Source organism: Kushneria phosphatilytica, assembly GCF_008247605.1.
In the GTDB taxonomy this organism is placed as follows: Bacteria; Pseudomonadota; Gammaproteobacteria; order Pseudomonadales; family Halomonadaceae; genus Kushneria; species Kushneria phosphatilytica.
Window position 1 is genome coordinate 1,264,689 of sequence record NZ_CP043420.1, and the last position, 456,447, is coordinate 1,721,135.

The window sequence follows — 456,447 nt, forward strand, 5'->3', positions numbered from 1 at the left end:
TGCACGCTTTCATTGCCGGCTTCGGGCTGGGTTTGTCGCTGATACTGGCCATCGGGGCGCAAAATGCCTTTGTACTGCGCCAGGGGCTCCGCCAGGAGCATGTGCTGTGGATCTGTGTCGTTTGTGCACTCTCGGATGCCGTGCTGATTACCGCAGGTGTATTCGGCTTTGCCGTACTGGTCGAACGTTTCGCCTGGCTGGCGGTATGGCTGCGTTACGCGGGGGCGGCGTTCCTGTTTTGTTACGGAGCACGCAGTTTGTGGGCGGCACTGCGACATGATGAAGTGCTGCTGCCTGGCGACACCGCACCCGTATCACTGTTGGCGACGCTGGGTGTCTGTCTGGCGATGACCTGGCTCAATCCGCATGTCTATCTCGATACCGTGGTACTGATCGGTTCGATCTCGACTCGTTATGACGGTCAGCAGTGGCCTTTTGTCATTGGTACCACGCTGGCGTCGGTGGTGTTCTTTTTCAGCCTTGGCTATGGCGCTTCATTGCTGCGACCGGTGTTCGCCCGGCCAGTGGCATGGAAGGTGCTCGATGGTTTGATTGGCCTGACGATGTGGGGGATCGGCGCCTCGTTGCTGTTGCCGAACCCTGGCTGAACCATGCCCATGTTCATTCATGTTGGAATGAAACCGGAAGATGGTTGGTGTGGTCATGACGGACCATTTCAAAGCGCCCCCAGCCGCTCCTGAAGTCGCAGTGCCAGCTGACGCGCGGCCTCGCTGGGGCGGCCGGGGCTGCGGTGCAGGGTGATTTCCGTACCTGGCAGTTCCGGCAGACCTGATCCCGAATCCAGAATGCGCAGTTCATTGCCGGCCATCGAAGGCGTGAGGACCGTGATCGCCAATCCCGCTCTGACTGCCGAGCGCAGTCCCGAAAGACTGGCACTGGTGTAGGCGATACGCCATGACATCCCGGCGGCATCCAGCGCTGCCAGTGCCCGCTCTCGAAAGATGCAGACGCCTTCCTGTGAAACGGCCAGCGGTAACGGTGTGCGCACGTGGGTGTCGTGGCCGGGAGAGCCGGCCCATACCATGGGCTCGCGCCAGAGCACCTCTCCCCCGGGACTTCTCGGTTGACGGGTAGTGACGGCAAGATCGAGCATGCCGCCCTTTACGTCCCGCACCAGATCGACACTCAGGCCGCAGCGCACCTCCAGCGCCACGCCGGGGAAACGGGCTTCGAACTCTGCCAGTACCTCGGGCAGATAGACCACATAGTCATCCGGCACGCCCAGCCGCACGACCCCATCGAGCCGTTGATTGCGCACATCCTGCCAGGCCAGCGTGTTCTGGCGCAGCATTTCACGGGCGTGCGCCAGCAGGCGCTCGCCAGCGGGAGTAGGTGATGCCGTGCGGCGTCCGCGCTGGAGTAGCGGGCGATCCAGCAGGCCTTCCAGCCGGTTCATGTGTGCACTGACGGTGGATTGAGCCAGATGCAACTGCTCGGCAGCCGCCGTGAAGCCGCCTGTCTCCACCACGCTGACGAAGGTTTTCAGTACCACGAGATCCAGCGGTCTGGGATTGGTCATATCAGCCATCACGTTTCGTGATCATTTGATCACGACTCTTCGTTTCACCGATGTTTGGATGGCTCCCAAAATAGCCGGCAATTATGGCATCAAACAAGTTGATCGGGAGTCTCGGCATGTTCGATAAAGGGCATTTTTCAGGCCTTGTGGCTGGCGCTTTTACTGTTGCGCTCTGGGCCAGTCTTCCGGTGCTGCGCAGCCTGGCAAGCCTGCCGCCAATGCTGGTAGCGGCCGTGGCAATGATCTGCGCAGCCGCACTGGCCCGGCTGTTCGGCAGGCTTCAGCCCAATCGTTCCGGCGCCAATCCGAAGGCGGATTGGCACTACTGGCTAATGGCGGTGGGTGGGCTGATCGGGGCGCTCTATTTCTATTTTCTGGCACTGCAGCACGGCGATCCGGCCAAGGTGACTCTGGTGACCTATACCTGGCCGCTGGGGTTTGTGCTGATGGCGGATCGACTCGCCGGCAAGGGGCTGAGAATCAGGACGCTGCTGGGCGCGGCGGTAGCCTTCATTGGTCTGATGCCGCTGGTGCTCTCCAACAGCACTGGCAGTTCAACCTCCTGGCTGGCTTATATGGCAGGCCTGGCGGCCGGTGTCTCGTGGATTGCGTTTTCGCTCTATCTGAGACAGACCGGTGGTTTATCCAGCCGGGGTTACAGCACCCTCTTTCTTCACGTGGGCGTGATCACCCTGTTGGTGCATCTGCTGTTCGAAGCCTCAGTACCTTCGGCAACTCCACAGGACTGGGCTGTGGCGGCCATGATCGGGGTCGGCCCGTACGGCGTCGCGTTCATGGCATGGGGATATGCGCTGCGTCATGGGCCTTCCACACTGCTGGGCGTCATGACTTATCTGGTGCCGGTAATAGCGGCTAGCCTGCTGGTACTGCTGGGCTGGAGCAGTCCGAGCTATCAGCTGCTGATTGCCTGCGCTGCTGTGCTGTGCGGCGCTTTGATTACTCAGGCTTCCCGATTCAGAAGAATGAAGCTGGCGTAACGCCGAATCGGCCCGGGTCAGGTGATCGCTACCATGACGCTTTCCAGCGACTCACGCGGAATATCGCGGGTAATGAATACCAGCCGGGAGCGATGATCATCATCCGGCCAGGCATCGAGTTCCATCGGTGGATGGAACACATGCTGTACGCCGTGAATGACGGACGGACGGTTGTGTCCGGCGATATTCAGAATGCCCTTGAGACGCAGCATGTTGTCGCCCATCAGGCTGAGCATGAGTTCGAGCCAGGCCTCGAAGCGCTCCCGCTGTATCGGTGTTGACAGGGTAAAGCAGTGGGCCCGGATATGATCGTCATGACGGTTGCGGTCGGAGCCGGTATGACCTTGAGCGAAACCGGGAAATGAGGATGTCTGCTGGTTAAAAGCAGTACTGAATTGCATGGCCCCAAACGCCGGCGGCGTTGCTGTATGAGTCGCAAGCCAGCGCTGCGGGTTGGAGCGTAGGCCATCGGCATCGAGTAATCCCAGCCCCATTAAGTTCCGGGCATTGATCTCTCCATTGATGATCCGCTGCTGACGAGCGCCCGGATTGATTGACGACAGTCTTGCCTGCAAACCGGAGACTTCTTCCGGGCTTGCCAGATCGGACTTGGTGATCAGCAACAGGTCGGCGACGGCGCTCTGTTTGACCGCTTCGGTGTGATGGTTCAGCGTCGATTGACCATGGCTGGCGTCAACAATCGAGACTATGCCGTCGAGACGGTAGCGGGTGGCGATCCGCTCATCGGTCATCAGGGTATGCATGATGGGTGCAGGGTCCGCCAGGCCTGTCGTTTCGATGATCACCCGATCGAACTGGCGTTTGCCCTCGCGGGCGAAGCGCCAGGTGGCGTTGCGCAGCGTCTGAGCCAGATCGCCGCGGATCGTGCAGCACACGCAACCGCTATCCATCGCCATCACCTGGGTCTCGTCAGTGGCGCTGAAGAGTTGATGATCCAGTCCGATCTCGCCGAATTCATTGATGACCACCAGCGTGCGGGACATCTCCGGCTGACGCACCAGCTGATTCAGCAGGGTTGTCTTGCCGCTACCGAGGAAGCCGGTCAACAGTGTGACTGGTATTGAAGAGGAACTGCGTTTCGCCATGGTGGTCCCTGAAACGAAATGATCACTGCAAACTGCCATCCGGAAAACCGCTCCGGATAAATTCCTGGGGGCAGAGTATTGCTACCCATCCATCTCATGCCAACCCGCCCACTCCCTCCCGGTATGCTGTAAAGGCCTTGAGTTTGCGAGACAGAAGTCAACAGTGAGGCAGTCATGCCACCTCGATGCAGTGGTCTGCAGGTGTCGGCCTGTCAGGCATGAAGATTGACGGTCCTGGGCATGTTTATTGTTATGATATAACATATATATTATAGTGCGCCATCGCTGCTGATGCCTCTCTCGGCGACGCCGGATGCTGAATACATGAATGGCGGTCGCGACGAGAACACCCTTTCTCGAAGAACACAGGACCAGGTTTGATGCACCAGGAACGGAATGTATTACCGGTCACCGTCCTTTCCGGCTTTCTTGGGGCCGGCAAGACCACATTGCTGAACCATATTCTCGCCAATCGCGAGGGGCGCCGAGTCGCTGTGATCGTCAATGACATGAGTGAGGTCAACATCGATGCTGCCATGATACGTGGTGTGCCTGGCACCGATGGCGAAACGGGAGAGGTGTCGCTCGATCGCTCCCAGGAGCGTTTGGTGGAAATGAGCAATGGCTGCATCTGCTGCACCCTGCGCGAGGATCTGCTGGTCGAGGTCCGGCGCCTCGCCGAGGAGGGGCGCTTTGACTACCTGGTGATTGAATCCACCGGTATCTCCGAGCCGCTGCCGGTCGCCGAAACCTTCACCTTCACTGACGAAGAGGGCGAGAGCCTCTCGGAGGTGGCACGTCTTGATACCCTGGTCACCGTGGTTGATGGCGCCAATTTTCTCGCAAACTACCAGGAGGCCATGTCGCTGGCCGAAGCGGGGCAGAGCCTGGGCGATAAGGATGAGCGCAACGTGGCCGACCTGCTGGTGGATCAGGTCGAGTTCTGCGATGTGTTACTGATCAGCAAGACCGATCTGCTCGACATGGGACAGTTGAAGGAGCTGACTGCCATATTGCGCTCGCTCAATCCCGAGGCCGAACTGATTCCCATGTCGAATGGTCAGGTATCGCTGGAGAAGGTGCTCGATACCGGGCGGTTCAGCTTCGAACGTGCCCAGCAGGCGCCAGGCTGGCTCAAGGAGCTGCGCGGTGAGCATACCCCGGAGACGGAGGAGTACGGTATCTCGAGTTTCGCCTATCAGGCACGGCGTCCTTTCCATCCGCAGAAGTTCTTCGAACTGATCCATGGTGACTGGTTCGGCGGCAAGCTATTGCGTTCAAAGGGGTTTTACTGGCTGGCGAGCCGGCCACAGTTTGCAGGACAGTGGAGTCAGGCGGGCGGCATTGCTCATTATGGTTTCGCCGGCATGTTCTGGAAGTCTGTACCGGAAGCGAGCTGGCCGAAGGATCCGGAGTACCGGGAAGCGATCCTGGGGCAGTGGCAGGAACCCTTTGGCGATATGCGCCAGGAACTGGTCTTCATCGGTCAGCATCTGGATGAGCCACGCATGCGACATGCGCTGGACGCGTGTCTGTTGAACGATGAAGAGCTCGCCGCGGGGGTGGAACACTGGAAAACCCTGACTGATCCCTTTCCTGCCTGGCGCTGACAAACAACGATTCGATCGCTTTCGCTTTTTGATGTGACCTGCAAGGACCGAATAATCATGAACCGCAATGATCTACCTGATATTGCCACGGAGACTTCGACGCTGCAGGGAGCGCTCTCTCGGGTGGGCATGGAGCAGATTGCCCTGCCGCTACAGGTAGCGGGGCAGGGGATCGTGGGCCGCGCATCAGCCGGTGTCAGCCTGGATAATGCATCGGCACGAGGTGTGCACATGTCCCGTCTCTATCTGGCTCTGAGTGCACTGGAAAACCGCGAGCTTTCCATCGACGAGGTGGAAGGGGTGCTCGATGCCTTTCTTGATACACACCAGGGGTTATCGGATCGCGCCTTTCTGGATCTGAGCGGTGAAGCGATGCTCAGGCGACCCGCCCTGGTCAGCCCGTTGTCAGGCTGGAAAGCCTATCCCTTTACCTTGCGCTGCCGAAAGGATACGCAAGGATTACAAGCCACCCTCGAGCTGACGATCGGTTATTCCTCTACCTGCCCCTGTTCGGCAGCACTGGCACGCCAACTGATTCAGCAGTCTTTTGACGAGCACTTCCAGGACACGCCGTTGACCCATGAGGCCGTCCATGACTGGCTGGGCAGTGAGCAGGGCGTGCCGGCGACCCCTCACAGCCAGCGCAGTCAGACGCATCTTTCGCTGCGTCTGAAGAACACGCCCGAAGCGCTGCCGCTGGAGGCGGCCATCAATCGCGTTGAGGATGCTCTCGGCACTGCGCTGCAGACGGCGGTCAAGCGTGTTGACGAGCAGGCCTTCGCGCTGGCCAATGGTCAGAACCTGATGTTCTGCGAGGATGCCGCACGTCGCCTGCATCACACCCTGCAGACGCAGGAGGAAGTGATCGGTTTCCAGCTGCAGGTTGTGCATGCCGAGAGCCTGCATGCGCACGACGCCGTGGCCAGCAGTGAGTGGAACTGGCAGGGCTGTGGTGAGGCTTTCTGATCCATTTGTTGCTATGCAATGCGCGCAGGTACGCAATGGTTGGGATATCTCTCAGGATTTGAGGATTGAAAACACCCGAACCAACACTTTAAGCTCTTTATGTTACGATATAACGTATCTTTTGGTGGATGATAATGATGCTTGCTTTCCCGGACTCGAGTTTTTATAGACGCCTCGTTGCGATGATATCCGTGCTGGGGCTATTGAGCACTTTCGGCATGGCAAGCGCTGATGAAGCAAGGATCCGGGTGGTTGCGGCCGAGAGCAGCTACGGCAGCATGGTGCAGACGATCGGCGGCGAGCATGTCGAGGTCACCTCGCTGCTGGATAGCCCCGATGTCAATCCACACGAGTTCAAGGGCAGCCCCCGGATCGGCCGTCAGTTGCAGAACGCTGATCTGGTGGTCATGAACGGAGCAGGATTCGATGGCTGGATGGGACCGCTGCTCGAAGGCACCAGTCAGGAGGGGCGAACCGTGGTCAAGGCCAGTGAGGCTGGTAGTGCCATGATCATGGCGGACAATAACTGGCACCTGTTCTACTCGCCCCGCATCATGCTGGCGACCGCCAGTCATGTCACCCAGGCCCTGAGCCAACAGGATCCGACGCACGAGCGCGACTATCGGCATGGCCTTGTGCAATTTCGCAAGGAATTGCTGCCTGTTTACGATCAGGTGCAGCAGCTGATTGCCAAATATCCGAATCTTACCGTGACAGCGACCGTACCGGTCTACAACTACATGATCCAGTTACTGGGTTATCAAAATCTTTACCACGATGTTCAGTTTGCCTCGATGCGCAACAGTCAGCCCAGTGCTCGGCAGGTCAGCGAATTCATTCAGGGGTTGAAGCAGCACAAGGTGCGTCTGCTGATCTATAACCGGCAGGTGCATAACCGCCTGACCAAAAATGAGGTGCAGAGTGCCAGGGAAGCCGGGGTGCCGGTAGTGGGTGTCAGTGCGATTCCATTACATGGCGACAATTACGCCCAATGGCAGATCAGGCAGCTCAAGGCGATTGAGAAGGCCCTCGATAAAGCGCAAAAACCGTCCTGATCATGACCTGTGATGTATCCGCAGTGCATGCTCGCGCGATTGCGGCAGGCAAGGGAGCGCAGCATGCCTTCAGTGATTTGTCATTCGAGCTGCCAGTAGCCAGCTTCACGGCGCTGGCAGGCCCCAATGGTTCCGGCAAGACGACCCTGTTCGAGACCTTGCTGGGTCTGGCGAGTCTGCGTCGGGGGGCGCTTGATGTGTTCGAGCAGTCGCCGCGCAAGGCACGTTCGGCGGTCGCTTATGTGCCGCAGGCCAGTCGTCTGTTGCATGACGGCCAGTTCATTGGCCGTGAATTCGTGGCGGCGGCGTGGCGTGCCCGGCGATGGGGGATCACCTGGCATCAGAAGGCCGCGGCACAAGCCGTGGATCATGCGCTGACTCAGGTGGATGGCCATGTACTGGCACGGCGCCGACTGGGCGAGCTCTCCGGTGGTCAGCAACAGCGTCTGCTGGTGGCGCAGGCGCTGGTCAATCAGCCGCGGCTGCTGCTCATGGATGAGCCGCTGGCATCGCTGGACCCGGCCGCTCAGGAGCAGATCGTGGCGCTGGCCGCCCACCTGAGGAATTGCCTCGGGATGACCGTGCTGTTCAGCACGCATGATGTGAATCCGGTGGTCGATGTGGCTGATCAGGTGCTCTATCTGGCGGGCGGCAGTGGTCGACTCGGTACCATTGATGAGATCGTCAACGACGAGGTGCTGAGTGCGCTCTATGGCGTGCCCATGCATGTGGTACGCGAGCGCGGCCGTCTGTTCGTGATGCGTGATCAGGCAGCGGGAGCCTCGCGCTGTGTTGCCGAAATGGCACGGGATGCCGGGAGGTGCGCATGAACTGGCCCGCGCTGCTGGAGATGCAGTTCATGCGCCACGCCTTCGCCGCGGCAAGCTGCATTGCGATCGCCGGTTCGGCGATCGGCTACTTCGTGGTATTGCGGCGTCAGGCGTTTGCGGCGCATGCGTTGAGCAATGTTGGTTTTGCCGGGGCGGCGGGCGCCTCGCTGCTGGGCATCGACCCCCTGCTCGGGTTATTCGTCTTCGTGCTGGCCTCTGCAGTGCTGATGGCGCTGGCAGGGGAGAACGTCGGGCAGCGGGATATCAGTGTCGGCATGATCCTGATGGTCTCGCTGGGGCTGGGCATCCTGTTCGTCAATCTTTACAGCGCCAATGCGGATGCCGCTATCGGTATCCTGTTCGGCAGTGTACTGGGCATCAGTCACGAACAACTGCACATGACCTTCATGACTTCACTGGTGGTGATGGGGTTGCTGGTGATCATGTTCCGCCCATTGCGGTTTGCCAGTCTCAATGCGCCTGCGGCCCGGGGGCGAGGACTACCTGTCACGGCACTCAACCTGCTGTTTCTGCTGTTGCTGGGGGCCACCGCGGCCATGGCGGTACCGGTGATCGGCTCGCTGCTCAGCTTTGCCATCTTCATCGGCCCCGCAGCGGCGGCCCAGGCCTGGACGGGGCGGGTCGCCTCCGGGCTGGTGCTGACCATGGCGCTGGCCCTGCTCGAAACCTGGGGCGGCATCGCGGCCTCGTACTACATCAACTGGCCGGCTTCCTCCTGTATCGCGATACTGAGCTTTGCCATCTACGCCCTGGGCTGGCTCTCCTCCCGGCATGCCCTGTTTCGCCGGTTTGACAAACATATCCGCACAACAACGAGCTGATCGTTAGACGATCACCGATTCCCGGAAACCCTGCCATTCATCCCGCTTCCAAAAAGTTGTTCTGCATGAAATGTGATGTTATATCGTTAAATAAAGTGCCATTGATTCAAAAACAGGCACGTCGTTTATTGTCGTCAATGATCAATCTCTGTATGGCCATCGGGCCGGGCGTGCTGGCGCTGCCGGCCAGCGCTGATGAAGCAGGCTCCCGGGTGACGCTCACGGATAGTGGTCTGGGGCTGAAAAGTACCGATGAGCGTTTCGCCATTCAGTTGCATGGCCTGATTCAGGCGGATGGCGCGGTGTTTGATCAGGATCGTACAGAGCTGGGCAATGGCACCGATATACGTAATGCCAAGCTGATTCTGAAAGGCCACGTTCAGCATGACTGGGGTTACAAATTTCAGGTCAACTTCGCGAAAGAGGATAACCGGCAGCTGGAAGACATCTTCCTGCAGTATCGCGGCTTCAGGCCGACCACCATTACAGTGGGTAATGTCAAACAACCTTTCTCGCTGGCGTTTCTGAATGGTAATCGCAATGCCACCTTCATGGAGTTTGCGATGATCCATGAGGCATTGGTACCGAAGCGTCGGATCGGCCTCATGGCAGGTTTGCATGGTGGCAGCTGGACAGCGCATATGGGCGGTTTTGCCAACAGCGTGAAAGAGGACAATAGCGTTGGAGACAGTGGGGCGGGGATAGTTGGTCGTGGTGTCTGGACGCCGGTGCGCAGTCAGCGTCGATTGGTGCTGGCAGGGCTGGCCGGTCAGTACCGGAGTCTGGGAGATAACCACAAGGTGGCGATCAAAAGTCGCCCGGGGACACATGTCACGAATCAGCGGCTGGTCGGCTTCGGCCCCCATACCGGTTTTGCGCCGATTACTGATGCCCGTAACGTCGCAGCAGGTGATGCACAGGTGGCTGTTGTGCATGGCCCCTTTGCAGTGCAGGGAGAGTTCGTGCACAAGCGCGTCGGGCAAAAGGAGTCACACTTCGATGCTCAGGGGGGCTATATGCAGGCCAGCTACTTCCTGACCGGGGAATCCCGAGCGGCAGCCTACCAGCCGGGTAAGGGCGCGTTCGGCGCCATTACGCCGATGCACCCCTACGGCGCCTGGCAGGTGGCCCTGCGCTACGACACCCTGAAGCTCAACGACGATAGCATGGTGGGCGGCCGCGAGCAGAATCTGACGGCCGGGGTGAACTGGTATGCCAACCGTCATGTGCGCTTTTCTGCCAACTACATCCGTATTGATGCTGAAAGACCGGGTGGGCCGGATAATCGGGCCAATGCATTTGCCGCGCGAGCTCAGCTCGGCTTCTGAGCCCTGAGCCATTGACTGTCAGGCCGTTGAATGCGCGCGGCGATCGCGTGCCATCCTGGCGATGGTGATTACATTGGTGATGAAAATCAGGGTTTCTGCCAAGGTGCCGCCCACGGCACCAATGATCAGGTTGGTCAGCGCCCAGGCCAGCGCTGCACCGGCCAGCATCAGCCGCATGGGAATGCCGCGCAGCATGAACATGCCGATCGTACCCAGCACGCCGGCGGTCAGTGGTAACAGATCAAGCCAGCCTTCCCAGAAGAGAAGCGAAACGGCCAGGGTGGCGGCCAGCACGCCCGCCATGAGGGGATAACTGCCGGGATGGCGGCGCGCCAGTACGATACGCAGAATCACCAGCGTGGTGATGGCTGCCGCGACCCAGCTCGCGAACAGCAGATACTGCAGCGTGAATGCGATATTGGCCGAAATCAGCAGCTTGAGCAGACGGTCATCACGCTTGCTGGCAAACGCCACCAGGCAGATCGCCAGGGCGATGAGACTGACAATCTGACCGGCGAGCAACTGCATGACCCCTCCTGTCGGGCGTTATATCGCGATATCCGGCAAGAGGATAGCAGGCGTGGCTCTGCTGCAGGCCACGCATATCAGTTGACCGGGCTGGGTTCATGAGCTCAGGCAGGTCATGACTCTTGCGGGGCGTAACGGGAATCCAGTTGATCGAAGAACGGTTTATTGACCAGCCGCTGCCGCTCGCTGAAGGGAGCGACCAGCTGGGGGTCCTCATCAAGCCGACCAGCTCGCTGCAGTTGAGGCAGTGCCCGCTGCATGCCACAGACAGCGCTCTGCAGTGCGGCATTGGCGTAGAGCACGATGGCATAGCCGAGGGGTTCGAGCTCATCGCGTGAAAGCGTAGGCGTCTTGCCCCCAATGACAATGTTGATCAGTTGCGGGGTCTTGAGCAGGGTCGGTAGACGGCGGACATCCTCCAGGGTTTCGGTGGCTTCGATGAACAGGATATCCGCGCCCGCTTCAGCGAAACGACGGGCTCGCTCCACGGCATGCTCGATGCCATGAACGGCAGCGGCATCCGTACGGGCGATGATCTGAACGTTATCATCCTCGCGCGCGTCGACGGCCGCCTTGATCTTGCCCAGCATCTCTTCGGTCGAAATGACTTGTTTGCCACTGAAGTGACCACATTTCTTGGGCGAGATCTGATCCTCGAGCTGAATGGCATCCGCACCACTGCGTTCCAGCGTGCGAATAGTCTGACGCACGTTCAGGGCATTGCCAAAGCCGGTGTCCGCATCGACGATCATCGGCAGCTCGACCACGTCACGCACGCGAGCGGCGTGCTCGGCAATTTCATGCAGTCCGATGAACCCCAGATCGGGCAGACCCAGTGACATGTTGCTAACGCCAGCGCCGGTCAGATAAAGCGCTTCAAAGCCTGCATCCTCGACGATGCGAGCACTGAGAGCATTGAATACGCCGGGTACCAGCAGGGCGTTGCGTTCGGCGATGCGACGCCGGAAAGCAGCACGGCGTTCATTGGCTGAAGTGGTCATGGCTGAGTCTCCCTTGAGGAGTGGACTGGAGGGGTTGGGCGGCGTGGCCAGGGCGTATCGGGTCGGGCCGATTGCTGGCTGGCTGTATCGGAAGATGAAGATCCGGACTCGCCGGTGCGGTCGAGTATGGTGATTTCCCGGGCCCACCGCCGCATGAAGGCGTCACGTCTGAGCGGGTCGACAAAGGCCAGTAGAGAGGCATCCAGAGGGATCGGATAAAGATGATCGCCGACCTGATCACGTAACCTTGCCGCGGTCCAGGGGCCGACCACGCCATCCAGAGGTGAAAACAGCGGTGTCTGGCCGGCCAGCACATGCTGGCCTTTGGGCCCCAGCAGAAAGGCCATGAAAAGTCGTGCAGCCTGCGGGTGTGGCGCATTGCGCGCGACCAGCGCCGTGCGCAACAGGACCAAGCTATAGTCGGTCGGGACCTGCACGATCACTTCCGGATGGTGGCGGGCCCAGGCGATGGCATATGAGCCCAACAGATTGTAGCCGAGCCAGTAACGCCCCTCACTGAGGCCTTCCAGCATGGCACGGCTGGTAGCTTCGGGGGTGACCCCTCTGGCGCCCATGGCAGCAACCAGATCCCAGAAGCGGGGGCTGTAGCGTGCATCCTGCTGAAACAGCGAGTAGCCGACGCCACTGCTCTCGGGATCATAAGTGGTCACTCGTCCCTGAAGCTGAGGTATCTGCAGGGCCTGCAGCAACTCGCGGTGGGTCTGGGGAGGCAGCGTGTGGCGGGCAAGATCCAGGCGATAGGCGATGACCACGGGTTCAAACGTGAAGCCGAAGACTTCATTGCGCCATTTGGCCCACTCGGGCCATTGTCGTGCTTCCGGCAGGTCGAGTCGTGCCGCGCGCCCCTGATTGGCGAGCGCGACCTGCCAGGGCATGGCCGAGCTGATGTAAACATCCGCCGGCGGGCTGCCATCGCGGGCTCGGCGGTCAACGGCCAGTGTCGAGCTGTCGTGGTAGCTGACCCTGATGTTCGGGTGCGTTGCTTCGAAGGCACGTATCAGGGGTTCGGCCACGTTGAAATCCAGTGCCGCTTCAATGGTCAGACTCGATTCGGCGGCCACCGCCCGGGCTGCTGAAGCCAGGGTCAGTAGGGCAAGTACGGCTATCAGATATTTCATTAATCTCATTGATGCCGTTCGTGACTGAAGAGCAGGGCCACGCGTAATCCTCCGCTGGCAGGGGTTGTGATGCTCAGTTGCGCCTGATGCGACCGGGCAATGGAGGCCGCGACTGCCAGACCCAGGCCGGAGCCGCTGGTATCATGACGATCGCCGCGCACAAAGGGGTGTACCAGCGAGTCGCGTAGCGCTGGTGGCACGCCTGGGCCGTTATCCTCGACAAACAGTTCGTGGCCACTGTCCGTTTCCTCCACCCCCAGAGTGATCACACTGTCGGGCGGCGTATAGCGCAAGGCGTTATCCAGCAGGTTATTGATCAGCTCTCCGAGTTGCCAATCCGTGGCTTGCACCCATACCGGGTGGTCAGGCACTTCCAGGCCGAGATCGTGCATGGCACTGGCCGGACGCTGCGCCCAATCGGTCAGCCGCTCACGGGCCAGCGCCGTCAGATCGAGTCGGGTGGCGAGAGAAGTCTCATCATGATCCAGACGTGCCAGTTGCAACAGCTGGTGCGCCAGGCGCGTCGACCGGCTTGCGCCTGCATGGATATCTTTCAGGGCCTCATGCCATTGCTCGTGATCACGCGAGCGCAGGGCCAGCTCACTGATGTTCTGCAGGCCCGCCAGTGGGGTCTTGAGCTGATGAGACGCATCCGCGATGAAGCGCATCAGGCGATCATGGCTTTTGCGCTGGCGTGCCAGTAACTGATCGAGGGTATCGACCAGTTCGGAGAGCTCCACGGGGACGCGTGCAGAAATCGGGCTGAAGTCTTCGCTGTGACGCTGGCGCAATCTGTGACGCAGTCGCGTCAACGGGCGCAAGGATGCTCGTACAGCGAGCCATACGAGCACGATGGCAAGCCCTACCATCAGAATGAAACGCATCGCCGCACGCGCGACAAGATCATGGGCCAGCGCATTGCGAGCGCCGCGGGTGTGGGCCACCCAGATCTGCACCGGCTCGCGGGTCTCCCAGCCTGCCGAGGTAAACTCCCGACCAGCCAGCCGCAGCGACGTGCCCTGCCAGTCGATATCACGATAGACCGGCTGTTGTGCGACCTTTTTTTGCAGCCTGGCGGTGATGGGCAGGCTGGCATTGGCGGTAATGATCTCGCCCCGAGCCCCCAGCAGCGCGTAGAACACTCGCTCCTCATGGGGGGTGGCCAGAATCTGCAGGGCTGCTGCGGGCATGGCGATCAATGGGCGACCATCCTGCCATTGCAGCGCTTCGGCGATGGTGAGAATGGCGTCATCCAGCACCCCGTCATAAACACGATCGGCCTCGCGGTTGGCACTCAGTGTGGCTTCAAGCAGCAGGGCGCTCCCGAAAATCAGGGTCAGTCCGGCCATCCACAGCATCAACCGACGCTTGAGGGAGTGCCCACGTCGGATCATGAGGCCGGTATTTCCTCTAGCACGTAGCCCAGCCCGCGAATGGTGCGAATGCGCAGGCCATGGCCATCCAGACGCTTGCGCAGCCGGCTGATATAGAGATCGAGCGCATTGCTGCCGACGGCTTCGAAACCGAACAGACGTGCCTCAAGGAGATCCCGGGGCACCAGCTGCCCGGCCCGGGCCATCAGACTCTCCAGCAGGCTCAGCTCGCGGCGGGGCAGGGTCATCAGCGTGCCCTTCATTCTGACCTCGAAATGGCTCAGATCGATGGTGACGTCGCCGAGCGCCAGGCGGTCGGCACTGCGTTGCTGACTACGCCGCAACAGGGCACGCACCCGGGCTTCGAGCTCGCTGATCTCGAAGGGCTTGGCGAGATAGTCGTCAGCGCCCAGATCGAGTCCGCGAATCCGGTCATCGAGACCATCCCGCGCCGTCAGAATCAATACCGGTGTGGTGTCGCCGCGGTCACGCAGGGCGCTCAGCAATTCCAGCCCCCCACGCCCCGGTAAACCCAGATCCAGCAGGATCAGATCGAAGCGTTGTGTCGTCAGGGCATGAAGGGCCTGATCGCCATCCGCCAGGGCATCCAGAGTGTGTCCATGGGCTGTCAGGGTCTGACGGATGGCGCGTGTCAGCAAGGCATCATCTTCAGCAAGCAGCAGTCTCATCGGTGACCCGGGTCTGGTTGTGACTACCACCAATGTCGGATGCCAACGGACGGAGGATGACAGGTTGGTGACAGGTGGTGATGACTATGATCGCAGCCGTGATTGCGAGGCTTTTAACGGCACGATGTTGATGATGCGGTGTCGCGCGCCAGGGGCCTACCCCTGCGAAAGTCTGATAACAGCAGTTTGCAACTCTTCGGGATTCATTGAGGGAGTCTGTCATGACCATCCGCATTCGCGGTGCCCTGATGGCGCTGGGCGCTTCAGCTGCCGTCTCACTTTCGTCCCTGGGCGCGGCCCCGGCACAGGCTGCAGTCGAGCTCGACAAGCCCGAGTGCCTGGCACCCGCCAAACCGGGAGGAGGCTACGATCTGACCTGTCGCCTGGCGGCCACTTCTCTTCAGCAGACCGGTATTCTGAAAAAGCCGATGGCGGTCAACTACATGCCGGGCGGCATCGGGGCCGTGGCCTACAACCATGTCATGGGCGTGCGCGATGACGATCCCAATCTGATCGTGGCGGCCAGTACCGGGGCGGCCCTCAATCTGGCCGAGGGCAAGTTCGGCAAGTATGACGGCAGTGAAGTCCGCTGGCTGGGTGCGGTGGCCACCGATTACGGGGCCATTGTCGTTCGGGAAGATGCGCCCTGGCAGAATCTTGATGAGCTGATGGAGGATCTGAAACAGAACCCCGGCAAGGTGGTTTTTGGTGCAGGCGGCACCGTGGGGAGTCAGGACTGGATGAAGGCAGCCCTGACGGCGAAGGCTGCCGATATCGATCCGCGCAAGCTGCGCTATGTCGCTTTCGAAGGGGGTGGCGAGTCGCTGGCGGCCCTGCTGGGGAATCACATTCAGGTCTTTACCGGTGATCTCTCCGAAATCGAGTCCCAGCTCAAGGGCGGCAAGGTGCGCGTGCTGGCTGCGTTGTCGGATGAGCGTCAGGGCGGTGCATTTGCTGATATACCCACCGCGAAAGAGCAGGGCTACGACGTCGAATGGCCGATCTGGCGTGGTTATTACATGGGAGGCAAGGTCAGCGATGAGGCCTACCAGACCTGGCTGGACAAGTTCACCCAACTGGTGAAAACGGATCAGTTCAAGCAGGCGCGTCAGGCAAGAGGACTGTTCCCCTTTACCAAACTGGGGCCCGAGTTTGATGCCTATGTCAAAGAGCGCATTGCGCACTTCAATCAGCTGGCCAAAGAGATGGGACTGGCAAAATGAGTCGAGCGGCCGATCGCATACTGGGATTGATCCTGATGGCGGTAGCGGCCGCTTATGCTGTCAGTGCTGCTCGCCTGGAAGTGCCTTTTGCCTATGACCCTCTGGGGCCGAAGGCCTTTCCTTTCGGGCTGGCAGCGCTGCTGGCGGTGCTGGCAGTCGTATTACTGGTGAGGCCCGCGCCCGGTGGGCGCTGGCCCACCGGTATGCTGCTGGTGAAAGTGGTATCGACATTGGCAGTCCTTGCCCTCTACGGCCTGCTGTTCAGTCTCCTGGGGTACGTGCTCTCTTCTGCTCTGGTCATCCTGGCACTGGCCTGGCTTTTCGGTGCCGGCATTTTGAAAGCCTGTATGGCAGCCATCGGGATGTCGCTGGGCAGTTATGTACTGTTCACCTACGGCATGGATATCTCCCTGCCAATCGGTACTCTGTTCGGAGGGCGCTAGGCCATGTTCGATTTTCTGATTCACGGTTTCGGGGTGGCCCTGACCCCACTCAATCTGATGCTGGCCTTTGCCGGCGCGTTGCTGGGCACACTATTCGGGGCATTGCCCGGTATCGGTCCGATCAATGGTATCGCCATTCTGATGCCGCTGGCCTATAGCCTCGGTTTGCCGGCGGAGTCAGCGCTCATTCTGCTGGCTGGCATTTATACCGGCGCCGAGTACGGCGGGCGTATCTCGAGCATTCTGCTCAATGTGCCGGGGGACGCTGGTGCTGTCATGACTGCGCTTGATGGTAATCCCCTGGCACGCAAGGGGCTGGCAGGGCCGGCGCTGGGACTGTCGGCGGTCAGTTCGTTCGTGGGGGCCACGCTGTCCATTATCGGCCTGACGCTGTTTGCGCCGCTATTGGCCTCCTTTGCCGTCAATTTTGGTCCCGCCGAGTATTTTGCACTGATGATCTTCGCCTTCTCATCGCTCTCCGTCATGATGGGCAAGGATCCAATCAAAACGCTCATTGGTGCCGTGCTGGGTGTGATGCTGGCGACAGTGGGCGTGGATGCCGGTACCGGGGTGATGCGTTTTACCGGCGGCATGCCGGAGCTTTATGATGGCATCGATTTCGTGGTGCTGGTCATTGGTATGTTTGCGATCAGCGAGATCCTGCTGATGCTTGAGCAGCAGGGCAGTGATGGTGGTCGTCTGGCGCCGGTCGGGCGAGTGCTGGTGAAAATGAAAGAGGTTCTGTTCTGCAAGGGCGCCATCCTGCGTTCCTCGTTGTTCGGTTTCATTATCGGAGTCTTGCCGGGGACTGGCGCTTCGGTTGCCAGTGCCGTGTCCTACACCACCGAAAAGCGCCTCAGCGATCGCGAAGGTACCTTTGGTGAAGGGGATATGCGCGGGCTGGCGGCGCCCGAGGCAGCCAACAACGCCTCGGCTGTCGGCTCTTTCGTGCCGATGCTGACACTCGGGATTCCAGGCTCAGGCACCACGGCGATTCTGCTGGGGGCTCTGATGCTCTATAACATCGATCCCGGGCCGATGCTGTTTTCCGAACAGCCACGTGTAGTGGGTGGGCTGATTGCCTCGCTTTACATCGGCAATCTCATGTTGCTGTTGCTCAACCTGCCGCTGGCCGGTGTGTTTGCCCGCGTGTTGACCATGCCGCGATGGCTGCTGGTGCCGGGTATTGCACTGCTCTCCTTTGTCGGCGTGTATCAACTGCATTCCGACCTGATGGCCATCTTTTTGATGCTGGCCGTGGGCATCATGGGCTATGTGTTACGCAAGTTTGGCTTCTCGCTGGCGCCGATCGTACTGGGCTTCGTGCTGGGGGGGCTCATGGAGCAGAACCTGAGACGAGCGCTGGCGATGAGTGGAGGAGATTACGGCGTGCTGTTTGGCTCGGGGCTGGCCATTGGCCTGTGGTGTGCCGCGATCGCTGTTGTGGTGGTGCCGCTGGCCTTCAGCAGCTGGCGACGGCTGACAATATCAGCCGCGCGCTGAACCTGCTTGTGCTTCCACCGATAGCTGCTGCACCGCCAGTCGGTGCAGCAGCAGATGCCATTCGGCATAGCCCAATGGACACTGGGTCGTGGCTTCAACGCGGGCCGCATGGCGTTTCAGGCGCTCGGCAGGTATCCCTGTCAGTTCACTGGCACGTTGCCAGCCGGTTGCGGTAAGACTACCTTCCCCGGCGACATGCAAAAGCTCCCAGCCAGTCGGCGGACGCCAGTCACTGTAGACCGGGGTGGTGACTTCCTCGGGTAGCAGCGCAGCAATCCAGGCGTTGGCGGGAAGTTCGTGACGGGCCCGCAGGCGCGCGTATTCATCCAGACTCACGGCCAGCGCGTAGCGTCGATCGGCGCTGCACAGGTAGAAGTCGGCCTCGGCTGACAGGGGTGTTTCACCCAGTGCCTGGGACAGCTCGCGGTCGCTCGAAAAACCAGCGAGAACCTGCTCCTGTCGGTCGATCAGTTCCATGGGGTGGCACTCGAGCGCGTCACGCAGATTGGTGACCACGTCGGTGAGTCGGTCACTGATCTGTTCGATGATATGCGTGCGTGTACCCCTTGAGACAATCAGCCCGCTTGCGACGGTATCGTGCCCGTATTCGATATCCAGCTGTTGCCCCTGCTTGATGCAACCGACCGGGCGAATCGTGAAGGGACCGATGGAGAACGCATCCTTCAGCATGACCGGAACCTCGCTGAGCGTGACGAATGATGACGAGGGGTGATGCGATCAGCTTACCTCGCCCAGGCGAAGGCGGGTAGTGCGGCGCAATGTAGCAATCGGATATTGTTGCCCGGTCGAAGAGCACCGGGCATTTGATAGCAACGCATGAAGTTGAAGCGAGAGAGTGGCGAGCCGTCCGTTTCAGGAAAAGATCGACAGCAGATCGCGAATCAGTTCCAGCGTATTGTTGAGCGCATCAATCATGGGTGGAGACCTCCTCTCGGGAGCCGAACGATAGCCGGTCAGGGGCACCGGCAACCGTTATTAAAGTGCTTCGGAATGTGTTCTTCAAGCAGCTTGCCTGTTTCCCGATAACGCGTTTTTCATGAGCTACGCTTCAGGCGGATGATCGCTCAAGCGCGATCAGTTTCACTTTATAGCGCGATTTGTGAGGAGTCTCATGGAAATCACGACCCGTCATGATGCCAGCAACTGGTTCGTGAACAGTCAGTTTGTTGATTGGGAATGGCACGACAGTTTCGATGAAGATCGGCTGATCGACTTCGTTCATCATCACGGCAACAAGTACGATGATGAGCAGCGCATGGTTGCTGATTTTCTGATTGCAGAGGGTGAGGTGCCAGAAGAGTACGGGCTGCCGGGTTGAACCGGCAGTATAGTTCGTTTATTCCGGCTCGAAGATGAACTCGTCACTACTGTCGGCGCTGTAACGGCTGGTACCAAGCGCGTGAGCAGAAACGGCATCGCCGTCCTGCTGGCGCGCGTGACACAGTATGCTGGTGTTGTCTCGATAGGGGCGCAGGCCCGATTCAAAAGCCTGTCTGAGCATGCCGAAGCAGGTGCCATTGGTAAAAGCCTTCACTTCTTCGGGGTCAAGCTGATAATCCCCTGTATACCAGAGTGTGACTTCAATATGCCCGTGCGTCAGCTGATCCAGCCGGTAGCGTTCGAGAATATTCTTCTGCTCAGTGAGATTATCGAGTTGCCGATGAAAAGGCTGGGCAGCCAAAGGGGTGTCCTGATCCCGGGTATCGGCGGAGACGGGCAGAGCTGCAGGCAGTACCAGCAATCCCAGAACAAGGGCTACTCTTTTCGGTGAAAACCGTAAAAATGTCATGGCGTGAATGGCTTCTTTCGTCAAAAGTTTGATCCGGATTATGCAATATTGCGAAATGGCATCCATACTGGAACGTGCATAGGGAAGGTTGAACCTTCGGGAACAGAGAGCAGAAAAGGAGATTCAATGATGCTCAAGCAAGTCGCCACGACCATCGGGTTTGCGGCCTTTGCAGTACTGGCTGGTTGTGCCAGCAATGAACCTGCCAATCCTTCGCCCTATGCCCAGGCGCAGGGCTCTTATGAAGGCACTCTGCCGTGTGCGGACTGTTCAGGCATTCGCACGCGCCTCGATATCCGCAATCAGGATAACACTGGTGCCAGTTTCACTCTGAACAGCACTCGTATCGGCCAGAGCGAGAAGCCGATGAAGACTACAGGTCAGGTGCTGGTATTGCACGATGTGGGACCGAACGAATATCCGCTGGTTTATCAGCTCAAGGGCACCAACGGTAATACGATCTATAATCTGCTGCCGCTCAATAACGGTGACATGAAACTGCTGGGCCGGGACTACAAGCAGGTTCAGTCGAGTAATGACCTGACCCTTCGCAGGGTCGATTGATTCGACGCTTCTGCCAGTCGAATCAGTATTGCGCCCGGCCATTCGGCCGGGCGTTGTATATTCCGAGCCGCTAGCGGTGCATGTCAGGGACAGGGTTGTCCCGCTTGCTGAACCTTGAATGAGGAGTCATGCCATGCCTGATCTTTCCGAAGAGAAACGTATGCCGACCCCGTGTCCGGAATGCGGCAGCCACCGGGTTCGTCTTTCCGAAGTACATAATCCTACTGACAAGGTATTCTGCTCTTCATGCAATACCCTGCGTGGAGAATACAGCGATCTCGAAAAGGAATTGCTGGAGAAACCGCGCAGTGAAGCGGAGGAATTGCTCGAAGCTGCGGCCAATAGCAAAAAGCGTTCCGAGTAAACAGCAAGCGCCCGCCATGTTTGGCGGGCGTATCGGTTTCAGGTCTTGATACCGCCCCAGCCATGCTGATGACAGTCACATTCACTGCTCTGGCAAGGCGCTCGATCGGGGTGTGCTGAAGCGCAGGCTTCACAACAATAAACCTTGCCATCAAGTTCCACCGCACTGGCGGGAACAGTACAGTGGCAGTATTTGCAGTCACAGATGCGTTCGGACATGGTGCCTCCTGGCGTTCTATTCCTGCTTCAGTGTAGTGCGTTCAAGCGTATGTCTATCCCGGGGGCAGGCGATCAGCAGCCGCGACCCGAGCGGCGTTTTGCCATGGCATTGCCGGTGGGCTTGCGACTGACCCTCGGAAGTGGCTGATGGCGTTTGATCGGGCGTGTGTCAGCATTGGACAGCGTTTTTTGTCCCTCTCGCAAGCAGCCGATAATGGTCCCAATGGCCAGCAGGATGGCCAGACCGTAAGCCCAGTGACGATCGAACCAGATCAATTGTGCCATCATGACACCGGCAGCCATGAGCATCACGGTAATGCAGATATCGCGGGTAAATCCCCTGATCAGGCCATACCAGCCCAGCATGATCGCCAATAATGCGATCCAGAACAGATCCATGTTGTCTTCCTGATGTTCCCTTGCAGACATTATCGGCCTGCGAGCGATCCGGTTTATGCACTGATAAGTCGGAATGTATATCTTCAGGGTAGTGCAATCGTGCGTTCGGCATAACCGAAGAAGCGATAACGGATTGATTGAAGGAGTCTTCATGACGACAGGGAAGCATCAATGGCAGCGCTGGGGTATAGGCGGTGCGGTCATCGTGCTGTTGCTATTGGTCGCCGCTTATCTGGCTGCACCACCACTGCTGGGGCATCTGATTACCAGTCGACTGTCGTCCAAAACCGGGCACGAAGTGACGCTCGGTGATGTCTCGATCAACCCGTTTACGGCTGTGATAACCATTGATGATTTCAGGCTTGCAGGACACATGCCGGATGAAATGCCACTGTTTGCTTCGAAACGGATGCGTCTGGATCTCGCCTGGTCCTCACTCTGGCATGCCGGCTGGCACCTGCAATCGGTCGAGTTGCAACAGCCTCATCTGGCCCTGGTGATGAACAAGCAGGGAGAGTTCAATATCGGGCAACTTTTTCCGGATACCGGCGGGCCGCCAACCCCTGTTCATATCGATCATTTGACCACTCATGATGGTGTCCTGAGCTGGCAGAATCATGATCGTCATCCAAAAGGACAGGTTACGCTGAAACAGGTCGCCCTGAATATACGCAACTACGATCATACCGGCAGCCATCCCTTTCAGCTTCAGGGGACCGCCACGACAGGCGATGGTACTTTGCAGGTGAAGGGACAGATGGGCTTTTCGCCCTGGCAGGCGACCCTGGATTATCAGGGGCGTAATATCGCGCTGACGACTTTTTCCCCATGGTTGCAGAGCCTGATGCGTGCACGCGTCACACAGGGCACACTAAGCGCTCAGGGGCATTTCAGTGGAGGGAAAGCGGCCAATGGTGCTCTGCGTTTGACAGCGGATTCAGCCAGTCTCGCCCGGCCTGTGTTACAGGCACCCGAGACGGATACGGTATTGTTTTCCGCCAATGACATATCGCTTGGCACGCTGGAATTTGCCAGTCATCAGGGGTTGTCCATCAAACAGCTGACGCTGAATTCACCCATGCTGCATGCCGTGATTCTTCCCGGTATGACGACCAATCTGAGTGCTCTGACGCCGCCTTCATCCGATGCCCGATCCTCCTCCGGTCAGCGACAGGAAAAGCATGATACCGATCGCTCGCAGAAGAGTGAGCAGCAGGGCAGTCAGTCGTTCCGCTTCCAGCAGGTGCAGGTTCATGAAGGGCGTATCCGCTTTACAGATCGGCATCTGCAGCAGCCCTTTCAACTGGATATCCGTCAGCTCGAAGGTGAAATGACCGGGCTGGGCGGCGGTGGAGAAAACCCCGGCCGTCTGAAGCTCGATGGACGGGTCAATAACGCCTCTTCCATCAGTATCCGGGGACAGTTCTCGCCATTGGCCGGTAAGCTGTCGGGTGATTTGCGGCTGCAGGCCGAGCAACTCCCATTGACCGGTTTTGCGCCTTATATTCGCCGTTTCGGGGGGTATAAGGTGGAAGGGGGGACGGTACGCCTGGACCTCCACTACCGGATTCATCAGGGACAACTTGATGCTGATAACCATATCATTCTTCATCAACTGGATCTGGGCCCTGAAGTGCAGCCCGGCAGTACCGATCTGCCGCTGCGCAAGCTGATCGGTCTGCTTCAGGGGGAAAATGGTGTCATTAATCTTGATGTGCCTGTACAGGCCTCGCTGGATGGCACTTCACTCGATATCAGCCGGATAGTCTGGCAGGCGGTTGGAGAAGCCTTCGAAAATCTACTGACATCGCCGGTGGAAACGCTGTCGGCCGTGTTTGGTGATGAGAGCCCTGATCAGGGCAGTAAGTCCGGGCAAGAATCGAATAAGCGTGAAAGTACCTCTTCAAAGGGCTACACGCAGGGTCCTCTGTCGAAGGTGCCAACCGGCGATGTCGAGCGGTAATTATCTGATGGCAGGGCTGAAATGGGGCCAACGTTGAAACATGCATACCCCAGGACTGTCGGGTAGTAAACATGAGGGAATGACTGGCCTCGGGTCAGCACGATAGCGAATGGCAGGAGCAGATAACGTAATGCCGAGGTCTTGGGGATATTTGCAGGCCCTGAAAGGGGTGGGGATGGGAGTGGCAGTTCTGACACTGCTTAACGGATGCGCCAATTACGCCGGCATCAAACCTCAGGGAAAACTGACCAGCCTCAGCCAGCTTAGTGTCGAACAGGCCATTGGCAATAGTCCGATTACGCCTGCTGCATGGCCGGATCGCCAATGGTGGCAGGCGCTGGGAGATCCCACTCTCGACAAGCTGATTCACGAGGCATTGGCCAACGCACCGGATATCGATGTGGCGCAGGCACGGTTGCGATCGGCCAATGCGGCAATTGGTACTGCCCATTCGGAACTGTTTCCCTCGATTGATGCTTCGGCCAATGTTTCCCGTTCAAGGGTTTCCGAGGTTGAAGACCCGCAGGGTGTCGGCAATTACCGCTCGACCACGCGTTCCTTGAGTACCAGCCTCGATTTTGATTTCGATCTATGGGGTGGCGATCGGGCAGGGTGGTCGGCGGCTCTGGGTGAGGCGCGGGCCCAGGAAATCGACTACCGAGCTGCCGCACTGACGCTTTCGGTCAATGTGGCACGCCGATATGTCAGTCTTGCCAATGCCTACGCGGTCCGTGACGTGGCAAAGCGGCAGCTGAAGCGGGCCAGACAGATCAATCAGATCAATCAGGAGCTGCATCAGGCAGGGCTGAGCAATCGTTCCGAGACCCTGCAATCGGAGGTGTCGGTCTCCAGCGCACAACAGTCGCTGGAGTCGGCTCGGCAATCGATTCGCAGCAACCGTATCTCGCTGGCGATCCTGCTGGGCAAGGGGCCGGATCGAGGCGTCAGCATCCCTCGCCCCGAGCCGCTGTCTCCGGCACTGATGGCACTACCCTCGGTGATACCTGCCGAACTGGTCGGGCACCGGCCTGATGTCGTGGCAGCACGCTGGCGCGTTGAAGCCGCCTCACAGCGCATCAAACAGGCCAGGGCGAAGTTCTATCCCAACCTCAATCTGTCGGCGATGGCCGGCTTCAAATCGGCTCTGGGCTCCTATTTCTTCGAGGAAGCCGCAAAATCACAAAGTGTAACACCTGCCATCTCGTTGCCGATTTTCCAGGGTGGACGCCTGCGGGCCAATCTGGACAGTACCGAAGCCGATTATGATCTTGCCGTGGCGCAATACAATCAGACTGTGCTCTCCGCATTGGGAGACGTGACCCAGGATATTACCAGTCTGCGTTCCATTGCCCAGCAGCGCGAAGACCAGCAGAAGGCAGTAGCCAGTGCCCGTGGGGCATTTGATCTGGCATTGGAGCGCTATCGATCCGGGGTGACCGATTATGTCTCCGTACTCACGAGTGAACAGCAACTGCTCAGTGCAGAGCAGACACTGGCCAATCTTCGAACCAGCCAGGTGGATCAGTCGGTCCAGCTGGTTCAGGCACTGGGGGGCGGATTGAAACTCGATGCTGCGGTGCCACATTACGATGCCGGTGGCTTTCTGGATGCGCCCAATCCCGAGCGCATCAATCAGGGGCGTACCCTATCCCCATAACGAAAACGCCCCGTATCCACGGGGCGCATGACGTTCAGGTAGCGAGTAGCTTCAGGAGCCGTTTTCATCGCCGGACTTGTCGTCAACATGAGCAACAGCGCGGCTGTTATCAGCGTTATCCAGCTTGGCCAACAGCGGCTCGGCCTGGCGCTTGAAACTGGCAAGTGCCTTGCCTGACAGGTTGTCACCATCCGGCAACTTGACCCGCATGGCATTAACGGGGCCATTGCTGGTGCGGATTTCATAGTGCAGGTGGGCGCCGGTGCTGCGTCCGGTATTGCCTGACAGGGCAATTTTTTCATTCATGGTGACGGCTTCGCCCTTGTGCACCAGAGCCTTGCTGAGATGCAGATAGCGGGTCTTGAAGCCGTTGGGATGCTGGATCACGATGTAATTGCCCGCCAGTGGATGATGGCCAACACGAATGACTCGTCCATCGGCAGGCGCGCGCACGGTGGTACCGGCCGGCATGGCAAAGTCGGTTCCCAGATGCGGGCTGATGCGACCTGTAATGGGGTGATGACGACGCAGGTTGAATGGGGAGCTGATACGGTAGTGCCCCTTGAAGGGGTATCGATTGAAGGCCGGATCGAGCCCCTTGCCATTGGGGGTATAGAAATGATCGTTGTGGCGGATCACGGTAAGATCGCTGTTGTCGCCTTCATAATGCGCCGCCAGAATGCGCGAATCATAAGCCTTGCCATCGACCATGTCAGACTCGACCACGACCTGGAAGTGATCCCCCTGGCGAGCCTGTCGACGAAAATTGATCTTCTTGGACAGCACTTCGGTCAGTTCGGCGACCTCGGCGTTGCTCATGCCGGTGGAAAGGGCCGATAACCCGAAGCTGCCTTCAACGGTGCCGGCAAACAGTCGCTGTGTGGCCTGACTGGCGCGCTGAATGTCGGAAACGGCAAACGCTTCTCCTGCCTGGTCCCGCTGAAACAGATACCCCTTGCGGGAGTCCTTCATGACCCGCAGCGCCAGCAGTTGTCCCTGCTCGTTGACCTTGTAATCAAGGCTGTTGCCCACCCGCAGCCGGGTCAGGGCCTTGCGATCCGGCGCCTTGTCGAGTAGCGCCAGGACTTCGCTGTACCCCAGGCCAAGACTACGCTCGGCCAGGTCGGTAAAGGTATCCCCCTTCTGAATGGTATAGCTCTGCCATTGCGGGACATACTGCTCGTCGGAGGCGATCTCATCTGAAAGTGACAGCGGATCATCGCTATCGTCGAGATCCACCGGATCCGCCGATATGCCGCCATTCAGATCTGCCCCTGAGGCTTCACTCAGGTGGGCAGCTGCGGCAATGGCAGGCCGCACCAGGGGCTGTCCTGTTCGAGCAGTCGGTGTTTCGAGAGTGCGGGGCAGTACCGAATAAGCATAAATCGGTGTGAGCTGCTGATCTCCGGATTCGGCATTTCCTGCCTTCTGTTCGGAAATGGCGCGAGCTGCCGCATTGCTGGCTTCGGGGGTAATGGCAGCTGACCGGGAAGTACCCGCGACTACCAGCGCTGCAGCGACATCAGGTTGCGGCGCATCATTTATCGAAAGCGGCGATGTAACTTGTGTATCAGCCAGCGCATTGGAAATGGGGACTTCCAGTTGTGTTTGCTCGGAAGTCTGATGGAAGGATTCTAGTGCCTGATGCGCGCCCAGCACGGTAACCATGGTCGTAACGGGTAAAAGTAACAATTTGTGAGTGCGGGGCAGCGAACGAATGATTCGCAACATTGTGGTAAAGGCCTGTACAAGAATTATGATGACAATTTAAAAAGGCCTGCTCACCTTACCCCAATACCCGTATGCTGCAAAGCCTTAAAAGGCGGTAATAAGCCTTGCCATTTCAAGTTGCTGTTCATGAAAATTCCTCTTTTTCAGCATGTGGCGATGACCTTGAAAGCGAAATGTTCCCCATGACATGCCAGATGTGGTGAAAGGGCGCAGAGCCTGTGCTCAGGCCGTTCATGAGTTGATAACAGGATATTTTTCGAGCTGCTTTGGGTTGTGTTCAGGGCGATGGCGAGGCGGAAATACGTCAGCTTGCCTGGCAGGATATTCATTTACGTGCCATGGCACTGGTGTAAAGTCGGTCTGTTGAATACAAGAGGAAAGTACAGGTCAGTAGCATTGTGAGTGCCTGTTACTATTACTTTTCAGAGAAGTTTAAGTATTATCAGTGTGCGCTTTGTTGCACTGCATCCTGAAATACGTTTTAACCAGACGTTACATTTTCCGGGTGAACCCGAGCGATAATTTACCGGACATGTGCGCTGGCATGGCGGCTTCTTTTGATAAGTCGTTTCACCGTACTCACAAAATGGGGCCGGAATACCGTTGTCCGCGATGTAGTACAGGCATAACAGGGGCAACAGTTTCGCTGCCCATACGGGTATGTCATGTTGCCAACGGATAGAATGACGCTGGCTGACCGAGACGAATCCTGCAGGTGGCGCTCAAGTGAGAGAGACATGACGCGTTCCAGAGTAACCCTGGCGCAGTGGCAGATGCTGGCGGCTGTGGTCGATCACGGTGGTTTTGCCCGAGCGGCTGAGGTCATACACAAGAGTCCTTCCACAATCAATCATGCTGTTCACAAGCTTTCCGAACAGCTGGGCGTTCAGCTGCTGGAAACCCGCGGTCGTCGGGTCGTACCCACCGAAGCCGGCAGTATGTTGCTGAGACGGGCGCGTCAGCTGCTGGAGGGCGCCGAGGCCATTGAATCCGTAGCCGGCAGTCTGGCAAGAGGACTGGAAGCCGAAATTGCCCTGGCGGTTGATCAGATATTTCCGCATCAGGCGCTTTTTCAGGCGCTTTCGGCATTTTCCCATGATTACATTCACCCCCGGATACAGCTTCATGAATGTGTGCTCAATGGGGGCGTTGAGTTATTACAGGCCGGCCGTGCCGATCTGTTGATCAGTGGAGTCAGCGTTCCTGGCTTTCTTGGTGAACCGCTCACCCGGGTGCGTTTCATGGCCGTAGCGCATCCCGGGCACGCCTTGCACCAGTTGGGGCGTGAGCTCGATTTACGTGACCTTCGCCACTATCGCCAGATTGTCATTCGCGACTCCGCTCAATATCAGAGCAGCGATCATGGCTGGCTGAGAGCCGAACAGCGCTGGACGGTTTCGCATGTGGCTACCGCTCTGGAAATGCTGGTCGAAGGGATGGGGTTTGCCTGGGTCTCCGAAACCCGGTTGCATCATTATTTCGAAACCGGGCAGCTCCGACCTTTACCCTTGCGAGCCGGTGCAGTACGCGAGGTGCCTTTGCAGCTCTATTTTCGCGATGCCGATGGTGCAGGTCCGGCGGCTCGGGCATTGGCACAATCCTTGCGCGAGTCGGTAGAAGCGTGCCCGGCGCTTCAACGTCAAGTGACAGGTCATGATGACACTGCGTCAGTATCGTTGGAGCGTCATTCGGCCACGTAATCGGATTCGCCCGGCACAATGGAGCGCCGGCAGCTATCATCGGGGGACCGAACGGTGCAGCAGCATCGTGCAGCATGAGTACGGGAGAAGATGATGGGACTTCTGATCGACGGAGAGTGGTTCGATCGCAATTACGACACCAAAAGTCATGGTGGTGAATTCATTCGTGAGTCCGCAAAACTTCGCGACTGGATTACGCGGGGTGGTGAGCCCGGTCCCGAAGGCCAACCCGGTATTCCTGCCGAGGCCGGACGTTTTCATCTTTATGTGTCTCTCGCCTGCCCCTGGGCCCATCGAGCCCTGATCATGCGGCGGCTCAAGGGCCTTGAAGAATTGATTGGCGTCTCGGTCACCAGTCCCTACATGCTTGATGAGGGCTGGACCTACCGTCTTGAAGAGGGCTCGAGTGGCGATCCCATCAATGGTGTGCAGCGCCACTATCAGCTTTATACCCTGACCGATCCGCACTACACCGGGCGCACTACGGTGCCGGCACTGTGGGACCGCAAGCAGGGAAAGATCGTCAATAATGAGTCCGCTGATCTGGTGCGAATGTTCAACACGGCCTTCGATCATCTGACCGGTAATCGACTGGATTTCTATCCCGAGTCGTTGCGCGGGGAAATCGACCGCATCAACGCACGGGTGTATGACGACATCAATAACGGGGTCTACAAGACCGGCTTCGCCACTGAGCAGAGTGTTTACGAGCAGCATTTCATGAAGCTGTTCGAAGCACTGGACTGGCTGGAAACGTTACTGGCGGAACGACGTTATCTGGCCGGTGAATATCTGACGGAAGCCGATATACGCTTGTTTACCACTCTGGTCCGATTCGATGCCGTTTATCACGGGCACTTCAAGTGCAATCTGCGTCGCATCGAAGACTATCCTCATCTTTCCGGCTATCTGCGTGAACTCTATCAATGGCCCGGTGTGAGCGAGACCGTCAACTTCTCACACATCAAACGGCACTACTATGGCAGCCATCGGGCCATCAACCCGACCGGTATTGTCCCGCGAGGTCCCCGGCTCGATCTTGAGCGCCCCCATGCGCGTGACCATCTGCCCGGTGCCGGTATCATGAGTTACGCCTGACCGGATAAAGCCGCTTCAGCGCCTGAGCGTGTCGAGAAAATTCATGTCGATAATGGCCATCGGATGGGAGAGGGCGCGAGTGCTGTATATACCCTCCATGGCCAATACCCATCGCTCAGGCCTGCGCCCGGGGCTTTCGCAGTGATTGGGTATTCTAACTGCACTGATTCAATGGCTCAGTTGCGTCAGGGTACGATCAAAGGCATTGGCAAATTCGCGTACATCACGGCTTGTCAGCGCTGCCGGGCCACCAGTGTGCTCGCCACTGGCCCGCAGGGTTTCCATGAAATCGCGCATGTTCAATCTTGCCCGGATATTATCGGCATCCAGTGTTTCGCCGCGTGAAGTCAGCACCCGGGCACCGCCTTCGATGGCTTCGAGTGCCAGCGGCAGATCCGAGGTGATGACCAGATCACCCGCCGTCAGTCGTTCGATGATCAGTTTATCGGCAGCATCGGCGCCACCCGGCACCGAAAGCTGGCGAATATGAGGTGAACGCGGCAGGGGCAGGGCGTGGTTGGCGACGAAACAGGCGGTCAGGGCGCTGCGTGTAGCGCCGCGCACGATGATGTCGCGGATGCTGCGTGGACAGGCGTCGGCGTCGACCCAGAGCGTTGTCACAGGAAGTTCCTTGATCGGTCCGATTGGGGAAGTCAATAAGATAAAGGTCTGCAGGAAGCAAAAGTGTGTGCTAGGATAGCACTCCTTGCATGTGAAGACCTGCCATCCTGCTGAATCGCCCCCCATGAATTGCCGCTGCGATGGGGACGATTTTCCCTAGGCGCCAGCTGCGCCAAGACGCATAGATGGAGTGCACCGGTAACAGACCGGCGCGCGCATGGTCGCCACACGCTTCGATGATCGACCGCCAGCTTCGGCGGAACATCTTCAACTGAGTGCGACCCGATCGGCCATCGGCAGTGATTCAACTGCCTTGCCGATCAGACATTTTCCACCGGCCTTCAGGCCGGCCCATAAGGTGTGACATGACCTCGACTTCCGCTGCCTCGCCGAACTTCGGCGACATGGCACTGCTGCCTGCCGTGCTCGAATCTCTTGATGCACTGGGTTACGAAACCCCTTCGCCCATTCAGGCACGCACCATTCCTTCTCTGCTGGAGGGCCGTGATCTGCTGGGACAGGCCCAGACCGGCACCGGCAAGACGGCTGCCTTTGCGCTGCCGCTGCTTTCTCGACTCGAACTGGACCGGCGTGAGGTTCAGGTACTGGTTCTGGCGCCGACTCGCGAACTGGCTCAACAGGTGGCCGTGGCTTTTGGGCGCTATGGCCAGAATCTCAAGGGGCTGGAAGTCGTTACCCTTTGTGGGGGGCAGGACTATCGCGAGCAGTTGCGCGGTCTCAAGCGAGGCGGCCAGGTGGTTGTGGGTACGCCCGGCCGTGTCATTGATCACCTGGATCGTGGTTCGCTCACGCTCGAAGGCCTGAATGCCATGGTGCTGGATGAAGCCGACGAGATGCTCCGCATGGGCTTCATCGATGACGTCAAGCGCGTTCTCGAAGATACGCCGACTGATGCGCAGCGTGTATTCTTCTCGGCTACCCTGCCGCCGGAGATTACACGCATCGTCAGCCGCTTCCTGGTGGAGCCGGAGACGGTTCAGATCGAAACCAAGGCGGCTACGACCACCATCGAGCAGCGCCTCTGCCGTGTCGAAGGTCCGGCCAAGACAGAAGCATTGGCACGTATTCTGGAAGTCGAACCGGTCGATGCCGCCATCGTCTTCGTGCGTACCCGTGCCGCCTGTACGACCCTGGTCGATCAGCTGACCGCTCGTGGTGTCGCGGCTGCAGCGCTTTCCGGCGATCTTGATCAGAGCCTGCGCGAGCGCACTGTAATGCGACTCAAGAAAGGCAAGGTCGATGTGCTGGTAGCGACCGATGTGGCCGCTCGTGGTCTCGATGTGCCGCGTATTACGCATGTCATCAACTACGACATGCCTCACGATAATGAAGCCTACATTCACCGTATCGGCCGTACCGGCCGTGCCGGTCGCGAAGGCGTTGCGATCACCTTTGCCGGTGGCCGCGAAGCTCGCCGCGTACGCTGGCTCGAGCAGGCGACCGGGCAGCGCATCGAGAACATGGAGCTGCCGGATGAAAATGCCATCCGCAGCCATCGTGCCGAGCGTTTCAAGGCACGCGCAGCAGAAGCTCTCGAGCGCGGGGCCGACGATCAGCGTGAACTGGTCGAATCGTTGATCGAGCAGGGTTTTGATCCGGTCGATCTGGCCTGTGTGTTCGCCTCCATGGCGCGTGCCGATGAGCCGGCGATTCAGGCGATGCCCAAACCCGGACGCGGTAACGATCGTGATCGGGGTGAGCGTGGCAATCGTGATGGCAAGCCACAGCGTCGCCGTGCCACGCCGCCGGCCGAGGGCATGACGCGCTATCGGGTAGCCGTGGGCCACAATGAAGGCGTCAAACCCGGTCAGCTGGTCGGTGCGCTGGCCAACGAGGGGGGCATTGAAGGGGCGCGTATCGGTCGTATCGATATCCGTCAGTCGCACAGTCTCGTTGATCTGCCCAGTAGCCTGCCGTCTTCGATTCTGGCCAAGATGGCCCGTGCCCGGGTTGGTGGGCGGACGCTGGATATCAGCGAAGACCAGGGGCGTCCGGAGCGCCGCCGAGGTGAAGCGCCGGAGCGTCGTCAGCGCGCATCCTGATTGCTTTTCGCCTGCCGAGCAGGCAAGCAGTCCATCAGCAGCCGGTGCCCTTCAAGGCACCGGCTGTTTTTTCAGGGTCCTTTGTTGCCGTTGTCATTGTGATGCAGCATTTCCGGATCACGACGCTGCCAGGTCTGGGTCTTGCCGAGTAACGAGAGGCCGATAAATCCCCGGCCACTGAGTGTCTGGCCATCCGGACTGACGGTCGCCTTGAAGTCGTAGATCTTGCCGCTATCGGGGTCGAGGATCTTGCCGTTGCGGTAATGCCCCGCCTCGTTGCCATCTTCCAGATTCCAGATGATCTCCATGCCGACAATCGGCTGATTATGTCGCGGCCCACTACATTCGCTACAACGCTTGTCAGGATCGGTACCCGATTTGAGCAGTCTGACCACCGTCCCGGTGTAATGGCCGTGATAACCCTCGATCCGCACCAGCGCCTCCGGATGCCCGTGACTGCTGTCGGCTTCCCATAAGCCGGTGATATCGCGGGAGGAGGAAGAGGGTTGTTCGGTGGCCGCCGCTAATGGTGGCAAACAGGCAATCAGGCTCGACAGGGCAGCAAGGAGAGTGAGTCGGGCTCTGGCCCGGGATGAGTGTCTCGGCATTGGCACCTCCGGCAGGACGGAATTCATGCTGGTTCAGCATAATCATCCGACCTGACGGCCTCCAGTGATTCGGCAGAGATGGAAAAGATCTGCCAGGCTGTGGCACTGTGACTTACCATCGACCGATATATCGCAAGGAGGTATGACATGGCCAAGGGAGATCGTCGCAGTAAACGGGGCAAGATCTGGCTGGGCACTTTCGGCCGTCGCCGACCGAAAACGCTGCGTCAGAAGCGCCGTCGGCTTCAGCGCGTCGCCTGACGGCCGTCGCCTTTGATACAACGACGCCTCCCGCTCGGGAGGCGTCGTTGTATCCGGATGAGGTTAACCGACAATGGCGTTGACCATCAGCAGGGTGACCAGGGCTGTCGCCCATCCCAGCGTAGTTGGGATCGACATGACCAGCAGTTGATGGCGAGCATTGCGTACCCCCAGCATTCGATTGACTACCCAGAAGTAACTGTCGTTGAAGTAGCTGAAAAAGAGCCCGCCCAGGCAGGCCGCCTGAGCAGCGAGCACCATGTTGACATCCGGCATTGAAGAGAGAATCGGTGCAGAGATGGAGGCACCGGTGATCATCGACACCGTACCACTACCCTGAACGAACCGTACCAGGGTGGCGATGATGAAGGGAATCAGCACCGCCGGCAGTGCCAATGAAGCGATATGCTGGCCAATGTAGTCGCCGGCACCACTTGCCCGCAGTACTGCACCCAGCGCGCCGCCTGCGCCCGTTACCAGCAGGATAATGCCTGCGCTTTCCACGCCCTTCTCGAGATGGCGCAGCACCTCGTCGCGCGGCATTTTCGGTACCAGACCGTACACGGCGGTCAGTACGCCGATACCCACCGCAATGACCGGATCACCGAAGAACAGAATCAGCTGTACTGCAAAGGCTGGATCAGGATTGGCGTCGCTGCCGGCACCGGTTATGGCACTGATAACAGTATTGAGGAAGATCAGTGCGATGGGGAGCGCGATCGGCATGACCGAGCGTGTTAGTGGCGGCAGCTCGCTCTCCGAAAGCTGACGGGGCGCCGATTCGGGGTCCTGATCGAGCGCATCGTCACTCTCGGCCCGTATCCTGGCCTCGATGCGCGGGCCCATGAGGCGTGCATAAATCACCATCACGATCAGTGCCGGGGCGGTAAAGACCAATCCCCAGGCGATCATCAGCCCGATATCGACCCCAAAGATACCGGCCACGCCCAATGGACCCGGCGTTGGTGGCACGGCACTATGCGTAACCGCCAGTCCCGAGGCCAATGCGATCCCCAGGGCAATCACCGAACGCCCACTGTTGCGCGCCAACGCCCGGACCAGCGGATTGAGGATGACGTAGGCCGAATCGCAGAAAATCGGGATTGAGACGATATAGCCCGTCAATGCCATCGCCCAATCCTCGCGGCCCTTGCCCAGCATGCGCAAAATGGCGTATGCCATGCGCTGCCCGGCACCCGACACCTCGAGAATACGGCCCATCATGACGCCGAAACCGATCACAAGGCCGATGGTAGAGAGCGTCTTGCCAAAGCCGGTAGTGATGGCATCGATGACCTGATTGGGTGGCATGCCACCAATGATGCCGGCAATGGACGCGGCGATGATCAGAGCCAGCAAGGCATGGACCCTGGTACGCAGTACCAGCACGATCATGATGAAAATGGCTACCCCCAGGCCAATGATGACCTGAGGGCCGGCAATTGCGGTATCCGTCATGACAGGCTAACTCCCGACAGTCTTGTCAGCGGGGACGATCGGAGCACGGTCGTTCGGTTTATGGTGTGGTGTGACCCGTTTCTTCGAGATGAGCACGCACCACGGCATCGAAATCGGCATCGGCTTCGAGCCCCAGCGCCTGGGCGCGGTGGGTTTCAAGGGCGCCGGGCCAGCTGGCAGCGATTGCCTCAATGGTGGGGTCGCGCTCGAAACGGACTCGTTGTCGCGCCTCGCTGCCGACCTGACGCTCCAGCGCGTTCAGCATTTCCTCAACGGTGACCGTTAGCCCGGGCAGGTTGAAGGTGCGCCATGAATAGTTATCCAGTTGCTCCGGGGTGAGTTGCAGGGCACGTTGAAGATTGGTCACTACGGCGCGTGGCGAAGAGAGCCAAAGGGGGAGATCGGCGGCGACCGGACAGATGGCCTCTTCACCCGCTACGGGTTCACGAATGATTGAACTGGCAAATGATGAGGCGGCCCGATTGGGTCGACCGGGACGCACGACCACCGTGGGCAGGCGACATACTCGACCATCGACGAAACCGCGCCGACTGTAGTCGTTGACCAGCAGTTCCCCGATCGCTTTCTGAATGCCATAGGAAGAGCGTGGCTCGGGGGCAACATTTTCCGGTACCGGTTCGCTCTCCGGGGGACCGAATACAGCCAGTGAGCTGGCAAACAAAAAGCGGATGCGCTGGGGGTGAGCCCGGCACTGCTCCAGCAGGGCGCGAGTAGCATCAAGATTGATGCGCATGCCGAGTTCGAATTCGGCTTCGGCCTGGGAACTGACCACGGCAGCCAGATGGCAGACTGCCATGGTGTCTTCCGTCAGGGCTTGTTTGATCAGGGCTGGATCGCTGATATCACCGGTCAGCGAGGTAACCCGATCATCATCGACAGGGCAGGGCGCAAGATCGATGGAAGTGATCCGTGAAACGGGCAGGGTATCCGTGGCCGTGGCGGGATCGAGCAGGCTCTGGATCAGACGGGCACCGACAAAACCGGCGCCACCGGTAACCACCACATGCATGAGCGGGTCTCCTGAGAAAAAGATGCCGGCGCTACCTTTTATGTGGCATGCGCCGATTGGTTGATGGCAAACACCGATCAGGATCGGTTGTAATGTTGTCAGGCAAATTTCTTTTGCAGGCAATCCCGCCATTGGTCTGTGAGACGATGGTGGAGGATCGGTAAGGAAGCTACACATGAGCGAGCATTCGCAGCCGACACGCGCCCCGCACCTGGCCGAACAGGTCGCCCGACAGTTGACCCGGTCGATCCATGCCGGGGAGTGGCGCCAGGGCCAGCGTCTACCCACGGAGGCGGCATTGGGGGAGCGTTTCGGGATCAGTCGACCGGTGGTGCGCGAAGCGATCTCGATGCTGCGCAACGCCGGCCTGGTCATGTCGCGTCGAGGCAGTGGCAGTTTCGTGACTGAATCGCCGACCGTGACGTTGCATATGCCGCTGCCTTCGGCCTCGCTGAGTTCAGTCATTCGTTTGCTGGAACTGCGGCGGGCGCTGGAGGTTGAGGCTGCCCGCCTGGCTGCCATCCGCCGAACACCGGCTCAGCTACGCCGCATTCGCAATGCCGTGGTCGAAATTGATGAGGCGGTCGAGGCCGGTGATACCGGTGTCGATCAGGACATGGCCTTTCATCGTTCGATCGCCGAAGCCTGTGGCAATGAGCATTTCACTGCCGTGATTGATTTCCATAACCGCTTTCTGCATCACGCCATCACTCTGACGCGTACCAACGAGGCACGGCGCACGGTCTTCATGACCCAGGTCATGGCGGAACACGACGACATCGTGACTGCGATCGGTCGCAGTGATCCTGACGCAGCGGCGCAGGCCGTCAGCCGGCATCTCGATAATGCCGAGTGGCGGCTGAGTCAGGCGCCGGCCGATCTGCTCGAACAGGCCGGTTTCGCATCCTCCCCCACCTCCGATCAGTGAGGAGTCTGCCATGCCCCGTTTCGCTGCAAATCTGAGTCTGATGTTCAACGAAGTGCCGTTCATGGAACGCTTTGCCTCGGCCGCCGAACAAGGGTTTCGGGGGGTGGAATATCTGTTTCCGTATGCCTTCGAGCCAGCTGCTATCGCTGCTGAACTCAGGCGACATCGGCTGCAGCAGGTGCTGTTCAATTTGCCTCCGGGCGATTGGGAAGCGGGAGAGCGTGGCATTGCTGCGTTGCCCGGACGCGAAGCCGAGTTTCGCGCCAGTGTTGATACGGCGCTGCACTACGCCGAGGTGCTGGAGTGCCGGCAACTGCATATCATGGCAGGCGTCGCGCCCGAGCCGGCACAGAGGCAGGTGATGCATGAGTGTTGGCTGGAAAATCTTGCCTGGGCAGCACCACGGCTCGAGAGTGCGGGCATCACGCTATTGATAGAAGCCATCAACCACCGCGATATGCCAGGCTATCTGATCAATTATCAGCAGCAGGCCCGGGACGCCATAGAGATGCTGGGCGCGCCCAACATCCGTATGCAGATGGACTTCTATCACGCCCAGATCATGGAAGGTGATCTGTGGCAAAGCTGGCAGCAGCATCGCAATCAGGTTGGGCATCTACAGGTAGCGAGTGTGCCGGAACGTCATGAACCGGACAGTGGCGAGGTCAATTATCCCTGGCTGTTTGAGCAGCTCGACCAGGCCGGTTACTCCGGCTGGATCGGCTGTGAATACCGGCCCTGGCATGAAACCTCGGCCGGTCTGAAATGGTTCGAGCGCTGGCGAGAGCAACAATGGGACAGCTGGCAGTGATGACGGTGGGGCTTTGAGCAGCTGGTACGACTGCCTGATGGATCAGGCGCCGCCTCCAGCTGTTGTAATGATGGCCTCGGGCAGACCCATGGCATCCTGCTGAAGGCGCAGACGCCAGAGCATGGCGGATTCATCGAGGATGATGTCATCAACCCTGATCGGCTCACCGGCACGCACCGCTCGTGACAGTTGTCGATTGGCCGCCAGATAGTAGGGCAGGGCGCTGTCGCCGGCGAGTCGTGTACCCGGCAACAGCAATGCGCCGACATCGTCGATCGAGTGATGATGACCATGAGCGGTCAGTTCGGTGCCAGCGGGCAGGTCGCGTTCGGCGACAGCGATCAGGTCGAAACGGGGTAGTGGTTGAAGAGCGCCACTGGGTATGCCTCGACGTGTGACTTCAAGCAGGCTGGTAGCCGCTTCGAGGCCAAGCAGATGACGTGGCAGCACCAGAGTGGCAGTTCGGCCGTCACGGCTGACCAAATGTCCCTTTTCGGCGAGTATCTGCCAGCTCTCCCGGTCGTGACACTGCACGGTCACGAAAACGCCGCCAGCGAGGCTGAACTCGTCAGGTCGGCGCAGGCAGTGAAAGACATCAAGTCGACGGCTACCACTGAACAGTCCCCCCAGTGCACGCTCCCGAAAGAGTTCGGCTACTTCACTGATCCGGGCAATTGGGCAGTGTAGTGCTGGTATATCGGGATCGAAATCGGTGGCATTGGCGACGAGGGCCAGCTCACACAGATCAGGCACAGCACGCTGCGGCAGGGCCCGGGCTTGCTCGGCGCGCTGTGCTGTGCGCATTACCGGATCTCCCCGCAGATGCCAGAGTGCATCGAAGCCCGGTACGCCAATGGTGCGACCGTTGCTGGTCAGGGTCGAAGCGCCTTCATCGAAGATGAAGTCGTATTCGCTGGCCTTGCCGGCGCCGATAATGTCGAGTCCGAGCGTTTCGGCCCAGCTGACCAATCCGATCAACAGGCTGGGCTGATCGCCATCGACCGGCGTCACCAGACAGCCCCGGTCGCGCGCCATTCGAGCCAGCCCCGGGCCAATGACACTGTCGACTTCCTTGGATACCAGCGCCAGATGACAGCCGGCCTCGATGGCCTGAATGGCGTGGCAAGCGCCAGCTTCGGGGTGGCCGGTAGCTTCGACGACCACATGCAGGGGGAGTTCCAGCACGTTTTCCAGTCGGTCAGTAGCGATCCACTGCCCGGCCCGCCAGGCGCGTCTGGCCTGAGCCGGGGAGTGGCAGATGCGAATGTTGCCTTCATCGATGCCAGCTTCGATGAAAGCCCGGGCGGCAGCCTCGGCATCGATATCCACAGCGATACGAATATCCAGTGCCGGTATACGCTGGCCTTGCAGGATAAAACTGCGGCCGAAGCCTCCGGCACCGATTACGCAGATATGCACAGGATCGGATGTGCTCGAATCGAGATAGTGGTGCAGGTTCACGGTAGTGGCTCCCGAACAGGATCGATTACTTGTGAGTGACGCCTGGTGGGAGGCTGCTGCGTCGCCGGAAACCACGTAGACCGATCCAGCGAGAGATCAGCGGCCAGATCAGCATGAAAACACCCAGTCCCATGATGGTGCTGACCAGGGGATTGGACCAGAATACGCTCAGCGCGCCCTGCGACATCATCATTGACTGGCGGAACGCCTCTTCTGCCCGGTTTCCCAGTACCATCGCCAGCACCAGCGGCGCGACCGGGTAATCGAGTTTCTTGAACAGGTAGCCGAGCAGGGCGAAGCCGAGTACCAGCCACATGTCGAAGGTCGAGTTGGCGACCTGGTAAACGCCGGTGAAGATCACCGCGATTATGATCGGGCCGATAATGGCGAAGGGCACCCGCAGGATCGAGGCGTAGAGCGGGACCGTAGCGAGTACCAGGATGACCGCTACCACATTGCCCAGGTACATGCTGGCGATCAGCCCCCAGACGAAGTCCGGGCGGGTGATGAACAGCATCGGTCCCGGTGTCAGGCCCCAGATCATCAGGCCGCCCATCATCACCGCTGCGGTGGCCGAGCCGGGCACGCCCAGTGCCAGCATCGGCAGCAGTGCAGAAGTGCCCGCAGAGTGATCGGCTGCTTCAGGTGAAACGATGCCCTGCGGCTCGCCCTTGCCGAAGCGTTCGGGATGTTTCGAGAAGCGTTTGGCGATGCCATGGCTCATGAACGAGGCTGCCGTGGGGCCAGCGGGGGTAATACCCATCCAGATGCCGATCACGATGCTACGGATCAGCGACAGCCAGTAGCGCGGCATTTCGGCAATGGTACGCAGTACATCGCTGACACGAATACGGGTCTTGATTCCCTTGAAGTTCAGCCCTTCCTCGGTGGTGACCATCAGCTCGGCGATGCCGAACAGACCCATCACTGCGACCAGAAAGCTGATGCCCTTGACCAGGTCCGGAATACCAAAGGTCAGTCGCAGCCCGCCCGACATGGTGTCCATGCCAACGGTGGCGAAGGCCAGTCCCAGCATCATGGACACCAGGGTTTTGGAGGGAGCGCTGGAGCTCATGCCGATGAAGCTGGCGAAGGCGAGGAAATAAACGGCGAAATACTCCGGCGAGGAGAACTGGAGCCCGAACTGTGCCACCCAGCCGGAGAGCAGGGTGATCATCACCACCCCGGAGAGGGCGCCCAGCGCAGCGGCAGTAAAGGCCAGTGTCAGTGCTCGGGTGGCCTGGCCATTGCGGGCCATGGGGTAGCCATCGAAGGTGGTAGCGACTGAAGAGGGCTCACCGGGGATATTGAACAGGATCGAGTGGTCGACCCGCCGAACAGCGCGCCCCAGTACATGCAACTGAGCAGAATGATGGCTGACACCGGATCCATGGTGAAGGTCAGCGGTAGCAGCAGGGAGACGCCATTGGGCGCACCCAGGCCAGGCAGGACCCCGACCAGCACGCCGAGCAGTACGCCTACCACCATGATCGCGATGTGATAACCGCTCAATACAGTGGCAAAGCCGTCCATCAGATAGGCCAGATTGTCCACGCGACTTCCTCCTTCGGCACCGAGCGTCGTCAGTGATGCTCAGTAGATGCCAAGCCAGCCTTCGAGCGGGCCCTTGAGCAGCGGCACCTGGAAAGCCAGTTCGAAGATCAGATAGAAACTGACGCTGACGGCGATGCCGGTAAGCGCCGCGATCCACCATGCGTAGCGACCCTGCAGTCGCATCGCGAACAGCACGTAAAGCGTGGTGCCGACATAAAGACCCAGCAGCACCGAAACCACGGCGAAACCAATGACCGGCAGTGCGAATCGACTCAGTGAACGCGTCCTGGCGCGATCCAGAAAGACATCGTCGCGATGGCGCTGTTGAATCAGGGTGCGCAGCAGATTGATGACGCTACCGGCCACGATCAGCAGACCGATGTAGAAGGGGAAGTAGCCCGAGGCCGGTGCGTTGTTCTCCCAGCCGATACCGACCTGCCAGGCCCCTGCGCATACCATGACCCCGATAACGCCGGTCAGCACAGCGGTCATGATTTCCATGCTGTAGCGAGAAAGCGAGCCCTTTTCCATGTCAGCCTCCCGGAGTGACAGGCGGGTGCCCGCAGGCACCCGCAAGTGGGTCAGTTGACGCTCCAGCCTTCCTGTTTGAAGACTTTTGTCACTTTGGCGGTGTTATCGGCGATGTACTGTTGGAGTTGCTTGCCCGACATGAAATCGCTGGTTTGTACGGTCTTCTCGGTATAAGCCTGCCATTCGGGAGTCTGGCTGACCTTTTGCAACAGCTCCCGATAGAAAGTAACCGCCTCTTCAGGGGCGCCTGCCGGCAGCCAGACGGTGCGCGGCATACGGTATTCACTGATGGGGATGCCTTGTGACTGGCAGGTGGGGATATCACCCCAGCCCTTGTCATCATGTACCGGTTCACCCCTGGGCAGCGGCTCGGGGCTGAATACGCATAGCGGTTTCACCATGCCGGCCTGCCATTGGCCGAGGTTTTCGTTGGGATTGTTGACGTTGGCATCGACATGCCCGCCGGCGAGCTGTACCAGTGCCTGACTGCCACCATTGAAAGGGACATAGCGAAATTCGGCCCCGGTTTCTTCGGCAATCATGCTAACCAGTGTCTGATCGGTATCCTTTGACTGACTGCCGGCAAACTGCAGCTTGCCGGGTTGCTGTTTTGCTGCAGCAATGAAGTCGCTGGCACTCTGGTAAGGGGCCTTGCCGTTGACCCAGATCAGGAACTCATCGAGCGCCATGGCGGCCACGGGCTGCAGATCGCTGGCCTTGTAGGGCATCTTGCCGACTTCGGGCAGCAGGTATTCGTTGTTGGTGCCGAAAGTGAGCTTGTAGGGATCGTTCTTCGATGCAGCGGAGTAGACAAACCCTTCGGCGCCGCTGCCACCACCCTTGTTGGTGACGATGATGGAGGCATCCATCAGATCATGTTTGGCGATGATCGACTGCACGGTACGCGCGAAGGTATCAGTACCGCCTCCGGGGCCCGACGTAACCACAAATTCCACCGGCCGCGAGGGCTGCCAGGCCATGGCGGCAGCCGAGACGGTCATGGCCGCGCCGAGCAGGGTGAGTTGACGAATCATGAGCGTGTCCTCTGAATGATTGCCTTTTTCATGGCAGACGACGGATGGCGACTGTTCAGTGCGTTGCCTGGGTCCGGGTCTGTTTGCTTTGCTCCGCCATACGGGCGGCCAGCAACAGCGCCTGACGGGAAGCTCCGATATCGGCGCGGCCCTGTCCGGCGATGTCATAGGCGGTACCATGAGCGGGCGTACAGATTGGAAAGGGCAGGCCACCGAGCATGGTGACGCCACTGTCGAAGCCCATCATCTTCATGGCGATCTGACCCTGGTCGTGGTACATGGTCAGTACGGCGTGGAATCCCTCCCTTATGGCTCTCAGGAACACGGTATCGGCAGGGAAGGGGCCCTCCACTTGCCAACCCCTGGCCCGGGCGCGCTCCACGGCTGGCGCGATAATGTCGATCTCCTCGCGACCGAAGCTGCCCCCATCGCCAGCGTGCGGGTTGAGTCCGGCCACGGCGATGCGCGGTTCACCGATGCCGGATTGCTCGAGACAGGTACGGGTCAGCGCCAGCTCATCGACGATGCGTTCCTCGCTGAGCAGTGATGCTACCTGTGCCAGAGGTACATGCGATGTCACCCGGGCATTCCAGATGTTTTCGAGCACATTGAATTCGCGGGCCTTGCCGGTAAAACCGAGGACATCGGCGACGAAGCGAATTTCATCGTCGTAATCGGGCCATGCGTAGCGCATGGCCTGTTTGTTGAAGGGCGTAAAACAGACTGCGTCAGCGTGACCGTCACGAGCCATCTCCAGAGCACGCCGGAAGTTCTGGGTAGCGAATGCGCCTCCAGCCGGTGTGGCATGGCCCTGCTTGACATCTTCGGGCGCCAGATGTGCCAGATCGAGCATCACGGCACCGTGCGCCGGGAGTTGTTCTTCAAGAGGTGGAATATCGAGCGTCACCCCTGCAACGCTGGCACCTTTCTCGAGGATACGGCGATCGCCGATGATGACCAGGCGAGCGGCCTCGAGCACGATGGAGTCTTTTGCCAGTCTTGCGGTCAGTTCCGGACTGATGCCCGCCGGATCTCCCATGGCCAGTGCAATGATCGGGCATCTTTTGGCGTGCTGTGTCTGCATCTGATAGGCCATGTTCAATCCTCATTGAGCGCCTCGGGGGAGCCGCTGTCATGAGAAGAGATTGCACCTGTCCGAATAATGTATACATTATACAAAGGTATGGAGATGGCCTCTGCCAGCCCTGGTGAGTACTTCGGCATAGTGGCGCCGTGGTTCGTGATAACCGCTTCTGTTTCAGGAGTAGAAAGTTTATTTCCACCGACCATTATTCTGTTCGACCATGGGGTTTGCAGAGGCGACCCCTTCAGAGCAGTAGCGTGAATGACATGACCTGGATGAGCGCATGAAACAGAACGGATCAGACCCGGCCGGCGGTACCGGTACCATTGCACGTTACTCGCTGCACGATGCCATCGTCGGCAGGTTGCGTGACATGATCATCGAAGGTGAACTGACGCCCGGCGAGCGCATCTATGAGGGACCGCTGTGCGAGAAGCTGGGCGTATCACGTACTCCACTGCGCGAGGCGTTGCGTTTTCTGGCCAGTGAAGGGCTGGTAGAGCTGACGCCCAATCGTGGCGCCTCGGTACGCCGTTTCAGCGCGCGCGATGTCGAAGACATGCTGGTGGTCATTCGGGCGATGGAGGAACTGGCCGGCCGGCTGGTCTGTGAACAGGCCAGCGATGAAGAGATTGCCGAACTCCGGATACTGCATGACACCATGCTGGAACATTATCGTGCCGGTAATCGACTGGAGTACTACAAGACCAATCAGCTCATTCATATCACCCTGGTGCGGCTATCGCACAACGAGTCGCTGATTCAGGCGCATGCCGGATTGCACTCGAGACTCAAGCGAATTCGCTTTATCGGTCACTCCGGGCCGGAAAAATGGGCGGCTGCTGTCGCCGAGCACCAGGAAATGATCGATGCCCTGGAAGCCAGAGACTGCCATGCACTGATCGATGCACTGGGACGGCATCTGGCCAATGCATGGCTGCGAGTCAAGGATCAGGTCTGATTTTATACCGTTATCTTCATCTGATGCCTACGGATTGTTTCTGGTCAATACACTACAGCCTCGGACATTGAGATAAATGGCATAGAGTGACGTAGTAGCACAGATGAAGAGACGATTACGCTGCTGTCCGCCAAAGGTGACATTGGCAATGGCTTCAGGCACATGGATACGCCCCAGCAGAGTGGCATCAGGCGCATAACAATGAACCCCGCCGCCACTGCTCGACCAGAGATTGCCGTGGGTATCGATACGAAAACCATCGAACAGGCCGTAGTCACACTCGGCGAAGATTTCCCCATCCTTCAGGGTGTGATCGTCCTGAACCCGGAAACGACGAATATGATGTGGCCCATCAACATGGTGAGTGGCGCCGGTATCGGCAATGTAGAGCCACTGTTCGTCCGGTGAAAAAGCCAGCCCGTTGGGTTTGTCGAAGTCATCGGCTACGCGGGTCAGAGTGCCATCTACGCCAAGTCGGTAGACGTGACAATCCATTTCGGCATCACGCAGTCCGCCTTCATAGTCGCTATCGATGCCATAACTGGGATCGGTAAACCAGATCGAGCCATCGGATTTCACCACGACATCATTGGGTGAATTGAAGCGTTTGCCTTCGAAACGATCGGCGAGCACGGTGAGACTGCCATCGTGCTCGGTACGAGTCACACTGCGACTATGGTGTTCGCAACTGATCAGGCGACCTTCGCGATCCAGCGTATTGCCATTGCTGAAGCGTGCAGGCTGACGGAAGACACTGACCCGCTGATCGGTCTCGTCAAAGCGCAGCATGCGATCATTGGGGATGTCGGAAAACAACAGATAGCGTCCGGCCGGGATATACACCGGCCCTTCACACCAGCGCCCCCCACTCCAGAGATGCTCGAGCTGAGTATTGGGCAGAATCAGTCGGGTAAAGCGTTCATCCTCGATGGTAAAGATATCCGGATATTTCATGTGCCTGGATCCATTGGCTGGTGAATGTTTCCAGTCTCGTCAGTCGGAGCGGATAACGTCATTACGACCAAGGTGGCAGCGGCCCGGTATGCTGATCAGCCAATTTCACTGTCGGGCTCCGGCATTTGCAGCGAATAAAATCGCTCTCATTCGACTACGCTGCGGGAGCAAACGGTGACGCGAGGCATCATGAGTATCAATTTCCGAGAGCTGCACGACTGGACCGTTGATCCCGAGACGGCCATTGGCCTGCAGCATCAACTGGCACCAAACATCATTCGGGAAGGTGAGCCCGAACACGTTGAACATATTGCTGGCGTGGATATTGGCTTCGAAGACGAGGGTGCGACCACTCGCGCCGTGATCGTGCTGATGCACTGGCCTTCGCTGGAGATCGTCGAGCAGGTCATTCATCGCGAAGCGACCCGCATGCCTTATGTGCCGGGGCTTTTGTCATTCCGTGAACTGCCGGCGGCAATCGGTGCCTTCAAGCGCCTGGAAGGTACGCCTCAACTGGTGATGGTGGACGGCATGGGCATCGCACATCCGCGCCGGCTGGGAATCGCCGCCCATCTCGGTTTATGGCTGGAGCTGCCGACCATCGGTGTTGGCAAGAGTCGATTATGTGGACGCCACGAACCGGTGGCCGAGGAGAAGGGCGCGCGTACGCCGCTGGTCGATCGTAGTGAAACCATTGGGATGGTGCTGCGTACCCGGGAGCGGGTGAAACCTCTCTATATTTCAACCGGACATCGGATCGGATTGGATAATGCGGTTGAATGGGTCATGTGCTGTCTGACTCGCTACAAACTGCCCGAGCCGACCCGGCAGGCCGACCGACTGGCTTCCCGACGTACCCGGGCCCTGCGTAACGACAGCTGATATACGGATGACGTATACGCCAACCGACCGTCAGAGCATAACGGTCTGATCCTGACAGAAGCGGTGAGCGGGCAGCGTCCAGGCGCCGCTGCCCGTCGAGCCGCATCACTGTCCGTCGATTTCCTGAAGCTCTTCCAGACCACGGAAAAGGGCCTGATGAAACTCTTCCGGCGCCTGAATCTGGGGGGAGTGGCCGAGCTCCGGAAACTGGATCAGCAAAGCGTGAGGAATGCGGCTGGCTATTTCCGGCCCCAGCTGGTCATAGTGCCCCAGTTGCTGTTGTACCTCAGGGGGTGAGAAAGCCTTGCCAATGGCGGTGTTGTCCTGATCACCGATCATCAGCAGGGTAGGCACCTGCAGCTGGTTAAACTCGTGGACGATCGGCTGGGTATAAATCATTTCGTAGGTCTTTGCCTGACTCCAGGCGTTGATGAATTTGCCTTCTCCCCGATACATGCCGGCCTGCATCTGTACCCACTTGTCGTAGCGTGGCTGCCACTCGTCGGCATAATAGGTACTTTTCTGGTAATTGCGGATACCTTTGGCGCTGGTCCTGCGAGTGCTTTCGAACCACTGATCCACGGTGTGATAGGGCACTCCCTTGGCCTTCCAGTCCTCCAGCCCGATGGGATCGACCAGCACCAGTTGCTCGGTGGTGTCGGGGTACATCAGAGCATATCGGGTAGCCAGCATACCGCCCATCGAATGCCCCATGATGGTGGCACGTTCGATATCCAGCTGGTTCAGCAATGCATGCGTATTACGGGCCAATTGATGCAGGCTGTACTGATAGTGTTCTGGCTTGCTGGATTTGCAAAAACCGATCTGATCCGGGGCGATGACACGATAACCACGCTGGGTCAGCGCCTCGATAGTGCCTTCCCAGGTGGCGCCGCAGAAGTTCTTGCCATGCAGTAGTACGGCGGTGCGTCCGTTGGCTTCGCCCTGCGGTGCCACATCCATATAGGCCATTTCCAGCTGCTGGCGCTGGCTTTTGAAGCGGTAGAACTGCACATTGTGAGGATAGGAAAAGCCCTCCAGACGAGGCCCATAGACCGGCTCGGCATCGCTGGCTGCTGAATCGCCATCAGCGGCCAGGGTCTGCAGAGGTAGGCAGAGCATGCAGACCAGCACTGCCCGATACCATGATGAAACCTGCATCACTGACTCCTGTTTCAGATTTTGAACTCAGTCTGGTCGAGCGCCGCCGGAAAGGGTAACGACCGATAGGATTATTAAGCCTGCATGAAGCTCAGTCACGAGGACATGACGGAATGCGGCTATGCCATGCTGATAGCCTGAAGACCTGGCTACACTCGAGTCAGTACATTGATTTTGAAGTAGGTAGTGGGCGATGAAGCCGGGGCCGCGGTATCCATCCGGTTCGGGTCGAACTTCGCAATGAGCAAGACGAGACACTGGCCATGGGTGTGGGGGCGTTTCGGCCTTCCTGGCAGTCGAACAACAGGCAATGAGTTTTACAGCACTGACGACAGCTCGGTGCTCTGGCATGATCGCTCTCGTTTGAATCTTCGCAGCAGCCAAAGGGACTGGACAGCATGCAAAAACGCAGTATCGGCGATTTCTTCTGGACAATCGCGCTCTGGCTTGTCATTGGTGCACTGGTGCAGTGGCTGATGCAGGGATATCAGGTCTCGGGGCAGGAAGCTTCGGGGTTGCAGAACGCCATGGGGCAGGCCGCGGCAGGTGATATTGGTTCCGGTGATGATAGCAAAAGCGGATTGACGACCTACTGGAATGCGCTGGTGGTTGTCGCCCTGTTTTTCAGCGTGCTGGCATTTCTCATGCGTGATCTGCTCCGGGAGAATCCGGTGGCGCGCCTCTCTCGTGTGATCGGTGTCCGGCTGCTGGGCACGACGTTTGATATCGGCCTGTTTGCCCTGGGGGGGACCCTGTTCCTGCTATGGGGTACTCCTGCCGAGCAGTCGACAGTACCGCAATGGCAGGCACTGTTCATCGGCATTGGACTGCCATGGTTCATTGCCATTCTGGCGGTGCTGGGGGCCATTCAGGCATTGCTGAAATACAGTCGAGCATCGCTACTTGATATCCCGGCTCTGGAATTCAGGCCCATGGCTCGGATAGGGCTCTATCTCGGGTTGATGGTGTTGCTGGCTCTGGTGGCCTGGCTGGCGATCTGACGCTGTTTGATGTCCGTATGTCGTGCCCATATCGGGCATGACACTGTGCCGGGATGTGCATATATCTACATCCCGGCATGCCCCTCCTGAGACGCGCAATCCCGCTCATGGAGGCTGAGAGCCGCTCGATGATGGCTCGAAGCTTCATTACGGTTTTCTTATCCTATCGTCTAATGGCGATTGTTTTAGGCCAAAGATCGAAAGAAAATGGTGTTTCTGAATCCTGTCTGAATTGCTGGCGGGGTAAAACACACGTTCAAGGGGTAGACATGAAAACCTACAGCAAGGGGTGCTGCGGTGTACTGGCAATCGGCATGCTGGCTGCCGGGACACAGGCACACGCGGCGTCAGCCTTTGACCCCAACGGTGATTACATGTTCGGTGACTGGGGGGGCGCTCGGTCGAATCTGGCTGATCAGGGCGTGACCTTCAATCTGAAATACATTTCCGAGTCGGCTTACAATCTCGATGGCGGCTACCGGCATGACCATACTGCCAGGTATGCCGACCAATGGACGGCAGGGGTCAACTTCGATCTCGACAAGCTGGCCGGAATTCCGGATGCCCAGTTTCAGATCACGTTGACGGATCGCAACGGCGATAATCTGACCAATGATCGTCTGGTCAATCCGAACGATGGGGCCATTTCCTCGGTTCAGGAAGTCTACGGTCGCGGCAATGTTGTTCGACTGACCCAATTCTGGTTCAAGCAGAAACTGGACGATGGTCGGTTCAGCTACAAGCTGGGACGTATTCCGGTGGGCGACGATTTCGCCGTATACAACAGCGAGTTTCAGAATCTCTATCTCGGCAGTGGTGAGCCTGGCAATCAGAATGGGGGGATCTGGTATAACTGGCCTGTTTCACAGTGGGCAGCGGTGGGTCGCTGGAACCCGACCGATCAGTACTATGCCCAGCTCGGCGTGTTCAATCTCAATCCGCAGAATACCGATCCTGATCGTCACCTCGACATCTATCACGACGATGGTACGACCGGCACGCTGATCCCGGCCGAAATAGGCTGGACGCCCAAACTGGGTAGTGAAGGTTTACCCGGAGCCTATCGTCTTGGCGGCTATTACAGTACCGCTGATGCGACTGATTACAGTGCTGATCCTGCCGACGAGTCGACCAATGATGAACGTTATGGTCTCTACTACGTGATCGATCAGCAGGTGACAGCGCGAGACGGCAATATCAATCGCGGTCTCAGCGTGTTCAGTCTGGGTGGCTGGAATGACGATGATTCTTCCTATATCCAGCGTTATATCTCCGGTGGCCTGACCTACAAGGGGCCCTTCGATGCTCGGCCGCAGGATGAAATCGGCTGGGGGCTGGCTTATGCCAAGGTCAATGATGATTACAATGACTATCAGCGTGCTGTCGCCAGAGCCGGTAATACGCCCCTGCCTTCACAGGGTGAAGAATACGACACCGAACTCTACTATTCGATTCATCTTGCCAACTGGTTCAAGCTGCGTCCGAATCTGCAATACGTCGTCCATCCCGGAGGTAACTCCGATACGGATAATGCCTGGGTAGCAGGTGCCTCGGTATTGGCCACCTTCTGATTATCAGGGTCAGGTAGCGACCAGCATTCGACCTGCTGTTCGCACCCCGTCAGCGTTTGCGCTGGCGGGGTGGTTCAGTCGGCCATTCTTCGATCTCCGCCCCCGCTTCAATCAGCGGCAGTATCTCGTATAGATACTCGGTGCCGTGGCGCAAGCCACACTCCCAGATCACGACCACTCGCCAGCCGAGTTCCAGCAACCTTTGCTGCTGACGGCGATCGCGTTGCACATTGCCTTCCAGCTTGTCCTGCCAGAACTGTTTGCGGGTAGCGGGTGAGGTGGCATAGAAACAGCCGTCATGACGATGCCAGAAACACCCATGTACGAACAGGGCACAGCGATAGCGCGGCAGGACCAGATCGGGCCGCCCCGGCAGATCGCGACGATGAAGTCGAAAGCGATAGCCGCAGGCGTGCAGATAGCGTCTGACCATCAACTCCGGCTGGGTATCACGGCCCTTGATGCCAGCCATCATGCGGGAACGGGTAACGGGATCGACAATATCAACCAAGGTTGTAGCAACTACACCGGGGAAGTGGAAAGATCACGTTCAGTGTAGACGGTTGTGATGATGTCTCTGTGCATTGATTATCGGGAAATCCGCTAGGCAGGCAGAGATTCGAAATGCCAGATCGCTCTGAGACGAGCATAAAAGCGAATTTCTGCAGCGGATTGTGTCAGTTTCTGCCGTTGTTCGTCCTGCAGAATCATTTCATGAGGGTCGGGACTCTCTACATGACGGATGGTCAAAAGCCGACGCTGCTCGAGCAGATAAAGCCCTTCGTCCTGAAACCCTGTACAACTTTCGGCCAGCATGAAATTACCTGGACCGCAAAAGGGAAAATGGCTGTCAGGATCCGGAATCAACAGGTGATCGCCAAGCTTGCGCAGCGCTTCGGGTAGAAAACTGCGCGCCAGTTGGCTGATTGGAGGCTTGTCAGCCCGCAGTGAATCAGGCGAATGATCAAATACGAACATGGGCAGGGACTGATAGTCCGTGCCCATGCGAGTGTCTTCGACACGATACTCCTGCTGCCCCAGCAGTTGGGTAATATTGCACCCCAGCGCCCGGGCCAGCGGTTGCAGCCGCGAGTGACCAATACGCCGTATGATGCCGTTTTCCCAGTAGGAAATGGTGACGTCCGAGACGCCAACTCGCCGAGCCAACGCAGCCTTGCTGAGCCCCGCCTGCTCCCGGAAGCTGCGTATGCGGGCACCTAGCTCATTCATCATCCACTCTCTCGTTGAACAGGCGCTCAGCATATCGGCCTAATCGTTAAGTGTGCTTCGGTCAGAATGATCAATGATAATATTTAATACTTTTTGGCGCAGCTACATCATGCTTTCTAATGTCGCTGTTGTGGCGGATCAGTTGAAGCATAACGATCAACTCAGCCAGTGTGCCACCAGGGGGAGCGCAACGGCGCTGAAAGCACCATTCAACCCCATCGCCAGACTCGAAAAGGCACCCGTGCGCGCAGAGATGGTAAAGGCGCGAGCGGTGGCAATCCCATGACCGTTGATGCCCATGGCAAACCCCATGACACGTGGATCGTCACAGTGCAGCATGCGTGCCAGGGGCGGCGTAATGGCTGCGGCCAGGATACCGGTGACCGTTACGATACCGGCGGTCAGACTGGCCATGCCGCCAAGCCCGGAGGTGATCACCACAGCAATTGGCGTTGTTACCGATTTGGCCGCCAGGGATTTCAGTATTTCCGGTGACAGACCCAATGCCCAGGCAACGCCAACCGTAGTCGCGGAGGCGACCAGCCCGCCGACAACCAGGCTTGCCAGCACGGGAACGAGTAACTGGCGAATGTGTTGAAATTGTTCGAACAGGGGTACCGCGAGCCCCACTGTCGCTGGTCCCAGTAGCAGAGTCAGCCAGAGCGCCTGCTGTGAATATTGCTGATAATCCATCGGCAGTATGGCAATAAACAGGGCCAGCATACAGCTACCGGTCAATAGAGGCGGCGCCCAGCTGGGTTCACGCACCCAGCGAAAGATACGCAGAGCGATCAGGTACGCTGTCAGAGTCAGGACAATGGCCAGGGCCGGTGTGTTCATCAACTGATGCATGACATGAGAGGTGATATTCATGAGATGTCTTCGCTACGCTGTGTACGTCGCTCCTGCCAATTGACCATGGCGCGCATGACCAGAAGTGAGGCACAGACACTGACAATAGTGCCTGTCAGTACGGCCAGTGCCAGTTTCCACCAGATCGAGCCAATGGCGGCTCCCAGAAAGAAAATGCCCGTCGAGCTGGGCAGAATAAGCAGTGAAAAGTAATGAATCAGCGAACGTGAGGCGTCGATCAGTGTGGTGGACACGCGCCCACTGATCAGCAATGTAATGAGCAGTATCAGCATGCCCAGCACACTGCCAGCCACTGGTACCCCTGTAGCACTCTGAATCAGATTGCCGATGACCAGAAACAGCATCAGCCATGAAAAACCAGCCAGCATGAGATCCTCGTTAACTGTTTGAATGTGATAAGGCGCCTGCCTTGGCTAACTTCCTGATACCACTCTCTTCGACCATTGTAGGGTACAGCGTCATATTCAAAGAAGGTGAAAAAAAGGGGAGGCCGATATCGTTTGATGGCAGCTTGACCTTTAGGGTGCTGGAGGCTTGGATTAGGCATGGTCATTCTTGATTCAGCATGGTCGCCAGGAGCTCAATAAATGGTAAAACGGATTCAGTTTGCCCGTACCGGTGGACCTGAAGTACTCGAACTGGTTGATGGTGAACCTCGTGACCCGGCACCGGGTGAAGTCAGGGTTGCCAATAAAGCGATCGGGCTTAACTTCATTGATATCTATTTTCGTACTGGTCTGTATCCGACCGAGTTACCCTCGGGGTTGGGTACCGAAGCGGCAGGTGTTGTGGATGCCGTGGGTCAGGGCGTAAGCGATTTCGAACCTGGTGATCGAGTTGCCTATGCGCAGGGGCCGCTGGGGGCTTACAGCGAGTATCATGTGCTGCCTGCCGAGAAGGTCATCCAGCTCCCCGATACGATAGGCATGGAACAGGCCGCTGCCGGGATGCTCAAGGGGCTGACCGTGCAATATCTGTTGCGCCAGACCTATCCCTTGCAGGGCGGCGAAACCATCCTGTTTCACGCAGCAGCAGGGGGCGTGGGCTCCATTGCCTGTCAATGGGCCAGAGCTCTGGGAGTACGCCTGATCGGTACTGTTTCCTCCTCGGAAAAGGCCGAAATTGCCAGCCATAATGGCGCATGGGCAGTGATCGATTACACAAAGGAGAATGTTGTCGAGCGGGTCCGCGAACTGACGGATGGTGCCATGTGTCCTGTGGTATATGATTCGGTCGGACGCGACACATGGGAAACCTCACTGGATTGTCTGTCGCCACGCGGAACGCTGGTCAGCTTCGGTAATGCTTCAGGTCCTGTGGAAGGCGTCAATCTGGCGATTCTCAACAAGAAGGGGTCACTGTTCGTCACACGTCCCAGCCTGGGCGGATATGCCGATACCCGGGAGCGTTTCGAGATGATGTGCCGCGATCTGTTTGATGTCATCGAGCGCGGCGATGTAGAAATCCATATCGGTCATCGCTATCGGCTGGCAGAAGCGGGTGAGGCTCAGCAGGCGCTGGCCGAGCGCCGTACCAGCGGTTCCACCATTCTATTGCCCTGATGTGGCGTCCTACCACTCGATGGGCTGGTCGTTCCAGTCCCGAAAGGTGCCCGTATCCTCCGGGGTACGGGCATCGAGTACCCTGAGCAGTCGCTCGGCAACAAAATCGGTTGAAAACAGTTTGCCTGCCGGCACTCGGGTCTGAAAAGGCTGTGAAAGCCTGGTGTCGGTGGTGCCAGGGTGCAGGCAGAGCACAATAGCCTGATGATTACGCCTACTCAGTTCGATGGCTGCGGTTTTCATCAGCATGTTGTGAGCCGCCTTGGCTGCACGATAGCTGTACCATCCCCCAAAGCCATTGTCTCCGATCGATCCTACCCGGGCAGATAATGACGCCACGATCACGGGATGGCGCATCAGGTTTTCATGCAGTATGGCGAGCAGCATTGCAGCAGTGGCTGCATTGATATGGAAACTGTGCATGAGTGCGTTGAAGGAAAGCTCCTCAAGACGCTTTTCCGGCCAGAGTGAGGAATTGCCGGCCTGTTGCTGATGTAATACACCGATGGTGTTAAACAGCAGATGAACCGGCTGGCTTCCCAGCGCCTCGTGCAGGATTTCAAGCCCGGCCTCATGAGTGACATCGGTTTCGATGATCTCCAGACGCGGATCCTCCGGTAACGCGCCGCGCTCGTCATTCTCGGGTGTGTGACGAGTCACCAGCAGCAGCCGGCCTGGCCGTGGATCATCGCTCAGAGCCCGCAGTAGAGCGCGAGCAATGCCGCCTCCGCCGACAATCAGAGCCGTATAACCATCCGGTAAATGTTTCAGCACGAGAGACTACCTCTCGGGGTTAAAGCACGATCTGTTGTTGCAAGGCACTGAATCGGCTGTCGATATCTTCAAGCAGTTGCTGTGGTGGGCCTATCTCCAACAGATGCCCTTCATCCATGATGCCGATGCGATCGAGCTGATCAAGTCCGCTCACATGGTGCGTGATCATCAACAGTGTGCGTCCTTTTGCATGCGTCCGGATCGTGCTTAGCACGCGACGTGCGGTTTGTTCATCGAGTCCTTCGGTCGGCTCGTCCAATAGCAGGATGGGGGCATGGGTCAGCAGGGCACGGGCAATACCGAAACGCTTGAGCTGGCCACCTGACAGTGAACTGCCGCCTTCGTCAGGATAGCTGTCGAGGCCCTCGGGTTGATCGCTCAGCCAATCGCTCAGGTCCAGCGCCTGCAGTAATTGATGCAGTTCGTCATCGCCGGCTTCCGGATTGCCAAGCTTCAGATTGTCGCGATAGCTGGCCACGAACAAATGGGTATCCTGAGGCGCGATGCCCATCGAGGCTCGCAGGGTAGGTTCATCCAGGGCGTCTATGGACACACCTCCCAGCAGGATCCTGCCATGAGTCGGTGACAAAAAGCGTACAAGGGTATTGAGTAGCGTTGTTTTGCCACCTCCCGAGGGCCCCAGCAGAGCAAAATGCTCCCCGGGTGCCAGGGTCAGCGAGAAGTTGCTCAGGGCGGTGGTGCCATCATCGAACCTGACCTCCAGCTCACGGATATCGAGTCCGTTGTCGTTTGGCTTGTCCAAACTTTCGGCAGGAAAACAGATGCTCGGTACCCGGGTAGTCAGTTCTTCGAGACGGCCTGCAGCGCGCTGAATTCGTCCCAGGTTCTGCCAGGCCTGGGGCAGCATGGCGACAGCTTCGAAGGCGCCCATGATGCTTAATCCCATTAGCGCAATCAGGGTTGGCGATAGATTGCGATGCAGCGACCACCAGGCCGCCATGGCCAACACGACGGTAATGGTAATGCCCAGTAGAATCTGTGAAAGCAGCTGTGAACGCCCCCATACCCCCGCAAGGGCCAGCTCATGAGCGTCGCGCTCCTGCTGATCCTTCAAAAGGCTCTCGGTTTCGGGTTGCCATCGTTCGTAGAGCAGCAGTTCGGAAAGCGCCGGCAGGCGCTCGAGCAGTCGGGCTCGCAGATGCGTGTTCAGAACCTGCCAGCGGTGGGAGAGATGATGACCGCGCCGCCAGGCAAGCCACGGGCCAAGTGTACCGGAAATGGCCAGCGCCACGGCCGCGAAAAGTCCAATGGGAGGCGCGAATACACCAATGATGACACCACACAGCACGATAATACCCAGTGCCACGATCGATGGTGTCACCACGCGCAGATAGAGATTGTCGAGCGCATCGACATCAGCAGTCAGCCGTGCCATCAGATCGCTGCTGCCATAGTGTTGCAGTGCAGTAGGCGAGAGAGGCTCAATGGCTCGGTAGAGGTGCCAGCGCAAGCGTGACAGGAGTTTCAGAGTGCCCTCATGAGAAGCGACACGCTCGCCATAACGGCCCGCTGTTCGGGTAATGGCAAACCCCCTGACCCCCGCCGAGGGTAGCAGGAAATTGAAAGTGGCTGCAGTCGCGGCACTGGTGCCGGCCACTGCAGCGGCAGAAAGAAACCAGCCGGAGAGGGCGATCAATCCGACGCTGGAAGCCAGTGCAATCAGATTGAGCAGAATGCCCAGTGCCATTAGCCATGCAAAAGGGCGCATCTGGCCAAGCCAGGGGCGCAGATCAACACGGGCTGGATCAGCTGAAGGCGCGGACATGAGCCGCCTCCCTTGAAGTATTGTTTGCCAGTGGGCCGCCCGGAGCGCGCAGGGCTTCGAAAGTATCGATTGCCACGGCGCGCCCCTGGTCCAGCATCAGCACTCGGTCGGAGAGCTGCAGCAGGGCGAGTCGATGAGTCAGCATGATGACGGTTCTGCCCTGACAGAGTCGCTTCAGTGCGGCCAGTACGCGTGCCTCACTATCCCGGTCAAGACTGGCAGTAGGTTCGTCAAGCAGCAGTAGTGGTGCATCGCGCAAGAAGGCGCGTGCCAGGGCGATGCGTCGCGCCTGCCCACCGGAAACGGGTTGCCCCCGATCACCCAGCAGGGTCTCCAGACCATCTGGTAAGCGCTTGACCCAGTCACTCAGGTCAGCCTGGGCAAGTGCCTCATGCAACTGCTCGTCACTGGCCTCGATATTGGCCAGTCGCAGGTTGTCTGCCAGTGTCCCGGACAGAATAACTGGCCGTTGTCCAACCCAGGCGATGGAGCGTTGCCACTGTTCGGGCGCAAGTCGCGCGATGTCGATTTCCTGACCGTCGTCACCCTGCGCCAGCAGGGCGCCTTCTTCCAGCCGCATGAACCCCATCAGCACATTGAGCAGCGTGGATTTGCCAGCGCCACTGGGGCCGATGACGGCTACGCGTTCTCCTGCCTTGATCGTCATGTCCAGATTCGAGAGGGCCGGTGAGCGTTGACCGGCATATCGCCCGGTTACCTGCTGCAGGCGAAGTGACAGCGATTCGGGCACTTCCCATGATTCAAAGGCCTGCTGTTCGGCAATTGGTCGCTCAAGAATGGGGATCAGATCTTCTGCGGCTGCTTCGGCTTCCGCCTTGGCATGATAATGCACGCCGAGATCACGTAGCGGCTGATAGAACTCGGGCGCCAGGATCAGTAGAAAAAGACCGATGAAAAGGTCTATGCCATGTCCCCAGGTGCCGAAATGAAACTGGCCGAGATAGGAAAAACCGATATAGAGCGCCAGAATGGCAATCGAAACCGAGGAGAAAAATTCAAGCGCAGTAGAGGAGAGAAAGGCGAGACGCAGTACTCGCATGGTGCGCTGCCGAAAATTTTCCGAGGCTTCGAAGACGTTATCGGCGTGACGTCGGCTGACCCCAAAAAGCTTGAGCGTCGGCAAGCCTCGCAGGGTATCCAGAAAGTGGCGACTCATGCGTCCCATTTCGAGGAACTGTGCTTCCTGACGACCGCGTGCACCGAATCCGACCATGATCATGTTGAGCGGAATCAGGGGGCCGGTAACCATTAAAATGATGCCGGCGGCCCAGTTGAGAGGAAAGACCACGGCCAGAATGATCAACGGTACGGTGGCGCAGAGCATGGTCTGGGGGCGAAAGTCGGCATGATAGTTCTGTAAGGCATCAACCTGATCCCAGATACGGTTGCCCAGGGTGGCGCTATGCTGGCGCTGTGCCCAGAGTGGACCGAGCCGTGCAAGACGCTCGAGCAGGTCACGGCGGACCGACTGCCTGATGGCAATACCGGCCCGGGCACCGGCCCAGGTCTTGAGCCAGGCGAGCGCGCCACGGCCGGCAAAGGCCAGTGGTAGCAGACACAGGGGCAATAGCAGGGTGCTCAATGGGGCGTGGTCAAGCACCATTCGCTGGGCGACAGTAGCGATCGACCAGGCCTGCACCAGTAACAGCAGGGTCGACAGCGTACCAGCCAGCACACTGAGCCGCTGCCATGGTCCGGCTCGTCGACTGGTGGTCCGTAGCCACTGGCGCACGGTAGGAAGCTGAGCCATGAAACCTCCGGGTGGCCCTGGAAATCGATAGTGTAGAAACGGCAGGTTACAGCGGCCCAGTGACGCGTTGTCGCAGCAGCGCCATGCATTCGTGTCGATGCTGCCAGAAAGCCGTTCGATTCACGTATAATCGTAACACCGTTTCATTCTCAAGGCTGACGAAGGCTCCATGACTGTACGTACCCGTATCGCGCCGTCGCCGACCGGCGATCCTCACGTTGGCACTGCCTATGTGGCTCTGTTCAATCTCTGCTTTGCCCGTCAGCATGGTGGTGAGTTCATCCTGCGTATCGAGGATACCGATCGTGAACGCTCCACCAGTGAATCCGAGCAGATGATCCTCGATTCTCTGCGTTGGCTGGGTATCGAATGGTCCGAAGGGCCTGATATTGGCGGTCCTCACGCCCCTTATAGGCAGAGTGAGCGCGGCGGCATCTATACCGATTACGCTCAGCGTCTGCTCGAGAGCGGTCATGCCTTCCGCTGCTATCGTACCGGCGAAGAGCTCGATGAAATGCGCGAGGCGCGCAAGGCACAAGGGCTTTATACCGCCCTCAAGTTTGCTGATCTGGCCTTGCCTGAAGAGGAACGGGCCCGACGTGAACAGGAAGGTTGGTCCAGTGTTGTCCGCATGCATGTACCTGACGAGGGCACCTGTGTCATTCATGACATGCTACGAGGTGAGATCGAGCTGGATTGGGCGCAGGTCGATGCTCAGATACTGATCAAATCCGATGGTATGCCGACCTATCACATGGCCAATGTGGTCGATGATCACCTGATGGGCATCACCCATGTGTTGCGTGGTGAGGAGTGGATCAACTCGGCGCCCAAACATCGGCTGCTTTATGAATATTTTGGTTGGCCGATGCCCGAGCTCTGTCACCTGCCGCTGCTGCGCAACCCTGACAAGTCAAAGCTCTCCAAGCGCAAGAATCCAACATCGATCAATTACTATCGGCGGATGGGTTACCTGCCCGAAGCTGTCATCAACTATCTGGGACGCATGGGCTGGTCGATGCCGAACGACCGCGAAAAGTTCACCCTTGATGAAATGATGGCGCATTTCGACATCAACAGGATCTCGCTGGGCGGGCCGGTCTTTGATCTGGAAAAGCTGACATGGCTCAACGGCGTTTATATTCGTGAGGATCTCGATGATGAGGCCCTGATGCGCCGGCTGATGGAGTGGTCCTTCAACGAGGAGTATGTTGGACGGATTCTGCCGGAAGTGCGTCCACGGGTGCAGACACTTGCCGAGGTCATGCCTCTGGCCGGACATTTCTTCAGCGGGTTGCCACATATCAATGCGAACAGCTTTGAGGGCATTCGGCTTGAGCAGGAGACTATCGTGACCCTGCTGCAGTTTCTGGTCTGGCGTTTCGAAGCCGTTGGCCATTGGGACAAGGAGCATCTGTTGTCGGTTGTGCAGGAACTTGCCGGTCATTTCGAGCTGAAGATGAAGGCTTTTCTGGCGCCCGTGTTTGTAGCCATTACCGGTAGCCAGACTTCGACATCGGTTATGGATGCCATGGTCATTCTCGGTTCCGACATGACCCGGGCCCGCTTGCGGCATGCCATCGAGCAGCTGGGAGGTGTCTCCAAAAAGCAGACCAAAAGGCTCGAAAAGCAGTACCGTGAAATCGGTCAGGCCGGCGCTTGACCATGATGGGGCGCATGCGTATCATGCGCCCCGTTCCTGACGCGGTCCCACCTGCAGGGTGAGGCTCGGCAGGCAGCAAGTGGGGCCTTAGCTCAGCTGGGAGAGCGCGACACTGGCAGTGTCGAGGTCAGCGGTTCGATCCCGCTAGGCTCCACCATTCTCCTCTCATGGTTTCCCGTCTGCGTCGTAGAAAGTCATCGCGGATCGGCCATTGCCGTCCAATCGATGCTGTCATGCAGTTATCACATCCATGACATCAAACCGAAATCCGGCCTTTTGCCTCTTGACACGGCTACTTACTTGTCCACTGCCGTGACCTCTCTGTCGTGAAACATTCACTCCTGCTCCGCTAACCTGTGTTTTGACTGGTTTTTTTATAAAACCCTTTCAATTCAGTAGCTTACAGTTGGCTAAAAATTGCCCAATTTGTAGATAAGCCCTCTGTCATGGCGATTGAAGACGGTTCTGCAGTGGTTACCCACAATGTTATCCACAGAAAGTGTGGAAAACATGACACCCTTCTCCTGGCAGGGAAAACCAGAGGACATTGAACAGAGCAGGGAGAGGGTACCACTATCGATCCGGAGCCGAGCGCTTGTGGTTTAAATGGTGGCCCTGACATGAAAATGCCCGCTGACCTGATGGGCCAGCGGGCAATGGAAAAGCTTTAAGCGCTGCTCAGCCCTGGCTGGGATAATCACGCTGGGTATAGCCAGTATAAAGCTGGCGTGGACGACCGATGCGAACACCATTGGCGATCATCTCGTTCCAGTGCGATACCCAACCAATGGTGCGGGCTACGGCGAAAATGACCGTGAACATGTTGGTGGGGACCCCCAGAGCCTTGAGAATGATGCCCGAATAGAAATCCACATTGGGGTAGAGCTTGCGCTCAATGAAGTAGTCGTCTTCGAGTGCAATCTCTTCAAGACGCTTGGCGATCTTGAGACGTGGATCATCTCCCATGCCCAGCTCGCTGAGCACTTCATCGCAAGTCTCTTTCATGACCTTGGCGCGTGGGTCAAAGTTACGATAAACGCGGTGACCGAAGCCCATCAGTCGGAAGGGATCGTTCTTGTCCTTGGCACGGTCGACGTAACGCTGAATGTTCTCCTCGGACTCATCACCGATTTCGGCAAGCATGTTGAGGACGGCTTCATTGGCGCCACCATGTGCCGGACCCCATAGAGCAGCAATGCCGGCACTGACACAGGCAAAGGGGTTGGCACCGGTCGAGCCTGCCAGGCGCACGGTGGAGGTGGAGGCATTCTGTTCGTGATCGGCATGGAGCATGAAGATGCGGTCCATGGCCTTGGCCATCACGGGATTAACCTTGAACTCCTCGCAGGGGTTGCCGAACATCATGTAAAGGAAGTTCTCTGCGTAGTCCAGGTCGTTACGCGGGTACATGAAGGGCTGACCAATATTGTACTTGTAGCACATGGCAGCCAGGGTGGGCATTTTGGCAATCAGGCGAATGGCCGACACTTCACGGTCATACTCCTTGGTGATGTCCAGGCTGTCGTGATAGAAGGCAGAAAGTGCGCCGGCAACCCCGCACATGACAGCCATGGGATGAGCATCGCGCCTAAACCCCTTGAAGAAGTTGGCGATTTGCTCATGCACCATGGTGTGATTGCGAATACGGCTATTGAAATCCTCGTACTGCTCATCGTTGGGCAGTTCGCCTTCGAGCAGCAGGTAGGCCATTTCGGTGAAATTGGAGTGATCGGCCAGTTGATCGATGGGATAACCGCGATGCAGCAGAATGCCATTGGCACCATCAATGAAGGTGATGCCTGATTCGCAGGAGGCGGTAGAAACAAAGCCGGGGTCGTATGTGAAGTAGCCGCTCTTGACCAGGTCGCGTACGTCGATAACCTCGGGTCCTGCCGTGCCTGAGTAAATTGGCAGGTCAATCGGAGCGTCCAGCCCCTCGATGGTCAGCTGCGCCTTCCTGTCAGCCATTGTGGCCTCCTCAATGTTGGGTAAGCTACTGTCCCGCCTGATATGTTCGCCATATAAAGTCAGCCCACTATAGATTTTGGCGGGCGATTGTCAATTTGCCGCCAATCCGGCGAGGCGCGGTCCGCTATCATTTCAAGCATGGTCCGAGTACTGTCCGGACACAACCGTTTCAACGCTTTTGAGCGGATGTCATTCACGTGCGTCAATTTGTCATCCGGCATGCCCGGGCATATAATAATTGACCGCACGACAGGCGCTTGCCCGGGCCTGCAGCGTGGTTTGGCCTGACCCGTCTGACCTACCTCCAATCAACCCCGGTCGGTCTGCCGAACCGGGTCGAGAGAGTGAAAGAATCGTGACTAGTAAACGCCCCAGTACAAGCGTCAAGCGTCCGACCAACCTTGACCTTTCCTCCATCCAGTTCCCGCTTCCCGCACTCGTATCCATCGCTCACCGCATTACCGGCGTTATCATGTTCGTCGGGCTGATCTTTGTGCTCTGGGCGTTCGATACCTCCCTGTCTTCTCCCGAGGGTTTTGCCTCGGTACGTGATGCACTGACCGGTAATGCGCTCGCTCAACTGATCGCCTGGGGGCTGCTGTCGGCTCTCTCCTATCACTTTGTGGCCGGTATCCGTCATCTGATCATGGACATGGGGTACGGTGAGACCCTGCAAAGCGGTCAGCGAGGCGCTCAGCTGACGATCATCATCACTGCGGTTCTCGTGGTTCTGAGTGGAGTATGGGTATGGTAACCAGCATCATGAATCTGGGGCGCAGTGGCGTCTCCGATTGGCTGATTCAGCGTGTTTCCGCTGTTATCCTGGCGCTTTATACGATCTTTATCGTTGCCTTTCTGCTGTTTCATTCCGATCTCGATTACAGTGCCTGGTCATCCCTCTTTGCCCAGACCTGGATGAAGGTGTTTACCCTTCTGGCACTGCTTTCCGTGGCGGCGCACGCCTGGGTCGGGCTGTGGATCGTGGCAACGGATTACATCAAGCCGGCGAATATACGGATCGCCACACTGACTGTCGTGATCCTGGCGCTTTTCGTTTTCGTGGTCTGGGGCGTTCAAGTCCTCTGGGGAGCCTGAAGCATGGCACAAATGCGTAGCCTGACATTTGACGCAATCATTATCGGCGGCGGTGGCTCCGGCCTGCGTGCCGCCCTGGAGCTGGCCAAATCCGGTAAACAGACGGCCGTGCTGTCCAAGGTCTTTCCGACCCGCTCGCACACCGTTTCCGCACAGGGCGGTATTACCAGCGCCATTGCCAGTGCCGACCCCGAAGATGACTGGCGCTGGCACATGTATGACACGGTCAAGGGGTCTGACTACATCGGCGATCAGGATGCCATCGAGTACATGTGTACCGAAGGGCCGAAAGCGGTCTTCGAACTGGAACACATGGGCCTGCCATTTTCCCGCTTCGATAATGGCCGCATCTATCAGCGTCCGTTCGGTGGGCAGTCCAAGGACTTTGGCAAGGGTGGTCAGGCAGCACGTACCTGTGCCGCAGCCGACCGTACCGGGCACGCCCTGCTGCACACGCTCTATCAGAACAACCTGAAAAACAACACGGTGTTCCTTGATGAGTGGTATGCCGTGGATCTGGTGCGCAACAGTGCCAATGATGTCGTCGGTGTGATCGCCATGTGCATCGAAACCGGGGAGACGGTGCTGATCAAGTCGCGTGCCACGGTACTGGCAACCGGAGGCGCCGGCCGTATCTACTCCTCTACTACCAATGCCCTGATCAATACCGGTGATGGTGTCGGCATGGCATTGCGAGCTGGTTTCCCGGTGCAGGATATCGAGATGTGGCAGTTCCATCCGACCGGTATTCACGGTGCAGGCTGCCTGGTCACCGAAGGTTGCCGAGGAGAGGGCGGCTATCTGATCAACAAGGATGGCGAGCGCTTCATGGAGCGTTACGCGCCCAATGCCAAGGATCTTGCGTCGCGTGATGTTGTGGCACGCGCCATGGTCCAGGAAATGCTGGAAGGCCGTGGCTGTGGTGAAAACGGCGATCACGTCATGCTCAAGCTCGACCATCTCGGCGAGGAAGTGCTGATGAAGCGCCTGCCGGGCATTGTCGACCTGTCGCGGACCTTCGCTCATGCCGATCCGGTCAAGGAGCCCATTCCTGTGGTGCCAACCTGTCACTACATGATGGGCGGCATTCCCACCAATATTCATGGCCAGGCGCTGACCATCGACAAGGATGGCAATGATCGGGTTATCAACGGGCTCTATGCCTGCGGTGAAGTAGCCTGTGTTTCAGTCCACGGTGGCAACCGGCTTGGCGGCAATTCACTGCTCGACCTGGTGGTCTTCGGTCGGGCGGCCGGCATGTTCATCGAAAGCGCGCTCAACGAGGGAATCGAGTATCTCGAGCCGAGCGAATCCGATGTCGAAGGCGCCATGAAGCGTCTCAATCGCTGGAATGAATCTGACGACTCCGGCGAGTCGATCCCTGCGCTGCGCAACGAGCTGCAGCAGGTCATGCAGAACAACTTCGGCGTTTTCCGCAAGGAAGAGTACATGCAGAAGGGCGTCGACAAGCTGGCTGATCTACGCAGTCGCATTGACAAGGCCTGGCTGCCTGACAAGTCCGATACCTTCAATACCGCTCGGGTTGAAGCGCTGGAGCTCGATAACCTGCTTGAAGTTGCCGAAGCCACTGCCATTGCAGCGCTGGAGCGTCGGGAAAGCCGTGGTGCCCACTCGCGGGAAGATTATCCCGAGCGCGATGACGAAAACTGGCTGAAGCACTCTGTCTACTATCCGAGCGAGAAGCGCCTCGGCAAGCGTGATGTCAACTTTTCGCCACGCACTGTCGATACCTTCCAGCCCAAAGCGCGTACTTATTAAAGAGGGAGTGAGATGTCCAGACTCACGGTCTCCATCTATCGTTACAATCCGGAAACCGATGACGCACCGTACATGCACGACTATGAGGTCGATACCCAGGGTCGTGATCTGATGGTGCTCAATGTCATCCAGATGATAAAGGAACAGGACAGTACCCTGGCCTATCGTCGCAGCTGCCGCGAAGGGGTCTGCGGTTCGGATGGCATGAACATGAACGGCAAGAACAGTCTGGCCTGTGTGACGCCCTTGTCCGATGTGGTCAAGAACAATCGGCTGGTACTGCGTCCGCTGCCGGGGCTGCCGGTTATCAGGGACCTGGTGGTCGACATGGCCATCTTCTACAAGCAGTACGAGCGTATTCAGCCGTATCTGCAGAATGATGAAGCGCCCCCGGCCATTGAACGTCTGCAATCGCCCGAAGAGCGTGACAAGCTCGATGGTCTCTACGAGTGCATCCTGTGTGCCTGCTGTTCAACGTCCTGCCCTTCATTCTGGTGGAACCCGGACAAGTTCGTCGGGCCGGCCGGTCTGCTCTGGGCCTATCGGTTCATGGCCGATAGCCGTGATACACACACTCAGGAGCGTCTGTCGGAGCTGGATGATCCCTTCAGCGTGTTCCGGTGTCGCGGCATCATGAACTGCGTTGCGGTGTGTCCGAAGGGACTGAATCCGACTCGGGCCATCGGCAAGATTCGTGACCTGCTGGTATCGAATGCAGCTTAAACCCGATCACAGGGCTTGTTATCATTGTCGACACTGCGATCCTGAATCGTGGGGGCAATGACAGGCCCCGAAGGAATAGCCGGTGTCAAGCCGGCTATTGACTGTCTGAATATCGTGGCCATTTCGCCGCATCAGGCGCAAATGCCGCAAGTAGAGTAAAGCCGGCGCGTTCCGGTCATGCCGGTCGCCGATTCCACCCCTACAGCAGCAGGGTGACCGAACGATGCAAGAAGGCATTATGGAGTTGATGTGGCGAACCTCCCACATGAGTGGTGGTAACGCCCATTACGTTGAAGAGCTCTACGAGCAGTATCTTGCCGATCCTTCTTCCGTGCCCGACGAGTGGCGCCAGTATTTCGATGCACTGCCCGGTTACGAGGGTGGGCCCACACGAGATACGCCTCTTGGTCCGATCCGTGACCAGTTCGAGCGCCTGTCACAGGAGCGCCGGCCGAAAGCGACTGCGGCTACCGAGCAGGTCGACAATGAAGAGAACCGTCGTCAGGTTCGTGTCCTTCAGTTGATCAATGCCTATCGCTTCCGGGGCCATCAGCGGGCCAATATCGACCCTCTGGGTCTACGCAGTCCCGAGCCCATTCCGGATCTCGATCCCGGTTTTCATCAGCTTACCAATGACGACATGGATCGAGTCTTCCAGACCGGTTCCCTGTTCATTGGCAAGGACTCTGCGACGCTGAAGGAAATTATCGAAGCGCTCGAGCAGACCTACTGTCGCTCGATCGGTTGCGAGTTCATGCATATTGTCAACACTGAAGAGAAGCGCTGGCTCGAACAGCGTTTTGAATCGGTGCGCTCGAAGCCGGCTTACTCCGATGATGTTCGTCAGCATGTGCTGGAACGACTAACCGCTGCCGAAGGATTGGAAAATTACCTTGCCAGCCGTTACCCCGGTACCAAGCGATTCGGGCTTGAAGGAGGCGAATCGTTCATTCCGATGGTGGATGAACTGATCCAGCGCTCAGGCAATTACGGTACCCGGGAAGTGGTCATTGGCATGGCGCACCGGGGGCGGCTGAATCTGCTGGTCAATCTGCTTGGCAAGAGCCCGAGTGAGCTGATCGATGAATTCGATGGCAAGAAGATGCTCGCGCATGGTTCCGGGGATGTGAAATATCACCAGGGGTTCAGCTCGAACGTGATGACGCCTGGGGGCGAAATTCATCTCGCCCTGGCTTTCAATCCCTCGCACCTTGAAATCGTATCACCGGTGGTCGAGGGCTCGGTACGAGCACGCCAGGATCGTCGCGATGATGACAGCGGCGATCAGGTGCTGCCCTTGGCTGTCCATGGCGACGCTGCCTTTGCCGGGCAGGGGGTGGTCATGGAAACCCTGCAGATGTCGCAACTGCGAGGGTACAAGACCGGCGGTACCATCCATATCGTGATCAATAACCAGCTTGGCTTTACTACGTCGCGTCGTGATGATGCACGCTCGACGGAGTACTGCACTGATATCGCCAAGATGGTTCAGGCCCCCATTTTCCACGTTAATGGCGATGACCCTGATGCAGTGTTGCATGCCACTCAGGTAGCCCTGGATTATCGTCAGCAATTCAAGCGTGACGTGGTGCTGGATCTGATCTGTTATCGCCGTCGTGGTCATAACGAGGCGGACGAGCCCTCCGGTACACAGCCGATGATGTACCAGAAGATCAAGACCCACGAAACAACGCGCACACTCTATGCACGCCGGCTGGTCGAAGAGGGTGTGCTGAGCGAAAACGACGCTAAGGCAATGGTCGATGCCTATCGGGACAATCTCGACAATGGCAATCACGTGGCCAACTCGCTGGTTCAGGAGCCCAACCGGGCACTGTTCGTCGATTGGACACCGTATCTGGGCCATGAGTGGACCGGTGTCGCTGATACCTCGTTCGATATGAAACGCCTTCAGGAACTCGCCACCAAAATGTGCGAGGTGCCGGAGAATTTTCAGCTCCAGCGTCAGGTGAGCAAGATCTATGAAGATCGTCGCAAGATGCTTGCTGGCGGAATGGCGCTTAATTGGGGCTTTGCCGAAACGCTGGCCTACGCCACCCTGATCGATCAGGGCCACCCGGTGAGGCTGACCGGCCAGGATACGGGACGGGGCACCTTCTCGCATCGGCATGCCGTGCTGCATAGCCAGAAGGATGGGGCCATCTGGATACCGCTGCAGCATCTCAAGCCCAATCAGCCCTCGTTTGATGTGTATGATTCCTTCCTGTCGGAACAGGGCGCACTGGGCTTTGAATATGGCTATGCCACCACTACGCCCAATGCTCTGATTGCATGGGAAGCCCAGTTTGGTGATTTCGCCAATGGGGCTCAGGTCGTCATCGACCAGTTCATCTCTTCGGGCGAAAGCAAGTGGGGGCGCCTGTGCGGTCTGACCCTGCTGTTGCCGCATGGTTACGAAGGCCAGGGCCCCGAACACTCCTCGGCACGACTGGAGCGTTTCCTGCAGCTGTGTGCTGAAAACAACATGCAGGTCTGTGTGCCTTCCACACCAGCGCAGATTTTCCATCTGCTGCGGCGTCAGGTCATCCGGTCGCTGCGCAAGCCGCTGGTAGTGATGTCACCCAAGAGCCTGCTGCGTCACAAGGATGCCACGTCCACGCTGGATGATCTGGCCGGCGGGCATTTCCATATGGTGATTCCTGACCAGGGCAGGCTTGACGCTGACAAGGTCAAGCGGGCGATTGTCTGCGCTGGCAAGGTGTATTACGACCTTGCCAATCATCGGGCCGAGCACAAGCGCGACGATACGGTTATCGTTCGGGTCGAGCAGCTCTATCCTTTCCCCGAGGATTCACTGTATGAAGCGCTTGAGACCTATACCAACCTCGAGCAGGTGGTATGGTGCCAGGAAGAGCCTCAGAACCAGGGCGCCTGGTATCAGAGTCAGCACCATATTCGTAATGTGGCCGATCGCCTCAGGGAGGGAATGGGACGCCGCCTGTGCTTCGCCGGCCGTGCAGCTTCGGCAGCGCCAGCAGCAGGTTACATGGCGGTGCATGCCGAGCAGCAACGCCAGCTGATCGAAGACGCCTTCAATCGGCAGTACGAAGGCCAATAATCGGGTATCGAGAGAGACGAGTAACCAAGGAATTCCAATGGCAACCGATATCAAAGCGCCGAGCTTCCCCGAGTCCGTGGCAGAGGGGACCGTGGCCACCTGGCACAAGAAGCCCGGCGACAAGGTTTCGCGCGATGAACTGATCGTCGAGATCGAAACCGATAAGGTGGTACTCGAGGTCGTGGCACCTTCCGATGGCACGGTAGAAGAAATTCGTGTCGAAGAGGGTGAAACCTGCGAATCCGAGCAGGTTCTGGGTACTCTGGGGGCTGCCGATAGTCAGTCAGAGGGTGAGGAGAGCAAGCCGAGCGATTCCGAATCCTCGGAGAGCCAGCAGGCATCCGCTGAGGACAAACAGCAGGCTTCGAGCGACGAGAGTGCTTCGAAGGAGAATGCCGGCAGTCAGTCTTCCAATGCCGGACGTTCGGTTGAGGTCAAGGCACCCTCGTTCCCCGAGTCGGTGCAGGAAGGTACGGTTGCCAGCTGGACCAAAAAGGTTGGCGAAGCCGTCAAACGTGACGAAGTACTGGCCGAGATCGAAACCGACAAGGTAGTGCTGGAAGTGGTTGCGCCGGCAGATGGTGCGCTGTCGGAGATTCGTGCCGAAGAAGGCAGTCAGGTTGAATCGGAGCAGGTGCTGGCGCTGTTCAGCGAGGGCGGCAGTGATGCCGCAGGTGCTTCAGCCGAGGCCCGTGGCGATGACAGTCAGGCCGAAGCTGGCGATGCCAACGAAAGTGCTGGTCAGGGCGACGAAAAGGTCGGTGACAAGGTACTGGCGCCGGCAGCACGCAAGCTGGTTGCCGAACATGATCTTGATGTGAATCGTATCGAAGGCACCGGCAAGGGCGGACGCATTCTCAAGGAAGATGTGCAGAAAGCCATTGATGCCGGATCGGCCAAAAAGGGCAGTGGCGGCTCGAAATCAAGCGGTCAACCATCGAGCGGGAAGCAGCAGGAGAGCGCCCCGAGTGGTGGTGTCAGTCAGCAGGCGGCTGCGCCAGCAACTGCAGCCATCGAGGGGGATCGCCCCGAACAGCGGGTGCCGATGAGCCGGCTGCGACAGACGATCGCCAAGCGACTGGTACAGGCGCAGCAGACGGCTGCCATGCTCACCACCTATAACGAGGTGGACATGAGTGCGGTGATGGCGCTGCGCAGTCAGTACAAGGATAGCTTCCAGAAGCGTCACGACGTCAAGCTGGGCTTCATGGGCTTTTTCGTGAAGGCGGCCACCGAAGCGCTCAAGCGCTTCCCGGATGTCAATGCCTCGATTGATGGTACCGATATCGTCTATCACGGTTACCAGGATATCGGGGTGGCGGTATCAACGCCGCGCGGACTGGTCGTGCCGGTACTGCGGGACACCGACTCGATGAAGCTGGCCGATGTCGAAAAGCAGATCGGCGATTTCGGCAAGCGTGGTCGTGAAGGCAAGCTCGGCATCGAAGATATGCAGGGTGGCACCTTTACCATTACCAATGGCGGTATCTTCGGCTCTCTGATGTCGACACCGATCCTCAATCCGCCTCAGACCGCCATTCTGGGCATGCACAAGATTCAGGAACGTCCGATGGCCGTGAATGGGCAGGTCGAGATTCGGCCCATGATGTACCTGGCCATCTCCTACGATCACCGCATGATCGATGGCAAGGATGCCGTACAGTTCCTGGTGACCATCAAGGAATTGCTCGAGGATCCGTCCCGCTTCCTGCTGGACGTCTGAAATACCTTCATTTCCGCCCGGTTCGCCGGGCGGTTTGCATGATGTGATGGGCCGTGATGATCACGGCTCATCCGATTCGAACCGAACAGGGATACTCATGGCTGACAAATTTGATGTCATCGTGATCGGTGCCGGCCCCGGTGGCTATGTGGCCGCTATCCGCGCAGCTCAGCTCGGACTGAAAACGGCCTGCGTGGAAAAGTGGGTCAACAAGGAAGGCAAGACCGTTCACGGCGGTACCTGTCTCAATGTCGGGTGCATTCCCTCCAAGTCGTTGCTGGAAACCTCGCACAAGTTTGTCGAGGCCCGGGACGAGTATGGCGATCTGGGGATCAACGTCAGCGATGTCAGCATGGACATCGAGAAGATGATGGCCCGCAAGGACAAGGTGGTCTCGCAGCTGACCGGGGGCATCAGTGGATTGTTCAAGGCCAATGGCGTGACCTCGATCGAGGGTACCGGCAGGCTGCTGAAAGACCGGAAGGTCGAAGTGACCGGTCATGATGGCGAAAGCCAGACTTACGAGGCCGAGAATGTTGTCATCGCGACTGGCTCGGTACCCGTGGATATCCCGCCGGCACCCATGACCGAGGATCTGATCGTGGACAGTTCCGGGGCACTGGAATTCCAGGAAGTCCCCAAACGCCTGGGCGTCATCGGCGCTGGGGTTATCGGGCTGGAGCTGGGGTCGGTCTGGCGGCGACTGGGCAGTGAGGTCACCATGCTCGAAGCGCTGGATACCTTTTTGCCGGTAGTGGATGAACAGATCTCGAAAGAGACCTACAAGCAGCTCACCAAACAGGGACTGAACATCAGGCTCGGCGCTCGTGTGACCGGCAGTGAGGTCCGCGATAACGAGGTGGTCGTCAAGTACACCGATAGCGATGGGGAGCAGGAGCAGACCTTCGATAAGCTGATTGTCTGTGTCGGTCGCCGTCCTTATACCGAGAATCTGCTGGGTGATGGCACCGGTGTCGAGCTCGATGAGCGTGGTTTCATCCAGGTCGATGACGTCTGTCAGACCAAGGCACCGGGTGTTTACGCCATCGGGGATGTGGTGCGCGGCCCCATGCTGGCACACAAGGGTTCCGAAGAAGGCGTGATGGTGGCCGACATCATCCATGGTGAGAAGGCCGAAATGAATTATGAGGCCATCCCCAGTGTGATCTACACCGCGCCTGAAGTGGCCTGGGTCGGACGCAGCGAGCAGCAGGCCAAAAAGGACGGTTTTGATGTCAAAACCGGCGTCTTTCCGTTCTCGGCCAGTGGTCGTGCCATGGCCAACAATGCTACCGAAGGTATGGTCAAGGTAGTGACCGATGCCTCGACCGATCGTGTTCTGGGTGTTCACATCATCGGTCAGCACGCTGGAGAATTGATCGCCGAAGCCGTGATCGCGATGGAATTCGGCTCCAGTGCCGAAGATCTGGCACTGACCTGCTTTGCCCACCCGACCCTGTCGGAAGCCGTGCACGAAGCGGCACTGGCCGTCGATGGTCATGCCATTCACATGGCCAATCGGAAGAAGAAACGCTGAGCCCGCAAGGGTAGGGTAGATCGCCGGCGGCAGGGCCGCCGGCGAGTCGGGGCGTTCGTCCGGGCTGCGGCCTGAAAGGCATTGGCGAACGCCAATAGAGTCCAATGCAACCAATGGCATGAGACGATGAATCTTCACGAATATCAGGCAAAACAGTTGTTTGCCGATTACGGCCTGCCGGTCTCCAAGGGGTTTGCTGTCGACACCCCGGATGAAGCCGCCAGTGCCTGCAAGAAAATCGGTGGTGACAAGTGGGTCGTCAAGGCCCAGGTGCACGCCGGCGGACGTGGCAAGGCCGGTGGGGTCAAGCTGGTCCAGAGTCCGGATGAGGCAAAAGCCTTTGCCGAGCAGTGGCTGGGCAAGAGCCTGGTGACCTATCAGACCGATGAAAAAGGTCAGCCGGTTGCCAAGATTCTGGTCGAAAACTGCACTGATATCGCCACTGAGCTCTATCTTGGTGCCGTGGTGGATCGTGGCTCGCGCCGAATCGTATTCATGGCTTCCACCGAAGGTGGTGTCGAGATCGAGAAGGTCGCCGAAGAGACGCCCGAGAAGATCCTGCGCGCTACCGTTGATCCGCTGGTAGGCGCACAGCCCTATCAGGCGCGTGAGCTGGCCTTCAAGCTGGGCCTGAACAAGGAGCAGATCAAGCAGTTCACGAAGATCTTCCTGGGACTGGCGAAAATGTTCGCCGACAAGGACTTCGCCCTGCTTGAGATCAATCCGCTGGTCATTACCGGCGAAGGCAACCTGCACTGCCTGGATGCCAAGGTCAATCTCGATGGCAATGCTCTCTATCGGCATCCCGATTTGCAGGAGATGCGCGATCCGAGCCAGGAAGACGAACGCGAAGCGCATGCCCAGCAGTGGGAGCTCAACTATGTTGCCCTCGACGGCAACATCGGCTGCATGGTCAATGGTGCCGGTCTGGCCATGGGCACCATGGATATCATCAAGCTCTCCGGTGGTCAGCCAGCCAACTTCCTGGACGTGGGTGGTGGTGCCACTACCGAGCGTGTCGCCGAGGCATTCAAGATCATCCTGTCCGACAAATCGGTCAAGGCAGTGCTGGTCAACATCTTCGGCGGCATCGTGCGCTGCGACATGATTGCCGAGGGCATCATCGGAGCAGTCGAACAGGTAGGCGTCAATGTGCCGGTGGTGGTGCGTCTGGAAGGCAACAATGCCGAACTGGGCACCCGGAAGCTGGCCGACAGTGGTCTGAATATCATTGCTGCCACCAGCCTGACTGATGCGGCGCAGCAGGTGGTGAAAGCAGCGGAGGGCAAGTAATGAGTATCCTCATCGACAAGAATACGAAGGTGATCTGCCAAGGCTTTACCGGCGGTCAGGGCACCTTCCATTCCGAGCAGGCGATCGCCTACGGCACCAATATGGTGGGCGGTGTCACGCCTGGCAAGGGCGGTCAGACGCATCTCAACCTGCCGGTGTTCAATACCGTACGCGAAGCCGTCGAACAGACGGGCGCTGAAGCTTCGGTAATCTATGTGCCAGCGCCGTTCTGCAAGGACTCGATCCTTGAGGCCGCCAACGCCGGTATCAAGCTGATCATCTGCATCACCGAAGGCATTCCGACGCTCGATATGCTCGACGTCAAGGTGAAATGCGATGAGCTGGGCGTACGTTTGATCGGTCCCAACTGCCCAGGGGTCATCACGCCTGACGAGAGCAAGATCGGTATCATGCCGGGCCACATTCACCAGGCTGGCCGTGTCGGCATTGTGTCTCGCTCCGGTACGCTGACCTATGAGGCGGTCAAACAGACCACCGACCACGGTTTCGGCCAGTCCACCTGTGTGGGTATCGGTGGTGATCCGATCCCTGGTTCGACCTTTATCGATATTCTCGAAATGTTCGAAAAGGATCCGAAGACCGAGGCGATCGTCATGATCGGCGAGATCGGCGGTACTGCCGAGGAAGAAGCGGCTGAATACATCAAGCAGCACGTCAGCAAGCCGGTCGTGGCTTATATCGCTGGTGTTACGGCGCCTCCCGGTAAGCGCATGGGCCATGCTGGTGCCATTATCGCCGGTGGCAAGGGCACGGCGGATGACAAGTTTCAGGCGCTGGAGTCTGCTGGCGTTAAAACGGTGCGTTCGCTGGCTGAAATTGGTGACAAGCTCAAGGAAGCGACCGGCTGGTAAGTGTCGTATTGCCGAAGAGCACAAGGGGGGATGCCGTCAGGCATCCCCCTTTTTTCTTGCAGGCCCCCGGGGTCTCTCGAGGCACTCATCCTGTAACGAACGGAAAATCAGGAGAGCTGGTCAAGAAAATCAAGCATCAACCGGTGAAGTTCTTCCCGGTGGGTGAAGTTGAGACCATGCGGCGCGCCTCCGATCATTTCCAGGCGACTGCCGCTGATCATTTCGTGCGAGCGTTGGGCACTGACTTCTGCCGGTACAATCTGGTCGGCATCACCATGAATGATGAGCGTCGGGACCGATATTTTAGGCAAATCGTGGCGGAAATCGGTCTGCCCGAACGCGGTGATGCAACGCAAGGTAGCATGAGGTGCAGCAAAGCTGGCAATGGTGTGATTGTATTGTAGCTGTGCCCGGCTGATGGTCGGAGCATCCTCGCTCCAGTTGACAAAGGTCTGACCGAATCCTTCGAGGAAGGCCACTCGCTGGTCGAGAATGCCTGCCTTCATGTCCTCGAAAACCTGAGCGTCAACGCCATCAGGGTTGTCATCGGTTTTCAGCAGGAAAGGGGGGACGGCACCGATCAGCATGGCAGCACTGACCCGATCATTACCGAAGCGTCCGAAGTAGCGCGCGACTTCTCCTCCCCCCATGGAAAAGCCGACGAGCACTGCATCACGCAGGTCGAGTCGGGTCATCAGCGCCTGCAAATCGCCTGACAGAGTATCGTAATCATAGCCTTCCCAGGGCTTGCTGGATTCGCCGAAGCCACGACGATCATAGGCAATACAGCGATAACCTGCCTCGGTCAGGGCATTGATCTGGTACTCCCACATGCGATGGCTCAGGGGCCAGCCGTGAATCAGAATGACCGGACGCGCATCCGGTGCACCACAATCCTGATAGTAGAGATCGACCGGCGCGCTATCACTGGTATCCACACTGATGAAAGGCATTGCGAACTCCTCTGACGTTGGATGGCGATGCTGACAGTTATAGAAAGTCGTTCGCCGAAGCGCCAACCATCATCATCAGTTGCCCGGATCACTCTCTTCCTGACGCCGTGCTGACAGAATCCGACGCAACAATGGACGACCGGCCATCATCATGAAAACAGGGGCACCGGCGACCAGGTAGAAATAATAAGTGACGGCTCTCCAGATCAGGATGGCAGCGGCCGCCGTGGATTGACCGATCACGGGTGCCAGCAGTGCTGAAGAGGAAAGCTCGGCGCCTCCGGCACCCCCCGGGAGCAATGTGATCTGCCCGGCGGCCATGGAAAGCATCTGAACCAGGAAAGTCCAGGCCCAATCCATATGCTTGCCCAGACCAATCAGGGTGAAATAGAGCACGCTATAACGGATCAGCCAGTGGACCACGCCCAGCAGAAAGGCAACGACCAGTCGATAGCGGGGCATTTGTAGCGTTTCAGCCAATGCGTTGCGGAAATTCAGCAGCCGCCTTGCCAGCTTGCGCCGGGTGTGGGGTCTCACTCGCAGCCCGGCCAGCATTCTTCCAAGCACACGCATCAGGCTGCGGTGATAACGCCCCAGCAGCAGAATCAGGATCAGTCCGCCGATCAGCAACATCATTGGCATCATCAGCATCCAGCCCAGTCTGACATCGACTGCACGGGTGATGACGTAGATCATCATGCCGATCATGGCTGACAGGAAAAACACCAGATCGATGATCTGATCGACGGCAAAAACCGCCGTCGTACGCGCTGGACGCACGCCGCGTCTTGCCAGCAATGCCATCAGCGTCAATGGACCGCCGGTGCCTCCCGGCGTCGCGCAGATGGCGAACTCTGCTGCCATCATGATGGCCATGGCGCGCATGCTGCCGAGCGGGCCAGCGTGACCGGCCAGCAGTACCTTCAGCTTGAGCCCGTTGATGAACCAGCAGACCAGGATCATTCCCAGCATCATGGCGAACAGCCACAGTGGGAAGCCGGCCAGCTGGTGGATCAGACCGCTCCCGCCGAGCAGGATCGGTATGGCCAGCACGGCGACCAGGCCAGCCAGCAGAAGCCAGATCGTACGATTCATGAGCGACCGTGAACAGATGCGTATTCGTCATTGCCTGATCCTGCCTGGCGCTTCAACCAGTCCGCCTTGGTAGTCGGCATATAGCCGGCATCGAGCAGGCGTCGCAGGGTGTCAAGCCAGTAACGCCGTGACATTTGATGGCGCATGTCGACAGGATGCAGGCCAAGGCGCAGTAGCGGTTGATGACGATGACGCCATCGAGCGGTTTCATTGACTACCAGCGACATGCCGCGTCGCCATCGGCTGCGCGCGCTCCATACCAGCGATGGTGCTCGGATGGCGCTGAAATCCGGCAGTCGGTAAAGATGCTGTGGATCACTGGTATAGCTCAATGGCAGATCGCGTAGTGCGTCACGGGCACCACTGCTAAGCAGCCAGGCGGGAGCGACGAAACCATGAAGAGGCCAATTCCGCTGATGAAACAGCTCGATGCCGGCTTCCAGTCGCTGCTGTGCCTGCTGCCTGTCCAGTGAGTAGAATTCACCTTCATACGTATAGATGCGTCGCATGAACCACTCGCGAGGAGTGCGAGGTGGCGGCGCATCATCGCAGTGATAGTAGCCATGCAGGGCCAGTTCATCGCCTCTGGCAAGACGCGATTCCAGAATCGACTGCAGGGCCGGATCCTCGAAAGTGGCGCTGCGATGGTGAAAATCCGGTACTACCAGCCAGGTCATCGGGATGCTACCCAGGGCATCCACGGCTTCAACGAAGGGGCGGTAATCTTCCCAGGTCTCGGGCGCGATATCATGCAGTACCAGCGCCAGTTCGCGTTCAGCCATGCTGAACTCCTGCAGAGCTGGTGTCTCGAATGCCGAGGACATTGCGGTAGTGCGCGCCAAGCCCGTCGACTACCCTGTCCCAGTTATGATGACGTTCAACGTGGGCGCGCGCCTGTCGGCCGAGCTGGCGGCTATCGGCAGTAAACAGATTGCGAACCGCTTCGGCCATGGCGGCGGCATTGTGGGGTTCGCAGAGCAGACCACACTCCTCGGGCACATTTTCTCCCAGTGCCCCGGCGCGGGCTGCTACTACCGGAATACCGCAGGCCATTGCTTCAAGCACGACCAGACCAAAGGTTTCCTGAGTCCCGGCATGTAGCAGGGCATCGCTACTGGCCATTTTCACGGCCAGATCTTCAGCGCTACAGAAGTGATTGATGACCGAGACATTATCCGGCGTATGCTCTGGCATGCAGGAGCCTACCAGCAGCAGATGGTAAGCGCTGCCCAGCTGCTTCATGGTATCCAGCAGAACATCGATGTTCTTCTCCCGGGAGCCGCGGCCGGCAAAGATCAATAGCCGGGTATCATCGCTGATGCCGAGTTCACGACGTAACTCGTCGCTGCGTCGCTCGGGCGAAAAATTGACCAGGTCCACGCCAAGGGGCTGTACATACACTTCTTCGAGACCCAGAGCGTGCAGTTTGCCTGCCATGACCCGGCTTGGCGCCAGTATACGGTTGTAATGCCCATACAGCCGCGAGATGTACTGACCGATGGCTGCACTGGTCCAGTTACCGAAGCGATTGCTGACCAGCAGTGGCAGATCGGAGTGGTAAAAACCGACCACCGGAATATCAAGTTCGCGAGCCGCCTGGGCAGCGGCCCAGCCGGTAACGTAGGGATCACCGGCTTCAATCAGATCCGGCCCGACATCGTGTAACGCCCGCAACCAGTGGTGGCGGCGCAGCGGAAAGCGGTAACCGTTGCTGAAAGGCAGGGGAGGTGCCGGGACCTCGACCAGGCGGTCGTCCTCATGACGGCGGTAGCGAGCACCTGGCACCAGCAGGCTGTGACGTATACCGGGCACGTTGTTCAGACGTCGTCGCTTGGCATCCAGATAGGTGCGTACACCGCCACTGGACGGTGCATAGAACATGGTCATGTCGGCAATATGCACGGTGCCGATACCTCCATTGGGCTTCATATACCCGCGCATCGGCCGGCATCGAAAACGCTCGGCCGCGGCATCATCAGCCCCTCCGGCTGGTCGGCCAACCAGTATAGCGAGCCACCATCGAAGTGTCTGATTCGATTGGTTACCGGAGGGGAGTCACGTTATTCGGCCGGACGGGCGACCAGCGAGCGTGTTTCCTCGCGAGCCTCGGACAGTACCACATTGAGTGGGTCACCGAGACGATAGCGCAGTTCTCCGCCGATATGGATCAGGCCTTCACGTTCATCGATCGACAGCTGGTCCCGGTCACTGGTCAAGGTTGATGCAGGCACGAAGGCGGAAGCACCATTGGCCGCCAGGCGCACTCTCAGTCCGCCGCGTCGAATATCGACGATTTCGGCAGCGAACCCACGACCCTCGCGAGCGGCTTCGCTCAGATAACGAACATAGAGCCAGTCCTTGACGTCGCGTTCGGCGAGACGATTGAGGCGTCGGCGCTCGCCAAGGTGTTCGGTCAGGGTTTCAGTGGCTGCAGTCGATGGGGTTTCTTCGCGCAATACCTGCTTGATCAGGCGGTGGTTGAACATGTCACCGTATTTTCGGATCGGCGATGTCCAGGTGGCATATGCGGGCACCCCCATGCCGAAATGTGGCCCGGGTTCACTGGATACACCGGCAAAACCCTGCAGGCGTCGCAAGCGAGCATCCAGCCAGGCATTGTTATGCGTATCCAGAGTACGGCGCAGGGTACGGTAACCCTCAACGCCCATCAGCTGTTCGCGGGAGGCCTCGATGGACTGGGCGGCGAGCAGCTGAACAGCCTGATCGGCGCGCTCCTCGGTAAATCCCTGATGAACGTTGTAGATACCATGGCCGACATGACGCTTCAGGAAATCGGCACAGCTGAGATTGGCCGCAATCATCGCCTCTTCGATCATGCGATGAGCAATGCGTCTTGGCTCCGCGACGATATCGAGCACATTACCCGCCTCATCAAGCTTGAAGACGTAGTCGGGCCGATCGGGGAAGACCAGCGCATGCTGCTCGCGCCACTGCTGACGCGCTCGGGTAAAACCTTCAAGCTGGCGCAGCTGTTGAGCAATGCTCTCTGACTCGGGCTGCCATTCTCCCTGAGCTTCCAGCCAGTCGGAGACCTGTTCATAGGTCAACCGCGCATGGGAGCGCACCGTGGCGGTGAAAAAGCGAGTCTCTGTGATGGTGCCATCACTATCGACCTCCAGCGTGGCGGCCAGAGCCAGACGGTCGGCATCCTGTTTCAGCGAGCAGAGATCGTCAGCCAGTGCCTCGGGGAGCATGGTAACGTTTCGCCCCGGAAGATAGACCGTGAAGGCGCGCTGACGAGCTTCACGATCAACGGCATCGTCGACGGCAATATAAGCCGTTGGGTCGGCGATCGCCACGGTTAGCCGGTACCCACCTTCACTGCGTGCCTCGATATACAGCGCATCGTCCATATCGGTAGTGGAGGCGCTGTCAATGGTGAAGAACGGCTGATCGCTCAGGTCGGTGCGCGTCAGCGACTCCTCGAGTTGAGGCCACTGCTCGGCACCACTCGGAGAGGCCTGCTCCAGTGCATGTCGTGCCAGTGTGACCCGCCAGGGAACCGAGGGGTCCGAAGAAGTGGCAATGACTTCATCGATCTGACAGAAGAAACTGCGATCATCGGCGCGCAGCGGATGGCGCAACAAACGGGCCACTACCCAGTCGCCTTCGTTCATGGCCGCTTCATCCAGCTGGCGATGAACCCGCGCACGAATGGCAGTTTTGATCGACGGATGATCGGGAACCACCGACAGCTTGCCTTCGCGCTTTTGAACCCGACCGATGAATCGATCAAGACCGGCCTCGATCAGGCTGTCAGGGGCCACGCTCTTGCGCTCGTCGGCTTCATGAATCACCGCTTCAATGCGGTCACCATGCATGACCTGCTTCATCGCCGGCGGTGGAATGAACAGCGACTGGCCGTCGTCGGTTTCAAGAAAGCCGAAGCCTTTCTCGGTACCCTTGACCACGCCGGTAGCACGCGGCGTGTTGTCACGAATCTGTTGCTTGAGTTGAGCAAGCGCGGAGTTATTCTGCAGCATCTCGATCGGTCGATTGGCGGGTCGGGCGCCCACTATACGTTCTGGCCGGGGCCCGCGAAAGGGGGCAGCCCCGAGCGAAGTAACCGTTTGATGAGATAAGCGTTCGCTCAGCGAATGGCCTCGTCAATGGCCTGATCGCCGTCGAGTAACACGAATTCGCGATGCTCGACCTGCTGTCGCTCGAGCAGGGTGGCTATCACCCGTGCCACATTATCGCGAGAGATATCTTCCCCATCAGCCTCTTCACGAGAGTGTGCGATGCGACCACTGCCGGGAGCGTCGGTCAGACGTCCCGGACGCAGGATGACATGCTCGAGTCCCGAGTGCATGAGGTAGGCATCGGCGGCTCGTTTGGCGGCCAGATAGGGACGCAACCGCTCGGGACCGGCAAGCGGGTCGGTATGACGGGTGCTGACCATGATGAAGCGCTTTACGCCCTGCTCGCGAGCGATGTCGATAGCGCGCATGGCGCCATTGAGATCAATCATCAGTGTCTGTTCAGGCCCGGTCGAACCTCCGGAGCCGGCCGTAAAGACGACCTGGTCGCAGCCTGCAAAAGCGGCCGTCATGTCACCGGACAGATCACCCTGCACGGTGTCGATACCCAGCTTTTCGAAAAAGGAGCGCTGACTCTCATGGCGGATCATGGCGCGTATTGATAGGTGCCCGCTCGGCACACTGCTGGCAGAGGCGACGGCCGATCTGGCCGTTGGCACCGATAATCAGAGTGGTCATGACATGGCTTCCTGTAATGAGTGAAAGGCCTCGACGCTTTATCGCAGGGCCCTGAGCGCCGTGCCACTGATCCTTGCAGAATAGGGTCATGCACTACAGGCGTCGACCATGGTCGAAGTGGTATGCAATTGGTATTGCTAAAGAGGCCCTGTGGTGTCAGATTGGTCCGCGTTGCAAGGAGCGAAAACCTCATGAACTGGATGGCGGAACTGGTACTGGATGAAGAGAGCGCCACCCCGCTTTATCGTCAGCTGGCAGCGCAGCTGATTGGTGCAATCAACCGGCGTTGCGTGCAACGCGGCGAAGCACTGCCTTCCGAACGGCGTTTGGCAAATCACTGCCGCATTTCCCGTATTACCGCACGCCGTGCGCTGGATGAAGTCATCGAGCTTGGGTTGGCTGAACGCAATCGTGGTGCCGGTACTTTTGTAACTCCCCGGGTGGAAACACCGCTCAACCGTCTGACCGGGTTCTCTCAGGCGCTCGAGGCCCGGGGGCTGATGCCGCGCTCCCAATGGCTGATGCGTGATATCCGGGTGCCTGATGGCGATACTCTGATGCGTCTCGGACTGCGTCATGAAACCCCGGTGAGCTATTTCAAACGTCAGCGGCTGGCCGATGAGTCCATTGTAGCGGTAGAGGAGAGCTGGCTGCCCACCACGCTGATTTCCCGCCCCGAAGAGGTTGATCAGTCGCTCTATCATTATCTGGAAACACAGGGATATCGCATTGAACGGGCCCTGCAGCACGTCAGTGCGGTCAATGCCGATGCAGCACTGGCCGAGCTGGCCGGTGTTGAAACCGGAAAAGCATTGTTGCGCATTACCCGACTGGGCTACCTGGCGGATGAGCGTCCTGCCGAGCTGACCATCAGCTGGTGTCGGCCGGATCATTACGATGTGGTGGTAGAACTCGAACGGGAGACTCGGGAGCGAACATGAGGCAACTGGAAGGTAACCTGCTGACGCCGGAGGGCTGGCAGCTGGGACGGCTGAAATGGCGTAATGGCGTCATCGAGGCAATGGAAGGGGAGCCGGTCGATCCGGACGCCAATGAGGCGCCCCGCCTGATTCCGGGCTTCATCGATCTGCATGTGCATGGGGGCGGTGGCGCCGATGTCATGGAGGGCGGTGAAGCTGCCGCAACGCTGGCTCGGACTCATGCCCGATTTGGTACCACCAGTGTGTTGGCGACCACCATGACCGATAGTCGTGCCGCCATCGAGCAAGCACTGCGCGGGGTGCAGCGCGTCATGCTTGAGCCGCCCGAGCAGGCGGCCGACATCATGGGCGTTCATCTGGAAGGGCCCTTTATCAGCGATCGACGTCTCGGCGCACAACCTCCATACGCTCGGCCCGGCACTCGTGAAGAACTTGAAGCGCTGATGGCACTGGTACCGATTCGAGCCATTACCCTGGCCCCGGAGCTTGATGGGCATGAGGGGCTGATCGACTGGTTGAATCGGCAGGGCATCCGTGTCCAGATCGGTCACAGCGATGGGGATTATGAAACTGCCATAATGGCGCTGGGTCAGGGCGCTCACGGATTCACCCATCTTTATAACGCCATGCGTGGGTTGCATCACCGTGATCCGGGCATCGTGGGTGCAGCACTGGCGCAGGCATCCTTCGCTGAAATCATCCCCGACCTGGTGCATGTAGCGCCCGGTGCGGTACTGGCTGCACTGCGCGCCATCCCGGGTCTTTACGGTATTACTGATGCTACTGCGGCGGCCGGCATGCCCGAAGGGCAATACCGGCTGGGGGAGAATGATGTCTACAAGCGTGGCGATTCGGTACGCCTGGCGGATGGCACGCTGGCTGGTAGTGCACTGACCATGGATGTGGCCCTGCGTAACTGGATGGCGCTCGGCCTGCCACTGGCTGAGGCCTCAAGGCGTCTTTCCCTGCTGCCGGCACGCTATCTGGGATTGACCGATCGCGGTGCACTGGCGCCAGGCCAGCGAGCGGACATCGTCACGCTTGATCACGCAATGAATCTACAGGCGGTGCATGTGGCCGGTCGCGCCATCGAGTCGGTCGCCACAATACCCCATGACAGTGATCCTTCACCATGAATCCGGGAGAGCAGGCATGTCACTGATGCGTGAAGAGGCCCTGAGTGCCCCTGAACGGATTGCCTCACAATTGCGGGCCAATGAAACCGCTGTATACGCCCTGGCAGACAGACTGAAACAACAGCCACCGCGTGCGCTGCTGAGCGTGGCCCGAGGCAGCTCTGATCATGCCGCAGGCTATATCAGTTATCTGATCATGCAGTGCATGGGGATACCGGCCGCCTCGCTACCCTTGTCGCTGACCACGCTGGAAGAGACCGCCTGGCGAGTGGATGAAATGCTGGCGCTGGCCATTTCCCAGTCCGGCCAAAGCCCGGATCTGGTGGCCATGCAGCGTTCGCTGGGCGATGCCGGAGCCATGACTCTGGCCATGATCAACGCACCGGATTCACCACTGGCGGCTGTAAGCGAGACGACATTGGCGCTGCACGCCGGTGAAGAGCGCAGTGTCGCGGCAACCAAAAGCTTTCTGGCCACTCTGGCAGCAGGCGCTCAGCTGGTAGGTGCCTGGCGCAAGGATGAGACCCTGCTGCAGGCGCTCAAAAGTCTGCCTGAAAGACTGCGTGAATCGGCAGGCATGGACTGGTCGATCGCCGTCAATGCATTGCATGACGTCAGCCACATGATGGTGGTAGGACGAGGCAGCATGCTGGCCATTGCTCAGGAAGCGGCCCTCAAGTTCAAGGAAACCTGTGCCATTCAGGCCGAAGCCTTCAGCGGGGCCGAAATTCGGCATGGGCCAATGGCCCTGATCGAACAGGGCTATCCGGTGCTGATTCTGGCACCGCCCGGTGCCGCCCAGCCGGACCTGCGGGAGCTGGCCGCTACCTTTCGTGGCAGAGGCGCCCGAGTGCTCCTGGCTGCCGATGAACGTGTTGCGGAACGCGATCTTCCCCTGATGTGTGCCGATCATGAGCTCCTGCATCCGCTCTGCGTAATTCAGAGCTTCTATCTGATGATCGAACAGCTCGCCCGTGCGCGAGGACTGGACCCGGATCATCCGCGGCATCTCAACAAGGTGACCGAGACCCGCTAGTCACGATGCCTTGTATCGTGAGCCCGAGGCCCGGAGGGACATGCCCACCGCCGGGCTCGATGCCTCGCCCAACAATCAACAATGAACCTGCCGAAACACCGGCATTGACCCTGGTGGTCCGACACGAGGTGCAACATGACTGAATCTGCAGTAACCGAGGCCGGCATAACCCTGATAACCCCCTGTCGTGGTCTCATGCTCCCTCTGGAAGAGGTGCCTGATCCTGTATTCGCCGGGGGTAGCCTGGGGCCAGGCGTGGCGATCGATCCTTTGGAGTCGGTGCTTCGAGCGCCCTGCGCCGGTGAAATCGTACGACTGGCCCGTACGCGTCATGCCATCACGCTGCGTTGCGAAGAGGGTCCGGAGCTTTTGCTGCATCTGGGCCTGGACACCGTAGCGCTCGATGGTGAGGGCATCGAATTGCTGGTCCATGAGGGGGAGCAGGTCAGTGTTGGCCAAACCTTGTGTCGCTTCGACCCCGAGCTGCTCGCACAGCGAGCACTCAGTCTGATTACGCCGATCATCATTACCGAAGATGAGGGCTGGCAGATTGTGCCACCGACCGAGGACAAGCTTGAATCCGGTGACGTGCTGATGCACCTGAAGCCGGTAGCTTCGGCATCTTCTTCACCAACCGAGTCCGCGGAGACTTCCGGCCCGGTGCTGGAAGCGACACTGGTGCTGGCTCTGGTGAATGGGTTGCATGCGCGTCCTGCTGCACGCCTGCGTGACATTGCTACTGCCCATTCATGTCGTATTACTCTGCAGCATGATGATGATACGGCGGATGCCGGCAGCCTGACCCGGTTGATGGGACTGGGGTTGAGTGGCGGAGACCGAGTGTCCGTACGGATTACCGGCGAACAGAGCGAGCAGGCACTGGCGGATGTGCGTGCGCTGCTGGAGCAACCCGAGCTCAGCGAGGCAGCGCCTCAACATCACAATAACGGTCCATGGCTCGATGAGACAGCGGCAGAGGAGAACGACGCCTCGGTGCCCGGCAGGCTGGCGGGGCTGGTCGCCAGCCCCGGGCTTGCCTGTGGACCGCTACAGCCTCTGGGGGTGAGCCTGCCCGAGATCGAGCCTGATGCTCGTGATCGTGACGCTGAACAGGTTGCGTTGCAACAGGCCTGCAAGGCGCTGCAGCAGCAACTGGAGGCGGATATCGCCGAGGCTCGAGGCGCACAGCGCAGCGGCGAAGCGGATATCTTTGCCGCCCACCTGGCCTGGCTGGAAGACCCTGATCTGACCCAGCGCAGCGTGCGCCTGATCGAGGAGGGTCGAAGCGCTGCCTTTGCCTGGCGCGATGTTCTCGACACCGAGATCAAACAGCTGGCCGCCAGTGACAATCAGTTGATTGCGGCACGCGCCAGTGATCTGCGCGATCTGCAACGGCGCTTGCTACTGAAACTGCTGGGGCAGGAGGATGATCCGCTGGATCTGCCCAGGGGGGCGATCGTCGTCACCGATGAGATCACGCCCTCACAATTCATCGCCCTGTGTCAGACCGACCCCGCCGGGCTTTGTCTGGCGGGGGGCGGTACGACCTCTCATGTGGCGATTCTGGCACGCTCACGAGGGCTGCCCTGCCTGGCAGCCATGGGCGACAGGCTGACGCAGCAAGCCGCGCAACATGAAGGGGCGAGCGTGATACTCGACGGGGATCATGGATGTCTCGAGCTCGAACCTGATGAAGCACGCCTTGAACAGGTACAGAGTGTGCTTGAAGCGCGTCGGATTGCTCGGCACGAGGCCCGGACGGCAGCGGATCAGCCCGCGGTGACGCGTGATGGTGTAACGCTTGAAGTGGCCGCCAACGTGGCCGATGCCAGTGAAGCCGAGCAGGCTTATGAGCAGGGGGCAGATGGCATTGGCCTGATGCGCAGCGAGTTTCTCTTCATGGCACGTGAGTCGGCACCCACGATGGAAGAGCAGCGAGCTGTTTATCAGGCTGCCATCGAGGCCATGCACGGTCGGCCGGTGATTATCCGAACACTCGATATCGGCGCCGACAAGGCGCTCTCCTATCTGCCGCTGCCTGCGGTGGCCAATCCGGCACTGGGGACACGGGGCGTCCGACTGCTCAATGCCCATGGTGGGCTGCTCGATGATCAGTTGCGCGCCCTGCTGGCAGTGGACGCGCCAGAACGGCTGCGCATCATGGTGCCAATGGTGACTGATGTTACCGACCTGCGTGCGGTGCGTCAGCGACTGGAAATACTGGCTGCAGAGCGGGGCATAACCCGCCTGCCGGCGCTGGGCGTGATGATCGAGGTGCCGGCGGCGGCGCTCTCGGCCGCCTCATTGGCGCGGGAGGCCGATTTTCTGTCGATCGGTACCAACGATCTGACCCAGTACACCCTGGCGATGGACCGTGAAGATGCCGTATTGGCCGGACGCGCCGACGTGCTTCATCCCGCGGTACTGCGTCTGATCGCAATGACGGTCGAAGCGGCGCGTGGAGAAGACTGTTGGGTCGGTGTTTGCGGAGCGGCAGCCGGTGACCCCCTGGCCTGGGCCGCGCTGGCGGCGCTGGGGGTGAATGAACTTTCGGTCGAGCCGGCACGGGTGGCCGAGATCAAGGCTGAACTGCGCAGTCTTGACCTGTCAGCACTGGCAAAAGCACTGCCGGCCTGGCTGACGCTGGATGAGGCTCGAGCCGTGAGGAGTGCACTGGGCGACTGGCTTGCCAACAGCAATGAACCGAAAGAGGGCCAATCATGAGCCTGAGCCAACGACTCAATCCAATGGGCGCCCTGCAATTGCTGGGGCGTTCGCTGATGTTGCCGATTGCGGTACTGCCGATTGCCGGCTTGCTGCTGCGGCTGGGACAGCCCGATCTGCTCGATATCAGCTTTATCGCTGAAGCTGGCAAGGCGATCTTCGACAACCTGGCGTTGATCTTTGCCATTGGTGTCGCGGTCGGGGTAGCTGATGACAATAATGGTGCTGCCGGATTGGCCGGTATGGTGGGATATCTGGTGATGACGGCGGTACTGGGCGCCATCGATCCGGACATCAACATGGGTGTACTGGCCGGGATCATTTCGGGATGTATTGCCGGACTCTGGTACAACCGCTGCAAGAATATTCGACTGCCGGACTATCTTGCCTTCTTCGCCGGGCGACGCTTCATCCCTATTGTCACCGGTTTAACGGCGCTGGGGCTGGGCTGGATTTTCGGCTGGATCTGGCCACCCATTCAGCACGGTATCGATCAGCTCGGTCAGTGGATGATCGGTTCGGGGAGCATCGGACTGTTTGTCTATGGTCTGCTCAACCGGCTATTGATCGTTACCGGTCTTCATCATGTGCTCAACAGTCTGGTGTGGTTTGTCTTCGGTCATTACGAAGGTGCCACTGGTGATCTCAACCGTTTCTTTGCCGGCGATCCTGATGCTGGACGTTTCATGGCCGGTTTCTTTCCGGTGATGATGTTTGGTCTGCCGGCTGCAGCACTGGCGATGTATCACGCGGCACGACGCGATCAGCGCGCACGGGTGGGCGGTATGCTGCTGTCACTGGCACTGACCGCGTTTCTGACCGGGATCACCGAGCCGATCGAATTTACCTTCATGTTTCTGGCACCGGTACTGTATGCCATTCATGCGGTACTGACCGGGCTTTCGATGGTGATCATGGGGCTTTTGAACGTGAAGCTGGGTTTCACCTTCTCTGCCGGCGCTTTCGACTATGCCCTTTCCTATGGCCTTTCAACCAACGGCTGGATGCTGATTCCGGTCGGGGCGCTCTATGCATTGCTCTATTACATGATCTTCCGCTGGGCGATCATTCGCTTCGATCTCAAGACGCCGGGTCGTGAAGAAGAGGCCGCTGCGCAGAGCATAGCCGGTAGCGAAGCATCGGCTGGTGAGCGAGGTCCGGCATTCGTGACAGCACTTGGAGGGGCCAGTAACCTGGCGTCGGTCGGGGCCTGTACGACACGGCTGCGGCTGGTGCTGCATGACAGTAACCGAATCGATGAGCCGACGCTCAAGCAACTTGGTTCACGCGGGATCATGCGTCTTGGCGAAGGACATTTGCAGGTCGTGCTGGGACCGATTGCCGACGGGGTGGCCGATGAGATGCGCCAGGCACTGGCCAGAGCGGGCCATGAGCCTGATGCGCCAGCAGTACAGCAGCCCGGTGATCCCGGGGAGCAGGCAGGGCAGCAGGCTGACCTGCCGCCACTGGATGACGAAACCCGCGAGCGCTGGATGACCGCTCTTGGCGGACAACAGAACCTGCGTAGTGTGGTGGCGGTGGCGCTGACTCGGCTGAGGCTGGAGGTGACTGACGATCAACACCTCGACCATGATGCGCTTGCCACGCTCGGTGTCAGAGGAGAGCAGGTACTGGGAAGCGGCAGACTACATCTGATCGTGGGAGATCAGGCCGCACGACTGGCTGCGGGGCTTGCCCGGCAAGCAAAGGCCTGAGCCTATGACATTGCGGCCGGTATCATGAGATATCGGCCGCATGTATGGAATCGAAAAAGACGATGATGATCGCGGCTCCCTTGACTTCTGTTTTGGCAAAGGCGCTGTTTTCATGCATGCGCTAGGCCACCATGCCCCCGAATAACGACCATCGAGAGTGTCAAATGAGTTCAGATCGAATTGCCATCGGTGTCGATGGGGGCGGTAGCAGTACCCGGGTGCGCCTTGCCTGGAGGGCCCATGTTATTGAACGATGCGGGCCACCCTCGGGACTGGCGCTGGGCATCGAGCGGGCCTGGCGAAACATCCTGACCACGGTAGAGGCCGCGCTCGACGAGTTGGGCGAGTCCTTCAATCCGGAGTGCTGTGTGATGGTGCTGGGTCTGGCGGGCGCCAATCAGTCACAGTGGCACAAGGCTTTTGTTGAGACAGCGCCACAGCTGGCAGCGTTGCGAGTGGAAAGCGATGCCTTTACCACCCTGATCGGGGCGCATGGTGGCGAACCCGGTAGCATTGTCGCCCTCGGCACCGGCAGTGTGGGCGCGGCGCTCGATGTCGATGGGACGCGTCGTTTCGTGGGAGGTTACGGTTTTCCCTCGGGTGATGAGGCCAGTGGTGCCTGGCTGGGATTGCGGGCAATACGTCATCTGCAGCACGTTCTCGATGGGCGCGCTCGGCCGGATATATTCTCTCAGGCGCTGCAGGCAGCCGTCAGTGGCGATCATTCAAGCGATTCCATCGATACGCCCACTGCGCTCACCCACTGGCTGAGTGTCGCTGATCAGACCCGTTATGCGGCACTGGCGCCGTTGGTGCTGAGTCATGCTGATCATCCGGTGGCAGCCATACTGCTTGAACAGGCCGGCGCCGATATTGCGCTGATGCTGCAAGCGCTCGACCCGCATGATCGATTGCCGGCGGCTCTCTGTGGCGGCCTGGCTGAGGCGCTACTGCCCTGGCTGCCCGAAACACTGCATCAGCGTTTGCGTGAACCGCGTGAAACCTCGGTGGCCGGTGCATTACGACTGGCGCGCGAGCTGCTGTCAGCGCAATGAGGGTGGCACGACGCAACCCGCTGAGGCATGCTGCTCCATTCTTCTGTTTTCTCTCTCCGGAGCACCCGGCATGTCGGCCAGTCTGATTGTCAGCGACCTCGACCATACTCTGCTTAATGCTGAACATGGCCTCGATGCGATCACCATCGAGACCTTTCAGGCACTGGCTGCACGTGGGCACCACCTGGCGATCGCCTCGGGTCGTCACTTTCGTGATATTGCTGCGGTCAGACAGCTGCTGGGGGTATCGGGACATATCATTTCGACCAATGGGGCGCATCTGCACGCGCCCGATGACAGTCTGATCTTCGAAACGCTCGTACCGAATGACGTCGTGTCGGAGCTGATGTCGCTCGATGTTCCCGGCTCGGTGCGCATCAATCTCTATACCGGTGATCGATGGTTGATCGATGCGCCTGCACCGTCACTACTGGCGTTTCATGCCAGTACCGGTTTTACCTATGAAGTGACCGATGTGCGCACCTACCAGGGAGGAGATGTCGGCAAGGTATTGTTCATCGGTGATCCCGAGTTGCTGGCAGCGCTGGAAACTGAAATTCAGGCCCGGCTGGGTGAACGTGTTCATGTCACCTATTCGCTGCCCAATTCACTTGAGGTCATGCATTACGATGCTTCCAAAGGCCGTATGCTGCGCCGTCTGATGACCCGTCTGGAGGTGCCGCCCGAGCGTACGCTTGCCTTTGGTGACAATCTCAACGATATCGACATGCTACAGACTGCGGGGTGTGCCTTTGCAGTAGCCAACGCCCATACCCGACTGACGCTGGCGGCGCCTCATGCCGAAATCATTGGCAGTAACGTGGAGGCCGGCGTGGCATGGAAGCTACGCGAGTGGTTTGCACTCGATTGAGCCTCATCACTGCTTCTGGCCGTTATTATCGACGCGTTTCATCTGCTGCCAGAGCTGACGACGCAGGTCGCTGATGCGTGGTGCTTCGTCTTGTTCGAACGGCATGGGGCGCAACATGCGCATGGCTCGCAGCCCCAGTCGAGCGGTCAACAGTCCGCTGGAGAGACCCTGTCCGGCGCGAGTGGAAAGTCGTTCGGCCAGGTTCATCGACAGCAGGTCCATGCTGGCCTCGCTGGCGATCTCGCTGGCACCGGCAAAGGCCATGTTGGCCAGTACCGAGCGAAACAGAGCGAGACGGCTGGAATAGCCGAGTTCCAGTCCGTACAGCGCGGCGAGCCGATCCACCAGACGCAGGTTGCGCCAGGCCATCAGCGCCATGTCGACCAGGGTCAGTGGGCTGATGGCCACCATGACAGCTGTTTCCCCGGACATTCGAGTGATCAGCGCGCGGGCACGGGCATCCCGGGGCGCCAATACATGGTGGGCAAACAGTAGACGGGTTTCGCGGTCATCATGATGCGCCTGGCGGGCCTTGATGAAGGACTGCCAGTGCGGGTCGTCCTGATCCAGGCCCATTTGAGCGCGCAATTTTTCACAGAGTTCGAGGGCATGCCCCCGTTCTGACTGATCGTCCTCGACAGCTTCACGCAGACGCACATGGCGTCGCAGTCGACGCAGGCGCAGCAGCTCCCGCCCCAGCGCCATGCCAGCCATCCCTACCGCGGCAAAGCCGATCACACTCCATGCCCCCGAGAGCAGGTCATTCCCCAACCAGGCCTGGCGAATGCCTTCCACAGCCTGAACGGCACCCAGTGTCAGGCTACCGCCCAGTAGCCCCAGTAGCCCCCAACGCCGTTTACGAGGATGTGCCAGGGCGCGATCCAGTGCACTTTCGGGTGGTGTGGTCACATCGTTCTGATTCAACGGGTGTGAGCTGCTCTCCACTGGAAAGTGATATCCGGGTGCCGGATCGAACCGGGTAAAGGTCGATGAGCCCTCATGCGATTGGGCAGGATGTTCTTCCGAAGAGGCATCAAACTGCTGGCCGGGGCGTGGATCGTTCATTGCAGACGGTCTCCCAGTAACCAGTCGAGTACGGCATCAAGACGAATGTGTGGCAGGGCGCCGTTATCGGGCAGTGGCTGGGGGCGGAAAGCGTGAAAAGTGAAGCCCTGTCGTCGCCAGAAATCGGCATCCGGTAGTTTGGCCGGCACTTCGCCGGGAAACATCAGCACGGTGTCGCCGGACTGGGTGGTACCGCGCAACGCCGGCTGGCGCTGCCCTTCATGGTTGACTTCCCGTGCCTCGGTGGCGCGTACCGAAGCAATCGAGAAGGGGTGTACCGGAATATCGAGATAGCGCAGATCGCGAATCGGTTCTGCCAGCAGGGCTTCGATCAGCGAGAGCAATGCCGGATGCTGCTCGGGGGTGACATGATCGGCCTTGGTGGCGGCCAGTGCCAGTCGGTCGATACGCGGATTGAACAGCCGGTTGAGCAGGCTGCGCCGTCCATAATCGAAACTTTGCATCAGGGTAGCCAGGGCCTGACGCAAATCGTCGAATACATCGGGACCGGCGTTGAGCGCCGACAGCACATCGACCAGTACGATCTGGCGGTCGAAGCGGCGGAAATGATCACGGTAGAAAGGTCGTACCACGGTACGCTTGTAGTGTTCGAAGCGTTGCGCCAGCGTCTGGTAGATGCTGTCAGCGGGTAACCGAGCGAATTGAGCGGCATTTTCGCTGGTGATGCCGGGCAGCGGAAAGAACTGCAGTACCGGTGCGCCGGCGAGTTCGCCGGGCAATAGAAAGCGTCCGGGCTGAATGTAAGTGTAGCCACCGCTGTTACGAGCGTCGTGGAGGGCCTGACTGTAATGCCCGGCCAGCTCGGCCAGTTGCTGTTCATCGGCCGTCGCGGCAGGATCCAGCTTGGCTACCGCATTCAGAAATGTGCTGCTGTACTGGCGGCGGCGCTCGGTCATCAGTCGCTCCATGCGTGCGCACCACTCAGGGTAGCTTTGCTCGAGCAGTGGCAAATCGAGTAGCCATTCGCCGGGGTAGTCGATCAGGTCCAGCGTCAGGGTACGTTGCTCACCCAGGAAGTAACGGGTGCCGGAGCGGCTGCGATAACGTATGGACAGGCGTAGCTCGCTGATGCCTCGGGTCGGTGCCGGCCACTGCGGCGGGGTGCTGCTCAGCGCCGCAAGTGCTTCATCGTAGGGGAAGCGCGGGATGGACAGATCAGGCTGATTGATTCGCCTGGCGCCCAGCAATCTCCCCTCACGAGCGCAGGGCAGCAATTGTAGCTGTGCCTCCATCCCGGCATGACGCAACTGATTGACCAGTGAGGTAAGAAAGGCTGTTTTGCCAGACTGTGACAGGCCGGTGACGGCCAGGCGCAGTTGTCGGTCCAGTCCGCGTTCCAGCCAATCGTTGAGCTCGCGGGGTAATGTTAGTGCCATGCGGTCATGTATCCGTCCGTTCGCCCATGAAGCGCTGCGCATAGCACATCGCCATGCGGCGAGAATAGCATGTTGGTGTGGATGGATAGAGGGGAGGGCTGTGGTGTAAATCGGACGAAGTGACCATCAGGTGGGCATTTCGGCGTATTATTGCCTATCCTGGTAGAGGCATAAAGCGTGCCAACGGCATGCGATAAATCGTACCAATGGAGGTTTGCAATGGGTTTCATTCTGGCCCTGATCATCGGTGGCATCGCTGGCTGGATTGCTGGCAAGGTCATGCGCGGCGGCGGCTTCGGCATTCTTGGCAATATCGTGGTCGGTGTAGTGGGGGCCGTCATCGGTCGAATCATTTTTGCCCTGCTGGGTCTCGGCGCCCATAACATCATTGGTTCACTGGTAGTCGCCGTTATCGGGGCAATCGTATTGCTCTGGATTGTATCGATGATCAAGCGCAAAACCTGAGCTGTCGCTTGCAGTCGATGTATAACGCCCGGTCCTGACCGGGCGTTATCGTATACAGCGCTGGTAATCATCAAGGATGCCCTGGATCTGCGCGAGCAATCAGGATGATTGTCTTTTGTGATTAAGGTTTTTGTTATCGATTGTGTAAATTAATCGATCTTGAAAACCTGATCCAGGATTGCTCTCCCATGTCCGATTCAATCTCTCGTTATACCACCGCCAATGGCGCACCAGTCCCACATGACGATATCAGCGTGACGGCTGGTGAGCGTGGACCGCTGACTTTCGACAACTGGCGCTTGTTCGAGAAACTTGCTCATTTCAATCGAGAACAGATTCCCGAGCGGGTAGTACATGCGCGTGGCAGCGCCGCCTTCGGTACTTTTCGGCTGACCCGTGATCTGAGTGACCTGACCATCGCCGACTTTCTTCGAGGTGTTGGCAGGGAGACGCCCGTCGTGGCGCGTTTTTCCACTGTCGCTGGCGGCCAGGACAGTGCTGATAATCTGCGCGATGTGCGTGGTTTTTCCCTCAAGTTCTACACCGAAGAGGGGAACTGGGACATGGTGGGCAACAATACGCCCGTCTTTTTCATCCGCGAGCCGAGCAAGTTTCCTGACTTCATTCATACCCAGAAGAAGGATCCGCGCAGTAATCTGGTCAACTGGCAAAACCGTTGGGAGTTCTGGGCCAACCATCCGCAATCCTTCCACCAGGTGACCATCCTGCTCTCCGATCGCGGTATTCCTTATAGCTACCGACACATGAATGGCTACAGCTCGCATACCCTGAGTCTCTATAACGCTCAGGGGGAGCGGGCCTGGGTCAAGTGGCATTTCAAGACCAATCAGGGCATTCGCAACCTGACCGATGAGCAGGCCGAAACGGTGGGAACGGATCATCACCAGCGTGATCTTTTCAGATCGATCGAGCAGGGCGATTTCCCGAGCTGGACGGTCAAGCTGCAAGTGATGACCGAAGAGCAGGCGCGCCACTATCACATCAACCCTTTCGATCTGACCAAGGTATGGCCGCATGCTGATTTTCCGCTGATGGAGATCGGTCAGCTGGAACTCAATCGCAATCCGGACAATTACTTCGCTCAGGTCGAGCAGCTGGCGTTCTCGCCGTCGAACTTCGTGCCTGGTATCAGCGGTTCCCCCGATCGTGTGCTGCAGTCACGGTTGTGGTCATATGCTGATGCGCATCGTTATCGTCTGACCGTCAATTATCAGCAGATCGAAGTCAATCGACCGCGCTGTCCGGTCAGCAACTATCAGCGCGACGGTCTCATGGCGGCCGCGGCGCCGTTGGGAGAGGCTCGTGAGGGAGGTCAGTATGCTTCGACCAATTTCTATCCCAATGATCGTGCCGTCGAGGGGGCACCGGTGCCGGATGCCATGGTGGCAGAACCGCCCATGCCACTGGAGCAGGACGCCTGGGTGGGATACCACGACAATCGTGACGAAGATAACTTCAGCCAGGCCGGCGAACTTTATCGTCTGTTCGATGAAAGCCAGCGTGAGCGTCTTGCTCGAGTATTTGCCACCACGCTGCAGGATGTTACGGCCAGTGTGTGCCAGCGGGTCATTGCCCAGTGTTACGCCGCTGATAGCGATTACGGCCGTCGCGTGGAGCAAGCCTGGCGCACGGGCGCTGATGAGTCAGATGCTGCCGAGCAGACCCTGAACAATTTTTAATGTCGATGCTGGTTGGCTTCGGGCAGGGCCATGATCGGCTGTGTAGACGTCTCCCGAACTGACTCTGTTCCTGAAAAGCTCCGGCGATGGCCGGGGCTTTTCTTTTTGGCAGAACGCCGGGTTTGTTCCTACGATGAAATGCGCGAAGCGATGGCAGGAAAATCCGCATTCGCCCGTGACAAGAGCAACAGAAAACTGCTTCGTTCAGGGACATCGAACACGACTAATGGACAGTCGCTCGGGTTGCCAGGCAACCGTGACGTTCAACGAGGAGAGGCTTCATGGCCAGAAATCCCTATAGCGCTTCGAATACCGATGAGGCGCACGATACCGATTTTCATACCACCGAACACAGCAAGGATCAGAACCTCGCGCCAAACCGCAGTGATGCCGAGGGGCATGACCTGCGTACCAATAATGGTGTGCGGATTGCGGACAACCACAATTCACTGAAGGGGGGTGAGCGTGGTCCGACCCTGATGGAGGATTTCATCTTCCGCGAGAAGATGAATCACTTTGATCACGAACGTATCCCCGAACGAATTGTGCATGCGCGAGGGGCGGCCGCACATGGCGTTTTCGAGGCTTATCCTGAAGCGGAACGGTATTCGAAAGCAGCGGTTTTCAGAGCCGGACAGCAAACGCCGACCTTTGTACGCTTTTCAACCGTGCAGGGTTCGCGTGGATCCAACGACACCGTGCGTGACGTGCGCGGCTTTGCGACCAAGTTCTATACCGAGGAAGGTAACTGGGATCTGGTCGGCAACGATATGCCGGTCTTTTTCATTCAGGATGCCATCAAGTTTCCTGATTTCGTTCATGCTGTAAAACCCGAGCCGCACAACGAGATCCCGCAGGGGCAGTCGGCACACGATACCTTCTGGGATTTTGTCTCACTGATGCCCGAATCGGCACACATGGTGCTCTGGACCATGTCCGATCGCGCCTTTCCACGCAGCTATCGGTCGATGGAAGGCTTTGGTGTCCATACCTTTCGTCTGGTCGACAGGCAGGGCAAGTCGCGCTTCGTCAAGTTTCACTGGAAACCGCTGGCGGGCACCTGGTCGCTTATCTGGGATGAAGCGCAGCTGCTCTGGGGACGCGACCCTGACTTCAATCGTCGTGAAATGTGGACCGATATCGAGAACGGCGACTTTCTGGAATGGGAGCTCGGCGCCCAGATCATCGAGGAAGAAGACGAGCACAAGTTCGACTTCGATATTCTTGATGCCACCAAGATCATCCCCGAGGAGCAGGTGCCGGTCACGCCGCTGGGCAAGCTGACGCTCAATCGCAATCCGGACAACTACTTCGCCGAGACCGAGCAGGTTGCCTTCAATCCTGCTCATATTGTCCCGGGGATCGATTTCAGCAACGATCCACTGCTGCAGGGCCGACTGTTCTCCTATCTGGATACGCAGATGCTTCGTCTGGGTGGGCCGAACTTCAAGGAAATCCCGATCAATCGGCCGGTGACTCCCGCGCACAACAATCAGCGCGATAGCTTTCACCGTATGACCATCAACAAGGGCCAGGCGTCCTACGAGCCCAATTCCATTGATGGCGGCTGGCCTCGCGAGACGCCGGCCGGGGAGCAGAACGGCGGTTTCGAATCGGTCAATGAGCGTATCGATGCTCACAAGGTCCGTGCGCGCAGCAATTCCTTCGCTGACCATTATTCTCAGGCTACGCTGTTCTGGAACAGTCAGACCGAGGTCGAGAAGGAGCATATCATTGCGGCCTATACCTTCGAGCTCTCCAAGGTCGCGCGTCCCTGGATCCGTGAGCGGGTCATTCAGCAGATTCTCCCCAACATCGATCTCGAGCTGGCGCGTCGTGTGGGTGAAAACCATGGCATCGAAACGCCGACCGAGAAGCCGGCTGCTGCCGAGGAGCTGGGACAGAGTTCGCAGAGTGAATCTCCGGCGCTCAGCCTGATGGCACGACTGCCCGGGAACATCAGATATCGCAAGGTGGCCATCCTGGCGGCGAATGGCGTTGATGGCGACCAGGTCGAGAGCATTCGTTCGAAGCTCAAGGCTGAAGGCGCTCAGGGCTTCGTGATTGCCCCCAGCATGGCGCCGCTGAAGACCAGGGCGGGCGATACACTAGCGCCGGATGCAATGCTCAATGGCTTGCCTTCGGTCACCATGGATGCAGTGATCGTTCCTGGCGGCAGCGATAGTGTCGAGGCGCTCAAGAAATCCGGACTGGGGCGTTACTACCTGCAGGAAGCGTGGAAACATCTCAAGGTCATTGCGACCGTAGGGGAAGCGAAGGAGCTGATCGAGGCTGCCAACGTCGAGATGGGAGAAGGTGTCCTCAACGCCGACAGTGTTGATGGCTTCATGGAGGAGTTCGTCAGCCTGGTGGGGCAGCATCGCGTCTGGTCACGCGATGCCAAGGCCAACGATATGCCGGCCGGCTGAACCGCATGTCATGACAGTGAACCCCGGCTTCGGTCGGGGTTTTTTCATATATGGCCATCAGCGGGGGTAGACACTTCGACAATGGACGCCGGGCCCGCTTGTGGTATGTTTCAGGCCCGCATCATGCGGCGATTATGGTAACGCCTGTCGACGCCGCAGCTGTTTCGCATCATATGGAATGCCCGCTATGTCCCAGTCAGCTGTCACGTCTGCTACTTCTTCGTCGCCCCGACGATCACGCGAACGCTTCATCGGACTGGAATGGCTTCGCTTTCTGCTGGGACTCTATATTGTCCTGTTTCATACCCTGCACAATTATCCGAGTATTCGAAGCTGGTCGCATTACCTGACCGATGTTGGTTTCTTTGCCACCAGTGCCTTCTTTGTGCTTTCGGGCTTTTTGCTCACGCATGTTTATCTGGATGTCGAGCATCGTATGCGTGAGCCGGCACGTCATTTCTGGATCAAGCGTTTCGCCAATCTTTATCCGATTCATATCGGTTCGTTTCTACTGGCCATTGCCGTATCCACGCTGGTGGGGTATCTGGCGATTACAGCCGATGATGCCGGTACTTCATTTCGTTTTGTCATGTTCGATGTCAACAATGACATGGGCCAGCTCAATCCCGGAAGTCTCAAGCATTTGATGGACAACGGCGAGGTGGCGCTGAATGTAGTGCTCAATGTGCTGATGCTGCATGCGTGGAACCCTTATTATCTGACGTTCAATCCACCTTCCTGGTCGATCTCGGCCCTGTTTTTCTTTTACCTGCTGTTTCCGATACTGGCGCCGCGCCTCATGCGGCTCAAACATACCCGCCTGGCGCTGACGGTCACCAACCTGATTTATCTGGTCCCGCCGCTGGTCGTCATTGCCACTACTCAGTACGGCATGCCGGAGACAGGTATTCTGCATCGCAATCCGATTATCCGGCTGCCGGAATTTGTAGCGGGTATCCTGTTGTGCGCCTTCTACATCAAACGGCGGGCGGCGGGACATCGGCCAACGGGCCTTACCTGCCTGCTGCTGCTGGTTTTCGTGCTTGGGGCCATGGCGGGGGCTACACTGCTGCTGCGACAGGGGCATGCCTGGTATTATCTGTTGCACAATGGATTGTTGCTGCCCGCCCAGCTGGCGTTGATTTACGCAGCCCTGTTCATTCCAACGCCGCGTCGGGCATGGGTCGAGCGGCTGGCGGGCCGTCTGGGAGGCGCGTCGCTGCCGATGTTTGCCCTGCATGTCCCTCTGTTCGTCATTTTCTCACGCGCCGAACGGATTCTCTCCGGAGAGCCCGGACTTTGTCCGAGTAATTTTCGTCTCTGTATCGCTGCCGCGGGCGACCTGTCGCTGGCGCTGTATCCTGTTTTCCTGCTACTGACAGTCGTATTCTGCGTGGTCTTTCAGGAACAGTTCGTGGTGCGTATCCGCAAGAAAATCGTTGGCTGGCTGTTATCACCAAAAGCCGAGGCCAAACCGGCTCGTGAGGCACCGGATTCCGGCTCGTCCTGACTGTTGCTCCGAAGCCGGCCATTGATCGGTTACAATGGCCGGCTGTTTCGTGGTGGCCGTGCATCGATGCGATGTGCGTTTTGTCCCATGTTGAGTCTCTTTGATCGACCCCTTCAGTGATTCAGAGGTGAGTAGTGAGCGACACACACAGGGGGTGGTGGGCCAGAGTACTCACACGTCATGGTTGGCCCATGACAGGTGACCCCACAGGAATGCTGAGTGCTGCCCGCGCCCGCGCCAGGCTGCGTGCGCTGTCGATCGAGGATCGGGGAACACTGGCCTGGCAGCTGATGGAGCATGGTGAACGCGCCGAAAGCTGCCCGCAGGCGCTATTGCTGTTGGCACTGGGTGGCTGTGCCGGCTGGTTCAACGAGGCCGTGATTGATGCCTGGCTGTCCCGCTTCGCAGCGGTGAGTGAGGGCCAAAGCCCTGATCCTGCTGATGACCCCTGGCCGCAGGGCCGCGCGGCCGTATGGCGGGCGCGTGCCATCCTGGCCCCGGTGCCTGGTGGCACGATCGATCAGACCTGCGATTGGCCGGATGTAGCACGCTTTCTACAGCGTACCTGGGCGATCAATGACCGTGATGAGCTGATTCGGATGCTGCTGTGGTTGAGTGGTCAGGGCCATCGCTATGGCTGGGATCTCGACTATCGCCGCGTTCGGCGGATGACGACAGCTGAGCGGCTGAAGTGGCGTGCCGGTCTGGGAGAGAATGAGGCCTACGGTCGGGTGTTGTTGCAGTTCGTGGTACGCAATGAAACGCCGGAATGGGCAGCCTGGGACTGGCTTCGATTGATCGATCTGGCGTGGGCCGGCTGGCTGATGGGCTGGCTCGATGAGCCTGAGGCCACCGATTTCGCCGTGCACGGGCTGGATCTGTTGCAGCAACGATATGACGACTGGCATGGGGTATTGAGCGCCTGGCAGCGCGGCGCAGGTCTGTTCGAAGGGCGTGATCTGACAGGCGCGGGCGATGACGCCGGCGAACTGTTGCTGCATGGTCGGCATACCCCCTGGCAGGGTGCGCCTGCGTCGTTGGCGACTGAGGATATGCTGGTTGCCTCTCGGGCGCGTATCCGTCATTGGCGTTCGGGCGCACGACACTGGATGCTGGCAATAGCGGGGGTCCGAGATCCTGACCTGCTCTACCGGCAGGGCATTGCGGTTTCAGCCGATGATCAGCGTCGTCAGGATGCCCGTCAGTATCTTCAAAATACGCTGGATTGGTGGCCGGAAGAAGGCGTGTCAGCGGTGGCACGTTATTGGCAACCGGGACAGGCGCATCATCTCAATCAGCTGGCCAGCGACGCCACCCATCATGCCCTGCCGGGCGTTACCACGCCCTTCGGGCGTCTTCCGAGGGAACTGCTGGACGGGCGGCGGCACCTTGCCGATTGTCGTGACCATGCGGCGACCATTGTCATGGCGGAACGCTTCGGTTTTCAGCTTGCCATGCTTGAGGATGCAGAAGTGGGAGAGTCGGAGGCTCAGCTTGCACTTCAGCGCTCCTTTGCCGGGGTATTAAGCCGCTTTTATGCCACTCCCGAGCGCTTGTTGCAGGCCTGGCTGGCCTGGGAGCAGGTATTGCCGGAAGCCCCGGAAGAGTCGCTGGCTGATGACCTCGAATGGCATCTGAACGATCCCGGCAGTCTGTTTCACTGGCTGGAATACCTCACCGGCGAATGGCGGGAACCAGGACCGCGACCGACCCTGGAGCAGTTTACTGCGCTGTCACTGGCCGGGCCGCTCAATACCCCGAACTGGGGACTCCCCATGGAGCAGCATAATACCCAGCACGGGGAGTTGCGCGACTGGCTCGATAGCCACTATGGCATAGCCAATGCAAGCGGGCTGCGTGAATTCCTCGACTTTTTGAGCGAAGCCGGTGATCGGCAGGAGTATCAGATTACCTATGCACCCTATACGCTCAACCGCCCACGATTGCAGGAAGAGATTGCCATCATGGAAACCGGTCTATGCAGTGAAGAGGAGCAGGTACACCTTGATCGCCTGCGCCGGGTACGTGATAACGATCAGCAGTGCAATGATCTGGATATGGCAGCGTGGGATATCGCTCAACTGGCTGATCTGAGTGCAGCAGGGCGTCAGCTGGGCTGGCTGGATGAAGCCAGCATGAACCTTTATCTCGAGCGGGCGCTGGCGTTGGCCGGTCAGCATTATGGTGACTGGACTTCTTATGCGCGCGGGCTATACGCCGGTTACAGCTTTTTCATGATGGGCGTGCCCGAACGGCCCAGGTTTCTCGAAGAACTTGGCAATGCTCTGATGATGTGGCTCTGTGGTACCCCGCCACTGGCCGGCCCGTGGGCCAGTCTGGATTTTCCCGGCGCTTCTGCGAGGCACTGGCCGCCCTTGCATGTCGACGTGCTCAGTCAGGACCGCAGCATCCTGCACTGATGACCCGCTGCCGCGCCTTTTGGGCAAAAAGACTCGAATGATCTACCGGAAAAGTATGAGTCCAATGACTGAGATGTGCGGCAGAACATTAAAAAACACCGTTGTTTTTCATTAGGTATCGCCAATTGGCGCGATAGTCTTTATGATTCGCTCGGCGTAGCCGACGACAGGGCGTCGGGCGCAGCACACGGTGAATAAGGACCATGGCCAATCTGACGGCCGGGTCGATAAAAAGGGTCACACCATGTATTACCCGCTTCTGCGCAGACTGGCGTTGAGCAGTCTTGTGCTGCTGATGCTGGCTGGTTGTGCGGCACAGAATACAGCGCCTGGCAAGGTGGATGAAGCGGCGGCGCTGGCGATCAAGCCGACTGGTCTGATGCAGCCACAGACGCGTCGGCAGCCTGGCAAGCGACTGCGCTCATCACTTGAAAACTTCATGCGGTCGGTTTCGCTGGCTGATATTCGCGAAACCCTGCTCAGCGAAGCTGATGCCTGGACGGGCACGCCCTACCGCTACGGGGGTGAGACTCGCTCCGGGATCGACTGTTCGGCCCTGGTGCAGCGTATCTACCGGGACAGTTTTGATATCAGTCTGCCTCGTACGACCGCAGGTCAGGTGCTTGAAGGACAGCGGATCGAGCGCAAGGAACTCCAGCCGGGTGATCTGATTTTCTTCCGACCCTCCAGTGTTGGTCGTCACGTTGGCATCTATGTCGATAATGGCTTGTTCCTGCACGCCTCGAGTTCATCAGGCGTTAGACTGTCGCGGCTGGATAACCCTTACTGGGTCAGCCACTATTGGCAGGCACGGCGACCCGAAGCGGCTCAGCTTCTGGTGATGCGTACCACGCCGTGACATTCTGAAGGCGGTCTATCATGACCGTGATGTCTGCAGCTCAGCCATTTCATGGCATTATGCTCCCCTGTTCGGTGACGCGGCGGTAAGTCTCCGCAGCGTCACCCTTGATTTGACAGGGAGGTCTCTTGAGCATCGAACCCCGCACGCCCTTGTGGTGGCGAGCAACCCTGGCGCTGAGCCTCGGTTCCTTTCTGATCTTTGTCAATCTCTACGCCATTCAGCCCCTCATGCCACGGGTCGGGGAAGAGCTGGCGCTGTCATCCCTTCAGGCCAGCTGGCTATTGTCCGTTTCCACTCTGACCCTGGCGTTGGCACTGCTGATTTTCGGGCCGCTATCGGATGCCATAGGACGTCGTGCTCTGATGTTGATTACCATGGCGCTGGCGACAGTCTGCACGCTGATGATCTCCCTGGCGCCCGGTTATGCGAGTCTGCTGGCATTACGTGCCTTGCAGGGGTTTCTGCTTGGCGGCTTACCTGCTGTCGCCGTGGCCTGGATGGGAGATGAATTTACCCGGCCGGCACTGACCATGGCGGTCGGGCTTTATATCAGTGGCAATTCACTGGGGGGCATCAGTGGTCGGGTCATCGGCGGCGCTGTTGGTGGCGTTTGGGGATGGCGGACCAGTTTTGTGGTCGTCGGCCTGCTCAGCATCGTGGCATGGCTGGTCTTTTACTGGCTATTGCCACGCCAGCAATCCTTCGTTCCTCAGAGCCTGAATCTGAAGCGAATGGGGGGCGATTTGAAAGGCCATCTGCGTAATCGAATGTTGCTGGGTGCCTACCTGATTGGTGGATTGAACTTTTTCATTTTCGTCAATCTTTACAGCTACATTACCTTCCGCCTTTCGGCGCCGCCTTTCGGGCTGGCTACCCAATGGCTGGGACTGCTGTTTCTGACTTATCTTGGCGGGACCATTGGCTCGGCATTTTCCGGACGACTGACGGGACGTCTTTCTCAGCCAGCGGTGATGATGGCGGGAATTGTACTGTTGATGATCGGTACCCTGATCACACTCTCTTCATCGATTATCTTCATCATAATGGGGCTGTGCTGCAATGCCTTCGGATTCTTCATGTGCCATTCGATGGCTTCCAGCTGGGTAGGGCGGCAGGCGGTTGGTGCCCGGGCCAGTGCTTCATCACTCTATCTGATGTTTTACTATCTCGGTGCCAGCCTGGGAGGCTTCTACCTCGAACCCTTCTGGCGGATGGCCAATTGGCCCGGGGTGGTCGCGGCAGCGCTGATTGTATTGTGTATCACACTGTGCCTGGCTGCCTTGTTGCGCCGTCTGGAGCGCCGTCAGCTGATGCAGCAGGAGTAAGCGGACAGCGTTTGGTTCAGGATGCTTTGGCGATGGCGCCAATCGGCTTCTGATAAGCTCGGCTATCGTGGGTGAGAAGATCAATTGCCCGCATTTGGGGTGGCTCTATAACGAGGACATAAGGGGCCGAGTACTTTAGAATGTCAGTAACATGATGTTACCGAGGTGCTGATGCTCGATCGCTGGCTAAGACGTGCTACCCAACCGCCACTTCGCTGGCTGGCGCGGCATTCGATCTACTGGCGGGTGACACCGCTGGGTGCTTCATTGACAGGGCTTGCACTGGCGGTCTTCGTCATGGTCATGCTGGTGCTGAATTATTACATGGCAGCACTGGCTGGATTGCTGCTGAACCGTTTCTTTGATGGACTTGATGGCGCGCTGGCACGTGCCATGGGTGAGGACGAGACCGCGGGGCGTTTCCTTGATACCTGTCTCGATTCACTGTATCGCGTGTTGTTTCTGATCGGTTTTGCGTTGGCAGATCCTTCCCGCAATACATTGCCAGCGCTGATTCTGATGGCGACCAGCGGGGTGCTGGACATGGGCATTGCCCAGTTCGAGGCCCAGACCGGGCAGCGGCGAGGCGTGCTACGTCACGCTCACTGGTCGTTGCGCCTGCTGGACATGATTACGCATGCTACCCCGCGCCTGCTGATACTGGTAGCGGCCTGCGTCTGGCCCGAGCGCTTTCCCGTGATTGTCTTGAGCTATGCAGGTATTCAGGGACCATTGATGCTGGCGCGGGTCATACTGGGTTATCGATGGCTCAGTCGGCAGGATCGCAAGCGTCAGCTTGATCGGGCCAGGCGCGTCAGGGTAGTGGCATCCCTGAAAGAGGGGGACTCCGGTTTTACAGTACCGCCATGGAGATAAGAGGCGGGAAGCGGTATAGCATTCAGGGAACATGAAAAAGGCGACCCTCGGGTCGCCTTTTTCGCAACAGCAGGCAGAACAATCAGTGCTGCTGTTCGCCTTCGCCTTCGCCATGCACATGGCCGTGCTCGACTTCTTCGGCGCTGGCTTCACGCACTTCCTGGACGTTGACGTCAAAGTTGAGCGTTTCGCCGGCCAGAGGATGGTTGCCATCAACAGTGACAGTGTCACCTTCAACCTTGGTGACGGTGACCAGCAGCGGGCCGCCTTCGGTCTGCGCCTGGAACTGCATACCAGGCTGAATGTCTTCGACACCCTGGAAGGCATCGCGCGGGACGTCCTGAACCAGAGAAGGCTGAACTTCACCATAGCCTTCCGAAGGCTCGACGCGCGCCTTGACCTGATCACCGCTGTTGTGGCCGGCAAGTTCCTTTTCGAGGCCGGGGATGATGTTGCCCGAACCATGAAGGTAGGTCAGCGGTTCACGACCTTCGGAGCTGTCCAGAACCTCTCCGGCGTCGTTCGTCAGCGTGTAATGAAAAGCGACGACTGTGTTGTCGGCGATTTGCATGGTTAAGCCCCTGAGTCGTTGGTAAGGGTTTTGGGTGTTCACGGCGCATATCGGGAGGCATATCGGCGAAATGAAGCCTCCCTGCGTCACGTTACCTTATTAGGTGGCACCTCATGACGGGATTTCAACCCGGGGCAGGTGAATTTTCCGCATTTCGGTACTCCGATGGTCGGTTGCATTCGTGCAGCCGCAAGGCCAACCCGCTAAAATGCTCCACGGTATTGTCATCGCTGCAAAATGTTCGGAGATTTCGAGAATGCTGACCCTGATCTGGCTGGTAGTGTTTGTCGTGGTGGCTGTTGCAGTCTGGGCGGACTGGAACAGCATGTTTTCAGGACCGCTGAGCCGACTTCTGCCAGAGGCTCTTCAGATCGACGAATATGATCGCTATGTCTGGAGTGTGGCGCTGGGGATTGTGATTGCGACCCTGGCAGTCAATCCGATCTCGACACTGATCACTCTGATCCTGCTGGCGATCATCGCTTTTCTGGTGCGCGCGCTGCTTCGCTTTGCGATGAAATTCGTGCACTGATCGCTGCCATTTTCGTGTCGGTCCTGGCAGGTCGACAGCTACTGTAAAAAAACCCCGCGTCGTTCATCGACGCGGGGTTTTTGCTGGAAGAGGCATTTGCCCACCTGGAGCGGGACGATGGATTCAGCCCTGCTGTTGCTTGCCTACCTCATCAAAGTGTTGCTGCACCTGGGCAGAAGGCTCGCCGGTCAGCAGGCTGACGACCCAGATGGAGATGTAGGAGAACACTACGCCCGGCACGATCTCGTAGAGATCGAACAGACCACCGGACAGCTGTGCCCAGACCACAACGGTGACACCGCCAACCACGATACCGGCCAGCGCCCCCCAACGGTTCATGCGTCTCCAGAATAGTGCCATTACAAGAGCCGGGCCGAAGGCTGCCCCGAAACCTGCCCAGGCGTAGGACACCAGATCGAGCACGCTGGAGTTCGGGTTGAGGGCAAACAGATAGGCGATGATGGCAATCCCGACGACCGACAGGCGGCCCACCCAGACCAGTTCCTTTTGTGAGGCATTCTTGCGGAAGATGGCCTTGTAAAAGTCATCGGCCAGCGCAGAGGAGGACACCAGCAGCTGGGAGTCGGCGGTCGACATGACGGCGGCGAGAATGGCAGCCAGCAAGACGCCTGCTATCACCGGATGAAAGATGGCGTTGACCATGATCATGAAGATCTTTTCGCTATCCCCCAGGTCGCGCGGGATATATACCAGTCCCAGCAGGCCGATGGCCACGGCACAGAACAGTCCCAGCGCTGACCAGATGACGGCAATGCGACGGGCGACCGGAATATCGCGGTCACTGCGAATGGCGGCAAAGCGCGCCAGGATATGAGGCTGACCGAAGTAGCCCAGCCCCCAGGCCAGCGAACTGATGATGCCGATCAGGGTAAGCTTGTCCCCTGTCGAGGCGTCGCGGAACCACTCGAGCAATTGTGGATTCTCGGCCGTGATGCGCGAGGCCGCAACACCCACACCGCCCATATCGAACAGGGCGATGACCGGTACGATCAGCAGGGCCGCTGCCATCATCAACCCCTGGATCAGGTCGGTCCAGGAAACCGCCAGGAAGCCGCCGAAGAAGGTATAGGAAATGATGGCAATGGTGCCGACGGTGACTGCCACAGTGTAGTCGAGGCCGAAAACGGTATTGAACAGTTTGCCGCCGGCGACCAGCCCCGAACTGGTGTAGAACAGGAAGAACAGCAGAATGAAGACGGCTGAAATGACGCGCAGCAGGTGGGAGTGGTCCTCGAAGCGATGCTCGAAGAATTCCGGCAGGGTAAGCGAATCATTGGCAATGAAACTGTAGATACGCAGTCGTCGAGCCGTGATCAGCCAGTTCAGCCAGGTACCGGCCAGCAGCCCGATCCCGATCCAGGCCGCGGAGAGTCCGCTGACGTAGGCAGCCCCCGGCAGACCCAGCAACAGCCAGCCCGACATATCCGAGGCCCCGGCAGAAATGGCCGATGTCCAGGGGCCCAGCGAGCGCCCGCCGAGAATGTAGTCCGAGAGATCCGAGGTGCGGCGATAGGCATAGAGCCCGATACCCAGCATCAACAGCAGGTAAAGGGCAAAGGTGATGCCGATGAGAATATTGTTTTCGACCATTGTCGTTCCTTGCCATTGTTGTAACGCATGAAGTGATGTCGGGCATCACTCTGCGATCGACGGAATGCGGAGGGCCATACCCTCCCTAGTCGTCACCCAGCGCCAGCAGCGAGGCATTGCCTCCCAGCGCTGCCGTGTTGATGGTCCGGGCCTTTTCGGTGGCAAAGCGCAACAGATAGTGCGGTCCGCCGGCCTTGGGACCGGTACCCGAGAAGCCCTGTCCTCCAAAGGGTTGTACACCGACTACGGCGCCGATGATGTTGCGGTTGACGTACACGTTGCCGACCCGAATACGGCGAGCAACATGATTGGAGAAGGTTTCGTTGCGGCTATGGACCCCGAAGGTCAGACCATAGCCACGGTCGTTGATAGTATCGATAACGTCATCGATCTCGCTGGACTTGAATGTTGCCACATGCAGGATGGGGCCGAACTGTTCCGCCTCCAGTGCATCAATACCATCAATACGGAAGGCGGTCGGGGCAATGAAGGTCCCCTTTGCCGCGATCTCGGGCGTGACAGGGGCTTCGGCCAGCAGACGTCCCTCCTCGCGCAGGCGATCGATATGCGCCTGCAGACCGGCACGTGCTTCTTCATCGATCACCGGCCCGACATCAGTGGCCAGCTGTGTAGGGTCACCGATTGCCAGTTCAGCCATGGCACCACGCAGCGTTTCAATGATGCGATCAGCGATGTCCTCCTGCACGTAGAGCACGCGCAACGCACTACAACGCTGACCGGCACTCTGATAACTCGAGGCCACTACGTCGGCTACCACCTGTTCCGGCAGGGCCGTGGAATCCACGATCATGGCATTCAGCCCCCCGGTCTCGGCGATCAGGGTGGGCAAGGGGGCATTATCACGTTCGGCCAGCGACCGATTGATCAGCCGGGCGGTATCGGTCGAGCCGGTGAAAGCAACGCCGGTAATGCGCGAATCGCCGGAGAGTACGGCACCAACCGTGGGACCATCGCCGGGCAGCAGTTGGACGACATCACGAGGCATGCCGGCTTCATGCAACAGCGCCACTACCCGGTGGGCAATCAGTGAGGTCTGTTCAGCCGGTTTGGCAAGGACGGTATTGCCAGCCACGGCTGCTGCCACTGTCTGACCGCAGAAAATGGCGATCGGGAAATTCCAGGGACTGATGGTGGCAAAGACGCCCTTGCCGGAGAGCATCAGTTCATTGGATTCGCCGGTGGGGCCGGGGAGTCGTGTGGCTGTACCGAAGAGCTCACGGGCATGCGCGGCATAATAACGGCAGAAGTCGACGGCCTCGCGTACCTCGGCGACACCATCGGTCAGCAGTTTGCCACCTTCCATGCAGCACAGGGCCATTAGCTCGGCCATGTTTGCTTCCAACGCATCAGCGAAGCGTTCAAGAATGGCTGAACGCTCCTCGACCGGCGTGGCATCCCAGCGAGGAAAGGCCTGGCGGGCCACGGCAATGGCCTCACGGGTCTGCTCGGCGCTGGTCCAGCGCACCTCTCCCACGAGTCGATCACGGTCCCAGGGGCACATCACCCGATGTAGTGGTGTATCGTCATCGTCGAGAGTGAAGCCGACCAGCGGGGCAGCCTGATAGCGCCGCTCCAGGAAGGGTGCCATGGCTTCCTTGAGGGGCTGAAACTGGCTGTGGATGTTCAGATTGACCCCTTTCGAGTTGCTCCTTTTCTCTCCATAGAGTTCGCTCGGCAACGGGATCCGGGTGTTGTAGTAGTGGTCCACTTCGGCCAGCGACTGTAGCGGATGTACGCACAGCGATTCGACGGGAACACGTGGATCCACCAGCTGGTGTACGAACGAGGAGTTGGCGCCATTTTCCAATAGACGCCGCACGAGGTAAGGCAGCAGATCCTTGTGCGCACCAACAGGGGCATAGATACGACACCATGTTCCCGCGGGCGCACGTTTCAGGGCTGCCTCATAGAGGGCTTCGCCCATGCCGTGCAGGCGCTGAAACTCGAACGGGCGCTGTTGTTCACCCACCAGATCCAGGATGGTCGAAATGGTGTGGGCATTGTGGGTAGCGAACTGTGGAAAGATACGATCGGCAGCATTATCGGACAGCAGATATTTCGCACATGCCAGATAGGCGACATCGGTACAGGCCTTGCGGGTATAGACGGGATAGCCATCCACGCCGAGCACCTGGGACTCCTTGATTTCGCTATCCCAGTAAGCCCCCTTGACCAGTCGCACAGGGATAATATCACCCTGATTGGCAGAGACTCGGGTCAGCCAGTGCAGCACAGGCATGGCGCGCTTGGAGTAGGCCTGCACCACCAGTCCGAAACGGCCCCAGCCGCGGCAGGCGTCACTCTCGTAGACGGCACGGAACACCTCCAGCGACAGCTCCAGCCGATCGACTTCCTCGGCGTCGATGGTCAGGGCAACATTCAGTTCACGTGCCATGGAGGCCAGCTGGCGCACGCTATCGACAAGTTCTTCGAGTACCTGAGTGCGCCGGCCGAACTCATAGCGTGGATGCAGAGCCGATAGCTTGATTGAAATCGACGGCGCCGGGGTCCGTTCGGAGAGCTTGCGACTGACACTGCCTACCGAGCGGATGGCATTGGCGTAATCCTCGAAGTAGCGTTTGGCATCCTGACGGGTCAGCGCCGCTTCCCCGAGCATGTCGTAGGAATAGGTATAGCCCTTGTCGAATAGCGGCTTCGAGCGCTTGAGGGCCTCGTCGATGGTGCGCCCCAGTACGAACTGGCGGCCCATGATCTTCATTGCCTGACGCATTGCCTGCCGGATCACCGGCTCACCCATGCGATTGACCATGCGGTTGATGAAGCCGGCCGGCCGGCCATCGCGCGGATGGTCGAGTGTAATGACCCGTCCGGTGGTCAGAAGCCCCCAGGTGGAAGCATTGACCAGCCAGGAGTCGCTCTGACCGGCATACTTCTCCCAGTCCGCTACGCCAAGCCGATCCTCGATCAGCGCATCGGCGGTTTCGGAGTCCGGCACGCGCAACAGGGCTTCGGCCAGACACATCAGCATCAACCCTTCATGGGTATCGAGGCTGTACTGGGTCAGCAATTCATCAATCGAATCGACGGCACTGTCCATCGCACGGACATCGCGTACCAGTTCGGCCGTACTGTCGCCGATACGGCGGAAATCAGCCTCGCTGGTATCAAGCAGCGCTGCCAGTTCACGGACCCAGTCATCCTCGCTGACAATGTAATGATCACTGATGCGCTTGAACTGAGTGGCGAGATCCTGCTGCCAGGTGTTGGGATCGAGTATTTGTTCGGCTTTCAGCATGGCAACTTCCCTTGTGCAGCACCGCTTCACTCGTCGATGCGTCTCATAATGGCGCTCATCGACGAAAGATGCGGTTGGCAAATAGCCTGGGCGGGGGTGCGTCACTACGACGCATCCGGAATTCGGGTAGTTTCGACTCTAGTGTGTTCAGGGCATCATCGTCTTGTCGATTTCCCGGTCAGCATTGTCGAATCATCGGATAATGAACCGACGCACCGTCATGGGGGCTCAGTGTCGACGTGTGCCGCGCAGGGACCCCGGAGACTGGGCAAAGTGACGCCGAAAGGCGTGAGAGAGCGCGCTCTGATTGGCGAAACCGGTGCGCTCGGCGATGGTGACAAGCGGCAGGGTGGTTTCCTGCAATAGTTCACGCGCTGCCGCCAGACGCTTGCGCAATATGTAGCGATAGGGTGGCAGGCCGGTGTGGTCGCGAAACAGCTCGGTAAAATGGGCAGTACTCAGACAGGCTCTGCGCGCCAGATCTTCCACTTTCAGGGGCTCGGACAGATGCCGTTCGATCCACTCGTCGAGGTCACCGATATCCAGTCTCGGACGCGGTCCGGGAGCGCGATGGTCAAGACGCCGGCTGAGTGAAGCCAGCAGGGTCGTCGTCAGCAGATTATGATCGCCGGTCGTGGCTGAGCTCATCTCTCCGAGCATGAATTGCAAATAAAGACAGAGCGTGTCATCGATTGCGAAATAACGGGGAGACTCGAATAATCGACGATGATGACGATGTGCGCCATTGAGTGCAGGAACTTCATCTGGCAAGTCGATGATGAGCTGACTGTTATCGCCGATGCCGCGGTAGTAGTGCTCGCGATCGGCCGGCACGATACAGCCGGTACGTTCATTGATACGGCCGCGTGCGCCGGCGATATCAAACTCCGCTTCGCCGGATAGACCGATCACAACCTGGCGATGAGCGTGAGCGTGATGCTGGCCTGTGGTCGCCAGCGGTGCAAGCCGAATGGCGCTACCGGAGGTGGACATCATTGCAATACCTGCATGAAACGGCTATTGGCAAGGCCGGCATGTAACCGGCGTTACCAAAATACCGCGATGTTAGATGCAGGGAAAGTCATTGACGTGCAGGTTGATCCTTTTTCAGCCCGCACTCATTCCTCTTCGGCCTGACGATAGAGCCGTACCCGTTTTACCCGATGGCGCTCAACATCCCGTACTTCGATCAACCATGGCGGTACACTGACCCGGGCGCCTGGCTGAGGCAGGCTTTCCAGTCGATCAACGACCAATCCGGCCAGACTGGTATAGTCGCGTCCCAGCGGTAGCGGATCCGGCAGTTGCTGGTTGATATCGACAATATCCTCACTGGCATCAGCCTCGAAACAGCGCTCGCTGACACGATAAACGCGCTGGTCAGCTTCGCTGCCACCGGGCATTTCGCCGGCAATATCCTCGAGGATATCCAGCATGGTCACAATGCCTTCCAGCGTGCCGAATTCATCCACTACAAAGGCAAGTCTTTCGCCACTGCGCTGGAATTGCTGCAAAGCCTCAACGACCGAGACGTTTTCCAGCAATACCAGCGGTTGTTCCAGAACGGCTGCTACATCCAGGGCTTCTCCGGCCAGTGAGGCATCGAGCAGGCGACGCTTCTGGACGATACCCAAAGGCGCATCCCGAGCGCCATCGCGAATGACCACCAGGCTGGCATGTGGGCTATCGCGCAGATGCCCGATTTGCTGGTCGACGTCATTGGAAAGATCGATGCAGTCAATATCACGCCGCAAGGTCATGATGGCTTCGATCGGTTTATCGGCCAGTGACAGCACCCCACGCACCATATGCTGTTCGGTGACATCGAACAGCGCCAGAGCCTCGTCATGATGTGCAGTGTCACTGCTCTCTTCGCGATAACGGGTCAGGTTCGGTTCATCGCTGCTCAGCAGTCGCATTATGGCTTCGGCCGTACGTGCCCGGCGTGATCCATAACGGCTTCGGGGTTGTCTGCTTTTTCGCTGGCGTAATGCCTGGAGCAGCTCGATGAGTATGGCAAAGCCAATAGCGGCATAGAGATACCCCTTGGGAATGTGGAGGCCGAGCCCTTCGGCCACCAGGCTGAAACCGATCATCAGCAAGAGCCCGAGGCAGAGCAGAATGACGGTTGGATGGGCCGCTACAAAGCGCGTCAGGGGACGACTGGCTATCAGCATCAGCGTCATGGCGACGACCACTGCGATCATCATGACCATAAGATGATCGACCGTACCGACGGCGGTGATAATCGAATCGATCGAAAAGACGGCATCCAGCACTACGATCTGGGCGACAACGGTGGAAAATGCTGAACAGGCTCGCGACTGTCCTTCGTTGTCGGAGGCATCGGCGTCGACATGCTCATGAAGTTCGCTGGTTGCCTTGTAGATAAGGAAGAAACCACCCCCCAGCAGGATCAGATCTCGGCCATTGAAGGTATGGCCAAACAGGGTGACCAGTGGCTGGGTCAGACCCATGAGCCAGGAGAGGCAGAGCAGCAGTATCAGGCGCATGATCAGCGCCAGTGACAGCCCGGTTATTCGTGCGCGGTCGCGCAGTGCCGGTGGCAGCTTGTCGGCAAGAATGGCGATGAAAACCAGGTTATCGATACCCAGTACGATTTCAATGATGATCAGGGTCAGCAGGCCAGCCCAGGCAGAGGGGTCAAGCAACCAGGCCAGATCGAACCAGTGGGTCATGAAAGAGAACTCCTGCAGGCCGATGACCTATGGCGCTCGCAGGCAAGGGAAGGCATTCGGGATCGACAACAACTGTCGTCGCTGGGGGAGCTCAAAACATATTCCTCATGACACCATGAAAGCCGTAGTTTAGGTCCGCTGATGGGGAAAATGAAACCACGCCCGCAAGGGGCGTGGCAGTTTTCAGCTATCGAGAGGCTTTCAGTTGCGGTTGCGTTTGGCGGCCATGCTCCGGCGCAACATCGGACCGAGCAGATAGGGGAGGATCAGCCCAAGGATGGCGATTGCCCAGATGGTGATGGACAAGGGTGTGGACCACAGTACTGACCAGTCACCGTCGGAAAGGCTCAGGGCATGGCGCAGATTTTTTTCCATCTCCGGCCCCAATAGCAGGCCCAGAATGACGGGGACCAGTGGGATCTCCAGCTTGCGCAGCAGATAGCCCAGCACGCCGAAGGCAATCATGAAGTAAAGATCAAAGGTTGAATGGCTGATCGAATAGATCCCCACGATGGCAACCAGCGTGACCAGGGGCATCAGAAACTTCGGCGGTACCGACAGGATTTTGACGAACACACCGACAAGAGGGATGTTCAGCAGCAGTAACAGCAGATTACCGACCAGCAGTGCTGCAATGACACCCCAGACGATTTCGGCATGCTGCTGAAACATCAGCGGGCCCGGTGTAATATTCAGCGACACCAGCATTGCCAATAACACGGCTGTGGTACCACTACCGGGAATCCCGAGGGTCAGCATCGGGACCAGTGCTCCATTGGCTGCCCCGTTGTTGCCTGATTCCGGTGCTGCAACACCGCGCGGATCACCCTCACCAAAACGGTTTTTGCTGCCGAGAATGCGTTTCTCCACCGTATAGCTCAAAAAGCTGCCCAGTGAGGCGCCGGCGCCCGGCAGGACACCTGCCACAAAACCGACGCCGCCGCTGCGAAGGCTGGTCGGAATAATGGCCACGATTTCCCGCCAGCGTAGCTTGAGCCGATTCATTTTGACGCTACTGTCACCGTCTCCGGCACGCCGCTCGATGAAAAACAAAAGCTCGGATACGGCAAACAGTCCGACGATGGCAATGATGAAATCGATGCCTTCATAGAGTTCCAGAATGCCGAAGGTAAAGCGCTGACTGCCGGTGGAGATATCGATTCCGATGGTGGACATCATCAGGCCCAGCGCTGCAGCCATCAGGGTTTTCATGGGATTCTTGCCGGTGATGCCGCCAAGTGTGGCGAAGGCCAGTACGAACAGCGCGAAATATTCGGCGGGACCGAAGGTCAGTGCAAAACGGGCCAGTAACGGTGCCAGCAGAATCAATCCGATACAGGCAATCAGGCTGCCAATGAAGGAGGCGACGGCAGAAATTGCCAGCGCTTCAGCGGCCTTGCCCTGCTGCGCCATCGGATAACCATCCAGGCAGGTCATCATGGCCGGCTCATCGCCCGGGATGTTGAGCAGGATCGAGGAGATTCGACCGCCATACATGGCCCCGGCATAAACAGCGGTCAGCATGATCAGGGCTGATTCCGGTGGCAGACCGAGTGTAAAGGCCAGCGGAATCAGAATGGCGACGCCATTGGCCGGGCCGAGCCCGGGCAGGGCCCCGATCAGTGTGCCGAGAAAGCAGCCGATCAGTGCCAGCAGCAGATTCATCGGGGTCAGGGCCACCCCGAAGCCGGCCATCAGTGCATTAAGGGTCTCCATCAGTGAAACTCCAGCAATCCGGCAGGCAGGGTCAGTTCAAGACCGAAGTTGAAAGCAATATACCCGATGACCGCGCCACCCAGTCCTACCAGAAAGGCAGGCAGCGGACGGGCACCCATGCGCCAGCAGAGAATACCTACCGCCAGAGTGGTGGCAATCGGGAAACCGATCGGCTCCAGCGCCAGGGTGTAGGCGATCAGTACCAGCACCGCAACGAGCATCTCGCCCAGCGTACGCCCCAGGGGCCAGGCGTTATCCGGATCGGGCCGGAGCATCAGATAAAGGCTGGTCAATCCCAGCACTACGGCCAGCAGGGTCGGGAAGGTAGAGGGGCCCACCGGGCCGCCTCCACCAAAAGGCACCGGGATCTGCTGCGCCTGCCAGCCGTAGGCGACGGCCAGCAGAAGCATCAGTACCCCAAGGATGCGATCGTTCAGAAAGCTCATTGCACCAGCCCGATCTCTTTGGAAAGTTGCTGGAGATCATTGATCTGCTGGCGAACGTATTCATCAAAGGCCTTGCCGGACTTGTGGAAGGGCATCAGGCCATTCTGCTTCATGACTTTCTTCCACTCGTCGCTGGCGTAGACCTTGTCAAAGGTATTCACCCACCACTGATAGGCTTCATCGGAAATACCTTTTGGTAGATAGAAACCGCGCCAGTTGGGAGCCACTTCATCAATGCCCTGTTCCTTCGCTGTTGGCAGGTTGTCCAGTGGTGCGGGCAAGCGCTGGTCGGCAAGAACAGCCAGGACCTTCAGATCACCTGAGTCGATAAAGCCCTTGGATTCGGAAATATCACCCGTAAAGGCATCGATATGGCCACCGATGACCTGAGTGATGGCTTCGCCGCCATTGTTGTAGGAGAGATACTTGATCTTGCGCAGTTGATCCACGCCGGCTTTTTGGGCCGTCTGCAGGACCTTGAGGTGATCCCAGCCCCCGGTAGCGCTGCCGCCGGCAAATGAAACGCTGCCGGGTTTCTTCTTCAGTGCGTCCATCAGCTCGGGCAGGGAGTCATAGGGTGAATCCTTGCCGACTGCGATGATGCCATAGTCGGCGCCCAGCGCTGCAGCCCAGCGCACCATGTCGGCGCTCATGCCAGGGAATTGCTTCTGTGCCAGACGGGTGGTGGTGGCTGTACTGGCGGCTACGATCAGCTGATCATCATCACGCCGTTTGCTGACGGTATGGGCATAGGCCACACCACCCCCCGCACCAGCCATGTTGGTGGTCTGAACACTCGCTGGTACGAGATCAAGTTGCTCAAGCAGGCGCCCGACACTGCGGCAGGTAAAGTCCCAGCCACCGCCAGGATCCGACGGGGCAATACAATCCACCTTGCCCGAAGGCTGAAAGGCAAGTGCACTGGAAGCGCCAATGGCCAGCGTTGCAGCAGCCAGCCAGCCCAGCGCGCGGCCCATGAAGCGTGATGTGTTGGACATGAGAGTCAACCCTTGCTGTCGATCAAAGAGATCCTTTTCAGCGCGCATGGTTGTAAAAATTGACGCTGAAAAATGTCGGTCCGGATGAGAATCGACCAGCGTTGTTGTTCGGGTCAATCAATGCGTGACAGGTTGCGACTAAAGTGCAATGCAGCAGAAACGGTTAGTGAAAATGCTTTTATATCAAAAGCTTGCAATATTGTAAGGTTTTGGAGGGGAGATCACTGCCGGCAATGTAGCCCTGCTTTCAGACAGATGTGAAGTGTCGGTGATTACTCAAATGTCGCTGAAACATTCCATCGCAAATGTATGGCGCTTTTGCTGAGATAGACCCTCGGCTAAAGAGGAGAGAGACCCGTTGTAATGACACTGTTCGCCTGTATCGGAAAGTACCGATAGGGCTGACAGAGTACAAGGCAATATACAGGAAGGGGAAAATGGAGCGGGCAACGAGGCTCGAACTCGCGACCCTCAGCTTGGGAAGCTGATGCTCTACCAACTGAGCTATGCCCGCCCGGCCGGATAAAATGGCCTGCAAACAGCAATGTAGAGGAGTGGGCCTGACAGGTCAATCGCCATTGGCTTCTTCGAAGCAGTCGTGTCTGTTGTAAGTCGGTCGTATTCTGCTGCTATGACCAGGGGGGCGGAGAGTCGCCTGCGTGCAGACCCGGGCAATATCACGTTATGCGCTGCTACGCCCGTGGCCCGGCGCATGACGCCGGGCCCTTCTCCTGATTGACCGACATTTTACATTTGCTGTTCCTGGGCGCCGGAACCGGGTCGGGCCTTGCCCAGTGATGGTTCCTGCCCTTTCGGTTCGGGCTTCTGACGGGCCGAGAATTCGCCACGGCCATCCAGCGAGGGCCCCTGACTCCAGCGCCCCTGCGGTGCCTCCTTGTCCATCAGAGTATTCAGATAGTAATAGGAGTGCTCGGTAGCCTCGTGCTCGGTTGGGGTCGAGTTTGGAATCGGCAGATTTTCTTCCAGTCCGCCCAGCTCCTCGATCACGGCCAACCACTGCTGCTGATGGTAGGTATCACGAGCAATAAGGAAGGAAAGAAAATCCTTCATGCCCTTGTCGTCGGTCCAGTTATAGAGTCGGGAAGCCAGCACGCGGCCACTGGATTCGGCTGCGACGTTAGCGTTCATATCGGCAGCAATATTGCCCGTGGCATAGACATGACTCATGTCGAAAGGCACGCCATTGGCGTTGACCGGCAGTGCTGCGAGCCCCGACGAAAGCAGGTGGCGCGGGTTGGCACCGCCCAGGATGGCGTTCATGACCGGATCCTTTGCCGTGGCTTCCTGATAGGAGAGCGGCGCGCCTTCCAGGTTGAGTGCGACGGCATGACCCAGCATCTCGATATGGGAGAGTTCCTCGGTTGCCGTCGACATCAGCATGTCGCGGATCCGATCATCACCGCGGGCGCCCATGGCCTGAAAGAAATACTGCATGGCAACACGGATCTCTCCTTCAATCCCGCCGATGGCCTGCTGGAGCAGCATGGCGAACTGGGGATTGGGCTCATCGACTCGAACCGGGTATTGCAGGTGAGAGGAATGATGAAACATGAGACAGCCTCCTTGCGTGTCGCATTTTCGAATAGACGTTCATGACATGTTGAACCCCAGCCATTCGGGTAGGCCTGACTGTGTTCAACACTACTGAAGCTAGTGGCTGACCAGTTTTTTACTAATAATCCAGATCAAGCCGGGCTGTTTTTTTTCATGAGGCGGCGACCCGTGGTTGCTCCGGGATATGAAATCACTGCCGCTGATATGAAAGAAGCGATGATGGCTGGTGACTCTCCTGCAGGCATTGGCTTCATCGGCAGAATTTTCATGAACTGCGGTTACAAGCTGCTTCCATGCGTTTTTCATAATGGCGTATCAGTCTGTCCCCCTCGGTATCAGGATGATCAGGGTCGTGACGAGATCCTGACCAGAGTCTGTAAAGGCGGGGGAGTACGACCAATGGTAAGGTCAGGCCTAATAAAATCGTCAGTAAATGCATGATTATTAGAGGCGTTATATTCGGAAATTTACAGGAACAGTGTTGCTGAAGGGTAATGGTGTTCGACAGTGCGCACCTTTAACCACGATCAACCCGTCATACTGTTTTTACAGGGCGGGGCAAATAAGCGAGACGAAATACCTGTCAGCGCTTCGGGCCCGATGCCCCGACAGATCGCACAAGCTGAATTTATAAAATTTGTAACTTCCGGGAGAAAAAACGGATCAGTGCTGTCATAGCTGACAGATGCTTTTTCTTCAGTCGCGAAGAAATGTGTCTGGCTTACTGTTCCTTTCGACCGCCACCACGCGTGGCGGTTTTTTTTATGTCTGATGGTTCTTCTCGACCAGGCATGAAAAAGGGCAGTGCCATGGCACTGCCCCTTGATCACTCAGCGAGCGTCGCGCTGATTATTGTGCTGCCCGCAGGGCAGTAATTGCGATCAGGCGGTCGCTTTCTCGCCAAAGTATTCGGCAACTTCTTCAGCGCCACCGATATGCTTGCCGTCGATCCAAACCTGGGGGACCGTGGCGTTACCGGTCATGGCGCGTACCGAGCGCGTGGTGATGTCGCGATTGCCAATGGAGATATCTTCATAGGCAATGTGATGATCGACCAGCATCTGCTTGGCACGTGCGCAATAGGGGCAGCCTGGCTTGGAGAAGACCGTAGCGAAGCTTGGCCGGCCGGCGCTGGGATTGAGATAGTCCAGCATGGTATCGGCATCGGAAACTTCGAAGGGGTCGCCCGGCTTCTGCGGCTCGATGAACATCTTTTCGATGCGACCATTTCGAACCAGCATGGAGTAGCGCCAGCTGCGGCGACCAAAGCCCAGGTCGGACTTGTCGACCAGCATCCCCATGCCTTCAGTGAATTCGCCATTGCCGTCTGCAATCAGCGTCAGATGGCTGGCTTCCTGATGTTCGCCCCAGGCTTCCATAACAAAGGGATCGTTGACGGAAAGGCAGACAATTTCATCCACGCCATTGGCAAACAGCTTGTCGGCCAGTTCATTGTAGCGAGGCAGGTGGGTCGAAGAGCAGGTCGGTGTATAGGCCCCGGGCAGGGCAAACACGACAACAGTACGGTTGGCAAAGATGTCCTTGCTCTCAACATCAATCAGCTGACCGTTCCGCCGCTGTTTGAAAGTTACCTGTGGGACTTCCTGACCTTCGCGATTGTTCAATTCCATGCTCGTCTCCTGTCTCGATTCTCTTTACGCCATCTGTGGCGTCCTTCATGAACGACTTTAGTCTAAGACCACTCGCTCTGGTCCTGAATTAGATTGGCTCAAACAACGTGATTGTTTTTACTAATGACCACCGATAGTCATGAATAATCATATCGAGTTCTTTTATTGGCAAGGCAAATGTCATATGTGGCCCATGGGCCCTCGTTGTGGAGACGTACCGACCGCTTTACAAGGTTGAGCCTCTAAACCAGGGAAAATCTGTTCAGTTGCGATGGGTGTAGTAGCGGTAATGAAGATGTTCGTTCTTGACCGGGCCGATGATGGTCCACTCCATCTCAAGACCGTACTCGTCGTGCTTCAGGCAGGCATGATAGCTGTCTTTACCGCAAGGATGAGGGTGGGCACTGATCAGGCCACTGCTGTGTTCATCGTGGATGAGGTCAAACAGCCATACCGCTTCCTCTATACCTCGACGTTCGTGATGCAGTGAAAGCCGGTCCTCCAGGAAGGTCCAGCGATAGACATTATTAAAGGGAATGGCACGTCCGGCCGTCTCATCGGCCGTGAATCTTCCTTGCTCATGAAAGCGCAGGATGATTTCGCCGGACGGGGTCTGGGTGGACTCGACGTCTACCTTGCCCTGACCGCGACCTGCCCAGCCACTGTGCGACCCCGGCCCCGGGCGAGAGTGAAACTCCATGCTGGCGATGGTTCGCATCAGCGATTCAATTACCTTAAAATCTGTTAACTTCATAATCTTCTCGGAGTTGACTGTCACATGGCCCTGCTTGTCGGCGTCACGATCCTGTGGTCCTTCTCATTCAGCCTGATTGGTGTTTATCTTGCCGGCCAGGTAGACAGCTATTTTGCCGTACTGACTCGGGTCACGCTGGCCTGTTTGCTGTTTCTGCCCATGTTGCGTCCGCGCAGGGTGCCGGTCTCCATCCGATGGGCCCTGATGGGCATTGGCGCCATTCAGCTGGGGCTGATGTATATCAGCTATTACTACTCCTTTGTACTGTTGAGCGTGCCTGAAATCCTGCTCTTTACCATTTTTACACCGATCTATATCGCGTTGATTGATGACCTGTTGGCTGGCCGGTTCAGGCCCTTTTATCTGGTGACAGCAGGGCTGGCGGTACTGGGTGCTGCCGTTATTCGCTATCAGGGCATCAGCGATGATTACTGGTTCGGTTTCGCCATGGTTCAGGGGGCGAATCTCTGTTTTGCCATCGGTCAGGTCGGTTACCGTCGCCTTATGCTACGGACTCAACTGGACGTCCCTGCAGTGAATCTCTTTGGCTGGTTCTATATCGGTGCCTTGCTGCTGGTACTGCCCGCCTGGCTGATATGGGGAGATGCATCACGCCCGGCGACTACACCACTGCAGTGGGGCGTCCTGCTCTGGCTGGGCCTGGTGGCTTCCGGGCTGGGTTATTTTCTCTGGAATGAAGGAGCGCGTCGGGTAGATGCCGGCACCCTGGCGATCATGAATAATGCGCTGATTCCGGCGGGTTTGCTGGTCAATCTGGTGATCTGGGATCATGATGCTGATCTGCTCCGAATCGGCGTAGGGGGCGCAATCATGCTGGCTTCACTGGTCTTCAATCGATGGTGGCAGCGTCGCTATCCGGGCACTGCGAAACAAGAGGCCAATGCCATCGGTTGAAGCAGACTCAGCGCGGCCACGGGGAGAGCTGCACTCTCCGGCGCCGAGGGCCTGGCGAGCGCCGTGGGGGGAGCGGTATCTGCAGAGGCCAGGCGTCATCGACCAGCATAACGCGAAGCTGTGGCAATTGATCACTGCAGACGACCAACTGTACGGGCAATCCGCGCTCCTGCTGGCGCTGTCGCAACTCCGGTAACAGCGATTCCGGAAACAGCAGGGTCTCGCGGGGTGGCAGCGCCAGCCAGTGTGGGCGCTGCAGTTGTGCGGCACCGGTGAGCTGCAGGGTATCAATGAAATGAAACCAGTCGCGCCAGTGCAGCCAGATACCGGCCGGATGATCGGGATGAGCGCCTTCCGGTGCCGGCATGCCGGTCAGTGTCGGCAAATGGCTGGCACCATTCACGGCATCCAGTCCACTGCGCCATGGGTAGAACAGTACTCCCTTGAGTGCCATGCGACAGCGTAACGGTGGAGCGCCGAATTCCTTCAGCACTTCACGCGACGCTGCTTTCTGCCCCAGTCGGGTCTGATGCGTCAGCAGATGCAGATGTTTCAGAGCCAGACTGTCGGGGCCGCTGGTACCGATCCAGCGCGATTGAGCGGTTGACGTACCGGGGCCTTCGGGTAGTCCGAGATAGAATTTGATGGCCGCTTCCATATGCACTGGAGTGGCCTGCTCGTAGTCATCGTAGAGCAGATCAAATTCGCCGACGGTGCGCTGATCGCAGATGACTCGCAGATTGTGTGCCAACAGATGGGTGGCGGGCGCGCGATCCAGGATGATTTGCCAGAGTCGTTCCACATGCGTACCCAACCGGATCGGCTGGCCAGTACCGACATATTGCTCAAGCGTTGCGATTTCCTGCGCCAGCGTGTTGAGCCAGTAGCGATACAGGGATGTGTCTCCCAGTCCCAGCGTTGTACGGTCTGGTGCGCCCGGTAGACGACTCTGAAGCAGTGGAGGTGTCTCGATCAGCCAGGCCAGGTCGCGCAGCAGCGGATGCCTGATAGTCTCGGCGCTCATTGACCCTGATCCGGTAAAGGTAAGCGGTTTCGGCATTTGCCGGTATATCGTCGCGCCCGCATAATGCGGCTCCAAGCATGAGCCTGGATAAGCACATGGAGCAATTCAAACATATCGGTTTGATTGGCCGTTTGGGTAGCGACCATGTGGTCGAGACATTGAATCGGCTGATCGATTTTCTTGAAGTGCGCGGTTGTCGACTCAGTATCGAGGCTCGGCTGGCTGACGCATTGCACCATTGCCATGTGGCCCGCGCGACCCGCGAGGAAATGGGCGCGCAGTGTGATCTGGTCATCGTGATCGGTGGTGATGGCAGTCTGCTGGGTGCTGCGAGGGCGCTCTGCTACAGCAATACTCCGGTATTGGGCATCAATCGAGGGCGATTGGGTTTTCTGACCGATATCTCGCCTCACGAACTGGAAGCCCGAGTCACCGAGGTGCTCGAGGGCCATTATGAAACGGAGTACCGTTTTCTGCTGCAGGCCTCGCTTTATCGCAATGGCGAACTGATCGGTTCAGCCTGTGGTCTCAATGATGTGGTGCTGCATCCGGCAGCAGCCGTTCGAATGATCGAGTTCGAGCTCTTCATCGATGAGCAGTTCGTCTATAGCCAGCGTTCCGATGGTCTCATCGTGGCGACGCCGACAGGTTCCACGGCTTATGCGCTCTCGGGAGGCGGACCTATCCTTCATCCGCAAATGGAGGCCATCGTGCTTGTTCCGATGTTCCCCCATACCCTGTCGAGCCGGCCGATCGTGGTTGACTCCGGCAGCCGCATCGCTGTGCGGGTAATTCAGGGGGCCGATGTCGAATTACAGATCAGTTGTGATGGCCATATGCGCATGGTGGTTCAGCCTGACGACGTGCTGCGGATCGAACGCAAGCCGGAACAGCTGCGTCTTGTTCATCCGCCCGGTCACAGTTTCTTCGAAGCCTGCCGAAGTAAGCTTGGGTGGAGCAGTCGGCTTCACGACTGAATAGAGCTGAAAGGGGAGTATGGTTTCGTTCATACAGGCAGAACAGTGTGAGGGGTTCGACCTGATCGGCGATATCCATGGTTGTGGAACTACGCTGATCGCACTGCTGGAAAAACTCGGCTATCGACATGAGCAGGGAAGCTATCGTCACCCTCGGCGAGTCGCCATTTTTCTGGGCGATCTGATTGATCGTGGGCCGACCATACGCCTGGCGCTTCAGGTAGTACGTCGTATGGTGGATGCCGGGGCGGCTCGGGTTGTGATGGGCAATCACGAAGTACATGCACTCAGGCACTGTCTTGATGACAGCGGTCGGGTCGTTACGCCGCGTGAACCGCACAATGCCCGAATACTGCATGAGACTCTTCAGCAGTTCAGTGGATGCCCACGGGAATGGGCGGATTATCTGCACTGGTTCCTGCGTATGCCCCTGTGTCTGGAGTACGACGGCTGCCGTGTGGTTCATGCCTGCTGGGATGAGTCGCTGCTTCGACCCTTTCTACAGCGTTATCCGGATGGTCGAATCGATCAGCATTTTCTGGCAGCCGCGCGGCAGGTCGGATCCTTCGAACAGCGTACGCTTGATCGTGTGACGCGCGGCGTCCATTTGCCCTTGCCACAAGGGCGAGCGATTCGCTCGGCCGATGGTAGTATTCGACATACCTTTCGTGCCCATTTCTGGGCCATTGATCCGATCACCTATGGGGATGTCGTGTTTCAACCCGATCCGCTACCACGTGATCTGGAAGCACGAGCACTGGGCGAGTATGAACGCCAGCGGCTGGTACACTATGGTCCTGACGAGCGCCCGCTGTTCATCGGGCACTATTGGTGCGAGGGTATTCCGGCCCTGCCAGCAGCCAATATTGCCTGTCTGGATTACAGTGCGGTCCGGTGTGGTCGTCTGGTGGCCTATCGTTTTGATGGACATGCTGCGCTCAGTGCCGACCGCCTTGTCTGGCTCTCGCCAGGAGATGAAATTTCGGAGTTGGAAAAAAATTCGGATATTCGAAGTTCTGCCGGGAACTTTTGAATTCGGCCGTCGTCAGAGTAAGTGTTCCCTTGAATGATCCCTTGCTCTTGCCCGGCGGCCCTCTCCGCCGGGCATTTTTTATGAGGGCAGGTATGCTGCCCCTCGGAGCAGAGCAGGAGTAGGCATGCCGACGATGCTGCGCTTTTCCCATGACCAGGACATTACCCCTTTACGCCAGGCACTGTGGGCGCATCGCATCACGCATCACTATGATTGTGATGATCAGGAGCAGCGAATCTGGCTGATGGACGATACCCATGTGACCCGAGCGCATGAGCTGGTTGAGCGCTGGCAACGAGGCGAGTCGCTGACACCGAGCGAGCCGGTAACCGTGCAGTCGAACGGCCTGCTGGCCGCGTTGCGTTCAGCGCCGCTGGTAGCCCTGACGCTATTGACGTGTTGCGGTATCTTCCTGGCTTTCTGGCTGATCGGTGACCGCGTGCTGAGCGGACTGACGATCGCACCGGTTACCGTTGTCGGCAATCAGCTACAGGCCGGTACGCTCGGCACAGCACTGGCCGGGGGGCAGTTCTGGCGCCTTGTTACACCGGCGCTGTTGCATTTCAGCTGGATGCATCTGATCTTCAACATGCTGTGGCTCTGGTATTTCGGGCGGCAGGTCGAGCGAATCGAAGGCCTCGGTCGAACTTCGGTGCTATTGCTGGTTGCCGCCGTGGCATCCAATCTGGCGCAGTATGCCACTGGTACGGTGCTTTTCGGCGGCATGTCCGGCGTGGATTACGCACTGCTGGGATTTGTCTGGCTGAGCGCGCGCCGTACGCCCGAGCGCGGTTACCAGATTCCTCAGGCCCTGATGGTCTTCATGCTGATCTGGCTGGTGATTACCATGACCGATATTACTGCCCGTCTGGGATTCGGACATGTTGCCAACGAGGCACATCTGGGCGGGCTGTTATGTGGACTGGTGATCGCCTGGCTGACGACACAGCGGCGCCAACAGTCATAAATCTCTTTGATCAGGATTTCTCTTCATGAGTGAAATGACCTTCGACGGCATGGTCGAGCGCATGAGTCCCGATATCTACGCCAGCCTCAGACAAGCCGTGGAAAGGCGTAAATGGCCCGATGGACGAATGCTCACCGAGCAACAGCTTGAGCTCTGCCTGGAAGCGGTGATCAAGTACGAACATCATCATGCGATGCCGGCAGAGGAACGCCTCGGCCATATTGAGCGTGACGGCTGCGCCAGCGATCGGGAAGGCAATGCCGAGGGCGAGCGCCTGAAGTGGGTCAACTGAATTGAGTAGCCCCTGCCACGTTGAAGTACGTGGTGTGTTACAGCGCCTGCTGATCGAACCCGACCTGCCGGCGCGATATACCCTGCAGCTGGGCGAGCATGCCGTGGCACTCAATGCCGCGCAGGGCGAAATGCTGACGCTTTACCCTACTGGCAGACGCTTCTGTCTGCACTGCGCGCGCCCCTCGTCAACCCTGGTGGGAGGCGGTTACTGCAATGACTGCTTTCAACGGCTGGCGCGCTGTGACAGCTGCATCGTACGTCCGGAAACCTGCCACTATCATCTCGGGACCTGCCGCGAACCGCGATGGGGAGAGCAGCACTGTTTTACTCCCCATGTGGTTTATCTTGCCAATACCTCCGGCCTCAAGGTGGGCATCACTCGCACGGAGCGCTTGCCGAGGCGCTGGCTGGAGCAGGGCGCCATTCAGGCTCTGCCGATACTTGATGTTGAATCGCGTCGCCAGGCAGGTCTGATCGAAACCCTGCTGCGCCAGCGCATCAGCGATCGCACGGCCTGGCAGCGCATGTTGCGAGGTCCTGTGCCATGGGTGGATCTGCCGGCCTGGCATGACCGATTGCTGAGCACATTCAGTGATGAATTAACGGCACTGCGCCAACGCTTTGGTACATCGGCCATTCGGGCTCGTGACAAGGCAACGGTCGCCTGCTTCGACTATCCGCTACCCACCGAGCCGACCCGGCTGGTAGCACTGAATATCGCGGAGCAATCGCATATTGCGGGCCGGCTGATGGGCATGAAGGGGCAATATCTGATGCTGGATACCGGTGTCATCAATCTGCGTCGTTATGGTGGCCACGAGTTTGAGCTGTCGATCACCTCACCCGAGCGTCAGCAACTGGGGCTTTTTTGAAACGGCAGCCAGAGGCCGGCACGGACGAGGCCGTGTCGGCCAGGCCCTCAGGAGGCTTCGCGTGGCCGATGAGGGCGCTCCATGCGCTCCAGGAAGCAGTCCATGACGCGGCCATACAGTTCGCGCCCCAGCATTACATCCTCGACGCCGGCGTCGAGATTGGGGTTATCGTTGACTTCGATGACCACGACTCGCTCGCCGGCCTGCTTGATATCCACGCCATAGAGTCCGTTACCGATCAGGCGCGTCGCCCGCAGGGCTGCGCGTATGACCTTTTCCGGTACCTCGGTGGGATCTACGGTATCAAAACCGCCGCTGCGGACCCGTCCATGGCTGTGATCGTAGATTTGCCAGTGCCCGCGCGCCATGAAATAGCGGCTGGCAAACAGCACTCGACCATCGAGAATGCCGATGCGCCAATCGTACTCTGTGGGCATCCACTCCTGTAGCAGCAGCAGGGCAGAGTCCTCGAAAAGCCGTTTGGCCTCGGTTTCGAGCTGCTGAGGAGAATCGATACGCACCACACCGCGGGAGAAGGCGCCATCGGGAATCTTGAGCACCTGCGGCCAGCTTAGTGTCGCGGCCAGGTCACGCAGGCGTTTCGGGTCGCCGCGATAGAGCAGATGCCCCTGCGGTGCGGGAATCCCCCTGGCGTGTAACAGCGCATGCAGATAAACCTTGTTGGTGCAGCGCAGAATCGACTGGGGATCATCAATGACTACCAGCCCCTCATGCTCGGCACGTCGTGCCATGCGCCAGGTATGATGATCGAGCCGGGTGGTCTCGCGAATGAAAAGGCCATCAAAGGCCGCCAGGCGGCCCTCGTCGCGACGGGTAATCAGACTGACATCGATGCCTCGTTCACGACCGGCACGAATGAACTGTTTGATGGCGCTGCGATTGCTGGGGGGCAGGCTCTCCTTCGGATCCACCAGCATTGCCAGATCAAAGCGATAACGGCGCCGAGCTGCGGGGGTTCGCCATACCTTGCGGCTATGCAGATTAAGCGCGCTGGCGAAGCGATCTTCCTCACCCTCTTCCAGTGCTGACAACGGCAGGGGTTTCAAACGCGACAGTTGCCAGCGATCACCACGTCGGCTCAGGCGGGCCTCCATCATTGGACAGGGCAACCGCTCGAACAGTCGTCGGCCCAGACGGTCGAGTCCTTCATCGCCGGTGCGTCCGAAGAAAATGCGTAGTCGCATTGCCTCGCCGGTCAGTGTGCCTCGGCGAGCCAGTTCGGCCATCAGCTCGTCGAGCCCGGCAAGTTCAAGGTCGATCAGGGCCTTGCGTGACAGTTGATTGAGTGTTTCTACGCCGGGCTGAACCCGCTGACCACGGGCTTCAGCCAGTAATGAGACATAGTAACCGGTGCCCAGATAGTCGAGGCCATTGCACAGGTTGATGACATGGGTAGCATCATCGGGTCGGGCAGCCGCTTCGAGCGCGAGGTAGTCGTCGGCGGTGATCAGATCGTCACTGGGGTAATAGGGTCGCCAATCGGCGAGTCGATCGACCACGATGCGAAGACGGGACATGAGGCCTCTCTGACAGGTGAGCTTGGACCTCACTAACATCGGCTCTCCCGACGATGGCGTCAACCGGTACATCTCTTCTGTGCCACCGTTTTCCCGCATGATAGCGTTGGTCATCCATTCATCAGCCAGGCTGGTGAGTGCCCATTCAATCACGCAATGGAGTGCGGGACATGACGCTCCTGCTCAGGTCGGCAGAAGCCGGAGATCTAAAGGCTCTGTGGTGTCTGGAAAGAGCCTGTTTTGAACATGATGGGTTCAGTCGTCGTCAATTGGCACATCTGCTCAGGCGGGCCAATGCCCGCACGCTGGTATTGCTTGATCCAGCCGGTACGCCCTGTGGGTACGGTACGCTGCTGTTTCGCCGCAACAGTCGTATTGTGCGGTTGTATTCCTTCTGCATCCATCCCGCCCAACGAGGAGGTGGTCATGGTCGGCGCATGCTGACAGCGCTTGAGGAGCTGGCGAAGGAAGCTGGCGGAGAGCAGTTGCAGCTGGAGGTGCGTGCGGACAATCGTGCCGCCATCGCACTTTATCGTCGCATGGGTTACCGCGCTCTGGGGTGGCTGGACAGCTATTACGAGGATGGGTGTGGTGGCTGGAAGATGAGCCGGCGCCTGCAGACGCCGGAGGGCGTTGAGTCAGTCGAGCCGACTTCGGCCTCCATCTGAAGGAGGCCGTACCCAACAGGATGACTCACTGCCACATGACGCAGATCGCTCCGAGCACGATCAGTACCAGTCCGAGCTGATCGCGTTGGGTCACCGGTTCGCGGAACCAGAAGTGCGCAATCAATAAAGTGACCAGCACCTCTACCTGGCCGAGCGTCTTGACCAGTGCCACGTCCTGCAGACTCATTGCGGTAAACCAGCCGATCGAGGCCCCCAGACTGGTGAGACTGACGCGGCTGCTATCCAGTGGCCGGCGCCAGAGCGTGGCAAGCGTGGGACGGTCGCGCCATATCAGCCAGCCAACCAGTGTCACCCATTGCACGCCGATGGTCAGGGTGAGCACCCATCCGGCGGCATGCAGGAAGGGGAGATCCGGCTGTAGCTGGCTCGCCTCCCGCACCCATAGCGAGGTCAGCGCGAAGCACAGGCCGCTGGCGAGGCCTGTCAGCAGAGGCCGTAATGAGGCTTCGCCCGGCACCGTACCGCGCATCAGCCACAGGGCAATGGCGCCAATGGTAACGCCGCACCAGCCCAATGGCTGGATAGTGGCTCCGAAAATGAGTACGCCGAGAATGGCGGCAAGCAGCGCTTCGCTTTTGGCCAGGCCCACGCCGGCAGCATAATTACGCTGTTGAAAGAGACTGACCATCAGGGCCGTGGCGGCAATCTGGCTGAGGGCAGCAGCTATCACGGTGAGCATGAATAGCGGCGAGAGAGTGGGCAGTGGTGCTGGCCAGAGCCGATACAGCATGAAGACGTAAAGAATCGACACGGGCCAGGCCCAGAAGAATCGGGCCAGGGTCACGCCAGTGATTGAAACATGCTGGCTCAGATGTTTCTGAAAGGCATTGCGCCATGCCTGCATGCAGGCTGCCAGCAGCGTCAGGGGTATCCAGATATCAAACAAGCGAAACGTCCCGGAAGGATATTGGGTGGCAGCGCAGGCAGTCGATTGAGCCGAGCATACGCCCGCCGATACTAAAGTACGAATGAAAAACGGTGATGATTATCATTCCCGCTGCGCATGATGCAGCGCCCTTGGTATCATTGATTCACCAAGCCTTGTGATGCGATGGCAGTGATGACCAGAAAGTCGCTTGAAGATGAAAGGAAGGATCGTCGGGCCGCCAGTCGAGGAGCGCGAATGATCTGGATCGGGTTGGCGGTGCTCTGTTTTACCATTGGAGTGCTGGGTATTTTTCTGCCTCTTCTACCCGCGACCGACTTCATGCTGCTGGCTGCGATCTGCGCCTCAAGAGGCTCTCGCAGAGTGGAGCAGTGGATTCGTCGCAATCGGCTTTCCGGCCCTCTGATTGCCGCATGGGAAAATGAGCGGGCGATTGCCACACCGGCCAAGATGCTCTCGCTTACCATGATGGCGGTCAGTCTGTGGGTGGTCTGGTTGCATGTTGGCCTTGCCTGGCCATTCTGGCTGGTGCTGGCAATCCTGTTGGTAGTTGGAAGCTATGTAGCCAGCCGGCCGAGGCCATCGCAACGTTATTGAGGCACACGAACATGAAAACGCCGGCTCGCACAGAGCCGGCGTTTTTATCACCGAGAGAGACCGAATAATGGTTGTTCCCCTCAGTAGTGCACGTAAAGCGTTTTGCTTTTGACGTAGGCTTCCAGCCCGTACTTGCCATCTTCTCCACCGAGGCCGCTGTTGCGATAGCCCTTGTGGAAGCCCTGGACCGATTCACCACCGCCACGGTTGACATAGATTTCGCCGAAATCGAGTTCCCGGGTGGTCGTCATCAGCCGTCGCACGTCCTGGGTGAAGACATAAGCTGACAGGCCATACTCGGAATCATTGGCGTAATCCAATGCCTGCTCGAAGCTGTCGACCTTCATGATCGGCACGACTGGCCCGAAGATCTCCTCCTTCATGATCTCCATGTCATTGTTGACCCCGGTCAGGATGGTCGGCGAATAGTAGTTGCCGCTGTCATATTCCCCACCGGAAAGACGCTTGCCCCCGGTTTCCAGCTGTGCGCCCTGGCTGACCGCCTGCTCGACCATTTGGTGGACCTTGTCGAGCTCGCCGCTGTTGATCTTGGGACCGATGTCGACATCCTCATGTTTGAGCGGATCGCCCACTTTGAGTTCTTCGACACGAGTTTTGAAGCGTTCCAGAAAACGGTCGTAGATACCTTCATGAACGTACATGCGTTCATTACAGGTGCAGACCTGACCGTTATTGGTAAAGCGTGACACGATCGCCGCCTCCACGGCCGGCTCCAGATCGGCATCGTCCATGACGATGAAGGGCGCCTTGCCGCCCAGCTCGAGCCGTACGATCTTGAGATGTTCGGCGGCTGCCTTGTTGATTTCGCGACCACCACGCACGCTACCAGTCATGCTGACCAACTGAGTAATCGGACTGGTCACCAGATGATGGCCAACATCCCGACCACGCCCGTTAACCAGATTGACCACGCCCTCCGGGATGCCGGCCTGGCGGGCAAGCTCGACGATTTCCAGTGCGGTCAGCGGTGTTTCCTCGGAAGGCTTGAGAACGATGGTGTTGCCTGCCGCCAGGGCCGGGCCGAGCTTGCGGCCGATCAGTGCGGCCGGAAAGTTCCAGGCCGTAATGCCGACGACTACACCGTGCGGCACCTTCTGAATCCAGATCTGCTCATCCTCACTGTCGGCAGGGATGATATCCCCCTCCAGTCGGCGAGTATGTTCGGCAGCAAAGCGAATCAGGTCGCAGCACATGCTGACATCCCCCTGAGCTTCGCTCAGTGGTTTGCCCTGTTCGCGGGTGATCAGGCGGGCGAGGCGTTCACTGTTGTCACGAAGCAATGTGACCAGATTGAACAGCAGATCAGCGCGTTCGACTGCTGTCTTGCGCCGCCACTCCTGAAAGGCACCATCTGCTGCCCTGAGGGCCCGGTCGGCATCCTCGGCAGTTGCCATGCCGACCCGGCCGATGACTTCGCCAGTAGCAGGGTTGGTCACATCCAGCAGTTCACCGTCACATTCAACCCACTGTCCACCAATGAACTGGTTATAAACGTCCACTCCGTCACGAGTGGTTTTCATCATATGCTCTGCCATGATGTTTCGGACTCCTTTCCGGGTGCAGATCATCCAACTGCCCTGGCAGGATGGATGCGGTATATTCAAAGGTGGTGGTTGATACCGGTCATGACAAGCCGGTCTGTCACGATGTCGCAGGTCAGAAGGAATCAGGAAACGGGGATGAGTGCATCGCAGCGTGAGCGACAAGGCAGGAAAGGCGACAGGCGTGCCGATGGCGCGCTGTTACGGGGTCTGTGGATCGGGCTGGCGGCGTTATGCTTCGTTCTTGGACTGGCAGGCGTAGTGCTGCCGTTATTGCCGACGACACCTTTCATGCTGCTGGCCGCGGGACTGGCATCGAAAGGCTCACCTCGTTTTGCACGCTGGATCCGCACTCATCCTGTCGCCGGGCCGGCGATCACGAACTGGGAGCAGGAGCGGGCAATTTCTGCAAAAGCCCGATGTCTGGCCGTGTTGCTGATTGGCTGTAGTGCCGTAGCCGTGATGTTTATGCTCGATACGCTATGGCTGGCACTGGTTATCGTGTTCGGTCTGAGCCTGTTGGCGCTCTGGCTGGGGACGCGACCCAGCCCCTCACAACCCTCGCGCGAGTGAATGGTCGTGAGCATGTCAGGCCGGTTCTGGCATGACATCGGTATCGGTGACACCATCGTGGAAGCTTTTTCTTCATCTCATGGAGTACCCATGTCCGAGCCACAGGCGATTTACCTTAGTGATTACCAGCCACCGGCCTACCAGGTGACGCGCACCGAGCTGACCTTTGAGCTCGATCCTCACGCCACCCGGGTCAGGGCGCGACTGCATCTGGAGCGACATGAAGATCAGGGACAGGGTGAGGCCCTGGTGCTCAACGGTGAGCATCTCACCACACTTGAGCTGGCCATTGATGGTCAGACCCTGAAGGATGATGAATATCGTATCGAAAACGAGCGGTTGACGATCTTTCGGGTACCCGAGCGTTTCGTACTGGATACCGAAGTGGAAATCGATCCGGCGGCCAATACTGCGCTGGAAGGGCTCTATGTCTCGGGCTCGATGTTTTGTACCCAGTGCGAACCGGAGGGTTTTCGTCGAATTACCTGGTATCCGGATCGTCCGGATGTGATGGCGACCTTCGAGACCACCATCATCGGCGATCGCGAGCAGTTGCCGGTGATGCTTTCCAACGGTAATCCGGTGGAGTGGGGCGAGCTACCGGACGGACGCCACTTTGTTACCTGGCAGGACCCGCATCCCAAGCCCTCCTATCTTTTTGCACTGGTCGCCGGTGAACTGGAGAAACTCGAGGATCGCTTTACCACCATGAGCGGTCGTGAAGTGACTCTGCAACTCTGGGTAGAGGCGCGCAATACTGACAAGACCGAGTGGGCGATGGAGTCGCTCAAGCGTGCCATGCGCTGGGATGAGCAGGCTTATGGACGCGAATATGATCTCGACCGCTTCATGATCGTGGCAGTGGATGATTTCAACATGGGGGCGATGGAGAACAAGGGGCTGAACATCTTCAACAGTGCCGCTGTGCTCGCCAATCCTGCCACCACGACCGATGCAGCCTTTCAGCGTATCGATACCATCGTTGCACACGAATACTTCCATAACTGGTCAGGCAACCGGGTGACCTGTCGCGACTGGTTTCAGTTGGCGCTCAAGGAAGGGTTCACCGTCTTCCGTGACCAGAGTTATACCGAGGACACCCAGTCTGCGGCAGTGGCCCGTATTCAGAATGTGGCGATGCTGCGAACTGCCCAGTTCGCCGAAGACGCCGGTCCCACCGCACACCCGGTGCGCCCGGATCATTTTATCGAGATTTCCAACTTCTACACCCTCACGATCTACGAGAAGGGTGCGGAAGTGGTGCGGATGCTGCGTAACCTGGTCGGACCGGAAACCTTCCGGCGTGGCAGCGATCGCTATTTCGAACGCTTCGATGGCCAGGCAGTCCGGGTCGAGGATTTTGTTGCCACGATGGCCGAAGTCTCCGGACTCGATCTCGATCAGTTCATGCGCTGGTACAGCCAGGCGGGTACGCCGCAACTGAGCGTGCAGGGCGAGTATGATGCGACAGCACGTCAGTATCATCTGACGATTGCACAGCATACGCCGGCCACACCCGGCCAGCCGGACAAGCAACCCCTCCATATTCCGGTGAGGATGGGGCTGCTTGGACCTGATGGGGCATCACTCGAGCTGGTTGTGAATGGCGAGTCGCATGGGACGGACACCGTGTTGGCACTGCAGCAGGAGCGTCAGAGCTGGACCTTCGAGCAGCTTGATGTGGCGCCTGTGCCCTCTCTGCTGCGCGGCTTCTCGGCGCCGGTGCAGCTCGATTACAACTGGTCGCGGGACGATCTGGCGCTGCTGATGCGCTTCGATGAGGATGGCTTTAACCGCTGGGATGGCGGCCAGCGGCTGGCACTGGCGGCGCTCGAGGACATGATGGTGGCGTGGCGTGCCAACGAATCCATGAAACTCGATGGCCGGCTGATCGAGGCCTGGCGTGGCTTGCTCAATTCACCGACCGATGATCGGGCAGTGCTGGCGGAGATGCTGCGCCTGCCCACCGAAGCGTGGATTGCCGAGCAGCAATCGGTCGTGGATGTCGACGCCATTCACGCGGCGCGAGAAGCGGCCATCAGCCAGCTGGCAGATAACCTCTATGTCGACTTTGAGCGTACCTATCACGCCAATCAGCTTGATGCGCCCTATGCACCGACGCCCGAGCAGATTGCGGCGCGCAGTCTGAAAAATGTAGCGCTGGGTTATATGGTGGCGACCGGCGAGCGCGAGCCGTTAATGCTGGCTCAGGCGCAGTTCGAGGCCGATCACAACATGACCGATGTGCGGGCGGCACTGACTCTGCTGGCTCACTCCGATGCCAGTGAGCTGGGCGATCCGGCGATTCGAGCCTTTGGTGAGCGCTGGGCGCATGACCCACTGGTGATGGATCAATGGTTCGCTACTCAGGTTACGCGGCCACAGCAGGATGTCATGGAACGGCTGAAGTTTTTGATGGAACACCAGGCATTCTCGCTGAAAAATCCCAATCGGGTCCGTGCCCTGATCGGCACATTCGTCAACAGCAACCGTGTCAATTTCCATCGCATCGATGGCGAAGGCTACCGGCTGCTGGCCGATGTGGTCATCGAGCTCAATCAGCTCAACCCGGAAATTGCCGCGCGCATGGTGACGCCGCTGACCCGGTTCCGGCGCTTTGACGAACAGCGTCAGCGGCTGATGCGCGCCGAGCTTGAGCGCATTCGTCAGGAGCCTCTGTCACGCAATCTCTATGAAGTGGTGGCGAAAGCGCTGGCCGACTGATCCGTTCGGCCAGTTCCTGCTGTATCGCCTCCGGGTCAGCGATCATCCGGAGGCGTTGGGCAATCAGGGAGCGATGGCCTGACTGGCACTGGTGAAGCCCATCAGGGAGATGGCCAGATCCCGTCGTTGGCCGTCGGGGCCGATCAGACTCAGCGTGGCCCGGTGGCCAGCGCGCAATTGCTGCAGTAGCTCGGGCTGCAGTGGCAGGTCGGCACGACATCCCTGTTGTCTGCAGATCTGATAGGGGAAGGAGGGGCCCTGACTGTCATCGATGCTCAGTTGCAGGCCGGGTGCCAGACGCACGCCCAGAGGCAGCAGGAAAACCATGACCGGGCCGTCGATCTGCGGCGGGTAGGCCACCACCACGCGCATCAATGGCTTGTTGTTGTCAGGGTTATTGACCTCCTGGGTCATGGTGCAGCGATCCGCAGAGCCGCCGGTATTCGGGCAGCGGACTTCCCAGTTCTGAAACTGTCGGATGTTGGCTTCATCGCTTGTCTGAGACGCCGCCAGTGCCGTCGGTGACAGGCACAGTGCGATAAGCAGTACAAGGAGTCTGCGTTGCAGACCAAAACTTTTCAGCATGATGAGGCTCTCCTTTTCGTTATTACGAGACTGCAGCAAAGCGTCTTTCTTCGGCCGCAAGGTGCTACTCATGCGGTCACCCTCATGTGACTTGTGGTGAGAGATGTACTCGACTGTACAGGCTATGCGCTGGTTTTACGTCGTCAGTATGGCCGATCAGCTACGCCGTCCCGGACCGGATGAGCGCAGTCGATGAATCTGACTGACCGGCGCCCCACGGTCGCCAAATACCTGACGCAGGACGAAATTGGAATGCACGCCTGAAACGCCTTTGATCGGGGTGATGTGTTCAAGCAGCAGACGCTGATAATCATCCATGTCCTCGACAGTGATCTTGAGCTGATAATCGACCTCCTGACCGGTCGTCATCAGACATTCCTGCACCTCCGGAAGCGCCGCCACCTTTGCTTCGAAGTTGGCAAAACGCTCTGGTGTATGACGATCCATCGAGATATGCAGTAGCGCCATCAGGCGATAGCCCAGTTTGCGAGCATCCACCAGCGCCCGATAACCGGTAATCACGTTTGCCTGCTCAAGTGCGCGCACTCGTCGAAGACAGGGAGAGGGGGAGAGACCGACTCGTTCGGCGAGCGCCTGATTGCTGAGCCGGCCATCGAGCTGCAGCTCTTCGAGGATGCGACGATCGAGGCGGTCCAGCGCAACGGGTTGTTCATCTGATGTCATGAAAGGGCAATCCATTGTCTGTTAATGGCTTTATCATGGCATTTTATTGCTGTAATGGCCGTTATGGGTAGCGAATTGGCAATCACCTGCGCTTCGATCCACGCTAGAGTGGTATGACTGGCGGTATCGCTCACAAGGCGAACTGAGCCGCAATTCATTTACCTCACTATCGTTCGAGGATCGTCATGACCAGGTTCGACCATCGCAAGTATCGCCCGGCAGACCGTGTACCCGCCTTCCATCGCCAATGGCCCGACCGTGACCTCGAGGCTGCGCCGATCTGGGTGAGCGAGGACCTGCGCGACGGTAACCAGGCGCTACTGGAGCCGATGAGTGTCGAACAGAAAAAGCGCTTCTGGAAACAGATCATCCGCGTCGGCATCAAGGAGGTCATGGTCGGATTTCCGTCTGCCAGTCAGCCCGACTATGACTTCGTGCGCTGGCTGATCGAGGAAAACCAGATCCCCGAGGATGTCACCATTGCCGTGCTGGTGCAGTGTCGTGAGCATCTGATCGAAAAGACCTTCGAGGCATTGGTAGGCGTCAAGCGAGCCATTATCCACCTCTACAATTCGACCTCGACCACGCAGCGGGAGCGTGTTTTTGAAATGGACCGCGACGGGATCATCGATATTGCCGTCAGCGGCGCGCAATGGGTAAAGGAGCATGCCAGCCGCTACCCGCAGGTCGACTGGCGTTTCCAGTATTCCCCCGAGAGCTTCTCCAGCACCGAGATCGATTTCTCGCTGGCCATCTGCGAGGCGGTCATGGATGTCTGGCAGCCCACGCCGGATAACAAGTGCATCCTCAACCTGCCCAATACGGTTGAGATGGCCGGACCACATCATCATGCCGATCAGATCGAGTATTTCTGTCAGAACATCAGTCGTCGTGACAGCGTGATCGTTTCGGTTCACACCCATAATGATCGCGGCGGCGCCGTAGCAGCGGCCGAACTGGCTTTGCTGGCGGGTGCCGAACGGGTCGAAGGGACCCTGCTGGGTAACGGTGAACGCACCGGCAACATGGATATCGTGACCCTGGCCATGAATCTTTACAGTCAGGGCATCGACCCCGGACTTGATCTCTCCCGACCGGACGAGATCATTCAGGTGGTAACCGAATGCACCGGCATTCCCATGCATCCGCGCCACCCCTGGGTGGGCGAAATGGTCTATACCGCTTTTTCGGGCAGTCATCAGGACGCCATTCGCAAGTCATTGCGCAAGCAGGGCGATGATGAACCCTGGCAGGTTGCCTATCTGCCTATCGACCCGCGCGATATCGGGCGTGATTATCAGGCCGTAATTCGCGTCAACAGCCAGTCCGGCAAGGGTGGCATGACCTTCCTGCTGGAACGCGATTACGGGATCAGTCTGCCTCGCTGGATGATGCTGGCACTGGCGCCGATTGTGCAGCAGGAGAGCGAACGCCTGGCCGGTGAACTTTCCAGCGAATCGATTCGACGACTGCTGTTTGCCACCTTCATGCGTGAGGCGCCACTGTCGCTGGTGGACTATCGACTCTCCCGGGCCAGCGAGGAGGGGCTGATCATTACTCTGGATGAAGAGGGCGACCGGATTGAACTCGAAGGCAAGGGCAATGGCGCCATGTCGGCGTTCATGAATGCCTGGCAGCAGCACACCGGCCAGCAGGTGGGTATCCTTGATTACAATGAGCACTCATTGGGTGGCGACAGCGATGCCAATGCCATCGCTTTCGTTCAGCTTAATGTGGATGGTCAACGAGTCAGCGCCGTGGCCGAAGACAGCGATACGGTGAGTGCTTCGCTCAAGGCGATGATCTCCGGCCTTAATCTGGCGCGCGAAATGGCCGAATCTCATGACAGCCTGAGTGCCATGGCGAAGTAGGCTGACAGGATGAAAAAGCCCCGCCGGTACGAGCCGACGGGGCTTTTGTATAACGCTGAGATGCTGTCTTGCACGTCAGGGTGTCATGACGACCTTGATGCAGCCATCCTGCTTGGCATTGAAGTGCTCATAGGCTTTGGCAGCATCACTCAGCTTGTGACGATGCGTGATGATGTATGAAGGATCGATCAGATCCTGCTCAATGGTGCGCAACAGAGCCGGCATATAGGCGTGCATATGAGTCTGCCCACTCTTGACCGCCAACGATTTGTTCATCAGCGCCTGAATGGCGAAACCATCGACCTTGTCGGTATAGACGCCCGGCAGGGATAGATGGCCGCCCTTGCGGCAACTCATGATCATCTCGTTGAGTGCCAGCGGATGATTGGCCTCGCCGGAATCGGGTGAGCGCCGTTCGGCCTCGGGATCACCCTGGCCGTGTGCTTCGGCGCCCACGGCATCGATGCAGCCATCCGGGCCATAACCTTTGGTCATTTCCAGCAACCGCTCGTAAACGTTCTCCTGCTCGAAGTTGATGACCTCGGCACCGGATTTTTCCTCGGCCATCTTCAGCCGTTCGGGCACGCGGTCAATGGCGATCACGCGACCTGCTCCCAACATCCAGGCACTGCGAATGGAAAACTGTCCGACAGGCCCGCAACCCCAGACGGCCACCGTGTCACCGGGCGAGATATCGGCATTATCGGCAGCCATATAACCGGTAGGGTAGATGTCGGACAGAAACAGCAATTGTTCGTCGCTGAAATCCGATTCAACTTTCAATGGACCGACATCGGCGTAGGGGACGCGTACGTATTCGGCCTGACCGCCGGGGATGCCGCCGAGCAGGTGGGAATAGCCGAACAGCGCCGAGGGTGAATGCCCCATGACCGCTGCAGCATCCTCGGCATTGGGGTTGCTGTTGTCGCAAAGCGAGTACAGTCGGCTGTTGCAGAAAAAACAGTCCCCGCAGGCGATGGTGAAGGGAACCACGACTCGATCACCCTTTTTCAGATTACTGACTGCCGAGCCGGTTTCGACGACCTCACCCATGAATTCATGGCCCAGTACATCACCGGATTGCATACCGGCCATGAGGCCATTGTAAAGGTGCAGATCGGAACCGCAGATGGCTGTCGCCGTGACTCGAATGATGGCGTCACGGGCATCCTGAAGTTCGGGATCGGGTACATTGTCGACGCGTACGTCATGGGTGCCATGCCATGTCAGTGCTTTCATGATCTCTCCCTGATCACGTAACGGACCGTTATGGACATCCCGACAACCTTGTCTGCGTCGGGAGCCGGCCGGATAATCGACCAGCACTCATGACCCTGGAAAATATTCGTTAGCAATGCAAGCAATTCCGGGCCTGCCGTGAGACCAGTCAGCCTCTGCCGGCAGCATATATGCCGGTTCAGTCCGGGAGAAAACCGGCCCGGATATGTCTATTGACGGGTACGCCAGCCTGTTTTTGTCTTGCCTGAGCCTGTTGCCTGGTCACTTTTCAGAAGCGGCTAGTGAATCAGCCAGCTCAGGACGATCAGGCCCAGCAGGGTTAGAACCACGCCACCGACAATCGAGCGCCGCACAAAAGCGCGAATACCATTGAACAGCAGCAGCAGACCGATAATCAGTATGCCGATACTGAAAAGCGATGGACTGATACCGAGCGAGGTGGTCAGTCCCTGAAGGAAGCTATCGAAGGCAGCAAATATATTACCGAAAACTCCCGACAGCGCTTCGACGATGGCGCGGATGGCAGCGCCCAGGGTTTCGCCGATCCAGTTGAAAAAGCCTTCCGTGCTCATGAGGTACTCACTGTTGATGGCATTCCGGCCTGTCTCTTCAGCCAGGCGATTTCCTCGGGCCAGAGGTCGGGATCAATGGTTTCCAGAATCATGGGGATGCCCTGAATGCGCCCATCCTGCATGAGCGTAGCGAAACCATCGCTGCCGATATGGCCCTGGCCCAGACTGTGATGTCGGTCCAGTCGACTGCCCAGGGTACTTTTGGCATCGTTGAGGTGCATACCGCGCAGATAGCCAAAGCCGACTGTACGTTCGAATTCATCCAGCGTTGCGCGAGTGGTTTCAGAGGTACGCAGATCGTAACCGGCAGCAAAGGCATGGCAGGTATCAATGCAGACACCTATCCGAGAACGGTCTTCGACCTGTTCGATGATTTCGGCAAGCTGCTCGAAGCGATAGCCCAGGTTGCTGCCCTGACCGGCCGTATTCTCGATGACTGCAGTAATACCCCGGGTACGTGAAAGAGCGTCATTGATCGATTCGGCAATGATTTTCAGGCACTCGCGTTCACTGATACGTCTCAGGTGACTGCCGGGATGGAAATTCAACAGGGTCAGTCCGAGCTGCTCGCAGCGTTGCATCTCATCAAGAAAGGCCGCGCGTGATTTGGCAAGTCCCTCAGCCTCGGGGTGGCCCAGATTGATCAGGTAGCTATCGTGAGGCAGCACCTGCGCCGACGTGTAGCCGTAAGTGGTCATGGCCTGACGAAAGGCGGCGATGACCTCCTCGGTCAATGGCTTGCCGCGCCATTGACGCTGGTTTTTGGTAAACAGGGCAAAAGCCGTGGCATCGATTTCATGAGCTCGTGCCACGGCGCGGTCGGGACCGCCCGCAGCGCTGACATGCGCTCCGATATACTTCATGACAACTTCCTGATGGCTGGCATATGGGAGCGTTCAGTGCTCTTCGAGTTGCAGTTTGTCATTGATCTGCTGTAGACGCTTTAACGCCTGAGCCTGGCTGAAGGGAGGCTTGCGAGGAGGATCGTAGACCTTGCCATTGACGCCTTCGACTACCAGGTCGATAGCGTAACAGGTGCCATCGATGACGCTGCGATAGGCATGAATGGTACGGTAGTGGTTCATGCCGGCCTCATTGGCCTTGAAGGTAATGAATCGATGACCATCAATGGTGGCCGTCCCTTCGCTGTTTGAGGTGGCGCTTTCGGCGGGCGCGAGGCATCGGTATACCGCCATGCTGTCATGACTGATGCCGAGTCGCCACTGAGCGCGACTGATATCGTCCGACTCCGGTAGCTGAAGGGTCAGCAGTCGCTTGCCCGGACTGTCGGAGGAAACGAAGCTGTTCCAGCCGTGACTGCCGAAATAGCTCCCGGTATCAGGCGCAACACGTTCGAGTGATGCCTTGTAATCAAGGCGGATATCAGGGTGGCGGTGCTGATAAAAGGAGGCGTCGTGTGCAGGGGACTGTGGCTGCTGCCCAGCACAGCCGCCCAGCAAGGCAAGCATCAGCAGGGCGGGAAAGACATTTGTCGTGTTTCGAATAGACAGACTGGACATGGCATTCGGCTCATATGGGTGACAGTGACAGGGTAACAGCAAGCACATGATGCCAGGTGACTGGGCCCGGTGATTGAGAGGCAAACCATGGACCACATCAAAGCACTGATTGAGCATTACGCACTTGAGCCTCACCCGGAAGGCGGTTATTTCGCGCAGGTCTATCGCGGTCATGGGCAGGTGACTTCGCCAGTACATGGCGAAGTCCGTGCCAGTGCGACACACATTTACTTTCTGTTGCCCGGTAACGAGAAAAGTCGTTTTCACAGGGTATTGCACGATGAATTGTGGCAGGTCTACGAAGGCGCGCCCCTGCGACTGGTGCGCGGCGATGGTACGCAGTTCGAGGCACTTGTGATCGGTCCCGGTTGTCCCGATCATTTTGCCGTGGTTGAGGGTGGCCAGTGGCAGGGCGCTGAAAGCACCGGCGCCTATACACTATGCGGTTGCACAGTGGCGCCGGGCTTCGAGTTCGATGACTTCACCCTGATGACAAGCGATATGGCGGCCCGGTTGCCGAAGGCCTGGCGACATCTAGCCTGAACGGTCTTCCCCTGCATCTTTCTGCGTTGTATTGCGTGCGGCCTGTCCTCCCTTTTTCAGGCCGGCTCGGATGGGGTGTCGACGCTGGATCAGCCCCTGTTTGCGTTCGCGCTGAGCTTCCAGATCGCCTCTGATCTGAGCATGACTGATCAGCGCGAAAATAAAGGTCCCGCCAATGATGTTGCCGGCAAGTGTGGGCAAGCCAAAGTGGAAAACGACATCTTCCCAGCTGGCGTTTCCGCTCAGGGCCAGATAGAGCGCCTCGCTGGAGCCCACGATAATATGGGTGAAATTGCCCAGGGCCATGACATAGGTGATCAGGATGATGACCCATAGCTTGGCCTGATCGGCTGATGGTATGACCCAGACCAGGGTGGCAATCATCCAGCCTGCCAGAATACCCTTGCTGAACATTTCACCGGTTGTGTTGGCCATGACATGCTCGCCGATTTCGACAAAGGCTGCCTGGGTGGTAGCGTCGAACATCGGCATATGCTTGAAGGTAAAGGCCGCCAGCCCGGCGCCGACAATATTGCCAAACAGTACCACCCCCCACAGCCTGCCCAGATGCCAGCAACTGCTCAGCGTAGGATGGCTCATGACCGGTAGCACGGCAGTAACCGTGTTTTCGGTAAACAGTTGCTGACGCGCCAGAATGACGACCACAAACCCGACCGTGTAACCCAGGCATTCAATCAGGAAACCCAGGTCTGTCGGCGGCAGGTGGGCGTGTAGCAGGCCTCGCGCAACCATCGAAAAGCTCATCGAAATGCCTGCTGCAATGGCCGACCAGAGCAGAGCCATGGAATCCCGGGAGAGTTCCTTTTGACCATCTATGCGCAAGCGCTGGTGGACTGCAGCAGCCTGGGAGGGCAGTTCCTGAGCGGCTTCCTGTTCAGCTTCACGATTCTTTTCCGGATCATTCGATTCCGGATTCATGGGTGGGGCAGGAGAGTCGCTATTATGCTCTTCGCTGTGCTCTACACCCGCCTCGAAATGTTCCCCGGCGTGACGATTTTCCTCTTCTGCCATGCGTTCTCCCATCTATCATGGCGACCTGATCGGCTTCCTGCCGGCAAACACACACGGTTGCATGATCGATCATGTCGGGTAAAAGATCACATGATAGAAGCTTGAGCGAGCTGATACCTGAAGATTATGTCCGGAATGCGCAATGGAGAAACACTTCGCCAGCGGGAGCGGGGAGGTGTGCTATAAGTGATGTCGGGGCGAGGACCAGGACAATAAGCACTGCATCGACCTGATTATCACGTGACGTTTAATGCCTTTCATGTTGCAAAACGTCAATGAGTCGACAGGCACAGCCGACATCCTGTTGTACATGAAATGGCCGTAAGAAAGCGTTTGTACAGGCGTTGTTCCTGCGATAACGGGGCTTGCCGGCACAGTTACCTGGCGTCCTTCCATGCCGATATAAAACATGAGATGTCACTTGATTCGTACGCCGGCGTGATATCATGAAAACGTTGGCGGTCGGGTCCGACTTGTTCAAATGATGAAATTCTGAGAATCTTTGCCGACCTGAAATGGCTGCTTCAAGGATGTTAATGAGGAACCTGCCCGTGATCGTAACTTCCACCCCGACACTTGTTCGCAGGGATGGTTCGCCATTTCGACGCTACGCAGCGCTGGCACTCGGTTTCATGACACTGATTTCCGCCCAGAGCGTATTCGCTTTCGGGTTTGACGATGTCACCGAGAAAGCCAAATCACTGGCGGATCAGGGCTATAATGCTCCCCAGAGCAATCTGCCGGATTCATTGAAGACCCTGCAGTATCAGAAATATTCCCAGGTTCAATTCAAGTCTCAGTACTCGCTATGGCGTGGTGACAAGCTGCCCTTCGATCTGGCCTTCTTTCATGAAGGCATGCACTACGATCTGCCGGTGACCATCAACGAAGTGGTTGGTGATAATGTCAGCAAACTGCACTATGAACCGCAGCAGTTCGATTTTGGCAATTCCGGGATCGATCCTTCGAGTCTGCCTGATGACCTGGGCTATGCCGGTTTCAAGGTCAATTATGCGTTGCAGTCCGATAACAAACAGGAAGTCATGGCGTTTCTTGGCGCCAGCTATTTCCGGGTTGTCGGTGCACATCAACGCTATGGTGTTTCCGCTCGCGGGCTGGCCATTGATACGGCACTCTCCTCGGGAGAGGAGTTTCCGCGTTTCACAACCTTCTGGGTGGTCAAACCCGACAAGGGCGACAAGTATCTGACCATCTATGCGCTGCTGGATTCGCCGAGCGCAACCGGTGCCTATCGCTTTGTATTGCGTCCCGGTCAGGATAGCGTTGTTGACGTGAAGTCGAAGCTGTTCCTGCGCCGTCAGGTAACCAAGCTGGGTATTGCACCGCTGACCAGCATGTACCTGTATGGGCCGGCTCAGCCCAGTGAAAGCCTCAACTTCCGACCTGCCATCCATGACTCCAATGGGCTGTTGGTCAATGCCGCCCAGGGTGACTGGCTGTGGCATACCCTGATGAATCCGAAGAAACTGATGGTGTCGACCTACCCGGCCGATAATCCGCGTGGCTTCGGACTGATGCAGCGCAATCACGAGTTTGATGGTTATCAGGATCTGCAGGATCGATATGATCTGCGGCCCAGTGCCTGGATTGAGCCACAGGGGAGCTGGGGCAAGGGGCAGGTAGAGCTGGTCGAAATCCCCACGCCCAATGAAACCAACGATAATATCGTCTCCTACTGGCGCCCGACCGGTGATCTGCCGACCGATCAGGGCCTTGAATTCGATTACCGCATCAACTGGACCAAAAACGAAGCGCGCTATCACACCGCTGATCTGGGATGGGTGGCTCAGGCACGTCGCTCGCAGGGTGAGACTCGACAGGATAATCTGGTCCGCAAGACAGACGACAGCACCATGTTCGTGCTGGACTTTGTTGGCCCTGAAATGAAATCACTTGATGATAATGATGGGGTCAAGGCCGATGTCACTCTCGGTGATAATGGCAATCTGGTGCGTTCGAGTGTTGAGCCCAATCCTGCCATGGGTGGGTATCGACTCAAACTGAGCGTCAAGGCGAAGGACGCTTCCAAACCGGTCGATATCCGGGCGTTGTTACGCAATGGTCAGGATCAGCCGCTGACTGAAACATGGAGCTACACGCTGCCTGCCAATGGTTGATCAGGACTCTTACCGCAGCCCGGCGCGGACCTATCTCGAGCGCCTCGCGCTCGGGACCCGCAGCCTGAGTGACAGACGCCAATTGCTTGGCATGGCCGAGCAGGATCTGTCGTTTGAACAGGTGCACGCTGAACTCGGCGGTGGCCGAGTGGTTCAGGATGATCCGGCCAGTGCTTCGGTGCTGCGCCGGCTGGAACTGGCCTATGGTTCCCAGCCCCTGGCCCCGCCGGAAGTGCTCACCAGTGATCGCAGTGGGCGGGTATGTCTGAAAACCATGCCGCCCATCAGTCGTACGCCGCTTGCCCCACAACCCTGGACGACCAGCCCGTTCAAGCGTATTGCGAAAGGGATTCAGCTGCGTCGTGGCACCCGTCAGCGTCGTCAGCGCAAGCGCAGCGGCCCTGAAGCCCCGAGTCAGCCACGCTGGCAGATGGTGGGCTCGATACGTCGCTGGACGCTGGTCATATTGACCCTGGCTCAGAGCGCCATGGCAGCCTGGTACATGAGTACGGTGCTGCCTTATCAGGGGGCGCGTCTGCTGGAAGTGGTCGAGCTGGTGCTGTTTGCACTGTTGTTTTGCTGGGTCTCGTCCGGTTTCTGGACAGCGCTCATGGGCTTCTTTCAGTTGCTCAAGGGGCGTGACCGATACAGTATCTCGGCTTCTGCTGCCGGGGATGAGCCGATCGGCGAAGAGGCGCGTACCGCCATTGTGATGCCGATCTGCAATGAAGACGTCAAGCGAGTCTTTGCCGGTCTCAAGGCGACCTACGAATCGGTGCAGCGTACCGGTTACGGTGATCGGTTCGAATTTCACGTACTCAGTGATACCTACGATCCCGATCTGGCCGTTGAGGAAAATCACGCGTGGTTGCGCCTTTGCCGTGAGGTAGGGGGATTCGGCCGCATCTTCTACCGGCGCCGTCAGCGTCGAGTGAAGCGCAAGAGCGGCAATATCGATGATTTCTGTCGCCGCTTCGGTGCCAGGTACCGCTATATGGTGGTACTTGATGCCGATAGCGTGATGAGCGGTTCCTGTCTCAAACGTCTGGTTCAGCTGATGGAGGCCAATCCGGATGCCGGCATCATTCAGTCGGCGCCGATGGCGGCCGGAGGGACCAATCTTTATGCGCGCATGCAGCAATTTGCCACTCGCGTCTATGGTCCGCTGTTTACTGCAGGGCTGCACTTCTGGCAGTTGGGTGAGTCGCACTACTGGGGACACAACGCGATTATTCGTGTTGAACCTTTCATGTATTACTGCTCGCTGGCGCCGCTGCCTGGCAAGGGGTCGCTTTCCGGGGAGATTCTCTCGCACGACTTTGTCGAAGCTGCACTGATGCGTCGTGCCGGGTGGGGCGTCTGGATTGCCTATGACCTGCCGGGCAGTTACGAGGAAATGCCGCCCAATCTGCTCGATGAGTTGCAACGTGATCGGCGTTGGTGTCAGGGCAATATCATGAACTTCCGGCTGTTTCTGGTCCGCGGCATGCACCCGGTGCACCGGGCCGTGTTCCTGACCGGCGTAATGTCCTATCTCTCGGCGCCCCTCTGGTTTCTGTTTCTGGCACTATCCACCACGCTGCTGGCGTTGCATACCATGACGACGCCACAGTATTTCACTGAACCCATGCAGCTCTTTCCGAGCTGGCCGGAGTGGCATCCTGGCAGGGCTGTAGCGCTGTTTTCTACCACCATGACGCTGCTGTTTCTGCCCAAGATCCTCAGTGTGCTGCTGATTTGTATCAAGGGAGCTCGCGATTACGGCGGTAGTGCCCGAGTCGTGCTCTCGATGATTATCGAATCGCTGGTATCCATGCTATTGGCGCCGGTACGTATGCTGTTTCATACCCGTTTTGTGCTTATGGCGCTGCTGGGTATCGAAGTGAAGTGGAAGTCGCCCGATCGCGAGAGCAGCGATACACCCTGGCGTGAAGCTGCCCGACGCCATGGTGGTCAGACCCTGCTGGGGATTGCCTGGACGTTGTTCGTTCTCTGGCTTGATCCACTGTTCCTGCTCTGGCTGTGGCCAATCGTTGGCGCGCTGATGCTGTCGATTCCCGTTTCGGTAATGACCAGCAAGGTTGGACTGGGACTGGGCGCCCGTCGTATACGGATGTTTCTGATTCCCGAAGAGGCCCGGACACCACGTGAGCTTCGCTCGACGCGACACAACGTTCGTTTTGCGCAGCGCCGTCCGCCGGCACCAGGCTTTATCGAGAGTGTGGTCAATCCCATCGACAATGCACTGGCCTGTGCGATGGGGGTAGCGCGTCATGGACATTCGGAAGCCATTGAGTCCAGCCGTCAGGCGCAGGTTCGCCATGCCCTGGTCGGTGGTCCCGAAGGGCTTTCCAACAAGGATCGTCTGCTCCTGCTGGATGATCCGGTCATGCTGTCGCGGCTGCATTATCAGGTATGGGGGCGCAGTGATCGCTATCCGGCCTGGCTGGAAGCGGCCTATGCCGATCAACCGGAGCCCTGGTTCAGCTAGCCATGAGCGGCGGGTTGTAATAAAAAACCCCGACCATGATGGTCGGGGTTTTTTAATGGTCGCTGGAAAGGTGGCTTCAGGTGTCGTGGAAGTCGAGCCCCTGAGTGGTTGCCTTGATCACACCGGCACGAATCACGAAATCACCGAAACATTCACCACTCTTGCGTTCACCGGCATAGCGGTGCAGCAGGGGGGTAAGCTCTTCAAGAATGGTCTTTTCGTCGATGTTTTCCCGATACATCTTGTTGAGTCGGGTACCGGTGTCATTGCCCCCCAGATAGAGGTTGTAACGGCCGATGGCCTTGCCCACAAAACCGATCTCGGCCATGAAAGGGCGACCACAGCCATTGGGGCAGCCGGTCATGCGGATAACGATCGGATCATTTTCCAGCCCGGCATCCTTCATGACGCCATCCAGCTTGTCGAGCAGGGTCGGGAGATAACGCTCGCTCTCGGCCATCGCCAGCCCGCAGGTAGGGAAGGCCACACAGGCGATCGAGTGCTGACGCAAGGGAGACACCGACCGCTCCATGTGATAGCGATCAATGATAGCGTCAATCTTTTCCCGGTTTGACTCGGCCACGCAGGTGATGATCACGTTCTGATTGGTGGTCAGAACGATGTCACCATCGTGAATATCTGCAATGGCACGCAGGCCGGATTTGATATTCATGCCGGCGTGGATGGGATTGTCCACCGGATAGTCGCGAATACGACCGTTCTCGATGAACAGACCATAATGCCATTGGTCGTCCTCGCCCTGGTGCCAGCCCAGTCGATCCCCGGTCGAGTTGAACTCGAATGGGCGCTCCGCGTCCAGCTCGTAGCCGAGGTAGCTTTCGACTTCGGCCTTGAAGTGATCGACACCCATGGCATCGACCGTGTACTTCAGGCGCGCATTCTTGCGGTCATGGCGATTGCCATTGTCACGCTGTACCAGCATGATTTTCTCAGCGACATCCACAGTCTGCTCGACAGTGCAGTAGCCGATAACGGTGGCCATGCGGGGGTAGGTGGCCGGTTCTCCATGCGTGGTACCCATGCCACCCCCCACGGCCACATTGAAGCCCTTGAGTTGTCCCTGCGCATCAACATCGGCCACAAAGGCGATGTCGTTGGTAAAGACATCAAGTTCATTATCGGGTGGAATCGCCAGACCGATCTTGAACTTGCGAGGCAGGTAGTGGCGAGTATAGAGCGGCTCCTGCTCTTCTGCCTCCTGAAGGCCACCGGCCACCAGTTCCTCGCCGAGAAAAATCTCGTGGTAGGCACGCGTGCGAGGCAGCAGGTGAGCACTGATCTCACCAGCCAGTTCATATACCTGGTGGTGTACGGCCGAGAGGTGCGGGTTGGCCGTCGAGGTTACGTTACGATTGACATCACCGCATGCAGCGATGGTATCGATCATGGCGTCATTGACCGTTTTCAGATGCGCGCGCAGATTTTCCTTGAATACGCCATGATACTGAAAGGTCTGACGCGTCGTGATGCGCAATGTGTCGTTGGCATATTGGGTGGCAACGTCATCCAGTGTCTGCCACTGGGCAGCACTGATACGGCCGCCGGGCAGGCGCAAGCGCACCATGAAGGAATAGAGCGGCTCCAGCTTGCGCTGACGGCGTTCGTTACGGACATCACGATCGTCCTGCTGATAAAAGCCGTGGAACTTGGTGAGCTGGGTATCGGCTTCGGAGACAGCGCCGGTCGCTCGGTCATTCATTCCAGCCATCAGACCGCCGCGCAGATAACTGCTGTCGAACTTCAAGCGCTCGTTGGGATGCAGCTCATCAAACGAGATGTCACGGAGTTTGGTGATGATATCGGTCATGGTCAGTATACGTCTCGCTGGTAGCGCCTTGACTGCTGTAGTTCGCGCACATGATTGGCAGCGCTTTCTTCATCCAGGCCGCCATACTGCTGCATGATATCCAGCAGGGCCTGATGAACGTCGGCCGCCATGCGTTCGCCATCGCCACAGACATAAAAATGTGCGCCTTCCTCAAGCCAGGCGTGAATCTCTTCGCCATGTTCACGCATGCGATCCTGAACGTAGATCTTCTCTGCCTGATCACGTGAAAAGGCTACTTCCAGGCGGCTTAACAGGCCTTTTTCACGCCAGTCGAGCCATTCACTCTGATAGAGAAAGTCGGTACGGAAGTGCTGGTCGCCGAAGAACAGCCAGTTTTTGCCCTGGGCGCCACGCTCTTCGCGCTCCTGCATGAAGGCCCTGAAAGGCGCCACCCCGGTGCCCGGACCAACCATGATGATCGGCGTATTATCGTCGTGCGGCAGCTTGAAGTTCTTGTTGTGATCGATGTAGATCGGAATGCGATCCCCCGGCTCGACATGATCGGCCAGATAGCCGGTTGTGACGCCATTGCGGGAGCGTCCCAGCGATTCATAGCGCACCACGCCGACAGTCAGATGTACTTCATCAGGATCGACGTTGTGGCTTGAGGCGATCGAGTAAAGTCGCGGAGGCAGCTTGCGTAGCGCCTGAATGAAGGTGGCAGCATCGAGTTGTTCGACCGGGAACTGCTCGATCACATCAATGATATGACGGCCGTAGCTCCATTCGCGAAATTCCTGACGGGCATCCTCACCCAGTAACCGCCTCAGTTCGGCATTATCACTGAGTTCAGCCCATTTCTCGACGAAGGGACGAGTCAGTGTAGTGACTTCGAAGTCCCTGAGCAGTGCCTCACGCAACTGCCGCCCTTCGCCGAGCTCGCTTTCGGCGTCAAGACTTAGCGCAGCGATCAGTTCATCGACATAATCGGGATCGTTCTGCGGTACGATACCGACGGCATCGCCGGGCTCATAGACCAGTCCGGAGTCTTCCAGTGACAGCTCGATATGACGTGTTTCCTTGCTGGAACCATCATCATTGAGCAACACGGCATCGAGCACTTCCGCATGAAAGGGATTGCGCTTCGACCATTGTGATTTTTCTCCACCGGTACTTGCCGGGGCTTGCGATGTGCCCGCGGCAGCGGCGCTGGCGCCGCCAGTCAGTTCACCCAGCTTCGATAGAGCGTCTTCGATCCAGGCTTCGGCGGCATCTTCATAATCGACATCACAATCGACTCGGTCGAGGAAGCGCTCAGCGCCCAGCTCCGCAAAGCGGGCATCAAAATCCTTGCCCATCTGGCAGAACTGATCATAGCTGGAGTCACCCAGTCCGAGTACCGTGAACCGGGAGCCTTCCAGTTTTGGTGCCTTGCGGCCGTTGAGCAGCTCATGAAACCCGATCGCCGGGTCCGGTGGCTCACCCTCGCCGTGGGTGCTGACCACGACCATCAGGTTGAGCGGCTCCTTGAGTTCCTTCTTGCCGAAATCGGCCATATCGGCGAAGCGCACTTCGAAACCACGAGCCTTGGCACGATCGCGCGCCATCTCGGCAACGCCCTCGGCATTACCGGTCTGACTGCCGAACAGCACCACGACTTCCGGCGCTGAGCTGGCGGTATTGGCCTGAGTTGACGCCTCCACCGGGGTGTGCGCTCCTGAAGCGCCGAGTCCGGCGAGATACCCACTCAGCCAGGTCATCTGATGGCCATCCAGACCTTGCAGCACCTCATTGAGGCGTTGCGCCTGGTCGGCGCTCAGGGGACTGTTGGTATCGAGTAGGGGGCCTTGCGACATCGGGTTATTCCTCATCTCGTCCCCGGGGCGGGAAAATGCATGCTAGCGATTGGCCCCTCGAATTAAAAGGTATAAATGATAATGCTGTTATTCGAAAATGAATTAAAAACGCCACAGGGAGAAGCCAGATGACGTGCACCACCTCGCCTGATTCATGGGCGGCTGACTCGCTGGTATCGATGCTGGATCAGCGATGCAGTCGGCGCACATTTGGTGCCTCCCCGCTTGCTGCCAGTCATCTGATACGTCTGCTCTGGTCAGCGCAGGGCGCTACCAGTAAAGGAGGGCGCACCACCCCTTCGGCGCATGCTTGCTATCCACTGAGCGTGGCGACTTATTGTACGCATGTCGAGGGGATGTCGCATGGACTCTATCGCTACCATACCGATCAGAACAGGCTGGAAGCGCTGCCGTTGGGCGCTGATTTTCATGTCGAGCGTTTGGGGGTTGGTGCGCAGCCCTGGCTGAATGAGGCTCCAGCGTTGATGTTGATTGGCGCTGATACTGGCAGGATGAATCTGCATTTCGCTGATCAGGGTGCAGAACGCGGGGCACGCTTTGCTCACCTGGAGGCCGGTGCCGCGATGCAGAATGTGCTGCTGATGGCAGAGACGATGGCCCTGGCTGCTGTCTGTGTTGCGGGTATTGAGGAACATGCACCGGAGTTTCGTCAGGCATTTGATGACACGGTCAGTCCACTGATGGTGCTATGCCTCGGGGAGCGCAGTGAGTAAGCGTTTGCGGCATCTGACAGCAGACGAGCGAGTACTTCAAGGGTAACTCTTATGCCTGTTCTGTCAGCAGTCGAGCGTAGCGATCGGGATCGATGTTGCCACCGCTGATCAACACGCCGACTCGCTGGTTGGATACGTCGATCAGACCCTCAAGCAGAGCCGCCGCCGCCAGGCAACCGGTCGGTTCGACGAACTGCTTCATGCGTTCGGCAAAAAAGCGCATGGTGCGTGTCAGGGCAGTATCACTGACCGTTAAAATGTCGCTGACCTCACGACGAATAATGGGAAAGGTCAGGTGACCGAGATGCGTGGTGGCAGCCCCGTCTGCCAGGGTGCGGGGTGCTGGAATGGTCACGATTTCCCCGCGCGCCAGGGACTGCTGGCCGTCGTTGCCGGCTTCCGGTTCGACGCCGATGAGTCGACAATGCGGTGATAACTGCCTGGCGACAAGTGCGCTGCCCGCCAGCAGGCCGCCTCCCCCCAGGCAAACCAGCAGAGTGTCAATCTCGCCGGCCTCCTTAAAGAGTTCCATTGCGGCCGTCCCCTGGCCGGCTATGACATCGGGATGGTCATAGGGAGGAATCAGGCTGAGTGCTTCACGCTCTGCCAGATCACTGGCAATCGCTTCGCGATCCTCGTTGTAACGATCGTAGAGCACTACCCGAGCGCCATAAGCACGGGTCGCTGCCAGTTTGGCGGGCGGTGCATCTTCCGGCATGACGATGGTGGCGGTGGTCTGCTGCTCCCGGGCGGCAAGCGCCACTGCCTGCGCATGATTGCCTGACGAGTAGGCCAGCACGCCCCGGCGACGCTGCTGCTCATCCAGTCTGGCAATGGCATTCCAGGCGCCGCGGAACTTGAAGGCTCCGATACGCTGGAGATGCTCGGCCTTGAAAAGAACTTCAGCACTGACGCGCTCATTGACGGTTCGACTGGTCAATATCGGCGTATGATGGGCCTGCCCTTGCAGGCGTTGGGCTGCACGGCAGACATCGTCGAAATCGGGTTCCATCATCTGAAGCAATCCATCGGTGGCATCAGTCGCCATGAATGCCATGATAATGTCGGTATGGCAAGTTCAGCTGCATATCGACATGGTACATGTCGTTATGGCACCACATCCGAATGAAAGAGGGCGTGGTACTGGCGCCATGGTAACGGATATACCAATAGCAAGGCCGGTCAGGGAGAAGAATACGCGTGAGCATCTGGTTGATCATCAATGGCAAGGCGGCTGATGACCCCGGCCTCCAGGATGCCATCAGAAGAACCCGGGAATCGGGCGTTGCAATCGAACTTCGTGTAACGCAATCCGGTGATGATGTCGTTCAGTTTATCGGCATGGCGGTGGAGCAGGGCATCAGGCGTATCGCGATCGGTGGAGGGGACGGGACACTCCATGAAGCCGTCAATGCCCTGATGCGGCATCCCGTGGAAAAACGCCCGGAAATGGGGATCATCCCCATGGGTACGGCCAATGATTTTGCCACCAGTACCGGTATCCCGCTGTCCCCCATGGATGCCTTGTCGCTGGCCACCGATGGCGAGGCCTTCAATATTGATGTGGGGTGTATCAATGACCTTTATTTCATCAATCTGGCTTCAGGAGGCTTTGGTGCCAGGGTGACCAGCACTACCCCGCCGAAACTCAAGAAGATGCTGGGCGGGGGTGCCTATTCACTGGTGGGGGCCATGCGTGCCTGGCGTTTTCAGCCGTTTGAAGGTCGATTGATCCTGTCCGATCGGAATGTAGAGGCGTCACTGATTGTGCTTTCAATCGGCAACGGACGACAGGCCGGTGGGGGCCAGGAACTGGCGCCCAGGGCATTGCTCGATGATGGCCTGCTGGATGTACTGGCTGTAGAGTCCTTTCCGTTGTCGCGGATCGGTCAGGCCATTCGGGAACTGAACCATCTTTCCGACCAGGGCAGCGTGGTGCGTTATTACCAGCTGACCTCAATGCAGTTCGATAGCCGCCGAGCATTGCCGGTTAACCTGGATGGCGAGGCGCATGAGTTCACTCAGATGAGTATCAGCATTCGTCCCGGGGCGATTGCCGTTATCCTTCCCGAAGAGTGCCCGCTACTCGGTCATCGAAACCGTGCGGTGTGATTGCAGGAGAGATCAGGAGCCATAAATGGATAGATTCATGCAGGCGGCCATCGATGAGGCGCGTCGAGGTTATGAAGAGGGGGGCATCCCCATTGGTTGTGTCATCGTTCATGACGAACAGATTATCGGGCGCGGACATAATCGGCGAGTACAGCAGGGCAGTGCGACGCGTCATGGTGAAATCGATGCACTGGAGCAGTGCGGAAGACAGCCGGCAACCGTTTATCGGGAGAGTCGTCTTTATACGACGCTTTCGCCCTGTGTGATGTGTTCCGGGGCGATTGAACTTTATGGCTTTCGGCACGTCATTGTGGGGGAGAACGTCAACTTCATTGGTGCCGAGGAGCGATTGCGTTCGCTTGGGATTACCGTGGATGTACTGCAGGACGAAACCTGTATCGAGCTGATGCAGCGCTTCATTCGTGAGCGTCCCGAGCTTTGGCATGAAGACATCGGAAAGTAGCCAGGTTACTGATAAGCTTCAGCTTGCATGTCTCGGATGGCTTTGCTGGAATGAATCAGCACAGGGAGTCAATGGGTCAAATGTCGATCCGCTATCATGGAGATATGTAATGAGCAGGAAAACATTGGCGATTGTCGGTACTACCTTTTTCATGGCGCTGGGCCTGGCCGGTTGCGGCGGTGGAGATGATCAGAGCGACGACCAGCAGCAGTCCGGCGGCAACGAGACCAGCCAGTCTCAGCAGCAGAGCTCTCAGGGTACCGGTAGTGAACAGGGCGGTAGCACTTCCGACTCCATGGACAACAGTGACTCTGCCTCCAATCAGCCGGAATCGATGGGTTCAGGTGGTACCTCCGGTCAGATGTCGGATGACACCAGCTCCAGCATGAACGGCATGAATGAGGACAGCATGAATGCCGAAGGTTCCAACGATAATGGTGCATCCACTTCGGATGGAATGAATCAGGGTAATGAAGATGATCAGCAACAGGGTACTGGTTCTACCAGCAGCCAGTGATCGTGTTGATTGAATGGACCATTGGCCGCCTCGTATTGTCCGGGGCGGTCTTTTGATATCCGATAGCCGTTGGCTGGAATATCGGACATTAAAAAGCCCGCCTGAAGGGCGGGCTTTGGATCGGTCATTCAGACTGACAATTGTTCAGTCGATAACCTTGATGTTGGCAGCTTGAAGGCCTTTCTTGCCCTGAGTCACCTCGAAGGAGACCTTCTGGCCGTCCTGGAGTGACTTGAAGCCTTCAGCCTGAATTTCGGAAAAGTGCGCGAAGAGGTCGTCGCCACCATCATCCGGGGAAATGAAGCCGTATCCCTTGGTGTCATTAAACCACTTGACGGTACCGGTTGCCATTGTCGATTTCCTTGCTGTCTTGACGATAAAGCCGAGCCGTGGCCCGAAAAATGCGTTGGGCTTTCAGGGGACTGACGCTCGGAAATCGAAAAATCGACCGTAGCTGACGACATCCTGCCTGCAAACCTACGCGAAGGAGCATGCGCCAGTGCCCGGGGAGCGTCAAGCTAATTTTGCATCCCGCGTACACCGGCTAATATGCCTACGAGAATACATTAGAGGCAAAGTCCATGCAGGTCCAGAACGTCGATTATGAAAGCGCTGAAGCTGCACAACAATTCACCCGCTCATTGCGTGAAACCGGGTTCGGTGTCATTCGCAACCACCCTGTATCGCAGACTCTGGTTAATCGTATCTATCGGGATTGGCAACACTTTTTTGAAAGTGACGCGTGTCTTGACTGGCGTTTCGACCCGGTAACCCAGGATGGTTATTTCCCCCCCGATGTCTCGGAAAAGGCCAAAGGGCAGCAGGTACGTGATCTGAAGGCCTATTATCATGTCTTCCCCTGGGGCAAGGTGCCGCCTGAATTGCGCCCGGATATCGAGACCTACTATCAGCAGGTACAGCAACTGGCTGCGCAGCTGCTTGGCTGGATCGAGGCCTGTACGCCTGAATCGGTAGCAGGGGAGTTCAGTGAACCGCTTTCCTCCATGATCCATGACAGTCAGCAGACGCTGCTGCGGATTCTTTATTATCCTGCACTCAGTGGCAGCGAAGAAGCGGGTGCGGTACGTGCAGCTGCCCATGAGGATATCAACCTGATCACTGTGCTGCCGGCTTCCAATCAGGCCGGGCTTGAAGTTCAGGACCGTTCAGGCGAGTGGCTCGAGGTTCCCTGCGATCCCGGTCAGCTGATCATCAATGTCGGTGATATGCTGCAGGAAGCCTCGGGTGGCTACTATCCTTCCACTACTCATCGGGTCGTCAATCCGACTGGAGAAGCTCGGCAACATCCACGATTGTCACTTCCGCTGTTTTTGCATCCTCGCCCCCAGGTTGCTCTTTCATCCCGGTATACGGCAGGGCAATATCTTGAGGAAAGATTACGGGAGCTGGGCGTGCTGTGAGCGAACTTCCTCAAATGCCATTCTGGCCGGACTACTGGCGTCCGGCCACCTCCGAGGCTGACGCCCGATTTGCCCAGCGGCTGGTGGAAAGCACCATGGCGCCTTACTGGCGGGCACGTCAGATGGTCTTCAGCAAGCAGCTGTTCCGTCAGCAGTGGCGCCGAATCGAAAAAGCGATTCTGGTGCAGCAGGGTGAGGCTGTTGGTCTGATCGCCTGGGATGCTCATGAAGACATTCATCACTTGCGAGAGCTTCATCTGATCGAATGCTGGCGTGGACGCGGCCTTGGCAAGCGCACACTGGAAGACTGGATTGTTCGCCAGCGCTCTTTGGGCGCCCGGACATTCCGTCTCAAGGTTTTTGCCGATAATCCTGCCAGACGACTCTATGAGCGGGTTGGTTTCCGTCCTGCCTATCAATCCAGTGATATTTCCGGGCTGATGGGAATGTCACTTTCCGTTGATGCGCTGCCCTGAATGAATTGAACCCGAGCACTATCATCCCCATTGACGGGGCATACGTCGTGGAGGCTGCCACTCAGCGCCATGATCCACACAGGCATGACCGAGGGCCGGGATTTGAATACAACCGTGACCAAGACTTCGGATACCCACAATGTGTTGCTGGGCTATCTGCTCTGGCTGTTCGGTTTTCTAGGGGCGCATCGCTTCTATTATGGCAAGCCGATTACCGGCACCATCTGGTTTTTTACCCTGGGGCTGTTCTTCATCGGCTGGCTGATTGATCTATTTCTGATTCCGTCGATGGATCGTGAAGCGGATACACGCTTCGTGGCTGGTCGCAGCAGTTACACCATCAGTTGGGTCTTGCTGACCTTCCTTGGCACGCTGGGTGTGCATCGCATGTACATGGGGAAATGGATCACGGGCATTCTTTATCTGCTCACGGGCGGCCTGTTTCTGATTGGTGTGCTCTATGATTTCTGGACGCTCAACGATCAGCTGTCCATGCAGCATCTACGTGAACAGGGTTACTAGCAGGGAATGCAGCGCCCGACTCATGGGCGCTTGTACCAATTTTACCAACAAGACACAGGACGTCTGACATGGCATCGGAATCGAAGGCGGTCGTATACGCCGCCATGGGGGGCAATTTGCTGATTGCCCTGACAAAGTTTATTGCTGCCGCGATTACCGGTAGCGCCGCCATGCTTTCCGAGGGTATCCACTCGGTGGTTGATACCGGCAATCAGGTGCTGTTGCTACTGGGGATGCATCGCGCCAAAAAACCTCCGAGTCCGCAATTTCCGTTTGGACACGGCAAGGAGGTGTATTTCTGGAGCTTTGTCGTTGCCATTCTGATCTTTGCCATTGGTTCCGGCGTTTCTCTTTACGAGGGCGTGTTGCACATCATGGCGCCGGAGCCGATCAGTTCCCCCATGGTGAATTACGTCGTACTGGGACTTGGCATTCTGTTCGAAGGCGCTTCCTGGCTTTTTGCACTGAACAGTGTGCGCAAGACCAAAGGCAAATGGAGTTATGTCGAGACGGTGCGACGGGGCAAGGATCCTTCGCGCTTTGTAGTGCTGTTCGAGGATTCCGCTGCGCTGCTTGGCCTGTTTATCGCGCTGCTCGGCGTCTTTCTGTCGCAGCTGACCGGCGTTCACATGTTTGATGGCATCGCATCACTATTGATCGGGCTGATTCTTGGCGGTACCGCGGTATGGCTGGCCATTGAGACCAAGGGGTTGTTGATTGGTGAGAGTGCCAATCAGCATGTGGTCGAGGATATCCGTCGTGCCGCCGGTGAGAGTCGGGTCGTTGAGGCGGTCAATGAAGTACTGACCATGCATATGGGCCCCAACTTCATTCTCGTCAATTTGAGCGTGCGCTTTCGCCGGGATCTGACGGCCGAGTCGCTGGAAAAGGCGATCATGCAGGTGGACCGGGCGATCAAGGAAGCACATCCTGACGTCAAGCGGGTTTTCATCGAAGCTGAAGAGCGTGCGGGCGTTGATGAGCGCGAAGAACCGGTCGGCGATCAATCCGGTGACGGAGCAACCCATGCCTCAACGTAATGGATACCATCCGCTTTCCTGCAGTTCGAATGGAGCCTGACATTGAGTGAAACGGAAAAACTGACCGAGCTGCTGGAATCGCTGGACCGTAATCACAGTGGTGACACCGTCAGCATCGGCGATATCGTGGAAAACTTTGCTTCGCGTGGTTTTGCGCCCCTGTTGGTGGTGCCGGCCATGCTGGCCATGATCTGTCCACTACCGGGTGTGCCCACGGCCTGCGGGCTGTTCGTGGCGCTGGTGGCGATCCAGCAGGTCTTCGGCAGGCGCTCACCCTGGTTGCCACGCCGATTGCGGGAAGTATCGATCGGACAGCAACGATTTCATCGAGCCATCGAGAAGGCGCGTCCGTTCACCACTCGCCTGGATCGCCTGCTCAAGCCACGGCTCTCTTTCATCGATCAGCCTGCGGTCGAACGCATCATCGCCATTCTGGTGGTTCTGCTGGGGCTCTCGATGGCACCTCTGGAGCTGGTGCCCTTCGCTGCTGCACTGCCCAGTGCCACGCTGTTACTGATTGCGCTGGGCATGGTGGCGCGTGATGGTCTGGTGATGATCATTGCATTGGGCATTGCCTTTATAGGGCTTGCCTGGATTGCACTGATCATTTGACGAGTTCTCGTCTCGGGTGTCACTGCGGCGGGCCGAGGCGAATCCCCTGTCCTTTTTTGCATGTCGCAAAGCGCGCTGACAACTCTTGCAGCATTGGAAATATCCTGTCGAGGGTATTGGAGCAGGGGCCGGGTCGCGTTGGATGCGCTGTTCCCGGCCTGGCATGCTGCAATGGTGTCATTCCAGTCAGGGCGTCATGGTGACCCCATAGCGCGCATCGCGTTCATTCGGGGTCAACATTGAAATACCTTTTGTAGTGCCCTTGTGTTCGGCAGCAAAAATGACCCGATAGCTCAATACGGCTTTGACATAGGCGCGGGTTTCCGAATAGGTGATGCTTTCCACGAACAGATCGAGCGGCAGGGGGCCTCTTGCCAACCAGCGATCCGCATTACCGGGCCCGGCATTATAGGCGGCAATGGCGGCGACCCGGTTGCCCTGATAGCGCTTGATCAGTTGCTTGAGATAAGCACTGCCCAGACGAATGTTGTGGTCGACCTGTTCAAGACTGTCGACACCGGTATAGTCGATACCGAGTTGACGGCTCACATGCGCTGCAGTACCCGGCATCAGTTGCATCAATCCTCGAGCCCCTACCGGCGACTGGGCCTGCGGGTTGAATGAGCTTTCCCGGCGAGCGACGCCCATCAAAAGCCAGGGATCAATATCACGCTGGTTGCCCCAGTGCTCGAACTGTTGCTCGAAAGCGACAGGGAAACGCCAGTTCAGCGAATTCCACTGATCGCCATGAATGGCGGCATAGATGGCCAGATCGTACCAGTGCTGGTTGAGCGCATATTGTGCCAGCGTGGGGATCTGGGCATCCGCAGCATGACGAATCAGGTAATACCATTCGGCCCGGGCCAGACCGGGTTCGTCGATCCGATAAAGCGCGCGTACTCGTCGTATCGGTCCCAACTGCGCAGCATCCTGCAGATCGGATGGCGCGATCGTGAGCTTTTGACCATGCAGCTCATAGGGTTGCGAGAGCCTGTCGGCCGCAAGAAAGCCAAAGAAGCTGCGCTGGGAGGCAGCGACCTGCCAGGCCTGTTGGGACGATGCGGTATCGCCGAGTTGCTGACGGGCACGCCCCAGCCAGTATTGCCACTGGGCATCCCGACGCTCATCGGGGGCCATCTGCTCGATCCATTTGACGACGCTGCCCCAGTGTTGCTCGACCAGTGCATGACGGGTACGCAGTTCCAGCAGGTCCTGATCCCCAAGACGGGTGATGGCAGTATCGGTCCAGTTGGCGTTTTCGTTGACATGACGCACCATCGAGTAGAAAGCCAGATCATGTTCGATTTCATGGCGTTGTTCGCCACTCAGAGGCGCTGTGGAATCGACCCGCTGCCAGAGTTCGAGCGCCTGAGCCGGGTCGTCGCGGGTCAGACGATAGAAGGTCGCGGTGTAGAGGGTGCTGGCGGCGCTGTCATTGTGTTCAAGCTGATGGGTAGCCGAGAGCAGCGCTTCCGGGTTCTGACGAATCCGGTCAAGGAGATTGCTTGCCGTCTGCCAGCTATCCGGCAGCATTTTTTCTAGATAACTGACCAGCGAATCATTCTCGGCCTTCCAGGCCATCAGCATACGTGCCCAGATATCATCGGCATCGATGCCTCCGTTGGCGCGAAGGCGATCGAACAGCGGATTACACACATCCGGCCGAGAGTGGCCATTGAGCCACAGGCGACGCCCGCCCATGGCAGCACGTTCAGGGTCGCGATCAAGCAGCGCGCGATAGAACCAGCATTGCCGCTCGGTGCTGTCCGGTGGGCCATCACTGACGGCCAGCAGGGCGTCGAACCGGCCTGCGCGACCGTAGGCCGATTGGGCTACGCCACGCATCCATGCTGACAGGGGTGAGTCGTTGAAACGATGGAGATATTCATTGACGGCAGCCGGGTCGACCCCGGGTAGCCGTGACTTCAATTCATGATATTCCACGTAGCCTTCCAGCACATGATCAGCAATTTCTGCGTGATTGATGCGATTCCACTGCTGATGACGTGCGGCGTTCAACGCCTGACGCAGTTCGGTATCATCCGCCTGGCCGGGCAAGGCAGTCAGTAATGTCATGACCCCCATCAGCCAGCCAATGCATAAGGTCGTATTCAGCCTCACCCGGGATCTCCTGACAGCCAACAGCATAATCATGCAGCTTGTAGCGCTGCAGTACGTGGCAACGGTGCAACGGATGCTTTCGCGTATGCCGGTGCGCTCGCTGATATATGAGCGCTGCTTATCCTCGCATGAGAAACAATCGGCTTTATAGTGTCTAGACTTGAAGAAATGCGACGGAAAAATCCTGTCGATAGGCATGCTTATTGTGGAGGTCACGGATGAGGAAACTTGATCCGATCGGACTGGTGAAAGGGCGAGGGCGTGTTTACTGGCGGATCATCAGGGCGCTGACAACCTTTTTTCCGATGATGCGCGACTGGCAACGAGGCGATTATCGGCCATTGCCGAAACGAGCCGTGGTGCTGATGTCGGTGGCGTTGCTGTATATCGTTTCGCCGCTGGATCTGATTCCCGATTTTCTGCTGGGTTGGGGCTGGATCGACGACATTGTCATTGGGGGCTGGTTACTGGCAAAGCTGGATGAAGAGCTGGATGATTATCGGCGCTGGCGTCAGGCCCGCGATGGCACCGGCACTCCCGGTTGAACGCTTTTTCATATCAGTGAGCATGGGTGGCCGGCACCAGCCGTCCTGCCCTTGAAATTCGCGTTCTTTCCCCCATAACCGATGACACATCGCCATCAGGTGAGGCGCGAAAGCGCCTCGTGCCGACCGGCGACAAACTTTCATCCGTGAACGCCATAAGGGAAGAACACCGATGACGACCGCTCAAGAGCAGACACTGGGCTTTCAGACCGAGGTCAAGCAGCTTCTGAACCTGATGATCCACTCGCTCTATTCCAATCGGGAAATCTTCCTGCGCGAGCTGATCTCCAACGGTGCCGATGCCTGTGACAAGCTGCGTTATCAGGCACTGAACAACGATGCCCTTTACGAGGGTGACCCCGAACTGCGCGTCGAAATCGAATACGACCAGGATGCCAAAACGGTTACGGTGCGTGACAACGGCATTGGTATGAGCCGTGAGGATGTCATTTCCAATCTTGGCACCATCGCTCGTTCCGGTACCGCCGAATTCCTGCAGCAGTTATCAGGTGAGCAGAAGAAGGATGCCAGACTGATCGGTCAGTTCGGTGTTGGTTTCTATTCCGGCTTCATGGTAGCGGACGAAGTCGTGGTACGTACCCGTCTGGCAGGCACCGAACACAATGCCGGTGTCGAGTGGCGTTCGCGCGGCGAAGGTGAGTTCACCATTGCCGAGATCGAGCGTGCCGAGCACGGTACCGAGATTGTCCTGCATCTGAAGGAAGACGCGGTCGAGTTTGCTGATGAGCATCGTCTGAAGCATCTGGTGCGCAAGTACTCCGATCACATTGAAGTACCGGTACGCATGCCGACGGTGCAGGAGGGTGAAGACGAGACCGATACCACGATCACCTGGGAGACGGTCAATGAAGCTCAGGCGCTGTGGACCCGACCCAAGTCGGAGATCAGTGACGATGAGTACAAGGCGTTCTACAAGCATATTGCTCATGACTTCAGTGATCCGCTGACCTGGAGCCATAACAAGGTCGAGGGCAAGCTTGAATACACCAGCCTGCTCTATGTACCTGAACGTGCACCTTTCGATCTTTACCAGCGTGAGGGGGCACGTGGACTCAAGCTCTATGTACAACGCGTATTCATCCTTGATGACGCCGAGCAGTTCCTGCCTCTCTACCTGCGCTTCGTCAAGGGTGTACTCGATTCCAATGATCTGTCGCTGAACGTTTCGCGAGAGTTACTGCAGCAGGACCCGCAAGTCGAAAAGATGAAGAGTGCGCTGACCAAGCGCTCGCTCGATATGCTGGGCAAGCTGGCGAAGGATCCGGAAGCCTATCAGACCTTCTGGAATCAGTTTGGCACGGTACTCAAGGAGGGCCCGGCCGAGGACCACGCCAATCGCGAGAAAATTGCCGGCCTGCTGCGTTTCTCCACCACGCATACCGACAGTACTACTCAGGATCAGTCACTGCAGGACTATATCGAACGCATGCAGGCGCAGCAGCAGTCGATCTACTACATCGTTGCTGACAGCTTCAACGCCGCGCGTCACAGCCCGCATCTGGAGATCTTCCGCAAGAAGGGCATCGAGGTACTGCTGCTCTCCGATCGTATTGATGAGTGGCTGATGACGCATCTGACCGAATTCGATGGCAAATCCTTCGTGGATGTGGCGAAGGGCGATCTTGATCTGGGTGAGATTGACAGCGAAGAAGAGAAAAAGGCCCAGGAAGAGACAGCGAAGGCCAAGGAATCTCTGGTAGCCCGTATCAGGGAAGTGCTGGGTGAGGATGTTCAGGAAGTGCGCGTAACGCACCGGCTGACTGATTCTCCAGCCTGTGTGGTGTTGCCCGAGCATGAAATGGGCTATCAGATGCGCCGTCTGATGGAGGCGGCAGGCCAGCCCCTGCCCGAGGTCAAGCCGATACTTGAACTCAATCCGGAGCATGCACTGGTCACACGTCTGGAGACAACCGAAGGCGATAGCTTCAATGATCTGGCGCGGGTGCTGCTGGATCAGGCCATCATTGCCGAAGGTGGTCAGCTGGATGACCCGGCCGCTTATATCAAACGGCTCAATACCATGCTGGCAGGCTGAGTCCGCTATCTGCTGTTCCTGCCACAGCGGCCCGCTCAGGCGGGCCGCTTTTTTATGATCGGAAAGGTTTTCGCTGATTTGAACAATTGTGGATATTCGGTGCAATTCGGCGCTTCTCGTGAAAATTGCGCTGCTTTCCCTTCATTTTACTGGTAGCCTTGTCCGGTCCAGTTGACATGAGTCCGACCCGATGAGCCAATCGTCGAGTGCTCGGGTCTTTGCTGCCATGCTGTTCGCCGCTGCCCTTTGCCTGTTCGCCGGAGTCGAGCAGAGCCGAGCGAGCGAAGCCGGTATGCAGATGCCCGACCTGCGTGAACATCAAGCGGGGCCAGAACGCAAGATCGCGTTTTTCAGTCTGATGATTCCTTTGATCGAGCAGCAGAACGCCGAGATCGCTCAGGAGCGTCAGTGGTTGCAGAACGTGCGCCATCAGCGGCGCTGGAGTGTCCGCGAACGTCACCGGCTTTCGACTATCTGTGAACGCTATGGGCTGTCTTGTCCGGCACCCGCTGCCGTTAACTGGTCGCAGTTGCTGGCCCATGTGGATACAGTGCCCATGCAGCTGGTGCTGATTCAGGCGGTTGAAGAGTCAGGCTGGGGTACATCGCGTTTTGCCCGCGAGGGAAACAATCTCTTCGGCATTCGCTGCTTTGCGAATGCTTGCGGTATGGCTCAGCGCGGTTCGGGGCGACGTTATCAGGCATTCGAATCGGTGGGTGAGGCTGTACGTGCTTATCTGGATAATCTCAATACCCATCGCGGCTATGAGCAGTTTCGTCAGAAGCGCGCGGAATTGCGTCGAACACACCGCAGTGTCACAGCACTGGCGCTGATCCCTGAGCTGAATAACTATTCGATTCGCGGTGAGGCGTATCTTGCTGCCTTGCAATCACTACTGCAGACCAATGCTCCACTGATCGAGCGGCTGCGCAATGATTCGACGGACTCGCTTTCCTGAGCCGGTGTATGCCGATATCGATCACTCTGGTACTGGCCAGATGACGCTGACTTCGAGTCCGTGTGGCTTGCGATTGGCTAGTTGCAGGCGGGCATGTTGCCGCTGAGCGAGTTCCTTGACGATTGACAGCCCCAGCCCGCTACCCGAAGTACGCTGGTCGTTGGCACGATGAAAGCGCTCGGTAACCTTCTCCAGGGCTTCGGGAGCAATACCCGGTCCATCATCCATGACTCGTATAACCGGTTGGCGATTCTGATGTTCAAGCCTGAGGACAACGCTACCTCCTTCGGGGGTATAGCGCAGGGCATTGTCGATCAGATTACGCAACAGGACGCCAAGTTCGGTGGGGTCGGCCCTGACCGGAAGGGTGTCCAGACCATCGATGGCCAGCTGTTGTCCTCGCTCATTGGCCAGGGGCCATAGCTCACTTGAGAGCTGGGCGGCAATGGGATAAAGATCGATGATTTCCGGCGGACGCTGGGGGGCGCGTTCAAGTCGCGCCAGGGTCAGCAGTTGATCGACGACCCGCTGTAATCGTTCGATGCCACATCGAGCCTTGTTGAGCGAGCTCAGCTGCAGCGTCGGACTACCGGCGGATGTTTTCTGGTCGGTATGGGCAGGGTGGAGCGTACGCGCGGCTTCCTCGTCAGCGTGGGCATTGTCCAGATGAATGCGAACACCGGCCAGCGGCGTGCGCAATTCGTGTGCGGCGTCGGCAGTGAAGCGCCGCTCCCTGTCCAGCGCCAGTCGCAATCGATCAATGAAGGCGTTAATGGCTTCGAGTAGTCCCTCGAGTTCCCGAGGCGTGGCATGGTCGATGACCGTCAGATCCTGATGATGGCGCCGGGCCACCTGACGCGTAAGCGCATCGATCGGTTTCAGACCTCGGCGGATGATCCACCAGATGGCCAGTCCGATCACGGGCAGAATCAACAGATAGGGCAGGGTATTGCCGTAGACAATCTTGCGGGCCAGCTCTTCCTGAAAGTCCTCGCGCAATCCGATCGATATCCAGATATCGCTATCGCGATCGTTGAAACTGAAAACTCGCCATTGTGCCCCATCGTAGCTGACCCAGCGATAACCGACCTCACGGGGTGCCGGGAAAAGTCCTTCTTCGTTCCAGTAGGCGCTGAGCAGCAGGGGAGACCCATCGGCGCGCCAGAACCCCATCGATAGTAATCGCTCCTCATGCATGAAACGTCGTGGTGGCGCTTGATCCGCCTGCGGACTGACAGGGCGCTGCCTGCCCTGTCTGTCATAGAGTCTTGCCAGATGGCCGGGTTGATTCAGATGTTCGAGCAGGTCCTGGTAGTCACGCGTATCCATGTCGCCTCCCAGCATACCGGCGACAACACGCGCCATTTGAGCAAGCTGGGCATCGAAGATTTCGTCCATTTCATGGTCGGTGATGAACCAGGCCGACAGTGCCGAAAGAGTGGCGCCCACGACGACCACGCCAAGCAGGGTACGGGTCAGGTAACGGCGAATCGATTTCATGACAGCCTGTCATCGAGACGATAACCGATGCCGCGCAGGGTAATGATCAGACGATTATCGAGCTTTCGACGCAGGTGGTGGATATGGACTTCAAGGGCGTTGGATTCAACTTCATCCTGCCAGCCGTAGAGTAGTTGCTCGAGATGGGGGCGGGTCATCACCTGACCGGGATGACTGGCCATTTCCAGTAGCAGGGCATACTCGCGACGGCTGAGTGATACCGGTTTTCCCCGCCAGGTTACTTCCCGGCGCGAGTCGTCGATGGTCAGTTCACCCACCTCGATGAGCTGATTGGCGCGACCCGCCGCGCGTCGACAGATAGCGCGCATCCGGGCGATCAGTTCATCAAGCTCAAAAGGCTTGAGGACATAATCATCAGCACCGGCATCGAGCCCGGCGACCCTGTCCTCGACACTGTCACGAGCCGTCAGAATCAGTACCGGCACACTGCGCTGGCGGCGCAGTCGACGGAGCACTTCCATACCATCCATGCCCGGCAGGCCAAGATCCAGAATGACGACGGAAAAGTCATCCGTTTCCAGCGCCGTCATGGCCTGCTGGCCATCGGTCAGCCACTCCACGGTATAGCCTTCACGCCGGAGCGCCGTTTCCACACCATCGCCGAGCAATGGGTCGTCTTCAATGAATAGCACTCGCATGATGTGACTCCACTCGGGTAGTGAGCAAGGATCTGTCCGTTGTGGGATGGCAATGTTAGGCGTGGGTTCCCTGCCGTTGCTAGAGTATGAGACATGTCAACACTGACCGGTATGGATCGCTCATGACGCTGGAACGGCTTCAATTCGACAACGCCTATGCGCGCTTGCCAGAGTACTTTTTCACACGTATCCAGCCGACCGCACGGCGTGGGACACGTCTGCTGGATATCAGTCCGGACTGCGCCGAGCTGCTGGGTCTCGATACGCTCCGGCTCGATGATGAGCCCTTGCGGGCGCTGATGGCCGGCGAACAGCTACTGCCGGGCATGGAACCACTGGCGCAAAAGTATACCGGTCACCAGTTCGGCGTCTATAACCCCGCCCTGGGGGATGGTCGTGGGCTACTGCTGGGAGAGGTACGTACACCTCATGGGCCGATGGACCTGCACCTCAAGGGCGCCGGACGTACACCTTATTCGCGTTTCGCCGATGGACAGGCAGTATTGCGGAGTTCGGTACGGGAATATCTTGTCAGTGAACATCTGGCGGCGCTGGGTATTCCCACAACGCGGGCCCTGGCGGTAGCTGTCAATGACGAGCGAGTACAGCGTGAAACCGTCGAACCCGGGGCAACGCTACTGCGTGTAGCCGAAAGTCACGTTCGCTTTGGCCATTTCGAGTGGCTGGCATACAAGGGAGATGAAACAGGATTAAAGCAGCTGGCCGATCACGTGATTGATCGCCATCGCCCCTGGTTGCGTCAGCATGAGACGCCTTATGCAGCGCTTTTTGATGATGTGGTCACGCGTACCGCGGAGCTGATCGCCCGGTGGCAGGCCTATGGGTTCGTCCACGCCGTGATGAATACCGATAATATGTCGATTCTGGGGCTGACCATCGATTATGGCCCCTATGCCTTTCTCGATGCCTATGTGCCGGACCGGGTGCCCAATCATACCGATACCGGGGGGCGTTATGCCTTCGACCAACAGGCCGGTGTCGCCCTGTGGAACCTCAATCGACTGGGTAACGCACTGATGCCACTGGTGGAACGTGAAGCGCTGGTGACTGCACTGGAGGGATTCAGTAGCCGGTTGCAGCAGGCATTTGGTGCAGTAATGCGGCAACGGCTCGGGTTGTACCTCGAGCAGGAGGGGGACGCCGAGCTTTGCCGGGAATGGCTGACCCTGCTGTATCAGAGTGGGGCGGACTATCATCGCAGCTTCAGGGTGCTATCGTATTATGATGGCAGCGAGATGCAGCGCGCCCGGCTGGCGCGTGAAATCCCTGATCCTGCGGCACTGGCGCAATGGCTTGAGCGCTATGACGCTCGTTTGGCTGAAGAGCATTGCCCGGTTGAAGAGCGCCTTGAGTCCATGCAGGCGATCAACCCGGTTTATGTGTTGCGCACGCATATTGCTCAGCGGGCGATCGAGGCAGCCGAGCAAGGCGATCTGGAGGAGCTGGCTCTGATTCGTGAGTGCATGTGTCGACCCTTTACGCCACGTGCGGGATGCGAAGCCTATGAACAGGCGCCGCCTCCGGACGAAGCGGCCGTGTGTCTGTCATGTTCATCGTGATTTCGGCATTGACCTGTTGCCCGCCATTGGCCAGGTTATCGTTCCTTTGCTGCGCGACTTCTACAGGATGATTTCATGACTGTGCATTCGGCCGCCGCCGATTACTCTTCCGCTTCCCCTCAGCCTGACGAACATTCGATGCGGGTGGCCGTGCTGGGAGGTGGCAGTTTCGGGACGGCATTGGCCAGCATCGCGGCTACCAGGGGGGCGCGAGTGCGTCAGTGGATGCGCGATGCGGATCTTGCCTCGCGTATCAATGAGCGACATGTCAACGATCGTTATCTGCCCGATTTTCTGATGAATCCCTCGGTTGAAGCCTCAGCCGATATGGACCTTGTACTCGATGGCGCTGAACTGGTGTTGGTGGCCATCCCTTCGGGGGCTTTCAGAGCGGTGGTGCGCCAGGCGGCGCCGCAGATCACTCGGGACACGTTACTGGTCAGTACGACCAAGGGCATCGAGGCGGGCGACGAATTCCATCTGATGAGTCAGATACTGGAAGAGGAAACCGTCAGTCGACATATCGGAGTATTGTCCGGCCCCAATCTGGCAGCGGAAATCGCTGCCGGTCATCTCAGTGCCAGTGTGATTGCCAGCGATGACGAAATGACACGTGCCCGCATCCAGCAGGTGCTGAGCTGTGATCATTTCCGTGTCTATGCCAGCAACGATCGCTTTGGTGTGGAGCTCGGTGGCGCACTCAAGAACATCTATGCCATCGCCGTGGGGATGGCGGCCGCTCTGGGGATGGGGGAGAACACCCGCAGCATGCTGATGACCCGTGCGCTGGCGGAGATGAGCCGTTTCGCCGTGGCGCGTGGGGCGAGCCCGATGACCTTTCTCGGCCTGGCCGGGATCGGTGATCTGATCGTGACCTGCTCTTCGTCGCTGTCTCGCAACTACCGGGTCGGTTATGCGATCGGTGAAGGGCGGTCACTCGACGAGGCAGTTGAAGCGCTGGGTCAGGTTGCAGAAGGCGTCAATACAGTGCATCTGATCGTCGAGCGGGCGCGGCGCGATGGTGTTTACATGCCACTGGCCGTAGCGTTGCACCAGGTACTCTTCGAAGGCGTTGACCCCCACGAGATGGCGCTGTCGCTCATGCGCAGCGAGCAGGGAAGCGACGTTGAATTCACTCTTCCGCGGGAAGCCGTGCTCGATGCCCAGCGTCGCGCAGCCCGCACCAACCCACAGGACTCACGGGATACGCTGACATGAAACTCTATATCATGCGTCATGGCGAGGCTGTTTCCGGCACCCCGGATGTCAGCCGGGCACTCGATGTTACCGGTCAGCAGGAAGTGGCGCGCATGTCCGAATGGCTTATTTCAGCCATGGATCGCGAAATGCAGCCGCGGTTGCGCATCGTGGCCAGTCCTTACGATCGTGCCCAGCAGACGGCACGTATTGTGGCGAGCCAACTGCAGGTTGACGATGTCATGGCATTGCCGCTGATCACTCCCGATGCACCGGTGGAATCGGTCATCGAGTGGCTCTCGGAAAATGTCGGCGTTGGCGCCGATGATGCGCCCTGGATGCTGGTCAGTCACATGCCGCTGGTTGCCGAGCTGACCGGTCGTCTTGTCAATGGTGGGCCACAGGCCCGGTTGCCGATGGGGACGGCGGATATTGTCGAGCTTGACGCCGAAGTCTGGGCCGATGGCTGCGCTACGCTGGTGCGCCATGTCACGCCTGATAGTGCCACAATCAGCTGATCCGGATTGATGTGATGAGTTATATCGTGAATAACCGGGTTTTCGTGACTGATGACTACCGCAACAGTTTCGAGGAAAGGTTTCGCCAGCGTGCCGGTGAAATCGAACACCAGCCCGGTTTCATTGCCATGCGTATCCTGCGACCGCAGGGCAATCAGGCGCCCTACGTGGTCGAGACCGAGTGGGAAAGCCAGCAGGCCTTTCGTGACTGGGTTGGCAGTGAGGATTTCCAGCGCGCCCATGCCAACCCGATGCCGAAGGAGGCCTTTCTGGAAGGTGGTGGTCTGGAGCAGTTCGAGGTCATTATCGAAGCTCATCGTTGATGAGCGAATCCGTGACGCTCTGATTAACGCAAAGCGCGAACGCTGGTCGCGCTTTCTTTAAAGTCTCCTGACGTGCCTGGTGTGCCACCAAGGTCGAGCTTGTCCATGGCTGAAAGAGCCAGCAGAATTCTGGATGTATGATGTGTGACATCCATTCTGCAGGAATTTGCCATGCTTCCGACCGTTACCCGCATGACCGTTATCCCGGTTGCCGGTTACGACAGTTTTCTGCTCAATCTCAGTGGTGGCCACGCGCCCTGGTTCATTCGCTGTGTGGTGATTCTCGAAGATAACGCCGGACACCGTGGGGCAGGAGAAATTCCCTGTAGTGAAGGCATCCTCAAGGGACTCGAGCAGTGCAAATCACTGGTTGTGGGCACCTCGGTAGCCGCTCTGAAGGGTACGCTTGGTCGTGTGCATCAGCGGCTGGCGACCAATGGCAGAGAGGAGCGGGGGCGTCAGACGTTCGATCTGCGTGTGGCGGTACATGTCATTACCGCGATCGAGTCGGCGCTGTTTGATCTGATGGGCCAGGCCGTGGAACTGCCGGTAGCTGATCTGCTGGGACGCTACGGACGCCAGCGTGACGAAGTCGAGGCGCTGGGGTATCTCTTTTTGCTGGGTGATCCGGAATGTACCGACTTGCCCTATCCACGGCCAAGTCGTCCCATTGATCGCTGGGATGAAGTGCGTTGTCGTGAGGCGCTGACGCCTGAAGCGGTGGTCGAGCTGGCGCGGGCGGCGCATGAGCGTTACGGCTTTCGCGACTTCAAGCTCAAGGGTGGGGTGTTGCTTCCCGAGCGGGAAGCCGATTGCATTCGTGCGCTCCACGAGGCCTTCCCCGAAGCGCGTCTGACGCTGGATCCCAATGGGGCCTGGTCACTCGAAGAGGCGATACGAGTACTGACTCCGATCCGACATATGCTCAGCTATGCCGAAGATCCATGCGGTCAGGAGCAGAGCTGGTCGGGCCGTGAAACGATGGCCGAGTTCCGTCGTCGTACCGGTCTGCCGACGGCGACCAACATGATTGCTACCGATTTCAAACAGCTGCAGTACGCCCTGCAGGTCGGGGCAGTAGATATTCCTCTGGCGGACTGTCACTTCTGGACCATGCAGGGTGCAGTGGCCGTAGGGGAATTGTGTGACGAATGGGGGCTGACATGGGGCTCGCACAGCAACAATCACTTTGATGTTTCGCTGGCGATGATGACTCACGTGGCAGCGGCCTGTCCGGGCGATATCACCGCTATTGATACCCATTGGATCTGGCAGGATGGTCAGCGCATCACTCGGGCACCCCTGCAGATTCGCGAGGGCAGGATTCGGGTGCCGGACGCTCCGGGTCTGGGCATTGAACTTGATGATGCCATGCTTGAGCAGGCGCACCAGCTCTATCTTTCGCTCGATGTGCGACAGCGAAATGATGCCATGGCGATGCAGTATCTGGTCGACAACTGGCAGTTTGATCCCAAGCGTCCGGCGCTGGTGCGCTGAGTTGACCTGTCGGGTATACCCGACAGGTCGAAATCAGATCAGGCCACTCAGTTGCATTGCAAAAATCCCCAGCGTAATGGTCAGACCGGTCCCCAGCGTGGTAATGGCGATGATATTGGCGGCCAGTTCGGCATTGCCGCCCATCGCCCTGGCCATCACGAAACTGGTAGCCGCCGAAGGACTGCCCAGATAAAGCATGATCAGTGCCAGCTGACGTCCGTCGAAGTCGAAGGGGAGTGCCAGCAGCACACCGGCCAGCGGCAGCCAGACCATCTTGATCAGGCTGGCTCCCATGGCGGTACGACTGGCGTTGCGAATGGCGGTGACAGACATGGTGCCGCCAATGCTGATCAGTGCCAGCGGCAGGGTCAGATTGGCGAAATACTGGCCCGAGGTGTGCAGCCACTCCGGCAGGTGCAATCCACTTACAGCAAACAGTAGCCCTGCAACGACACCCAGAATCAACGGATTCTTCACGATCTTGAGCGCAATGGAAGCCCAGTCGGTGCGCCCGCCGGGCTGATAGGTCGCCAGAACGATGACCGACAGCACGTTGTAGAGTGGAATGATCACGGCAATCATCAGGCTGCCCGCCGAAAGTCCGAAATCCCCGTAGAGACTGGCTGCCAGTGCCAGACCCACAATGCCGCCATTACCTCGAAAAGCGGCCTGCACATAGGCGCCACGATCGCCCACGGGGATGCGCTGTCTGGCCCATGACCAGATCACCACGAAACTGATGACCGTCATGACCGCCATGTAGAGCAATAGCTTCGGCATGACCGCCTGAGACATGTCGGCATCGATCAGCGACAGAAAGATCAGTGTCGGCATGGCGCCGCGGAAGACCAGCCTGGAAGCAGTGTCGATAAAGGCGTGATCGATCCATTTCAGCTGCTTTAATGCGATACCCAGCAGCACCATGGCAAAGACGGGCGCAGTGACGTTGAAGGTTTCAGCGAAGAGAGCGAGGGGATTCATGCAAGCCTGTTATCCGGGCAGAGTTGTAAAGGCATACAGCAGGGCGATGGCTACCGTGAGAAAGAATACGAGATTGCGTATCCTGTTGTTGCGTGCGCGCTGGCGTGGCATCAGGAGATTCCGGTCGACCATGGTGTTGGAAATGATAACCGTGATGCCGTGATGCGCCCAGCGTTTGGCATGAGATCGACCATGCATGTAGCCATTGCGCGGCGTATGCTTATCGGATTTCCTTCATGTTCGGAGAGGTATCATGGCGCATTCGCCGTTCGAGACCCGGTTGGCAGATGGCCGGCTCGGTGCGCTGATCTGGGGGCGTGAGGACGCCTCGGAAACCTGGCTGGCCCTGCATGGCTGGCTGGATAACGCTGCCACCTTCAGCTGGCTGGCACCCCGACTGGTAGAGGCGCTGGATATCAGGATCGTCGCCATCGATTTTGCCGGACACGGCCATTCCGATTGGCTACCAACGGGGCATGATTATCCATTGTGGGGTTACATCCATGATGTACTCGATGCCATGGACAGTCTGTCGATCGAGCGAGCAACACTGTTGGCCCATTCGCTGGGCGCCTGTGTCACCTGTCTGCTGGCTGCCGCCATGCCTGAACGACTGACGCGTGGCTATCTGATCGATGGCATAGGCATGCTGACGACCCGGGTGGCAGATACGACGCGTCAGTTGCGGCACGGGCTTCTGGGCGTACGGCGCCCGCGTTCGACACCGCCGAGCTATGAAAGCCTCGAGGCTGCGGCTCGGGCACGGGTGGCCGGAGCAGTAACGCCATTGTCGCTTGAAGGGGCCGAAGTACTGGTACGCCGCAATCTGCATGAAGCAGGAGGGCGCTACAGTTTTCGCACCGATCCCCGACTGCTGCGACCCTCACAGGTCAGACTGACCCCCGAGCAGGCAGCCGCCATGCTGGAGTCGATCGAGACGCCGCTGGAGCTGTTTCAGGCCGAAGAGGGCATTATCGGGGGGCAGCTCGATGCTGAAAATGTGCGTGCTCGCATGGGTACGCTGAGAACGCATCATGTCCCGGGGGGCCACCATCTCCATCTTGAACAGGATGCCGTGGATGGTTTGGCACAGGCCATCATCGAGGCCGCCGACAGTCAGTTAAAGTGTCCGGATGAGTGATTTTCAGGCGTGATCACGCTGTCGCTTGAGCAGGACATACACCGCGCCGGTGCCCCCATCGGCGTCCTGCGCCGAACAGAAGGCCAGCACCTCGGGCAATTCCCGCAGCCAGGCATTGAGATGGCTCTTGATCACGGGGTAGCGCGATACGCCTGACCACGCCTTGCCATGCACGATCAGCACACATCGAGCCTGTTCATGGCGCATATCCTGCATGAAATGCTCGAACTCCAGACGCGCCTGATCGAGATCATAGCCATGCAGGTCCAGTCCGGCCTGCCAGGCAATGTCGCCGCGCCTGAGGCGGGCAAGGGTTCGCTCGGGAAGATCGGCCAGCGCAAAGCTTAGAAACTGGGAGGGCGCGACCGGCTCTACCCGTCCATCCGAGGTGCGGCTGGTCAACGTAGTGCTGTCAGGCTGAGTGGCCGCCTCGCGTCGGGCTCTGAGCGTATTCTGGTCCGGACCACTGCTTTTACCGGTATCGGCGCGATCATGGTGCGTGCGCTGAATCTGACTGTCACGCAGTGCTTCGCGGAACCGGGCAAGTTCCTCCTGGTCGATCGAGCGACGTGTCATGGCATGCTCTCCAATATCCGAGGCCGGGGAGCGAGTGTCGGGTGAGTGCAGCAGGGCGTCAGGGTGGCCCGGTACACGCGCTGACTGCTCGGGCAGTATAATGGTACCGGTGGCATCCTGCAGGCCCGGGCGGCTGTCATCAGCGCTTGTGGGCGGGTACACTGCTGCCACCCATCCTGACCTGTCATTGCCTGCTCGGAGCTGTCGTGCCTGAATCTGCCCGCTCACCGCTGGATATCCTTGAGCTACCCGATACCACTCTGGTCGAGGAACTGGTAACACTGCGTGACTGGCTACGCTGGTGCCAGAGTGCCTTTCTCGCGCATCGACTGCATTTCGGTCATGGTACCGACAGTGCCTGGGATGAAGCCGTAGCGCTGGTGCTCGGTGCATTGCGTCTACCCCGTGATGTCGATCCGGCAGTGCTGGATGCGCGATTGCTTGGTGTTGAACGCCAGCGGATCATTGAGCTTACGCGCGAACGCATTACCTCGCGCCGACCGCTGCCTTATCTGCTGGGAGAGGCGTTTTTCGCGGGTCTGCCTTTTGATGTCGATGATAGTGTGCTGATCCCTCGCTCGCCGTTGGCTGAGCTGGTCGAGAATGGTTTTGCCCAGTGGTTTCCCGATCGTGATCCGGCCCACGTGCTGGATCTTTGTGCCGGCTCGGGCTGTATCGGCATTGCGACGGCGCTGATGATGCCGACCAGTGAGGTCATGCTGGGTGAGCTGAGCCCCGAGGCACTGAATGTCGCCAGACGCAATATTGCGCGTTATGACGTTGGAGCACGGGTCCGTGCAGTGCTTTCGGACCTGTTTGAAGGTGTGCAGGGTCAGCGTTTTGATCTGATTGTTTCCAACCCGCCCTATGTTGACCGGCATGATATGGCCGCGATGCCGGCTGAGTTTCAGCATGAGCCGCGCATGGCGCTGGAGGCGGGCGATGATGGTCTGGAAATCGTGCGTCGGGTGCTGCGCGAGGCACGCAGCTGCCTGACCGATGATGGCGTGCTGATCGTCGAAGTGGGCAATTCCGAGCGCCATGTCATCGATGCCTGGCCGGACGTGCCGTTCCTCTGGCTTGAGTTCGAACGCGGTGGCCATGGTGTCTTTGCCCTGACAGCCGCTGAACTGGATGCCTTTGCTGATCGATTTGCCGAGTGACCACGTTCGGTTATCGATAACATGATTCACTGCGCCGGGTTCCTGGATGGCCCGGACGCTGTTTGCAGGAAGACCCATCATGTCCGGAAATACCTTCGGCAAGCTGTTTACGGTGACGACCTTCGGGGAGAGTCATGGTCCTGCACTGGGGGCCGTCGTTGATGGTTGTCCCCCGGGGCTCGAGATCAGTGAGGCAGATCTGCAGCATGATCTGGACCGTCGGCGACCCGGTAGCTCACGCTATACCACCCAGCGGCGTGAAGCCGATGAGGTCCGTATTCTCTCTGGTGTCTTTGAAGGCGTGACCACTGGCACGCCGATTGGCCTGATGATCGAGAATACCGATCAGCGTTCGAAGGACTATTCGAAGATCAAGGATCAGTTTCGGCCAGCTCATGCCGATTATACCTATCATCACAAATATGGTCGTCGGGACTACCGTGGCGGCGGTCGCTCGAGTGCCCGGGAAACCGCCATGCGGGTGGCGGCGGGGGCCATTGCCCGCAAGTGGCTGGCGGCGCGCGGAGTGACGATTCGTGGTTACATGAGCCAGCTGGGGCCGATCGAACTGGCTTTTCGCAGTTGGGATGCCGTAGAGCAAAACCCTTTCTTCTGTGCCGATCCGGAACGCGTTCCGGAGCTCGAGGCCTTCATGGATCAGCTGCGACGCGATCAGGACAGTGTCGGTGCTCGAATCAGTGTGGTCGCCGAAGGGTTGCCGCCAGGGCTTGGAGAGCCGGTATTCGATCGCCTTGATGCCGAACTGGCAAGCGCTCTGATGGGCATCAATGCCGTCAAGGGCGTGGAGGTGGGGGCCGGATTCAAAAGTGTTGCTCAGCGAGGTAGTGAGCATCGCGACGAAATGACCCCGGAAGGTTTTCTCTCCAACAACGCTGGCGGGGTGCTGGGTGGAATCTCTACCGGTCAGCCGCTGGTCGCTCACCTGGCACTCAAGCCGACTTCGAGCATTACCACGCCGGGCCAGTCCATCGACATCCATGGTGATCCGGTGGAGGTGGTAACCAAAGGCCGACATGATCCCTGTGTCGGTATCCGGGCTACGCCGATTGCCGAGGCGATGATGGCACTGACGCTGATGGATCACTGGTTGCGCCAGCGTGCACAGAATGGCGATGTGCAGGTGGAGACGCCCCGATTGAGACAGTGCTGAACGTGCATGCTCACGGGGCGATCTCTGACCGGTTATTCGCGGGGTGAGGACGCCGATTCCTTCTGTTGGCCCTTGAGCTGTTGAACGCGCTGCTGACGACTTTTCTGCCGATAACCGTACGTGGCGCTGCGCACTGTCTCATCACTTTCCAGGCCGGCGCCCAGCGCGCCGGCTATGGTTGCCACCGAGCTGGTCAGCCATGCCAGAGCCGGGTAGTGCCATGGCGAAACTTCATGACCCAGCGTGGATTGCAGCAGACCATCCGGAACAAAAATGAATACTGCGGCCAGAAACATTATCAACAGTATGGCGTAGTAGAACAGTACACCGACGCCGAGCGTGATCAGGGTCGTGAGATTATAAAGCGCTGCCATCGGGAAAGCATCCGAGCGACGCTGTGGTTCCCATAGACCGTGGTCGATGATGATCCAGGTCACCATGGCGACCATCGCGGCCAGCATCAGCAGGACAAAACGCCAGATGCTGTACGCATCGCTCAGGCGCCAGAGTGTCGGAAAAAGCAGCCCATAGGCGCCGGTCGCAAAGGCAACGGCGATAATCTTGCGGAAGGCCGGAAAGATGGTCCATGGGCGATTGGCTCTTACCATGCCGGCCAGCAGCTTGCAGTGCCCCCGGAGGCGAGAATCGGCGATGAATCGTACACTGATGTCGGCGTCATCCGATGGCGTTATCCGCCGAATTGGCGCAATACGTTCGGAAAGTCGCCACCCCACCAGTTCTCTTGCATTGTTGTTGTAAAGCCCACTCTCGCGACGGGCTTCGCTCTGACAATCGTTATGCTGCTGTTGGCGGTCACGGGCCTGACTGGAACTGCCATGATGCAGTTCGCTGAGCATCTGAATGATGGCTTCCCGGATACGCTTGCGCATGGGCGAGGCCCCCAGTGCCGGCTGGGAAATCAGGATAACCCCGCTGGCTCCACTGCCTTCGGCGATCACCAGCCGGCCGTTGCGATACAGTGGCAGGTCGGTCAGGCAGACCACATAATCCCATCCCTGCTCACGGCTCAGTGCTTGTGCCTGGTGAAGCATTTCCCGGGTTTCTTCCTCGGCGCCGATCAGGGGATCAGTCTTCATCTGCACCTGCCACTGATAGCGATCATCAAGGTGACGGACCAGCAGGTCGGGTAACTCATCACAGAGCTCTTCGGCGATGTCCCGGGGCAACTCGGGGGCGGGTACCAGACCAACCCGGCAGGTACTCGAATCCATCGAGTCCGCAGCCTCGGCCTCGACGCCTTCCGAAGAGTCCGTGGTGGGGGCATCGCTGCGCATCATGAATGTGCTCCTGTTGATTGTGTTTGGCTTGCCAAGCATAACGTGCCACACCAATAGCAGCAGCAGAGTCGATGCAGACGTGCATGGAATGACAGGATCGGCCAGACTATCGGGAATTGTTGCGGGCCAGACAAGGCCTGTCGGAATGGTGCACTCTTCACCGGGAGAGCAGGGATGACGCAACGCATGGATCATGTCTTCGCGCGGTTGCGCGAAGAAGCTCGTGCCACCATGAATCGAGAGCCGCTGCTGCGAGCTTTCATCACTGCGCGGATTACAGCGCATGATGATCTGGCCGGTTGTCTGACCGCCATTCTGTCGCGACGCCTGGCTGATGACGATCTGCCCAGGGAGGCGCTGGAGAGTCTCTTTGCCCAGTGCCATGCACAGGATGAAACACTAGCCGATATGGCGGCGAGTGACATCCTCTCGGTGCTTGAGCGGGACGCAGCAGCCGAAGACGCGTTAAGCGTGGTGCTTTATCAGAAGGGATTTCAGGCACTGCAGAGTCATCGGCTGGCACATCATCTGCATGGTCTTGGGCGTACCGAAATGGCCATGATGCTGCAAAGCCGCAGTGCCGAGGTGTTCGGTGTCGATATTCATCCGCGCTGCCCGATCGGGGAAAGCGTCATGTTCGATCACGCTACCGGTATCGTCATCGGGGAAACGGCCAGCATTGGTGACAATGTATCCATCCTGCAGGGCGTTACACTGGGCGGTACAGGCAAGGTCGGTGGACAGCGCCATCCCCAGGTGCGTAGTGGTGTATTGATCGGTGCCGGTGCCATTGTACTGGGCAACATCGAGATCGGCTGGGGCGCACAGATCGGGGCAGGCAGTGTGGTACTGGATGCGGTCGAGCCACATACCACTGTGGTAGGCGTACCCGCCCGGCCGGTGGGACGCCCCTGCTGTCCAAGTCCTTCAGTGACCATGGAGCACGGGGCTTTTGATCGTGAACAGTATGGGCGCAAACCCTTGAGTGCACCGGCGCATCGTACCGGCGACTGAAAGCGGGTTACTCGTGGGCCATGTCCTGCTCGGCAGTGCGTTCGGCGTCCAGTAGCCGGAGCATCGAGCTCGCCGCATTGGAGAGTGTGCGGCCACGATGAAAAAGATAGCCCAGCGGCCGCTCGATGGGTCGATGGTGTATTGGCAGACGATGCAGCTCATCGTCGATCATGGTTTCCGGCAGCACGCTCCAGCCCAGCCCGATGCTGACCATCATCTTCAGCGTCTCGAGATAGTTGGTCGACATGGAAACGCGGACGCGCAATCCCTCCTGGGCAAAGGTTTCGGTGACGATGCCACGGGTGAAGGTCAGATCGCCCGGCAGCACCGCATCGAAATCGGACAATGCTGACAGCGGCAGCTCCCGGGCGCTTGCCAGCGGATGTTCATTGCCGCAAACGAAATGGAGCTGATCGACCCAGATCGGCACCGTCACCAGTTCCTTGCTGGGGGAAGGGGCCAACGTCACCACGGCCAGCTCCAGAGCGCCATCGAGCACCTGTTGGTAGGCCTGTTCCGAGTCCAGAAACCGTAGATCCAGCCTGACCGCCGGATGCTGACGGGTAAAATGCTTGAGCAGGGGCGGCAGTCGGTGCAGACCAACATGATGGCTGGTGGCGAGTGACAGGCTGCCACCAATGCTGCCATTGAGATTGGTCAAGGCCCGTTGGGTATCATCGAACATCACCAGAATCTGCCGTGCGCGGGGTAACAGGGTATGGCCCGCCTCGGTAAGACCGATATGACGACCGATGCGATCGAACAGGCGTGCGCCAATCTGACCCTCGAGCGTGGCCACCCGCTTGCTGACAGCCGGTTGAGTAAGATGAAGCTGCTCGGCGGCCAGTGAAAAGGACTCCTGTTCGGCAACGGCCAGAAAGGCGCGCAGACTCTGAGTATCCATGTATTCCTTCAGGGAATGATTTGAATAAAAAACATGAATTGCTTTTATGTCAGTTTGCGCCGTAGGGTGCAAGCATGAGAAAGCCGGGGCCTGACCCGATACCCGGTGGACCCTGACTCATGCATGCCTTCGCCGGCTCTGGCCGGCGTAATGCTCAGGAGAGATTCCATGGCAGCCCAGACCCTCTATGACAAACTCTGGAACTCGCATCTCGTGTCGACACGTGACGACGGCACAGCGCTGATCTACATCGATCGCCATCTGTTGCATGAGGTGACGTCACCGCAGGCATTCGAGGGGCTGCGTCTGGCGGGGCGTCAACCGTGGCGCATCGATACCAACATTGCGACCGTCGACCATAATGTCTCGACGCTCACCGAAGAACGTAACGCCGGTATTTCAGGCATCGCCGACGATGTCTCGCGCATTCAGGTCCAGGCGCTCGATGACAATACTCGCGGGCTGGGCATCGAGACCTTCGGTATCAATGACATCCGTCAGGGCATTGTCCATGTCATCGGGCCGGAGCAGGGCGCAACCCTGCCTGGCATGACCGTGGTCTGTGGCGACTCCCATACCGCGACCCATGGTGCCTTTGGTGCACTCGCACACGGTATTGGCACCTCCGAGGTCGAGCATGTGCTGGCTACTCAATGCCTGATTCAGCGCAAGATGAAGAACATGCAGATCCGGGTGGAAGGTGAACTCGGGCCGCATGTGACTGCCAAGGACATCATTCTGGCGGTCATCGGTCGCATCGGCACTGCCGGAGGCACCGGTTATGCAGTGGAGTTCGCCGGCAGCGCGATCGAATCGCTGTCGATGGAAGGCCGCATGACCATCTGCAACATGGCGATCGAGGGAGGTGCCCGAGTCGGTCTGGTGGCGGTTGATCAGACCACCATCGATTACATTGGCAACCGCCCCTTTGCGCCCTCCGGCGAACAGTGGGAAGCCGCCGTCGAGAGCTGGCGCCAGCTGGTTTCCGACGAGGATGCGCATTTCGATCGTGTGGTGACGCTGGATGCGGCCGAGATCGAGCCCCAGGTGAGCTGGGGGACCAGTCCCGAGATGGTGGCCGGAGTGAATGACCGGGTGCCCGATCCGCAATCGTTCACTGACGAGACCGCACAGCGCGGGGCTATCCGGGCACTCGAATACATGGGGCTGACGGCAGGTCAGAAGATGACCGACATTCGACTCGATCGGATCTTCATTGGTTCATGCACCAACGCCCGCATCGAGGATCTTCGTGCTGCAGCGAAGATCGTCGATGGCCGACGCGTGGCGTCAACCATCAAGCAGGCGATGGTGGTGCCGGGCTCCGGGTTGGTGAAGCGTCAGGCCGAGGAGGAAGGTCTGGATATGATCTTCAGGCGTGCCGGGTTCGAGTGGCGCGAAGCCGGCTGCTCGATGTGCCTGGCGATGAACGCGGACAAGCTGGGTGCCGGCGAGCACTGTGCCTCGACCTCCAATCGCAACTTTGAAGGGCGGCAGGGTTACGGTGGCCGGACGCATCTGGTGAGTCCAGCGATGGCGGCTGCGGCTGCCGTGGCGGGGCACTTTGTAGATGTGCGCGAATTCGTCAATACGCCGGTACGGGCGCAGGCCTGAGGAGAGCAACATGCAGCGATTCATTCGGCATCAGGGTGTGGCAGCGCCGCTCGATCGGGCCAACGTCGATACCGATCTGATCATTCCCAAGCAGTTTCTCAAGTCGATCAAGCGTACCGGGTTCGGCCCCAATCTCTTCGATGAGTTGCGCTATCAGGATGAGGGCTATCCGGGGCGGGACAATTCGAAGCGACCACTCAATCCAGACTTCGTGCTCAACCAGCCGCGCTATGAAAATGCCAGCATTCTGTTGGCGCGTCGCAATTTTGGCTGCGGTAGCTCGCGCGAGCATGCCCCATGGGCGCTGACCGATTTCGGTTTCCGGGCCGTCATTGCTCCCAGCTTTGCCGATATCTTCTTCAACAACGCTTTCAAGAATGGGTTGCTGCTGATCACGCTGGACGAAGCGACCGTCGATCAGCTGTTTCAGGAAGTCGAGGCGACACCCGGCTATCAGCTCGATATCGATCTGACCGCTCAGCAGATTCATCGTCCTGCAGGCGAGAGCATTGACTTCGAAGTCGATCCGTTTCGCAAGTACTGTCTGGAGAACGGGCTGGACGATATCGGCATCACGCTTGATGAGAATAGCGAAGCGATCCGCCGGTTCGAGGCGCGTCATCGAGCGGCCAATCCATGGCTGTTCCGCGACGCAGCAGCCAATCAGGCCTGATTGGCCGGTTTGAAATCCAGCGCTCGCCGGGGCACATCGGCGAGCGTTTTCATGACGGCATCCACACAGGGCAACGCCATGAGCCGCAAGATTCTGATACTGCCGGGTGACGGCATTGGACCTGAAATTACCCGTGAAGCACGCCGGGTGCTCGAAGCCTGTCGTGATGAAGGGCTGGACATCGCACTTGATGAGGCGCCGGTTGGCGGGGCTGCGATCGATGAATCGGGTGTGCCGCTGGCACCCGAGACGCTGGAGAAGGCGAAAGCGGCTGATGCCATTCTGCTGGGTGCTGTGGGCGGTCCCAAATGGGATGCCATGGAGGATATCAGCAAGCGACCCGAGAAAGGGTTGCTGGCCCTGCGCAAGGAGCTGGGTCTGTTTGGCAATCTGCGCCCGGCACTGCTTTATCCGCAGCTGGTAGAGGCTTCCAGCCTCAAGCCCGATGTGGTCTCGGGGCTGGATATCATGATTGTGCGTGAGCTGACTGGTGGCATTTACTTCGGTCAGCCGCGCGGTCGTGATACCCATGAAGATGGTACCCGCTACGGCTATAACACTTATGTCTACGATGAGCACGAGATTCGCCGTATCGGCCGGGTCGCCTTCGAAATGGCGCAGAAGCGCAAAAAGCGATTGTGCAGCGTCGACAAGGCCAATGTGCTGGAAGTTACCATGCTCTGGCGCGACATCATGAATGAGCTGGCGCCAGAGTATCCTGATGTTGAACTCTCGCACATGTATGTCGATAACGCCGCCATGCAGCTGGTGCGCGCGCCGAAGCAGTTCGATGTGATCGTCACCGGCAACATGTTCGGCGACATTCTTTCCGATGCTGCCGCGATGCTGACCGGTTCGATCGGCATGCTGCCGTCGGCCTCGCTAAACGAATCGGGGCAGGGCATGTATGAGCCCTGTCATGGCAGTGCGCCGGATATTGCCGGGCAGGGGCTGGCCAATCCGCTGGCCACCATTCTTTCGATAGCGATGATGTTGCGCTATTCATTGAACGCCCCGGCCCATGCCGATCGCATCGAGCGCGCGGTAGGCGAGGTGCTGGACCGCAATCTGCGTACCGCGGATATCGCCTATCCCGGCACTGAACAGGTATCGACCGAGGCCATGGGTGAGGCTGTCGTGGCAGCCTTCCAGCGTAGTCGGTAGACTCGAAAATTCGTGGACACGTAAATCTGGCGTGCGGGGTGGGTCGTGCAGGGCATCCCGCATGTTGTTCCGCGATGGATGCTTGCTGATGAGCCGGAGTCGAACATGCCCCAGCCTGATACTGAATGGACCATTCGCCGTGCCGATGCCGAGGACGCCGAAGCGGTATGGCAGATTGTCAGCCACCCCGAGGTCCATGCCTGCACACTGCAGTTGCCCTATACATCGCTGTCACGCTGGCAACAGCGCCTGGCCAGGGCCGATCAGCGAGGAGACTGCTTTCTGGCAGCCTGTGCGCCCGGGCAAACCGGGGACGTGCTGGGGCTGATCGGCGTTCATCAGGTTGCGGATTCGCCCAGAGTGGCTCATGTACGCACGCTGGGAATAGGTGTGCATCCGAACTACGCCGGCCGTGGCATTGGCAGTGCCCTGCTGCGCTCGGCCATTGATCTGGCAGACAACTGGCTCAACGTGACTCGCCTGAGTCTGGGCGTCTATAGTCATAATCAGCGTGCCATTGCACTCTATGAGCGTCACGGTTTTGTGCGGGAAGGGCTTTCTCGTGGTCTGGCCTTCGGTCATGGTCGTTATCTGGACAGTATTGAAATGGCGCGATTGCATCCGCGACTGGAGCGCACCCTCGCCGAGCAGCGCGCCGAATGAATAAACTTTATCGACTTCAGGGGATGTGACATGTTGAGAACCGGATTTGTCGGCTGGCGCGGCATGGTCGGTTCCGTGCTGATGCAACGCATGCAGGACGATCATCTGTTCGGGAAGATCGAACCGGTCTTCTTCACGACCTCTCAGGTCGGTCAGCCGGCACCCGAGGTTGGCGTTGAAGCACCAGCACTGAAAAATGCCTTCGATCTCGACGAGCTGAAAAAGCTCGATGTCATCGTGACCTGTCAGGGCGGTGACTACACCAGCGAGGTCTACACACCGCTGCGTGAGGCCGGCTGGCAGGGATACTGGATTGATGCGGCCAGCAGCCTGCGCATGGCCGATGACAGCACCATTGTGCTTGATCCCGTCAACCGGGCGCTGATTGATCGTCAGCTCGATGCCGGTACGCGTACCTTCGCCGGGGGCAACTGTACGGTCAGTCTGATGCTGATGGGCCTGGGTGGGCTGTTCGAGGCCGATCTGGTCGAGTGGATGACCTCCATGACCTATCAGGCCGCTTCCGGGGCTGGCGCGCAGAACATGCGTGAGTTGCTTTCGCAGATGAGTGCCATCGGGAACGCGGCACGCGCCGAACTGGATGATCCCGCCTCAGCGATTCTGGACATCGATCGCAAGGTCATCGATGCCATGCGTGATCCGAATTTCCCGATCGAGCAGTTCGGTGCGCCTCTTGGCGGCAGTCTGCTGCCGTGGATTGACAAGAAGCTGGATAACGGTCAGAGCAAGGAAGAGTGGAAGGGTGGCGCCGAGAGCAACAAGATACTCGGCCTGGCGCCGAATACGGTGCCGGTCGACGGTATCTGCGTGCGTGTCGGTTCGATGCGCTCTCACGCTCAGGCATTCACCATCAAGCTCAAGCGTGATGTCCCGATGGATGAGATCGAGGATCGCATTGCCCGGCATAACGAGTGGGTCAGCGTGGTCGCCAATGACAAGGCCGCTACTCTGGAGCGTCTGACACCGGCCGCCGTGACCGGTACGCTTGATGTGCCAGTGGGGCGCCTGCGCAAGATGGCGATGGGTAATGAGTATCTGTCGGCATTCTCGGTCGGTGATCAGCTGTTGTGGGGTGCGGCCGAGCCACTCAAGCGTATGCTTGCGCTATTGATTGAAAGACACTGATCCTTTCTGTCGAATACAGTATGACAGGCGCCTCAGCGAGGCGCCTTTTTTGTGAGCGCCAGGCCGGTTATACGCCATTCTGCAGCCTGTGACGTGACGTATTGAAAACGGCAGTGCCTTGAGCGGAAGGCATCGACAACTGTTGTAATTCAAGTTGAAAGACGAGGTGCCGATGGATGATGTGGAGAAACCCATCGCTTGCAGGTGCCTGACGCTGTTCATCCATGGCTGCCTTGTGACCCGAGTCTGCAACTCGATGGGGATTCTGACTCTTTGATGATGGCCGGTCCCCGATCGGCCCGGCGAGGATCCGATCGATATGCGTCATCCGCGTACTCTGGCGGCCGTGCTGACACTCCTGGCCGGTACGGCCGCTGCCGATGCCCAGGCGTTGGGGGTTGGTACTCCGGTCTTGCATTCCCACCTTGGGGAGCCTCTTCAGGCACGTGTGCCACTGCTGGATACCGATAAGCTGGATGCCCATGCCATTCAGGTTTCGCTGGCCAGTGAAGGCGCCTTCGAGCGGGCCGGGTTTGTGCGTAGTGCTGCCACCGATACCCTGCAGCTGGCGGTCGAGGGATCACCGGGCAATCTTTATGTGTCGCTGGAAGGCCGCCGAGCATTGAGCGAGGCCTGGCTGGCGCTGGTACTTGATATTGCCTGGCCGGGGGGAGAGCTGACGCCGGTGGTGACATTGTTGCCTGCCCCGCCGGGTAACATTACCCCTGAAGCGCCTGGCAGTAACCGGTCAGGTCAACGGGCTGAGTGGCTGCCCACGGCGAAGCTTTCCGGGAACAAGACGCCGAGTGTACATAAGCCCGCTATCCAACAGGAGACAGCAGCGAATAATGCCGACACGGCACCTGTCATCGATCGGCCGCCTGTCAGTTCCGGTAGTGAAATCACGGTAACAGCGCATCAAATCGAGGCACTCACACAACGTGTTGCACGCCTGTCGGATCGTATTACATCGCTTGAACAGCAGTTGGCGCAGCCTGATTCAGCGACCGGTTCTGCAACACCCGCGTGGCATTCGGCATTTGAAACGCTACAAAGCCGGCAGCAACAATTGGCCGAGCGATTGAACGCATTGAGTGTCTCTTCAGGGCCGGAGCAGCATGTAAAAGACGATGCCGAATCGGTGACGCCTGCGCCGGAGACCCCGCAATCAATCGATGAAAGAGATTGGTTGATCTGGCTGATACCTGCAGGTGGCCTCGTGATACTGGCTGTTCTGATACTCGGTCGCCGCTGGCGTGCGCGCTCGTTATGGCCCCGGGAAGACGCCTCTCTCGATGGGCATGACACTGCTTTCGAAGAGCAATCTGTCATGATGACCACGAATGAATCGACTGCGGACAAAGCGCCTGCCACCTTTTCCATGCAGAATGAAGGCGCCGCTACACGGTATGAAGATGAGAAGGAGCAGCTTCCGGTTGGCGAACACCATCCGGAAAACCATGAGACTCACCCGGGTTACGAGAAGAGGGCGGCGCCCGGCGATGACCGCGTGCTCGAGGATGCCCGGGTATTTGCCGAACATGGTCGCCCGCAGCAGGCACGCGAGATGCTCGAAGCGTCACTGACTCGCTATCCACACCATCTCGACACTCGATTGCAGTTGATGGAGGTCCTCGCAACACTCGAAGAATATGCGCTACTGAGTGAACAGGCGCGTTATTTTGATGATCATCCCGATCCTGCAGTGGTCAGACGAGTCACCCGTTTACTGGATACGCAGGTAAAAAAAGGTGACCAACCGTCGACACAACCCCGCATGACACGAACCGCGGGAGCCCGAGCTGAACACGCTGGTTTAAAGACGATGGAAGACCCTTGTGACACGCTGCCGCTTATGGAAGATCCTTCTTCTCATGGCCATCGATCAACGCCTCTGGAGACGTCGATTTCTTTCGCTTCTGCTTCTTCGCTGACTGACTTTTCCATCGCGCCCGAAAACGAAGAGACTGGAACAGTGCAGCCCACGCTTGCATCATTGCACGATTCCGATGCGCTCAATACGTCGTGTGATGCACAGGATTCAGAGGGACAGGAAACCATGGCCTTTCCTGCTGACTGGGCACTTGAAGAGGTAGCGTTCGAGGCCCATGAACAGGATAATGAGACACCTGATATTCAGGCTGACAGCAATGGTAGGCTGATACGGGCTCATCTTCTGCTTGAGTCCGGCAACCATGACACCGCGAAACCGATGCTTGAGCGTTTGCTGGCCGAGGGGCCGGATGACATCAGAGTGGCGACGCGCACGCTGATGGCTCGTTTCGATCTACACGAGAGTTCATGACCCTTTTTCATACCCTTGATGAGACCTCTACCGCCGATGGGCGCATTGCCCTGGGCGTGGAATACCATGGCGGTGACTATTTCGGTTGGCAGCGACTGAGCCACGGTCCCTCGGTCCAGGGACGACTGGAGCAGGCGCTGTCGCGAGTGGCTGCTCAGCCGGTGCGCGTGCTTTGCAGCGGTCGTACCGATAGCGGTGTTCATGCCACTCGTCAGATCGTGCACTTCGAGGCACCTGTTGCCCGGAGCGAAAAAGCCTGGGTCATGGGGACCAATGCCAATCTGCCTGGTGATATCAGTGTGCATTGGGCGCGACGAATGCCGGATGATTTTCATGCTCGCTTTTCCGCCCGGGCAAGACGCTATCGTTATCTGATCGCCAACCAGGCCATACCGCCCGCGCTGGAAAGCGCTCAGGTCTATTGGCACCGCTGGCCGCTCGATGTGGCGGCGATGCACCAGGCCGCTCAGGTGCTGGTCGGCGAGCATGATTTTTCCGGCTATCGTGCCGCGGGTTGTCAATCGAGCACGCCTTGGCGCTATGTCCATTTTGTGGAGGTGAAGCGCTGGGGCCCGATGGTCGTGGTCGATATTCAGGCCAATGCCTTTCTACTGCATATGGTGCGCAACATTGTCGGTGTGCTGTTGAATATCGGTGATGGGCGTCAGCCGGTGACCTGGTCACAGCAGGTACTGGAACAGGGGGACCGGACACGATCGTCGCCAACGGCACCGCCTCATGGCCTTCATTTCGTGGACGTGCGCTATCCCGATTACGTCTTGCCCGAGGAGCCACTGGGACCGATGCTGTTGTATCATACCGGTGAATGGACCGGCGATCGGCCGCTGCCGGCGGATGCTCGACATCGGCGCAGTACGCCACCGCCCGAGTCAGCCGAAACACTGAATATCGATTAGCACGCACCAGCCATGACGGGAGTCCGGATGAGTCGAGTGCGAGTCAAGATCTGTGGCATTACGCGCGAGGAGGATCTCGACGCAGCGGTCAACGAAGGGGCCGATGCCATTGGCTTTGTAATGTGGCCAAACAGCGCCCGGGCGATCGATGTGGAGCGTCTTGTCACCCTCTCTGCCCGCGTTCCACCTTTCGTGACCCGGGTCGGATTGTTTGTTGATCAGGACGCTGAACTGATCGCCCGCTGTGCCCCCTGGCTGGATCTGTTGCAGTTTCACGGCGATGAGCCGCCCGAGGCGTGCGAAGGTTACGGCAAGGCCTGGATCAAGGCTGTGCGCATGCGCGACGATGTTGATCTTGCTGCCATCGAGCAGCGCTATAGCGCTGCTCAGGGGTTATTGCTGGATGCCTTCCGACCCGGCATTCCCGGTGGTACCGGAGAGACCTTCGACTGGTCACGGATTCCGCGAACGCTTGCAAAACCTGTTATTCTCGCCGGTGGTCTGACCCCGGACAATATTGCGGCTGCCATTACAGCCGTTCACCCCTGGGGCGTGGATGTTTCGGGGGGTGTAGAGCTTGAACGCGGTATCAAGGACCCTGTCCGGTTGCAGGCCTTCATTCGGAACGTATCAAACAGAGGTGTCACCGGTGAGCCGATACAGTGATCTAACCCAGCTGCCTGATACTCGGGGGCGCTATGGCGTTCACGGGGGCCGGTTCGTGTCGGAGACCCTCAGCTTTGCGCTTGAGGAGCTTGAGCGTATCTACGCAGGTTTGAAGGATGATGCCGAATTTCAGGCTGCCTTCGATGACGATCTGACTCACTACGTCGGCCGACCTTCGCCGCTCTATCATGCTTCGCGCTGGTCGAACGAGCTGGGCGGGGCGCAGATCTGGCTCAAGCGCGAGGATCTCAATCACACCGGCGCTCACAAGATCAACAACACCATCGGTCAGGCGCTGCTGGCGAAGAAGTCCGGCAAGCCGCGGGTGATTGCCGAGACAGGCGCCGGTCAGCACGGGGTGGCTACGGCGACGGTCTGTGCCCGGCTGGGGTTGAAGTGCGAAATTTACATGGGGGCCGAGGATGTTGAGCGGCAGAAGCTCAATGTCTATCGCATGCGTCTGCTTGGCGCCGAGGTGCATGCTGTCGAATCCGGTTCGCGTACCCTCAAGGACGCCATGAATGAAGCGCTACGCGACTGGGTCACCAACGTCGATGATACCTTCTACATCATTGGAACAGTCGCCGGGCCGCACCCCTATCCGGCCATGGTGCGTGACTTTACTGCAATCATCGGTCGCGAGGCCCGGCGTCAATCGCTGGAGCAGATCGGTCGTTTGCCTGATGCGCTGGTGGCCTGTGTCGGCGGTGGATCGAACGCCATTGGTCTGTTCTATCCCTTCATCGAGGATGAAGGCGTCGCCATGTATGGCGTGGAAGCCGGCGGCGAGGGCATCGAAAGCGGCCGTCATGCTGCGCCGTTGACCGCCAATGCGCCGCGTGGTGTGCTGCATGGCAATCGCACCTATATCATGTCCGACGAGGGTGGCCAGGTGCTCGATACTCACTCCATTTCGGCCGGACTGGACTATCCGGGCGTTGGTCCCGAGCATGCACACTGGAAGGATACCGGCCGAGTCAACTATGTCGTGGCCAATGATGACAAGGTACTGGAAGCCTTTCGCGAGCTGACACGCGTCGAAGGTATCATGCCGGCTTTGGAATCGGCGCACGCGTTGGCACACGCGAAAGTGCTGGCAAGGGAAATGAGTCCCGATCAGCACATCGTCGTCAATCTCTCCGGGCGCGGCGACAAGGATATTCTGACAGTGGCCAAAATTGATGGTATCGAATTCTGAGGATCGCGGCATGAACCGCATCGACCAGTGCTTCGCCCGCCTGCGCGAAGAGTCCCGCAAGGCGTTGATCCCTTATATCACCGCCGGCGATCCGGCACCTCAATATACGTCTGACTTTCTGCATGCGCTGGTGGATGCCGGCGCCGACCTGCTGGAAATCGGCGTGCCCTTTTCCGATCCCATGGCCGATGGGCCGGTGATCCAGAAGGCTTGCGAGCGGGCCCTGAAGCAGGGGACGCGCTTGACCCATGTGTTCGAGATCGTGCGTGAATTCCGACGCGAGGATGCGCGGACACCGATCGTATTGATGGGGTATCTCAACCCCATCGAGCGAATGGGCTATGAGACCTTCGCTCGCGAATGTCAGGCAGCCGGGGTGGATGGCGTGCTGATCGTCGACATGCCACCGGAAGAAGCCGATCAACTGAGCGAGTATCTCCGGGCACATCAGTTGCACGCTGTCTATCTGATCGCTCCGACTACTTCCGATGAGCGGGCAGCGGTGATCGGACGCCATGGCTCCGGTTATCTTTATTATGTATCGCTCAAGGGCGTGACCGGCTCCGCTACGATCGATGTCGAGGCGGTATCCCGTCAGCTTGAACACTTGCGCCAGTTCAGCGATCTGCCATTGTGTGTCGGTTTTGGCATTCGCGATGCGCAGTCGGCGGCGGCCGTAGCCCGGGTGGCTGATGGGGTTATCGTTGGCAGCGCACTGGTTCGGCTCATCGCTGATAATGCCGATACACCCGAGGTGATCGCTACCAAACTGGCGAATACCCTGGCCGGTATGCGCGAGGCCATGGATCGTCACTGATTTCATCGACGACCATCCTGGGATGGTCGTCGCCGTTAGCGTGTGACTCCGGTCACGACAACGCATTTGTTCTACCCGCAAATCCGGAAACCTTTGCCATGAGTTGGCTCGACAAGATTGTTCCCTCGATGGGGCGCACTCAGCGCACCGATCGTCGCAACAGCATTCCCGATGGCCTCTGGCGCAAGTGCCCGAGTTGTGAAGCAGTACTCTATCGTCCCGAGCTGGAGCGCCATCACAACGTTTGTCCCAAGTGTGATCATCACCTGCGCCTGGGGGCCCGCAAGCGCCTGGGCTGGTTCCTTGATGAAGAGGGGCGTGAGGAAATCGCACCGAGTCTTCAGCCGGTCGATCGATTGCGCTTTCGCGATTCCAAGAAGTACAAGGATCGTCTGGCCAGTGCCCAGAAGAGCACCGAAGAGAATGATGCCCTGATCGCCATGAGCGGCACCGTTAATGGTCTACCGGTTGTGGCCGTTGCCTTCGAGTTTTCCTTCATGGGTGGCTCGATGGGCAGCGTGGTCGGTGAAAAATTTGCCCGTGCCGCTACCATGGCGCGTGAACAGCGCCGTCCGCTGGTCTGTTTCGCTGCCAGTGGTGGCGCTCGCATGCAGGAAGCCCTGTTCTCGCTGATGCAAATGGCCAAAACCTCGGCGGCCCTGGAGCGACTGCGTCAGAGTGGCGTGCCCTATGTATCGGTACTGACTGATCCGGTCTTCGGTGGTGTTTCGGCATCGCTGGCCATGCTGGGTGATCTCAATGTTGCCGAACCTGATGCACTGATTGGTTTTGCCGGACCTCGAGTCATCGAGCAGACAGTTCGGGAAAAACTGCCGGAAGGGTTTCAGCGCAGTGAATTCCTGCTTGAGCACGGCACGGTGGATATGATCGTTCATCGGCGTGAAATGCGTGAACGGCTGGGTAGCCTGATGCGCAAGCTGACCCATCAGCCAGAGGCCGAGATCGATGAAGCCGAAGATGATGGTGTTACCGCTTCGACATTCGGTAACGGTGAGGCAGAAACGAGCGAATGACCCACCGAACCCTGGCGCAGTGGCTAAGTGAGCTTGAACGGCGTCATCCGGTTGGCATCGAACTGGGGCTGGATCGGGTGGGCGCTGTATTCAGGCAATTGGGCCTTGATCGCTTCTCGATTGCCAATCGGGTAATAACTGTTGCCGGTACCAATGGCAAGGGCTCCACGGTCGCCATGATCGAAAGCGTGGCCCGGGCGCATGGTATGACCACGGCAGCTTATACCTCCCCCCACCTGCAGCGCTTCAATGAACGCCTGACCCTGTCGGGTCAGGAACTGGCAGATGCAAGCTGGGTCGAGGCGCTGGAACACATTGAGCAGCAGCGCGGCAATATCCGACTGACCTATTTCGAAATGACCACGCTGGCGGCGTTTTGGCTGATTGCTGAACGCCGGCCGCAGCTGGCCATACTGGAAGTTGGTCTGGGAGGGCGGCTTGATGCCGTCAATGTGCTCGATGCCGATGTCGCAGTGATTACCACCATTGCTCATGACCATGCTGCTTTCCTGGGCGATGATCTGGCGCAGATCGGTCGTGAGAAGGCAGGGATCATGCGTGCGTGTCGCCCGGTAGTGCTGGGCAGCCGTGACATGGTGGCGTCGGTGATCGAGCATGCCAATGCATTGCCGGTAGCCGAGTGTCGGCAACTGGGTCATGACTTTGACCATAAGGCAGCCGGGGCGAGCGGCGAATGGCAGTGGCTGGGCAGTGACAATGTCACTCCACTGGCGAAGCTGCCAGATCCCGGTCTGCCGCTGGATAATGCCGCTACCGCACTGCAGGCGTTATGTGATGCCGGCGTGGAACTCTCATTGGATGCCGTATGTACCGGGCTGACCAGTGTCAGGTTACCCGGGCGCATGCAGTGGCATGGATGCTGGTGTCTGGATGTTGCCCATAATCCGCATGCCGCGACTCATGTGAAGAAGCGGTTGTCGCTTCGGCCGCGAGGGCGGCGTGTGGCGCTGCTGGGGATGCTCTCCGACAAGGATATCGAAGGCGTGGTGGCGGCTTTGATGCCCGTCATCGATGAGTGGTTGCTGATCAGCCTGGAGGGGCCGCGAGGCATGACTGCTGACCAGTTGGCCGAGCGGATCGAGCCAATCGGTGTACCGGTTCGAAAACGGTTCGATGCTGCCGCAGACGGACTGCAATGGCTGCGACAGCATGCAGACGAATTTGATGAAGCGTTGATCTGTGGTTCATTTCTGACCGTGGGTGCAGCGCTGGCCGATATTGGCAAGGACGGGGAGAAACCTGCATGAAATATGGCAAGCGCGAACGTATTGTCGGAGCCATCATCATCATCGCGATTGCCGTGATCGTACTGCCGATGCTGTTCGGCAAGCCCGAGCCACGCGATCAGGGGCCGACACCAACCATGACCATTGAACAGCCGATCGATGTTCAGCGCGAGGATGTGCCGCCACCCACGTCACCCATCGATGAAGACAGTACTGCCGATCGTGGCCAGTCCATCGAGCGCCCGTCGCCTGATGAAGTGTCGTCGGGTCAGGGGCAGAACACAGGCAATCCTCAGGCCTCCCAGACATCGCAGCTATTACCTGATTCTTCCCGTAACGATCGGCCTGCAGCCTCATCCGACAATCGTGGGGAGAGCAAACAATCGGACTCGAGCTCACGTCCGGCTACTGCGGATACAGGCTCGTCGAATCGGAATGAGTCGGCTACTGATACTGCTTCCGATGCCGCTCGATCGGCATCATCCGGTCAGCAGCAGAATGCCAGGGATAACGATCCCATCATGAATGCGGCCAACCGAGGCAGTAGTGGCAGCGGTGACTGGGCTGTACAGGCAGGCAGTTTTGGCAAGGCAGACAATGCAGACCGACTGGTCGCCAGACTCAAGGATCTGGGGTTTCATGCCTACCAGAAATCGCGCAAGGATCTGCAAACGGTTTATGTGGGTCCCTATGACTCCTCCGAGGCCGGAGAACAGGCGCGTACCCAGCTGCAGCAGCGTGCCAATATCAAGGGACTGGTCGTGCGGAGAGACGAACAGTAATGATCTGGACCTGGGTCGATGGCGTTATTGCTGCGATCCTTTTGATGTCTACCCTGTCCGGCGTCATGCGGGGGTTCATCCGTGCGGCGCTGGGTATGGCCGCATGGGTCGCGGCACTGATCGCAGCGACTCGCTACGCGGGTCGCGCCGGAGAGTTGCTGCGTGACTATGTGACCAATAGTGATATTCGGTTGGCGATCGGCTTCGTGCTGGTAGTATTGGTGGTGGTCGTCACGGCCGGCATCGTCATTCGACTGCTGCATGCCCTGATTGAATGGGTCGGCATGGGCGCCTTCAATAGACTGTTGGGCGCATTGTTCGGTTTGTTGCGTGGTGGCGCCATTGTAATACTGCTGATGGCTGTGGCAGCGCTTTCGCCGGTGCAATTGACCGCTGCCTGGCAGCAGTCCGTGCTCTTGCCGGTTGTACTGGATCTGCGCGATGCAGCACTGGCACGCTTTGCACCCGATACCGGAGATCGGTATCGTCAGCGCGCACTCGATCTGCTGGAGCAGGGAGGGGCGCCGTTAACCCGGCCGATGCCGGAGCGTGCATTGCCGCCTTCTGCCGAGAGTCAGGGAACACGACTGCAGTAAACGACCTGCGCGATACCTGCTCCCGGTGTCGCGGCACTAGCGAGGTGAGAAGACCGAATGTGCGGAATCGTGGGCCTGATGGCCAACACAATGGTGAATCAGGCGGTCTATGATGCGCTGACCGTCATGCAGCACCGTGGTCAGGATGCCGCCGGCATGATGACCTGGGATGAGGGACGCTTCCTGCTGCGCAAGAGCAACGGGCTGGTACGCGATGTTTTTCATACCCGACACATGAAGCGGCTCAGGGGTAATGTCGGCATCGGTCATGTACGTTATCCGACAGCTGGCTCGTCCAGTGAGGCCGAGTCGCAGCCCTTTTATGTCAATTCTCCCTACGGCATGGCACTGGTTCACAACGGTAACCTGACCAATTCAGACCAGCTGGTCCAGGAGCTGTTCAAAACCGACCTGCGTCATATCAATACCAGTTCGGATTCCGAAGTTTTGCTTAATGTGTTCGCGCATGAGCTTGGCAAGCAGGGCCATCAGCTGGACGCCGAGGATATCTTTGATGCCATTCGGCGCGTGCATCGTCGTTGCCGGGGTGGATACGCTGCGGTGGCTATCGTCAATGGCCAGGGGCTAGTCGCCTTTCGCGATCCTCACGGGATTCGGCCAGTCGTGTTTGGCAAGCGGGAAACACCGGACGGACCAGAGTACATGATTGCTTCCGAATCGGTGGCACTGGATGTGGCCGGTTTCGAGATGATTCGCGATCTGGCTCCGGGCGAGGCCATCTTCATCGATCTGCAGCGTCAGGTACATACCCAGCGCTGCGCTGAAAATACCCGATTGACGCCCTGTATCTTCGAATACGTCTATCTGGCCCGCCCTGACTCCATCCTCGATGGTGCCAACGTTTACTGGACCCGAATGCGGATGGGGCAGAAGCTTGCGGCCAAGATCGAGCGCGAATGGGTTGATCACGATATCGATGTAGTCATCCCGATACCCGATACCAGCCGTACTGCAGCGCTGGAACTGGCTCAGCATCTGGGGGTGACCTACCGTGAAGGCTTCATGAAGAATCGCTATATTGGTCGAACCTTCATCATGCCGGGTCAGACCCTGCGCAAGAAATCGGTACGCCAGAAGCTCAACGCCATCGATATCGAGTTTCAGGACAAGAACGTGCTGCTGGTTGATGATTCGATCGTGCGTGGTACGACCTGCAACGAAATTATCCAGATGGCGCGTGAAGCCGGGGCGCGCAATGTCTACTTTGCCTCTGCGGCACCGGCAGTGCGCTATCCCAATGTCTACGGTATCGATATGCCGGTAGCCATGGAGCTGATTGCACATGACCGCAGCGAGGAAGAAGTAGGCCATCTGATCGGGGCTGATCGGCTCATCTATCAGGATCTTGATGATCTCAAGGCCGCCGTGAGCGAGATCAATCCGGAGCTGACCGAATTCGACTGCTCCGTGTTTGATGGTCGCTATGTGACCGGGGATATCGATCCCGAGTATCTGGCTCGACTCGAAATGGCTCGCAACGACGCCGCTCGCCAGCAGGAAGCCAGTGATCATGCGCTGGTTGATCTGCACAACGATACCGAAGAGATCGAATGATATCTGCCGGATCGGCCTCGCCGGTCCGGTTCTGCTATTGAAAGAGGCCGTTCATGCAAGACGATGAGCCACGCTGGCATCCCGACACTCTGGCCATTCGTGCCGGACATCAGCGCACTGCCGAGCAGGAACACTCCGAGCCGATTTTTCCCACTTCAAGCTTCGTTTATTCCAGCGCAGCTGAAGCCGCGCGGAAATTTACCGGTGAAGAGGCAGGCAATGTCTATTCGCGCTTTACCAACCCCACCGTGCAAACCTTCGAAGCACGTCTGGCGGCAATGGAAGGTGGAGAACGCTGTGTGGCCACGGCCTCAGGCATGGCGGCCATCATGTCGCTGGTACTCGGGCTTCTGGAAGCGGGCGACGAAATTGTTGCTTCAAGATCGCTGTTTGGCTCGACAGTCAGTCTGTTTGACAAGTATTTCGGCAAGTTTGGTGTCGTTACTCGCTTTGTCGAGCTTTCCGATCTGGAAGCCTGGCGCAATGCCATTACGCCGCGTACAAAACTGCTGTTTGCGGAAACGCCTTCCAATCCGCTTTCCGAACTGGTGGATATCGCAGCGCTGGCAGACATTGCTCATCAGGCCGATGCATGGCTGGCGATCGATAACTGTTTCTGTACGCCGGCGTTGCAGCGTCCTTTCGAGCTGGGTGCTGACCTGGTGATCCATTCGGCCACCAAGTATCTTGATGGTCAGGGACGCGCCATTGGCGGTGCGGTCGTCGGCCCTGAGGCGCTGCTCAAGGAGATTCATGGTGTAGTGCGCACCTGTGGTCCCTGTATGAGCCCCTTCAATGCATGGATTTTCACCAAGGGGTTGGAAACACTCGGTTTGCGTATGCGGGCACACTGCGATAATGCGCTGGCACTGGCGCAATGGCTCGAGGCGCATCCAAAGGTGGCGCAAGTCTATTACAGTGGGCTGCCGAGTCATCCCCAGCATGCGTTGGCTCAGCGTCAGCAGCAGGGATTCGGGGCGGTACTGGGCTTCGAGGTGGCTGGTGGCCGCAAAGCTGCCTGGTCAGTGATCGATGCCTGCCAGCTGTTGTCGATTACCGGCAATCTCGGAGATACCAAAACCACCATTACCCACCCGGCGACGACTACTCATGGTCGGCTCAGCGATGAGCAGAAGACCGCCGCCGGTATCAGCGAGGGGTTGATCCGCATCGCTGTAGGGCTGGAGCATCAGCAGGATTTGCAGCATGATCTTGCTGCCGGACTTGATCGCCTGTAGTCCATCCTGTTTCGTCGGCTGGGGTCATTCTGACCCTGGCTGGCGGTACCCGGCACAAGGAGATTGAAGAACAGCTTTACCTGTCTTCTCTCTTTTCATTCCGTGTTTTTCCCTCGGCGTGCGAAAGTCCGCAGGTCATAAGTTTTATCAACGTTCCGGCATGGCAACATGCGCCGAAAGGAACGATTCTGAAAAGAGTCGGTACCTACGGAGCGTACATGCCATGAAAGTAATGTCGGTGTTTCTTATGCTGTTCGGTCTGCTGGTGCTTGAAGGCTGTGCGGGCAGTTCACCCTCCGCAAGGGCGCGTGTCGGAGATCCCGGAGCAACCTTTGGTCAGGTCGATCTCAATGGAAATGGGTTGATCTCGCAGGAAGAATTCGATGCATCCGGGCTACCCCAGAGCTGGCGCCAGGTCGATCTGGACAGCAATGGATATGTTGATCAGGACGAATATCGACGGGTGTATGGGCCCAGTGCACTCGACCTTCACCATGACTAGGCAATGCCTGAAAAGTACTGCGTTCGCTCATCCGGCGTTAAAAGACGACTCAGAGGGTTCATTTACACTCTGTAAGTTCCGCTCTTTCGCCGGTTCGCTCGCCGACCTTTCGGACAAAGCCCGGAGTTGGCCTTTAAAGCGCCCGTGCCTGCACTCTGGGGGCAGGCTTGTTTTTGCCCTGTAACAGCCAGCGCCATCTGTACTTTTATTGCCCCGGCAGTAGTATTTCGGCCGCCGTGCTACCGGCGGCCGAAGCGGTTCAGTCAACAACGCTTGCAATGGCGCGGGCCACGTAGTCCAGCTTATCGGCAGCAAGACCGGCGACATTGGCTCGCCCTGAACGCACCATATAAATGGCAAATTCATCGCGCAGCCTGTCGACCTGTTCCGGCGATAGTCCGGTATAGGAGAACATGCCGCGCTGGTCGCGGATAAAGGCAAAACGCTCGCTCAACCCATGCGGCCTTAGTGCTTCAACGAAATCGTGGCGCAGGCTGTTGATGCGATCACGCATACCGGTGACTTCTTCTTCCCACTCGGCACGCAAGGCCTCATCCCCGAGAATTTCGCTGACTATGGCAGCACCATGGGCAGGAGGATTGGAGTAGTTTTCCCGAGCGGTGATGGCGATCTGGGAGCGGACATTCTGCATCTGCTCGCTGTCCTGAGCGACCATGATCAGACAGCCGGTGCGCTCACGATAGAGGCCGAAGTTCTTCGAGCAGGAACTGGTGATGATGGCCTCGCCGAGATTCTCGGCCAGTAGTCTTGCACCATAGGCATCGTCTTCCAGTCCGTCACCGAAGCCCTGATAGGCGAAATCGATCAGCGGCAGGAGCTTCCGGCGCTTTACGATTTCCAGTACTTCCTGCCACTGCTCGGCATTCAGATCGAACCCGGAGGGATTATGGCAGCAGGCGTGCAGTACTACCACGTCTCCTTCAGGGATACTGGCCAGACAATCGCGCATCCCCTTGAAGTCGAGCCGGTTATCGTCGCTGACGTAGGGGTAGCGTTCGATGTTGATGCCGGCGGCTTCGAAGATGCCAAGATGGTTGGGCCAGGTCGGATCGCTCAGCCAGACCGATTTGCCCGGGAGTTGGCTGCGAATGAAGTCGGCGGCCAGGCGTAGCGCGCCGGTGCCGCCCGGAGACTGGGTAGCACTGGCTCGATCGGCTGCCAGCACCGGGGAGTGGGCTCCCAGCACCAGTGACAGGATGGCGCGGCCGTATTCGGGATCGCCATGCGAGCCGATATAGCTCTTGGTTCGCTCGTTATCGAGCAGTCGTTTTTCTGCCTTCTTGACGGAAGCCAGTACCGGCGTATTCCCATGCGCATCGCGATAAACGCCAACGCCCAGATCGACCTTCTCTGGATTGGGGTCCTGTTTGAAGGCTTCGATCAGTCCCAGAATGGCGTCGCCTGGAACACGCTCGATTCGCTCGAACATCGGGGCTACCTCTATCAGCAGTAAACGGACGCTTGTGCACCGTGGAAGTGTCTCGCTTTTCCCGCCGGGGGCGGGCACGGTATTCATTATTCTCATGATGCCACTGCCGCTGCAGCACTTCCACCGCATGCCAACAGCAGGACATGATTGCCGCTATTCGTGGAGATTTGTAGGATACCGTCATGACCACACACTCCGAAAAGCCCTTTGAGCAGCTCTCTCTGGGTATGCGCCTGTCGCTTCTCCAGCGACGCTGGCGTTGCTGCATTGATACCAGTATGGCGCCACTGGGCCTGACTCAGTCCCGCTGGGCAGTGCTGATTCATCTTGATCGGCTGGGCGAAGGGGCGCGGCAATCGACGCTTGCCAGAGCGCTGGGGATCGAACTGCCTTCACTGATGAGAACACTGGAGTTGCTGGAACAGGAGGGGTTGGTGCAGCGAGTGCGCTGCAGTGAAGATCGACGGGCGCGACTGGTGATTTTTACCGAAGCCGGAAGAGAAATGCTCGAAACCGTGCGGTCCCGCGCTACGGAACTCGAGCGCAGCCTGCTGGCTGCGCTGAGCGAAGAAGAACGGGCATCTTTCGAGGATATGCTCAACCGTCTGGCGGAACATGCGCATCAGGTGATGGCTACACTTGATGACATGCCACAGTCACAAGAGGATCAGCGTGGGGCATCGTAGCGACCGGGTCTCCCGTGTGAGAACACCACCTGCCATAGCTGGATATCGCGTGCCCTGAAAGCTGCTGCACAGGCGCCCAGATAATACTGAAACATGCGATGCACGTTTTCGCTGTAGTGTTGCGAAAGTTCCGGCCACGCCTTCTCGAAGTTTTCATGCCAGGCCATCAGGGTACGATCGTAGTCAGCTCCGAAGTTCTGCCAATCCTCCATGACCAGGCTGTTTTCGGTGGGAGCGATAATCTGTGCGACCGAGGGAAGAACACCATTGGGGAAGATGTACTTGTTGATCCAGGGGTCGGCGCTGACTTTCGAATCGTTGGAGCCAATGGTATGCAGCACGAACAACCCTTCGGGAGCCAGTAGCCGTTTTACCGTATCGAAATAGGTTCGATAGTTCTTCTGGCCAACATGCTCGAACATGCCGATCGAGACGATACGATCGAACTGTCCGGTGAGATCACGATAATCTTCCAGCAGGATTTCTACGGGCAGCCCCTCGCAGCGCTCGCGTGCCAGTTCAGCCTGCTCCTTCGAGATAGTGATTCCGGTGACTTCGACGCCATAGTGGCGGGCGGCATGTTCAGCAAAACTGCCCCAGCCGCAACCGATATCCAGCACCTTCATACCGGGTTTCAGGTCGAGCTTGCGTGCGGCCAGATCGAGTTTGGCTACCTGTGCTTCATGCAGGTTGGAGGCTTCCTTCCAATACCCACAGGAGTAGCACATGGTCTCATCAAGCATGCGCTCGAAGAGGTCATTACCGAAATCGTAATGCTGCTCACCCACCATGTAGGCGCGGGTTTTGCTTTGCAGGTTGGTAAAGGTCGACTGCAAATGGTACATCACGCGTTCGGCAGGGGTATGGGCCTGCTCACCGAGGCCGGCCTGAAGCAGCCGGGTCATCATCTGGTCAATGCGATCACAATCCCACCAGCCTTCCATGTAGGATTCGCCCAGTCCCAGTGACCCGTTTCTGATAACTCGTGAAAAGAAGCGTGGGTTGCGCACCCGGATGTCCCATGGATTGTTTCCATTGAGGACGATGCCGGTGCCTTCGAGCATACGCTCGATGACGTGTCGCGATCTGGTATCTGGTAGCGTGGTGGATTCGTTGACGGTTGGACTCGTCATTCTGCCTCCCTGTGTAAGTCCCTGAATGTCGATAGGCACCGACACCCGTCCGGCGTGTCCTCTGGACTATTATAGTCAACTGCATACTGCGGCAGCATGTCCCTGCGCTTTATTGATCGTAAACCCAACATGGTGATTAAGCGAGTCTTAACCCATTGAATAAAACGATATGGCTGATCGCAAGGGCTGGGGCAGGGCGCCATACCGAAGCGCGAGAGGTCATGAAGGAGAGGAATTCAGATGCAGGTAATGATCGATCTATGCGTTGTCCCGATGGGCGTTGGCGTCTCGGTTTCACGCTATGTGGCGGCCTGCCAGGAGGAGATTGAAAGCGCGGGCCTTTCGCACCACATGCATGCTTATGGCACCAATATTGAAGGTGAGTGGGAGGCTGTTTTTGCGGTGGTCAGGCGTTGTCATGAACGGGTGCATGAAATGGGTGCTCCAAGAGTAACGACTTCAATGCGTGTCGGCACCCGGACGGATCGCGAGCAGGGATTGGAGGACAAGATTGAAAGTGTTCATCGGTTGCGGCAATAGTCCCTGCTCTCACTGGCAGCGATACCCCAGTTCGACGCGCCAGAACTCGCCCTCCTGACTGCCGGCCGCTATCTCGCCCAGAGCCGGGGGCAGGGTTTCGGGAGCATGCAAATCCTTCTCGGCCTGCGGGTCTGGCGGCGTAACCCGGGTTGAGAGGATCTGCAGCCGGTGACCGGATTTTACGCATTGCTGGCCTGCCCGATCCGTTGCAATAGCCAGAGCGTTAGCGCGGTCCTCCCCGTAGGCCATGAGCTTGCGAATTGCAGCATCATCGGCAGTGCCCGTGCCTACGCATCCGGAAATGGCCAGCATCCCGGCAATCATACAGCTCGCCCAGCCGATTGAGTGAAGGACGTGATGGCAAGGAAGTATCGTCATCAGCCGTCTCCTGCAAGCATCGTCGACGAAAGGGCGCGTTGACTCTGATCCATCAGATCGGAGGCACAGGTTCGTGACGCTCCGATTCGGAGAGATCGGTCAGCCAGTGACGAGCGACCCGGGTCAGATGCTCGTTGAGTGCTTCCAGTATCTGCCCGCCCTGGCGCCAATAATGCCAGTATAACGGCACAACGATATTGGAATCGTGCTCAAGCAGTGAAAGTTCACCACCATTCAGCGCCTCTCGACACTGTAGCTCCGGTACCAATCCGTAACCGAGGCCGGCGCGTATCATGCGAAAGAAGCCTTCCGATGAAGGGCAAAGATGATGCGGAAAAGGGGCAGCGATGCCGTGATGAGCAATATAACGCTGGTGTAGTCGATCATCGGTGCCGAAGACGACTCCTGGCGCTTCGGTCAGTGCCTGAGGGGTCAGGCCCTCCGGAAAGTGTTGCTCGATGAATGCCGGCGTGGCCACCGGCAGATAGCGCATGCCCCCCAGAGGACGGGCTCGAGCACCCTGAACCGAGCGGGGCGTAGCACACAGACAGGCAGCCACCTCGCCATCACGCATACGACCGAGCGCCGTATCCTGGTCCTCGACCACTAAATCGAACAGCAGGGGCTGGCCGGTATTGAAATTGGCAATGGCCTCGCACCACCAGGTGTCGAGGCTGTCGGCATTGAGGGCAATACGCAGCCGATGTTCTCGTTCGCCCAGCGCTGGCACATGATCAAGCAGATCATGTTCCAGCAATCTGACCTGCTGAACATGATTGAGCAATTTTCGACCCAGTTCGGTAGGAGAGATGCGTGGCGCACGCACCAGTACGGGCTGACCGAGACGGGATTCGAGCAGTTTGATGCGCTGGGATACAGCGGATTGGGTGAGCCCCAGTGCCTGGGCGCCGCGCTCGAATCCGGCCTGATCCACTACTGCGCCCAGAGCCTCAAGCAATTTGTAATCCAGCATAAGCGATCTTTAAAAAATACCATATGGATAAGTAATATCGATAAAGATAAGCATAGAACATAACCCTGCGGCTGGGTAGCGGCATCAACATCGGAGAAAGCTATCCGGAGGGGTTAGCCGATCTGAACGTGTTCAGTGGCAAAGCGCGTACCAGGGACTCTTCGGGAGGCAACCAGATAGCCCAGCGAAAGGGGCCCGACTCGTCCCAGCAGCATGGTCACGATCAGCAGCAGCTGTCCGTCCGGGGTCAACTGATCGGTAATGCCTCGGCTCAGGCCGACCGTGCCGAAGGCAGAGACTGTTTCAAAGGCAAGGTCCATGAAATCGAGATGCTGTTGCGTCACGGTAAGAAGAAACAGAACGAGAAAAATCAGCAGCATCGAGGCCATGGCGACCGCGACCGCCTTGGTCACGGTCTCCGGGCTCATGCGGCGCTGGAAGGCTACTGGTTCGTTACGTCCCTGCAGAAAGGCTCGAGCGGTCAGCAGAAGCACCACAAAGGTGGTGATCTTGATACCACTGGCGGTTGAACTTGGACCACCACCGATAAACATCAACAGCATTGTGAGCAGAGTGCTGGGCATGGTCAGCGCCCCGGTATCCAGGGTATGAAAGCCGGCGGTACGGGGGGTCACCGCCTGAAACCAGGCGGCCCATAAACGATCGTCCCAGTGGGGCAGGCCGCCGAGAGTAGCTGGATTGTTCCACTCCAGTAACAGCAGCAACAGCATGCTGACCAGGTTGATAATAAGAGTGGCGCTGAGAATCAGTCGGGTCTGCGCTGACATGCGGTGCTTGTGACGCTGTCTCAGTTCGCCGATAACGGCAAATCCCAGCCCGCCGATGATGAACTGACCGGTAATGACCAGGTTGACCAGCGGATCGCCGACATCACCGCTCAGGCTGTTATCGAAGATCGAAAAGCCGGCATTGTTGAATGCCGAGATTGATAGAAAGAGGCTGGCCCACAGGCCATGTCGCCAGCCCAGGGTGGGCACCCAGTCGAGGGCCAGCAGGGCGGTACCGATCAGTTCGACAATAATGGCAAACAGGGCAATGATTCGTACCAGTCGACCGATCTGGCCCAGTGAACTCTGGTTGAGTGACTCACGTACCAGATTCTGCTGGTTGAGGGGCATGCGCCTTCCCAGCAACAACACCGTCAGAGCTGCCAGGGTCATGAACCCCAGACCGCCGATCTGTATCAGCACAATCACGACCAGTTGACCATAAAAGCTCAGCTCGTGCGCCACGCTGATGACACTCAGACCAGTGACCGTGATCGCAGAAGCTGCAGTAAACAACGCTTCCAGCCAACTGATCGGCGCCGTGGTCATGGCGGGCAGCTTGAGCAGCAGCATGCCCAACAGTGCCAGCAGGGTGAAACCGATCAGCAGGATTTCCGGTGGCCGCAGGCGAATGATCAGGCCACGTGAGGTGCGTCGGGTCGGGTTGAGCAGCCGACTATAGTTCTTCATCGCAGTCGGTCGCCTCAGGCCTGGCCACTCAGACGTCTCAGTGACTCGATCTTGCCCAGCATGATCAGGTGGTCACCCTCTTTGAGAGCGGTGTTGTCTTCAGGATGGGTGATCGTCTCGTTATCCCGCCTGATGGCCAGGATGGTAGTCCCTTCCTGATCTGTCAGACTGGCGATATTGGTGTAATGTTCGATCATCGACTCGGTCGCGGCCATCTCGATGACATAGTGTTCGTCGCCAAGATGAATGAAGTCGATCACGAAACGGTAATTCAGACTCTGGGCAATCCGCATGCCGGTATCGTGTTCGGGATGGACGATATGGGTGACACCGAGCCGGTCAAGCAGCTTGTAATGCTCATCGGAAAGTGCTCGAACCCAGATCTCACGCGCCTTGAGTTCCTGCACATGGAGTGTGCACATCATGCTGGCTTCGAGGCTATCGAGATCGATCAGCACGGCATCGAAATTCTCCAGCGATAGCTCCTCGAGTGCGGTGCGATCGACCGGATCGGCGATCACGGCATGGGTGAGACGTTCGGCAAAACTGTTGACCCGGGTTTCGTCGCTGTCGACTCCCAGAACTTCATGATCTCGTTCGTAAAGTTCCAGAGCGACCGTGCTGCCAAGGTAGCCCAGCCCGATCACGGCAAACTGACGCATCTACCATCATCCTGTCTGACCGGCGTAGCACGGGTCGTAATTGCCGTTTGCCATGCCGATCCTGTAAGTGAAGCCGCCCGGTCGATATCGCCGCAGGACGATAGTGGGCGCCGGGCAGCAAAGAATCAGCGAGGGTTGTTGGCCAGTGCCCAGTCAACAATGACGCCTGCGTCCACACTGATGGTGCCTGGATTGTAACTGGCATTGCTGCTGTCGCTTTCGGCAGCGACGCGCGCCATCATCGGCTTGAACATCGGCGAATTGGTTTCCTGAATGCTCAATACCCGGCCGGTGTGCGTACCGAGTGTTTTGGCCATCAATTGCGCCTTTTCATGCGCGCGCTCGAGCGCCTGTTGCAATGCGCGGTCCTCGACGCTGTTGCGATCGGCGACATCGTAGCGAATCCCATCGAGACGATCGACGTGAGCGGCAAACAGGGCATCCACTATCCCCGGAATGCGGCTGAGGTCCTGCACATCAATGGTAATCGGGCGTTCGACCGATAGCCGCATGCGGCGTTCGTCATTATCTTCGCCACTGCTGCTGCGCTTGCCGAGCCATTCGGTCTGCACCGAGACGCTGCCTGCCTGAAGTCGATCACGCTTCAGCCCGGTCTGATCGAGTGATTTCAGCAGTTGTGAAGTGCGCTGTTCGAGACGCTGACGTGCCTGCTGCAGGGCATCGCCCTGCTCGTTGTCATCGGCCGTCCGGGGCGGCGTCTTTTCCCAAAGCGTGGCGGTCAGGGTCGCGCGATCGGGAGTGACATCCACGCTGGCATGAGCCTGCACTTCAAGATGAGCCCTGTCAGGTTCCTTGTCAGGCGCTGCCAGTGCCAGCGGGGCAGTCGAGAGACCCAGAGCGGCTACCAAAGCGAGGGGCAGAACGCGCATACACACTCCTTGTAAGTCATGACACAAATGGTCGTCGGCGCAGCAGGCGCAGCATACGATACTCCCGCTGTCAGCGCACACCCTCCGCCTGGCCGACCGGAAAGGCGTTGTCTCAGCGGTTATGCCCGGAGCTCAGTAATCGATACCGCGGCGTGCCTTCAGCCCCTGGTTGAAAGCGTGTCGGGTCTCCTGCATTTCGGTAATGGTATCGGCCATTTCCAGAAGCTGGCGGTGTGCATTGCGCCCGGTAATGATGACCGTTTGTTCGCTCGGGCGGTTGCTCAGTGCCTGCTCGACTTCCTCGATGGCAAGATAACCAAACTTGAGCATGTAGGTGATCTCATCAAGTACGACCAGATAGACATCGGGATTGGCCAGCATGCGACAGGCCTCCTGCCATACTTCGGCACAGGCGGCGGTATCGCTCTCCCGGTTCTGTGTCTCCCAGGTGAACCCGGTGGCCATGATCGCTACTTCAAGATTGGGATCATCCGCCAGTCTTTCGCGCTCGCCGCACTCCCATTGTCCCTTGATGAACTGCACTACACCGACCCGGTAGCCATAGCCCAGCGCTCGGGTCACTGTACCCCAGGCGGCAGTGGTTTTCCCCTTGCCGTTACCGGTAAAGATCAGCAGCTGGCCGCGCTCCTCTTCGGCACGTGCTACACGCTCATCGACATGGCTTTTGAGGCGTTCCATGGCGCGCTTGTGACGTTGCTGACGCTGATCCTCGCTCATGAGGCGACTCCGAAATCTGGATGGCGAAAAAATGTGAGGTTGACCCGAACCGGTATTGGCAATCTCTTGTGGTGTAAACCTGAGCGACTATCAGGCCTGGCGCCCCGCGTTTGTCGAGTATTGTTTGCGACGCTGCTGTGCCAGTCGTGCTAGGCTGGCGGATTCATTTCACTACAGAAACCGAATTCATGTCCGATACTTCCAGACGCCTGCTGGGGCAGCGCGTTGTCTTTCTTGCGAGCGGCGGTTGCCTGGTGCTGTTTGCCGCCGCTGCGCTGATTGACCTGCAGCAGGTCAGTCAGTGGGTCGACACGGCCTTTGGCTGGTCGACCCGCTGGTTCGGGGCCTACTGGCAGCTATGGATGCTGGCCGATCTGGTCATCGCATTGATCCTCGGCCTCTCTCGCTATGGTGATGTCCGGCTGGGTGGTGTCAGTAGCGAAAAGAGCATGTCGACCTTTAACTGGCACGCCGTCATCCTCTGTTCACTGCTGGGTGGCGGCGGCGTGTTCTGGTCCACGGCCGAACCGATTTATCACTACATTACCACGCCACCGGCCTTTGATGGTGTCGAGGCGGCTACCTCGGCAGCGGTAGCACCGGCACTGGCGCAAAGCTTTTTCGACTGGGGATTCAGTGCCTGGGCCTGCCTGGGCACGCTCTCGGCCATTGTCATGATGTATGCGCACTATCATGCCGGTATCCGATTGCGCCCGCGAGCGCTGCTGTATCCCCTGCTCAGGGAACGGGTGGAAACTCACTGGCTGGGCAGTCTTGCCGATGTGGTGTGCATTCTGGCGGTGGCCGCCGGCACCATTGGTCCCATCGGGTTCCTTGCCACTCAACTGTCCTATTCCTTTCATGCCCTGATGGGGTGGCCGGATACCTATGCCACCCAGCTGGGTGTGCTGGCGATGCTGGTGCTCATTTATACGCTCTCGGCTGCCACTGGACTCTCCCGCGGTATTCAGTGGCTGTCAAAGTTCAATGTCTGGCTGGTACTGGGCTTGTTCGCCTTCATTCTGATTGTCGGCCCGGGCGGTTTCGTGGTGCGTCAGTTCTTTGATGGTTTCAGCAGCTATCTACAGCACTATGTCAGCCTATCGCTGGTGCGCAGTGATACCGGCTGGCTGGATTGGTGGACGCTGTTCTTCTGGGGGTGGTTCATCGGCTTTGTGCCCTCGATGGCCATGTTTGTGGCGCGTATTTCCCGTGGGCGTACCCTGAGGGAGCTGGTAATAGCGGTCGCCATCACCGCGCCCATCGCGACCAATCTCTGGTTTGCCACTTTGGGCGGTTCCGGTCTGCACTATGAACTGCTCAATCCCGGGAGCGTTTCCAATCCTCTCCAGGAGGGCGGATTGCCGGCCGCACTGCTGGCGGTAACCACCCAGTTGCCACTTTCACAGATTGTCGTGCCCCTGTTTCTGCTGCTGACCACCATCTTTGTGGCGACGACCGGCGATTCGATGTCCTATGCCATTGCCATGTCGGTCACCGGCCAGGCTTCTCCGGCCACCGGCATTCGCATCTTCTGGGCGTTGGCCTTCGGTCTGGTGGCAGCTGTTCTGCTGTGGATGGGCGAGGGCGGTATCGATGCGCTGCAATCCTTTATCGTGATTACTGCGGTCCCGGTTTCGTTGCTGCTGTTGCCATTGCTCTGGTGGGGGCCGCAGATGGCGCATCGCATGGCGCTGGATCAGGGGCTTTTGTACGCACCAGCCCGGCGTGAAGCGGACGATCAGTCTTAAAACTGATCGCGAATCGTTGGAGCGTCTGTTGTAACGTAACCGCCCCGGCACTGATGGCAGTGTCGGGGCGGTTTTGATGACGCGTATGCCAGCACAGCTTAGAGAGCGATAAAAAGCCCTGCCAGGGTGGCACTCATCAGGTTGGAAAGTGTGCCGGCCACAATGGCCCGCATGCCGAGACGTGCAATCTCATGGCGCCTTGATGGGGCCATACCGCCCAGGCCGCCCATCAGGATGGCAATCGAGGACAGGTTGGCGAAACCGCACAGGGCAAAGGTAACAATGGCCCGGGTATGTTCGCTCAGCCCTGCGCTGTGTTCGGCGAACTGAACATAGGCCACGAATTCGTTGAGCACGATCTTCTGGCCGATGAAGCTGCCCGCGGCAATGGCATCCTGCCAGGGCACGCCGATCAGAAAGGCGAGCGGGGCGAACAGATAGCCCAGCAGTGTCTGCAGGGTCAGGCCGTCGTAACCGAACCAGCCGCCTACCACGCCAAACAGCATGTTGATCACGGCAATCAGGCTGATGAAGGCCAGCAGCATGCCGCCCACATTGAGCGCCAGGCGAACACCAGCACTGGCGCCGGTGGCCGCGGCATCAATGACATTGGCTACCGGCTCATCAGGATCGGATTTCAGGATGCGGTCGTGATGCTCGGGAGTATCGGTCTCCGGCACCATCAGTTTGGCCATCAACAGGCCGCCCGGGGCCGCCATGAATGAAGCAGCAATGAGGTATTTGAGCTCAACACCGAGTGCTGCATAACCGGCCAGGGTAGAGCCGGCTACACTGGCGAGGCCCCCAACCATCACGGCAAACAGTTCCGAGCGGGTCATGCGCTCGATGAAGGGGCGTACTACCAGGGGGGCTTCGGTCTGACCGACAAAGATGTTGGCGCTGGCGGACATCGATTCACTGTAACTGGTTCCCGCCAGGCGATGGATGGCGCCACCGATCAGTTGAATGACCCAGCGCATGATGCCGAGGTAGTAGAGGACCGAGATCAACGACGAAAAGAACACGATCACCGGCAGTACCTGAATCGCGAATACGAAGCCTCCATTGCCGAACAATTCATGCATGCGGTCGCCGGCCAGCCCCCCGAACAGAAATGAGATACCGGCATTGGCGCTGTCGATGACGGCCTGTACGCCATGGCTTATCGTCAACAACAGGGTATGCCCAAAGGGTACATAGAGCACCAGTGCGCCCAGCCCGGCCTGAAGGGCAAAGACCGGCAGAATGGTACGCCAGCGGATGGCCCGGCGATTTTCCGACAGGGCCCAGGCGATCCCCATCAGGAATAGCGGGCCAACCAGACCCATCAATATCTGCATGAAAACTCCATGTCCGCTACTTGTTGTTGAGTGTTCGGAACTCTTGGCCGTGAGGCAGGGCAATGGTCATCCTGCCAGCGTTGAAACATGACGTCAGCGATGATGGCTGGACCTGGTCTGATCAGGCTGTCCCGGTATGTGATGGCTGTGAATGCTCGGGGGATGTCGTCTGCTGCAGTTCGGGTGAGTCAGCGTGAATCAGGCTGATCAGGCGCTCACCGGCTCGCAATGTGAGTGACGGTCCATCAGAACGGATGACGCGCAACCGGCCCTGGGGCGAGAGCGTAAACATGGGCAGCAGTCGGTTGTTGTGAATCCGGCGATAATCCTCGAGCCCGAAGTTCTCGGTCATGCGGGTTACTTTTATCTCTCCGCCGCGGCCGATGATACTGGCCAAATACGCATAGGTGGCCTTTTCGTCAAACAGTAATGGCAGGTGGCCCAGGGCCTTGTCCTGACGACGCTTGGCATGCTTTCCAGGGTCTTCCGCCAACCTGAAAACATTGCCGTGACCGAGCACATGTTCGAAATGCAGGGCCGCCAGATTATTGAGTTCGCGATAGGGGGACAGAGGAAGCAGTCGCCCGATTCCGGTCAGCTCGAGATGCTGCACTGCGTGTTCGGAAAGCGGGTTGCCGTAATAGACAGGGAGCCCGGCCATGCGCGCTTCCTGTACGGCGTCCCAGCTGGTATCGGTGAGCCGCACGGTAAAGCCGAGTTCTACCAGTTCGCGCGCCACGGTGCGTGCCAGGGCATTGGCACCGAGAATCAGGAAGCCGGTGGGCTCCGGTTCACTGACACCCAGCAGATTAACGATCGGTCGTGACAACAGGCTCTGAATGACGACAGTGCCAATGATGACCAGAAAGGTGACTGGCACCATCATCTCTGCCCCCTCGACACCGGCCTGCTCGAGCTTGATGGCGAAGAGGGACGCGACCGCTGCAGCCACGATCCCACGGGGAGACAGCCAGGCCAGCAGTGCCTTTTCACGCCAGCTCAGCCCGCTGCCCAGGGTACATATCCAGACCGAGAGCGGACGTGCCACAAACATCAGGATCGCCAGATAGATCCAGGAAGGCCATGAAAGCATTGCCAGCTGGTCGGAAGTAATGCGTGCAGCCAGCAGAATGAACAGGCCCGAGACCAGAAGAACAGTCAGGGTTTCCTTGAACTCGATAATCGGCTCGGTGGGAATCCCCCGCATGTTGGCCATCCAGATGCCCATGATCGTGACAGTCAATAATCCGGACTCTTCGAACAGGGCATTGGAGATGGCAAACAGGGTCAGCATGCACATCAGCGTGCCGAAGCTGTGCAATCGCTGAGGTAGCCAGTGATAGCGCAGTACCAGCCCCCATAACCACCCGCCGGCAGCACCGACTCCCAGTCCCAGGCCGATGGTCTGAGCGAACAGCAGCAGAGTGTGCGAGGCTGCGCCGTTTTCCTGACCAATGGCAACGAACTCATAGATCAGTACTGCCAGCAGTGCGCCAACGGGATCGACCAGGATGCCCTCCCAGCGCAGAATCTGAGTCAGATTGCCCTGAGCGCGCAGCGTTTGCAGGAGCGGGGTTACCACAGTCGGGCCGGTGACGACCAGCAGCCCACCGAGTACGGCAGAGATTTCCCAGGAAATACCCAGCAACCAGTGAGCGGCCAGGGTGGCGATGATGCCGGTAATCGCCACACCCCAGGTGATCAGACGACTGACGGTGCGCCCATGGCCACGCAGATCACGGATATTCAGCGTCAGACTGCCCTCGAACAGGATGACAGCGACCGCCAGCGAGATCAGCGGGAACAGTAGCTCTCCGAGCAGCGCATCCGGATTGAGCCAGCCGGTGACCGGGCCAGCCACAATACCGACGATCAGCAGTGGCAGGATTGCCGGCAGACGCATGCGCCAGGCGCCCCACTGACAAACCAGTGACAGCAGCCCGATGAGAGCCAGTAGCAGCGCGGGTTCGGACATGGTGGGAGTACCCTGCGAGTTGCAACAGCGCGCAGACTAGACGGCGCAGACGATGCTTGCAATACAGGTGGGCCAGCCCCTGGTGGGTGGGAGGACGGTTTTTGATTGGTGGGGTAAATGAAAACGGCTACCCGGGTATCGGGTAGCCGTAGGAAATACCTGAACAGGCAGGGTCAGCGCTTGGCAGTCTGCTCGTCGCTGGCATCGCGCTCGAGATACTGGCGGGTGATAGCGGGCAGCTGTTCCTCGAGCCAGCCAGCCATGGCCTTTTCCTGTTCCAGGATACCTTCACAGATACGCCGGGTTTCCTGGTCATCGACAGCCTCGGCGGCGGCAATGAGTGCCTTGTAGGTCGATATTTCGAAATGCTCGAAGGCGTAGCTGGCCTGACCACCCTTGACGACTTCATCACTAGCCATCGAGCCACCCAGAGCCTGCCCCATGGCCGCCAGCTTGCCGCCCATATCCTTGAAGCCTGAGGTGGTTCCGCCGAGTCGTTCGATACAGCCCTTGATCTGGGCGGCCTGATCACAGGTTTCATCAATATGCTGTTCGATACGCTTGTGCAATTCTGGATAGTGCTCGATGCGACTTGCCTGGCCTCTGAGCATTTGCTCGGCCTGCTCTTCCATGGCGTGGGCATCCCTGAGCCACTGCAAGAGACGTTCTTCTGCCCTGGTCATTTTTTGCTCCTTAAAAAAGACCGGATGAGTGCTGCTCTTACAGAATAGATGCTGTACAGACGGCCGCCAGCATCAGCGGAACTCTTCAATGGCCGAATAACCACAGCACCAGCGAGATCGTCACGCTGATCAGAATCATGGTGGTGATTGGAAAGAAGACGCTGAAATTCTCGCGCCGGATCACGATATCACCAGGCAGATGCCCCAGCGGCAGCCGGCTCAGCCAGGGCCAGAGGAGACCGGCGATCACGATCAGAACGCCGATAATGATCAGAGGTCGTGACATGAGCGTGTCTCCTCGATGGTAGATCCTGTCAGGCAGAAACCAGCGTTCTCAACAGCGCCTGGGCGGGGTGTTGCAGCTGTTGCCGTGAGAACCGTTTAACCTGGCTGCGACAGGAGTAACCGGTCGCCAGCAATCTGTCCTGGTGCTCGCTCTGCTCGACGATCGGTTGCCACGATAGTCCGTAGATCGTCTCTGAGGTATCGCGATGGTGTGCCTCGTGACCATAGGTGCCTGACATGCCGCAGCAGCCGCTACCCACCAGTTCGAGTTTGAGACCGAAAGCATTGAAAACCTGCTGCCAGGCTTGCCCGCTCCCCGGCGCATTGGTTTTCTCGGTACAGTGGCTGAGCAACTGCCAGGGTGCGAGCGGATTCTGCTCGGCAACACGGCCGTGTCGGCTTAGTGTGTGGCGCTGGGTCAGCAGCCACTCCTGTAGCAGCATGACCTTGGGTACGGCTTGTTCACCCAGGGTTTTGGGGTACTCCTGACGGTAGATCAGCGTCATGGCCGGATCGATACCCACCAGTGGCACGCCGAAGCGAGCCAGCGAGCGTAGCCGCTCGGCCTGATAGCGCGCGGTGCGCTCGAAGCGGCCCAGCATGCCAAGTACTTCGCTGGGTTTACCGCCGGGATGGTAGGGCGCCACGAAGACGCGAATGTCGAGCCGTGCCAGCAGGTCAACGATATCGCGCACGACAGCGGCATCGAAATGGCTGGTGAAGGTGTCCTGCACCAGAATCACGCTTTCTGTTTTCTGCCGCTCGGTCAATCGACCCAGCGTGGTGGGGGTGGCCGGTGGGATTCCCCACGCCTCGAGTTGCTGGTCGAGGCGGTCGACCGACAGGGTGGGTGCATCGACCAGGCCGATGGTGCGCTTGAGCGTGCGTTGCACCCAGTGCTGTGCCAGCAGTCCGTTGTAGAGTGGCGCAATGCGGGCAAGCCATGGGGTCAGTGTTTCCAGTGAGCCCAGTAGATGATCGCGAGCGGGGCGCAGATAGCGGCCGTAATAGAGCTCGAGAAAGCGGCTGCGAAAATCCGGGACGTTCACCCGGATCGGACACTGGCCGGCGCAGGACTTGCAGGACAGGCAGCCATCCATGGCGTCATGCACCTCATGGGAAAAATCCTCCCCGCCTCGCAGAGTGTTGCGAAGCCGGTTTGGCCAGGCCAGCAGGTGTTGCCACAGTGAGCGATGACGAAGTGCCTGTGACTCTGCCAGTACATCGACGCCGTCGTTGCCCTGTCGGCGCAACCACTCGCGCATCAGGCTGGCGCGACCCTTGGGGGAGTGAACACGCTCTCGAGTGGCTTTCCATGAGGGGCACATGGCGTCATTCGGATCGTAGTTGTAACAGGCGCCATTGCCATTGCAGTAAACGGCACTCTCATAGCGTTCCCAGACCCGCTCATCGATCTGGCGATCCTGCTCGCCACGGGTAGGTACGCCATCGATGCGCAGTAGTTCATCATGACTGTCGAGCGGGGTGGCGATCTTGCCGGGATTGAGCTGATTACGTGGATCGAAAGCGGTTTTTACCTGCTGCAGTACCGGATAGAGCTCACCAAAAAAAGCCGGCGTATATTCCGACCGCACGCCCTTGCCATGTTCGCCCCACAGCAGCCCACCGTAGTGCCGGGTCAGTTCGACCACGCGATCGGAAATGAGGCGGATCAGCGCAGCCTGCTCGGGATCTTTCATGTCGATGGCTGGTCGCACATGCAGCACACCGGCATCGACATGACCGAACATGCCGTACTCCAGCCCATGCTCATCGAGCAGGGCGCGAAAGGCCTCGATATATTCGGCAAGGTGCTCCGGCGGCACGGCGGTATCTTCGACAAAGGGGATCGGCCGACGCTCGCCTCGAGTATTGCCGAGCAGCCCAACGGCACGTTTGCGCATGCCGTAGATGGGCGTCATTTTTTCACGCCCGCGGGCAATGGTATGGCCCAGCCGCGTAACGCTGGTGTCTTCTTCCAGTTGACGAACGAAGGCTTCGATGCGGGCTTCCAGTCGCTGCTCGTCATCATCGTTGAACTCGACCAGATTGATGCCACGCACAGCAGGTGAGCCGTCGTCACCGGGGGGGAAATACTCTGCCACACTGTCCCAGACGATATCCTCCATCGCCAGCATCAGCACCTTGTCATCGACGGTCTCGATCGAAGTAGGTGCGTCGATTGCATCATCCTCACCCATCAGCGTGCGAGCATCGCGAAGGGCATCCATGAAACCGGCGTAGCGGACATTGATGAGCGCGGAGTGCCGGGGTAGCGGCAGAACGTTGAGCGTGGCCTCGGCGATGAAACCCAGTGAGCCTTCCGAACCGCACAGCAGACTGTTGAGATCGAGCCGCCCCTGCTCGTCACGCAGATGCGCCAGATCGTAACCGGTCAAACAGCGGTTGAGCGGCGGAAAGCACTCCGCAATGGTTTTGCTGTGGGTGTCGATAATGTTGCGAGCAGTGCGATGGATATCGGCGATGCGGTCGCTGCCACTGCAGAGCTCGTCGAGTTCTGCTTCTTCCCGCGCCCGGCTGGTGAAGCGCTCGCCACCGACAAGTACCGTGTCGAGTTCGAGCACATGATCGCGGGTCTTGCCGTAGGCGCGTGACCCCTGACCGCTGGCGTCGGTACTGACCATGCCGGCAATGGTGGCGCGATTGGAAGTTGACAGCTCCGGGGCAAAGAAAAGCCCATGCGGACGCAACGCTGCATTGAGCTGATCCTTGACCACTCCGGCCTGCACGCGTACCCGATGGTTCTCGGCATCGATCTCGAGGATATGATGCATGTGACGGGTGACATCCACCACGATGGCATCCGTCAGTGACTGGCCATTGGTGCCGGTGCCGCCACCACGAGGTGCGACCACGATATCCTGAAAGTCCTTCTCGGCCATCAGCCGGGCGATCAGTGCCAGATCATCACCATCGAGAGGGTAGAGCACGGCCTGAGGCAGACGCTGATAGATGGAGTTATCGGTCGCCAGCACTGTGCGATTGGCGTGGTCGGCGGCAATATCGCCGCGGAAACCATGCGCTTTCAGACTGTCGAGAAAGTGCTGGTAGTGCTGCTCCAGAGCGGGGGCATCGAGCGTTTCGATCATGGGTATCGTCAGTTGGCCGGAGAAGAGCCGCCAGGCGGTAGCTCGGTCAATCCTGTGAGTGATCGGAATATCCTGACGCCAGCAGCGTCGGGGTGCAATGGCAGGTGGTGCCGGGGCGGGGATGGTTGTGACGCGGGGAATTTTCTACAATGAGCGCTTTCCCGCTGGTTGGCACTGACAGTCACCTGCTGTCGGAGCCGGCGCTTTTCCTCATTTCGGACTCAATCGGATCGTATTTGCCATGCTCGACCCCAAGCTGCTGCGCAGTGATCTCGACAATGTCGCTGCCCGTCTCGCCCGCCGCGGTTATGCGCTGGATGTCGATCGGATGAAGACGCTCGAAGCGCGTCGCCGTGAACTGCAGACGCGTACTGAAGAGCTGCAGGCCGAGCGTAATGCTCGTTCCAAATCCATTGGTCAGGCCAAGGCGCGTGGAGAGGATATCGAACCGCTTCTGACCGAGGTCAGTGATCTGGGGGAGCGACTGGAAGCTTCGAGCAGTGAGCTGGCAGAGATTCAGGCGCAGTTTGATACGATTGTCACGGGCATTCCCAATTTGCCACATGAGAGCGTGCCCAGTGGTCAGGATGAGGATGATAATGTCGAACAGCACCGCTGGGGCACACCACGCGAATTCGATTTCACGGTGCGGGATCATACCGACCTGGGGGCGCTGCACGGCTATCTCGATTTCGAGCTGGCGACCAAACTGACCGGCTCGCGCTTTGCCGTGATGCGCGGACCCATCGCTCGGCTGCACCGCGCGCTGGCGCAGTTCATGCTTGATATGCAGACGCAGCAGCATGGCTATGAAGAGTTCCAGGTACCCTATATCGTCAATGAGGATTCGCTGTTCGGTACCGGCCAATTGCCCAAGTTCGGCGATGACCTGTTCCGGCTGGAAGGGGACCAGAACTACTATCTGATTCCTACGGCGGAAGTGCCGCTGACCAATATCGTACGTGACGAGATTCTCGATGCCGCGCGTTTGCCGTTGCGCATGACAGCGCACACGCCCTGCTTTCGCAGCGAGGCAGGCGCCTATGGTCGCGATACCCGTGGCATGATTCGCCAGCACCAGTTCGACAAGGTCGAGATGGTGCAGGTGGTGCATCCCGAGCGCTCCTACGAAGCCCTTGAGGAGATGCGTGGTCACGCCGAAGCGATTTTGCAGGCACTGGAGCTGCCTTATCGCACCGTACTGCTGTGTACCGGTGATATGGGGGCGGCAGCGGCCAAGACCTATGATCTGGAAGTCTGGCTGCCAAGCCAGAATACCTATCGCGAGATATCCTCGATCTCCAATACGGAAGACTTTCAGGCGCGGCGCATGCATGCACGCTTCCGCGATCAGGGTCAGAAGAAGCCGACGCTGGTTCACACCCTGAATGGCTCGGGCCTTGCGATTGGTCGCTGCCTGCTGGCGGTCATGGAGAACAATCAGCAAGCTGATGGTTCGATCCGGATTCCCGAGGCACTGCGTCCATGGATGAATGGTGCCGAAGTCATCAATACGCCTGAATGACACTCCCGTGAGCCTGGCCTGGGCGTATGGCGTCCGGGTGGGTATCATGGTGACTTTCATCCACGCCAACCGATCTGATCGCCCATGGAAATGCTGACTCTGCAGTTGGATCCTCGTGTGCTCGATGTTCGCCTGATCGGTGGTGGGCAGGCAGCACTGGCACTGGCGCGTCAGTTGTCCGGTCTGGTAGAGCGGCTATGTGTTCATCATGAGGCACCCATGCCTGGGGTGCAGCAGCTGGTAGCGGAACATGACTGGTCGCATTCCGAGCGAATGCCGTCAGCCGGCCCCGGTCAGATCTGGTTGATTGCGACCGGCAGCGCGCACGAGGATGAGCGCTGGGCGGCCGTGGCGCATCGCGAAGGCGTGCCGGTTCTCGTGCCGAGCCTGCCGGCAGTATCCACTGCACGACTGCCGCTTCGCGTCGGTATTCGCCCGGATGAAAGCGCGCGCCTCGGCATGAGTCGCGGTCACGTCAGCCTTGTGGGGGCCGGGCCGGGCGATCCTGACCTGTTGACCGTAAGAGCTGTGCGTGTGCTGGAGCAGGCCGATGTGGTCATTCATGATCGGCTGGTCAGTCCGGAGATTCTGGCGTTACTCCCGGCGGATACCCGAAGGCTCTATGTTGGCAAGGCGCGTTCACAGCATAGTGTGCCCCAGGAGGGTATCAATCAGGCGCTGGTGGATTGGGCGCAGGCCGGGTTTCGGGTGGTGCGACTCAAGGGAGGCGACCCCTTCATCTTCGGGCGTGGTGGCGAAGAACTGGAAACCCTGGCGGAGGCCGGGCTCTCCTTTGAAGTGGTCCCGGGCATTACGGCAGCCTCGGGCATTTCCGCCTATGCCGGTATCCCGCTGACCCATCGCGAACATGCGCAGTCGGTACGGTTCGTGACCGGACATCTGCGCAACGGCAGCTGCGATCTGGACTGGCCAACACTGGCCGGTGCCGGACAGACCCTGGTGTTCTACATGGGGCTGGGGACACTGGCCGTTATCTGCGATGCACTGATGAGCCATGGAATGGCACCCGAGACACCCATTGCACTGATCGAACAGGGCACGACTGCGCGTCAGCGGGTACACGTTGGTCGCCTGGATGATATGCCCGAGCGCCTCGAACACCTCACGATTGCGCCACCGACCCTGATCATTGTCGGAGGAGTTGTTGCGCTGCACGACTCTTTGGCATGGTTTGCAACGGCCACGGCCCGCAGCCTGGGCTGGGATAGTGGTAAACATCCCACCCCATTGTCACAGGCAGGTTCCGCCTGATCCGATTGTCGGCATGTCTGGCGGCAACTGACTTCAGTAAACCCCTGATGCGACTTCCGGGATCAGTAGAACATTCTGGGCAGGGGCACGTGCTGTGCCAATAGAATCAGCATGCAGAGTATCGAAGGGGCAAACAGCAGAAAGGCCACGAGGCTGAACCAGTACAGGCGCTCTCGCATCAGTGCCAGCCTGAAGCGTCGGTCGTGAATGCTGCGCGCTCTGGCGCGTGGGCGTAGTAATAATGGTAGCCGCCGGGTTTGCGCCATGTCATTCGTCCATCAGTTGAGCCTGAATCAGCGCCTCGATGAGAAAGTCCTCGGTGGCTTCGGGGCGGGTAGCCTTCAGAATAATATAGGCTGTGCGATGAGCTGATTCGAAAGTATTCCAGGCATGATCCGGCGCATCCCTGAACTGATCCAGCCAGTCGCTGACCCAGTCGTGGCAGGGTGTCAGGTGATCCGGGTAGTGGGGACTACACGTCATCTTCTCTACTCCCGTTGCATCGAATCCGGCATACCGGGCGGGTGAGGCGCGCCTGAACTCATATCATGACAGATCGTCTTGCGCTTGTACCATCCTGATCATGCCACCCTGGCAGATGAGGCGTTGATTCAGGGAGAAGTATCCTGCCGGGAAGATGGATGCACCTGCCGATTGGTATCGGGGGAGGGGCGCTGCGCATTGCGACGCTCTTCTCGCAGTTGCTGACGGTCCTGGCGCAGGGACTGTTCTTCGAGTCGCTGCCCGGTACGGGTACCCGCGGACATGCGATGCTCGCGACGATGAATATCAGATTGCAGTCGCTGAATGCGTTGCTGCTGTTGGGCGTTGTCAAAGCGCTGCTGGCGAGCCGAGTCGCTTTGTGAAGCGGTATCTGCCTGAGTGCCCGGCACTGCTGAGACCAGCAGGCAGAGTGTGACAAGTGTATTCCGAAGCGTTCGACTCATGAGTTTTTCCTCGCCTCAGGGCACTCCCGCTGATGTTCCCTTATCGATCAACCAGCGCGCCGATAACCGCGAAGCAGGGAGATCTCTTCCTGAAGAATCAGCTCGCGGGCGGCCTCCCGGAACTCCTTCATCGTGCACAGGCGATGACCATTACGGCAATAAAGCATCTGCTGATCGCGTACCTGACTGCCGGGCCAGTTCAACAATACGCCGCATTCCGGGCAAACGGCGCCATTCAATCGATGCTGCATATTGATTTTCCTTTCGATGGTCATCCCTGCCTGTCCGTGGCAGAGAGTCGAGCCGGCCTCATGGCGCCGATATGTGATCATACCACTGGCATCTGTCTTGCTGCGTACAAAACATGTAGATGAAATCGTCTTTTTTGTACAACTATGGTCTATTGCTGGCGGATGCGATCATGATGCAGCTACCGGATGACATAAACATGACGCCCCGGGTTGGATCAGGTGGTTCGGCGGCTTCTTCAGCTTCGGGTCAGCGACCAGGCAAAAAAATCCGAAAATGGCAGGAACTCGTCGGCTCGTGGGTACTCCAACCAGATAGCAAGACATCCTTCTGGGTTTTGCCCCTCGTAGTGAGGGGCCTTTCTTTCATCCGTGTCATGCCGTAGCGATTCATCGATCACAAGGCGGTCAGCGGTGGAAGCATCCCTGCTTGGCTGTTTCGACCGCTGCCTGTCACAGGCGGCATTCCCTGCGTACTTGTGCCCGACAGTCCTCTGTCGGGCTTTTTTCATTTTTATTGTGAAAAAAACGTAAGGCACTTTCCATTGCTCGCTGTCCTGGCCATGGGCCCAGCCTTTGCCGGTCATCGGCTCAGCGCGAGATGATGGGGAGCCAGACAACCAGGGCGAGCAGAGTGGCCAGCAGTACCGGTGGGGTAATCACGAGTCCGACCTTCATGTATTGCCCCCAACCGATTCGGTACCCCTTGCCAGAGAGAACATGCAGCCAGAGTAGGGTGGCAAGGCTGCCAATGGGCGTGAACTTGGGGCCGAGATCATTGCCGATGACATTGGCATAGACCATCAGTTGCTGGGTCAGATGGGTCACATGGGCCTGGTCGATCGCCAATGCTCCGACCAGAGTGGCGGGCATGTTGTTCATGACCGATGCCAGCAGCGCAGAGGCAAATCCGGTCCCCACGGTTGCGACTACCGGCCCCTGATGGCCTAACCACCTCAGTACATCGGCTGTGTGAGCAGTCAGCCAGGCATGCCCCAGTCCATAGACCACCAGATACATGCCCAGTGAGAACAGCACGATCTGCCAGGGCGCGTGTTTCAGCACGCGGGCAAGCGACACCGTGGGCTGTTGCCCGGGGGATAGCCAGCGCCCGGCAATGGCCATCAGTGCCAGCGCCGCTGCCCCCATGATGAGGGCAAAGGGGACTGTCCAGCGCGCGGTTACGAACAGTGCTATCAGCAGAATGATCAGCAACGGAAAAGCCGCTCGAAACACATGATGGTCACGAATCGCCGAAGCGGGCGTCTCCAATTGCTCGACCGGATAATGGGGCGGGACTTCACGGCGAAAATAAAGCCCCAGCACTACCAGAGTGGCGGTTAATGAGACCAGGTCGACCGGCACCATGACCTGGGCATAGCGGGCGAAGCTGATATCGAAATAGTTGGCGCTGACAATATTCACCAGATTCGAGATCACCAGCGGCAAGCTGGTGGTATCGGCGACGAAGCCGGTAGCAATGATGAACGCCAGTGCTGCCCCGGTACTGAACTCCAGACGAATCAGAATGGCCAGTACGATAGGTGTCAACAGCAGCGCCGCCCCGTCGTTGGCGAATACGGCGGCAATCATCGCACCCAGCATGATGAGTAGCGGGAACAGCAACCGACCGCGGCCGTTGCCCCAGCGAGCGATATGCAGTGCCGCCCAGGCAAAGAACCCGGCTTCATCCAGAATCAGCGAGATGATAATCAGCGCCACGAAGGTGAAGGTGGCGTCCCAGACGATGTGCCAGACAGTCTCGACGTCACCCCAGTTGACCACTCCGGTCGCCAGTGCCACCGCTGCACCTGCCAGTGCGCTCCAGCCGATACCCAGACCGCGGGGCTGCCAGATCACCAGCACCAGGGTGACCAGAAAGATCATGAAAGCCAGCATGAAACCTGTACCTGTCAGTGCGTGCGTTGATTGACGCGCCTTGAGACCTCATCGGCGCTTTCGATTCGCTCCGAATAGCGATCGGTCAGATAGTTCGAACGCCCACGTGTCAGCCAGGTAAACTTCACCAGCTCTTCACAGACATCGACAACGCGTCTGTAAAGTGGCGAATCCTTCATCCGCCCGTCATCATCGAACTCATTGAACGCCTTCGGTACCGAAGACTGGTTGGGGATAGTCAGCATGCGCATCCAGCGTCCGAGAATGCGCAACTGATTAACGGCATTGAAACTCTGACTGCCCCCGGAGACCTCCATGATCGCCAGCGTTTTGCCCTGGGTCGGGCGCACGCCACCCAACGCAAGCGGTATCCAGTCGATCTGCGTTTTCATGATGCCGGTCATGGCACCATGACGTTCTGGCGTGACCCATACCATGCCTTCGCTCCACTCGGCCAGCTCGCGCAGCTTTTGCACCTTCGGATGTTCGGCCTCGCTGTCATCGGGTAGTGGCAACCCGGAAGGATTGAAGGTGCGCACCTCACAACCGAACCATCGCAACAGGTGTCCCGCTTCTTCAGAGAGCAGACGTGAATAGGAGCGATCGCGCAACGAACCATACAGCACCAGAATACGAGGGGCGTGGCGTGGTGCATTCGGGTCAGCCAGGGCATCGACGTCGATGGGCTGTAATTGTTCGACATCGATATTGGGCAACGAAGCTGAGGTCATGGCGCCGAGTCTCCCGGTCGAACGATTTCGCCATCCTCCTTGATGAATTCCTGGATCGGGTGAGGAAGCAGCCCCAGCACTCGCTCCGAGGGCCGACAGAGACGAACGCCCAGATCGGTCACCACAATAGGGCGATTGATCAGAATGGGATGCGCCAGCATGGCATCGATCAATTGGTCATTGGAGAGCGAAGAGTCATCAAGGCCGAGCTCATCGTAGGGCGTGCCCTTGCGGCGCAGCAGCTCCCGGGGCGTGATCTTCATGGCCGCCAGCAGATCGATCAGTTTCTCCCGCGAGGGCGGCGTTTTCAGATACTCGACGACATGGGGCTCTTCACCGGACTGGCGCATCATGGCCAGCGTGTTGCGCGAGGTACCGCAATCGGGATTGTGATAGATCACACTGATCATGAAGAAGGTGCCTTCTCGGATGGGGTGCAGGAGGAGAATTCGTTCAGCAGTGGTTCACACAGCTCAGGCCGCCCGGCGCAGCAGTCGCGTACCAGAAAACCGATGGTCTCCTGCATGCGTATCAGGTTGGCACGATAGATAATCGAGCGGCTCTGCCGGCGTGATATCACCAGCTCTGCCCGAGCCAGTATGTTCAGATGCGCCGAAAGGGTGTTGTGCGGCACCTCCAGCTCGCGGGCGATTTCCCCGGCTGACAGCCCTTCGGGTTCATGGCGAACCAGTAGCCGGAACGTCTCCAGGCGTGTGGACTGGGAAAGCGCCGCAAAAGCTTCAAGGATATCCATTTTTTCCATATGTCGAGACTTACAGACATTTCATGAGGCGTCAATGACTCAGAGTCGTAGAACCTGATAGTAAAAACGGCTAGAGAAGATCAGTTGTGGTTGCGGTTCACGGCCGGGCGTGTACTTTTGCATGTGTGCATAAAAATATTGATTAGCAGAGGTTAAAGCCATGGAATCAGGCGCTGTTTGTTTTGTGTGTGGGGCTCACCAGCTGGTAATGGATTCGGACGTGGACGAAATGAATCCTTCGCTGAATTGCCGTGAGTGCAATAGTTACCTGGGGAGGCTGAGTGATCTCAGGCATGATCTGGGCCAGGATCCGGAACCGAGTGATATGGCCTCCTGAGTATCACAAGCAGGTTTCAGGAAATGCCCGGCGGCGGTCGCGAATCATTCGCGACCGTTTTTGTTGGTGCCCTCTCATCTACCCGGTCCTGGGTGACTTGCAGCTCATGTGTCATGACGTCCTCGAGCCAGGCATATCGAAATACGCCACATGTCGGGTATGAGAATCAAGGCGCTCTTTTAATCTTCATGGAGAGCGGGATGCATTATGAAACCGAGCGGTTGACGCTGCGTATCCCAAACGTCAAAGACGCTGCATATGTTTTTCGTATTTATGGAGATCCAGTCACCAACCAATTCAATCCGGCAGGCCCCCATGCGGATCAGTCAGTGTCGAATCATGTACTCGACACATGGATCGAACACTGGGAAACCCATGGTTTTGGGCTCTGGGCGATAGCCGACAAGGCGGCTCCGCAGCAGGTCATTGGCTTTGGGGGAGTGAGCTGGCTCGACAAGGATGGGTTGGGCACTGTCCTGAACCTGGGCTATCGATTCGCTCCCTCGGCATGGGGGCAGGGGCTTGCTACAGAGCTCGGTCGTGGTGCGATTGATTATGCGCAACAGTACCTGGAGGTCGATGCGTTATATGGCCTCGTGCGTAACAACCACGAAAAATCGATCCGTGTACTGGAAAAACCTGGCTTCGAACATTTTGATCACTTGCACGAAGTACCGGGTGCCTCTCCAAGCCGGGTGCTCAGATTAGTGTTGCGGTGATTGTTTAAGGCTGGAGCCAGTCTGAGTGTGGAGGGCGCAGCTGCCCCGATTGGTCTGGCTATAATGGTGAGCATCGCCATCGTTGCGCCTGAGCAGGATCGGTGGCAGCAGTGGGAGGCGAAAGTTCAACAGGAAAAATCAGTGATGATCGGTATGCCAATCGAAATTGGCGTTCAAGAAAAAGAAGAGATGGTGCGGATGGGGAGACTTGAACTCCCATCAGTTATTTTAAAATCAAAGCCTTACGCATCATTGCTGACAGAATCCTGACTATGCTGACCAAACATTTCGACAGCACGCATTCCAAGTTCCGGTGAGTCATTGGGAATCCAGCGAGCGTAGGTGCGTGCCGTGAACACCACATCCCGGTGTCCCATTTGCCGACTCACCCAAGCAAGCGGCTCTCCTGCCGAGAGCATCATCGATCCGAACGTGTGACGAGCCTGGTACAGCCTTCGATAGCGTACGCCAGCCCTCAGCAATGCAGGACGCCAGATCTTCTCCCTGATGTCGGTATCACCTGAAAACGGTTTCTGGCTTCGTGGCCACAGGAAAATACGTCCTGAGGGATGCATGAAGGTCGCTGCCTTCTGCTGTTTGAGCGCTTCAGCTGCTGGGGGGAGCAGGCTGATGACACGCCGGCCAGCATTGGTCTTGGTGTCCTCTATCTCGCCCCGGGCCGCGGCTGTGATCGATTTCGTGACATGGATCTCCATACGCTGCCAGTCGATGTCACCCCATTCGAGCGCGATGTACTCGCTCGGGCGCATGCCGGTCCAGAAGGCAAACTGAATTAGCGGCCGTGATTCCGGTCTGAGAGCACCGAGGATCGCGGACTGCTCCTCTCGAGTGAACGGATCCGGGCCCGTATTCGCCGGCGCCTCGTTGCGCCGATAGTGCCATCCGTGTAGTGGGTTGGTCTGGAGCAGGTCATCGTGCACTGCATCGGTCAGCGCTGAACGCAGCACGGTCTGGATATTGCTCATCCGTTTATTGCCAACCGTCAATCCGGACAGCCAATCACGCACTTTCGGTCGAGATACTTCAGGCAGCAGGAGATGCCCCAGTTTCGGCACGATCAGGCGTTCAACGATCGTTTTGTAGGTTCGGTAGGATGACGCCTTGAGAGTAGGGCGCTTGTGCTCGAGCCATTGGGCCAGATAGTTATCGAGCCGATCGCTCCTGATGAATTTATGGGCATTCTTGCTGGCGGGGAATGTGACCGAGTAATCGAATGTCCCGTCTTCAATCGCGGCAATCACCGCAGCGCGGTGGCGTGCCGCTCGCTTCAGGTTAGAGGTGGTGGGCTTGAGTTTGAGCCGTTCCCGGCACCGCGTCCCCTGGTAGTAGAAGTCGATTTCGATGGTGCTGGCCGACGCTGACCGTACTCCTTCCGGCTCTCGACCCATTCTTCAAAGCCCCTGATTGATATGAGTATGTTGCCGTCTGGCGCACGTCGGTACTCGAACCCCTCGCGCCAGACTCCTCGATTGATTTTCGTCCGAATCGCTTCTTCCGTATACCCGGTCAGCTCTTCAAAGCGTCGGATCCGCACATAATCCATATCATCCCCCACGCAATCTTTTGCGCTGCTGCCGTTCCCATTCCTGACCTTCCTCAATCCTGCGCTGGCGGTGCGCCTGGACCGCTTCCTGCACGCCGGGCGTTTGCCAGAGCCGATAAAGCCGATCTCGTTGCCGGTCTCGCTGGCGGCGCATCATCGGTAATAGCTCTCGGAGCTCGAGCGGCTCGCCATCCTCACCGACGAGCCCGGTGCCATCGCAGTTGGCGCAGGGCCCGGTGCTGAACATGCCGGACCACTCGCCGCTGCCATTACAGACGGTGCAGGGCGCGGTGGCCGGCTCCTGCCAGTGCAGCGATCTACTCTTTGCCATCCAGCGCGACCGTATTCCGATACTCAATGATCGCGGCCAGCGTGATTTCGCCGCCTACCTCGGTCAGGCTGTCGATGAGCTCATCAAGCGCATCTTGGCGTGCGGCTTTGCGCTCGGCGGTTACTGACGAAGCAAGCTCCTGCAGCGCTTGATAGGCTGCCCGCGCCGCTTGCTCAGAGCTCTGATATGAAATCCGCCAGGCGTGGTAGTCATGCGTCATGCCTCAGCTCCTTCTATTTCGTTGACCCAACGCTGGCAGGGCGATGTGCTGGCGGCAGATGCGTTCCGGATTGTCTCGATTGATGCGTTGCGATAACTGGCGTCATCCAGCACTGCGGTGAGGGCGGTCAGCGATTCAAAAGCGCCGCTGGTCTGCTCGACACGCTGCGCGGCGTGCTCGAGCTGGATGATGCGATAGGACAGCCGGTCGTCGACGCTGGCCAAACGAGCGGCAGTACGCGCATGAGACTCTCGCTCAAACTGCAGGCGGCGCTCGAGCGAGCCGATGCCGTCACGACCGGTAGAGCCGGCGGTGATCCGGCTCATTTCGTTGACAAACTGGTCGATCGAGTAGCTGTCGATGCCTGCCAGCAGCTGGGTCAGTGCCGATCGGGCAAAATCGCGCCCGAATGTTTCTCCCGGCTGAGCGCTGGTCGTGAAGAGGTCATGAGTATCAGTCATTACCGATTTCCTCTTGCGCCTTAGCCCATGCCTGCTGGACTGCGGCAAACTGCTCGCTGCTGCCACCATGATCCGGGTGCGCCCGTTTGATGGCGCGTCGGTATGCCTGACGGATCTCGTCCAGATCATTGCTGTTTGTGCTCAGCACTTCGCGCCAGAGTGCCCGGCCGGATGCCTCCGGTGAGGCCAGCTGGGCGAATCCGGTGAATGCTGCCTGCATCAGCTGGGCATCGTGTCGCTCGAGTGTCCGGAGCGATTCAAGACAGTCGGCGACCGCGGCTATATTGTCGGCAACGCGGGTATAGACATCGCACGGGATGCATTGCTGGCGGCCGTCGAGCTTGAAGTAGACCGCCACGCCCGGGTCTGTCGGCTCACGCTGGCCCGAGCGGGGCATACCGTCATTGCGCAGTGACAGGTTGGTACTGAGCACGATGGTGTCACTGGGTACGCGATACGGCTGGCCGGGTTTTGTGAAGCGGTCGAGCACTTCGATAACCCGGCCGCGTGCCTCGGAGACGCTCAGTTCCTGCAATCCCCAGCCGCTCGCATTGCGTTTCCCGAACCGACCGCGTTTGCGATCCTCGGCAAGCGTTCGCGATTTACCCATCGGCCAGCAAAGCGGGCTGGCGGTGATCGATTCAGCCATGGGTTTCCTCCATGAAGTGCCCGGCGGCTGCGGCAACGCCCAGTGCCGCGAAGATCCACAGCGACATGACACTGCTCCCAGCGAGATACCAGATCAGGACTGTCACGCGTCACCTCCAAAGCGATCGCCTCTATCGAGCGGCCGAACCGATAGCGCGCGAGAGGGGTACAGAACGCGGCCAGACTCATGACGGACCGGTGCTGCCTGCTCTCGGCAGTACCTGACAGCGCTGCTTTCTGCGTGGTCCAGCCCCGTAGCTCTGACGTAAACAGTGCGACGCTTGACGATCTTTCGACCTGTCAGCCGATAGCCGACCACAACCGCATACGGCCACGGCCTTTCCGGATCGCCATGGAGTGGGTGGTTGGCGCTTAATCCCTGAAATGTGCTCATGTCTTTCTCCCTGCGCTTTTCTTCTGCCCCGCGCCTCAAAAGGGCCCGGCCGGAGCCGGGCAACGCAGGGAACTACCCCGTTGGGGCTGACGCGCCATCACGAACGCATCGGTAGTGGTTGAAAACTGGCGTCGGTCCCCACTCCGATGAGCTCGTATGAGTCCATCGGGCTGCTCTGTCGGCCACGGCGCAGCAACCGTGTATGTGGGTGCGTGAACCCTGCCTTGACGTTTACTCACCTGCTGCGCGCTCACCCGAGGATTGGTGGGGTCATAGCTAACGTGCCGGCATCGCGAACGCCCACGCTTACGCATCGTCTTGCTGTCTCAGCTGGTGACGGGCTATCAAGCATGACGCTTCTCCGAGTCTCATGCCGTTCGGCGTGATTCCGGCCCTCGCTTCGAGTGCATACGAAGCTGCGCTAATCAGCTGGCACGCCTGTCGGCGCTCTTCATCACTGAATTGTTCAAGAACACCACTGATCTCGCGGTGGTAGCCGGCCGCATCGATTACGGTCATATGGCTGCTGTCGATCAGCATCCGGGCAAGCTGCGCGCCGCGTGCGGCGGTCTGGTGGTCGATGTTCATGCCGCCACCTGCTGGATCTGAACGGGGCGTTCGACCATGGCGAGCTGCCCGCGGACTGAGGTGAGACGCCAGCCGTAGCGCTCGGCGATTGCAGGCAGAGCGCTGACCAATGTCTGGCGGTGCAGGCGCTTCCGGCCATACGGAGTCAGGATGATGGTGTCAGTCGGGTAATGGCGCATCACGCAACCCTCGGCTTGTCGGTGTGCGACATATCGCGCTGGGCCAGCCAGGCTCGTTCACGTCTGCAGCTGGTGGCCAGTTCGTTCTGGCGCCGCTTGTAGTTGATCGCCGCATGCAGAAGTTCTTCGAGCGCTGCGCCGATCACGATCATCCCGATGATCAGCAGGGCGCCCAGGGCGTAAACGATGATCGGATTCATGCTGCTGCCTCCTGACGCATGTCATAGAACTCCTGCACGGCGCTATCGCGATTGCCCTGCCGGCGGTGCCACGCCTCGAATGAAGCGAAAGCGTCGTAATCGATGTCGGAAAGGTTCATTGAGTCGACGCGGTTGCCGGCACTGGTGTTCAGAATCAGGCGCACGGCGCCGGAGCGGGTTTCGTATTGATCGATATGCATCACGCGGTCTCCCTGTTCGAGCGGACCGACCGGACCAGCTCATGCCGTGTATTGCGTGGCTGACGAACGCGGTACAGGTTTTGCTGTTGTCCGCTCATTACCGTCGCGAACATGAGCAGCAGGCAGAGCGGGGCAATCCAGCCGCGTCGCATGGCCTCGGCAACTGCGCCAGCGCTTCTCCAAACCGCCAGCTTCAGATATGCGCTCTGCAGGCGGTTGGTGACCGTCGCTGGATTCACGCCGTTTGCCCGGGCGATCTCCTTGTGTGTCATGCCGGAAGCAACGCCCATGAGGTACAGCGCTTCGCGAGGTGCCAGGCGGACGCCGTCGCGCTCTGTGATGTCGGCCTTCCAGTGCCCGAATGTGATCGTTTTCTGTTCTGTACTTTCCATCGCCATCAGTCCCCTGCGGTGGGTTTGATGTTTAGAAAAGTATACTTCGCTAAACGCGGAGTCAAGAGTTTAATTCAGAAAACTAAACATTCTGGGTGAAGAAAACCCGCCGTGGAGGCGGGCCGATGTCAATGCTTTTCGAGAGGCTTAAATGTCGCCGTCGTACATGTGCGCTACGTAGCGACCGATAATGCGAATGAACTGGAGGTCATCGCCCTGGATTATCTCATCCGGGTGAGCGGTCTTGTCAGGATTGTCTGACCGCAATATCAGCGATCCATCGAACCGCTTATAGAGCCTTTTGATCTTCACTTCATCGCCATACCCGATGGCATAGACTTTCCCGTCATCGACTTCGTTATGACGTGTATCGATCGTGACCGAGGCGCCGTCCGGAAGAGTTGGGGACATGCTTGCCCCCTTCACGGTGGCGGTGATCAGCTTCTTGGGATCAAGGTGGTGCTGGCGAACCCAGCCAATGCGGTATGCGTTGCCCTGATCTTTCAACTCCTCATGGAACACAAGCTCTCCTGTGCCCGCAGACAGCTTCACGTCAACGCGAGGAACAATGACGTATTCGCCATCTGGCAGGTCTTCCGGTGCATCCCATACGTACACGGGCCGGTTTTCCTGAACGGAGAGATTTTCACCCTGCCTGGGTAGGTCCGTGTATTTCGGGTATGCAGCATTTTCACTATCCCCGTAGAGCAACCATCGCTCAGATACACGCAACTTATCGGCAACCTGGATCAGAGTTTCACCCTTTGGACGAGTTAGCCCTGATTCCCACTGGCTGACAGTTCCCTTTGTCTTGCCCACGGCTTCGCCCAACTGGGGCTGCGTGAGCCCCAGCTCAATCCGGCGTTCGCGTATTCGGTTACCAATATGCTTTTCCATGTTTAGCAGTCTAAACAGAGTGTGGTTTAGATTCTTGATCTTTGACGGTATAGAGCACTAAACTCCCCGGACACGACAGGAGATCCCAATGACCAAACAGGACGTGATCGATCATTACGGGTCGGTAACAGAGACGGCTCGAGCGTTGGGGCGCTCGAAAGGGGCCGTGAGTCAGTGGCCGCCGATTCTCCCGATCAACCTTCAGTACGAAATCGAAGGCCGTACCAGCGGCAAGCTTCGTGCTGACGTCATGAACGATACCGCTCCTGAGGCTGTGGCGCAGCGGGGCTGATCTTACTGTTTGTTCATACAGTTTCCGGAGGGGCGGGAGCATGAGGAATTTTGAAGGCTGGCAGACACCGGACATCCGGGAAGCAGCGTCACGCGCATCAGAGCAAACGGCACGGGCTATTGAGCTGGGTGACAAGCTGGCGGCCGATCGTGCATCAGCGGAATACCACGCAGCCCAGGCCGAGTGTCTGCGCCGCCGGCGAATGACAACCGCCGATCCGGTGGTGCATGCGCGCTGCACCGATTCGCTGAACTGGCACGTCGCCCAGGCGCGTCTGGCCGAGAGCCGGGCGCTTGGCATCGAAGTGACTGAAGGGGTGGTGGCATGAACCTTTACTGCTTCGCAGTTCTCTTCGAGCGCCATTACGGAAACCAGCTTCAAACGAAGCTGAGCTCTGGCTGTACCACCGGAACTGATCCCGAGCAGGTGAAAGGCTGGGTTTTCTCCAATGCAGAGAAAGAGGGGGAGTTGGGTGAGTGGGCAATCCGAAATCTTCAGGTTACCCAGATCGGTGATCGCGCTACAGCAATTGCATTCCAGGAATGGAAAGCACGTCAGGAAGGTGCGTGATGAGCAACGAACGTGCATTTCGCGGGGTCTGGATACCCGCTGAAATCTGGTTATCCCGTGAGCTGTCGCTACAGGAAAAGGTGATGCTGGTGGAGATCGACAGTCTCCAGCATCCGGATCGCGGCTGCTTTAAATCGAATAGCAAGCTGGCGGAGTTTTTCGGCCTCTCTGCATCCCGTGTCTCCGAAATCATCTCATCACTGGCGCGCAAGGGCTTCATCAGCATCAAGACCATCCGCGATGGCAAGCGGATTGTAGAGCGCCGGATCTATATGGCTGACCCATTCGAAAAACCGAATGGGGGTACTCGGAATCCCGAAGAGGGTATTCAGGATTCCGAAGGGGGTATTCGAAATCCCGAAGAGGGGTATTCGGGATCCCAGGAAGAGAGGGGTTCAGGGTTTAGGGGTTCAGTAGAGAACTCTCTCTCTGACGCAAGCGCAGCAGATGCTGATCAATCCGGCTCCGCTGACATCTTCGACCGTGCCCAACAGCTCGACGACAGCGGCGATCAGCTGACGACCGGTGCCCGTCAGTTCCGAATGACCCTCGACTGGCAGCCCGACTCAGCCCTCTGGCAGGCCGAGTGTCAGCGTCGCGGTTTGTCCTCCGATACCGGATACAGCGCATCCGAGCTGGCGGACTTCACTGCCCATCACACCGACACCGGTCGCCGCTACGGCAATCACGCCTGGACATCGAAGTTTGTCCGCTGGGTGCAGGAAAACCGCAAGCGTGAATCCGCACGCCAGAGCCAGAAGCCAGCCAACAATCAGACCTCCGGAGGTAGCCATGCACCTCGCAGCCAACGTCCTCGACAGTATCAATCCGCAGCAGAAGCACGCCGCGCAGCCGAGTCAGGCGGCCAACCAGTCGGAGAGACATTCGACGGGGACTGGGCGCCGGGTCATGGCTGAGGACATGGATCACCTGTTTGACGCCATGCGTTCGATGTTCGGCAACCGGTTTACCAGCCAGTGGGGCGCATATGACGAGGGCGGCGTGTGGCTCGGTGAACTGACACACCTGACGCCGCGACTACTGGAGCTGGGCATCGGCAAGCTGCGGGCACGGGTGCGGGACGCTGCCCGGTCTGGTGATGAGGCCTGGCCGCCTCAGCCGCTGGAGTTCGCTGCACTCTGCGAACCGACCGCCGAGGATCTGGGAATGCCGAGCGTTGACCGGGCTTGGCGGGAAGCCAACGGCCATGCCCATGACCCCGAAGGGCACCGCTGGTCGCATCCGGCCGTTCGAATGGCTGGCCAGTCCATTGGCTGGATTGAGATACACGGCACGACAGCCGCCAGCCGCCGGGAGCGCCTCGAAAAGCGTTTCGCCCGGGAATATCAGGCGCTGGTCAATCGCGTCATGGCGGGCGAACAGTTGGAGGCTCGCGGGCTGCTGGAGAACGACAACGATCGGTCACCGGCGGAACTGGCCAAGCGAGCAGGCGAGGAGCGGGCAGCAGCAGCCGCGAGTGAATATGGGCATCGCATGACAGGCGAGCAGGGTATCAGGTCACTGCGCGCCGCACTGGGGGGACGATAACCATGGCAACACCAATCGGAACGCCGTCAGGCGCGGAGACCAAGCGCGCTGCTTTCGACGCTCACCGGCGTTCGGGCGGCATTAGTCGGCAGCAACTGCGTGTGATGAAAGCGTTGGCCAACTGCCGGGAGGGCGCTCTGACCCGCCAGCAACTGTCTGCGCGGATCCCGATGCCGCTGACCAGCGTGTGTGGGCGGGTTCGTGAATTGCTCGATGCCGGGCATCTGGAGCTGGGTGAGCAGGAGCGTCGTTCGGATGGTCCGGCACGGTCGCGGGTACAGCTGACGAATGCGGGGTATGACGCGCTGGAGCTGATGCTTGAAGCGCAGGAGGAGTCATGAATCAGAAACCGATCGAGCCGGGATGTTTGGCGCTTACAACTGGGCACGTGAACCACGCTGAAAACCGGCACAAGGCCGTGACCGTCCTGTATGACAGCACAGATGAGCATGACAGCCCGCCTTGCACTGTTTGGTGCGTAGAGGGTGCCGTCTATTCGGATCACTTCGGTGCTGGCAAGGCAGACTTTCTTGAGAGAGATCTTCTGCGTATCGACGGCGGCGAGCCTGAAACTTCCGAGATTGAGGAAGATCGAGAGGTGCCAGCATGAGAGTCACGTCGATGGTGCGTGAAGGTCGTACCTATTTCTACGCCGATGGCGGGCGCATCTTTGCCAGCCAGCTCGCGGCACAGTACGGGATCGGCGAGGCACGCGCTCGCAACATGCTCCACGCGATGGCCGACCAGGGTGAGATACGCAGTCCGATGCGCTGGTACCGCGAGAATGTGATGCGCCAGCCGGCACGCAGGGAGGGCGCATGAGGCAACGTCGCACGTCACGCATGCCGCGCCGTATCTGCATTCATTGTGGTCAGTCACTGCCGGTCACGTCATTCGATGGCTCGGCATGCACCTGCCGGAAGTGCGTTGCCAGTGGTTTGGAGCGCATCAGCCGCTTTGATGATCGCAACCAGCACCGGACCAGCTACAAAAAGTCGGGCCGCCGCCAGGGGAGGTGTTCATGACCGGTGCGGCGCATCTCAAGGGCGGGTTGGTCGCACGCCGGGCAGCGATCCTCTGCACCAACAGGCGGTTTCACCTGTATCTCGACCACGCGAAGCGCCGCCGGCACGGGCTCGAATATCACGCGCTGCCGGACGGTACGCACAACGAGCAGGACGCGGCCGATGCGATCCGGCAGGCGTGCGGCATCACAAGTCGAGCGGAACTGGATCACGATGCCGAAGCCGCGGCGATGTTCGACAGAATTGTGGCGGATTTTCAGAAATGGATGCGTCGGCAGGCAGCAAAAACGAGGAGGCTGTGATGTCGGTACCCGCGAAGACGCCCACTCGCAAACCCAGCCGCCGGGCACCCAAACGGCAGCGCGTCGACTGGGAGGGGCAGGAGCAGGCCGTGCTGATTCGCTGGCTCTACGGCGAGCGGCAGCGCCAGTCGATTGTTGGCCCAGCCTACGCCGCCACATATGCAGTCCCGAATGGTGGCAGCCGTCACAAGTTGGAAGCGGCCAACATGAAAAAGCAGGGCGTTCGCGCCGGCGTCAGCGATCTGGTTATTGCGGTACCGCGGGGTGGGTATCACGGCCTGTATCTCGAATTCAAAGCGACGCCGCCCCGGGATGCTGCGCTGGCGGACTCTCAGCGGGAATGGCTGACGCTGGCAGAAGAGCAGGGCTATTGCTCGGTGCTTGCTCGCGGGCTGGAAGAAGCGAAGGCGACGATCCGGGAGTACATGAGCAGACCGGCGACTAGAGTGCTTGGCAAGCGGGAACCACTGAAAGTGGGGTCGGACTGGAGATAGTAATTAGCACTTGTATACTAATTAAAAAGGCAGATCTTCGAAGCTTGAGTGATTGGCAGCATTGGCAGCGAATGCTGCTTGTTGCCGAGCTTGCTGGAAATAATATTCATGACAAGCCATGTATGGCTTGAGGATTCTGTAGCAATCGGAATTTGCATCTTCGTAGTGGGATTGAATGGCCCCTGCTAGCATATCAGCGAATTGCAGCCCCATCTCGGCTTGGCTGTCTATCTGTTTGACACCAAGTTCAGTCCTTTGACCTGTCTCTATGCCATTTTCGAAGAGGACACCTTGAAGATAGTGGTCTAGGGGTCTTCCGCTATTTGGTGCAATTCCTCGTGGGTCAGGAATGAGTGTTACCTTACGAAAAGCTCTAATTTTGTCTATCAAAAGAGACTTGATGAAATAGTTATAAATGAGTGATTCATCGTCCCTGAGGTGGTCATAAACCCCCTGCTTTGCGACTACTATTGAACAAAAGCTTATCGTGTTATGTACTTGGCAAAGCTGAACAGCTTTTTGGGAGAATTCGATTCTAAGATCATGCGGCATATCTACCCATTTCATTTCTTTTTTTGGAGGCCAGTCAATCTTTTTCTTGAGTCTTTTGACTGTTCGGCAAAGATGTTTCTTGGCCTCGATACATGTAAATGCACATGCAATAGTAATATGTCGAGACGACCCGCCATGCCTGTAAGGTGAGTCAAAATTCCATCCGAGGTCGCCACTTTCGTCCAAAAAGATCAAGCGATGCATTAGGTTTTATTGGTTTAAAGTGCAATAAAAAAGGCCAATGCTGTCGCATCAGCCCCAAGATATGGGTGCGAACCCTAGGACCGGCGCACAATCAGTACGCTTACGATGCTTTCGCTGTCGCGGTTAGCTAGGTCTTACTCGCACGCCAATATGATCGTAAATGGAACGAAGCGAGTCAATTTGAAACTTGATTAAAATGACCACTGAAAAGGTCTTATACAATATGTTGATCTTCTTCCTGTTGTGAGTACCATATCTGGTGTGCGAGGAGGGTGAGAGATGAAGTTGATGGGTTTGGGGTTGGCAAGGCTGTATGGGATTGTGAGAGATGACCATATCACCCAAGATATAAAGCTGGAAGCAGCGAAGGCGGCATTGTCAGAGCTGATCGAGGTGGAGATCGACTACCGGCTGCACCAGCGTCACGACAATCCCGGCTATCACCCGTTTTCGCCCGGGCACGGCTCAGGCAAAACGTCGAGCGATGCGCGCCCTGATCACGTTATGACTGCAGCGATTCGGTACCGGGCAGAGACGCGTTGGCGAAGCATGGCATCAGCGTTGCTGGCGCATCTCAAGCCCCGGCAGCGAGCGGCCGTGTTGCTGGCGGCATATCCGTCATCGGTTGAACTCAATTCGCCGGCGGTGGCCAGCGGTACCGGGCGAGCACTTACAATCGCCCAGGTTTGGGAAAGACAGTTCGCGGTGGCGTATCGGCTGGGTTATACAGCTGCGCGGCCGTTCGAGCCATGGAAGTCGGCTCATGCAATGGAAGTAGCTGCCAGCCGGGGCCGCCAGGCTCTCCTTCCACTGATGATGAGGCAAGCCGAGCTGGCCGCTTAATACCCTCGGAACTTTTTGAAGCGCCAGCTGGCTCCGAAACCGGCAACAGCAGCCCCAACAATATAGGGTGCAGCGGCAACTGTTACCGCACCCGAGGTAATGCCTGCAGCGGTTGCCAGGGCACCTCCGCCAGTGCCACCGAGGCCTATGGCCAGGCTCGTAGAGGTGCTCATGCTGCTGGCAATCCTGGCACCTGATACCAATGATGAGGCTGTCTGTGCCGTGCGAGGCACCATTTGCTTAGTGGCACTTTCCAGAAGCTGGCTCGTAGCCATTGTCGAAGGTGCTTTGGAGGACGAGATAGCCGAAGTGAAGGTTATGGGCGCTGTCGTGGATATACGAGCGTTATTGGCCAATTGTGCCTGCCTGTATACCCAGTAACCCTCTGTGGCTCGGTTGGCGTATTTCACTTTATCGTCGATCTGCTTGGACTTCCCGAATCCCATCACGCACCAATGTGCGAAATGTTCGCAATTATTGAAGAGCAGACTGTACGCATCTTCACTAAGGCGGGAATATGCCCTGCAAACAATCGTGGACCTTGAAAAGGCAGGTTGTCTGTACGCGCGCACGTATATCTTCCGCCCGCTGGCAAATTCAGACCTGCTTACCAGCTTGACTGTGCTATCTCCACTGCCCGAGCTTCCGTTTGCAAACCCTGCATAGTGAATGACCCGATCGAAACCGACACAAATGCCGTGATGTGAGTAAAGCGTGCTTTTTACGTAGATGTGATCGCCGGGTTTCATCTCTCTCGCTCAATGTGCTTTTCGATTAGATCGGCCGAATTGACTGGGTATTGAGCAGAGCGGTGAATAGCCGTGGCTATAGGACGATAAATACTACATGTTGTGTTTTTGTGAGGATGGAGATACTATTCAGGTACAGTTGCAATACCTGCGCCCGGAGAGCTCAAAAGCTCTTCGGGCGTTTTCATTGCCCGGAAATAAATCAGCCCCGGTATCCATACCGGGGCCTCTTCTCTGCGTTTGGCGTCAACGTGCCGGATGTGCTTCTTCCGTGAAGTATGCCGGTGCGTTCCTCCCTGACCGGCTCCTGATGTCCGACAGAGGATGACGCTCATTACTATGGTCCAACCGGCGATCAAACACAGTGGTCATTTGGTAAGCCATGTAATCAAAACGAATGAGACGCATTCGAAGGGAGGACACGGCCCACGTCCATGTAGAGCCGTGTCAAGGACTGCAGAGATACGCAGGCGGCTAACTTTGCGGTAGAGGGGATACCCGATCGGGGAGATCGGCAGCTACCGCGCAACGCCTGTATCTCTAAAGCTAGTGGCTAACCTACAGGTCGCTAATAACTTTCCGGTAAAGAAATGTGTTCCTCAATCCGGGTTGTTGCATCGCCATGATGCGGGGCCCGTAGCCAATTGCCGCTACCGCCAATTGCATACCCGTCCCCTCTGCCTGAGGCGGATGCGGCAAGCTTCTTCACACTGCAGTTTTAGGCTGGCTCAACTGATATTGAAAGGCGTTTCCCTAAAGCCAGCAGAGCATTTTCTACATGTTCGAGCTTAGATGAATGACAAAAGTCAATTAAGCGATCGACGGTCACGGGTTTGGCATTAAGCGTTCTGACAAGATCTGCTTTACGCATGTCGCGCTCGATCATTGTATTCCAAAGCTCAATCTTGGCCAGAATAAGCGCTGATAGATGGACTACATGCTCATTCTTAAGTGGAGATGAGGCCTTCGGAATTGCACGCCGTTGGTCAACGTAAATTGATAATGCGCTAACAATACCATCTGCTGATTCAGACATTAGTTCACTTAGTGTATCGGCCGCCGCATGAAATTCGGGCAGGTCCCGGCAAGTAGCCCAGACACTATTGGCCTCGTGATGAATTTCAATTGGATATTTATACATAGAGTTCTCGTTTAAGTTTCTAGAATACAAATTCAATTGAAAAAGCAGTGATAAGCACAGCGAGGGGCCTCACTTGAGGCCCAAATGTTTCATAATTGATCTTCTCAGCCCTTCTGGCATTTCTTTACTGCCATGATCTGGGAAGACCGTAGTTTTTCCATCAATGGTGACTTTGAAATGACTTCCCTTTGCAGGCTCAAAGATTACGCCTTGAGACCTTAGCCACCTACGAAACTCGCTGTACTTCATCACCTCCTCTCCTTGATTCAATAAAACCATAATGCAACATTTGTGTTGCTTTGGCAACACAAATGTTTGTTCCAAGTTCATCTGGAGGTCGCATGCATACATCATCGCGCGGCCTCGATCTGATCGAGAATGCCGAGGGGCTGAGCCTGACCGCGTATCGCGACAGCGTGGGCGTCTGGACCATCGGCTATGGGCATACCCTGGGCGTCAGAGCCGGGCAGCAGATCACCGAAACACGGGCTATCGAGTTGCTGCGCAAAGACGTGAAGCGCTTCGAGTCCAAGGTTTCCCGGCTGGTAACGGTGGAGCTCAATCAAAATCAGTTCGATGCCCTGGTCTCATTTACCTACAACCTCGGCTGCGGCTCCCTGAGAACGTCGACTCTGCTCGAGCACCTGAATGAAGGCGAATACGATCGCGCCGCCGCCGAGTTCGATCGTTGGGTCTACGCCGGTGGGCAGAAGCTAAGAGGCCTCATCAAGCGCCGGGCTGCCGAGCGCAAACTGTTCGAGACTCCCGTCGATCATGCAATGCCGCCGTGCTGGCTGTCTGAAGTCGCGTTTGTGAGCCGGGCGACGGAAGGGCAATACACATGATTTCACTCTCCTATCTCATGGCGGCCGGCAATGTTGTGATCGCTGCCGGGCTGCTGTTGCAGGGCATGTTTTCCCTTAATCGCATCACTGATCCATGGGTGAAATTTGCCATCCATCTGGTCTTTGCGATGACAGCTGGCGTAGTGGCATTTCGCGGCTGGGACATCGTGAGCGATCTGGCATTCGCTGATCGGGTCACCATCGGACGGCTACTCCTCAATGTGGGGATGCTCTGCCTCTGGATCATGATCCGCCGGTACTCAAAGCGCGGAGGATAAGCGCCAACACAACCGGGGATCGATATGCCGGAACAACTCATCGACCTCTGGCTGGTGATGTATGCCTGGGCATTGATGCCGGCGCAGAAGGCGGCGATCTGCGCGATGGCCATGTCAGCGCTTCGTGTCATGACATCCGGTGGTCTGCGCAAGCCGAGGCGCTGGGGCGAGACGCTCATGGTCGGGCTGCTCGCATGGAACTCCCTGCCGGTAGTGACGCACTTCGGGTATGACCCGGACGCTGCTGCTTTCTTCTGTACCTTCCTCGGCTATATCGGCGTCCATGGGTTCGAGGAGCGTGTCGATAAGCTGCTGGACAACGTGGCCGGCATTGCATCGGCATTGAGGCGCAAATGATCGGATGGATCCGAAGAATTTCGCAGAACGGTCGCTCGCACCTGTTGGTCGCGGGAGTGGCTGCTGGCATCGCGGCATCGACACTGGTCAGCAATGGCGATCTACGTGATCGACTGGATCAGGCGCAGGCGACGATCAGTCAGACGGATCAGGAGCTGCAGGCGCAACGCGCAGAGAGTGCTGTCGCGAACTATGGGCTTTGGTACGCGCTGACTCAGGAGCAGAAAAAGGCAGGACGGTTCGAAGCACAGCGCAATGATCGGCAAGAGGCGCTCGACAAAGCGCGTAGTTATGTCGCTGGTCTCCGGGCGCAGGTGGCTCGGCTGCAGGAACGACTGAATCAGAAAGATGAACGCATTGAGCAGCTCGAGTCACGCACGTGGACCGGGCAGGTCAGGGCCAAGTCGGGAGACGGTAAATGAGCATCGTGACAAAGGCGCTCGGCGCCATCACTGGGCCGCTGTTCGACGTGATTGACCAGGCCGTCACCGACAAGGATGAAGCTGCCCGGCTCAAGCAGCAGATTCAGACTCGGCTGATCGACTCGCGCGATAAAGCACTCGACGCGCGTATGCAGGTCGTACTGGCTGAGGCCGGTGGTGAGTCATGGTTACAGCGTAACTGGCGTCCGATCTTAATGATCACGATCGTCGCCATCGTGGCGAACAACTATCTTGTCGCGCCGTATCTCGGTGCGATGTTCGGCGTCGGGCTGACTCTGCCGCTACCTCAATCGCTATGGGATCTGATGACGCTCGGCGTCGGTGGTTATATCGCCGGGCAAACTGCCGAGCGGGGCATCAACAGCTGGCAGCAAGGGCAGGTGGCGAAGGAGCAGGCGAAGGCAGGTGTCTACCAGAACGTGAAATCGGAGTGAGCCATGGCTCTACGTATTCGCCCGGATGGCCGCATTCTCTGTGCTGCTATCCATTCCAAGCAGCCTGGTGATATTTATCTGAATGATGGCGACCACTACCGGTTATCAGTCGAGCTGAGGGCACTGGTTACCGAGCCATGCGCTGCTCATATGCAACGTGGAGAATGGTGGTGGAAAAATCAGGTACCGGAAGGAGTAGCCATCGATAGCTTCTATCGGGAATGATTTGGGTTGATGCGGGCTGCACGCAGGCAGCCCGCGATGCTGTCAGCTGAGGCGCTGACAATGACTGCACTTCGGCTTGCCGCCAGTACCCGATTGCCGATTCCGAGCTTCGATGTTGTTGCCTTCAGTGCACGAATTGTTGTCGTGGTGAACGCTGCTTTCCTTGGCATGGAACGGTTTGACCTTGGCCATATTCTCGTTACCTAAGATTGAGTCACAGCACATGCTGCTCCTCAAATCTACTCACGAGGTATGATGAAACACTATTACAAAACATGTTCATTCAGCCGATACTTTAGTAGGTGTCGCATGCCGTCGATGTCTTCAGGTTCTACTCCTCCGGTACAGGCATTTCTCTATCGCGCATGCATTGCCGCCATGCTGAACCGGAATTACCACCATCCAGATACGTCGATTCGGCATACGGGATAAATCTGACGCGACTGCTTTTGCTATAGGAGGTGCCGGCCTGAATTATCCGTGCATCCTCAAGTGGCAGAGAGGTAAATGTCGTTCGACCTGGCTTCGTCTCGCTCATCAATTCTTGAGATTTCTGCATCACTGTCTTCGCACAGGCTTCGCCTGCATCAAAGACATTCTGAAGGCTTACCTCGTTAGCCTGCGCCGGCATCGAGGCTGTTGCAGTAATCAACATGCAAAGTGCTATACGTTTCAAAACTCGTCCTTAGCTTTTTGATGAAAGACTAATATCGCCACATCTCAGACTTCCTTGAGGGTCGAAATGCCTTCGAAACCCCCGCGCCCCTGCCGCGCACCCGGTTGCGGTGCGAAGACTGCCGAGCCCAACGGCTACTGCGAATCGCACGCACACATGGCCACTGGCTGGAATCAGCGCCGGCGCGGTCGGAGTGGGCGAGGTGGTCGGCCGTGGCGTCGCAAGCGTGAATCAGTTCTGCAGCGTGATCGCTATCTCTGCCAGCACTGCCTGCGCGCTGGCCGGGCAACACCAGCTACTGAGGTGGATCACATCACTGCTCTGGCCGAAGGCGGTCGCGACGATGAATCGAATCTCGAGGCGATCTGCTCGGCATGCCATCAGGTGAAGACGCAGGCCGAGTCGCAGCGTCACCGTGAGGGGGCGGGTCAAATCTCTGGGAGCTGACGCCCCGGACACCGCCGCCTCAGTCATTTTTCTATACCCGCGAAATTGAAAATTCAGGTTGGCGCGAGGAGGCCCGCTGATGACACGTGGTCGCAAACCGAAGCCCAGCCATCTGAAGGCGGTCCAGGGTAACCCCGGCAAGCGTGCCGTGAACCAGGACGAGCCTCAGGCTGATTCGTTGACTGAAGCACCCGAACCGCCGGATTGGCTGTCCGAGTTGGCCGACGAAGCCTGGCGAAAACTCGCCCCCTGGCTGGTCGGCGCGAAGATCCTGACTCATAGCGATCTGCACAACCTCGAAGCATTCTGCGCGGCATATGGACGATGGCGCGATGCCGAGCGCGAAATCGCCCGGGTCGGCCTGACTGTCGAAACCCCGCTGGGTGGCATGGCCAAGAACCCGGCTTGCACCGTGGCCAATGAATCCCTGAAGCAAATGAACACCTACGGCAGCGCGCTGGGCCTGGATCCGGCGAGCCGGTCGCGTCTGGCCGTGCCCGGCGCGAAGGATGCGGCGAACCCATTCAAGGATGTGCTCCAAGGGGCGAAACGGAAATGATCACCTATGGCCAGCTATCCGAACGTCAACGCGGCGAACAAGTACGCGCGGGACGTAGTGGCTGGCCGCATCCTTGCGTGCAAGGAGGTGCGGCAGGCCTGTCAGCGACATCTTGACGACCTGACCGCGTCGAAGGCTCGGACCTTTCCCTATCGATTCGATCGTGACGCCGCCGAACGGGTCTGTGTTTTTATCCAGCTACTCCCGCACACAAAAGGCAAGTGGGCGCGCAGCCGGGAGCGAATCAAGCTGGAGCCCTGGCAGAAGTTCATCTTCTGCTGCATCTACGGCTGGCTGAAAAAGAAGACCGGCATGCGCCGGTTCGTGGAAGCTTACTGCGAGGTGCCGAGGAAATCAGGCAAGTCGGTTATCGCGGCTGGCGTCGGCAATTACATGTTTGCTGCCGATGGCGAGTATGGCGCTGAAGTCTACTGCGGCGCCACGACAGAAAAGCAGGCATGGGAGGTTTTCCGGCCGGCGAAGATCATGCTGCAGAAGACGCCCGAGCTGGTGTCGATGGCCGGCATTGAGATCATGGCCAAGAACCTCTCGATTGCAGAGGACGGCAGCCGATTCGAGCCGGTGATCGGCGATCCGGGCGATGGTTCGTCACCGTCATGCGCTTTGGTCGATGAATTTCACGAACACGATACGCCAGCCCTGTACGAAACCATGCTGACCGGTATGGGCGCTCGTGAGCAGCCGCTGATGTTTATCATCACTACGGCGGGCTTCAATCTGGCTGGTCCCTGCTACGACAAGCGCCGGCAGGCGCAGCAGATGCTGGAGGGCTCGGTACCTAACGCAGAGCTCTTCGCCATCATTTTCACAATCGATGATGGCGATGACTGGAAGGATCCGGCGGTACTGCGCAAGGCGAACCCCAATTTTGGTGTCTCGGTCGGTGAAGAGTTCCTGCTCAAGGCTCAACAGGATGCTATTCGCTATCCATCCCGGCAGAACGGTTTCCTGACCAAGCATCTTAACGTCTGGGTATCGGCGCGCACGGCATGGCTGAATATGGCGTCCTGGCAGGCCGGTGGCGATAAAGAGCTGACGCTCGAGCAATTCGAGGGTCAGCCCTGCTGGGTCGGGCTCGATCTTGCATCGAAGACCGACATCGCAGCCATTGCGCTGCTGTTCCGCGATGAGATCGAGGATGCGCAGGGCCGCGTCACAACGCGCTGGACGTCCTTCGTTCGCAGCTATTTGCCGGAGGGCGCTATCGAGCGGGCCAGCAATAACCGGGCTGCCTACGAGTCCTGGGTCAATTCCGGCGACCTGATTACTACCGATGGCGAAGAGCTCGACTTCGACGTGATCCGCGGCGACCTGCTTGATCTGTCGTCGCGCTTCGAAATCCGCGAGATCGCATATGACCCGTGGAGAGCCACGCAGCTGGCGCATCAGCTGATGAAGGATGGGGCCGAAATCATCGAGTACCGCAACACGGTGCAGAACATGAGCCCGCCGATGCGTGAGATGGAAGCGGCGATCACCGGCAGCCGCTGGCGCCACCCGTGCGACCCGGTGCTGACGTGGATGGCATCGAATGTGGTGGCCAAGGAAGACGCGAAGGAAAACATCTACCCGCGCAAGGAGCGCCCCGAGAACAAGATCGATGGCATCGTCGCGATTCTCATGGCACTCGGCCGGGCGGTACACGAAGAGGGCGTCGAAAAGGCGGACCTCGATGGCTTTGTTGATAACCCGATCATGGTGGGCATCTGATGGCGCGCAAAGAGAAACCGGGCCGCGTCAAATCGGCCCTACTGAACTGGCTGGGCGTACCGATCAGCCTGACCACCGGTGACTTCTGGACGGAATGGTCAGGGCAGTCGTCCAGCGGGCGCACTGTGACCGTCAATAACAGCATGCAGCTCTCGGCGGTCTGGGCATGTGTGCGATTGCTCTCAGAGACCATTTCGACCCTTCCACTCAAACTCTACCAGCGTCGGCAGGACGGCTCCCGGGAGCTGGCAACCAAACACAACATCTACCCACTGATCTGTCGCCAGCCAAACATGGAGATGACCCCGGCGAGGTTTATGCAGATGCTGGTGGCCAGCATCTGCCTCTGGGGGAATGCATTTGTCGAGAAGCGCCGCATCAACGGTCGCAAGATTGCCGGACTGGTGCCGCTACTGCCTCAGAATGTTGCAGTGAAGCGCCTGAAAAGCGGCAAGCTCGAATACCGGTACACCGATCCCCTGATCGGCAGTGAGCGAGTAATCGACGAGAAGGACATCATGCACATCCGCGGCTTCGGGCTCGACGGGGTGTGCGGCATGCTGCCGGTTAGCACCGGTCGCGATGTGTTTGGTGGTGCGCAGGCCGCCGAGGAAGCCGCGGCGAAGATCTTCGCCCAGGGCATGCAGGCATCCGGTGTTCTCTCCGCTGATTCCGGCCTGACAAAGGAGCAGCGCGATCGGCTCCAGGCCAACCTTGAGCGCTTCATGGGCTCGAAGAATGCCGGCAAGGTGATGGTCACCGAGGCCGGTATGAAATACCAGAACATCACCATGAACCCTGAAGCGGCGCAGATGCTGGAAACGCGCTCTTTCAGTGTCGAGGAAATCTGCCGCTGGTTCCGAGTTCCGCCGTTCATGGTCGGCCACATGGACAAACAGTCGTCCTGGGCGTCGAGCGTGGAGGGCATGAACATGCAGTTCCTGACCAACACGCTCCGCCCGATTCTGGTCAACATCGAGCAGGAGATGGCGCGCTGCCTGCTCGATAACGACGAGACCTTCTATTTCGAGTTCTCAGTTGAGGGTCTGCTACGAGCCGATAGCACCGGCCGCGCGAACTACTACAACACGCTGCTGCAAAACGGCGTGATGACCCGCAATGAAGTGCGCCGCCTGGAGAACCTGCCTCAGGTCGATGGCGGCGACATCCTCACGGTGCAGTCGAACATGACCCGCCTCGATCAGGTGGGTCAGGGCAACGACGCCACCTGACATCCGGAGTACCTCCATGCCTCGATTCAATCTTCCGGCCGCGCCGGAGGCTCGCCCGCGTGCGGGTATCCAGTGCGATCTGTCCCCGCGCGCGCTTGAAGCGTGGAACCCCGGTATTCGTGCCGCTGCCGGAGATAACGAGCCCCCCAATACGATCAGCATTTATGACCCGATCGGTTTCGACTTCTTCGGGGACGGCGTTACCGCCAAGCGTATCGCCGGCGCGCTGCGCTCGATCGGTAACGAGGATGTTGAAGTAAATATCAACAGCCCGGGCGGTGACGTGTTCGAAGGGCTGGCTATCTACAACCTGCTGCGCGAGCACAAGGGGCGGGTGACTGTGAATGTCATGGGGCTGGCTGCCAGCGCTGCCAGTTTCATTGCAATGGCGGGTGATGAAATCCGCATCGGTCGCGCGGCCTTCCTGATGGTTCACAACGGATGGGTAGTCACGATGGGCAACCGCCATGATCTGCGAGAAATCGCGGACTGGCTGGAACCATTCGATGCAGCCATCGCCGACATCTATGCAGTGCGAACCGGGCTGCCAATTGATGACATCAAGTCCCAGCTGGATGCCGAGACATGGATCGGCGGCCGCGAGGCGGTCGACTCCGGCTGGGCTGACACCTTCCTCGAGTCTGATCGCATCGAGGAAGAGGGCGGCAACGCCCGCAACGACTACCGGATGGCGGCTCGCAAGATGGACATCGCCATGGCCAAGGCCGGCATCACCCGCAGCGAGCGCCGTTCCCTGATGCAGACCTACAAGTCCGGCACGCCGAGCGCTGCCGACTCCGGTACGCCAAGCGCTACCGACACCGAGGCCGACATGGCCAGCGCCTATGAGGGCTTCGCCCAGGCATTCGCGCGTTTCCAGCACCCCCCATCTCAATAACGGCACCGGAGAAATACTCATGGCTGATAACAGCAAGGATCAGGCGCAGCTTCTCAATGAAGCTACTACTGCGCTGAACAAGGTTACCGAAGAGCTCAAGGGCACTTCGGAAAAGGCGCTCAAGGAAGCGCGTGATGCCGGCCAGCTTTCGGCAGAAACCAAGGAAACCGTGGACCGCCTGCTGACCACTCAGAATGGACTGCAGGAATCGGTAAACACCCTGAAAGCCTCGCTGGGCGAGCTCGAACAGGAATACGCCCGCATGCCGCTCGGCCGTGCTCAGGATGCTGCTCGGACTGCCGGCCAGCTGGTCGCCGAATTCGAGGGACTGAAAGCCTGGAACAGCGGTTCGGTTCAGGGCAACCAGCGCATCAGTATTCCCGTGCAAAATGCCATCACCACGCCCGATCTGGGCGATGGCAGCATCATCGCCCCGGATCGTCAGCCGGGGATTGATACGCAGCCGAAGCAGCGTCTGTTCATTCGCGACCTGATCGCGTCGGGCCGTACCGCCTCGAACACCATTTACTGGGTACAGCAGACCGGCTTCACCAACAATGCGAAAGCGGTTGCCGAGAACACGGCCAAGCCGTATAGCGACATTGCATTCAACGAGAAGATCACTCCTGTACGCACCCTCGCACATATGTTCAAGGCGTCGAAGCAGATCCTTGACGATATGGCGCAGTTGCAATCGACGGTCGACGCCGAGATGCGCTATGGCCTGAAGTACGTTGAAGAGCAGGAAATCCTGTTCGGCGACGGTACCGGTCAGCACCTCGAAGGTATCGTGCCGCAGGCATCGGCATTCAGTGCCGCATTCAGCGTCGATCAGCAGAACGGTATCGACGATCTGCGTCTTGCCATGCTGCAGGCTCAGCTGGCTCGCTTCCCTGCCAGCGGTCACGTCCTCCACTTCATCGATTGGGCGAAAATCGAGCTGACCAAGGACTCAATGGGCCGCTACATCCTCGCCAATCCAGCAGCGCTCACCGGCCCGACGCTGTGGGGGCTGCCGGTAGTGGCAACCGAGTCAGCGTCTTTCCAGGGCAAGTTCCTGACCGGGGCGTTCAACGCCGGTGCCCAGCTGTTCGATCGCGAGGACGCCAACGTGGTGATCTCTACCGAGAATGCGGACGACTTCGAGAAAAACATGATCTCGATTCGCTGTGAGGAGCGTCTCGCACTGGCGGTCAAGCGTCCCGAGGCGTTCGTCTACGGCGACTTCACCGTTCCGACCAGCGGCAGCACCACCTGATCGCCTGATCGGAGCAACCCATAACGGCCGCCTTCGAGCGGCCGTATAACGTGGAGATCGCCATGAAGTTAAGGGCAAAACGCCCCCTGTATATCAGGGGTGGCGTGGTAACCGGCGAGTTCGAGACAGACGAGCAGCATGGTCGAGAACTGGTGCGCAAGGGCTTCGCCTTGCAGGCGGATGGCCATGAGGTTCCCCCGCATAATCCCATCAGTAATGAGCCTCAGGCGCTGGAAGATCTGCGCGCCCGGGCTGCCGAGCTGGGTATCAGTAATGTCGGTCGAATGAAAGAAGAGACCCTTCGAGAGCGCATCGCCGAAGCCGAGAAGGCTGCCGCTGAACAGACCGAAGGCGAGGGCGAAGATGGCTCCGAAGACGGCGATGGTGATACCGAAACCACCGACGACAGCCAGTAATTCATGAACCAAGCGGCCGCCTTTGGGCGGCCCGACCTATTACGGGACGCCCGATATGCTGGAGCTCGACATCATCAAGCAGCAGCTCCGTCTCGAGCCGGAATACTCCGACGAGGATGATCTGCTGACCAGCTACTCGAACGCCGCACGCCGGCATATCGAGCGCTCCACCCGTCGCAAAATCTACGAAACCATTAACGCTGAAGGGTATGCCGAGGATCCGGATGCACTCCTGTTCGGTGAGGACATACAGCTGGCCATGCTACTGCTGATCTCTCACTGGTACGAGAACCGCGAGGCCGCCGTGCCGGGCGTTTCCATCTCGGAGCTGCCCATGGGCGTCGAGGTATTGATACACCCATATCGAATTTACGGGGTCGGATGATGGCTTGCCCAGCATGCGAGCGCCGCCGCGCGTGGCTCAGAAAATGGAGGGACATCGCACGTGAACGATCGAGAAGCGTCATTGCTGGAGCAGCTGCTGGCCGAGACTCGTCGCCAGACTGCAGCCATCGAGAATCTGACGGAAGTGAACCTGAAGCTGGTCGAGGCGCTGGCGGAAGAAAGTGAGCAAGAAGATGATACCGAGCCATCGCGCTATCTGGACGGTACTCCAGTCCCCGGACGATAAAGAGGCGAGCCATGCGTGCAGGTAAATTGCGGCACCGCATCACAATCCAGCGCCCGGCACGCACGCAGGATCAGAACACCGGCGAAATGCGCGAAGGCTGGAAAGACGTGGCCACCGTCTGGGCGAGCGTCGAGCCTCTAAGTGTTCGTGAGTTCATCGCGGCAAAGTCCGGGCAGGCGGAAATCAGCGCCCGAATCACGATCCGGTACCGCGCGGGCATCGACGCGACGATGCGCATCCTTTACCGCGATACCGTCTACAACATCGAGGGCGTGCTGCCGGATCCGCAATCCGGCCGGCACTACCTGACCATGCCCGTCTCTGGAGGTGTAAACGATGGCTGAGAAAATGAAGCTTGCGCTGCGCCGTTCCAAAGAAGCTGGTGGAGCCTATGCGCTGCACGATGCCGTAACTGGCGAGCCGCTGCCCGGTCAGTTCGAAGTGCAGATCATCCAGCAGCCCCATGAGCTGACCAAAGTCGTCGTCACCTTCAATGCAGACGCTCGAACATTTACAGGCGGGTTTGTTCAGATCGAGGAAGACGATGGCTGACTCCATCCAGTTCGAGATCGAGGGCGTCAATGCGCTGGCGGAAAAGCTGCAGGGCCTGCCTCAGGATATGAGGAAAAAGGGCGGGCGGTTTGCGCTACGCAAGGCCGCCAATCTGGTGCGCGAGCGCGTGAAGGACTCCGCCCGGCGACTGGATGACCCGGAGACAGCCAACAACATCGCCGACAACGTGGTTGTGCGCTGGGATGGCAAGCACTTCCGTCAGACCGGTGATCTGAAGTTCAGGGTCGGTGTGCTGGGTGGCGCGAAGTCTCGGCAGAAAAATCAGCAGAACCCGGGCGGCGATACCTACTACTGGCGCTTTCTGGAGTTCGGTACCGAGAACATGCGAGCCCAGCCGTTTCTGCGCCCGGCGCTGGCGGAGAGCATCAATGCTGCGACTCAGGAGTTCGTCACTCAGTACGACAAGGCCCTGAATCGGGCCATCAAGCGCGCGGCCAAACAGACCGGAGGCAACTGATGATCCCGCCGATTTTCAGAACGGTCGCCGGCAACGCCGCTGCCACTGCGCTGATCGGTACCGGGCCGGTGCGGATGTTCCCATTCGGCCAGGCGCCGCAGGGCGTCGAGTTGCCCTACGCCGTCTGGCAGGTCGTCGACGGCGAACCCGAAAACTATCTCGCCGATCGCTCGGATATGGATGGCATGACGCTGCAGGTCGATGTCTACGGCAGCTCCGGATCATCTGCTGATGATGCCGCTGAGGCAATCCGTTATGCAGTCGAGCTACGCGCCAACATTGCCCGCTGGGGCGGGCAGACGCGGGATGACGAAACAGGCCGCTACCGCGTGAGCTTCGACATCGACTGGCTCACACCCCGATAACCGTTTTCAACGCTCCCCATGACCCGCCGCCGCGCGGGTTTCTTATGCCTACACGAAGCCCCTCATGGGGCACAGGAGATGACGCATGTCTGTTCTGTCCCAAGGTACCCAAGTATTCATGCTCGACCTCGGCGAGATCGTGCGTATTCCTGGCGCCACCGCCTTCAATCCCGGTGGCAACCCGCGTGACCAGGTCGAAGAAACCGACTTGGAGGATACTGTTTCTCGGCGCTACAAAAAGGGTCTCGGCACGCCCGGGTCCGCGTCTCTAACCGTCAATGCTGATCCGCAGGAGCCGGCACATGTTCGTCTTTACGGCATGGCGAATAGTAGCAGCGATGAAAAGGTTCAGTTCTTCGTGGGTTGGAGCGATGGCCCCACGGACGACGACGGGAAACCCACGTCGCTTCCGACAGTCAGCAGCGGCAGCGTTACGCTCCCTGAGGACCGCACTTGGTTCAAGTTTGAGGGCTACGTAAGCGACTTTCCCATGGACTTCGCGACCAACTCGCTAGTTAGCTCTCAGGTCACTATCCAGCGCAGTGGCGACGGCAAATGGGTGCCGAAGACACCTGCCACCACTGATACGGGCGCCTCCACATGAAGCTGACGATCGACAACCTCCGCGACGCGGGCGCCTTCACCGGCGCCCCGGTCGAAAAGGAGATCAGCTGGAAACAGGGCGACGAGGAATACGGCGCCACTGTTCATGTCCGGCCACTCTCATACCAGACCGCCATGACCGACATCACGTCGGTTCGTGCTGGTGGCGATGTGGCTGCAGCGCGTATCGCGTACTGCATCTGCGATGAACAGGGTGAGCCGGTATTTAAAGCGGCAGACATCACCGGTGACGCCGATCCGGAGCGTGGCCCGCTCAATCACAATCTCACCATGGAGCTGCTCCGCGTTATCTCGGAGGTGAGCGGCCTGGGAAAGGTCCGGACTCCATCGACCTCAGTGAGCTCGACGAGCTCTGGCACGAACTCGTCCTCAACGGGATCGGCGGGCGCACGATCGAGGAAGCGAAGCAAAGCCTGAGCTATCAGGAGTTCCTTCAGTGGGTGGCTTACCGACGCAAGCGTGGCTCGCTCCATTCTGGGATGCGGGTGGAGCGGGGCACCGCCATGCTCGCCATGCTCTATGTCAATGCCCATAAGAAGAAGGGCGCCGAGTCGTCGAAAATCTTCGACTTCATGGAGCACGAGGATGAGCCGCCGGTATCGCTCGATCAGGCGATGGAGTCGTGGCAATAACGGGAGATTCTGAATGGCGTCGCGCAGCCTCGGTCAATTGACGCTGGATCTGGTCGCACGGATCGGCGGGTTTACAGGCCCGCTGGAAAAAGCCGAGCGCATGACCAAGGCGAAGATGACCAACATCGCCAGCAGCGTGAAAACTGCGGCCACCTCGATTACGGCTGCCGGTGCCGCGGCGACCGGGGCCGCTGCCGCTGTTGTGGCATACACGAACCACGCAGCACAAAACGCGCGTGAGCTGAAGAATCAGGCCAGTGTGGCAAACACCTCGGTCGAGCAGTTTCAGCGCATGGCGTATGCCGCCAATAACGTGGGGGTCGAGCAGGACAAGCTGTCGGACATCCTGAAGGATGTGAACGACCGTGTCGGTGATTTTCTGACCACCGGCGGCGGCGAAATGGCCGATTTTTTCCAGAACATCGCGCCGCGTATCGGCATGACTGCCGATGAGTTTCGGAATCTCTCCGGCCCCGAGGCGCTACAGAAATTTTATAACGGCCTCCAGGAAGCCAATCTTTCCCAGGCAGAAATGGTCTTCTATATGGAGTCCATTTCCGATAACGCGACTGCACTAATCCCGCTGTTACGGGATGGCGGTGCTGGTTTCGCACAGATGGCACAAGAGGCTGATGATCTCGGCATCGTGCTGTCTGATCTGGATATTGCCCAGCTTGAGGAGTTCTCGGAGCAGTTCAACCGGCTGACATCGATCATGGGATCGATGAGCGATCTGCTTGCAGCCAATCTAGCCCCTTACCTGAGCGTGCTGGGTGATTATCTGGTAGATGCCACCAAGGGGGCTGATGGCCTCCGCGAGGCTCTGCCCGGCGCGCTGCATGACGCCGTCGCGGCTCTCGGTCCGCTTCTCGACAACTTCCAGAAGTTTCGGCAATTCGACGCCCAGTTCAAGGTCGTCATGGCGTCCATGGATCTGGCCGTGGCGGAATTTGCCGAGGATGCATGGGACTCGATGAGCTACTTCATCGATACCGCGATCAACGGCATCAACAACCTGATTCGAGCGGTCAACACTATCCCTGGTGTTGATGACATCGATCTGATCGAAAGCTTCCAGGACTCCGACTTCTTCAAGGGATTCCATGAGCGTACGGAGGATGCGCGCAAGGAGCTCGAAGACTTCCAGCAGGATCTGGTGAACATCTCGAGTCAGGAGATGCCCAGCGCCGCCATTGATCGTTATCTGGCGGATGTTCAGCAGAAGATCGACAGCGCTGACATCAAGCCCCTGAGTGATTGGCTTTTCCCGCCAAACCGGGCAGGTGGCTCAGGTGGCGCCGGTAGTGGTATCGACACCAGCGGCATCAAAAAGCAGATCGATTCGCTTCAGCTGGAAGCGAAGACGGTCGGCATGAGCTCTGACGAACAGAAGCTTTATAAGCTGGCCCTCGATGGCGCGACCGATAGCCAGATCGCCCAGGCCAAAGCGGCGCTGGATACAGTCTCCGCATTCGAGAAGCAAAAAGAGGCGAGCGAGGACTACCAGCAGCTTCTCGAGGATCTGCGCAGCAGCGAGGAAAAGCTCACCGATCAGGTCAATCAGCGGTTGGCGGTACTCGATGCCGCCAATGTCTCTGCTGACAAATATGCCGAGGTGGCGGGCAAGATCGCCGGGGCTGCATTTCAGGATGCCCCTGATTACGGTGGGCTGGATGCCTCAGTCGGCGGCCCGACCAGCGAGCTCGACAAAATTGATGACGCCCAGGAGCAGCTGGAAGAGTGGTACTCGAATCAGCTGGACATGCTCAGCAACTTCCGCGAAGAGCGCGCGGATCTCACCGCCGAGTGGGATGAGCAAGAGCAACAGCTGAAGCAGGAGCATGAAGACAAACTCGCTGACATCGAGCGTGCTCGGCAGACCGCCCGGCTGGCCGCCGGCGAGGAATTCTTCGGCAACATGTCCGATATAACCCGGACATTCTTTGGCGAGCAGTCGAAAGAGTACCGGGCGATGTTCGCCGTTGAGAAGGCCTACGCGCTGGCAAAAGTGGCCATGAATGCGCCGCAGACGGCGTCCGATGCTTATGCTGCCATGGCCGGCATCCCCTTTGTGGGGCCGGCACTGGGTATCGCTGCAGCTGCTGCTGCGCTGACGTACCAAACAGCGCAGATTTCAGCGGTTGAGTCGACCAGCATGAGCGGTATGGCCCACGACGGTATCAACTCTGTGCCCGAGACCGGCACCTGGTTGCTCAAGAAAGGGGAGCGGGTCACCACTGCCGACACCAGCGCCAAGCTGGATCGTACGCTCGATCAGGTGCAGCGGGACCGCGCGCCGTCTGGCGGTGGCGCGAACGTCAACATCTTTGAGAACCCGAAGCGGGGCGGCGAGAGCAACAGCCGCACGAATGAAGATGGTTCGACCGATGTTGATGTGTTCGTCGCTGACATCATGGGCGATGGGCCGCGATCCAAGGCGATCAGCCGGAAATGGAAACTGCAATCCAGGGGAACGTAATGGCAGAGCTCGAAGAGTATCCGGACGTTCTCCCCCTGCCGCTTCAGAGCGGATACGGATTCCAGCCTACTTCGCCGCTGCAGCGTACAGAGATGTCGTCCGGCCGCGCGCGGCAGCGACGGATGTACTCGACTGTGCCTACGGTGGCGTCGGTAACCTGGCTCTTTACTCCGGAGGAAGGGCGCATCTTCGAGGGGTGGTACCGGAATCTGGTCACTGATGGCGCCGACTGGTTCGTTATCCGCCTGAAGACGCCACTGGGTATCCAGCCCTATAAAGCACGATTCACCGACATCTATGATGGCCCAACGCTGAAGGGTGGTAATTACTGGGAGTTCTCGGCGGAGCTTGAGTTGATCGAACGGCCAACGCTGAATGCCCGGGAAACGGCTGACGCGCTCACAGGCGGCAGCTTCACAGACGCGGTGACGCTTCTCGATGACGTTGCTCACCAGTGGTACACGCGTAGCTGGGAGGATGCCTGATGAGCAGCACTGCCATTGATTGTTTCTACGCGTCGGCGCCGGCCGGAGAGATCCTCTACAGCACCGTGGAGTTCGCTTCACCGGCATTCGAGGGTGGCGCCATTCGGGTCGTCCGGGGATACGAGGACATCACCGTGCTGCTCGAAGATGGTTCGGAGGCAGAATTCCAGGCGTCAGGAATCGAGATTGCGCTGCCGAAGACCGACAACAGTGGCAGCCAGTCGCTGAAATTCGGGCTGGATAACGTGCACGGCACCGTCCAACAGGCAGTGGATGCCGCGAATGACGCCGGCGAGCAGGTGACGGTGACCTACCGAAGCTATCTTTCCAGCGATTTGACCACGCCGGCTGAGCCTCCCATCAGGATGCCGCTGAAAAAGGTGAGCATGGAGGGCGCTACCGTGAATATTACGGCGGCATACGCCGACATTATTGGCTGGGCATGGCCACGCCGGCGCTACACGACCAGCTTTGCCCCCGGGCTCACATACCTGACCTGATCATGACGACCCTTAATGATTTCATGTGCTCCGTCTACCGGGACGGCGGCCGCGGCGAGCTCGTGCGTGGCAAGCGCCAGTTCGATTGCTGGGGCATGTCGATTGCCATCCGTCACGAACTGTTGGGCCTGCCGCTGCTGCCCAGCTGGTCATTCGTGCGCGCGATGGATAAACGCCATCTCACACGGGCCTGGTCTGATCAGCGCTCGGCACTCGAGCAGTGCGAGCCTGAGATTGGCGCATTGGCCGCGGTCTATCGCAGCGATCTGTGCCTGCATATCGCAGTCGTGGTTGAGATTGATGGCGGGCTGGCGGTTGTTGAAACCCGTCCTCAGGGACCGCGCTGGATGCGCCTGCGGGCATTCGAGCAGCAATACACCCGGGTGAGGTATTACCGTGATCGAGATCTACCCCAGTAAATTGGAAGGGCGGCCGATCGAGACGCACCAGGCGCACGGCGTGACCCTCGAAGAGTGGCTGATCTCATCCTCGGAACGGTATCGAACCGTGGCCGAGCTCGAACAGGAGATGATGGCACCGCCGATCAGCATCGAAATCGACGGGTGCCGCATCCCGCCGAAATACTGGGCCAGCACCCGTATCGATTGCCGGGACACCATATGCATCTACCCGGAACCACGGGGCGGTGTGTTTGATGCCATTGGCGGGCTGTTTTCGTCGATCATCAATGTCATCGCATCGATATTCGTCTCCACGCCCAGCGCGCCTGATACCGGCGGTGGGCGCGGGCAGGGTGACGACATCTATGGCGCCGACGCGAAAGGCAACAAGCCGAAGCTGGGGGCGGTCATCCCGCACGTCGCCGGCCGGCGTCAGCGGTATCCGGATTACCTGTTGCCGATTCGCAAATGGTACGCCGACAAGCGGACCGAAAAGGTGGAGATGATGCTGTGCTATGCCTACGGCAAGCATCGGATCGAGTCAGATGACGTGCGGGTAGGCAATACGGCACTGACCTCTCTCGGGAATGACGCCGATTTTGCAATCTATGGCCCGGGCGAGAGCATGGCCGGCGACCAGCGCCGGATCTACTGGCACAACTCGACCGAGGTGGGGAGCACCTCGAGTGGCAATGGCATCAAGCTCAAGACCACCTATTCGGTCCCAAGAGACCCGGATGCATCAGCTTACCGGGTATCGGGGAATAACCTGATCATCCCATCTGGCGCCGGCTCATTCCCGAGCGGCTGGCAGTCCGGAATGATCGTGCATGCCTACATCCCGCAGGATTACATCGTCATCGATGGCGGCGAAGCGGCTGATGTGCTCGAGGGTGACTTTACCGATCTGGCACCGGTTGAGGGCATGGTCATTCAGATACGGGGTGAGAATCAGGGTATCTATACGGTGGCCAGCTATGAGCCGGGCACCGATGGCGCCATGGATCACATGACCCTGAGCAAGGATGGCGAACCGGTCACCTATCTGAAAACCGGCTCGAAACGGGCGGCATTTGGATTGCCGGATTTCCGTTACCAGATCATCGCTGCCGATTCATCAACGGTCACGCTGGATCGTTTGAGCGATGACGGTACGGTAGATGAGTCATGGCCGGGCTTTGTGGCACGTACGGTCAATGACGCCATTGTTCGTCTCGATGCCTCGACGGTGGAAGGGGATTGGGCCGGTGCGTTCGCTGCGGTACCGGAGAACGAAAAGACCGACATGATCGAATGGTGCGTGCTGTTCACTCAGGGCCTGACAGAGCTCGAGGATGATGGCGATCCATCCGATCACGAGGTCACGGTAGAGCTGCAGTATCGAGACATCGCAGAGCGCGGCGACTGGACATCAATTCGTAAGACGTATCGGGATGCGACGCTGGACCAGATCGGCTTTACGGAGCGCGCTGCAATGCCGTATCCGATGCGTCCGGAGGTGCGGATGCGGCGGATCGGTTCCAGCGATGACACGCAGATCGTGGATGAAGTTCAGTGGGTGCGGTTGAAATCGCGGCTGGATTCGCCGACCAGCTATGAAGGCGTCACCTGCATCGCGGTCACGCTCACTGGGGGCGATAAGCTCTCAACGGCGTCCGATAACCAGATCAGCGTGATCGGCACTTCTATCCTGCCGGTTCGCCGCAATGGCCAGTGGCAGCCGGAACAACCGACGCGAGACATCGCTCCGTTCTGTCTCAGCCTGCTTCAGTCAGTCGGTTATCAGGATGGCTTGATCGGCCTCGAGGAATGGGATCGCCTGGACGAACTATGGCGCGCCCGGGGCGACACGCTCGATGCGGTTTTCGACGATGAATCGACCGTGAAAGAGGTGCTCAAGACTGCGCTCGAGCCAGGCATGGCCGACTTCACCATTCGTCGCGGGGAAGTGATCCCGGTGCGCGATGGCTTGCGCAGCGTGCTGGGGCAGGGGTACAGCCCTCAGAACATGACGGGCGCCCTGACACGTCAGTACACCGCGCCGAGTGACGATGATCACGACTACGTGGAAGTCGAGTACACCGATGCTCGCACGTGGCAAAAAGCGACCGTCGATGCCTGGTTGCCCGGATCCGCGAAGCGCAAGGCAAAGAAGTTGTCGTTGGATGGCGTGACCGATCGCACCCATGCCTGGCGGATCGGTATGCGTGAGGCGTCACGCCTCAAGTATCAGCGCTTCGAGTACAGCTGGGAGACCGAGCTCGACGGGATGAACAGCAGTTATCTGGAGTACGTGCCGGTTTCCGATGACGTGCCCGGCTACAGCCAGAGCGCCTTCGTTCGTGACTGGGAAAGGCTGGATGATGGCCGCCTGCTGCTGGTTGTTTCGGAGGTCTTCGACTGGCCGGATGCCCCGGTCATTTCGTTGCGCCGGCCAGACGGCGTGGCCACAAGCCCGCTGCCGTGCGAACAGATCGACGACTACCAGCTGATCTGCGATGACCCTGGGTTCGACCCGCTGACTATCGAGAACAGCGCTGAGCCGACGTTCTGTCAGTTCGGCACGCTACAGACGTGGGCGTATGAAGTGCTTGTCACTGATACCAGCCCATCGTGGCCGGACTCGGTAAGTCTGCAAGGGGTCAACTACGACGAGCGCATCTACGCCTACGACGATGCGTTCCCGCCCGATAGCGCTTAACCCGAGCAAAACTCAATTTCACACAGCCGCCTTCGGGCGGCTTTTTCATGTCTGGAGATCGCATGACAACCCCTATCGGCAACCTCGCTGCCAACGTCAACACGATCAATAACATCGTTCAGTTTGCCAACAAGGTGATTCAGGGCGGCGCTGACGAAAATGCCACTTACGATGGTCAGGATTTTCCCACTCGCGCCAAGCTGGCGGCTGCCTTCCTGATGGGAATCAACGTCTATGACTCGATTGCAGAGGGACTGGCAAATACCGGTGAGAGCGGCTTCTTCTCGACGATCAGCGATCTGGATGCCGAGTCTGTCATTCTCTATCAGAACGTCAACGGAGCCGAGGTAGAGAAAGCACGGTATCCGTCTGCGGTTACTGCTCAATCTATCATGGATGCGTATCCGGTAATTACCGAGGCTCGTGATGTTGTGACGGCTGCGAGAGATCAGGCTGTTGCGGCAGCGGAGGCGAGCGGTGACATTGAGTTCAATGATACCCATGCTGAGGCGCAGGCGGCTGGTTACTCCGACGGTGTTATCGTTGAGATCACCCAAGACGAAACCCGTGGAGGAAAAACAACCCGGAATCGAGTAGAAAACGGTGAGCTGGTTTTCATGCGCTACCCAGGCACCGGTGTAATTGTTGCTCCTGATGGATCGGAATACACCCAGGAAGAATTGCTGGCCCAGATATTGGAGCCTAATGCCAGCAAGGTGACAGCTAAAGATTCCAGCGATACTCGCACGCTCGCGGCTTGGGCCAGCAAAACGCTTATTGCTGGAGTGACACTGCCTAATGTCCACTCGCTGCAATCATATGACGGTGAAGTACCTGTTTATATTTCGGGATATTATGAGGCAGGCGACGGCGGTGACGGTCAGTTTTATTATGACTCATCACGGCCGAAATCTGATCATAATGGTGGCACTGTCATTAGCCCGACTGTTTCATGGGATGGCACATATTCTACCTTGGCTGACTACCACTTAGGCTCAGCAGAGAGTGATGTAGATGGCTCAGGATGCTGGGTCAAAGTAAAGGAGTTCATCTCAACCGATGATTTCGGTGCTCGGGACGGTTTTGATATTGCCCTGATCCTGCAGTCAGGTATTGAGCAGCTGCATATCGTCGTGCCTTGTACTGTCTCTGAGTCCGTAATCGAAAATACCATCAGCCTGACCAGCGATAAATCAATCACAATTACGCCCACTGGGGCATTTCCTTATCGCGGCACGATGATCCGGGCAAATGGCGCTAACTCTGTTTTCGAGCTGTATGGCGTCGATCTTCAAGGCCAATTCATCAATGCACTGGTAACGACCGGAGAAAATACGAAAGTTACTGCGTTTGAAGGCGCAAATATTACGCAGCCTGAAGGTGATGGGAACTATGTCAGTTTTGTTGAGTGCGCCGGCGCCAATAGCCATGCTGTTTATGTGCATGCAAAAAATTTCCGGAAGAACGCAACGGAGCCGAATCAGGGGCTAAGGGCGCTCAGCTTTTCTCGATCAGCAACTGGATCGCGAGCGGATTATGTGCATGCATATAACGGCAACGGCGCGTTCATATGTGACGCTTCGAATACTATAAATGGCACTGTTGTCTCTGAAAATTGCAATGGCAACGCGATCTATGTTCTAAACTTCCCTGACAGATTCTATCTGCAGAACCTTTATGTCAGGAATAATGTGGATGAGGTTGCAGTATTCAAATCTCCCGGCGTTACACGTGTTGATCACATTACTGTACTAAATGGAAAATCAATAGGTTTTGAAGGAGCTGGCACGGTTGATATTGGCGATATTTCAATCGTGTCGCTTAACGGAACCAGCACAACGTACAGTGGAGAAGTATTCAGAAGCCGAAATACTGATGGAACAAGCCCGACTTCCAATGTGACCATTGGCAGACTTGAAGCCAAAATGAGCGTTGCAGGGGGAGCAGTAGGGTTATGGTCGGTTGATAACAACCAGCTCAAGAATCTGAAGATTGGCGACCTTAACCTATACATCGATTGGCGGAACAATTCATCTGGAAATATCGGATACTGGAATCCTTCAACCACGGCTGAGACGCTATTTATCAATAACATGAATGTCCGTGTTGATGACAATAGTGGGGCAGGGCTTTCCAGCACTGATTATCTGTCAATCATGATGCCCAATCTGTCTGTATACGGATACATCGGTATCAGTTCTTTTGAGCGCAGTGCCGGTGGCGCTAACATTCGTTTATTGAACAGCTCGCAGACCAAACTTATGATTGATGGATGCCCGAAAATTCAAACCAGCTTTGGTGGGTTTGTGATGGGCGATCAGAATGCCGGCAACCGTAGGCCGACTGAGTTTTTCGGCGACACAATCCCGGCGGAGGGAGAGTTCTTGTCAGGTGACAGACTGTGGAGAAACTATCCAGTTGCATCCGGCTCACCAGGCTGGGTATGCGTTTCGAGCGGCAGCCCGGGGACATGGAAGGCCATGGCGAACCTTACAGCGTAGCAAACAGGGCCTCCGGCAGGGAGGCCCTTTTTCAATCACATTTTTTGTCGAAGTCTACAAAGACTAAATTTCCTGCTGAGTAGATGTTGTATCCCAAGTGACGTTCAACGTGATTAAGTTCGCACTTTTTTACCTTGCTCAAAACTTTGCTATCCACTGCCGATATTTTCATGTAATTCATTTTGTCGCTTGCTTTAAAGAAGCTGTCTGCAAACTTTCCAGACCAGTAACCGTCCAGTGGATGGTTGAATAGGTAAGAAAGTTTATGGTCATGTTCCTCCTTGTTTACCAAGGCCTGCGGTAATTGATTTTTTCCAATGATTGAATATCCTGATGCATCATTCTTCACATATTGCTCGTAAGCATTGCTGTAAATATCTCTAAAGTATGCATGCTCAAACTTAGCCAAGTAGCTGAGCGCATTACCATACGCATTTGCTGTAATAGAGAAAAACAAAAAATTAATTGAAAGTGCTATTTTGGTAGATTGTGCAAATATTCCCTTTTTACGCGCATAAGGAATGGATAAGATCATAGAGGATGCAAACCCCCCGACGCCGAGCATTACTCTTGGTTCAAAAACAGGTTCCTCAAGAAGCGCAAGTAAACCTGCAGAGAAAAACAAAGATATAGAGAGATATAAAAAGCATGCAATATATTTGATCTCTCTGTTTTTTATAGAATGATAGACAATCATAAATAGGAAAATGGCGAATATGGCTGAAATCAAAAATAAAAAGTAATTATCGGAATATTCCGCGAATATTTTTGCGAAACTTCCAATATTTTTTTCGATTATTGTGGGTGCGTCACCTATGGATGCCATAGAAGAGTGTGCGCTTGTGTATTTATTGCCTGGCATGAATAATGAAATACCGATTTTGTATATCAGTAATGATGATAAAAATATCGCTGTAAGCCTTAAAAATTGTTTTAATGGCTTGGGTATTTTATGGAAAATCAAATATGTGGAATATGCTGCAGATAGCTGCATAAACACATTCACGGCAGGCTGGTAAGTGCACAGACTCAAAAAGCATGCCGTTACAGACAGCGCCGTCCAAGGTTTTTTATTCTTCGAGGCGCAGTAAAATGAGAAGACCACAAGGAAAACGCTTGTTGTCATAAGCAGGTTATCAAACCTGTATGAAAAGTTCTGTAAGTAGAATGGGTTTAAAAACAGCAAGAGCGCGGCCATCGTGGCTATGGTTTTGTCGATCCTTTCGAAGGATCTGATTATAAGAATGCTGCAAGATGCTATTAGCAATGCTGATATTATTTGCGGTATTGGCGTCGCGTCAGATAAATGGCCGTTTACCTCAAAAATCCTCATGAAAAGATCTGAAAAGGGGCGCGCTTGTCCTGACCAGCCGGTGAACCCGTACACGAAACGGCTGCGATCGTCTTGGTAGTAATAACCGGAGTTTATCAAAGCATAGTACGCAACTAATACTGCAAAAAACGAAGCAATAAAATAGTTTTTATCCCTTTTCAGTTTGTCCTTGAATGTTTCTATCAATTTTTCTTCTCCAAGACGTAAATTGGCCTTCCTTTTGTTTCTATATAAAGCCTTCCTATATATTCACCAAGAACGCCAATAGATATAAGCTGAATTGCGCCAAAGAAAAGCACAGCTGACATGATTGACGCATACCCTGGCCATTCAATACCGAAAACCATCGTCCGCAGGATGATAGATAGCATATAGATGAGGCTCAGCAGCGCAATTCCACCGCCGATGTACGACCAGATTCTCAGTGGCCACGTGGAAAAGCTTGTGAGTCCGTCCAGCGCGAAGTTCCACAGCTTCCAGTAATTCCACTTTGTGAAGCCTGCATACCTTGCAGGACGATCATATTCAACACCGATAGATGAGTATCCCGGCCAGGCAAACATACCTTTCATGAAACGGTTACGCTCCGGCATCTGCTTGATGGCATCGACTACGCGACGGCTCATCAATCTGTAATCGCCGGCATTCGGCGGGATGGTGGTGTGAGAAAGACGGTTGAATACACGATAAAAGAGGCCCGCAGAAGCACGCTTTCGCCTGCCATCATCGAGCCGAGTAGCACGGACACCGTAAACAGTGTCGTATCCTTCTTGCCAGAGCCTCAGAAAGTCATGGATGAGCTCGGGCGGATCCTGTAGATCGACATCGATCGGGACTATCGCATCGCCCTGGGCATGATCGAGCCCTGCCGTCATTGCTGCTTCTTTTCCGAAATTGCGAGAAAGCTTCAGATAGCGGATACGCTCATCATTGGTAGCGGCTTTCTCTATTTGCTGGATCGTGCTGTCAGTGGAGCCATCGTCAATGAACAGTATCTCAAGTTCCGCTGCCAAACCCTCCAGCTTGTCATTGATCGCTGCCATGAAAGGGCTGATCGACTCTTCCTCGTTCATTACTGGAACAATAAGCGTCAGCAGTACCCGTTTTTCACACGAATCCATGCGTACCTCTTATTTCTTTTTGAATGCCCACATTGATGATGCCAGGTAAGTCAGCACTGGCACGAATGCGGTGGCGATGATGATTGCGATGAGCTTTGGCGCGGAGAGTGCTAGACCAATAGATAGGATGACATTGTTGAGCGCGAAGCCGGCCACGGCGACGATAAAGAAGCGCCGCATGCTCCCGCGTGTGGAAAATGTTAGATGTCGATGACCATAGAAAGAAGCGAGGAATGCGACGACGAATGCGATGACATTGGCCAGAAATGCTGAGGACTCAGGGCGCGCTGAGAGCACTGCTGCCGCAACGCACATGTGGACGAGGGTGGCGATACCACCCACGAACATGAACCGAAGTGGCTTGGCCGCATCGTTCTTTGCTGTCGCGATGATCTTGGCGCGCATCTATACCGGCACTCTGAAAAGCGACATGATGCCATAAGCGGCAGACTATGCCGATATGCTTATGAATGTCTCAACGACGATGTGCATGAAATGCTCGGCATAGCCCTACCATGATCCTGCTGGCGTCCCGGTAGAAGGGGATTCCGGTTCAAGATATATGCGCGGTTGCCGATAAGGCGCCGTGTCTATAGGCACCCATTCGAAGTAATTCCCCGGCCGTCTTGGTCGGGGTTTTTTGTTTGGTGGGTCATGCAGGTATCGTGCACGACTTAATCTCCAAGAGTGACAGGCATGACCCGAGTGAGATCCGCCGCCACTGGTCTGACGCTGGCGGCAACAATAGCACTGACAGGCCCGGTTGCGGCCGACATGACAATCGGATCGTGGAATCTCCAACACCTCGGCTGGGACAACGGTAAGCAACTGGATCGAGTGGCCCAGATCGCCCAGGGCGCGGATCTCTGGGCGCTCGAAGAGGTCATGAACTCTGATGCTGTCACTCAACTCGAGCATCAGCTTGAGCAGCAGACCGGCGAGCAGTGGAGCTCAATGACATCCCATGAGGTGGGACGCAGCTCTTATCAGGAGAGCTACGCGTATCTGTGGCGTGACAGCGTGGTCGAGTACACGAAGGGTGCGGCCGTTTACATGGACCCGGGTGACGAGTTCGCACGTGAGCCATACCTCGCAGAATTCCGTGATAAGGACGACGGGCAGACTGTCGCCATGGCGGCGGTGCACATCGTTTATGGCGATAGCCGGTCTGATCGTACGCCTGAGGTACGCGAGCTGGCGAGCATCTGGCAGTGGATGAGCGAGGTCTATCCGGACACGCCGCGCATCATTACCGGCGATTTCAATCTGTCGCCCGATAACGCTGCCTGGCAGCCGCTGCGCGAGCAGGGCGCACAGCCGGCCATCACGTCAGGGGCATCGACGCTCAGTGAGACAGACGGCCAGTATGCGCATCTCTATGACAATTTCTGGTACGACTCGACCGCACTCGACGTGACTGGCAACGGAATCGTGCAGTATCCGAAACTGCTGGGGATCACGAACGAAGAAGGACGTAGTACGGTGTCGGACCATGCTCCGATCTATCTCACGATCGGAGATGCAAAGCCTGGATTCTCTTCGTCCGAAACCAGCGGTGATTCCAGTGGGTCAGCGGCCGATTGCATCGATCTGAACAGCAGCTCAGCTGAGCGTCTGGATGTGCTGCCGAATATCGGCCCAGCACGTGCGCAGGACATTATTGATGGACGGCCGTGGCAGAGCGTCAGCGATCTGACCCGCATCGATGGGATTGGGCCTGCACGGATGCGGGAGATCCAGAGTACCGGGGAGGTCTGCAGTATTTGAAGGAAGGATGGCCGGTTGAGCGACTAGACGTGCGCAGCAACCGGCTCAAAGACAGCCGATAAAAGATTATCGCTTTTCGGCGCTTTCACTGACTCTGCTCATCTCGACCGTTCGCCATGTGCCATGCGTCAGCCCTCGATCATCGTTATAGCCATCTGTAGTCTTCTGACTTCGATGGCCCAGCAACGTCATGGTATCGACACCCTGGTCACGGTACAGCCGCTCACTCAGTGAGCGAATCTCGTGGAAGGTGGCCGGCATCTTGCCGCGCCATTCGCCCGGCGCGATAACGTGATCGCGAGCTTCGGCGAAACGGGTAGAGAGCGACGCCGCGCCTAGCTGCTTACCCCCTTTCTTGCGCAGCAGGTGTGTGCCTGACTGGTGATACCGGCGGCATTCTTCCAGCGCATCGGCCAGCGTCATGCCGATGGCATTTAGGCCAAGACAAGTCGGGATGGCGATGCGCTCTCCGGTTTTCTGCTGATGAACATGCAAATGGCCATCCCATTCATGCTTGAACGTCAGGTTCACAAGGTCGGTCCGGCGCTGACCGCTGAGCAGTGCCAACCGCAGTGCATGCGTGAGCCACCCCTGTCCGTGCACTTCAGCATGCCGGTAGATGCGCTGCCACTGCTCCAGCGACAGTCGAGAGCGGGCGGGCTGTGGCCTGAGGGGTTTCAGATGCGCCGCCGGATTGGTCAGTGCCCAGCCAGCCAGCAACGCCTCATTAAACACGCTGTTGGCTTCCTTGAGCATGTTCTTCGCAGCGTAAGGGCGACCGGAATCGGTGACGGCGCGCACTGCTCGGGCCACATGCATCGGCTGGATCTGGGCGACGGCCATATCTCCAAGATGTTCGATCAGATTGTTGATGTTTGCCCGGCGGCAGGTCATCGTCTTGGGTGACAGATCCTTCATCGAAAGGATCTCCACATAATTCTCGCACCACCGGCTCAGCGATCGATAGCGCGGTGAAACCTTGCCCATGACGTTGTTCATGATGTTCATATCGGCTCCATTGATGATGGACGCCCGAACGAATTCCGGGCGCCCTGCCTGTTCGGCAGAGAATCAATGAATAGCCACTTCCATCAGGTCAGCTGCGCAACACCATCGGCAAAGAACCATGCCGCCACGGCCTGATCGATGCGCCAGTCCACTAACGTCGATTCAGGGTGCTCGGCCTGGTAGTCCTCGAAACGCTGATAGAACTTCAGTGATAACGCCTTATCCCAATCTTCGAAGGGAACGCCTTCCATGCTTGCTTCGATGTGATTGATCCGCTCGGCGCGCTTTTGTTTCAGCACTTCCATTTCCATCTCAACGTCTACAGGTATTCGACTGCGCCCAGCCTCCCAGTATTGCCATGTCCGGTTCGATACATGCCCTACATGGCTTGCTGCTTCGCTGACATCCAGCATCAGCATTTTGCGCAGCGCCTGTAACTCCTTTCCGTTCATGAGTGGGCCGCTTTTATTGATGGTCCATGTTTTTCCCGGTGCGTCGCCACGTCTCGTTGCGTTGCAAATATGCCAAATGCCTGCATTCCTGGCAGCGCTCCTGCATGTTTTTCGGGTTGCGGATTGCTTTCGATGAGCGCGTTTCGTACCAGCCACATACACAACGCACCACCCATTTCGCTTTCTTGCTCTCATCAGCCAGCAAGCCGATTACTGTCATCCTGCCGCGCTTCATGCCTGTCAGATTCGGCATGCCTGATGGAACTACCCGGGTCTGCGGCGGCATCTTCCAGCGCGGCATCAGCGCACGGGTTTGGGGAGTATAAGCCTCGCCGGGCGATAGAACCCGAGCAGCGGTTTTATTGATGGGCTGACCCAGGTATTCGTATTCATGCGACATGGTAAAGCTCCGAAGAGAACCCCAGCTCTTGGCTGGGGCGAGATAGTGCGCGAGGATTACTCGGTATCAGCGGCGATAATCTTCATGGCGTGCTCAACTGCGATTTGCTCGTTGAATACGCCGCCGGCCTCGCGCAGGAACTCTAACTGGCCCTCGATGCTCTCTTCGGTGATTTCATCGTCACAGCCTTCCTTTGCAGCTGACCAGGCATATTGTCCGGCAAGCATGTCAGAGGAGAATTCGATACCTTCCATACCCTCGCAGGTGCCTTCGTTAACATATTCGACAACCTGCTCGAGCGAAGTAGAGTTAGCGATAGCGTTGCTGAGGTAAGTAGTCATGATGGTGTCTCTCTATTAGAGGCGGGTCGAGCTCATCTCGCACCCTACGACTCTAATTATGTTCGTGATCGCGAACATGTGCAAGAGTTTTCTTTCCGAAGGTCGCAATTTGGTCGCAGACTGGCTGCGACCAGCCAGCATCATGCGAATAACGGAAAGCCATAACCTACTGTTTCTGAAGGCAACCGGCGTGCAAGCGCGGCCGTAGAAATGTCCCGAAACGGATTCAAAATCCGCCGGGCTAATACCCTAGGTCTGTTATCCAACAGCGAATATCAGTAGGCGCAAGGGACTTAAAATCCCTTGTTTCTGAGCTGCGAGATCGGCTAGCTACGGTGCCGGGAAGAGGAAGCGGGGAAAGGCGGGGAAAGAATGCCGCTCAGCAGGATTCGAGGCGGCATCAAAATGTTGACCAAAAAGCTGACCAAAAGGGCCCAAAACCGACCATATTCAGCCCTTTTCCGGTCATTTCCAATGCGTTAAGTCATTGAAAATAAAGGAATTAGGTGGTGCGGATGGGGAGACTTGAACTCCCACGCCATAAAGGCACTGGAACCTAAATCCAGCGTGTCTACCAATTCCACCACATCCGCAGCGCGCCCATATTCTAGAGTTCCGGGCGCCCGAGTCAATGCCCTCGTTTCAGATGTGCTTCATCAGGTCGATATTCAGAACGTCCAGGGCTATCAGGCCTGAAGGAATACACCATGGGATGAGAGCAGGCATGAAAGGCCGAGGGACAGGATTGTTGCGGGAACGCGGGTGGCTGTGGCTGGAGCGTTGGGTGCGGCGTCTGTTGCCGGGATATTGTGCCTTTTGCCTGGGGCCTGCGGCTGCCGGGAAGCCATGGTGCCGGGCCTGTTATGCCGGGTTACCGCATCATCGTCATGCCTGTCTGCAATGTGGCGATGTGCTAAAGGTCAATGAATCGCGTCGTTGTGGACGGTGTCTGAAATCGCCACCCCCTTTTGAAGCAACCCATGTGCCATGGCGGTATGAAGGGGATATCGCGGCCACCATGCAACGTTTCAAGTTTCAGGCTGATCGTCGTGCCGGACATCTGCTGGCAGCATTGATGGATGAGGGGCTCGATAGTCTGTCGTTTGCCGCGCCTGTCGGCGTGCTGATGCCAGTACCACTGCATGTCAGCAGAGCGCGTGAGCGTGGCTTTGATCAGACAGCCTGGCTGGCACGGCAACTGGCGGCCCGGCGCGGCTGGCAACTGCTCGAGGCCCAGCGTTTGCGAGCGACGCCCAGCCAGCGCGATCTGGATCGCCGCGCCCGGCGACGCAATGTCGCAGGGGCCTTTCGTGTGCCGTATGCACTGCCCGAGACCGTTATACTGTTTGATGATGTCATGACGACCGGGGCGACGTTTGCGTCGCTGGCGCAGGCCTGTCGCGATGCCGGGGCCAGTAAAATCAGTGTGCTTGCCGTGGCGCGCACGCCCTCTCGTGATCATCGAATCTGTTAATCTGGGTTCTCGGAACCTCAGCAGGAGCGAGACCCATGGCTCGAACAGCGCAGACGCATCCTTTCGAGGCCCTGAAACCTGAACGCATCGTGGCGGCCATCGAATCGCAGGGGTTACGCGTCGAAGGCGAGCCCTTTGCGCTCAATAGCTATGAAAATCGGGTCTTCGACTGGCGCGATGAAGAGGGCCGGCGGTTCATTGCCAAGTTTTATCGTCCAGGACGGCTCGATAATGAAGCCATTCTCGAGGAGCACGCTTTCCTTGATGAGCTCGAGGAGGCGGAAGTCAGCATCGGTCCGGTCTGGCACAACGAGCATGGTGAGACCCTGCATGAGCATGAGGGGTATCGCTTTGCTCTTTTCAAGGCACTCTCCGGCCAACCGCCCGAGCTGGATAATCCGGCACATCTTTTTGCGCTGGGGGAAACCATTGGTCAGATGCATGCCGTGGCCAGCAGGCGACCTTTCATGCATCGCGCCACGCTTTCGCCGGGAACCGTCGCTTCACAGAGCCGCACCCGGGTGCTTGAGCAGGGCTGGCTGACCCGCCGGCAGCGCAGCGCCTATGAACGCATTACCGGAGAATTGTTGCACCATCTGCCGGTCGAGGCCTGGCCGGTAAGCTCCCTGCAGCGGGTGCATGGCGACTGCCATCCCGGCAATATCCTCGGGCGGGATGAGCACTTCGCGCTGGTTGATTTCGATGACTGCACCATGGCCCCAGCGGTACAGGATCTCTGGATGCTGCTTTCGGCCAGTGACCCCATGGAGTGGCAGCAACAGGTCAGTGAGTTGATCGAGGGCTATGAACAATACTGCGACTTCGATCGTCGCCAGCTGAGCTGGATCGAGCAGCTGCGAACAGTCCGACTGCTGCGCTACAGCGCATGGCTGATCGAGCGCTGGGAAGACCCGGCCTTCCCGCGTGCCTTCCCATGGCTGAGTGAGGAACATTACTGGGATCAGCATATTCGGACACTTGAACAACAGCGTGTGGCCCTGCAACAGCCCAACTGGCTGGCATGAAGGCAGGTCGACGCTGCATCTGCCCCTCTGCCGGGTTAGAATCGATGCTTTCTCTGAATGGTGGTTCCGGAAGCGGTGTCATCATTTGGTGCTTCAGTAACAGGGATCGGGCATGAGCGAAGAACTCTCGCATCACTATCGCGCCATTATTGAAGGTCTGGGGGAGGACCCGGATCGCGAAGGACTGCGCGAAACGCCGATGCGTGCTGCCAAGGCCATGGGCTTTCTGACACGCGGCTATCAGCAGTCTCTGGATGAGGTCGTCAATGGCGCCGTGTTTACCTCATCAAGCGATGAGATGGTGCTGATCAAGGATATCGAGCTCTACTCGATGTGTGAGCATCACATGCTGCCGTTCATCGGCAAGTGCCACATCGGTTATCTGCCCAATGGCAAGGTGCTGGGGCTTTCGAAGTTTGCCCGTATCGTCGATATGTATGCACGACGTCTGCAGATCCAGGAAGAGCTGACACGACAGATCGCCGATGCCATTGTCGAGGCGACCGATGCTCGCGGCGTGGGCGTCATCGTGGAGGCGCGTCATCTGTGCATGATGATGCGTGGCGTCGAGAAGCAGAATTCCAGCATGAAGACTTCGGTCATGCTCGGTGATTTTCGTCAGTCCCAGGCAACCCGTAACGAGTTTCTCAATCTGGTGGGCCGCTAGGGCGTCGTTGTCACGAGCGATCGGCCCCGGGACATTGATCGTTAGCCGCAGAATGCTTTCGAACAGGGTGTTGGCGAGGCAATATCAACTGGCGCAGCGCTGGATCAGCCACCATCCTTCGGGAATAAGCTGACCGTAAAGGCATACACTATTGGACAGGGAGAGCCGCATGGACATTCTTTCCGACAAGAACCTGTATCGCCCCTTTGCCTATATCGATGGCAATTGGGTCGCTGCGGATAGCGGTGAACAGATCGATGTGGATAATCCCGCTACCGGCGAAGTTATCGCTCAGGTGCCACGGCTGGGCCGGGTCGAAACCGAGAGAGCCATCGAGGCGGCCCACGCGGCTTTTGCCGATTGGCGTGCGCGCACGGCGCTGGAGCGTGCCGACATCCTCATGAAGTGGTATGAACTGATGCTGGAGCACAAGGCGGATCTCGGTCGCCTGATGACGCTCGAGCAGGGCAAGCCGATCAAGGAGGCTGAAGGCGAGATTGTTTATGCTGCCAGCTTCATGCGCTGGTTTGCCGAGGAGGCCCGGCGCACCTATGGCGATACGATCCCCGGCGCCAAGCGCGATCAGCGCATTCTGGTAACCAAACAGCCGGTCGGAGTCGTCGGCGCCATCACGCCCTGGAATTTCCCTTCCTCGATGATCACGCGCAAGGCCGCGGCGGCGTTGGCGGCAGGATGTACATTTGTGGTCAAGCCGGCAGAGCAGACGCCGTTGTCTGCTACAGCGCTGGCAGCGCTGGCCGAGCAGGCCGGTGTGCCCCGGGGCGTCTTCAACGTGCTGCCGGGTGATGCCCGTGAAATCGGCGAAACGCTTACCCACTCAAACCTGGTCCGCAAGATTACCTTTACCGGTTCGACGCCCGTGGGGCGCAAACTGATGAGTCAGGCTGCCGAGCACATTCAGAAGGTGTCGCTCGAACTGGGAGGCAATGCGCCATTTCTCGTATTCGATGATGCCGATCTGGATGCTGCTGTCGCGGGCGCCATGGCGGCCAAGTTTCGTAATGCGGGGCAGACCTGTGTTTGTACCAACCGTTTTCTGGTGCAGTCCGGCGTGGTCAATGCCTTCTGTGAGAAGTTGGCAGCGGCCATGAACAGTGATCTGATGGTGGGTGATGGCATGCAGGAAGGTGTCAATATCGGCCCCCTGATCAACGAAGATGCTGTCGAGAAGGTGAGCGACCATATCGAGGATGCGCTTTCCAAAGGGGCCGAACTGATGATCGGTGGGCGTCGCCACCAGCAACTGGGCGGCCGCTTCTTCCAGCCAACCCTGATCAATGGTGCCCGTCCCGATATGAAGGTGGCTCGCGAAGAGACCTTCGGCCCGCTGGCAGCGGTGTTCTCCTTCGAAAGTGAAGAAGAGGGCGTGCGCATGGCCAACGATACTGAATTCGGGCTGGCCTCGTACTTCTATACACGCGATCTGGGGCGTACCTGGCGAGTGGCGGAAGCGCTGGAATACGGCATTGTCGGCATCAACGAGGGCCTGATTTCCAACGCGGCAGCGCCCTTCGGCGGCATGAAGGAGTCCGGCCTGGGGCGTGAAGGTTCAAAGTATGGACTTGAAGAGTTCATGGAGACCAAATATCTCTGCATGAATATCAATGTCTGATGTATTGATCAGTCATCGCACTCGCGTTTGAGTGCTCTCGTATTAAAAGGGAGGCCCATGAGGGCTTCCCTTTTTTAATGCAGTGTCACCCCGGTTTGCACATTCAAGCCGAGCAGTGTGAATTCAATGGGGTGACCGAGAGCTGTCCCTGGTTGTGAAAGACAACGTGCGTGTATTGAGTTAACCGGGGTTGCAAATGACACCGTGCCTTAATAGACTGTGATCAGGTTGATAAAACGGTCGCCGGTTTAATGGTGGCGAAACCAGTTACGGGAGGCGCTCATGATCAATCGCATGAATCTGGGTACCATTCATTTTGCCCTGGCTTTTGGCATCATGTTTGCTCTGACTCGTGATCCATGGATCAGTGGTCTGGTTTCGCTGATTGCACCGATGATTCATGCCGTAGCAGTGCTGGCACACAGTGCCTCGTGGCGTCGTCTGTTCCAGCAGACTGCTGAAAGGCAGAATTCGGCAGGGCATAGCGATACTCTGCAATGTCGGTTTTGTACGCGTTCGCAGGAATCAGGGGATCGACATCCCCACATGCATGCCTGACATGGTGCTTTAAAGCTTCGCCTTCTCGTTCAACGGCGACACTTCGGTGCCGCCGTTGTTGTATGTTGCAGGGGTAACGTAGAGAAAGCGCGAGGGAGGCATATGAGAAGGCAGTGGTCCATCAGTCATGATGTTCTCAATTATCGGCCCATGCTGGTGTTTCTGATCGGTCTGCTGGGAAATGCCGTGCCTTCTACGGCTGCGAGCGAACGCTATACCGATAGTCATCTGCACTATGTAGACTTCTTTCAGCGTAGTGACGGACTGAAGGCGTTACTGGAGGCCATGGATCATGCCGGCGTGGGACGGGCGCAACTGATGGGCCTGGCGGTCAATCGCAAGTGGTCGACGCAGTCTTCGCATCCTCCTCGGGCGCTCGATGGCGATGAGCCGGTGCTGTACTGGTATTCGGCGACCGATTATCGGCTGGCGGCAGAGCTCTCCCGCGTTTCGCCTGAAGTGCGGCAGCGCTTTTATCCGTTCATTTCCGGTTTCAACCCGACCGATCGCCATGCCAGTGAGCAGATTGCGCAACTGCTGGCGCTCTATCCCGGACTCTGGCGTGGCATTGGCGAAATCCTGACGCGTCACGACAGGCTCAGCCAACTGACCGAGGGAGAGCCGGCACGTGCCGATCACCCGGCGCTGATGGCAGTTTATGCCCTGGCGGGGCGTCACCATCTGCCGGTACTGCTGCATAGCAACATCGCCTCCATGGAGGCCGCTTCCCCTCGCTATCTGCCGGAACTCGAGCGCGCTCTTGCCGAACACCCCGGAACGACCTTTATCTGGGCACATGCCGGTACCAGTGAAATGCTTAACCGTCAGCATGGACGGCTGGCTTGGCTCAATGCCACCGTAGCGCAGCTGCTTGCGCGTTATCCCAATCTTTATGTCGATCTTTCATGGAGCGTGCTGCATCCCTATCTGCTGGATCAACAGGGAGAGGCGCGTGAACCCTGGGTGGCGCTGGTCGAGCGATATCCGACACGTTTCATGCTCGGCAGCGATCTGGTGGGGCATTTCGCACCGATGAGTCGCATGCTCAACGGTTTTCGTCCCTTTCTTGATGCGTTGGAAGAGACCACCTCTCAACGGGTAGCGCAGGACAATTTCCTGGCGCTGATGGGAGAGTCTCCCGCCAGTGACAACGACCCCGTTACACCGTAGCGGGGCCGTTGTCAGCACGGATGCCTGGGTTGTCAGTGCCGGAAGTGGCGCATGCCGGTAAAGACCATGGTCATGCCGGCTTCATTGGCGGCGGTAATCACTTCCTCATCGCGCACCGAGCCACCCGGCTGGATCACGGCAGTGACACCGACGGCGGCGGCGTTATCGATCCCATCCCGAAAGGGAAAGAACGCATCCGATGCCATGACAGAGCCACGCACTTCGAGCCCGGCCTGCTCGGCTTTGATCGCGGCAATGCGTGCCGAGTTGACCCGACTCATCTGACCGGCACCGACGCCCACGGTCTGGCCGTTACGGGCATAGACAATGGCATTGGATTTGACGAATTTGGCGACCCGCCAGGCAAAGAGCAGGTCATCAAGCTCCTGTTCGCTGGGCGCACGGTCGGTGACCACCTTCAGATCTTCTCGCCGGATGGTGCCAATGTCGCGACTCTGCACCAGCAGGCCGCCGCTCACTCGCTTGTAATCGACATCCGGTGTGCGTTCGTTCGGCCACTCACCGCACTCCAGCAGGCGCACGTTCTTTTTGACCGCCACAGCTTCGCGTGCTGCCTGGCTGATACGGGGAGCAATGATGACTTCAACAAACTGGCGTTCGACAATTCGGCGGGCCGTTTCGCCATCCAGTTCACGGTTGAAGGCGATGATACCACCAAAGGCAGACTCGCTATCGGTCGCGAAAGCCAGTTCATAGGCCTGAGCAAGGCTGCCTTCGACACTGATCCCGACCCCACAGGGGTTTGCGTGTTTGACGATGACGCAGGCAGCATCATCGAAACTCTTGACGCACTCGAGCGCGGCATCGGTGTCGGCCACGTTGTTGTAGGAAAGGGCCTTGCCCTGTAACTGCTCGGCGGTGGCCACACAAGCTTCAGGCGCTTCTCGATCGACATAGAAGGCCGCCTGCTGGTGCGGGTTCTCACCATAGCGCATGCTCTGGCGCTTGTAGTACTGGGTGGTCCAGGTGCGTGGCATGTCGTCTTCTTCCACCCGGCGTCCCAGATAGCGGGAGATGGCTGCATCATAACCGGCGGTATGCTCAAAGGCGCGCACGGCAAGATCGAATCGCAGGGAGGCATCGACGCCATTTTCATGACGATCCATGCTTTCGAGCACTCTGGCATGATCGTCGGACGACACCACGATGGTAGTGTAGGCATGATTCTTGGCGCAGGCTCGCACCATGGTAGGTCCGCCAATATCGATATTCTCGATCGCTTCTTCGAGACTGCAATCGGGCCGGGCCACGGTTGCCTCGAAAGGGTAAAGATTGACCACCACCATGTCGATCGGCGGGATATCATGCTCTTTCATGACCGCGTCATCTTCACCACGCCGGCCCAGGATGCCGCCATGAATACGCGGATGCAGGGTCTTGACGCGGCCATCCATGATCTCTGGAAAGCCGGTGTATTCGGAGACCTCGGTAACTTCGATATCGTTGTCGCGCAACAGACGAAAGGTGCCGCCGGTAGAGAGTAGTTCAACGCCCCGAGTGCGCAGGGCACGTGCAAATTCGACGATACCGGTCTTGTCGGAGACGCTGATCAGTGCGCGACGCACGGGCGTCGTGGCGGAAACGGAAGAGGCGTCGGCCATGGCGTGAATCCGTTGTTCGTGGTGGTCGGGAAGGGGTGGCATGTATTGTAACAACAGGGCGATCCATGGGACCGGCTGACCGAGCCAGCCGGCGCATCCGCTTCAGATCAGATCGTACTGCTTGAGTTTCTTGCGCAGGGTGCCGCGATTAAGGCCCAGCATACTGGAGGCCTGTGTCTGGTTGCCATTGGTATAGACCATGACGGAGCGCAACAGAGGGGCTTCGACCTCGGCCAGTACCATGGGGTAAAGGTCGGTCACGGCTTCGCCGTCGAGATGGTCGAAATAGCGGGTCATGGCGCGCTCGACAGCTTCGCGCAGGGTCTGCGCCTCGGGAGCTGCCGTGGATGACTCCTGTCTCATCCGATCATTGGTGGTCAGGGCATATTCAGTGGTCATGCTGCACGAGTTCCCTTGGTTGCGGCACGCGCCCGCGTGCCGGCGAATAGCCGGGCGAGAAATCGGTGCTGCTCGTCTGGCGTCGTCAGGCTGTTGAAGGATTGCCGCAGCGAGTCGTCATGCATGCCGGATGCCAGATACCAGCCGATATGCTTGCGAGCGATGCGGACTCCCATGTACTCCCCGTAATGTTCATGAAGCGCATCAAGGTGAGTGCCCATGACACGGCATCGCTCATCGTCATCCGGGGGCGCCAGATGATGACCGGTGCGCAGGTAGTGTTCGATCTCACGGAATATCCAGGGGTTACCCTGGGCTCCCCGACCGATCAACAAAGCGTCGGCGCCAGTGTAATCAAGCACTTCGCGGGCTCGCTCGGGATGGTCGATATCTCCGTTGGCGAAGACCGGAATACTCAGCTGCGACTTGATTTCAGCGATGGTGTCGTACTCGGCACTGCCATTATAGCGCTGTTCGCGCGTCCGGCCGTGGACAGCCAGGGCGGCAATCCCGTTCGCTTCGGCAAGACGTGCGATGGTCAATGCATTACGGCTGTTCTCACACCAGCCGGTACGGATCTTCAGGGTGACGGGGATATCCACGGCGGCCACGACCGCGGCGAGAATCTCCGCGACCAGTGGTTCATCACGCATCAGTGCCGAACCGGCGGCCTTGTTGCAGACCTTCTTGGCCGGACAGCCCATGTTGATATCGATGATATCGGCGCCATGATCGGCATTGATGCGTGCCGCTTCAGCCAGCATGGCGGCGTCACCACCGGCAATCTGAACGCTGCGTGGCCCCTGCTCACCCCGATGATCCAGCCTGAGTCGAGACTTCGGCGTATGCCACAGGCGCTTGTCGGCTGTCACCATTTCCGACACCACCAGAGCCGCGCCCAGCCGTCGGCAAAGCTGCCGAAAGGGGCGGTCGGTAACACCGGCCATGGGGGCCAGAATAGCGCGTCCGGACAGCTCATGCTGGCCGATACGAGGCAGACACTGAGTCATGGAGTCGGGCTTTGCGGGAAGAGGAGGCACATGATAACGGTACGGGGGCGCTTCTTGAAGAACCATTAAAGGATGATTCGATACTGTCATGGCAACCGTCGGTTACCTCATGTTGACGGTTGCCTTGACGCGGGATCAGGCAGGGCGGTAACCGTCGAGACGTACCCATCCTTCCTGTTCCGTGGGCTCATGCATGATCAGCCCCTGCTCACGATAGGCCTCAAGCACACTCTCGGCCTGATGAACAAGAATGCCCGACAGCGCAATGCGGCCGCCGGGTGCAACAGCATTGGCAATGGTATCAGCCAACTCGATCAAGGGGGTTGCCAGAATATTGGCAAGCACCACGGCATGAGGGGTGGCAGGGGCCTGTTCGGGCAGGTGAAGCTCGAAGTCGTCATCTTCGATGTCATTGCGCCGAGCATTGTCGCGACTGGCCTGCAAGGCCTGAGGATCGATATCGGTTCCGATGGCGTGGCGAGCCCCCAGCTTGAGCGCCGCAATGGCCAGAATGCCTGAGCCACAGCCGATATCCATGATGTCGATATTGTCGAGTCCGCCGTTGTCGGCCAGTTCATCGAGCCAGCGCAGGCAGAGCGCCGTAGTCGGATGGGTGCCGGTACCAAAGGCAAGGCCTGGATCGAGCAGCAGATTGACCCCTTCGGGGTCGGGCGCCTCGAACCAGCTGGGGACGATCCACAATCGCCGACCCATCTGCAGCGGGGCGAAGCCATCCATCCATTCGCGACTCCAGTCGCGATCCTCGAGCACGTCGTATTCGATTTCAGGGCAGGGCTCTTCGGCCGCCTGCTTTGCCCAGGCGCGAGCGACGCGCTCGAGCATGGCCTGTACGTCTTCCAGGTCGTCGTAGAGACCAGTCAGCACGGTCTGCTGCCACAATGGTGTAGTCCCGCGTTCGGGCTCGAAAACGGGGTCATCAACGGCATCTTCGAGTGTGATGGCGCTGGCCCCTTCGGCGGTCAGCAGTTCCTCGAGCAGTTCGGCATTGTCTGGAGAGACATGTGCCTTGAGTTGCAGCCAGGCCATGGCAGTATCCTGTCGCCGTTGGTGAAAGTTGAAAAGAAAACGGAGGCGAGCATGTCGCCTCCGTTACCGGTCGTCATGAACGCCGAGTGTTACTGGATTCCGAGTTTGTGCTCAAGATAGTGGATATTGACGCCACCTTCCCGGAAAGCCGGATCGCGGACCAGATCCTTGTGCAGATCGGTATTGGTCTTGATCCCTTCCACCAGCAGCTCGTCCAGGGCGTTGCGCATGCGCGTCAGGGCGCTCTCGCGATTCTCACCCCAGGTGATCAGCTTGCCGATCAGCGAGTCATAGCTTGGAGGCACGGTATAGCCGGTATACATGTGCGAATCCATGCGTACGCCCAGCCCACCCGGGGCATGATAGAACTCGATACGACCGGGAGAGGGCATGAAGGTACGAGCGTCTTCGGCGTTGATGCGACACTCAAAGGAGTGGCCGAGTACGGTGACATCTTCCTGTCTGATCGACAGCGGCATGCCTGAGGCGATCTTGAGCTGCTCCTTGACGATGTCCACACCCGTAACCATTTCGGTAACCGGGTGCTCGACCTGTACGCGGGTATTCATCTCGATAAAGAAATACTCGCCATTCTCATAGAGGAACTCGAAAGTACCGGCGCCGCGATAGCCGATTTCGATACAGGCATCGACACACGCCTTGAGTACCTTCTGGCGCGCTTCTTCATCCACGTGGGGCGCAGGCGCCTCCTCGAGCACCTTCTGGTGCCGGCGCTGCAGTGAGCAGTCGCGATCATAAAGATGAATCGCATTGCCCTGTCCATCAGCGAGTACCTGCACTTCGATATGACGGGGGCGCTCGAGATATTTCTCCATATAGACGACATCGCTGCCGAAGGCGGCATTGGCCTCCGAGCGAGTGATGGCGACCGAGGACACCAGCTGTGCTTCGTCACGTACCACGCGCATGCCGCGACCGCCGCCGCCGGCTGCCGCCTTGATCATGACCGGGAAACCGATACGGCGGGCGATGGCGACGACTTCGTCGTCATTGTCGGGCAGCGGGCCGTTCGAGCCAGGCACTGTCGGGACGCCAGCCTGCTTCATGGCTTCAATGGCCGAAACCTTATCACCCATCATGCGGATGACATCGGCCGTGGGCCCGACGAAGACAAAGCCGGAACGTTCAACCTGTTCGGCAAAGTTGGCGTTTTCCGAGAGGAAGCCGTAACCGGGGTGGATGGCGGTCGAGTCGGTCACTTCGGCGGCCGAGATCAGGGCCGGGATGTTGAGATAGGATCCGGGTGAAGGCGTCGGACCGATACAGACAGCTTCATCAGCCAGACGAACATGAATCAGATCACGGTCGACCTTGGAGTGGGCGGCTACCGTGCGAATGCCCAGTTCCTTGCAGGCACGCAGGATGCGCAGTGCAATCTCGCCACGGTTGGCGATGAGTACCTTTTCCAGCATGGTCACATTCCGTCAGGCAATGATGAGCATCGGCTGATCGAATTCGACCGGTTCGCCGTCCTCGACCAGAATGGATTCGATCACACCGTCGTGATCGGCTTCGATCTGGTTCATCATCTTCATCGCTTCGACGATGCAGACCGTGTCGCCCTTGCGTACACGCTGGCCGACTTCGACAAAGGGCTTGGCGCCGGGGGCAGGTGAACGATAGAAGGTGCCGACCATGGGCGAGTTGACGCTATTGCCGGTGGGCGTTTCGGCGGGCGCTTCCTCGGCGGCTGCGGCTGGTGCTGCGCCCTGCTGAGGTGCGGCCTGTGGTGCCTGTGGCTGGGCCTGAGGATAGTAGCCCATTGGCTGCTGACCCATCGATGCCTGGCCGAGCAGATTGCGGCTGATCCGAACGGATTCCTCGCCTTCCTGAATCTCGATTTCGCTGATGTTGGACTCTTCCAGCAGCTCGATCAGTTTCTTGACCTTGCGAATGTCCATGTCGTTGTTCCGCTGATAGGTGACTGGTCGACCCCTGCCGCAAGACAGGGTCCGAATCTAAACGAGTAGCGTTGAACGCGATATGGGTCGCTGAAAAAGGATAGGCTGACGCTGTTAACCTGCCTTTTCGGCGACAAGATCACGTCACAATCAGGGACGTTGCCGTCCGGGTGCGATGTCGGCGGAGTTTGCCGAAAAAAAACTGTGCTGTCCAGCGCATGGGGAACAGTGTTTCGCGAGGTATGGACTCAACGTTCGCAAGCGGTGGAATGTTACTTCGCGGAAGTGTCCGGTACCGCGTCGAGCAGCCGTGCAAGCGCTTTGATACCGACTTCTCCCTGGGTACGCAGTGTTCTGCGTTCGCTGAAATGGCCGCTATGATCCACATCAAAGAATAGCAGTGCCGGAGGCCCGAACAGCTGGCGATTGCGCAGAATGGCCTGCCCGGCCGGATCGGTGACATCGGCCCTGATCAGAGTGAAACGATCGAGCTTTTCAGCCAGCCTGGCCGCGGGAAAAACATGGCGCTCCATTTCACGGCAACTGATACACCAGTCGGCGTAGATGTCCACCAGCGCAGGGCGGCCTTGCCTGGCGGCACGCTTCAGAGCTGCCTGTAAAGCCTCGGGAGAGGTAACGGTCGTGAATCGGGGAGCAGAGGGCTGCATCGCAGTGGAGGCCGCCGTGGGCGTCATCGGTGCCAATGGGCGCAACGGATCATCTGTGCCCCGGGCTGCACCGATGATACAGGCGATCCCCCACACCGTGACAGCCAGTGCCAGAGCCTGGCGCAGGCGCGGCCAGCCGGGGGGCGTATCGATACGCAGTGCACCCAGCCCAATACCAAGGCACAGCGCCAAAACGCCCCACAGCAGTACACTTGCCGAGGCCGGGAGCAGACGCTGTACAAGCCACAGGGCCAGGGCCAACATCAGCAGGGCAAAGGCATTGCGGACATGGCCCAGCCAGGCACCGCTGCGCGGTAGCCAACCGGCGCCCAGGGTGGCCACCAGGATCAGCGGGATACCCATGCCCAGGCCGAGGGCCAGCAGTGCCAGTCCACCGTGCAGGGCGTTGCCAGTGGTCGATAGATAGACCATGGCGCCGGCCAGGGGCGCCGAGATGCAGGGTGAAACAACCAGTGTGGAGAGGGCGCCTGCCAGTATGGCGCCGCCCGGGCCAGCCTGTTGCAAACGATGCTGGAGGCTGTGCAGTCCGTGGCGCAAGCGATGACCGGGAAGCGCAGGCAGTCTGAACCACTCCGCCAGCCAGCCGGCCAGCATGACAAGCAATAGAGAGACGCTGCCCAGCACCCAGGGTGACTGAAGGCGAGCCTGGAGATTGAACCCGGCACCAAAGAGACCGGTCAGCGTTCCCAGCAATGCATATGTTGATGCCATCCCCGCTACATAGCTGGCGGAGAGTAACAGTGCCCGTCCCCGGGTGGCATGCTGGCCCACCACAAGGGTGGTCACGATCGGTAGCATGGGAAGAACACAGGGTGTGAAGGTCAATCCCAGACCGGCCAGCAGAAAAAGTACCAGCATCCATGGCAGGGAGGCGTCACTGAGCAGGGTCGTATAGTGATCGTTGGTTGTCGGGGTTGACTGTGCGGGAGGGGATGGTTCGGCAGTCGCCTGTGGAGCCGGCGTCTGGTGTATGGTGCCTTGTATCGGATCAATCCCGGGTGCGTGAGCAAATTCGGCGGGCGGCCGCTGTTCGTTGACGAGCAGCTGTTGATGCTGTGGGGGATAGCACAGCCCGGCTTCAGCACAGCCCTGATAGCTTAGCCGGATCTCCAGCAGGGCGGGATTGACGCCGGCATCCGCTTCGATCGGTGCACTCAGTACCACTCGATCACGGAAAATATGCACCTCGCCCATCCACTGATCCTGCTCACGCTCACCGGGCGGTAATTGCAGGGGGCCGAGACGCAGGCCGGGGGTGGCACTTTCCAGTGCGAAGCGGTGGCGATAGAGGTAGTAGCCATCGGCGCTCTGCATCCCGACCTGCACATGATTTTCATTGCGCCAGGCTCGGGCCTTGAAGGCTTGGTCGACGGGCAGGAAGTCGGGGTGTGATGACTCACCGAACCAGCGGCTCGAAGAAGAGGGGGCAGGGTTATCAGGAAAGGTGGACGAGACCGCCAGTGCTGTTGTGGCAAACAGCATCAGCATCCAGCCAAGCAGGGCAGAGAGTACCCAACCGGGACGTGGCATCTTGGGCTCCGGCATTGAATCAGGCCGCAGGATAGCCGTCCGGCCGGCGCTTGACGAGTGTCGGGAAGCAACATTGCGCCCGGGGCTTGCTCCCGGGCGCAGTGCGTGACTGCCTGAACGCGACCTGTGCGGTCGGTTGGCGTCTATAGCCTTACTGCTGTTGTTCCTGCTCCCAGGCACGAACAGCTTTTTCGACGGCCCGACGGGCTGCGTCAGCATTATCCCAGGAGTCGACCTTGACCCATTTGCCCTTTTCGAGATCCTTGTAATTCTCGAAAAAGTGAGCAATCTGCTGGCGCAGCAGCTCGGGCAGATCGGTAATTTCCTCGACGTCATCGTAGAGGCTGGTCAGCTTGCGGTGCGGCACGCAGATCAGTTTGGCATCTTCGCCGGCTTCATCACTCATGTTGAGGATGCCGACCGGGCGTGCCCGGATGACCGAACCGGCCTGGACCGGATAGGGTGTCACAACCAGGGCGTCCAGTGGATCGCCATCGTCAGCCAGGGTGTTGGAAATGAAACCGTAGTTGGCCGGATAGAACATGGGCGTCGCCATGAATCGGTCGACCATCACGGCATCCAGTTCCTTGTCGATCTCATACTTGATCGGCGTATGGTTGGCAGGGATTTCGATCGCGATGTACAGATCATCGGGGATATCCTTGCCGGCAGGGAGCCTGTCGAAACTCATTGAGTGAGTCCTTGCATTGCGGGTTGATGGTCTTAAAGGCGAGAATCCGTGAAATTATACGAACTGGGTTGTGCGATTACCAATACGGGTCCAGGCCTATCGTCATCTTCGCATAGTGCGTCGAAGGTCGTGGCGGGCACGGTGTCACAGGGGGTTACGTGGAGAATGAACTGTCGCTGAGCTTCGGCCACGCCTTTGTTGCACCCGATCAGCGCCGCCATCGTTCATCGATGGCCGTACAAGTGCCGGACCAGCCGGCACAGCTTTCTGCCAAGGGTGGGTGTGCAGTGATTGCCGACTCCACCTGGCGCAATGCCATCGCTCGTCAGGCAGGCGACCTGTCGGTGCGTGGTTTTCTGGCCGATTATTTTTCGACGCCCGAACACTGGGATGTGAAGACTTCCGCAACGCGGGTGTTGCGCGCCCTGAATGGCTGGTGTTTCAGCCAGAGTCGCTTCGTAACCGGTGGCAGTTATGTCAGCTCGCTTTCTGCCGTGGTATTCCGGGGCGAAGAAGCGCATCTCTTTCATATGGGCGATACGCTGGTATTTCGGCTGCGCGGCGCGGAGTTCGAGCAACTCTCGCGTGATCATGTTACCGATCTCGGGGGCTATCGCTATCCCTCCCGGGCGTTGGGCATGGATGGCAGCATTGATATCGATTACCTGAGCATGCCACTCAAGCAGGGCGATATCTTCCTGTTCACGACCCAGGCCGTTCGGGGCACGCTATTGCCTTCGGACTATGTCCAGCTGATTCGGCAGAATGCCAGTGATCTCGATGCCGCTTGTGAGCGACTGGCACATTTCGCCAGCGAGCGTGCTCTGGATCGGGGGTATGGGGCCGAGGCGTTCTGTTTTCAGCTGGTGCGGGTGGATCGTTTACCGGAGCCCCATGGTGAGCCCGGTTTTCAGCGTTATGACACGCTGCCGATTCCATCGGAAATGGAGCCGGGTGATCGACTCGATGGGTTCGAGGTAGAGGCGGTGCTATCGCGCAATGCCAAGGCACGGGTTTACCGCGTGCGTGACATGGAGCGCGGCACGCGGCTGATCATGAAGGCACCCAGTCCGGAACTGTCACAGCGCAATGCTTACCTGGAACATTTCATGCTGCAGCACTGGGTTGCGAGCCGGGCGAAATCGCCATTTGTGGTCAAGGTGGTCGATCCGCCGCGTCCACGTCGCTATCTCTACTATCTGATGCGTGATGTCGGCGGTGTGACGCTGGATCAATGGCTGCAGACACACCCCGCTGCCGGGCTGGAGCAGCGTCTGGATATCGCCCGTCAGCTCGCCAAGGCAGTGCATTCGCTGCATCGACGTGAGCTGCTGCATCAGGCCATTCGACCGGAAAATGTCATGCTCGACCCGCATGAGCAGGTCGTGCTGATCGATTTTGGCGCCTGCTCGCGTCGCGAGGATGACATGCACGGAGAAGCGGTACGCCTGGCCCGCGAGGTGGGGCTTAGCGTACACAGTGCGCCCGAATACGCGCTGGAGAGTCAGGTCAGCCGGCGCAGCGACCAGTTTTCGCTGGCATCGACCATCTACTGGCTGCTCTCGGGAGAGCTTCCTTACGATTATCCGATGACGTCGCTGCGTCAGCCGGCCGAACTCTCGCAGCTCCGGTATCGCAGCATTCGTACCTTCAATCCGGCCATACCGAAGACGCTGGATGCGGCCCTGAAACGGGCACTGTCGCCACAGCGTGCGCTTCGCTATCGGCGGCTGTCGGAGTTTGTGCATGCATTGCGTCAGATGCCCGAAGAGGCTGATTCGAATGCCGATACCGCAAACGAAGCGTCATCACGGCGGCCCATCTGGCGGGAGCCGGCCAATCTCTGGCAGATGATCGCCGGTGTGCTGCTGCTGTTGCTGCTGCTTTCCTGGTGGCTGAATTGATAAAGGGCCCGGCCGGATGGCCGGGCCCTTTACTCTAGCGCGTTACAGCTCAAAATCGTCCAGCCGGCGTTTCACCGGGTGAAGTGCCAGCCTTGCCATCTTTGGCAAGCCGTTTTCAAACGGCGGGAAGTCTTCACCCTGAATCAGCGGCTGCAGGTAGCGGCGACCGGCATCGCTGATACCCAGTCCGTCCTCGCGGATGAACTCTCTGGGCATGAATTTTTCCTGGTTGGCGACTTCGCCCAGTGGGGCATCGAACAGTGACCAGCGGTATGGGCTTTCACTGTCGCGCCGAATGGCCGGCATCACGGCATTCTTCCCCTCCAGCGCACACTCCACGGCTCGACGCCCTACGGCATAGGCCTGCTCGACATCGACCTTCGAGGCAATATGGCGTGCAGCACGCTGCAGATAGTCGGCGACTGCCCAGTGATATTTCAGCCCCAGATCCTGTTTGACCATGCCGGCGAGGGTAGGAGCCACACCGCCAAGCTGGCGATGACCGAAAGCATCGGTGTTGCCGGCATCGGCGAGAAAAGTGCCATCTTCGTAGCGGGCGCCTTCGGACACCACGATCACACAGTAACCGCAGCGCTTGACGGTCTCATCGATGCGGCTCATCAGGCGTTTGCGATCAAAGGACACTTCCGGCAGCAGAATAATGTGAGGCGGCCCGTCGTTACCTTCGCTGGCCAGTCCACCGGCCGCAGCAATCCAGCCGGCGTGTCGACCCATGGCTTCCAGAATGAAAACCTTCGTGGAGGTCGAACACATCGAGGCCACGTCGAGTGCTGTCTCGCGCACCGAGGTGGCAATGTACTTGGCCACCGAGCCGAAGCCGGGGGAGTTGTCGGTTACTGGCAGATCATTATCGACGGTCTTGGCGACGTGAATGGCCTGGATCGGATAGCCCATGCGCTCGGAAAGCTGGGATACCTTGAGGCAGGTATCGGCACTGTCGCCACCACCGTTATAGAAGAAATAGCGGATATTGTGTGCCTGAAAAACCTCGATCAGGCGCTCATACTGACGGCGATGGCCTTCGATGTCCTTGAGCTTGTAGCGGCAGGAGCCGAAGGCGCCACCCGGGGTATGGCGTAATGCCGCAATGGCCTCATCACTCTCCTGATTGGTATCGATCAGATCCTCGGTGAGGGCGCCGATGATACCGTTACGACCGGCATAGACATGCCCGATGCGATCGTTATGTTGACGGCAGGTCTCGATTACGCCGCAGGCGCTGGCGTTGATGACGGCCGAGACACCGCCGGATTGCGCGTAAAAGGCATTATAGGCAGTCATGAATTTCCTGCTTCGTTATCGGAGCTCTCTCGACAGAAGCCGTTCGAATGACGGCTGATGGCACTCCGGCTATATGGCAGACCGGAGCTTGCGGCAGCGGTCCCGCCGCCCGGGCAGCATAGTCGACTCTGGCAGCAGGTGCGACAGGATGTCGCTGTCGGCAACAGGGTGCTCTCCCCATCCGGGTCGTGCCAGGCTGATCCGAGCATTGTCGTGTGTTCGAAACAGTGGGCAACCATGGCTCGTTCATGCTTGTCGCCTTCTGATAAGCTCTGCGCGCCTGGTGGATTTCCAACGTGGAGAGCGGCATGCATATTCATATTCTCGGCATCTGCGGCACCTTCATGGGGAGCCTGGCCCTGCTGGCGCGTGAACTCGGCTATCGGGTGACAGGGTCGGATGCCGGCGTCTATCCCCCCATGAGCACTCAACTGGAGGCCCAGGGGATTGCCCTGATGGAGGGCTACGGACCCGATAATCTTGAGCCGGCGCCTGATCTGGTTGTCATTGGCAACGCCCTGTCGCGTGGTAATCCCGAAGTAGAGGCAGTCCTGAATCGTCATCTGCCTTATACCTCCGGCCCGCAATGGCTTCAGGAGCATGTGCTGGGTGGCCGACCTGTACTGGCCGTCGCCGGGACGCATGGCAAAACCACAACAGCCAGCATACTGGCCTGGTTGCTCGAATATGCAGGACAGTCACCGGGATTTCTGATCGGTGGCGTACCGCGCAATTTTGGCATCTCGGCCCGTCTGGGAAACACGAAAGCGCCTTTTGTGATCGAGGCTGATGAGTACGATACGGCCTTTTTCGACAAGCGTTCCAAGTTCGTGCATTACCGACCCGATGTCGCTGTGCTGAACAATCTCGAATTTGATCACGCTGATATTTTCGATGATCTGGCCGCCATCGAGCGTCAGTTCCATCATCTTGTACGTACGGTCCCGGGCGAGGGGGCATTGGTCATCAATGCCGACGAGCCGGCTCTGAAGCGGGTATTGGAACGTGGTTGCTGGACACCGGTCATTCGGTTCGGTGACTCGGCGGATGTCTCGATCGGTGATTGGCAGGTGCAGCATGAGCCCGGAGAAACATGCCGCTTTACGCTGCATCATGGCCAGCATGCCTCGCACACCACCGAATGGGCGCTGAGTGGTGGGCATAATCTCGTCAATGCGCTGGCAGCGGCAGCAGCAGCGGCTACGCAGGGTGTCAGCGTGGAGCAGGCTGGTCGGGCGCTGGCCGAATTTGCATCGCCGCGTCGCCGTCAGGAGCTAAGAGGCGTGGTCGATGGCATCGAAGTCATCGATGATTTTGCACACCATCCTACTGCCATTGCCTCCACGCTTTCAGGGCTGCGTTCGACGCAAAGAGCAGGGCGCCTGCTGGCGGTCATTGAGCCGCGCTCCAATACCATGCGTCTGGGGACAATGAAGGCGCGGTTACCGGAGAGTGTGTCTGCTGCCGATCAGGTGTACTGGTACCAGCCAGCTACCCTGAACTGGTCGGTTGATGAGGTTTCCCGGGCGTGCCGAGTGGATTCACGCGTTTTTCATTCGATCGAAGCACTGATCAATGCCCTTGTCGAAGAGGCTCGACCGAATGATCGTATCGTCGTGATGAGCAATGGCAGCTTTGAGGGGCTGCATGAGCGACTGCTGGAAGCGCTGACACAACGTATGCGGGTATCACTCACCTGAAAAAAGGCGGGCGCCGTCCTTCTGAAACGGGTGTGTGAGCCGATTTTAAAAGGGCGGTAGCCAGAGGATGCGAAGCGTGACCAGCAGTAGCGAAAGACCTAGTAACCTGCTCCACGGCGCACCTGTGACTACCTTGTGAGTGCTGGCGTGATAGCTGATGCGCAGACCGGCACATAGTGTCAGGCCCAGCAGAATGCCGCCAATGATATCGCTGCTCCAGTGAACGCCGAATACCATTCGCGATAGCCCGATCGTCGTGACCCATAAAAGCGCCACCAGATAGGGCCAGTGACGCCGTTTCAGGGGCAGGGATTCGGCCCAGAAGGCGCTGGCCAATCCAGCCAAAAGCACAGCGGTTGATGCGTGAGCGCTGGGATAGGAAAAGGAGTGTGCCAAATAATCCGGCGCTCCCGGACGGACGCGGCCGATCAGTTCCTTGAGCAGAGTGTTGCTGATCGAAAGCAGACCCAGCCCCACGATCCAGTGAATCAGGGCGGCCCGATAGCGATGCCACAGCAGCCATCCCAGCCATGGCAACAGCAGGGCTGCGGTGCCATAAGTGTCTCCGACGCGGGCGCACAGGACGGCTGCACGAGTCAGCCATGGCTGTTGAATGTTCTGGAAAATACCCTGGACCTGAGTGTCCATCAATAATGGCTGCTTCAGGCCCGCGACCATGATGGTCCAGATCAGAAAGCCGAGGGCTGTGGCCAGTAGCAGTGCAATCGATGCCAGGGGGACTTCGCCATGCAAACGGTCATGACGCAGGCGTAACCACAGCCAGCGCAGCGATCGATGGTGGCGTGCCTGGCGCAGTATTGACCGATAGAGTCTGCTTTCCCGATCAACCCTGCGCCTCAGCCAGGAGAGCAGCAGCCCGGCCAGGATCATGATCAGCACCAGAACACTCAACCAGTGTTCGCTATGCATGGGCAGGTTGAAATGCTCCTGCCAGCTGCGGCCCAGATAGTAACCGGGTAGCAGGTAGGCAGGTGACCATGCGGCTGCCGAAAGTGTATTGACGAGCATGAAGCGCCGCCAGGACATGCCCATCATCCCGGCGATCAGCGGAATGATGGGCCTGACCGGGCCGACAAAACGGCCAAAAACGACAGAAAGGATGCCGTAACGACTGAAGAAATGCTGACCACGTTCGATCAGTTCCGGTCGTCGATTGAAGGGCCACCACTGGAGAATATGATCTCGCTGACTTTTGCCCAGCCAGTAACTGATGCCATCGCCAATGATGGCGCCGACAAATCCGCTGATCAGCAACGCGATGATGGAAACCTGATCGTGTCCGGCCAGTGAGGCGGCAGCCGTCAGCATCAGCACGCCGGGAACGACCAGTCCCACCAGCGCCAGCGATTCGGCAAAGGCGGTGAGAGCGACCGCCAGAATCAACAACAAGGGGCTATGGCTCAACTGGGTGATCCAGTCAACGGGCGACATCCGGAACTCCATGCATCAAAAAGCGAGCGCTGCGATGTTCGATCAGCGGGTGGACTTTGTATCGGTTCAGCTGACTGCCGTATAGTGGAATGCAATATTCATCATGCCGTCAGACGGCTGGCGAACGGCTTGTCGCATGCTTCTGAAGCGATCAGGGCAAGGCAGTATAGGTGACCACCGTGATGGACGGTACCCGTTCTCGAGCTACCCGATCTGGCGGTGCCATATATTCGAAACAGGGAGAGCGCACTCCATGGCGTCTTCAGTCGAGACCCGGGCCGATGCCGATAGCGATCAGGGCGAGGATGTCACTGCGCATGTTACCCATCTGGGGCAACAGGCACGTCGTGCAGCAGCAGGCCTGCGTGAGGCGACCACCGGGGACAAGAATACCGCACTGCACGCCATGGCAGCTCAGCTTGAACAGCAGCGTGAAATACTGCGTACTGCCAATGAGCGCGATCTTGAGCAGGCACAGCAGGATGGGCTCTCGGCAGCGCTGCTGGATCGTCTGACGCTCGATGATCGGCGTATCGATGCCATGATTGCCGGATTGGAAACGGTCGCTGCCTTGCCGGACCCGGTGGGAGAAATCGATGAACTGAGTACACGCCCCAATGGCCTGCAGATCGGCCGGATGCGCGTACCGCTCGGGGTTATCGGAATCATTTATGAATCCCGCCCCAACGTCACCATCGATGCGGCGGCGTTATGCCTGAAATCCGGCAATGCTGCCATTCTGCGCGGGGGCTCGGAGGCCGTGCATTCGAATGCGGCAATTGCCGAGTGCATTCGGCTCGGTCTGGCGGAAGCCGGCTTGCCTGAAGCGTGCGTGCAGCGTGTTGGTACCCGTGATCGTCAGGCCGTGGGTGCGCTCATCCGAATGGACCAATATGTCGATGTCATTATCCCGCGAGGCGGACGTTCGCTGATTGAACGTATCAGCGCTGATGCTACGGTTCCGGTCATCAAGCATCTGGAAGGCATTTGTCATGTTTATGTAGATCGCCATGCTGATCTGAATCAGGCATGGGAAGTTGCCTTCAATGCCAAGTGTTACCGTTATGGCATTTGCGGCGCCATGGAGACACTGCTGGTGGATGAATCGATAGCGGCCGACTTTCTACCGGAAATGGCACGCCGGCTGATGGAAGCGGGCGTTGAACTGAGAGGCTGTGACCGTACTCGGCAGCTGATTGCCGCTGAAATAGCCGAGGAGAGTGACTGGTCGACTGAATATCTGGCCCCGATCCTGTCGATTCGCGTGGTCGAGGGGCTTCAGGCTGCCATCGAGCATATCAATCACTACGGGTCGCATCATACTGATGCCATCGTCAGTCAGCACCTGGGACATACGCGTCGCTTCATGGCAGCGGTTGACTCCAGCTCGGTCATGGTCAATGCAGCCACCTGCTTTGCTGATGGTGGTGAATATGGTTTGGGCGCCGAGATCGGGATCTCGACCAATCGACTGCATGTCAGGGGGCCGGTGGGTCTGCAAGGCTTGACCACGCAAAAATACATCGTGATCGGCGATGGCCATGTCCGTCACTGAAATGTCCGAAAGAGAGCAGCCTGTGAGAGTTGCCATGCTGGGGGGGACCTTCGATCCCGTTCACCTTGGTCATTTGCGGGCGGCGGTGGAACTGGGGGAATTGCTGGCACTCGAGCGTATTCATCTCATTCCCAGTCATCTGCCGCCACATCGTGAGGCGCCGGGAGTCGACTCGGAGGATCGGCTGGCCATGGTATCGGCCGGTATCGGTGAAACGCCGGGACTTATGGCCGATGATCGGGAAATGAGGCGCGATGGCCCTTCCTGGTCACTGCAAACATTGCAGTCGCTGCGTCATGAATATGGCGAACAGGCAAGGTTGATCATGGTGCTGGGACTTGATGCCTTTCGTTTACTGCCTGAGTGGCATCGTCCCCAGGACCTGTTTGACCAGGCACATATCGTGGTCATTGGTCGGCCCGATCATCACTGGTCGAATGAGGCTTCCCTGAAGGCATTGATAAGCAGCCGGGAAGTCGATGATATCGAGTCGTTGATGGCGCATTCACGTGGGAGCGTCCTGTATCTGGAATTGCCTACTGCCATGGCGATTTCGGCAACCGAAATCCGGCGGCGTCTTGCCATTGGCGCCAGTGTTCGCTATCTGCTGCCGGAGGGGGTGGAACGTTATATTCGCGAACATGGCCTTTATGGTTGTGACATCTGCCCCGCCTACGGATCGGCACCGAATGGCTGAATGCCGATCCATCTCGAAAATGAAGAAAAACATCAGTGCCGAAACCGGGCTGCATCGGTACAATGCCGCCTGCTTGACTACATCCATGAGGAGCTATGCAGACTGAAGCACTCTCATCGCTGGTAATTGAAGCGCTCGAGGAACTCAAGGGGCGCGAAATTGCCGAACTGGACGTTGCCGCCCTGACCAGTGTTACTGATGTCATGGTGGTCGTCAGCGGTACATCGAATCGCCACGTTGGTGCGTTGGCGGATAACGTGGTGGAACATGCCAAAAAAAGCGGTGTCAGACCGCTGGGTGTCGAGGGGAGCCAGGAGTGGGTGCTGGTGGATCTCGGTGACGTGGTTGTTCATGTCATGATGCCGGAGACCCGCAAGCTCTACGATCTCGAGCGGCTCTGGACCGAGCTGCCCAACGATCTGGTTCGTGAAGAAGCCAGCCCAACGCCGCAATGAAACTGCGCATTCTGGCTGTCGGGCATAAGATGCCGAGCTGGGTTGAACAGGGGGTCGGTGAGTATCGCAAGCGCTTGCCGCGCGACATGGCGCTGGAGATCATTGAAATTGCGCCCGGCAGTCGTCGCGGCAATGATGATCCCGCCCGGGCCGTGGCACATGAAGGGGAGCGTATGCTCGCCCGACTGGGGCGTGATGACCATGTCGTGGCTCTGGATGTCGCGGGGCGGCAGTGGAGTACCGAAAAGCTTGCCGGCCGACTCGATACCTGGCGTCATGGTGGCCGCAATGTGTCCCTGCTGGTGGGTGGCCCGGATGGTCTCGATCAGCGATGTCTTTCGATGGCTGCGGAACAGTGGTCATTGTCGGCGTTGACACTCCCGCATCCACTGGTGAGGGTCGTGCTGGCAGAGCAGCTGTACCGGGCATGGACGCTACTGGTAGGACACCCCTATCACCGTTGACGTGGCAGGGTGCGCAGACTTGTGATCGGCCCCGCCTCGACAGGTCCGCTTTTCAAGGCTTCTTGTGCAGGCGCTCGCCTGCGTACCGGTTTCAACCTTTCAGTCAGGCGATTGTTTTTCATGCCCGAGCCGTTATTGACCGTTACAGTGCTGAAGGAAATGATTCAGCCCATTTGTCCGGTTTATCGCTGACTCATGCGTCGTCCGAATTCTTCGCTACGCAATACCGCTCGGGAAGTCGAGGTCTTCCGAAGGCGCAGCCTGTTGGCGGCCCTGATCGTCCTGGTACTGATTGGGGTGCTGGCCGGCCGACTCGTCTACCTTCAGATATTCGAGCACGATGTTTTTATCACCCGGTCCGATAACAATCGCATCCGGGTTGAGCCGTTGCCACCCAACCGGGGGCTGATCTACGATCGCGAACATCGTATCCTGGCCGAGAATCGGCCGACCTACAATCTCACCATGGTACGTGAGCAGGCCAGTGAGGTGGATCAGACACTCAAGCGCCTTATTCGCATCCTCGATCTACCGGATGCCATGTACGATACCCTTCAATCCCGCTCGCGCCAGCGTCAGAGACCGTTCGAGCCGGCCCTGCTGCTCAGTGATCTTACCGAAGATCAGATTGCGCGCATTGCCGTCAATCGCTATCGCCTACCGGGCGTCGAAGTGGAAGCCCAGCTGATGCGCTATTATCCCGACAGTCGCATCATGGCGCATGTCCTGGGCTATGTTGGACGTATCAGTCAGGCCGATGAAAAGCGTATCGATAGTGGCAACTATGCCGGGACCCACTATATCGGCAAGACGGGCATCGAGCGTTTCTATGAGAAGGCACTGCATGGTACTGCCGGTGTGCGTCGGGTAGAAACCAATGCCCGCGGGCGTATCCTGCGAGAGATCAGTCGTACGCCTCCGAAACCCGGCAAGGATCTGACGCTGACCATCGACAAGGATCTGCAGGAATTCGGGGCGCAATTGCTCAAGGGCAAGCGGGGAGCGATCGTCGCCATCGATCCACGCAATGGCGATATCCTCGCCATGGTCTCGACCCCGGGATATGACACCAATCAGTTCGTCAATGGTATCAGCAGCAAGGCCTATCAGGCGTTGCAGAATGATACCGATTTACCGCTCTACAACCGTGCTGTCCGAGGGCAGTATCCACCGGCTTCGACGGTCAAGCCCTACATGGCGCTGGATGGCCTGGAGACCGGGGTCATGAACCCTTCGGACACGATCTATGACCCCGGTTATTACAAGCTGCCCAATGGGGATCGCAAGTATCATAACTGGCTTCGCTGGGGGCATGGACGGGTCGACATGCATCGCGCCATCGTGGTGTCCAACGATACTTACTTTTATCACCTGGCGCATGAGCTGGGGATCGACCGCATCGCACCTTTCATGCACAAGTTCGGATTCGGTGAGGATCATAGCCTCGATGTATGGGGCGCAAGCGATGGCCTCATGCCTTCCCGGGAATGGAAACGCGCTCGTTACAACAAGGTCTGGTATCCGGGAGAAACCCTGTCGGCAGGTATCGGTCAGGGCTATTGGCTGGCAACGCCCCTTCAGATGGCAACGGCCATGACGGTACTGGCCAATCGGGGCCATTGGGTTCGCCCGCATCTGGCGAAAAAAGTCGGCGATCGTGAAGTAGAACCCCCGTTTTCCGATACACCGCCGGATGTCGAGCTCAAGAATCCCGATTGGTGGCACCTGGTCATCGATGCCATGCAGGATGTGGCTGACAAGACTCAGGCCACCGGCCCTGGGCGTGAGTACACCATGGCTGCCAAATCAGGTACGGCCCAGGTCTTTACGCTCAACAAGAATCAGAAGTACAACGCCGAAGAGCTCAAGGAGCATCTGCGCGATCATGCATTGTTTTCCGCCTTTGCCCCGGTGAAGAACCCGCAGATTGCAGTGGCTGTTGTTGTCGAGAATGCGGGTTGGGGCAGCAAGAATGCCGGCCCGGTGGTACGCAAGCTGCTTGATTACTGGCTGCTGCCTCGACTCAAGCAGGAAGACAGGCCGGGTCTGCTCGATCAGCCTGTTCAGGAATCCACGCAGGACGTGCACGACTGAGGTATGGCATGAAGGAAACCTGGTCACGCTGGATTCGACGCTCACGCCGCCGCTATCAGCGTTTCGACTGGGCCACGCTGAATATCGATCCGTGGCTGTTGCTCATGCTGCTGCTGATCATGGCGGGCGGGCTCATGGTGCTCTACAGCGCTGGCGGTGAATCGTTGCTGCTGGTCAAGGCGCAGGCGCTGCGCCTGCTACTGGCAATTACCGCCATGCTGGTGATTGCACAGGTTCCACCTCGCCTCATGATGAGCCTGGCCTGGGTCTTCTATCTGGGCGTGACTCTGATGTTGCTGGCCGTGGATGTCATCGGTGCCCATGCCATGGGTGCACAGCGCTGGCTCGAAATCCCCGGATTATTTCGTTTTCAACCTTCGGAACTGATGAAGCTGGCCATGCCGATGATGCTTGCCAGTTATCTGGCACGACGACAGTTGCCGCCGGGGTGGATGGATCTGATCTTCTGCGTGCTGCTGATCATCGTTCCGGTGGGGCTGATTGCCGATCAGCCCGATCTCGGCACCTCGATGCTGGTTTCCGCCTCGGCTGTCTTCGTGGTGCTGCTGGCAGGATTGTCCTGGCGGGTGGTCGGTGTCTGCGCGCTGTTGGTGGCCGCTGCCATGCCGTTGATGTGGTTCAACATGCATGACTACCAGCAGCAACGAGTGTTGACCTTTCTCAATCCTGAAAGTGATCCACTGGGAACCGGTTGGAACATCATTCAGTCGAAAACAGCCATCGGTTCGGGCGGATTGTGGGGCAAGGGTTGGATGCAGGGGACCCAGTCCCAGTTGGAATTCCTGCCCGAACGTCATACCGACTTCATCGTGGCTGTGCTGGGCGAGGAGTTCGGCCTGGTCGGCATGACCTTGCTGCTGTTTGCCTATCTGATACTGATCTGGCGTGGACTCTACATGGCGGCCCAGGCGCCTGATACGTTTGGTCGCCTTGCCGGTGGCAGTATCGTACTGACCTTTTTCGTGTATGTGTTCGTCAATGTCGGTATGGTCAGCGGGCTATTACCAATTGTCGGAGTACCGTTGCCGCTGATCAGTTTCGGTGGGACATCCAGCGTGACCCTGCTGGCGGGCTTCGGTATTCTGATGGCCGTTTTCGGTCATCGTAAAATGTCGCCGCGTTAGAGAGAAAACTGCATGAAGTCACGCCGTTTTGCCGGTCGTTCGCGCCACGCGCTGCTGATGGTGCTTGCAGCAGCAGCGGCCATGCCCGCAACCGGGCAGGCCGCTCAGGATTTTGATCCTGCTTCGCACCCGAAGGTGGAGCAGATGATCGAGCACCTGTCTTCCCAGGGACTGGATCGCAAGGCGCTGATTCGCGCGATGGATGATGCAACGCATCAACAAAGCATTATCGATGCCATCTCAAGGCCGGCAGAAGGGCGGCTGAGCTGGGAGAAATATCGCAATATCTTTATCCAGCCTTCGCGCGTGTCGGCCGGGGTGCAGTTCATCATCGATCATCGCCAAGCGATGCAGCGAGCGGAAGATCGTTACGGTGTTGAGCCGGAGGTTATTGCAGCCATTATTGGCGTGGAAACCTTCTATGGGCGTCACAAGGGCAGTTATCGTGTCATCGATTCGCTCTCGACGCTGGCCTTTGATTATCCGAAACGAGCCGATTTCTTTCGTGGCGAGCTTGAGGCGTATCTGACCCTGACGCTACAACAGGGGCTGGACCCGCTTTCGCTGAAGGGTTCCTATGCAGGTGCCATGGGTTATCCGCAGTTTATCCCTACCAGTTATCAGGCTTACGCTGTCGACTTCGACAATGATGGCATTCGTGATCTCTGGCACGAACCGGTGGATGCCATCGGTAGCGTGGCCAATTATCTGGCCGAGCATGGCTGGCAGCATGGCAAGCCGATCATGATCCCGGCTGCGGTAGATGGCTCACCGAATCAGCAGATCGACTTCAATGCTGTCAGTACGCCTGACCAGCCGGTCAGCCGGTTCGAGCAGATGGGGCTTCGTCCGAAAAAGAGTCTGTCTGCCGATACGAAGGTCATGCCGCTGGCGCTGGATTTCGAGGATGGGCACAAACGCTACGCTTTCGGTTTGAACAATTTTTACGTCATTACCCGTTACAACCACAGTCATCTCTATGCAGCTGCCGTAACCACGCTTGCAGAGCGTATTCATGCAGAGCTGGCCCGGGATAATTGAAGTCATGATGGCAAGGAGATCGCCATGGCTGGCTAGCCTGCTTTGTCTGTTACTGGCAGGCTGTGCCGGCTCTGGAGGCGGTGTACAGCATGGGGGCACCGCAAAGAGTAGTGGTGATGGTGGCCGTTATAGCCAATCAAGGGATGGCTATCCGGATGGCTCTATTGATGTTTCCAATGTGCCGGATGCCGTGCCCAGAGTAGAACCGCGCTCGGCCTCGGGAAATCGCTCGACCTACTCGGTGTGGGGGCAAACCTATCACGTCATGAATGATGCCGATGGCTACAGTGCCGTGGGCAGGGCATCATTTTACGGTACCAAGTTTCATGGCTATGCAACCGCCAGTGGCGAGGAGTACAGCATGTACAGGATGACGGCGGCCCACAAGACCTTGCCGTTGCCGACCTATGTGCGTGTTACCAACCTGGCCAACCAGCGCCATGTCATCGTCAAGGTCAATGACCGTGGACCTTTCCACGACAATCGATTGATTGATCTCTCCTATGCGGCTGCGGCCAGGCTCGATATGCTGGACAAGGGAACGGCTCGGGTACGGGTCACGGCCATTGATCCGGTGGCCTGGCAGCGTCGCCATGAGGGTGGGACTGCGGTAGCTGATCGTGGCAGCCAATCCTCGTCAGCTTCGCAGTCGACGCAGGCGGATCAGGGACAACAAAAAGCTGCCCAGCAGCGTACTTCCAACGAAAACAGCGTGGCTCACACGCGGGTTACGGCCTCTCCGGGCGCCACCGGCGATAACGGAACAAGGGCCAGCAGGGAACCGGCAGGGGAGACTCCCCTGTATCTTCAGGTGGCGGCGCTGAGTTCCAGGGCCGGGGCCGAGGCGCTCAAGACGCGGATCGAGTCGCATCTCGATCAGCCGGTCCGGATTACCCGGCATGCCGCCATGCATCGCGTCCAGATTGGTCCGCTCAGCGATCCGATCATGGTCGAGTCCGTCCGGTCCGAACTGCGCGATGCCGGCTTTGGCCGGGGCTACGTCGTTTCGGCAAAGGACTGAATACCAGGCACAATGAGAACGTGTAACATGACACTGTTAGCTGCACCAACGAGTCGCTGGCGTCAACTGATCGGATTGATCGGGCTGGCACTGACCCTGATGGCCTCTCCCGTCCAGGCCGATGACGCCAGGGGCATTGCCAGTTTTGTTCCATCGCCGCCCAGTCTTAATGCCAAATCCTGGGTACTGATGGACGCCAGAAGTGGTCAGATTCTGGTTCAGCATAATGCTGACGAGCGGCTGCCGCCGGCCAGCCTGACCAAGATGATGACCGCCTATATCACCGAATACGAGATCGACAACGGTGATCTATCGGAAGATGACAAGATCCGCATCAGCAAGTCTGCCTGGCAGACAGGTGGCTCGCGGATGTTTGTCAAAGTGGGCAGTTACGTGCCGCTCAGGGATCTGATGCAGGGCATTGTGGTGCAATCGGGCAATGATGCCACGGTGGCTGTCGCAGAGCATGTGGCCGGCAGCGAATCTGCCTTCGCTACTCTGATGAATCAGTACGCGCGAAGCATGGGGCTGAAAAACACCCATTTTGAAAATCCGACCGGGCTGCCGTCCGAAGGACACTATTCATCGGCGCATGACCTGGCCATCATTGCACGCCATATCATCAATGACTTCCCGGATCACTATAAGCTGTATTCGGAGAAGTACTTTACCTGGAACGATATTCGTCAGCCCAACCGCAATCTGCTGCTCTGGCGGGACAAGTCGGTAGATGGTCTCAAGACCGGACACACGGATGCAGCGGGATATTGCCTGGTTTCCTCTGCCATGCGCGATGGCACCCGTCTGATTTCAGTTGTCATGGGCACCAATTCCGAAGAGGCTCGAGCCCAGGAATCCGAGAAGCTGCTGAACTACGGCTTCCGTTATTTCGAGACCAAAAAGCTTTATAGCAAGGGCGACGTGCTCAACAAGGCGCGGGTCTGGGGTGGTGCCCAGGATGAAGTGTCTATCGGCGTTGATCATGATGTCTACACCACTGTTTCCGCTCAGAGCGACGACAAGCTGAATGCGCGATTGAATATCCAGTCGGATATCAATGCTCCTATCAGCAAGGGGCAGAAGCTTGGCACGCTCGAGGTGGTACAGGGCGACAAGACCATTGATCAGGAACCACTGGTGGCGCTTTCGCCGGTTGATGAAGGCGGCTTTATCAAGCGCATGTGGGATCATGTGGTGAAATTCGTTTTCGGCCTGTTTGACTGATCCTCGGTTGTTTCAGAATGACGGCAGGGGCGCTCCGGCTGACGGAGCGCCCCTTGTCGCGTAGAATGCAGGCAAAGTCCGACACCCGGATACACGGATATGACATCTTCCCCATCGGAGGGCGCCGCTGTTGATGAGCAGGCGCCAAAAATAGAATTTCCCTGCCACTACACCATTCGCATTGTGGGTAATAATGCGGTTGATTTTGATACGACCATGCTGGATGTGGTGGAGCGTTTCGATCCGCAGCTCGATCGAGATACCGTTAAGCATCATGATAGCCGTAATGGCAAGTACCGTTCGCTGCATGTCACGCTTTATACCACCGGTGAAGAACAGCTCAAGGCCCTGTTCAATGAGCTGAAAGCTACCGGCATGGTTCAGATGGTGTTGTAACACGATGACCTCCGCGACGGCGGTGTCGTCAGCTACGCGACCGGTATCGCTTTATCGCCTGGGACAGCGTGACTATGTACCTGTCTGGCAGGCCATGCGACGCTTCACCGATGAACGTGATGCCAGGGTTGCCGATCAGCTTTGGCTGGTCGAGCATGCCCCTGTCTTTACTCAGGGGCAGGCCGGGCGTGCCGAGCATGTGCTGATGGCAGGCAACATCCCTGTTGTACAAACGGATCGTGGTGGTCAGGTGACCTACCATGGGCCCGGGCAATTGATCGCCTATCCCCTGCTGGATATTCGCCGCCGTGGGCTGGGCGTAAGGGCCGTGGTTAGCGCGCTGGAAAACTCGGTGATCGATGTGCTTGCCGAACATGATATCGAGGCTCATGCACGCGCCGATGCACCGGGTGTGTATGTGGGGGAGGCCAAGATTGCCTCACTGGGCTTGCGTATCCGCCGGGGGAGCAGCTTTCATGGTATTGCCTTCAACCTGGACATGGATCTTGGCCCCTTCGGATGGATCAATCCATGCGGTCATGCCGGTTTGGCCATGACGCAATTGCGCGATCTTCTGGATGAACCGATCGATATGGCACAGGAAGCCGAACGCTGGCTGGGATGTCTTTCGCGCCGACTGGGCGGACTGGTGTTCAGCGAAACGCCCGGTGTACCGGAAGTGCTGGCTGAATACTCTCGAGGAACAGGATCGAACTGATGACCGAGACTACTGCAACGCCGAAAAAGCAACGGGCTGAACGTGGCGTCAAACTCCGTGGCGCCGACAAGGTCGCCCGTATCCCGGTGAAGGTCATTCCCACCGAAACGCTACCCAAAAAACCCGACTGGCTCAGGGTCCGCATGCCGGCCTCGCCTGAAGTGACACGGATCAAGCAAACCTTGCGCAAGCATGGGTTGCATACTGTCTGTGAAGAGGCTTCCTGCCCCAATCTGGGGGAGTGTTTCAGTGGTGGAACAGCGACCTTCATGATCATGGGGGATATCTGCACTCGGCGCTGCCCCTTCTGTGATGTGGCGCATGGTCGTCCCAATGCGCTCAATGAAGATGAACCGCGTGAGCTGGCTGAAGCCATTGCCGACATGCGGCTGAATTATGTGGTGATCACCTCGGTGGATCGTGATGATCTGCGTGATGGGGGAGCCCAGCACTTCAATAACTGCATTGAAGAAATTCGCCGGCTTAATCCAAGCATCGAGATCGAGGTGCTGGTACCGGATTTCCGAGGCCGCATGGAACGAGCCATCGGTATCATGGAACAGATGCCGCCGGATGTGTTCAACCACAACCTGGAAACGGTGCCCTCCATGTATCGCCGTGTGCGACCCGGTGCCGATTACGAGTGGTCTCTTGATCTGCTTGAACGTTACAAGCAGGTGCGCCCCGAGGTACCGACCAAATCGGGCCTGATGCTGGGTGTGGGCGAAACCGATGAGGAGGTGCTCGAGGTAATGCGTGATCTGCGGGCACACAATGTCGACATGCTGACCCTGGGTCAGTACATGCAGCCTTCGCGCGATCATCTGCCGGTCGATCGCTGGGTGCATCCTGATACCTTCGCGTGGTTTGCCGAAAAGGGCTATGAAATGGGCTTCAGACATGTCGCTTCCGGCCCATTGGTACGCTCCAGTTATCATGCCGACAAGCAGGCGCACGGCGAGAAAGTCAGCTGACAAGACTGATCAATCGCTCTTTGCAAAATGCCCGATCCAGCTGGATCGGGCATTTTCGTCTCTGGGCCCGGGCAGGCTGCAAGGGTCATTTCAATGACAATTTTGTCATTTTCACCGCAAGTTATCCCGAATGGTGTAGCGTAACCTCAGGTAACCGTTGAAGTGAGGTGACACTCATGCTGATCCACCTTCGTGATCGCAGTGCTGCCAGAGAAAATGAAGTCACTCCCGAAACCATTTACCGTTCACGTCGCCAATTCATGGCTGGTGTGGCGGCACTGGGCCTGGCAGCCGGAGTGCCGCGTAGCGTCTGGGCCAGTTCGGAGTACCCGAATGTTACTTCGGCTGATGCACCGGCATGGTTTGATGACAGAGTCGCCGACACTCACTGGCAGGCTATTACGCCCGAGAATCCTGAACTGGACAAGGTGGCGCCTTTCCGGGATGCCACTCACTACAACAATTTTTATGAATTCGGCTCGGACAAAAGTGATCCTGCCGAGCATGCCGGCCAGCTGGTCACCGAACCATGGAGTATCAAGGTCGATGGCGAAGCAGGTAAGCCGGGACAATATAGTGTTCCGGAGTTGCTGAGTTCCGATCGTCTTGAAGAGCGCATCTATCGTTTGCGGTGTGTCGAGGCCTGGTCAATGGTGATTCCGTGGCTCGGGGTGCCGCTGGCAGATGTCATCAAGCGCCTGGAACCGACGGGTAATGCGAAATACGTTCGTTTCGAGACGCTTGAACGACCCGCTCAGATGCCTGGGCAACGCTCGCGGTTTGGCCTGATTGACTGGCCTTATCAGGAAGGGCTTCGGCTCGATGAAGCCATGAATCCGCTGGCGTTTCTGGCCGTCGGTATGTATGGCCGGGTGCTGCCCAATCAGAATGGTGCGCCGATTCGACTGGTAGTCCCCTGGAAATACGGGTTCAAGAGCATTAAATCGATCGTGCGCATTTCGCTGGTCGAAGATCAGCCCGAAACCTCCTGGCATCAACTGGCCCCCAATGAGTATGGGTTCTATGCCAACGTCAACCCGTCTGTCGACCATCCTCGCTGGAGTCAGGCAACCGAACGGCGGCTGCCCAATAGCCTGTTTCACCCCAATGTGATCGATACCCGGATGTTCAATGGGTATGGCGAGCAGGTGGCCTATCTCTACCGTGACATGGATCTGGGGAAATACTATTGATTCGGGTCTGGCGAGTAGCCGTTTTCCTGGCAGCACTGGCGCCCCTGCTCTGGTGGTCCTGGCATGTGGCAATGGCTGCTGCCGGACCTGAGCCAGGGCGGTATCTGTTACTCAATCTGGGGCAGGGCGGATTGATTCTGTTGCTACTGACGCTCTCCCTGACGCCACTCACGCGCTTGACTCGCTGGAAAGGGTTCAGTGTGATCCGTCGTCAGCTCGGGCTTTGGACCTGTAGTTATGGCGTGCTGCATCTGAGTTGCTATCTGCTATTCATACTGGGTCTTGACTGGTCGGCGCTGGGCGCCGATTTGAGCCGACGCCCCTATATCATTGTGGGGGCGCTGGCACTGATCATTCTGATCACCCTTGCCATTACGTCCAATCGTTTTGCCATGAAACGACTGGGTCGTCGCTGGAAGAGTCTGCACCGCTTTGTCTATGTCGCTCTGGCACTGGTGCTGCTGCACTTTTTATGGATCGTACGTGCCGACCTGACTCAATGGAGTGGCTACGCCCTGGCCGGGGGGGCGCTCATGTTGTTGCGTCTGCCCCCCGCAGCGCGCGCGTTGTCACGCCTGGGGCGCCGGATTTCGACACCCCGTAAAGGATCAGGACACCTTGAATCCTGAAATACATCGATTCATCGCATGGCCGTCAGTACCAGTTTGCCCGTGGTGTGACCGGCTTCCAGCTGTTCATGGGCGCGAGTCAGATTCTCGACATTGAGTGGGCCAATGACTTCTCCAAGCGTACTTCGCAGCCGCCCTTCATCCAGTAATGTGGCCAGTTCGGCAAGGATTTCCCCCTGGCGTTCGATGTGATAACCATGCAAGGCACGGGCAAACATGAACTCCCAGCTGAAACTTGCAGCCTTCGGCTGCAGGGCATTGAGGTCGACCTGATGCTCGGTTTCGGCAATGGCCACAATGCGGCCCAATGGGCGAATCAGCGTCACCATGTTCTCCCAGTGGACGCCAATATCGTGGCAGTTGAAGATATAATCCGCTGTATCGCGCCCGGTGGCCTGAAATTCATTGATCAGATCGTGATGATCGATGACTTCATGCGCGCCCAGCTCACGGCACCATTCAACGGATTGTGGCCTTGAGGCGGTGGCGATGACGGTTAGCCCGGTTAGCTGGCGCGCCAGCTGAATCACGCTGGAGCCGACCCCACCGGCGCCATTGATGACCAGCAGTGTTTCCTCGCTGTGTGCTTTCGGATCGGCGGTCAGCTGTAACTGATCGAACAGTCCCTCCCAGGCGGTCAGCCCGGTCAGTGGCATGGCGGCGCTTTCCTCGATTTCCAGTGAGGCGGGCGCATGGGCGACCAGGCGTGAGTCCACCAGTTGCTGCTCGGCATTGCATCCCGGGCGGTCCACCTGGCCGGCATAATAGACCCGGTCACCAACCGCAAATCCCGCTGCATGGTCCCCTACGGCTTCAACGCGACCTACTGCGTCCCATCCCAGGATTTTCGCTTCATCGAGTGGTCCGAGCGCGCCGGCGCGTACCTTGGTATCCACCGGATTGACCGAAATGGCTTCGATACGGACCCGTAAATCGTAACCGTCCGGTTCTGCGATATCAGCGTCAATCAGTTCCAGCGCGCCTGTGGCTCGTACGTCCCGGGCGCCTTTCGTGGCAATGGCCTTCATTCCATTCTCTCCTGACAGGCAGTGTCTTTTCATGAACCAATGGTGGCCCAGGAGGCGCGGTCATGCCAGCGCCTCAGGGCAGGCAAGTGAAGGCGGGTGCGGAGCGGGGTGCCAGAGGCGCATTGAACAGCTGCTCGAGTTCGGGTAACAGCTCACGCAGTAATTGCATGAAAGCCTCGGTAATCGGTGTCGGGTATCGCTCACGGTGCTGTACGACGCCCCATGAGTGCCGCAATGGAAAACCGGGCAATTCGGGAACAGCCAGCAGGCCACTCTGCAATTCCAGCTGCACGGCCATACGAGGGAGCACTGCGACACCCAGTTGCGCCATGACGCCTTGTTTAATGGCTTCGCTGGTCCCGAGTTCGAGTTTGTGATCGAGTGCCAATTGTTGTTGATGGGCATATTTTTCAAGCGCCATACGAGTGCCGCTTCCAGGCTCGCGCATCAATACCTGGTACCGGGAAAAGGCTTCCGGTGTCGGCTGCTCGGTATTCAAAAGCGGATGACCGGGCCAGACGATGGGTAGCAGGTCGTTGTCCATGATGGACATGAAGGTCAGATCGGTGTCTTCGGGTGCCATCCCCATGATGACGAGATCGTCACTGCGTTCTGCGAGGTGGGCGAGAGCTTCGTTGCGATTGACTACGCGCAGGCGTAGTCGTACCTCGGGATAGCGGGCACGAAAACGTGCCAGGATGTGGGGCACGATATACTGAGCTGTACTGACTGCTGCAATATTGAGCTCGCCTCGCAGAGTGCCGGTCAGCTTTGACAAAGCCATCTGCAGGCTGGCGATTTCACCGAAAATGGTACCGATCGACTCCGCCAGAGCATCGGCAGGCGGCAGGATATGCAGGGTCTTGCCAGCATACTTGAACAGGGATTGCCCGAGTGCCTGTTCCAGTTGGCGGATCTGGGCACTGACGGCCGGTTGGGTCAGGCCAAGCTCGGCGGCGGCTCTGGAGTAGGAGTGCTGGCGATAAACGGTCTGGAAAACCTGCAACTGACGGAAGGTCAGCCGGTTGAGCAGAGCGGGCTGGGTCATGCAGATATCCGGTTGTAACGACGATAGTGCCGGGCTGATCGAACAGTAGATTCCTTGCAGGCGCCGAGGGATTTGCAAGTTCAGTGTCCTATCCTGAATGTTAGCAGCTCTTGAACCTCGTTGCGCCTCAGCAAGTGGTCATCGCGTCGTTATGTCTACCTGGGCCGACTGCTAGCAGGGAGTATTGTGTGCCTGAATGCAGGCGAGCAGTATTGGCGTCCGATCATGACAAGCGTTGTCGGAGCATGTGTCATCATGAATGGCCCCAGCTTGAAAAAAGGGGGGCGTGAACAGGCACGCAGCATTGTCCTGAACCCGAGTGAATTCATCCGACAGGAAGTATGACATGTCACACGACTGGGTCGATTTCGCCAAACAGCTGCGCTCTATTGCGCAGACCGGGCAGACTTACACGACCAATCACTATGAGCTCGAACGCTATCGCCAGCTTGAGGCGCTAACCAATCAAATGTTTGCCGTGCTTGGCGATGTGTCCATCGAACAGGTAGAGAACTTCATTATTCCCGAAAGCGGTTATGCGACTCCCAAGGTGGATGTGCGGGGGGCGGTATTTGTCGAGGATCGTGTGCTGCTTGTACGAGAGCGCAAGGATGGCCGCTGGACACTCCCGGGAGGCTGGGCAGATGTCTGTGAGGCACCCTCCGTGGGTGTGCTCCGTGAAATTCTCGAAGAATCCGGCCATGTGGCTGATAATCCGCGCCTGGCCATGCTCAAGGATCGCAGTCTGCATCCCTATCAGCCAGCGACACCGGATCATATCTATAAACTGTTTTATATCTGCGATCACCAGGGTGGAGAGTTCGTGGATAATAACGAGACAGATGCGGCTGATTTCTTCTCGCTGGATGCGTTACCGCCACTGTCCATGGGTCGTACCCTGGCCGAAGATATCCTTGAGTGTCACGCCTTCGCCAGCGGGCGCATCGATCGCGTCCATTCGGACTGATTGGACCGAATAGCGACAACTCTGAGCGCTTTTTGTCCGATCGGTCAAAAGTATCGATGGCATCCTGATCGGCATGGAACGTAATCGACGTTCGCCGCATCATCAAAGCACTTTCGCGAAGAAAGTGACGAATATCGGAGAGTGCCCTTCATGGATGCCTTGCTCATCATCGATATGCAGATCGGGATCTGCACCGGCAGACCCTGTCATGATATCGATGGCGTCATTAATCGAATCAACGCATTGGCGGCGGGGATGCGCGATCGGGGCAACCCGGTGATTCACCTGCAATATGATGGTGTATCCGACTCCGCCATGGCGCCCCTGCATGCCGGTTGGAGGTTGCTGCCTCCCATTCAGCGTCCCGAAAGCGATTGGGTGGTGCGCCGTAGCGCCAGCGATGCTTTCCTGGGGACCTCGCTGGTCGAAATACTGCATGAAGCCGGTGTGACTCGTCTGCTGCTCACTGGTTACGCGACCGAACTGGCTGTCGATACCACACTGCGTGCGGCGTTGAGTCACGGTTTCGATGTCGTGGCTGTTTCGGATGCGCATACTACCTGTGATCGCGGCTCCCTGCCGGCAGGCACCATCATCGATTACCATCAGCAGCTCTGGACCGAGCTGATTTGCCCGATTGCGCAACTGGAATTGCTGACCACGGCAACTCTGCTGCGCTCCTCCTTTACCGTGGCTACTCCCGTGGATACCGGCCCCCATGTTCAACCGTCTGCTCCATTTCGACTGGAGTGTTCGTGCTGACAAACGCTGGTACGGCACAGCGCTTCGTACCGGGGATGGCTGGACGATCGAGCCTGCCAGGCCCGCGCCGGATGACGTCCTGTCCCTGCTGTTCGCGCAATCCGATACCTTTGCAACGCTGGCTGGTTTCGATATGCCCATCGGTTTACCAACCGCGATCAGGGCATCGTTTCCGCAGGGGCGCTTCCCCGAGGTCCTGTTGGAGTTGGGGCAGGGTGCCTGGCAGACGTTCTTCGATGTAGCTGACCACATCACATCCGTACATCCGTGGCGTCCTTTCTATCCGCAGCGAGCCTTGCGCGGTCAAAAGCAGCAGGATCTGGCCCGGGCGCTGGGCGTTGAGCATATCGATCAACTACGTCGACGTTGTGAGCGAGCCGGTCATGGTAGTCCTGCTGCCTGCCCGTTGTTCTGGACACTGGGCGCCAATCAGGTGGGCAAGGCAGCCATATTCGGGTGGCGCAATATCCTGCAGCCGGCCGTTCGCCGTGGCGCTCATCTCTGGCCATTTGATGGCGATCTGGACACGCTTGCAAAACAATCTGGCGTCGTAGTGTGTGAAACCTGGCCTGCCTGGGCCGCTCGCGCGCTGGGATTGGAACGCAATGGGTATCAGAGCAAGCGAAAACAGCTGGATCGTCGTGACTGGTGTCGTCAGCTACTGCGACAGCAGAAAGCCGTTTGGTACTGGGAAAGTGCCGCACTTGATCAGATGGCCACTGGTTTCGGCAGTCGAGCCTGGGGAGAGGATGCCTTCGATGCCATGCTGGGTGTTTTGCACATGACCAGTGTCGTGGATGGCCATCATCCGGAAGAGTATCCCGAAGATCCGACGCTTCTGAACTGGGAGGGATGGATCCTGGGGCGTGCCGGAGCAGTGACCTGGCGTCGCTGCTCCGGTGGCCGATGATATCAGCCGATATGGCTGCCGACGCGGACGATTTTCATGGTATTGGTGCCGCCCTGAGCGTTGACGTGGTCGCCTCGCGTGAGGATCACGAAATCATCATGGCGGGCAAGGTCACGTTTCTCGAGTTCGGCAATGGCACGCCGATTGACCTCGCCATTGGGCATTTCATCAGTGTCGAAGTGAATGGCAATGACACCACGATAGAGTGCCATGCGCCGCATGGTGCGTTGATTGCCGGACAAGGCGACGATCGGCAGGCCCGAACGAATACGTGAGGCGATCAACGGCGTATAGCCGGTCTCGGTCAGGCATGCAATGGCTGCGACCCCTTCAAGGTGATTGGCTGCATACATGGCCGAAAGCGCTACCGTTTCGTCAATGCGATGAAACTCGTCTGCCATGCGATGCTTGGATTGCTGTGCTTCCCGTTCTCGCTCTGCACCCAGGCAGAGTCGATTCATGGCTTCGATGGTCTCCACGGGATATTGCCCGGCAGCGGTTTCGGCGGACAGCATGACCGCATCGGTACCGTCAAGGACCGCATTGGCGACATCGAAGACCTCGGCTCGGGTTGGCAGAGGCGATTCAATCATCGACTCCATCATCTGAGTGGCGGTAATGACCACCCGGTTAAGCGTACGCGAGCGAGCAATCAGACGCTTCTGTACGCCAATCAGCTGTGCATCGCCGATTTCCACACCAAGATCGCCTCGAGCGACCATGACGGCATCGGAAGCGAGAATGATGCTATCCATGGTGGCTTCATCGGCTACGGCTTCAGCGCGCTCGACCTTGGCAACCAACGCAATGTGCCGTCCGGCTTCGCCCAGCAGCTCGCGCGCCAGATCCATGTCCTCACCGGAACGGGGAAACGAGACGGCCAGATAGTCGACATCAAGTTCGATGGCCGTTTTCAGATCCTCTCGATCCTTGTCGGTTAGTGCTGAAGCCGAGAGACCACCGCCCTGCTTGTTGATTCCCTTGTTATTGGAGAGCTCGCCGCCCACACGAACACGAGTGTGAATCCTCGGCGACTCCACCTTTTCGACCACGAGCTCCAGACGACCATCATCAAGCAGCAGTACATCTCCGGGCGAGACATCGTCTACCAGCGCCTTGTAGTCACAGCCGACCTGTGTGGCGTCACCCTCATCTCGACCCAGCGACATGTCGATGATAAAGGATTGGTCTTCTTCGAGCTCTACGGGGCCATTGCTGAAGCGCGCGATGCGGATCTTTGGTCCCTGCAGGTCGCCCAGAATGGCTACGTTACGACCATGGCGCTCGGCAGCCTGACGTACAGACTGCACTCGGCGGCGGTGGTCATCGGCATCGCCATGTGAAAAATTCAGGCGAACCACGTCGACACCGGCACGCACCATGGCGTCAAGCACGCCTTCACGATCACTGGCTGGACCGAGCGTTGAAACGATCTTGGTGCGTCGAATGCGGCCGGTATACGATTGCGACATGAGACTCTCTCCTTGCGCGGAATAGCGTATTGAGCTTACTACATTCCCCCGGGTTTCGTCCGGCATCGAATCGTTTCGGGTGTTCTCTTGCAATCCGATTGATCAGACATCACATGGGTTTTTTGCTCATGCGATCGGTTGCTGTCGGGATTGATTTTCATCCGATCAGCATCAAAACCCGGGCAATGATCCGTCCCCTCAGGCAGGGAGCACCCTGAAACGATCGGGACGGCATGAAAACCGGTGCTGGCACCGCCAATCAAGTCGGGGTAGGGTAGGCGCGATTTTGGCACTCATGACGTTAACGTGCCATTGTCACCTTCATCACCTGACCGACCTGTAAGTAAAGTAACGGGGCGACAGGGTCGATGAGTATATACAGACACGATGTCCGGACGATGACCGGATATATCAAGGATGTCGCCGGCGGCGTTGGTCGAATCGGTAGCAGCATCGGACAGGCAGAGATGGAGACCTATGGGTAAGTCACTGGTGATCGTCGAGTCGCCGGCCAAGGCCAAGACCATCAACAAGTATCTGGGCAGCGATTTCATCGTGAAATCGAGCGTGGGTCATATTCGTGATCTGCCGACCAGCGGTCAGGGCAAATCAGCCAGCGATCCGAACGAGCGGGCCCGGCAGGCCGCTGCTACGCGCCGTATGTCGCCCGAGGAGAAGGCTGCCTGGAAACAGCAGAAGCAGCATAATCAGCTGATTCGCCGAATGGGTGTCGATCCCGACAACGGCTGGCGTGCGCATTACGAAATTCTGCCCGGCAAGGAGAAGGTGGTCGATGAGTTGCGTCGCCTTGCCGAAAGTGCCGATGCTGTCTATCTCGCTACCGACCTTGATCGCGAGGGTGAGGCCATCGCCTGGCATCTGCGCGAGACCATCGGGGGCGACGATACTCGCTATCGCAGGGTGGTATTCAACGAGATCACCAAAAATGCCATTCGTCAGGCTTTTGAACAGCCCGGTGAGCTCCAGCTCGACCGCGTACATGCCCAGCAGGCACGGCGCTTTCTGGATCGTGTAGTGGGCTTCATGCTTTCACCTCTGCTTTGGAACAAGGTGGCGCGAGGCCTGTCTGCCGGCCGGGTGCAGTCCGTGGCCGTTCGTCTGATTGTTGAGCGTGAGCGCGAGATTCGGGCCTTCGTTCCCCGTGAATACTGGGATGTGCACGCTGATCTGACAGCTTCGGATGGTAGCCCGGTGCGTTTCGAAGTGGCGCGTCATCAGGGCGAGAATTTCCAGCCTGCTTCCGAAGAGGAAACGCTGCAGAAGATTGCGCCGCTGCGTAGCGCGGATTATGTCATTACCGGACGTGAGGATCGGCCAACCACCAGCAAGCCGAATGCGCCCTTCATTACCTCGACTCTTCAGCAGGCGGCCAGCGGTCGGCTGGGCTTTTCGGTCAAGAAGACCATGACCCTGGCGCAGCGTCTCTATGAGGCGGGGTATATCACCTACATGCGTACCGACTCGACCAATCTGTCGGGTGATGCCATCAGCATGGCGCGCGCCTATATTGACGATCAGTATGGCAAGCGTTACCTGCCAGACTCTCCCAATCGATATAGCAGTCGCGAGGGCGCTCAGGAAGCTCACGAAGCCATTCGCCCCAGTGATGTAAATCGCACCGCAAGCGATCTCAGCGGTATGGAACGGGATGCCGAACGACTCTATGAGCTCATATGGCGACAGTTTGTGGCTTGTCAGATGACGCCGGCTCAGTACCTGTCGACCACGCTGACCATCGAAGCCGAAGGTTTCGAGTTGCGCGCGCGCGGTCGGGTCCTTCGTTTTGATGGCTATACCCGGGTGATGAAGCCGGCCGGGAAGCGGGAAGAGGATCAGTCGCTGCCTGATCTGCAAAAGGGCGCCGAGATGACTCTGGAGGCGCTTGATCCGCAGCAGCATTTCACCAAACCGCCGGCGCGTTATACCGAAGCGAGTCTGGTCAAGGAGCTGGAAAAGCGGGGAATCGGGCGTCCGTCGACCTATGCCTCCATTATTTCCACCATTCAGGAGCGCGGCTATGTGCAACTCGAAAGCCGTCGCTTCTATGCTGAAAAGCTGGGTGAGATCGTCACCGACAGGCTGGTCGAATCCTTCCATGACCTGCTCGATTATGGATTTACAGCGCGCATGGAAGATGAGCTGGATGACGTCGCTGAAGGCGAGCGCGACTGGCGTGCTCTGCTGGACACCTTCTATGACGATTTCCGCCGCAAACTCGAGCATGCCGAGGGTGAAAACGGCATGCGCCCCAATCAGCCGATAGAGACCGATATCGAGTGTCCTACCTGTGGAAGGCCGATGCAGATTCGGACAGCTTCAACAGGGGTATTTCTTGGCTGCTCGGGGTATACCCTGCCACCGAAGGAGCGCTGCAAGACCACCATCGATCTGTTGCCTGGGGATGAAGCCATCCCGGCAGATGCCGACGAGTCGGCAGAAACGGAAGCGCTGCGCGCCAAGCGTCGTAATCCGAATACCGGCACTGCGATGAACAGCTACCTGGTCGATGAGACCCGTAAGCTTCATCTGAGTAATGATGACGATGGCTACTATGAGATCGAATATGGTCAGTTCAGGATCAAGGGCTACGAAGGGCCGACCATCGAATGTGACAAGTGTGGTGCTGAAATGCAGTTGCGATCCGGGCGTTTTGGCAAGTATTTCGCCTGTACCAATGACGAATGCCGCAATACCCGTAAGCTGCTGAAGAATGGCGAGCCAGCGCCGCCCAAGATGGATCCGATTCCCATGCCGGAGCTGGCCTGCCGCAAGGTGGATGATCACTATGTGTTGCGTGATGGCGCCAGTGGCCTGTTTCTGGCGGCCAGCCAGTTCCCCAAAAACCGTGAAACCCGTCCACCCCTGGTAAAGGAACTCAAGGCACACGCCGAGGAGTTGCCTGAAAAGTATCTCTTTCTGTTGGATGCGCCGAGCGAAGATCCGGAGGGCAATCCGGCCCAGATCCGTTTTTCACGCAAGACGAAGAGTCAGTATGTGCTGACCGAGGTTGACGGCAAGGCAAGCGGCTGGCGGGCGATTTTTGATCAGGGTCAATGGCAGGTCGAGGATAATCGCAAGAGTCGCAAGGCATCGTAATCTTTCGGATGGTGAGCCATGAGCGCACGTGCACGCACCAATCAGTTGCTTTATCAGGCACGCTTGCTACTGGCGATGCCGGTGGGCGAAGACGAACATGCCGATGCGCGCCGTATGGCGCTGGAAGAGAGTGCGCTGGCACAGCTTGAGCTGGCGTTGGCCTCACTCATCGAAGAGATTGCCCATATCTGTAACTGGCCGGATATGGAATGGCGACAGGCATTGCTTGATCCACCGCGCAGTGTGGCGGAAATCGAGCGCCTGCGCGCCCTGCGCGAGGACGGCAGCAGTTGGCTGGCAAGGCTGTTGTGGCATATTGATCGATTGCATGGCGAAGAAGGCGCTGCAATGCGTCAGCGGCCCAGCATGACCATTACCACGACCGGCCGTGCCGGGCTGGCTGATGACCTCCATGATGCGCTTGCGGGATTTGCGACGCTACTGCCGGCGTTACGCGAGACCGGAGTAGAGTGGTGACGCCGAGTATTGGCCGTGTTAGGCTGATCTTGCATAGCGACCACGGCAGATGACTGCCGTGGTCGCTTTTCGTTGTCGGACAGACATACAGTACTGTCCGCTTATGGTCAGAGAGGTAATCAATGTCCGACGCCGCGATTCTGGAGATTGTTGAACTTGCCGATGGCGAGGTGGTGCTGCGGCCTTCACAGGGCAATGAGGAACCGCTGGTGGCCATCCGGTTTTCCAGTGAAGTGCTGGATATGCTGCGTTGCAGCCGTTTCGAAGTGGCGCGCGAAATGCTCGATCATGTCATTTCACGCACAACCCTGTGGGAGGGAGATGAGGCCGAAGAGGAGAGTGAGCGCCCGTCGGTTGTTCACTGACGAGTGACAAAGCCGATGCCCGACATCATGTCGGGCAGGTTATGGACGAGAGAGACAACAGACTCAGTCGAGCCCCTGACCGTTGCCCCCGCGGATGATCCCGACGCCGATACCTTCGATTTCCAGTGTCTGGCAGGTTGTATCGACTTCAATAGGCTGAAAATCGGGATTTTCGGCCAGCAGACGCACCTGATTGTTCTGGCGTTCAAAGCGTTTGACCGTGACTTCATCATCCAGTCGGGCCACCACGATCTGGCCGTTACGAATATCGGTGGTGCGATGCACCGCCAACAGGTCGCCTTCGAGTATGCCGGCATCTCGCATCGATAGACCTCGTACTCGCAAGAGGTAGTCCGCATTGGGAGTAAAGAAATCGGCGGGTAGTGGACAGTGACGATCGATGTGTTCGGCCGCCAGAATGGGACTGCCGGCGGCGACCTCGCCAATGACCGGAAGCCCATCGGGCACTTCCTCGTTGTGCGGCAGTCGAATACCTCGTGAGGTCCCGGGCACCATATCGATCACGCCCTTGCGGCGCAGGGCGCGCAAATGTTCCTCGGCGGCATTGGGGGAGCGGAATCCCAGTGCCGAGGCAATTTCGGCCCGAGTCGGCGGGTAGCCGAAATCCTGAATGGTCTGAAGGATGAAGTCGTAAACCAGCTGCTGGCGCTGGGTGAGCGGACGTGTCATGGGCGAGCTCACGATGTTAATGTATACAGCCTGTAATTGTATCCAGCTGTTGGATGGATGCCAACCGCCGGAACGCTCCAGGGTTCCGAGATTGCAACAAATGGACAAGCGACACTGCCATGACGGCCAATGACACCGTGACCCGCCTGCTTGATACAGCCGAGGCGCTGTTTGCCGAGCACGGCTTTACAGAGACCTCCTTACGGCGCATCACCAGCGATGCCGGTGTCAATCTCGCGGCGGTCAACTATCATTTCGGTTCCAAGCAGGCCCTGATTGAATCGGTCTTTTCCCGCTATCTGACGCCTTTTTGCGCTTATTTTCATGCTGAGCTTGATCAGCTCGAAATGCAGTGTGTCAACGATCGGCCACCAACACTCGAGCAACTGCTTGATGTCCTGTTTCGCAGCATGCTGGAAACACCTTCGGAAAGCGGCGACCTGCGGACTTTCATGAAATTGCTTGGAGTGGCTTATAGCCAGAGCCAGGCGCATCTGCGCAAGCACCTTCAGGATCGCTATGGCGATAGCATGAGGCGCTTTCTGGAGCTCTTGCGACAGGCAACACCGGAATTGCCCGCGGAAGAGCGATTCTGGCGACTGCATTTCCTGCTGGGTTCGGTCATCTTTACGCTCTCGGATCCGGTCACACTACGTGATCTGGCTGAAACCGGTTACCACCAGCAGGTACGAATACGCACTCTGACGCAGCGGCTTAAACCGGTCGCCATCAGTGCCATGAGAGCCCCATTACCTGAAATGAACACAACGACACGCGAGGAGCGTGATGCTGATAATGCACTATTCTTCCGCGCTTGAGTGTGTCGCCGGTGGGAGGCCGATGCTCACCCAACAGGACAGGAGTAGACCCTCATGGACGGTGTGAGCGGTGCGGTAATGTGTGATATTGCAGGCACTGAGCTCAATGATGAAGAGCGCGAGTGGCTGCAGGATCCGGCGCTTGGCGGCATTATTCTTTTTGCTCGGAATCTCGTCTCTCCGGCACAGATGCGAGCATTATGCAATGACATCCGGGCGATCAATGACCAGTTATTGATTGCCATTGATCAGGAGGGTGGACGCGTACAGCGCTTGCGTGAGGGGGTGACTCGTCTGCCTCCCATGGCCGCTCTGGGGCGTTTCTGGCAGCAGGATCCCGAGGCGGCTGTGGTGCTGGCGCACGATACAGGCTGGTTGCTGGCGACCGAGATGGCAGCGTGCGGTGTCGATTTCAGTTTCGCCCCGGTACTGGATCTGGATGATGCCCGTTGCCCGGCCATTGGCAACCGGGCATTCTCAAGCGACCCGGCTGCTGTGGTGACATTGGCTGGCGCCTTTATCGACGGTTTGTCAGAGGCCGGTATGGCGGCAGTAGGCAAGCATTTTCCCGGTCATGGGGGGGTCACTCTGGATTCTCATCTGACCCTGCCGGAAGATGATCGATCTCTGGCCGAGCTGCGTGCTCGCGATCTGGTTCCCTTCGAGCAACTGGCGGGTCGCCTTTCCGGTATCATGCCGGCTCATGTTCGTTTTACTGCCGTGGATACTCAGCCGGCCGGTTTTTCATCGCGCTGGCTCGATATGCTGCGCGCATTGCCGGACTTTGCCGGTGCCATCATCTCCGATGATCTATCGATGCAGGGAGCCCATGTGGCAGGAGATGCTGCGGCGCGTGCCCGTGCGGCGCTACAGGCAGGCTGTGATCTGATCCTGATGTGCAATGATGCCGAAGCTGCCGCTCAGGCCCGTCGAGTGATCGATGATTCCGGGACTTTACCCCTCCAGCAAAAGCACCTGAGGCGGCTTCAGCTGGCCGGAACGCGGCCGCCATTGAGCAAGCTGACAGACGATGCCCGTTTGAAAGATATCAGGGTGCGCTTGCAGCAACTGGAGTAGGGCGTGTGCAGAGAGGTTGCGTGCTTTTCCTGAATGCCCTGTTTTCAAATTAATCCAGATTGCTATGAATATCATCGATTCGGGTGCTGCCCTGGCTGGCTCACTTCAGCATCATCTTGCCCAGTGGCTGCACGTGCCGGGCTGGATCCTGTTACCGGGGTTGCTGCTGCTTGTCGCCGTGATCATCGATCTTGGCCTTTATTATCTGATGTCGCGTCTCGAGCATCGGTTGCGACGCTCGCCGCGCCGCTGGGACGACCCCATCATTCACGGTCTGCGTGTTCCTCTGCGTATCTGGATCTGGCTGACAGCGCTCATCGTCAGTATTGGTGTGGCGGGTAGTCATTTCGGTATTGATACGATGGCTCGCTATCTATCGCTGATCGGTGCACTGATCACCCTGCTACTGCTGGCATGGGGCGGCATTCGGCTGCTGCGACGGCTTGAGCAGCGACTGGTTTTTCCGCCGGCCAATTGTCACGCCAAAGCAGTGGATGCCACCTCGGCCTCGGCGGTGACCAAGATCGGTGGCGCGGCACTGATCGTTACCGTGACGCTGATCGGCCTGCAGCTGCTTGGCGTATCCATGTCGAGCATTCTGGCAATGGGTGGTTTCGGCGGCCTGGTGATCGGTTTTGCTGCTCGGGATGTGATGGCCAATTTCTTTGGCGGCATGGTGGTGCATCTCGACAAGCCCTTTGTAGTGGGGGACTGGATCCGTTCGCCCGAGCGTCAGATCGAAGGCATTGTCGAGGACATCGGATGGCGTCTGACGACCATTCGTACCTTTGCCGGGCCACCTCTGTATGTCCCTAATGCGTGGTTCAGCCAGATCTCGGTGGAAACTCCGACGCGCATGCATAGCCGCCGACTCTGGGAGCGGGTTGGCATCCGCTATCAGGATGCTGATGCCATTGAAGGTATCACTGGTGATATTCGCAGGATGCTGAGTGAAAACGAGGACATTGATCCGGACGAACTGATCACCATCAATTTCATACATTATGGCGATTACTCACTCGAGATCATGCTTTATGCCTTTACCGGCGTGACGGACTGGCAGCGCTTCCATGAAATCAAGCAGGCCATACTCCTGAAAGTGCGTGACATCATTCATGAGCATGGCGCCGAACTGGCACTGCCCATGTCTCAGTTGTATCTACCGGAAGGTGTGACGGTTCATGGCGAGCGTGATGATCGTCAGGATCGTGATCAGGCGAACCGGGAACAATCTTCGTCACACGACGAGCATCATCATCAGTCCCGGGGTAATAAAGGTCCCGAATCGGAGCAGGGAGAGAGCGATGCCTGACTCATCGCAACATGAGCGTTCTAACAGTGAATGGCAGCGCCAGCATGCCGACATGCGTGATCTGCTGGCCCAGTCGGATTGCCTGGTCGAACGACCCGCCGTGGAAGCAGCACTGGACCGCATGGCCGAGCAGATGACTCGCGATCTGGCCGATTGTCTACCGGTTTTTTATTGCGTCATGAATGGCGGACTGATTACTACCGGGCATCTGCTGACTCGTCTGGGGTTTCCACTTGAAGTGGATTATCTGCATGCAACCCGCTATCGCGGTGAAACCCAGGGCAGTAAATTGCATTGGCGGGTATCGCCCGAGATTGATATGCGTGATCGGCATGTCGTGATTGTCGACGACATTCTGGATGAGGGCACAACGCTGGCAGCCATCATCGAGCACTGTCAGCGTAATGGCGCCGCCAGTATTGCCAGCGCTGTACTGGTTGACAAGCGCCATGATCGCAAGGCAATTCCCGGTTGGCGCGCTGACTATTGTGGTCTTGAGGTCGAGGATCGCTATGTATTCGGCTTCGGTATGGATTACAAGGGGTATTGGCGCAATGCGCCGGGTATATTTGCTCCACGGGGTCTTTAACCGGAAAGCGTTTTCTGCCCCTCTCGGAGGGCCGCGAATCATGGGAGAAAGGCGATGCTTGCAGTAATCGGTGGCACCGGTATGAGTGAACTGGCAGCTATCGAGATCATACGGCGCAAGGGCAGCGAAACACCGTTGGGCGCCGCTTCGTCAGGTGTGCTGCATGCTCGTCTCGATGGTCACGAATTGCTGTTTCTGGCGCGCCATGGCCATCCCCACAAGATGCCACCGCATCGGATCAATTACCGAGCCAACCTCTGGGCATTGAAACAGGCCGGCGCCACCCGGGTCGTGGGTGTCAATGCAGTAGGTGGCATTGAAGCTGCCTTGTCGCCCGGCACCATGGTGATACCTGATCAACTGATCGACTATACCCATGATCGGGAAGCGACCTTCTTCGATGGTCGCTTCAGGCCACTACAACACATCGATTTTTCCTGGCCTTACACGGAAACGTTGCGACAGGATCTTTCAAACGCAGCGGCTGACTGTGGTGAAACGGTGATTTCGGGCGGGGTATACGGTGCCACTCAGGGGCCCCGGCTGGAAACGGCAGCCGAGATTGCCCGCATGACCCGTGATGGCTGTACCCTGGTGGGTATGACCGGTATGCCCGAGGCCGTGCTGGCACGCGAGCTTGGCATGGAGTACGCCTGTCTGGCGCTGGTGGTCAATCCGGCCGCCGGGGTGACCGAGCATGAAATCAGCATGGAGGAGATTCACGCTGTACTCGAGCAGGGGGTCGAGCGTGCCCGGAGGGTTATCAGAGCCCTGCTTGAGCACGCTTGAGCACGACGCTTTTGCAGACTCAGGCTGCCTGAGCCTGCTGTTCCAGCCGATCCAGCAGCGCCTCCACGGCCTCGAAGCGCTTTTCCGGCTCAGCCATTTCGGCCTCGAAGCGCAGGGTGTCACTGCCATCGAGGCGATAACGCTTCGGTTCCTTCTGAATCAGTTCAATCAGCGTCATGGGGTCGATGGCTGGCTTTTCGGTAAACTGAATACGGCCTTTCTGCTCGCCCGCTTCCAGCCTCGTGACGCCTAGCCGAGCAGCCTGGAGTCGCAGTCGGGTCTGACGGAACAGATTGCGTACAGCATCGGGTAACAGACCAAACCGATCCACCATTTCAACCTGCAATTCACGCAGCTCTTCTTCGCTGTTCGCATTGCTGATGCGCTTGTACATGATCAGACGCTGCTGTACGTCGCGCAGGTATTCTTCGGGGATCAGTGCTGCCATATTGAGGCTGATTTCGATGCCGGCATCGAGTGGTGCCTCGATATTGGGGGTCTGACCATTGCGGATCGCCTTGACGGCCCGATCGAGCATTTCCATGTAGAGCGTATACCCGATGGTTTCGATCTGACCGCTCTGCTCCTGGCCCAGCAACTCGCCAGCGCCACGGATCTCGAGATCATGACTGGCCAGTGTAAAGCCGGCACCCAGATCTTCAGCCTGTGAGATGGCTTCCAGGCGCTTGCCGGCGTCAGCGGTCATCTGTTTGGGCGGCGGAGTCAGCAGGTAGGCATAGGCCTGATGGTGTGATCGTCCCACCCGGCCGCGCAGCTGATGTAACTGGGCCAGCCCGAACTTGTCAGCGCGTTCGATGATGATGGTATTGGCGCTGGGCACATCGATACCGGTTTCGATGATGGTTGAGCAGACCAGGACATTGAAGCGCTTGTGGTAGAAGTCGGACATGGCACGCTCCAGTGCCCGTTCGGCCATTTGTCCATGCGCAATACCAACCCGTGCATCCGGCACCAGCTCTCTTACCTTTTCGGCAGTGCTCTCGATGGTGCGGACTTCATTATGAAGATAGTAGACCTGACCGCCACGCAACAGTTCGCGCAGAATGGCTTCCTTGAGCGTCGCCTCGTTGCGTTGCTGGACGAAGGTTTTTACCGACAATCGGCGCGCCGGTGGCGTGGCAATGATCGACAGATCCCGCATGCCGCTCATTGCCATCGACAGGGTTCTGGGGATAGGCGTGGCGGTCAGGGTGAGAATGTCGACCTCGGCACGCAGTTGCTTGAGTCGCTCCTTCTGCGAAACGCCAAAGCGGTGTTCCTCATCAACGATGATCAGTCCGAGATTGGCGAAATCAAGCTCGCGGCCCAGCAACTTGTGGGTGCCGATCACGATATCGGCACGGCCATCACTGATCCGTTCGAAGGCGCGGGACTGCAGCTTGCCTCCCTGGAATCGGGAAAGAATCTCGATATTGACTGCGGTATCGGCAAAGCGATCACGGAAGTTGTCATAGTGTTGCTGGGCCAGCAGGGTAGTGGGTACCAGCACGGCGACCTGACGACCCGATTGAACTGCGAGAAAGGCGGCTCGCATGGCAACCTCGGTCTTGCCGAAGCCGACATCGCCACAGATCACCCGATCCATCGGCTGAGTGGAAGTCATGTCATGGATGACGGCATCAATGGCGATCCGCTGATCGGGCGTCTCCTCGAAGGGGAAGGAGGCCGCAAAACGAGCATAGGCATCATCAGGTGGATCGCAGGCAAAACCCTCCCGGGCTTCGCGGCGTGCATAGACGTCCAGTAGTTCGGCGGCGGTATCGCGCACCCGTTCAGCCGCCTTGCGTCGCGCCTTGTCCCACTGATCGCTGCCCAGGCGATGGAGTGGCGCGGACTCATCGCTGGCGCCGTTATAACGCGAGATCAGGTGCAGGCTGTCGACGGGCACATAGAGGCGAGCGCCTTCGGCATATTCCAGTGACAGAAATTCTGCCGGTGTACCACCGGCCTCTATGGTCTCCAGGCCGAGATAGCGACCGACACCATGATGCTGGTGCACCACTGGCGCTCCCTGGCGCAGCTCGGACAGATGACGAACAGCCAGTTCGCTGTCATCGGTCGCCTTCTGCTGACGGCGACTCTGCCGCACGACCTCCCCGAACAATTCGGTCTCGGTCAGGACCACTACTTTTTCATCGTGCAGCCAAAGGCCTTCGTCGAGTTCTCCTTCGGTCAGTGCATATTGGCACCTGTCAGTCATGAACGCCGACCAACTGCCCATACTGGCAAGGGTCAGGTGCAGTGGTGCGAGGGTTTCTTCAAGCGCTTCGCGGCGACCACGAGATTCGGCAACAAAGAGCACGCGCTGATCACTATAGGTGGTCAGGAACTGCTCGAGTGTTTTCAGCGGGGTCGTGGAACGACCATCGACGGCAACTTCGGGGAGTGCTTCGGTGGCGAGTGCCACAGCATGCCGATGTGCTTCACGGGTAATCTGTAGACGCGGATAACGCTTGATGCGTTCGAACAGCTCACTGACAGGTGTAAAAAGGCGATGCGGTGCCAGCAGGGGGCGAGTCGGATCAACACCGAGATTCTCGAAGCGGGTCTGGATCGAGTCCCAGTGTGTTTCCGCTGCCTCGTAAGTGCCCGGTAGCATGGCGATTTGCAGTCGGTCACCGATATGGTCGAACAGTGTGGCCGTCTCTTCAAAGAACAGTGGCAGGTACTGTTCCAGCCCGGGGGCAGGGATACCCTGGAGGGCGTCGAGATACAGGGGGCAGTGGCGTGGGTCGACATCGAACAGGGTTTCGAAGCCCTCGCGAAAGCGCGCTATCGCTTCGGGGGTCAGCGGGTACTCGTGTGCCGGTAACAGCTCGATGTGCTCAATGCGATCACGTGAGCGTTGAGTATCGGGATCGAAGGTCCGCAGAGTGTCAAGCTCATCATCGAACAGGTCAATGCGCAGAGGTGCTTCGCTGCCAACCGGATACAGATCGATCAGAGCGCCTCGAAAGGCATACTCGCCGGGTTCCTGTACCGTCTCGACAGCGCGATAGCCGCTGCGATGCAATTGATGACGGAAGTGCTCTCGATCGATGCGCATGCCCACTTCAAGGCGAAGCGCCTGGATGGCCACAAAGTCACTCGGGGGCAGCCTCTGCATCAGGGTATTGACCGGCACAAGCACAATGCGGGCGCTGCCATGCTGAAGCTGACGCAAAGTGCGTAGCCGTGATGACACGATATCCTGATGGGGAGAGAAACTGTCGTATGGCAGCGTTTCCCAATCGGGGAAAACCAGGATGTCATCCGGTGCACTGCTGTAGAAGCGCAGTGCGCCCTCCATGCGCTGAGCACTGGCGGTATCCGGCGTCATTACCAGCAGGGGAACAGCGCTCTCATCGGCCAGCCGGGCAAGTGCCAGGGCTTCGGCGCTACCATGTGGCGCCTGCCAATAGCGGAGTTCTTGATTCGAGGTCGGCGCCTGAGGCGCCAGCGGATTGAGTACGGAACTGGACACGGGCATCGATCGGTTGTCGGTGTGACGAGACAATAGCAGAAAGTAGCTCTTTGATGGGGGTTGGATCACGACGTTTAAAGCATATCGTCGCTATGCCCCCGCTCATGAGGCCTGATTGTGCGTGTTCGGGCGTGGCATGGCCCAGGCTTTCGAGCCCGTGCGAGGTTAACGAGCCAGTCATGGCAAGAGGTACAGGGGATCTGTGTAGTGTTTTTGTAGCAGGCTTACAGCGGCTGCTACTACAGGGACGTTGTTCGCTTCCCTGGCCCTTCGGATAATCCCGGCCCGAGCGGCCTGGTGAAGGCCTTATCCGAAAGGGCAAAAGGAGCACCATGATGGGGAGTGAGCGAGAGGCATGCCTGGAACAATGGCAGGCTCAGGAGGCGCTTGCCGAGGAAATGATTCCTCTGCTGGGACAGCTCTATCGCCAATACAACGTTGTACCACTACTGTATGGCCGGTCGCTGGTCAATCAGTCAGTGATCGGGATTCTCAAGCATCATCGTTATGCGCGTCGCGTGGCCGGTGTTGAGCTGACAGTGCGAGATACCTTCCCGATTCTCAAGCGGTTGCTGGAACTTTCGCCAGGCGCTTCGCACATTGATCTGGGTCAGCTGGCCAGAGGATTGGCGCAAAGTCCGCTGCGAAATGACCCGATGCGTTATCTGCGCGAAACTCTGGCACCGGTAGTGGATCGCCACCGGCAAGAAGCCGAGGCAGACTGTAGCGCCAGGGATGTCGTGCTTTACGGTTTTGGTCGGATCGGTCGCTTGTTGGCACGACTTCTGATCGAGCGTACCGGGAGCGGTTCGGCGCTTCGATTGCGAGCCATAGTGGTGCGTGGCGGTGCCGAAGACCTGGAGAAGCGGGTCAGTCTGCTGCGACGCGACTCAGTGCATGGTCCCTTTGCCGGCACCCTGACCCTTGACGAAGAGAATGGAGCCGTTATCGCCAACGGCAACTACATCCGGTTTTTGCATGCCGATTCACCCGAAGCCATCGACTATACCGAGTACGGAATCAGGGATGCGCTGGTGATTGATAACACCGGTTGCTGGCGGGATCGGGCAGGTCTGTCAAAACATCTGCAGGCACCGGGCGTGTCCAGAGTGTTGCTGACAGCCCCTGGCAAGGGCGATATCCGCAATGTCGTCTTCGGGGTGAATCATCATGCGTTGCCAGATGATGAACGTATCGTATCGGCAGCCTCATGTACCACCAACGCCATTGTGCCGATTCTCGGTGCAGTGCATGAGCGCTATGGTATTCGTCAGGGGCATGTGGAAACCGTGCATGCTTATACCAACGACCAGAATCTGATTGATAACCATCACAAGGGAGAACGGCGCGGGCGCAGTGCTGCACTTAATATGGTACTGACCGAAACAGGGGCCGCGAAGGCAGCCGCTCGGGCGTTACCTGAGCTCGAAGGGCGCCTGACGGCCAGTGCCATTCGCGTACCGATTCCCGATGTGTCCATGGCCATTCTACATTTGAACCTGGAGCGTGAGGTGGATCGCGAAGGCATCAATGCCTACCTGCGTGAGTTGTCCCTTTCTTCGAAACAGCGCCGGCAGATTGATTATATCGACTCACCCGAAGTGGTTTCCTCGGATTTCATTGGCAACCGACACGCCGGAATCGTGGATGGCCGGGCGACCATAGCCGGTGAGCATCAGGTTGTGCTCTATGTCTGGTATGACAATGAATTCGGATACAGTTGTCAGGTTGTTCGGCTGGTACAGCAAATGGCTGGGGTCAGGCTTTCTTCCCTGCCGGAGCAATAGTCGAGTGCTTGTGACTGATCGGGTAAAAGCCTGATCAGTCGCCTTTGCAGGGCTTATTTGCACCGTTCGAATAGTGGTATTTATCGGCCGCGGACCATATAATGCGGCCGATTTTCAGTGGGAACCCCTGTCGCGACTGCTTCCGATCATCGTCGATCGGATATCCCGCCCGCGAGGTAAAGCTCGAACACTATCGACCTCTCTGATCCGTGCTCGGGCGCTTCCCCTGACCAGCAAATCGGTTTCAACTCTGGCAACTGGGCAAGTCCATGATAGAAATCAAACGAGGCCTGGACCTTCCCATAGCGGGAGCGCCGGCTCGGCAGATCGAGTCGGGAAGTCATGTCGAGCATGTGGCAGTAATGGGTGTCGATTATATCGGCATGAAACCGACCATGTCGGTACGCGAGGGTGATCACGTCGCACGTGGACAAACGCTGTTCACTGACAAGAAAACCGAAGGTGTACGCTACTGTGCCCCGGCGACTGGTGAAGTCGTGGCCATTAATCGTGGTGAGCGACGCCGCTTGTTGTCGGTAGTCATTCGAGTCGATGAGACTGGCTCACCCGAGCCGATAGCATTCGAGCCGGTTGATGACAGTGCACTCGAGAATATGGCTCGTGAGCAGATTGTTGATTGGCTCAATCAGACCGGGCTCTGGGTGTCGCTGCGTACACGACCTTTTTCCCGAGTGCCGGCGCTTGATGCCGAGCCGGCAGATATCTTCGTCACGGCCATGGATACCCATCCGCTGGCAGGTGATCCTGCCCTGGTTATCGCCGAACGTCGCGAGGCATTTGTCAAAGGCCTGGCGGTGCTGCGGCGACTCACCCGTGGGCGTGTTTACGTCTGCCATGCGCCGGATGCCGATATCCCCGGCAGTGAACTTGAACGGGTACAGCACGAGAGTTTTCGTGGGCCTCATCCTGCCGGACTGGTCGGGACGCATATTCACTATCTGTCTCCCGTAGGGCTGGCACGCCAGGTCTGGCATATCGGCTATCAGGATGTCATCGCCATCGGTCTGCTGTTCGGCGAGGGGCGTTTGAACAGCGAGCGTGTCATCGCCATCGGGGGGCCACGAGCCCGGCAGCCCAGATTGGTCCGGACCCTGCTGGGTGCCAGTCTTGATGAACTGTTGAAAGGTGAGATCGAGCAGCCCGACGATACTCGTGTCATTTCCGGCTCGGTCTTTGGTGGTACCACAGCACGTGGGGCACTGGCCTACCTGGGCCGTTTTCATGATCAGGTAAGTCTGGTCGAAGAGGGGGACAAGCATGCCTTCATGGGCTGGCTGTCCCCCGGACGCAAGCGTCACTCCGTGCTGGGTATCTATCTATCTCGCTTTATCAAGCCGGCCGAATATCGTCCGAATACCAATACCAATGGTTCAGAACGGGCCATGGTGCCGGTTGGCAGTTACGAGACGGTCATGCCTCTGGATATCCTGCCTACCCAGCTGTTGCGGTCACTGATCGTCGGGGATATCGAATCGGCCATGGCGCTGGGATGCCTTGAGCTGGATGAGGAGGATCTGGCGCTGTGCACTTATGTTTGCCCCGGCAAGTATGAATACGGTCCGATCCTGCGTGAAAATCTGATGACGATCGAAAAAGAGGTGTGACGCATGGGTATTCGTCGCTATCTGGATAACATTGCGCCGCACTTTCATCAGGGCGGTCGGTTCGAGCGCTACTACGCCTTGTATGAAGCGGTCGATACCATTTTCTACTCTCCGCCGACGGTGACCCGCAGCACTGCCCACGTGCGTGACGGCATTGATCTCAAGCGGATCATGATCACAGTCTGGTTATGTACCTTTCCGGCGATGTTCTTCGGGATGTACAACACCGGACTGCAGGCCAATCTGGCGATTGCCGATGGCGCCGGTTCGCTTGCCGGATGGCGTGAGGCCATCACCATGGCATTGGCGGGCAGTCATGATCCGCAGAGTATCTGGGCGAATTTCGTGCTGGGTGCGACCTGGTTCATTCCCATCTATGCGGTCACGTTTATCGTGGGCGGTTTCTGGGAAGTGCTGTTTGCAGTTCGTCGCGGCCATGAGGTCAATGAAGGCTTCTTCGTGACCTCGGTACTGTTTGCCCTGACCCTGCCTGCCACTGCACCGCTCTGGCAGGTGGCGCTTGGTATTACCTTCGGTGTGGTGATTGGCAAGGAAGTTTTCGGGGGGACTGGCAAGAATTTCCTCAATCCGGCACTGACCGGGCGAGCGTTTCTCTATTTCGCCTATCCCGCGCAGATGTCAGGAGATTCGGTCTGGGTGCCGGCTGATGGCTATAGCGGGGCGACTGCACTGTCTACCGCTGCTCAGAATGGTCTGCATCAACTGATGACTCAGACCAGCTGGAGCGATGCCTTCCTCGGTTTCATGCAGGGATCAATCGGGGAAACCTCGACACTGATGATCTTCATTGGTGCCGCGGTATTGCTCTGGACCCGGATTGCCTCCTGGCGAATCATGCTGGGCACGTTGCTGGGCATGGCGGCTACAGCTTCGCTGTTCAACTGGATGGGGTCGACCACCAACCCGATGTTTGCAGTGCCATGGTATTGGCATCTGGTAATGGGTGGTTTCGCCTTCGGTATGGTCTTCATGGCAACCGACCCGGTATCGGCCTCGATGACCAATCCCGGCAAGCTTTGTTTCGGTGCGCTGATCGGTGTCATGACAGTACTGATCCGGGTGGCCAATCCAGCTTTCCCTGAAGGGGTCATGCTGGCGATTCTGTTTGCCAACCTGTTTGCGCCGCTGATGGATCATTTCGTGATCCAGGCCAATATCAAGCGCCGTCAGAAACGTCTGGCGATGATCGATACCGGACGAGAGGTGGCATAAATGGCAGCCAACAAGAACTCCGTTGCCCGTACGCTGATCGTCGCGCTGGTGCTCTGTGTGGTTTGCTCGGTGGTGGTTTCAACCGCTGCCGTGGCACTGCGTCCCAAGCAGCAGCAGAACGAGGAGCTGGATCGCAAGAGCAATATTCTCCGGGTCGCCGGGCTCTATGAGTCAGGGCGCAGTATCCAGTCGCAGTTTGCGCAGATTACACCCCGAGTGGTAAATCTGAATACAGGCGAATATGACGACAGTATCGATCCGGAGAAATACGATCAGCTGGCGGCAGCGGCTGATCCTTCGGAATCCCGCACGCTGAGTGGTCCGGATGATCGTGCCGGTATTGGCCGGCGTGAGAATTACGCCACGGTCTATCTGGTCGGCGACCCTGATAATCCTGATGAAATCATTCTGCCGGTGCGAGGACAGGGGCTCTGGTCGCTGATGCTGGGTTATCTGGCGCTCAAGGGAGATGGCAATACTGTCGTAGGGCTCTCCTTCTACCAGCAGGGCGAAACCCCAGGGCTGGGCGGCAAGGTCGACAGCGCGCACTGGAAGTCACTGTGGCCGGGCAAGGAGATCTATCCCGATGACAGCATGAACCCCGCCATACGCCTGGTGAAAGGCGGCGTTGACAGTAATACGCCGGATGCCGAACACAAGGTGGATGCGCTCTCGGGGGCGACCCTGACGAGTCGTGGGGTGACCAATCTCATGCAGTTCTGGCTGGGCGACGAGGGATTTTCCAAATATCTCGCGCGCTTCCGTGACGTGTCTCAAGGAGTCTGATCATGGCGAATACCGATACGCCCACCGGCGTGCTGACGACGCCGATCTTCCGCAACAATCCGATTACCCTGCAGATCCTGGGGATCTGTTCGGCGCTGGCGGTAACCAACTCCATGCAGACCGCCCTGGTAATGGGCATTGCGGTGAGTCTGGTAACGGCCTTCTCGAGTTTCTTCGTGTCGCTGATTCGTCACCAGATGCCTTCCTCGATTCGAATCATCGTGCAGATGACCATCATTGCTTCCCTGGTCATCGTGGTTGATCAGGTACTACGTGCCTATGCCTATGACATCTCCAAGCAATTGTCGGTTTTCGTGGGCCTGATCATCACCAACTGTATTGTCATGGGACGTGCCGAAGCCTATGCCATGCAGAACGGCCCGGTCATGAGCTTTCTCGATGGGATCGGCAATGGCCTGGGATATACCGTGATCCTGCTCATTGTTGGCTTTTTTCGTGAACTGCTGGGCGCAGGTGCCATCTTCGGCATTACCGTACTGCCAACGGTCAGCAACGGCGGGTGGTATGTTCCCAATGGGTTGATGCTGCTACCGCCTTCGGCGTTTTTCGTGATTGGGCTGCTGATCTGGGGATTGCGCAGTCTCAGTCCTGAGCAGGTGGAAACCACCGAATACCGGATCAGGCCGAACACTCGTCCGCTGGAGGCCTTCTGATGTTCGAGCACTATTTGAGTCTGTTCATCAAGGCCGTCTTCGTTGAAAACATGGCGCTGGCCTTTTTCCTTGGCATGTGTACCTTCCTGGCGGTTTCCAAGAAGGTCTCCTCGGCGATCGGGCTGGGCGTTGCCGTTATCGTGGTATTGACCATCACGGTACCGGTCAACAATCTGATTCTGCACTATCTGCTGGGGCCGGGGGCGCTCAGCTGGACCGGTATGGATGGCGCCGGACAGATTGATCTGACTTTCCTCGGCCTGCTCAGCTACATCGGTGTGATCGCCGCACTGGTACAGATTCTCGAGATGTTCCTCGACAAGTTCGTGCCTTCTCTTTACAACACCCTGGGCGTTTATCTACCGCTGATTACGGTGAACTGCGCCATTCTTGGCGCTTCGTTGTTCATGGTTCAGCGCGACTATGCCTTCGGTGAGTCGGTTGTATATGGCCTTGGGGCTGGCGTCGGCTGGGCACTGGCCATTACCGCCCTGGCGGGGATTCGCGAGAAGCTCAAGTACAGCGATGTACCCGCGGGACTTCAGGGGCTGGGCATTACCTTTCTGACGGTTGGGCTGATGTCACTTGGCTTCATGTCCTTCTCCGGCGTGCAGCTTTAAGCCGCGGCCGTGTCCCCCAACAGAATGACGGATAACAGGTAACAGACATGGTCGATACATCCGTAATCCTGCTCGGTGTCGTCATGTTCACGGTGATCGTCCTCGGGCTGGTGGTCGTGATTCTGGCAGCCCGTAGCCGGCTGGTCAGCAGTGGCGACGTCACCATCGAGATCAACGATGATCCTGACAACACCCTGACCACCCAGGCGGGTGGAAAGCTGCTGCAGACTCTGGCCGCCAATGGCATCTTTCTCTCTTCTGCCTGTGGCGGTGGAGGCTCCTGTGCCCAGTGCAAATGCCGGGTACAGGATGGTGGTGGATCAATTCTGCCGACCGAGGAGAGCCATTTCACCATGGGTGAAAAGAAGGAGGGGTGGCGGCTCTCCTGTCAGGTACCGGTCAAGCAGAACATGAAGATTCAGGTCCCTGAGGAAGTGTTCGGGGTCAAGAAGTGGGAGTGCACGGTCGTGTCCAACGACAATGTGGCCACCTTCATCAAGGAACTGACCCTGAAACTACCGGAAGGCGAGGATGTGGCGTTTCGGGCAGGGGGCTACATGCAGCTTGAAGCGCCGCCCTACGACATTGCTTTCAGCGACTTCGATATTCCCGAAGAGTATCGCGGTGACTGGGAAAAGTTCGGGCTGTTCAATGTGCGCGGCAAGACTACCGAGCCGGTAATCCGTGCCTACTCGATGGCCAACTATCCTGAAGAGCGCGGTATTCTCAAGTTCAATATACGTATTGCTACGCCGCCTCCGAAAAGTGAGCATCCCCCGGGGCTGATGTCGACCTGGGTCTTCAATCTCAAGGAAGGCGACAAGGTGACCGTCTATGGGCCCTTCGGTGAATTTTTTGCTCGTGATACCGATGCCGAGATGATCTTCATTGGTGGTGGCGCCGGCATGGCACCCATGCGTAGTCATATCTTCGATCAGCTCAAGCGACTGGGCAGTGATCGCAAGATCTCGTTCTGGTACGGGGCGCGATCAATGCGCGAGTCGTTCTATAATGATGAATACGATCAGCTGGCTCTCGAAAATGCCAATTTCGAATGGCATCTGGCACTTTCCGATCCGCAGCCCGAGGATCAGTGGGAAGGCCCAACGGGCTTTATTCACAATGTGCTGTACGAGCGTTATCTGAAGGATCATCCGGCGCCCGAGGACTGCGAATACTACATGTGTGGTCCGCCGATGATGAATGCCTCCGTGATCAAGATGCTTACCGATATGGGGGTTGAGCCGGAAAACATCCTGCTGGATGATTTCGGCGGCTGATCGCAAACTCGTTTGGGAAGGCGCCAGGGGTAGATAATGCCTCGGCGCCTTTTGCCATGAAACAGCTCTATTTGCCTGGCGGGGCCGGCCTCTGCCGAACAGATGCCTTGCCGGAGGAGAAGAGCAGGGAGGATGTTGTGATGACTACCTGGTTACTGGTACTGGCGGCCATGCTGCTGTTGGTGACGGCCATGTCAATTGGTGTACTGCTCGGGCGTAAACCGATTGCCGGCTCCTGTGGCGGTCTTAATCGGCTGGGAATGAAGGAAGGGTGTGATATCTGTGGTGGCAACGATGATGTCTGCGAAAAGCGGACTCGAGAGGTCAGCGCCCAGGGGCGCGCGGATCTCGCCGTCGATGCCATGCGTCGACGCTAAAGCCTGATCAGGGAGTGGATGCCGCGGTATGGCCGTTTATCATTATGATGTTGTTGTCATCGGTTCGGGTCCGGCCGGCGAAAGTGCCGCGATCAATGCGTCCAAGCATGACAAGCGCGTTGCCATTGTTGAGGCGCAATCCACTGTAGGTGGCAATTGTACTCACCGTGGCACGATTCCTTCCAAGGCATTGCGTCATGCAGTCAAACAGCTGATGCAGTTTCGTGACAATCCGCTGTTTCGTGAAATTGCCGAACCGCGCGGCGTGTCGTTCCCTCGTATGCTGGAGCGCTCGCGACGAGTGATCGAGCAGCAGGTCGAAATGCGCACAGCCTTTTATAATCGAAACCGTATCGATGTTTATCATGGGACGGCCAGCTTCAATGATGCTCATACACTTGTGGTACGAGATGCCCATGAGGGTCATGAAGAGCTCGGCGCCGACGAATTTGTCATTGCCACTGGTTCACGCCCCTATCGTCCGAGGGATATCAATTTCCGTCATCCGCGTATCTTCTGTTCTGATACCATTCTTGGCCTGTCGCATACGCCGCGGCGCATGATCATTTATGGTGCCGGGGTGATCGGTTCGGAATATGCCTCCATTTTTTCCGGTCTGGGGGTCAAGGTCGATCTGATTGATACTCGTGATCGACTATTGTCTTTTCTGGACGACGAGATCAGCGATGCGCTTTCCTATCACTTGCGCAACAACGGCGTACAGATCCGTCACAACGAAGAGTATGAACGGGTCGAAGGTGATGATGCCGGGGTGACGCTCTATCTCAAATCAGGCAAGCGGCTGCGCGCTGATACCTTCATGTGGGCCAATGGCCGCACAGGCAATACTGATCAGTTGGGATTGGAAAATATCGGATTGGAGACCAATTCGCGTGGTCAGGTACAGGTTGATGAGCATTATTGCACGGCGCTGGCACACGTTCATGCTGCCGGTGATGTGATCGGTTGGCCGAGTCTGGCCAGTGCTGCCTATGATCAGGGCCGCTCCGCTTCCGGCGATGCCATGAATACCTCCTTTCGTTACGTCAATGATATTCCCACCGGCATTTACACCATCCCTGAGATCAGTTCACTGGGTCGAAACGAGCGGGAGCTGACTGAAGCGCGGGTACCCTATGAAGTGGGGCAGGCTTTCTTCAAGGATACCGCTCGGGCGCAGATTACCGGCGATACGGTGGGCATGCTGAAGATTCTGTTTCATCCTGAAACACTGGAGATATTCGGTATCCATTGTTTCGGAGATCAGGCTTCCGAGATCGTTCACATCGGTCAGGCGATCATGAACCAGCCGGGCGAAGCCAATACATTGAACTACTTCGTCAATACGACCTTCAATTACCCGACCATGGCAGAAGCCTATAGGATTGCGGCCTATAACGGGCTCAATCGAGTCTGTTGAAAGCTCGTTTTGAGCGGCAGCTCAGCCATCCTGTTGTCCTCTGCTCTCGCGGCGTACCGCCATAATGAAGTTCTTGCCGAAGCGATCTGCGCCATGATTGCGTTCCAGCATGCGCTGGGCAAACATTCGCCAATAAATGAACAGGCCGCCCAGCAGAAAGAGAATGCTGGCAAAGGTGAACTGGCTGGCCGCCAACCGATAGATAGCGGTTTTATCACCTGAGCTTTCAAAGTGGATCAGGTAGGGGACGGACGCGACGACAAACAACGCCGAGCCGACAATAAAGGTGGCAAGTGTGAAGTTGAACAGTTCCATGTAGAGTTTTGACGGCGCATCGACCAGTTGTAATAGATTGGCGCAGGCGCCTACAACGAAAAAAATTGATCCCACGATAAAACACCATGCGCCGGCTTGTTCCATCGCCAGCCAGGGCAGAAATAGCAGGCTGCCGATGGCAAACAGGATACTGCCGCTCACATAATTGAGAGCGGCTACCAGCTCTATATGATCGGCGCTCGTGCCTGTTCGGTGCCTTCGCCAGTAGCGTAGCGTTTCGAACAGGTCATGTGCGGTGACCAGCAGGTAACAGAGTGATCCCACGAAGAATAGCCAGGCGCCAATACGTTGATAGTCGGCCAGTGAAGGAAAGAACAGAATACTCCCCAGTATGAACAGTAGACCGCCCAGTTTATAGGTGAAGGCGTTGACGTTTTCCCAGCGAAAGTGAGAAGCGTGCCCGATACCCTTGTGTGATGGGCTGAAAAGGCGCTGTCGACTGGTCACCAGATGTGGCATCGGGCTCTCCTGGTAGGTGAATGAATCGTTCAGCTGCGCTGCCGGTAACGATAGACCCTGAGACTTGGGATGAAAGGTTCACTTTCGAGCTTTGCGTCGCCTCGCAGGGCCCTGGTGCGCTTCTCGGGTGGATGTTCCGGGGGCTGGTTGATCTGCGGTAGACGGTTGTCCTCGGCAGGCATGAAGATGGGCAGAGGTACATTCATGGCGCGTCGGGTGCGACCATCATCCAGCGGCTCACGATAGAAAAGGTTGGCTCGCATGAGCGGCGCCTGCTGCTGAACCTGTGCCAATACTTCGCCGCTGGAAAGCCCGGCCAGTTTTTGCCACTGGATGCGGACGTGGGGGGCCTCGTTGTTGAGGCGGGCCAGTTTTTCTTCCACCTCGCTAATGGTCAGTCGCTTGATGGAGCGGCCGCTCGAATACCATGCCATGCGTACCCGCGCGACCGGAGCTTCGGCCACGGGGATATGACGCCAGCACTGTTTGAGATGCAGCCTTGCCAATCCCTCTCCCTTGAGATGATCGTGCAGCACAGGATGACGAAAGGGGAGCGTCGCCTTGATTTCAGGCACCATGGCTGGATGGTCACGGCGGATCTGTTCGAGCAGGGCTGCAAAGGTATCCTTGCACTGATTGATCTCTGTGACCTGTTCCATCATGGATTCGTCAGCCACGACCAGCCCGATGTAGTTGCGCGTAGTCCGACCATCCTGACCATCCTGGTACCAGAAATCGGTCAGGGCCCGGCGCAGCCACTGACTGTCGGCTTTCTGCTCGCCCAGCGCCCATGCGGCAGGCCATTGCTGCTCGCAAGACTCGAGCAGCGCTTCGGTGGCCTCGACAAGGGCATCAAAAGCATGCTCCAGCTCGGCAAGCAACTGGTATTGCAGGGCCATCATCGGCTCCTTATACCGTTATCCGGAATAATTGCCATATTATGCATGACTTCGAACCAACGCCTGTGCTGCGTAAGCCTCAACGATGATCAAGATAGCGCTCGGTCAGATCCTGATAGGCATCGATACGGCGGTCCCGCAGATAAGGCCAGATGCGTCGCACCGTTTCACTGCGTCGAGCCGGAATATTGGCTATCAGATGTTCCGTGTTGCGGCCGGCTTGAGTGAGTAATTCACCCTGGGGGCCCACGATAAAGCTGCCGCCCCAGAAGTTGATGCCATCACTATGGCCTGAAGGATCGGTTTCATGGCCTGTGCGATTGGCAACCACCACCGGCAGGCCATTGGCTACAGCATGCGAGCGTTGAATCAGTTGCCAGGCATCGAATTGTCGCTGTTGCTCGGCGGCATCGTCGTTTGGGTCCCAGCCTATCGCTGTCGGGTAGAGCAGCAGGTCAGCACCGGCCAGTGCCATCAGGCGGGCTGCTTCAGGGTACCACTGGTCCCAGCAGACCAGTACGCCCAGTCGGCCCAGTGACGTATCGACAGGGGTAAAGCCTCGCCCATTCCCGTGACCACTATCACCCGGGGTAAAATAGAATTTTTCGTAAAATCCCGGATCGTCGGGGATATGCATCTTGCGATAGGTGCCGACCAGCCCACGCTCACGATCCAGCACGACCGCTGTGTTGTGATACAGCCCGGCGGCACGACGCTCGAAGATCGAGCCGACAATGACCAGATCAAGTTCTCTGGCAAGTGCGATCAATCGGCTGACGGTAGGTCCATCGAGCGATTCGGCCAGGTCGAATACGCTGGTATCCTCGGTCTGACAGAAGTAGGTGGTTGCGTGCAGCTCCTGCAACAGCACCAGCTGTGCGCCACGCCTGGCCAGCTCGCGCAGGCCACGTTCGCTCTCATCGAGACTGCGGCGCTTGTCATTCCAGGCCGATTGCTGGACGACACCGACGCTGAGATCGGAATTCATGATACCTCCGCGGCAGAGTTGAACAGTGTGCCCTGCGGTAGCTGCATGGTCAGACAATGCAGACTGCCATGCTGGCGGATCACGCTGCGACAGTCGATAGGGATGATATCGCGCTCCGGGAACACTGTTGCCATTGCCTGCAGAGCCCGGGCATCGGCCGCGTCGGCATGGATCGGGACCAGCACCGCGCCGTTGATGATCAGGAAGTTGGCATAGGTCGCCGGGAGTCGATGCCCATCGTCAGGATCGAAACAGGGCCTTGGCCAGGGTAGGGCGACCAATCGATAAGGTGAACCATCGGGCTGGCGCAATTGTTGCAGCTCCCTTTCCATGGCAGCCAGAGCTTCGAAATGGGGATCACTCGGATCATCACAGTGGACATGGGCGATGGTACCGGTATCGCAGAAACGCGCCAGCGTGTCGATATGGCTATCGGTATCGTCGCCTTCGAGATGACCGCTTCTCAGCCAGAGTACACGCTCGATTCCGAGATCTTGAGCCAGGCGTTGTTCGATGGCGTGACGATCGTACTGCGGATTGCGATTGGGGTTGAGCAGGCATGCCTCTGTGGTCAGTAGCGTGCCCTGGCCATCGGTTTCCAGGGCACCACCTTCCAGCACCAGATCCTGTTTCGAATGCAGCGGCGCCTGCCAGATGCTCGCTTCAGCGAGTGTTTGATTGAGGGCGTTGTCCCGCTCGGCAGGAAACTTGCCACCCCAGCCGGTGAAGCGATAATCCAGTAGCTCCGGAATTCCCTCACGAACAATTGCAAGTGGGCCGTGATCGCGAGTCCAGGTGTCATCACTGGCTGCGATGACCATTTGAAGCCGCTGACGCTCGGCGCCCAGTCGAATCAGTCGCTGTGTCAGGCTTTCTTTCCTGACGCTACTGTCTACCACGATCAGTACCGTTTGATAGCGGCTGATGGCAACAGCCATCGCTTCCAGCGTACTTTCAATGACCGGCAGGCTCGCCGACCAATCACTATCGGCGTGAGGCCATGTCAGCATGATGGCATCCTGAGGGTGCCATTCGGGCAACATGCGCAGCATCCTGGAATATCCTGAAGCAACATGGAAAACGGTGTATGACCAGCAGCATGGAAGGCATGATAGCCATACTGCCGGTAACGCATTCTAGCAGCTCGGCGGTGAAGATCACGCCGCTGCAGGGTGCACAGCTACCGCAAAATCCGTAATATGCCCGTTTCTGTCCGCGGCTGGAATATCGATGCTGGATCGCCTCCCATTTCTGATCGGTCTTCGCTATACCCGAGCGAAGCGACGCAATCATTTCATATCCTTCATTTCACTGACCTCAATGCTGGGGCTGACGCTGGGTGTGGCCGTATTGATCCTGGTGCTGTCAGTCATGAACGGCTTCGATCACGAGTTGCGGTCACGGGTGCTGGGCATGGTGCCGCACAGTCGTATCGAGGCCGTTGATGGAGTCAAGGACTGGCATTCGCTGGCCGATCGGCTGAAGCAGCACCCTCATGTGGTGGGGGCTGCCCCTTATATCCAGCAACAGGGCATGTTCTCATCGGGGGGGAGTACTGCTGGTGCCATGGTCGAGGGCATTGATCCCGCAGCTGAAAAGCGGGTGTCGATTATCGGGAACCACATGACCGCCGGCCATCTGGATTCGCTCAAGCCCGGTAGCTGGGGCGTCGTCATGGGAGATCTGCTGGCTCGCAATCTGGGCGTTGGCGTTGGCGATAAGGTGACTCTGCTGGTACCTGAAGCCTCGGTGACGCCAGGTGGCGTCTTCCCACGTCTCAAGCGTTTCACCGTCACCGGCATCTTCAGTGTTGGTGCACAGGTCGACAGCAATCTGGCCTATACCAGCCTCAAGGATATGAAGGCACTGGCACGTCAGTCCGGTCAGGCCCAGGGTATCCGGCTCAAGTTCGATGATCTCTTCAAGGCGCATGCCATTACCCGGGACATTATCAACGATCTGCCGCCGGGCTATCGCGGGGTGGACTGGACCTACACACAGGGCAACCTCTTTCAGGCGATCCAGATGGAGAAACATCTGATCGGTCTGCTGCTGATGGTGATTGTGGCCGTTGCCGCGTTCAATATCGTTTCGACGCTGGTCATGGTCGTGACCGACAAGCATGCCGATATCGCCATTCTGCGGACCCTGGGGGCGACACCTCGTACCATCATGGGCATTTTCATCGTGCAGGGACTGACCATCGGGATCATTGGCATTCTGCTGGGACTGGGAATCGGTGTTGCGCTGGCACTGTCGATTTCGGATATCTTCGAGTGGATCGAGGCGGTCTTCAATGTGCAGTTCCTCAATCCCAATGTGTACTTCATCAGCTATCTGCCCTCGCGGCTGCAGTGGAGTGATATTGCAGTCATCGTGGGCGTGGCCTTTGCCCTGAGCTTTATATCGACACTTTATCCGGCCTGGCGGGCGGCTCGTGTTCAACCTGCGGAGGTGCTGCGCTATGAATGATGTCATGCTGGAATGCCGTCAGCTGGTGCGCATCTACCGAGAGGGACCACAGGAAGTGACCGTACTTGATCAGCTCGAGATGACGGTCAGTGCTGGTGAGCGGGTGGCAGTCGTTGGCAGTTCCGGTTCCGGCAAGACCACTCTGCTGAATCTGCTGGGCGGACTGGATAGACCTACTGCTGGCGAAATCCGGATTGCCGGGCAGACCCTGGAGGGGCTTTCGGAAAGTGCCATCGGAAGCTTTCGCAATCGGCATATCGGTTTCGTTTATCAGTTCCACCATCTGCTGGCAGAGTTTACGGCCGTCGAGAATGTCTCGATGCCGCTGATCATTCGCGGCTACCGACGCAATGAAGCAGCGGAAAAAGCCATGGCGCTGCTGGAACGCGTCGGTGTAGGAGAACGAGGGCGTCACAAACCGGGAGAGTTATCGGGTGGCGAACGTCAACGCGTTGCCATTGCTCGTGCATTGGTGACCGATCCCAGTCTGGTGCTGATGGATGAGCCGACCGGCAACCTTGATCAGACCACGGCCGGCAGCATTCTGGCGCTGATGGATGATGTGGCAGCTCGATCTCGCAGCGCTTTCGTGGTGGTGACACATGACCGTCGGATCGCCGCTCATCAGGACCGCATCCTGACGCTTGATCATGGTCGTTTGGCCTCAGAGGCCTGATCGTCAAGGCTGATGTGCCGCTCCGGTAGTGCCGAAGCGGCATGGTTGATCAGTTCTGCACGGACATGACGGCGCCCCCATCAACTCTCAGATTGGCGCCGTTGATGAATGCCCCCCGCTCCGAGACCAGCAGGGCGATGACGCCGGCGACCTCATGTGCCTGGCCTCGACGGCCAAGCGCAATGCCGGGCCGCTCTTCCTGCAGGAATGATGCTATCGCCTCCTCGAACGAGATCCCAAGCTCGTTGCTGCGCTGGTGCATCATACCATCGGTCATGGGGGACTCGATGAAGGCCGGGGCAACCGTATTGCAGAGAATGCCGTGTTTGGCCTCACGGTAAGAGAGATTCTTGATGAAAGCGGAGAGGCCTGCCTTGGAGACGTTATAGACCACCTCATCCCAGTAGGGTTGAACGGCATTTTCGGAGCTGATACAGACAAATCGACCCCAGCCGCGTTCGCGCATGGCTGGAAAGGTCGCGCGGGCAATCCTTACCGCTGACATCAGGTTGGCCTGCCAGGTCGCCTCGAAGTCGCTGTCACTCATTTCCAGCGGCTCCCCCTTGGCGCCGGTAATGCCGGCGGTATGTATCACGATATCAATGGCGCCAAAGCGGTCCAGCGCACACCGTGCCAGCGCATCGGCGTCCGCCTGACGTGTCAGGTCACCGGCATGACAGCAGCAGTGCTCGCCCAGCTCGGCGCTGCGACGTTCAAGGCTCTCGGTGTCGGTATCGCTGAGCACGACACGTACACCTTCCTCGGCCAGCACACGTGCCGTTTCGAAACCCAGCCCACCGGCTGCGCCGGTCACAATGGCGACCCGACCCCTGATTCCCAGATCCATGGTGGATTTTTCTCCTGTTGATCAAAGCGGATGACGTCGACGACTGAAACGGCGTCAGGCGTGCATTCAACCTGGTTGGTGCAACCGTTTCGGTCAAAGTGTCCGATCAGGATCTGGAGTGGCGACGACGGCGCCGGCGCCATAGGCGGGTGATTTGCCAACGCCAGATCAAACGGGTCAAGACATTGGCCAGACCGCCGATAACCACGGCACAGATCAGCGAGCCGAGCACCAGAGAGGGCATGGCGTCGGTCAATTGAGTAGCAAACCATTGCACACTGAGCTGATCGGGTAACTGCATGGGCGGTCGCTGAAGCACCCAGGCACCCACTCGATAGGTGGTGTAGAACACGACCGGCATGGTCAGAGGATTGGTCAACCAGACCAGCGCAATCGATAGTGGCAGGTTGGCCCGCATGACCCAGGCACCCAGAGCTGCGACCAGCATCTGGCAGGGGATGGGCAACAGCGCGCAGAACAGCCCAACCGAAAACGCATTGGCGACGGTATGACGTGAGACCTGCCACAGGGCGCGCTTGTCAATCAACGGATGCACGAAACGCAGTGACCTGTAACGACGCAGGCGTTCCGGATCAGGCAGGTAGCGTTGAAGCAGTTGGCGACGCATGAAGTCCGACACTGACAGGAGGAAACGGCATTATCCATGTGACCACCATGGCATGGGAACCTTCGAGTTGGGTTTTTACATCCTGAAGTGGCCTTATTGCCGGCAGCAGACCGCCTGGTACGGCTGTCATGGCGTTTTCCCTTGAGCTTTCGTCTACCGTTGATGGCGATGAGCGCCATCGCCAGTGTCTGGCTGGCACTCAGAGGGATAGCTGTAGTGGTCCCCCTCTGGATGTTGCTGATGCTATTGGCTCTGGCACTGTGTCAACGGGTAATGCTGGCCTGTTTGCTGGGGGCTTTATTGGCTGCTGCTCATGCCATCGTACTCGAGCCCTTCCTGTTGCCGGATGGTTTGGCAGGGCAGGATGCACGCCTTACCGGCCGAATTATCAAGCTTGAGTCACTCGGTGGCCATGATCGGCTGGTGCTTGTCCCGGAAGATTGTCAGCCACTTCAGGATGATTTACCGGGCTGCAGGAAAATTGGGCAAGTGCGCCTGAACTGGTATCACCCGCCCGAGCTTGCCGTTGGTCAGCGCTGGCAGATCACGGCACGATTGAAACCACCTCATGGTTATGCCAACCCGGAGACCTTCGATTATCGCCAGTGGCTGATCCGTAAGGGAATCGGTGCTACCGGCTATGTACGTACCTCGCCCCGCCCGATATTGCTTGATAACGCCCCTCGTTTTGCTGGTGGCTGGCTGGCGCGACAGTTGGAGCAGCATGCTCCTTCAGCCGCTGCACATCAATGGTTGGCAGCACTTACCCTGGGGCAGGGTGAGGCGCTGACGAAAAAACAGTGGGAGGCTCTGGCGGCAACCGGTACCACCCACCTGATGGTTATTTCCGGACTGCATGTGGCGCTGGTTGCAGGTTGGGTGCTGCTGCTCTGTCGAGGGCTGGGCCGACTGCTGCAACCGACTCGCTGGCGCATGCTGGACTGGCCATGGCTGGTGGCGGCGATGGCAGCCTTTGGTTATGCGGCACTCTCCGGATTCGGGGCGCCGGCGCTTCGGGCTGCCATCATGACGCTCATCGCGCTCTGGATAGCCAGCGGGCGTCATGCCCCTGGTGTCTGGCAGGGGTTCTGGTTGGCGTTGTTGCTGGTCGTAGTGTGCCAGCCCCTGCAAATTGTGGCGCCCGGTCTATGGTTGTCTTTCGCTGCCGTAGCCGCTTTGATTGTGGCCTGGCGATGGCGCCCGCGGGGGCGGATGCTGCCTGTGCTGCTGAGAACACAATGGCTTCTGGGGTTGGTAACGGCTGCAGCGTCGCTATGGGCTTTTGACCGAATTTCGCTGATTGCGCTGCCGGTCAATCTGGTCGCCATTCCCTGGGTAACACTGGTCATGGTCCCGTTGGGGCTTCTTGGCTGGCTGTTAATGCCTCTGCCCATGCTGACCGACTGGCTCTGGCAACTGTTCGGTATGAGCGCCGAAGGGTTCGCGTGGGTCATTTCCACACTTGCCGCGTCTTTTCCTGCCTGGTCCCCGCCGGATTGGGTGAAGTTGCCCTTGTCAGCCCTGCTGATTCTGATGGCGCTTTTCTGGTTGATTCCGGGACTCGATCTGCGTTGGCGTAGCCTGGCTTCATTGTGCTTGCTGGTGGTGCTGCCCGGGCTGGCTCCATCCGCGGCAGATGATCGTCATTGGGCGGTTGTTGTGCATGATATCGGTCAGGGAGAGCTGGTCGAGATTCGTACGGCCCATTCGCGCTGGCTCTATGATACCGGCCCTCGGTTCCCGAGTGGTTTTGCGCCGATCATGACGCTATGGCATAACGCACAACACTTTGATGGGGTTATTGTCAGTCACGCTGATCTGGATCACGCTGGCGGGGTTCAGGTACTTGCCAAAGAACATGAGGTAAGTCGCTGGTGGGCACCCACCCGGCATACCATGTCGGTAGCCAATATCACTCCCTGTCGTGCTGGTGCAGCGTGGCGTGTTGATGGCATCACGTTCCGTTTTCTGTGGCCCATGGCAGATGTCACTCTGCCGGCTGAAGATAATGATCGCTCCTGTGTGCTTGCCATCACCGATGGAGAACATCGGGTGTTGCTGACCGGCGATGCCGATACCACTGTTGAGCGGCAACTGTTGTCTCATCTGGCGCCAGGTCCGATCACATTACTGGTCGCAGGTCATCACGGCAGTAACAGCAGTTCGGGAGAGTCGCTGATCAGTTACCTGCAGCCATACCATGTCATTTTCAGTGCCGGCTATCTCAACCGCTATCGTCATCCGGCTGATACTGTGGTCAGGCGTTTTGATCGCTTGCGCAGCTGTCTCTGGAATACGGCGGTAGATGGGGCGGTGACGCTTGATATGACACGTGATGGTGGCAGCCGCATTCATGCCACAAGGAAGAGTGAAAATGATCGGATGGCCGGTGCCGGTGTCGAAGGTGGCTGTGCTGGGGTAGAATCAGCGCCGCTGTCCGGTGCCTTGCATGCCGGTCAGCAGCGAACATCCGACACGTCGTGACAGCTCGCCATTCATGGCGCAACGACGAGTACCGCGGGGAGCGTGCGTGAAAGACAATACCAGCTGGGTGCTCTACAAGCGCCTGCTCAAGTATGTGCGTCCGTTCTGGAAGGCATTCGTGGTAGCCCTGATTGGCAATGCCATCTATGCCGGTTCCAGTACGCTGATGGCGCGCATCATGGAATACCTGACCAATGGCATTCAGAATCCCGACGCCGATTTTCGGATGTTGATGCCGCTGATGCTGATCGGCATCTTCATCGCTCGGGGCTTCGGAACCTTTCTGGGGTCCTATGGTATGGAATATGTGGCTCGTAATGTGGTGCACCGCTTGCGGGTCGAGGTGTTCGATCGCCTGCTGCATCTTCCCGGGCGTTTTTTTGATCAACACTCCAGTGGTCATCTGATTTCACGTGTCACCTATCACGTTGAACAGGTGACCGGCGCCGCCACCAAGGCTCTGAATGTTGTCCTGCAGGAGGGCATGCTGGTTGCTGGTCTGACTGTCTATCTGTTCTGGACCAACTGGAAACTGATGCTGGTCTTCATTGCTGTGACACCGCTGATCGGAGGTGTGGTCAGTTATGCCAGCCGCCGATTCCGGCGGCTGTCGCGGCGCATTCAGCGCTCGGTGGGTGATGTCACCCATGTCGCTTCCGAAGCCATTTCCGGCTATCGGGTAGTGCGGATGCATGGTGCTCAGTCGTATGAGTATCGTCGTTTTCATCAGGCGAGTGACTACAATCGTCGTCAGAGCCTCAAGGAGGCGTTAACCAAGGCTATCAGTGCGCCGGTCATTCAGACCCTTGTTGCCGTTTCGCTGGCCGTACTGGTATGGCTGGCGCTGGCGCCGGATCTCCTTGGCGATATGAATGCCGGTGAGTTTGTTGGTTTCCTGACGGCTGCCTCGATGATGATCAAGCCGATCAAGTCATTGACCGACATCAATGGGTTGATCCAGAAGGGGCTGGCGGCGTCCCAGGAACTGTTCGAACTGATGGATCGTGATCCCGAGCCGGACCAGGGCGATATCGACCCCGGACGCGTCGAGGGTCGGGTCAGGCTGTCGAAGGTTGGTTTTCGCTACGGTGCGGAACTTCCGGATGTATTGCAGGATATCAACCTTGAGGTTGAGCCCGGTGAGATGATTGCTCTGGTGGGGCGTTCGGGAAGTGGCAAGACTACCCTGGTCAATTTGTTGCCACGTTTTTACGATGCGACCCGGGGCAGCATCATGCTCGATGACATCGAACTGGAGGCCTTCGATCTCAAGGCGTTGCGTCGCCAGATTGCACTGGTCAATCAACAGGTTACGCTGTTCAACGCGACCATTACCGATAATATCGCCTATGGCATCGACAATCCGGATCCCGACGCTGTGCAGGCTGCTGCCAAAGCGGCCTATGCCGATGAGTTCATTGAGCGCTTGCCTCATGGCTATGACACCGTGGTAGGTGACAATGGCGTCATGCTTTCAGGGGGACAGCGTCAGCGTATTGCCATTGCTCGTGCCATTTTCCGTGATGCGCCATTGCTGATTCTGGATGAGGCGACTTCGGCACTGGATACGGAGTCCGAGCGCTACATCCAGCAGGCACTCGAGGAGGTCTGTCGAGGGCGCACGACCTTCGTTATTGCTCATCGACTGTCAACCATTGAGCGAGCCGATCGCATTCTGGTAATGGATCAGGGACGGATTATCGAGCAGGGCACCCATCAGCAATTGCTGGCTCAGGAGGGTGCCTATGCGGCGCTCTACCGTGTCCAGTTCCAGGAAGAGCCTTCACGTGTCGACGAGTTGACCTGAGAAAGAAGGTGGTCGACACGTTATTGAATATGCCGGAGAGTGCATGCGCCGACTTGAACAGGCCTGGTACAGTGATGCCGGCTGGGTAAAGCTGCTGACGCCACTGGAGCTTTTGTATCGTTCGGTCGTACGCCGACGTCGTCGTGCTTTCCAGAGTGGTCACCGGGAAACATGGCACGCTTCGGTGCCGGTCATTGTGGTGGGCAATATTACTCTCGGTGGTACCGGCAAATCGCCGCTGGTGGCCTGGCTGGGTCGCTGGCTGCGTGATCAGGGTTGGCATCCGGGGATCATTTCGCGCGGTTATGGCGGACATGCCTCGCGTTATCCGCTGTATGTCGATGAAACCACTGACACGGCCTATGCCGGTGATGAGCCGGTGATGCTGGCGCAGCAGACCCAGTTACCGGTAGCCGTGGACCCCGATCGCCCGCGGGCGGCTCGCAAGCTGATTGCGGCAGGCTGCGATATCCTGCTGTCCGATGATGGTCTGCAGCATTTTCCGCTGGGGCGGGACATCGAGCTGGTGGTGGTGGATGGACAAAAGGGTTTCGGCAATCATCGTTGCCTGCCGGTAGGTCCATTGCGCGAGCCGCTTGATCGTCTGGCCGATGTGGATGCCGTGATTACCAATGGTGATCTGGGCGTGCGCGTGCCGGCCAGCCAGTATTCCATGACACTGGTACCGCATGCCTGGCGACATCTCAATGACAATGTCTGCTACAGCATTGCCGATCGTCCTTTCTCGGGACGGGTACATGCCTTGGCGGGTATTGGTAATCCGGCTCGTTTTTTTCGGACTCTGGAGCGGCTTGAAGTGGATTTCGAGCAGCATCCCTTCCCCGATCATTATCGCTTTACCGCCCAGGATTTACGTTTTGCGGATAATCGACCGGTCGTAATGACCGCCAAGGATGCGGTCAAGTGCCGGCGTTTTGCCAACGAGCGCTGTTGGGCGCTGGATATCGAGGCGCGCCCCGAGGCGGAACTGATCGAGTGGTTACGCCAGCGTCTCGAGACGCTGTAACATGACAGGCGCGGCCGGGTCCGCGTCACCTTTCAATCATTGCGGGGTCCATGTGATCCCGGCGGAGACTACCATGGACAAGGAAATGCTCGCGCTGCTGGTCTGTCCTCGAAGCCAGGGTAAGCTGATCCATGATCGACAGGCCGGTGAACTGATCTGTCGCGAAAGCGGACTGGCCTATCCGATCCGCGATGGCATTCCGGTGATGCTTGAAGATCAGGCGCGTGTGCTCAGCGTCGAAGAAAAACTGGGCAAGGCGACTCCCGGGCATGAGTGAGTCGCTGGCCATTATCCCGGCCCGCTATGGTTCCAGTCGTTTGCCCGGCAAGCCGTTGATCGAGCTTGCCGGGCGTCCCATGATCGAACATGTCTGGCGGCGGGCGTATGAGGCCGGGCTCGATCGGGTGCTGATCGCGACCGATGATGAGCGGATTGCCAATGCCGCCCGCGGTTTCGGCGCGGAAGTCCTCATGACACGTGATGATCATGCCAATGGTACGGCGCGCCTGGCTGAAGTGGTGGAGCGTCTTGAGCTTTCGGATGAAGCCTGCATCGTCAACGTACAGGGTGATGAGCCTCTGTTACCGCCCAGCATGATCGAGCGGGTTCTCTCACGCCTGCTTGAGGATGAAGGCGCTGCGATGGCGACCCTGGCCGAGCCGCTTGAAGCTCATGAGGTGTTGCTGCGTCCCGGGACGGTCAAAGTGGTTTGCGATGCGCGCGGCCGGGCGCTCTATTTCTCCCGAGCACCGATCCCCTGGGATCGCGATCGGTTCAGTGAAGGCGTTTCGGTCGATCTGTCGGGAGGTCATTGGCGGCGGCACGTTGGACTTTATGCCTATCGGGCTGGTTTCCTGCGTACCTATGCCGCTTTACCGGAAGCTCCGATTGAGCGTCTGGAGCAGCTTGAGCAACTGCGAGCCATCTACCACGGTCATGTCATCAGCGTAGCGGAGACAAGTGACCACTGGGCGCCGGGCGTCGATACTCCGGAAGATGTTGAACGCATTCGCGGTATCATGGAGGCCGCCCAATGATTCAGGTGCTGTTTGTTTGCCTGGGCAATATCTGTCGCTCTCCGACAGCCGAAGGGGTGTTGCGTGAAAAACTGAAGCGTGAGGGGCTTGCTGACAGTATCACTGTGGATTCCTGCGGGGTCGGTGACTATCACGTAGGTGAAGGGCCCGACGCGCGAGCCATTCGGGAAGCCCGCAGCCGTGATATCAATATCGAGGCGCTGGTGGCGCGCCAGTTACAGGCGAAGGACTTCGAAAAGTTCGATTACCTGCTGGCGATGGACGAATCCAATCTTGCTGCCATCAGGAAGCGCCAACCCGCCGCTAGTCGGGCGCATGTGGCACTGTTGATGGATTTCGCCGAGGGTGAAACCCACGATATACCGGATCCCTATTTCGATAGTGAAGAGGGCTTCACGCGGGTCTACGAACTGATTGACCAGGCCTGTAACGGTCTGATTGCCCATCTGCGCCGGCAGTATCATCTGTAATGCTGCAAATCTACCATGATGCTCTGCTGGATCAGGCCAATAGTCTCGGTTTACCCGGCAGGGCCGATCATCTGCTTGATGCCGATACCCTTGAAGACTACCGTCAGGCTTTGGCGCTGGCGCGTCGATATGACTGGCCGCTGACGATACTGGGCGGCGGTAGCAATGTGGTACTTGCACCTGAATTGCCCGGGGCGGTACTCAGGTCCGTTGCTCATCGACGCTGGATTGAGTCATTCGATGAGGGACGCCGGGCGCTTTTGCATGTTAACGCCGGTGTGCCATGGCCGGCTCTGGTCCGTGAAACGACTGCCGCTGGCTGGTGGGGGCTGGAGAATCTGGCACTGATTCCAGGTAGCGCCGGTGCAGCGCCTATTCAGAATATCGGTGCCTATGGTGTGGAGCTATCCGATATTGTCGAGCGTGTGCACTGCCTTGAAATTGACAGCGGTCGCTACCGTATTCTGGATCACGCTGACTGTGCCTTTGGTTATCGCGATAGCATCTTCAAAAAAGAACGGGCGGGGGAGCTGTTTATTGTTCACCTTGAGCTTCGCCTTTCCAGGTATGCTGTACCGCGGCTTGATTATGGCCACCTGCGTCAGCGTCTGGATGAATTATACGGTTCGATGGCACCGACCTCTGCTCAGGTAGCTGAAGCCGTGACGTCACTACGGCGTGAGCGCTTGCCGGACCCGGCTTTGCTGGGTAATGCAGGTAGTTTCTTCAAGAACCCTGTAGTCGACAGGGCGCGGTTCGAGTCGCTGGGTCGTCTTTATTCGAATATGCCTCACTATCCGACCAGTGACGGTAGGGTCAAGCTGGCAGCCGGTTGGTTGATCGAGCAATGTGGCTTTCGCGGTTATCGCGATGGTCCGGTCGGTGTGCACGATCATCAGGCTCTGGTGTTGGTTCATCATGGCGGCGGCAGTGCCAGTGAATTGATGACCCTGGCCGAGCGGATTCGTGATGCCGTGCGGGAGCAATTCGGTGTGATGCTGGAGCCGGAACCGCGTTTAGTGGGATTCTAGTGTTCGATTTCTCATGAATGGATGAAAGAAAAAGCCCGAGCAGGGATACCTCTCGGGCTTTTTCAATGGGGCATTGCGAGCGAAGGCGCGAGGCCTTCACTGTCTTTTGCTGCTAGTGGGTAGAAGAGTCACTGGCTGACTGTTCGCGACGACGCTTCTCTCGAGGGTCATTATGGGCTCGACCGCGGCTACGGCGCTCCGGGGGCGCGGCTGCATTATCACCAGTTGTTTCCGATGAGGGAGTAGCAGGAGACGAAGAGTGACTGGACTTACCCTGTTGCTCCTCGTCTGACTGAGCTTTCCCGGTTGTTATCTCCTGGCCAGTCGCGCTCAGCTCTGGTTTGTCTCGGGGCGTGGCTGCTTCAGCCAGCGCGACTCCAGCGTTATCTCCGGTAGAAGCTGAGGGCGTGGCCTTTTGAGCGGAATCAGGCTTCTGTTCCACCTGACCACTGACGCGATGCGCGTTGGCTGCTGGCGTGGGTTCAGAGGTGTCTTTCCCGCTGCTTTCCACTGCCTGAGACTGCTGACCGCCTTTGGCCGGTGAGGAGGTGGGCCTGGTATCGCTCGGCTCGCTTTCCCTGGCCTGACTGGCCGTACTGCTGTCTATATCAGCCGCTGCTTTGGTTGATGCCTTTTTCACAGGCTGATCGACAGCGCCGTTGGAAGTCATCCCGGTTTCCGATGTGATGTCATGATCACTTTCGGCTTCACTCTGTAGACGCTGCTGTTCTGCCAGGGCTTCCGGCTTCAGAGCGTGCTGACGAGTGCGCTGGCGCGGGTTATTACGCGTGCGCTCGTTGTTTGGCGCTTTCTCGTGTGACGTGCTGTCCTGCTTCTCTGCGTCTTTTTCGCCTTTTACGGTCTCGGATCCGGTTGTATGGGGCGAGTGCTTTTCCTGAGCAGATTCGGCTGAGCTCTGGGCACGTGGTTGCCTGGCTGGTTGCGTGTCTCGATTCTGACGCTTGCCATTGCCATTGCCATTGCCATTGCCATTGCCATTGCGGTCGTCGGCTCGGGACTTGCTGTTACCGTTACTGTTGCTTCGACGCTCTTCGGACTTCTGGCGGTTATCCCGATCCTTCTGTCGACTATCATCCTTTTGCTGCCGGTTGTCGTCCTTCTGACGAGCGTCGCGCTTGTTACGATTATCTTCCTGACGCTGCTCGTTTTGGTCATTATTCTGACGCTGCTGGCGATCGCCGCCTCGCTGTGAGCGGCCATTGTTGCGATCATTCTGACGACTCTGATCCCGCGTACCCTGGCGTGCGTTCTGTTCCTGCGACTGGCCCTTGTTGGTGTCACGGGAAGACTCGGCCTGGGAAGTCTGTGAGCGACTGCGACGCTCGGAGGAAGAGCGATCCGTTGCCTTGTGAGCATCCTCCTGGTGGGTATTCTGCTCTTCGTTACCCAGTAGCCGGCCCATGCCACGCAGCAATCGGCCAATAAAACCACCTTCTGCGGGCGCAGATGTTTCAGCAGTAGTTGATTGGCGGCTGACATCGGGCGCTGGAGTGGAGTAGGCAACGGAACTGACAGCGGCTTCCGCGCGCGCGGTCGGCTTGCTGAAGGTGGATTCTTCAGCCTCGTGGGCGTCGAACTCCACTGACAGTTCGTAGCTCGACTTGCCAACATCCTCTGGATCTACCTGGTCGTCACGCAGCCTTTGTACCTCATAATGCGGCGTTTCCAGGTCGGGTTGGGGCAGTAACATGACGCGTACGCCCTGGCGTTGCTCGATATCGCTGAGCACACTGCGCTTTTCATTGAGCAGGTAGGTCGCCACAGGAATGGGAAGGATGGCACGGATCTGGGCACTTCGATCCTTCATGGCCTCTTCCTCGATCAGCCGCATGACCGACAGGGACAGTGAGCGGACATCGCGGATGGTGCCCTGGCCATTACAGCGAGGGCAGACCACACCACTGGTTTCTCCCAGTGAAGGGCGCAGCCGCTGACGTGACATTTCCATTAGACCGAAACGTGAGATGCGACCGATCTGAACCCGAGCCCGATCAATCTTCAGAGCGTCGCGTACGCGGTTCTCCACTTCCCGCTGATTGCGGGAAGGGCCCATATCGATGAAGTCGATGACCACCAGTCCGCCGATATCGCGCAGGCGCAGCTGACGTGCAATCTCGTCGGCCGCTTCCAGGTTGGTCTGCAGGGCGGTCTCCTCGATATCACCGCCCTTGGTGGCACGTGAGGAGTTGATGTCGATCGATACCAGCGCCTCGGTGTGATCAATCACCACAGAGCCGCCGGAAGGCAGTTTGACTTCACGTTCGTAGGCCGTTTCGATCTGGGATTCGATCTGGAAACGCGAGAACAGCGGCACATCATCCCGATAGGGCTTGATCTTCTGCTGATAGGTAGGCATCACCTGCTGTACGAAGGCCAGCGCCTCGTTGTAAACAGTGGGATCGTCGATCAGCACCTCGCCGATGTCCTGGCGCAGGTAATCCCGCATGGCGCGGATGATGACATTGGATTCACGATAGATCAGGAAGGGCGCCGAACGTTTGCCGGCTTCCTCGGTGATCGTCTCCCAGATCTGTACCAGGTAGTTCAGATCCCACTGCAACTCTTCGCTGGAACGGCCGATGCCGGCGGTGCGTACGATCACCCCCATGCCCTCGGGCATCTCCAGTCCACTCATGGCTTCCTTGAGTTCAGCGCGTTCTTCACCTTCAATCCGCCGGGAAATGCCGCCAGCACGGGGATTGTTGGGCATTAGAACAAGAAAGCGTCCAGCCAGACTGATGAAGGTAGTCAGCGCTGCCCCCTTGTTGCCACGCTCCTCCTTGTCGACCTGAACAATGACTTCCTGACCATCGCGAATCACTTCACGGATATTGGGTCGTCCGCCCTGGCCGGGATCACGGACAAAATATTCGCGGGATATTTCCTTGAGAGGGAGAAAGCCGTGACGCTCGGCACCGAAGTCGACGAAGGCGGCTTCCAGACTGGGTTCGACCCGGGTAATACGCCCCCGGTAGATATTGGCCTTTTTCTGTTCCCGGGCACCGGATTCGATGTCCAGATCGTAAAGTCGTTGACCGTCGACCAGAGCGACCCTGAGCTCTTCAGGCTGGGTCGCATTGATGAGCATGCGTTTCATGTTCTCTCGCTGACAGTGCGCACCGGAAGGTGGCCGTCGTGTCCTGGCTACTCCGGCGCGCACGGTTGCAGCGTCGACGGAGTGAAACGGTGGCACGAGCGTCGGCGACGGACGAACCGCTACTGCTTTGTGTTGTGCTCAGCGCATGTCGGGAATGCGTCTGCATGGCAACCCCTGCCATGAGTTGCGGGGATCCATACTATCTTGATCATGTTGAGTACAAGGCGGCGGCAGGACATGTCGCGGCAGCAATCGACGCTCACCGGTCCTGTAGCCAACCGCCAGACACCTGGCATTTATCGATTCGGCGCCGCCGGCTTCCGGCACGGTATTGGCTTATCCCGTCCCGCTTTCGGGAGTCCGGGCGCTGAAAAACTGTAATTCGTCGTTCGAACTCGTTGTGAACGCAAAGGCCTGCGTGTTTATCAGGCAGGCGCTGCGGGGTAATGCAAGCTCCCTTCGAACGCACTTGGAATATAACAATAAAGCATTGAGCCGGCAATTGAGGGCGTCGGCGTTCATATCAGATAGAATGCGCTTCGAACAAGGCTACGAGGCGATAGGAAGAAGCACACATGGCCGAAGGTCGCGAAGTACAGTGGCTCGATATCAGTGAGCACCAGGCAGGTCAGCGTCTGGACAATTTTCTTTTGGCACGGCTCAAGGGGGCGCCGCGCTCACTGATCTACCGGATCGTTCGGCGCGGTGAAGTGCGGGTCAATGGTGGTCGTGCTCGGGCCGACCAGCGATTGGTCAGTGGTGACCGGGTGCGGGTTCCGCCACTGCGATTGTCACCCGAAGAAGCGGTACAGGAAGTCAGTGATAATCTCAAGAATCTGCTGGCCGGAAGCGTCCTTTCCGAATCACGGGACTGGCTGGTGATCAATAAACCTTCCGGTCTGGCCGTGCATGGTGGCAGTGGGGTCAAGATCGGTTTGATCGAGGCCTTGCGTCAGATACGTGAAGATCTGGATTTTCTGGAGCTGGTGCATCGGCTTGATCGCGATACGTCCGGGGTATTGCTGCTGGCCAAATCGCGGGATGCGTTGCTGTCATTGAACAATGCCATGCGCAGCAAGCAGATGGATAAGCGTTATCTGGCCCTGGTGCAGGGAAAATGGCCTCCCAGACGGGATTTTGTCAGTGCCCCACTGGAGCGTTTTGAGGCTGGTAATGGCGAACGTCGGGTCAGAGTGGCCAGCAATGGCAAACGCTCTCGCACCCGTTTTGCACTTCAGGAGCAGTTCGGTGAGGCGGCGCTGATGGAAGCCGAGCCGATTACCGGTCGCACTCACCAGATCCGGGTGCATGCCGCTCACCTGGGGCACGCTCTGCTGGGTGACGTGAAGTATGGCACTCGCCGTGGCGAGCAGCTTTCGCGTGCGGTGGGCCTGGAACGATTGTTCCTGCATGCCCAGGCGCTGACCTTCCCTGACCCGCGTAGCGGCAGGGCGATAACCCTCAAGGCACCACTGGATGATGAGCTGAAACAGGTTCTTGAACGTTTAAGGGCGCATTGAAGAACGCAGCGCGCAGTGATTTCAAACGCAGGGAGAGCTATGCGTTACCGACTGATTATTCTTGATTGGGACGGCACCCTGATGGATTCGGCGCCACGGATTGTTGACTGCATGCAGCGTGCTGCTGTCGATATCGGTTGGGCGCCACTCTCTGCAGAGGCTGTCCGCGACATTATTGGCCTGGGGTTACCGGAAGCCATTGCCAGATTATGCCCGGGGATTACTACCGCGCAGGCCGATAATTTACGCCGTTGTTATTCCGAACGTTTCGTCGCTGCAGAAACCCGGGGCGTGCCGATGCCTTTTTTCGAGGGGATCGAGTCGGGGATTGCACAGCTGCGCGAGTGGCCCGAACAGCAATTGGCCGTAGCGACTGGAAAAAGCCGGCGAGGGCTGGATCGTATTCTTGAAAGTACTGGAAGTGCCGCCTGGTTCGATGCAACACGAACAGCAGACATGACTCGCTCCAAGCCCGATCCGCTAATGCTCAGAGAGTTGCTTGATGAGTTGCATGTACCAGTGGAAGAAGCCGTCATGATTGGTGACAGTGAATATGATCTGTCCATGGCGAAACAGCTGGGTATGGCCAGGATCGGTGTCAGTTGGGGAGTGCATGATCGTGCGCGGTTGGAAGCTCATGCACCGCTGTGGATGGCTGATGATCCTGCGACGATGTTTGACTGGCTATGTCAGTGATTGGCGTTTGTAGAGAGCGAGGAACAAGGGATGAATGACAGATCGCGTTGGGATGAGTCATCGCAGGACGCGACGTCCGACTCGCAGTCAGAAGAAAGTGTCGAAATATTGCGTGAGCGCCAGCGTCTGGCGCAAATCGACATCATGGATCGCTGGATGAGCGAGACGCTCAAGGAGCAGCGGCGTACTCGGCGCTGGAAGATATTCTTTCGTCTGCTCTGGCTGACGTTGCTGCTGCTGTTGATTGGCGGGGCGGTGCTGGGTGTATTGCAGACAGAAGGTGAGGGAGCGGTTGCCGGCCGAGCCGCCGTGGTAGAGCTCAAGGGTGTGATTGACAGTGACTCGCAAGCCAGTGGCGATCGCATGATCGAAGGTATCCGGCAGGCCTGGCAGAGTCCTGCTGGCGCAGTTATCGTGCGAATAAACAGCCCGGGCGGTTCTCCCGTTCAGTCTCAACGCATATATAGTGAAATTCGGCGTCTTGAGCAGCAGGGCGACAAGCCGATAGTGGCGGTCATCGAGGATATTGGCGCCAGTGGGGCCTACTATGTGGCCTCGGCTGCTGACAATATTTATGCCGCTCCGGCCAGTCTGGTCGGTTCCATCGGAGTGATCTATTCCGGTTTCGGGCTGCAGGATGCCATCGCTAAACTGGGGGTGGAACGGCGGGTGTTTACGGCCGGCGACAACAAGGATTTTCTCGATCCTTTCCAGCCGATCAGTGACCATCAGCGCCAGTTCTGGCAGTCGGTGCTGGACCGTACTCATCAGCAATTCATTGCAGCGGTCAAGGCAGGGCGCGGTGATCGGTTGAAAACGGCTACGCCAGAGCTTTTCTCAGGGCTTGTATGGACAGGCGAGCGGGCGCAACAGATCGGATTGATCGATGGGCTGGCAAGTGTGGATGATGTCGCCGAGCAGCTTACAGGCAGCCGTCAAACGGTTGATTTTACGCCTGGGGTTGACCCCTTCGAACAATTGTCACGCCAGCTTGGGCAAGTGGCTGCACATTGGCTGGGGCTGGGCGAACTGGGTGGCTCGCCAGTACGCTATCAGACGCCCTGAGTCAGACGCTCAGGCGACGCCGGTCAATGGATCGAGGCCGGCGTCGCGCAGCATGTTGCAAAGAGCGATCATCGGCAGTCCGATCAATGCATTGGGGTCGCGGCCTTCAAGTCGTTCGAAAAGGGCAATACCCAGTCCCTCCATGCGAAAGCCTCCGGCGCTGTCAAATGGCTGATCACGAGCTACATAGTGGCAAATTTCTTCTTCGCTCAGGGTGCGAAAAAGCACATCGAAGGGTTCAACATGGGTATGGCACTGATTCGTGCGGGTATCGAGCAGGGCCAGACCTGTAAAAAAGTGGACACGCTGCCCGGAAAAGCGAAGCAGGCGCTCACGAGCGCACTCTGCGGTATGAGGTTTGCCCAGCAATTCGCCTTTGAACCAGGCGACCTGATCCGAGCCGATCACCAGATGAGCAGGAAATCGCTCGCGAAGGGCGCAAGCCTTGCTGCTTGCCAGCCGCTCGGCGAGGACCTCGGGCTGCTCGTCGGGGTGCGGCGTTTCATCGATATCAGGACTGGCATGCTCAAAGGGCAGGCCAAGATTGCTCAGTAACTGATGGCGCCAGCGAGAACCGGAGGCCAGAACGAGTGAAGGCATGAAAGGGATCCTGATAAAAATCGGTGATAGCTACTCTAGTCTTCTGCCCGGCCGGCGGCAAAGCTGCCTCTGACGATCGCGGTGAGAGCAGGCTTCAAGCCGGTAACCGCCGTGTCTGCAGTTTTGACACCACCCCTGACAATCCCTATTATTGCGCGCCTATGTCAACCACGAGATTGCCAAAAAGTGTCGAGCCCTGGCGTCTGGCAGCCAATGCCGAGCGACTGGAGGGCAGTTTGCCACTTGATGCCATGCCACGACTTGTCGAGGCGGTGGGCAGTCAGGAAGGTGACTGTCAGGTCGTGCTGGCGTTCGACATTGATCAACAGGGTCAGCGCCATATCGAAGGTCGATTGGCACTGCGGCTCATGATGCCCTGTCAGCGCTGCCTGCGCCCGATGCCAGTCGCACTGGAGAGTTCCTTTCTACTGGGGATGATCACCAGTGACGCGCTCGCCTCGGCTCTGCCGTCACGCTATGAACCGGTGATCGTGGAAGACGAGCAACTGGAACTCCTGCCCGTGGTCGAGGATGAGGTTCTCCTCACGCTGCCACAGGTGGTTTATCACGACGAGGCGGATTGTCCTGTTTCGCGTGACGCACTGCAAAGCGGTGAAGATTCCGAAGAAACGGTTGCTGATGATAATCCGTTCAGTGTGCTGCGCTCACTGAAGAATCAGTAATCATTCATTTGATGCCCTGACTGGAGACACCTCATGGCTGTCCAACAGAATCGTAAATCCCGTGCCAAACGTGGCATGCGTCGTGCTCATGATGCGCTGAGCAACCCGACCCTGGCGCAGGATCGTGAAACCGGCACGACGCATCGTCGCCATCATGTCGCTCCTGACGGCTACTATCGTGGTCGGCAGATTGTCGAAGTCGACGACTGATCAGGCTGCGACAAGACACTCGTGCGTCTGGCCATTGACGCAATGGGCGGGGACTTCGGTCCCCGCGCTACTGTCGGGGGGAGTGTCGAAGCGCTTCAGGCACTGCCTGATTTGCAAGTGCTGCTCTGCGGCGCCCGGGAGCAGCTTGAAGACCAGCTTGAGTCAATTTCCCGTGTTCAGGCTGGGGTCATTGATCGTATAACGATCATTGATGCGCCTGTATGCCTGCCCGATACGCTTTCACCCGCTCGTGCGTTACGCCTCCCTGCTGCCAGTAGTCTTCACGCTACCTTGCAGGCAGTAGCAGAGGGGCGGGCGGATGGCTGCGTCAGTGCTGGTGCCACTGGCGTACTGATGGCAATGGCGCGTCGGCAACTCGGCATGATTCCCGGGTTGTCTCGTCCTGCGATCAGTACTGCCATTCCGGCTCGTGGCTGTGGCCGCTGCTATCTGCTGGACCTGGGTGCAAATATCGATAGTCGACCAAGGCATCTATTGCAATTTGCTCGCATGGGTGCCGAAATGGCGCGCGCTGTTGATGGAGTGACTCGTCCACGCGTTGCATTATTGAATGTTGCTACCGAGCCGAATCGGGGCGAGCGCCGTGTTCGTGAAGCGGACGAATTGCTGCGACAGGAGACAAACGACCATTTTGATTATCATGGCTTTGTAGAGGGCGACGGACTCTTCAGCGGTGTTATTGATGTGGCTGTTTGTGATGGCATGGTGGGCAATGTGGCTCTCAAGAGTGGTGAGGCACTGATCGAGTTGCTGGTTGAACGTCTGAGTGCCTGTTTTCAGCATAGCTGGGCTTCGAGGATGGTCAGTGTGCTTGCTCGGCCGGCTCTATCGCGATTCCGGCGGGAGTTCGATCCTGTTCGCTATAATGGAGCCAGCCTGCTGGGTCTGAAAAAGACAGTAGTTAAAAGTCATGGTAGCGCCAGCATGGATGGTTTCGGTTGGGCGGTACGACGAGCGCACTGTGAAGTGGTCGGTGAATTGACCGGCAAGCTGGCAGCAGCTCTTGCGGCGGATAGGCATGCCTGAAGTGGAACCAGTGGCCGTTTTCGCCTGTACCGTGATCAACGATACAGACGAAAACGCACGCGGCGAGCGACGTCGTAACGAGCTTCCAGCATTGAGCTGGAAAAACTCCGACGCCTTCGACCAATGAATGTAAAGGTGATCCGATGACCGATTCCCTGGCCCTGGTCTTTCCCGGTCAGGGCTCTCAGCAGGTGGGGATGCTGCGAGAGCTGGCCGAGCGCTACAGCGTAGTAGGCACAACCTTCGAAGAGGCTTCCGAAGCGCTGGGTTATGACCTCTGGCACGTTGTCCAGGAAGGTCCGGCCGAGGCGCTTAATACCACCAGTTGTACCCAGCCGGCTCTGCTGGCTGCCAGTGTGGCAGTGTGGAGGATCTGGCAGGAACTGGAGGGGCCTCGTCCAAAAGCCATGGCGGGTCACAGCCTGGGGGAATACAGTGCCCTTGTATGTGCTGGTGCCATCAGTTTTGCCGAAGGCGTTCGACTGGTGCGCTTGCGGGGAGAAGCGATGCAGGCGGCTGTACCGGAAGGACAGGGTGCCATGGCCGCGATTCTGGGGCTCGAAGACGGTACTGTCGAACAAGCCTGCCGTGAAGCGGCCGAGGAGGCTGGTGCTAATGAAGTTGTGGCAGCAGTCAATTACAATGCTCCCGGTCAGGTGGTCATTGCTGGTCATCGTGGCGGCGTAGAGCGTGCGATAGCCCTTTGTCAGCAGGCTGGCGCGCGTCGTGCCATGCCACTACCTGTTTCGGTGCCGTCGCACTGTGCTCTCATGCAGCCAGCTGCCGAGCAGTTAAGAGAAGCCCTGGCCGGTATTGACATGCGCCCACCTCGTTATGAGGTCATACAGAATGTCGATGCCCGGGCACATGCAGAGACTGGAGAAATCGCCGAACGTCTGGTTGCTCAGCTGCATCAGCCGGTGCGCTGGACTTCCTGTGTGCAAGCGCTGGCGGACGATGGTGCTCGCGTATTCATAGAGTGTGGTCCTGGCAAGGTCCTGACAGGTCTCGGTAAGCGAATCGTCAGTGGCAGTCGCGGCTTATCTGTCAATGATCCCGAGAGTCTGACAGCAGCGCTCGAGCTGGCCCGAGAAACACCTTGAGGCCTATGGCCTGCCAGCCATGTTCAGGGGATGTGTTGTGGATAACAAGAGAGTGCAGGTATGACGGATGAAACACGTGTAGCGCTGGTTACCGGCGCTACACGCGGGATTGGCCGGGCAATAGCGCGTGAACTGGGTCGCCAGGGTCGCATTGTGGTGGGTACTGCCACCAGTGACAGTGGTGCCGAGCGCATTGAGGCTGATCTCGCGGAACAGGGTATTGAAGGCGCTGGAATGCGGCTCGATGTGACCGATAGTGATGCAGTGAACGAGCTGCTGTCGCGTGTGAATGAACGTTTTGGTGCACCCACCATATTGGTCAACAATGCCGGCATTACGCGTGATAATCTGCTGATGCGGATGAAGGATAATGAATGGGATGAAGTGCTCGACACCAATCTCAAATCAGTTTATCGAGTATCCAGGGCGAGCCTGCGTGGTATGACCAGAGCTCGTTTCGGGCGCATCGTGAATGTCAGCTCTGTGGTCGCAACGCTGGGTAATCTCGGCCAGACCAACTACGCTGCAGCCAAGGCAGGCATGGAAGGCTTTACGCGCTCATTGGCGCGAGAGCTGGCCTCGCGTAACATCACGGTCAATTCCGTGGCGCCCGGCTTTATAGCAACGGACATGACACGGGAGTTGCCGGAGGCTCAGCGTGACGCCCTGCTGGCACAGATCCCGCTGGCTCGACTCGGTGAACCCGAGGAAATCGCAGCGGCAGTCGGTTTTCTGACCAGCGACGCTGCCTCTTATGTCACCGGTGAAACGCTTCATGTCAACGGTGGCATGAATATGCGCTGACGCCCGCCTGACGTGCGGTTGCGTCGATCTATAGCGGTCTATAAACTACCCGGCAGTTTCGAGCTGGCGGATTTGCACAACCAGGAGTAGTAAGCCAATGAGTACCATCGAAGAGCGTGTGAAGAAGGTTGTAGCCGAGCGGTTGAACGTCAAGGAAGAAGAGATTCAGAACAGCTCTTCCTTCACTGAAGATCTCGGCGCCGACTCGCTCGACACCGTTGAACTGGTGATGGCACTTGAAGAGGAATTCGATACCGAAATTCCCGATGAGGAAGCCGAGAAGATCACGACCGTGCAGGAAGCGATCGATTATATTGTTGCCCACCAGTAATCCTGGTTGACGGTTCCCGCACCACTCGTGCATTGCAGGGCCGCCTTGTCGTCAGGCAAGGCGGCCCTGTCATTTTGAAGTGTTGAATCGTTGCCCGGCATTGGGATAACGACCGCAAGAGTACTATCGTTCCTTACGGTCCCCAATCGTCCCGATGCATCCGGCAATCGGTATAATGGAGTGATGCTCGCAACGTATGCCTTGAAAGGCTCGTTGTTGCTGCATCCATTTGGCTGTTTGGAGGAAGACCAATGCCTCGCAGAAGGGTTGTGGTAACCGGCATGGGTTTGATTACCCCGGTGGGTAATACCGTCGAGGAAAGCTGGAGTGCCATTACCGCAGGTCGCAGCGGAATCGGGCCAATCGAACATTTCGATGCCAGTGCCTTCAATACCCGATTCAGCGGGTCCATCAAGGGGTTCGATCCCGGGTTATATTTTAACCCCAAGGAGGCCCGCAAAATGGACCTCTTCATTCAGTATGGGATAGCCGCAGCAGCTCAGGCCATTGCCGAGGCGGGCATCGAATGTACCGAAGATAACGCTGAACGGATCGGTCTGGCGATCGGTTCGGGCATCGGTGGTCTACCGATGATCGAAACCAATCATAATGCGTTGCTCAAGGGTGGGCCACGCCGGGTTTCTCCCTTTTTCGTACCGGGGTCCATCATCAATATGATCTCGGGGAACCTGGCAATACAGTATGGGTTTCGCGGTCCCAATATCGCGATTACCACGGCTTGCACCTCAGGCACTCATAATATCGGTTACAGTGCACGTACCATCGCCTACGGCGATGCTGATGTCATGATCTGTGGTGGTGCCGAGATGGCAACTACCCCCCTGGGCGTGGGTGGTTTCTCTGCAGCCAGAGCACTCTCCACACGTAATGATGATCCGGCTGCTGCCAGTCGACCCTGGGATCGTGATCGTGATGGCTTTGTTCTTTCAGATGGGGCCGGTATTCTCGTACTCGAGGAGTATGAGCATGCGCGGGCACGAGGCGCGACCATCCATGCCGAGTTCCGCGGTTTTGGCATGAGCGACGATGCCCATCATATGACAGCGCCTCCTGAAAGCGGTACCGGGGCGGCGCTGGCGATGCGCAACGCCATTCGTGACGCTGGTATCGCGCCTGAGCAGATTGATTACATTAATGCTCATGGCACTTCAACATCAGCGGGAGATGTTGCCGAAAGCCGAGCGGTAGAGCAGGTCATGGGAGAAGCGTCCAGAGAGGTAGCAGTCAGTTCTACCAAGTCCATGATTGGCCATCTGCTGGGTGCCGCCGGTTCGGTCGAGGCTATATTTTCCATTCTGGCCCTGCGCGATCAGGTGGCACCGCCGACCATCAATCTTGATCATCCTGATGAGCGCTGTCAGCTCGATTATGTCCCGCACCATGCGCGTGAGATGAAAATCGATCATGTCCTGTCAAATTCTTTCGGGTTTGGCGGAACCAATGGGTCATTGGTTTTCTCGAAGCTGTAACGGAGAGCAGCCATGAATGCCCATGTGCATTCGGGCGGTGATGCCCCTGTTCCGTTTGATGACCGCGGGCTGGCTTACGGTGATGGGCTTTTCGAAACCGTATTGGTACGTGACGGGGCGCCTCTCCTCTGGGAGGCGCATCTGGCGCGCTTGCAGGCCGGTCTTGAGCGATTGGGTATTCCGACCCCAGGAAGAGAGATTTTCGATGCTCTTCCTGCCCACGGTGTCGGTTGTGGTCTGATGATTCTCAAGCTTCTGATGACTCGCGGTAGTGGTGGGCGTGGGTATCAGTTGCCTGAAAACATGCAGCCACGGCTTCGCTGGCGCATGACGCCCTTTACTCCACAAGCCGATCGCTGGCAAACCGGTGTTACTGTTCGCAGTTGCCACTGGCGCCTGCCCCGGCAGCGTGCTTTGGCAGGTCTCAAGCATCTCAATCGCCTCGACAATGTCATGGCTCGCCAGGAGTGGACAGACCCGGCGATTGCCGAAGGGCTCCTGTGTGACACTGAAGGGCTGTTGATCGAGGCTACTGCGATGAATCTGGCCTGGTTTGATCGTGAGCAGCGGTGTTGGATGACACCCCGTCTGCATCATTGTGGGGTGGCTGGTACGCTGCGTCAGGCATTGCTGGAGGCAGGCGTTCTCACGGAAATCGAGGCTTCTCCGGAAGCCCTGGCAAATGCAGAAGCCGGTTGTGTATTCAACAGTGTGCAAGGGGTCTGGCCAATTGAGCAATGGGTGTCGGAGCAGCAGAGCGATACGCCACCCCTGCGACGTACCTGGCATTTGGAAGAACAGCCGGTACGCGAAGCAGTAAAGCGATTGCAGGTGCCAGCGCATGCTTTGTTGGGCTATCCCGTGCAGTAACACCATTCTTTGAATTCCGGGTCGGGGACGTTGTGAATGCGCTGGTGGAAAGGGTTGCTGACGGGCGTTGTATTGATCGCTCTCATCGTGGCGGGTAGTTATGGCTACTGGCGCTATCGAATGCAGGCGCCAATAGCACTTGATCATTCGCTGATCTTTGAAGTGAGTCCAGGTAGCGGCGCTCGACAGGTCATTGATCGATTGGCCGAGCAGGGTGTCATCAGGTATCGCTGGCCCTATCAGGTACTTGCCATTCTGGAACCTCGGCATGTACGCCAGCTGCGTGCCGGAGAATTTCAACTGCAACCCGGCATGAATGGCTGGCAGCTACTGGCGAAGCTTTCAAGCAACGATATCGTGACTTATGAGTTGACCATTCCGGAAGGATGGACCCTCGATCGAATGCGTCAGCGTATTGATCAGGCGCCGAAGCTGACCCATGAAACCCGTGGCATGAACGATGAGGCGCTGATGAAAGCACTGGGCCATGGGGATCAGAAGGGAGAGGGACGATTCTTTCCTTCCACTTACCGCTATCACAAGGGCACTTCGGATCTCGATATTTATCAGCGGGCCTATGCGCGAATGAAGAAAGAGCTTGAGCAGGCCTGGGCCAGGCGCAGTGATGATTTGCCGCTGGATACGCCTTATCAGGCACTGATTCTGGCTTCTCTGATCGAACGCGAAACAGGTGCACCTGAAGAGCGCCCCCGGATTGCCGGCGTTTTCGTTCGTCGCCTGGAGCGCGGGATGCGTCTGCAAACCGATCCCAGTGTCATTTATGGGCTTGGCAAGGCCTATGACGGTTCGCTGTCACGTGCAGATCTGGAAAAGGCGACAGCCTACAATACCTATGTCATCAATGGTCTGCCGCCAACGCCGATTGCCCTGCCGGGCAGGGCTTCGCTACGCGCAGCAGTGAACCCGGCCAGCGGGGATAGCCTCTATTTTGTGGCAAAGGGAAATGGGCAACATCACTTTTCGGCCACGCTCAGGGAGCATAATGCTGCCGTGCAACGCTATATCCTGAATAAATGATAAAGGATGCCGGCATGAGCAATGCAATCGGGCGTTTTATCACTCTTGAAGGCAGTGAGGGTGTCGGCAAGAGCACCAATGTGGCGATGGTGCGCGATTTCCTGCAGGCAAAAGGGTACGAAGTGATCACGACCCGGGAGCCTGGGGGAACAGCGCGTGCCGAGGCAATGCGAGAACTGTTGCTGAATCCGAATGAATCGGAAGTACTGGATGATCTCAGTGAGTTGCTGCTTGTATTCGCCGCTCGCGCCCAGCATCTGGCTCGGATCATCAAGCCGGCGCTGGCGCGTGGTGCCTGGGTAGTCTGCGATCGTTTCACCGATGCGACATTCGCTTACCAGGGTGCGGGCCGAGGTGGTAATCGCGAGCATATAGAGCAGCTCGAACGACTGGTGCACCAGGAGGTGCAGCCTGATCTGACCCTGTTGCTGGATATGCCGGTCTCGTCAGCGCGCCAGCGCCTCCAGGCACGTGGCTTGCCCCCGGATCGTTTTGAGCAGGAAGAAGGTGGTTTCTTTGAACGGGTACGACAGGGCTATCGGCAAAGAGCCGATCAGGCACCCGAGCGTTTTGCCATTATTGATGCCTCGGCGCCACTGGAAGAGGTTCAGGCCGGTATCCGTCAGGTACTGGAGGAGCGGTTGGCGCAATGGCGGTAGCGGAAGCGGATTCTCCTGTTAGTGGTCCAGCACCCTGGCCCTGGCAGCAGACGCTCTGGCAGCATTATCTGCGTCTGGCTCGTGCCGGGCGTATGCCCCACGCATTGATGCTGTCAGGGCCGGCCGGTATTGGCAAGGAGCGTTTTGCCGAGGCGCTATTGGCGCGACAACTCTGTCATGCGCCTGCAGATCTGGCATGTGGACATTGTCATGCCTGTCGTATGCGTCAGGCGGGTCACCACCCTGATCTGCTTGGTATTGCTCCGGCTGAGAGTGGCAAGCAGATTCGCATCGACAGCATTCGTGATATCAACCACTTTGTTTCCCAGACCGCCCAGCAGGGAGGTTATCGGGTCATTCGTATTGCCCCGGCGGAGAGTATGACGGTCTCGGCCTCCAATGCGCTGCTCAAGAGCCTGGAAGAACCCGGTGAACGTACTCTTTTTCTGCTGCTGTGTGATATCCCGTCACGTGCATTACCCACCATCCGCAGTCGTTGTCAGCAATGGCCATTTCCACTGCCGGACAAGTCGCAATGTCTTCCCTGGCTCAGAGAAGAGTTGGGAGAACAGGAAGATGCCGATTTCTGGCTGCGGGTAGCGGGCAATCAGCCGCTATTGGCACGTTCGCTGGCCGGAGGAGAGAGTCGTGAGTTGCGTCAGTTGTTGCGTGATATCTTCGAGGCACTGGTGCGCGGCGCCGATCCTGTCAGCGAAGCGGCGCGACTGGAGCGCCAGCCGCTGGTAACCATCCTGTGGTACGGTATCGAATGGCTGGAAGACCTGGTCAGGTTCGGGCTTTCCGGGAATGCCGATCATGTGCGCAACGAGGATCTGATGCCGCTCTATCGCCAGGCCGTCAAGAATGGCCGGGTCAGGGATTGGTTCAAGCTGCTTGACTACGTGCGAGAGCAGCGTCGACTGCTGATCTCGGGCGGCAATCCCAATGACCGGCTGGTTCTGGAAGCCTGGCTGATTCGCTGGTCGGCATTGCTACGCTCCTGAGCACCGATGCGTGATCGGACTGCTTGAGCGCAAGGAGAACATCATGTCGCCTCACAAGGCGTTGTCACTGATTTTCGATGATCTGGATACCCTTCATGCGGCCTGGATGCCGCAATTTGAACAGGGGGGTATTTTCGTGCCGACCGCTGAGCGCTATGCGCTGGGCGATCGCATCTATCTTCTGCTGCGATTACCTGATGAAACCGAACGCACGCCGGTCTCGGGCGTAGTCGCCTGGGTTTCGCCGCCCGGCGTCTCAGGCAGGCGAACAGCCGGCATTGGTGTTCATTTCGATGTTGCCGAGCACGCGCTGCGTCTGCGTATCGAACGACTGCTTGATGGGCTCGGAACACCTTCGCGTTCCGGTTATACATTTTGAGTAACGGATCATGTCCGCAGAAATATCCGAAACACTTTCCTCCGAAATTGGCCTGGTGGATTCTCATTGTCACCTGGATCGACTGATTATTGGTGAGCATGAGACTCGTGAGCAACACCTTGATGAGGTGTTGTGCATGGCACGCCGACAGGGAGTGCGCCGTTGCCTGGCGATGGCTACCGACTGGTCGGGTTTACCGTGGCTGGTATCGATGGCGCGGCGCCATGAAGAAATCGTGTATGCCGGAGGTGTTCATCCGCTGGTTGCGGCAGATCGAGAGATGACGCTTGAAGAGATCGAAGCAGCCATCGAGCGCTTTGATCCGGTAGCCATTGGCGAGATCGGGCTCGATTTTCTGCCTGCTGAAGATACAGGGCAACCACGTGTCGATCGTGACCGTCAACTGGAACGTTTTGCCACTCATCTACAGGCTGCCAGACGCGCCGAACTGCCGGTCAGCATTCATACGCGTGGGGCTCGTGAAACAACGCTGGAAATGATTGCACGCTATAGCGATCCCGAGGTCGGTGGGGTACTGCACTGTTTCACCGAAGATCTCGACATGGCGCGTCAAGCCATCGGGCTGGGCTTTTATATCTCACTCTCTGGCATAGTGACCTTCGCACGTGCCGAGTCGGTGCGTGAGCTGGCGCGTTATATTCCACTCGATCGGTTGTTGATCGAGACTGATAGCCCCTGGCTTGCCCCCGTCCCGCATCGGGGCCAGCCCAACCAGCCCGGTCATGTGATCGAGGTGGCGCGTACCATTGCCGAGGTGCGTGGTATCAGCCTGGATGAGGTGGCCATGCAGACCACGTCCAATTTTTATCGACTGTTTCGTCAGGCCGTACCGGAGTCTGTTGACAGCTGAGCAAGCGGGGAGATGGCATGTCTACACCCTTTCCCTTCGGGACCCGAATTGCAACGCTGGCCGATGATGACAATCGTTTGCCACCATTGATGGATTGGCAGCCGCCTCTGTGTGGCGATATCGATATGCGTATCGATCGCCGGGGCGAATGGTGGCATGAGGGGCGACATGTTGCTCATCCGCGCGTAATGCGTCAGCTGTCACGCCTGTTGCGCCGTGAGGCGGACGGCATGTATTACCTGGTGACGCCAGTCGAGAAATGGCGGATACAGGTTGAAGACCAACCCTTCATCATCATTGATGCTCATCGAGAACTCGATGAGCATGGCGGGCCCGCATGGTGGCTGATGACCAACGCAGGTGACCGACTGATGCTCGGTAATCAACATCGTCTGGAGAGTGACAGTGAGGGCCGTCCTCCTGTCGTAGAGATCCGTTTTGGGCTGCAGGCGAGACTGGGTAACAGTGTTTTCATGGCGTTGATCGACTGCGGCGAAATTCGCTCGATCGATGCTTGCCATGAACTGGGTCTGGAGAGCAATGGCGTCTGGCAGCCATTGGGCAATCTGCCTCCGGATACAGCCGACATGCCGATTCAGGAATTTTCCGGGTGAGTGAACCAGGGGAATCGGTAGCAGAGCCTGAACTGACAAGGCAGCAGTATGCCGTGGTCCACCATGGTCAGGCACACGCTCGCGTTATGGCCGTAGCTGGGGCAGGCAAGACAGCTACCCTGGTGGCCAGGGTGTTATATCTGCTGAAGTCCGGCGTACCCGCCAGACGATTAATGGTGCTGATGTTCAATCGTGCGGCGCGCGAGGATTTCAGCCGACGGCTGCAGCGTTACGCTGACGCAGGCACCGAACTGCCCCAGGTCAGAACCTTTCACTCCATTGGCCACCGCCTGACGGCCACACTTACACGGTGGGGGGTGCTTGAGTCGAGACAATTGCTGGAGGCTGACTGGCAGCATGAACGCTTGCTCAAGCAGGCTCTGCAGCAGGTGCTCGAGGATGAGCCGGAGCAGTTGGAAACAGCGCTCGAAGCCGAACGGCTGGAAACACTTGCTCAGTTCTGTGATCTGGTCAAGGCAGAGTGTTGTGCACCCGAAAGACTTTACGAGCGGCTGGATTACGGCAGCGACACCGGCCATTTTCCGGCGGCCTGTCGAGCGGTCGAGCGCCTGCTGGAAGCGAATGGGCTGATGACGTATGCGGATCTGCTCTATAGACCGCTACGAGCATTACGCCGGGACAGAACATTACGAGAGCGGGTCGGTGGCTTTCTTGATCATGTCGTGGTCGATGAGTATCAGGACATCAACGAAGCTCAGCTGCAGTTGCTGTCAATACTGGCTGGTGATCATGCCAGTATCATGGCAGTGGGCGATGCCAATCAGTGCATTTATGAATGGCGAGGTGCCAGGCCAGACGCCATGGGTGAGCGCTTCGAAAAACTGTTCGGGAGTCCCCGGGACTATACGCTCAGTTTCACCTTCCGACATGGTCATGCCTTGGCCTTGTTGGCCAATCATGCCATTGACGCCAATCAGCGGCGTCCCGATCAATTGACGCTGGCGGCCCCTGACAATCCGAGCACTTGTATTGATCAGCTTACAGGCGTTCGAACGCTGATCGAGCGCATTCAGCGCTGGCTGGATAGCGGGCGACGTCTGGATGAGGTGGCCATTCTGGTCCGGAGCTGGACACTGACCGTGCCAGTACAGCTTCATTTTCTGCGTGAGGGGATTGCGTTCCGACTCGGGCGCGAGGATCGGTTCGTATTTCGGCTTCCGTTGGTTCGAGCACTGGCCGGTTTTCTCGAGTTGGCCATGGATGCATCGCTGTTGCATGATCCGGGTCATCTGCAGCTGCTTTTTGAACAGCCTACCACCTTTGTCGCACGTGAACGGCTTGAGCGACTCTGCCAGCATCTGGCGGCTCAACAGCAGTGGCCTGACAGGCATTCGCCGTTGCTGAGTGGCCTGCGTCCTGTCCAGCGACGCAATCTCAAAAAGCGCTGGACACTTTTGTGCGATCTGCCTTCGTTGTCAGCCTGGTCGCCGGCTCGTTTGTTGTCTCATGTGGTCGATACCCTGGATGCCGAAAAGCTGTTGCGCCGTGCAGCCGCCCGTCGGGACAAGGGGGAAGAGGATATACGGCTGCTGGATGTACTGATTGAGCAGGCCGGTGAGCTGGCGGATGATCCTGCGGCCTTCATCGCGCTGTTGAAAAATCCGGTCGAGGTAGCCGAAGAAGGGGTGCTGCTTTCCACGGTTCATGGTGCCAAGGGACTTGAATGGCCCATGGTGGCTTTGTGGGGCCTCAACGAAGAAGATTTTCCGGCCTACAGTCGCGAGTCGCCGCTCAGTGATACGGCGCTGGAGGAGGAGCGGCGGCTGTTTTATGTGGGTGTCACTCGGGCTCGGGAGACCCTGTTGCTGTGTCAGGATGGCGGGCAACGGCAGGTCAGCCGTTTTATGGGTGAAACCGAATGGTCGGACTGTGTACGTGTTGATCGACAATTGATGTCAACAGGTGACGAGCTCCTGGAAGTTGCTCGACCGGCCCTGGTACAGCGTTATCTGAGTGCCATTGGTAGTTCATTACCGGTGACCGAGATGACGGCTCGTGCGCCAGCAACTGGTGCTGTCGCCACCAGCCGGGCCGAATGGCAACCTGGCGAACGTATTCGACATGCCGTGTTCGGTGAAGGTGCCATTGAAAGCGTGGAAGGCGAACGGGAGCGTTGTATTCTGGAAGTCAGTTTCAATCATGCGGGCCGTCGTCGATTGGTGGCGGCCCGGGCACCCATAGAACGCGTTGCCAACGAGTAAGGATTCTCATGACAGCTCTTATCGATATTTCCACGCTGGCACTCTGGCAGCGTGATGAGCAACCGCTGGTGGTTCTTGATTGCCGCGCGCGTCTGGATGATGCCGAAGCAGGGCGACAGATGTGGCTGACAGGACATTTGCCGGGAGCACTGCATGCTGACATGGATCGGGATCTGTCGGCGCCTCGGGAAAATGGCAGTGGTGGACGCCATCCGTTGCCATCTCCACAGCAATGGCAGGAGACGCTCCAGCGCTGGGGGATCAGTCCAGCAGTACGGGTCGTGGTCTACGATGATGCTGGCGGACAACTGGCGGCTGCGCGCGCCTGGTGGATGCTGCGATGGGCAGGGCACGAGAATGCTCATGTGCTCAATGGTGGCATTCAGGTTTGGGAAGCCGATGGTGGTCGGCTGGAAAGTGGGGAAACAGCCCTGCCCGAGCCGAGCAACTGGCAGCCGGTGTTCAATCACGGGATGATTGCTTCGGCTGACGAGGTGGCCAGGGGCGATGCCCTGCTGCTCGATGCCCGGCCGGCTGTTCGTTATCGTGGTGACAATGAGCCGATCGACCCAGTGGCCGGGCACATTCCGGGGGCCCGCAATCTGCCGGGGGCATCAATGCTGGATGATAATCGCTGTTTTATCGACAGTGATGAGTTGGAACAGCTGTTGCCAGCGACCGGCCAGCAGAGTATTGCCTACTGCGGCTCGGGTATCAGTGCCTGTCTGATCATTCTGGCTCACGCAGCACTCGGAAGACCGTTGCCAAAACTCTATCCCGGCTCATGGAGTGAATGGAGTCGGGACCCGAGTCGGCCGGTGGCCACCGAGCAACCGAGCCGGCGCCCGGATGCCTGATTGACTACATGCGCGGATAGTTGGGGCCGCCACCTCCTTCCGGGGGGGTCCACACAATATTCTGTGACGGATCCTTGATGTCACAGGTCTTGCAGTGAATGCAGTTCTGGAAGTTGATCCTGAAGTGGGGTGTGCCCTGTTCATCCTCAATGATCTCGTAGACGCCGACCGGGCAGTAACGCTGAGCCGGTTCGGCGTAACGAGGCAGATTGGTCTCGATCGGAATGCGGTCGTCCTTCAGGCGCAAATGGCTTGGCTGGTCCTCGTCATGATTTGTGTTGCTGAGATACACCGAATTTGTCTTGTCGAAAGAAAGCCGGTTATCCGGTCGAGGATACTCGATGCGTTCATGTCGGTCGGCCGTTTCCATGGCTTCATGATCCCGGGTTCGATCATGCAGCAGCAGTAATCTTCCGCCCAGCTTCTGATCCAGCCAGTTCCATGCCCCGCCCATCGTTTCACCAAAGCGGTGAAGTGCTGGTCCGAAATTTCGGTTGCGACGCAGTTCATCTCCCAGCCAGCTCTGCTCGAATCGCTGACTGAAGTCAGCCAGTGTATCCGGTGTCTCCTCCTGCTGGAGCGCTTCCATGACGCTATCAGCAGCCAGAAGGCCGGATTTCATGGCGGTATGCAGCCCCTTGATGCGTGAAAAATCAAGTGTCCCGGCTTCGCAACCGATCAGTAGGCCGCCGGGGAATGTCATGCGTGGCAGACTGTTGTAACCGCCCTTGGTAATCGAGCGGGCGCCGAATCCGATACGCTGCCCCCCCTCGAGATGGGCCGCGATAGATGGATGATGCTTGAGCTGCTGAAACTCGTGAAAGGGAGAGAGCCAGGGATTGGCGTAATTGAGATCGACGATCAGCCCAACCATGACCTGACGGTCGGGTCCGTGATAGAGGAAGGAACCTCCCTGGGCCTTGCCTGTCAGTGGCCAGCCAATACCGTGCACCACCAGGCCGGGTTGATGTTGTTCGGCGGGGACTTCCCAGAGCTCCTTGAAGCCGATGGCATAATGCTGCGGATCGCTGTCGCGTGCGAGATCGAAGTGCTCGATCAGTTGCTTGCCAAGGTGCCCCCTGGAACCTTCGGCAAACAGGGTATAACGAGCGTAGAGTGCCATGCCCGGCATGAAGGTAGCCCGCGGCTGGCCATCGTGTCCGACCCCCATGTCTCCAGTGATAACGCCGGCAATACCTCCTTTTTCATCGAACAGTAGCGATTGGGCAGGAAAACCGGGGAAGATATCGACTCCAAGCGCCTCGGCGCGCTCACCAAGCCAGCGTACGAGTTCACCGGCACTGATAATGTAATTACCCCTGTTGTGCATCGAGGGTGGAATGAGCGCATCCGGCAGACGTTGCCCACGCTCGCCATCGAATCGGTAAAATTCATCCCGTTCAACGGGAGTGTGCAGTGGGGCGCCAAGGGTTTGCCAGTCCGGGAAGAGCTCATTCAGGGCGCGTGGATCGAAAACGGCACCGGAGAGAATGTGAGCGCCGATTTCCGCTCCTTTTTCGAGTACACAGACAGAGAGAGGGGTGCCACTGGATTCGGCCTGCTGCATCAAACGGCAGGCAGCGGAGAGACCAGCGACGCCGGCGCCCACGATAATAACGTCAAAATTCATGGTATCCCGCTGTTCAAGCGGGGTGTCGATTCGTGTGTGCTCGAAATCCGCAGCAGTCATGGGAAACCGGTTCATCTCCGCAGGTCAAAGGATGAAAGAAGGGCCGCGCCGATCAGTATTCAACGGCATGTTACACTGCCGGGCAGTATAGCCGCATGGGCGGTCATGGCAGTGCCTCTTCGATTGTGCCATTTTTTGCTGCCGGCAACATATTGCCCATGGGGTCATTCCGGCGTGGTCGGGCTGTGTCCGATTGGCTATCGGCTTGCTGCCTGTCACCGGGCTTTTGAGCGTTGCCCCCGTCAGGTTCATTAACCATGAGGATGTCATGAAAGTACTCGTCGCGGTAAAACGCGTCATTGATTACAACGTCAGAGTGCGGATCAGCGAAGATCACTCCGACGTTGATCTGGCGCATGCCAAAATGGCCATGAATCCATTCTGCGAGATCGCCCTGGAAGAAGCTGTGCGTCTCAAGGAGCAGGGCATTGCCAGTGAGGTGGTGGCTGTCTCCATTGGTCCGAAAAGTGCACAGGAGCAGTTGCGTGCTGCCATGGCGCTGGGTGCGGATCGGGCGCTTCATCTGGAGCACGAGACAGCGCTTGATTCACTGCATGTAGCGAAACTGCTGGCGAAGCTGGCCGAGGAAGAGCAGCCGGGCCTGGTGCTGCTGGGTAAACAGTCGATTGATTCCGATAATAATCAGACTGCGCAGATGCTGGCAGCACTGATGGGTACGGGGCAGGCCACTTATGCCTCTGAAGTACGTATCGAAGGGGAGTCGGTGACCGTGACCCGCGAGATTGACGGGGGACTGCAGACACTGGCGTTGCAGCTGCCAGCCGTTATCAGTGCCGATCTGCGCCTCAACGAACCTCGTTTTGCTCGCCTGCCGGATATCATGAAGGCAAAAAAACGTCCGATCGAATCGCGTGAGGCCAGCTCTCTGGGAATCGATCTGACGCCGAGAGTACGGACCCTGCACGTTGACTATCCAGCCGAACGTCAGCCGGGTGTCCGGGTTGCCAGCGTCGATGAGTTGGTGGATCGTCTCAAAAATGAAGCTGGAGTGCTCTGATGAGTAGTGAACAGACTGTCCGTACTCTGGTCGTGGCCGAACAGGGTAACGGTGAACTGGATGCTGCCACTGCACGGATCGTATCGGCGGCCGTCGAGTTGGGCGGTGAGGTTGATGTGCTGGTGGTGGGCAGTGGCGCCGGCCGTGCTGCTGAAACTGCCGCCAGACTGGACGGTGTGCAGCGAGTACACTGCTGTGAAGCCGCTCATTATGATCATGGGCTGGCCGAAAACACGGCAGCACTGATTGCAGGCATGACTGAGTCATACACCCATCTGTTGGCTGCAGCGAGTACTACCGGTCGCAACATCATGCCGCGTGTGGCTGCACTGAGCGACGTGGCTCAGCTTTCCGAGGTGGTTGCCATTCAGTCGCCGGATACCTTTGTACGCCCCATTTATGCCGGTAGTGTACTGGCTACAGTACAGAGCGATGATGCGCTGCGGGTACTGACCATTCGACCGACTGCCTTCGATGCAGTGGGTGAGCAGGAGGCCGCGCCCATTGAATTGCTTCCGGCCGGTGTAGATACCGGGCTGGCAAGCTTTGTCGACGAGCAGCTGGTCAGCGGAGAACGTCCGGAACTCTCTTCGGCGCGAGTAGTGATCTCCGGAGGTCGAGGGCTCGGCAGCGGTGACAACTTCCGCCTCATCGAGGCCGTTGCTGATCGTCTCGGTGCTGCCATCGGCGCTTCGCGCGCAGCTGTAGATGCAGGCTATGTTCCCAACGACATGCAGGTGGGTCAGACCGGCAAGATGGTTGCACCGGAGCTCTATATTGCAGTCGGCATTTCCGGCTCCATTCAGCATCTGGCCGGGATGAAGGATTCACGGGTGATTGTCGCCATCAATCATGATGATGAGGCGCCGATCTTCCAGGTGGCCGACTATGGACTGGTGGCCGATCTGTTCGAAACTCTGCCTGAGCTGGCCGACAAGCTGCCTCAGCGCTTGACATGATGTACTGCTGCCGCGTCTCCGGGTGAGTCGCGGCATGTATACTTACTTTTTCCGGGGCGCCTTGATCAGGCATGACTCATGCCGGGGTCGGCTTTTCCTTCTTCTTTCACATCAATGATATGCCAGCGCCAATGGTGATCAACAACAATTGATAATTGTTCTTGTTTGTATTACCGTGCAAGCAGTTTCAGAGGTGCTGGTTACCCGGATCTGATCCGACGCACGGCCTTGCTCTCCATGGCGTCTCAATGCTGCCCATCCATGGTTCCGGATTTTCGGCGCAGGCTCCCCTGAAATCAGAGTTTGGCTGCTTTCCAGGAGAACCGAGTGAGGTTATTACCGATCGATTCCGCCAGGAGACGACTGGCAAAACTTCGTCTGACCACAGCCCTTGCGCTGGCTGCCGTCATTATTCCCGCCCATGCCGATGATCCGGTGCTTGATGCGACCCAGACACATCAGCAGCGGCAGCAGGCTCTGCAGCAGAAGATCGATAATGCCGACGATGCGACAAGGCAACTGTTGCGTGAATGGCAGGATGCGCGCGAGTCGGCCGAACGTATCGAGCAGTACAACCAGACGGTTGGTCCAATGCTGGATCAGCAACAGCAGCGCATTGAACAGCAACAGCAAGCCCTGGCGTCGATGGATAAAACCCGAGAGGCGCTACCTGCCACTCTGCATCAGATGGTGGATCGGCTGCGTGAGATGGTACAGGCCGATATTCCATTTCATCGCGCCGAACGCCTGGCTCGGCTCGATGCACTTGATCGTATGCTCGAACAAGCCTCGATGGCGCAGGCAGACAAGCTCAAGCGTGTACTTTCGACCTGGCAACAGGAGCTGGACTATGGCACTGACATTGAAGCCTGGCGTGGATCGCTCTTCAAACATCCGGATACCGAAGTACAGTATCTGCGGCTGGGGCGTGTAGGCTGGTATTACCTGAGTCTGGATGGTAACCAGGGCGGCGTCTGGCAGGCAAAAAGCGGCCAGTGGCAGCCGCTCAAGGGTAATGCACTGGAAGAGATCCGGCGCGGTATAAGGATTGCCAATGATCAGCGCAGTCCCGAGTTGTTGTCACTACCGCTGTCAGTTGAGCTTTCCGATGCCGATAGTGAAACCAATGGCAATGATTCGAACACTTCGTCACACGATAGCACCCAGGGGAGCGATTCATGAGCGGGCGTGACTGGCGTCATTTCACCCTGACGCTGTTGACGATGGCTATCGGTGTGTTGATGGCAAAAACGGGCTGGGCGGCGCCGTCGCTTGATCAGGTGGTGCAGCAATATCAGCAACAGGCGCAGGCTGCCGAGCAGCGCGATAGTGAACGCCTCTCGAAGCTGCTGGACAATCGTGAAGAGCTCCATCAGGCCGTACAGCAGGCGCAACAGCGCCTGCAACAGGCGCAGCAACAACAGCAACAGCTCCAGAAACGTCGTCAGCAACAACAACAGGCACTCCAGCAGATTGCCGAGCAACGCCGTTCCAGCGGCGGCGATCTTTCTCCGGTCTTCGATGTCCTGCGTCAGCAGGTTGGTCAGACACGAGATGATCTCGGGAACAGCTGGCTGACACTCGGTCGGGCCGAGCGTCTACCGCAGGCGATCGAAGAAGATGCCATTCCTTCGTTGAGCGATCTGCAGGCCTATACCAACCACATGGCGTCACTGATTGCTGCCAGCGGTAGCGTGGCCCGTTCGATGCAACCGGTCGCCGGACATGACGGCGCAGTGAAAAATCGCGGCGTCATCCGAGTCGGGGGGATTGATGCCTTCACCTCCTCCGACCTGTTGCAGCCGCCAGAGCAGGGGCAGACCCTGACCGTAGCTGAACGCACGCCATCATCTGCAGCCGATCAGCTGGCTGGATTTGCCAAAAATGGCCAGGGCCAGGTGGTCATTGATCCTGCCCATGGCGATGTCATCAAGGCGTTGGCACAGCAGCCGACGCTGCTGGAGCGCCTCGCTCAGGGCGGTGTGATCGGCTATATCACTCTGACTGTCGGCGTACTGGGCGTGCTGGCAGCGCTGATTCAACTGGTTTATCTACTGATTATCGGCAGTCGTTTGCATCGCCAGATACGAAATACCGAAGTCCTGCACGAAGACAATCCGCTTGGGCGTGTACTGAATCGTTTTCGCAATATTCGACGCTATCACGATCCCGAAGTGCTTGAGGCACGTCTGGATGAAATGCTGCTGGCCGAACAGCCCCGCCTGGAACGTGGTCAGGCACTGATCAAGGTGATGGCAGCGATCGCTCCACTGATGGGGTTGCTGGGTACGGTTACCGGCATGATTGGGACCTTTCAGTCCATTACTGTCTTTGGCAGCGGCGATCCCAGGGTCATGGCAGGTGGTATCAGCCAAGCGCTGGTTACTACGGTAGTCGGGCTGATTGTGGCTATCCCGCTGCTTTTCGCCCATACCGCTCTGTCCAGTCGCAGTCGCAGGTTGATGAACCTAGTCGAAGGTCGTGCCAGTGCCGCCCTGGCAGAGTATCTCGACCACCAGGAGCAATCGCTGACGGCCGATGTCCGCAAGCATCGCGAGAGGGCTCATGGATCGGATCATTGAACCCATCACTCGGTTGGTCGAGGCTGGTGGGCCAGTGCTGGTCGCCATTGCATTGACCGCGATGGTGATGTTCGCCCTGGGTATTGAACGGCTTCTTTACTGGCAGCGGCGATACCGCAATCGGCGTCGGGCGCTGATCGAGCGCTGGCAGGCGCGGCATGATCATGTCAGTTGGAGTGCTCGCACGCTGCGGGAATACTGGTGTCAGGAGCTGCTCACCTCACTGCGCAGTTCACTGCCCTGGCTGAAACTGCTGGTAGCGATATGCCCGCTACTGGGGTTATTGGGCACGGTGACCGGCATGATTCAGGTTTTTGACGCGCTCTCGCTGACCGGTCTCGGCCAGGCGCGCAGCATGTCCGATGGTGTGGCGAGGGCTACCCTGCCGACACTGGCCGGTATGGCGGTGGCTGTGGTGGGCCTGCTGTTCACCAGCCGCTTCGAGTTTCTGGTACGACGAGAGGATCAGCGTCTGCACGACCGGCTCGCCCGTGCCGTGGAGGATCGTCATGCGTAGACGCCGCAGATTACAGGAAGAAGAGGCTGGCATCGATCTTACCCCGATGCTTGATGTGGTCTTCATCATGCTGATCTTCTTTATTGTGACCACCAGTTTCGTCAAGGAGAGCGGCGTCGATATCCAGCGTCCCCAGGCGAGCTCTGCCAGTGCCCGACCGGATGCCCAGGTCATGGTGGCGATTACTCCTGAGGGAGCCATCTGGGTCAATGGGGAAGCAGTGGACGCCGACCGGGTGGGTGAGGCTGTGAGCCATGCCATGGCAGACAGTAGTGGCAGTGTTGTTATTCAGGCCGACCGTCAGTCCCGGACCGGGCTCTTGATTCGCACCATGGATCGCATTCGCCAGGCTGGCGTCGATAATATTGCCGTGGCTGCCTCTCAGGGGGATAGTTGATGCGGCGGCTCGTCGCACTGTTTGGAGGCCTGCTGCTGGCGCTGGCGCTATTTCTGGGGTTGGCGCTGCTGGTGGCGCCTCCGGAAGCGCCCTTGACGCCACCGGAGACACTATCGGTATCGATGGTCGAAGCACCACAAACGGCTGCACCACAACGCAGTGAACATTCCTCTTCTGCTGCCAATGCCTCGGCGCCCCCACCGCCACCGCCGGCCGCGCCGCCTCGGCCCGCGGCTGCCCCTCAGCCGGCACCCGATGTACAGAGCGATATTGCCCTGAAGCAGACATCGTTACCGGAAACAACTCCCGAGGCCTCGGTCGATGATACGTTGCCGCAGCTCGATGTGCGCCAGTCGAAGCCGCAACCCCAGCCGCAGCGCAAGACGCCACCGCAGTCAGAGCCTTCGAGACAGCAGGCTGCATCCGGGCAGAGTGCCGAGAGCACCCGGCAGGAACGTTCATCGCAGAGCAGTCAGTCCAGTGCGGCCGAGCGTCAGGCACCGATGGCCTCACCTCAGCCTACGCATCAGGTGCGGCCCGAATACCCCATGCGTGCCCGTCGGCGAGGGCAGGAGGGGTATGTGGTATTGCAGTTTTTGATACAGCCCAATGGCCATGTCGATGCCGATTCAATCCGGGTGGTTGATTCAAAACCTGGTGATGTATTTGTCGATTCGGCACGCCGAGCCGTGGTGCAGTCGACCTATCAGGCGCAGGATCAGCCAGTGCGTACGCGGCAGAAGCTGGTCTTCAGGCTGCAGTGAGGGAGCAAGCCATGATGATCGAACCGGGATATCCATATCGACGGGATATTTGTAAAGGGCTGCGTCCACTGTTTTGTTCTGTCATGGCAGCATTGCTGCTGGTGTTGTCGGGGCTGGCTCAGGCTGATGGTCCGGCACTCTCACAATCTACTGTGGATCGTTTGCAACAACTGCAACAACAACTTTCTTCCGGTCAGACCGCCCGGGTGTTGAAAGAAAGCCGAGCAAGCGCCCGGGGATTAAGTCGTCAGGGTGCCGAGGGGTGGGCAAAGGCGCTCTATTTGCAATTGGCAGCCAGCGCTGCGCGTCGTGCAGAACAGCCGGGTGAGGCTGCCGAGCTGCTGTCGCAGGCTCGTGCCATTGAGGTGGCGCCCTATGCCAGCCGGCTCAAATGGCTGGAGCAGGAGGCCGCACTGCGTGCGCGGGCAGGAGAATTTGACGAGTCGGCGCGGCTTTATCATCGCTGGGCGAGCCAGGCTTCGTTACCAGCAAAAGCACTCTGGTCGGCGGCGCAAGTCGATGCCCACAGAGGGGCATGGAAAGAAGCCAGTGACTGGCTCGGGCAGGCGCGCAGTGCAACATCGGCATTGAATGATGAGCAGCGCCAGTTGGCCCTGACCATTTATCAGCATGCCGGGAATGATGCCGCCGCCGCTGCAATGATCGAATTACAACTCGATGGGCAGGATACCGATGCTGAAGACTGGCGACAGGCGGCGGCCCTCTATCAACGTAGTGGAGAGCCGGGGCGTGCCGCCGCCGTCTGGGAAGCTGGCTGGCAGCGCGGCTTGCTGAAAGGGTCTGATGATCTGCTACAGCGCATTCGACTGCACATGGCTGGCGGTACACCTGCTCGGGCAGGCGAGATCCTGGCCGCTGCATTGAAAGATGGCCGGCTCGAGAATACAGCGGCCAATCAGCGCCTGCTGGCACAGGCCTGGACTCAGGCGCGAGCAAGGGACAGGGCACTGGCCGCCTGGCAAGGGTTGGCTGAGCACACGGATTCGGCAGCCGCCTGGCAAGAGTTGGGCGAACTGGCCTATGGTTGGGGACGCTGGCAGCATACAGTAGAAGCGCTGACCCGGGCCCTGCAACGATCTGCTGATCATCCCGGTCGCCTCTGGTTGCTCAAGGGAGTTGCAGCATATGAGCTGGGAGATGCTCGCCAGGCACGGGAGGCTTTCCAGCAAGCTGCCCGGCATGAGGAAAGTAGCGATCAGGCTGAGAAATGGCTGAAAACCCTGGGAGAGAGCGACGATGGCCCATCGCTTGCAAAGCCTGAGGCATCAGCTGTAACCGATGCCCGAGGGGGGTAGAGCGGGCATCGGCAGGAGGCAGCGGTATCAGATATCGAGATCAACCCACACTGGGGCATGATCGGATGGTTTGGTCATGGCGCGTAGCTCGTAATCGATGCCGGCATTGCGTATCCGCTCTACCAGTGGCTGCGTGGTCAGAATGAGATCGATACGTAGCCCCCGTTTGGGATCGCGCTCAAACCCCTTTGAACGGTAATCAAACCAGCTGAAGCGATCGTCAACCTCGGGGTGACAGTGTCGATAGCTGTCGACCACTCCCCAGTCATGGATACGGTTCAGCCATTCGCGCTCCTCGGGTTGAAAACTTGTCTTGCCCTCGCGCAGCCAGCGACGCCGATTGCTTTCGCCAATGCCGATATCGCGGTCGCTGGGAGAAATATTGAAGTCGCCCATGATCACCATGGCTTCATCGCGCGGCGTATCCTCTTCGAGCAGTCGGGCAAGCTGCTGGTAAAAACGGCGTTTATGAGGATACTTGGTGGGATGGTGAATACTTTCCCCCTGTGGGAAATAACCATTCCAGATCGTTAGTGGCCCCTGCCTGGTTGCTAGGCGTGCACCGATCATGCGCCGCTGAGCGTCCTCACCATCGTCAGGGAATCCGTAGAAGACGGCTTCGGGCATGGAGCGGGTCAGCAGGGCGACGCCGTAATGGCCCTTCTGGCCATGGTAGTGAACGTGGTAGCCCAGCGCCTCGATCTCGGCAAGCGGGAATTCGCTATCCTGAACCTTGGTTTCCTGCAGTCCGATGACCTCGGGCGCATGCTGGTCAATCAGTGCCTGGAGCTGGTGGGGACGAGCGCGGACACCATTGATATTGAATGAAACCAGTCGCATGTTGTTCAGGACTCCCGATCCTGCTGGTCGTGAAGCGGCAGAGAAGCAGCTTCACGATTTTGCCGTTCCTGCTTGCGTGCTGCCTGAGTCTTGCGCTGTTGCTGCTTTTTTCTGGCAAAACGCTCGCCGGAGCGTACAGCATCGGGATTATCATGCCGCCACTTGCGGTAATCCTTGCGTCGCCCGGTACGAATCGTCACCTTGTCAGCGAGCGACCGGGTCTTCTTGCGTCTGGTCATGATCAACTCCTTTTTCGAGTGACGTGATTCTACCAGGAGGAACGTCTCGTGCGGAAATCACTGCGACATATCGGCCTGATGCAAAAGCGTCTCTCGTGATGACAACTGGCGCGAGGGCGGCCCGAGACTGGTACAATGCATCGGTTAGCGAGTCATGCGGCTGCAGCGGGCCTCTCCGGCAGGCCTTCCTTCAAGGCCCCTGGGCGGCATCGATGTCGTTGAGCACCGAGGTGCTCCGATATCTGTCGGCCTCCCGTTGAGAGTATCGCCCGCGAGCCGGCTTCAATACCTTAAAGGTGAAACGACGGCATATGAGCGAGTCGGACAAGAATACTCCCTCCCGTAGATCGCCGGCATCGGAAGAGCATCCGGCTGCCGACGATTGGAATCGGGAAGCTTCCGCGGCAACCCGCACGGATGAGAACGCCAGCCCAACATCGAACCCCGGGGAGGATTCAGGGGCGAGTGAACAGGTCGGGTCGAATACGCAGAGCGCTCAAACCAAAGAACCCGCTGAAACCGGTGCGTCGGCATCTGATTCCGCCAGTCGCTCTCCGGTGTCATCGAGCCGTGGCGAAGAAACGCCGGAGCAGGCTGCTTCTCCCTCTTCCGAGGCGGTATCAAAGCATGGTGACAAACAGAGTAGTCAGGACAAGTCCGCCGAGATGCCTGCTTCCGAATCGAAATCGCCTCAAAGCGAAGCATCGACGAAGAGCGAGCGCACGAATCCCGACGATCAGAAGCAGCCGGCCGATGCTGTCCAGCCCTCGGAAGTGAGCGATGCTCGTGCTACGGCAGACCATGAGACCGGCTCGGTCGGTTCGGGCGATGAAAACAGTGCGGCCGGCCAGCAGGATAACGGGGAGAGTGCCGGTGGTAATCGGCGCAACAGCAGCGCTCGTCGCTCGCGTGGCGGACAGCGCCAGCGTCGGCAGAATGGCAGTGGCAATGCGCGTGCGGTGCAGGAAGATGAGAGCGGCAAACGTGAGGAACAGACTGCCTCTTCTGCTGAAGACGGAGCTCCTTCCGATGACAACGCTTCGAAAGGAGAAAATGCGCCTTCTGGTGATAATGGCAAGGAAGCTTCTGACCGGAATCAGGCCTCCTCGCGTCAGCGTCGTTCCAACAAGGCAAAGCAGTCGCAGGGGAGCGAAAGCAGCCGGGATGATGTTGCGTCGAGTGAGCAGAGCGTCTCTGCCTCCAGTATGAGCAACGAGGGTAATGAACAGACAGGTAGCAGCGATTCGGAAGAAGGTACTCAGCGCAAGCCAAAACGTCGGCGTCGCAAGACCCGGCGGGGTGGCCGTGACAAGTCTCGCGGCAGTCAGGTGGATCTCTCCAGCTATCAGCCACCGGCGGTAGCTGGTCAGTGGCGTTTTCAGGATTTCGATCTGCCCGAGCCGCTGATGCGAGCCATCATCGATCAGGGGTTTGAGTACTGTACGCCGATCCAGGCAGAAGCGCTCAAGCAGACCCTGCTGGGTGGCGATGTGGTCGGCAAGGCACAAACCGGTACCGGCAAGACGGCTGCCTTTTTGATCTCGATTCTGGCCTATTTCCTGGAGGAAGAAGCGCCCGGACGCCAGAAGGCGGGGGCACCGAGAGCTCTGATCATTGCTCCGACCCGTGAACTGGCGCTGCAGATCGAAAAGGATGCCAAGGCTCTGATGCGTCACACTTCACTGAAGGTGGCCAGTGCCGTGGGAGGCATGGATTATCAGAAGCAGCGCCAGCGTCTGACCAAACCGCTGGATATTCTTGTGGCAACGCCGGGTCGATTGCTGGATTTTCATCAGAAGCGCGATGCTGATCTTTCCCAGGTCGAGGTGCTGGTGCTTGATGAAGCTGATCGTATGCTGTCGATGGGCTTTATCCCCGACGTCAAGCGCATCATTCGCGCTACGCCCCGTCCTGAAGAGCGTCAGACCTTCCTGTTCTCGGCGACATTTACCCGTGACATTCTCAATCTGGCCGCACAATGGACGCATGAGGCGGCTCATGTCGAGATTGCCGTGGATACCAGTGCAGCGCCCAATATTGATCAACGGGTTTATCTGGTCGGTGACAGTGAAAAGCTCGGTGTACTGACGCGGCTGATTCAGCGTGAGAAGCTTGAGCGGGTCATGGTATTTGCCAATCGGCGTGACCATGTACGTGATCTCGAGGCGCGGTTGCGAGAAGCCGGTATCAATGTGGCCATGCTCTCCGGTGATGTACCGCAGAAGCAACGGCTGAAAACACTGGAGCGTTTCCGCGAAGGTGAGGTGGCAGTACTGGTGGCCACGGATGTTGCCGGGCGTGGCATTCATATCAGCGATGTCAGTCATGTCATCAATTACACCCTGCCCGAGGACCCCGAAGATTATGTACATCGAATCGGTCGTACCGGACGTGCTGGTGCGCAGGGGACCTCGATCAGTTTCGTGGGTGAGGAAGATGCCTTTGCACTGCCTGAAATCGAGCGTTTCATAGATGACAAGCTGCCCTGTGAACAGCCGCCGTCCCATCTGCTTGATGAAGAACAGAAGTGATTTCCGGCGATACGGCCGGCGGGGAGCCTGAATGCTCGATACGGCCCTGAAGGATGAGATCCAGGAAGCTTACCGGAAAGTGCTGGAAGCACTGGAGCTCAGGCCGCGTTATGGGCAGCGTCTGATGATCGCCGAAATCGCTCGCACGCTGGGCGGTATTGAGCGTGACGACAGTGGGCAGCGAACCAGTGACGAGCATGTCTGCGTGCTGGAAGCGGGTACCGGTACCGGCAAGACACTGGCGTATCTGTTGGCCGCTTTGCCTGTCGCCCGAGCGCATGGCAAACGGCTGGTGGTTTCGACAGCCACTGTGGCGCTTCAGGAGCAGGTGCTGCACCAGGATCTGCCAATGGTGCGCAAGCACAGTGGCCTGACGTTTGACTATGCGCTGGCCAAGGGCCGTGGTCGCTATATGTGTCTGTCAAAGCTCGAGCAGGTATTGGATGGGGCCGAAACCAATCCGACCCTGTCGATGTTCGAGCAGCAACTTCAGTCGGATAGTGAAGCTCTGGGCGAGCTGGCCCATGAAATGGCCGATGCCTATGCCAGTGGTGAGTGGGCCGGTGATCGTGACAGCTGGCATGGCAGTATCGATGAGGGGCACTGGCGGTCGCTGACGACAGATCATCGGCAATGCACCAATCGTCGTTGTGGTCATTTCGGGGCCTGTGCCTTCTTTCGTGCTCGCCGTCGGCTCGATGAAGCTGATGTCATCGTGGCCAACCATGATCTGGTGCTTTCCGATCTTTCCCTGGGGGGCGGTATGGTATTGCCGCCGCCGAAGGATTGTATCTATATCTTTGATGAGGGGCATCATCTGCCCGATAAGGCCCTTGAGCACTTCTATCATCGATTGGGCGTCAATGCGGCGCTACGCTGGCTTGGCCAGCTGAAGAAATCGCTGAATGAACTGACCACGGGGCTGAGCAGCCAGCCGACAGTGGCCCGTCTGCTGGGGGAGTTTCCCGAGCTGATTGCCACGCTGGAGTCAAAGCTGGGGGAAGCGGCCCGGTTGGCACAACAATATGCTGATGGGCTGCCGGCCAGCGAACAGGAGAGTATTCATCACCGCTTTCCACTGGGGGTAGTGCCCGAAGCACTGTTGAGTGTTGCAGAGCAACTGGTGACGCCCTTTGCCGAGTTGTCTCGCCATCTGGAGAGCATCAGCAATATTCTGCGTGAAAGTCTTGATCCCGAGAAGACGACAGGTCTTGATCGTGAGCAGGCCGAGCAATGGCTGCCGCTGGTGGCACTTCTACACGGTCGGTCACTGGAAGCCTCCGAGCTCTGGACTGCCTTTACCAGTGATGAACGCAGTGACAATGATCCGCCTCAGGCGCGTTGGCTCTCCTTTCAGCAACGTGGCCCTCAGGAAGGCGAGATCATGTTTTCGGCCAGCCCTGTCAGTGCTGCCCAGACGCTGGCACGCTATCTCTGGGGAAGCTGCTATGGTGCTGTGTTGACCTCGGCAACCCTGACCGCACTGGGCCGCTTCGATCGGATACAGGAGCGGGCCGGTCTGGCCAATCGCTATCGCTACCAGGCGCTGCCCAGTCCTTTCGATTACTCGCGTGCCAGGTTATCGGTACCGCTGGCCGCGGTTGACCCTGCGGATCGTGAGCGACATGAGCGCGCCATTATCGATTTTGTGGCCGAACAGGCTGCAGATGAAGCAGCGCTGGTTTTGTTTTCCTCTCGACGACAGTTGCGAGCCGTGGCAGAAGCCTTGCCCGAGGCGGTCGGGGCCCGCGTGCTCTCTCAGGATCGACTGCCGCGGCACGAGTTGCTTAAACAGCATCGCACGCGCGTGGATGCCGGGCAGGGCAGTATTATCTTCGGTCTGGCAAGTTTTGCCGAAGGTATTGATTTGCCGGGAGAGTACCTGACCCACGTCATTATTACCCGACTGCCGTTTTCAGTGCCGGATGATCCGGTAGGTGCGACACTGGCGGAATGGATCGAATCGCGAGGAGGCAACCCCTTCATGCGTATTTCGGTACCGGATGCCTCGATTCGTTTGGTTCAGGCGTGTGGTCGTCTGATACGAAAGGAGATTGATTCGGGAAGAATCACGCTACTGGATCGGCGGGTGCTGACACGCCGTTATGGCAAGGCGTTACTGGATTCCTTGCCGCCCTTTGAACGCGATATCGAAATCGCGTCCAAAAGCGTTTCTGCCTGAAAAAGCGTGGTGTTGCTCCGGCATGAGGTATGTTCCTTCATGCCGAAGCCCGGTCTTCTGATTACTGTTGCTCGCTCGATCGCTTCCTGAGCGTTTCCACCAGCTTGTCACTCATATCTGTCAGAATGCGTTCGGTCGTTGGCCAGTCGATGCAGGCATCCGTGATCGAGACACCATACTCGAGCTCGGATGGATCTGCGGGCAACTTCTGGGCGCCCCAGTTGATATGCGATTCCAGCATTATTCCTATGATCGAGTGATTGCCCTCGAGGATTTGCTGAGTGATGTTGTCCAGCACCAGCGGTTGCAGTGCGGGATCCTTGTTGGAGTTGGCATGAGAGCAATCGACCATCAGATTGGGCCGTAGTCCGGCCTTTTCCAGTTCCTGTTCGGCCAGCGCGATGCTGACGCTATCGTAATTGGGCTTGCCGTTGCCACCGCGCAGTACGACATGTCCCCAGGGATTGCCGCGAGTTCGGATAATAGAGACCTGGCCCTGTTGGTTGATTCCCAGGAAATTATGGGGGTGGGCCACTGATTTCAATGCATTGACTGCTACGTCGAGACTGCCATCGGTGCCGTTCTTGAAGCCGACTGGACCCGAGAGTCCCGAGGCCATCTCGCGATGCGTCTGTGATTCAGTGGTACGAGCGCCAATCGCCGACCAGCTGATGCAATCCTGAAGATACTGCGGCGAAATCGGATCCAGTGCTTCGGTAGCCAGTGGCAGTCCCATTTCGCAGAGTTCCACCAGTAGACCGCGTGCGATATGCAGTCCTTCCTCGATGGCAAACGAGTCATTGAGATGCGGATCGTTGATCAATCCTTTCCAGCCGGTCGTGGTGCGGGGCTTCTCGAAATAGACCCGCATGACAATGAACAGGCTGTCACTGACCCGGTCGGCAAGTGCCTTCAGACGTTTGCCATAATCCCGAGCCGCATCCACATCATGAATCGAACAGGGGCCAATGACCACCAGCAGCCGTGGGTCCCGGCCATCGAGAATACGCGCAATGGTTTCGCGACTGTCAATGACGGTGTTTTCCGCAGATTCGCTGAGTGGGATGTCACGCTTGAGTGCATCAGGCGTGATCAGCACATCCTGAGCAGTGACGTTCAGGTTGTTGATTCTCTGTTCGGACATGATGGACCTGTACGATGAGTGCCGGGCGGGTTTTGGGCGAGTCAATCCGTATCGCCACCGGGAGCTGGACGGTTACAGGGTAATGTTAACATGGAACTTTGATTCGCCAACGCAGTCACATGAGATCTCTTGGGCCGGTTTCGCTTGATGGAGCGAAAATAAAGGGGAACACTGTTAATAGATGATGACGACCCGGGTGCCAGGTTAACGCCATGATAGCAATACGACTGTCCCATTCGACGGGAACCCACATGTTACTGTCCGGGTCGAAGTGCCCAGCTCACCGGACTCTCCAGCCGGGGGGGAACGGATGGGCGTGAGGGAAACCGATGCACAGCTGGTAGATCGAGCTCAGAAAGGGGATTCACGAGCCTTCGATCTGCTCGTCAAGAAATATCAGCACAAAATCATTGGTCTGATTGGCCGCTACGTGCACGATCAGGCCGAAGTTTACGATGTGGCCCAGGAAGCCTTCATCAAGGCCTATCGGGCATTGCCACGTTTTCGTAATGAAAGTGCGTTTTATACGTGGATATATCGAATCGCCATCAATACGGCCAAGAATCATCTGGTTGCTCGCGGACGACGTCCGCCGGGTAATGATCTGGACATCAGCGATGCTGAACTTGTGGATACCAGTGGTCGTCTCTCCGATATTGATACTCCGGAGGCTGCCATTGCCCGTGATCAGCTGGAGGCCGTGGTATTCGAAGCGATTAATAATCTGCCGGAAGATCTTCGCACTGCAATTACGCTGCGTGAATTTGATGGGCTGGCCTATGAAGATATTGCTCAGATCATGCAGTGTCCGGTAGGCACTGTGCGCTCACGTATCTTTCGGGCCAGAGAAGCAGTGGATAACCGTATTCGTCCACTGCTGTATCCGGAACAGGCGGATAATGTGGTGCATGAGTAGTTGGCCAGGTCGAATACACACAGTGACTAAACTTGTCGGCGTTTTCGGTGTCAATGAATGTAGTGGCAAATCGATCACGCCGAGTGTGAGGGTTTTGGGATGAATCAGAAGGTACGGGAATCACTGTCCGCGCTGATGGATGGCGAGAGTGATGAACTCGAACTGCGGCGGGTGTTGAAATCCCTTGATGCCGCGCCCGAGGAAGCCGATACCTGGCGTCGTTATCACCTGGTGCGCAGTGCCATCGGTCGTGAGCGCGATATCGATGTGAGCGTCGATATCTCGGCAGCGGTGGCAGCGCGGATCAGCGAGGAAACGTCGTCGGCAGGCGATGACTCCGAAAGCGCTCCCGGGCGACGGTCGACCCCGTTTTCATTCGTGGGCAGCGCTGCCATTGCTGCAGCTGTCAGCCTGATGGTCATTACCGGGGTGCAGGTCTATCGGGGTGGCCAAAGCAGTGAGTCGGGCATGTCAGAGCTGGCTACTCAGGGTGAATCCCGGGACTGGTCGGCCTCGCGTGCTGGTAACAATGTCGAGCCGGCGGCAATGAATCGTTCCGCGCAAGGCGGTGCCATGACAGTAGGGGCAACACCTGCCTGGCTCATGGCTTCCGATCAGGCACGGCCACAGGATGAGCGTGCTCAGGCGAAGATTCTGCAGAGCTATCTGAATCGCCATGTAGAGCAGGCCGGATATCACGTTAGCAATAGCTGGATGCCGGTGGTACAACCTGCCGACGGTAACCGTGCCACGAGTCAGCCCTGAATGCGTCGCTGGTTTGGTGCTTCGTTGCTTGGTGCTTTGCTTTCCGGGCTGCCATTGGCAGTCCTGGCGGGCGAAAGCATTGATTGTGGTGCTCTGAAGGATCAACCTCGCCCCCGACAAGCGAGTCAGTGGTTTGCCAATAGTATAGTGGCAGGACGCTGTTATGAATTTCGGGCGCGTGCCATGCGTATTGGGCCCGGTGGTATTCGTACGGTCGAGATAGAACATCGGGTTGATCATCAGGGGGAACAGGAAACCACACGCTTTCTGGATGGCCCGCATCCTGATACTCGTCGCAATCTTCACCTCGATCGATACTGGCAGGTCGCTTCCGAGGCACTGGATCGGGCCAATGGGAAGAAGAGTGATGCTGTCGCTGCGATGCAGCAACACTACCGATTTCGCACTATTGGACACGATCGGATCGCGGATCGTGAAACAGTAGTCATTGACATCATTCCACGTGATGGATTGCGTTTCGGCCATCGTATCTGGCTGGATCAGGCCACCAGTCTGCTACTGAAGCAGCAACTCTTTGGTCAGCATGGAGAGCCGTTGGAAGTGGTGCAAATGGCCAGTCTGAATGATGTCAGTCTATTCAGCGGTCAGGTCCCTCTGCCCGGATACCATCCGTTGCCTGAAAAAAGCTGGTCACCGCAATGGATCCCACCAGGCTTCTATCCGCAGCCGGTCGATAGTGAAGTTACTGTTGACGGCATTACCATGCATCGACAGCTCTATAGTGATGGTCTCTCCACACTGAGCGTCTTTCTCGGCCCCATCAATCAGTCCGTTTCGCTACGTGAAGGTGTTCATCAACTGGGTAATTTTCGTGCTGCCTCCCGGCATCTGACCCATGACCAACAGACCTGGCAACTGGTCGCAGTAGGTGAAGTTCCCACCGAAGTCCTCACGCATACCGTAGCGGGTATCGACTGGTCCCCCGATCCGGCTCGGGCTGCCCGGGCCGCTTCTGCCTCGGCTTCTGATACCTCTCCCTGATCCGCCTTGCTCCTGCATGATTGTTTACAGGTCCGGCGCCAGACGATTTCAATGGTGGCTGATATTCTCGAGTCATCGGAATTGTAACCAGCTGTGAACCAATTGACCCGACAGGCGTCAATAGGATGAGTGCAGCTGTCGAATCATGCTCCCGCGGGCATTCATTCGACAGGGCACCTGTTTGAACAGTTTGGATATGAATGATCCTTTCAGCGCTCAGGAGCCTGATCGATGATGTATCGACTAACATTGTCCCGTGTGCCTGCCTCTGTCAGCTCCGGGGTCGCTCTGCGGCAACTGTATTACTGGTTGGCAGCCTGCATGTTACTGCTGGCTATCCCGGGGTTGGCAACGCCAGCCCATGCGGCTGACGATACCGCCCTTCGCAAGGGATTACCGGATTTCACCAGTCTGGTGAAACAGGCTGCACCTGCAGTCGTCAATATTTCCACGACCCGCGAGATCAGTAATGGCGGCATGGGTCCTGATGCCCAACTGCCGGAAATCTTCCGCCATTTTTTCGGTGACCAGATGCCTCCGGGATTTGATCAGGGGCAGAATGGCCGTGGTAGCGAAGAACTGCATTCACTGGGTTCCGGCTTCATCATCAGTCATGATGGTTATATTCTGACCAATGCGCATGTGGTTGATGATGCTGATCAGATCAAGGTACGGCTCAATGATCGGCGTGAACTTGATGCCAAACTGATCGGCAAGGACAAGAAAACCGATATCGCGTTGTTGAAGGTCGATGCCAATGACCTGCCGACATTGAATATCGGTGATTCCGATTCACTTCAAACCGGAGAGTGGGTAGCGGCCATCGGATCTCCATTCGGGTTCGATCATTCGGTGACGGCCGGGATCGTCAGCGCCATCAATCGCACGCTACCCAGTGAGACCTATGTCCCGTTCATTCAGACTGATGTTGCCATCAACCCGGGCAACTCCGGCGGGCCGCTGTTCAATCTCGATGGCAAGGTGGTTGGCATCAATTCGCAGATCTTCACTCGAAGCGGTGGCTTCATGGGAGTGTCATTCGCCATTCCAATCAATGTCGCCATGAACGTTGCTGATCAGCTCAAGAAAAACGGTCATGTCAGTCGTGGCTGGCTGGGTGTGGTCATCCAGCCTGTGTCGCGTGATCTGGCGGACTCCTTTGGACTGGATGAGGCGCGTGGCGCGCTGATCGCTCAGGTTGCGCCTGATAGCCCTGCAGCAAAGGCAGGTCTGCAGTCCGGTGATATTATTCTCTCGGCCGAAGGCAAGGATATTTCGAGCTCTGATGTTCTGCCGCGGATCATTGGCAAGGTTTCACCCGGCGATACGGTTGATCTCAAGCTGTTGCGCAACGGTGATCAGCAAAGCGTCACCGTCAAGGTCGGTAATTGGCCTGATGAAGATGACAGTGGTGATGTTGATAGCGGCCAGCACAATAATCAGCCCAGCATGGGGCTGGCAGTTTCCAACCTCAATGCGGATCAGCTAGGACAGCTGGAGGTGGATCACGGCGTGCTGGTACAGCAGGTTGACTCTCGCGGTGCAGCTGCCAGAGCCGGCATTCAGCGTGGTGATGTGATTGTTGAGGTCAATCGCCAGGAGATTGATTCGGTCTCGAAACTGCGCGATGTCGTTGAGAAGCTGCCAAAAGACAAGGCGGTACCAGTGCGTATTTCGAGAAATGGCACACCGTTGTTCGTGGCTCTGCGCCTGCAGGCCGAACAGAACAACAAGTAACGCTGGATGACCGATGGTGGCCTGTCCATCACTGGATGGGGGCGCGTCAATGCCAGGGCCGGTATCCGCACAGCGGATACCGGCCCTGAATATATGCAAGTGATGACAATTGTCTCGTTCCGCTGCCTGGTAATCGACATAGATGGTCGCTGAGCGTCTTAATCGATACAATGCCGTCCAATCATGTCAGCCTGGCTGACCTATCCTGCAGAACGTGTACCCATGCATGTACACAAAGGCGCAATAGACTACATGGCAAATGACGCAAGTGACGGAAAATTAAAGCACATTCGCAACTTTTCGATCATTGCCCACATTGATCACGGCAAGTCGACGCTGGCTGACCGCATTATTCAGATCTGTGGTGGCCTGAGTGAGCGCGAGATCAAGGAACAAGTGCTGGATTCGATGGATCTCGAGCGCGAGCGCGGAATTACCATCAAGGCCCAGTCGGTGACACTGGATTACACCGCCGAGGATGGTAGCGTCTACCAGCTCAACTTCATCGACACGCCCGGCCACGTCGATTTTTCCTATGAAGTGTCGCGTTCGCTTTATGCCTGCGAAGGTGCGCTGCTGGTAGTCGATGCCGGACAGGGGGTTGAAGCCCAGTCGGTGGCTAACTGCTATACCGCCATTGAGCAGAATCTGGAGGTCCTGCCGGTACTCAACAAGATCGACCTGCCGCAGGCTGATCCGGAGCGAGTGGCCCATGAAATCGAAGAGATCATCGGCCTGGAAGCCACCAATGCCTGTCAGGTGTCGGCCAAGAGTGGCCTGGGCATGGAAGCACTGCTTGAGCGGCTGATCACCGATATTCCGGCTCCGAAGGGTGATCCTGATGCGCCAGTTCAGGCACTGATCATCGATTCCTGGTTTGACAACTATCAGGGCGTGGTATCGCTGGTGCGCCTGTTCGATGGCACCCTGAAAAAGGGCGACAGGATTCTCATGAAATCAACTGGCGGTGAGTGGGAAATTACCGATATCGGTATTTTTACACCACGTCAGAAAAGCACCGGACAATTGCGAGCCGGTGAGGTCGGGTTTGTGATCGCCGGCATCAAGGACATCCATGGTGCTCCGGTGGGGGACACCATTACGCATGCCAAAACGCCTCAGGTAGAGCGTCTCCCCGGCTTTCAAAAGGTCAAGCCGCAGGTCTATGCCGGCATGTTCCCGATCAGCTCCGATGATTACGAGGAGTTCCGTGATGCCCTGGAAAAGCTGGCGCTCAATGATGCGTCGCTGGACTACATTCCGGAGAACTCCGATGCGCTTGGCTTCGGCTTTCGTGTCGGCTTTCTTGGCACGCTCCACATGGAGATCATTCAGGAGCGTCTCGAGCGTGAATACAATCTTGATCTGCTGACCACTGCGCCCACTGTAATCTATGAGTTGCTCATGGAAGACGGTGAGATGGTATATGTTTCAAACCCCTCCAAATTGCCCGATATGGGCTCGGTCAGCGAGATTCGTGAACCGATCGTGCGGGCCAGCATCCTGGTGCCCCAGGAGTTTGTCGGTAATGTCATCAACGAGTGTGTGACAAGACGTGGTGTTCAGCTTGACATGCAGGTGCTGGGTAACCAGATGCAGCTGACCTATGAGTTGCCGATGAGTGAAGTGGTAATGGATTTCTTCGATCGCTTGAAATCGATTTCCAAAGGCTATGCTTCGCTGGAATACAACTTCGAGCGCTTTGAAGCCGCGAAGCTGGCACGCCTGGATGTACTGATCAATGGGGACCGGGTCGATGCTCTGGCCACGATCGTACATCGTGATCAGGCGCACTCCCGTGGGCGTATTCTGGTCGAAAAAATGCAGGAGATGGTGCCTCGGCAGATGTTCGATGTCGCCATTCAGGCTGCTCTTGGAGGCCACATCGTGGCTCGCTCGACGGTCAAGGCGCTCCGCAAGAATGTGACTGCCAAATGTTATGGCGGCGATGTCTCGCGTAAACGCAAGCTGCTTGATCGACAGAAACAGGGCAAGAAACGCATGAAACAGGTCGGCCGGGTAGAAATCCCTCAGGATGCCTTCCTTGCAGTGCTCAAGGTCAATGATTGAGAGACGCGCAGCGGCATGATGTTGATGCCGCTGCCGCGATAATGCGCCTGGAGCTGCAGACTCCGGACAGGAAACAGGAAGCCATGATGGATTTCACCCTTTTGCTCGTGCTTGCCGTGGCCGTAACCGGTCTGATCTGGTTACTGGACCTGGTGTGGTTGCGGCGACACCGTACAGCGACCAGCCCGGCAGCCGATCATGCTGCCAGCGAATCTGCAGCGGGAACTGTCGGACGGCGGCGACGTGTCAGGGCGCATCGTGATCCATGGTATGTGGATTACGCACGCTCCTTCTTTCCGGTACTGCTGGTCGTCCTGATTCTGCGCTCCTTCGTGATCGAGCCCTTTCAGATTCCATCGGGATCAATGCGACCGACGCTGAAAGTGGGCGATTTCATTGTGGTCAGCAAATTCGCCTATGGCCTGCGTCTGCCGGTCATTCATACGAAGATTCTTGACGTTGGCGAACCCCAGCGTGGCGATATCATGGTGTTTCGTTTTCCGCAGGATCCGGATGTTGATTTCATCAAGCGGGTCATCGGCGTGCCCGGTGATCATATCCGCTATGAAAACAAGCAGCTCTACGTTAATGGCAAGCCTGTACCCAAGGAGTTGCTCAATGATGCGCCGGCCGCCAATCCCGATGAAAATCTGCTGCAGGAACACCTGTCCGGCCATGATCACCAGATTTATAACAACCCCAATGATCCCGGCCCGCAAATGCGCGAAATTACAGTACCACCGGGTCACTATTTCATGATGGGGGACAACCGGGATCATTCGAATGACAGCCGCTACTGGGGCTTCGTACCGGAGCGGGATATAGTTGGCAAGGCCTTTGCCGTCTGGATGCACTGGAAGGGCGGGTTGCCCGATTTTACCCAGGCGCGTCTGTTGCACTGAAACAAGATGGCACAACGTTTAGCGAGAACATTAATGAGCAGCATGAACCTGACGCGGAGGAAGCGGTGAGCAGCTCATTCGATGATCTGAGCCGCCGACTCGGCTATTCATTCAATAAGCCCGATTGGCTCGAACTGGCGCTGACACATCGCAGCTTCGGTGGTCAGAACAACGAGCGATTGGAGTTTCTGGGTGATTCGATTGTCAACTTCGTAGTGGCCGAAGCGCTGTTTGCGCGCTTTCCTCAGGCTCGTGAAGGACAGCTTTCGAGATTGCGAGCGCGTCTGGTCAAGGGGCAGACGCTGGCCGAGCTGGCCCGCGAGTTTCAGCTCGGAACAGCGCTCAGGCTTGGATCCGGTGAAATGAAAAGTGGTGGTCATCGGCGCGAGTCGATTCTTGCCGATGCAATGGAAGCCGTGATCGGAGCGATCTATCTGGACAGTGACATGGATACGGTACGTCATCGGGTACTGTCCTGGTATGAGCACCGTCTGGAAGATCTGAACCTGCAGGATAACCAGAAGGACCCCAAAACGAGATTGCAGGAATTTCTGCAGTCACGGCAGATGGCGCTACCGCAATATGAAGTACTGGAAATAGAAGGGGAGGCGCATGCCCAGACCTTTCAGGTCAGCTGTCACGTCAGCGCTCTGGAGGGTGTCACCACGGGCAGCGGTTCCAGTCGACGTCATGCCGAACAACAGGCAGCTGAACGGGCTCTGGCGCGTCTTGAACCTGGCCACCGCTCAACCGGGGGAGAAGGCTCATGAGTGAAGACGAGATCGGGATCGATACCACGGATAGTACAAACTGTGGCTTTGTAGCGATCGTTGGTCGGCCCAATGTCGGCAAATCGACCCTGATGAACCGTATTCTGGGACAGAAGCTTTCAATCACTTCGCGACGTCCACAGACCACTCGGCACCAGATCATGGGGGTCAAAACGGTGGCGGGTATTCAGACCATCTATGTCGATACCCCTGGCATGCATCAGATGCAGCGCGACCGTAACCGTGCCATCAATCAGTTCATGAACCAGGCGGCTGCCCAGGCACTGCGTGATGTCGACTGTGTAGTCTTTATCATCGACCGGGATCGCTGGACGGATGAAGATGATATCGTGCTTGAGCGCCTGGCCAGTGTATCAGCGCCGGTGATTGCGGTCGTGAACAAGGTCGATCGGATGAAGGACAAATCAGCGCTGCTGCCCTGGCTGTCATCGCTGTCGCAGAAGCGTGAGTTTGCTGCCATTCTCCCGGTATCGGCACGCCACGGTACTCAGGTCGAGGAGCTCGAGGCAGAGGTGACACGGCATCTGCCGTCCAATGTTCACTTCTTTCCCGAAGATCAGGTGACCAATCGTAGCGAGCGTTTTCTGGCAGCAGAGCTGGTGCGCGAGAAAGTCATGCGTCAGCTGGGTGATGAGCTTCCCTATCAGATGACCGTGGAAATCGAGCAGTTCAGTGATGAAGGGTCGATCATTCACATTCATGCCCTGTTATTAGTGGAACGGGCGGGGCAGAAGAAAATTCTGATCGGTGAAAATGGTCAGCGTCTTAAAAAGATCGGTAGTGAAGCACGCATCGATATGGAGCGTGCCTTCGATAGCAAGGTCATGCTGAAGCTATGGGTCAAGGTTCGCAGCGGCTGGTCGGATGATGCGCGTGCGCTGAAAAGCCTGGGTTACGACCTGGACTGATCGCAGGAAACGTCCGCAATTTGTTCCATCCGCAAATGAATAGCCCACTCGGAGCCAGCCATCCCGGTTATCGGGTTGCCCGGGATATAAATGCGGAGCCTTGTCATGCAGCCCCAGCCGACCTATCTGTTACATCGCAGGCCCTACCGGGAAACCAGCGCTCTGGTTGATCTGATCAGTGCCGAATACGGCCGTGTTCGAGCCGTGGCACGTGGCGTCATGCGGCCTGGCAGCAAGGCGCGCCATCGGCTTCAGCCGTTTTCGCCACTTCATCTGACCTGGACGGGCAATGGTGAGCTCAAGACATTGCGCCTGATCGAGTCAGGAGGGCCGGGGGCGATGCTGGCTGGTGAAGGACTGTTGTGCGGTTTTTATGCCAATGAGCTGCTGACCCGCTGTCTGCCGCTGGAGTTGCCGGCACAGCGGGTTTTCATCTTTTATGCTTCATTGCTTGAAGCGCTACCGGTACCTTCACGACGAGCAGCAGTATTACGGCGTTTCGAGATCACTCTACTCGAGAGCCTGGATGCCGACCCGGTATTCCTCACTGAAACGGATACGCCGCTCGATGCCTCGACGCGCTATGTTTACCAGGCGCACTGGCGTCGCTTTCGACCTGCCCATGCAGAAGAGCCAGGGCTGGATGGACGCGCTCTGCTATGGCTTGCGCGCGATGACTGGGAAGCTCCCGGTCTGGCGGGTGTTGCACGTTCACTGACTCGTGCTGCACTGGCGCCTTTGCTGGGTGATCGTCCGCTGCGATCCCGCGAGCTGATGCAGGATCTGCTTCTGCGTCGCCGCCAGCGTCAAACGTGATAACCGCTCGGCATCTTTCTGCCTCGGGCTGGGCGTCAATCTGTGGGTTACCTCGCATTCTTCATTTCCTGAAAGCGGTTCAAGGAGTTTTACATGCATCCGCCACGTATCCAGCTGGGCGTCAATATCGATCATGTGGCTACCCTGCGCCAGGCGCGCGGTACGCGTTTCCCCGATCCCATTCAGGCAGCATTGCTGGCCGAAGAGGCCGGAGCCGACGGGATTACCCTGCATCTGCGTGAAGACCGAAGGCATATTCAGGATCGTGATGTCGAGTTGATGTGCCAGGTACTCAATACCCGCATGAATCTCGAGATGGCGGTAACCGAAGAGATGTTGGCGTTGGCCGAGCGTATCAGACCTGCACATATCTGCCTGGTGCCGGAAAAACGGGCCGAGCTGACCACTGAAGGTGGGCTTGACGTGGCTGGTGATCGTGACCGGATTGGTGAAGCGTGCCGGCGGCTGGCGGCAGCTGGCTGTGAAGTCTCCCTGTTCATCGACCCGGATCCTGAACAGATTCGTGTGGCGCATCAGTTGGGAGCCCCGACCGTTGAGCTGCATACCGGTGAATACGCCGAGGCCAGCGGTAGGGACGCCCGGGTAGCCCATGCCCGGGTAGCTGCTGCAGCCGAGCTGGCTGCAGAGCTTGGGCTGATCGTCAATGCCGGGCATGGTCTGCACTATCACAACGTCGAGGCGATCGCGGCCATCGGTGGTATCAATGAGCTTAATATTGGCCACTCGATCATCGCCCGATCACTATTCGTGGGCCTCAAGGAAGCTGTCGTGGAAATGAAGCGATTGATCATTTCCGGGCAGGAGGCCGGGCTGGTACAGGCAATTGAAGCGCACGAACATGATCATGACGCGGACCATCCTGATCACTGAGAGGGTCGCGTCGCCCCTGACGCACCCGGGGTGGGCGGGTATACTGACAGACACCGCTCAGGCACGGCCTGAAGCAGGGATCATGGACGCCAGGCAGATGTGGGACAGGAGAAGGTAATGGTCTATCCGACCCTCGAGCAGACAGTGGGCAATACCCCTCTGGTTCAGCTCAAGCGGATCACCGCTGGTCGCAACAACGTACTGCTGGCCAAGCTGGAAGGTAACAATCCCGCCGGGTCGGTCAAGGACAGGCCGGCACTGTCGATGCTGGCGCATGCCGAAGCTCGAGGAGAAATCGAGCCCGGCGATACACTGATCGAGGCGACTTCCGGAAATACGGGAATTGCGCTGGCGATGGCCGCTGCCATCAAGGGATACCGCATGATGCTGATCATGCCGGAAACCGCCAGCGCCGAACGCAAGCAGGCCATGGCTGCCTATGGGGCAGAGCTGATCGAAGTGACCGGTGAAGAGGGCATGGAAGGTGCTCGTGATCTCGCCCAACGCATGATTGCCGAAGGGCGAGGCAAGCCCCTGGATCAGTTCGCCAACCAGGATAATCCGCTTGCACATTACGAAACCACGGGGCCGGAACTATGGCGCCAGACCGAAGGTGCCATCACCCACTTTGTCAGTTCGATGGGCACGACCGGCACCATCATGGGGGTATCGCGTTATCTGAAAGAGTGTAACGAAACGGTGCAGATCATCGGTTTACAACCCGAAGACGGCGCAAGGATTGCCGGTATACGCCGCTGGCCCGAAGCCTATCGTCCCTCGATCTTCGATGAAGCTCGTGTGGATCGCGTGCTGGATATCGGTCAACAGGAAGCGGAAGAGCAAATGCGTCGCCTGGCGCGTGAGGAAGGCATTCTGGCCGGCGTTTCTTCCGGGGGCGCACTGGCAGGGGCCTTGCGTATTGCCGAGGAGGTCGAAAACGCCGTGATTGCCTTTATTGTTTGTGATCGGGGGGACCGCTACCTCTCCACCGGTCTCTATGCGCCTGAGCGGTCCTGACATCATGGCGAAACTGGGAGTACGTCGACCCGTTGCCGAGCGGCAGAAACGTCGGCGTGGCAAGAATGCCGGAGAATGCCGCCGGCAGGAAGAAGACGGACTGCTGACGATTGAACGTCAGGCCCATGATGGTCGCGGTGTCACCCGCAACGCGCACGGTAAAACAGTATTCGTTGAACGTGCGTTACCGGGGGAGCGGCTGATCCCGGCCGTGCATGCTGAACATCGTCGTTATGACGAAGCTCATGTACGTGAGTTACTGGCAACGGCTCCCGAGCGTGTGACCCCTCATTGCAGACATTTTGGTCAGTGTGGTGGCTGTGATCTCCAGCATCAGGCGCTGAGTGCCCAGCAGGCCCACCGTCAGGCGGTACTGGTCGAACAGTTCGCTCATCATGATTTGACACTGCCGGATGTGGAGCTGATCAGTTGCGATGATGATCGATCCGGTTACGGCTACCGGCGCCGTGCTCGTCTGGGTGTCCGAGTAGATCATGAAGCAGCGCTTTATTTCGGGTTTCGTCGCCGTGGCCAGGACATGCTTTTCAACATTGAGCAGTGTCCGATTCTGGTACCCCGACTGGAAGCACTGCTGTTGCCTCTGCGACGTCATCTCGACCAGCTCGAGGCGCCGCGCCGAGTGGGGCATGTTGAGTTGTTGCAACTCGACGATCAGTGCTGTCTGAGTATTCGCCAGCTGCGTGAAGTACCCGGTGATATTGAGCGCTGGCGTCGCTTTGCCGCAGAGCACCAGCTGGCACTGGTGATGAATATCGGGCGGGATGACATGACCAGTCACCGGTTGGATAACGGAGCGCCATTGCAACAGACGCTGGAGGTTGGCCAAAAGCGCGAGAAGGTGACGCTTGAGCTTTCTCCTGGCGACTTCCTGCAGGCCAATGCAGCGGTCAACCAGGCATTGGTGGATACAGTGCTCGACTGGAGTGCCGTGACAGCCGAAGAGTTGGTATTTGATCTTTTCGCGGGTATCGGCAATTTCAGTCTGCCACTGGCCGCGGCCGGAGCATGCGTTACTGCCGTGGAGGGGCGAGCTTCCATGGTGGAAAGCCTTCGTCGTAACGCCGAGCTGAATGGGCTGTCACAACAATTGACGGCCACGCGCGCCGATCTGGGGGAGCCACAGGTACTGAAGGACGAGTCGTTGAGTAAGGCCGGGCTGGTGGTGCTTGATCCACCTCGTCACGGGGCACGGTCGATTGTTTCGCGACTGGCGGTGGCTCGTCCCGAGCGTGTGATTTACGTCTCCTGCGATCCAGCCACACTGGCGCGCGATGTACGGACGCTGGTCGATGGTGGTTATCGGATTGAGCGGGCAGCCGTCGTGGACATGTTTCCACAAACCGCTCATCAGGAAAGTGTACTGCTGCTCAGGCGAACGGACCGGACAGCAATATAACGAGGCTGGCAATTCGGGAGCATCCCATGGTCAAGGTGCGGGAAGATCAGCCATTGGACAGTCAGGGGCGCATCGATATTGCGACCTGGCTGGCTCGTCTGCAGGAAGAAGTGGTGCTGCGTGAGCCTGAACGGCTCGAAGAGGCCTGTCGGTTGGCAAGTGCCCTGTCGGAAAAAGCCGAACAGGAGCAACCGGGTTGGCGTAATCCGGGGGCTAGCCTGGGAATTGGCCTTGAGATGGCCGAGATACTGGCTGGATTGCGTCTGGATCAGGAAACGCTGATCGCTGCGGTACTCTATCGTTGTGTTCGTGAAGGCTTGCTCGACTCGGCAGGTGTGGAAAAGCGATTCGGGCCGGAAGTGACCAGCCTGATCGACGGCGTACTGCGGATGGCAGCCATTAGCCAGTTGCAGGCGCCGGACAATCAGCTCAGCCAGCACAATCAGCAGGAGAATCTGCGCAAGATGCTGGTGGCGATGGTCGATGACGTCCGTGTGGCGCTGATCAAGATCGCCGAGCGAACCTGCATGTTGCGTCAGGTACGCCATACTTCCCGCGAGCGCTGTTTGCGAATCGCACGCGAGGTCTTTGATATCTATGCCCCATTGGCTCATCGGCTGGGTATCGGACAGATCAAATGGGAGCTCGAGGATCTCTCCTTTCGCTATCTGCACGAAAACGAATACAAGGCGATAGCCCGGCAGCTGGCAGAAAAAAGGCTTGATCGTGATCGCTACATCTTCAATGTCATTGAAACCCTGAAAGAGTTGCTCGAGGCGCAGAATATTACCCGCTACGATCTCAGCGGTCGCGCCAAGCATATCTACTCGATCTGGAGAAAGATGAAGCGCAAGCGCATCGATTTCTCCCAGGTTTATGACGTAAGGGCAGTACGTATTCTGGTCCCTGAAGTGACCGACTGCTATACGGTGCTGGGGATTGTGCATTCGCTTTGGCACCATGTTCCCAACGAATTCGACGACTATATCGCCAATCCCAAGAAAAATGGCTATCAGTCTCTGCATACGGCGGTCTTCGGTCCCGAAGGCAAGGTGCTGGAGATCCAGATTCGGACCTTTGCAATGCACGAGGAAGCCGAACTGGGCGTATGTGCGCACTGGCGTTACAAGGGGACCGATGTCGATTCCAGAAGCCGCGGTTATGAACAGAAGATTGCCTGGCTGCGTCAGGTATTGGAGTGGCAGGAAGAGGTCGGCGAACTGACCGATCTCCGGGAAGGGCTACAGACCGATATTGCTCCGGATCGTATTTATGTGTTTACTCCGGAGGGGCATGTCATTGATTTACCTCGTGTTGCGACGCCCATTGACTTTGCGTACCGGGTGCATACGGATGTTGGTCACCACTGTCGGGGCGCCAAGGTGGATGGCCGCATTGTGCCCTTGACCTATCGACTGCGTACGGGTCAGCAGATCGAAATTCTGACCGCTACTCAGGGTGGACCAAGCAGGGACTGGCTTAACCCCTCGCTCGGTTACGTCAAGACCTCCCGAGCGCGCTCCAAGATTCAGTCCTGGTTCAAACAGCAGGCGCGTGATCAGAATCTCGAAGAAGGGCGCACCCTGCTCGAACGCGAATTTCGGCGACTGGGGTTGGAAAAACTCGATTGCCAGAAGCTGGCGCAGGCAGTCAATTATTCGACCCCGGATGATATGTACGCGGCCATTGGCGCTGGCGATCTGCGTATAGGGCAGGTGCTTTCCCAGGCACAGCAGCTCTTCGGTGAACACGATGAGGACGAAGAGCAGATCGACCGCCTGCTGACACGCCCACGCAAGCAGCACAAGGGTACCGAAGGCGCCGATACCATTACCGTACTGGGAGTGGGTAACCTCAAGACGCAGATGGCCAACTGCTGTCACCCTGTGCCGGGAGATCAGATACTGGGCTTCATCACCCATGGTCGTGGTGTCACCGTTCATCGCCAGGATTGTCCCAACATCCTGCAACTCAAGAGCGACGAGCCCGCGCGTATCGTTCAGGTGGAGTGGGGACAGCGCCAGCCGATCCAGTATCCGGTTGATGTTGAAATTCTGGCGTGGGATCGAACCAACCTGCTGCGCGATGTGACCGGAGTGCTGTCCAACGAAAAGGTCAACGTACTCTCGGTCAATACGACTACCGATCGCGATGACAACCTGGCCACCCTGCGCCTGACGTTGGAAGTCGCCGGTCTGGAAGTGCTGGGACGTCTGTTCAATCGCATTCAGCAACTGCCCAACGTAACCGATATCAAGCGGCTTCGTCAGGGTGGTCAGCAGGAGAGCACAACATGAACGAGCGTCAAACGAGCGACAGTAGCGACAGGCGTTATGACCTTTCGGATCTGTTGAAGCTGATGGCTGTACTGCGAGACCCTCAGTACGGTTGTCCCTGGGATGTGCGTCAGAACTGGGAGTCTATCGTACCTCACACGCTGGAAGAGGCTCATGAGGTGGCCGATGCCATTGAACGGCGAGCCTTTGATGAGCTGCCCGGGGAACTCGGCGATCTGCTGTTTCAGGTGGTCTATTACGCGCGTTTTGGGGAAGAAGAAGGACGCTTTGATTTCCATGACATCGTCCATGTGCTGACGGCCAAGATGATTGCACGTCATCCGCATGTTTTTCCTGAAGGTACCCTTGAATCACGACGCGTTGATGTGACTGCTGAAGAGGTGGCGACCCGTCAGGTACACGCTCGCTGGGAATCACGCAAGGCCGAGGAGCGTGCCGAGCGTGCCGCTCACTCGGTGCTTGATGATGTCCCCTCGGCATTACCGGCACTTGCTCGCGCCGGCAAGCTTTCCCGTCGTGTGGCACGTGTCGGTTTTGACTGGCCGGATCATTACGGTGCCCTGGCCAAGGTCCGTGAAGAGCTGGGCGAGTTGCAAGCGGAAATCGAGTCCGGGGGGCAACAGCGCTGTCAGGAGGAACTGGGAGATCTGCTCTTTGCCGTGAGCAACCTGGCACGTCATCTTGATATTGACCCTGAACAGGCTCTACGCGGTACCAACCGTCGTTTCGAACAACGGTTCCGGCATGTTGAAGATCATTTCAGGACTGCTGGTCAGTCACTGACTTCCGCGTCACTTGAAGAGATGGAGTCCTGCTGGCAGAACGCCAAGAGGCACGAACAGCATTAAACCGCAGGGGTGCCAGGTGATCGCAAGGCCGCGTCCGGAGAGTGACATGACATTGTGATTGCTGGCGCTGCCGTCCAGGATGAAAACAAACCACCGGAGACGAGGCGTCATGAATCAGGTTTCGAAAACGTCAGTATCGGATGCTACGCCTGCCGAGGCCGGGCCTGACAATGTTTTACACGAATCACTGAGGGATAATGTTCGCATCCTCGGCGACAACCTGGGGCGGACCATCGCCAATGACCTGGGCGATGATTTTGTTGACCGGATCGAGACCATTCGGGCGTTGGCCAAGCGTGGTCGCCGGGAGGGCCATGAAGGACGAGCTGCACTGATTGATTATCTGCGTCGTTTGCCGGAGAGCGAATTGCTACCGGTGACTCGTGCCTTCAATCAGTTTCTCAACCTTGCCAATATTGCCGAGCAGCACTATCGCTCACGCTTTCGTCGTGTCGAGGATTATCGTCCCGGTTTTCAGCCTCGTCTGGATGAATTGTTCCAAAGGGTTCAAGAGGCGGGACATGACACCCATTCGCTGGTTGAACGGTTTGCCAGCATGCGTATTGATCTGGTACTGACTGCGCATCCCACCGAAGTGGTCAGACGCACTCTGATTCAGAAATACGATGCCATTGACGATTGTCTTGGCGAACTTGAAACCACGGTGGATCAGCCGGAGCACGCCGAACGTGTCCGCGGCCGGCTGGCGGAGTTGGTCAGCCAGGCCTGGCATACTGATGAAATCCGCCGGGAACGTCCTACTCCAGTGGACGAGGCACGCTGGGGCTTTGCGGTAATCGAAAATTCGTTATGGGAAGCCGTCCCCCAGTTCTATCGTGATCTCGATAACCTGCTGTTGGATAACGCGGGTGAACGCCTGCCGCTGGATGCCTCACCGATCCGTTTCGCCTCATGGATGGGGGGTGATCGTGATGGTAATCCCAATGTGACTGCCGAAGTGACCCGGGAAGTAGTCCTGCTGGGACGCTGGATGGCTGCGGATCTTTACCTGCGGGATCTCGAGCAGCTGAAGCATGAGCTCTCGATGTGGCGTGCCACTTCGGTATTGCGTGCCGAGGCTGGCGAGGCCGCCGAGCCCTATCGTGAAATCATCAAGCGTTTGATTCGGCGTGTCGAGCTGACGCGTGATTGGGCTCAGGCACGTATTGATGGCGAACCGTTTTCCCGTCGCGAGGAGGTGATCGAAACACGGGAGCAACTCTATGCTCCGCTACTGTCATGCTATCGCTCACTCTGTGACTGTGGCCTTGATACCATTGCCAATGGTGCTCTGCTCGATACCCTGCGGCGGGTAGCGTGCTTTGGGGTGACCCTGACCCGACTTGACCTGCGCCAGGAATCCACCCGGCACACCGCTGTTTTCGAGGAACTGCTCGATTATCTTGATCTAGGCCATTATGGCGAGTGGGATGAGGCGCAGCGGCAGCGTTTCCTGCTTGATGAACTCGGTTCGCGGCGACCGTTGATTCCTGCACATTGGGAGTGTTCTCCCGAGGCCAGGGAGACTCTGGAGACCTTCCGGGTCATTGGCAATGAGCATGCCGAATCACTTGGCAGCTATGTGATCTCGATGGCTGGCCAACCTTCCGATGTACTGGCCGTGGCACTGCTGATGAAGGAAATGGGGGGGGATGTGCGGCTGCCCATTTCACCTCTGTTCGAAACGCTCGACGATCTTGATCGGGCCGGCGATGTGATCGAGCAGCTACTGAAGCTGCCTGAATATCGCGGCTGGATTCAGGATCGTCAGGAAGTGATGATCGGCTATTCGGATTCAGCCAAGGATGCGGGGCAGCTGGCGGCTGCCTGGGCGCAGTATCGTGCTCAGGAACGGCTGGTCGAAATCTGCCATGAACAGGGCGTGTCGCTGACCCTCTTCCATGGCCGTGGGGGCACCGTCGGGCGTGGTGGCGGACCGGCACATGCGGCCATTCTGTCACAACCGCCGGGGTCAGTGGATAACAGTCTGCGGGTGACCGAGCAGGGTGAAATGATCCGCTTCAAGTTTGGCCAGCCCGGGATCGCGGTGCGCTCGATGGAGATCTATGCCTGTGCGGTGCTGGAAGCGACGCTACTGCCGCCTCCCCAGCCGAAGGCACACTGGCGTGAAGAGATGGATCGACTCGCAGAAAAGGCCCATGGTGTTTATACCGGGGTGGTGCGTGAGGATCCCGACTTTGTCCCTTATTTTCGAGCTGTGACTCCGGAGACAGCGCTTTCGCGATTGCCGCTGGGCTCGCGTCCTGCCAAGCGCCGTCAGGAGGGGGGCGTCGAAACGCTGCGTGCCATTCCCTGGATCTTTGCATGGACTCAGACTCGTCTGATGTTGCCGGCATGGCTGGGCAGCGGCGAGGCTTTTGCCGGGCGTATTGAAAGTGAAGAGGGTATGGCTCGGCTACGCGAGATGATGAACGAGTGGCCGTTCTTCGGGACTTATCTCGACATGCTGGAGATGCTGCTGGCCAAATCCGATCTGGATATTGCAGCCTATTATGAGCATCGCCTGATTGATGAGCCTCCTCTTGTGCGTCTGGGGGAGTCGTTGCGTGACCGTTTGCGTCGCCTCATAGAGGTCCTGCTGAAGATCCGCAATCAGGAGCGACTGCTGGAAAATACGCCCTTGATTCGTCAGGCGATTGAGGTACGCAACCCATACATCGATCCGCTTCACGGCCTGCAGGCCGAGTTACTGCAGCGCAACCGGGATGCCGATGGTGCCATTTCACATGAGCTTTCGAGAGCGCTGATGGTCACCATGGCCGGGATTGCCGCCGGATTGCGTAATACCGGATAAGTCTGGCAAGCGTTTGTTAAGGACAGCAGGAGACGAAAACCTGGCTGTCGACCTTGAAAAGTGCGATGAGCCTCCTAATGTAATGACCATACAGGAAGCTTGTTCGGGCGCCGCCAGGCGCCCGGCAGCATTTCACAGCATCACGGCAGTTCAGACTGCGCATGGCGCAGTCTCTTCTACAGCCGTTGGACGTCAGGGTTCGAGGCGTCGTTTATCCATCCGCCCAAGGGCGGTTCAGACAGAAGGAGTTCATCCATGGCTTATCAGCTTCCCGATCTGCCCTATGCGTTTGATGCGCTGGAACCCCACATCGATGCGCAGACCATGCAGATTCACCACGATAAGCATCACAATACTTATGTGACCAATGCCAATGCGGCGCTGGAAAAACTGCCTGATGATCTGGCCGGTCTGTCGGCCGAAGAACTGGTGCAGCAGCTTGATCGGGTGCCGGAAGCACAGCGTACTGCCGTGCGTAATAACGCCGGTGGTCATGTCAACCACAGCCTGTTCTGGGAGATCATGACGCCCAATGCCAAGGGGCTGAAAGAGTTCCCGACGCTGATGGGTGCCATTGAAAAGGCATTTGGTAGTGCCGAAGCGTTTGCCGAGAAGTTCGAGGCAGCTGCCAAGGGCCGGTTCGGTTCCGGTTGGGCATGGCTGTGTGTCAAGGATGGTGAGTTGATGATCATCTCTACGGCCAATCAGGATAGCCCGCTGATGGCGTCTGCCTATGGTGGTGCTGATGCTCAACCCATCCTGGGCGTCGATGTCTGGGAGCATGCCTATTATCTGAATTACCAGAATCGTCGCCCCGACTATCTCAAGGCGTTCTGGAATGTAGTCAACTGGGCTGAAGTCGAGAAGCGCTATAATGCAGCCATGAGTTGATTGATCGCTGCATGATCGGCCTCACCCTGAGGTCGATTGCCTGGTGACGGCGCGCCGCTATCTGCGGCGCGCCGTTTTTACAAGAGGGTCAGTTCAGAGCGCGGCGTGCGCGAACAAGTGCCCGATACCAGTGACGTGAGGGGGAGCCGACCAGTGGGGGGCGGTGCGTCAGCAGACTGATATTGCGATGCATGCGAATATCATAGTTGGAAAGCATGTTGAGCGTACCTTCCCGGGCCCCATAAGTGTTCTTCAAAAAGTCGATGGCCTCGGGAGGCAGGGCAACGCGATAGTGCCGCACCAGTGCCAGCGCCAGCGACTCGGCAGTGCGCGAAAGATCCTCGTTGACTTCCTTGACCATGGCAGTGCCCAGTGCCGCCTTGGCGGAAGCCGAAAGATTGGGTTCGAGCTGGCCGAAATAAGCGGCATTACTGGCATATATGGCCCGTTGTACTTCGGGCCTGGAAAGCTGGACATGCGGTTCCAGGGCAAGAGCAATTTCGATTGCCAGTCGTTTGGCTGCCTCGACATCAGCGACGTGATCCTGAGTCGCAGTAGCCTGAGGTTCGATACGCCGGTGGGGCAGCCGCGTGTCACGCAAGTGTCGGAAAAGATGCTTGCAGACCTGCGCCTTGGCGGCATCGTCGAGTTCAATCCGTTTTTCCCGAATGCGTAGACCACGGCCCCCGGGTCCGACCTGGAGCCGGGTGGCGTCGTCGGATTCGGCCTCGGCCATGCGATCCCAACGCTCCGACATTCGAAGCAGGTTGACATGATTGCGGCCCACCTGCTCATAAGCTTCGTGAACGCTGCGAAACAGTTTCAGGGCATTGGTCAGGATATTGGCACGGTCGCGGAGTTCGCCACGGACCCCTTTTTCTCCCTGGCGGCTTCGGACGGCAAGTTGATGAATCTGTTCGGCCAGTGCATCCATCGCTTCACGTGAGCGCTGGGCCAGTGCCTCGGCACGCAATCCCTGAGCAGCATCCTCTACAAGTGTTCCGGATTGCTCGGCGAGGTAAACGGTCAGTGCTTTCAGTCGTGATAACCCGGTTGCCTGACTGATGCGATAGCGTGAGCGAGCTTCCTCAAGCGCGTCCAGAGTGCGTGCCAGCTGCCAGCGGCCGCGATACTCGAACGTCAGCATGGGGATCTCCCGGCCACTGATCAGCTCAAAGGCCAGGATGAGCATTTCCTCAACATCCTGGAGTGTCATCAACAGCTCGTTATCTTCCTCGATAGCTGCCATGACACGTTCGATGAAGTTGTCATCGCGGGCGACACCATGATGCAGATCAGGCGCATGGCCAGCGAAGCGATCTCGCAGTAACGCGATCGCTTCAGGGGCGACCTCATTGAGTTCGCTGAGTTGCGGATCGATGGTATCGCGGTAAAGAGCAATCATGTCCTGGATGCGAGCATGTAGACCGACGCGGCGATAGACATCAATCTGAGCAATAATGCGGGCGCTGTCATGATCATCGAGCAGCTCAAGGGCGGCGAGTTCTACACCCTGGGGAGAAAGATCCTGCTTGCGCAGCAGCATGGCAGCAGCCTCACGTCGCCGTGCTTCACCTTCAAGGCTTTCGACAATCAGATTGCGGGTCGTCAGGATCAGCTCGGGCAGCTCATCGATAATGTGCGATATCTTGTTGGCAGTACGCTCGTAATGTCGTCCTCGGGTGAGATGGTAAACGAGATTGGCAATGATACCGGCGACACCGGTGATGACCGTATAAGAGATGAAGAAGACATAATTCTCCATCGAAGGGGCCTTGCCATATCCCAGCAGATAGCCGCCCCAGGCGCCGATCAGGGTAACCGGGCCGGCTGTCCAGAGGATCTGCAGGGTACTGACCGACCATGGGACTTTTTCGACTGCCGCAGTGATACGGCGAATCTCATCTCGGCCCTCCCGCTCGAGGCTGACCTGAGCGATATCCTGGTGGCCACTTTTGTGGGCTCGATGAGGGCGTTTGAATAGAGCAAACGGAGACAGCACGGACTTCCCTGATACGCTGGCGAGAGGCGAGAAACAAGGTAGCATTGGCCTGCGATACGAACCAGACATAGCGCTGCCTGATCGGCATGTTACGATGAATCATGAGGCTTGAGAGGCTGGCAGGGAGTGCCTGAATGCTTGCAGAGTGGGTTGATCTGTTACTGGGATATGCCAGTGAGGCACTGGAGGTTATCCGCAAGGATGAACGTTATCCGACGCTGATGCACTGGGCGCGTACCGAGGGTGTCACGCTTGTGGGCGGAGACCTTGCGCTGGCCCAGGCGCTGGCACCTGAATTATGGAACCAGACGCCGCTGGTACGTGAAAATTTTGCCAGCGAGCCGCTGGCGCGTCCGGAACCCGATGAGCCCTGCTGGTGTGATTCCGGGCGACGCTATCGTGACTGTTGTGGGGCGGTTGCCTTGCCCGGGCCGCTGCCGGCCCACCTGATGTGGATGCTGTCGTTGCGCCGCTGGCGGGGCAATACCCTGCGCCGGGCTCTGCATTTTCCTGATATTCCGGCCCAGGCGCTGCTGGAGGCCGGGATCATCACTGCTGAAAACGGTCAGTTGGGCAGGGCCCAGCAGATTCTCGAAGTCTTCTTCAAGTGTCCTGACTGGTATGGCATGCCGGAGCAGTCAGAGCCGGCTCTGGAATTGTTGACCGATCTCTACCAGGAGCGGGGATTCAATCGCAAGAAAACCGCTCTGCTGGATAGCGCTATTGATCATGGCCCTCCGTTTCTGCGCGGTGCAGCACTGGAGCGCCAATGCCTGATGTATCTGGACAGCGACGAGCTTGGTAATGCCAGAGAGACTTTTCTGAAGGCTTTGCAAACCCTTCCCAATGCTCCGGCGCTGGCCTGGTTGGAAACCATGCTGTTATTGCACGAAGGTCATGAGAGCGAAGCCAGGGATCGGGCCAGCTTCTGGTATCGACGGCTGGCCAGACGTGGGGACATCGATAGCGAGCAACTGGCGTTTCTGGGAGATCTTGCCCTCAACCCTGCCGCGACCCTTGCCGAGCAGATGATCTATTCGGAAGAGGAACTGGCAGCACCTCTGAGTGACATGCAGGCCATGCTGTCTCAGCTCGGCCCGGCGCCCTCCATTTCTTTGGCAGTCAATGCCGAGGAGCGCCTCGAGTATCATTTTGATGATATCGATATTGCCCACCACCGAGCATGGCAAAGTGTATTTCGCACCACCGTTAACGTCGATGATGCCCCGGGCTTGAAGGATGATCCCTGGGGGCATGCCGGTGAATGGCTGGAAGCACTTTCGCATCATCCCGATTGGCTTGCTTCGCCAGCGATTCTGGAAGAGCTGGCGATGGCGCTGACCAGTCGCATGGGCAATCTGCCCTGGATGGCGGCACCTTTTTTCCTGCCGCTGCATGAAAGGCTTGCCCAGTGGCTGACCGTGATTGAACGCAGCGATCGGGATTTTCTTTTCGCTGAAGGTAACAACGCCACACTGTTCCGTTTTGGCCTGGCGCTGGTAATTGGTCTCGAGCGAGGTGACCGTGCGCATTCACATGCTTTGGCAGAACGGTTGCTCGAGCTCGACGAAAGCGATCCGCTTGGATTACGGGAAATATTGCTTGAACAGTTGCTTCGGGAAGGGCGCAATCAGGATGCATTGCACATGAGTGAAGCAATGGCGGCCCGCCAGGTGGGAGATGAGCAACAGTGGCTCGGGTTGCTGATCGGTCAGGCGCTGGCACTTTACCGATTGGAACGCGTGGATGAGGCGCGAGAGATTCTCGATCGGGTCAATGAGGTTAATCCATATATTCTTACCCTGTTAAGCCGGGATAACCCACGACGGGAACCGGAAATCGAGGGGACGCCCTCTCCCGGTTCACGCGCCGAGGCCTGGCAGTATCGAGTACTGATGCGCGAGCAATGGCTATCCACCCCCGGCGCATTGGCCTGGTTGACCCAGACCCTTCGTACCGGTTGAGCGTGGCCGATCAGTCGATACTTTCCACCGGCTGTTGCTTGCGGACTTCAAGCTGATCGCGCCATTCACGAAAACGCCATAGCATGACCAGCCCCGGCAGGGCGGCCAGTGTGCAGATGAGGAAGAACAGATCCCAACCCACTGCGCTGGCGAGTATTCCGCTGGGCGAGGCGATCACCACCCGGGGCAGGCCCATGATTGACGAGAGCAGGGCGTATTGACCCGCTGTGAAACGCACATCGGTCAAAGCTGCCATGAAGGCAATGAAGGCGGCGGTCCCCATGCCCGCGGCCAGGTTTTCGAAGCTGACGACTGTGGCCAGTGCTGCCAGCGAGTGGCCGACGTGGTTGAGCCAGATAAAGCCCGCCGTAGAGATCATCTGTAGCAGGCCGAACCACCACAGTGAACGATAGATGCCCAGTCGGAGAATCAGTGCGCCGCCCAGCATGGTGCCTGCCATGATCATCCAGACCCCGAACAGTTTGACGGTGGTACCGATTTCGGTATTGGAGAAGCCGATTTCCTTGTAAAACGGGATAGTGAGATTGGTGGCTACCGAATCACCCAGCTTGTAGAGCAGGATAAACAGGAGTATCCACCAGGCGCCGGGGCGATTGAGGAAATTGTTGATAGGGTCGAGAAAGGTATTGCGCCAGCGCAGTGGCGTACCGGGAGCAACGGCTTCAGGTTCGGGCGCCAGCAGGGTGATCAGAATGCAGCCACCCAGAATCAGCCCCATGATCAGGTAGGTAGTCTGAAAACCGACCTGGTCTGCGAGCATCAGACCGCCACCGGAGGCAATCAGTGTACCGATGCGATAACCATAGACATAGAAGCTGGAGCCCAGTCCCAACTCGCGTTCGGGGAGGTGCTCGCGTCGATAGGCATCAATGACAATGTCCTGACTGGCACTGAAAAGACTGACCAGTAGTGCCATGACGCCAACCGCCAACGGCAACTGACCGGGATCAAGCATGCTCAATGATATGATCAGCAGTGCCAGAGCCAGCTGGATCATGGTCAGCCAGCCTCGGCGCCGACCCATGATCGGTGGTGGCAATCGGTCAAGCAGCGGTGCCCAGAGAAACTTCAGGGTATAGGGTATGCCGACCAGAGCCAGTAGTCCCACGGCATCCAGTGAGACGCCGGCATCCGTCATCCACGCCTGCATGACACTGCCGGTCAGTAGCAGGGGAAGGCCGGAGGCCAGGCCCATCATGAACGTGATACCATGTCGGATTACGACGGCTTTCAATAAGCGTGTTGAAATCAAGTTGTGTCGTCCGATCCTTGGGTGGATGGGTGGCGGCAGGGTCGTTGATTCTCGCAGAGCTGCAGGTGTCAGGCCATATCAGGAGGTAATCCCTTGAGCACCCCCGAGATCGAGCAGCCTCGCTGGTATGCTATCCAGTGCAAGGGTGGAGAATCCTTTCGTGCTGCGGAACATCTGACACGTCAGGGGTACAAGCTGTTTCATCCGGTGATCGATATCGAACGTCGTCAGCGTGGACGTCTTCATACGGTTCGCGAACCTCTGTTCCCCTGGTATCTGTTTATTTGTCTTGATCGTATTTCCGACAATTGGCGTCCGATTCGTTCCACTCGAGGGGTGCTGAAGCTGGTGGCTTTTGGCAATACACCGATCCCGATACCTGACGAGTTGATCGAGACCCTGCGGCAGCAGGCTGACAGCGTGGATGAAGAAGGGCGCGAGCACTATTTTCGGCCCGGGGATCGTATTGAAATTACGGAAGGTCCTTTTCGTGATCTGGAAGGCACATTTCTTGAACGCAAGGGGGAAGAGCGGGTTATCGTGCTGCTCGATATTCTACAGCGCGAGCACCAGATGCAGTTTGGAATCGGTCAGGTACAGCGCGCCAATCGATCATGACTCTGGTGTTGTTCAACGTCCTGTCCACCAGCGTTGGGACCAGGCCTGCATGACGCGTTCGGGATAAACCGTACGGCCGAGGCTACCGTTATAACGCGCCAGCGCTCTTGTCATATCGTGATCTTCGTTGTCTAGATACCAGGCAAGGATGGTACAGCCATAGCGAAGATTGATCGCAGGGTCGGTCAGATCATCTTCAGGGCGACCAATTTCCTGTTTCCAGAAAGGCATGACCTGCATAAGGCCGACTGCCCCGGCCGGCGATACTGCTTGTGACCTGAAGCGGCTTTCGACTTCGATGAGTGCAAGTACCAGCTGAGGGTCGAGATGATTCTGATGGGCCTGGTTGACGAGTTGTTCGAGTAACTTCAGCCGCTGTCGTGAATCCGGCAGAAAATCGGCCAGCCGATGTTGCATGTCCATCAGCCAGACCGTGGCCGCATAATGATCACGAAAGCCATGGTCTCTGACCATGGCGTGTTCGAGTGTCCTGAGCAGTGCCTCGGGAATTTCGGCGGGCGGATGGGCGGCAGCCATACCTTGTCCGGGTAGCAGCAGCGCGGCAGTCAACCCCACTGCTGCTGAATGATCAGAGACCCAGCTTCGCGCGTAGCATTTCCACCACACCCTTGCGCGGGACCATGGTAACGTCATCGTCCTGGCGTCCCTTGTATTCAAGTTCATCGTTATTCAGACCCCGATCACCAATCACGATTCGGTGCGGAATCCCGATCAGTTCGAGATCGGCGAATTTTACTCCCGGGCGCTCATCCCGGTCATCCAGCAGCACTTCAAAACCCGCTTCGGTCAGTGTCTCGTAGAGACGCTCGGCCTCGTTTCGCACCGCTTCCGACTTGTGGGCGTTCATGGGGACCAGGGCGATCTGGTAGGGCGCCAGAGGGGCAGGCCAGGTAATGCCGCGTTCGTCATGATGTTGCTCGATGGCAGCAGCCACGACCCGGGTTACGCCAATGCCGTAGCAGCCCATCAGCAGTGGTACCGCGCGCCCGTTTTCATCCAGCACGGTGGCATTCATCGCCTCCGAGTATTTGGTGCCGAGCTGAAAGACATGACCGACTTCAATGCCGCGAGCCACGGCGAGTGTTCCCTGACCATCCGGAGAGGGATCGCCTTCCACGACATTGCGGATATCGGCTACTTTCGGTATTGGCAGATCACGCTCCCAGTTGATCCCGAACCAGTGTTGACCGTCGATATTCGCGCCAGCGCCAAAGTCGCTCATCATGGCGACACTGCGATCGATCACGATTGGCATATCAAGCCCGACAGGTCCCAGGGAGCCGGGGCCGGCGCCTACTGCGGCGCGGATTTCGGACTCATCGGCCATGGTCAGAGGAGTTGCCACTTCCGGCAGATGTTCAGCCTTCACCTCGTTCAGGTTATGATCGCCTCGCACCAGCAATGCCACCAGACCGCCTTCACTGCCGTGAACCATTAGCGTCTTGATGGTTTTCTCTATCGGCAGGTCAAAACCCTCTACCAGTGCTGCAATGGTACGTACATCGGGCGTGTCCACTCGACGCAATGCCTGGGTCGGAGCCGGACGTTCCTGCTCGCGCGGGAGGGCTTCCGCCTTTTCGATATTGGCAGCGTAATCCGAGCCGGTAGAGAAAATCACGGCATCTTCCCCGGAGTCGGCCAATACCTGGAATTCATGAGAACCGGAACCGCCGATATCGCCGTTATCGGCCTGGACGGCACGAAAATCGAGCCCCAGCCGGGTAAAGATACGCGTATAGGCGTCATACATCGCCTGATAGGAGCGCTTGAGACCTGCTTCGTCGATATCGAAGGAGTAAGCATCCTTCATGATGAATTCCCGCGCACGCATAACACCGAAGCGAGGCCGTGTTTCATCTCGAAACTTGGTCTGGATCTGATAGAAGTTCGAAGGCAACTGGCGGTAGGAGCGGAGTTCGTTACGTACCAGATCGGTAATGACTTCCTCGTGCGTGGGGCCGTAACAGAAGTCACGCTCGTGGCGATCGCGGATGCGAAGCAGCAGATTGCCATACTGGTCCCAGCGGCCGGATTCCTGCCATAGTTCAGCTGGCTGAATGGAAGGCATCAGCACTTCCTGGGCACCGGCCCGGTCCATCTCTTCGCGGACTACCTGTTCGACCTTGTGCAGGGTGCGCAGTCCCAGTGGCAACCATGTATAGAGTCCGGAAGAAAGGCGCCGAATCATGCCAGAGCGCAACATCAGCTGGTGACTGATGATCTCGGCATCGGCCGGGGTTTCCTTGAGGGTTGAAAGCAGTAATTGACTGGCGCGCATGGATCCGCAAATTCCCCGAGTTGATAAAGAGGTGATGGCTGGTGAATCGTTGTCGACTGGAATGTATTAAGGGTTATTGTACGGTCAAGCGCCAATATCCGGCAAAGTACAGCCCGCTCGGATTTGAGCGGGTCTGGAGAATGGCGTTATTCGACTTCGATCGGACTCATCTCGATTTGCTGATATCGATGCTCGCCCTTTACATGAATGAAGGATAACCGTTGTTGATGCCAGTCGCTCAGTGAGTCGCGATGCGCCACACTGATCAGGGTCGTATGGGGCAGCTCTCGCGTCAGGGTGGCATAGAGGTGGCGTTCGGTAACCAGATCGAGAGCTGACGTGGCTTCATCAAGCACCAGCCAACGCGGTCGATGGAGCAGGGCCCGGGCCATCGCCAGTCGCTGCTGTTCACCGGGTGACATGACCCGGGACCAGTGACGATTCTCGTCAAGCTGTTGATCGAATTTTTCCAGACGACAGAGCGTCAGTACTTCATGCAACCTTGCTTCATCGAGCCTTTTGGCAAATTCATCGTCCCGGTGATATGGGTAGAGTAGTGCTTCACGTAGCGTGGCTATGGGCAGATAAGGTGTCTGAGGTAGAAAAAGCATATCTTTTGGCCGATGCATGGTGCCTTGCCACCATGGCCAGATCCCTGCCAGAGCTCGAATCAGTACACTTTTCCCACTACCCGAGGGGGCCTGAATCAATACCGAGTGCTGCTGATCAAGCTCCAGCTCATCGATAGTGATCAGTGGCTGCCCATCAGGAAGCCTGAGTCGGACATTGGCCAGTTGTATGGAATCCCGCTCCTCCTCGATCAAATGATGTCCCTGAGCATTGGCAACCGGCAGTAGTTCGTCCATGCGTTGATTGAAGGCGGTAAGACGGTCAACCACGGAGCGCCAACTGGCAAGCCGGGCGTAGTTGTCAACAAACCAGCTCAATGAGCTCTGAACCTGTCCGAAAGCATTGCTGATCTGCATCAGGGTACCGAGAGAAATGGCACCACTGAAATAGCGTGGGGCGGCAACGACCAATGGGAAAATGACAGCCAGCTGGTTGTAGGTCGAGGTGAAACCGATCAGCCGTTTCTGGGTGGTCATGATACGTCGGAAATTGGCCCAGATATGAGTAAAGCGTCCGCGGAGGTGCTGTTTCTCGCTTTCTTCACCGCCATAAAGCGCAATCGATTCGGAATTTTCCCGGAGTCGTGCCATATCAAAGCGCATGTCGGCTTCGACACGTTGTTGGTTGAAGTTGAGTCTGATCAGACGGCGCCCCACTCGGTGAGTCAGCCAGCTGCCGATCCCGGCATACAGGATGGCGGCCCACACCATATAACCAGGAATGTGAATATCATATTCCGCCAGTGTCAGATTCAGGGCACCCGAGATTGACCAGAGGATGGTGATAAAGCTGATCAGGGTGACGACCGAACTCAATAGCCCAATGGAGAGATTCAGACTGGCATCGGTGAAGCGGTCGATATCCTCCGAAATGCGCTGGTCGGGGTTATCGGTGCGTTGCTCGCCCTGCTCAAGATGATAGTAGGCCTTGCCCTGGAGCCAGCGATCAAAATAGGCGTGCGTCAGCCATCGGCGCCAGCGAATCTGTAGCAGGCTGGTCAGGTAATACTGGGCAACGGCCGAGGCGATATAGAGTCCGGCATAAAAGGAAAATTGCCCGATCAAATGCCAGAAATTACTGACATCACGGGACTGAAGGGTGTTATAGAAGGTACTGTACCAACTGTTGATCAGGACATTGAGATAGACACTTCCCAGTGCCAGGGCAACGATCAGGGCCAGTAGCCCGCGAGCACTCCATTTCTCTTCGGACTGCCAATAAGGGCGTGCCAGAGCCCAGGCGCGAGTGAGAAAGCGACGATGGTGTTGTGAGGTTACAGCGTCCGACACGGATTTTGGGCTCCACTGGTGATGACCTGGTGACTCATGGGATTGATTGTGGCGGGCAAGGTTCCTTGCCATGCGTTCGTATTGAAGGCGAAAGGACAGAACAAGGGGAGCAAAGACATGAAAGCATGGTGGATCACGGGATGTCTGTTACTGGTACTGGGAGGATGTGTGGGGCAGGAGCCTGTCATGATTGGCAAGGATACCGATCTTAGAGTAACGCCGCCTCGGGTCAACGATCAGGGATATGAAAACGGTACAGGTCCCTGTGTGCCGCAGCCGGTGGATAGTCGGAGAGACTGCTGAGGGCAGTATCGCTGATAATTACTGAGCCGGAAGTTGCGGTAAATTTGTTGGGTGATTGCGTGAGTCATTCTGTTAGTGATGCAGGAGATGAATTCGACGGGAGATGTCAGGCTGAGAATATTGTTTGAATAATCTTCCTGTCGGCAGAAAACAAAGGGGCGTGAAGATGCCTTCACGCCCCCTGGCTGCCTGACGGAGCGTTGGAGATGCTCCGCTATGGTGCAGCTAACTGCTTAGAACTGGACACCTACCGAAGCCATGGTGGTATCGAGTTTGAAGTCGCTGTCGAAATCGTAACGAGTATATTCGAGGCGACCGAAGAGCGGCACAGAATCACTGAATTGATACTTCAGACCAACGCCGTAGATCGGATCGGTACCATATTCATTGGAGACATCACTGCCATCAGCAAAGTTGCCGCGGCCATTGGCCTTCCAATAGGCAGCACCAACCCGGGCATAACCGCTCAGACCATTCCAGATGGGCATTTCGCCGATGGCACTGAGGCTATAGGCCTTGGTCTTGTAACCACCATCCTGACCATTGCCGGTGAAGCCGATCTTGCCAAAGTCGGTATAACCGATCTCGGTAGAGAACCAGTCATTGTACTTGTAGCCGATGAAGGCGTTCTGAGCCGCATCGTTGTTATCGTCGACCCGATCGCCGGCGGCACTGCTGTGGCCACCGAATTCCTGCGGGTCCCAGTCATGAGAAATGGTATTACCGGCACCGACACCGGAGTACAGACCACTGGAGGTGCCGTCTGCTGCGTTGGCCATCGGGGCCAGCAGCAATGATGTGGCCAGCAGCGGGGCGGTAGCGAGCGCAATACGTTTCATTGATGATCTCCTTGCCATGATTCTACAAGACCGGCGTCCTGCCATGAGAAACATTGCGTTTGTGTGAACAGCGTTTCAAAACCATTTTTTAACACTGTTTTCCTCTGCACGTAAAGTATAGAAGGGTGCTCTTTCGTTTGTGAAGCAAGAGCTTTGTGACATTGCAATGAGCCGATGTATGCATTGTCGACGTTGCAGAGGTCGTCGGTAACAGGGGCGACGGTTAGAATGGCCCTGATCAATGATGCCCGGACTGTGATGTCCAGGCTGTGGTGCCATAGACAGGACGAGCCGATGAGTGAAGAAGTACCCCTGCCCGCAAGTCTGCTGGATTTTCTACCGTGCCGGACTCCCGATAGCTGGGTCCGCGAAGCGCTTGAACAGGAGCGGGTATTACTGATTGATCATGCGCAGTGTGAGAAGAAGGCAGCCTCCACGGCCATGAACCTGATGTTTCGTTATGTGGACCATGCCGATCTTCTGACCAAGATGTCCCAGCTGGCCCGGGAAGAGTTGCTGCATTTCGAGCAGGTAGTGACATTGATGCGTCAGCGCGGAGTGCGCTATGAACATATCGGCGCGTCTCGATATGCCGAAGGGCTGCGCCAGCATATGCGCCGTGATGAACCCGGGCGGTTGATTGATCTGCTCATTATTGGCGCTTATATCGAGGCACGCTCTTGTGAACGTTTCGCTGCGCTGATTCCCTGGCTGGATGACGAGCTGGCGCGTTTCTATCGCACTCTGGTCAAATCGGAAGGGCGGCACTTCGAAGACTATCTGACACTCGCTGAACAGTATGCGGCTGCCCCGGTCGACGATCGAATTGCCTTTTTTGCGGAACGCGAGCGTGAGTTGATCGAATCGGAAGATCGTGAATTCCGTTTCCACAGTGGTGTGCCTGTGCATGCCTGACAGGCGGTGGCCGATTGGCAGAGAGAGTGACATGACGATATCCGCTTCTTCGGGCTCGCTGCGTTTTATGCTGTTGGGTACGGCGACCGAGGTAGAGAAAGCCGGAGAATCAGCGCAGTTTCGTTATGACAAGGTGCGTGGGTTGCTGCTTTATCTGCTGCTGCAGCCTACGCCGATCAATCGAGTCGAGCTGGCAGAGCTGTTATGGCCCGGACAACAGCCCGCCAGTGCCCGAAATAATTTACGCCATGCCCTGCATAGCCTTCGTCAGACGCTGGGTACCGAGTTTGACAGCCGGTTACACGGTGGGCGCAAAAGTATTCGGTTGGATATCCCCGATTGCTGGTGGATTGATACGGCAGCACTCGAGTCACTGCTTGATCATCCTCCTACCATTGCGCGCTTGACCGAGGTGCTCAGGCTCTATCGTGGAGAGCTGGCAGAGGGACTTCGGTTGAGGCAGTGTGCCGAATTCCATGCCTGGCTATTGCACCAGCAACAGTACTGGCGTCAGCGGGTACTGACCTTTGCCGAACGTGTATTGGAAAGTCAGCAGGAGTTATCACTCGATCAGCTCGGACAACTGGTTGAGCGCTTTGGTGATCATACGCCTTTCTATCAGCCACTGATTCGCCAGCTGATGGCGCAGGGACGTGAGTCAACAGCACAAGGATATTACGATACCCATCTGCAGCGGCTGTCATTGTTGGGCCGCCAACCACCTGCGACGCTGACGAATCCTGGCGTGACTCTGCATCGAGCCGATCAGGGTGAAGTCTCTTCGATTGACTCACGCCTACTCGATAACGCGCCTCCCGAAGCGGGTGATATCCCCCATGAAACAGAGTTGGATCACCGTCAGGTATCGGTATTGGCGATACGTCTGGCGCTAAGGGATGCAGAGGTTGTCAGTCCCCGCTGGGAGCGAGATGTACTGCTGCTGCTGCGCAATATGATGGGATGGCTCGAACAACGTTGCCGTGCTCTTGGTGGTTACTGGATTCGCGGCAACACTGCAGGTATCGGCATGGCATGTTTCGGCACCCATGGTGCTGCTCATCAACTGATGGAACTGGTAGCCCTTTACGAGCACTGTCGACGCGATCTGAGGGCCAGGGTGAGAGAGTACTGGCCGGCGGATAACGTACCACTACCGATTTTCGATCTGTCGGCCGGGCTGCATAGCGGGCGCGTGGTATATATGCCAGAACGTCGGTTGATCGATCCACTGGGACAGGTTACCCAGCCGGCTATTGAATTGTTGTATGCCGCGCAGCAAGGAGAACTGGTGCTTTCCCGGCTGGCCAGTCAGCACATGCCGCCGGCAATCGATCTCCTGCCGCGGCTTCAGGTGCGTACCGTGGCACTGGATGACGAGGTCAAGCTTCATGCACTGAAGCTCTCCGAAACGACAAGTATCGATACACCTTTTCTGGAATTGTACTGCCGGGATCGTGAGCGTCATGAACTTCATGAGGCGCTTGCGCGAGTCGAGCTTGGTGTACGGCAGAATGTACTGATTCGCGGTGAGACCGGCATGGGCAAGAGTGCGCTCATGGTGGACTTCAGACAGATCGAACGCAGTCATCATGTCGAACTTTTCTGGTTGGCGACAACACGGCTCTCCCTTCAGGAACCTTATTCCCTGATTACGTCACTACTCCGCTGGCGTTTGAACGATACGCTTGAAGCAGGGGGGCTTGATCGCTGGATGAATGAGCATCTCACCGGCTGGTGGGACGAAGGGCGGCGAGCACGGTTGCGCATCATGCTCATGCCGGATCCACATGAATCCTGTGATTACAGCAGTGAAGCGCTGGAGCTGATGAGCCGTCTCGTATTGGCCCTGCTCACCATCGCCCCACAACGTACCCTGATCATGATGATTGATGATCTCCAATGGCTGGATGAGGCATCAAAACAGGTGTTAAGCCGGGTGCAGACACGCTTGCCAATCAATGCCCGGGTTATGCTGGTAGCAAGTCAGAATACACATGATCCGCTGGCAATGCGGTTGGGCTGGGATCGTCAGCTCACCCTGCAGCCGCTGGATGAAGCCCAGAGCCAGGCGATTCTGTTGCGTCTGACCCAGGTGTTTGGTCTCAACCTGGATGCGGAATCGTCACGGCGTCTGATTGAACGCAGCGGAGGCGTTCCGCTTTATCTTTGCGAGCTTTGCCGATGGTTGGCCTATGATCGTGATGCCGGGCGTCCGCAGCAACTGGAGGAACTGCCTGGAGGATTACATGGCTTGTTGTCGGGGCGGATCGATCAGCTTGATGCCTATCGACGGGTTGCTCATATCGCAGCAGTGCTGGGAGTACAGTTTCGCCTCGATATCCTGCGAGACTGCCTGAAACCCGCCGATCCCGTGTTTCTGCGCGAAGGCATTGAACGCATGCAGCGTCTTGAAATCATCATGGCTTGTCCTGCTGACAGGGAGTTTGACTATCGCTTTACGCATCAACTGTTGCAGGAAGTCGCTTATTTCAATTGCCCCGCTGAAACACGACGAGAAACGCATCGTCATCTGGTCGGGTATCTTGAGCAGCATCAGCCTGCCTGGCTGAGTCGGCATCCGGGCTATTTTGCGCTTCATTTGCAGCATAGTGGCGCCTGCCAGCGGGCGGTTCGCTACTATATGCTGGCCGCGCGTGAAGCGCTGGCGCGAGCCGCCTTCGGCATGGCGCTACGCATGACCGAGCGGGGGTTGGAATGCCTGACAGATAGAGCCATTCCGGAGCATCGTCTGACACTGTTGATGTTGCGCGCCAGAATCGGGTTTGCGCTTGAGGGACATGTGTCAAGTATTGCCGAGCATAGCCTGGTCGAAGCGCGCCGACGCATCGAGATAGCAGGTACCCTGGCAGATATGGAAGATCCGGAGCAGGGATTCATGATCTGCTGGGGATTATGGATGATCTTCAGTGCCAGATTACGCCTGAAAAGCGGACATAACATGCTCGCCCATTTGCAGAATCTGTCAGCTCAACTCGATCATCCGCAATATCGATATCTGACTGAATATGCTCAGGGTTATCTCGACTATTGGGGGGGACGGCTGCATCAGGCCAGTCGTCGTTTCAAATCACTGGATCTGCTGCATCAGCTATCGATTCCTGATGAACTGCCCTGGAGTGAGCACCCACGGGCCTGTGCATGCGCCTACCGTGCCATGACCTGCTGCATGCTGGGCGATTATCAGCAGGCCATGCTCTGGATCGAGTCCGCGGTACGTTTGGCAGAGTCTCTGGGGCATCCCCGAACCCGTGCGCTGATTCTGATCCGAGCCGCCGTGCTGTATCGTCATCTGGGTATGGCCGACGAAGCGCGGGCGCGGGCCAATGAAGTCATGATGCTGACAGACCAGGATGAAACCGTGCTATGGCGACAGCATGCCTGTTGCATTCTTGAATGGTGCCGTATTCTGCACGGTGAGCAGAGCAGTGTGGATTTACTGGAATCGGCAATGCGTGGGATTTCAGTGCAGGTCGGCCATGAAGTGCCCGATCATCCCATCATCTGGTATATCGAAGGTTGTCTGATGCTGGGTGAAGGCCGGCGGGCGGCGAATTATCTGGAACGCCATCTGAAAGCGGCCCGGGAGAATGACCTGCTTTATCTCACCGAGCTGCTATTGCTCTCGGCGAGGATGAATCAACAGCAGCAGGGGCCTCTCGAGCAGACCACGTGGCTGCTTGATCAGGCCATGAAGTCTGCACGTCGGCATGGATCGCTGCACTGCGAACTGATGACGCTGGAGTGGCGCATCCGGCTTGAAGGAAAAAAGCGATGGGGATCGATTCTAAGCGAGCGACTGAAGGCGCTTGGACCAAGAGATCGGGCAGTCTCCGAACGTTGGCGGCTGGCACTTGATGGATAAGTGTTGCTGGAGGCGTGGCGGCTCAAATCATGACCCTTGAAGACTGAAACGTTCCAGGGTCAGCTGATTTCCCTCAAGACGCAATTGCCAGCCATTGGACTCATCCCAGTCGCCCAGTACATGTCGACGTGCCGGAGTGCCGTCAGGAAGCGTCAGGTCATGTTCGGCCGGTCGGTGAGTATGCCCGTGGATCAGGGTATCCACGTTCCATTCAGCCATGACATCGATGACGGCCTGAGGCGTGACATCCATGATATCGTCCTGCTTGTCCTGATTGGCACTTTGTGAGTGTTCACGAAGCTGGCCGGCCAGGGCCTGACGTTGCTCAAGCGGCATGGCCAGAGTGCGTTGTTGCCATTCAGGGTCCCTGGTCATGGCACGAAACTGCATGTATTCCCTGTCCATGGTGCAAAGGCTGTCACCATGCATCAGCAGGGCCGGTCTACCGTCTTCAAGTTCAATCGTCTCATGCTCGTCGAGCAGGAGGGCACCTGTTCGACGTGAGAAGTCCTCACCGATCAGGAAGTCACGGTTGCCGTGCATGAAATACAGATTGGTGCCGCCATCACTGCACTCTCGCAGCGCTTCAATGATGCGCTCTTCAAAAGGGCCGCTCCCATCATCTCCGATCCAGCCTTCAAAGAGATCTCCCAGAATATAGAGAGCATCCGCTCCCGAGGCGCGATGGCGAAGATAGTTAATGAAGCCTTCGGCGATTCCGGGAGCGCCGGAATGCAGGTGCAGATCAGCAATGAAGAGTGTGGTCATGGAGTCTCCGGTCAATCATCGCATCGACGTCCTTTCGGACGCCGATCATGGGAACTGGCTCAGCTATCGGCAATCCAGGCACGATGAACGATGATATCCTCGCTTGGAACATCGGCATGCATGCCGCGACGAGTCGTTGCTACCTTGCGTATATTATCAACGACATCCATGCCCTCCCTGACTTCTCCGAAGACACAATATCCCCAACCCTGTGGTGTTGGTGCACTGTGATCCAGGAAGCTGTTGTCGGCCACATTGATGAAGAACTGTGCCGTGGCAGAATGGGGGTCATTGGTTCGCGCCATGGCCAGGCGGCCGCGAGTATTTTTCAGCCCATTGGTGGCTTCGTTACGGATCGGTGCCCGGGTCGGTTTCTGTTCGAAGTCAGTGGTAAAACCGCCTCCCTGAACCATGAAACCATCGATCACGCGATGAAACAGAGTGTTATCAAAATGACCGTCACGCACGTAGCGTTCGAAATTGGCGGTGGTCTCCGGGGCCTGCTCATGGAAGAGCTCGACGGTAATATCCCCGGCACTGGTATTGAACACGATCATGCAGGATTCCCAACTGAGGCGATGAGAGGGTGGCGCCGCGCTGTATCTTGATTCATTGCTCAGCCGATGTCCTGTATCTGCGACGTTTCGACTGCCTGGTGAAGCCCGGCAATGGCCACGTTATAATAACGGTTTTGATCGATCGGGCGAAACAACCAGCCCGGCCTGCCCTTCAAGAGCCGCCAGGAGGCCAGTTACGCCCCATGAGTGACGAGAGCACCAGCGCACCGAATTTTATCCGTACCCAGGTCCGCGAGGATCTCGAGGCCGGGCGCAACCAAACTGTGGTGACACGATTCCCCCCCGAACCCAATGGCTTTCTGCATATCGGTCATGCCAAGTCGATCTGTCTGAATTTCGGCATTGCCGAACAGTTTGGTGGCTACTGCAACCTTCGTTTTGATGACACCAACCCTGTAAGGGAAGAACAGATTTATATCGATTCCATCCGGGAAGATGTGACCTGGTTGGGTTTCGAATGGGCCGGAGAGGTACGTTTTGCTTCGGACTATTTCACTCAGCTTCATGAGTGGGCCTGTCATCTGATCCGCAACGGCGATGCTTACGTGGATGATCTGGGGGCCGACGAAATTCGTGAATACCGTGGCACTCTGACCGAGCCGGGACGACCCAGCCCATGGCGTGATCGGTCACCGGAAGAGAATCTGGTGCTGTTTGAGCAGATGCGAAATGGCGAGTTTGGTGAAGGTGAAAAGGTCTTGCGTGCGAAGATCGACATGGCTTCGCCCAATATCAATCTTCGTGATCCGGTCATCTATCGCATACGTCATGCCAGCCATCACCAGAGTGGTGAACAGTGGAAGATCTATCCTTCCTATGATTTCGCGCATGGCCAGTCCGATGCCATCGAAGGAGTGACCCATTCGATCTGTACGCTTGAGTTCGAAGATCACCGTCCTCTTTATGACTGGTTTCTGGAGCATCTGCCGGTGCCCGCCAGACCCCGACAGTACGAGTTCGCACGTCTTAACCTCAGCTATACGGTAACGTCGAAACGCAAGCTCAGAATGCTGGTCGATCGCGGCATCGTGGATGGGTGGGACGACCCTCGCATGCCCACCATTGCCGGCATGCGTCGGCGAGGATATACCCCGGCCTCGATTCGCCACTTCTGCGACATGATCGGAGTAACGCGTGCCGATAGCCTGGTAGATATTCAGATGCTCTATCACGCTATCCGCAGTGATCTGGAAGATAATGCACCACGGGCGATGTGTGTGCTCAAGCCGCTTAAGGTCGTACTGACCAATGTGCCTGAAGATCACGAGGAGCATTTCGAGGTAGCCGGGCATCCGGCACGCAGCGATATGGGTACGCGTCGGTTACCGCTGAGTCGGGAAATCTGGATCGATGCAGACGACTTCATGGAAGAGCCGCCGAAGAAATATTTCCGGCTGGCGCCGGAGCGTGAAGTGCGCCTTCGCAATGCTTATGTCATCCGCTGTGATGAAGTGATTCATGATGCCCAGGGTGAGGTCAGTGAACTGCGTTGCAGTGTCGATTTCGAAACGCTGGGCAAAAATCCTGAAGGACGTAAGGTGAAAGGAGTGATTCACTGGGTCAGTGCAGCGCATGCCATTCCGGTTGAAGTGCGCAATTACGATAACCTTTTTCAGGTAGAGCAGCCTGATCGTGATCGGGATGGTGACTTCCTTGAGCATCTCAACGAGAGCTCGCTGGAAGTTATACAGGCCTGGGGTGAGCCGGCTCTGGCCGATGTTGCACCGGAAAGTCGTTATCAGTTCGAGCGAGTCGGGTATTTCTGTGCCGACCGTCATGATACTCGGCCTGAACATCCCGTATTCAACCGTACTGTCAGCCTCAAGGATGGCTGGGCCAGGGCACAGAAAAGGCAGGATTCATGAGCACACTGCAGATCTACAATACGCTGACTCGGCGCAAGGAGGCCTTCCGGCCAATCGAGCCGGGCCATGTGCGCATGTATGTCTGTGGCATGACGGTTTACGACTATTGTCATCTGGGCCACGCCAGAGTGCTCGTGGCCTTTGATGTTATTGTTCGTTATCTGCGTGCGCATGGTTATACCGTTACCTATGTGCGCAATATCACTGATATCGATGACAAGATTCTTGAACGGGCACGTCAGAACGATGAGTCAATCGATGCTCTGACCGAGCGCATGATCGAGGCCATGCATGAGGACGAACGGGCACTGGGTATCCTGCCTCCGGATAGCGAGCCGCGTGCAACCCGGCATGTCGATGACATTATCGACATGATCCGATCTCTGGTGGATAAAGGCTACGCCTATCGGGCTGATAATGGCGATGTCTACTATCGAGTCCGCCGTTTTGAGCAATATGGCAGGCTCAACAATCGCAATCCTGATGAGATGCGTGCCGGAGCCCGAATAGAAGTTGAAACTGCCAAGGAAGATCCGCTCGACTTCGTATTGTGGAAGTCGGCCCGTCCTGGAGAGCCTTGCTGGCCGTCCCCCTGGGGGGACGGGCGGCCCGGCTGGCATATTGAATGCTCGGCCATGTCGACCTGCTGTCTGGGTGATACCTTCGATATTCATGGTGGCGGCCCCGATCTGACCTTTCCGCACCATGAGAACGAAATTGCCCAGAGCGAGGCAGCCACCGGTCAGCATTATGTCAATACCTGGATGCATGCCGGGGCGTTGCGGGTCAATGAAGAGAAGATGTCCAAATCGCTGGGCAACTTCTTTACCATTCGTGACGTACTGGAAAGCCACGATCCGGAAGTAGTGCGTTATCTACTGGTAGCCAGTCATTATCGCAGCCCGATCAACTACGCCCCTGACACCCTGAATGAGGCTCGACGCTCGCTTGAGCGTTTCTATCATGCGCTTGAGAACATCACGCCGGTGGCGGGTGAAGTCGATCAGCGCTGGAATGAGCGTTTTCATGCGGCGATGGCCGACGATTTCAATACACCGGAAGCGCTGGCGGTACTTTTCGACCTGGTGCGTGAACTCAATCGTGCTCGTCGTGAAGATAAGGATGTCGAAGCCGGTGCGCTGGCCTTCGAACTGCATCGACTGGGTGCAATACTGGGACTGCTTGAACGGGAACCGGCCGAATTCCTGAGCGCTGGAAAAGGAGAGGATTTACCGCTGCCGGAATCCGAAATAGAAGCGTTGATCGAGGCTCGCAATGCTGCCCGCCACGCAAAAGACTTCGTTGAAGCGGATCGTATCCGTGATGAACTGGCCGGGCAGGGCATTGTGCTCAAGGATTCCCGGGAGGGAACGCGCTGGCGGATCGAGCATTGATGATTGTTTCCAGCGCGGAAGCAACAGTGAAGGTGCGCAGGTAATAAAGCCCCGCCAATCGGCGGGGCTTTTTGTTATGGCTATCGGCAGACCCTGTCAGGGGCGGGGATCATGTTGTTCGGCGGCAAACAGAGTGTTCTCAAGCAACGAGGCCACCGTCATTGGCCCTACGCCACCAGGCACAGGCGTGATATGGCTGGCCCGCGCTGCAGCAGATTCGAATTCTACATCACCAATCAGTTTGCCTTCATCATTACGGGTGATGCCGACATCGATGACAATCGCTCCATCGCGAACCCATTCACCACGTACCAGGCCGGGTTTTCCTACTGCCACAATCAGCAGTTCCGCGTTTCGAACGTGCTGCTCGAGGTTGCGGGTAAAGCGATGACAGATGGTGGTTGTACAACCGGCCAACAGCAGTTCGAGCGCCATTGGACGGCCCACGATATTGGAGGCGCCCACGATCGTGGCATCCAGCCCCCTGACAGACAGGTTCGACTCTTCAAGCAGGGTAATGATGCCTTTCGGTGTGCAGGGCCTCAAAGTGGGTAGTCGTTGTGCAAGGCGACCCAGATTATAAGGGTGAAACCCATCAACATCCTTGTCAGGGTGAATACGTTCCAGTATGGGCCGAGCATCGAGATGTTGAGGCAAGGGCAGCTGTAAAAGAATGCCGTCGATGCTCGCATCTGCATTGAGCTCATCAATCAGTTTTTCGAGCACCTGTTGGCTGGTGTCGGCCGACAGCTCGTGCTGGACACTGCGAATGCCTGCCTGTTCACAGGCACGATGCTTGTTACGAACATAAACCTGTGAGGCAGGATCGGTACCTACCAGAACGACCGCGAGTCCCGGTGGACGCAGCCCATGCTCCATGCGGCCGGTAACCTCCTGTGCAACACGTTCGCGTACCCGGGAGGCAACTGCCTTGCCGTCGATCATTTGAGCGGTCATCAGCCTTGTTCCTTGCGCTGTTACGGGAAAAGCGGTTTCAGGGCGCGCAATTGTCTCACGCCCCGGAAGGCAGTCAATGCCGCTATTTGCTTCTTCGGACTTGACCCTGAAAGCCATTTCGGTAGAATGCGCCTCGCATTGAACATCTGTCGATCAGCGGCCGACGTTCCGGGGTATAGCGCAGTCTGGTAGCGCGCCTGCTTTGGGAGCAGGATGTCGGGGGTTCAAATCCCTCTACCCCGACCAACATGCTGTTTTTAAAAGATTTTTTAAAAAGGCGTGTTGACGTAATGTGGACCGGCAAGTAGAATGCGCCCATAGCTCAACCGGATAGAGCAACGGCCTTCTAAGCCGTAGGTTGCAGGTTCAAGTCCTGCTGGGCGTACCAGTTCAGGATGTCTGCAACAAGTATCCGGTAACATTACTGTTATGGTGGATGTAGCTCAGTGGTAGAGCCCCGGATTGTGGCTCCGGTGGTCGTGGGTTCGATCCCCATCATCCACCCCATATTCGACAGCTTAGGCTGTCTTTCAGCAGGGAAGCCTTTAAGGGGCTTCCCTGTTTTTTTGTTCGTTTTTTAGCCGTGCCGGGAAGGGGCGGCTTCAGATGTTCATGGTATCTGGATGAATAGACACGTTCTATTGCCGATCCTGCCTCTTTCAGCCCTTGAAATCGAACCCTTCACGCCATATTAAAGCTTTACGCGCTTGCCAGGGCTGCCTGCGCTTCTTAAAATCTTTGCCTTTACGTTTTTCATTGACGCATACCACCGCCTGTGGGTAGAGGATCATTCATGCAAGTTTCCGTCGAGACGACTTCGCCGATTGAACGCCGTGTTTCCGTACAGGTCCCGGCCGAGGAAGTCGATCAAACTGTCAACGATCGACTCCGGGACACCGCCAGCCGAGTGCGTCTGAACGGATTTCGGCCGGGCAAGGTTCCCATGAGCGTCGTGCGGCAGCGCTTCGGTCAGGAAGTGCGTAATGAAGTCGTCGACGAGCTGATGCGTCAGAACTACGTCCGGGCCATTACCGAGCACTCCCTGAATCCGGCTGGCTATCCTTCCATTGAACCGACTGTCAATGAGGCAGGGCGTGATCTGGAATTTGTCGCCACCATCGAAGTTTATCCCGAAATCGAGCTCAAGGAGCTCAATGGGGCTGAAGTTGAGCGCCCTCAGGCCGAAATTACCAGTGAAGACATCGATGAAATGATCGAGACACTGCGCAAACAGAATGCGCAGTACGAAGAGGTGCAGCGTCCGGCGGAAGATGGCGATCAGGTAACGCTTGATTTCGAAGGATTTATCGATGGCGAGGCTTTCGAGGGCGGCAAGGCCGAAGGGCATCAGCTGGTACTGGGATCCAACAGCTTCATTCCGGGCTTCGAGGATCAGCTCAAGGGCGCCAGTGCCGGTGATACACCCGATGTGGTTGTCTCTTTCCCCGAGGATTACCAGGCCGAGCATCTGGCCGGGAAGGAAGCCACCTTTAAAACACGTATCCACAAGGTAGAAGCTCAGCAGCTGCCGGAGCTGGATGCCGATTTTACCAGCCAGTTCGGTGTTGAGGATGGTGATCTGGAAAAGTTCCGCACTGAGGTTCAGCGGAACATGCAGCGCGAGCTGGACAATGCGATCGAAAATAGCGTCAAGCAGCAGGTCATCGAAGCGCTGAAGAGTGGCAATGAAGTTACTGTACCCCAGGGGTTGATTCAGCAAGAGACCGAGGGGCTCAAGAAACAGGCAGCGCAACAGTTCGGTCTGGGAGAAGATTTCGATGTTTCTCAGCTGCCTGATGAGTTGTTTGCCGAGCAGGCCCGCAGCAGGGTAGTGGTTGGCCTGCTGCTTGCTGAAGTGGTCAGCCAGCATGAGCTGGATGCCAGTGACGACGAAATTCGTGCTTATATCGAAGAGCAGGCCGGGCAGTATGAGCAGCCTTCTCAGGTCGTTGATCACTATATGGGCAATGAACAGCTGAAAAATCAGATCAAGTCTGCTGTGCTTGAGAACAAGGCCGTGGATATCCTGTTGTCCCAGGCGCAGGTGACCGAAGTGCCAATGTCTTATCAGGAAGCACTGCAGGCCGCTCAGCAGCAGCCGGGTGGCGAAGAGGAAGGTGGCGCTGAAAACGCCTGAAGCTGTGCTGCTTCGCCCCTGACTCCGAGACACAATGAACCCGGCTTAACGCCGGGTTTCTAATCACTGGACGAGGTAGGCCTTCATGCAAGACGAGTTCGATATCACCAACGCCGGTGGACTGGTGCCGATGGTCGTGGAGCAGAATGCTCGTGGCGAACGTGCCTACGACATCTATTCACGCCTGCTCAAGGAGCGTGTGGTCTTTCTGGTCGGTCCGGTGGAGGATTACACGGCCAACCTGATTGTTGCGCAGCTTCTCTTTCTGGAGTCGGAAAATCCGGACAAGGACATTCATCTCTATATCAATTCGCCTGGTGGCTCGGTTACGGCCGGTATGTCGATTTATGACACCATGCAGTTTATTCGTCCCAATGTTTCCACGGTCTGCATCGGTCAGGCCGCCAGCATGGGCGCATTGCTGCTGGCCGGAGGCGCGAGTGGCAAGCGTTTCTGCCTGCCCCATTCGCGCATGATGATCCATCAGCCTCTGGGGGGATATCAGGGCCAGGCCAGCGATATCGAGATTCATACTCGTGAAATTCTCAATATTCGCAAGCGTCTCAATGAGATACTGGCTCATCATACCGGACAGGATTACGAGAAGATCGCTCGGGACACGGACCGTGATAATTTCATGAGTGGCAGTCAGGCGGTTGAGTATGGGTTGATCGATGATGTGCTGGATAAGCGCCCGACAACTTGATAGCGTAAATTTTGTCTATAGCAATGACCGGCGGTCGGTAGCACCGGCCGCTGTTACCAAGAGGTACGCGAATGGCTGACGGCAAAGGCAAGGACGAAAACGGCAAGCTGCTGTATTGCTCGTTCTGCGGCAAGAACCAGAATGAGGTGCGCAAGCTGATTGCGGGTCCGTCCGTCTACATCTGCGATGAGTGTGTCGATCTGTGCAATGACATCATTCGCGAAGAGGTGCTGGAGGCGGATACCAGTGGCGGCGAGGAGCGTCTGCCCACGCCTCACGAGATTCGCAATACCCTTGATGATTATGTAATCGGTCAGGATCGCGCCAAGATGGTGCTCTCGGTAGCCGTTTATAATCATTACAAGCGCCTGCGTGCCGATGAGAAGAAGGACAAGGACGAGAATGTTGAACTTGGCAAAAGTAATATCCTGCTGATCGGTCCAACCGGTAGCGGCAAGACATTGCTTGCCGAGACCATGGCTCGATTGCTCAACGTGCCCTTTACCATTGCAGATGCAACCACGCTGACTGAAGCCGGTTATGTGGGTGAAGATGTTGAAAACATCATTCAGAAACTGCTTCAGAAGTGCGATTACGATGTTGAGAAGGCTCAGCGGGGTATCGTCTATATAGACGAGATCGACAAGATCGCGCGCAAATCGGAAAACCCCTCGATCACCCGGGATGTATCCGGAGAGGGTGTTCAGCAGGCGCTGCTCAAGCTGATTGAAGGCACTACTGCTTCAGTGCCGCCCCAGGGAGGCCGTAAACATCCACAGCAGGAATTTCTGCAGGTGGATACCACCAATATGCTGTTTATCGTTGGTGGGGCCTTTGCCGGTCTTGAAAAGGTGATCCGTGATCGTGCCGAGCGTGGGGGCATCGGGTTCAATGCCACGGTCAAAAGCAAGGAGACCGACAAGGGTGTAGGGGATGTGCTGGCAGGTGTTGAAACCGAAGACCTGGTCAAGTTTGGTCTTATCCCCGAGTTTGTTGGTCGGTTGCCGGTAGTGGCTACCCTGAATGAACTTGATGAAGATGCGCTGATCCAGATTCTGACCGAGCCCAAAAACTCCCTGATTCGTCAGTACAAGCGTCTTTTCGACATGGAAGGCGTTGAACTGGACTTCAGAGAAGATGCACTGCGGGCAGTTGCCAACAAGGCCATAGTGCGTCGTGCCGGGGCTCGTGGCTTGCGTTCGATTCTGGAAGCCATTCTGCTCAATACCATGTATGAGATCCCTTCAACCGAGAACGTCTCCAAGGTTGTGATCGACGAATCGGTGGTTGCCGGTGACAGTGAGCCTCTGCTGATCTACTCCAATCAGGAAGAGAGCAAGAGGGTCGCCGGCAAGGACGGTTAATCCCTGTTGATCCAATAACCGTCTACAACGGGTGATGTTACTGTCACCCGTTGTCTTCGTGTCCGGTTGTAATACGGGGTCCCCACCCTCATCCATTGGGTATCCGTGCCGCATCGCATGTGGCTCACCCACTGAATTGCCGAGGATTAGTTGCGATGGCGCAGGACTCCCCCGAAACATTGACCATTCCGCTGCTGCCGCTGCGGGATGTGGTGGTTTATCCGCAGATGGTGATTCCACTGTTTGTGGGCCGAGAAAAATCCATTCATGCGCTGGAAGCGGCGATGGAAGCCGATAAGCGTGTGTTGCTGGTGGCTCAGCGTGAGGCCGGCCAGGACGAGCCTGAATCAGAAGATCTCTTCGAGATCGGTACGATTGCGGAAATCATGCAGCTGCTCAAACTGCCTGATGGTACCGTCAAGGTGCTGATTGAAGGCAGTTCGCGAGCCGACATCAATCGAATCGAGTCTTCTAATGAGACCGGCTATCCGCTTGCCACGGTCTCTCCCCGAGATAGTCAGCCGCTTTCCGAACGTGAACAGGATTCTCTGGTACGCGTATTGCTTAATCAGTTTGAGCAATATGTCAAGCTCTCCAAAAAGGTACCCAATGAGGTACTGAATTCATTGCAGGGCATAGAGGATCCGAGTCGGCTGGTGGATACCATCAGTGCTCATCTGTCGCTTGATATTGCTGACAAGCAGTCGCTTTTGGAAATGGATCGTGTGCGCGATCGCATTGAGCGATTAATGGAACTGATCGAGTCCGAAATCGATCTGCTTCAGGTAGAAAAGCGCATTCGCTCGCGCGTCAAGGAGCAGATGGAGAAGTCCCAGCGCGAGTACTATCTCAATGAGCAGATGAAAGCTATCCAGAAGGAAATGGGTGAGCTTGAAAATGCTCCGAATGAGGCAGAACAGTATGAGCAGAAGATTGCTGATTCCGGTATGCCTCAGGAAGCCGAGGATAAGGCGCGTCAGGAACTGAACAAGCTCAAAATGATGGCGCCTACCTCGGCAGAAGCGACTGTCGTGCGCTCCTATCTTGATTGGGTGCTGGCGATGCCGTGGAAAAAGCGTACCCGCGTGCGCCATGACATCAGCTACGCCGATCGAGTGCTTGATGAAGATCATTATGGGCTCGAAGAAGTCAAAAAGCGGATCCTCGAATATCTCGCTGTACAAAAACGGGTAAGAAAGCTCAAGGGACCCGTCCTGTGCCTGGTGGGGCCGCCTGGCGTCGGCAAAACCTCTCTGGGACAGTCGATAGCTCGAGCGACCAATCGCAAATATACCCGGCTGGCACTGGGTGGGGTGCGGGATGAGTCCGAAATTCGCGGTCATCGGCGTACCTACATCGGTTCCATGCCCGGCAAGCTTTTGCAGCGGATGAGCAAGACCGGGGTTCGCAATCCCCTGTTCCTGCTTGACGAGGTCGACAAGGTTGGCATGGATCATCGGGGTGATCCCTCTTCGGCACTTCTTGAAGTGCTCGATCCGGAGCAGAACGACAAGTTCAGCGATCATTATCTCGAGCTGGATTATGATCTGTCCGATGTCATGTTCATCTGTACTGCCAATTCGATGAATATTCCGGAACCACTGATGGACCGGATGGAGATCATTAGAATTCCGGGATACACCGAAGATGAGAAACTCGGAATCGCACGTCGCTACCTGGCACCCAAGCAGCTCAAGGCCAATGGTCTGAAACAGGATGAGCTGACCTTCAGTGACGATGCACTGCTGGAGCTGATTCGTTACTATACACGCGAGGCCGGTGTCCGTGAGCTTGAGCGCCAGATCGCCAAGGTTGCGCGCAAGGTGCTGCGTGAACGCATCGAGAATGAACAGTACAGCGGCGCTCAGGCAAGCCAGACACTGAGTGGCGAAGATATTGAACAGTATGCTGGGGTCCGTCGCTACAATTATGGCCTCGCTGAGCGAGAGCATCAGGTTGGTCGTGTTACCGGACTGGCCTGGACTTCCGTCGGGGGGGAAATCCTCAATATCGAATCGGTGGTGACACCTGGCAAGGGCCGTATTCACAAAACCGGCTCACTGGGTGATGTCATGAAGGAATCCGTGAGTGCTTCCCACACGGTGGTACGCTCTCGAGCCATTCAACTGGGCATCGATCCGGAGCGTTTCGAGAAAGAGGATATTCATATCCACGTTCCCGAGGGCGCGACACCCAAGGATGGTCCCAGTGCTGGTGTCGCGATGGTGACCGCCATGGTTTCCGCTTATACAGGCCGTCCCATTCGGTGTGATGTGGCCATGACGGGTGAGATCAACCTGCGTGGTGAGGTCATGCCGATTGGTGGACTCAAGGAAAAATTGCTGGCGGCACGACGCGGTGGTATAAAAACCGTCCTGATTCCGGAGGAGAATCGACGCGATCTCAAGGAAGTGCCTGACTCGATCAAGGATGCGCTTGATGTCCGCCCTGTTCGCTGGATAGATGAAGTACTGGAGACGGTACTGCTGGAGAAACAGGATGTGGATATCGAGGAAGGTCGAAAGGAAGACTTGTCACAATCGCGAACAGTTGCTAGTACGCATTGAGCCAAATTGCTCGTCATGCCAGGCTCTGACCTCAGGCATGACGGGCGCTGGCGCCAAAAGTAACTTGACGCTAAATACGGCCCATTGCTATAAAAGGCCGGTAGTCTGATTGCGTATTGCTTCCCGGTTTCCAGAAATCGAATCAGGCATTTTTTGTTACAGCCAAGGGGTGAAAAGTGAATAAATCCGAGCTGATCGAAGCCATCGCCGCGTCTGCGGATATTCCCAAGGCCGCAGCTTCGCGTGCCCTTGATGCGATGATCGACTCCGTCACTGACAGTCTCCGCAAGGGTGACTCCGTGGCGCTGGTGGGCTTCGGTACCTTTTCGGTCAAGGAACGTGCCGCCCGTACCGGTCGTAATCCGCAGACTGGGCAGTCCATTCAGATTGACGCGGCAAAGGTGCCCAGCTTCAAGGCAGGCAAGGCGCTCAAGGACGCTGTCAACTAAGACACCGTTAATGGGACATCAGCGGTCATCTGATCGGCTGGGCCCATAGATAAAGCGCATCGTTTTCGCGGTGCGCTTTTTGTTTGTCTGAATTCATTGTGGTGGAACTTCATTTCGGCAACGGGTCGTCTTGGCCGCTGTGATGGGTATAATGCAACGCCACGGCAAGTCACGTTGAAAAGGCAGGGGCCTGCATGCTGCAAAAGATTCGAGATCGCGCTCATGGCTGGACGGTAAAGGTGATCGTGGGGTTGATCGCGCTGACCTTCGCATTTTTCGGTGTCGAGTCGATCGTGGGTGCCTTCACCAGTAACAGCAATGACGCTGCTACCGTGAATGGCGAAAGCATCAGCGAAGGGCAGTTGCAGACCCAGCTGCAGCGTGCCGTGCGTAGTGGTCAGGTGCCACCCGACCAGCAACGCGAAGCTCGCTCGGATATTCTGGATCAGATGATTACCCGGACCCTGCTCAGGCAGTACGCGCATGAAGGAGATATGACCTTCGCGAAGCAGCAGATGGATCAACTGATAGTGGGACGCAGTGAATTCCAGAACGAGCAGGGGCACTTTTCCAGTGATATTTACCAGCGTCGTCTGGCCAGCGCAGGATATACGCCCCAGTCCTTTCGGCGTCAGTTGCAGGATGACATGCTGATTCGCCAGTTACAGCAGGGGCTGGCGACAGGCAGTTTTGTTTTGCCTGCAGAACAGCAGCGCATGGCTACGCTGATTCATCAGACGCGTACTTTCCGTTATGCAGCTCTGGATGAAAACTCGATTACTATCCCCTCGGTTTCCGAGGCGCAATTGAAACAGTGGTACCAGTCTCATCAGGCTGATTATCAGCGCCCCGAACAGGTCAAGCTCAATTATGTGATTCTTGACCGACAACAGATGGCGCAAGAAGTCGACGTAGACGATCAGAAGTTGCATCAGCTCTATGAGCAACGACGTGCACAGGCACCTCGGCATGTCTCGGACATCGTCGTCAGCTTTGGCCAGCAGCGTAGTGAAGCTGAAGCACACAAGCGGATGGAGATGATTCGTTCAAAACTGGCCAATGATGAAAGCTTTGCAGCGCTTGCCAGGCAGTACTCTGATGATCCGACCTCTGCCCGTCAGGGGGGCGACCTTGGTGTCGTAACCGAAGGCATTTTTGGTCAGAAATTTGATCAGACTGTCAATGGTCTTGATGTTGGGCAGACCTCCCAACCAATTGTGCTCGATAACGCTCTGCATCTGATTCGTGTTACCGGCGTGGATATTCCGCCATTCGAGGAAATCCGTGATCAGCTTGTACAGCAGGCGCAAGAGAACGTGGTGGGATCAGATTTCGATGATCGTGTACAGCAGCTCAAGGACAAGAGCTTTTCCGCTGAGGATCTGGCCAGCGTTGCGCAGTCAATGGGACTTGAGCTAAAGCATAGCGACTGGCTCTCACAGAACACTGAAGATCCGCTGTTCTCCCAGCCGGGCGTAATGAAGGCGGCTTTCAGCGATGATGTACTGCACAACGGTTACAATAGCGAAGTTCTTGAGCTGGGTGATGAGCAGCGCATGGTACTGAGGGTTGCAGATCACCGTGAAGCAACGACGCTACCATTTGATCAGGTACGTGACCGTGTTCGTCAGGCTGTTGAACAGCATGAGCGTCAGCAGCAATTGGCCGAGCACGCACAGGAGCTGGTGCAGCAGCTGCGCAATGGTCAGAAGACGCAATTGAACTGGCAGCAGATCGACAGCGTAACCCGTCGCTCCGGTAGTGATGTCGATCCCGACATTATCGATGCTGTATTTGCGATGCCCAGACCCGAGCAGGGTGGCACGACCTATACGCATTTCAGCGATAATGGGCGACAGGTGATTGTGGCGCTACAGCAGGTGGGCCAAGCCGAGGACAATGATGACAGCAATCGAATTCATTCCGGATTGCGCAGCCTTGAAGTACAAACGGCCATTGATGGCCTGACTTCCAGTCTTCGCCAGGATGCGGATATAAAGCGTCACTGATCCATCTTCGTAATTATTGGTTGTCTGGCGCTGCCCTTTGGGCAGCGCTTTTTTATATCCTCGTCCGTGCCATTGGTTACTGGAGATACGTAGGGTAAGGGTTCTATCCTGTAACTGCTTATATTACTCTTGTGGAGAATCTCATGACCGACAGTCGCTATTATGTATTGACGCGGCGGCCGAACGGCATGCCCGAGAAGGGTGTTTTTGAACTTCGAAATGCGACACTGCCCGAGCTGCAAGCAGGTGAAGTACGCATTCGTAACCGCTGGTTGTCGGTAGATCCTTATATGCGGGGGCGAATGGATGGTGTGCGCACCTATATCGAGCCATTTGAACTCGAAGAACCACTGGAAGGTGGGGCCCTGGGGGAGGTGATCGAATCCCGACATGACGATTTTACTGTCGGTGATCGGGTTATCCATATGGCCGGCTGGCGCGACACGGCGCAGTTACCGGGCGATCAGGTACAGCCTCTGCCCAATCATGAGGTCCCCGAACAGGCTTTCCTTGGCGTGCTGGGGATGCCCGGCATGACAGCGTGGCTGGGGCTTGAACACATTGCTGAACTCAAGTCGAGTGACCGGGTGCTGGTTTCGGCTGCCAGTGGTGCGGTAGGCTCGCTGGCCGCTCAGCTGGCGCGTCTCAAGGGATGTGACGTCATTGGCACCGCTGGGAGCACATCAAAGCGTGAATGGCTGGAAGAGCGTGGTATCCGGGCGGTCAACCATCGTCAAACGGCAGAGGCCCTGACCCGGGATCTACAGCAGGCTGCGCCTGACGGGATCGACGTTTACTATGAGAATGTCGGCGGTACCATGCTGGAAGCTGCGCTGAATGTCATTAACCCCTTCGGGCGTATCGCTGTCTGTGGCATGATCGCGCACTATAACGATACCGAGCCGGCTCCCGGGCCTTCCAATATTACCCATGTGTTATTACGTCGGCTGCGTATGCAGGGCTTTATCGTGCTGGAGCACATGGAACACTACCCGCGTTTCGTCAGTGAGGTTGGCCCCCGGGTCGAGCGTGGTGAGATCGATTACGAGGAAACCGTTTTCGAGGGGCTGAAGCAGACGCCAGACGCCTTCTTGTCACTTTTTGAAGGAGGTAATACCGGCAAGATGTTGGTCAGGCTTGAGGGCAGCGACGCGTAGTGGGGCGACTGGCACCTTCCAGTTCATTGAGCATGCTCAGCGCCTGATCGCGATGAGTGCCGCAAATTACCGGGTCATGCGCAAAATTGCGGCAAACTGTGGGCCGTTCGGGAGAACCGAACAGCTGGCAAAGGTTGTTGTCATCGAGCTGGATGCAACGCTCACCTGCCGGCTTGCCATTCGGCATTCCCGGGATCGGGGATGAAATGGACGGAGCAATACAGCAGGCACCGCAACCGGGACGGCACTCATCACTGGCAATCAGTTGCGTCATGCTGCTCTCCTCCCCGGGGTGAGTAGTTTGCAATGGCTCTGACAGAAAGGCAGGCAAGACAATGGGTCATGCTGGGTTAAAAATCCAACTTGGAACACTCATTTTCCCATGTGAACTGGCATGCCAGCCAAGTCCCTGTCTTCGCCGTTTTTTTGCGTTGCCTGCCCTAGTGTCTTGCCTCTGCCATGGCGCCTTTTCCAATGCCTTCAAAGGCTTGCACCCGAACATGCCCGCCTGCCTCACGAGCAATGACTTCCGCCAGCCAGCGTGCAATCAGTTCGACAGTGGTCGGCGATGGTAGCATCATGACTCTTCTGGCAGGCAGTTGGATGCGAAAGCGACCCTGTGGCGATTCGTAAGCGAAGGCGCATCGTTCGTTGTCGGCTGTGGCAACCTGATCATGCTGGTCGGCCAGATAAATATGCTGTAGCCGATTGGCCCAGGCTTCTGCCAGGGGTTCGTCCAGATGACCATTGCGCCAGACAAATAAGCGCGAGCGATGGCCATGAGCAATTCTCTGACAATTGCCGGCATGTCGCCTGAGCCCGTGGCTGTAGGTGTAGGCTGCGCCCTCGATCCACTCTTCATCAAGTGTTACCCGGATATCACTGACCCGCGCCGGCGGACGTTTCATCAGATCCTGTGAGAGCCGCTGCTCCAGCTGTTCCGGTGTAACCGTTGTCCATGGCAGCAGGGTGAAGGCCTGGCGTGGGGCCCGAATTTCCATCTCCCATGGGCTGGAAGTGCGTACGCATAATCCTTCAGCGCATTCGGTGACGCTGATCCAGTCGGCTTGAGCAGGGACCAGAAGTGTGTGGTCGACTTCTCCATCGAGTCTTGATTTGGCCCATGGTTTGACTTCACCGAAGTCAAACAGCATCCCATCTTCTCCGAGTTCACCTTCAAGCTCGAGATTGACCTGCCAGCTGGCGCCTACCAGACCACGTTGAGGGCAGAGTAGTGAAACATCGAGATTGGTGAGGTCATTGACGAACAGTGTCATCAGTCGATCCCTGCGATCTTGTGCATCTGTAGTGATAGTCGCCACTGAGGGTGGGTCATGCAGTACGAGACTGTGGCTGCCATGGTTTCACCCTGTTCGCCGCGTGGTGTCAGATCCATTGGTTGCAGATAGAAGTGCTCGAAATCAAGCTGCTCGAACTGCGCAGGAGTCGCATCACTTTGCGGATAGACCAGCTTGAGTTCCTGACCACTCAACTGTCTGAGCCGGGCGCTCCCCTTGGGGCTGACGCAGAGCCAATCGATTCCTTCGGGCGCCGGCAGGGTACCGTTGGTTTCAACGCCAATCTCGAACCCACAGAGATGCATGGCTTCGATCAGGTCAATATCGAGCTGTAACAGGGGTTCTCCACCGGTAAAGACGACATAGGGTTTCCCTCTTGCACGATCCGGCTGGTCATCAGGCCAGAGAGCCTGAAGATGTTCGGCCAGAGCCGAAGCCGAATAAAAGCGTCCACCATTCTGACCATCGATGCCGACAAAATCGGTATCACAGAACCGACAGATACTGCGTTCGCGATCCTTTTCCCTGCCGGACCAGAGATTGCATCCCGCGAAGCGGCAGAACACCGAGGGACGACCGGCCTGAGCGCCTTCGCCCTGGAGCGTGTAAAAAGCTTCCTTGACTGAGTACATTATTCAGCTCGTGCGCTTTTTGTAGGCAAGCGGGTCAGTCATTCCGAGTGCAGCGAAAGCGTTGAGCCGTTCGCGACAGCTGCCGCATTCGCCACAGGCCAGCTCATCACCTATATAGCAGGTCCAGCTATCGGCATAATCAATCCCCATGCGCATACCATCCGCCAGGATGTCGCTCTTGTCGGCATGCAGCCAGGGGGTGCGAATCTCGACAGGCTCGTAATTGGCGATGGCGGCAACCGAGTTCATTCTTTCGACAAATTCGGGTCTGCAATCGGGATAGATGGCATGATCGCCTCCATGTGCACCGTAATAGCATACCCGCGCACCGATGTTGACCGCATGGCCGATGGCCAGCGATAGCAGGATCATGTTGCGATTGGGGACGACGGTATCCTGCATGTTGTCTTCATCATAATCGGCCCGAGGCATTTCCCGATCATTGTCGGTCAGGGCTGAATTACCAATCAGCGAATGAATGGCGCGAATGTCGATGATCTGGTGATCGACATGCAGGCGTTCACACACCTTTCGAGCGACATCAAGTTCACGCGCATGTCGTTGTCCATAATGAAAGGACAGGGCATGCACTTCGAAGCCGGCTTCCAGTGCGTTATGCAGAACAGTCAGGGAGTCCATGCCGCCGGAGTAGATAACCACGGCGCGTGGCAGAGTATTAGGCTGTGTCATGACGGAGAATTTCTTTTGCCGAGAATATCGACGCCCGGGATCCGGTCCGGGCGAAAGGAGAAGAAATTGTAACGCTAAAACGGGACCGACGACAGCCATTGTAATAGCAGACAGGCAAGCTTTTTTATACCGTTATCATGATGTTGATCAAGATATATTTGTATCATGCACTGGATGGAGAAAACTGCCGGCGACATTTCTCCGGGGAGAGCTGTTGGCTCAACAAGTATATCAAGCGGGTAAAGGCAGCTTCCGGGGTCATATCGGCGCCATTAATGACTCCCGCCGAGAGAAGAGCATGACCGGTTGCATAATTCGTCATTTGCAGAGTGCCATGAGGGCATTGGCTGATCGCGACAATCAGACAACCTCGTTCAGAGGCTTGCCTTAGAAGATTGATAATTGCCGGATCTTCCGGAATATTGCCACTCCCCCAGACCTCCAGTACCAGCCCCTGTATGTCATCACCCAACAGACGAGACAGTATCTCTGCGCTGATACCGGGCCACAGGACCAGTCTTGCGACATGAGGTGTGACCACTGCAGGGTAGGGCATGGGGGTGCATTCCCCATCATTTGCCGAAGGTGAAAAAACTTCGTGCAACTGTGGGCTATCCTGCAGCCATTCGCCCAGCAGCGCGGCGTTGGGACTGGCAAAACCACGATGGGCATGAGTATCCCATTTACGAGCGGTATCGCCTCGCAGCAGCTGGCCACCGAAAGCTACGGCGACCCCGACCAGATCATTTCGTGCTGCGAATCCCAGTGCCAATTCGAGGTTGGCCGGGCCATCACTCTGTTCCGCTTCGAGAGGATGCTGAGCGCCACTGACAATAACAGGCTTGCCTAACCCCGACAGTTGCCAGGTAAGGCTGGCTGCTGTCCAGGCCAGCGTATCGGTACCGTGCAGGATGATAAAACCGTCATATGAATGACGATGTTCGAGCACATCGTGGGCAATACGAGCCCAGTGTTCAGGACGGGCATTGCTTGAGTCGATGGGATCGTTGTACTCAAGGCAATCGAAATCAGGGAGCGCCTCCAGGCGCTTGCTCGGCAATCGTTGTAACTGTTGTCTGGCGCGCTGCTCGAAGTCGTGTCCGGGCTCAAGCCCTCTGGGGCCCGGGTACATCCCAATGGTGCCACCCGTATAGATCATTAATATGCGATTCATTTCGGCATTTCATCACGGCTGTCTGAACAACTGCCCGATGGTCGAGCATCGGGCAGCAGGGGGCAACGGAAGGAACGACAATCAGTTTAAAGGTCGTGTCCCAATACGACTGATCGAATGGCTGAAAAGCTGTGAGCTTCGGGGGGATGATCGAGATTGATGCCCAGTGCATGACTGACATCCGAGGCGGAAATAACGCCACGAATACGGCAATCGGTAGTTTCGCAATCACCATCGGTAATCAGTACATGTCGATCGCCCGAAGAGCGAAGAGTCTGAACCAGATCCCCGAGCGTGGCGCGCTGAAGACGATCGTATTCAATGGCATGCAACTCTTCGCGAGGGGTGCGGATCATCTCGACAGTTACATCTTCGCGATGGACACCATATTGTTGCATGGCAAGGGTGATCGCACGTCCGCCAAACAGGATTCTGGCACTGACAATGCCCGAAAAGCGCCCATTGTCATCCAGCACCAACAGCATATGGATACCATTGTTTTTCATGGTGTCATGAGCCTGTGAGGCGCTGGCACTATCGGCAATGGTATGGGCCCTGACTTCGCTGAAGTCGGTCAGTAGTGCAATGGCCGGACTATCCATATCGAGAGAGGCAGAAGCGGCACGGCTTTCCGGTCGACTGATATCGTTGACGCCACTGAGTGAATGTAGAGGAAGGTTGGTATAAGGGGTATGTTGTACGTTCATGGCAGTAACTCCTTCCATAAAACGGGTGGAATATATTCGAGTGATCCGTTCAGACAGCAGGTATCTGTAAAAAGCGACATTCGCAGTGTGGCATTCAGAGATGAGCCTTGAGATCACCGCGCACACTGTCGACAAAAGTCAGGAAACGGGTGTCATTCTCATCATCGCGGCGGTCGACTCGACATCCCACCTGCATGCTTTGGCTGACCAGCAGTTCATCATATATTTCCAGGGTGATGCCCTGTGGCTCCAGTGTTCCCGGGGTGACTGTGCCGCTGGGAAGAGTAAAGCTTTCCAGCAGGGTCGCCCTGACCCGGGTGGTGCCTCCCTCGCTCAGAACGCGACGTACGAATAACCAGCCCTCGCAGGCCAGTTCGGTCTCATCATCCATGCGCCGTTTGAACAACGTGCGATAGCAGGCTCCTTCTGAGGCGCCACGTGATGCCATGCTGCGATAAGACTCAGCCATTCGACTGGCCATCGCGCCCGATTGCGCGAGTTTGCGTACGGCGGCCCGATGCTCCCGGTCAAGACTCTCCTGACGGCTGAAACGCTGCCAGTTGCGGTATTCCTTCAAAAGGGCGGTCGCATCCATTTCACATGTTTCCGTTCGTGCGGGTTTATACCGCCCATCTTCGCTGATCAACCCCGTGGTCGGCCAGTCCGATGATCAACCCTCTGATAGAGGTTATACAATACCTTTGCGAATTGGTTCCCAATAAGAGGGTCATTAGCATGTCACGATGCTGTCACGCATTCCGGAGAGCATAGGCTTGTCAATCACGAGTCTTGCCTTCATTGTACGAAAGCTTTACATCAATGCTGCATCACTGGACACTTGATGCAATGGGTAACCGCTGGACAAGGAGAGTTTCATGCTGGACATGACCTGCCATCGTTGTGGAAGCAATAATATTCATGTCGTGGAGGATGCCATGGATTGGGATGAAGTGACCTGCAGGGAGTGTGGGGAATTTCTGACAACCTACGGGGCGGCCATGGCCCTGATGCAGCCAGTGCCGCTTGCAGATGCATGTATCAAGACGCAACAGCTTGCCCGTTGCATGGGAATATCATTGGCTGGCTGAAATTCGCAACTGCCGCTGGTGCATAACGGTGATCCGACAAGGACACCGTTATTTTGTATTCAGAAGGGCAGGCCTCAGAGAAAAAAGGCCCGATGAGACACGGGCCAAACGCAGAGAATTCGATACACCGTTGCCGTTTGAATTCCGGTAACTCGAAATTCGCCCGGCAGTGATCGACTTCTGTTGTCGCTGCAAGCATCGACAACGTCATCAGGTTCGCATTTTCATGACGTCAATGCTGTGCCAGTCCCGCCGAGATCAGCCTCGAATGCCGCTTTGATCAGGATTAACGCAAGACATGTTTTGCCCCTTACAATAGGGGGTATGGAATCAGGGTTGGATGCGCATGGCCCTGCTGCACATTTATTGTTGATTCGGAAAAGCTCATGAAAAGAATTGTTTTCGGTACCATGATGGCGACGCTCTTGTCCGCCTGTTCTACAGCGCCCCAGTATGTACTCTCCCCGGGAGTGGTTTCACATGAGTCGATCAACCCTGTGCAGTCAGCATCGGGCAGCTATATAGGATCAGTCTGGTTTCGCAAGCCATGGACCAAAGTGGCTTCAGGCGAGTTGCAGCAGTGCCTGAAAACCTCGATCGTGCGCCGTCAGGTCAATGTGATGCCGTTGGATCTTGCCGGAGAGATCGATTCGGCTACTGCCGGTGATCAGCAAATGAAACAGGGGGAAGACCACGATAGCGTCATCATTACCGGCGTGGCCAGAGACAGTCAGCCGCCCATTGCCTTCCGGTTGAAGCTCCAATTGGGTTCCACTTCCAACTATTACTATTTTGACCGAATCGGCCGGGCCTCTGGCAGTGATACCTTCAGTCCGGTAGGGGCATGGGATGAAGAAAAGCCCATGCAGGTCTGGCAAACCCTGGATCAGGTAGCTGATGGCATTCAGAAATGCCTTTACCGCTATGCCAGCAATTCACCAGTCCCCGGTAACGATATTGTGGAACATCAACCGGCGCTGGATGCGACCGGCGATCTGAAACTGCCACTGGAGGGTGAACGCATGGAGACACCCGATAATCCGCCCTCAGGCGGGATGGCGCCTGGTCAGCAGCATAACAGTGGTTATCAACTGGATGATCCGATCAATCCCTGAAAACTGCTCTTGTCGTGATTCAACCCAGGCCCGGCGACAATAACCGGGTCAGGAATACATCGAACAATCGCGGCTCCATGAGCAGCGCGAAAATCACTCCATAGGCAGCGCCCCATAAATGGGCGCTGTGATTGATGTTGTCTCCGCCACGTCGCCCTGCGTAGATCGACCAGAGAGTGTAAGCAATGGCATACACGATAGCGGGTACCGGTATCACCAGAATATAAAGTGTCGCCCAGGGTTGAATCAGAATGAAAGCGAATAGAACGGCCGATACGGCACCTGACGCGCCCAGACTACGATAGCGAGTGTCACGGCGATGCTGCCAGTAGCCTGGCAGGATGGCGACTATCAACCCTCCCAGGTAAAAGCCTGCATATCCCGCACCTCCCAGATACTGACTGAAAAAAGGTTCAATCGCTCTACCGAAAAAGTACAGAGTGATCATGTTGAACAGCAGATGCTGACCGTCAGCATGTACAAAACCATGAGTCACGAACCGGTAGAGCTGACCGCGATTGACGCCGGGCGGCCAGAACAGTAACCGCTCAAGCACGGTAAAGTTGCGCAGGGCAATAATGGAAATGAGACAGGTAAGGGAAATAAGGCTCAGGGTAACGATCATGAGGGGTCCGTAACCGGCGTTCCTTTAGCGACAGGGAGGCAATGATCTATTGCACTTTCCGCGTGACAGGTGCTCAGATAGACAAAAGAGACTACCGATTACAAGGATAACAGCCATGGGCACCTATCAGTGTGATGTCTCTGGTCGTCGCTACCGGTTTGACGGGTTGCGTGAACTGCTGGCTCGGGCCACGCCACGTCGTTCGGGGGATGAGCTGGCCGGCATTGCGGCGGACACTGCCGAGGAGCGAGTTGCTGCCCAGCTGGCACTGGCGGATGTGCCACTCAGACAGTTTCTCGAAGAGACCGTCATTCCTTATGAAGAAGATGAAGTTACCCGACTGATCATTGATCGACATGATCCTGCGGCCTTCGCGCCGATCGCCCATCTTACAGTAGGTGAGTTTCGCAACTGGTTGCTTGCACATGAAACCGACAGCGAAACACTGAAGGCGTTAGCCCCCGGTCTGACACCTGAAATGGTCGCGGCAGTAGCCAAGATCATGCGCCTGCAGGATCTTGTTCTGGTGGGTCGCAAGTGCCGGGTCATTACCCGATTCCGCAATACAGTTGGGCTGGAAGGGCGGCTCTCCACCCGGTTGCAACCCAATCATCCCACGGATGATCCTGCCGGTATTGCGGCCAGCATTCTCGATGGCCTGCTCTACGGCAATGGCGATGCCGTGATCGGCATCAATCCGGCGACCGATAATACCGGCTCGGTGACCACGCTATTGAAAATGCTTGATGAGGTCATCAGTCGCTATGAAATTCCTACCCAGAGCTGTGTGCTTACTCATGTGACTACGGCCATTGAAGCGATCAATCGCGGTGCACCCACCGATCTGGTTTTCCAGTCGATTGCTGGTACTCAGGCAGCCAATGAAGGCTTCGGTATTTCTCTTGATCTGTTGCGTGAAGGGCGTGATGCAGCACTGGCGCTTGGGCGCGGTACAGTGGGGCAAAACGTCATGTATTTCGAAACCGGCCAGGGAAGTGCGCTTTCTGCAGATGCTCATCATGGTGTTGATCAACAGACCCTGGAAGCACGCAGCTACGCGGTGGCACGTGAATTCTCACCACTACTGGTCAACACGGTAGTGGGATTCATCGGTCCGGAATATCTCTTCGATGGCAAGCAGATCATTCGCGCAGGACTGGAAGATCACTTCTGCGGCAAATTGCTGGGCGTCCCGATGGGGTGTGATGTCTGTTACACCAATCACGCCGAAGCCGATCAGGATGACATGGATACGCTTCTGACCCTGTTGGGCGCTGCCGGGTGTAACTACGTCATGGGTATCCCCGGGTCGGATGACATCATGCTCAACTACCAGACCACATCTTTTCACGATGCCCTCTATGTCCGCGATGTACTGGGGCTGAAACCCGCACCGGAATTTCAATCCTGGCTGGAGCGCATGGCAATTGTCGATGCTCGGGGCCGTATCGGCGTTGGACAGCAATTGCCGGAGGTGTTTCGTCATGCGCTGACACAGTCCGGCTGAATCGGAGATTGCGATCATGAGCAATGAGAACAGCACGACTGCCTCAGGGGTGGTCAGCAATCCCTGGCAGGTATTGCGTCAACATACCCAGGCTCGTATCGGGCTCGGGCGTGCCGGCAGCAGCCTTCCTACCGATGCTCATTTGCAGTTTCAGCTGGCGCATGCCCGGGCGCGGGATGCTGTTCATCTCCCATTGGATACCGAAAGGATGGTGGAACAGCTATCTGCCTGTTCGGAAAACGTGGTACGCCTGCACAGTGCTGCCGCCGATCGCGACGAATATCTGCGTCGCCCTGATCTGGGACGAAAGCTCGATGAGGCGTCACTTGACGCGTTAAAGGCGATGAACTGTCGGCAATGCGATATTTCGATTGTGGTGGCCGATGGTTTATCGGCCCGGGCGATTCATGAAAACAGCGTGCCGATGCTTCAGGTACTCATGCCGATGCTGGAAGAACAGGGTTGGCAATCCGGGCCTCTAACACTGGTTGAACAGGCTCGGGTGGCGATTGGCGATCCGATCGGCGAAGCGCTGGGCGCTCGCATGAGCGTCGTGCTGATCGGTGAGCGGCCCGGGTTGAGTTCACCAGATAGCCTCGGCATCTACTTTACCTGGGCGCCTCGTCCTGGTCGGCGTGACAGTGAACGCAACTGCCTTTCCAATATTCGGCCCAATGGCCAATCTTTTCAGGCGGCATCAGAACTGCTGATCTATCTGCTGAGAGAGGCAAATGAACGGCAGTTATCGGGTGTATCGCTCAAGGACGATTCGGTAGTGGACTCGAGCCTGGGTGACGGTCGCCAGGGTAATTTTCTATTGCCGGACTGAGGTTCGGTATCGGCCAGCAGAAGCCCTGAATTGATATGCCGAATGCTGCCTGGTCGCGCAATAGAGTCGACCGGTACGTTATAATCCTGCGGTTTCGATCATCCGACTTTCCTGTGGCATCACTGCCTGATCGGGTATCCGGATAGCCGAGCGGGTAGCGTTCTTGCAAGGTCTGATTTCAATGGACCCATAACAACCAGGGTTACACTCATGACGACAAACAACTCCTCCGGCACGCTTTGGTCAGGGCGCTGGGGCTTTGTGCTGGCTGCGACCGGTTCGGCAGTAGGGCTGGGTAATATCTGGAAATTTCCCTATATGACCGGTGAGTATGGCGGAGGCGCTTTCGTACTGGTTTATCTGCTCTGCATTGCAGCCATCGGTATTCCGCTGATGATGACGGAGATTGCCTTTGGGCGCCGGGGAAGAGGGAGTCCGGTAGATGCCGTGCGTCGTGTAGTGGCCGAGTCCGGCGGTGCTTCGTTATGGCGGGTGCTCGGCTGGATGTCGATGCTTTGCGGTTTCATGATCCTCTGCTTTTATGTCGTGGTGGCGGGGTGGTCGATCTCCTATCTGTGGAAGACAATTTTCGGTGGGCTGAACGCCGATAGTGTCGAAGGCATGGCGGCCATCTTCGGTGCCAACAATGCTGATCCGCTCAATCTGGGCTTCTGGAGTACTCTGGTGACGGTGGTCACCATGGTGATCGTTGGCAAGGGTGTGCAGGAAGGCATCGAACGCAGCGTGCGCTGGATGATGCCGGGCATGGTGATCATGCTGGGCATACTGATCGTTTACGGCATGTTTTCCGGTGGCTTTGGCCGCGCCGTGGATTTCCTCTTCGGTTTCGAATTTGATCAGCTCTCCAGCGAAGGGTTGCTGGCCGCAATGGGGCATGCGTTCTTTACACTGTCCCTTGCTGCCGGTGCCATCATGGCGTATGGCGCCTATCTGCCGGCAGGCAAGTCGATTGCCAGAACTACCTTTACCGTAGCAATCTGCGACACCGTGGTAGCTCTCATGGCAGGTCTGGCCATCTTCCCGATCATTTTTGCCAACGGCCTGGATCCGGCCAGTGGGCCGGGGCTGATCTTCATGAGTCTGCCGCTGGCCTTTCAGCAGATGCCATTGGGTACGCTACTGGAGATCGTTTTCTTTGTCATGCTCACCATGGCAGCACTGACTTCGGCGATCTCGATGATCGAAGCCACGGTCGCCTGGCTCCAGGAGAGCAGGGGTATCTCTCGTGCTCGCGCTGCTTGGAGTACCGGGATTGTGTTATGGCTGGTCAGTCTGCTGGTAGTACTGTCCTTCAATGTGACAGCCGAGTGGACCGTGGCAGGTCGCAATTTCTTTGACTGGCTCGACTACCTGACGTCACGGTGGATGATGCCGCTGGGGGGACTGGGACTTTCCCTGCTGGCCGGCTTTTTTCTCAAGAGCCATATCATGCGTAGTGAGCTGGGACTTACCGGGATGCACTATGCCTTGTGGTTCTTCATGATCCGCTATGTGACACCGCTGTCGATCGTGGTGGTGTTTATCGATGCACTGGGCATTGCACAGCTTGATATGAGCACCCAATGGCCCTGGTGGCTGGCAGCGCTGTTGTGTTGTGTCCTCGCCGGAGAACTGATCAGCCCGGGTCTGCGTCGTCAGCAGACAGGATGAGATGAGTCGGGTCCCATCGGCACATGGATGTGCCGATGGGACCCGGAAGCAACTTTCCCGCTACTTCATGATGTTGGACTGAAAATACCGGCTTTTCTGATCCTGTATACCCTCACCTTGTAAGACCATCCCCTCCTGAGCCATTGATATGCCGTGTCGTCATGACTTCATGACATGGCAGGACTGGTTTGAAGCGCTTGCTCTGCAGTGGTATCCACCAGGGCGTCCCCTGACAGCCAACAGCTACCAGCTTCTGACGCTGCCACAACAGCTGTCGAGTCCGGGGCGTCTCTCACTGCTTCCTCCCTTGAGCGACAGGAGGGCGTGGCGGTGCAGCAATTTCGCCATTGGCTCACCCTGGCAACCGCGCGTGAGCGGTAATGATCCTGAAAAGCGGCCGAACCGATGAGTCATGCCTCTCGAATACCGGCTCACTACAGGACCACCGCTGGTGTTCAGCTGATCCTGATAAACCGCGATGTAATACCTGCCGATATTCTTGTGTGCTCGGCATGACCCGAGCAGTCCGGGCATCGGTTTAACCGGTGCCATTGATTTCATCAGTTATGGTTACGGTTGAGAATGCTTAAAAACATCAGAGTGATAACGCTGCTGACGGCAGGACTTGCGTTACTTGCAGCACTTTTCGTCGGCTCCATCGGTTACGGAGTCTACAGTCTTCATGTGACCAACCGGTCACTGGATCGAACGCATGACGAGATACAGACCACACTGGATATTGCCGACAGTATCAATCATCTGCGTACCACACGTGTGCGACTGACCAATGCCCAGCGTGATGCTGTCGATGGTAGCAATCAGCAGCAGGTGAATAAGTGGCTGGATCAGGCGCGTGAAACCCTGGGCAAGGCGCAGGCGAGCATGGCGAACTATCAGTCAGGGAGTCAGAAAGGGGCTGAAACGGCGCTGGCAGAAACCTTTCAGCAACGGCAGAACGAATATATCGAACAGGGGCTCGAGCCACTGTTTTCCGCTCTGCAAGCGGGCGATCTGGAGCGCTACCGGGAAGTGGCTCGCACCGTGGTACCGAAGATGGATGCCCGCTTTGAAGACTCGGTGGATGCCCTGATTGCTTATCGCAATCGGATCTCCGCGGCGCTGGACCAGGCTGCCGAAAGCCGACAGAAGGCCATCAATTGGACCATGGCCATCATTGCCATGGTGATTTCTGGCATCGTGCTTGCCATTCGCATGCTGTTCGCCAGGGTCATTACCCGCCCGCTGGGCGAGGCCGTTGCGCATCTTGATCACATCGCCCGTGGTGATCTCGCGCATCACATTCGGGAGGGCAGTCGCAATGAGATCGGTCAGCTCTTTGAAGGATTACGCCACATGCAGGGCAGTCTGATCCGGACTGTGGGTACCATCCGGGAGAGCAGTGAGCTGGTGGGATCACGCTCCAGTGAGATTGCCGCCGGCAGTAACGATCTCTCCGGTCGGACCGAGCAGCAGGCTGCCTCGCTTGAGGAGACCGCGGCCAGCATGGAGCAGATGACTGCCACCGTGCGTCAGAATGCCCAGAATGCCGAGCAGGCGCATACCATGGCGCTGACTGCTTCGCAGTCGGTAGGGCGCAGCGGTCAGGATGTCGAGGAAATGGTAACCACCATGCAGGGCATTGATGAAAGCTCGAAGCGTATCACCGACATCATCGAGGTGATTGATGGCATTGCCTTTCAGACCAATCTACTGGCGCTGAACGCTTCGGTGGAAGCCGCTCGTGCCGGTGAGCACGGTCGTGGCTTTGCCGTGGTGGCCGGAGAAGTCCGCCAGCTGGCCAGTCGCAGTGCCGATGCGGCCAGGGAGATCAAGACGCTGGTGACCGATGCGGGCAGTCGTACCGCAGAAGGGATGACTGTGGTCGAACGTACGAAGGGGTCCATGAACGAGGTGGTTCAGCAGGTGCGTAATGTCAGTCAGCTGCTCGAGGAGATCTCGCAGGCGTCGGGCGAGCAGTCCAACGGTATCGAACAGGTGAATCAGGCCATATCCCAGATGGATCAGGTCACGCAGAACAATGCGGCACTGGTCGAGGAGTCGGCGGCCGCGGCTCAGGACCTGCAGACCCAGGCGGGCAGGTTGCACGAAGCCGTGGCTTCCTTCCGGCTGGCGGAGGGTGCGGTTCCGGTGATGGTCGAGGTATCGCATTCCGGATCCTCGGATACTGCAGCCGGTCGAAAGCCCGGGCGTGCCGAGCCCGTTGCTGCAGAATCGGATGACTGGGAAACCTTCTGAACGTGGCTGGCTCGCGGTGTGAGCCGCGGGCCCGGTCAGTGGACGTGCCGTTTGATGCACTCAGACCATGCGTCTACCGATTTCATCCGTCTCGACAGGGTGTGTCTTGACGCGATTACTGAGCTGTAATTCAAAAATTACCATGTGTGTCACGGCTCTACCCACCAGCTCTTCCTGTGAGATCCCCTTGCGTCTGGCCATGGCTTTTAACGCATGGGCATATTCGGCATCCACGACCCCTTTAACCTGTTTCATGGCCATGTCAGCACCCCTGCGATTTCGTTATTGAAATGAAGTTGAGCAGTGAGTGTAGATGACTGCTCGAAAGACGCCAGTTATTGATGAGTCGGTTCAAAGTGATGAAATGGGCGTATGCCGCTCTGAATCGGTCAGTTGAAATTCTTCAGTCTCTCAAGATCCATGGCGTCCTCTACAGCATCAGCCAGCCGGTCCATCTCGGCCAGACGAAAGGCTTCATAATCGAAATGCCGGGGTTTTGTCAGACCTGCCCATTCCAGCAGGCTTTCGAGGGTTTCTCGACAATCGAAGATGCCATGCAGATAGGTGCCCAGTATGCAGCCGTCAGCGCTGAGGGTACCGTCCCGTCGATTGTCATCCAGCACGAAGATGTTCTCTCCCAGACCGTTGCCGCGGCTCTCGCCGACATGGATTTCATAGCCGATAAGAGGTGTACCGGGGGGGCCGCCGAGCAGGCAATGACCGGTGACCCGTCGTAGCTGCTTGTTGGCCTGAAGTGTGGTGGTAAGATCCAGCCAGCCCAGCCCGTGGCTTTCACCGGCTTCTCCCTCGACGCCATCCGGATCGATAATGCGATGTCCCAGCATCTGATAACCCCCGCAGATGCCCATCACCCGACCGCCATAACGCAGATGTCGTTTAATGGCCGTTTCCCAGCCCTGAGCGCGTAGCCAGTCGAGATCGGCGCGTACGTGCTTGCTGCCAGGCAGAATGATCAGGTCGCAGGGTTCCGGGGTATGGCAGAATTTCAACTCAACATCCGGGTGTAACCGCAGGGCATCGAAATCGGTGTGATTGCTCAGCCGTGGCAGTAGGGGCACCACAACTTGCATTCGCGCACCTTCATGATGTGAGTTGCCGGCGCGTGAGAGGCTGTCCTCGGCCTCGACATGAAGGTTCTCAAGCCAGGGTAGCACACCCAGTACCGGACGACCGGTTTCATGCTCCAGCCACTCCAGCCCCGGCTGCAATAGAGTCGGGTCCCCGCGAAAACGATTGATGACAAAGCCGACAATGCGCTCGCGTTCGGTTTCGGGCAGCACCGCCAGGGTGCCTACCAGATGGGCGAAAACGCCGCCGCGATCAATATCGGCGATCAGGATCACCGGACAGTCGATGGCCTCGGCGAACCCCATGTTGGCAAGATCATGGGCACGCAGGTTGATTTCCGCGGCGCTGCCGGCTCCCTCCACAATGACATGATCAAACTCGGTAGTGAGCCGCTCGTGTGCAGCAATCACGTCATTGAGCAGCGCGGGTTTGTGACGATAATACTCGGCGGCACGCATGGTACCGATGGCGTGGCCACCGACAATGACCTGCGAGCCCTGATCGGAAGTGGGTTTGAGCAGGATCGGGTTGAAATCCACCCGAGCATCAATGCCGGCAGCCATCGCCTGCACAGCCTGGGCACGACCAATTTCGCCGCCGTCGATGGTCACGGCACTGTTGAGTGCCATGTTCTGCGGCTTGAAGGGGGCTACGCGCAGGCCCTGACGAGCGAGCAGCCGGCACAGGGCAGTTACCAGTGCGCTCTTGCCGGCATCCGAGGTCGTGCCCTGAACCATTAGGGTGTTTTTTGCCCGAAAATGGTGGCGGGGTATGCCGTAGGCGGAGGTCATGAAGCGGCTTGCTCCTCACGGACATCAAGATCGATCAGTAGTGCCTCCAGCTGCTGTCGATAATTGCCGGGGGATTCCCATAATCCACGCTGAATGGCTTCCAGCAGGCGCTCGGCCATCTCCTTCAGGGCATGTGGATTGTGTACGGCCATGAATTCCCGGTTTTCCGGCTCCAGTGCCAGCGCCTCGGTAACACTGGCGTACTGGTAGTCATCAATCAGGCCGGTGGTGGCATCATAGGCAAACAGATAGTCCACGCTGGCGGCCATCTCGAAGGCGCCCTTGTAGCCGTGGCGCTGCATGCCGGCGATCCATTTCGGGTTGGTGACCCGGGCGCGGATCACACGGTTGAGTTCTTCCTTGAGAGTGCGCACTTTGGGTCGTGCCGGATTGGCATGATCACCGTGATAGATACTTGGTGTTTTACCGCACAGGCTGCGCACCGCATTCGCCATGCCGCCCTGAAAGCGGGCATAGTCGCCGGAGTCGAGCAGATCGTGCTCGCGATTGTCCTGGTTATGGACCACGGCATCCAGCTGGCCGAGGCGTTGAGTAAAGGCGCGGCTGGCAGGCGTTCCGAAATCGGCCTGACCATAGGCGAAACTGCCCTGGTCTATCCATGCCCGAGCCAGATCGTCACTGTTCTCCCAGTGGCCCTCATCGAGCATGGATTGCAGCCCGGCGCCATAACTGCCCGGACGAGTACCAAAGACACGGTAGCCAGCTTCGAGCCGGGCATTCTCTCTGTCATGGCCCTCTGTCATCAGCGCTTGCTGCCGCTCTTCGACATGGTGCCTGATCGGGTTGTCGCCGGGCTCCTCGAGTTCGGCAAGCTTCTGTACCGCGGCGTCGAACAGTCGAATCAGGTTGGGAAAGGCGTCGCGGAAAAAACCCGACACTCGCAGGGTGACATCCACTCTTGGTCGACCAAGCAGAAAGATCGGAATCACTTCGAAATCCACTACCCGCTGGGAGCCGGGCGCCCATACCGGGCGTACCCCCATCAGTGCCATGGCCTGGGCGATATCGTCACCACCGGTGCGCATGGTGGCGGTGCCCCAGACTGAAAGGCCGATGGATGCGGGATAATCACCATGTTCCTGTAGATGACGCTCGATCAGCGCCTCGGCTGATTGCTGACCAAGCTGCCAGGCAGTACGCGAGGGAATGGCGCGACTGTCGACCGCATAGAAATTACGCCCCGTGGGCAATACATCCAGTCGCCCGCGGGTGGGGGCACCGCTCGGGCCGGGTGCCACGAAGCGTCCCGCGAGCCCATCGAGCAGGGCAGAGAGCTCGTTATCGACACTCTGGTTGAGTACCGGCAGCAGGGTGCGCTGTGCGCTTTCGAGCAGGGCATGGGTACGTTCAAGCTGGACTGGCAGCCCGGTCAGGGAGGCGCCCTGAACCAGATGGGATTCGACCAGCTGGCTGGCCAGCGCTTCCAGCCGCTCGCGGGTATGGGAGCGTGTCTTCCAGGGGCGCTCCGGCAGCACCTGCTGCAACAGTTTTGGGGATGGCCCTGACCAGGGGCCGGTATCACTGTCAAGCGGGTCAAGGTCGTGGTCGAGCGCCAGGTCGTCGCGCAGCGCGTGCAGGATCCCGGCATCAGCTGCGGTATCACCACGGGGCAGACGCATCAGCGAAAGCAGCATGTCGGTCAGGCGATCTGCATCAGGCAACTGACCAAGCCGATGCAGACCGTGACGTATCTGGGCTTCCTTGATTTCACAGAGGTAGCCGTCGAGCCGATTGAGCAGCCGAGTTTCTTCGTCAAGGGTCGCTTCCAGCGCGCCATCACGACCGTCGCTGGCGGGCATTGCTTCGAGCTCGGCAAGCAGATCGGAATTCTTCAGCTGATCGACAATGGCCCGGCGCAGCCATTGCTCGCGGCGCTGATCCAGCCCCAGCGCCTGATAATACTCGTCGGTGAGGCGTTCGAGTTCTGCCAGCTCACCATGGACGCCGGCGCGGGTCATCGGCGGCATCAGATGGTCAATGATGACTGCCTGGCTACGCCGTTTGGCCTGGGCGCCTTCGCCGGGATCGTTGACAATAAAGGGGTAGAGGTGAGGCATCGGACCGAGTGCGATATCCGGCCAGCAGGTCTCGGAGAGCGCGGTGCTCTTGCCGGGCAGCCACTCGAGATTACCATGCTTGCCGACGTGTATTACGGCATCCACGCTGTACACTTCGCGCAGCCAGCAGTAGAAGGCGAGATAGGCATGGGTCGGCACCAGATCCCCGGCGTGATAGCTGCCCACTTCATCAATATCGTAGCCCCGCTCGGGCTGAACACCGATGAAGGTCTCGCCCAGTCGCATTCCGGCGATCATCAGTCGGCCCTGGCGGCAGCGCGGGTCCTGCTCGGGCTCGCCCCAGCGCACCAGTACGGCCTGCTGACACTGCTCGGGCAGGGTGGCAAACCAGCGTCGATAGGTCGTCATATCCAGACTCTGTGCCGCCGGGCGGGTCCGCCAGCTGGCTGGCTCATTGGTGACGCTGGCCTGCAGCCATTCGATCAGCGCGGTAGCATCCTGTGGCAGGGTGTCACCCACCGCATAGCCGGCTTCGCGCAAAGCGTGCAGGATGTTCAGCGTGCTGGCCGGCGTATCCAGCCCCACCCCGTTACCAATGCGACCATCACTGGAAGGATAGTTGGCCAGGATCAGCGCGATCCTTTTTTGGCTGGCAGGGGTACGCCTCAGTTCTGCCCAGCGTCTTGCCAGCTCAACCACAAAGCGTGCGCGTTCGGCATGGAGTTCGTAACGGATTACCTGATGCTGGGTGCGGGTACTGTAGCGCTCGCCGGATTTGAAGCCGACTGCGCGAGTAATGATGCGTCCATCGAGTTCGGGCAGAGCAATGTGCATGGCAATATCGCGCGAACGCAGCCCGGCGGACTGCTCGCGCCAGTCAGCCTCGCTGTTGCTGGCCAATATCACCTGCAGAATCGGCAGTTCACGCTGAAAGGGGTGACGATAGTCGCTCGGGGTCGAGGAGAGCGAGGCATTGACCGTGCCGGAAAGGGCAAAACCGGTGGCGTTGAGCATGATATCCGCATTGGCCTGCTCGATCAGGTCATCGACCGTTTCCAGACAGAGTGGCTCCTTGAGCGAGGCAACCGCGATCGGCAGTGGATTGAGACCGCCTGCGATCATGGTCTCGATCAACGCGTCGAACATGGCGACGTTGGCATTCTGCAGATGCGAGCGATAGAACACCAGCACGGCCACGGGTGCGTTTGGTTGCCAGCGCTGGCGCCACTCATCGAGGGTAGCCACGGCACCAGTAGCCTGTGGCTGATAGAGCAGGGCGCGTGGCGTACGGCTCGGGGGCAGGGCATCATCAGCATGGTCGAAGGCCAGTGTAGCCAGATAACGGTAGAGTTGATCGACATTGTGTCGGCCACCTTCGCGCAGGTAACGCCAGACCCGCCATGCCGTGGCGTAGTCCACGCTGCCGGCGTTCAGCAGATGCTCATCCTCGTAATCCTCGCCGGGCACCACGATCAGTATTCCGCCCGTTTCCTGCGCCCACGCCTGACACTGTTCCAGCCCATACTGCCAGTAGCTCTCTCCGCCCAGCAGTGACAGTACCATCAGTCGGGTGCCTTCGGGCGCCTGAGGCCCCTGACGATCGGTCACCCGGTCACGATAGAGATCCAGCGCGGCTGGGCGCTTGAGATTGAGCCAGTTGGCCAGCCGAACTGAAGGATAGGCGTCCGGGAGCGCCTCGGCGCGTTCAGCCAGCAGCGCCAGTACGCTGTCCGCGGCCGAAAGAATGACCAGTTCACCGGGTGTCTGGCCGAGGTCGATGATGCCTTCATCATCACTGAAACCGCCCGGCTGTGAGGCCAGCAGATGCATGGCTCAGGCCTGCCGCTCGTGCTGTACGACGGTATCGTCGAGTGCGGCAGTGGCCACCGCCTGCTCCAGCGCGTTGACATCAAGCTGCTTGCCGATCACCACCAGACGGGTGCGGCGAATGTCATCCTCGCGCCAGAGCCGATCGAAGTGGTGGGAAAGGCGGTTGCCGACGCCATGCACGATCTGACGCATCGGCTTGCCGACGTCGGCAAAACCCTTGATGCGGTAGATGGTCTGGCTGGCGATCTGTCCCTTCAGGGCTTCCAGTAGTCGGGGTGTGTCGACAGCGCCGAGATGGAGCACACAGTTGTCGAAATCATCATGCGCATGATGGTGCTCCTCATCCTGCTCATGGTGATGGTCGTGATGCGTCTTCAGCGACTCGATTCTGGCTTCCGATTCGGCGCCCATGCCCAGTAGTACAGTGGGATCGACTTCGCCGTTGGTCGCACGAAGCGTCTTGACTCGCTCAGGCAGTTGCCCATGCAACCAGGTTTCGACGCACTGCAGGCCTGATTCATCAAGCTGGTCGCTCTTGGCAATGACCACCAGATCCGCCGAGGCGAGCTGATCATCCAGCAGCTCCTGCAGGGTGGGATCGTGATCGAGGCTGCTGTCGGCCAGCCGCTGGGTTTCGATACTTGAGGGGTCATGGGCTACCCGACCTTCGGCCAGCGCCGGGCCGTCGACTACCGTGATCACACTGTCGACGGTGCAGAACCGTTTGATATCCGGCCAGTTGAATGCCTGTACCAGTGGCTTGGGCAGTGCCAGGCCGGAAGTCTCGATCAGAATGTGATCAATCTCATCACGCCGTTCGACCAGTTGCTGCATCACCGGGAGAAATTCTTCTTCGACGGTACAGCAGATACACCCATTGGCAAGCTCAAATATACCGTTATCTTTTGTTTGAGCCTGATTTTCTTCACAACCTCCCAGACGACAGCCACGCACCAGTTCGGCATCAACATCCAGTTCACCGAATTCATTGACGATCACGGCAATCCGCTTGTTGCCGGCATGGCGCAACAGGTGGGTCAGCAGGGTAGTCTTGCCGCTGCCAAGAAAGCCGGTCACGACCGTGGCAGGGATTTTATCAAGCTGTGGCATGAACCTATCCTCGTAATGCTATGTAATGTTGCCGGCCAATGCCGCCGTGGCCTGGTGGTTTTGATGGCGCGCCCCCAGCAACCGCGCGACGGTGCCATTGATCAGCTGCTGGCAGCCGGCCAGTGCTGCTGCTTCGGCCACACTGGCAACCTGCATGTACCGCTCGGCAGCCGTGCTTGATTGAGTGATGCCTGCCCGCTGAGCATCAAGTTGCTCACGGTTGAATCCCAGCAGCGGCCAGTGATAATGCCGCGCCAGCTGAGTCAGGCCAGGTTCCTGACACTTTTCCCTCATCGTCGCCAACGCTGCAACCCGCTCAGGTGCCAGGTTGTAATAAGCGAATGTGTTCAGCGCCAGTGACTGGAGCACCTCGAAGGTGGCGTCACGTCGACAGCCCATGCCAAGTACCAGGATCATAGGGTTGTATCACTGACTTTCCCGGTCGGAATATTGCCAGCGTTGTCATGTACGGGCATCAGCAGTTGCGCCAGCGCTGTGGGATTTGATGGAAAGAACAGGTGTAGAAAGCTGGCGGTCAGCGCACCATGGCGATAGATCGCCTCTCCGGGGGCCGGATGACTCGAGCGGATACCGTACGCGATGGGGGGCAGCGTATCGTGGCTGCGGGCATGGTGATGGGCATGGCCCCGCAGTGTGCCCTCCGGTAGCGGTGCGCTTTGCATGCCCTGGCAACCCCGTTTGGTACGCATTTCACCCCGGCCCGGGAGTA

The 456,447-nt window shown here is 57.8% G+C and carries 436 protein-coding genes, 6 tRNA genes and 2 pseudogenes (2 of these 444 running past the window's edge); 274 read left to right on the forward strand and 170 right to left on the reverse strand.

The features are described 5' to 3' along the window. On the forward strand, positions 1-608 hold the 3' portion of the coding sequence (locus tag FY550_RS05630) for a LysE/ArgO family amino acid transporter (RefSeq protein ID WP_199287856.1). It extends 4 nt beyond the left edge of the window; 608 of the gene's 612 nt are visible here — the last part of the coding sequence; its start codon lies beyond the left edge, outside the window; its stop codon occupies positions 606-608. Positions 609-676: 68 nt separating this feature from the next. Here FY550_RS05630 and FY550_RS05635 read toward each other — a convergent pair whose 3' ends face one another. After that, positions 677-1,549, reverse strand: a complete 873-nt coding sequence (locus tag FY550_RS05635; protein WP_233350279.1) for a LysR substrate-binding domain-containing protein — start codon at positions 1,547-1,549, stop codon at positions 677-679. Between the two features lie 107 nt (positions 1,550-1,656). Here FY550_RS05635 and FY550_RS05640 point away from each other — a divergent pair, with 107 nt between their 5' ends. Then, on the forward strand, positions 1,657-2,538 hold the full coding sequence (locus FY550_RS05640; RefSeq protein WP_070976491.1) for a DMT family transporter: 882 nt from the start codon (positions 1,657-1,659) through the stop codon (positions 2,536-2,538). Between the two features lie 17 nt (positions 2,539-2,555). Here the strand turns inward: FY550_RS05640 and FY550_RS05645 are convergent, their stop codons facing one another. Then, positions 2,556-3,644 carry a CobW family GTP-binding protein gene (locus tag FY550_RS05645; protein WP_070977306.1) on the reverse strand — a complete coding sequence of 363 codons (1,089 nt, stop codon included), beginning with the start codon at positions 3,642-3,644 and terminating at the stop codon, positions 2,556-2,558. A gap of 380 nt (positions 3,645-4,024) precedes the next feature. Between FY550_RS05645 and zigA the strand changes: the two genes are divergently transcribed. From zigA to FY550_RS05675, 6 genes are all read left to right on the forward strand, one after another. Then, complete coding sequence (gene zigA, locus FY550_RS05650) at positions 4,025-5,254, forward strand: zinc metallochaperone GTPase ZigA (RefSeq protein ID WP_149054406.1); 1,230 nt, start codon at positions 4,025-4,027, stop codon at positions 5,252-5,254. 57 nt (positions 5,255-5,311) lie between these two features. Next, the gene (gene folE2, locus FY550_RS05655) at positions 5,312-6,220 is read left to right on the forward strand and encodes a GTP cyclohydrolase FolE2 (RefSeq protein WP_149054407.1); all 909 of its coding nucleotides are present in this window, start codon (positions 5,312-5,314) and stop codon (positions 6,218-6,220) included. 218 nt (positions 6,221-6,438) lie between these two features. Then, positions 6,439-7,275 (forward strand): metal ABC transporter solute-binding protein, Zn/Mn family, encoded by an 837-nt coding sequence (locus tag FY550_RS05660; RefSeq protein ID WP_168169272.1) that lies wholly within the window; start codon positions 6,439-6,441, stop codon positions 7,273-7,275. 2 nt (positions 7,276-7,277) lie between these two features. Beyond that, positions 7,278-8,105, forward strand: a complete 828-nt coding sequence (locus FY550_RS05665; protein ID WP_070976496.1) for a metal ABC transporter ATP-binding protein — start codon at positions 7,278-7,280, stop codon at positions 8,103-8,105. Continuing rightward, entirely contained in the window at positions 8,102-8,947 is an 846-nt protein-coding gene (locus FY550_RS05670; RefSeq protein ID WP_070976498.1) for a metal ABC transporter permease, read from the forward strand. The genes FY550_RS05665 and FY550_RS05670 overlap by 4 nt, the downstream gene beginning before the upstream one ends. A 152-nt stretch (positions 8,948-9,099) precedes the next feature. After that, positions 9,100-10,275, forward strand: a complete 1,176-nt coding sequence (locus FY550_RS05675) for an OprO/OprP family phosphate-selective porin (RefSeq protein ID WP_168169273.1) — start codon at positions 9,100-9,102, stop codon at positions 10,273-10,275. A gap of 18 nt (positions 10,276-10,293) precedes the next feature. Here the strand turns inward: FY550_RS05675 and FY550_RS05680 are convergent, their stop codons facing one another. The 5 genes from FY550_RS05680 to FY550_RS05700 form a co-directional block, all read right to left on the reverse strand. Further along, a complete protein-coding gene (locus FY550_RS05680) occupies positions 10,294-10,803 on the reverse strand; it encodes a YgjV family protein (protein WP_070976503.1) in 510 nt (169 codons plus the stop codon). Positions 10,804-10,916: 113 nt separating this feature from the next. Further along, positions 10,917-11,804 (reverse strand): isocitrate lyase/PEP mutase family protein, encoded by an 888-nt coding sequence (locus FY550_RS05685; protein WP_070976505.1) that lies wholly within the window; start codon positions 11,802-11,804, stop codon positions 10,917-10,919. Continuing rightward, complete coding sequence (locus FY550_RS05690; RefSeq protein ID WP_070976508.1) at positions 11,801-12,943, reverse strand: ABC transporter substrate-binding protein; 1,143 nt, start codon at positions 12,941-12,943, stop codon at positions 11,801-11,803. The genes FY550_RS05685 and FY550_RS05690 overlap by 4 nt, the downstream gene beginning before the upstream one ends. A 5-nt stretch (positions 12,944-12,948) precedes the next feature. After that, positions 12,949-14,337, reverse strand: coding sequence for a sensor histidine kinase (locus FY550_RS05695; protein WP_149054408.1), 1,389 nt, complete (start codon positions 14,335-14,337; stop codon positions 12,949-12,951). After that, entirely contained in the window at positions 14,334-15,005 is a 672-nt protein-coding gene (locus FY550_RS05700) for a response regulator transcription factor (RefSeq protein ID WP_070976512.1), read from the reverse strand. Before FY550_RS05700 ends, FY550_RS05695 begins: the two co-directional genes overlap by 4 nt. A gap of 221 nt (positions 15,006-15,226) precedes the next feature. Here FY550_RS05700 and FY550_RS05705 point away from each other — a divergent pair, with 221 nt between their 5' ends. The 3 genes from FY550_RS05705 to FY550_RS05715 are packed head-to-tail and all read left to right on the forward strand — an operon-like array spanning position 15,227 to position 18,174. After that, on the forward strand, positions 15,227-16,228 hold the full coding sequence (locus FY550_RS05705) for a Bug family tripartite tricarboxylate transporter substrate binding protein (protein WP_149054409.1): 1,002 nt from the start codon (positions 15,227-15,229) through the stop codon (positions 16,226-16,228). After that, entirely contained in the window at positions 16,225-16,671 is a 447-nt protein-coding gene (locus FY550_RS05710; protein WP_070976514.1) for a tripartite tricarboxylate transporter TctB family protein, read from the forward strand. Before FY550_RS05705 ends, FY550_RS05710 begins: the two co-directional genes overlap by 4 nt. Positions 16,672-16,674: 3 nt before the next feature. Continuing rightward, the gene (locus FY550_RS05715; protein WP_070976516.1) at positions 16,675-18,174 is read left to right on the forward strand and encodes a tripartite tricarboxylate transporter permease; all 1,500 of its coding nucleotides are present in this window, start codon (positions 16,675-16,677) and stop codon (positions 18,172-18,174) included. Here FY550_RS05715 and FY550_RS05720 read toward each other — a convergent pair. Next, complete coding sequence (locus tag FY550_RS05720) at positions 18,160-18,864, reverse strand: hypothetical protein (protein WP_070976517.1); 705 nt, start codon at positions 18,862-18,864, stop codon at positions 18,160-18,162. The genes FY550_RS05715 and FY550_RS05720 overlap by 15 nt on opposite strands. A 442-nt stretch (positions 18,865-19,306) precedes the next feature. On the opposite strand from FY550_RS05720, the gene FY550_RS05725 reads away from it, so the two are divergent. Continuing rightward, entirely contained in the window at positions 19,307-19,513 is a 207-nt protein-coding gene (locus FY550_RS05725; protein WP_070976518.1) for a hypothetical protein, read from the forward strand. 18 nt (positions 19,514-19,531) lie between these two features. On the opposite strand, the gene FY550_RS05730 is transcribed toward FY550_RS05725, so the two are convergent. Beyond that, positions 19,532-20,050: a hypothetical protein gene (locus FY550_RS05730; protein WP_149054410.1), complete on the reverse strand. Its 519-nt coding sequence runs from the start codon at positions 20,048-20,050 to the stop codon at positions 19,532-19,534. 60 nt (positions 20,051-20,110) lie between these two features. Here FY550_RS05730 and FY550_RS05735 point away from each other — a divergent pair, with 60 nt between their 5' ends. Together FY550_RS05735 and FY550_RS05740 are read left to right on the forward strand one after the other, a co-directional pair. Continuing rightward, on the forward strand, positions 20,111-20,548 hold the full coding sequence (locus FY550_RS05735) for a copper resistance protein NlpE N-terminal domain-containing protein (RefSeq protein WP_070976521.1): 438 nt from the start codon (positions 20,111-20,113) through the stop codon (positions 20,546-20,548). Between the two features lie 133 nt (positions 20,549-20,681). Continuing rightward, entirely contained in the window at positions 20,682-20,912 is a 231-nt protein-coding gene (locus FY550_RS05740; RefSeq protein ID WP_070976522.1) for a hypothetical protein, read from the forward strand. 38 nt (positions 20,913-20,950) lie between these two features. On the opposite strand, the gene FY550_RS05745 is transcribed toward FY550_RS05740, so the two are convergent. Beyond that, entirely contained in the window at positions 20,951-21,130 is a 180-nt protein-coding gene (locus FY550_RS05745) for a metallothionein (protein WP_149054411.1), read from the reverse strand. A gap of 72 nt (positions 21,131-21,202) precedes the next feature. Then, positions 21,203-21,529: a hypothetical protein gene (locus tag FY550_RS05750; RefSeq protein ID WP_070976524.1), complete on the reverse strand. Its 327-nt coding sequence runs from the start codon at positions 21,527-21,529 to the stop codon at positions 21,203-21,205. Positions 21,530-21,680: 151 nt separating this feature from the next. Between FY550_RS05750 and FY550_RS05755 the strand changes: the two genes are divergently transcribed. Then, a complete protein-coding gene (locus FY550_RS05755; RefSeq protein WP_070976527.1) occupies positions 21,681-23,492 on the forward strand; it encodes a DUF748 domain-containing protein in 1,812 nt (603 codons plus the stop codon). Positions 23,493-23,622: 130 nt separating this feature from the next. After that, positions 23,623-25,149, forward strand: coding sequence for an efflux transporter outer membrane subunit (locus FY550_RS05760; protein ID WP_199287857.1), 1,527 nt, complete (start codon positions 23,623-23,625; stop codon positions 25,147-25,149). 51 nt (positions 25,150-25,200) lie between these two features. Here FY550_RS05760 and FY550_RS05765 read toward each other — a convergent pair whose 3' ends face one another. Continuing rightward, entirely contained in the window at positions 25,201-26,880 is a 1,680-nt protein-coding gene (locus FY550_RS05765) for a peptidoglycan DD-metalloendopeptidase family protein (protein WP_070976534.1), read from the reverse strand. Between the two features lie 737 nt (positions 26,881-27,617). Between FY550_RS05765 and FY550_RS05770 the strand changes: the two genes are divergently transcribed. Together FY550_RS05770 and FY550_RS05775 are read left to right on the forward strand one after the other, a co-directional pair. Then, the gene (locus FY550_RS05770) at positions 27,618-28,580 is read left to right on the forward strand and encodes a LysR family transcriptional regulator (protein WP_070976536.1); all 963 of its coding nucleotides are present in this window, start codon (positions 27,618-27,620) and stop codon (positions 28,578-28,580) included. Positions 28,581-28,673: 93 nt separating this feature from the next. Beyond that, positions 28,674-29,678, forward strand: coding sequence for a glutathione S-transferase family protein (locus FY550_RS05775; RefSeq protein ID WP_070976539.1), 1,005 nt, complete (start codon positions 28,674-28,676; stop codon positions 29,676-29,678). A gap of 168 nt (positions 29,679-29,846) precedes the next feature. Here the strand turns inward: FY550_RS05775 and FY550_RS05780 are convergent, their stop codons facing one another. Further along, positions 29,847-30,299 (reverse strand): YaiI/YqxD family protein, encoded by a 453-nt coding sequence (locus FY550_RS05780; RefSeq protein ID WP_070976542.1) that lies wholly within the window; start codon positions 30,297-30,299, stop codon positions 29,847-29,849. Between the two features lie 365 nt (positions 30,300-30,664). Between FY550_RS05780 and FY550_RS05785 the strand changes: the two genes are divergently transcribed. Next, positions 30,665-32,362 carry a DEAD/DEAH box helicase gene (locus FY550_RS05785; protein ID WP_070976544.1) on the forward strand — a complete coding sequence of 566 codons (1,698 nt, stop codon included), beginning with the start codon at positions 30,665-30,667 and terminating at the stop codon, positions 32,360-32,362. Between the two features lie 71 nt (positions 32,363-32,433). On the opposite strand, the gene FY550_RS05790 is transcribed toward FY550_RS05785, so the two are convergent. Further along, positions 32,434-32,970: a DUF2147 domain-containing protein gene (locus FY550_RS05790; RefSeq protein ID WP_168169275.1), complete on the reverse strand. Its 537-nt coding sequence runs from the start codon at positions 32,968-32,970 to the stop codon at positions 32,434-32,436. A 147-nt stretch (positions 32,971-33,117) separates the two neighbouring features. Between FY550_RS05790 and FY550_RS05795 the strand changes: the two genes are divergently transcribed. After that, positions 33,118-33,231 carry a 30S ribosomal protein THX gene (locus FY550_RS05795; protein ID WP_070976558.1) on the forward strand — a complete coding sequence of 38 codons (114 nt, stop codon included), beginning with the start codon at positions 33,118-33,120 and terminating at the stop codon, positions 33,229-33,231. 63 nt (positions 33,232-33,294) lie between these two features. Here the strand turns inward: FY550_RS05795 and FY550_RS05800 are convergent, their stop codons facing one another. After that, positions 33,295-34,689, reverse strand: a complete 1,395-nt coding sequence (locus FY550_RS05800) for a GntP family permease (RefSeq protein WP_070976560.1) — start codon at positions 34,687-34,689, stop codon at positions 33,295-33,297. A 58-nt stretch (positions 34,690-34,747) separates the two neighbouring features. Beyond that, positions 34,748-35,719: a D-erythronate dehydrogenase gene (denD, locus tag FY550_RS05805; RefSeq protein ID WP_070976561.1), complete on the reverse strand. Its 972-nt coding sequence runs from the start codon at positions 35,717-35,719 to the stop codon at positions 34,748-34,750. Positions 35,720-35,894: 175 nt separating this feature from the next. Between denD and FY550_RS05810 the strand changes: the two genes are divergently transcribed. Together FY550_RS05810 and otnI are read left to right on the forward strand one after the other, a co-directional pair. Then, positions 35,895-36,647: a FadR/GntR family transcriptional regulator gene (locus tag FY550_RS05810; RefSeq protein WP_070976562.1), complete on the forward strand. Its 753-nt coding sequence runs from the start codon at positions 35,895-35,897 to the stop codon at positions 36,645-36,647. A gap of 10 nt (positions 36,648-36,657) precedes the next feature. Next, on the forward strand, positions 36,658-37,458 hold the full coding sequence (gene otnI, locus FY550_RS05815; protein ID WP_070976563.1) for a 2-oxo-tetronate isomerase: 801 nt from the start codon (positions 36,658-36,660) through the stop codon (positions 37,456-37,458). 42 nt (positions 37,459-37,500) lie between these two features. On the opposite strand, the gene FY550_RS05820 is transcribed toward otnI, so the two are convergent. The 5 genes and pseudogenes from FY550_RS05820 to FY550_RS05840 form a co-directional block, all read right to left on the reverse strand. Beyond that, positions 37,501-38,919, reverse strand: coding sequence for an NAD(P)H-dependent oxidoreductase (locus tag FY550_RS05820; protein WP_070976566.1), 1,419 nt, complete (start codon positions 38,917-38,919; stop codon positions 37,501-37,503). A gap of 25 nt (positions 38,920-38,944) precedes the next feature. Then, positions 38,945-40,452, reverse strand: a pseudogene (locus tag FY550_RS05825) (tripartite tricarboxylate transporter permease). Positions 40,453-40,512: 60 nt separating this feature from the next. Beyond that, positions 40,513-41,004 carry a tripartite tricarboxylate transporter TctB family protein gene (locus FY550_RS05830; protein WP_070976570.1) on the reverse strand — a complete coding sequence of 164 codons (492 nt, stop codon included), beginning with the start codon at positions 41,002-41,004 and terminating at the stop codon, positions 40,513-40,515. A gap of 50 nt (positions 41,005-41,054) precedes the next feature. Next, entirely contained in the window at positions 41,055-42,038 is a 984-nt protein-coding gene (locus tag FY550_RS05835; RefSeq protein ID WP_070976573.1) for a Bug family tripartite tricarboxylate transporter substrate binding protein, read from the reverse strand. Positions 42,039-42,093: 55 nt separating this feature from the next. Then, positions 42,094-43,134: a 4-hydroxythreonine-4-phosphate dehydrogenase PdxA gene (locus tag FY550_RS05840; protein WP_149054412.1), complete on the reverse strand. Its 1,041-nt coding sequence runs from the start codon at positions 43,132-43,134 to the stop codon at positions 42,094-42,096. A 271-nt stretch (positions 43,135-43,405) separates the two neighbouring features. Here FY550_RS05840 and FY550_RS05845 point away from each other — a divergent pair, with 271 nt between their 5' ends. Next, positions 43,406-44,083 (forward strand): GntR family transcriptional regulator, encoded by a 678-nt coding sequence (locus tag FY550_RS05845; RefSeq protein WP_070976584.1) that lies wholly within the window; start codon positions 43,406-43,408, stop codon positions 44,081-44,083. 27 nt (positions 44,084-44,110) lie between these two features. Here the strand turns inward: FY550_RS05845 and FY550_RS05850 are convergent, their stop codons facing one another. Next, the gene (locus tag FY550_RS05850; RefSeq protein ID WP_070976586.1) at positions 44,111-45,037 is read right to left on the reverse strand and encodes an SMP-30/gluconolactonase/LRE family protein; all 927 of its coding nucleotides are present in this window, start codon (positions 45,035-45,037) and stop codon (positions 44,111-44,113) included. Positions 45,038-45,226: 189 nt separating this feature from the next. On the opposite strand from FY550_RS05850, the gene nfi reads away from it, so the two are divergent. Further along, positions 45,227-45,919, forward strand: coding sequence for a deoxyribonuclease V (nfi, locus tag FY550_RS05855; protein WP_070977309.1), 693 nt, complete (start codon positions 45,227-45,229; stop codon positions 45,917-45,919). Between the two features lie 105 nt (positions 45,920-46,024). On the opposite strand, the gene FY550_RS05860 is transcribed toward nfi, so the two are convergent. Then, on the reverse strand, positions 46,025-47,080 hold the full coding sequence (locus FY550_RS05860) for an alpha/beta fold hydrolase (protein ID WP_084387942.1): 1,056 nt from the start codon (positions 47,078-47,080) through the stop codon (positions 46,025-46,027). 398 nt (positions 47,081-47,478) lie between these two features. Between FY550_RS05860 and FY550_RS05865 the strand changes: the two genes are divergently transcribed. Together FY550_RS05865 and FY550_RS05870 are read left to right on the forward strand one after the other, a co-directional pair. Beyond that, entirely contained in the window at positions 47,479-48,081 is a 603-nt protein-coding gene (locus tag FY550_RS05865; protein WP_070976588.1) for a hypothetical protein, read from the forward strand. Between the two features lie 269 nt (positions 48,082-48,350). Further along, a complete protein-coding gene (locus FY550_RS05870; RefSeq protein ID WP_168201479.1) occupies positions 48,351-49,652 on the forward strand; it encodes a carbohydrate porin in 1,302 nt (433 codons plus the stop codon). A 49-nt stretch (positions 49,653-49,701) separates the two neighbouring features. Here the strand turns inward: FY550_RS05870 and FY550_RS05875 are convergent, their stop codons facing one another. The 4 genes from FY550_RS05875 to FY550_RS05890 form a co-directional block, all read right to left on the reverse strand. Further along, entirely contained in the window at positions 49,702-50,163 is a 462-nt protein-coding gene (locus FY550_RS05875) for a very short patch repair endonuclease (RefSeq protein ID WP_084387945.1), read from the reverse strand. Between the two features lie 92 nt (positions 50,164-50,255). Continuing rightward, a complete protein-coding gene (locus FY550_RS05880) occupies positions 50,256-50,885 on the reverse strand; it encodes a helix-turn-helix domain-containing protein (protein ID WP_325062977.1) in 630 nt (209 codons plus the stop codon). 153 nt (positions 50,886-51,038) lie between these two features. Further along, positions 51,039-51,755, reverse strand: a complete 717-nt coding sequence (locus FY550_RS05885; RefSeq protein WP_149054414.1) for an LrgB family protein — start codon at positions 51,753-51,755, stop codon at positions 51,039-51,041. Next, a complete protein-coding gene (locus FY550_RS05890; protein ID WP_070976597.1) occupies positions 51,752-52,123 on the reverse strand; it encodes a CidA/LrgA family protein in 372 nt (123 codons plus the stop codon). Before FY550_RS05890 ends, FY550_RS05885 begins: the two co-directional genes overlap by 4 nt. Positions 52,124-52,342: 219 nt before the next feature. Here FY550_RS05890 and FY550_RS05895 point away from each other — a divergent pair, with 219 nt between their 5' ends. After that, positions 52,343-53,317 carry a quinone oxidoreductase family protein gene (locus tag FY550_RS05895; RefSeq protein WP_149054415.1) on the forward strand — a complete coding sequence of 325 codons (975 nt, stop codon included), beginning with the start codon at positions 52,343-52,345 and terminating at the stop codon, positions 53,315-53,317. A 9-nt stretch (positions 53,318-53,326) separates the two neighbouring features. On the opposite strand, the gene FY550_RS05900 is transcribed toward FY550_RS05895, so the two are convergent. Genes FY550_RS05900 through cydD form a run of 3 tightly spaced genes read right to left on the reverse strand, consistent with a single transcriptional unit; the run spans position 53,327 to position 57,648 of the window. Continuing rightward, a complete protein-coding gene (locus tag FY550_RS05900) occupies positions 53,327-54,091 on the reverse strand; it encodes an SDR family NAD(P)-dependent oxidoreductase (protein WP_070976601.1) in 765 nt (254 codons plus the stop codon). A gap of 19 nt (positions 54,092-54,110) precedes the next feature. Next, positions 54,111-55,877 (reverse strand): thiol reductant ABC exporter subunit CydC, encoded by a 1,767-nt coding sequence (gene cydC / locus FY550_RS05905; protein ID WP_070976604.1) that lies wholly within the window; start codon positions 55,875-55,877, stop codon positions 54,111-54,113. After that, positions 55,858-57,648, reverse strand: coding sequence for a thiol reductant ABC exporter subunit CydD (gene cydD, locus FY550_RS05910; protein WP_070976607.1), 1,791 nt, complete (start codon positions 57,646-57,648; stop codon positions 55,858-55,860). Before cydD ends, cydC begins: the two co-directional genes overlap by 20 nt. 169 nt (positions 57,649-57,817) lie before the next feature. Between cydD and gltX the strand changes: the two genes are divergently transcribed. Beyond that, entirely contained in the window at positions 57,818-59,311 is a 1,494-nt protein-coding gene (gene gltX / locus FY550_RS05915; protein WP_070976610.1) for a glutamate--tRNA ligase, read from the forward strand. Positions 59,312-59,392: 81 nt separating this feature from the next. Further along, positions 59,393-59,468, forward strand: a tRNA-Ala gene (locus FY550_RS05920). 521 nt (positions 59,469-59,989) lie between these two features. Here the strand turns inward: FY550_RS05920 and gltA are convergent. Then, entirely contained in the window at positions 59,990-61,279 is a 1,290-nt protein-coding gene (gene gltA / locus FY550_RS05925) for a citrate synthase (protein WP_070976613.1), read from the reverse strand. Positions 61,280-61,634: 355 nt separating this feature from the next. On the opposite strand from gltA, the gene sdhC reads away from it, so the two are divergent. From sdhC to sucD, 9 genes are all read left to right on the forward strand, one after another. Next, positions 61,635-62,033, forward strand: coding sequence for a succinate dehydrogenase, cytochrome b556 subunit (sdhC, locus tag FY550_RS05930; protein WP_070976616.1), 399 nt, complete (start codon positions 61,635-61,637; stop codon positions 62,031-62,033). Continuing rightward, on the forward strand, positions 62,027-62,374 hold the full coding sequence (gene sdhD, locus FY550_RS05935) for a succinate dehydrogenase, hydrophobic membrane anchor protein (RefSeq protein WP_070976619.1): 348 nt from the start codon (positions 62,027-62,029) through the stop codon (positions 62,372-62,374). Before sdhC ends, sdhD begins: the two co-directional genes overlap by 7 nt. Positions 62,375-62,377: 3 nt before the next feature. Beyond that, positions 62,378-64,153, forward strand: coding sequence for a succinate dehydrogenase flavoprotein subunit (gene sdhA / locus FY550_RS05940; RefSeq protein WP_070976622.1), 1,776 nt, complete (start codon positions 62,378-62,380; stop codon positions 64,151-64,153). A 12-nt stretch (positions 64,154-64,165) separates the two neighbouring features. After that, on the forward strand, positions 64,166-64,876 hold the full coding sequence (locus FY550_RS05945; RefSeq protein WP_070976625.1) for a succinate dehydrogenase iron-sulfur subunit: 711 nt from the start codon (positions 64,166-64,168) through the stop codon (positions 64,874-64,876). A gap of 223 nt (positions 64,877-65,099) precedes the next feature. After that, the gene (locus tag FY550_RS05950) at positions 65,100-67,955 is read left to right on the forward strand and encodes a 2-oxoglutarate dehydrogenase E1 component (RefSeq protein ID WP_149054416.1); all 2,856 of its coding nucleotides are present in this window, start codon (positions 65,100-65,102) and stop codon (positions 67,953-67,955) included. 37 nt (positions 67,956-67,992) lie between these two features. Then, on the forward strand, positions 67,993-69,678 hold the full coding sequence (odhB, locus tag FY550_RS05955) for a 2-oxoglutarate dehydrogenase complex dihydrolipoyllysine-residue succinyltransferase (RefSeq protein WP_149054417.1): 1,686 nt from the start codon (positions 67,993-67,995) through the stop codon (positions 69,676-69,678). A 97-nt stretch (positions 69,679-69,775) separates the two neighbouring features. Next, complete coding sequence (lpdA, locus tag FY550_RS05960; protein WP_070976627.1) at positions 69,776-71,215, forward strand: dihydrolipoyl dehydrogenase; 1,440 nt, start codon at positions 69,776-69,778, stop codon at positions 71,213-71,215. A 126-nt stretch (positions 71,216-71,341) separates the two neighbouring features. Next, the gene (gene sucC / locus FY550_RS05965) at positions 71,342-72,508 is read left to right on the forward strand and encodes an ADP-forming succinate--CoA ligase subunit beta (protein ID WP_149054418.1); all 1,167 of its coding nucleotides are present in this window, start codon (positions 71,342-71,344) and stop codon (positions 72,506-72,508) included. Next, positions 72,508-73,380, forward strand: a complete 873-nt coding sequence (gene sucD, locus FY550_RS05970; RefSeq protein ID WP_070976631.1) for a succinate--CoA ligase subunit alpha — start codon at positions 72,508-72,510, stop codon at positions 73,378-73,380. The genes sucC and sucD overlap by 1 nt, the downstream gene beginning before the upstream one ends. Positions 73,381-73,487: 107 nt before the next feature. Here sucD and FY550_RS05975 read toward each other — a convergent pair whose 3' ends face one another. The 6 genes from FY550_RS05975 to FY550_RS06000 form a co-directional block, all read right to left on the reverse strand. Then, positions 73,488-74,333, reverse strand: coding sequence for an alpha/beta fold hydrolase (locus tag FY550_RS05975; RefSeq protein WP_070976634.1), 846 nt, complete (start codon positions 74,331-74,333; stop codon positions 73,488-73,490). A gap of 75 nt (positions 74,334-74,408) precedes the next feature. Further along, positions 74,409-75,428 (reverse strand): lysylphosphatidylglycerol synthase transmembrane domain-containing protein, encoded by a 1,020-nt coding sequence (locus tag FY550_RS05980; protein WP_149054419.1) that lies wholly within the window; start codon positions 75,426-75,428, stop codon positions 74,409-74,411. After that, on the reverse strand, positions 75,425-76,210 hold the full coding sequence (locus tag FY550_RS05985; RefSeq protein ID WP_070976637.1) for a DUF2334 domain-containing protein: 786 nt from the start codon (positions 76,208-76,210) through the stop codon (positions 75,425-75,427). The genes FY550_RS05980 and FY550_RS05985 overlap by 4 nt, the downstream gene beginning before the upstream one ends. Continuing rightward, positions 76,203-77,357 carry a glycosyltransferase family 4 protein gene (locus FY550_RS05990; RefSeq protein ID WP_325062978.1) on the reverse strand — a complete coding sequence of 385 codons (1,155 nt, stop codon included), beginning with the start codon at positions 77,355-77,357 and terminating at the stop codon, positions 76,203-76,205. The genes FY550_RS05985 and FY550_RS05990 overlap by 8 nt, the downstream gene beginning before the upstream one ends. Positions 77,358-77,488: 131 nt before the next feature. Beyond that, the gene (locus FY550_RS05995; RefSeq protein ID WP_149054695.1) at positions 77,489-79,432 is read right to left on the reverse strand and encodes an exoribonuclease II; all 1,944 of its coding nucleotides are present in this window, start codon (positions 79,430-79,432) and stop codon (positions 77,489-77,491) included. A gap of 107 nt (positions 79,433-79,539) precedes the next feature. Continuing rightward, positions 79,540-80,079, reverse strand: a complete 540-nt coding sequence (locus FY550_RS06000) for an NAD(P)-binding oxidoreductase (RefSeq protein ID WP_325062979.1) — start codon at positions 80,077-80,079, stop codon at positions 79,540-79,542. Between the two features lie 279 nt (positions 80,080-80,358). Here FY550_RS06000 and FY550_RS06005 point away from each other — a divergent pair, with 279 nt between their 5' ends. The 7 genes from FY550_RS06005 to FY550_RS06035 all read left to right on the forward strand — a co-directional run bounded on the left by FY550_RS06005 (position 80,359) and on the right by FY550_RS06035 (position 89,645). Further along, complete coding sequence (locus FY550_RS06005) at positions 80,359-81,108, forward strand: GntR family transcriptional regulator (RefSeq protein WP_070976639.1); 750 nt, start codon at positions 80,359-80,361, stop codon at positions 81,106-81,108. Further along, positions 81,105-82,244 (forward strand): N-acetylglucosamine-6-phosphate deacetylase, encoded by a 1,140-nt coding sequence (gene nagA / locus FY550_RS06010; RefSeq protein ID WP_070976641.1) that lies wholly within the window; start codon positions 81,105-81,107, stop codon positions 82,242-82,244. The genes FY550_RS06005 and nagA overlap by 4 nt, the downstream gene beginning before the upstream one ends. Before the next feature lie 16 nt (positions 82,245-82,260). Beyond that, positions 82,261-83,280 (forward strand): SIS domain-containing protein, encoded by a 1,020-nt coding sequence (locus FY550_RS06015; protein WP_199287859.1) that lies wholly within the window; start codon positions 82,261-82,263, stop codon positions 83,278-83,280. Between the two features lie 135 nt (positions 83,281-83,415). Further along, positions 83,416-86,004 carry a phosphoenolpyruvate--protein phosphotransferase gene (ptsP, locus tag FY550_RS06020; RefSeq protein ID WP_070976643.1) on the forward strand — a complete coding sequence of 863 codons (2,589 nt, stop codon included), beginning with the start codon at positions 83,416-83,418 and terminating at the stop codon, positions 86,002-86,004. Then, positions 86,001-87,719 carry an N-acetylglucosamine-specific PTS transporter subunit IIBC gene (gene nagE, locus FY550_RS06025; protein ID WP_070976644.1) on the forward strand — a complete coding sequence of 573 codons (1,719 nt, stop codon included), beginning with the start codon at positions 86,001-86,003 and terminating at the stop codon, positions 87,717-87,719. The genes ptsP and nagE overlap by 4 nt, the downstream gene beginning before the upstream one ends. Positions 87,720-87,883: 164 nt before the next feature. Then, positions 87,884-88,774, forward strand: a complete 891-nt coding sequence (locus FY550_RS06030) for a BadF/BadG/BcrA/BcrD ATPase family protein (RefSeq protein WP_070976648.1) — start codon at positions 87,884-87,886, stop codon at positions 88,772-88,774. Positions 88,775-88,844: 70 nt separating this feature from the next. Then, entirely contained in the window at positions 88,845-89,645 is an 801-nt protein-coding gene (locus FY550_RS06035; RefSeq protein WP_070976650.1) for a Cof-type HAD-IIB family hydrolase, read from the forward strand. A 6-nt stretch (positions 89,646-89,651) separates the two neighbouring features. On the opposite strand, the gene FY550_RS06040 is transcribed toward FY550_RS06035, so the two are convergent. Both FY550_RS06040 and FY550_RS06045 read right to left on the reverse strand, forming a co-directional pair. Beyond that, complete coding sequence (locus tag FY550_RS06040) at positions 89,652-90,710, reverse strand: YcjF family protein (protein WP_070976654.1); 1,059 nt, start codon at positions 90,708-90,710, stop codon at positions 89,652-89,654. Then, on the reverse strand, positions 90,707-92,107 hold the full coding sequence (locus tag FY550_RS06045; RefSeq protein WP_149054420.1) for a YcjX family GTP-binding protein: 1,401 nt from the start codon (positions 92,105-92,107) through the stop codon (positions 90,707-90,709). Before FY550_RS06045 ends, FY550_RS06040 begins: the two co-directional genes overlap by 4 nt. A 219-nt stretch (positions 92,108-92,326) precedes the next feature. On the opposite strand from FY550_RS06045, the gene FY550_RS06050 reads away from it, so the two are divergent. The 8 genes from FY550_RS06050 (at position 92,327) to FY550_RS06085 (ending at position 103,694) form a co-directional block, all read left to right on the forward strand. Further along, positions 92,327-92,572 (forward strand): GlsB/YeaQ/YmgE family stress response membrane protein, encoded by a 246-nt coding sequence (locus tag FY550_RS06050; protein ID WP_070976660.1) that lies wholly within the window; start codon positions 92,327-92,329, stop codon positions 92,570-92,572. Between the two features lie 188 nt (positions 92,573-92,760). Then, complete coding sequence (locus FY550_RS06055) at positions 92,761-94,272, forward strand: catalase (protein ID WP_070976664.1); 1,512 nt, start codon at positions 92,761-92,763, stop codon at positions 94,270-94,272. A gap of 281 nt (positions 94,273-94,553) precedes the next feature. Then, a complete protein-coding gene (katE, locus tag FY550_RS06060; protein ID WP_149054421.1) occupies positions 94,554-96,701 on the forward strand; it encodes a catalase HPII in 2,148 nt (715 codons plus the stop codon). 187 nt (positions 96,702-96,888) lie between these two features. Then, entirely contained in the window at positions 96,889-98,211 is a 1,323-nt protein-coding gene (locus FY550_RS06065) for an acyltransferase family protein (protein ID WP_070976668.1), read from the forward strand. Between the two features lie 212 nt (positions 98,212-98,423). Next, positions 98,424-100,631 (forward strand): DUF1266 domain-containing protein, encoded by a 2,208-nt coding sequence (locus tag FY550_RS06070; RefSeq protein ID WP_168169277.1) that lies wholly within the window; start codon positions 98,424-98,426, stop codon positions 100,629-100,631. Between the two features lie 244 nt (positions 100,632-100,875). Next, entirely contained in the window at positions 100,876-101,490 is a 615-nt protein-coding gene (locus tag FY550_RS06075) for a C40 family peptidase (protein WP_070976676.1), read from the forward strand. 128 nt (positions 101,491-101,618) lie between these two features. Next, positions 101,619-102,818: an MFS transporter gene (locus FY550_RS06080; protein WP_233350280.1), complete on the forward strand. Its 1,200-nt coding sequence runs from the start codon at positions 101,619-101,621 to the stop codon at positions 102,816-102,818. Positions 102,819-102,989: 171 nt separating this feature from the next. Continuing rightward, entirely contained in the window at positions 102,990-103,694 is a 705-nt protein-coding gene (locus FY550_RS06085; protein WP_139148625.1) for a CDP-alcohol phosphatidyltransferase family protein, read from the forward strand. Between the two features lie 82 nt (positions 103,695-103,776). Here the strand turns inward: FY550_RS06085 and FY550_RS06090 are convergent, their stop codons facing one another. After that, a complete protein-coding gene (locus tag FY550_RS06090; RefSeq protein ID WP_070976682.1) occupies positions 103,777-104,265 on the reverse strand; it encodes an FKBP-type peptidyl-prolyl cis-trans isomerase in 489 nt (162 codons plus the stop codon). A 256-nt stretch (positions 104,266-104,521) separates the two neighbouring features. On the opposite strand from FY550_RS06090, the gene FY550_RS06095 reads away from it, so the two are divergent. After that, entirely contained in the window at positions 104,522-104,797 is a 276-nt protein-coding gene (locus FY550_RS06095) for a hypothetical protein (protein ID WP_070976686.1), read from the forward strand. A 123-nt stretch (positions 104,798-104,920) separates the two neighbouring features. Here FY550_RS06095 and putP read toward each other — a convergent pair whose 3' ends face one another. From putP to FY550_RS06150, 11 genes are all read right to left on the reverse strand, one after another. Further along, complete coding sequence (putP, locus tag FY550_RS06100; RefSeq protein ID WP_149054422.1) at positions 104,921-106,408, reverse strand: sodium/proline symporter PutP; 1,488 nt, start codon at positions 106,406-106,408, stop codon at positions 104,921-104,923. Between the two features lie 85 nt (positions 106,409-106,493). After that, on the reverse strand, positions 106,494-109,685 hold the full coding sequence (gene putA, locus FY550_RS06105) for a bifunctional proline dehydrogenase/L-glutamate gamma-semialdehyde dehydrogenase PutA (protein WP_149054423.1): 3,192 nt from the start codon (positions 109,683-109,685) through the stop codon (positions 106,494-106,496). 228 nt (positions 109,686-109,913) lie between these two features. Continuing rightward, positions 109,914-110,681, reverse strand: a complete 768-nt coding sequence (locus tag FY550_RS06110) for an AraC family transcriptional regulator (protein ID WP_233350281.1) — start codon at positions 110,679-110,681, stop codon at positions 109,914-109,916. 122 nt (positions 110,682-110,803) lie between these two features. After that, entirely contained in the window at positions 110,804-112,384 is a 1,581-nt protein-coding gene (locus FY550_RS06115) for a TerC family protein (protein ID WP_199287860.1), read from the reverse strand. Positions 112,385-112,585: 201 nt separating this feature from the next. Continuing rightward, a complete protein-coding gene (locus tag FY550_RS06120) occupies positions 112,586-114,100 on the reverse strand; it encodes a tripartite tricarboxylate transporter permease (RefSeq protein WP_070976692.1) in 1,515 nt (504 codons plus the stop codon). After that, the gene (locus FY550_RS06125; RefSeq protein ID WP_070976695.1) at positions 114,100-114,546 is read right to left on the reverse strand and encodes a tripartite tricarboxylate transporter TctB family protein; all 447 of its coding nucleotides are present in this window, start codon (positions 114,544-114,546) and stop codon (positions 114,100-114,102) included. Before FY550_RS06125 ends, FY550_RS06120 begins: the two co-directional genes overlap by 1 nt. Further along, complete coding sequence (locus FY550_RS06130; RefSeq protein WP_407657381.1) at positions 114,543-115,544, reverse strand: Bug family tripartite tricarboxylate transporter substrate binding protein; 1,002 nt, start codon at positions 115,542-115,544, stop codon at positions 114,543-114,545. The genes FY550_RS06125 and FY550_RS06130 overlap by 4 nt, the downstream gene beginning before the upstream one ends. A gap of 438 nt (positions 115,545-115,982) precedes the next feature. Further along, positions 115,983-116,058 (reverse strand) — tRNA-Gly (locus tag FY550_RS06135). 233 nt (positions 116,059-116,291) lie between these two features. Beyond that, positions 116,292-117,116, reverse strand: a complete 825-nt coding sequence (locus FY550_RS06140) for a manganese catalase family protein (protein WP_070976701.1) — start codon at positions 117,114-117,116, stop codon at positions 116,292-116,294. Positions 117,117-118,000: 884 nt separating this feature from the next. Further along, on the reverse strand, positions 118,001-118,750 hold the full coding sequence (locus FY550_RS06145; RefSeq protein ID WP_070976707.1) for a glutathione peroxidase: 750 nt from the start codon (positions 118,748-118,750) through the stop codon (positions 118,001-118,003). A 262-nt stretch (positions 118,751-119,012) separates the two neighbouring features. Continuing rightward, positions 119,013-119,468: a DUF6314 family protein gene (locus tag FY550_RS06150; protein WP_139148626.1), complete on the reverse strand. Its 456-nt coding sequence runs from the start codon at positions 119,466-119,468 to the stop codon at positions 119,013-119,015. 60 nt (positions 119,469-119,528) lie between these two features. Between FY550_RS06150 and FY550_RS06155 the strand changes: the two genes are divergently transcribed. Further along, positions 119,529-120,419 (forward strand): carboxylate/amino acid/amine transporter, encoded by an 891-nt coding sequence (locus tag FY550_RS06155; protein WP_070976714.1) that lies wholly within the window; start codon positions 119,529-119,531, stop codon positions 120,417-120,419. A gap of 7 nt (positions 120,420-120,426) precedes the next feature. Here the strand turns inward: FY550_RS06155 and FY550_RS06160 are convergent, their stop codons facing one another. After that, positions 120,427-121,443, reverse strand: coding sequence for a DUF1853 family protein (locus tag FY550_RS06160; RefSeq protein ID WP_070976717.1), 1,017 nt, complete (start codon positions 121,441-121,443; stop codon positions 120,427-120,429). Between the two features lie 95 nt (positions 121,444-121,538). Here FY550_RS06160 and FY550_RS06165 point away from each other — a divergent pair, with 95 nt between their 5' ends. The 5 genes from FY550_RS06165 to FY550_RS06185 all read left to right on the forward strand — a co-directional run bounded on the left by FY550_RS06165 (position 121,539) and on the right by FY550_RS06185 (position 125,586). Beyond that, a complete protein-coding gene (locus FY550_RS06165) occupies positions 121,539-122,420 on the forward strand; it encodes an NAD(+) kinase (RefSeq protein ID WP_070976720.1) in 882 nt (293 codons plus the stop codon). A gap of 19 nt (positions 122,421-122,439) precedes the next feature. Then, entirely contained in the window at positions 122,440-123,453 is a 1,014-nt protein-coding gene (locus FY550_RS06170) for a metallophosphoesterase (protein WP_070976724.1), read from the forward strand. 124 nt (positions 123,454-123,577) lie between these two features. After that, positions 123,578-124,420: a rhomboid family intramembrane serine protease gene (locus tag FY550_RS06175; protein ID WP_070976728.1), complete on the forward strand. Its 843-nt coding sequence runs from the start codon at positions 123,578-123,580 to the stop codon at positions 124,418-124,420. Positions 124,421-124,445: 25 nt separating this feature from the next. Continuing rightward, entirely contained in the window at positions 124,446-124,712 is a 267-nt protein-coding gene (locus tag FY550_RS06180) for a YeaC family protein (protein WP_070976732.1), read from the forward strand. A 1-nt stretch (position 124,713) separates the two neighbouring features. Continuing rightward, positions 124,714-125,586, forward strand: a complete 873-nt coding sequence (locus FY550_RS06185) for a DUF2797 domain-containing protein (protein WP_233350282.1) — start codon at positions 124,714-124,716, stop codon at positions 125,584-125,586. A gap of 47 nt (positions 125,587-125,633) precedes the next feature. Here FY550_RS06185 and FY550_RS06190 read toward each other — a convergent pair whose 3' ends face one another. Beyond that, entirely contained in the window at positions 125,634-127,124 is a 1,491-nt protein-coding gene (locus FY550_RS06190; protein WP_070977317.1) for a RimK family protein, read from the reverse strand. 170 nt (positions 127,125-127,294) lie between these two features. Here FY550_RS06190 and FY550_RS06195 point away from each other — a divergent pair, with 170 nt between their 5' ends. After that, entirely contained in the window at positions 127,295-127,792 is a 498-nt protein-coding gene (locus tag FY550_RS06195; RefSeq protein WP_070976735.1) for a GNAT family N-acetyltransferase, read from the forward strand. Between the two features lie 25 nt (positions 127,793-127,817). Here the strand turns inward: FY550_RS06195 and FY550_RS06200 are convergent, their stop codons facing one another. After that, positions 127,818-128,699 carry a DMT family transporter gene (locus FY550_RS06200; protein ID WP_233350283.1) on the reverse strand — a complete coding sequence of 294 codons (882 nt, stop codon included), beginning with the start codon at positions 128,697-128,699 and terminating at the stop codon, positions 127,818-127,820. A gap of 237 nt (positions 128,700-128,936) precedes the next feature. Between FY550_RS06200 and FY550_RS06205 the strand changes: the two genes are divergently transcribed. Beyond that, positions 128,937-129,296 carry a YbaN family protein gene (locus FY550_RS06205; protein ID WP_070976739.1) on the forward strand — a complete coding sequence of 120 codons (360 nt, stop codon included), beginning with the start codon at positions 128,937-128,939 and terminating at the stop codon, positions 129,294-129,296. Positions 129,297-129,376: 80 nt separating this feature from the next. On the opposite strand, the gene aldA is transcribed toward FY550_RS06205, so the two are convergent. Beyond that, positions 129,377-130,852, reverse strand: coding sequence for an aldehyde dehydrogenase (aldA, locus tag FY550_RS06210; RefSeq protein ID WP_084387949.1), 1,476 nt, complete (start codon positions 130,850-130,852; stop codon positions 129,377-129,379). A gap of 144 nt (positions 130,853-130,996) precedes the next feature. Between aldA and FY550_RS06215 the strand changes: the two genes are divergently transcribed. Beyond that, on the forward strand, positions 130,997-131,431 hold the full coding sequence (locus tag FY550_RS06215; protein WP_070976742.1) for a YbaN family protein: 435 nt from the start codon (positions 130,997-130,999) through the stop codon (positions 131,429-131,431). 90 nt (positions 131,432-131,521) lie between these two features. Then, positions 131,522-134,155: an aminopeptidase N gene (gene pepN, locus FY550_RS06220; RefSeq protein WP_149054424.1), complete on the forward strand. Its 2,634-nt coding sequence runs from the start codon at positions 131,522-131,524 to the stop codon at positions 134,153-134,155. A 63-nt stretch (positions 134,156-134,218) separates the two neighbouring features. On the opposite strand, the gene FY550_RS06225 is transcribed toward pepN, so the two are convergent. Then, on the reverse strand, positions 134,219-134,740 hold the full coding sequence (locus FY550_RS06225; RefSeq protein WP_070976747.1) for an invasion associated locus B family protein: 522 nt from the start codon (positions 134,738-134,740) through the stop codon (positions 134,219-134,221). Between the two features lie 156 nt (positions 134,741-134,896). After that, the gene (locus FY550_RS06230; protein WP_070976751.1) at positions 134,897-135,424 is read right to left on the reverse strand and encodes an Lrp/AsnC family transcriptional regulator; all 528 of its coding nucleotides are present in this window, start codon (positions 135,422-135,424) and stop codon (positions 134,897-134,899) included. Between the two features lie 185 nt (positions 135,425-135,609). On the opposite strand from FY550_RS06230, the gene FY550_RS06235 reads away from it, so the two are divergent. Beyond that, a complete protein-coding gene (locus FY550_RS06235) occupies positions 135,610-137,295 on the forward strand; it encodes a 2-isopropylmalate synthase (RefSeq protein ID WP_070976755.1) in 1,686 nt (561 codons plus the stop codon). 75 nt (positions 137,296-137,370) lie between these two features. Here FY550_RS06235 and FY550_RS06240 read toward each other — a convergent pair whose 3' ends face one another. From FY550_RS06240 to FY550_RS06255, 4 genes are all read right to left on the reverse strand, one after another. Next, complete coding sequence (locus tag FY550_RS06240) at positions 137,371-138,534, reverse strand: zinc-dependent alcohol dehydrogenase (RefSeq protein WP_070976758.1); 1,164 nt, start codon at positions 138,532-138,534, stop codon at positions 137,371-137,373. Positions 138,535-138,812: 278 nt separating this feature from the next. Further along, complete coding sequence (locus tag FY550_RS06245) at positions 138,813-139,106, reverse strand: hypothetical protein (RefSeq protein ID WP_070976761.1); 294 nt, start codon at positions 139,104-139,106, stop codon at positions 138,813-138,815. Beyond that, positions 139,103-139,969 (reverse strand): deoxyribonuclease IV, encoded by an 867-nt coding sequence (nfo, locus tag FY550_RS06250; protein ID WP_070976765.1) that lies wholly within the window; start codon positions 139,967-139,969, stop codon positions 139,103-139,105. Before nfo ends, FY550_RS06245 begins: the two co-directional genes overlap by 4 nt. A 33-nt stretch (positions 139,970-140,002) precedes the next feature. Next, positions 140,003-140,626 carry a hypothetical protein gene (locus FY550_RS06255; RefSeq protein WP_070976767.1) on the reverse strand — a complete coding sequence of 208 codons (624 nt, stop codon included), beginning with the start codon at positions 140,624-140,626 and terminating at the stop codon, positions 140,003-140,005. An 87-nt stretch (positions 140,627-140,713) separates the two neighbouring features. On the opposite strand from FY550_RS06255, the gene FY550_RS06260 reads away from it, so the two are divergent. Next, positions 140,714-141,169 (forward strand): cupin domain-containing protein, encoded by a 456-nt coding sequence (locus tag FY550_RS06260; RefSeq protein ID WP_070976770.1) that lies wholly within the window; start codon positions 140,714-140,716, stop codon positions 141,167-141,169. Here the strand turns inward: FY550_RS06260 and FY550_RS06265 are convergent. Continuing rightward, positions 141,161-142,201, reverse strand: a complete 1,041-nt coding sequence (locus tag FY550_RS06265) for a formate/nitrite transporter family protein (protein ID WP_084387980.1) — start codon at positions 142,199-142,201, stop codon at positions 141,161-141,163. The genes FY550_RS06260 and FY550_RS06265 overlap by 9 nt on opposite strands. Before the next feature lie 551 nt (positions 142,202-142,752). Here FY550_RS06265 and FY550_RS06270 point away from each other — a divergent pair. After that, positions 142,753-144,339 (forward strand): glucan biosynthesis protein G, encoded by a 1,587-nt coding sequence (locus FY550_RS06270; RefSeq protein WP_233350284.1) that lies wholly within the window; start codon positions 142,753-142,755, stop codon positions 144,337-144,339. Next, positions 144,332-146,830 (forward strand): glucans biosynthesis glucosyltransferase MdoH, encoded by a 2,499-nt coding sequence (gene mdoH, locus FY550_RS06275; protein ID WP_149054425.1) that lies wholly within the window; start codon positions 144,332-144,334, stop codon positions 146,828-146,830. The genes FY550_RS06270 and mdoH overlap by 8 nt, the downstream gene beginning before the upstream one ends. Positions 146,831-146,906: 76 nt before the next feature. Here mdoH and FY550_RS06280 read toward each other — a convergent pair whose 3' ends face one another. Next, entirely contained in the window at positions 146,907-148,658 is a 1,752-nt protein-coding gene (locus tag FY550_RS06280; RefSeq protein ID WP_070976773.1) for an NADPH-dependent assimilatory sulfite reductase hemoprotein subunit, read from the reverse strand. A gap of 2 nt (positions 148,659-148,660) precedes the next feature. After that, complete coding sequence (locus FY550_RS06285) at positions 148,661-150,475, reverse strand: assimilatory sulfite reductase (NADPH) flavoprotein subunit (RefSeq protein ID WP_149054426.1); 1,815 nt, start codon at positions 150,473-150,475, stop codon at positions 148,661-148,663. Between the two features lie 128 nt (positions 150,476-150,603). Here FY550_RS06285 and FY550_RS06290 point away from each other — a divergent pair, with 128 nt between their 5' ends. Next, complete coding sequence (locus FY550_RS06290; RefSeq protein WP_070976776.1) at positions 150,604-151,209, forward strand: nitroreductase family protein; 606 nt, start codon at positions 150,604-150,606, stop codon at positions 151,207-151,209. A 49-nt stretch (positions 151,210-151,258) separates the two neighbouring features. Here FY550_RS06290 and FY550_RS06295 read toward each other — a convergent pair whose 3' ends face one another. Beyond that, positions 151,259-152,266, reverse strand: coding sequence for a threo-3-hydroxy-L-aspartate ammonia-lyase (locus FY550_RS06295; RefSeq protein ID WP_233350285.1), 1,008 nt, complete (start codon positions 152,264-152,266; stop codon positions 151,259-151,261). A gap of 143 nt (positions 152,267-152,409) precedes the next feature. On the opposite strand from FY550_RS06295, the gene yegS reads away from it, so the two are divergent. From yegS to FY550_RS06310, 3 genes are all read left to right on the forward strand, one after another. Beyond that, positions 152,410-153,321 (forward strand): lipid kinase YegS, encoded by a 912-nt coding sequence (gene yegS / locus FY550_RS06300; protein WP_070976781.1) that lies wholly within the window; start codon positions 152,410-152,412, stop codon positions 153,319-153,321. 25 nt (positions 153,322-153,346) lie between these two features. Further along, positions 153,347-153,784 (forward strand): nucleoside deaminase, encoded by a 438-nt coding sequence (locus FY550_RS06305; RefSeq protein WP_070976785.1) that lies wholly within the window; start codon positions 153,347-153,349, stop codon positions 153,782-153,784. A 109-nt stretch (positions 153,785-153,893) separates the two neighbouring features. Continuing rightward, the gene (locus FY550_RS06310; protein ID WP_149054427.1) at positions 153,894-154,301 is read left to right on the forward strand and encodes a hypothetical protein; all 408 of its coding nucleotides are present in this window, start codon (positions 153,894-153,896) and stop codon (positions 154,299-154,301) included. Positions 154,302-154,445: 144 nt separating this feature from the next. Here FY550_RS06310 and FY550_RS06315 read toward each other — a convergent pair whose 3' ends face one another. Continuing rightward, positions 154,446-154,652, reverse strand: a complete 207-nt coding sequence (locus FY550_RS06315) for a cold-shock protein (RefSeq protein ID WP_070976792.1) — start codon at positions 154,650-154,652, stop codon at positions 154,446-154,448. 230 nt (positions 154,653-154,882) lie between these two features. Here FY550_RS06315 and FY550_RS06320 point away from each other — a divergent pair, with 230 nt between their 5' ends. From FY550_RS06320 to FY550_RS06340, 5 genes are all read left to right on the forward strand, one after another. Further along, complete coding sequence (locus tag FY550_RS06320) at positions 154,883-155,722, forward strand: 2OG-Fe(II) oxygenase family protein (protein WP_070976795.1); 840 nt, start codon at positions 154,883-154,885, stop codon at positions 155,720-155,722. After that, positions 155,719-156,198, forward strand: a complete 480-nt coding sequence (locus FY550_RS06325; RefSeq protein WP_139148627.1) for a GNAT family N-acetyltransferase — start codon at positions 155,719-155,721, stop codon at positions 156,196-156,198. The genes FY550_RS06320 and FY550_RS06325 overlap by 4 nt, the downstream gene beginning before the upstream one ends. A 114-nt stretch (positions 156,199-156,312) precedes the next feature. Further along, positions 156,313-156,720 carry an NINE protein gene (locus tag FY550_RS06330; protein WP_233350286.1) on the forward strand — a complete coding sequence of 136 codons (408 nt, stop codon included), beginning with the start codon at positions 156,313-156,315 and terminating at the stop codon, positions 156,718-156,720. 68 nt (positions 156,721-156,788) lie between these two features. Then, on the forward strand, positions 156,789-157,760 hold the full coding sequence (locus tag FY550_RS06335; RefSeq protein ID WP_084387951.1) for a cation diffusion facilitator family transporter: 972 nt from the start codon (positions 156,789-156,791) through the stop codon (positions 157,758-157,760). A 42-nt stretch (positions 157,761-157,802) separates the two neighbouring features. Next, a complete protein-coding gene (locus FY550_RS06340) occupies positions 157,803-158,372 on the forward strand; it encodes an exopolysaccharide biosynthesis protein (RefSeq protein ID WP_070976805.1) in 570 nt (189 codons plus the stop codon). Positions 158,373-158,558: 186 nt separating this feature from the next. Here the strand turns inward: FY550_RS06340 and FY550_RS06345 are convergent, their stop codons facing one another. Further along, positions 158,559-160,448, reverse strand: coding sequence for a transglycosylase SLT domain-containing protein (locus FY550_RS06345; protein ID WP_233350287.1), 1,890 nt, complete (start codon positions 160,446-160,448; stop codon positions 158,559-158,561). Positions 160,449-160,711: 263 nt separating this feature from the next. Between FY550_RS06345 and FY550_RS06350 the strand changes: the two genes are divergently transcribed. The 3 genes from FY550_RS06350 (at position 160,712) to FY550_RS06360 (ending at position 164,052) form a co-directional block, all read left to right on the forward strand. Then, positions 160,712-161,038 (forward strand): YkvA family protein, encoded by a 327-nt coding sequence (locus FY550_RS06350; RefSeq protein ID WP_070976811.1) that lies wholly within the window; start codon positions 160,712-160,714, stop codon positions 161,036-161,038. Between the two features lie 172 nt (positions 161,039-161,210). Then, on the forward strand, positions 161,211-163,094 hold the full coding sequence (gene htpG, locus FY550_RS06355; protein WP_070976815.1) for a molecular chaperone HtpG: 1,884 nt from the start codon (positions 161,211-161,213) through the stop codon (positions 163,092-163,094). A 190-nt stretch (positions 163,095-163,284) separates the two neighbouring features. Next, complete coding sequence (locus FY550_RS06360; RefSeq protein WP_084387953.1) at positions 163,285-164,052, forward strand: protein bax; 768 nt, start codon at positions 163,285-163,287, stop codon at positions 164,050-164,052. 21 nt (positions 164,053-164,073) lie between these two features. On the opposite strand, the gene FY550_RS06365 is transcribed toward FY550_RS06360, so the two are convergent. Then, positions 164,074-165,552 carry an ATP-binding protein gene (locus FY550_RS06365; RefSeq protein ID WP_070976819.1) on the reverse strand — a complete coding sequence of 493 codons (1,479 nt, stop codon included), beginning with the start codon at positions 165,550-165,552 and terminating at the stop codon, positions 164,074-164,076. After that, positions 165,549-166,211, reverse strand: a complete 663-nt coding sequence (locus FY550_RS06370; RefSeq protein ID WP_070976823.1) for a response regulator — start codon at positions 166,209-166,211, stop codon at positions 165,549-165,551. Before FY550_RS06370 ends, FY550_RS06365 begins: the two co-directional genes overlap by 4 nt. A gap of 122 nt (positions 166,212-166,333) precedes the next feature. Between FY550_RS06370 and FY550_RS06375 the strand changes: the two genes are divergently transcribed. The 5 genes from FY550_RS06375 (at position 166,334) to FY550_RS06395 (ending at position 171,326) form a co-directional block, all read left to right on the forward strand. Next, a complete protein-coding gene (locus FY550_RS06375; RefSeq protein WP_070976826.1) occupies positions 166,334-167,791 on the forward strand; it encodes a protein adenylyltransferase SelO in 1,458 nt (485 codons plus the stop codon). Positions 167,792-167,929: 138 nt separating this feature from the next. Then, on the forward strand, positions 167,930-169,009 hold the full coding sequence (locus tag FY550_RS06380; protein ID WP_070977324.1) for an NAD(P)H-dependent glycerol-3-phosphate dehydrogenase: 1,080 nt from the start codon (positions 167,930-167,932) through the stop codon (positions 169,007-169,009). Continuing rightward, entirely contained in the window at positions 169,006-169,506 is a 501-nt protein-coding gene (gene sixA / locus FY550_RS06385) for a phosphohistidine phosphatase SixA (RefSeq protein WP_149054428.1), read from the forward strand. Before FY550_RS06380 ends, sixA begins: the two co-directional genes overlap by 4 nt. 14 nt (positions 169,507-169,520) lie before the next feature. Beyond that, positions 169,521-169,829 (forward strand): antibiotic biosynthesis monooxygenase family protein, encoded by a 309-nt coding sequence (locus tag FY550_RS06390; RefSeq protein WP_070976835.1) that lies wholly within the window; start codon positions 169,521-169,523, stop codon positions 169,827-169,829. 171 nt (positions 169,830-170,000) lie between these two features. Further along, positions 170,001-171,326 carry an enolase C-terminal domain-like protein gene (locus FY550_RS06395; protein ID WP_070976842.1) on the forward strand — a complete coding sequence of 442 codons (1,326 nt, stop codon included), beginning with the start codon at positions 170,001-170,003 and terminating at the stop codon, positions 171,324-171,326. Between the two features lie 33 nt (positions 171,327-171,359). Here FY550_RS06395 and FY550_RS06400 read toward each other — a convergent pair whose 3' ends face one another. After that, positions 171,360-172,307, reverse strand: a complete 948-nt coding sequence (locus FY550_RS06400; RefSeq protein WP_149054429.1) for an AEC family transporter — start codon at positions 172,305-172,307, stop codon at positions 171,360-171,362. A 9-nt stretch (positions 172,308-172,316) separates the two neighbouring features. After that, a complete protein-coding gene (locus FY550_RS06405; protein WP_070976848.1) occupies positions 172,317-172,505 on the reverse strand; it encodes a hypothetical protein in 189 nt (62 codons plus the stop codon). Between the two features lie 55 nt (positions 172,506-172,560). Here FY550_RS06405 and FY550_RS06410 point away from each other — a divergent pair, with 55 nt between their 5' ends. Next, entirely contained in the window at positions 172,561-173,448 is an 888-nt protein-coding gene (locus tag FY550_RS06410; protein WP_070976851.1) for an alpha/beta fold hydrolase, read from the forward strand. Positions 173,449-173,451: 3 nt separating this feature from the next. Here FY550_RS06410 and FY550_RS06415 read toward each other — a convergent pair whose 3' ends face one another. Next, positions 173,452-174,195 carry a Smr/MutS family protein gene (locus FY550_RS06415; protein ID WP_325062980.1) on the reverse strand — a complete coding sequence of 248 codons (744 nt, stop codon included), beginning with the start codon at positions 174,193-174,195 and terminating at the stop codon, positions 173,452-173,454. A gap of 35 nt (positions 174,196-174,230) precedes the next feature. Here FY550_RS06415 and prmB point away from each other — a divergent pair, with 35 nt between their 5' ends. Together prmB and aroC are read left to right on the forward strand one after the other, a co-directional pair. After that, positions 174,231-175,187: a 50S ribosomal protein L3 N(5)-glutamine methyltransferase gene (gene prmB / locus FY550_RS06420; RefSeq protein ID WP_070976854.1), complete on the forward strand. Its 957-nt coding sequence runs from the start codon at positions 174,231-174,233 to the stop codon at positions 175,185-175,187. Between the two features lie 79 nt (positions 175,188-175,266). Then, a complete protein-coding gene (aroC, locus tag FY550_RS06425; RefSeq protein ID WP_070976857.1) occupies positions 175,267-176,358 on the forward strand; it encodes a chorismate synthase in 1,092 nt (363 codons plus the stop codon). Positions 176,359-176,390: 32 nt separating this feature from the next. On the opposite strand, the gene FY550_RS06430 is transcribed toward aroC, so the two are convergent. Next, positions 176,391-177,656, reverse strand: coding sequence for an MFS transporter (locus tag FY550_RS06430; RefSeq protein ID WP_084387954.1), 1,266 nt, complete (start codon positions 177,654-177,656; stop codon positions 176,391-176,393). A gap of 174 nt (positions 177,657-177,830) precedes the next feature. Between FY550_RS06430 and epsC the strand changes: the two genes are divergently transcribed. Beyond that, the gene (epsC, locus tag FY550_RS06435; protein WP_070976860.1) at positions 177,831-178,670 is read left to right on the forward strand and encodes a serine O-acetyltransferase EpsC; all 840 of its coding nucleotides are present in this window, start codon (positions 177,831-177,833) and stop codon (positions 178,668-178,670) included. A gap of 7 nt (positions 178,671-178,677) precedes the next feature. Here epsC and FY550_RS06440 read toward each other — a convergent pair whose 3' ends face one another. Then, entirely contained in the window at positions 178,678-179,574 is an 897-nt protein-coding gene (locus FY550_RS06440; RefSeq protein ID WP_070976864.1) for a LysR family transcriptional regulator, read from the reverse strand. Between the two features lie 168 nt (positions 179,575-179,742). Here FY550_RS06440 and leuC point away from each other — a divergent pair, with 168 nt between their 5' ends. The 17 genes from leuC (at position 179,743) to FY550_RS06525 (ending at position 197,711) form a co-directional block, all read left to right on the forward strand. Further along, entirely contained in the window at positions 179,743-181,188 is a 1,446-nt protein-coding gene (gene leuC / locus FY550_RS06445; protein WP_070976867.1) for a 3-isopropylmalate dehydratase large subunit, read from the forward strand. 10 nt (positions 181,189-181,198) lie between these two features. Next, on the forward strand, positions 181,199-181,861 hold the full coding sequence (gene leuD, locus FY550_RS06450) for a 3-isopropylmalate dehydratase small subunit (protein ID WP_070976871.1): 663 nt from the start codon (positions 181,199-181,201) through the stop codon (positions 181,859-181,861). A gap of 78 nt (positions 181,862-181,939) precedes the next feature. Continuing rightward, the gene (leuB, locus tag FY550_RS06455; RefSeq protein ID WP_070976874.1) at positions 181,940-183,025 is read left to right on the forward strand and encodes a 3-isopropylmalate dehydrogenase; all 1,086 of its coding nucleotides are present in this window, start codon (positions 181,940-181,942) and stop codon (positions 183,023-183,025) included. A 105-nt stretch (positions 183,026-183,130) separates the two neighbouring features. Beyond that, positions 183,131-183,688 (forward strand): GNAT family N-acetyltransferase, encoded by a 558-nt coding sequence (locus FY550_RS06460; protein WP_070976876.1) that lies wholly within the window; start codon positions 183,131-183,133, stop codon positions 183,686-183,688. Between the two features lie 30 nt (positions 183,689-183,718). Then, positions 183,719-184,834: an aspartate-semialdehyde dehydrogenase gene (gene asd, locus FY550_RS06465; RefSeq protein WP_070976880.1), complete on the forward strand. Its 1,116-nt coding sequence runs from the start codon at positions 183,719-183,721 to the stop codon at positions 184,832-184,834. 319 nt (positions 184,835-185,153) lie between these two features. Then, the gene (locus FY550_RS06470) at positions 185,154-187,139 is read left to right on the forward strand and encodes a type IV pilus assembly protein FimV (protein ID WP_070976884.1); all 1,986 of its coding nucleotides are present in this window, start codon (positions 185,154-185,156) and stop codon (positions 187,137-187,139) included. After that, positions 187,136-188,056, forward strand: a complete 921-nt coding sequence (gene truA, locus FY550_RS06475) for a tRNA pseudouridine(38-40) synthase TruA (protein ID WP_084387956.1) — start codon at positions 187,136-187,138, stop codon at positions 188,054-188,056. Before FY550_RS06470 ends, truA begins: the two co-directional genes overlap by 4 nt. Positions 188,057-188,083: 27 nt before the next feature. After that, positions 188,084-188,722, forward strand: coding sequence for a phosphoribosylanthranilate isomerase (locus tag FY550_RS06480; protein WP_233350288.1), 639 nt, complete (start codon positions 188,084-188,086; stop codon positions 188,720-188,722). Continuing rightward, positions 188,706-189,920, forward strand: a complete 1,215-nt coding sequence (gene trpB, locus FY550_RS06485; protein ID WP_084387957.1) for a tryptophan synthase subunit beta — start codon at positions 188,706-188,708, stop codon at positions 189,918-189,920. Before FY550_RS06480 ends, trpB begins: the two co-directional genes overlap by 17 nt. Positions 189,921-189,930: 10 nt before the next feature. Further along, positions 189,931-190,737: a tryptophan synthase subunit alpha gene (gene trpA, locus FY550_RS06490; protein WP_070976895.1), complete on the forward strand. Its 807-nt coding sequence runs from the start codon at positions 189,931-189,933 to the stop codon at positions 190,735-190,737. A 98-nt stretch (positions 190,738-190,835) separates the two neighbouring features. Continuing rightward, on the forward strand, positions 190,836-191,771 hold the full coding sequence (gene accD / locus FY550_RS06495) for an acetyl-CoA carboxylase, carboxyltransferase subunit beta (RefSeq protein ID WP_070976900.1): 936 nt from the start codon (positions 190,836-190,838) through the stop codon (positions 191,769-191,771). After that, positions 191,768-193,039, forward strand: a complete 1,272-nt coding sequence (folC, locus tag FY550_RS06500; RefSeq protein ID WP_070976904.1) for a bifunctional tetrahydrofolate synthase/dihydrofolate synthase — start codon at positions 191,768-191,770, stop codon at positions 193,037-193,039. Before accD ends, folC begins: the two co-directional genes overlap by 4 nt. Beyond that, entirely contained in the window at positions 193,036-193,800 is a 765-nt protein-coding gene (locus FY550_RS06505; RefSeq protein WP_149054430.1) for an SPOR domain-containing protein, read from the forward strand. The genes folC and FY550_RS06505 overlap by 4 nt, the downstream gene beginning before the upstream one ends. Then, positions 193,800-194,396, forward strand: a complete 597-nt coding sequence (locus tag FY550_RS06510; protein ID WP_149054431.1) for a CvpA family protein — start codon at positions 193,800-193,802, stop codon at positions 194,394-194,396. Before FY550_RS06505 ends, FY550_RS06510 begins: the two co-directional genes overlap by 1 nt. Positions 194,397-194,453: 57 nt before the next feature. Then, positions 194,454-195,971 (forward strand): amidophosphoribosyltransferase, encoded by a 1,518-nt coding sequence (gene purF, locus FY550_RS06515; protein ID WP_149054432.1) that lies wholly within the window; start codon positions 194,454-194,456, stop codon positions 195,969-195,971. A 53-nt stretch (positions 195,972-196,024) separates the two neighbouring features. Then, positions 196,025-197,209: an O-succinylhomoserine sulfhydrylase gene (locus FY550_RS06520; protein ID WP_070976913.1), complete on the forward strand. Its 1,185-nt coding sequence runs from the start codon at positions 196,025-196,027 to the stop codon at positions 197,207-197,209. A gap of 223 nt (positions 197,210-197,432) precedes the next feature. Further along, on the forward strand, positions 197,433-197,711 hold the full coding sequence (locus FY550_RS06525; protein ID WP_168169278.1) for an EF-hand domain-containing protein: 279 nt from the start codon (positions 197,433-197,435) through the stop codon (positions 197,709-197,711). Positions 197,712-197,970: 259 nt separating this feature from the next. On the opposite strand, the gene FY550_RS06530 is transcribed toward FY550_RS06525, so the two are convergent. Beyond that, positions 197,971-199,161 (reverse strand): amino acid aminotransferase, encoded by a 1,191-nt coding sequence (locus FY550_RS06530; RefSeq protein WP_070976916.1) that lies wholly within the window; start codon positions 199,159-199,161, stop codon positions 197,971-197,973. A 182-nt stretch (positions 199,162-199,343) separates the two neighbouring features. Between FY550_RS06530 and FY550_RS06535 the strand changes: the two genes are divergently transcribed. Continuing rightward, on the forward strand, positions 199,344-199,847 hold the full coding sequence (locus tag FY550_RS06535; protein ID WP_149054433.1) for a MarR family winged helix-turn-helix transcriptional regulator: 504 nt from the start codon (positions 199,344-199,346) through the stop codon (positions 199,845-199,847). Here FY550_RS06535 and cfa read toward each other — a convergent pair. Beyond that, positions 199,829-200,980, reverse strand: a complete 1,152-nt coding sequence (gene cfa / locus FY550_RS06540; protein WP_070976919.1) for a cyclopropane fatty acyl phospholipid synthase — start codon at positions 200,978-200,980, stop codon at positions 199,829-199,831. The two genes, FY550_RS06535 and cfa, sit on opposite strands and share 19 nt — an antisense overlap. A 240-nt stretch (positions 200,981-201,220) precedes the next feature. Here cfa and FY550_RS06545 point away from each other — a divergent pair, with 240 nt between their 5' ends. Further along, on the forward strand, positions 201,221-201,520 hold the full coding sequence (locus FY550_RS06545; protein ID WP_070976920.1) for an MTH1187 family thiamine-binding protein: 300 nt from the start codon (positions 201,221-201,223) through the stop codon (positions 201,518-201,520). 9 nt (positions 201,521-201,529) lie between these two features. Here FY550_RS06545 and FY550_RS06550 read toward each other — a convergent pair whose 3' ends face one another. From FY550_RS06550 to cobO, 6 genes are all read right to left on the reverse strand, one after another. Next, on the reverse strand, positions 201,530-201,898 hold the full coding sequence (locus FY550_RS06550; protein ID WP_070976921.1) for a hypothetical protein: 369 nt from the start codon (positions 201,896-201,898) through the stop codon (positions 201,530-201,532). A gap of 52 nt (positions 201,899-201,950) precedes the next feature. Then, entirely contained in the window at positions 201,951-202,871 is a 921-nt protein-coding gene (locus FY550_RS06555) for a LysR family transcriptional regulator ArgP (RefSeq protein ID WP_070976922.1), read from the reverse strand. Between the two features lie 113 nt (positions 202,872-202,984). Continuing rightward, complete coding sequence (locus FY550_RS06560; RefSeq protein WP_070976924.1) at positions 202,985-204,349, reverse strand: TrkH family potassium uptake protein; 1,365 nt, start codon at positions 204,347-204,349, stop codon at positions 202,985-202,987. Between the two features lie 14 nt (positions 204,350-204,363). Continuing rightward, positions 204,364-205,011 carry a potassium channel family protein gene (locus FY550_RS06565; protein ID WP_070976928.1) on the reverse strand — a complete coding sequence of 216 codons (648 nt, stop codon included), beginning with the start codon at positions 205,009-205,011 and terminating at the stop codon, positions 204,364-204,366. Positions 205,012-205,136: 125 nt separating this feature from the next. Beyond that, a complete protein-coding gene (locus FY550_RS06570; RefSeq protein WP_070976932.1) occupies positions 205,137-205,901 on the reverse strand; it encodes an SIMPL domain-containing protein in 765 nt (254 codons plus the stop codon). 132 nt (positions 205,902-206,033) lie between these two features. Then, the gene (gene cobO / locus FY550_RS06575; protein WP_070976936.1) at positions 206,034-206,639 is read right to left on the reverse strand and encodes a cob(I)yrinic acid a,c-diamide adenosyltransferase; all 606 of its coding nucleotides are present in this window, start codon (positions 206,637-206,639) and stop codon (positions 206,034-206,036) included. 188 nt (positions 206,640-206,827) lie between these two features. Between cobO and FY550_RS06580 the strand changes: the two genes are divergently transcribed. Then, positions 206,828-208,390: a BCCT family transporter gene (locus FY550_RS06580; protein ID WP_070976939.1), complete on the forward strand. Its 1,563-nt coding sequence runs from the start codon at positions 206,828-206,830 to the stop codon at positions 208,388-208,390. Between the two features lie 98 nt (positions 208,391-208,488). On the opposite strand, the gene FY550_RS06585 is transcribed toward FY550_RS06580, so the two are convergent. The 5 genes from FY550_RS06585 to ydiJ form a co-directional block, all read right to left on the reverse strand. Further along, a complete protein-coding gene (locus FY550_RS06585; RefSeq protein WP_070976942.1) occupies positions 208,489-209,730 on the reverse strand; it encodes a NupC/NupG family nucleoside CNT transporter in 1,242 nt (413 codons plus the stop codon). A 121-nt stretch (positions 209,731-209,851) separates the two neighbouring features. Next, positions 209,852-211,705: a cation:proton antiporter gene (locus FY550_RS06590; RefSeq protein WP_070976945.1), complete on the reverse strand. Its 1,854-nt coding sequence runs from the start codon at positions 211,703-211,705 to the stop codon at positions 209,852-209,854. Between the two features lie 173 nt (positions 211,706-211,878). Continuing rightward, positions 211,879-212,388: a ferritin-like domain-containing protein gene (locus tag FY550_RS06595; RefSeq protein WP_070976948.1), complete on the reverse strand. Its 510-nt coding sequence runs from the start codon at positions 212,386-212,388 to the stop codon at positions 211,879-211,881. A gap of 85 nt (positions 212,389-212,473) precedes the next feature. Beyond that, complete coding sequence (locus FY550_RS06600; RefSeq protein WP_070976953.1) at positions 212,474-212,674, reverse strand: DUF2905 domain-containing protein; 201 nt, start codon at positions 212,672-212,674, stop codon at positions 212,474-212,476. Between the two features lie 28 nt (positions 212,675-212,702). Continuing rightward, entirely contained in the window at positions 212,703-215,783 is a 3,081-nt protein-coding gene (gene ydiJ, locus FY550_RS06605) for a D-2-hydroxyglutarate dehydrogenase YdiJ (RefSeq protein WP_070976957.1), read from the reverse strand. Positions 215,784-216,024: 241 nt separating this feature from the next. Here ydiJ and serS point away from each other — a divergent pair, with 241 nt between their 5' ends. Then, positions 216,025-217,308 carry a serine--tRNA ligase gene (gene serS / locus FY550_RS06610; protein WP_070976961.1) on the forward strand — a complete coding sequence of 428 codons (1,284 nt, stop codon included), beginning with the start codon at positions 216,025-216,027 and terminating at the stop codon, positions 217,306-217,308. Positions 217,309-217,392: 84 nt separating this feature from the next. Then, positions 217,393-218,580: a uroporphyrinogen-III C-methyltransferase gene (cobA, locus tag FY550_RS06615; RefSeq protein WP_325062981.1), complete on the forward strand. Its 1,188-nt coding sequence runs from the start codon at positions 217,393-217,395 to the stop codon at positions 218,578-218,580. Between the two features lie 62 nt (positions 218,581-218,642). On the opposite strand, the gene FY550_RS06620 is transcribed toward cobA, so the two are convergent. The 8 genes from FY550_RS06620 to FY550_RS06655 all read right to left on the reverse strand — a co-directional run bounded on the left by FY550_RS06620 (position 218,643) and on the right by FY550_RS06655 (position 223,159). Continuing rightward, entirely contained in the window at positions 218,643-218,846 is a 204-nt protein-coding gene (locus FY550_RS06620; protein ID WP_070976964.1) for a hypothetical protein, read from the reverse strand. 1 nt (position 218,847) lies between these two features. Beyond that, positions 218,848-219,063 (reverse strand): hypothetical protein, encoded by a 216-nt coding sequence (locus FY550_RS06625; RefSeq protein WP_070976967.1) that lies wholly within the window; start codon positions 219,061-219,063, stop codon positions 218,848-218,850. 128 nt (positions 219,064-219,191) lie between these two features. Next, the gene (locus tag FY550_RS06630; protein ID WP_149054434.1) at positions 219,192-219,527 is read right to left on the reverse strand and encodes a hypothetical protein; all 336 of its coding nucleotides are present in this window, start codon (positions 219,525-219,527) and stop codon (positions 219,192-219,194) included. Between the two features lie 47 nt (positions 219,528-219,574). Next, on the reverse strand, positions 219,575-219,778 hold the full coding sequence (locus FY550_RS06635; protein ID WP_139148629.1) for a hypothetical protein: 204 nt from the start codon (positions 219,776-219,778) through the stop codon (positions 219,575-219,577). A gap of 588 nt (positions 219,779-220,366) precedes the next feature. Beyond that, positions 220,367-221,674, reverse strand: a complete 1,308-nt coding sequence (locus FY550_RS06640) for an arsenic transporter (protein WP_070976979.1) — start codon at positions 221,672-221,674, stop codon at positions 220,367-220,369. Positions 221,675-221,688: 14 nt separating this feature from the next. After that, the gene (gene arsH, locus FY550_RS06645; RefSeq protein WP_070976983.1) at positions 221,689-222,405 is read right to left on the reverse strand and encodes an arsenical resistance protein ArsH; all 717 of its coding nucleotides are present in this window, start codon (positions 222,403-222,405) and stop codon (positions 221,689-221,691) included. Further along, positions 222,402-222,815, reverse strand: a complete 414-nt coding sequence (gene arsC / locus FY550_RS06650; RefSeq protein ID WP_149054435.1) for an arsenate reductase (glutaredoxin) — start codon at positions 222,813-222,815, stop codon at positions 222,402-222,404. The genes arsH and arsC overlap by 4 nt, the downstream gene beginning before the upstream one ends. Continuing rightward, positions 222,812-223,159 carry an ArsR/SmtB family transcription factor gene (locus tag FY550_RS06655; protein WP_233350289.1) on the reverse strand — a complete coding sequence of 116 codons (348 nt, stop codon included), beginning with the start codon at positions 223,157-223,159 and terminating at the stop codon, positions 222,812-222,814. Before FY550_RS06655 ends, arsC begins: the two co-directional genes overlap by 4 nt. A gap of 546 nt (positions 223,160-223,705) precedes the next feature. Between FY550_RS06655 and FY550_RS06660 the strand changes: the two genes are divergently transcribed. Both FY550_RS06660 and FY550_RS06665 read left to right on the forward strand, forming a co-directional pair. Further along, a complete protein-coding gene (locus FY550_RS06660; RefSeq protein ID WP_070976991.1) occupies positions 223,706-224,224 on the forward strand; it encodes a GNAT family N-acetyltransferase in 519 nt (172 codons plus the stop codon). A gap of 63 nt (positions 224,225-224,287) precedes the next feature. Further along, the gene (locus tag FY550_RS06665) at positions 224,288-224,494 is read left to right on the forward strand and encodes a hypothetical protein (RefSeq protein WP_149054436.1); all 207 of its coding nucleotides are present in this window, start codon (positions 224,288-224,290) and stop codon (positions 224,492-224,494) included. On the opposite strand, the gene FY550_RS06670 is transcribed toward FY550_RS06665, so the two are convergent. From FY550_RS06670 to FY550_RS06725, 11 genes are all read right to left on the reverse strand, one after another. Further along, positions 224,467-225,633, reverse strand: coding sequence for a site-specific integrase (locus FY550_RS06670; RefSeq protein WP_070976996.1), 1,167 nt, complete (start codon positions 225,631-225,633; stop codon positions 224,467-224,469). The two genes, FY550_RS06665 and FY550_RS06670, sit on opposite strands and share 28 nt — an antisense overlap. A 156-nt stretch (positions 225,634-225,789) precedes the next feature. After that, entirely contained in the window at positions 225,790-226,119 is a 330-nt protein-coding gene (locus tag FY550_RS06680; RefSeq protein ID WP_070976999.1) for a hypothetical protein, read from the reverse strand. Then, the gene (locus tag FY550_RS06685; protein ID WP_070977002.1) at positions 226,106-226,339 is read right to left on the reverse strand and encodes a hypothetical protein; all 234 of its coding nucleotides are present in this window, start codon (positions 226,337-226,339) and stop codon (positions 226,106-226,108) included. The genes FY550_RS06680 and FY550_RS06685 overlap by 14 nt, the downstream gene beginning before the upstream one ends. After that, positions 226,336-226,800: a hypothetical protein gene (locus tag FY550_RS06690; RefSeq protein WP_070977005.1), complete on the reverse strand. Its 465-nt coding sequence runs from the start codon at positions 226,798-226,800 to the stop codon at positions 226,336-226,338. The genes FY550_RS06685 and FY550_RS06690 overlap by 4 nt, the downstream gene beginning before the upstream one ends. Continuing rightward, the gene (locus tag FY550_RS06695) at positions 226,793-227,449 is read right to left on the reverse strand and encodes a J domain-containing protein (protein WP_070977012.1); all 657 of its coding nucleotides are present in this window, start codon (positions 227,447-227,449) and stop codon (positions 226,793-226,795) included. The genes FY550_RS06690 and FY550_RS06695 overlap by 8 nt, the downstream gene beginning before the upstream one ends. A gap of 699 nt (positions 227,450-228,148) precedes the next feature. After that, the gene (locus tag FY550_RS06700) at positions 228,149-228,430 is read right to left on the reverse strand and encodes a hypothetical protein (protein ID WP_070977015.1); all 282 of its coding nucleotides are present in this window, start codon (positions 228,428-228,430) and stop codon (positions 228,149-228,151) included. Beyond that, positions 228,427-228,609, reverse strand: coding sequence for a hypothetical protein (locus FY550_RS06705; protein ID WP_070977020.1), 183 nt, complete (start codon positions 228,607-228,609; stop codon positions 228,427-228,429). The genes FY550_RS06700 and FY550_RS06705 overlap by 4 nt, the downstream gene beginning before the upstream one ends. After that, the gene (locus FY550_RS06710; RefSeq protein ID WP_070977023.1) at positions 228,609-228,809 is read right to left on the reverse strand and encodes a hypothetical protein; all 201 of its coding nucleotides are present in this window, start codon (positions 228,807-228,809) and stop codon (positions 228,609-228,611) included. Before FY550_RS06710 ends, FY550_RS06705 begins: the two co-directional genes overlap by 1 nt. Continuing rightward, on the reverse strand, positions 228,806-229,009 hold the full coding sequence (locus FY550_RS06715) for a hypothetical protein (protein ID WP_070977026.1): 204 nt from the start codon (positions 229,007-229,009) through the stop codon (positions 228,806-228,808). Before FY550_RS06715 ends, FY550_RS06710 begins: the two co-directional genes overlap by 4 nt. Next, positions 229,009-229,407 carry a helix-turn-helix domain-containing protein gene (locus FY550_RS06720; RefSeq protein ID WP_084387963.1) on the reverse strand — a complete coding sequence of 133 codons (399 nt, stop codon included), beginning with the start codon at positions 229,405-229,407 and terminating at the stop codon, positions 229,009-229,011. Before FY550_RS06720 ends, FY550_RS06715 begins: the two co-directional genes overlap by 1 nt. A gap of 141 nt (positions 229,408-229,548) precedes the next feature. Beyond that, positions 229,549-230,298, reverse strand: a complete 750-nt coding sequence (locus FY550_RS06725; protein ID WP_070977030.1) for a S24 family peptidase — start codon at positions 230,296-230,298, stop codon at positions 229,549-229,551. Between the two features lie 88 nt (positions 230,299-230,386). Between FY550_RS06725 and FY550_RS06730 the strand changes: the two genes are divergently transcribed. From FY550_RS06730 to FY550_RS06775, 10 genes are all read left to right on the forward strand, one after another. Beyond that, positions 230,387-230,590 (forward strand): Cro/CI family transcriptional regulator, encoded by a 204-nt coding sequence (locus tag FY550_RS06730; RefSeq protein ID WP_070977034.1) that lies wholly within the window; start codon positions 230,387-230,389, stop codon positions 230,588-230,590. Positions 230,591-230,630: 40 nt separating this feature from the next. Beyond that, positions 230,631-230,918, forward strand: a complete 288-nt coding sequence (locus tag FY550_RS06735; RefSeq protein WP_070977038.1) for a hypothetical protein — start codon at positions 230,631-230,633, stop codon at positions 230,916-230,918. Continuing rightward, a complete protein-coding gene (locus FY550_RS06740; protein ID WP_070977041.1) occupies positions 230,915-231,160 on the forward strand; it encodes a hypothetical protein in 246 nt (81 codons plus the stop codon). Before FY550_RS06735 ends, FY550_RS06740 begins: the two co-directional genes overlap by 4 nt. Beyond that, complete coding sequence (locus FY550_RS06745; RefSeq protein WP_070977044.1) at positions 231,160-232,077, forward strand: DnaT-like ssDNA-binding domain-containing protein; 918 nt, start codon at positions 231,160-231,162, stop codon at positions 232,075-232,077. Before FY550_RS06740 ends, FY550_RS06745 begins: the two co-directional genes overlap by 1 nt. Continuing rightward, positions 232,070-232,708: a replication protein P gene (locus FY550_RS06750; RefSeq protein WP_070977047.1), complete on the forward strand. Its 639-nt coding sequence runs from the start codon at positions 232,070-232,072 to the stop codon at positions 232,706-232,708. Before FY550_RS06745 ends, FY550_RS06750 begins: the two co-directional genes overlap by 8 nt. A 2-nt stretch (positions 232,709-232,710) precedes the next feature. Continuing rightward, a complete protein-coding gene (locus FY550_RS06755) occupies positions 232,711-233,049 on the forward strand; it encodes a helix-turn-helix domain-containing protein (protein ID WP_070977050.1) in 339 nt (112 codons plus the stop codon). Beyond that, positions 233,046-233,318, forward strand: a complete 273-nt coding sequence (locus FY550_RS06760) for a hypothetical protein (protein ID WP_070977054.1) — start codon at positions 233,046-233,048, stop codon at positions 233,316-233,318. Before FY550_RS06755 ends, FY550_RS06760 begins: the two co-directional genes overlap by 4 nt. Beyond that, positions 233,315-233,530 (forward strand): hypothetical protein, encoded by a 216-nt coding sequence (locus tag FY550_RS06765; protein WP_139148631.1) that lies wholly within the window; start codon positions 233,315-233,317, stop codon positions 233,528-233,530. The genes FY550_RS06760 and FY550_RS06765 overlap by 4 nt, the downstream gene beginning before the upstream one ends. A gap of 199 nt (positions 233,531-233,729) precedes the next feature. Beyond that, positions 233,730-234,035 (forward strand): hypothetical protein, encoded by a 306-nt coding sequence (locus FY550_RS06770; protein ID WP_070977060.1) that lies wholly within the window; start codon positions 233,730-233,732, stop codon positions 234,033-234,035. Continuing rightward, positions 234,035-234,529: a VRR-NUC domain-containing protein gene (locus FY550_RS06775; RefSeq protein ID WP_070977065.1), complete on the forward strand. Its 495-nt coding sequence runs from the start codon at positions 234,035-234,037 to the stop codon at positions 234,527-234,529. Before FY550_RS06770 ends, FY550_RS06775 begins: the two co-directional genes overlap by 1 nt. A gap of 21 nt (positions 234,530-234,550) precedes the next feature. Here FY550_RS06775 and FY550_RS06780 read toward each other — a convergent pair whose 3' ends face one another. Beyond that, positions 234,551-235,285: a DUF3800 domain-containing protein gene (locus tag FY550_RS06780; RefSeq protein WP_084387964.1), complete on the reverse strand. Its 735-nt coding sequence runs from the start codon at positions 235,283-235,285 to the stop codon at positions 234,551-234,553. Between the two features lie 279 nt (positions 235,286-235,564). Between FY550_RS06780 and FY550_RS06785 the strand changes: the two genes are divergently transcribed. After that, positions 235,565-236,128, forward strand: a complete 564-nt coding sequence (locus FY550_RS06785) for a hypothetical protein (protein WP_070977072.1) — start codon at positions 235,565-235,567, stop codon at positions 236,126-236,128. Here FY550_RS06785 and FY550_RS17055 read toward each other — a convergent pair. After that, on the reverse strand, positions 236,125-236,301 hold the full coding sequence (locus FY550_RS17055) for a hypothetical protein (RefSeq protein ID WP_233350290.1): 177 nt from the start codon (positions 236,299-236,301) through the stop codon (positions 236,125-236,127). The two genes, FY550_RS06785 and FY550_RS17055, sit on opposite strands and share 4 nt — an antisense overlap. Here FY550_RS17055 and FY550_RS17060 point away from each other — a divergent pair. Next, positions 236,300-236,509: a hypothetical protein gene (locus FY550_RS17060; RefSeq protein ID WP_233350291.1), complete on the forward strand. Its 210-nt coding sequence runs from the start codon at positions 236,300-236,302 to the stop codon at positions 236,507-236,509. The two genes, FY550_RS17055 and FY550_RS17060, sit on opposite strands and share 2 nt — an antisense overlap. A 71-nt stretch (positions 236,510-236,580) precedes the next feature. On the opposite strand, the pseudogene FY550_RS17230 reads toward FY550_RS17060, so the two are convergent. The 3 genes and pseudogenes from FY550_RS17230 to FY550_RS17175 form a co-directional block, all read right to left on the reverse strand. After that, positions 236,581-236,877 (reverse strand): annotated as a pseudogene (locus FY550_RS17230) (lecithin retinol acyltransferase family protein); the annotation flags it as partial. A gap of 718 nt (positions 236,878-237,595) precedes the next feature. Then, positions 237,596-238,018, reverse strand: a complete 423-nt coding sequence (locus FY550_RS06795; RefSeq protein ID WP_084387966.1) for a type II toxin-antitoxin system HicB family antitoxin — start codon at positions 238,016-238,018, stop codon at positions 237,596-237,598. Positions 238,019-238,087: 69 nt separating this feature from the next. Continuing rightward, positions 238,088-238,372, reverse strand: a complete 285-nt coding sequence (locus FY550_RS17175; RefSeq protein WP_325062982.1) for a type II toxin-antitoxin system HicA family toxin — start codon at positions 238,370-238,372, stop codon at positions 238,088-238,090. Here FY550_RS17175 and FY550_RS06805 point away from each other — a divergent pair. Genes FY550_RS06805 through FY550_RS16840 form a run of 7 tightly spaced genes read left to right on the forward strand, consistent with a single transcriptional unit; the run spans position 238,360 to position 240,807 of the window. Next, positions 238,360-238,863 carry a lysozyme gene (locus FY550_RS06805; RefSeq protein WP_070977083.1) on the forward strand — a complete coding sequence of 168 codons (504 nt, stop codon included), beginning with the start codon at positions 238,360-238,362 and terminating at the stop codon, positions 238,861-238,863. The two genes, FY550_RS17175 and FY550_RS06805, sit on opposite strands and share 13 nt — an antisense overlap. Beyond that, on the forward strand, positions 238,860-239,141 hold the full coding sequence (locus tag FY550_RS06810) for a hypothetical protein (protein ID WP_070977086.1): 282 nt from the start codon (positions 238,860-238,862) through the stop codon (positions 239,139-239,141). The genes FY550_RS06805 and FY550_RS06810 overlap by 4 nt, the downstream gene beginning before the upstream one ends. Positions 239,142-239,165: 24 nt before the next feature. Then, entirely contained in the window at positions 239,166-239,498 is a 333-nt protein-coding gene (locus FY550_RS06815; RefSeq protein WP_070977089.1) for a phage holin family protein, read from the forward strand. After that, the gene (locus FY550_RS06820; RefSeq protein ID WP_070977093.1) at positions 239,495-239,920 is read left to right on the forward strand and encodes a hypothetical protein; all 426 of its coding nucleotides are present in this window, start codon (positions 239,495-239,497) and stop codon (positions 239,918-239,920) included. The genes FY550_RS06815 and FY550_RS06820 overlap by 4 nt, the downstream gene beginning before the upstream one ends. Beyond that, a complete protein-coding gene (locus FY550_RS06825) occupies positions 239,917-240,375 on the forward strand; it encodes a 3TM-type holin (RefSeq protein WP_070977097.1) in 459 nt (152 codons plus the stop codon). Before FY550_RS06820 ends, FY550_RS06825 begins: the two co-directional genes overlap by 4 nt. 3 nt (positions 240,376-240,378) lie before the next feature. Next, complete coding sequence (locus FY550_RS06830; protein ID WP_070977100.1) at positions 240,379-240,600, forward strand: hypothetical protein; 222 nt, start codon at positions 240,379-240,381, stop codon at positions 240,598-240,600. A gap of 60 nt (positions 240,601-240,660) precedes the next feature. Then, positions 240,661-240,807, forward strand: coding sequence for a hypothetical protein (locus FY550_RS16840; protein ID WP_168169279.1), 147 nt, complete (start codon positions 240,661-240,663; stop codon positions 240,805-240,807). A 124-nt stretch (positions 240,808-240,931) separates the two neighbouring features. Here FY550_RS16840 and FY550_RS06835 read toward each other — a convergent pair whose 3' ends face one another. Further along, positions 240,932-241,255 (reverse strand): hypothetical protein, encoded by a 324-nt coding sequence (locus FY550_RS06835; RefSeq protein WP_070977108.1) that lies wholly within the window; start codon positions 241,253-241,255, stop codon positions 240,932-240,934. 87 nt (positions 241,256-241,342) lie between these two features. On the opposite strand from FY550_RS06835, the gene FY550_RS06840 reads away from it, so the two are divergent. The 22 genes from FY550_RS06840 to FY550_RS06945 all read left to right on the forward strand — a co-directional run bounded on the left by FY550_RS06840 (position 241,343) and on the right by FY550_RS06945 (position 260,166). Continuing rightward, positions 241,343-241,723, forward strand: a complete 381-nt coding sequence (locus tag FY550_RS06840) for an HNH endonuclease (RefSeq protein WP_070977113.1) — start codon at positions 241,343-241,345, stop codon at positions 241,721-241,723. A 79-nt stretch (positions 241,724-241,802) separates the two neighbouring features. After that, complete coding sequence (locus FY550_RS06845) at positions 241,803-242,282, forward strand: phage terminase small subunit P27 family (protein WP_070977117.1); 480 nt, start codon at positions 241,803-241,805, stop codon at positions 242,280-242,282. Positions 242,283-242,288: 6 nt separating this feature from the next. Then, positions 242,289-244,013, forward strand: coding sequence for a terminase large subunit (locus FY550_RS06850; protein ID WP_070977121.1), 1,725 nt, complete (start codon positions 242,289-242,291; stop codon positions 244,011-244,013). Then, positions 244,013-245,245: a phage portal protein gene (locus tag FY550_RS06855; protein WP_084387967.1), complete on the forward strand. Its 1,233-nt coding sequence runs from the start codon at positions 244,013-244,015 to the stop codon at positions 245,243-245,245. Before FY550_RS06850 ends, FY550_RS06855 begins: the two co-directional genes overlap by 1 nt. A gap of 16 nt (positions 245,246-245,261) precedes the next feature. Then, positions 245,262-246,143, forward strand: coding sequence for a head maturation protease, ClpP-related (locus FY550_RS06860; RefSeq protein WP_070977125.1), 882 nt, complete (start codon positions 245,262-245,264; stop codon positions 246,141-246,143). Between the two features lie 19 nt (positions 246,144-246,162). Next, the gene (locus FY550_RS06865) at positions 246,163-247,401 is read left to right on the forward strand and encodes a phage major capsid protein (RefSeq protein ID WP_070977130.1); all 1,239 of its coding nucleotides are present in this window, start codon (positions 246,163-246,165) and stop codon (positions 247,399-247,401) included. Between the two features lie 62 nt (positions 247,402-247,463). Next, on the forward strand, positions 247,464-247,817 hold the full coding sequence (locus tag FY550_RS06870) for a hypothetical protein (RefSeq protein ID WP_139148632.1): 354 nt from the start codon (positions 247,464-247,466) through the stop codon (positions 247,815-247,817). Between the two features lie 55 nt (positions 247,818-247,872). Beyond that, entirely contained in the window at positions 247,873-248,202 is a 330-nt protein-coding gene (locus FY550_RS06875) for a head-tail connector protein (protein WP_070977137.1), read from the forward strand. Positions 248,203-248,262: 60 nt separating this feature from the next. Then, complete coding sequence (locus FY550_RS06880; protein ID WP_070977141.1) at positions 248,263-248,448, forward strand: hypothetical protein; 186 nt, start codon at positions 248,263-248,265, stop codon at positions 248,446-248,448. Positions 248,449-248,459: 11 nt separating this feature from the next. Next, positions 248,460-248,792, forward strand: coding sequence for a phage head closure protein (locus FY550_RS06885; protein ID WP_070977144.1), 333 nt, complete (start codon positions 248,460-248,462; stop codon positions 248,790-248,792). Then, complete coding sequence (locus tag FY550_RS06890) at positions 248,785-249,000, forward strand: hypothetical protein (protein WP_070977148.1); 216 nt, start codon at positions 248,785-248,787, stop codon at positions 248,998-249,000. Before FY550_RS06885 ends, FY550_RS06890 begins: the two co-directional genes overlap by 8 nt. Further along, positions 248,993-249,478, forward strand: coding sequence for an HK97-gp10 family putative phage morphogenesis protein (locus FY550_RS06895; RefSeq protein ID WP_070977153.1), 486 nt, complete (start codon positions 248,993-248,995; stop codon positions 249,476-249,478). Before FY550_RS06890 ends, FY550_RS06895 begins: the two co-directional genes overlap by 8 nt. Beyond that, positions 249,478-249,843: a tail completion protein gp17 gene (gene gp17 / locus FY550_RS06900; RefSeq protein WP_070977156.1), complete on the forward strand. Its 366-nt coding sequence runs from the start codon at positions 249,478-249,480 to the stop codon at positions 249,841-249,843. Before FY550_RS06895 ends, gp17 begins: the two co-directional genes overlap by 1 nt. 85 nt (positions 249,844-249,928) lie before the next feature. Next, the gene (locus tag FY550_RS06905; protein WP_070977159.1) at positions 249,929-250,447 is read left to right on the forward strand and encodes a phage tail tube protein; all 519 of its coding nucleotides are present in this window, start codon (positions 249,929-249,931) and stop codon (positions 250,445-250,447) included. Further along, on the forward strand, positions 250,444-250,884 hold the full coding sequence (locus FY550_RS06910; RefSeq protein ID WP_070977162.1) for a phage tail assembly chaperone family protein, TAC: 441 nt from the start codon (positions 250,444-250,446) through the stop codon (positions 250,882-250,884). The genes FY550_RS06905 and FY550_RS06910 overlap by 4 nt, the downstream gene beginning before the upstream one ends. Beyond that, positions 250,881-251,099, forward strand: a complete 219-nt coding sequence (locus FY550_RS06915) for a phage tail assembly protein T (RefSeq protein ID WP_420843350.1) — start codon at positions 250,881-250,883, stop codon at positions 251,097-251,099. Before FY550_RS06910 ends, FY550_RS06915 begins: the two co-directional genes overlap by 4 nt. A gap of 13 nt (positions 251,100-251,112) precedes the next feature. Continuing rightward, entirely contained in the window at positions 251,113-253,578 is a 2,466-nt protein-coding gene (locus tag FY550_RS06920) for a hypothetical protein (protein WP_070977169.1), read from the forward strand. Next, positions 253,578-254,063, forward strand: coding sequence for a hypothetical protein (locus tag FY550_RS06925; protein WP_070977173.1), 486 nt, complete (start codon positions 253,578-253,580; stop codon positions 254,061-254,063). The genes FY550_RS06920 and FY550_RS06925 overlap by 1 nt, the downstream gene beginning before the upstream one ends. After that, positions 254,063-254,563, forward strand: a complete 501-nt coding sequence (locus FY550_RS06930; protein ID WP_070977176.1) for a DUF1833 family protein — start codon at positions 254,063-254,065, stop codon at positions 254,561-254,563. Before FY550_RS06925 ends, FY550_RS06930 begins: the two co-directional genes overlap by 1 nt. A 2-nt stretch (positions 254,564-254,565) precedes the next feature. Further along, positions 254,566-254,982: a hypothetical protein gene (locus FY550_RS06935; RefSeq protein WP_149054437.1), complete on the forward strand. Its 417-nt coding sequence runs from the start codon at positions 254,566-254,568 to the stop codon at positions 254,980-254,982. After that, on the forward strand, positions 254,960-257,665 hold the full coding sequence (locus FY550_RS06940; RefSeq protein ID WP_149054438.1) for a host specificity factor TipJ family phage tail protein: 2,706 nt from the start codon (positions 254,960-254,962) through the stop codon (positions 257,663-257,665). The genes FY550_RS06935 and FY550_RS06940 overlap by 23 nt, the downstream gene beginning before the upstream one ends. Positions 257,666-257,727: 62 nt before the next feature. Next, complete coding sequence (locus FY550_RS06945) at positions 257,728-260,166, forward strand: hypothetical protein (RefSeq protein ID WP_070977182.1); 2,439 nt, start codon at positions 257,728-257,730, stop codon at positions 260,164-260,166. A 31-nt stretch (positions 260,167-260,197) separates the two neighbouring features. Here FY550_RS06945 and FY550_RS06950 read toward each other — a convergent pair whose 3' ends face one another. Genes FY550_RS06950 through FY550_RS06960 form a run of 3 tightly spaced genes read right to left on the reverse strand, consistent with a single transcriptional unit; the run spans position 260,198 to position 263,025 of the window. Continuing rightward, positions 260,198-261,685 carry a glucosyltransferase domain-containing protein gene (locus FY550_RS06950; RefSeq protein ID WP_070977187.1) on the reverse strand — a complete coding sequence of 496 codons (1,488 nt, stop codon included), beginning with the start codon at positions 261,683-261,685 and terminating at the stop codon, positions 260,198-260,200. After that, positions 261,682-262,620, reverse strand: a complete 939-nt coding sequence (locus FY550_RS06955) for a glycosyltransferase family 2 protein (protein WP_070977191.1) — start codon at positions 262,618-262,620, stop codon at positions 261,682-261,684. Before FY550_RS06955 ends, FY550_RS06950 begins: the two co-directional genes overlap by 4 nt. A 9-nt stretch (positions 262,621-262,629) precedes the next feature. Continuing rightward, positions 262,630-263,025, reverse strand: a complete 396-nt coding sequence (locus FY550_RS06960; protein ID WP_070977194.1) for a GtrA family protein — start codon at positions 263,023-263,025, stop codon at positions 262,630-262,632. Positions 263,026-263,316: 291 nt separating this feature from the next. Here FY550_RS06960 and FY550_RS06965 point away from each other — a divergent pair, with 291 nt between their 5' ends. Beyond that, a complete protein-coding gene (locus tag FY550_RS06965) occupies positions 263,317-264,387 on the forward strand; it encodes a helix-hairpin-helix domain-containing protein (protein WP_233350292.1) in 1,071 nt (356 codons plus the stop codon). 66 nt (positions 264,388-264,453) lie between these two features. On the opposite strand, the gene FY550_RS06970 is transcribed toward FY550_RS06965, so the two are convergent. The 5 genes from FY550_RS06970 to FY550_RS06985 form a co-directional block, all read right to left on the reverse strand. After that, the gene (locus FY550_RS06970) at positions 264,454-265,395 is read right to left on the reverse strand and encodes a phage integrase central domain-containing protein (protein WP_070977197.1); all 942 of its coding nucleotides are present in this window, start codon (positions 265,393-265,395) and stop codon (positions 264,454-264,456) included. A gap of 83 nt (positions 265,396-265,478) precedes the next feature. Further along, positions 265,479-265,847, reverse strand: coding sequence for an Aca2/YdiL-like domain-containing protein (locus tag FY550_RS16845; RefSeq protein WP_070977201.1), 369 nt, complete (start codon positions 265,845-265,847; stop codon positions 265,479-265,481). Between the two features lie 13 nt (positions 265,848-265,860). Further along, on the reverse strand, positions 265,861-266,247 hold the full coding sequence (locus tag FY550_RS16850; RefSeq protein ID WP_168169281.1) for a hypothetical protein: 387 nt from the start codon (positions 266,245-266,247) through the stop codon (positions 265,861-265,863). A 56-nt stretch (positions 266,248-266,303) separates the two neighbouring features. Continuing rightward, the gene (locus FY550_RS06980; RefSeq protein ID WP_070977207.1) at positions 266,304-266,588 is read right to left on the reverse strand and encodes a hypothetical protein; all 285 of its coding nucleotides are present in this window, start codon (positions 266,586-266,588) and stop codon (positions 266,304-266,306) included. A gap of 507 nt (positions 266,589-267,095) precedes the next feature. After that, positions 267,096-267,181: transfer RNA gene (locus FY550_RS06985), tRNA-Leu, on the reverse strand. A 131-nt stretch (positions 267,182-267,312) separates the two neighbouring features. Between FY550_RS06985 and FY550_RS17235 the strand changes: the two genes are divergently transcribed. From FY550_RS17235 to FY550_RS07015, 6 genes are all read left to right on the forward strand, one after another. After that, positions 267,313-268,062, forward strand: coding sequence for a ComF family protein (locus FY550_RS17235; protein ID WP_070977211.1), 750 nt, complete (start codon positions 267,313-267,315; stop codon positions 268,060-268,062). A 35-nt stretch (positions 268,063-268,097) separates the two neighbouring features. Beyond that, entirely contained in the window at positions 268,098-269,087 is a 990-nt protein-coding gene (locus tag FY550_RS06995; protein ID WP_070977214.1) for a serine/threonine protein kinase, read from the forward strand. A gap of 112 nt (positions 269,088-269,199) precedes the next feature. Continuing rightward, positions 269,200-269,754, forward strand: a complete 555-nt coding sequence (gene folE, locus FY550_RS07000; protein ID WP_149054439.1) for a GTP cyclohydrolase I FolE — start codon at positions 269,200-269,202, stop codon at positions 269,752-269,754. A 169-nt stretch (positions 269,755-269,923) separates the two neighbouring features. Beyond that, positions 269,924-271,387, forward strand: coding sequence for an NAD-dependent succinate-semialdehyde dehydrogenase (locus FY550_RS07005; protein WP_070977217.1), 1,464 nt, complete (start codon positions 269,924-269,926; stop codon positions 271,385-271,387). Positions 271,388-271,669: 282 nt separating this feature from the next. Then, complete coding sequence (locus tag FY550_RS07010) at positions 271,670-271,945, forward strand: DUF2061 domain-containing protein (RefSeq protein ID WP_070977221.1); 276 nt, start codon at positions 271,670-271,672, stop codon at positions 271,943-271,945. A 102-nt stretch (positions 271,946-272,047) separates the two neighbouring features. Continuing rightward, positions 272,048-273,115 carry an amidohydrolase family protein gene (locus FY550_RS07015; RefSeq protein ID WP_233350293.1) on the forward strand — a complete coding sequence of 356 codons (1,068 nt, stop codon included), beginning with the start codon at positions 272,048-272,050 and terminating at the stop codon, positions 273,113-273,115. A 32-nt stretch (positions 273,116-273,147) separates the two neighbouring features. Here FY550_RS07015 and purH read toward each other — a convergent pair whose 3' ends face one another. The 8 genes from purH to ppa all read right to left on the reverse strand — a co-directional run bounded on the left by purH (position 273,148) and on the right by ppa (position 282,025). Continuing rightward, positions 273,148-274,737, reverse strand: coding sequence for a bifunctional phosphoribosylaminoimidazolecarboxamide formyltransferase/IMP cyclohydrolase (gene purH, locus FY550_RS07020; protein ID WP_070977224.1), 1,590 nt, complete (start codon positions 274,735-274,737; stop codon positions 273,148-273,150). A 102-nt stretch (positions 274,738-274,839) separates the two neighbouring features. Beyond that, positions 274,840-275,100 carry a DNA-binding transcriptional regulator Fis gene (gene fis, locus FY550_RS07025; protein WP_407657386.1) on the reverse strand — a complete coding sequence of 87 codons (261 nt, stop codon included), beginning with the start codon at positions 275,098-275,100 and terminating at the stop codon, positions 274,840-274,842. 32 nt (positions 275,101-275,132) lie between these two features. Beyond that, the gene (gene dusB / locus FY550_RS07030) at positions 275,133-276,146 is read right to left on the reverse strand and encodes a tRNA dihydrouridine synthase DusB (protein ID WP_070977231.1); all 1,014 of its coding nucleotides are present in this window, start codon (positions 276,144-276,146) and stop codon (positions 275,133-275,135) included. A gap of 135 nt (positions 276,147-276,281) precedes the next feature. Continuing rightward, the gene (gene prmA, locus FY550_RS07035) at positions 276,282-277,193 is read right to left on the reverse strand and encodes a 50S ribosomal protein L11 methyltransferase (protein ID WP_070977234.1); all 912 of its coding nucleotides are present in this window, start codon (positions 277,191-277,193) and stop codon (positions 276,282-276,284) included. Between the two features lie 89 nt (positions 277,194-277,282). Then, positions 277,283-278,626, reverse strand: a complete 1,344-nt coding sequence (gene accC / locus FY550_RS07040; protein WP_070977236.1) for an acetyl-CoA carboxylase biotin carboxylase subunit — start codon at positions 278,624-278,626, stop codon at positions 277,283-277,285. Between the two features lie 12 nt (positions 278,627-278,638). Continuing rightward, entirely contained in the window at positions 278,639-279,115 is a 477-nt protein-coding gene (gene accB / locus FY550_RS07045) for an acetyl-CoA carboxylase biotin carboxyl carrier protein (RefSeq protein ID WP_070977237.1), read from the reverse strand. A gap of 272 nt (positions 279,116-279,387) precedes the next feature. Continuing rightward, on the reverse strand, positions 279,388-281,334 hold the full coding sequence (gene dsbD, locus FY550_RS07050; protein WP_168169282.1) for a protein-disulfide reductase DsbD: 1,947 nt from the start codon (positions 281,332-281,334) through the stop codon (positions 279,388-279,390). Positions 281,335-281,485: 151 nt separating this feature from the next. Next, on the reverse strand, positions 281,486-282,025 hold the full coding sequence (gene ppa / locus FY550_RS07055) for an inorganic diphosphatase (RefSeq protein WP_070977238.1): 540 nt from the start codon (positions 282,023-282,025) through the stop codon (positions 281,486-281,488). Between the two features lie 230 nt (positions 282,026-282,255). On the opposite strand from ppa, the gene FY550_RS07060 reads away from it, so the two are divergent. Continuing rightward, positions 282,256-283,929, forward strand: coding sequence for a bifunctional protein-serine/threonine kinase/phosphatase (locus FY550_RS07060; RefSeq protein WP_149054700.1), 1,674 nt, complete (start codon positions 282,256-282,258; stop codon positions 283,927-283,929). 42 nt (positions 283,930-283,971) lie between these two features. On the opposite strand, the gene FY550_RS07065 is transcribed toward FY550_RS07060, so the two are convergent. Further along, positions 283,972-285,231: a 6-phosphofructokinase gene (locus FY550_RS07065; RefSeq protein ID WP_149054440.1), complete on the reverse strand. Its 1,260-nt coding sequence runs from the start codon at positions 285,229-285,231 to the stop codon at positions 283,972-283,974. Positions 285,232-285,539: 308 nt separating this feature from the next. Here FY550_RS07065 and mpl point away from each other — a divergent pair, with 308 nt between their 5' ends. Continuing rightward, positions 285,540-286,931 (forward strand): UDP-N-acetylmuramate:L-alanyl-gamma-D-glutamyl-meso-diaminopimelate ligase, encoded by a 1,392-nt coding sequence (gene mpl / locus FY550_RS07070; RefSeq protein ID WP_070977239.1) that lies wholly within the window; start codon positions 285,540-285,542, stop codon positions 286,929-286,931. A gap of 45 nt (positions 286,932-286,976) precedes the next feature. Here mpl and FY550_RS07075 read toward each other — a convergent pair whose 3' ends face one another. After that, positions 286,977-288,383: a bifunctional DedA family/phosphatase PAP2 family protein gene (locus tag FY550_RS07075; protein ID WP_070977240.1), complete on the reverse strand. Its 1,407-nt coding sequence runs from the start codon at positions 288,381-288,383 to the stop codon at positions 286,977-286,979. Positions 288,384-288,636: 253 nt separating this feature from the next. Between FY550_RS07075 and FY550_RS07080 the strand changes: the two genes are divergently transcribed. The 14 genes from FY550_RS07080 to msrQ all read left to right on the forward strand — a co-directional run bounded on the left by FY550_RS07080 (position 288,637) and on the right by msrQ (position 301,989). Continuing rightward, the gene (locus FY550_RS07080; RefSeq protein ID WP_070977241.1) at positions 288,637-289,938 is read left to right on the forward strand and encodes a glutamate-5-semialdehyde dehydrogenase; all 1,302 of its coding nucleotides are present in this window, start codon (positions 288,637-288,639) and stop codon (positions 289,936-289,938) included. Between the two features lie 22 nt (positions 289,939-289,960). Beyond that, a complete protein-coding gene (gene nadD, locus FY550_RS07085; protein ID WP_325062983.1) occupies positions 289,961-290,635 on the forward strand; it encodes a nicotinate-nucleotide adenylyltransferase in 675 nt (224 codons plus the stop codon). 95 nt (positions 290,636-290,730) lie between these two features. Then, positions 290,731-291,090, forward strand: a complete 360-nt coding sequence (rsfS, locus tag FY550_RS07090) for a ribosome silencing factor (RefSeq protein ID WP_070977243.1) — start codon at positions 290,731-290,733, stop codon at positions 291,088-291,090. Then, on the forward strand, positions 291,087-291,554 hold the full coding sequence (gene rlmH / locus FY550_RS07095) for a 23S rRNA (pseudouridine(1915)-N(3))-methyltransferase RlmH (protein WP_070977244.1): 468 nt from the start codon (positions 291,087-291,089) through the stop codon (positions 291,552-291,554). Before rsfS ends, rlmH begins: the two co-directional genes overlap by 4 nt. Before the next feature lie 195 nt (positions 291,555-291,749). Beyond that, positions 291,750-293,648: a penicillin-binding protein 2 gene (gene mrdA, locus FY550_RS07100; protein ID WP_149054441.1), complete on the forward strand. Its 1,899-nt coding sequence runs from the start codon at positions 291,750-291,752 to the stop codon at positions 293,646-293,648. 8 nt (positions 293,649-293,656) lie between these two features. Continuing rightward, positions 293,657-294,793 (forward strand): rod shape-determining protein RodA, encoded by a 1,137-nt coding sequence (gene rodA, locus FY550_RS07105; RefSeq protein WP_070977245.1) that lies wholly within the window; start codon positions 293,657-293,659, stop codon positions 294,791-294,793. A 12-nt stretch (positions 294,794-294,805) separates the two neighbouring features. Continuing rightward, a complete protein-coding gene (mltB, locus tag FY550_RS07110) occupies positions 294,806-295,834 on the forward strand; it encodes a lytic murein transglycosylase B (protein WP_070977246.1) in 1,029 nt (342 codons plus the stop codon). 4 nt (positions 295,835-295,838) lie between these two features. Further along, on the forward strand, positions 295,839-296,855 hold the full coding sequence (locus FY550_RS07115) for a septal ring lytic transglycosylase RlpA family protein (protein WP_233350294.1): 1,017 nt from the start codon (positions 295,839-295,841) through the stop codon (positions 296,853-296,855). 27 nt (positions 296,856-296,882) lie between these two features. After that, on the forward strand, positions 296,883-298,079 hold the full coding sequence (locus FY550_RS07120; RefSeq protein ID WP_070977248.1) for a D-alanyl-D-alanine carboxypeptidase family protein: 1,197 nt from the start codon (positions 296,883-296,885) through the stop codon (positions 298,077-298,079). A 99-nt stretch (positions 298,080-298,178) separates the two neighbouring features. After that, entirely contained in the window at positions 298,179-298,475 is a 297-nt protein-coding gene (locus FY550_RS07125; RefSeq protein WP_070977249.1) for an HP0495 family protein, read from the forward strand. A gap of 4 nt (positions 298,476-298,479) precedes the next feature. After that, complete coding sequence (gene lipB / locus FY550_RS07130; protein ID WP_149054442.1) at positions 298,480-299,193, forward strand: lipoyl(octanoyl) transferase LipB; 714 nt, start codon at positions 298,480-298,482, stop codon at positions 299,191-299,193. Then, the gene (gene lipA / locus FY550_RS07135; protein WP_070977252.1) at positions 299,193-300,167 is read left to right on the forward strand and encodes a lipoyl synthase; all 975 of its coding nucleotides are present in this window, start codon (positions 299,193-299,195) and stop codon (positions 300,165-300,167) included. Before lipB ends, lipA begins: the two co-directional genes overlap by 1 nt. Positions 300,168-300,343: 176 nt before the next feature. Continuing rightward, positions 300,344-301,360 carry a protein-methionine-sulfoxide reductase catalytic subunit MsrP gene (gene msrP / locus FY550_RS07140; RefSeq protein ID WP_070977253.1) on the forward strand — a complete coding sequence of 339 codons (1,017 nt, stop codon included), beginning with the start codon at positions 300,344-300,346 and terminating at the stop codon, positions 301,358-301,360. Then, positions 301,357-301,989 carry a protein-methionine-sulfoxide reductase heme-binding subunit MsrQ gene (msrQ, locus tag FY550_RS07145; protein WP_070977254.1) on the forward strand — a complete coding sequence of 211 codons (633 nt, stop codon included), beginning with the start codon at positions 301,357-301,359 and terminating at the stop codon, positions 301,987-301,989. Before msrP ends, msrQ begins: the two co-directional genes overlap by 4 nt. A gap of 11 nt (positions 301,990-302,000) precedes the next feature. Here msrQ and FY550_RS07150 read toward each other — a convergent pair whose 3' ends face one another. Beyond that, positions 302,001-303,017, reverse strand: a complete 1,017-nt coding sequence (locus FY550_RS07150) for a zinc-binding alcohol dehydrogenase family protein (protein WP_070977255.1) — start codon at positions 303,015-303,017, stop codon at positions 302,001-302,003. A gap of 73 nt (positions 303,018-303,090) precedes the next feature. Beyond that, entirely contained in the window at positions 303,091-304,065 is a 975-nt protein-coding gene (locus FY550_RS07155) for a LysR family transcriptional regulator (protein ID WP_070977256.1), read from the reverse strand. Positions 304,066-304,411: 346 nt separating this feature from the next. On the opposite strand from FY550_RS07155, the gene FY550_RS07160 reads away from it, so the two are divergent. The 3 genes from FY550_RS07160 (at position 304,412) to FY550_RS07170 (ending at position 306,704) form a co-directional block, all read left to right on the forward strand. Beyond that, entirely contained in the window at positions 304,412-305,032 is a 621-nt protein-coding gene (locus FY550_RS07160; protein ID WP_070977257.1) for an NUDIX hydrolase, read from the forward strand. Positions 305,033-305,182: 150 nt separating this feature from the next. Further along, positions 305,183-305,794 carry an isochorismatase family protein gene (locus tag FY550_RS07165; RefSeq protein WP_070977258.1) on the forward strand — a complete coding sequence of 204 codons (612 nt, stop codon included), beginning with the start codon at positions 305,183-305,185 and terminating at the stop codon, positions 305,792-305,794. Then, positions 305,751-306,704 carry a DUF429 domain-containing protein gene (locus FY550_RS07170; protein ID WP_070977259.1) on the forward strand — a complete coding sequence of 318 codons (954 nt, stop codon included), beginning with the start codon at positions 305,751-305,753 and terminating at the stop codon, positions 306,702-306,704. Before FY550_RS07165 ends, FY550_RS07170 begins: the two co-directional genes overlap by 44 nt. 2 nt (positions 306,705-306,706) lie before the next feature. Here the strand turns inward: FY550_RS07170 and pyk are convergent, their stop codons facing one another. Further along, positions 306,707-308,176: a pyruvate kinase gene (gene pyk, locus FY550_RS07175; protein ID WP_070977260.1), complete on the reverse strand. Its 1,470-nt coding sequence runs from the start codon at positions 308,174-308,176 to the stop codon at positions 306,707-306,709. Positions 308,177-308,653: 477 nt separating this feature from the next. Here pyk and topA point away from each other — a divergent pair, with 477 nt between their 5' ends. The 3 genes from topA (at position 308,654) to FY550_RS07190 (ending at position 312,135) form a co-directional block, all read left to right on the forward strand. Continuing rightward, positions 308,654-311,293, forward strand: a complete 2,640-nt coding sequence (gene topA / locus FY550_RS07180; RefSeq protein WP_149054443.1) for a type I DNA topoisomerase — start codon at positions 308,654-308,656, stop codon at positions 311,291-311,293. Between the two features lie 18 nt (positions 311,294-311,311). Continuing rightward, on the forward strand, positions 311,312-311,770 hold the full coding sequence (locus FY550_RS07185; protein WP_070977261.1) for a DUF6586 family protein: 459 nt from the start codon (positions 311,312-311,314) through the stop codon (positions 311,768-311,770). A gap of 122 nt (positions 311,771-311,892) precedes the next feature. Next, positions 311,893-312,135, forward strand: a complete 243-nt coding sequence (locus tag FY550_RS07190) for a hypothetical protein (RefSeq protein WP_070977262.1) — start codon at positions 311,893-311,895, stop codon at positions 312,133-312,135. 63 nt (positions 312,136-312,198) lie between these two features. Here FY550_RS07190 and lexA read toward each other — a convergent pair whose 3' ends face one another. Then, complete coding sequence (lexA, locus tag FY550_RS07195; protein WP_149054444.1) at positions 312,199-312,825, reverse strand: transcriptional repressor LexA; 627 nt, start codon at positions 312,823-312,825, stop codon at positions 312,199-312,201. Between the two features lie 119 nt (positions 312,826-312,944). Here lexA and FY550_RS07200 point away from each other — a divergent pair, with 119 nt between their 5' ends. The 5 genes from FY550_RS07200 to FY550_RS07220 all read left to right on the forward strand — a co-directional run bounded on the left by FY550_RS07200 (position 312,945) and on the right by FY550_RS07220 (position 317,410). Then, on the forward strand, positions 312,945-313,643 hold the full coding sequence (locus tag FY550_RS07200; protein ID WP_070977264.1) for a TetR/AcrR family transcriptional regulator: 699 nt from the start codon (positions 312,945-312,947) through the stop codon (positions 313,641-313,643). Positions 313,644-313,697: 54 nt separating this feature from the next. Further along, positions 313,698-314,720: a beta-N-acetylhexosaminidase gene (nagZ, locus tag FY550_RS07205; RefSeq protein ID WP_070977265.1), complete on the forward strand. Its 1,023-nt coding sequence runs from the start codon at positions 313,698-313,700 to the stop codon at positions 314,718-314,720. Positions 314,721-314,784: 64 nt separating this feature from the next. Next, on the forward strand, positions 314,785-316,032 hold the full coding sequence (locus tag FY550_RS07210) for a mechanosensitive ion channel family protein (RefSeq protein WP_070977266.1): 1,248 nt from the start codon (positions 314,785-314,787) through the stop codon (positions 316,030-316,032). Beyond that, positions 316,025-316,621: a hypoxanthine-guanine phosphoribosyltransferase gene (locus FY550_RS07215; protein ID WP_233350295.1), complete on the forward strand. Its 597-nt coding sequence runs from the start codon at positions 316,025-316,027 to the stop codon at positions 316,619-316,621. Before FY550_RS07210 ends, FY550_RS07215 begins: the two co-directional genes overlap by 8 nt. Positions 316,622-316,675: 54 nt before the next feature. Continuing rightward, complete coding sequence (locus FY550_RS07220) at positions 316,676-317,410, forward strand: S-methyl-5'-thioinosine phosphorylase (RefSeq protein ID WP_070977268.1); 735 nt, start codon at positions 316,676-316,678, stop codon at positions 317,408-317,410. 19 nt (positions 317,411-317,429) lie between these two features. On the opposite strand, the gene mfd is transcribed toward FY550_RS07220, so the two are convergent. Next, the gene (gene mfd / locus FY550_RS07225) at positions 317,430-320,900 is read right to left on the reverse strand and encodes a transcription-repair coupling factor (protein ID WP_070977269.1); all 3,471 of its coding nucleotides are present in this window, start codon (positions 320,898-320,900) and stop codon (positions 317,430-317,432) included. A gap of 326 nt (positions 320,901-321,226) precedes the next feature. Here mfd and FY550_RS07230 point away from each other — a divergent pair, with 326 nt between their 5' ends. The 9 genes from FY550_RS07230 to sthA all read left to right on the forward strand — a co-directional run bounded on the left by FY550_RS07230 (position 321,227) and on the right by sthA (position 330,696). Then, entirely contained in the window at positions 321,227-322,681 is a 1,455-nt protein-coding gene (locus FY550_RS07230; protein WP_070977270.1) for a glyceraldehyde-3-phosphate dehydrogenase, read from the forward strand. 269 nt (positions 322,682-322,950) lie between these two features. Further along, positions 322,951-324,306 carry a Na(+)-translocating NADH-quinone reductase subunit A gene (locus tag FY550_RS07235; RefSeq protein WP_070977271.1) on the forward strand — a complete coding sequence of 452 codons (1,356 nt, stop codon included), beginning with the start codon at positions 322,951-322,953 and terminating at the stop codon, positions 324,304-324,306. A 3-nt stretch (positions 324,307-324,309) separates the two neighbouring features. Continuing rightward, on the forward strand, positions 324,310-325,539 hold the full coding sequence (locus FY550_RS07240) for an NADH:ubiquinone reductase (Na(+)-transporting) subunit B (RefSeq protein ID WP_070977272.1): 1,230 nt from the start codon (positions 324,310-324,312) through the stop codon (positions 325,537-325,539). Further along, positions 325,540-326,325, forward strand: a complete 786-nt coding sequence (locus FY550_RS07245; RefSeq protein WP_070977273.1) for a Na(+)-translocating NADH-quinone reductase subunit C — start codon at positions 325,540-325,542, stop codon at positions 326,323-326,325. It begins immediately after the preceding gene. Between the two features lie 2 nt (positions 326,326-326,327). Continuing rightward, complete coding sequence (locus FY550_RS07250) at positions 326,328-326,999, forward strand: NADH:ubiquinone reductase (Na(+)-transporting) subunit D (RefSeq protein WP_070977274.1); 672 nt, start codon at positions 326,328-326,330, stop codon at positions 326,997-326,999. Next, positions 326,999-327,619 carry an NADH:ubiquinone reductase (Na(+)-transporting) subunit E gene (nqrE, locus tag FY550_RS07255; RefSeq protein WP_070977275.1) on the forward strand — a complete coding sequence of 207 codons (621 nt, stop codon included), beginning with the start codon at positions 326,999-327,001 and terminating at the stop codon, positions 327,617-327,619. Before FY550_RS07250 ends, nqrE begins: the two co-directional genes overlap by 1 nt. 47 nt (positions 327,620-327,666) lie before the next feature. Next, a complete protein-coding gene (nqrF, locus tag FY550_RS07260) occupies positions 327,667-328,899 on the forward strand; it encodes an NADH:ubiquinone reductase (Na(+)-transporting) subunit F (protein WP_149054445.1) in 1,233 nt (410 codons plus the stop codon). Between the two features lie 140 nt (positions 328,900-329,039). Then, a complete protein-coding gene (nqrM, locus tag FY550_RS07265; protein ID WP_070977277.1) occupies positions 329,040-329,276 on the forward strand; it encodes a (Na+)-NQR maturation NqrM in 237 nt (78 codons plus the stop codon). 28 nt (positions 329,277-329,304) lie between these two features. Next, the gene (sthA, locus tag FY550_RS07270) at positions 329,305-330,696 is read left to right on the forward strand and encodes a Si-specific NAD(P)(+) transhydrogenase (RefSeq protein WP_070977278.1); all 1,392 of its coding nucleotides are present in this window, start codon (positions 329,305-329,307) and stop codon (positions 330,694-330,696) included. A gap of 21 nt (positions 330,697-330,717) precedes the next feature. Here sthA and FY550_RS07275 read toward each other — a convergent pair whose 3' ends face one another. The 4 genes from FY550_RS07275 to FY550_RS07290 form a co-directional block, all read right to left on the reverse strand. Further along, entirely contained in the window at positions 330,718-331,491 is a 774-nt protein-coding gene (locus FY550_RS07275) for a YrhK family protein (RefSeq protein ID WP_070977279.1), read from the reverse strand. A gap of 29 nt (positions 331,492-331,520) precedes the next feature. Then, entirely contained in the window at positions 331,521-332,390 is an 870-nt protein-coding gene (locus tag FY550_RS07280; protein ID WP_070977280.1) for a DNA replication terminus site-binding protein, read from the reverse strand. A 79-nt stretch (positions 332,391-332,469) separates the two neighbouring features. Beyond that, positions 332,470-333,378, reverse strand: a complete 909-nt coding sequence (locus FY550_RS07285; protein ID WP_070977281.1) for a carbon-nitrogen hydrolase — start codon at positions 333,376-333,378, stop codon at positions 332,470-332,472. Then, positions 333,375-334,430, reverse strand: coding sequence for an agmatine deiminase family protein (locus FY550_RS07290; RefSeq protein ID WP_149054446.1), 1,056 nt, complete (start codon positions 334,428-334,430; stop codon positions 333,375-333,377). The genes FY550_RS07285 and FY550_RS07290 overlap by 4 nt, the downstream gene beginning before the upstream one ends. A 178-nt stretch (positions 334,431-334,608) precedes the next feature. Here FY550_RS07290 and FY550_RS07295 point away from each other — a divergent pair, with 178 nt between their 5' ends. Both FY550_RS07295 and FY550_RS07300 read left to right on the forward strand, forming a co-directional pair. Then, positions 334,609-335,850, forward strand: a complete 1,242-nt coding sequence (locus tag FY550_RS07295) for a lipoprotein-releasing ABC transporter permease subunit (protein ID WP_149054447.1) — start codon at positions 334,609-334,611, stop codon at positions 335,848-335,850. Next, positions 335,843-336,526, forward strand: a complete 684-nt coding sequence (locus tag FY550_RS07300) for an ABC transporter ATP-binding protein (RefSeq protein ID WP_070977282.1) — start codon at positions 335,843-335,845, stop codon at positions 336,524-336,526. The genes FY550_RS07295 and FY550_RS07300 overlap by 8 nt, the downstream gene beginning before the upstream one ends. A 49-nt stretch (positions 336,527-336,575) precedes the next feature. On the opposite strand, the gene FY550_RS07305 is transcribed toward FY550_RS07300, so the two are convergent. Together FY550_RS07305 and FY550_RS07310 are read right to left on the reverse strand one after the other, a co-directional pair. Further along, positions 336,576-337,373 carry an SDR family NAD(P)-dependent oxidoreductase gene (locus FY550_RS07305; RefSeq protein WP_070977283.1) on the reverse strand — a complete coding sequence of 266 codons (798 nt, stop codon included), beginning with the start codon at positions 337,371-337,373 and terminating at the stop codon, positions 336,576-336,578. Between the two features lie 106 nt (positions 337,374-337,479). Then, positions 337,480-338,001: a DUF2062 domain-containing protein gene (locus FY550_RS07310; protein WP_149054448.1), complete on the reverse strand. Its 522-nt coding sequence runs from the start codon at positions 337,999-338,001 to the stop codon at positions 337,480-337,482. Positions 338,002-338,142: 141 nt separating this feature from the next. Here FY550_RS07310 and FY550_RS07315 point away from each other — a divergent pair, with 141 nt between their 5' ends. From FY550_RS07315 to murB, 7 genes are all read left to right on the forward strand, one after another. Further along, a complete protein-coding gene (locus tag FY550_RS07315) occupies positions 338,143-340,485 on the forward strand; it encodes a DNA internalization-related competence protein ComEC/Rec2 (RefSeq protein ID WP_139148634.1) in 2,343 nt (780 codons plus the stop codon). Between the two features lie 46 nt (positions 340,486-340,531). Then, positions 340,532-342,292, forward strand: coding sequence for a lipid A export permease/ATP-binding protein MsbA (gene msbA, locus FY550_RS07320; protein ID WP_233350296.1), 1,761 nt, complete (start codon positions 340,532-340,534; stop codon positions 342,290-342,292). A 43-nt stretch (positions 342,293-342,335) separates the two neighbouring features. Then, the gene (gene lpxK, locus FY550_RS07325; protein ID WP_070977286.1) at positions 342,336-343,319 is read left to right on the forward strand and encodes a tetraacyldisaccharide 4'-kinase; all 984 of its coding nucleotides are present in this window, start codon (positions 342,336-342,338) and stop codon (positions 343,317-343,319) included. Positions 343,320-343,392: 73 nt separating this feature from the next. Then, on the forward strand, positions 343,393-343,596 hold the full coding sequence (locus FY550_RS07330; protein ID WP_070977287.1) for a Trm112 family protein: 204 nt from the start codon (positions 343,393-343,395) through the stop codon (positions 343,594-343,596). After that, on the forward strand, positions 343,589-344,356 hold the full coding sequence (gene kdsB / locus FY550_RS07335; RefSeq protein WP_149054449.1) for a 3-deoxy-manno-octulosonate cytidylyltransferase: 768 nt from the start codon (positions 343,589-343,591) through the stop codon (positions 344,354-344,356). Before FY550_RS07330 ends, kdsB begins: the two co-directional genes overlap by 8 nt. Then, positions 344,353-344,826, forward strand: a complete 474-nt coding sequence (locus FY550_RS07340; RefSeq protein ID WP_199287862.1) for a low molecular weight protein-tyrosine-phosphatase — start codon at positions 344,353-344,355, stop codon at positions 344,824-344,826. The genes kdsB and FY550_RS07340 overlap by 4 nt, the downstream gene beginning before the upstream one ends. Further along, positions 344,826-345,857, forward strand: coding sequence for a UDP-N-acetylmuramate dehydrogenase (murB, locus tag FY550_RS07345; protein WP_070977288.1), 1,032 nt, complete (start codon positions 344,826-344,828; stop codon positions 345,855-345,857). The genes FY550_RS07340 and murB overlap by 1 nt, the downstream gene beginning before the upstream one ends. A gap of 112 nt (positions 345,858-345,969) precedes the next feature. Here murB and rne read toward each other — a convergent pair whose 3' ends face one another. Beyond that, entirely contained in the window at positions 345,970-348,975 is a 3,006-nt protein-coding gene (rne, locus tag FY550_RS07350; protein WP_149054450.1) for a ribonuclease E, read from the reverse strand. Between the two features lie 575 nt (positions 348,976-349,550). Here rne and FY550_RS07355 point away from each other — a divergent pair. The 3 genes from FY550_RS07355 to sppA are packed head-to-tail and all read left to right on the forward strand — an operon-like array spanning position 349,551 to position 352,256. Continuing rightward, complete coding sequence (locus FY550_RS07355; RefSeq protein WP_149054451.1) at positions 349,551-350,495, forward strand: RluA family pseudouridine synthase; 945 nt, start codon at positions 349,551-349,553, stop codon at positions 350,493-350,495. Positions 350,496-350,534: 39 nt separating this feature from the next. After that, the gene (locus tag FY550_RS07360) at positions 350,535-351,191 is read left to right on the forward strand and encodes an HAD family hydrolase (protein WP_070977336.1); all 657 of its coding nucleotides are present in this window, start codon (positions 350,535-350,537) and stop codon (positions 351,189-351,191) included. A gap of 30 nt (positions 351,192-351,221) precedes the next feature. Further along, positions 351,222-352,256, forward strand: coding sequence for a signal peptide peptidase SppA (gene sppA / locus FY550_RS07365; protein WP_070977337.1), 1,035 nt, complete (start codon positions 351,222-351,224; stop codon positions 352,254-352,256). A 9-nt stretch (positions 352,257-352,265) separates the two neighbouring features. Here sppA and FY550_RS07370 read toward each other — a convergent pair whose 3' ends face one another. After that, complete coding sequence (locus FY550_RS07370; RefSeq protein WP_070977338.1) at positions 352,266-352,856, reverse strand: Maf family protein; 591 nt, start codon at positions 352,854-352,856, stop codon at positions 352,266-352,268. 161 nt (positions 352,857-353,017) lie between these two features. Here FY550_RS07370 and FY550_RS07375 point away from each other — a divergent pair, with 161 nt between their 5' ends. From FY550_RS07375 to FY550_RS07450, 16 genes are all read left to right on the forward strand, one after another. Beyond that, positions 353,018-353,539: a YceD family protein gene (locus tag FY550_RS07375; RefSeq protein ID WP_070977339.1), complete on the forward strand. Its 522-nt coding sequence runs from the start codon at positions 353,018-353,020 to the stop codon at positions 353,537-353,539. A gap of 33 nt (positions 353,540-353,572) precedes the next feature. Further along, a complete protein-coding gene (rpmF, locus tag FY550_RS07380; RefSeq protein WP_070977340.1) occupies positions 353,573-353,749 on the forward strand; it encodes a 50S ribosomal protein L32 in 177 nt (58 codons plus the stop codon). Between the two features lie 21 nt (positions 353,750-353,770). Next, the gene (gene plsX, locus FY550_RS07385; protein ID WP_149054452.1) at positions 353,771-354,796 is read left to right on the forward strand and encodes a phosphate acyltransferase PlsX; all 1,026 of its coding nucleotides are present in this window, start codon (positions 353,771-353,773) and stop codon (positions 354,794-354,796) included. A gap of 143 nt (positions 354,797-354,939) precedes the next feature. Then, the gene (fabD, locus tag FY550_RS07390; RefSeq protein ID WP_070977342.1) at positions 354,940-355,899 is read left to right on the forward strand and encodes an ACP S-malonyltransferase; all 960 of its coding nucleotides are present in this window, start codon (positions 354,940-354,942) and stop codon (positions 355,897-355,899) included. 60 nt (positions 355,900-355,959) lie between these two features. Further along, positions 355,960-356,703: a 3-oxoacyl-ACP reductase FabG gene (gene fabG, locus FY550_RS07395; protein WP_070977343.1), complete on the forward strand. Its 744-nt coding sequence runs from the start codon at positions 355,960-355,962 to the stop codon at positions 356,701-356,703. A gap of 97 nt (positions 356,704-356,800) precedes the next feature. Then, a complete protein-coding gene (gene acpP, locus FY550_RS07400; protein WP_019951639.1) occupies positions 356,801-357,034 on the forward strand; it encodes an acyl carrier protein in 234 nt (77 codons plus the stop codon). Between the two features lie 251 nt (positions 357,035-357,285). Then, on the forward strand, positions 357,286-358,524 hold the full coding sequence (fabF, locus tag FY550_RS07405) for a beta-ketoacyl-ACP synthase II (protein WP_070977344.1): 1,239 nt from the start codon (positions 357,286-357,288) through the stop codon (positions 358,522-358,524). 12 nt (positions 358,525-358,536) lie between these two features. Continuing rightward, entirely contained in the window at positions 358,537-359,394 is an 858-nt protein-coding gene (gene pabC / locus FY550_RS07410) for an aminodeoxychorismate lyase (protein WP_070977345.1), read from the forward strand. 36 nt (positions 359,395-359,430) lie between these two features. Further along, positions 359,431-360,432 (forward strand): endolytic transglycosylase MltG, encoded by a 1,002-nt coding sequence (gene mltG, locus FY550_RS07415; protein ID WP_070977346.1) that lies wholly within the window; start codon positions 359,431-359,433, stop codon positions 360,430-360,432. Between the two features lie 14 nt (positions 360,433-360,446). Further along, entirely contained in the window at positions 360,447-361,091 is a 645-nt protein-coding gene (gene tmk, locus FY550_RS07420; protein WP_070977347.1) for a dTMP kinase, read from the forward strand. Continuing rightward, positions 361,082-362,095 carry a DNA polymerase III subunit delta' gene (locus tag FY550_RS07425; protein ID WP_070977348.1) on the forward strand — a complete coding sequence of 338 codons (1,014 nt, stop codon included), beginning with the start codon at positions 361,082-361,084 and terminating at the stop codon, positions 362,093-362,095. The genes tmk and FY550_RS07425 overlap by 10 nt, the downstream gene beginning before the upstream one ends. A gap of 43 nt (positions 362,096-362,138) precedes the next feature. After that, positions 362,139-362,474: a PilZ domain-containing protein gene (locus FY550_RS07430; protein WP_070977871.1), complete on the forward strand. Its 336-nt coding sequence runs from the start codon at positions 362,139-362,141 to the stop codon at positions 362,472-362,474. Positions 362,475-362,484: 10 nt separating this feature from the next. Next, positions 362,485-363,345, forward strand: a complete 861-nt coding sequence (locus tag FY550_RS07435) for a TatD family hydrolase (protein ID WP_070977349.1) — start codon at positions 362,485-362,487, stop codon at positions 363,343-363,345. A 17-nt stretch (positions 363,346-363,362) separates the two neighbouring features. Next, positions 363,363-363,959, forward strand: coding sequence for a DUF1285 domain-containing protein (locus FY550_RS07440; protein WP_070977350.1), 597 nt, complete (start codon positions 363,363-363,365; stop codon positions 363,957-363,959). Further along, positions 363,956-366,181 carry an ATP-dependent helicase gene (locus tag FY550_RS07445; protein ID WP_267902460.1) on the forward strand — a complete coding sequence of 742 codons (2,226 nt, stop codon included), beginning with the start codon at positions 363,956-363,958 and terminating at the stop codon, positions 366,179-366,181. Before FY550_RS07440 ends, FY550_RS07445 begins: the two co-directional genes overlap by 4 nt. Before the next feature lie 8 nt (positions 366,182-366,189). Continuing rightward, positions 366,190-367,038, forward strand: a complete 849-nt coding sequence (locus tag FY550_RS07450) for a sulfurtransferase (RefSeq protein WP_070977351.1) — start codon at positions 366,190-366,192, stop codon at positions 367,036-367,038. Positions 367,039-367,042: 4 nt separating this feature from the next. Here the strand turns inward: FY550_RS07450 and FY550_RS07455 are convergent, their stop codons facing one another. Then, positions 367,043-368,728 carry an electron transfer flavoprotein-ubiquinone oxidoreductase gene (locus FY550_RS07455; RefSeq protein WP_233350297.1) on the reverse strand — a complete coding sequence of 562 codons (1,686 nt, stop codon included), beginning with the start codon at positions 368,726-368,728 and terminating at the stop codon, positions 367,043-367,045. 268 nt (positions 368,729-368,996) lie between these two features. Here FY550_RS07455 and FY550_RS07460 point away from each other — a divergent pair, with 268 nt between their 5' ends. The 8 genes from FY550_RS07460 to FY550_RS07495 all read left to right on the forward strand — a co-directional run bounded on the left by FY550_RS07460 (position 368,997) and on the right by FY550_RS07495 (position 376,281). Continuing rightward, positions 368,997-369,746 carry an electron transfer flavoprotein subunit beta/FixA family protein gene (locus FY550_RS07460; protein ID WP_070977353.1) on the forward strand — a complete coding sequence of 250 codons (750 nt, stop codon included), beginning with the start codon at positions 368,997-368,999 and terminating at the stop codon, positions 369,744-369,746. Continuing rightward, entirely contained in the window at positions 369,746-370,705 is a 960-nt protein-coding gene (locus tag FY550_RS07465; RefSeq protein WP_070977354.1) for an electron transfer flavoprotein subunit alpha/FixB family protein, read from the forward strand. The genes FY550_RS07460 and FY550_RS07465 overlap by 1 nt, the downstream gene beginning before the upstream one ends. Before the next feature lie 327 nt (positions 370,706-371,032). Continuing rightward, complete coding sequence (locus FY550_RS07470; protein ID WP_233350298.1) at positions 371,033-371,887, forward strand: DUF3450 domain-containing protein; 855 nt, start codon at positions 371,033-371,035, stop codon at positions 371,885-371,887. Further along, positions 371,884-373,287: a MotA/TolQ/ExbB proton channel family protein gene (locus FY550_RS07475; protein ID WP_070977355.1), complete on the forward strand. Its 1,404-nt coding sequence runs from the start codon at positions 371,884-371,886 to the stop codon at positions 373,285-373,287. Before FY550_RS07470 ends, FY550_RS07475 begins: the two co-directional genes overlap by 4 nt. Then, a complete protein-coding gene (locus FY550_RS07480) occupies positions 373,271-373,804 on the forward strand; it encodes a MotA/TolQ/ExbB proton channel family protein (protein ID WP_149054453.1) in 534 nt (177 codons plus the stop codon). Before FY550_RS07475 ends, FY550_RS07480 begins: the two co-directional genes overlap by 17 nt. Beyond that, positions 373,797-374,201, forward strand: coding sequence for an ExbD/TolR family protein (locus FY550_RS07485; protein ID WP_070977357.1), 405 nt, complete (start codon positions 373,797-373,799; stop codon positions 374,199-374,201). The genes FY550_RS07480 and FY550_RS07485 overlap by 8 nt, the downstream gene beginning before the upstream one ends. Then, the gene (locus FY550_RS07490) at positions 374,201-374,965 is read left to right on the forward strand and encodes an energy transducer TonB (protein WP_070977358.1); all 765 of its coding nucleotides are present in this window, start codon (positions 374,201-374,203) and stop codon (positions 374,963-374,965) included. The genes FY550_RS07485 and FY550_RS07490 overlap by 1 nt, the downstream gene beginning before the upstream one ends. A gap of 11 nt (positions 374,966-374,976) precedes the next feature. Further along, positions 374,977-376,281, forward strand: coding sequence for a tetratricopeptide repeat protein (locus FY550_RS07495; RefSeq protein WP_084387988.1), 1,305 nt, complete (start codon positions 374,977-374,979; stop codon positions 376,279-376,281). A gap of 27 nt (positions 376,282-376,308) precedes the next feature. Here the strand turns inward: FY550_RS07495 and xthA are convergent, their stop codons facing one another. Next, positions 376,309-377,121: an exodeoxyribonuclease III gene (xthA, locus tag FY550_RS07500; RefSeq protein ID WP_070977359.1), complete on the reverse strand. Its 813-nt coding sequence runs from the start codon at positions 377,119-377,121 to the stop codon at positions 376,309-376,311. A 5-nt stretch (positions 377,122-377,126) separates the two neighbouring features. Continuing rightward, positions 377,127-377,360: a hypothetical protein gene (locus FY550_RS07505; protein WP_070977360.1), complete on the reverse strand. Its 234-nt coding sequence runs from the start codon at positions 377,358-377,360 to the stop codon at positions 377,127-377,129. Positions 377,361-378,565: 1,205 nt separating this feature from the next. On the opposite strand from FY550_RS07505, the gene FY550_RS07510 reads away from it, so the two are divergent. Together FY550_RS07510 and dinG are read left to right on the forward strand one after the other, a co-directional pair. Continuing rightward, positions 378,566-379,891, forward strand: a complete 1,326-nt coding sequence (locus tag FY550_RS07510) for a DEAD/DEAH box helicase (RefSeq protein WP_070977875.1) — start codon at positions 378,566-378,568, stop codon at positions 379,889-379,891. Positions 379,892-379,922: 31 nt separating this feature from the next. Continuing rightward, the gene (dinG, locus tag FY550_RS07515) at positions 379,923-382,073 is read left to right on the forward strand and encodes an ATP-dependent DNA helicase DinG (protein ID WP_070977361.1); all 2,151 of its coding nucleotides are present in this window, start codon (positions 379,923-379,925) and stop codon (positions 382,071-382,073) included. A 61-nt stretch (positions 382,074-382,134) separates the two neighbouring features. Here the strand turns inward: dinG and FY550_RS07520 are convergent, their stop codons facing one another. Beyond that, complete coding sequence (locus FY550_RS07520) at positions 382,135-383,217, reverse strand: 3-deoxy-7-phosphoheptulonate synthase (protein ID WP_070977362.1); 1,083 nt, start codon at positions 383,215-383,217, stop codon at positions 382,135-382,137. A gap of 310 nt (positions 383,218-383,527) precedes the next feature. Here FY550_RS07520 and rpoE point away from each other — a divergent pair, with 310 nt between their 5' ends. The 16 genes from rpoE (at position 383,528) to FY550_RS07600 (ending at position 403,300) form a co-directional block, all read left to right on the forward strand. Further along, a complete protein-coding gene (gene rpoE / locus FY550_RS07525; RefSeq protein WP_070977363.1) occupies positions 383,528-384,133 on the forward strand; it encodes an RNA polymerase sigma factor RpoE in 606 nt (201 codons plus the stop codon). A gap of 99 nt (positions 384,134-384,232) precedes the next feature. Continuing rightward, complete coding sequence (locus FY550_RS07530) at positions 384,233-384,898, forward strand: sigma-E factor negative regulatory protein (protein ID WP_070977364.1); 666 nt, start codon at positions 384,233-384,235, stop codon at positions 384,896-384,898. Then, positions 384,899-385,900, forward strand: coding sequence for a MucB/RseB C-terminal domain-containing protein (locus tag FY550_RS07535; RefSeq protein ID WP_070977365.1), 1,002 nt, complete (start codon positions 384,899-384,901; stop codon positions 385,898-385,900). A 321-nt stretch (positions 385,901-386,221) separates the two neighbouring features. Further along, entirely contained in the window at positions 386,222-387,637 is a 1,416-nt protein-coding gene (locus tag FY550_RS07540; protein WP_084388051.1) for a DegQ family serine endoprotease, read from the forward strand. A 252-nt stretch (positions 387,638-387,889) separates the two neighbouring features. Beyond that, positions 387,890-389,707: a translation elongation factor 4 gene (gene lepA, locus FY550_RS07545; RefSeq protein WP_070977877.1), complete on the forward strand. Its 1,818-nt coding sequence runs from the start codon at positions 387,890-387,892 to the stop codon at positions 389,705-389,707. 86 nt (positions 389,708-389,793) lie between these two features. Then, on the forward strand, positions 389,794-390,609 hold the full coding sequence (lepB, locus tag FY550_RS07550) for a signal peptidase I (protein WP_070977878.1): 816 nt from the start codon (positions 389,794-389,796) through the stop codon (positions 390,607-390,609). Positions 390,610-390,674: 65 nt separating this feature from the next. After that, complete coding sequence (gene rnc, locus FY550_RS07555) at positions 390,675-391,379, forward strand: ribonuclease III (protein WP_149054454.1); 705 nt, start codon at positions 390,675-390,677, stop codon at positions 391,377-391,379. Next, positions 391,376-392,308, forward strand: a complete 933-nt coding sequence (gene era, locus FY550_RS07560) for a GTPase Era (RefSeq protein ID WP_070977366.1) — start codon at positions 391,376-391,378, stop codon at positions 392,306-392,308. Before rnc ends, era begins: the two co-directional genes overlap by 4 nt. 105 nt (positions 392,309-392,413) lie before the next feature. After that, the gene (recO, locus tag FY550_RS07565; protein ID WP_070977367.1) at positions 392,414-393,124 is read left to right on the forward strand and encodes a DNA repair protein RecO; all 711 of its coding nucleotides are present in this window, start codon (positions 392,414-392,416) and stop codon (positions 393,122-393,124) included. Between the two features lie 93 nt (positions 393,125-393,217). Further along, a complete protein-coding gene (gene pdxJ, locus FY550_RS07570) occupies positions 393,218-394,015 on the forward strand; it encodes a pyridoxine 5'-phosphate synthase (protein ID WP_070977368.1) in 798 nt (265 codons plus the stop codon). 117 nt (positions 394,016-394,132) lie between these two features. Continuing rightward, entirely contained in the window at positions 394,133-395,032 is a 900-nt protein-coding gene (gene cysM / locus FY550_RS07575) for a cysteine synthase CysM (protein WP_070977369.1), read from the forward strand. Between the two features lie 4 nt (positions 395,033-395,036). Then, positions 395,037-396,449 carry a 23S rRNA (uracil(1939)-C(5))-methyltransferase RlmD gene (gene rlmD, locus FY550_RS07580; RefSeq protein WP_070977879.1) on the forward strand — a complete coding sequence of 471 codons (1,413 nt, stop codon included), beginning with the start codon at positions 395,037-395,039 and terminating at the stop codon, positions 396,447-396,449. Between the two features lie 26 nt (positions 396,450-396,475). Continuing rightward, positions 396,476-398,746, forward strand: coding sequence for a GTP diphosphokinase (gene relA / locus FY550_RS07585; RefSeq protein WP_070977370.1), 2,271 nt, complete (start codon positions 396,476-396,478; stop codon positions 398,744-398,746). Beyond that, on the forward strand, positions 398,743-399,594 hold the full coding sequence (mazG, locus tag FY550_RS07590; RefSeq protein WP_070977371.1) for a nucleoside triphosphate pyrophosphohydrolase: 852 nt from the start codon (positions 398,743-398,745) through the stop codon (positions 399,592-399,594). Before relA ends, mazG begins: the two co-directional genes overlap by 4 nt. Before the next feature lie 109 nt (positions 399,595-399,703). After that, the gene (gene ppc, locus FY550_RS07595) at positions 399,704-402,409 is read left to right on the forward strand and encodes a phosphoenolpyruvate carboxylase (protein WP_070977372.1); all 2,706 of its coding nucleotides are present in this window, start codon (positions 399,704-399,706) and stop codon (positions 402,407-402,409) included. Positions 402,410-402,664: 255 nt separating this feature from the next. Then, on the forward strand, positions 402,665-403,300 hold the full coding sequence (locus FY550_RS07600) for a superoxide dismutase (RefSeq protein ID WP_070977373.1): 636 nt from the start codon (positions 402,665-402,667) through the stop codon (positions 403,298-403,300). An 88-nt stretch (positions 403,301-403,388) separates the two neighbouring features. Here FY550_RS07600 and FY550_RS07605 read toward each other — a convergent pair whose 3' ends face one another. Next, a complete protein-coding gene (locus tag FY550_RS07605; RefSeq protein ID WP_233350299.1) occupies positions 403,389-405,302 on the reverse strand; it encodes a coiled-coil domain-containing protein in 1,914 nt (637 codons plus the stop codon). Between the two features lie 134 nt (positions 405,303-405,436). Here FY550_RS07605 and FY550_RS07610 point away from each other — a divergent pair, with 134 nt between their 5' ends. Beyond that, positions 405,437-407,266: an SEC-C domain-containing protein gene (locus FY550_RS07610; RefSeq protein WP_070977374.1), complete on the forward strand. Its 1,830-nt coding sequence runs from the start codon at positions 405,437-405,439 to the stop codon at positions 407,264-407,266. A 10-nt stretch (positions 407,267-407,276) separates the two neighbouring features. On the opposite strand, the gene FY550_RS07615 is transcribed toward FY550_RS07610, so the two are convergent. Then, positions 407,277-408,485: an AmpG family muropeptide MFS transporter gene (locus tag FY550_RS07615; protein ID WP_070977881.1), complete on the reverse strand. Its 1,209-nt coding sequence runs from the start codon at positions 408,483-408,485 to the stop codon at positions 407,277-407,279. A 147-nt stretch (positions 408,486-408,632) separates the two neighbouring features. Between FY550_RS07615 and rfaH the strand changes: the two genes are divergently transcribed. Further along, on the forward strand, positions 408,633-409,157 hold the full coding sequence (rfaH, locus tag FY550_RS07620) for a transcription/translation regulatory transformer protein RfaH (RefSeq protein ID WP_149054455.1): 525 nt from the start codon (positions 408,633-408,635) through the stop codon (positions 409,155-409,157). 12 nt (positions 409,158-409,169) lie between these two features. On the opposite strand, the gene FY550_RS07625 is transcribed toward rfaH, so the two are convergent. The 3 genes from FY550_RS07625 to FY550_RS07635 form a co-directional block, all read right to left on the reverse strand. Further along, positions 409,170-409,694 (reverse strand): lytic transglycosylase domain-containing protein, encoded by a 525-nt coding sequence (locus tag FY550_RS07625; protein WP_070977375.1) that lies wholly within the window; start codon positions 409,692-409,694, stop codon positions 409,170-409,172. Positions 409,695-409,746: 52 nt separating this feature from the next. Further along, a complete protein-coding gene (locus FY550_RS07630) occupies positions 409,747-411,456 on the reverse strand; it encodes a proline--tRNA ligase (RefSeq protein WP_070977376.1) in 1,710 nt (569 codons plus the stop codon). A gap of 146 nt (positions 411,457-411,602) precedes the next feature. Further along, a complete protein-coding gene (locus FY550_RS07635) occupies positions 411,603-413,375 on the reverse strand; it encodes an ABC transporter ATP-binding protein/permease (protein ID WP_070977377.1) in 1,773 nt (590 codons plus the stop codon). Between the two features lie 117 nt (positions 413,376-413,492). Between FY550_RS07635 and FY550_RS07640 the strand changes: the two genes are divergently transcribed. Continuing rightward, positions 413,493-413,678, forward strand: coding sequence for a hypothetical protein (locus FY550_RS07640; RefSeq protein WP_139148642.1), 186 nt, complete (start codon positions 413,493-413,495; stop codon positions 413,676-413,678). Positions 413,679-413,911: 233 nt separating this feature from the next. Here FY550_RS07640 and FY550_RS07645 read toward each other — a convergent pair whose 3' ends face one another. Beyond that, a complete protein-coding gene (locus tag FY550_RS07645) occupies positions 413,912-414,517 on the reverse strand; it encodes an outer membrane beta-barrel protein (RefSeq protein WP_070977378.1) in 606 nt (201 codons plus the stop codon). A gap of 294 nt (positions 414,518-414,811) precedes the next feature. Between FY550_RS07645 and miaE the strand changes: the two genes are divergently transcribed. Together miaE and FY550_RS07655 are read left to right on the forward strand one after the other, a co-directional pair. Beyond that, positions 414,812-415,432 carry a tRNA-(ms[2]io[6]A)-hydroxylase gene (miaE, locus tag FY550_RS07650; RefSeq protein WP_084388052.1) on the forward strand — a complete coding sequence of 207 codons (621 nt, stop codon included), beginning with the start codon at positions 414,812-414,814 and terminating at the stop codon, positions 415,430-415,432. Between the two features lie 31 nt (positions 415,433-415,463). Beyond that, a complete protein-coding gene (locus FY550_RS07655) occupies positions 415,464-419,315 on the forward strand; it encodes an AAA family ATPase (RefSeq protein ID WP_070977379.1) in 3,852 nt (1,283 codons plus the stop codon). A gap of 27 nt (positions 419,316-419,342) precedes the next feature. On the opposite strand, the gene FY550_RS07660 is transcribed toward FY550_RS07655, so the two are convergent. Both FY550_RS07660 and FY550_RS07665 read right to left on the reverse strand, forming a co-directional pair. After that, positions 419,343-420,083: a UDP-2,3-diacylglucosamine diphosphatase gene (locus tag FY550_RS07660; protein ID WP_070977380.1), complete on the reverse strand. Its 741-nt coding sequence runs from the start codon at positions 420,081-420,083 to the stop codon at positions 419,343-419,345. A gap of 59 nt (positions 420,084-420,142) precedes the next feature. Next, positions 420,143-420,640 carry a peptidylprolyl isomerase gene (locus tag FY550_RS07665; RefSeq protein WP_070977381.1) on the reverse strand — a complete coding sequence of 166 codons (498 nt, stop codon included), beginning with the start codon at positions 420,638-420,640 and terminating at the stop codon, positions 420,143-420,145. 203 nt (positions 420,641-420,843) lie between these two features. On the opposite strand from FY550_RS07665, the gene FY550_RS07670 reads away from it, so the two are divergent. Further along, complete coding sequence (locus FY550_RS07670; protein WP_070977382.1) at positions 420,844-422,526, forward strand: glutamine--tRNA ligase/YqeY domain fusion protein; 1,683 nt, start codon at positions 420,844-420,846, stop codon at positions 422,524-422,526. Between the two features lie 5 nt (positions 422,527-422,531). Next, on the forward strand, positions 422,532-423,920 hold the full coding sequence (cysS, locus tag FY550_RS07675; protein ID WP_199287885.1) for a cysteine--tRNA ligase: 1,389 nt from the start codon (positions 422,532-422,534) through the stop codon (positions 423,918-423,920). A gap of 96 nt (positions 423,921-424,016) precedes the next feature. Here cysS and folD read toward each other — a convergent pair whose 3' ends face one another. Continuing rightward, positions 424,017-424,877, reverse strand: coding sequence for a bifunctional methylenetetrahydrofolate dehydrogenase/methenyltetrahydrofolate cyclohydrolase FolD (gene folD / locus FY550_RS07680; protein WP_070977384.1), 861 nt, complete (start codon positions 424,875-424,877; stop codon positions 424,017-424,019). 169 nt (positions 424,878-425,046) lie between these two features. Between folD and FY550_RS07685 the strand changes: the two genes are divergently transcribed. From FY550_RS07685 to FY550_RS07730, 10 genes are all read left to right on the forward strand, one after another. Further along, a tRNA-Pro gene (locus FY550_RS07685) sits at positions 425,047-425,123 on the forward strand. Positions 425,124-425,188: 65 nt separating this feature from the next. Then, a tRNA-Arg gene (locus FY550_RS07690) sits at positions 425,189-425,265 on the forward strand. 44 nt (positions 425,266-425,309) lie between these two features. Beyond that, positions 425,310-425,384 (forward strand) — tRNA-His (locus tag FY550_RS07695). A gap of 286 nt (positions 425,385-425,670) precedes the next feature. Next, a complete protein-coding gene (tig, locus tag FY550_RS07700; protein ID WP_070977385.1) occupies positions 425,671-427,014 on the forward strand; it encodes a trigger factor in 1,344 nt (447 codons plus the stop codon). Positions 427,015-427,099: 85 nt separating this feature from the next. Then, positions 427,100-427,720 carry an ATP-dependent Clp endopeptidase proteolytic subunit ClpP gene (gene clpP / locus FY550_RS07705; RefSeq protein WP_070977386.1) on the forward strand — a complete coding sequence of 207 codons (621 nt, stop codon included), beginning with the start codon at positions 427,100-427,102 and terminating at the stop codon, positions 427,718-427,720. A 71-nt stretch (positions 427,721-427,791) separates the two neighbouring features. Further along, on the forward strand, positions 427,792-429,084 hold the full coding sequence (gene clpX / locus FY550_RS07710) for an ATP-dependent Clp protease ATP-binding subunit ClpX (RefSeq protein ID WP_070977387.1): 1,293 nt from the start codon (positions 427,792-427,794) through the stop codon (positions 429,082-429,084). A gap of 155 nt (positions 429,085-429,239) precedes the next feature. Next, positions 429,240-431,651, forward strand: coding sequence for an endopeptidase La (lon, locus tag FY550_RS07715; RefSeq protein ID WP_070977388.1), 2,412 nt, complete (start codon positions 429,240-429,242; stop codon positions 431,649-431,651). A gap of 176 nt (positions 431,652-431,827) precedes the next feature. Further along, a complete protein-coding gene (gene hupB / locus FY550_RS07720; RefSeq protein ID WP_070977389.1) occupies positions 431,828-432,100 on the forward strand; it encodes a nucleoid-associated protein HU-beta in 273 nt (90 codons plus the stop codon). A gap of 194 nt (positions 432,101-432,294) precedes the next feature. Further along, the gene (locus FY550_RS07725) at positions 432,295-434,109 is read left to right on the forward strand and encodes a SurA N-terminal domain-containing protein (RefSeq protein WP_149054456.1); all 1,815 of its coding nucleotides are present in this window, start codon (positions 432,295-432,297) and stop codon (positions 434,107-434,109) included. Between the two features lie 143 nt (positions 434,110-434,252). Continuing rightward, entirely contained in the window at positions 434,253-435,266 is a 1,014-nt protein-coding gene (locus FY550_RS07730; protein WP_070977390.1) for an NADP-dependent oxidoreductase, read from the forward strand. Here the strand turns inward: FY550_RS07730 and FY550_RS07735 are convergent. From FY550_RS07735 to FY550_RS07765, 7 genes are all read right to left on the reverse strand, one after another. Further along, on the reverse strand, positions 435,241-435,540 hold the full coding sequence (locus FY550_RS07735) for a YkgJ family cysteine cluster protein (protein WP_070977391.1): 300 nt from the start codon (positions 435,538-435,540) through the stop codon (positions 435,241-435,243). The genes FY550_RS07730 and FY550_RS07735 overlap by 26 nt on opposite strands. Positions 435,541-435,706: 166 nt before the next feature. Further along, positions 435,707-436,543, reverse strand: a complete 837-nt coding sequence (locus FY550_RS07740; protein ID WP_070977392.1) for a 6-carboxytetrahydropterin synthase — start codon at positions 436,541-436,543, stop codon at positions 435,707-435,709. Next, positions 436,543-437,196: a 7-carboxy-7-deazaguanine synthase gene (gene queE, locus FY550_RS07745; RefSeq protein ID WP_070977393.1), complete on the reverse strand. Its 654-nt coding sequence runs from the start codon at positions 437,194-437,196 to the stop codon at positions 436,543-436,545. Before queE ends, FY550_RS07740 begins: the two co-directional genes overlap by 1 nt. A gap of 3 nt (positions 437,197-437,199) precedes the next feature. Further along, a complete protein-coding gene (queC, locus tag FY550_RS07750) occupies positions 437,200-437,886 on the reverse strand; it encodes a 7-cyano-7-deazaguanine synthase QueC (RefSeq protein ID WP_070977394.1) in 687 nt (228 codons plus the stop codon). Positions 437,887-438,049: 163 nt separating this feature from the next. Next, entirely contained in the window at positions 438,050-439,060 is a 1,011-nt protein-coding gene (locus tag FY550_RS07755) for an asparaginase (protein WP_070977395.1), read from the reverse strand. Positions 439,061-439,146: 86 nt separating this feature from the next. Beyond that, positions 439,147-439,767, reverse strand: coding sequence for a CBS domain-containing protein (locus FY550_RS07760; RefSeq protein WP_070977396.1), 621 nt, complete (start codon positions 439,765-439,767; stop codon positions 439,147-439,149). Positions 439,768-439,861: 94 nt separating this feature from the next. Further along, the gene (locus tag FY550_RS07765) at positions 439,862-440,362 is read right to left on the reverse strand and encodes a hypothetical protein (protein WP_149054457.1); all 501 of its coding nucleotides are present in this window, start codon (positions 440,360-440,362) and stop codon (positions 439,862-439,864) included. Between the two features lie 280 nt (positions 440,363-440,642). Between FY550_RS07765 and FY550_RS07770 the strand changes: the two genes are divergently transcribed. Beyond that, complete coding sequence (locus FY550_RS07770) at positions 440,643-440,855, forward strand: hypothetical protein (RefSeq protein WP_070977397.1); 213 nt, start codon at positions 440,643-440,645, stop codon at positions 440,853-440,855. A gap of 386 nt (positions 440,856-441,241) precedes the next feature. Continuing rightward, entirely contained in the window at positions 441,242-441,970 is a 729-nt protein-coding gene (locus FY550_RS07775; RefSeq protein ID WP_139148643.1) for a hypothetical protein, read from the forward strand. Between the two features lie 19 nt (positions 441,971-441,989). Here the strand turns inward: FY550_RS07775 and FY550_RS07780 are convergent, their stop codons facing one another. Next, positions 441,990-442,595 (reverse strand): rhomboid family intramembrane serine protease, encoded by a 606-nt coding sequence (locus FY550_RS07780; protein WP_070977399.1) that lies wholly within the window; start codon positions 442,593-442,595, stop codon positions 441,990-441,992. Between the two features lie 115 nt (positions 442,596-442,710). Here FY550_RS07780 and FY550_RS07785 point away from each other — a divergent pair, with 115 nt between their 5' ends. From FY550_RS07785 to FY550_RS07800, 4 genes are all read left to right on the forward strand, one after another. After that, the gene (locus FY550_RS07785) at positions 442,711-444,102 is read left to right on the forward strand and encodes an ethanolamine ammonia-lyase subunit EutB (RefSeq protein ID WP_070977400.1); all 1,392 of its coding nucleotides are present in this window, start codon (positions 442,711-442,713) and stop codon (positions 444,100-444,102) included. Between the two features lie 16 nt (positions 444,103-444,118). After that, entirely contained in the window at positions 444,119-444,931 is an 813-nt protein-coding gene (eutC, locus tag FY550_RS07790; RefSeq protein WP_070977401.1) for an ethanolamine ammonia-lyase subunit EutC, read from the forward strand. 210 nt (positions 444,932-445,141) lie between these two features. Beyond that, positions 445,142-446,602: a sodium-dependent transporter gene (locus FY550_RS07795; protein ID WP_070977402.1), complete on the forward strand. Its 1,461-nt coding sequence runs from the start codon at positions 445,142-445,144 to the stop codon at positions 446,600-446,602. A gap of 582 nt (positions 446,603-447,184) precedes the next feature. Continuing rightward, complete coding sequence (locus tag FY550_RS07800; protein ID WP_149054458.1) at positions 447,185-448,858, forward strand: methyl-accepting chemotaxis protein; 1,674 nt, start codon at positions 447,185-447,187, stop codon at positions 448,856-448,858. A gap of 60 nt (positions 448,859-448,918) precedes the next feature. On the opposite strand, the gene FY550_RS07805 is transcribed toward FY550_RS07800, so the two are convergent. The 6 genes from FY550_RS07805 to FY550_RS07830 all read right to left on the reverse strand — a co-directional run. Further along, positions 448,919-449,113, reverse strand: a complete 195-nt coding sequence (locus tag FY550_RS07805) for a hypothetical protein (RefSeq protein WP_139148645.1) — start codon at positions 449,111-449,113, stop codon at positions 448,919-448,921. Between the two features lie 134 nt (positions 449,114-449,247). Beyond that, complete coding sequence (locus FY550_RS07810; protein ID WP_070977406.1) at positions 449,248-450,738, reverse strand: cobyric acid synthase; 1,491 nt, start codon at positions 450,736-450,738, stop codon at positions 449,248-449,250. Beyond that, positions 450,735-454,607: a cobaltochelatase subunit CobN gene (gene cobN, locus FY550_RS07815; protein ID WP_070977407.1), complete on the reverse strand. Its 3,873-nt coding sequence runs from the start codon at positions 454,605-454,607 to the stop codon at positions 450,735-450,737. The genes FY550_RS07810 and cobN overlap by 4 nt, the downstream gene beginning before the upstream one ends. A 3-nt stretch (positions 454,608-454,610) precedes the next feature. Next, positions 454,611-455,717 (reverse strand): cobalamin biosynthesis protein CobW, encoded by a 1,107-nt coding sequence (cobW, locus tag FY550_RS07820; protein WP_070977408.1) that lies wholly within the window; start codon positions 455,715-455,717, stop codon positions 454,611-454,613. Positions 455,718-455,735: 18 nt separating this feature from the next. Beyond that, positions 455,736-456,134 (reverse strand): cobalamin biosynthesis protein, encoded by a 399-nt coding sequence (locus tag FY550_RS07825; RefSeq protein WP_070977409.1) that lies wholly within the window; start codon positions 456,132-456,134, stop codon positions 455,736-455,738. After that, positions 456,131-456,447 carry the final stretch of a cobyrinate a,c-diamide synthase gene (locus FY550_RS07830; RefSeq protein ID WP_070977410.1) on the reverse strand. The gene runs 1,060 nt beyond the window's last position, so the window shows 317 of its 1,377 coding nt (coding positions 1,061-1,377); its start codon lies beyond the right edge, outside the window — the gene reads right to left on this strand; it ends in the stop codon at positions 456,131-456,133. The genes FY550_RS07825 and FY550_RS07830 overlap by 4 nt, the downstream gene beginning before the upstream one ends.

What these genes read in the sequence shown, in the direction of transcription:
- FY550_RS05635 (WP_233350279.1), bottom strand. Translation starts at nt 1,549, where the DNA reads ATGGCTGATATGACCAATCCCAGACCGCTGGATCTCGTGGTACTGAAA.
- FY550_RS05640 (WP_070976491.1), top strand. Translation starts at nt 1,657, where the DNA reads ATGTTCGATAAAGGGCATTTTTCAGGCCTTGTGGCTGGCGCTTTTACT.
- FY550_RS05645 (WP_070977306.1), bottom strand. Translation starts at nt 3,644, where the DNA reads ATGGCGAAACGCAGTTCCTCTTCAATACCAGTCACACTGTTGACCGGC.
- zigA (WP_149054406.1), top strand. Translation starts at nt 4,025, where the DNA reads ATGCACCAGGAACGGAATGTATTACCGGTCACCGTCCTTTCCGGCTTT.
- folE2 (WP_149054407.1), top strand. Translation starts at nt 5,312, where the DNA reads ATGAACCGCAATGATCTACCTGATATTGCCACGGAGACTTCGACGCTG.
- FY550_RS05660 (WP_168169272.1), top strand. Translation starts at nt 6,439, where the DNA reads ATGGCAAGCGCTGATGAAGCAAGGATCCGGGTGGTTGCGGCCGAGAGC.
- FY550_RS05665 (WP_070976496.1), top strand. Translation starts at nt 7,278, where the DNA reads ATGACCTGTGATGTATCCGCAGTGCATGCTCGCGCGATTGCGGCAGGC.
- FY550_RS05670 (WP_070976498.1), top strand. Translation starts at nt 8,102, where the DNA reads ATGAACTGGCCCGCGCTGCTGGAGATGCAGTTCATGCGCCACGCCTTC.
- FY550_RS05675 (WP_168169273.1), top strand. Translation starts at nt 9,100, where the DNA reads ATGGCCATCGGGCCGGGCGTGCTGGCGCTGCCGGCCAGCGCTGATGAA.
- FY550_RS05680 (WP_070976503.1), bottom strand. Translation starts at nt 10,803, where the DNA reads ATGCAGTTGCTCGCCGGTCAGATTGTCAGTCTCATCGCCCTGGCGATC.
- FY550_RS05685 (WP_070976505.1), bottom strand. Translation starts at nt 11,804, where the DNA reads ATGACCACTTCAGCCAATGAACGCCGTGCTGCTTTCCGGCGTCGCATC.
- FY550_RS05690 (WP_070976508.1), bottom strand. Translation starts at nt 12,943, where the DNA reads ATGAAATATCTGATAGCCGTACTTGCCCTACTGACCCTGGCTTCAGCA.
- FY550_RS05695 (WP_149054408.1), bottom strand. Translation starts at nt 14,337, where the DNA reads ATGATCCGACGTGGGCACTCCCTCAAGCGTCGGTTGATGCTGTGGATG.
- FY550_RS05700 (WP_070976512.1), bottom strand. Translation starts at nt 15,005, where the DNA reads ATGAGACTGCTGCTTGCTGAAGATGATGCCTTGCTGACACGCGCCATC.
- FY550_RS05705 (WP_149054409.1), top strand. Translation starts at nt 15,227, where the DNA reads ATGACCATCCGCATTCGCGGTGCCCTGATGGCGCTGGGCGCTTCAGCT.
- FY550_RS05710 (WP_070976514.1), top strand. Translation starts at nt 16,225, where the DNA reads ATGAGTCGAGCGGCCGATCGCATACTGGGATTGATCCTGATGGCGGTA.
- FY550_RS05715 (WP_070976516.1), top strand. Translation starts at nt 16,675, where the DNA reads ATGTTCGATTTTCTGATTCACGGTTTCGGGGTGGCCCTGACCCCACTC.
- FY550_RS05720 (WP_070976517.1), bottom strand. Translation starts at nt 18,864, where the DNA reads ATGCTGAAGGATGCGTTCTCCATCGGTCCCTTCACGATTCGCCCGGTC.
- FY550_RS05725 (WP_070976518.1), top strand. Translation starts at nt 19,307, where the DNA reads ATGGAAATCACGACCCGTCATGATGCCAGCAACTGGTTCGTGAACAGT.
- FY550_RS05730 (WP_149054410.1), bottom strand. Translation starts at nt 20,050, where the DNA reads ATGGATGCCATTTCGCAATATTGCATAATCCGGATCAAACTTTTGACG.
- FY550_RS05735 (WP_070976521.1), top strand. Translation starts at nt 20,111, where the DNA reads ATGATGCTCAAGCAAGTCGCCACGACCATCGGGTTTGCGGCCTTTGCA.
- FY550_RS05740 (WP_070976522.1), top strand. Translation starts at nt 20,682, where the DNA reads ATGCCTGATCTTTCCGAAGAGAAACGTATGCCGACCCCGTGTCCGGAA.
- FY550_RS05745 (WP_149054411.1), bottom strand. Translation starts at nt 21,130, where the DNA reads ATGTCCGAACGCATCTGTGACTGCAAATACTGCCACTGTACTGTTCCC.
- FY550_RS05750 (WP_070976524.1), bottom strand. Translation starts at nt 21,529, where the DNA reads ATGGATCTGTTCTGGATCGCATTATTGGCGATCATGCTGGGCTGGTAT.
- FY550_RS05755 (WP_070976527.1), top strand. Translation starts at nt 21,681, where the DNA reads ATGACGACAGGGAAGCATCAATGGCAGCGCTGGGGTATAGGCGGTGCG.
- FY550_RS05760 (WP_199287857.1), top strand. Translation starts at nt 23,623, where the DNA reads ATGCCGAGGTCTTGGGGATATTTGCAGGCCCTGAAAGGGGTGGGGATG.
- FY550_RS05765 (WP_070976534.1), bottom strand. Translation starts at nt 26,880, where the DNA reads ATGTTGCGAATCATTCGTTCGCTGCCCCGCACTCACAAATTGTTACTT.
- FY550_RS05770 (WP_070976536.1), top strand. Translation starts at nt 27,618, where the DNA reads ATGACGCGTTCCAGAGTAACCCTGGCGCAGTGGCAGATGCTGGCGGCT.
- FY550_RS05775 (WP_070976539.1), top strand. Translation starts at nt 28,674, where the DNA reads ATGGGACTTCTGATCGACGGAGAGTGGTTCGATCGCAATTACGACACC.
- FY550_RS05785 (WP_070976544.1), top strand. Translation starts at nt 30,665, where the DNA reads ATGACCTCGACTTCCGCTGCCTCGCCGAACTTCGGCGACATGGCACTG.
- FY550_RS05790 (WP_168169275.1), bottom strand. Translation starts at nt 32,970, where the DNA reads ATGCCGAGACACTCATCCCGGGCCAGAGCCCGACTCACTCTCCTTGCT.
- FY550_RS05795 (WP_070976558.1), top strand. Translation starts at nt 33,118, where the DNA reads ATGGCCAAGGGAGATCGTCGCAGTAAACGGGGCAAGATCTGGCTGGGC.
- FY550_RS05800 (WP_070976560.1), bottom strand. Translation starts at nt 34,689, where the DNA reads ATGACGGATACCGCAATTGCCGGCCCTCAGGTCATCATTGGCCTGGGG.
- denD (WP_070976561.1), bottom strand. Translation starts at nt 35,719, where the DNA reads ATGCATGTGGTGGTTACCGGTGGCGCCGGTTTTGTCGGTGCCCGTCTG.
- FY550_RS05810 (WP_070976562.1), top strand. Translation starts at nt 35,895, where the DNA reads ATGAGCGAGCATTCGCAGCCGACACGCGCCCCGCACCTGGCCGAACAG.
- otnI (WP_070976563.1), top strand. Translation starts at nt 36,658, where the DNA reads ATGCCCCGTTTCGCTGCAAATCTGAGTCTGATGTTCAACGAAGTGCCG.
- FY550_RS05830 (WP_070976570.1), bottom strand. Translation starts at nt 41,004, where the DNA reads ATGGAAAAGGGCTCGCTTTCTCGCTACAGCATGGAAATCATGACCGCT.
- FY550_RS05835 (WP_070976573.1), bottom strand. Translation starts at nt 42,038, where the DNA reads ATGATTCGTCAACTCACCCTGCTCGGCGCGGCCATGACCGTCTCGGCT.
- FY550_RS05840 (WP_149054412.1), bottom strand. Translation starts at nt 43,134, where the DNA reads ATGGCCTATCAGATGCAGACACAGCACGCCAAAAGATGCCCGATCATT.
- FY550_RS05845 (WP_070976584.1), top strand. Translation starts at nt 43,406, where the DNA reads ATGAAACAGAACGGATCAGACCCGGCCGGCGGTACCGGTACCATTGCA.
- FY550_RS05850 (WP_070976586.1), bottom strand. Translation starts at nt 45,037, where the DNA reads ATGAAATATCCGGATATCTTTACCATCGAGGATGAACGCTTTACCCGA.
- nfi (WP_070977309.1), top strand. Translation starts at nt 45,227, where the DNA reads ATGAGTATCAATTTCCGAGAGCTGCACGACTGGACCGTTGATCCCGAG.
- FY550_RS05860 (WP_084387942.1), bottom strand. Translation starts at nt 47,080, where the DNA reads ATGCAGGTTTCATCATGGTATCGGGCAGTGCTGGTCTGCATGCTCTGC.
- FY550_RS05865 (WP_070976588.1), top strand. Translation starts at nt 47,479, where the DNA reads ATGCAAAAACGCAGTATCGGCGATTTCTTCTGGACAATCGCGCTCTGG.
- FY550_RS05870 (WP_168201479.1), top strand. Translation starts at nt 48,351, where the DNA reads ATGAAAACCTACAGCAAGGGGTGCTGCGGTGTACTGGCAATCGGCATG.
- FY550_RS05880 (WP_325062977.1), bottom strand. Translation starts at nt 50,885, where the DNA reads ATGATGAATGAGCTAGGTGCCCGCATACGCAGCTTCCGGGAGCAGGCG.
- FY550_RS05885 (WP_149054414.1), bottom strand. Translation starts at nt 51,755, where the DNA reads ATGAATATCACCTCTCATGTCATGCATCAGTTGATGAACACACCGGCC.
- FY550_RS05890 (WP_070976597.1), bottom strand. Translation starts at nt 52,123, where the DNA reads ATGCTGGCTGGTTTTTCATGGCTGATGCTGTTTCTGGTCATCGGCAAT.
- FY550_RS05895 (WP_149054415.1), top strand. Translation starts at nt 52,343, where the DNA reads ATGGTAAAACGGATTCAGTTTGCCCGTACCGGTGGACCTGAAGTACTC.
- cydC (WP_070976604.1), bottom strand. Translation starts at nt 55,877, where the DNA reads ATGTCCGCGCCTTCAGCTGATCCAGCCCGTGTTGATCTGCGCCCCTGG.
- cydD (WP_070976607.1), bottom strand. Translation starts at nt 57,648, where the DNA reads ATGGCTCAGCTTCCTACCGTGCGCCAGTGGCTACGGACCACCAGTCGA.
- gltX (WP_070976610.1), top strand. Translation starts at nt 57,818, where the DNA reads ATGACTGTACGTACCCGTATCGCGCCGTCGCCGACCGGCGATCCTCAC.
- gltA (WP_070976613.1), bottom strand. Translation starts at nt 61,279, where the DNA reads ATGGCTGACAGGAAGGCGCAGCTGACCATCGAGGGGCTGGACGCTCCG.
- sdhD (WP_070976619.1), top strand. Translation starts at nt 62,027, where the DNA reads ATGGTAACCAGCATCATGAATCTGGGGCGCAGTGGCGTCTCCGATTGG.
- sdhA (WP_070976622.1), top strand. Translation starts at nt 62,378, where the DNA reads ATGGCACAAATGCGTAGCCTGACATTTGACGCAATCATTATCGGCGGC.
- FY550_RS05945 (WP_070976625.1), top strand. Translation starts at nt 64,166, where the DNA reads ATGTCCAGACTCACGGTCTCCATCTATCGTTACAATCCGGAAACCGAT.
- FY550_RS05950 (WP_149054416.1), top strand. Translation starts at nt 65,100, where the DNA reads ATGCAAGAAGGCATTATGGAGTTGATGTGGCGAACCTCCCACATGAGT.
- odhB (WP_149054417.1), top strand. Translation starts at nt 67,993, where the DNA reads ATGGCAACCGATATCAAAGCGCCGAGCTTCCCCGAGTCCGTGGCAGAG.
- lpdA (WP_070976627.1), top strand. Translation starts at nt 69,776, where the DNA reads ATGGCTGACAAATTTGATGTCATCGTGATCGGTGCCGGCCCCGGTGGC.
- sucC (WP_149054418.1), top strand. Translation starts at nt 71,342, where the DNA reads ATGAATCTTCACGAATATCAGGCAAAACAGTTGTTTGCCGATTACGGC.
- sucD (WP_070976631.1), top strand. Translation starts at nt 72,508, where the DNA reads ATGAGTATCCTCATCGACAAGAATACGAAGGTGATCTGCCAAGGCTTT.
- FY550_RS05975 (WP_070976634.1), bottom strand. Translation starts at nt 74,333, where the DNA reads ATGCCTTTCATCAGTGTGGATACCAGTGATAGCGCGCCGGTCGATCTC.
- FY550_RS05980 (WP_149054419.1), bottom strand. Translation starts at nt 75,428, where the DNA reads ATGAATCGTACGATCTGGCTTCTGCTGGCTGGCCTGGTCGCCGTGCTG.
- FY550_RS05985 (WP_070976637.1), bottom strand. Translation starts at nt 76,210, where the DNA reads ATGGCTGAACGCGAACTGGCGCTGGTACTGCATGATATCGCGCCCGAG.
- FY550_RS05990 (WP_325062978.1), bottom strand. Translation starts at nt 77,357, where the DNA reads ATGAAGCCCAATGGAGGTATCGGCACCGTGCATATTGCCGACATGACC.
- FY550_RS05995 (WP_149054695.1), bottom strand. Translation starts at nt 79,432, where the DNA reads ATGCTGCAGAATAACTCCGCGCTTGCTCAACTCAAGCAACAGATTCGT.
- FY550_RS06000 (WP_325062979.1), bottom strand. Translation starts at nt 80,079, where the DNA reads ATGATCCGCCATGAGAGTCAGCGCTCCTTTTTCGAAAAGCTGGGTATC.
- FY550_RS06005 (WP_070976639.1), top strand. Translation starts at nt 80,359, where the DNA reads ATGAACTGGATGGCGGAACTGGTACTGGATGAAGAGAGCGCCACCCCG.
- nagA (WP_070976641.1), top strand. Translation starts at nt 81,105, where the DNA reads ATGAGGCAACTGGAAGGTAACCTGCTGACGCCGGAGGGCTGGCAGCTG.
- FY550_RS06015 (WP_199287859.1), top strand. Translation starts at nt 82,261, where the DNA reads ATGTCACTGATGCGTGAAGAGGCCCTGAGTGCCCCTGAACGGATTGCC.
- ptsP (WP_070976643.1), top strand. Translation starts at nt 83,416, where the DNA reads ATGACTGAATCTGCAGTAACCGAGGCCGGCATAACCCTGATAACCCCC.
- nagE (WP_070976644.1), top strand. Translation starts at nt 86,001, where the DNA reads ATGAGCCTGAGCCAACGACTCAATCCAATGGGCGCCCTGCAATTGCTG.
- FY550_RS06030 (WP_070976648.1), top strand. Translation starts at nt 87,884, where the DNA reads ATGAGTTCAGATCGAATTGCCATCGGTGTCGATGGGGGCGGTAGCAGT.
- FY550_RS06035 (WP_070976650.1), top strand. Translation starts at nt 88,845, where the DNA reads ATGTCGGCCAGTCTGATTGTCAGCGACCTCGACCATACTCTGCTTAAT.
- FY550_RS06040 (WP_070976654.1), bottom strand. Translation starts at nt 90,710, where the DNA reads ATGAACGATCCACGCCCCGGCCAGCAGTTTGATGCCTCTTCGGAAGAA.
- FY550_RS06045 (WP_149054420.1), bottom strand. Translation starts at nt 92,107, where the DNA reads ATGGCACTAACATTACCCCGCGAGCTCAACGATTGGCTGGAACGCGGA.
- FY550_RS06050 (WP_070976660.1), top strand. Translation starts at nt 92,327, where the DNA reads ATGGGTTTCATTCTGGCCCTGATCATCGGTGGCATCGCTGGCTGGATT.
- FY550_RS06055 (WP_070976664.1), top strand. Translation starts at nt 92,761, where the DNA reads ATGTCCGATTCAATCTCTCGTTATACCACCGCCAATGGCGCACCAGTC.
- katE (WP_149054421.1), top strand. Translation starts at nt 94,554, where the DNA reads ATGGCCAGAAATCCCTATAGCGCTTCGAATACCGATGAGGCGCACGAT.
- FY550_RS06065 (WP_070976668.1), top strand. Translation starts at nt 96,889, where the DNA reads ATGTCCCAGTCAGCTGTCACGTCTGCTACTTCTTCGTCGCCCCGACGA.
- FY550_RS06070 (WP_168169277.1), top strand. Translation starts at nt 98,424, where the DNA reads ATGCTGAGTGCTGCCCGCGCCCGCGCCAGGCTGCGTGCGCTGTCGATC.
- FY550_RS06075 (WP_070976676.1), top strand. Translation starts at nt 100,876, where the DNA reads ATGTATTACCCGCTTCTGCGCAGACTGGCGTTGAGCAGTCTTGTGCTG.
- FY550_RS06085 (WP_139148625.1), top strand. Translation starts at nt 102,990, where the DNA reads ATGCTCGATCGCTGGCTAAGACGTGCTACCCAACCGCCACTTCGCTGG.
- FY550_RS06090 (WP_070976682.1), bottom strand. Translation starts at nt 104,265, where the DNA reads ATGCAAATCGCCGACAACACAGTCGTCGCTTTTCATTACACGCTGACG.
- FY550_RS06095 (WP_070976686.1), top strand. Translation starts at nt 104,522, where the DNA reads ATGCTGACCCTGATCTGGCTGGTAGTGTTTGTCGTGGTGGCTGTTGCA.
- putP (WP_149054422.1), bottom strand. Translation starts at nt 106,408, where the DNA reads ATGGTCGAAAACAATATTCTCATCGGCATCACCTTTGCCCTTTACCTG.
- putA (WP_149054423.1), bottom strand. Translation starts at nt 109,685, where the DNA reads ATGCTGAAAGCCGAACAAATACTCGATCCCAACACCTGGCAGCAGGAT.
- FY550_RS06110 (WP_233350281.1), bottom strand. Translation starts at nt 110,681, where the DNA reads ATGATGTCCACCTCCGGTAGCGCCATTCGGCTTGCACCGCTGGCGACC.
- FY550_RS06115 (WP_199287860.1), bottom strand. Translation starts at nt 112,384, where the DNA reads ATGACCCACTGGTTCGATCTGGCCTGGTTGCTTGACCCCTCTGCCTGG.
- FY550_RS06120 (WP_070976692.1), bottom strand. Translation starts at nt 114,100, where the DNA reads ATGGAGACCCTTAATGCACTGATGGCCGGCTTCGGGGTGGCCCTGACC.
- FY550_RS06125 (WP_070976695.1), bottom strand. Translation starts at nt 114,546, where the DNA reads ATGAGCTTTCTGAACGATCGCATCCTTGGGGTACTGATGCTTCTGCTG.
- FY550_RS06130 (WP_407657381.1), bottom strand. Translation starts at nt 115,544, where the DNA reads ATGTCCAACACATCACGCTTCATGGGCCGCGCGCTGGGCTGGCTGGCT.
- FY550_RS06140 (WP_070976701.1), bottom strand. Translation starts at nt 117,116, where the DNA reads ATGTTTCATCATTCCTCTCACCTGCAATACCCGGTTCGAGTCGATGAG.
- FY550_RS06145 (WP_070976707.1), bottom strand. Translation starts at nt 118,750, where the DNA reads ATGGAATTGAACAATCGCGAAGGTCAGGAAGTCCCACAGGTAACTTTC.
- FY550_RS06150 (WP_139148626.1), bottom strand. Translation starts at nt 119,468, where the DNA reads ATGCGAACCATCGCCAGCATGGAGTTTCACTCTCGCCCGGGGCCGGGG.
- FY550_RS06155 (WP_070976714.1), top strand. Translation starts at nt 119,529, where the DNA reads ATGGCCCTGCTTGTCGGCGTCACGATCCTGTGGTCCTTCTCATTCAGC.
- FY550_RS06160 (WP_070976717.1), bottom strand. Translation starts at nt 121,443, where the DNA reads ATGAGCGCCGAGACTATCAGGCATCCGCTGCTGCGCGACCTGGCCTGG.
- FY550_RS06165 (WP_070976720.1), top strand. Translation starts at nt 121,539, where the DNA reads ATGGAGCAATTCAAACATATCGGTTTGATTGGCCGTTTGGGTAGCGAC.
- FY550_RS06170 (WP_070976724.1), top strand. Translation starts at nt 122,440, where the DNA reads ATGGTTTCGTTCATACAGGCAGAACAGTGTGAGGGGTTCGACCTGATC.
- FY550_RS06175 (WP_070976728.1), top strand. Translation starts at nt 123,578, where the DNA reads ATGCCGACGATGCTGCGCTTTTCCCATGACCAGGACATTACCCCTTTA.
- FY550_RS06180 (WP_070976732.1), top strand. Translation starts at nt 124,446, where the DNA reads ATGAGTGAAATGACCTTCGACGGCATGGTCGAGCGCATGAGTCCCGAT.
- FY550_RS06190 (WP_070977317.1), bottom strand. Translation starts at nt 127,124, where the DNA reads ATGTCCCGTCTTCGCATCGTGGTCGATCGACTCGCCGATTGGCGACCC.
- FY550_RS06195 (WP_070976735.1), top strand. Translation starts at nt 127,295, where the DNA reads ATGACGCTCCTGCTCAGGTCGGCAGAAGCCGGAGATCTAAAGGCTCTG.
- FY550_RS06205 (WP_070976739.1), top strand. Translation starts at nt 128,937, where the DNA reads ATGATCTGGATCGGGTTGGCGGTGCTCTGTTTTACCATTGGAGTGCTG.
- aldA (WP_084387949.1), bottom strand. Translation starts at nt 130,852, where the DNA reads ATGGCAGAGCATATGATGAAAACCACTCGTGACGGAGTGGACGTTTAT.
- FY550_RS06215 (WP_070976742.1), top strand. Translation starts at nt 130,997, where the DNA reads ATGAGTGCATCGCAGCGTGAGCGACAAGGCAGGAAAGGCGACAGGCGT.
- pepN (WP_149054424.1), top strand. Translation starts at nt 131,522, where the DNA reads ATGTCCGAGCCACAGGCGATTTACCTTAGTGATTACCAGCCACCGGCC.
- FY550_RS06225 (WP_070976747.1), bottom strand. Translation starts at nt 134,740, where the DNA reads ATGCTGAAAAGTTTTGGTCTGCAACGCAGACTCCTTGTACTGCTTATC.
- FY550_RS06230 (WP_070976751.1), bottom strand. Translation starts at nt 135,424, where the DNA reads ATGACATCAGATGAACAACCCGTTGCGCTGGACCGCCTCGATCGTCGC.
- FY550_RS06235 (WP_070976755.1), top strand. Translation starts at nt 135,610, where the DNA reads ATGACCAGGTTCGACCATCGCAAGTATCGCCCGGCAGACCGTGTACCC.
- FY550_RS06240 (WP_070976758.1), bottom strand. Translation starts at nt 138,534, where the DNA reads ATGAAAGCACTGACATGGCATGGCACCCATGACGTACGCGTCGACAAT.
- FY550_RS06245 (WP_070976761.1), bottom strand. Translation starts at nt 139,106, where the DNA reads ATGAGCACGGAAGGCTTTTTCAACTGGATCGGCGAAACCCTGGGCGCT.
- nfo (WP_070976765.1), bottom strand. Translation starts at nt 139,969, where the DNA reads ATGAAGTATATCGGAGCGCATGTCAGCGCTGCGGGCGGTCCCGACCGC.
- FY550_RS06255 (WP_070976767.1), bottom strand. Translation starts at nt 140,626, where the DNA reads ATGTCCAGTCTGTCTATTCGAAACACGACAAATGTCTTTCCCGCCCTG.
- FY550_RS06260 (WP_070976770.1), top strand. Translation starts at nt 140,714, where the DNA reads ATGGACCACATCAAAGCACTGATTGAGCATTACGCACTTGAGCCTCAC.
- FY550_RS06265 (WP_084387980.1), bottom strand. Translation starts at nt 142,201, where the DNA reads ATGGCAGAAGAGGAAAATCGTCACGCCGGGGAACATTTCGAGGCGGGT.
- mdoH (WP_149054425.1), top strand. Translation starts at nt 144,332, where the DNA reads ATGGTTGATCAGGACTCTTACCGCAGCCCGGCGCGGACCTATCTCGAG.
- FY550_RS06280 (WP_070976773.1), bottom strand. Translation starts at nt 148,658, where the DNA reads ATGACCGATATCATCACCAAACTCCGTGACATCTCGTTTGATGAGCTG.
- FY550_RS06285 (WP_149054426.1), bottom strand. Translation starts at nt 150,475, where the DNA reads ATGTCGCAAGGCCCCCTACTCGATACCAACAGTCCCCTGAGCGCCGAC.
- FY550_RS06290 (WP_070976776.1), top strand. Translation starts at nt 150,604, where the DNA reads ATGACGTGCACCACCTCGCCTGATTCATGGGCGGCTGACTCGCTGGTA.
- FY550_RS06295 (WP_233350285.1), bottom strand. Translation starts at nt 152,266, where the DNA reads ATGGCATTCATGGCGACTGATGCCACCGATGGATTGCTTCAGATGATG.
- FY550_RS06305 (WP_070976785.1), top strand. Translation starts at nt 153,347, where the DNA reads ATGGATAGATTCATGCAGGCGGCCATCGATGAGGCGCGTCGAGGTTAT.
- FY550_RS06310 (WP_149054427.1), top strand. Translation starts at nt 153,894, where the DNA reads ATGAGCAGGAAAACATTGGCGATTGTCGGTACTACCTTTTTCATGGCG.
- FY550_RS06315 (WP_070976792.1), bottom strand. Translation starts at nt 154,652, where the DNA reads ATGGCAACCGGTACCGTCAAGTGGTTTAATGACACCAAGGGATACGGC.
- FY550_RS06320 (WP_070976795.1), top strand. Translation starts at nt 154,883, where the DNA reads ATGCAGGTCCAGAACGTCGATTATGAAAGCGCTGAAGCTGCACAACAA.
- FY550_RS06335 (WP_084387951.1), top strand. Translation starts at nt 156,789, where the DNA reads ATGGCATCGGAATCGAAGGCGGTCGTATACGCCGCCATGGGGGGCAAT.
- FY550_RS06345 (WP_233350287.1), bottom strand. Translation starts at nt 160,448, where the DNA reads ATGACATTACTGACTGCCTTGCCCGGCCAGGCGGATGATACCGAACTG.
- FY550_RS06350 (WP_070976811.1), top strand. Translation starts at nt 160,712, where the DNA reads ATGAGGAAACTTGATCCGATCGGACTGGTGAAAGGGCGAGGGCGTGTT.
- htpG (WP_070976815.1), top strand. Translation starts at nt 161,211, where the DNA reads ATGACGACCGCTCAAGAGCAGACACTGGGCTTTCAGACCGAGGTCAAG.
- FY550_RS06360 (WP_084387953.1), top strand. Translation starts at nt 163,285, where the DNA reads ATGAGCCAATCGTCGAGTGCTCGGGTCTTTGCTGCCATGCTGTTCGCC.
- FY550_RS06365 (WP_070976819.1), bottom strand. Translation starts at nt 165,552, where the DNA reads ATGAAATCGATTCGCCGTTACCTGACCCGTACCCTGCTTGGCGTGGTC.
- FY550_RS06370 (WP_070976823.1), bottom strand. Translation starts at nt 166,211, where the DNA reads ATGCGAGTGCTATTCATTGAAGACGACCCATTGCTCGGCGATGGTGTG.
- FY550_RS06375 (WP_070976826.1), top strand. Translation starts at nt 166,334, where the DNA reads ATGACGCTGGAACGGCTTCAATTCGACAACGCCTATGCGCGCTTGCCA.
- FY550_RS06380 (WP_070977324.1), top strand. Translation starts at nt 167,930, where the DNA reads ATGCGGGTGGCCGTGCTGGGAGGTGGCAGTTTCGGGACGGCATTGGCC.
- sixA (WP_149054428.1), top strand. Translation starts at nt 169,006, where the DNA reads ATGAAACTCTATATCATGCGTCATGGCGAGGCTGTTTCCGGCACCCCG.
- FY550_RS06390 (WP_070976835.1), top strand. Translation starts at nt 169,521, where the DNA reads ATGAGTTATATCGTGAATAACCGGGTTTTCGTGACTGATGACTACCGC.
- FY550_RS06395 (WP_070976842.1), top strand. Translation starts at nt 170,001, where the DNA reads ATGCTTCCGACCGTTACCCGCATGACCGTTATCCCGGTTGCCGGTTAC.
- FY550_RS06400 (WP_149054429.1), bottom strand. Translation starts at nt 172,307, where the DNA reads ATGAATCCCCTCGCTCTCTTCGCTGAAACCTTCAACGTCACTGCGCCC.
- FY550_RS06405 (WP_070976848.1), bottom strand. Translation starts at nt 172,505, where the DNA reads ATGCATGGTCGATCTCATGCCAAACGCTGGGCGCATCACGGCATCACG.
- FY550_RS06410 (WP_070976851.1), top strand. Translation starts at nt 172,561, where the DNA reads ATGGCGCATTCGCCGTTCGAGACCCGGTTGGCAGATGGCCGGCTCGGT.
- aroC (WP_070976857.1), top strand. Translation starts at nt 175,267, where the DNA reads ATGTCCGGAAATACCTTCGGCAAGCTGTTTACGGTGACGACCTTCGGG.
- FY550_RS06430 (WP_084387954.1), bottom strand. Translation starts at nt 177,656, where the DNA reads ATGATGCGCAGCGATGCCCCCACCACGGACTCTTCGGAAGGCGTCGAG.
- epsC (WP_070976860.1), top strand. Translation starts at nt 177,831, where the DNA reads ATGACGCAACGCATGGATCATGTCTTCGCGCGGTTGCGCGAAGAAGCT.
- FY550_RS06440 (WP_070976864.1), bottom strand. Translation starts at nt 179,574, where the DNA reads ATGGATACTCAGAGTCTGCGCGCCTTTCTGGCCGTTGCCGAACAGGAG.
- leuC (WP_070976867.1), top strand. Translation starts at nt 179,743, where the DNA reads ATGGCAGCCCAGACCCTCTATGACAAACTCTGGAACTCGCATCTCGTG.
- leuD (WP_070976871.1), top strand. Translation starts at nt 181,199, where the DNA reads ATGCAGCGATTCATTCGGCATCAGGGTGTGGCAGCGCCGCTCGATCGG.
- leuB (WP_070976874.1), top strand. Translation starts at nt 181,940, where the DNA reads ATGAGCCGCAAGATTCTGATACTGCCGGGTGACGGCATTGGACCTGAA.
- FY550_RS06460 (WP_070976876.1), top strand. Translation starts at nt 183,131, where the DNA reads ATGCCCCAGCCTGATACTGAATGGACCATTCGCCGTGCCGATGCCGAG.
- asd (WP_070976880.1), top strand. Translation starts at nt 183,719, where the DNA reads ATGTTGAGAACCGGATTTGTCGGCTGGCGCGGCATGGTCGGTTCCGTG.
- FY550_RS06470 (WP_070976884.1), top strand. Translation starts at nt 185,154, where the DNA reads ATGCGTCATCCGCGTACTCTGGCGGCCGTGCTGACACTCCTGGCCGGT.
- truA (WP_084387956.1), top strand. Translation starts at nt 187,136, where the DNA reads ATGACCCTTTTTCATACCCTTGATGAGACCTCTACCGCCGATGGGCGC.
- FY550_RS06480 (WP_233350288.1), top strand. Translation starts at nt 188,084, where the DNA reads ATGAGTCGAGTGCGAGTCAAGATCTGTGGCATTACGCGCGAGGAGGAT.
- trpA (WP_070976895.1), top strand. Translation starts at nt 189,931, where the DNA reads ATGAACCGCATCGACCAGTGCTTCGCCCGCCTGCGCGAAGAGTCCCGC.
- accD (WP_070976900.1), top strand. Translation starts at nt 190,836, where the DNA reads ATGAGTTGGCTCGACAAGATTGTTCCCTCGATGGGGCGCACTCAGCGC.
- folC (WP_070976904.1), top strand. Translation starts at nt 191,768, where the DNA reads ATGACCCACCGAACCCTGGCGCAGTGGCTAAGTGAGCTTGAACGGCGT.
- FY550_RS06505 (WP_149054430.1), top strand. Translation starts at nt 193,036, where the DNA reads ATGAAATATGGCAAGCGCGAACGTATTGTCGGAGCCATCATCATCATC.
- FY550_RS06510 (WP_149054431.1), top strand. Translation starts at nt 193,800, where the DNA reads ATGATCTGGACCTGGGTCGATGGCGTTATTGCTGCGATCCTTTTGATG.
- purF (WP_149054432.1), top strand. Translation starts at nt 194,454, where the DNA reads ATGTGCGGAATCGTGGGCCTGATGGCCAACACAATGGTGAATCAGGCG.
- FY550_RS06520 (WP_070976913.1), top strand. Translation starts at nt 196,025, where the DNA reads ATGCAAGACGATGAGCCACGCTGGCATCCCGACACTCTGGCCATTCGT.
- FY550_RS06525 (WP_168169278.1), top strand. Translation starts at nt 197,433, where the DNA reads ATGAAAGTAATGTCGGTGTTTCTTATGCTGTTCGGTCTGCTGGTGCTT.
- FY550_RS06530 (WP_070976916.1), bottom strand. Translation starts at nt 199,161, where the DNA reads ATGTTCGAGCGAATCGAGCGTGTTCCAGGCGACGCCATTCTGGGACTG.
- FY550_RS06535 (WP_149054433.1), top strand. Translation starts at nt 199,344, where the DNA reads ATGACCACACACTCCGAAAAGCCCTTTGAGCAGCTCTCTCTGGGTATG.
- cfa (WP_070976919.1), bottom strand. Translation starts at nt 200,980, where the DNA reads ATGACGAGTCCAACCGTCAACGAATCCACCACGCTACCAGATACCAGA.
- FY550_RS06545 (WP_070976920.1), top strand. Translation starts at nt 201,221, where the DNA reads ATGCAGGTAATGATCGATCTATGCGTTGTCCCGATGGGCGTTGGCGTC.
- FY550_RS06550 (WP_070976921.1), bottom strand. Translation starts at nt 201,898, where the DNA reads ATGACGATACTTCCTTGCCATCACGTCCTTCACTCAATCGGCTGGGCG.
- FY550_RS06555 (WP_070976922.1), bottom strand. Translation starts at nt 202,871, where the DNA reads ATGCTGGATTACAAATTGCTTGAGGCTCTGGGCGCAGTAGTGGATCAG.
- FY550_RS06560 (WP_070976924.1), bottom strand. Translation starts at nt 204,349, where the DNA reads ATGAAGAACTATAGTCGGCTGCTCAACCCGACCCGACGCACCTCACGT.
- FY550_RS06565 (WP_070976928.1), bottom strand. Translation starts at nt 205,011, where the DNA reads ATGCGTCAGTTTGCCGTGATCGGGCTGGGCTACCTTGGCAGCACGGTC.
- FY550_RS06570 (WP_070976932.1), bottom strand. Translation starts at nt 205,901, where the DNA reads ATGCGCGTTCTGCCCCTCGCTTTGGTAGCCGCTCTGGGTCTCTCGACT.
- cobO (WP_070976936.1), bottom strand. Translation starts at nt 206,639, where the DNA reads ATGAGCGAGGATCAGCGTCAGCAACGTCACAAGCGCGCCATGGAACGC.
- FY550_RS06580 (WP_070976939.1), top strand. Translation starts at nt 206,828, where the DNA reads ATGTCCGATACTTCCAGACGCCTGCTGGGGCAGCGCGTTGTCTTTCTT.
- FY550_RS06585 (WP_070976942.1), bottom strand. Translation starts at nt 209,730, where the DNA reads ATGCAGATATTGATGGGTCTGGTTGGCCCGCTATTCCTGATGGGGATC.
- FY550_RS06590 (WP_070976945.1), bottom strand. Translation starts at nt 211,705, where the DNA reads ATGTCCGAACCCGCGCTGCTACTGGCTCTCATCGGGCTGCTGTCACTG.
- FY550_RS06595 (WP_070976948.1), bottom strand. Translation starts at nt 212,388, where the DNA reads ATGACCAGGGCAGAAGAACGTCTCTTGCAGTGGCTCAGGGATGCCCAC.
- FY550_RS06600 (WP_070976953.1), bottom strand. Translation starts at nt 212,674, where the DNA reads ATGTCACGACCTCTGATCATTATCGGCGTTCTGATCGTGATCGCCGGT.
- ydiJ (WP_070976957.1), bottom strand. Translation starts at nt 215,783, where the DNA reads ATGATCGAAACGCTCGATGCCCCCGCTCTGGAGCAGCACTACCAGCAC.
- serS (WP_070976961.1), top strand. Translation starts at nt 216,025, where the DNA reads ATGCTCGACCCCAAGCTGCTGCGCAGTGATCTCGACAATGTCGCTGCC.
- cobA (WP_325062981.1), top strand. Translation starts at nt 217,393, where the DNA reads ATGGAAATGCTGACTCTGCAGTTGGATCCTCGTGTGCTCGATGTTCGC.
- FY550_RS06620 (WP_070976964.1), bottom strand. Translation starts at nt 218,846, where the DNA reads ATGGCGCAAACCCGGCGGCTACCATTATTACTACGCCCACGCGCCAGA.
- FY550_RS06625 (WP_070976967.1), bottom strand. Translation starts at nt 219,063, where the DNA reads ATGACGTGTAGTCCCCACTACCCGGATCACCTGACACCCTGCCACGAC.
- FY550_RS06630 (WP_149054434.1), bottom strand. Translation starts at nt 219,527, where the DNA reads ATGAGTCGAACGCTTCGGAATACACTTGTCACACTCTGCCTGCTGGTC.
- FY550_RS06635 (WP_139148629.1), bottom strand. Translation starts at nt 219,778, where the DNA reads ATGCAGCATCGATTGAATGGCGCCGTTTGCCCGGAATGCGGCGTATTG.
- FY550_RS06640 (WP_070976979.1), bottom strand. Translation starts at nt 221,674, where the DNA reads ATGCTGGCTTTCATGATCTTTCTGGTCACCCTGGTGCTGGTGATCTGG.
- arsH (WP_070976983.1), bottom strand. Translation starts at nt 222,405, where the DNA reads ATGACCTCAGCTTCGTTGCCCAATATCGATGTCGAACAATTACAGCCC.
- arsC (WP_149054435.1), bottom strand. Translation starts at nt 222,815, where the DNA reads ATGATCAGTGTGATCTATCACAATCCCGATTGCGGTACCTCGCGCAAC.
- FY550_RS06655 (WP_233350289.1), bottom strand. Translation starts at nt 223,159, where the DNA reads ATGGATATCCTTGAAGCTTTTGCGGCGCTTTCCCAGTCCACACGCCTG.
- FY550_RS06660 (WP_070976991.1), top strand. Translation starts at nt 223,706, where the DNA reads ATGCATTATGAAACCGAGCGGTTGACGCTGCGTATCCCAAACGTCAAA.
- FY550_RS06665 (WP_149054436.1), top strand. Translation starts at nt 224,288, where the DNA reads ATGGTGAGCATCGCCATCGTTGCGCCTGAGCAGGATCGGTGGCAGCAG.
- FY550_RS06670 (WP_070976996.1), bottom strand. Translation starts at nt 225,633, where the DNA reads ATGGGTCGAGAGCCGGAAGGAGTACGGTCAGCGTCGGCCAGCACCATC.
- FY550_RS06680 (WP_070976999.1), bottom strand. Translation starts at nt 226,119, where the DNA reads ATGGCAAAGAGTAGATCGCTGCACTGGCAGGAGCCGGCCACCGCGCCC.
- FY550_RS06685 (WP_070977002.1), bottom strand. Translation starts at nt 226,339, where the DNA reads ATGACGCATGACTACCACGCCTGGCGGATTTCATATCAGAGCTCTGAG.
- FY550_RS06690 (WP_070977005.1), bottom strand. Translation starts at nt 226,800, where the DNA reads ATGACTGATACTCATGACCTCTTCACGACCAGCGCTCAGCCGGGAGAA.
- FY550_RS06695 (WP_070977012.1), bottom strand. Translation starts at nt 227,449, where the DNA reads ATGGCTGAATCGATCACCGCCAGCCCGCTTTGCTGGCCGATGGGTAAA.
- FY550_RS06700 (WP_070977015.1), bottom strand. Translation starts at nt 228,430, where the DNA reads ATGAACATCGACCACCAGACCGCCGCACGCGGCGCGCAGCTTGCCCGG.
- FY550_RS06705 (WP_070977020.1), bottom strand. Translation starts at nt 228,609, where the DNA reads ATGCGCCATTACCCGACTGACACCATCATCCTGACTCCGTATGGCCGG.
- FY550_RS06710 (WP_070977023.1), bottom strand. Translation starts at nt 228,809, where the DNA reads ATGAATCCGATCATCGTTTACGCCCTGGGCGCCCTGCTGATCATCGGG.
- FY550_RS06715 (WP_070977026.1), bottom strand. Translation starts at nt 229,009, where the DNA reads ATGCATATCGATCAATACGAAACCCGCTCCGGCGCCGTGCGCCTGATT.
- FY550_RS06720 (WP_084387963.1), bottom strand. Translation starts at nt 229,407, where the DNA reads ATGGCGATGGAAAGTACAGAACAGAAAACGATCACATTCGGGCACTGG.
- FY550_RS06725 (WP_070977030.1), bottom strand. Translation starts at nt 230,298, where the DNA reads ATGGAAAAGCATATTGGTAACCGAATACGCGAACGCCGGATTGAGCTG.
- FY550_RS06730 (WP_070977034.1), top strand. Translation starts at nt 230,387, where the DNA reads ATGACCAAACAGGACGTGATCGATCATTACGGGTCGGTAACAGAGACG.
- FY550_RS06735 (WP_070977038.1), top strand. Translation starts at nt 230,631, where the DNA reads ATGAGGAATTTTGAAGGCTGGCAGACACCGGACATCCGGGAAGCAGCG.
- FY550_RS06740 (WP_070977041.1), top strand. Translation starts at nt 230,915, where the DNA reads ATGAACCTTTACTGCTTCGCAGTTCTCTTCGAGCGCCATTACGGAAAC.
- FY550_RS06745 (WP_070977044.1), top strand. Translation starts at nt 231,160, where the DNA reads ATGAGCAACGAACGTGCATTTCGCGGGGTCTGGATACCCGCTGAAATC.
- FY550_RS06750 (WP_070977047.1), top strand. Translation starts at nt 232,070, where the DNA reads ATGGCTGAGGACATGGATCACCTGTTTGACGCCATGCGTTCGATGTTC.
- FY550_RS06755 (WP_070977050.1), top strand. Translation starts at nt 232,711, where the DNA reads ATGGCAACACCAATCGGAACGCCGTCAGGCGCGGAGACCAAGCGCGCT.
- FY550_RS06760 (WP_070977054.1), top strand. Translation starts at nt 233,046, where the DNA reads ATGAATCAGAAACCGATCGAGCCGGGATGTTTGGCGCTTACAACTGGG.
- FY550_RS06765 (WP_139148631.1), top strand. Translation starts at nt 233,315, where the DNA reads ATGAGAGTCACGTCGATGGTGCGTGAAGGTCGTACCTATTTCTACGCC.
- FY550_RS06770 (WP_070977060.1), top strand. Translation starts at nt 233,730, where the DNA reads ATGACCGGTGCGGCGCATCTCAAGGGCGGGTTGGTCGCACGCCGGGCA.
- FY550_RS06775 (WP_070977065.1), top strand. Translation starts at nt 234,035, where the DNA reads ATGTCGGTACCCGCGAAGACGCCCACTCGCAAACCCAGCCGCCGGGCA.
- FY550_RS06780 (WP_084387964.1), bottom strand. Translation starts at nt 235,285, where the DNA reads ATGCATCGCTTGATCTTTTTGGACGAAAGTGGCGACCTCGGATGGAAT.
- FY550_RS06785 (WP_070977072.1), top strand. Translation starts at nt 235,565, where the DNA reads ATGAAGTTGATGGGTTTGGGGTTGGCAAGGCTGTATGGGATTGTGAGA.
- FY550_RS17060 (WP_233350291.1), top strand. Translation starts at nt 236,300, where the DNA reads ATGCTGCTGGCAATCCTGGCACCTGATACCAATGATGAGGCTGTCTGT.
- FY550_RS17055 (WP_233350290.1), bottom strand. Translation starts at nt 236,301, where the DNA reads ATGAGCACCTCTACGAGCCTGGCCATAGGCCTCGGTGGCACTGGCGGA.
- FY550_RS06795 (WP_084387966.1), bottom strand. Translation starts at nt 238,018, where the DNA reads ATGTATAAATATCCAATTGAAATTCATCACGAGGCCAATAGTGTCTGG.
- FY550_RS06805 (WP_070977083.1), top strand. Translation starts at nt 238,360, where the DNA reads ATGCATACATCATCGCGCGGCCTCGATCTGATCGAGAATGCCGAGGGG.
- FY550_RS17175 (WP_325062982.1), bottom strand. Translation starts at nt 238,372, where the DNA reads ATGATGTATGCATGCGACCTCCAGATGAACTTGGAACAAACATTTGTG.
- FY550_RS06810 (WP_070977086.1), top strand. Translation starts at nt 238,860, where the DNA reads ATGATTTCACTCTCCTATCTCATGGCGGCCGGCAATGTTGTGATCGCT.
- FY550_RS06815 (WP_070977089.1), top strand. Translation starts at nt 239,166, where the DNA reads ATGCCGGAACAACTCATCGACCTCTGGCTGGTGATGTATGCCTGGGCA.
- FY550_RS06820 (WP_070977093.1), top strand. Translation starts at nt 239,495, where the DNA reads ATGATCGGATGGATCCGAAGAATTTCGCAGAACGGTCGCTCGCACCTG.
- FY550_RS06825 (WP_070977097.1), top strand. Translation starts at nt 239,917, where the DNA reads ATGAGCATCGTGACAAAGGCGCTCGGCGCCATCACTGGGCCGCTGTTC.
- FY550_RS06830 (WP_070977100.1), top strand. Translation starts at nt 240,379, where the DNA reads ATGGCTCTACGTATTCGCCCGGATGGCCGCATTCTCTGTGCTGCTATC.
- FY550_RS16840 (WP_168169279.1), top strand. Translation starts at nt 240,661, where the DNA reads ATGACTGCACTTCGGCTTGCCGCCAGTACCCGATTGCCGATTCCGAGC.
- FY550_RS06835 (WP_070977108.1), bottom strand. Translation starts at nt 241,255, where the DNA reads ATGTTGATTACTGCAACAGCCTCGATGCCGGCGCAGGCTAACGAGGTA.
- FY550_RS06840 (WP_070977113.1), top strand. Translation starts at nt 241,343, where the DNA reads ATGCCTTCGAAACCCCCGCGCCCCTGCCGCGCACCCGGTTGCGGTGCG.
- FY550_RS06845 (WP_070977117.1), top strand. Translation starts at nt 241,803, where the DNA reads ATGACACGTGGTCGCAAACCGAAGCCCAGCCATCTGAAGGCGGTCCAG.
- FY550_RS06850 (WP_070977121.1), top strand. Translation starts at nt 242,289, where the DNA reads ATGGCCAGCTATCCGAACGTCAACGCGGCGAACAAGTACGCGCGGGAC.
- FY550_RS06855 (WP_084387967.1), top strand. Translation starts at nt 244,013, where the DNA reads ATGGCGCGCAAAGAGAAACCGGGCCGCGTCAAATCGGCCCTACTGAAC.
- FY550_RS06860 (WP_070977125.1), top strand. Translation starts at nt 245,262, where the DNA reads ATGCCTCGATTCAATCTTCCGGCCGCGCCGGAGGCTCGCCCGCGTGCG.
- FY550_RS06865 (WP_070977130.1), top strand. Translation starts at nt 246,163, where the DNA reads ATGGCTGATAACAGCAAGGATCAGGCGCAGCTTCTCAATGAAGCTACT.
- FY550_RS06870 (WP_139148632.1), top strand. Translation starts at nt 247,464, where the DNA reads ATGAAGTTAAGGGCAAAACGCCCCCTGTATATCAGGGGTGGCGTGGTA.
- FY550_RS06875 (WP_070977137.1), top strand. Translation starts at nt 247,873, where the DNA reads ATGCTGGAGCTCGACATCATCAAGCAGCAGCTCCGTCTCGAGCCGGAA.
- FY550_RS06885 (WP_070977144.1), top strand. Translation starts at nt 248,460, where the DNA reads ATGCGTGCAGGTAAATTGCGGCACCGCATCACAATCCAGCGCCCGGCA.
- FY550_RS06890 (WP_070977148.1), top strand. Translation starts at nt 248,785, where the DNA reads ATGGCTGAGAAAATGAAGCTTGCGCTGCGCCGTTCCAAAGAAGCTGGT.
- FY550_RS06895 (WP_070977153.1), top strand. Translation starts at nt 248,993, where the DNA reads ATGGCTGACTCCATCCAGTTCGAGATCGAGGGCGTCAATGCGCTGGCG.
- gp17 (WP_070977156.1), top strand. Translation starts at nt 249,478, where the DNA reads ATGATCCCGCCGATTTTCAGAACGGTCGCCGGCAACGCCGCTGCCACT.
- FY550_RS06905 (WP_070977159.1), top strand. Translation starts at nt 249,929, where the DNA reads ATGTCTGTTCTGTCCCAAGGTACCCAAGTATTCATGCTCGACCTCGGC.
- FY550_RS06910 (WP_070977162.1), top strand. Translation starts at nt 250,444, where the DNA reads ATGAAGCTGACGATCGACAACCTCCGCGACGCGGGCGCCTTCACCGGC.
- FY550_RS06920 (WP_070977169.1), top strand. Translation starts at nt 251,113, where the DNA reads ATGGCGTCGCGCAGCCTCGGTCAATTGACGCTGGATCTGGTCGCACGG.
- FY550_RS06925 (WP_070977173.1), top strand. Translation starts at nt 253,578, where the DNA reads ATGGCAGAGCTCGAAGAGTATCCGGACGTTCTCCCCCTGCCGCTTCAG.
- FY550_RS06930 (WP_070977176.1), top strand. Translation starts at nt 254,063, where the DNA reads ATGAGCAGCACTGCCATTGATTGTTTCTACGCGTCGGCGCCGGCCGGA.
- FY550_RS06935 (WP_149054437.1), top strand. Translation starts at nt 254,566, where the DNA reads ATGACGACCCTTAATGATTTCATGTGCTCCGTCTACCGGGACGGCGGC.
- FY550_RS06945 (WP_070977182.1), top strand. Translation starts at nt 257,728, where the DNA reads ATGACAACCCCTATCGGCAACCTCGCTGCCAACGTCAACACGATCAAT.
- FY550_RS06955 (WP_070977191.1), bottom strand. Translation starts at nt 262,620, where the DNA reads ATGGATTCGTGTGAAAAACGGGTACTGCTGACGCTTATTGTTCCAGTA.
- FY550_RS06960 (WP_070977194.1), bottom strand. Translation starts at nt 263,025, where the DNA reads ATGCGCGCCAAGATCATCGCGACAGCAAAGAACGATGCGGCCAAGCCA.
- FY550_RS06965 (WP_233350292.1), top strand. Translation starts at nt 263,317, where the DNA reads ATGACCCGAGTGAGATCCGCCGCCACTGGTCTGACGCTGGCGGCAACA.
- FY550_RS06970 (WP_070977197.1), bottom strand. Translation starts at nt 265,395, where the DNA reads ATGAACATCATGAACAACGTCATGGGCAAGGTTTCACCGCGCTATCGA.
- FY550_RS16845 (WP_070977201.1), bottom strand. Translation starts at nt 265,847, where the DNA reads ATGAACGGAAAGGAGTTACAGGCGCTGCGCAAAATGCTGATGCTGGAT.
- FY550_RS16850 (WP_168169281.1), bottom strand. Translation starts at nt 266,247, where the DNA reads ATGTCGCATGAATACGAATACCTGGGTCAGCCCATCAATAAAACCGCT.
- FY550_RS06980 (WP_070977207.1), bottom strand. Translation starts at nt 266,588, where the DNA reads ATGACTACTTACCTCAGCAACGCTATCGCTAACTCTACTTCGCTCGAG.
- FY550_RS17235 (WP_070977211.1), top strand. Translation starts at nt 267,313, where the DNA reads ATGAAAGGCCGAGGGACAGGATTGTTGCGGGAACGCGGGTGGCTGTGG.
- FY550_RS06995 (WP_070977214.1), top strand. Translation starts at nt 268,098, where the DNA reads ATGGCTCGAACAGCGCAGACGCATCCTTTCGAGGCCCTGAAACCTGAA.
- folE (WP_149054439.1), top strand. Translation starts at nt 269,200, where the DNA reads ATGAGCGAAGAACTCTCGCATCACTATCGCGCCATTATTGAAGGTCTG.
- FY550_RS07005 (WP_070977217.1), top strand. Translation starts at nt 269,924, where the DNA reads ATGGACATTCTTTCCGACAAGAACCTGTATCGCCCCTTTGCCTATATC.
- FY550_RS07010 (WP_070977221.1), top strand. Translation starts at nt 271,670, where the DNA reads ATGATCAATCGCATGAATCTGGGTACCATTCATTTTGCCCTGGCTTTT.
- FY550_RS07015 (WP_233350293.1), top strand. Translation starts at nt 272,048, where the DNA reads ATGAGAAGGCAGTGGTCCATCAGTCATGATGTTCTCAATTATCGGCCC.
- purH (WP_070977224.1), bottom strand. Translation starts at nt 274,737, where the DNA reads ATGGCCGACGCCTCTTCCGTTTCCGCCACGACGCCCGTGCGTCGCGCA.
- fis (WP_407657386.1), bottom strand. Translation starts at nt 275,100, where the DNA reads ATGAGACAGGAGTCATCCACGGCAGCTCCCGAGGCGCAGACCCTGCGC.
- dusB (WP_070977231.1), bottom strand. Translation starts at nt 276,146, where the DNA reads ATGACTCAGTGTCTGCCTCGTATCGGCCAGCATGAGCTGTCCGGACGC.
- prmA (WP_070977234.1), bottom strand. Translation starts at nt 277,193, where the DNA reads ATGGCCTGGCTGCAACTCAAGGCACATGTCTCTCCAGACAATGCCGAA.
- accC (WP_070977236.1), bottom strand. Translation starts at nt 278,626, where the DNA reads ATGCTGGAAAAGGTACTCATCGCCAACCGTGGCGAGATTGCACTGCGC.
- accB (WP_070977237.1), bottom strand. Translation starts at nt 279,115, where the DNA reads ATGGACATTCGCAAGGTCAAGAAACTGATCGAGCTGCTGGAAGAGTCC.
- dsbD (WP_168169282.1), bottom strand. Translation starts at nt 281,334, where the DNA reads ATGCCACGTCCCGGTTGGGTACTCTCTGCCCTGCTTGGCTGGATGCTG.
- ppa (WP_070977238.1), bottom strand. Translation starts at nt 282,025, where the DNA reads ATGAGTTTCGACAGGCTCCCTGCCGGCAAGGATATCCCCGATGATCTG.
- FY550_RS07060 (WP_149054700.1), top strand. Translation starts at nt 282,256, where the DNA reads ATGGCCGTACAAGTGCCGGACCAGCCGGCACAGCTTTCTGCCAAGGGT.
- FY550_RS07065 (WP_149054440.1), bottom strand. Translation starts at nt 285,231, where the DNA reads ATGACTGCCTATAATGCCTTTTACGCGCAATCCGGCGGTGTCTCGGCC.
- mpl (WP_070977239.1), top strand. Translation starts at nt 285,540, where the DNA reads ATGCATATTCATATTCTCGGCATCTGCGGCACCTTCATGGGGAGCCTG.
- FY550_RS07075 (WP_070977240.1), bottom strand. Translation starts at nt 288,383, where the DNA reads ATGTCGCCCGTTGACTGGATCACCCAGTTGAGCCATAGCCCCTTGTTG.
- FY550_RS07080 (WP_070977241.1), top strand. Translation starts at nt 288,637, where the DNA reads ATGGCGTCTTCAGTCGAGACCCGGGCCGATGCCGATAGCGATCAGGGC.
- rsfS (WP_070977243.1), top strand. Translation starts at nt 290,731, where the DNA reads ATGCAGACTGAAGCACTCTCATCGCTGGTAATTGAAGCGCTCGAGGAA.
- rlmH (WP_070977244.1), top strand. Translation starts at nt 291,087, where the DNA reads ATGAAACTGCGCATTCTGGCTGTCGGGCATAAGATGCCGAGCTGGGTT.
- mrdA (WP_149054441.1), top strand. Translation starts at nt 291,750, where the DNA reads ATGCGTCGTCCGAATTCTTCGCTACGCAATACCGCTCGGGAAGTCGAG.
- rodA (WP_070977245.1), top strand. Translation starts at nt 293,657, where the DNA reads ATGAAGGAAACCTGGTCACGCTGGATTCGACGCTCACGCCGCCGCTAT.
- mltB (WP_070977246.1), top strand. Translation starts at nt 294,806, where the DNA reads ATGAAGTCACGCCGTTTTGCCGGTCGTTCGCGCCACGCGCTGCTGATG.
- FY550_RS07115 (WP_233350294.1), top strand. Translation starts at nt 295,839, where the DNA reads ATGATGGCAAGGAGATCGCCATGGCTGGCTAGCCTGCTTTGTCTGTTA.
- FY550_RS07120 (WP_070977248.1), top strand. Translation starts at nt 296,883, where the DNA reads ATGACACTGTTAGCTGCACCAACGAGTCGCTGGCGTCAACTGATCGGA.
- FY550_RS07125 (WP_070977249.1), top strand. Translation starts at nt 298,179, where the DNA reads ATGACATCTTCCCCATCGGAGGGCGCCGCTGTTGATGAGCAGGCGCCA.
- lipB (WP_149054442.1), top strand. Translation starts at nt 298,480, where the DNA reads ATGACCTCCGCGACGGCGGTGTCGTCAGCTACGCGACCGGTATCGCTT.
- lipA (WP_070977252.1), top strand. Translation starts at nt 299,193, where the DNA reads ATGACCGAGACTACTGCAACGCCGAAAAAGCAACGGGCTGAACGTGGC.
- msrP (WP_070977253.1), top strand. Translation starts at nt 300,344, where the DNA reads ATGCTGATCCACCTTCGTGATCGCAGTGCTGCCAGAGAAAATGAAGTC.
- FY550_RS07150 (WP_070977255.1), bottom strand. Translation starts at nt 303,017, where the DNA reads ATGAAGGCCATTGCCACGAAAGGCGCCCGGGACGTACGAGCCACAGGC.
- FY550_RS07155 (WP_070977256.1), bottom strand. Translation starts at nt 304,065, where the DNA reads ATGACCCAGCCCGCTCTGCTCAACCGGCTGACCTTCCGTCAGTTGCAG.
- FY550_RS07160 (WP_070977257.1), top strand. Translation starts at nt 304,412, where the DNA reads ATGTCACACGACTGGGTCGATTTCGCCAAACAGCTGCGCTCTATTGCG.
- FY550_RS07165 (WP_070977258.1), top strand. Translation starts at nt 305,183, where the DNA reads ATGGATGCCTTGCTCATCATCGATATGCAGATCGGGATCTGCACCGGC.
- FY550_RS07170 (WP_070977259.1), top strand. Translation starts at nt 305,751, where the DNA reads ATGTTCAACCGTCTGCTCCATTTCGACTGGAGTGTTCGTGCTGACAAA.
- pyk (WP_070977260.1), bottom strand. Translation starts at nt 308,176, where the DNA reads ATGTCGCAATCGTATACCGGCCGCATTCGACGCACCAAGATCGTTTCA.
- topA (WP_149054443.1), top strand. Translation starts at nt 308,654, where the DNA reads ATGGGTAAGTCACTGGTGATCGTCGAGTCGCCGGCCAAGGCCAAGACC.
- FY550_RS07185 (WP_070977261.1), top strand. Translation starts at nt 311,312, where the DNA reads ATGAGCGCACGTGCACGCACCAATCAGTTGCTTTATCAGGCACGCTTG.
- FY550_RS07190 (WP_070977262.1), top strand. Translation starts at nt 311,893, where the DNA reads ATGTCCGACGCCGCGATTCTGGAGATTGTTGAACTTGCCGATGGCGAG.
- lexA (WP_149054444.1), bottom strand. Translation starts at nt 312,825, where the DNA reads ATGACACGTCCGCTCACCCAGCGCCAGCAGCTGGTTTACGACTTCATC.
- FY550_RS07200 (WP_070977264.1), top strand. Translation starts at nt 312,945, where the DNA reads ATGACGGCCAATGACACCGTGACCCGCCTGCTTGATACAGCCGAGGCG.
- nagZ (WP_070977265.1), top strand. Translation starts at nt 313,698, where the DNA reads ATGGACGGTGTGAGCGGTGCGGTAATGTGTGATATTGCAGGCACTGAG.
- FY550_RS07210 (WP_070977266.1), top strand. Translation starts at nt 314,785, where the DNA reads ATGAATATCATCGATTCGGGTGCTGCCCTGGCTGGCTCACTTCAGCAT.
- FY550_RS07215 (WP_233350295.1), top strand. Translation starts at nt 316,025, where the DNA reads ATGCCTGACTCATCGCAACATGAGCGTTCTAACAGTGAATGGCAGCGC.
- FY550_RS07220 (WP_070977268.1), top strand. Translation starts at nt 316,676, where the DNA reads ATGCTTGCAGTAATCGGTGGCACCGGTATGAGTGAACTGGCAGCTATC.
- mfd (WP_070977269.1), bottom strand. Translation starts at nt 320,900, where the DNA reads ATGCCCGTGTCCAGTTCCGTACTCAATCCGCTGGCGCCTCAGGCGCCG.
- FY550_RS07230 (WP_070977270.1), top strand. Translation starts at nt 321,227, where the DNA reads ATGATGGGGAGTGAGCGAGAGGCATGCCTGGAACAATGGCAGGCTCAG.
- FY550_RS07235 (WP_070977271.1), top strand. Translation starts at nt 322,951, where the DNA reads ATGATAGAAATCAAACGAGGCCTGGACCTTCCCATAGCGGGAGCGCCG.
- FY550_RS07240 (WP_070977272.1), top strand. Translation starts at nt 324,310, where the DNA reads ATGGGTATTCGTCGCTATCTGGATAACATTGCGCCGCACTTTCATCAG.
- FY550_RS07245 (WP_070977273.1), top strand. Translation starts at nt 325,540, where the DNA reads ATGGCAGCCAACAAGAACTCCGTTGCCCGTACGCTGATCGTCGCGCTG.
- FY550_RS07250 (WP_070977274.1), top strand. Translation starts at nt 326,328, where the DNA reads ATGGCGAATACCGATACGCCCACCGGCGTGCTGACGACGCCGATCTTC.
- nqrE (WP_070977275.1), top strand. Translation starts at nt 326,999, where the DNA reads ATGTTCGAGCACTATTTGAGTCTGTTCATCAAGGCCGTCTTCGTTGAA.
- nqrF (WP_149054445.1), top strand. Translation starts at nt 327,667, where the DNA reads ATGGTCGATACATCCGTAATCCTGCTCGGTGTCGTCATGTTCACGGTG.
- nqrM (WP_070977277.1), top strand. Translation starts at nt 329,040, where the DNA reads ATGACTACCTGGTTACTGGTACTGGCGGCCATGCTGCTGTTGGTGACG.
- sthA (WP_070977278.1), top strand. Translation starts at nt 329,305, where the DNA reads ATGGCCGTTTATCATTATGATGTTGTTGTCATCGGTTCGGGTCCGGCC.
- FY550_RS07275 (WP_070977279.1), bottom strand. Translation starts at nt 331,491, where the DNA reads ATGCCACATCTGGTGACCAGTCGACAGCGCCTTTTCAGCCCATCACAC.
- FY550_RS07280 (WP_070977280.1), bottom strand. Translation starts at nt 332,390, where the DNA reads ATGGCCCTGCAATACCAGTTGCTTGCCGAGCTGGAGCATGCTTTTGAT.
- FY550_RS07285 (WP_070977281.1), bottom strand. Translation starts at nt 333,378, where the DNA reads ATGAATTCCGATCTCAGCGTCGGTGTCGTCCAGCAATCGGCCTGGAAT.
- FY550_RS07290 (WP_149054446.1), bottom strand. Translation starts at nt 334,430, where the DNA reads ATGCTGCGCATGTTGCCCGAATGGCACCCTCAGGATGCCATCATGCTG.
- FY550_RS07295 (WP_149054447.1), top strand. Translation starts at nt 334,609, where the DNA reads ATGCTGGATCGCCTCCCATTTCTGATCGGTCTTCGCTATACCCGAGCG.
- FY550_RS07300 (WP_070977282.1), top strand. Translation starts at nt 335,843, where the DNA reads ATGAATGATGTCATGCTGGAATGCCGTCAGCTGGTGCGCATCTACCGA.
- FY550_RS07305 (WP_070977283.1), bottom strand. Translation starts at nt 337,373, where the DNA reads ATGGATCTGGGAATCAGGGGTCGGGTCGCCATTGTGACCGGCGCAGCC.
- FY550_RS07310 (WP_149054448.1), bottom strand. Translation starts at nt 338,001, where the DNA reads ATGCGTCGCCAACTGCTTCAACGCTACCTGCCTGATCCGGAACGCCTG.
- lpxK (WP_070977286.1), top strand. Translation starts at nt 342,336, where the DNA reads ATGCGCCGACTTGAACAGGCCTGGTACAGTGATGCCGGCTGGGTAAAG.
- FY550_RS07330 (WP_070977287.1), top strand. Translation starts at nt 343,393, where the DNA reads ATGGACAAGGAAATGCTCGCGCTGCTGGTCTGTCCTCGAAGCCAGGGT.
- kdsB (WP_149054449.1), top strand. Translation starts at nt 343,589, where the DNA reads ATGAGTGAGTCGCTGGCCATTATCCCGGCCCGCTATGGTTCCAGTCGT.
- FY550_RS07340 (WP_199287862.1), top strand. Translation starts at nt 344,353, where the DNA reads ATGATTCAGGTGCTGTTTGTTTGCCTGGGCAATATCTGTCGCTCTCCG.
- murB (WP_070977288.1), top strand. Translation starts at nt 344,826, where the DNA reads ATGCTGCAAATCTACCATGATGCTCTGCTGGATCAGGCCAATAGTCTC.
- rne (WP_149054450.1), bottom strand. Translation starts at nt 348,975, where the DNA reads ATGAAACGCATGCTCATCAATGCGACCCAGCCTGAAGAGCTCAGGGTC.
- FY550_RS07355 (WP_149054451.1), top strand. Translation starts at nt 349,551, where the DNA reads ATGGCCGAAGGTCGCGAAGTACAGTGGCTCGATATCAGTGAGCACCAG.
- FY550_RS07360 (WP_070977336.1), top strand. Translation starts at nt 350,535, where the DNA reads ATGCGTTACCGACTGATTATTCTTGATTGGGACGGCACCCTGATGGAT.
- sppA (WP_070977337.1), top strand. Translation starts at nt 351,222, where the DNA reads ATGAATGACAGATCGCGTTGGGATGAGTCATCGCAGGACGCGACGTCC.
- FY550_RS07370 (WP_070977338.1), bottom strand. Translation starts at nt 352,856, where the DNA reads ATGCCTTCACTCGTTCTGGCCTCCGGTTCTCGCTGGCGCCATCAGTTA.
- FY550_RS07375 (WP_070977339.1), top strand. Translation starts at nt 353,018, where the DNA reads ATGTCAACCACGAGATTGCCAAAAAGTGTCGAGCCCTGGCGTCTGGCA.
- rpmF (WP_070977340.1), top strand. Translation starts at nt 353,573, where the DNA reads ATGGCTGTCCAACAGAATCGTAAATCCCGTGCCAAACGTGGCATGCGT.
- fabD (WP_070977342.1), top strand. Translation starts at nt 354,940, where the DNA reads ATGACCGATTCCCTGGCCCTGGTCTTTCCCGGTCAGGGCTCTCAGCAG.
- fabG (WP_070977343.1), top strand. Translation starts at nt 355,960, where the DNA reads ATGACGGATGAAACACGTGTAGCGCTGGTTACCGGCGCTACACGCGGG.
- acpP (WP_019951639.1), top strand. Translation starts at nt 356,801, where the DNA reads ATGAGTACCATCGAAGAGCGTGTGAAGAAGGTTGTAGCCGAGCGGTTG.
- fabF (WP_070977344.1), top strand. Translation starts at nt 357,286, where the DNA reads ATGCCTCGCAGAAGGGTTGTGGTAACCGGCATGGGTTTGATTACCCCG.
- pabC (WP_070977345.1), top strand. Translation starts at nt 358,537, where the DNA reads ATGAATGCCCATGTGCATTCGGGCGGTGATGCCCCTGTTCCGTTTGAT.
- mltG (WP_070977346.1), top strand. Translation starts at nt 359,431, where the DNA reads ATGCGCTGGTGGAAAGGGTTGCTGACGGGCGTTGTATTGATCGCTCTC.
- tmk (WP_070977347.1), top strand. Translation starts at nt 360,447, where the DNA reads ATGAGCAATGCAATCGGGCGTTTTATCACTCTTGAAGGCAGTGAGGGT.
- FY550_RS07425 (WP_070977348.1), top strand. Translation starts at nt 361,082, where the DNA reads ATGGCGGTAGCGGAAGCGGATTCTCCTGTTAGTGGTCCAGCACCCTGG.
- FY550_RS07430 (WP_070977871.1), top strand. Translation starts at nt 362,139, where the DNA reads ATGTCGCCTCACAAGGCGTTGTCACTGATTTTCGATGATCTGGATACC.
- FY550_RS07435 (WP_070977349.1), top strand. Translation starts at nt 362,485, where the DNA reads ATGTCCGCAGAAATATCCGAAACACTTTCCTCCGAAATTGGCCTGGTG.
- FY550_RS07440 (WP_070977350.1), top strand. Translation starts at nt 363,363, where the DNA reads ATGTCTACACCCTTTCCCTTCGGGACCCGAATTGCAACGCTGGCCGAT.
- FY550_RS07450 (WP_070977351.1), top strand. Translation starts at nt 366,190, where the DNA reads ATGACAGCTCTTATCGATATTTCCACGCTGGCACTCTGGCAGCGTGAT.
- FY550_RS07455 (WP_233350297.1), bottom strand. Translation starts at nt 368,728, where the DNA reads ATGACTGCTGCGGATTTCGAGCACACACGAATCGACACCCCGCTTGAA.
- FY550_RS07460 (WP_070977353.1), top strand. Translation starts at nt 368,997, where the DNA reads ATGAAAGTACTCGTCGCGGTAAAACGCGTCATTGATTACAACGTCAGA.
- FY550_RS07465 (WP_070977354.1), top strand. Translation starts at nt 369,746, where the DNA reads ATGAGTAGTGAACAGACTGTCCGTACTCTGGTCGTGGCCGAACAGGGT.
- FY550_RS07475 (WP_070977355.1), top strand. Translation starts at nt 371,884, where the DNA reads ATGAGCGGGCGTGACTGGCGTCATTTCACCCTGACGCTGTTGACGATG.
- FY550_RS07480 (WP_149054453.1), top strand. Translation starts at nt 373,271, where the DNA reads ATGGATCGGATCATTGAACCCATCACTCGGTTGGTCGAGGCTGGTGGG.
- FY550_RS07485 (WP_070977357.1), top strand. Translation starts at nt 373,797, where the DNA reads ATGCGTAGACGCCGCAGATTACAGGAAGAAGAGGCTGGCATCGATCTT.
- FY550_RS07490 (WP_070977358.1), top strand. Translation starts at nt 374,201, where the DNA reads ATGCGGCGGCTCGTCGCACTGTTTGGAGGCCTGCTGCTGGCGCTGGCG.
- FY550_RS07495 (WP_084387988.1), top strand. Translation starts at nt 374,977, where the DNA reads ATGATGATCGAACCGGGATATCCATATCGACGGGATATTTGTAAAGGG.
- xthA (WP_070977359.1), bottom strand. Translation starts at nt 377,121, where the DNA reads ATGCGACTGGTTTCATTCAATATCAATGGTGTCCGCGCTCGTCCCCAC.
- FY550_RS07505 (WP_070977360.1), bottom strand. Translation starts at nt 377,360, where the DNA reads ATGACCAGACGCAAGAAGACCCGGTCGCTCGCTGACAAGGTGACGATT.
- FY550_RS07510 (WP_070977875.1), top strand. Translation starts at nt 378,566, where the DNA reads ATGAGCAACGAGGGTAATGAACAGACAGGTAGCAGCGATTCGGAAGAA.
- dinG (WP_070977361.1), top strand. Translation starts at nt 379,923, where the DNA reads ATGCTCGATACGGCCCTGAAGGATGAGATCCAGGAAGCTTACCGGAAA.
- FY550_RS07520 (WP_070977362.1), bottom strand. Translation starts at nt 383,217, where the DNA reads ATGTCCGAACAGAGAATCAACAACCTGAACGTCACTGCTCAGGATGTG.
- rpoE (WP_070977363.1), top strand. Translation starts at nt 383,528, where the DNA reads ATGGGCGTGAGGGAAACCGATGCACAGCTGGTAGATCGAGCTCAGAAA.
- FY550_RS07530 (WP_070977364.1), top strand. Translation starts at nt 384,233, where the DNA reads ATGAATCAGAAGGTACGGGAATCACTGTCCGCGCTGATGGATGGCGAG.
- FY550_RS07535 (WP_070977365.1), top strand. Translation starts at nt 384,899, where the DNA reads ATGCGTCGCTGGTTTGGTGCTTCGTTGCTTGGTGCTTTGCTTTCCGGG.
- FY550_RS07540 (WP_084388051.1), top strand. Translation starts at nt 386,222, where the DNA reads ATGTTACTGCTGGCTATCCCGGGGTTGGCAACGCCAGCCCATGCGGCT.
- lepA (WP_070977877.1), top strand. Translation starts at nt 387,890, where the DNA reads ATGGCAAATGACGCAAGTGACGGAAAATTAAAGCACATTCGCAACTTT.
- lepB (WP_070977878.1), top strand. Translation starts at nt 389,794, where the DNA reads ATGGATTTCACCCTTTTGCTCGTGCTTGCCGTGGCCGTAACCGGTCTG.
- era (WP_070977366.1), top strand. Translation starts at nt 391,376, where the DNA reads ATGAGTGAAGACGAGATCGGGATCGATACCACGGATAGTACAAACTGT.
- recO (WP_070977367.1), top strand. Translation starts at nt 392,414, where the DNA reads ATGCAGCCCCAGCCGACCTATCTGTTACATCGCAGGCCCTACCGGGAA.
- pdxJ (WP_070977368.1), top strand. Translation starts at nt 393,218, where the DNA reads ATGCATCCGCCACGTATCCAGCTGGGCGTCAATATCGATCATGTGGCT.
- cysM (WP_070977369.1), top strand. Translation starts at nt 394,133, where the DNA reads ATGGTCTATCCGACCCTCGAGCAGACAGTGGGCAATACCCCTCTGGTT.
- rlmD (WP_070977879.1), top strand. Translation starts at nt 395,037, where the DNA reads ATGGCGAAACTGGGAGTACGTCGACCCGTTGCCGAGCGGCAGAAACGT.
- relA (WP_070977370.1), top strand. Translation starts at nt 396,476, where the DNA reads ATGGTCAAGGTGCGGGAAGATCAGCCATTGGACAGTCAGGGGCGCATC.
- mazG (WP_070977371.1), top strand. Translation starts at nt 398,743, where the DNA reads ATGAACGAGCGTCAAACGAGCGACAGTAGCGACAGGCGTTATGACCTT.
- ppc (WP_070977372.1), top strand. Translation starts at nt 399,704, where the DNA reads ATGAATCAGGTTTCGAAAACGTCAGTATCGGATGCTACGCCTGCCGAG.
- FY550_RS07600 (WP_070977373.1), top strand. Translation starts at nt 402,665, where the DNA reads ATGGCTTATCAGCTTCCCGATCTGCCCTATGCGTTTGATGCGCTGGAA.
- FY550_RS07610 (WP_070977374.1), top strand. Translation starts at nt 405,437, where the DNA reads ATGCTTGCAGAGTGGGTTGATCTGTTACTGGGATATGCCAGTGAGGCA.
- FY550_RS07615 (WP_070977881.1), bottom strand. Translation starts at nt 408,485, where the DNA reads ATGATGGGCCTGGCCTCCGGCCTTCCCCTGCTACTGACCGGCAGTGTC.
- FY550_RS07625 (WP_070977375.1), bottom strand. Translation starts at nt 409,694, where the DNA reads ATGGCTGCCGCCCATCCGCCCGCCGAAATTCCCGAGGCACTGCTCAGG.
- FY550_RS07630 (WP_070977376.1), bottom strand. Translation starts at nt 411,456, where the DNA reads ATGCGCGCCAGTCAATTACTGCTTTCAACCCTCAAGGAAACCCCGGCC.
- FY550_RS07640 (WP_139148642.1), top strand. Translation starts at nt 413,493, where the DNA reads ATGAAAGCATGGTGGATCACGGGATGTCTGTTACTGGTACTGGGAGGA.
- FY550_RS07645 (WP_070977378.1), bottom strand. Translation starts at nt 414,517, where the DNA reads ATGAAACGTATTGCGCTCGCTACCGCCCCGCTGCTGGCCACATCATTG.
- miaE (WP_084388052.1), top strand. Translation starts at nt 414,812, where the DNA reads ATGAGTGAAGAAGTACCCCTGCCCGCAAGTCTGCTGGATTTTCTACCG.
- FY550_RS07655 (WP_070977379.1), top strand. Translation starts at nt 415,464, where the DNA reads ATGACGATATCCGCTTCTTCGGGCTCGCTGCGTTTTATGCTGTTGGGT.
- FY550_RS07660 (WP_070977380.1), bottom strand. Translation starts at nt 420,083, where the DNA reads ATGACCACACTCTTCATTGCTGATCTGCACCTGCATTCCGGCGCTCCC.
- FY550_RS07665 (WP_070977381.1), bottom strand. Translation starts at nt 420,640, where the DNA reads ATGATCGTGTTCAATACCAGTGCCGGGGATATTACCGTCGAGCTCTTC.
- FY550_RS07670 (WP_070977382.1), top strand. Translation starts at nt 420,844, where the DNA reads ATGAGTGACGAGAGCACCAGCGCACCGAATTTTATCCGTACCCAGGTC.
- folD (WP_070977384.1), bottom strand. Translation starts at nt 424,877, where the DNA reads ATGACCGCTCAAATGATCGACGGCAAGGCAGTTGCCTCCCGGGTACGC.
- tig (WP_070977385.1), top strand. Translation starts at nt 425,671, where the DNA reads ATGCAAGTTTCCGTCGAGACGACTTCGCCGATTGAACGCCGTGTTTCC.
- clpP (WP_070977386.1), top strand. Translation starts at nt 427,100, where the DNA reads ATGCAAGACGAGTTCGATATCACCAACGCCGGTGGACTGGTGCCGATG.
- clpX (WP_070977387.1), top strand. Translation starts at nt 427,792, where the DNA reads ATGGCTGACGGCAAAGGCAAGGACGAAAACGGCAAGCTGCTGTATTGC.
- lon (WP_070977388.1), top strand. Translation starts at nt 429,240, where the DNA reads ATGGCGCAGGACTCCCCCGAAACATTGACCATTCCGCTGCTGCCGCTG.
- FY550_RS07725 (WP_149054456.1), top strand. Translation starts at nt 432,295, where the DNA reads ATGCTGCAAAAGATTCGAGATCGCGCTCATGGCTGGACGGTAAAGGTG.
- FY550_RS07730 (WP_070977390.1), top strand. Translation starts at nt 434,253, where the DNA reads ATGACCGACAGTCGCTATTATGTATTGACGCGGCGGCCGAACGGCATG.
- FY550_RS07735 (WP_070977391.1), bottom strand. Translation starts at nt 435,540, where the DNA reads ATGACGCAACTGATTGCCAGTGATGAGTGCCGTCCCGGTTGCGGTGCC.
- FY550_RS07740 (WP_070977392.1), bottom strand. Translation starts at nt 436,543, where the DNA reads ATGACACTGTTCGTCAATGACCTCACCAATCTCGATGTTTCACTACTC.
- queE (WP_070977393.1), bottom strand. Translation starts at nt 437,196, where the DNA reads ATGTACTCAGTCAAGGAAGCTTTTTACACGCTCCAGGGCGAAGGCGCT.
- queC (WP_070977394.1), bottom strand. Translation starts at nt 437,886, where the DNA reads ATGACACAGCCTAATACTCTGCCACGCGCCGTGGTTATCTACTCCGGC.
- FY550_RS07755 (WP_070977395.1), bottom strand. Translation starts at nt 439,060, where the DNA reads ATGAATCGCATATTAATGATCTATACGGGTGGCACCATTGGGATGTAC.
- FY550_RS07760 (WP_070977396.1), bottom strand. Translation starts at nt 439,767, where the DNA reads ATGAACGTACAACATACCCCTTATACCAACCTTCCTCTACATTCACTC.
- FY550_RS07765 (WP_149054457.1), bottom strand. Translation starts at nt 440,362, where the DNA reads ATGGATGCGACCGCCCTTTTGAAGGAATACCGCAACTGGCAGCGTTTC.
- FY550_RS07770 (WP_070977397.1), top strand. Translation starts at nt 440,643, where the DNA reads ATGCTGGACATGACCTGCCATCGTTGTGGAAGCAATAATATTCATGTC.
- FY550_RS07775 (WP_139148643.1), top strand. Translation starts at nt 441,242, where the DNA reads ATGAAAAGAATTGTTTTCGGTACCATGATGGCGACGCTCTTGTCCGCC.
- FY550_RS07780 (WP_070977399.1), bottom strand. Translation starts at nt 442,595, where the DNA reads ATGATCGTTACCCTGAGCCTTATTTCCCTTACCTGTCTCATTTCCATT.
- FY550_RS07785 (WP_070977400.1), top strand. Translation starts at nt 442,711, where the DNA reads ATGGGCACCTATCAGTGTGATGTCTCTGGTCGTCGCTACCGGTTTGAC.
- eutC (WP_070977401.1), top strand. Translation starts at nt 444,119, where the DNA reads ATGAGCAATGAGAACAGCACGACTGCCTCAGGGGTGGTCAGCAATCCC.
- FY550_RS07795 (WP_070977402.1), top strand. Translation starts at nt 445,142, where the DNA reads ATGACGACAAACAACTCCTCCGGCACGCTTTGGTCAGGGCGCTGGGGC.
- FY550_RS07800 (WP_149054458.1), top strand. Translation starts at nt 447,185, where the DNA reads ATGCTTAAAAACATCAGAGTGATAACGCTGCTGACGGCAGGACTTGCG.
- FY550_RS07805 (WP_139148645.1), bottom strand. Translation starts at nt 449,113, where the DNA reads ATGAAACAGGTTAAAGGGGTCGTGGATGCCGAATATGCCCATGCGTTA.
- FY550_RS07810 (WP_070977406.1), bottom strand. Translation starts at nt 450,738, where the DNA reads ATGACCTCCGCCTACGGCATACCCCGCCACCATTTTCGGGCAAAAAAC.
- cobN (WP_070977407.1), bottom strand. Translation starts at nt 454,607, where the DNA reads ATGCATCTGCTGGCCTCACAGCCGGGCGGTTTCAGTGATGATGAAGGC.
- cobW (WP_070977408.1), bottom strand. Translation starts at nt 455,717, where the DNA reads ATGCCACAGCTTGATAAAATCCCTGCCACGGTCGTGACCGGCTTTCTT.
- FY550_RS07825 (WP_070977409.1), bottom strand. Translation starts at nt 456,134, where the DNA reads ATGATCCTGGTACTTGGCATGGGCTGTCGACGTGACGCCACCTTCGAG.